The organism is Paraburkholderia sp. J8-2 (genome assembly GCF_905220195.1).
Taxonomy (GTDB): Bacteria; Pseudomonadota; Gammaproteobacteria; order Burkholderiales; family Burkholderiaceae; genus Paraburkholderia.
The window spans coordinates 57,672-519,044 of sequence record NZ_CAJMZA010000003.1; the positions used below are offsets into that span (position 1 = coordinate 57,672).

The 461,373-nt window shown below is 64.1% G+C and carries 406 protein-coding genes, 2 tRNA genes, 2 pseudogenes and 1 riboswitch (2 of these 411 running past the window's edge); of the genes and pseudogenes, 228 read left to right on the forward strand and 182 right to left on the reverse strand.

Going from position 1 to position 461,373, the window contains the following annotated elements; genetic code table 11:
* Positions 1-394: the 3' portion of a DUF2182 domain-containing protein gene (locus U5A52_RS09100; RefSeq protein WP_321934558.1), read on the forward strand. Its footprint begins 419 nt before the window's first position; only the last 394 of its 813 coding nucleotides appear in the window; its start codon lies beyond the left edge, outside the window; it ends in the stop codon at positions 392-394.
* Positions 395-628: 234 nt separating this feature from the next.
* Here U5A52_RS09100 and U5A52_RS09105 read toward each other — a convergent pair whose 3' ends face one another.
* The 10 genes from U5A52_RS09105 to U5A52_RS09150 all read right to left on the reverse strand — a co-directional run bounded on the left by U5A52_RS09105 (position 629) and on the right by U5A52_RS09150 (position 10,074).
* On the reverse strand, positions 629-1,012 hold the full coding sequence (locus tag U5A52_RS09105) for a BON domain-containing protein (RefSeq protein ID WP_321908458.1): 384 nt from the start codon (positions 1,010-1,012) through the stop codon (positions 629-631).
* A 33-nt stretch (positions 1,013-1,045) separates the two neighbouring features.
* Positions 1,046-2,197 (reverse strand): porin, encoded by a 1,152-nt coding sequence (locus U5A52_RS09110; protein WP_321908457.1) that lies wholly within the window; start codon positions 2,195-2,197, stop codon positions 1,046-1,048.
* A gap of 94 nt (positions 2,198-2,291) precedes the next feature.
* The gene (locus tag U5A52_RS09115; RefSeq protein WP_321934559.1) at positions 2,292-3,923 is read right to left on the reverse strand and encodes a 3-(methylthio)propionyl-CoA ligase; all 1,632 of its coding nucleotides are present in this window, start codon (positions 3,921-3,923) and stop codon (positions 2,292-2,294) included.
* A gap of 59 nt (positions 3,924-3,982) precedes the next feature.
* Positions 3,983-4,315 carry a Rieske (2Fe-2S) protein gene (locus U5A52_RS09120; RefSeq protein ID WP_321908453.1) on the reverse strand — a complete coding sequence of 111 codons (333 nt, stop codon included), beginning with the start codon at positions 4,313-4,315 and terminating at the stop codon, positions 3,983-3,985.
* 31 nt (positions 4,316-4,346) lie between these two features.
* Positions 4,347-5,057, reverse strand: a complete 711-nt coding sequence (locus U5A52_RS09125) for a DsbA family oxidoreductase (protein WP_321908451.1) — start codon at positions 5,055-5,057, stop codon at positions 4,347-4,349.
* Entirely contained in the window at positions 5,044-5,604 is a 561-nt protein-coding gene (locus U5A52_RS09130; protein ID WP_321934560.1) for an RBBP9/YdeN family alpha/beta hydrolase, read from the reverse strand. Before U5A52_RS09130 ends, U5A52_RS09125 begins: the two co-directional genes overlap by 14 nt.
* A gap of 33 nt (positions 5,605-5,637) precedes the next feature.
* Positions 5,638-6,486: a TauD/TfdA dioxygenase family protein gene (locus U5A52_RS09135; protein ID WP_321908448.1), complete on the reverse strand. Its 849-nt coding sequence runs from the start codon at positions 6,484-6,486 to the stop codon at positions 5,638-5,640.
* Positions 6,487-6,496: 10 nt separating this feature from the next.
* Positions 6,497-7,477 carry a quinone oxidoreductase gene (locus U5A52_RS09140; protein WP_321908445.1) on the reverse strand — a complete coding sequence of 327 codons (981 nt, stop codon included), beginning with the start codon at positions 7,475-7,477 and terminating at the stop codon, positions 6,497-6,499.
* Between the two features lie 74 nt (positions 7,478-7,551).
* Positions 7,552-8,883 carry an MFS transporter gene (locus U5A52_RS09145; protein WP_321908443.1) on the reverse strand — a complete coding sequence of 444 codons (1,332 nt, stop codon included), beginning with the start codon at positions 8,881-8,883 and terminating at the stop codon, positions 7,552-7,554.
* A 135-nt stretch (positions 8,884-9,018) separates the two neighbouring features.
* Positions 9,019-10,074, reverse strand: coding sequence for a 3-keto-5-aminohexanoate cleavage protein (locus tag U5A52_RS09150; RefSeq protein ID WP_321908442.1), 1,056 nt, complete (start codon positions 10,072-10,074; stop codon positions 9,019-9,021).
* 245 nt (positions 10,075-10,319) lie between these two features.
* Here U5A52_RS09150 and U5A52_RS09155 point away from each other — a divergent pair, with 245 nt between their 5' ends.
* Positions 10,320-11,321: an AraC family transcriptional regulator gene (locus tag U5A52_RS09155; RefSeq protein WP_321934561.1), complete on the forward strand. Its 1,002-nt coding sequence runs from the start codon at positions 10,320-10,322 to the stop codon at positions 11,319-11,321.
* 31 nt (positions 11,322-11,352) lie between these two features.
* On the opposite strand, the gene U5A52_RS09160 is transcribed toward U5A52_RS09155, so the two are convergent.
* Both U5A52_RS09160 and U5A52_RS09165 read right to left on the reverse strand, forming a co-directional pair.
* Positions 11,353-11,988 carry a response regulator transcription factor gene (locus U5A52_RS09160; RefSeq protein WP_321908439.1) on the reverse strand — a complete coding sequence of 212 codons (636 nt, stop codon included), beginning with the start codon at positions 11,986-11,988 and terminating at the stop codon, positions 11,353-11,355.
* Positions 11,985-13,283, reverse strand: coding sequence for a HAMP domain-containing sensor histidine kinase (locus tag U5A52_RS09165; protein ID WP_321934562.1), 1,299 nt, complete (start codon positions 13,281-13,283; stop codon positions 11,985-11,987). The genes U5A52_RS09160 and U5A52_RS09165 overlap by 4 nt, the downstream gene beginning before the upstream one ends.
* Before the next feature lie 1,095 nt (positions 13,284-14,378).
* Between U5A52_RS09165 and U5A52_RS09170 the strand changes: the two genes are divergently transcribed.
* Both U5A52_RS09170 and U5A52_RS09175 read left to right on the forward strand, forming a co-directional pair.
* Positions 14,379-15,866, forward strand: a complete 1,488-nt coding sequence (locus tag U5A52_RS09170; RefSeq protein WP_321934563.1) for a DUF3300 domain-containing protein — start codon at positions 14,379-14,381, stop codon at positions 15,864-15,866.
* Positions 15,867-15,877: 11 nt separating this feature from the next.
* Positions 15,878-16,795, forward strand: a complete 918-nt coding sequence (locus tag U5A52_RS09175; RefSeq protein WP_415764042.1) for a DUF2950 domain-containing protein — start codon at positions 15,878-15,880, stop codon at positions 16,793-16,795.
* A gap of 18 nt (positions 16,796-16,813) precedes the next feature.
* On the opposite strand, the gene U5A52_RS09180 is transcribed toward U5A52_RS09175, so the two are convergent.
* The 15 genes from U5A52_RS09180 to U5A52_RS09250 all read right to left on the reverse strand — a co-directional run bounded on the left by U5A52_RS09180 (position 16,814) and on the right by U5A52_RS09250 (position 30,343).
* The gene (locus U5A52_RS09180) at positions 16,814-17,659 is read right to left on the reverse strand and encodes a hypothetical protein (RefSeq protein WP_321934564.1); all 846 of its coding nucleotides are present in this window, start codon (positions 17,657-17,659) and stop codon (positions 16,814-16,816) included.
* Between the two features lie 19 nt (positions 17,660-17,678).
* Positions 17,679-18,314 (reverse strand): PqiC family protein, encoded by a 636-nt coding sequence (locus tag U5A52_RS09185; protein ID WP_321908432.1) that lies wholly within the window; start codon positions 18,312-18,314, stop codon positions 17,679-17,681.
* A complete protein-coding gene (locus tag U5A52_RS09190; protein WP_321908430.1) occupies positions 18,311-19,936 on the reverse strand; it encodes an intermembrane transport protein PqiB in 1,626 nt (541 codons plus the stop codon). The genes U5A52_RS09185 and U5A52_RS09190 overlap by 4 nt, the downstream gene beginning before the upstream one ends.
* Positions 19,920-21,263 carry a paraquat-inducible protein A gene (locus tag U5A52_RS09195; RefSeq protein ID WP_321908427.1) on the reverse strand — a complete coding sequence of 448 codons (1,344 nt, stop codon included), beginning with the start codon at positions 21,261-21,263 and terminating at the stop codon, positions 19,920-19,922. Before U5A52_RS09195 ends, U5A52_RS09190 begins: the two co-directional genes overlap by 17 nt.
* Before the next feature lie 83 nt (positions 21,264-21,346).
* Positions 21,347-21,733 carry a response regulator transcription factor gene (locus tag U5A52_RS09200; protein WP_321908425.1) on the reverse strand — a complete coding sequence of 129 codons (387 nt, stop codon included), beginning with the start codon at positions 21,731-21,733 and terminating at the stop codon, positions 21,347-21,349.
* Positions 21,734-21,829: 96 nt separating this feature from the next.
* Positions 21,830-22,417: a copper-binding protein gene (locus tag U5A52_RS09205; protein ID WP_321934565.1), complete on the reverse strand. Its 588-nt coding sequence runs from the start codon at positions 22,415-22,417 to the stop codon at positions 21,830-21,832.
* Between the two features lie 12 nt (positions 22,418-22,429).
* Positions 22,430-23,008, reverse strand: a complete 579-nt coding sequence (locus U5A52_RS09210; protein WP_321908421.1) for a YSC84-related protein — start codon at positions 23,006-23,008, stop codon at positions 22,430-22,432.
* Between the two features lie 190 nt (positions 23,009-23,198).
* Positions 23,199-23,672 carry a glycine zipper family protein gene (locus tag U5A52_RS09215; RefSeq protein ID WP_321908419.1) on the reverse strand — a complete coding sequence of 158 codons (474 nt, stop codon included), beginning with the start codon at positions 23,670-23,672 and terminating at the stop codon, positions 23,199-23,201.
* A gap of 314 nt (positions 23,673-23,986) precedes the next feature.
* Positions 23,987-25,153, reverse strand: coding sequence for a porin (locus U5A52_RS09220; protein ID WP_321908418.1), 1,167 nt, complete (start codon positions 25,151-25,153; stop codon positions 23,987-23,989).
* A 197-nt stretch (positions 25,154-25,350) separates the two neighbouring features.
* On the reverse strand, positions 25,351-25,632 hold the full coding sequence (locus U5A52_RS09225; RefSeq protein WP_321934566.1) for a DUF3325 domain-containing protein: 282 nt from the start codon (positions 25,630-25,632) through the stop codon (positions 25,351-25,353).
* Positions 25,632-27,245 carry a PepSY-associated TM helix domain-containing protein gene (locus U5A52_RS09230; RefSeq protein ID WP_321934567.1) on the reverse strand — a complete coding sequence of 538 codons (1,614 nt, stop codon included), beginning with the start codon at positions 27,243-27,245 and terminating at the stop codon, positions 25,632-25,634. The genes U5A52_RS09225 and U5A52_RS09230 overlap by 1 nt, the downstream gene beginning before the upstream one ends.
* The gene (locus U5A52_RS09235; protein ID WP_321908414.1) at positions 27,242-27,586 is read right to left on the reverse strand and encodes a DUF3649 domain-containing protein; all 345 of its coding nucleotides are present in this window, start codon (positions 27,584-27,586) and stop codon (positions 27,242-27,244) included. The genes U5A52_RS09230 and U5A52_RS09235 overlap by 4 nt, the downstream gene beginning before the upstream one ends.
* A gap of 356 nt (positions 27,587-27,942) precedes the next feature.
* Complete coding sequence (locus U5A52_RS09240) at positions 27,943-28,713, reverse strand: SDR family oxidoreductase (RefSeq protein WP_321934568.1); 771 nt, start codon at positions 28,711-28,713, stop codon at positions 27,943-27,945.
* A 35-nt stretch (positions 28,714-28,748) separates the two neighbouring features.
* A complete protein-coding gene (locus U5A52_RS09245; protein WP_321908411.1) occupies positions 28,749-29,600 on the reverse strand; it encodes an alpha/beta hydrolase in 852 nt (283 codons plus the stop codon).
* Between the two features lie 47 nt (positions 29,601-29,647).
* The gene (locus U5A52_RS09250) at positions 29,648-30,343 is read right to left on the reverse strand and encodes an alpha/beta hydrolase (RefSeq protein ID WP_321908409.1); all 696 of its coding nucleotides are present in this window, start codon (positions 30,341-30,343) and stop codon (positions 29,648-29,650) included.
* A gap of 172 nt (positions 30,344-30,515) precedes the next feature.
* Between U5A52_RS09250 and U5A52_RS09255 the strand changes: the two genes are divergently transcribed.
* The gene (locus U5A52_RS09255) at positions 30,516-31,148 is read left to right on the forward strand and encodes a CGNR zinc finger domain-containing protein (RefSeq protein WP_321908407.1); all 633 of its coding nucleotides are present in this window, start codon (positions 30,516-30,518) and stop codon (positions 31,146-31,148) included.
* Between the two features lie 74 nt (positions 31,149-31,222).
* On the opposite strand, the gene U5A52_RS09260 is transcribed toward U5A52_RS09255, so the two are convergent.
* Positions 31,223-31,882, reverse strand: a complete 660-nt coding sequence (locus tag U5A52_RS09260; protein ID WP_321908404.1) for a glutathione S-transferase family protein — start codon at positions 31,880-31,882, stop codon at positions 31,223-31,225.
* Positions 31,883-32,058: 176 nt separating this feature from the next.
* Between U5A52_RS09260 and U5A52_RS09265 the strand changes: the two genes are divergently transcribed.
* Positions 32,059-32,682 carry a glutathione S-transferase gene (locus U5A52_RS09265; RefSeq protein ID WP_321934569.1) on the forward strand — a complete coding sequence of 208 codons (624 nt, stop codon included), beginning with the start codon at positions 32,059-32,061 and terminating at the stop codon, positions 32,680-32,682.
* 33 nt (positions 32,683-32,715) lie between these two features.
* Here U5A52_RS09265 and U5A52_RS09270 read toward each other — a convergent pair whose 3' ends face one another.
* Positions 32,716-33,960, reverse strand: a complete 1,245-nt coding sequence (locus U5A52_RS09270; protein ID WP_321934570.1) for an NADH:flavin oxidoreductase/NADH oxidase family protein — start codon at positions 33,958-33,960, stop codon at positions 32,716-32,718.
* A 213-nt stretch (positions 33,961-34,173) separates the two neighbouring features.
* On the opposite strand from U5A52_RS09270, the gene U5A52_RS09275 reads away from it, so the two are divergent.
* The 3 genes from U5A52_RS09275 to U5A52_RS09285 all read left to right on the forward strand — a co-directional run bounded on the left by U5A52_RS09275 (position 34,174) and on the right by U5A52_RS09285 (position 36,948).
* Entirely contained in the window at positions 34,174-35,079 is a 906-nt protein-coding gene (locus tag U5A52_RS09275) for an acetoacetate decarboxylase (RefSeq protein ID WP_321934571.1), read from the forward strand.
* Between the two features lie 61 nt (positions 35,080-35,140).
* Entirely contained in the window at positions 35,141-36,385 is a 1,245-nt protein-coding gene (locus U5A52_RS09280; protein WP_321934802.1) for a saccharopine dehydrogenase family protein, read from the forward strand.
* Between the two features lie 80 nt (positions 36,386-36,465).
* Complete coding sequence (locus tag U5A52_RS09285; RefSeq protein ID WP_321934572.1) at positions 36,466-36,948, forward strand: MerR family transcriptional regulator; 483 nt, start codon at positions 36,466-36,468, stop codon at positions 36,946-36,948.
* Positions 36,949-36,981: 33 nt separating this feature from the next.
* On the opposite strand, the gene U5A52_RS09290 is transcribed toward U5A52_RS09285, so the two are convergent.
* Both U5A52_RS09290 and U5A52_RS09295 read right to left on the reverse strand, forming a co-directional pair.
* Positions 36,982-37,665: a type 1 glutamine amidotransferase domain-containing protein gene (locus U5A52_RS09290; protein ID WP_321908394.1), complete on the reverse strand. Its 684-nt coding sequence runs from the start codon at positions 37,663-37,665 to the stop codon at positions 36,982-36,984.
* Between the two features lie 135 nt (positions 37,666-37,800).
* The gene (locus U5A52_RS09295; RefSeq protein WP_321934573.1) at positions 37,801-38,028 is read right to left on the reverse strand and encodes a helix-turn-helix domain-containing protein; all 228 of its coding nucleotides are present in this window, start codon (positions 38,026-38,028) and stop codon (positions 37,801-37,803) included.
* On the opposite strand from U5A52_RS09295, the gene U5A52_RS09300 reads away from it, so the two are divergent.
* Together U5A52_RS09300 and U5A52_RS09305 are read left to right on the forward strand one after the other, a co-directional pair.
* Positions 37,958-38,173 (forward strand): DUF3820 family protein, encoded by a 216-nt coding sequence (locus U5A52_RS09300; RefSeq protein WP_158761255.1) that lies wholly within the window; start codon positions 37,958-37,960, stop codon positions 38,171-38,173. The two genes, U5A52_RS09295 and U5A52_RS09300, sit on opposite strands and share 71 nt — an antisense overlap.
* A 58-nt stretch (positions 38,174-38,231) precedes the next feature.
* The gene (locus U5A52_RS09305) at positions 38,232-38,642 is read left to right on the forward strand and encodes a VOC family protein (RefSeq protein WP_321934574.1); all 411 of its coding nucleotides are present in this window, start codon (positions 38,232-38,234) and stop codon (positions 38,640-38,642) included.
* Here the strand turns inward: U5A52_RS09305 and U5A52_RS09310 are convergent.
* Positions 38,639-39,922: an adenylosuccinate synthase gene (locus U5A52_RS09310; protein ID WP_321934575.1), complete on the reverse strand. Its 1,284-nt coding sequence runs from the start codon at positions 39,920-39,922 to the stop codon at positions 38,639-38,641. The two genes, U5A52_RS09305 and U5A52_RS09310, sit on opposite strands and share 4 nt — an antisense overlap.
* 143 nt (positions 39,923-40,065) lie before the next feature.
* Between U5A52_RS09310 and gcvA (U5A52_RS09315) the strand changes: the two genes are divergently transcribed.
* From gcvA (U5A52_RS09315) to U5A52_RS09325, 3 genes are all read left to right on the forward strand, one after another.
* Positions 40,066-40,959, forward strand: coding sequence for a transcriptional regulator GcvA (gene gcvA / locus U5A52_RS09315; RefSeq protein WP_321934576.1), 894 nt, complete (start codon positions 40,066-40,068; stop codon positions 40,957-40,959).
* Positions 40,960-41,073: 114 nt separating this feature from the next.
* Complete coding sequence (locus U5A52_RS09320; protein WP_321908381.1) at positions 41,074-41,385, forward strand: winged helix-turn-helix transcriptional regulator; 312 nt, start codon at positions 41,074-41,076, stop codon at positions 41,383-41,385.
* 90 nt (positions 41,386-41,475) lie between these two features.
* Entirely contained in the window at positions 41,476-42,873 is a 1,398-nt protein-coding gene (locus tag U5A52_RS09325; RefSeq protein ID WP_321934577.1) for an MFS transporter, read from the forward strand.
* 106 nt (positions 42,874-42,979) lie between these two features.
* Here the strand turns inward: U5A52_RS09325 and U5A52_RS09330 are convergent.
* A pseudogene (locus U5A52_RS09330) lies at positions 42,980-43,717 on the reverse strand (AraC family transcriptional regulator); the annotation flags it as partial.
* Positions 43,718-43,956: 239 nt separating this feature from the next.
* Between U5A52_RS09330 and U5A52_RS09335 the strand changes: the two are divergent.
* The 5 genes from U5A52_RS09335 to U5A52_RS09355 are packed head-to-tail and all read left to right on the forward strand — an operon-like array spanning position 43,957 to position 50,237.
* Positions 43,957-45,201 carry a sugar ABC transporter substrate-binding protein gene (locus U5A52_RS09335; RefSeq protein WP_321934578.1) on the forward strand — a complete coding sequence of 415 codons (1,245 nt, stop codon included), beginning with the start codon at positions 43,957-43,959 and terminating at the stop codon, positions 45,199-45,201.
* A 55-nt stretch (positions 45,202-45,256) separates the two neighbouring features.
* Positions 45,257-46,198 carry a sugar ABC transporter permease gene (locus tag U5A52_RS09340; protein ID WP_321934579.1) on the forward strand — a complete coding sequence of 314 codons (942 nt, stop codon included), beginning with the start codon at positions 45,257-45,259 and terminating at the stop codon, positions 46,196-46,198.
* Positions 46,191-47,132, forward strand: a complete 942-nt coding sequence (locus tag U5A52_RS09345; RefSeq protein ID WP_321934580.1) for a carbohydrate ABC transporter permease — start codon at positions 46,191-46,193, stop codon at positions 47,130-47,132. Before U5A52_RS09340 ends, U5A52_RS09345 begins: the two co-directional genes overlap by 8 nt.
* Positions 47,133-47,147: 15 nt before the next feature.
* The gene (locus U5A52_RS09350; RefSeq protein ID WP_321934581.1) at positions 47,148-49,121 is read left to right on the forward strand and encodes a glycoside hydrolase family 127 protein; all 1,974 of its coding nucleotides are present in this window, start codon (positions 47,148-47,150) and stop codon (positions 49,119-49,121) included.
* 6 nt (positions 49,122-49,127) lie between these two features.
* Positions 49,128-50,237, forward strand: a complete 1,110-nt coding sequence (locus tag U5A52_RS09355) for a sn-glycerol-3-phosphate ABC transporter ATP-binding protein UgpC (RefSeq protein WP_321934582.1) — start codon at positions 49,128-49,130, stop codon at positions 50,235-50,237.
* A gap of 96 nt (positions 50,238-50,333) precedes the next feature.
* Here U5A52_RS09355 and U5A52_RS09360 read toward each other — a convergent pair whose 3' ends face one another.
* Positions 50,334-51,155: a helix-turn-helix transcriptional regulator gene (locus tag U5A52_RS09360; protein ID WP_321908364.1), complete on the reverse strand. Its 822-nt coding sequence runs from the start codon at positions 51,153-51,155 to the stop codon at positions 50,334-50,336.
* A gap of 184 nt (positions 51,156-51,339) precedes the next feature.
* Here U5A52_RS09360 and U5A52_RS09365 point away from each other — a divergent pair, with 184 nt between their 5' ends.
* The 5 genes from U5A52_RS09365 to U5A52_RS09385 all read left to right on the forward strand — a co-directional run bounded on the left by U5A52_RS09365 (position 51,340) and on the right by U5A52_RS09385 (position 59,163).
* Entirely contained in the window at positions 51,340-53,565 is a 2,226-nt protein-coding gene (locus U5A52_RS09365; protein ID WP_321908362.1) for a TonB-dependent siderophore receptor, read from the forward strand.
* A gap of 31 nt (positions 53,566-53,596) precedes the next feature.
* Positions 53,597-54,502 (forward strand): ABC transporter substrate-binding protein, encoded by a 906-nt coding sequence (locus U5A52_RS09370; protein WP_321934583.1) that lies wholly within the window; start codon positions 53,597-53,599, stop codon positions 54,500-54,502.
* Positions 54,503-54,510: 8 nt separating this feature from the next.
* Entirely contained in the window at positions 54,511-56,529 is a 2,019-nt protein-coding gene (gene fhuB / locus U5A52_RS09375; protein ID WP_321934584.1) for a Fe(3+)-hydroxamate ABC transporter permease FhuB, read from the forward strand.
* Between the two features lie 21 nt (positions 56,530-56,550).
* A complete protein-coding gene (locus tag U5A52_RS09380; protein WP_321934585.1) occupies positions 56,551-58,224 on the forward strand; it encodes a cyclic peptide export ABC transporter in 1,674 nt (557 codons plus the stop codon).
* Between the two features lie 87 nt (positions 58,225-58,311).
* Positions 58,312-59,163: an ATP-binding cassette domain-containing protein gene (locus tag U5A52_RS09385; RefSeq protein ID WP_321934586.1), complete on the forward strand. Its 852-nt coding sequence runs from the start codon at positions 58,312-58,314 to the stop codon at positions 59,161-59,163.
* Between the two features lie 178 nt (positions 59,164-59,341).
* Here U5A52_RS09385 and U5A52_RS09390 read toward each other — a convergent pair whose 3' ends face one another.
* Entirely contained in the window at positions 59,342-60,358 is a 1,017-nt protein-coding gene (locus U5A52_RS09390; protein ID WP_321908356.1) for a 1-aminocyclopropane-1-carboxylate deaminase, read from the reverse strand.
* Between the two features lie 196 nt (positions 60,359-60,554).
* Here U5A52_RS09390 and U5A52_RS09395 point away from each other — a divergent pair, with 196 nt between their 5' ends.
* Entirely contained in the window at positions 60,555-61,055 is a 501-nt protein-coding gene (locus U5A52_RS09395) for an Lrp/AsnC family transcriptional regulator (protein ID WP_321908353.1), read from the forward strand.
* Positions 61,056-61,179: 124 nt separating this feature from the next.
* Here U5A52_RS09395 and U5A52_RS09400 read toward each other — a convergent pair.
* From U5A52_RS09400 to U5A52_RS09410, 3 genes are all read right to left on the reverse strand, one after another.
* Positions 61,180-61,255, reverse strand: a tRNA-Ala gene (locus tag U5A52_RS09400).
* A gap of 278 nt (positions 61,256-61,533) precedes the next feature.
* Positions 61,534-61,618: transfer RNA gene (locus U5A52_RS09405), tRNA-Leu, on the reverse strand.
* Positions 61,619-61,750: 132 nt separating this feature from the next.
* Positions 61,751-63,448, reverse strand: coding sequence for a TonB-dependent siderophore receptor (locus U5A52_RS09410; protein ID WP_321934587.1), 1,698 nt, complete (start codon positions 63,446-63,448; stop codon positions 61,751-61,753).
* Between the two features lie 281 nt (positions 63,449-63,729).
* Between U5A52_RS09410 and U5A52_RS09415 the strand changes: the two genes are divergently transcribed.
* Complete coding sequence (locus U5A52_RS09415) at positions 63,730-64,788, forward strand: MBL fold metallo-hydrolase (RefSeq protein WP_321934588.1); 1,059 nt, start codon at positions 63,730-63,732, stop codon at positions 64,786-64,788.
* 83 nt (positions 64,789-64,871) lie between these two features.
* On the opposite strand, the gene U5A52_RS09420 is transcribed toward U5A52_RS09415, so the two are convergent.
* Together U5A52_RS09420 and U5A52_RS09425 are read right to left on the reverse strand one after the other, a co-directional pair.
* The gene (locus U5A52_RS09420) at positions 64,872-65,378 is read right to left on the reverse strand and encodes a TonB-dependent receptor plug domain-containing protein (protein WP_321934589.1); all 507 of its coding nucleotides are present in this window, start codon (positions 65,376-65,378) and stop codon (positions 64,872-64,874) included.
* 52 nt (positions 65,379-65,430) lie between these two features.
* Positions 65,431-66,372 (reverse strand): LysR family transcriptional regulator, encoded by a 942-nt coding sequence (locus U5A52_RS09425; protein ID WP_321934590.1) that lies wholly within the window; start codon positions 66,370-66,372, stop codon positions 65,431-65,433.
* A 101-nt stretch (positions 66,373-66,473) separates the two neighbouring features.
* Here U5A52_RS09425 and U5A52_RS09430 point away from each other — a divergent pair, with 101 nt between their 5' ends.
* The gene (locus tag U5A52_RS09430) at positions 66,474-67,895 is read left to right on the forward strand and encodes an aldehyde dehydrogenase family protein (RefSeq protein WP_321934591.1); all 1,422 of its coding nucleotides are present in this window, start codon (positions 66,474-66,476) and stop codon (positions 67,893-67,895) included.
* A gap of 82 nt (positions 67,896-67,977) precedes the next feature.
* Here the strand turns inward: U5A52_RS09430 and U5A52_RS09435 are convergent, their stop codons facing one another.
* Positions 67,978-69,711, reverse strand: coding sequence for a methyl-accepting chemotaxis protein (locus U5A52_RS09435; RefSeq protein WP_321934592.1), 1,734 nt, complete (start codon positions 69,709-69,711; stop codon positions 67,978-67,980).
* Between the two features lie 150 nt (positions 69,712-69,861).
* The gene (gene bla, locus U5A52_RS09440) at positions 69,862-70,737 is read right to left on the reverse strand and encodes a class A beta-lactamase (RefSeq protein ID WP_415764289.1); all 876 of its coding nucleotides are present in this window, start codon (positions 70,735-70,737) and stop codon (positions 69,862-69,864) included.
* A 121-nt stretch (positions 70,738-70,858) separates the two neighbouring features.
* On the opposite strand from bla, the gene U5A52_RS09445 reads away from it, so the two are divergent.
* Complete coding sequence (locus U5A52_RS09445) at positions 70,859-71,737, forward strand: LysR family transcriptional regulator (protein ID WP_321934593.1); 879 nt, start codon at positions 70,859-70,861, stop codon at positions 71,735-71,737.
* 8 nt (positions 71,738-71,745) lie between these two features.
* Here the strand turns inward: U5A52_RS09445 and U5A52_RS09450 are convergent, their stop codons facing one another.
* Complete coding sequence (locus tag U5A52_RS09450; RefSeq protein ID WP_321934594.1) at positions 71,746-72,243, reverse strand: DUF523 domain-containing protein; 498 nt, start codon at positions 72,241-72,243, stop codon at positions 71,746-71,748.
* Positions 72,244-72,302: 59 nt separating this feature from the next.
* A complete protein-coding gene (locus U5A52_RS09455) occupies positions 72,303-74,324 on the reverse strand; it encodes an NADPH-dependent 2,4-dienoyl-CoA reductase (RefSeq protein ID WP_321934595.1) in 2,022 nt (673 codons plus the stop codon).
* Between the two features lie 198 nt (positions 74,325-74,522).
* Here U5A52_RS09455 and U5A52_RS09460 point away from each other — a divergent pair, with 198 nt between their 5' ends.
* The 3 genes from U5A52_RS09460 (at position 74,523) to U5A52_RS09470 (ending at position 76,236) form a co-directional block, all read left to right on the forward strand.
* The gene (locus U5A52_RS09460) at positions 74,523-75,017 is read left to right on the forward strand and encodes a MarR family transcriptional regulator (protein ID WP_321908332.1); all 495 of its coding nucleotides are present in this window, start codon (positions 74,523-74,525) and stop codon (positions 75,015-75,017) included.
* Between the two features lie 241 nt (positions 75,018-75,258).
* The gene (locus U5A52_RS09465; protein ID WP_321908330.1) at positions 75,259-75,483 is read left to right on the forward strand and encodes a hypothetical protein; all 225 of its coding nucleotides are present in this window, start codon (positions 75,259-75,261) and stop codon (positions 75,481-75,483) included.
* A 216-nt stretch (positions 75,484-75,699) separates the two neighbouring features.
* Entirely contained in the window at positions 75,700-76,236 is a 537-nt protein-coding gene (locus tag U5A52_RS09470) for a cysteine hydrolase family protein (RefSeq protein WP_321934596.1), read from the forward strand.
* A gap of 98 nt (positions 76,237-76,334) precedes the next feature.
* Here U5A52_RS09470 and U5A52_RS09475 read toward each other — a convergent pair whose 3' ends face one another.
* The 3 genes from U5A52_RS09475 to U5A52_RS09485 all read right to left on the reverse strand — a co-directional run bounded on the left by U5A52_RS09475 (position 76,335) and on the right by U5A52_RS09485 (position 78,772).
* A complete protein-coding gene (locus tag U5A52_RS09475; RefSeq protein WP_321934597.1) occupies positions 76,335-77,348 on the reverse strand; it encodes a zinc-binding alcohol dehydrogenase family protein in 1,014 nt (337 codons plus the stop codon).
* A 19-nt stretch (positions 77,349-77,367) separates the two neighbouring features.
* Positions 77,368-77,679, reverse strand: a complete 312-nt coding sequence (locus tag U5A52_RS09480; RefSeq protein ID WP_321908324.1) for an antibiotic biosynthesis monooxygenase — start codon at positions 77,677-77,679, stop codon at positions 77,368-77,370.
* A 193-nt stretch (positions 77,680-77,872) separates the two neighbouring features.
* The gene (locus U5A52_RS09485) at positions 77,873-78,772 is read right to left on the reverse strand and encodes a LysR family transcriptional regulator (protein ID WP_321934598.1); all 900 of its coding nucleotides are present in this window, start codon (positions 78,770-78,772) and stop codon (positions 77,873-77,875) included.
* 177 nt (positions 78,773-78,949) lie between these two features.
* Here U5A52_RS09485 and U5A52_RS09490 point away from each other — a divergent pair, with 177 nt between their 5' ends.
* On the forward strand, positions 78,950-79,804 hold the full coding sequence (locus U5A52_RS09490; protein ID WP_321908320.1) for an urea carboxylase-associated family protein: 855 nt from the start codon (positions 78,950-78,952) through the stop codon (positions 79,802-79,804).
* Positions 79,805-79,928: 124 nt separating this feature from the next.
* On the opposite strand, the gene U5A52_RS09495 is transcribed toward U5A52_RS09490, so the two are convergent.
* The 3 genes from U5A52_RS09495 to U5A52_RS09505 form a co-directional block, all read right to left on the reverse strand.
* Entirely contained in the window at positions 79,929-80,366 is a 438-nt protein-coding gene (locus tag U5A52_RS09495) for a PRC-barrel domain-containing protein (protein WP_321908319.1), read from the reverse strand.
* 128 nt (positions 80,367-80,494) lie between these two features.
* Positions 80,495-81,430 (reverse strand): LysR family transcriptional regulator, encoded by a 936-nt coding sequence (locus U5A52_RS09500; protein ID WP_321934599.1) that lies wholly within the window; start codon positions 81,428-81,430, stop codon positions 80,495-80,497.
* A gap of 97 nt (positions 81,431-81,527) precedes the next feature.
* Positions 81,528-82,100, reverse strand: coding sequence for an ester cyclase (locus U5A52_RS09505; RefSeq protein WP_321908316.1), 573 nt, complete (start codon positions 82,098-82,100; stop codon positions 81,528-81,530).
* 479 nt (positions 82,101-82,579) lie between these two features.
* On the opposite strand from U5A52_RS09505, the gene U5A52_RS09510 reads away from it, so the two are divergent.
* The 5 genes from U5A52_RS09510 to U5A52_RS09530 all read left to right on the forward strand — a co-directional run bounded on the left by U5A52_RS09510 (position 82,580) and on the right by U5A52_RS09530 (position 88,871).
* Positions 82,580-83,932 carry an alpha/beta fold hydrolase gene (locus U5A52_RS09510; RefSeq protein ID WP_321934600.1) on the forward strand — a complete coding sequence of 451 codons (1,353 nt, stop codon included), beginning with the start codon at positions 82,580-82,582 and terminating at the stop codon, positions 83,930-83,932.
* Between the two features lie 330 nt (positions 83,933-84,262).
* The gene (locus U5A52_RS09515; protein WP_321934601.1) at positions 84,263-85,042 is read left to right on the forward strand and encodes a class I SAM-dependent methyltransferase; all 780 of its coding nucleotides are present in this window, start codon (positions 84,263-84,265) and stop codon (positions 85,040-85,042) included.
* 270 nt (positions 85,043-85,312) lie between these two features.
* Positions 85,313-86,824, forward strand: a complete 1,512-nt coding sequence (locus U5A52_RS09520; RefSeq protein ID WP_321934602.1) for an AlkA N-terminal domain-containing protein — start codon at positions 85,313-85,315, stop codon at positions 86,822-86,824.
* Between the two features lie 70 nt (positions 86,825-86,894).
* Complete coding sequence (locus tag U5A52_RS09525; protein WP_321934603.1) at positions 86,895-87,551, forward strand: alpha-ketoglutarate-dependent dioxygenase AlkB; 657 nt, start codon at positions 86,895-86,897, stop codon at positions 87,549-87,551.
* A gap of 336 nt (positions 87,552-87,887) precedes the next feature.
* Positions 87,888-88,871: a D-alanyl-D-alanine carboxypeptidase family protein gene (locus U5A52_RS09530; RefSeq protein WP_321908226.1), complete on the forward strand. Its 984-nt coding sequence runs from the start codon at positions 87,888-87,890 to the stop codon at positions 88,869-88,871.
* A 267-nt stretch (positions 88,872-89,138) separates the two neighbouring features.
* Here the strand turns inward: U5A52_RS09530 and U5A52_RS09535 are convergent, their stop codons facing one another.
* The 12 genes from U5A52_RS09535 to U5A52_RS09590 form a co-directional block, all read right to left on the reverse strand.
* Positions 89,139-90,632, reverse strand: a complete 1,494-nt coding sequence (locus U5A52_RS09535; RefSeq protein ID WP_321934604.1) for an efflux transporter outer membrane subunit — start codon at positions 90,630-90,632, stop codon at positions 89,139-89,141.
* A 1-nt stretch (position 90,633) separates the two neighbouring features.
* Positions 90,634-93,852, reverse strand: a complete 3,219-nt coding sequence (locus U5A52_RS09540; RefSeq protein ID WP_321908224.1) for a multidrug efflux RND transporter permease subunit — start codon at positions 93,850-93,852, stop codon at positions 90,634-90,636.
* Positions 93,853-93,863: 11 nt separating this feature from the next.
* Complete coding sequence (locus tag U5A52_RS09545; protein WP_321908222.1) at positions 93,864-95,150, reverse strand: efflux RND transporter periplasmic adaptor subunit; 1,287 nt, start codon at positions 95,148-95,150, stop codon at positions 93,864-93,866.
* 565 nt (positions 95,151-95,715) lie between these two features.
* The gene (locus U5A52_RS09550) at positions 95,716-95,952 is read right to left on the reverse strand and encodes a hypothetical protein (protein WP_321908219.1); all 237 of its coding nucleotides are present in this window, start codon (positions 95,950-95,952) and stop codon (positions 95,716-95,718) included.
* 158 nt (positions 95,953-96,110) lie between these two features.
* Entirely contained in the window at positions 96,111-96,395 is a 285-nt protein-coding gene (locus U5A52_RS09555) for a hypothetical protein (protein ID WP_321908218.1), read from the reverse strand.
* Between the two features lie 422 nt (positions 96,396-96,817).
* Positions 96,818-97,534 carry a hypothetical protein gene (locus U5A52_RS09560; RefSeq protein WP_321934605.1) on the reverse strand — a complete coding sequence of 239 codons (717 nt, stop codon included), beginning with the start codon at positions 97,532-97,534 and terminating at the stop codon, positions 96,818-96,820.
* 92 nt (positions 97,535-97,626) lie between these two features.
* Positions 97,627-98,238 carry a PqiC family protein gene (locus U5A52_RS09565; RefSeq protein WP_321934606.1) on the reverse strand — a complete coding sequence of 204 codons (612 nt, stop codon included), beginning with the start codon at positions 98,236-98,238 and terminating at the stop codon, positions 97,627-97,629.
* Positions 98,235-99,845 (reverse strand): intermembrane transport protein PqiB, encoded by a 1,611-nt coding sequence (locus U5A52_RS09570; RefSeq protein WP_321934607.1) that lies wholly within the window; start codon positions 99,843-99,845, stop codon positions 98,235-98,237. Before U5A52_RS09570 ends, U5A52_RS09565 begins: the two co-directional genes overlap by 4 nt.
* Before the next feature lie 4 nt (positions 99,846-99,849).
* Complete coding sequence (locus U5A52_RS09575) at positions 99,850-101,109, reverse strand: paraquat-inducible protein A (RefSeq protein WP_321908213.1); 1,260 nt, start codon at positions 101,107-101,109, stop codon at positions 99,850-99,852.
* Positions 101,110-101,628: 519 nt separating this feature from the next.
* Positions 101,629-102,249, reverse strand: a complete 621-nt coding sequence (locus U5A52_RS09580) for a lipid-binding SYLF domain-containing protein (RefSeq protein ID WP_321908212.1) — start codon at positions 102,247-102,249, stop codon at positions 101,629-101,631.
* 903 nt (positions 102,250-103,152) lie between these two features.
* A complete protein-coding gene (locus U5A52_RS09585) occupies positions 103,153-103,665 on the reverse strand; it encodes a DUF2867 domain-containing protein (protein ID WP_321934608.1) in 513 nt (170 codons plus the stop codon).
* Between the two features lie 199 nt (positions 103,666-103,864).
* Entirely contained in the window at positions 103,865-104,440 is a 576-nt protein-coding gene (locus tag U5A52_RS09590) for a TetR/AcrR family transcriptional regulator (protein WP_321934609.1), read from the reverse strand.
* A 144-nt stretch (positions 104,441-104,584) separates the two neighbouring features.
* Here U5A52_RS09590 and U5A52_RS09595 point away from each other — a divergent pair, with 144 nt between their 5' ends.
* Together U5A52_RS09595 and U5A52_RS09600 are read left to right on the forward strand one after the other, a co-directional pair.
* A complete protein-coding gene (locus U5A52_RS09595) occupies positions 104,585-105,268 on the forward strand; it encodes a glutathione S-transferase (protein WP_321934610.1) in 684 nt (227 codons plus the stop codon).
* Between the two features lie 286 nt (positions 105,269-105,554).
* Positions 105,555-106,979, forward strand: coding sequence for a phosphatidylserine/phosphatidylglycerophosphate/cardiolipin synthase family protein (locus tag U5A52_RS09600; protein ID WP_321934611.1), 1,425 nt, complete (start codon positions 105,555-105,557; stop codon positions 106,977-106,979).
* A gap of 328 nt (positions 106,980-107,307) precedes the next feature.
* Here U5A52_RS09600 and U5A52_RS09605 read toward each other — a convergent pair whose 3' ends face one another.
* Positions 107,308-108,936: a hypothetical protein gene (locus tag U5A52_RS09605; protein ID WP_321934612.1), complete on the reverse strand. Its 1,629-nt coding sequence runs from the start codon at positions 108,934-108,936 to the stop codon at positions 107,308-107,310.
* Between the two features lie 242 nt (positions 108,937-109,178).
* Between U5A52_RS09605 and U5A52_RS09610 the strand changes: the two genes are divergently transcribed.
* Positions 109,179-109,601: a zinc-binding dehydrogenase gene (locus U5A52_RS09610; protein ID WP_321934613.1), complete on the forward strand. Its 423-nt coding sequence runs from the start codon at positions 109,179-109,181 to the stop codon at positions 109,599-109,601.
* A gap of 24 nt (positions 109,602-109,625) precedes the next feature.
* Here U5A52_RS09610 and U5A52_RS09615 read toward each other — a convergent pair whose 3' ends face one another.
* The gene (locus U5A52_RS09615; RefSeq protein WP_321908204.1) at positions 109,626-110,051 is read right to left on the reverse strand and encodes a Fur family transcriptional regulator; all 426 of its coding nucleotides are present in this window, start codon (positions 110,049-110,051) and stop codon (positions 109,626-109,628) included.
* A gap of 180 nt (positions 110,052-110,231) precedes the next feature.
* Between U5A52_RS09615 and U5A52_RS09620 the strand changes: the two genes are divergently transcribed.
* Positions 110,232-111,428 (forward strand): polysaccharide pyruvyl transferase family protein, encoded by a 1,197-nt coding sequence (locus tag U5A52_RS09620; protein WP_321934614.1) that lies wholly within the window; start codon positions 110,232-110,234, stop codon positions 111,426-111,428.
* 14 nt (positions 111,429-111,442) lie between these two features.
* On the opposite strand, the gene U5A52_RS09625 is transcribed toward U5A52_RS09620, so the two are convergent.
* The gene (locus U5A52_RS09625) at positions 111,443-112,258 is read right to left on the reverse strand and encodes an intradiol ring-cleavage dioxygenase (RefSeq protein WP_321934615.1); all 816 of its coding nucleotides are present in this window, start codon (positions 112,256-112,258) and stop codon (positions 111,443-111,445) included.
* A 400-nt stretch (positions 112,259-112,658) separates the two neighbouring features.
* Between U5A52_RS09625 and U5A52_RS09630 the strand changes: the two genes are divergently transcribed.
* Positions 112,659-113,807, forward strand: a complete 1,149-nt coding sequence (locus U5A52_RS09630; protein WP_321908198.1) for a branched-chain amino acid ABC transporter substrate-binding protein — start codon at positions 112,659-112,661, stop codon at positions 113,805-113,807.
* Positions 113,808-113,861: 54 nt separating this feature from the next.
* Here the strand turns inward: U5A52_RS09630 and U5A52_RS09635 are convergent, their stop codons facing one another.
* Positions 113,862-114,695, reverse strand: a complete 834-nt coding sequence (locus tag U5A52_RS09635; protein WP_321908197.1) for an oxidoreductase — start codon at positions 114,693-114,695, stop codon at positions 113,862-113,864.
* 94 nt (positions 114,696-114,789) lie between these two features.
* Here U5A52_RS09635 and U5A52_RS09640 point away from each other — a divergent pair, with 94 nt between their 5' ends.
* The 3 genes from U5A52_RS09640 to U5A52_RS09650 all read left to right on the forward strand — a co-directional run bounded on the left by U5A52_RS09640 (position 114,790) and on the right by U5A52_RS09650 (position 119,073).
* Entirely contained in the window at positions 114,790-115,761 is a 972-nt protein-coding gene (locus tag U5A52_RS09640; RefSeq protein ID WP_321934616.1) for an AraC family transcriptional regulator, read from the forward strand.
* A gap of 299 nt (positions 115,762-116,060) precedes the next feature.
* Positions 116,061-117,452, forward strand: coding sequence for a GGDEF domain-containing protein (locus U5A52_RS09645; protein ID WP_321934617.1), 1,392 nt, complete (start codon positions 116,061-116,063; stop codon positions 117,450-117,452).
* A 295-nt stretch (positions 117,453-117,747) separates the two neighbouring features.
* The gene (locus U5A52_RS09650; protein WP_321934803.1) at positions 117,748-119,073 is read left to right on the forward strand and encodes an MFS transporter; all 1,326 of its coding nucleotides are present in this window, start codon (positions 117,748-117,750) and stop codon (positions 119,071-119,073) included.
* A gap of 12 nt (positions 119,074-119,085) precedes the next feature.
* Here U5A52_RS09650 and U5A52_RS09655 read toward each other — a convergent pair whose 3' ends face one another.
* The 6 genes from U5A52_RS09655 to U5A52_RS09680 all read right to left on the reverse strand — a co-directional run bounded on the left by U5A52_RS09655 (position 119,086) and on the right by U5A52_RS09680 (position 130,697).
* Complete coding sequence (locus tag U5A52_RS09655) at positions 119,086-119,883, reverse strand: sulfite exporter TauE/SafE family protein (protein WP_321908193.1); 798 nt, start codon at positions 119,881-119,883, stop codon at positions 119,086-119,088.
* A gap of 109 nt (positions 119,884-119,992) precedes the next feature.
* Entirely contained in the window at positions 119,993-120,451 is a 459-nt protein-coding gene (locus U5A52_RS09660) for an H-NS histone family protein (protein WP_321934618.1), read from the reverse strand.
* Positions 120,452-120,684: 233 nt separating this feature from the next.
* On the reverse strand, positions 120,685-124,155 hold the full coding sequence (locus tag U5A52_RS09665; protein ID WP_321934619.1) for an ATP-binding protein: 3,471 nt from the start codon (positions 124,153-124,155) through the stop codon (positions 120,685-120,687).
* A gap of 3 nt (positions 124,156-124,158) precedes the next feature.
* On the reverse strand, positions 124,159-125,409 hold the full coding sequence (locus U5A52_RS09670) for a DNA repair exonuclease (RefSeq protein WP_321934620.1): 1,251 nt from the start codon (positions 125,407-125,409) through the stop codon (positions 124,159-124,161).
* 3,087 nt (positions 125,410-128,496) lie between these two features.
* Complete coding sequence (locus U5A52_RS09675; protein ID WP_321908187.1) at positions 128,497-129,492, reverse strand: ParB/RepB/Spo0J family partition protein; 996 nt, start codon at positions 129,490-129,492, stop codon at positions 128,497-128,499.
* Positions 129,489-130,697, reverse strand: coding sequence for an AAA family ATPase (locus U5A52_RS09680; RefSeq protein WP_028208684.1), 1,209 nt, complete (start codon positions 130,695-130,697; stop codon positions 129,489-129,491). The genes U5A52_RS09675 and U5A52_RS09680 overlap by 4 nt, the downstream gene beginning before the upstream one ends.
* 1,394 nt (positions 130,698-132,091) lie before the next feature.
* Between U5A52_RS09680 and U5A52_RS09685 the strand changes: the two genes are divergently transcribed.
* Entirely contained in the window at positions 132,092-133,435 is a 1,344-nt protein-coding gene (locus U5A52_RS09685) for a replication initiation protein (protein WP_321908184.1), read from the forward strand.
* 254 nt (positions 133,436-133,689) lie between these two features.
* Here U5A52_RS09685 and argG read toward each other — a convergent pair whose 3' ends face one another.
* Positions 133,690-135,024, reverse strand: coding sequence for an argininosuccinate synthase (argG, locus tag U5A52_RS09690; RefSeq protein ID WP_110383903.1), 1,335 nt, complete (start codon positions 135,022-135,024; stop codon positions 133,690-133,692).
* A gap of 162 nt (positions 135,025-135,186) precedes the next feature.
* Positions 135,187-135,870 carry a GntR family transcriptional regulator gene (locus U5A52_RS09695; RefSeq protein ID WP_321934621.1) on the reverse strand — a complete coding sequence of 228 codons (684 nt, stop codon included), beginning with the start codon at positions 135,868-135,870 and terminating at the stop codon, positions 135,187-135,189.
* Between the two features lie 213 nt (positions 135,871-136,083).
* Between U5A52_RS09695 and U5A52_RS09700 the strand changes: the two genes are divergently transcribed.
* The 4 genes from U5A52_RS09700 (at position 136,084) to U5A52_RS09715 (ending at position 141,053) form a co-directional block, all read left to right on the forward strand.
* Positions 136,084-137,496 carry an MFS transporter gene (locus U5A52_RS09700; RefSeq protein ID WP_321934622.1) on the forward strand — a complete coding sequence of 471 codons (1,413 nt, stop codon included), beginning with the start codon at positions 136,084-136,086 and terminating at the stop codon, positions 137,494-137,496.
* Positions 137,493-138,851: an MmgE/PrpD family protein gene (locus U5A52_RS09705; protein ID WP_321934623.1), complete on the forward strand. Its 1,359-nt coding sequence runs from the start codon at positions 137,493-137,495 to the stop codon at positions 138,849-138,851. Before U5A52_RS09700 ends, U5A52_RS09705 begins: the two co-directional genes overlap by 4 nt.
* Complete coding sequence (locus tag U5A52_RS09710) at positions 138,844-139,527, forward strand: MmgE/PrpD family protein (RefSeq protein ID WP_321934624.1); 684 nt, start codon at positions 138,844-138,846, stop codon at positions 139,525-139,527. The genes U5A52_RS09705 and U5A52_RS09710 overlap by 8 nt, the downstream gene beginning before the upstream one ends.
* 107 nt (positions 139,528-139,634) lie before the next feature.
* Positions 139,635-141,053 carry an MmgE/PrpD family protein gene (locus tag U5A52_RS09715; protein WP_321934625.1) on the forward strand — a complete coding sequence of 473 codons (1,419 nt, stop codon included), beginning with the start codon at positions 139,635-139,637 and terminating at the stop codon, positions 141,051-141,053.
* Positions 141,054-141,061: 8 nt separating this feature from the next.
* Here the strand turns inward: U5A52_RS09715 and U5A52_RS09720 are convergent, their stop codons facing one another.
* Both U5A52_RS09720 and U5A52_RS09725 read right to left on the reverse strand, forming a co-directional pair.
* Complete coding sequence (locus U5A52_RS09720) at positions 141,062-142,072, reverse strand: glycosyltransferase family 2 protein (RefSeq protein ID WP_321934626.1); 1,011 nt, start codon at positions 142,070-142,072, stop codon at positions 141,062-141,064.
* Positions 142,073-142,136: 64 nt separating this feature from the next.
* Positions 142,137-142,400, reverse strand: coding sequence for a hypothetical protein (locus U5A52_RS09725; protein ID WP_321908164.1), 264 nt, complete (start codon positions 142,398-142,400; stop codon positions 142,137-142,139).
* On the opposite strand from U5A52_RS09725, the gene U5A52_RS09730 reads away from it, so the two are divergent.
* The 10 genes from U5A52_RS09730 (at position 142,399) to U5A52_RS09775 (ending at position 152,016) form a co-directional block, all read left to right on the forward strand.
* On the forward strand, positions 142,399-143,484 hold the full coding sequence (locus U5A52_RS09730; RefSeq protein ID WP_321908162.1) for an FUSC family protein: 1,086 nt from the start codon (positions 142,399-142,401) through the stop codon (positions 143,482-143,484). The genes U5A52_RS09725 and U5A52_RS09730 overlap by 2 nt on opposite strands.
* A gap of 352 nt (positions 143,485-143,836) precedes the next feature.
* On the forward strand, positions 143,837-145,111 hold the full coding sequence (locus U5A52_RS09735; RefSeq protein ID WP_321908160.1) for an MFS transporter: 1,275 nt from the start codon (positions 143,837-143,839) through the stop codon (positions 145,109-145,111).
* A 117-nt stretch (positions 145,112-145,228) separates the two neighbouring features.
* A complete protein-coding gene (locus U5A52_RS09740; RefSeq protein ID WP_028204520.1) occupies positions 145,229-146,158 on the forward strand; it encodes a LysR family transcriptional regulator in 930 nt (309 codons plus the stop codon).
* Between the two features lie 141 nt (positions 146,159-146,299).
* Complete coding sequence (locus tag U5A52_RS09745; protein ID WP_321908157.1) at positions 146,300-146,794, forward strand: hydroxyquinol 1,2-dioxygenase; 495 nt, start codon at positions 146,300-146,302, stop codon at positions 146,792-146,794.
* A gap of 42 nt (positions 146,795-146,836) precedes the next feature.
* A complete protein-coding gene (locus U5A52_RS09750) occupies positions 146,837-147,856 on the forward strand; it encodes a hydroxyquinol 1,2-dioxygenase (protein WP_321934627.1) in 1,020 nt (339 codons plus the stop codon).
* A 51-nt stretch (positions 147,857-147,907) separates the two neighbouring features.
* Positions 147,908-149,374 carry an aldehyde dehydrogenase family protein gene (locus U5A52_RS09755; protein ID WP_321934628.1) on the forward strand — a complete coding sequence of 489 codons (1,467 nt, stop codon included), beginning with the start codon at positions 147,908-147,910 and terminating at the stop codon, positions 149,372-149,374.
* Between the two features lie 7 nt (positions 149,375-149,381).
* Positions 149,382-150,449 (forward strand): maleylacetate reductase, encoded by a 1,068-nt coding sequence (locus U5A52_RS09760; protein WP_321934629.1) that lies wholly within the window; start codon positions 149,382-149,384, stop codon positions 150,447-150,449.
* A 38-nt stretch (positions 150,450-150,487) separates the two neighbouring features.
* Positions 150,488-151,360, forward strand: coding sequence for an intradiol ring-cleavage dioxygenase (locus U5A52_RS09765; RefSeq protein ID WP_321934630.1), 873 nt, complete (start codon positions 150,488-150,490; stop codon positions 151,358-151,360).
* Positions 151,357-151,677, forward strand: coding sequence for a YciI family protein (locus tag U5A52_RS09770; protein WP_321908149.1), 321 nt, complete (start codon positions 151,357-151,359; stop codon positions 151,675-151,677). The genes U5A52_RS09765 and U5A52_RS09770 overlap by 4 nt, the downstream gene beginning before the upstream one ends.
* Positions 151,678-151,680: 3 nt before the next feature.
* Positions 151,681-152,016 carry a Rieske (2Fe-2S) protein gene (locus U5A52_RS09775; protein WP_321934631.1) on the forward strand — a complete coding sequence of 112 codons (336 nt, stop codon included), beginning with the start codon at positions 151,681-151,683 and terminating at the stop codon, positions 152,014-152,016.
* Between the two features lie 31 nt (positions 152,017-152,047).
* Here the strand turns inward: U5A52_RS09775 and U5A52_RS09780 are convergent, their stop codons facing one another.
* Positions 152,048-152,497, reverse strand: coding sequence for an ester cyclase (locus tag U5A52_RS09780; RefSeq protein ID WP_321934632.1), 450 nt, complete (start codon positions 152,495-152,497; stop codon positions 152,048-152,050).
* A 243-nt stretch (positions 152,498-152,740) separates the two neighbouring features.
* Between U5A52_RS09780 and U5A52_RS09785 the strand changes: the two genes are divergently transcribed.
* The 15 genes from U5A52_RS09785 (at position 152,741) to U5A52_RS09855 (ending at position 166,491) form a co-directional block, all read left to right on the forward strand.
* Complete coding sequence (locus tag U5A52_RS09785) at positions 152,741-153,466, forward strand: 2OG-Fe(II) oxygenase (RefSeq protein WP_321934633.1); 726 nt, start codon at positions 152,741-152,743, stop codon at positions 153,464-153,466.
* A gap of 27 nt (positions 153,467-153,493) precedes the next feature.
* Positions 153,494-154,045 carry a methylated-DNA--[protein]-cysteine S-methyltransferase gene (locus U5A52_RS09790; protein ID WP_321934634.1) on the forward strand — a complete coding sequence of 184 codons (552 nt, stop codon included), beginning with the start codon at positions 153,494-153,496 and terminating at the stop codon, positions 154,043-154,045.
* A 1-nt stretch (position 154,046) separates the two neighbouring features.
* Positions 154,047-154,775, forward strand: a complete 729-nt coding sequence (locus U5A52_RS09795) for a 2OG-Fe(II) oxygenase (RefSeq protein WP_321934635.1) — start codon at positions 154,047-154,049, stop codon at positions 154,773-154,775.
* A 287-nt stretch (positions 154,776-155,062) separates the two neighbouring features.
* On the forward strand, positions 155,063-155,773 hold the full coding sequence (locus U5A52_RS09800) for a DUF969 domain-containing protein (RefSeq protein WP_321908143.1): 711 nt from the start codon (positions 155,063-155,065) through the stop codon (positions 155,771-155,773).
* A complete protein-coding gene (locus U5A52_RS09805) occupies positions 155,770-156,720 on the forward strand; it encodes a DUF979 domain-containing protein (protein WP_321908142.1) in 951 nt (316 codons plus the stop codon). The genes U5A52_RS09800 and U5A52_RS09805 overlap by 4 nt, the downstream gene beginning before the upstream one ends.
* A gap of 10 nt (positions 156,721-156,730) precedes the next feature.
* Positions 156,731-157,741, forward strand: coding sequence for a DUF2891 domain-containing protein (locus U5A52_RS09810; RefSeq protein ID WP_321908140.1), 1,011 nt, complete (start codon positions 156,731-156,733; stop codon positions 157,739-157,741).
* A 163-nt stretch (positions 157,742-157,904) separates the two neighbouring features.
* Positions 157,905-158,345 carry a CBS domain-containing protein gene (locus U5A52_RS09815; RefSeq protein WP_321908138.1) on the forward strand — a complete coding sequence of 147 codons (441 nt, stop codon included), beginning with the start codon at positions 157,905-157,907 and terminating at the stop codon, positions 158,343-158,345.
* Positions 158,346-158,583: 238 nt separating this feature from the next.
* On the forward strand, positions 158,584-160,149 hold the full coding sequence (locus U5A52_RS09820; protein ID WP_321934636.1) for a methyl-accepting chemotaxis protein: 1,566 nt from the start codon (positions 158,584-158,586) through the stop codon (positions 160,147-160,149).
* Between the two features lie 87 nt (positions 160,150-160,236).
* Entirely contained in the window at positions 160,237-160,635 is a 399-nt protein-coding gene (locus U5A52_RS09825; protein ID WP_321934637.1) for a VOC family protein, read from the forward strand.
* Positions 160,636-160,804: 169 nt separating this feature from the next.
* Entirely contained in the window at positions 160,805-161,056 is a 252-nt protein-coding gene (locus U5A52_RS09830) for a hypothetical protein (protein ID WP_321934638.1), read from the forward strand.
* Positions 161,057-161,089: 33 nt separating this feature from the next.
* On the forward strand, positions 161,090-161,536 hold the full coding sequence (locus U5A52_RS09835) for a lipocalin-like domain-containing protein (protein WP_321934639.1): 447 nt from the start codon (positions 161,090-161,092) through the stop codon (positions 161,534-161,536).
* Between the two features lie 260 nt (positions 161,537-161,796).
* A complete protein-coding gene (locus U5A52_RS09840; protein ID WP_321908132.1) occupies positions 161,797-163,062 on the forward strand; it encodes an ABC transporter substrate-binding protein in 1,266 nt (421 codons plus the stop codon).
* Between the two features lie 88 nt (positions 163,063-163,150).
* Positions 163,151-164,026: a branched-chain amino acid ABC transporter permease gene (locus tag U5A52_RS09845; RefSeq protein WP_321908130.1), complete on the forward strand. Its 876-nt coding sequence runs from the start codon at positions 163,151-163,153 to the stop codon at positions 164,024-164,026.
* Positions 164,027-164,047: 21 nt separating this feature from the next.
* Positions 164,048-164,974 (forward strand): branched-chain amino acid ABC transporter permease, encoded by a 927-nt coding sequence (locus U5A52_RS09850; protein WP_321934640.1) that lies wholly within the window; start codon positions 164,048-164,050, stop codon positions 164,972-164,974.
* Positions 164,971-166,491 carry an ATP-binding cassette domain-containing protein gene (locus U5A52_RS09855; protein ID WP_321934641.1) on the forward strand — a complete coding sequence of 507 codons (1,521 nt, stop codon included), beginning with the start codon at positions 164,971-164,973 and terminating at the stop codon, positions 166,489-166,491. The genes U5A52_RS09850 and U5A52_RS09855 overlap by 4 nt, the downstream gene beginning before the upstream one ends.
* Positions 166,492-166,513: 22 nt before the next feature.
* On the opposite strand, the gene U5A52_RS09860 is transcribed toward U5A52_RS09855, so the two are convergent.
* Entirely contained in the window at positions 166,514-168,256 is a 1,743-nt protein-coding gene (locus U5A52_RS09860) for a Na/Pi cotransporter family protein (RefSeq protein WP_321934642.1), read from the reverse strand.
* Between the two features lie 39 nt (positions 168,257-168,295).
* Complete coding sequence (locus U5A52_RS09865; RefSeq protein ID WP_321934643.1) at positions 168,296-171,076, reverse strand: HAD-IC family P-type ATPase; 2,781 nt, start codon at positions 171,074-171,076, stop codon at positions 168,296-168,298.
* A gap of 150 nt (positions 171,077-171,226) precedes the next feature.
* Here U5A52_RS09865 and U5A52_RS09870 point away from each other — a divergent pair, with 150 nt between their 5' ends.
* The 3 genes from U5A52_RS09870 (at position 171,227) to U5A52_RS09880 (ending at position 174,864) form a co-directional block, all read left to right on the forward strand.
* Positions 171,227-172,135: a LysR substrate-binding domain-containing protein gene (locus U5A52_RS09870; protein ID WP_321934644.1), complete on the forward strand. Its 909-nt coding sequence runs from the start codon at positions 171,227-171,229 to the stop codon at positions 172,133-172,135.
* 158 nt (positions 172,136-172,293) lie between these two features.
* Entirely contained in the window at positions 172,294-173,601 is a 1,308-nt protein-coding gene (locus U5A52_RS09875; protein ID WP_321908124.1) for an MFS transporter, read from the forward strand.
* Positions 173,602-173,625: 24 nt separating this feature from the next.
* Positions 173,626-174,864: an amidohydrolase family protein gene (locus U5A52_RS09880; protein WP_321934645.1), complete on the forward strand. Its 1,239-nt coding sequence runs from the start codon at positions 173,626-173,628 to the stop codon at positions 174,862-174,864.
* Between the two features lie 17 nt (positions 174,865-174,881).
* Here the strand turns inward: U5A52_RS09880 and U5A52_RS09885 are convergent, their stop codons facing one another.
* Positions 174,882-175,706, reverse strand: coding sequence for an alpha/beta hydrolase (locus tag U5A52_RS09885; protein ID WP_321934646.1), 825 nt, complete (start codon positions 175,704-175,706; stop codon positions 174,882-174,884).
* A gap of 92 nt (positions 175,707-175,798) precedes the next feature.
* On the opposite strand from U5A52_RS09885, the gene U5A52_RS09890 reads away from it, so the two are divergent.
* Together U5A52_RS09890 and U5A52_RS09895 are read left to right on the forward strand one after the other, a co-directional pair.
* On the forward strand, positions 175,799-176,584 hold the full coding sequence (locus U5A52_RS09890; RefSeq protein ID WP_321934804.1) for a helix-turn-helix transcriptional regulator: 786 nt from the start codon (positions 175,799-175,801) through the stop codon (positions 176,582-176,584).
* A 567-nt stretch (positions 176,585-177,151) separates the two neighbouring features.
* Positions 177,152-178,318, forward strand: coding sequence for a porin (locus U5A52_RS09895; protein ID WP_321908120.1), 1,167 nt, complete (start codon positions 177,152-177,154; stop codon positions 178,316-178,318).
* Between the two features lie 111 nt (positions 178,319-178,429).
* Here U5A52_RS09895 and U5A52_RS09900 read toward each other — a convergent pair whose 3' ends face one another.
* The 3 genes from U5A52_RS09900 to U5A52_RS09910 all read right to left on the reverse strand — a co-directional run bounded on the left by U5A52_RS09900 (position 178,430) and on the right by U5A52_RS09910 (position 180,361).
* Positions 178,430-179,110: an O-methyltransferase gene (locus tag U5A52_RS09900; protein WP_321908118.1), complete on the reverse strand. Its 681-nt coding sequence runs from the start codon at positions 179,108-179,110 to the stop codon at positions 178,430-178,432.
* A 95-nt stretch (positions 179,111-179,205) separates the two neighbouring features.
* Positions 179,206-179,613: a VOC family protein gene (locus U5A52_RS09905; RefSeq protein ID WP_321934647.1), complete on the reverse strand. Its 408-nt coding sequence runs from the start codon at positions 179,611-179,613 to the stop codon at positions 179,206-179,208.
* 181 nt (positions 179,614-179,794) lie between these two features.
* A complete protein-coding gene (locus U5A52_RS09910) occupies positions 179,795-180,361 on the reverse strand; it encodes an XRE family transcriptional regulator (RefSeq protein WP_321908116.1) in 567 nt (188 codons plus the stop codon).
* A 172-nt stretch (positions 180,362-180,533) separates the two neighbouring features.
* On the opposite strand from U5A52_RS09910, the gene U5A52_RS09915 reads away from it, so the two are divergent.
* From U5A52_RS09915 to U5A52_RS09975, 13 genes are all read left to right on the forward strand, one after another.
* A complete protein-coding gene (locus U5A52_RS09915; protein WP_321934648.1) occupies positions 180,534-181,907 on the forward strand; it encodes an LLM class flavin-dependent oxidoreductase in 1,374 nt (457 codons plus the stop codon).
* A gap of 53 nt (positions 181,908-181,960) precedes the next feature.
* Positions 181,961-182,467: a flavin reductase gene (locus U5A52_RS09920; protein ID WP_321908113.1), complete on the forward strand. Its 507-nt coding sequence runs from the start codon at positions 181,961-181,963 to the stop codon at positions 182,465-182,467.
* A gap of 2 nt (positions 182,468-182,469) precedes the next feature.
* Positions 182,470-183,750, forward strand: coding sequence for an MFS transporter (locus U5A52_RS09925; protein WP_321908111.1), 1,281 nt, complete (start codon positions 182,470-182,472; stop codon positions 183,748-183,750).
* Between the two features lie 238 nt (positions 183,751-183,988).
* The gene (locus U5A52_RS09930) at positions 183,989-184,708 is read left to right on the forward strand and encodes a GNAT family protein (protein ID WP_321934649.1); all 720 of its coding nucleotides are present in this window, start codon (positions 183,989-183,991) and stop codon (positions 184,706-184,708) included.
* Positions 184,709-185,155 (forward strand): GNAT family N-acetyltransferase, encoded by a 447-nt coding sequence (locus U5A52_RS09935; protein ID WP_321934650.1) that lies wholly within the window; start codon positions 184,709-184,711, stop codon positions 185,153-185,155.
* Positions 185,156-185,344: 189 nt separating this feature from the next.
* The gene (deoC, locus tag U5A52_RS09940; RefSeq protein ID WP_321908109.1) at positions 185,345-186,358 is read left to right on the forward strand and encodes a deoxyribose-phosphate aldolase; all 1,014 of its coding nucleotides are present in this window, start codon (positions 185,345-185,347) and stop codon (positions 186,356-186,358) included.
* 13 nt (positions 186,359-186,371) lie between these two features.
* Positions 186,372-188,753 carry an aldehyde dehydrogenase family protein gene (locus tag U5A52_RS09945; protein ID WP_321934651.1) on the forward strand — a complete coding sequence of 794 codons (2,382 nt, stop codon included), beginning with the start codon at positions 186,372-186,374 and terminating at the stop codon, positions 188,751-188,753.
* 173 nt (positions 188,754-188,926) lie between these two features.
* Entirely contained in the window at positions 188,927-189,406 is a 480-nt protein-coding gene (locus tag U5A52_RS09950) for an RbsD/FucU family protein (protein ID WP_321908105.1), read from the forward strand.
* Positions 189,403-190,344, forward strand: coding sequence for a ribokinase (gene rbsK, locus U5A52_RS09955; RefSeq protein ID WP_321934652.1), 942 nt, complete (start codon positions 189,403-189,405; stop codon positions 190,342-190,344). Before U5A52_RS09950 ends, rbsK begins: the two co-directional genes overlap by 4 nt.
* Positions 190,345-190,397: 53 nt before the next feature.
* A complete protein-coding gene (locus tag U5A52_RS09960; protein ID WP_321934653.1) occupies positions 190,398-191,435 on the forward strand; it encodes an ABC transporter permease in 1,038 nt (345 codons plus the stop codon).
* A gap of 143 nt (positions 191,436-191,578) precedes the next feature.
* Positions 191,579-192,583, forward strand: coding sequence for an autoinducer 2 ABC transporter substrate-binding protein (locus tag U5A52_RS09965; RefSeq protein ID WP_321908099.1), 1,005 nt, complete (start codon positions 191,579-191,581; stop codon positions 192,581-192,583).
* Positions 192,584-192,657: 74 nt separating this feature from the next.
* Positions 192,658-194,178: a sugar ABC transporter ATP-binding protein gene (locus U5A52_RS09970; RefSeq protein WP_321934654.1), complete on the forward strand. Its 1,521-nt coding sequence runs from the start codon at positions 192,658-192,660 to the stop codon at positions 194,176-194,178.
* Positions 194,179-194,213: 35 nt separating this feature from the next.
* On the forward strand, positions 194,214-195,251 hold the full coding sequence (locus U5A52_RS09975; RefSeq protein ID WP_321934655.1) for an ABC transporter permease: 1,038 nt from the start codon (positions 194,214-194,216) through the stop codon (positions 195,249-195,251).
* Positions 195,252-195,296: 45 nt separating this feature from the next.
* Here U5A52_RS09975 and U5A52_RS09980 read toward each other — a convergent pair whose 3' ends face one another.
* The gene (locus U5A52_RS09980) at positions 195,297-196,025 is read right to left on the reverse strand and encodes a DeoR/GlpR family DNA-binding transcription regulator (RefSeq protein WP_321908092.1); all 729 of its coding nucleotides are present in this window, start codon (positions 196,023-196,025) and stop codon (positions 195,297-195,299) included.
* Between the two features lie 253 nt (positions 196,026-196,278).
* Between U5A52_RS09980 and aldA the strand changes: the two genes are divergently transcribed.
* The 4 genes from aldA (at position 196,279) to U5A52_RS10000 (ending at position 202,119) form a co-directional block, all read left to right on the forward strand.
* Positions 196,279-197,700 carry an aldehyde dehydrogenase gene (aldA, locus tag U5A52_RS09985; protein WP_321934656.1) on the forward strand — a complete coding sequence of 474 codons (1,422 nt, stop codon included), beginning with the start codon at positions 196,279-196,281 and terminating at the stop codon, positions 197,698-197,700.
* 162 nt (positions 197,701-197,862) lie between these two features.
* Positions 197,863-199,194 (forward strand): MFS transporter, encoded by a 1,332-nt coding sequence (locus tag U5A52_RS09990; RefSeq protein ID WP_415773770.1) that lies wholly within the window; start codon positions 197,863-197,865, stop codon positions 199,192-199,194.
* Positions 199,195-199,207: 13 nt separating this feature from the next.
* Positions 199,208-200,425, forward strand: a complete 1,218-nt coding sequence (locus U5A52_RS09995) for a mandelate racemase/muconate lactonizing enzyme family protein (RefSeq protein WP_321908088.1) — start codon at positions 199,208-199,210, stop codon at positions 200,423-200,425.
* Between the two features lie 17 nt (positions 200,426-200,442).
* A complete protein-coding gene (locus U5A52_RS10000) occupies positions 200,443-202,119 on the forward strand; it encodes a choline dehydrogenase (protein WP_321934657.1) in 1,677 nt (558 codons plus the stop codon).
* Here U5A52_RS10000 and U5A52_RS10005 read toward each other — a convergent pair.
* The 5 genes from U5A52_RS10005 to U5A52_RS10025 form a co-directional block, all read right to left on the reverse strand.
* Positions 202,092-202,970 carry a LysR substrate-binding domain-containing protein gene (locus U5A52_RS10005; RefSeq protein ID WP_321908574.1) on the reverse strand — a complete coding sequence of 293 codons (879 nt, stop codon included), beginning with the start codon at positions 202,968-202,970 and terminating at the stop codon, positions 202,092-202,094. The genes U5A52_RS10000 and U5A52_RS10005 overlap by 28 nt on opposite strands.
* 90 nt (positions 202,971-203,060) lie before the next feature.
* Positions 203,061-204,233: an MFS transporter gene (locus U5A52_RS10010; protein ID WP_321934658.1), complete on the reverse strand. Its 1,173-nt coding sequence runs from the start codon at positions 204,231-204,233 to the stop codon at positions 203,061-203,063.
* Positions 204,234-204,240: 7 nt separating this feature from the next.
* The gene (locus tag U5A52_RS10015) at positions 204,241-205,065 is read right to left on the reverse strand and encodes a betaine/proline/choline family ABC transporter ATP-binding protein (protein WP_321908082.1); all 825 of its coding nucleotides are present in this window, start codon (positions 205,063-205,065) and stop codon (positions 204,241-204,243) included.
* Positions 205,066-205,154: 89 nt separating this feature from the next.
* Complete coding sequence (locus U5A52_RS10020; RefSeq protein ID WP_321908080.1) at positions 205,155-206,120, reverse strand: proline/glycine betaine ABC transporter permease; 966 nt, start codon at positions 206,118-206,120, stop codon at positions 205,155-205,157.
* 69 nt (positions 206,121-206,189) lie between these two features.
* On the reverse strand, positions 206,190-207,227 hold the full coding sequence (locus U5A52_RS10025) for an ABC transporter substrate-binding protein (protein ID WP_321908078.1): 1,038 nt from the start codon (positions 207,225-207,227) through the stop codon (positions 206,190-206,192).
* Positions 207,228-207,495: 268 nt separating this feature from the next.
* Here U5A52_RS10025 and fae point away from each other — a divergent pair, with 268 nt between their 5' ends.
* From fae to U5A52_RS10040, 3 genes are read left to right on the forward strand one after another with little or no spacing between them, the layout of a single operon-like run.
* Positions 207,496-208,017 (forward strand): formaldehyde-activating enzyme, encoded by a 522-nt coding sequence (gene fae / locus U5A52_RS10030; protein ID WP_321934659.1) that lies wholly within the window; start codon positions 207,496-207,498, stop codon positions 208,015-208,017.
* Between the two features lie 28 nt (positions 208,018-208,045).
* A complete protein-coding gene (locus U5A52_RS10035) occupies positions 208,046-209,065 on the forward strand; it encodes an aldo/keto reductase (RefSeq protein ID WP_321908075.1) in 1,020 nt (339 codons plus the stop codon).
* Entirely contained in the window at positions 209,062-210,516 is a 1,455-nt protein-coding gene (locus tag U5A52_RS10040; protein WP_321908073.1) for an NAD-dependent succinate-semialdehyde dehydrogenase, read from the forward strand. The genes U5A52_RS10035 and U5A52_RS10040 overlap by 4 nt, the downstream gene beginning before the upstream one ends.
* 160 nt (positions 210,517-210,676) lie before the next feature.
* Here U5A52_RS10040 and cysS read toward each other — a convergent pair whose 3' ends face one another.
* Positions 210,677-212,083, reverse strand: coding sequence for a cysteine--tRNA ligase (gene cysS / locus U5A52_RS10045; protein WP_321908070.1), 1,407 nt, complete (start codon positions 212,081-212,083; stop codon positions 210,677-210,679).
* A gap of 425 nt (positions 212,084-212,508) precedes the next feature.
* Between cysS and U5A52_RS10050 the strand changes: the two genes are divergently transcribed.
* The 5 genes from U5A52_RS10050 to U5A52_RS10070 all read left to right on the forward strand — a co-directional run bounded on the left by U5A52_RS10050 (position 212,509) and on the right by U5A52_RS10070 (position 218,776).
* Positions 212,509-214,773: a hypothetical protein gene (locus tag U5A52_RS10050; RefSeq protein WP_321908068.1), complete on the forward strand. Its 2,265-nt coding sequence runs from the start codon at positions 212,509-212,511 to the stop codon at positions 214,771-214,773.
* A complete protein-coding gene (locus U5A52_RS10055; RefSeq protein ID WP_321934660.1) occupies positions 214,770-216,371 on the forward strand; it encodes a DUF2357 domain-containing protein in 1,602 nt (533 codons plus the stop codon). The genes U5A52_RS10050 and U5A52_RS10055 overlap by 4 nt, the downstream gene beginning before the upstream one ends.
* Positions 216,372-216,719: 348 nt before the next feature.
* Positions 216,720-217,382 (forward strand): toprim domain-containing protein, encoded by a 663-nt coding sequence (locus U5A52_RS10060; RefSeq protein WP_321908064.1) that lies wholly within the window; start codon positions 216,720-216,722, stop codon positions 217,380-217,382.
* Positions 217,379-217,948: a 3'-5' exoribonuclease gene (locus U5A52_RS10065; RefSeq protein ID WP_321908063.1), complete on the forward strand. Its 570-nt coding sequence runs from the start codon at positions 217,379-217,381 to the stop codon at positions 217,946-217,948. The genes U5A52_RS10060 and U5A52_RS10065 overlap by 4 nt, the downstream gene beginning before the upstream one ends.
* 24 nt (positions 217,949-217,972) lie before the next feature.
* Positions 217,973-218,776, forward strand: coding sequence for a radical SAM protein (locus U5A52_RS10070; RefSeq protein WP_321934661.1), 804 nt, complete (start codon positions 217,973-217,975; stop codon positions 218,774-218,776).
* Between the two features lie 197 nt (positions 218,777-218,973).
* On the opposite strand, the gene U5A52_RS10075 is transcribed toward U5A52_RS10070, so the two are convergent.
* Entirely contained in the window at positions 218,974-219,816 is an 843-nt protein-coding gene (locus tag U5A52_RS10075) for a DMT family transporter (protein ID WP_321908060.1), read from the reverse strand.
* Between the two features lie 109 nt (positions 219,817-219,925).
* Between U5A52_RS10075 and gcvA (U5A52_RS10080) the strand changes: the two genes are divergently transcribed.
* The 6 genes from gcvA (U5A52_RS10080) to U5A52_RS10105 all read left to right on the forward strand — a co-directional run bounded on the left by gcvA (U5A52_RS10080) (position 219,926) and on the right by U5A52_RS10105 (position 227,369).
* The gene (gene gcvA, locus U5A52_RS10080) at positions 219,926-220,816 is read left to right on the forward strand and encodes a transcriptional regulator GcvA (protein ID WP_321934662.1); all 891 of its coding nucleotides are present in this window, start codon (positions 219,926-219,928) and stop codon (positions 220,814-220,816) included.
* 422 nt (positions 220,817-221,238) lie between these two features.
* Entirely contained in the window at positions 221,239-221,610 is a 372-nt protein-coding gene (locus U5A52_RS10085) for a BON domain-containing protein (protein ID WP_321908058.1), read from the forward strand.
* A 694-nt stretch (positions 221,611-222,304) separates the two neighbouring features.
* Positions 222,305-222,592 carry a hypothetical protein gene (locus tag U5A52_RS10090; RefSeq protein ID WP_321934663.1) on the forward strand — a complete coding sequence of 96 codons (288 nt, stop codon included), beginning with the start codon at positions 222,305-222,307 and terminating at the stop codon, positions 222,590-222,592.
* A gap of 144 nt (positions 222,593-222,736) precedes the next feature.
* Entirely contained in the window at positions 222,737-223,861 is a 1,125-nt protein-coding gene (locus U5A52_RS10095; protein WP_321934664.1) for a GGDEF domain-containing protein, read from the forward strand.
* A gap of 158 nt (positions 223,862-224,019) precedes the next feature.
* Entirely contained in the window at positions 224,020-225,852 is a 1,833-nt protein-coding gene (locus tag U5A52_RS10100) for an SLC13 family permease (protein ID WP_321934665.1), read from the forward strand.
* A gap of 56 nt (positions 225,853-225,908) precedes the next feature.
* Complete coding sequence (locus U5A52_RS10105) at positions 225,909-227,369, forward strand: alpha/beta hydrolase (protein WP_321934666.1); 1,461 nt, start codon at positions 225,909-225,911, stop codon at positions 227,367-227,369.
* Positions 227,370-227,403: 34 nt separating this feature from the next.
* Here the strand turns inward: U5A52_RS10105 and U5A52_RS10110 are convergent, their stop codons facing one another.
* Positions 227,404-228,489, reverse strand: a complete 1,086-nt coding sequence (locus U5A52_RS10110) for a S1C family serine protease (protein ID WP_415764107.1) — start codon at positions 228,487-228,489, stop codon at positions 227,404-227,406.
* A 322-nt stretch (positions 228,490-228,811) separates the two neighbouring features.
* Here U5A52_RS10110 and U5A52_RS10115 point away from each other — a divergent pair, with 322 nt between their 5' ends.
* From U5A52_RS10115 to U5A52_RS10125, 3 genes are all read left to right on the forward strand, one after another.
* Entirely contained in the window at positions 228,812-229,861 is a 1,050-nt protein-coding gene (locus U5A52_RS10115; RefSeq protein WP_321908050.1) for an AI-2E family transporter, read from the forward strand.
* A gap of 28 nt (positions 229,862-229,889) precedes the next feature.
* Positions 229,890-231,359 (forward strand): amidohydrolase family protein, encoded by a 1,470-nt coding sequence (locus U5A52_RS10120; protein WP_321908046.1) that lies wholly within the window; start codon positions 229,890-229,892, stop codon positions 231,357-231,359.
* Between the two features lie 574 nt (positions 231,360-231,933).
* On the forward strand, positions 231,934-232,986 hold the full coding sequence (locus U5A52_RS10125; RefSeq protein WP_321934667.1) for a hypothetical protein: 1,053 nt from the start codon (positions 231,934-231,936) through the stop codon (positions 232,984-232,986).
* A gap of 37 nt (positions 232,987-233,023) precedes the next feature.
* Here the strand turns inward: U5A52_RS10125 and U5A52_RS10130 are convergent, their stop codons facing one another.
* From U5A52_RS10130 to U5A52_RS10145, 4 genes are all read right to left on the reverse strand, one after another.
* The gene (locus tag U5A52_RS10130) at positions 233,024-233,962 is read right to left on the reverse strand and encodes a LysR substrate-binding domain-containing protein (protein ID WP_321908044.1); all 939 of its coding nucleotides are present in this window, start codon (positions 233,960-233,962) and stop codon (positions 233,024-233,026) included.
* Positions 233,963-234,043: 81 nt separating this feature from the next.
* Positions 234,044-235,180, reverse strand: a complete 1,137-nt coding sequence (locus U5A52_RS10135; RefSeq protein ID WP_321908043.1) for a porin — start codon at positions 235,178-235,180, stop codon at positions 234,044-234,046.
* A 96-nt stretch (positions 235,181-235,276) separates the two neighbouring features.
* Entirely contained in the window at positions 235,277-236,317 is a 1,041-nt protein-coding gene (locus tag U5A52_RS10140; protein ID WP_321934668.1) for an ABC transporter substrate-binding protein, read from the reverse strand.
* A gap of 81 nt (positions 236,318-236,398) precedes the next feature.
* Entirely contained in the window at positions 236,399-237,538 is a 1,140-nt protein-coding gene (locus U5A52_RS10145; protein WP_321934669.1) for a mandelate racemase/muconate lactonizing enzyme family protein, read from the reverse strand.
* A 250-nt stretch (positions 237,539-237,788) separates the two neighbouring features.
* Here U5A52_RS10145 and U5A52_RS10150 point away from each other — a divergent pair, with 250 nt between their 5' ends.
* Complete coding sequence (locus tag U5A52_RS10150) at positions 237,789-239,237, forward strand: PLP-dependent aminotransferase family protein (protein WP_321908035.1); 1,449 nt, start codon at positions 237,789-237,791, stop codon at positions 239,235-239,237.
* A gap of 27 nt (positions 239,238-239,264) precedes the next feature.
* On the opposite strand, the gene U5A52_RS10155 is transcribed toward U5A52_RS10150, so the two are convergent.
* Positions 239,265-240,191, reverse strand: a complete 927-nt coding sequence (locus tag U5A52_RS10155) for a carbon-nitrogen hydrolase family protein (RefSeq protein WP_321934670.1) — start codon at positions 240,189-240,191, stop codon at positions 239,265-239,267.
* Between the two features lie 83 nt (positions 240,192-240,274).
* Here U5A52_RS10155 and U5A52_RS10160 point away from each other — a divergent pair, with 83 nt between their 5' ends.
* A complete protein-coding gene (locus tag U5A52_RS10160) occupies positions 240,275-241,186 on the forward strand; it encodes a LysR family transcriptional regulator (RefSeq protein ID WP_321908031.1) in 912 nt (303 codons plus the stop codon).
* Positions 241,187-241,294: 108 nt separating this feature from the next.
* Positions 241,295-242,398, forward strand: coding sequence for an aromatic ring-hydroxylating dioxygenase subunit alpha (locus U5A52_RS10165; protein ID WP_321934671.1), 1,104 nt, complete (start codon positions 241,295-241,297; stop codon positions 242,396-242,398).
* Between the two features lie 10 nt (positions 242,399-242,408).
* On the opposite strand, the gene U5A52_RS10170 is transcribed toward U5A52_RS10165, so the two are convergent.
* From U5A52_RS10170 to U5A52_RS10185, 4 genes are all read right to left on the reverse strand, one after another.
* Positions 242,409-242,816 carry a DUF1801 domain-containing protein gene (locus tag U5A52_RS10170; RefSeq protein ID WP_321908027.1) on the reverse strand — a complete coding sequence of 136 codons (408 nt, stop codon included), beginning with the start codon at positions 242,814-242,816 and terminating at the stop codon, positions 242,409-242,411.
* A gap of 69 nt (positions 242,817-242,885) precedes the next feature.
* Positions 242,886-244,304 (reverse strand): CHASE2 domain-containing protein, encoded by a 1,419-nt coding sequence (locus U5A52_RS10175; protein ID WP_321934672.1) that lies wholly within the window; start codon positions 244,302-244,304, stop codon positions 242,886-242,888.
* Between the two features lie 83 nt (positions 244,305-244,387).
* Complete coding sequence (locus tag U5A52_RS10180; protein WP_321908571.1) at positions 244,388-244,993, reverse strand: OmpA family protein; 606 nt, start codon at positions 244,991-244,993, stop codon at positions 244,388-244,390.
* A 5-nt stretch (positions 244,994-244,998) separates the two neighbouring features.
* Positions 244,999-245,355 carry a FecR domain-containing protein gene (locus U5A52_RS10185; RefSeq protein WP_321934673.1) on the reverse strand — a complete coding sequence of 119 codons (357 nt, stop codon included), beginning with the start codon at positions 245,353-245,355 and terminating at the stop codon, positions 244,999-245,001.
* 303 nt (positions 245,356-245,658) lie between these two features.
* Between U5A52_RS10185 and U5A52_RS10190 the strand changes: the two genes are divergently transcribed.
* Positions 245,659-246,927, forward strand: a complete 1,269-nt coding sequence (locus U5A52_RS10190; protein ID WP_321934674.1) for an MFS transporter — start codon at positions 245,659-245,661, stop codon at positions 246,925-246,927.
* A 99-nt stretch (positions 246,928-247,026) separates the two neighbouring features.
* Here the strand turns inward: U5A52_RS10190 and U5A52_RS10195 are convergent, their stop codons facing one another.
* Together U5A52_RS10195 and U5A52_RS10200 are read right to left on the reverse strand one after the other, a co-directional pair.
* Positions 247,027-248,334 carry an MFS transporter gene (locus U5A52_RS10195; protein ID WP_321934675.1) on the reverse strand — a complete coding sequence of 436 codons (1,308 nt, stop codon included), beginning with the start codon at positions 248,332-248,334 and terminating at the stop codon, positions 247,027-247,029.
* Positions 248,335-248,423: 89 nt separating this feature from the next.
* Positions 248,424-249,506: a tartrate dehydrogenase gene (locus U5A52_RS10200; RefSeq protein ID WP_321908022.1), complete on the reverse strand. Its 1,083-nt coding sequence runs from the start codon at positions 249,504-249,506 to the stop codon at positions 248,424-248,426.
* Between the two features lie 111 nt (positions 249,507-249,617).
* On the opposite strand from U5A52_RS10200, the gene U5A52_RS10205 reads away from it, so the two are divergent.
* On the forward strand, positions 249,618-250,556 hold the full coding sequence (locus U5A52_RS10205; protein ID WP_321908019.1) for a LysR family transcriptional regulator: 939 nt from the start codon (positions 249,618-249,620) through the stop codon (positions 250,554-250,556).
* A gap of 7 nt (positions 250,557-250,563) precedes the next feature.
* Here U5A52_RS10205 and U5A52_RS10210 read toward each other — a convergent pair whose 3' ends face one another.
* Complete coding sequence (locus U5A52_RS10210; RefSeq protein WP_321934676.1) at positions 250,564-252,051, reverse strand: PLP-dependent aminotransferase family protein; 1,488 nt, start codon at positions 252,049-252,051, stop codon at positions 250,564-250,566.
* Between the two features lie 122 nt (positions 252,052-252,173).
* Between U5A52_RS10210 and U5A52_RS10215 the strand changes: the two genes are divergently transcribed.
* The 5 genes from U5A52_RS10215 to U5A52_RS10235 all read left to right on the forward strand — a co-directional run bounded on the left by U5A52_RS10215 (position 252,174) and on the right by U5A52_RS10235 (position 258,105).
* Positions 252,174-252,812, forward strand: a complete 639-nt coding sequence (locus tag U5A52_RS10215) for an FMN-binding negative transcriptional regulator (RefSeq protein WP_321934677.1) — start codon at positions 252,174-252,176, stop codon at positions 252,810-252,812.
* A gap of 325 nt (positions 252,813-253,137) precedes the next feature.
* On the forward strand, positions 253,138-254,058 hold the full coding sequence (locus U5A52_RS10220; protein WP_321934678.1) for an SMP-30/gluconolactonase/LRE family protein: 921 nt from the start codon (positions 253,138-253,140) through the stop codon (positions 254,056-254,058).
* Positions 254,055-255,602, forward strand: coding sequence for an altronate dehydratase family protein (locus U5A52_RS10225; protein WP_321934679.1), 1,548 nt, complete (start codon positions 254,055-254,057; stop codon positions 255,600-255,602). The genes U5A52_RS10220 and U5A52_RS10225 overlap by 4 nt, the downstream gene beginning before the upstream one ends.
* Positions 255,603-255,673: 71 nt before the next feature.
* Positions 255,674-256,948: an MFS transporter gene (locus tag U5A52_RS10230; protein ID WP_321934680.1), complete on the forward strand. Its 1,275-nt coding sequence runs from the start codon at positions 255,674-255,676 to the stop codon at positions 256,946-256,948.
* Between the two features lie 41 nt (positions 256,949-256,989).
* Positions 256,990-258,105, forward strand: coding sequence for a malate/lactate/ureidoglycolate dehydrogenase (locus U5A52_RS10235; protein WP_321934681.1), 1,116 nt, complete (start codon positions 256,990-256,992; stop codon positions 258,103-258,105).
* A 25-nt stretch (positions 258,106-258,130) separates the two neighbouring features.
* Here U5A52_RS10235 and U5A52_RS10240 read toward each other — a convergent pair whose 3' ends face one another.
* Both U5A52_RS10240 and U5A52_RS10245 read right to left on the reverse strand, forming a co-directional pair.
* The gene (locus tag U5A52_RS10240) at positions 258,131-258,535 is read right to left on the reverse strand and encodes a hypothetical protein (protein ID WP_321908006.1); all 405 of its coding nucleotides are present in this window, start codon (positions 258,533-258,535) and stop codon (positions 258,131-258,133) included.
* Positions 258,536-258,633: 98 nt separating this feature from the next.
* A complete protein-coding gene (locus U5A52_RS10245) occupies positions 258,634-261,948 on the reverse strand; it encodes an adenylate/guanylate cyclase domain-containing protein (RefSeq protein WP_321934682.1) in 3,315 nt (1,104 codons plus the stop codon).
* 208 nt (positions 261,949-262,156) lie between these two features.
* Here U5A52_RS10245 and U5A52_RS10250 point away from each other — a divergent pair, with 208 nt between their 5' ends.
* The gene (locus tag U5A52_RS10250; RefSeq protein ID WP_321934683.1) at positions 262,157-264,385 is read left to right on the forward strand and encodes a SulP family inorganic anion transporter; all 2,229 of its coding nucleotides are present in this window, start codon (positions 262,157-262,159) and stop codon (positions 264,383-264,385) included.
* Here the strand turns inward: U5A52_RS10250 and U5A52_RS10255 are convergent.
* Positions 264,379-265,728 (reverse strand): MFS transporter, encoded by a 1,350-nt coding sequence (locus tag U5A52_RS10255; protein ID WP_321934684.1) that lies wholly within the window; start codon positions 265,726-265,728, stop codon positions 264,379-264,381. The genes U5A52_RS10250 and U5A52_RS10255 overlap by 7 nt on opposite strands.
* 363 nt (positions 265,729-266,091) lie before the next feature.
* Here U5A52_RS10255 and U5A52_RS10260 point away from each other — a divergent pair, with 363 nt between their 5' ends.
* The 4 genes from U5A52_RS10260 to U5A52_RS10275 all read left to right on the forward strand — a co-directional run bounded on the left by U5A52_RS10260 (position 266,092) and on the right by U5A52_RS10275 (position 270,798).
* Positions 266,092-267,018, forward strand: a complete 927-nt coding sequence (locus U5A52_RS10260; protein WP_321908000.1) for a LysR family transcriptional regulator — start codon at positions 266,092-266,094, stop codon at positions 267,016-267,018.
* A 150-nt stretch (positions 267,019-267,168) separates the two neighbouring features.
* The gene (locus U5A52_RS10265) at positions 267,169-268,377 is read left to right on the forward strand and encodes a YbfB/YjiJ family MFS transporter (protein WP_321934685.1); all 1,209 of its coding nucleotides are present in this window, start codon (positions 267,169-267,171) and stop codon (positions 268,375-268,377) included.
* 7 nt (positions 268,378-268,384) lie between these two features.
* Entirely contained in the window at positions 268,385-269,665 is a 1,281-nt protein-coding gene (locus U5A52_RS10270) for an MFS transporter (protein WP_321934686.1), read from the forward strand.
* 29 nt (positions 269,666-269,694) lie between these two features.
* Positions 269,695-270,798 (forward strand): nitronate monooxygenase, encoded by a 1,104-nt coding sequence (locus U5A52_RS10275; RefSeq protein WP_321934687.1) that lies wholly within the window; start codon positions 269,695-269,697, stop codon positions 270,796-270,798.
* A gap of 50 nt (positions 270,799-270,848) precedes the next feature.
* Here the strand turns inward: U5A52_RS10275 and U5A52_RS10280 are convergent, their stop codons facing one another.
* Positions 270,849-271,313, reverse strand: coding sequence for a RidA family protein (locus U5A52_RS10280; protein WP_321934688.1), 465 nt, complete (start codon positions 271,311-271,313; stop codon positions 270,849-270,851).
* A gap of 102 nt (positions 271,314-271,415) precedes the next feature.
* Here U5A52_RS10280 and U5A52_RS10285 point away from each other — a divergent pair, with 102 nt between their 5' ends.
* Positions 271,416-272,357: a LysR family transcriptional regulator gene (locus U5A52_RS10285; RefSeq protein ID WP_321907992.1), complete on the forward strand. Its 942-nt coding sequence runs from the start codon at positions 271,416-271,418 to the stop codon at positions 272,355-272,357.
* Positions 272,358-272,694: 337 nt separating this feature from the next.
* Positions 272,695-273,654 (forward strand): hypothetical protein, encoded by a 960-nt coding sequence (locus U5A52_RS10290; RefSeq protein ID WP_415773772.1) that lies wholly within the window; start codon positions 272,695-272,697, stop codon positions 273,652-273,654.
* A gap of 91 nt (positions 273,655-273,745) precedes the next feature.
* Here U5A52_RS10290 and U5A52_RS10295 read toward each other — a convergent pair whose 3' ends face one another.
* A complete protein-coding gene (locus U5A52_RS10295) occupies positions 273,746-274,105 on the reverse strand; it encodes a hypothetical protein (protein ID WP_321907989.1) in 360 nt (119 codons plus the stop codon).
* A gap of 282 nt (positions 274,106-274,387) precedes the next feature.
* Here U5A52_RS10295 and U5A52_RS10300 point away from each other — a divergent pair, with 282 nt between their 5' ends.
* The 3 genes from U5A52_RS10300 to U5A52_RS10310 all read left to right on the forward strand — a co-directional run bounded on the left by U5A52_RS10300 (position 274,388) and on the right by U5A52_RS10310 (position 276,719).
* Complete coding sequence (locus U5A52_RS10300; RefSeq protein ID WP_321934690.1) at positions 274,388-275,458, forward strand: MBL fold metallo-hydrolase; 1,071 nt, start codon at positions 274,388-274,390, stop codon at positions 275,456-275,458.
* Between the two features lie 22 nt (positions 275,459-275,480).
* Positions 275,481-275,744, forward strand: coding sequence for a hypothetical protein (locus U5A52_RS10305; protein ID WP_321907986.1), 264 nt, complete (start codon positions 275,481-275,483; stop codon positions 275,742-275,744).
* A gap of 120 nt (positions 275,745-275,864) precedes the next feature.
* The gene (locus U5A52_RS10310; RefSeq protein WP_321907984.1) at positions 275,865-276,719 is read left to right on the forward strand and encodes an AraC family transcriptional regulator; all 855 of its coding nucleotides are present in this window, start codon (positions 275,865-275,867) and stop codon (positions 276,717-276,719) included.
* A 60-nt stretch (positions 276,720-276,779) separates the two neighbouring features.
* Here U5A52_RS10310 and U5A52_RS10315 read toward each other — a convergent pair whose 3' ends face one another.
* On the reverse strand, positions 276,780-277,532 hold the full coding sequence (locus tag U5A52_RS10315) for a hypothetical protein (RefSeq protein ID WP_321934691.1): 753 nt from the start codon (positions 277,530-277,532) through the stop codon (positions 276,780-276,782).
* 1,138 nt (positions 277,533-278,670) lie between these two features.
* Between U5A52_RS10315 and U5A52_RS10320 the strand changes: the two genes are divergently transcribed.
* The 4 genes from U5A52_RS10320 (at position 278,671) to U5A52_RS10335 (ending at position 283,139) form a co-directional block, all read left to right on the forward strand.
* A complete protein-coding gene (locus U5A52_RS10320; RefSeq protein ID WP_321934692.1) occupies positions 278,671-279,690 on the forward strand; it encodes an ABC transporter substrate-binding protein in 1,020 nt (339 codons plus the stop codon).
* 60 nt (positions 279,691-279,750) lie between these two features.
* Positions 279,751-281,127: a sensor histidine kinase gene (locus tag U5A52_RS10325; protein WP_321907980.1), complete on the forward strand. Its 1,377-nt coding sequence runs from the start codon at positions 279,751-279,753 to the stop codon at positions 281,125-281,127.
* Between the two features lie 19 nt (positions 281,128-281,146).
* Positions 281,147-281,827 (forward strand): response regulator, encoded by a 681-nt coding sequence (locus U5A52_RS10330; RefSeq protein ID WP_321907978.1) that lies wholly within the window; start codon positions 281,147-281,149, stop codon positions 281,825-281,827.
* A gap of 172 nt (positions 281,828-281,999) precedes the next feature.
* Positions 282,000-283,139 carry a porin gene (locus U5A52_RS10335; protein ID WP_321908567.1) on the forward strand — a complete coding sequence of 380 codons (1,140 nt, stop codon included), beginning with the start codon at positions 282,000-282,002 and terminating at the stop codon, positions 283,137-283,139.
* Positions 283,140-283,203: 64 nt separating this feature from the next.
* Here U5A52_RS10335 and U5A52_RS10340 read toward each other — a convergent pair whose 3' ends face one another.
* The gene (locus tag U5A52_RS10340; protein ID WP_321934693.1) at positions 283,204-283,503 is read right to left on the reverse strand and encodes a hypothetical protein; all 300 of its coding nucleotides are present in this window, start codon (positions 283,501-283,503) and stop codon (positions 283,204-283,206) included.
* 498 nt (positions 283,504-284,001) lie between these two features.
* Here U5A52_RS10340 and U5A52_RS10345 point away from each other — a divergent pair, with 498 nt between their 5' ends.
* The 3 genes from U5A52_RS10345 (at position 284,002) to U5A52_RS10355 (ending at position 288,649) form a co-directional block, all read left to right on the forward strand.
* Positions 284,002-285,273 (forward strand): 2-hydroxycarboxylate transporter family protein, encoded by a 1,272-nt coding sequence (locus tag U5A52_RS10345; RefSeq protein ID WP_415764298.1) that lies wholly within the window; start codon positions 284,002-284,004, stop codon positions 285,271-285,273.
* 129 nt (positions 285,274-285,402) lie between these two features.
* Positions 285,403-287,277, forward strand: coding sequence for a sensor histidine kinase (locus tag U5A52_RS10350; RefSeq protein ID WP_321934805.1), 1,875 nt, complete (start codon positions 285,403-285,405; stop codon positions 287,275-287,277).
* Positions 287,267-288,649, forward strand: coding sequence for a sigma-54 dependent transcriptional regulator (locus U5A52_RS10355; RefSeq protein ID WP_321934694.1), 1,383 nt, complete (start codon positions 287,267-287,269; stop codon positions 288,647-288,649). Before U5A52_RS10350 ends, U5A52_RS10355 begins: the two co-directional genes overlap by 11 nt.
* A 5-nt stretch (positions 288,650-288,654) precedes the next feature.
* Here the strand turns inward: U5A52_RS10355 and U5A52_RS10360 are convergent, their stop codons facing one another.
* Together U5A52_RS10360 and U5A52_RS10365 are read right to left on the reverse strand one after the other, a co-directional pair.
* Complete coding sequence (locus U5A52_RS10360) at positions 288,655-289,092, reverse strand: hypothetical protein (RefSeq protein ID WP_321907971.1); 438 nt, start codon at positions 289,090-289,092, stop codon at positions 288,655-288,657.
* Positions 289,093-289,230: 138 nt separating this feature from the next.
* Positions 289,231-290,112 carry a LysR family transcriptional regulator gene (locus U5A52_RS10365; RefSeq protein WP_321907969.1) on the reverse strand — a complete coding sequence of 294 codons (882 nt, stop codon included), beginning with the start codon at positions 290,110-290,112 and terminating at the stop codon, positions 289,231-289,233.
* Positions 290,113-290,280: 168 nt separating this feature from the next.
* On the opposite strand from U5A52_RS10365, the gene U5A52_RS10370 reads away from it, so the two are divergent.
* Genes U5A52_RS10370 through U5A52_RS10380 form a run of 3 tightly spaced genes read left to right on the forward strand, consistent with a single transcriptional unit; the run spans position 290,281 to position 293,665 of the window.
* Positions 290,281-291,414, forward strand: coding sequence for a C45 family peptidase (locus tag U5A52_RS10370; RefSeq protein WP_321934695.1), 1,134 nt, complete (start codon positions 290,281-290,283; stop codon positions 291,412-291,414).
* 45 nt (positions 291,415-291,459) lie between these two features.
* Positions 291,460-292,326 carry an alpha/beta hydrolase gene (locus tag U5A52_RS10375; protein WP_321934696.1) on the forward strand — a complete coding sequence of 289 codons (867 nt, stop codon included), beginning with the start codon at positions 291,460-291,462 and terminating at the stop codon, positions 292,324-292,326.
* Between the two features lie 4 nt (positions 292,327-292,330).
* Positions 292,331-293,665, forward strand: a complete 1,335-nt coding sequence (locus U5A52_RS10380; RefSeq protein WP_321934697.1) for an MFS transporter — start codon at positions 292,331-292,333, stop codon at positions 293,663-293,665.
* A gap of 24 nt (positions 293,666-293,689) precedes the next feature.
* On the opposite strand, the gene U5A52_RS10385 is transcribed toward U5A52_RS10380, so the two are convergent.
* Positions 293,690-294,349, reverse strand: a complete 660-nt coding sequence (locus tag U5A52_RS10385; protein WP_321907960.1) for a M24 family metallopeptidase — start codon at positions 294,347-294,349, stop codon at positions 293,690-293,692.
* A 227-nt stretch (positions 294,350-294,576) separates the two neighbouring features.
* Entirely contained in the window at positions 294,577-296,511 is a 1,935-nt protein-coding gene (locus U5A52_RS10390) for a hypothetical protein (RefSeq protein ID WP_321907957.1), read from the reverse strand.
* Between the two features lie 641 nt (positions 296,512-297,152).
* Between U5A52_RS10390 and U5A52_RS10395 the strand changes: the two genes are divergently transcribed.
* From U5A52_RS10395 to U5A52_RS10405, 3 genes are all read left to right on the forward strand, one after another.
* Complete coding sequence (locus U5A52_RS10395; RefSeq protein WP_321934698.1) at positions 297,153-298,046, forward strand: LysR family transcriptional regulator; 894 nt, start codon at positions 297,153-297,155, stop codon at positions 298,044-298,046.
* A gap of 94 nt (positions 298,047-298,140) precedes the next feature.
* Complete coding sequence (locus tag U5A52_RS10400; RefSeq protein ID WP_321934699.1) at positions 298,141-300,111, forward strand: aconitase family protein; 1,971 nt, start codon at positions 298,141-298,143, stop codon at positions 300,109-300,111.
* 49 nt (positions 300,112-300,160) lie between these two features.
* Positions 300,161-301,615, forward strand: coding sequence for an MFS transporter (locus U5A52_RS10405; RefSeq protein WP_321907951.1), 1,455 nt, complete (start codon positions 300,161-300,163; stop codon positions 301,613-301,615).
* Between the two features lie 6 nt (positions 301,616-301,621).
* Here U5A52_RS10405 and U5A52_RS10410 read toward each other — a convergent pair whose 3' ends face one another.
* Complete coding sequence (locus U5A52_RS10410; protein WP_321934700.1) at positions 301,622-302,527, reverse strand: AraC family transcriptional regulator; 906 nt, start codon at positions 302,525-302,527, stop codon at positions 301,622-301,624.
* 100 nt (positions 302,528-302,627) lie between these two features.
* Here U5A52_RS10410 and U5A52_RS10415 point away from each other — a divergent pair, with 100 nt between their 5' ends.
* The gene (locus U5A52_RS10415) at positions 302,628-303,371 is read left to right on the forward strand and encodes an SDR family oxidoreductase (RefSeq protein WP_321907947.1); all 744 of its coding nucleotides are present in this window, start codon (positions 302,628-302,630) and stop codon (positions 303,369-303,371) included.
* Positions 303,372-303,390: 19 nt separating this feature from the next.
* Here the strand turns inward: U5A52_RS10415 and U5A52_RS10420 are convergent, their stop codons facing one another.
* On the reverse strand, positions 303,391-304,803 hold the full coding sequence (locus tag U5A52_RS10420) for a cytochrome P450 (protein ID WP_321934701.1): 1,413 nt from the start codon (positions 304,801-304,803) through the stop codon (positions 303,391-303,393).
* Between the two features lie 87 nt (positions 304,804-304,890).
* Here U5A52_RS10420 and U5A52_RS10425 point away from each other — a divergent pair, with 87 nt between their 5' ends.
* Entirely contained in the window at positions 304,891-305,829 is a 939-nt protein-coding gene (locus tag U5A52_RS10425) for an AraC family transcriptional regulator (protein ID WP_321934702.1), read from the forward strand.
* A 19-nt stretch (positions 305,830-305,848) separates the two neighbouring features.
* Here U5A52_RS10425 and U5A52_RS10430 read toward each other — a convergent pair whose 3' ends face one another.
* A complete protein-coding gene (locus U5A52_RS10430) occupies positions 305,849-306,832 on the reverse strand; it encodes an aldo/keto reductase (RefSeq protein ID WP_321907941.1) in 984 nt (327 codons plus the stop codon).
* Positions 306,833-306,971: 139 nt separating this feature from the next.
* On the opposite strand from U5A52_RS10430, the gene U5A52_RS10435 reads away from it, so the two are divergent.
* Positions 306,972-307,913, forward strand: coding sequence for a LysR family transcriptional regulator (locus U5A52_RS10435; RefSeq protein ID WP_321907939.1), 942 nt, complete (start codon positions 306,972-306,974; stop codon positions 307,911-307,913).
* Between the two features lie 113 nt (positions 307,914-308,026).
* Positions 308,027-309,376, forward strand: coding sequence for an ATP-binding protein (locus U5A52_RS10440; RefSeq protein ID WP_321907938.1), 1,350 nt, complete (start codon positions 308,027-308,029; stop codon positions 309,374-309,376).
* A gap of 34 nt (positions 309,377-309,410) precedes the next feature.
* Here the strand turns inward: U5A52_RS10440 and U5A52_RS10445 are convergent, their stop codons facing one another.
* Entirely contained in the window at positions 309,411-309,776 is a 366-nt protein-coding gene (locus U5A52_RS10445; protein ID WP_110383838.1) for a hypothetical protein, read from the reverse strand.
* A gap of 371 nt (positions 309,777-310,147) precedes the next feature.
* Here U5A52_RS10445 and U5A52_RS10450 point away from each other — a divergent pair, with 371 nt between their 5' ends.
* From U5A52_RS10450 to U5A52_RS10460, 3 genes are read left to right on the forward strand one after another with little or no spacing between them, the layout of a single operon-like run.
* The gene (locus tag U5A52_RS10450; protein WP_321907936.1) at positions 310,148-310,531 is read left to right on the forward strand and encodes a GFA family protein; all 384 of its coding nucleotides are present in this window, start codon (positions 310,148-310,150) and stop codon (positions 310,529-310,531) included.
* On the forward strand, positions 310,528-310,659 hold the full coding sequence (locus tag U5A52_RS10455; protein WP_321907934.1) for a hypothetical protein: 132 nt from the start codon (positions 310,528-310,530) through the stop codon (positions 310,657-310,659). The genes U5A52_RS10450 and U5A52_RS10455 overlap by 4 nt, the downstream gene beginning before the upstream one ends.
* Positions 310,656-311,399 carry a response regulator gene (locus U5A52_RS10460; RefSeq protein WP_321934703.1) on the forward strand — a complete coding sequence of 248 codons (744 nt, stop codon included), beginning with the start codon at positions 310,656-310,658 and terminating at the stop codon, positions 311,397-311,399. Before U5A52_RS10455 ends, U5A52_RS10460 begins: the two co-directional genes overlap by 4 nt.
* Positions 311,400-311,413: 14 nt before the next feature.
* On the opposite strand, the gene U5A52_RS10465 is transcribed toward U5A52_RS10460, so the two are convergent.
* From U5A52_RS10465 to U5A52_RS10485, 5 genes are all read right to left on the reverse strand, one after another.
* Positions 311,414-312,334, reverse strand: a complete 921-nt coding sequence (locus U5A52_RS10465) for an alpha/beta hydrolase (protein WP_321934704.1) — start codon at positions 312,332-312,334, stop codon at positions 311,414-311,416.
* Positions 312,335-312,411: 77 nt separating this feature from the next.
* Entirely contained in the window at positions 312,412-312,969 is a 558-nt protein-coding gene (locus tag U5A52_RS10470; protein ID WP_321907928.1) for a TetR/AcrR family transcriptional regulator, read from the reverse strand.
* A 120-nt stretch (positions 312,970-313,089) separates the two neighbouring features.
* Entirely contained in the window at positions 313,090-315,144 is a 2,055-nt protein-coding gene (gene fusA, locus U5A52_RS10475; RefSeq protein WP_321907927.1) for an elongation factor G, read from the reverse strand.
* A 185-nt stretch (positions 315,145-315,329) separates the two neighbouring features.
* On the reverse strand, positions 315,330-316,103 hold the full coding sequence (locus U5A52_RS10480) for a slipin family protein (RefSeq protein WP_321912074.1): 774 nt from the start codon (positions 316,101-316,103) through the stop codon (positions 315,330-315,332).
* A complete protein-coding gene (locus U5A52_RS10485; protein WP_321934705.1) occupies positions 316,100-317,656 on the reverse strand; it encodes a nodulation protein NfeD in 1,557 nt (518 codons plus the stop codon). Before U5A52_RS10485 ends, U5A52_RS10480 begins: the two co-directional genes overlap by 4 nt.
* A gap of 268 nt (positions 317,657-317,924) precedes the next feature.
* Here U5A52_RS10485 and U5A52_RS10490 point away from each other — a divergent pair, with 268 nt between their 5' ends.
* The 4 genes from U5A52_RS10490 to U5A52_RS10505 are packed head-to-tail and all read left to right on the forward strand — an operon-like array spanning position 317,925 to position 322,657.
* Entirely contained in the window at positions 317,925-319,874 is a 1,950-nt protein-coding gene (locus tag U5A52_RS10490; protein ID WP_321912071.1) for an arylsulfatase, read from the forward strand.
* 10 nt (positions 319,875-319,884) lie between these two features.
* Complete coding sequence (locus U5A52_RS10495; protein ID WP_321934706.1) at positions 319,885-320,931, forward strand: formylglycine-generating enzyme family protein; 1,047 nt, start codon at positions 319,885-319,887, stop codon at positions 320,929-320,931.
* On the forward strand, positions 320,928-321,719 hold the full coding sequence (locus tag U5A52_RS10500) for a MetQ/NlpA family lipoprotein (RefSeq protein ID WP_415773735.1): 792 nt from the start codon (positions 320,928-320,930) through the stop codon (positions 321,717-321,719). The genes U5A52_RS10495 and U5A52_RS10500 overlap by 4 nt, the downstream gene beginning before the upstream one ends.
* A complete protein-coding gene (locus U5A52_RS10505) occupies positions 321,713-322,657 on the forward strand; it encodes a YkgJ family cysteine cluster protein (RefSeq protein WP_321934707.1) in 945 nt (314 codons plus the stop codon). Before U5A52_RS10500 ends, U5A52_RS10505 begins: the two co-directional genes overlap by 7 nt.
* An 82-nt stretch (positions 322,658-322,739) precedes the next feature.
* Here U5A52_RS10505 and U5A52_RS10510 read toward each other — a convergent pair whose 3' ends face one another.
* Positions 322,740-322,865: a hypothetical protein gene (locus U5A52_RS10510; protein WP_321912067.1), complete on the reverse strand. Its 126-nt coding sequence runs from the start codon at positions 322,863-322,865 to the stop codon at positions 322,740-322,742.
* A gap of 322 nt (positions 322,866-323,187) precedes the next feature.
* Between U5A52_RS10510 and U5A52_RS10515 the strand changes: the two genes are divergently transcribed.
* Together U5A52_RS10515 and U5A52_RS10520 are read left to right on the forward strand one after the other, a co-directional pair.
* Positions 323,188-323,550: a DUF4148 domain-containing protein gene (locus U5A52_RS10515; protein ID WP_321934708.1), complete on the forward strand. Its 363-nt coding sequence runs from the start codon at positions 323,188-323,190 to the stop codon at positions 323,548-323,550.
* A 235-nt stretch (positions 323,551-323,785) separates the two neighbouring features.
* On the forward strand, positions 323,786-324,820 hold the full coding sequence (locus U5A52_RS10520) for a 2-hydroxyacid dehydrogenase (protein ID WP_321912063.1): 1,035 nt from the start codon (positions 323,786-323,788) through the stop codon (positions 324,818-324,820).
* 91 nt (positions 324,821-324,911) lie between these two features.
* Here U5A52_RS10520 and U5A52_RS10525 read toward each other — a convergent pair whose 3' ends face one another.
* Complete coding sequence (locus tag U5A52_RS10525) at positions 324,912-325,334, reverse strand: organic hydroperoxide resistance protein (RefSeq protein ID WP_321934709.1); 423 nt, start codon at positions 325,332-325,334, stop codon at positions 324,912-324,914.
* A gap of 40 nt (positions 325,335-325,374) precedes the next feature.
* The gene (locus U5A52_RS10530) at positions 325,375-325,623 is read right to left on the reverse strand and encodes a DUF4148 domain-containing protein (protein WP_321934710.1); all 249 of its coding nucleotides are present in this window, start codon (positions 325,621-325,623) and stop codon (positions 325,375-325,377) included.
* Between the two features lie 408 nt (positions 325,624-326,031).
* Between U5A52_RS10530 and U5A52_RS10535 the strand changes: the two genes are divergently transcribed.
* The 3 genes from U5A52_RS10535 (at position 326,032) to U5A52_RS10545 (ending at position 328,122) form a co-directional block, all read left to right on the forward strand.
* Positions 326,032-327,075, forward strand: coding sequence for an alpha/beta hydrolase (locus tag U5A52_RS10535; RefSeq protein ID WP_321934711.1), 1,044 nt, complete (start codon positions 326,032-326,034; stop codon positions 327,073-327,075).
* 12 nt (positions 327,076-327,087) lie between these two features.
* The gene (locus tag U5A52_RS10540; RefSeq protein ID WP_321912056.1) at positions 327,088-327,639 is read left to right on the forward strand and encodes a cytochrome P460 family protein; all 552 of its coding nucleotides are present in this window, start codon (positions 327,088-327,090) and stop codon (positions 327,637-327,639) included.
* Between the two features lie 75 nt (positions 327,640-327,714).
* Positions 327,715-328,122, forward strand: coding sequence for a GFA family protein (locus U5A52_RS10545; protein ID WP_321912054.1), 408 nt, complete (start codon positions 327,715-327,717; stop codon positions 328,120-328,122).
* Positions 328,123-328,128: 6 nt separating this feature from the next.
* On the opposite strand, the gene U5A52_RS10550 is transcribed toward U5A52_RS10545, so the two are convergent.
* Positions 328,129-328,539 carry a GFA family protein gene (locus U5A52_RS10550; protein ID WP_321912052.1) on the reverse strand — a complete coding sequence of 137 codons (411 nt, stop codon included), beginning with the start codon at positions 328,537-328,539 and terminating at the stop codon, positions 328,129-328,131.
* Positions 328,540-328,623: 84 nt separating this feature from the next.
* Positions 328,624-329,187 (reverse strand): thioredoxin family protein, encoded by a 564-nt coding sequence (locus U5A52_RS10555; protein WP_321912050.1) that lies wholly within the window; start codon positions 329,185-329,187, stop codon positions 328,624-328,626.
* 304 nt (positions 329,188-329,491) lie between these two features.
* Here U5A52_RS10555 and U5A52_RS10560 point away from each other — a divergent pair, with 304 nt between their 5' ends.
* From U5A52_RS10560 to U5A52_RS10580, 5 genes are all read left to right on the forward strand, one after another.
* Positions 329,492-331,348, forward strand: a complete 1,857-nt coding sequence (locus U5A52_RS10560) for a cytochrome c biogenesis protein DipZ (RefSeq protein WP_321934712.1) — start codon at positions 329,492-329,494, stop codon at positions 331,346-331,348.
* A 260-nt stretch (positions 331,349-331,608) separates the two neighbouring features.
* On the forward strand, positions 331,609-331,956 hold the full coding sequence (locus U5A52_RS10565; RefSeq protein WP_321934713.1) for a DUF4148 domain-containing protein: 348 nt from the start codon (positions 331,609-331,611) through the stop codon (positions 331,954-331,956).
* A 50-nt stretch (positions 331,957-332,006) separates the two neighbouring features.
* A complete protein-coding gene (locus U5A52_RS10570) occupies positions 332,007-332,795 on the forward strand; it encodes an alpha/beta hydrolase (protein WP_321912045.1) in 789 nt (262 codons plus the stop codon).
* Between the two features lie 157 nt (positions 332,796-332,952).
* Positions 332,953-334,143 carry an MFS transporter gene (locus U5A52_RS10575; RefSeq protein ID WP_321934714.1) on the forward strand — a complete coding sequence of 397 codons (1,191 nt, stop codon included), beginning with the start codon at positions 332,953-332,955 and terminating at the stop codon, positions 334,141-334,143.
* A gap of 38 nt (positions 334,144-334,181) precedes the next feature.
* Entirely contained in the window at positions 334,182-335,582 is a 1,401-nt protein-coding gene (locus tag U5A52_RS10580) for an amidase family protein (RefSeq protein WP_321934715.1), read from the forward strand.
* 33 nt (positions 335,583-335,615) lie between these two features.
* On the opposite strand, the gene U5A52_RS10585 is transcribed toward U5A52_RS10580, so the two are convergent.
* Positions 335,616-336,062: a helix-turn-helix domain-containing protein gene (locus tag U5A52_RS10585; protein WP_321934716.1), complete on the reverse strand. Its 447-nt coding sequence runs from the start codon at positions 336,060-336,062 to the stop codon at positions 335,616-335,618.
* Between the two features lie 184 nt (positions 336,063-336,246).
* Between U5A52_RS10585 and U5A52_RS10590 the strand changes: the two genes are divergently transcribed.
* On the forward strand, positions 336,247-337,428 hold the full coding sequence (locus U5A52_RS10590) for an MFS transporter (RefSeq protein ID WP_321934806.1): 1,182 nt from the start codon (positions 336,247-336,249) through the stop codon (positions 337,426-337,428).
* Positions 337,429-337,470: 42 nt separating this feature from the next.
* Positions 337,471-338,820, forward strand: coding sequence for a pyridoxal phosphate-dependent decarboxylase family protein (locus U5A52_RS10595; protein WP_321912038.1), 1,350 nt, complete (start codon positions 337,471-337,473; stop codon positions 338,818-338,820).
* A 39-nt stretch (positions 338,821-338,859) separates the two neighbouring features.
* On the opposite strand, the gene U5A52_RS10600 is transcribed toward U5A52_RS10595, so the two are convergent.
* Together U5A52_RS10600 and U5A52_RS10605 are read right to left on the reverse strand one after the other, a co-directional pair.
* On the reverse strand, positions 338,860-339,246 hold the full coding sequence (locus U5A52_RS10600; protein ID WP_321912036.1) for an MAPEG family protein: 387 nt from the start codon (positions 339,244-339,246) through the stop codon (positions 338,860-338,862).
* 24 nt (positions 339,247-339,270) lie between these two features.
* Positions 339,271-340,554: a diguanylate cyclase gene (locus U5A52_RS10605; protein ID WP_321934717.1), complete on the reverse strand. Its 1,284-nt coding sequence runs from the start codon at positions 340,552-340,554 to the stop codon at positions 339,271-339,273.
* 426 nt (positions 340,555-340,980) lie between these two features.
* On the opposite strand from U5A52_RS10605, the gene U5A52_RS10610 reads away from it, so the two are divergent.
* The 4 genes from U5A52_RS10610 to U5A52_RS10625 all read left to right on the forward strand — a co-directional run bounded on the left by U5A52_RS10610 (position 340,981) and on the right by U5A52_RS10625 (position 344,865).
* On the forward strand, positions 340,981-341,322 hold the full coding sequence (locus U5A52_RS10610; protein ID WP_321912034.1) for a hypothetical protein: 342 nt from the start codon (positions 340,981-340,983) through the stop codon (positions 341,320-341,322).
* Between the two features lie 714 nt (positions 341,323-342,036).
* The gene (locus U5A52_RS10615) at positions 342,037-343,080 is read left to right on the forward strand and encodes an AraC family transcriptional regulator (protein WP_321912032.1); all 1,044 of its coding nucleotides are present in this window, start codon (positions 342,037-342,039) and stop codon (positions 343,078-343,080) included.
* Positions 343,081-343,312: 232 nt separating this feature from the next.
* Positions 343,313-344,245, forward strand: a complete 933-nt coding sequence (locus U5A52_RS10620; protein WP_321934718.1) for a hypothetical protein — start codon at positions 343,313-343,315, stop codon at positions 344,243-344,245.
* 47 nt (positions 344,246-344,292) lie between these two features.
* Complete coding sequence (locus U5A52_RS10625; RefSeq protein WP_321934719.1) at positions 344,293-344,865, forward strand: OsmC family protein; 573 nt, start codon at positions 344,293-344,295, stop codon at positions 344,863-344,865.
* 70 nt (positions 344,866-344,935) lie between these two features.
* Here the strand turns inward: U5A52_RS10625 and gspG are convergent, their stop codons facing one another.
* The 7 genes from gspG to U5A52_RS10660 form a co-directional block, all read right to left on the reverse strand.
* Entirely contained in the window at positions 344,936-345,400 is a 465-nt protein-coding gene (gene gspG / locus U5A52_RS10630) for a type II secretion system major pseudopilin GspG (RefSeq protein WP_321934720.1), read from the reverse strand.
* 209 nt (positions 345,401-345,609) lie between these two features.
* Positions 345,610-346,425 (reverse strand): IclR family transcriptional regulator, encoded by an 816-nt coding sequence (locus U5A52_RS10635; protein WP_321912027.1) that lies wholly within the window; start codon positions 346,423-346,425, stop codon positions 345,610-345,612.
* A 54-nt stretch (positions 346,426-346,479) separates the two neighbouring features.
* The gene (locus tag U5A52_RS10640; RefSeq protein ID WP_321912026.1) at positions 346,480-347,208 is read right to left on the reverse strand and encodes an SDR family NAD(P)-dependent oxidoreductase; all 729 of its coding nucleotides are present in this window, start codon (positions 347,206-347,208) and stop codon (positions 346,480-346,482) included.
* 27 nt (positions 347,209-347,235) lie between these two features.
* Entirely contained in the window at positions 347,236-348,537 is a 1,302-nt protein-coding gene (locus tag U5A52_RS10645) for an MFS transporter (protein ID WP_321934721.1), read from the reverse strand.
* Between the two features lie 57 nt (positions 348,538-348,594).
* On the reverse strand, positions 348,595-349,332 hold the full coding sequence (locus U5A52_RS10650; protein ID WP_321934722.1) for an SDR family NAD(P)-dependent oxidoreductase: 738 nt from the start codon (positions 349,330-349,332) through the stop codon (positions 348,595-348,597).
* Positions 349,329-349,850, reverse strand: a complete 522-nt coding sequence (locus U5A52_RS10655; RefSeq protein WP_133181145.1) for a 2,4'-dihydroxyacetophenone dioxygenase family protein — start codon at positions 349,848-349,850, stop codon at positions 349,329-349,331. The genes U5A52_RS10650 and U5A52_RS10655 overlap by 4 nt, the downstream gene beginning before the upstream one ends.
* A gap of 127 nt (positions 349,851-349,977) precedes the next feature.
* Complete coding sequence (locus U5A52_RS10660; RefSeq protein ID WP_321934723.1) at positions 349,978-350,913, reverse strand: LysR family transcriptional regulator; 936 nt, start codon at positions 350,911-350,913, stop codon at positions 349,978-349,980.
* Between the two features lie 174 nt (positions 350,914-351,087).
* Between U5A52_RS10660 and U5A52_RS10665 the strand changes: the two genes are divergently transcribed.
* On the forward strand, positions 351,088-352,227 hold the full coding sequence (locus U5A52_RS10665) for an iron-containing alcohol dehydrogenase (protein ID WP_321934724.1): 1,140 nt from the start codon (positions 351,088-351,090) through the stop codon (positions 352,225-352,227).
* A 22-nt stretch (positions 352,228-352,249) separates the two neighbouring features.
* Here the strand turns inward: U5A52_RS10665 and U5A52_RS10670 are convergent, their stop codons facing one another.
* Genes U5A52_RS10670 through U5A52_RS10685 form a run of 4 tightly spaced genes read right to left on the reverse strand, consistent with a single transcriptional unit; the run spans position 352,250 to position 355,815 of the window.
* The gene (locus U5A52_RS10670) at positions 352,250-352,672 is read right to left on the reverse strand and encodes an SRPBCC family protein (protein ID WP_321934725.1); all 423 of its coding nucleotides are present in this window, start codon (positions 352,670-352,672) and stop codon (positions 352,250-352,252) included.
* A gap of 18 nt (positions 352,673-352,690) precedes the next feature.
* Positions 352,691-353,689: an aldo/keto reductase gene (locus tag U5A52_RS10675; RefSeq protein ID WP_321934726.1), complete on the reverse strand. Its 999-nt coding sequence runs from the start codon at positions 353,687-353,689 to the stop codon at positions 352,691-352,693.
* Between the two features lie 43 nt (positions 353,690-353,732).
* Positions 353,733-354,539 (reverse strand): 2,5-didehydrogluconate reductase DkgB, encoded by an 807-nt coding sequence (dkgB, locus tag U5A52_RS10680; RefSeq protein WP_321934727.1) that lies wholly within the window; start codon positions 354,537-354,539, stop codon positions 353,733-353,735.
* 52 nt (positions 354,540-354,591) lie between these two features.
* Positions 354,592-355,815, reverse strand: coding sequence for an MFS transporter (locus tag U5A52_RS10685; RefSeq protein WP_321934728.1), 1,224 nt, complete (start codon positions 355,813-355,815; stop codon positions 354,592-354,594).
* Between the two features lie 110 nt (positions 355,816-355,925).
* Here U5A52_RS10685 and U5A52_RS10690 point away from each other — a divergent pair, with 110 nt between their 5' ends.
* Positions 355,926-356,849 carry a LysR substrate-binding domain-containing protein gene (locus tag U5A52_RS10690; protein WP_321912012.1) on the forward strand — a complete coding sequence of 308 codons (924 nt, stop codon included), beginning with the start codon at positions 355,926-355,928 and terminating at the stop codon, positions 356,847-356,849.
* 13 nt (positions 356,850-356,862) lie between these two features.
* Here U5A52_RS10690 and U5A52_RS10695 read toward each other — a convergent pair whose 3' ends face one another.
* The gene (locus U5A52_RS10695; RefSeq protein ID WP_321912009.1) at positions 356,863-357,777 is read right to left on the reverse strand and encodes a LysR family transcriptional regulator; all 915 of its coding nucleotides are present in this window, start codon (positions 357,775-357,777) and stop codon (positions 356,863-356,865) included.
* Between the two features lie 126 nt (positions 357,778-357,903).
* Here U5A52_RS10695 and U5A52_RS10700 point away from each other — a divergent pair, with 126 nt between their 5' ends.
* Positions 357,904-358,656 carry an SDR family oxidoreductase gene (locus U5A52_RS10700; RefSeq protein WP_321934729.1) on the forward strand — a complete coding sequence of 251 codons (753 nt, stop codon included), beginning with the start codon at positions 357,904-357,906 and terminating at the stop codon, positions 358,654-358,656.
* A gap of 40 nt (positions 358,657-358,696) precedes the next feature.
* Positions 358,697-359,602, forward strand: a complete 906-nt coding sequence (locus tag U5A52_RS10705) for an SDR family oxidoreductase (protein ID WP_321934730.1) — start codon at positions 358,697-358,699, stop codon at positions 359,600-359,602.
* A 22-nt stretch (positions 359,603-359,624) separates the two neighbouring features.
* On the opposite strand, the gene U5A52_RS10710 is transcribed toward U5A52_RS10705, so the two are convergent.
* The 3 genes from U5A52_RS10710 to U5A52_RS10720 form a co-directional block, all read right to left on the reverse strand.
* Positions 359,625-362,375, reverse strand: coding sequence for an EAL domain-containing protein (locus U5A52_RS10710; RefSeq protein ID WP_321934731.1), 2,751 nt, complete (start codon positions 362,373-362,375; stop codon positions 359,625-359,627).
* An 8-nt stretch (positions 362,376-362,383) separates the two neighbouring features.
* On the reverse strand, positions 362,384-363,166 hold the full coding sequence (locus U5A52_RS10715; RefSeq protein WP_321912001.1) for a substrate-binding periplasmic protein: 783 nt from the start codon (positions 363,164-363,166) through the stop codon (positions 362,384-362,386).
* Positions 363,167-363,462: 296 nt separating this feature from the next.
* Complete coding sequence (locus U5A52_RS10720) at positions 363,463-364,815, reverse strand: MFS transporter (protein WP_321934732.1); 1,353 nt, start codon at positions 364,813-364,815, stop codon at positions 363,463-363,465.
* Positions 364,816-365,169: 354 nt separating this feature from the next.
* Here U5A52_RS10720 and U5A52_RS10725 point away from each other — a divergent pair, with 354 nt between their 5' ends.
* From U5A52_RS10725 to U5A52_RS10735, 3 genes are read left to right on the forward strand one after another with little or no spacing between them, the layout of a single operon-like run.
* On the forward strand, positions 365,170-366,954 hold the full coding sequence (locus U5A52_RS10725; protein ID WP_321934733.1) for an IlvD/Edd family dehydratase: 1,785 nt from the start codon (positions 365,170-365,172) through the stop codon (positions 366,952-366,954).
* Between the two features lie 26 nt (positions 366,955-366,980).
* Positions 366,981-368,159 carry a fumarylacetoacetate hydrolase family protein gene (locus U5A52_RS10730; protein ID WP_321934734.1) on the forward strand — a complete coding sequence of 393 codons (1,179 nt, stop codon included), beginning with the start codon at positions 366,981-366,983 and terminating at the stop codon, positions 368,157-368,159.
* Positions 368,160-368,182: 23 nt separating this feature from the next.
* Positions 368,183-369,625 (forward strand): aldehyde dehydrogenase family protein, encoded by a 1,443-nt coding sequence (locus U5A52_RS10735; protein WP_321934735.1) that lies wholly within the window; start codon positions 368,183-368,185, stop codon positions 369,623-369,625.
* Between the two features lie 43 nt (positions 369,626-369,668).
* Here the strand turns inward: U5A52_RS10735 and U5A52_RS10740 are convergent, their stop codons facing one another.
* The 4 genes and pseudogenes from U5A52_RS10740 to U5A52_RS10755 form a co-directional block, all read right to left on the reverse strand.
* A complete protein-coding gene (locus U5A52_RS10740) occupies positions 369,669-370,364 on the reverse strand; it encodes a phosphatase PAP2 family protein (protein WP_321911990.1) in 696 nt (231 codons plus the stop codon).
* Positions 370,365-370,650: 286 nt separating this feature from the next.
* On the reverse strand, positions 370,651-371,766 hold the full coding sequence (locus tag U5A52_RS10745) for a succinylglutamate desuccinylase/aspartoacylase family protein (protein ID WP_321934736.1): 1,116 nt from the start codon (positions 371,764-371,766) through the stop codon (positions 370,651-370,653).
* 94 nt (positions 371,767-371,860) lie between these two features.
* A pseudogene (locus U5A52_RS10750) lies at positions 371,861-372,637 on the reverse strand (ABC transporter substrate-binding protein).
* Positions 372,638-372,976: 339 nt separating this feature from the next.
* A complete protein-coding gene (locus U5A52_RS10755) occupies positions 372,977-373,276 on the reverse strand; it encodes a hypothetical protein (RefSeq protein WP_321911983.1) in 300 nt (99 codons plus the stop codon).
* Positions 373,277-373,598: 322 nt separating this feature from the next.
* Here U5A52_RS10755 and U5A52_RS10760 point away from each other — a divergent pair, with 322 nt between their 5' ends.
* The gene (locus U5A52_RS10760; protein WP_321934737.1) at positions 373,599-375,521 is read left to right on the forward strand and encodes an enterotoxin; all 1,923 of its coding nucleotides are present in this window, start codon (positions 373,599-373,601) and stop codon (positions 375,519-375,521) included.
* Here U5A52_RS10760 and U5A52_RS10765 read toward each other — a convergent pair.
* Positions 375,518-377,347, reverse strand: a complete 1,830-nt coding sequence (locus U5A52_RS10765) for a beta-galactosidase (protein ID WP_321934738.1) — start codon at positions 377,345-377,347, stop codon at positions 375,518-375,520. The genes U5A52_RS10760 and U5A52_RS10765 overlap by 4 nt on opposite strands.
* Before the next feature lie 113 nt (positions 377,348-377,460).
* On the opposite strand from U5A52_RS10765, the gene U5A52_RS10770 reads away from it, so the two are divergent.
* On the forward strand, positions 377,461-378,021 hold the full coding sequence (locus U5A52_RS10770) for a DUF308 domain-containing protein (protein ID WP_321911977.1): 561 nt from the start codon (positions 377,461-377,463) through the stop codon (positions 378,019-378,021).
* A gap of 129 nt (positions 378,022-378,150) precedes the next feature.
* Complete coding sequence (locus tag U5A52_RS10775) at positions 378,151-378,531, forward strand: PLDc N-terminal domain-containing protein (RefSeq protein WP_158762316.1); 381 nt, start codon at positions 378,151-378,153, stop codon at positions 378,529-378,531.
* Positions 378,532-378,619: 88 nt separating this feature from the next.
* Here the strand turns inward: U5A52_RS10775 and U5A52_RS10780 are convergent, their stop codons facing one another.
* Positions 378,620-378,943 (reverse strand): RcnB family protein, encoded by a 324-nt coding sequence (locus tag U5A52_RS10780; RefSeq protein WP_321911974.1) that lies wholly within the window; start codon positions 378,941-378,943, stop codon positions 378,620-378,622.
* Between the two features lie 452 nt (positions 378,944-379,395).
* Here U5A52_RS10780 and U5A52_RS10785 point away from each other — a divergent pair, with 452 nt between their 5' ends.
* Genes U5A52_RS10785 through U5A52_RS10795 form a run of 3 tightly spaced genes read left to right on the forward strand, consistent with a single transcriptional unit; the run spans position 379,396 to position 385,222 of the window.
* Entirely contained in the window at positions 379,396-380,556 is a 1,161-nt protein-coding gene (locus U5A52_RS10785) for an efflux RND transporter periplasmic adaptor subunit (protein ID WP_321934739.1), read from the forward strand.
* Between the two features lie 12 nt (positions 380,557-380,568).
* Entirely contained in the window at positions 380,569-383,757 is a 3,189-nt protein-coding gene (locus U5A52_RS10790; protein WP_321911970.1) for a multidrug efflux RND transporter permease subunit, read from the forward strand.
* Entirely contained in the window at positions 383,750-385,222 is a 1,473-nt protein-coding gene (locus U5A52_RS10795) for an efflux transporter outer membrane subunit (RefSeq protein WP_321911968.1), read from the forward strand. The genes U5A52_RS10790 and U5A52_RS10795 overlap by 8 nt, the downstream gene beginning before the upstream one ends.
* Positions 385,223-385,253: 31 nt before the next feature.
* Here U5A52_RS10795 and U5A52_RS10800 read toward each other — a convergent pair whose 3' ends face one another.
* Complete coding sequence (locus U5A52_RS10800) at positions 385,254-386,663, reverse strand: diguanylate cyclase (RefSeq protein ID WP_415773775.1); 1,410 nt, start codon at positions 386,661-386,663, stop codon at positions 385,254-385,256.
* A 64-nt stretch (positions 386,664-386,727) separates the two neighbouring features.
* Positions 386,728-389,478, reverse strand: coding sequence for a putative bifunctional diguanylate cyclase/phosphodiesterase (locus U5A52_RS10805; protein ID WP_321934741.1), 2,751 nt, complete (start codon positions 389,476-389,478; stop codon positions 386,728-386,730).
* 367 nt (positions 389,479-389,845) lie between these two features.
* Here U5A52_RS10805 and U5A52_RS10810 point away from each other — a divergent pair, with 367 nt between their 5' ends.
* Complete coding sequence (locus U5A52_RS10810) at positions 389,846-391,570, forward strand: dihydroxyacetone kinase family protein (RefSeq protein WP_321934742.1); 1,725 nt, start codon at positions 389,846-389,848, stop codon at positions 391,568-391,570.
* A 26-nt stretch (positions 391,571-391,596) separates the two neighbouring features.
* On the opposite strand, the gene U5A52_RS10815 is transcribed toward U5A52_RS10810, so the two are convergent.
* The 4 genes from U5A52_RS10815 to U5A52_RS10830 form a co-directional block, all read right to left on the reverse strand.
* Entirely contained in the window at positions 391,597-392,091 is a 495-nt protein-coding gene (locus U5A52_RS10815; protein ID WP_321911960.1) for a DUF3237 domain-containing protein, read from the reverse strand.
* A gap of 64 nt (positions 392,092-392,155) precedes the next feature.
* Positions 392,156-392,905, reverse strand: a complete 750-nt coding sequence (locus U5A52_RS10820) for a glucose 1-dehydrogenase (protein WP_321934743.1) — start codon at positions 392,903-392,905, stop codon at positions 392,156-392,158.
* Positions 392,906-392,964: 59 nt separating this feature from the next.
* Positions 392,965-394,083 carry an alkene reductase gene (locus tag U5A52_RS10825; protein WP_321934744.1) on the reverse strand — a complete coding sequence of 373 codons (1,119 nt, stop codon included), beginning with the start codon at positions 394,081-394,083 and terminating at the stop codon, positions 392,965-392,967.
* A gap of 54 nt (positions 394,084-394,137) precedes the next feature.
* Positions 394,138-394,884, reverse strand: coding sequence for a glucose 1-dehydrogenase (locus U5A52_RS10830; protein WP_321934745.1), 747 nt, complete (start codon positions 394,882-394,884; stop codon positions 394,138-394,140).
* A gap of 205 nt (positions 394,885-395,089) precedes the next feature.
* On the opposite strand from U5A52_RS10830, the gene U5A52_RS10835 reads away from it, so the two are divergent.
* On the forward strand, positions 395,090-395,971 hold the full coding sequence (locus U5A52_RS10835) for a LysR family transcriptional regulator (RefSeq protein ID WP_321911952.1): 882 nt from the start codon (positions 395,090-395,092) through the stop codon (positions 395,969-395,971).
* Positions 395,972-396,191: 220 nt separating this feature from the next.
* On the forward strand, positions 396,192-397,181 hold the full coding sequence (locus U5A52_RS10840; protein WP_321911950.1) for a zinc-dependent alcohol dehydrogenase family protein: 990 nt from the start codon (positions 396,192-396,194) through the stop codon (positions 397,179-397,181).
* A 33-nt stretch (positions 397,182-397,214) separates the two neighbouring features.
* Here U5A52_RS10840 and U5A52_RS10845 read toward each other — a convergent pair whose 3' ends face one another.
* Positions 397,215-397,949 (reverse strand): metallophosphoesterase family protein, encoded by a 735-nt coding sequence (locus U5A52_RS10845; protein WP_321934746.1) that lies wholly within the window; start codon positions 397,947-397,949, stop codon positions 397,215-397,217.
* Positions 397,950-398,036: 87 nt separating this feature from the next.
* Between U5A52_RS10845 and U5A52_RS10850 the strand changes: the two genes are divergently transcribed.
* On the forward strand, positions 398,037-398,222 hold the full coding sequence (locus U5A52_RS10850) for an SDR family oxidoreductase (RefSeq protein ID WP_415764301.1): 186 nt from the start codon (positions 398,037-398,039) through the stop codon (positions 398,220-398,222).
* 60 nt (positions 398,223-398,282) lie between these two features.
* Here the strand turns inward: U5A52_RS10850 and U5A52_RS10855 are convergent, their stop codons facing one another.
* The 3 genes from U5A52_RS10855 to U5A52_RS10865 form a co-directional block, all read right to left on the reverse strand.
* Complete coding sequence (locus U5A52_RS10855; RefSeq protein ID WP_321934747.1) at positions 398,283-398,597, reverse strand: high-potential iron-sulfur protein; 315 nt, start codon at positions 398,595-398,597, stop codon at positions 398,283-398,285.
* 19 nt (positions 398,598-398,616) lie between these two features.
* Positions 398,617-399,837 carry a c-type cytochrome gene (locus U5A52_RS10860; RefSeq protein ID WP_321934748.1) on the reverse strand — a complete coding sequence of 407 codons (1,221 nt, stop codon included), beginning with the start codon at positions 399,835-399,837 and terminating at the stop codon, positions 398,617-398,619.
* A gap of 89 nt (positions 399,838-399,926) precedes the next feature.
* Positions 399,927-401,654 carry a methanol/ethanol family PQQ-dependent dehydrogenase gene (locus tag U5A52_RS10865; RefSeq protein ID WP_321934749.1) on the reverse strand — a complete coding sequence of 576 codons (1,728 nt, stop codon included), beginning with the start codon at positions 401,652-401,654 and terminating at the stop codon, positions 399,927-399,929.
* Between the two features lie 438 nt (positions 401,655-402,092).
* Between U5A52_RS10865 and U5A52_RS10870 the strand changes: the two genes are divergently transcribed.
* The 10 genes from U5A52_RS10870 to U5A52_RS10915 all read left to right on the forward strand — a co-directional run bounded on the left by U5A52_RS10870 (position 402,093) and on the right by U5A52_RS10915 (position 412,001).
* On the forward strand, positions 402,093-404,420 hold the full coding sequence (locus U5A52_RS10870) for a TonB-dependent receptor (RefSeq protein ID WP_321934750.1): 2,328 nt from the start codon (positions 402,093-402,095) through the stop codon (positions 404,418-404,420).
* Positions 404,421-404,697: 277 nt separating this feature from the next.
* Positions 404,698-406,686: a sigma-54-dependent Fis family transcriptional regulator gene (locus U5A52_RS10875; protein ID WP_321934751.1), complete on the forward strand. Its 1,989-nt coding sequence runs from the start codon at positions 404,698-404,700 to the stop codon at positions 406,684-406,686.
* Positions 406,687-406,913: 227 nt separating this feature from the next.
* Positions 406,914-406,988 carry a pyrroloquinoline quinone precursor peptide PqqA gene (gene pqqA / locus U5A52_RS10880; protein WP_006410019.1) on the forward strand — a complete coding sequence of 25 codons (75 nt, stop codon included), beginning with the start codon at positions 406,914-406,916 and terminating at the stop codon, positions 406,986-406,988.
* A 66-nt stretch (positions 406,989-407,054) separates the two neighbouring features.
* Positions 407,055-407,978: a pyrroloquinoline quinone biosynthesis protein PqqB gene (gene pqqB / locus U5A52_RS10885; protein WP_321934752.1), complete on the forward strand. Its 924-nt coding sequence runs from the start codon at positions 407,055-407,057 to the stop codon at positions 407,976-407,978.
* 2 nt (positions 407,979-407,980) lie between these two features.
* The gene (pqqC, locus tag U5A52_RS10890; RefSeq protein ID WP_321934753.1) at positions 407,981-408,700 is read left to right on the forward strand and encodes a pyrroloquinoline-quinone synthase PqqC; all 720 of its coding nucleotides are present in this window, start codon (positions 407,981-407,983) and stop codon (positions 408,698-408,700) included.
* Positions 408,697-408,984, forward strand: coding sequence for a pyrroloquinoline quinone biosynthesis peptide chaperone PqqD (pqqD, locus tag U5A52_RS10895; protein WP_321934754.1), 288 nt, complete (start codon positions 408,697-408,699; stop codon positions 408,982-408,984). The genes pqqC and pqqD overlap by 4 nt, the downstream gene beginning before the upstream one ends.
* Before the next feature lies 1 nt (position 408,985).
* Positions 408,986-410,104, forward strand: a complete 1,119-nt coding sequence (pqqE, locus tag U5A52_RS10900) for a pyrroloquinoline quinone biosynthesis protein PqqE (RefSeq protein ID WP_321934755.1) — start codon at positions 408,986-408,988, stop codon at positions 410,102-410,104.
* Between the two features lie 418 nt (positions 410,105-410,522).
* Positions 410,523-410,873, forward strand: a complete 351-nt coding sequence (locus tag U5A52_RS10905) for a TonB family protein (RefSeq protein ID WP_321934756.1) — start codon at positions 410,523-410,525, stop codon at positions 410,871-410,873.
* 13 nt (positions 410,874-410,886) lie between these two features.
* Complete coding sequence (locus tag U5A52_RS10910; protein WP_321934757.1) at positions 410,887-411,579, forward strand: MotA/TolQ/ExbB proton channel family protein; 693 nt, start codon at positions 410,887-410,889, stop codon at positions 411,577-411,579.
* Positions 411,576-412,001: a biopolymer transporter ExbD gene (locus U5A52_RS10915; protein WP_321934758.1), complete on the forward strand. Its 426-nt coding sequence runs from the start codon at positions 411,576-411,578 to the stop codon at positions 411,999-412,001. Before U5A52_RS10910 ends, U5A52_RS10915 begins: the two co-directional genes overlap by 4 nt.
* Before the next feature lie 14 nt (positions 412,002-412,015).
* On the opposite strand, the gene U5A52_RS10920 is transcribed toward U5A52_RS10915, so the two are convergent.
* Together U5A52_RS10920 and U5A52_RS10925 are read right to left on the reverse strand one after the other, a co-directional pair.
* Positions 412,016-412,546 (reverse strand): cytochrome b, encoded by a 531-nt coding sequence (locus U5A52_RS10920; RefSeq protein WP_321911921.1) that lies wholly within the window; start codon positions 412,544-412,546, stop codon positions 412,016-412,018.
* Positions 412,547-412,638: 92 nt separating this feature from the next.
* On the reverse strand, positions 412,639-413,856 hold the full coding sequence (locus tag U5A52_RS10925) for an FAD-dependent monooxygenase (RefSeq protein ID WP_321911919.1): 1,218 nt from the start codon (positions 413,854-413,856) through the stop codon (positions 412,639-412,641).
* Positions 413,857-413,994: 138 nt separating this feature from the next.
* On the opposite strand from U5A52_RS10925, the gene U5A52_RS10930 reads away from it, so the two are divergent.
* Complete coding sequence (locus U5A52_RS10930; RefSeq protein ID WP_321934759.1) at positions 413,995-414,918, forward strand: LysR family transcriptional regulator; 924 nt, start codon at positions 413,995-413,997, stop codon at positions 414,916-414,918.
* Between the two features lie 31 nt (positions 414,919-414,949).
* Here the strand turns inward: U5A52_RS10930 and U5A52_RS10935 are convergent, their stop codons facing one another.
* Both U5A52_RS10935 and zwf read right to left on the reverse strand, forming a co-directional pair.
* The gene (locus U5A52_RS10935; RefSeq protein WP_321934760.1) at positions 414,950-415,789 is read right to left on the reverse strand and encodes an ROK family protein; all 840 of its coding nucleotides are present in this window, start codon (positions 415,787-415,789) and stop codon (positions 414,950-414,952) included.
* A gap of 22 nt (positions 415,790-415,811) precedes the next feature.
* Positions 415,812-417,434: a glucose-6-phosphate dehydrogenase gene (gene zwf, locus U5A52_RS10940; protein WP_321934761.1), complete on the reverse strand. Its 1,623-nt coding sequence runs from the start codon at positions 417,432-417,434 to the stop codon at positions 415,812-415,814.
* 224 nt (positions 417,435-417,658) lie between these two features.
* Here zwf and U5A52_RS10945 point away from each other — a divergent pair, with 224 nt between their 5' ends.
* From U5A52_RS10945 to U5A52_RS10960, 4 genes are all read left to right on the forward strand, one after another.
* Positions 417,659-419,413, forward strand: coding sequence for an IlvD/Edd family dehydratase (locus U5A52_RS10945; protein ID WP_321934762.1), 1,755 nt, complete (start codon positions 417,659-417,661; stop codon positions 419,411-419,413).
* A gap of 106 nt (positions 419,414-419,519) precedes the next feature.
* A riboswitch (SAM-I-IV-variant riboswitch) is annotated at positions 419,520-419,623 on the forward strand.
* 42 nt (positions 419,624-419,665) lie between these two features.
* A complete protein-coding gene (locus tag U5A52_RS10950) occupies positions 419,666-419,986 on the forward strand; it encodes a hypothetical protein (RefSeq protein ID WP_321911909.1) in 321 nt (106 codons plus the stop codon).
* A 44-nt stretch (positions 419,987-420,030) separates the two neighbouring features.
* Positions 420,031-420,999 (forward strand): ROK family protein, encoded by a 969-nt coding sequence (locus tag U5A52_RS10955; protein WP_321934763.1) that lies wholly within the window; start codon positions 420,031-420,033, stop codon positions 420,997-420,999.
* Positions 421,000-421,085: 86 nt separating this feature from the next.
* Positions 421,086-421,757: a hypothetical protein gene (locus tag U5A52_RS10960; protein WP_321911905.1), complete on the forward strand. Its 672-nt coding sequence runs from the start codon at positions 421,086-421,088 to the stop codon at positions 421,755-421,757.
* 205 nt (positions 421,758-421,962) lie between these two features.
* On the opposite strand, the gene U5A52_RS10965 is transcribed toward U5A52_RS10960, so the two are convergent.
* From U5A52_RS10965 to U5A52_RS10975, 3 genes are all read right to left on the reverse strand, one after another.
* Positions 421,963-422,241 carry a BrnA antitoxin family protein gene (locus tag U5A52_RS10965; RefSeq protein ID WP_321911903.1) on the reverse strand — a complete coding sequence of 93 codons (279 nt, stop codon included), beginning with the start codon at positions 422,239-422,241 and terminating at the stop codon, positions 421,963-421,965.
* Positions 422,201-422,473, reverse strand: coding sequence for a BrnT family toxin (locus tag U5A52_RS10970; protein ID WP_321911900.1), 273 nt, complete (start codon positions 422,471-422,473; stop codon positions 422,201-422,203). The genes U5A52_RS10965 and U5A52_RS10970 overlap by 41 nt, the downstream gene beginning before the upstream one ends.
* Before the next feature lie 310 nt (positions 422,474-422,783).
* Positions 422,784-423,140, reverse strand: coding sequence for a hypothetical protein (locus U5A52_RS10975; protein ID WP_321934764.1), 357 nt, complete (start codon positions 423,138-423,140; stop codon positions 422,784-422,786).
* Between the two features lie 272 nt (positions 423,141-423,412).
* Between U5A52_RS10975 and hpnJ the strand changes: the two genes are divergently transcribed.
* Positions 423,413-424,834 (forward strand): hopanoid biosynthesis associated radical SAM protein HpnJ, encoded by a 1,422-nt coding sequence (gene hpnJ, locus U5A52_RS10980; RefSeq protein ID WP_321911896.1) that lies wholly within the window; start codon positions 423,413-423,415, stop codon positions 424,832-424,834.
* A 154-nt stretch (positions 424,835-424,988) separates the two neighbouring features.
* On the opposite strand, the gene U5A52_RS10985 is transcribed toward hpnJ, so the two are convergent.
* The gene (locus U5A52_RS10985) at positions 424,989-425,249 is read right to left on the reverse strand and encodes a DUF1488 domain-containing protein (RefSeq protein WP_028204289.1); all 261 of its coding nucleotides are present in this window, start codon (positions 425,247-425,249) and stop codon (positions 424,989-424,991) included.
* A gap of 277 nt (positions 425,250-425,526) precedes the next feature.
* On the opposite strand from U5A52_RS10985, the gene sufB reads away from it, so the two are divergent.
* The 10 genes from sufB (at position 425,527) to U5A52_RS11035 (ending at position 434,598) form a co-directional block, all read left to right on the forward strand.
* On the forward strand, positions 425,527-426,975 hold the full coding sequence (sufB, locus tag U5A52_RS10990) for a Fe-S cluster assembly protein SufB (protein ID WP_321911895.1): 1,449 nt from the start codon (positions 425,527-425,529) through the stop codon (positions 426,973-426,975).
* Positions 426,976-426,988: 13 nt separating this feature from the next.
* Positions 426,989-427,801, forward strand: coding sequence for a Fe-S cluster assembly ATPase SufC (sufC, locus tag U5A52_RS10995; protein WP_321911893.1), 813 nt, complete (start codon positions 426,989-426,991; stop codon positions 427,799-427,801).
* The gene (sufD, locus tag U5A52_RS11000) at positions 427,798-429,123 is read left to right on the forward strand and encodes a Fe-S cluster assembly protein SufD (protein WP_321934765.1); all 1,326 of its coding nucleotides are present in this window, start codon (positions 427,798-427,800) and stop codon (positions 429,121-429,123) included. Before sufC ends, sufD begins: the two co-directional genes overlap by 4 nt.
* Positions 429,120-430,373, forward strand: a complete 1,254-nt coding sequence (locus U5A52_RS11005; protein WP_321934766.1) for a cysteine desulfurase — start codon at positions 429,120-429,122, stop codon at positions 430,371-430,373. Before sufD ends, U5A52_RS11005 begins: the two co-directional genes overlap by 4 nt.
* Positions 430,370-430,822: a Fe-S cluster assembly sulfur transfer protein SufU gene (sufU, locus tag U5A52_RS11010; protein WP_321911889.1), complete on the forward strand. Its 453-nt coding sequence runs from the start codon at positions 430,370-430,372 to the stop codon at positions 430,820-430,822. The genes U5A52_RS11005 and sufU overlap by 4 nt, the downstream gene beginning before the upstream one ends.
* A 28-nt stretch (positions 430,823-430,850) precedes the next feature.
* On the forward strand, positions 430,851-431,177 hold the full coding sequence (locus U5A52_RS11015; RefSeq protein ID WP_321934767.1) for an SUF system Fe-S cluster assembly protein: 327 nt from the start codon (positions 430,851-430,853) through the stop codon (positions 431,175-431,177).
* A gap of 1 nt (position 431,178) precedes the next feature.
* Positions 431,179-431,511, forward strand: coding sequence for a non-heme iron oxygenase ferredoxin subunit (locus U5A52_RS11020; protein ID WP_321934768.1), 333 nt, complete (start codon positions 431,179-431,181; stop codon positions 431,509-431,511).
* A gap of 134 nt (positions 431,512-431,645) precedes the next feature.
* On the forward strand, positions 431,646-431,861 hold the full coding sequence (locus tag U5A52_RS11025; protein WP_321911884.1) for a hypothetical protein: 216 nt from the start codon (positions 431,646-431,648) through the stop codon (positions 431,859-431,861).
* A 6-nt stretch (positions 431,862-431,867) separates the two neighbouring features.
* Positions 431,868-432,614, forward strand: coding sequence for a 3-oxoacyl-ACP reductase family protein (locus tag U5A52_RS11030; protein ID WP_321934769.1), 747 nt, complete (start codon positions 431,868-431,870; stop codon positions 432,612-432,614).
* A gap of 313 nt (positions 432,615-432,927) precedes the next feature.
* On the forward strand, positions 432,928-434,598 hold the full coding sequence (locus tag U5A52_RS11035; protein ID WP_415764158.1) for a phospholipase C: 1,671 nt from the start codon (positions 432,928-432,930) through the stop codon (positions 434,596-434,598).
* Between the two features lie 94 nt (positions 434,599-434,692).
* On the opposite strand, the gene U5A52_RS11040 is transcribed toward U5A52_RS11035, so the two are convergent.
* The 4 genes from U5A52_RS11040 to U5A52_RS11055 form a co-directional block, all read right to left on the reverse strand.
* Positions 434,693-436,063 (reverse strand): MFS transporter, encoded by a 1,371-nt coding sequence (locus U5A52_RS11040; protein WP_321911881.1) that lies wholly within the window; start codon positions 436,061-436,063, stop codon positions 434,693-434,695.
* 319 nt (positions 436,064-436,382) lie between these two features.
* Entirely contained in the window at positions 436,383-438,161 is a 1,779-nt protein-coding gene (locus tag U5A52_RS11045; protein WP_321934770.1) for an ABC transporter transmembrane domain-containing protein, read from the reverse strand.
* A 96-nt stretch (positions 438,162-438,257) separates the two neighbouring features.
* The gene (locus tag U5A52_RS11050; RefSeq protein ID WP_321934771.1) at positions 438,258-438,548 is read right to left on the reverse strand and encodes a hypothetical protein; all 291 of its coding nucleotides are present in this window, start codon (positions 438,546-438,548) and stop codon (positions 438,258-438,260) included.
* A 16-nt stretch (positions 438,549-438,564) separates the two neighbouring features.
* A complete protein-coding gene (locus U5A52_RS11055) occupies positions 438,565-439,134 on the reverse strand; it encodes a sigma-70 family RNA polymerase sigma factor (protein ID WP_321934772.1) in 570 nt (189 codons plus the stop codon).
* Positions 439,135-439,431: 297 nt separating this feature from the next.
* On the opposite strand from U5A52_RS11055, the gene U5A52_RS11060 reads away from it, so the two are divergent.
* Entirely contained in the window at positions 439,432-440,262 is an 831-nt protein-coding gene (locus tag U5A52_RS11060) for a flagellar brake protein (protein ID WP_321911873.1), read from the forward strand.
* Between the two features lie 29 nt (positions 440,263-440,291).
* On the opposite strand, the gene U5A52_RS11065 is transcribed toward U5A52_RS11060, so the two are convergent.
* The 5 genes from U5A52_RS11065 to U5A52_RS11085 form a co-directional block, all read right to left on the reverse strand.
* The gene (locus U5A52_RS11065; RefSeq protein WP_321934773.1) at positions 440,292-441,065 is read right to left on the reverse strand and encodes a hypothetical protein; all 774 of its coding nucleotides are present in this window, start codon (positions 441,063-441,065) and stop codon (positions 440,292-440,294) included.
* 20 nt (positions 441,066-441,085) lie between these two features.
* On the reverse strand, positions 441,086-442,183 hold the full coding sequence (locus U5A52_RS11070; protein ID WP_415773776.1) for a hypothetical protein: 1,098 nt from the start codon (positions 442,181-442,183) through the stop codon (positions 441,086-441,088).
* On the reverse strand, positions 442,117-442,632 hold the full coding sequence (locus tag U5A52_RS11075) for a (2Fe-2S)-binding protein (RefSeq protein WP_321934775.1): 516 nt from the start codon (positions 442,630-442,632) through the stop codon (positions 442,117-442,119). Before U5A52_RS11075 ends, U5A52_RS11070 begins: the two co-directional genes overlap by 67 nt.
* Positions 442,629-445,409, reverse strand: a complete 2,781-nt coding sequence (locus U5A52_RS11080; protein ID WP_321934776.1) for a xanthine dehydrogenase family protein molybdopterin-binding subunit — start codon at positions 445,407-445,409, stop codon at positions 442,629-442,631. Before U5A52_RS11080 ends, U5A52_RS11075 begins: the two co-directional genes overlap by 4 nt.
* A 142-nt stretch (positions 445,410-445,551) precedes the next feature.
* On the reverse strand, positions 445,552-446,898 hold the full coding sequence (locus U5A52_RS11085) for a formylglycine-generating enzyme family protein (protein WP_321934777.1): 1,347 nt from the start codon (positions 446,896-446,898) through the stop codon (positions 445,552-445,554).
* 325 nt (positions 446,899-447,223) lie between these two features.
* Between U5A52_RS11085 and U5A52_RS11090 the strand changes: the two genes are divergently transcribed.
* The 9 genes from U5A52_RS11090 to U5A52_RS11130 all read left to right on the forward strand — a co-directional run bounded on the left by U5A52_RS11090 (position 447,224) and on the right by U5A52_RS11130 (position 458,983).
* Positions 447,224-447,649, forward strand: coding sequence for a DUF4399 domain-containing protein (locus U5A52_RS11090; protein ID WP_321911864.1), 426 nt, complete (start codon positions 447,224-447,226; stop codon positions 447,647-447,649).
* A gap of 51 nt (positions 447,650-447,700) precedes the next feature.
* Complete coding sequence (locus U5A52_RS11095) at positions 447,701-448,126, forward strand: DUF4399 domain-containing protein (RefSeq protein WP_028204268.1); 426 nt, start codon at positions 447,701-447,703, stop codon at positions 448,124-448,126.
* 325 nt (positions 448,127-448,451) lie between these two features.
* Complete coding sequence (locus tag U5A52_RS11100; RefSeq protein WP_321911862.1) at positions 448,452-448,730, forward strand: hypothetical protein; 279 nt, start codon at positions 448,452-448,454, stop codon at positions 448,728-448,730.
* A gap of 125 nt (positions 448,731-448,855) precedes the next feature.
* Complete coding sequence (locus U5A52_RS11105; protein WP_415773778.1) at positions 448,856-450,328, forward strand: efflux transporter outer membrane subunit; 1,473 nt, start codon at positions 448,856-448,858, stop codon at positions 450,326-450,328.
* Between the two features lie 177 nt (positions 450,329-450,505).
* On the forward strand, positions 450,506-452,368 hold the full coding sequence (locus U5A52_RS11110; protein ID WP_321934778.1) for an FHA domain-containing protein: 1,863 nt from the start codon (positions 450,506-450,508) through the stop codon (positions 452,366-452,368).
* A 22-nt stretch (positions 452,369-452,390) separates the two neighbouring features.
* Positions 452,391-453,776, forward strand: a complete 1,386-nt coding sequence (locus U5A52_RS11115) for an HlyD family efflux transporter periplasmic adaptor subunit (RefSeq protein WP_321934808.1) — start codon at positions 452,391-452,393, stop codon at positions 453,774-453,776.
* Positions 453,777-453,824: 48 nt separating this feature from the next.
* Complete coding sequence (locus U5A52_RS11120; RefSeq protein WP_321911859.1) at positions 453,825-454,577, forward strand: peptidylprolyl isomerase; 753 nt, start codon at positions 453,825-453,827, stop codon at positions 454,575-454,577.
* 18 nt (positions 454,578-454,595) lie between these two features.
* Entirely contained in the window at positions 454,596-457,667 is a 3,072-nt protein-coding gene (locus U5A52_RS11125) for a peptidase domain-containing ABC transporter (RefSeq protein WP_321911858.1), read from the forward strand.
* On the forward strand, positions 457,664-458,983 hold the full coding sequence (locus U5A52_RS11130; protein ID WP_321934779.1) for a sigma-54 dependent transcriptional regulator: 1,320 nt from the start codon (positions 457,664-457,666) through the stop codon (positions 458,981-458,983). Before U5A52_RS11125 ends, U5A52_RS11130 begins: the two co-directional genes overlap by 4 nt.
* A 611-nt stretch (positions 458,984-459,594) precedes the next feature.
* On the opposite strand, the gene U5A52_RS11135 is transcribed toward U5A52_RS11130, so the two are convergent.
* Positions 459,595-460,314 (reverse strand): PP2C family protein-serine/threonine phosphatase, encoded by a 720-nt coding sequence (locus U5A52_RS11135; protein ID WP_321911854.1) that lies wholly within the window; start codon positions 460,312-460,314, stop codon positions 459,595-459,597.
* 68 nt (positions 460,315-460,382) lie between these two features.
* On the reverse strand, positions 460,383-460,676 hold the full coding sequence (locus U5A52_RS11140) for a hypothetical protein (RefSeq protein ID WP_321911853.1): 294 nt from the start codon (positions 460,674-460,676) through the stop codon (positions 460,383-460,385).
* A 477-nt stretch (positions 460,677-461,153) separates the two neighbouring features.
* Here U5A52_RS11140 and U5A52_RS11145 point away from each other — a divergent pair, with 477 nt between their 5' ends.
* Positions 461,154-461,373, forward strand: the 5' portion of a protein-coding gene (locus tag U5A52_RS11145; RefSeq protein ID WP_321911852.1) for a lecithin retinol acyltransferase family protein. 245 nt of this gene lie beyond the right edge of the window; the window shows 220 of its 465 coding nt (coding positions 1-220); it begins with the start codon at positions 461,154-461,156; the stop codon falls past the right edge of the window.

Here is a 461,373-nt window from a genome sequence, read left to right on the forward strand (position 1 = left end):
AGCGCTAGCCGTCGCGGCGCCTGCGCTGGCGCATACCGCGCCGGCCGCGGCGGGGGTTGTCGTCGTGCTGGCGGGCGCGCTGCAGTTCTCAGCGTGGAAAGCGCGCTGGCTAGCGTGCTGCGGGTACTCGCCGTCGTGCGGGCACGCGCGGCTCGATGTGCGGGCGGCGCTGCGTCACGGCTTGAGGCTCGGTCGGCACTGCCTGTGCTGCTGCGGGAATCTGATGGCGGTGCTTCTCGCAGCGGGTGTGATGGATCGGCCCGCGATGGCGCTGGTCGCTGCGGCGATTGCCGCGGAGCGATGGCTGCCGGGCGGCGCAAGAGTCGCGCGGGGGATTGGGGCGGCCGCGATTGCGGTGGGCGTGGCAATGGTCGCTCGGGCGGTGGCTGCATAAAAAAATCGCCGTTCCGCACGCGCGAAACGGCGATAAAACGCTCCGACTCTAACGTCGAACTCACGCCTCCAGACTCATGCCTGCACACGAGCCTGATCGACGCTCCGGATTGTTATTAGCAGTCCGGAGAAACAGCGAGAGGCCGACTGGATTCAACCTCTACGCTGCCGGGCGAAGCCCGGTGCAACCGGGGGGACTCCCGGCCGCACCGTACTGCGCGCCTCGTGTGGCGGCTTACATGCCGCCGAAAGACTTCTTGACCGTCAGCTTGTTGGTGACCGACGTCACACCGGGAACACCCTTGGTGATTTCCTCGACCCTGGCAATCTGTGCCGTGTCCGAAACGGTCCCATTCAGCGTAATCGCACCGCCCTTCGCGCCCACGCTGATGTTGCCCGCGTTGATCGACTTGTCCTTGCCGATGGCCGCATACACCTTGCGGCGCATGGCGCGATTCGCCTGCCGGTCGGACGGAACCGCCGCGGGAGCCGCGGTCGCGGACGCCGCCTGCGATTCGGCGGGCGCGCTGGCAGCGCCTTGGGGTTGTGCCCACGCACTCATGGAAGCCACCGCGACGAGCGTCGCGACCGCCAACCCGGCTACCGTGGTTTTTTTCATAAATTGCTCCATCTTTTCTAGGGTGTATGAGGATCAGAACGCGTGACGAATACCGACCATCGCCGCCGTCGTCGACTGGCCCGGCGCGACTGGCGCACCGTAGACGATCGTCTGGTTCATGGTCCCCTTGTTGCTGACATAGCCGACCTGGGCATACGCCTTGGTCGCCTTCGAGAGGTTGTATTCGGCGCCTACGGCGACTTCGCTCGAATGATTCGCCGAGTTATTGCGGTCCTTCAAATAGTAGTACCCCGAAGTGACCTTGAAGACCGGGCTGAACTGGTAACCGAGGCCGGCCGAGATCATTTCGAAGTTATAGGTCGCCTTGGTGAACAGGCTGGACGAGTTCGACGAGCTGAACGAGCCGGATATCGAGAATCCGCTGATCGTGTACATCGCGCCGACGTAGTAGAAGTTGTTGTTGTTGCGCCCCGTGGCCGGTGCGGCCGGCGTCGTGGGGAAGTTGCCCGCGTACGGATTGGTGTCGTGGCCGCTGTAGTAGACCCCAGCCAGGTTCAGGCCGTAGTTCGAGTACTTCAGCACGGCCGATTCGCGCGTGCCGCCCTGGAACTGCCCCGGCACGCCGCCCGGCGCGTACTCCAGCTCGAGCGAAGCGCCATAGAACTTCGGCGATCTGTAGACGATCGCATTGCTGTCATAGAGCGCGCCGATCGGCGCGTTCGTGCTCGTGCCGGGCCACCCGGCCGCCTGATTGAGGCCCAGCCACGCGGTGAGAATACTGCCGAAGTACTGTGCGCCGCGAACGTCGGTGTCCGCCATCGCGTAGATCATCGGGATGATCTGGCGGCCCGCGTCGATCGAACCGAACCAGCCCGACCCGCCAATGGTCGCGTACTGATTGAAGACCGCGGTCACGCCCGGCGTATCGGACAGGCCCGTCTTGCCGTTGTTCGACGTGAACGAGCCTTGCAGCTTGAAGTTGATCTTGTAGCCGCCGCCAATGTCCTCGGTGCCCTTCATGCCCCAGACGCTCGAAAAGATCCCGCCGTCCTTGAGCTGCCAGGTGCTCCCCAGATTCTTGGCGGTCCCCGAAAAGTTTGCGGCCGAAGTGCTTTGATACAGCAGGCCGCTGTCAACCACGCCATAAAGCGTGACCGATGATTGCGCATGCGCTGCGCTGGCGAACAAGGCCAACGCTGCGAGGCTACCGAACTTCAATTTCATTGCCGATCTCCGTGTGTGGCTGCCGGGTGGTCCCCGCGCCTTTTGTAGTTGCCTTAAAGGGTATTACCTGAATGAATCGTTGTGACCAGAGGGCTTAACACGCTTGCAAGTAGTGCCCGCCGTATTGATCGCGCAGCTGGTTCTTGAGCACCTTGCCCGTCGCGCCAATTGGCACGGCGTCGACGAACAGCACGGCGTCGGGCTTCCACCACTTCGCCACGCGGCCGTCGAAGAACATGAGCAGGTCGTCCGCTTCGAGCGCGCTGCCCGGCTTCCTCACGATCAGCAAGAGCGGCCGCTCGTCCCACTTCGGGTGGCGTGCTGCAATGCAAACCGCTGTGGCGACTTCGGGGTGCAGGCTCGCGACGTTTTCAATGTCGGCGGAACTGATCCACTCGCCGCCCGACTTGATGACGTCCTTGCTGCGATCCACGATCTGCATGAAACCGTCGGCATCGATCTTCGCCACGTCGCCGGTCGGGAACCAGCCGTCCTGCTGCGGCGAGGCGTAGTCGCCGCCAAAGTATTCGCTTGCGACCCAGTGTCCGCGCACCTGCAAGTCGCCGGCGGCATGGCCGTCCCACGGCAGTTCCTCGCCGGCAGCGTCGACGATCTTCATGTCGATGCCGAACACCGAGCGCCCCTGCTTCGCCTGAAGCGCGTAGCGCTCATCTTCGTCCAGCGCGCTCTGATGCGCCTTGAAACTGCAAACCGTGCCAACCGGGCTCAGTTCCGTCATGCCCCATGCATGAATCACGTCGACGTGATGGCGCTTCTGGAACGCCTGGGTCATCGCGGTCGGGCACGGCGCGCCGCCGATGATCGTGCGGCGCATGGACGAGAACGAACCGTCCACCGACTCGACATGGGCAAGCAGGCCTTGCCAGACCGTCGGCACACCGGCCGAAAGCGTGACCTGCTCTTCTTCGATCAGTTGATACAGCGACTTGCCATCGAGCGCCGGGCCCGGAAACACGAGTTTCGCGCCCGTCATGCAGGCAATGTACGGCAGTCCCCATGCATTGACATGGAACATCGGCACCACCGGCAGGATCGTGTCGCGCGCCGAGCAGTTCAGCGCGTCGGGCAGCGCCGCCGCGTAGGTATGCAGCAGCGTCGAGCGGTGACTGTAGAGCACGCCCTTCGGATTGCCGGTCGTGCCCGACGTATAGCAAAGCGACGACGCGCTGTTTTCGTCGAGCAGCGGCCATTCGAAATCGGCCGTGTGAGTGTCGATCAGGTCCTCGTAGCAGAGGAGTCTCGAGCCAAGACTATGGCTGCGCGGCATATGCGCACGATCGGTCATGGCGACAAAGAACATCGGGCTCGTTACGCGCGCCGCGACGCTCTCGATGAGCGGCAGGAACGTGAGATCGAAGAAGATGATGCGATCCTGCGCATGTTCGATGATGTAGACGAGCTGATCGGCATGCAGGCGCGGATTCAGCGTGTGAAGCACCGCCCCCGAACCCGAAACCGCGAAGTACAGCTCCATGTGCCGGTAGCCGTTCCAGGCCAGCGTCCCCACGCGCTCGCCCGGCGCGATGACGAGGCTCGACAGCGCATTCGCCATGCGGCGCGCGCGCTGCGCGAGATCCTGGTAGCGGTAGCGGTGAATGTCGCCTTCCACGCGGCGCGAGACGATTTCGCGCGCGCCGTGATGGCGTTCTGCATGGTTGAGCAGCGAAGCGACCAGGAGCGGTTGCTCCATCATCAGGCCTTTCATGGTTGGCTATCCTAAGTAACTTTTGTTCGTGTGCGAGATTCGAATGCCGTGCTGCGCAGCTATGCCTGGCTCGAAGCCGGCGTTGCCAGCACGCTCAGCAGCAACTTTCCTTCTACGGCGCGCACAGGAAATGTCGTGAGCTTCAGTCCACCCGCGCCCGGCATACAGCCGCTGCGCACGTCGAAGCGCAGCCCGTGCGCCGGGCAGCGCAACATGCACCCTTCGAGCGAGCCGCTCGCGAGCGAGGCGCCGTTGTGGGGGCACGAATTGTCGACCGCGTGCATCTGTCCTTCGATATTGAACAGCACGATGCTGCGGCCGTCGACGAAAACCAGCTTGCGCTGGCCTGGCGCAAGTTCGTCGGCCGCGCCGACCGGTACTTCACGTGTCATTCCCTTTCCCCTCGACTTCCCTCGACTCGCATCAATTTCCGACCGCCAGCGCCATCGCACCGGCCATCGCCACCGGCGAATACACGCCCGAGAGCGAATAACCCTTGTTGAACACGAAGTACGGCACGCCGGTCACCCGCGGGTCGGCGTAGGGCACGCGCTGTCCGGTCGGGTCAGCGAGGCGCTTCGATGCAACCAGGTGCGCCTCCAGGCTCTCGCGTTCGAGGCCGCATTCAAGACCCAGGCATTCGAGTACCGCGTAATCGCCGATGTTCTGGCCTTCCATGAAGTAAGCCTTGAGCACGCGGTCGATCAGCGCCGCGCTTTGTTCGCGCGCGCCGCGGCTAGCGGCAAACGTGACCAGGTCGTGCGCGGCGGCCGTGTTCGGCAGCACCGCGATGCGCTCGAACGCGAACTCGACACCCGCATCGCGCCCCGCGCGCTGCACCTGCGCGCGCCGCGCGGCCACCGCTTCGGCGCTGCCAAGGCGGTCGCGATAGAACGCCTGATACGGCAGACCTTCGAGCGGCGTCCACGGCAGCAACTGGTGCGAGCGCCACTGCACCCGCACGCGCACATCGGGCCGCGAACGCGCGAAACGCGCGAGCGCCGCATCGAGATTGCGCTTGCCGATCAGGCACCACGGGCAGATGAAATCGAAGAAGGCCTCGATCGTCAATACGGCCGGTTCACCTGCGTCGCGGCTCGCCTGCGCCGCCCACTTTTGATCAGACAAGTTCATGAATCAACATCTCGGCCATGGGCCATTCGCCAAATCCCGCCGCCGGATTCAGATGCCCGACTTCCCCCAGGTCCACGAGGGTGCTGCCCCAATCCTTCGCCATCGCCGCCACGCGCTCGAAGCGCGCAAGCGGATCGTTGCGGCTCGCGCCCACGATGCTCGGGAACGGCAGCGGCTTGCGCGGAATCGGCGTCCAGCCGTGCTCGACGAGCGCATCAAACGCCGGGTAACCGGCCGGCAGCGGCGTTTCGAGGTCCGCCGGCGCGGCGAGCAGCGCGCCATGAATCTTGCGGCTGTGCTGCTGCGCCCAATGCACGGTGATCATCACGCCCGCACTGTGCGCCACGAGAATGACGGGGCCGTCGATCTTCGCGAGCGCCGCGTCGAGCGCGGCCACGCGCGCCGCGCAGCTCAGTTTGTCGTGCTCGAGCGGCGGCACCGAAGCGGCCTTGGGCAGCTTGCTTTCCAGCAGCGTTTGCCAGTGCTCCGGCACATGGTCGCGCAACCCCGGGACCATCAAGATGGTCGGTGTGGTGTCCAGCGTCATTGGTTTGGGTCTCCTGCCTGCATCACTACGGCTTCAGTACGGCTTGTCGCCGATAATGCCGGCGCGTTCCATCTTGCGGTGGCAGGGCGGATAGTCCATCACGGCATAGTGCTGGGTGCTGCGGTTGTCCCAGATCGCGATGCTGTTCGGCTTCCAGCGCCAGCGTACCTGGTACTCCGGAATATAGGCCTGGCTCACGAGATAGCGCAGCAGGTCGCCCGCGCCCGGATTGGCGTCCTGACCGAAGCGCACGCGCTCGGGCGTGTGATAGTTCGTGATGTGCGTCGTGAACGCGCTCACGAACAGCACCTTCTCGCCGGTTTCCGGATGCGTGCGCACCACCGGGTGCTCCGCGTCGGGAAACTGCGCCTTGAGTTCATGGCGTTTTGCGATCGGCATGGCCGCACCAAAGCTCGCTTCGATGCTGTGGCGCGCATACAGACCGTCGATCTGCGCCTTCACGTGTTCGGGCAGCTTCTCGTAGGCGAGCACCATGTTCGCCCACATCGTGTCGCCGCCCACGGGCGGGCATTCCACGCAGCGCAGCACGGCACCGAACTGCGGCGCCTCGCGCCAGGTGGCGTCCGCGTGCCAGGCGTTTTCGTAGCGGTCGTTGGGCTGCTCGGGGTTCTTGTAGATGCGCACGAGCCCCGGATGATCCGGGTCGCTGCCCGCGACCGGATGGTCCTCCAGCTCGCCGAAACGGCGCGCGAACGCCACATGCTCGGTGCGCGTGATGTTCTGGTCGCGCAGGAACAGCACGCGGTGCTTGAGCAGCGCCGCGCGAATCTCGGCAAAGAGGCCGTCGTCGTGAACCGCATCGGCGAGATTCACGCCAGTCAGTTCCGCCCCGATGGCATAGGTCAGTTGTTCGACTTTCATGTTGCGCTCCTCAGATGACGAAGACCGACGATCCCGTCGTCTTGCGCGCTTCAAGGTCGCGGTGCGCCTGCACCGCGTCTTCCAGCGCGTAACGCTGGTTCAGTTCGATCTTGATGCGGCCCGCCGCAACGTGCCCGAACAGCTCCGAAGCCAGTTCGTTCTTCTCCGCGGGGTCGGCGATATAGTCCGCCAGCGCCGGGCGCGTGAGATAGAGCGAGCCCTTCATCGCGAGGATCTGCGGATTGAACGGCGGAATCGGGCCGGAAGCCGTGCCGACGCACACCATCAGGCCGCGGCGCTTGAGCGAATCGAGCGACGCTTCGAAGGTGTCCTTGCCCACGCTGTCGAACACCACGTTCACGCCCACGCCGTTCGTCAGTTCGCGCACGCGCTTAGCGACATCTTCGCGGCCGTAGTAAACGATGTGGTCGCAACCGTGTGCACGCGCCACTTCGCCCTTCGCCTCGTTCGACACCGTGCCGATCACCGTGAGGCCCAGCAGCTTCGCCCACTGCGAGACGATCAGGCCGACCCCGCCCGCCGCGGCGTGCAGCAGGATCGTGTCGCCGGCCTTGAAGTCGTGAATGCGGCGCATGAGGTACGACGAAGTGAGGCCCCGCATGGTCATGCCGGCCGCCGTTTCGCATGCAATCGCGTCTGGCAGCTTGATGAGCGGCGCCGCCGGGATCAGACGCTCCGTGCTGTACGCACCGAGCGTGTTGATGAAGCCGGTGTAGGTCACGCGGTCGCCCACGGCGACGTTGCTCACCTCGGGGCCCACGGCCTCGACCACGCCCGCGGCCTCCACGCCCATGCCAGCAGGCAGCGGCACGGGATACAGGCCCGAGCGGAAGTAGGTGTCCGCGAAATTCAGGCCGACTGCCTCATGGCGCAGGCGAACCTGTCCGGGGCCGGGGTCGCCCACTTCAACGCTCTCATAGCGCAAAACTTCGGGACCGCCGGTTTCGTGGAAGCGCACTGCTTTCGCCATGTTCAATCTCCTGTTCTTTACTCAAACGCATTGACTGGAACTCAGTCAAGCCGACTCAGACTGCAAATTCAGATTCATCGTTGTGCGTGACCACCGGCTTCTTCGCGCAGTGTGTTCACACGATCCAGATCGACGGCGTAGTTGCGCTTGCCGATCAGGAAAACACCAGCCGCCACGAGCGGCGCAAACGGCACGAGCTGCAGCGCGCCGAGCAGGCCGATGTGATCCGCGGCCATGCCGGTGAGCACCGCGGCGGGCGCAAGACCGAGCAGGTTGTTCGCCAGCGTGAGCGTGGCGAACGCCGAAGCGTGGATCGAGGGCGGCGTGAGGTTCGCCACCATCGCGCCCGAGGGGCCCGCTGCGCCTGCGCAGAAGAACATCGCCGCGCCGATCAGCACGAGCTGCGCCGGGCCAGCCGGCATGCGCAAGCCCACCGTGAGCAGCACGAAGCAGAGCAGGCAGTATGCGATCGCAATGCTCCATTTGCGCGCGCCGTTGTCCTTGCTGAAGCGGTCCGCGAGGTTGCCGCACACCACCATGCCCACGCCCGTCACGAGCACGAACAACGCGGCGGTCGCAGCCGCCTTGCCGGTCGCCATGCCGTAATAGCGGTTCAAAAAGCTCGGCAGCCAGCTCCACACCGCCGCGGGCACGAGCAGGTGCAGGCCGCTGCCCACATACGCGCACACCACGGAGCGCGTGGAAAAGAGGCCCTTGAGCAGCGCGCGCAGGCTCAGGCGCATGCCAAGGCCATTCGTCTCGCGGCTCACGTTTGCCGGCTGCAGCGGGGCAATGCGCTTTTCCGTCACGACGATGCGATAGATCACGACCAGCACGATACCCAGGACCGCCATCGCGCCAAATGCCGCGCGCCAGCCAAGCTGCGCCGCGACCGCGCCGCCCAGCGCCATGCCGAGCACCGAGCCGAACGCGCCGCCCGCCATGAAGGCGCCCGTGATCGTGGAGCGCAGCCGGACCGGAAAAATACTCAGGACAACTGCAATACCCACGCTGCCATACGCCGCTTCGCCAATACCCACGAAGGCACGGGCGAGCAGCATTTCGCCAAAGTTCGTCGAGATCGCGCAGCCCAGCGTCGCGATGCTCCACAGCGCCGCCATCAGCACGATGCTCTTCACGCGGCCCCAGCGGTCGGCGAGCACCGAAAGCGGAAACGTGAGCACGCCCACCATCAGCGCGACCACACTGCTCAGCGAGCCGAGCTGCGTGTCCGAGAGGTTCCACGTGGTCTTGAGCAGCGGAAACACGGCATTCAAAACCTGGCGCGACATGTAGTCCGAAAGCAGCAGTCCGACTGTCAAGGCGAACACGACCCACGCATAGGCGGGCACGCTCGATCGGGTCGTCGTCAATTCGCCCGCAGTGGGCTCAGCATGCGTAAGCATGAGTTGTCTCCTGGGTGACCCGCTCTTCGTCGGGTTCCGTTGTTCTCTCAGGTCTGCCGGCACGCACGAAGCAAAAGCCAAACACCCGTTTCAGGACCCGGCACAGGCACGCATGCGCGCCGGGCCCCACTTTCATTACGCCGCGCGCAGCGGCAGGTTCTTCACACCGGTCACGCGGTTCGGCGCCATGCCGTTGGCCGCGAGCGTTTCGTCGACGGTGTCGTACTGCACGCCAATGCGGTAGATCTCGCGCGCTTCCTTGCCGGTGGCAATTTCGCGGCCCAGTTCCCGCGCCACGCGCACGCACTGCTCGATCTGCTGCACGGACGTCATGCGGTTGCCGTGCTGGTCAATGATCGTATCTTCGATGCCGCAGCGCGGGTGCAGGCCCATGGCCATCGCCATCATGTTGAACGGCAGCACGTTCTTGAGCAGCGATTCCGCCGTGAGCGTGCAGCCATCGGGCGCACGGTGCACGAAGTTGAAGAAGTTGAACGGGTTCGGGCCGTCGAAGCCGCCGCCGATACCGATCCACGTGAGATTCAGCGGACCCTTGTATGCGCCCTTGCGCACGAGGCGATCGAGCGTTTCGAGCGCGTGGATGCCCGTGAGCTGGAAGTGCGGCTGGATGCCCGAAGCCTGCAGGCGGCGCAGATGCTCCTCCACCCATGCCGGGCCGGCCGGCACCGTCATCTCGCTATACGCGGCCATCAGCGCCGGGTGCGCCAGCGACGTGCCCTCCAGGTATTCCGGGTAGAGCAGCTCCATGATGTTCATCTGCGTGGTGTTGATCGCCACGGTCACCTGGTCCGGCTTCGGTTCGAGGTCGGCCAGCATGTGGCGCGTGTCGTCAGAGAGCCACTTGGCGGCCTGGCCGTCGTCTTCCGGCGCGAACGAGATCGAGCCGCCCACCTGGATGATCATGTCCGGCACCGCGGCGCGCACGCCCGCGATCAGCTCGTTGAACTTCGACAGGCGCTTGGAGCCCTTGCCGTCGAGTTCGCGCACGTGCAGGTGCAGCACCGTTGCGCCCGCGTTGTAGCAGTCCACGGCCTTCTGGATCTGTTCTTCCATCGTGACCGGAATGTCTTCCGGGAAGTCTTCGGGCATCCACTCCGGGCCATACGGCGCGGTGGTGATCACTACCTTGTCCTGGTTCTCGGGGTGCAGCGAATCGTCGAGGAATTGCATCGTGTTCTCCAATATTGGGTGACGGTATTTCAACGTTTGACAACGTGGCCAGGAGCCTGAAAGACCGCTCGGAACTGGCTGATCCGTTGAGATGCACGATACGGCAATCCTGCGCTACACTTTTCTGATCGCGCGCCATCGTTTTAGCTTTTCGCGCCACCAGGCGTTAACACCAGTATCAGCGCGCGCGTATGTTCTACGGGCTAAAAGGCGCGGCGAGAGCGCGGCATCGAGGAGACACGACCATGGAAACGACTCTGAGCTCGGTCTCGCTGAGCGGCTATTTCGACGTGGCGAAGCGCGTGGGGCTGAACCCGGTCGAGCTTGCGCACGAGGCGGGCGTGGACGCCGCGGCGCTCGCGAACCCGGACCACCGCATTCCCGCCGCCGCCGCGTGCCGCTTGCTGGAGCGCTCGGCAGAAAAGGCGTCGTGCCCGACCTTCGCGCTGCAAATGGCCGAGACACGCCACAAGTTCGGCAGCGGCGTGGTCAACATCCTGCTCGCGCACAAGCGCACGCTGCGCGAGGTGCTGCTCGCCACCGCCGAGTACCGGCATCTGCTCAACGAGGCGCTCGCGGTGTATGTCGAAGATACGGGCGCGACCGTCACGATCCGCGAGGAACTCGTTGTCGATCCCGGCACGCCGACCTACCAGGCCATCGAACTCGCGGTGGGCGTGCTCGCGCGCCACTCCAGCGCGCTGCTGGGCGAGCACTGGAAACCGCGCGCGGTGCACTTCGTTCATCGGGCGCCGCCCAGCCTCACGTATCACCGGCGTTTTTTCGGCTGCCCGCTGGAATTCGGCAGCGACTTCAACGGCTTCGTATGCGCGGCCGCCGACCTCGACTACCCGAACCCGGCCGCCGACCCCGAGCTGGTGCGCTACGCGGAAAGCCTCGCTGATTCGCTCAACGTGACAGGTGAAGATTCCGCCGCGCTCGAGGTGCGCAAGGCGATCTACCTGCTGCTGCCGCTCGAGCGGGCCAGTGTTGAGGGCGTGGCCGAGTATCTGCGCCTGAGCGTGCGCACCATGCAGCGCCAGCTCGGGGCCGCCAGTACGAGCTTCACGCGGCTCGTGGAGGAAGTGCGGGGCGAACTCGCGGTGCGCTACATGAGCAACCCGCGCTACCCCATCGGGCGGGTTTCCGACCTGCTCGGCTATGCGCAGCAGGGCTCGTTCACGAACTGGTTCAGCGCGCGCTTTGGCATGACGCCGCGCGACTGGCGCAATAGCCATTTGAAGTGACAGGGCCATGGGGCCCTGCCCCTTAGCTCGCTCAGCCCGTATGCCGAAGCGGATGCGGCTCGTCGGCGTCGAACGTGGTCATGAGGCGCACCAGATCGGCGAGCGAGTTCGCTTTCATCTTCTCCATGACGCGGGCCCGGTGAATCTTGATCGTTTTCTCCGCCGCGCCCAGTTCGTCGGCCACGAGCTTGTTCGGCCGGCCGATCACCACGAGCGCCATGACCTCGCGCTCGCGCGGCGTCAGCTTTTCGACGCGGCGCTGGATCTCGGCGTGCTGCTCGCGTTGTTCGAACAGCTGGCAGCCGCGCTCGAGCGCACGCGACGTGGCCTCGAACAGCACGCTCGCGTCGATCGGCTTCGTCAGGAAGTCCGATGCGCCCGCCTTCATCGCCTGCACCGCCGTGCCCATGTCGCCGTGTGCCGAAACGAAGACGATCGGCACCCTGCCCTCGAGCCGCTGCTGCAATTCAATGCCGCTCAAGTCGGGCAACTGGAGATCGAGCAGCAGGCACGCCGGCGCGCTCGTCAGATCCGCGCCATGCAGGAACGCGCTCGCGCTGCCGTAGGCCTCCACCGTGTAGCCGCCGGATCGCAGCAAGCGGCTCAGCGCGTTGCGAACGTGTTCGTCGTCGTCCACGACAAACACGATGGGGGTTGGCGAGTTCATGGTGAAAAACGCGTATTCGTCTGCACGTACGCGCCCTGAGCAGGAAGTTCGATATGGAAGGTCAGGCCGCGATCGGCGTTGCGCTCGGCCCACAGCTGGCCGCCATGCGCCATCACAATGGTGCGGCTGATGGAGAGGCCAAGGCCCAGCCCTTGCGGCTTGGACGTCATGAACGGCTTGAACAGCGTGACGAGGCGGTCGGCGTCGACACCGGGCCCATGATCGCGAATGGCGAGGCGCACCTTGCCGCGATCTTCGCTGGCCGTGACGACGATGCACACCCTGCGATCTTCGGGGCGGCAGTCGTGCACCGCGTCGAACGCGTTCAACAGCAGATTGACGAGCACCTGCTGCAGTTGGACCGCATCGCCATGCACCTGCGGCAGCCCGTCTTCGATGCGTGCGCCCACAGCCGCGCCACAGGTTTCCGTCTCGCGGCGCAGCAGGCGAACCACGTCGCGCACGAGGCTGCCCACATCGACCGGACACATCTCGGACGGTTCGCACCGCGCCGACTGGCGCATCTTGCGGATGATCGCGTGCGCACGGGTGCTATCGGACACGACCTCGCCGAGCAGTTCCCGCAGATCGCTCAAAGCCGGCGGGTTCTGGGCGAGAAACCGCTGCGCCGCCTGCGCGTTGCTCAGAATGGCCGTGAGCGGCTGGTCGACTTCGTGCGCGAGCGCGGCGGCCATGTCGCCCACTTCGGACGCCCGTTCCCGGCGCAGCCGGCGTGGTTCGCTGCCGGGTTCCGCGAGCGCCGCATCACGACGTTCCGGTTCGATGACGACCACCATGCGCGCCGCCGGTCCGGCGGCGAGCGTCGCCGAAGCGCTCACGTGAACGTCGAGATCGGCGCCGTTCTTCGTGCGCGCGATAGCGACACGCGTCGTGCTGTGCGGCATGCCTTCTGCGCCTTGCAGGGCGGCGAACGATACAGGGCGCGCGTCTCTTCGCCAGGCCACGAGCACGGTTTCGACACGCATGCCGATCAATTCGCCCAGGGCGTAGCCGAGCACGCGGGTGGCCATGCCATTCGCCCACGCAACGTTGCCCGTTTCGTCGATCACCAGCGCCGCTGCAGGCACGACTTCGAGCACGCTGTGCACACTTTGCGCAATGGCTTGCGTGGCCTGCGCCGATACGTGGCCGGTTTTGGCCGCGGCCGATGCCTTCGAGTTCGGGAGACTGTGTGGCTTGATTCTATCGAGCCATGCCAGCAGGCTGGCCGCCGCATGCTCGGCTCTCGATCTGTTCAGTTTTAGTTTTTCGTTCCCCATGTCTGCCCTGATCACGGTGTCCTCCGACTACGCTGCCCCGCTGCGGCGTGAGAAACGTTTCGATCGCTTCAAACGCTTCGGCGCCAGGCGGGGCGGATTTGACGAGCACCAGAATTCCGGCCGTTCGCGGGGCCAGGTTGCGCGCCCCAATACCGACTACTGCCTGCTTTAGATTTTGAAGAACGCTCCGGCAGTTGCGGAGAATGAGTCATTCATTGAAGAAAAGACTGGATGGAATCATCGTTGCGGAACAGCGTGTCCATACGCTTTCGCCGCGCGTTAATTATATGAAAGAAATTGCCGATGATTGATCCCCGGTGCAATTGTTTTCGATAATTTTTTCCGTACACGCCGCCGCTCAAGCCCAGCAGGGCTTTAATGTGCGTATGATTGCCGATATACACTGACTATTTACGGGAGATATTTGCGAACATTTTATTCGAATTCGATATTGGACCGCACAATCGATATTGATATCCATTCAATATGAATAAATATCTTTTTTTGTGCATTCTTAATTATCTGGTTTATCGACAATGAAATAACCGCGATCATTATTTCAGGCTGAAATCGCTTTCAATGACTGGCGCGATCAGTCACACTTTTCACGCGCGGCGGCACGTTTGATGTCGTTGTCGATCAAGGCGCCGAAGCCGGCGCCGGTGCGCTCGCCGCATGATGCTGCGTCGCGTTCTTCTGAGTATTCTGCTGAGACTGGTTCGAGCGGGCCTTTTGCTCCGCTTTGCGCTGCACGTCCCGCATCTGCCTCGTCCCCATCGTTCCCGCTTGCGCATATACCTCGGACATGAAAACGGGCGCGCAAAGCAGGAGCACCGTCGCACACCGGGCAGCAAAACGCATTTTCATTCTGGACCTCCAGGTATCCACGCTGCTCGCTTCGACGAACGAATAGCATCGTTGCGCAGCTGTTGCGGTGTCAATAGGACTCTGGTCCGATTGCCATCACGATGCAGCTTACCGGACTATACGCGTGGGCCGCCCCGCCTCGCCACACTCGAAAAGGAAGAATGCGCGCGCACGCGCTCGCCCAGTCTCGTTGTCGCTATCCGTCCCGTACTCCGGTTGAGCAAACGAATGGAAGGATCGGCCATGACTTCATGGATCAAACAACGCATGCACACGGTCTGCCTGCTCGTGTTCGCGTTGCTGTTCGCAGGCGCCCAGACGCTGCGCGCGCAAGACGCGCCGCAGCCCGCCCCCTACAAACCCGAGGAGCTGGAAGCGCTCGTCGCGCCGATTGCGCTCTACCCCGATTCGGTGCTGGCACAGGTCCTGATGGCCTCCACCTACCCGCTGGAAATCGTGCACGCGGCGCGCTGGGTCAAGGAGCACCCGAAGGTGAAGGGCGACGACGCCGTGAAGGCCGTGCAGGACCAGTCGTGGGACACGAGCGTGAAATCGCTCGTAGCGTTCCCGCAGGTGCTCGAACCGATGAGCGACAAGCTCGACTGGACCCAGAAGCTCGGCGACGCGTTTCTCGCCCAGGAAAAAGATGTGCTCGCCGCCGTGCAGCGCCTGCGCTCGCGCGCGCAGGACTCGGGCAACCTGAAGAGCAACGAGCAGCAACAAGTCGTGGTCGAACAGCCGCCCGCGCAGGGCGGCCAGACCATCGTGAAGATCGAACCCACCAACCCCGAGGTCATTTACGTGCCCGCGTACAACCCCACGGTCGTATACGGCGCATGGAGCGCCCCGGCTTACCCGCCGTACGCCTGGCCGCCATATCCCGCTTACTACCCCGGCGCCGCGCTGGCGACCGGCTTCGCATGGGGCGTGGGCATTGCCGCAGCGGGCGCGATTTTCAGCAACTGCAACTGGGGCGGCGGCGACGTCAACGTCAACGTCAACAAGGCGCGCAACGTCAATCGCAATTTCGACAGCACGAAGGTTCAGGGAGGCAAGTGGAAGCACGATTCGAGCCATCGCCAAGGCGTTGCGTACCGTGACAACGCCACGCGCGAAAAATTCGGCAACAACGTGGGGGGCGCCGACGGACGCCGCGACTATCGCGGCCGCAACGGCCAGAGTGGCCCAGGCGGCGCGAACGTGGCCGATCGCGCGGGCAACCGCGGGGGCGGCGGTGCAGGCGGCCAGGGCCTCGGCAATGGCAACCGCGGGAATCAAGCGAATCAGGGCAATCTCGGCGATCGCGGAGATCGCGGCAATCGCGGCGGCGCGGGCAATAACGCAAGTGTCGGCAACCGCGCCAACATCGCCGACAACGGGGGCGCGGGCAATCGCGGCAATCTCGGCAGCAACGGTCCTGGCGGTAACGGTCCCGGCGGTAACGCGGGCGGCAATCGCGCGGGCGTGAGCAACAACGCCGGCGCAGGCAATCGCGCGGGCGCCGGCGCAGGCGGCGGGGGCGGCGGGTATGGCGGCGGTGCCGGCGGTGGCAGAGGCTACGGCGGCGGCGGACGTGACAGCGCCTTCCAGGGGGTTGGCGGCGGCGGCGCCACGCAGCGCGACGCGAGCCGCGGCCGCTCCAGCATGCAATCCTCGGGGTTCAATCGCCCAAGCGGCGGCGGCGGCGGCATGCGCGGCGGTGGCGGCGGACGCGGCGGCGGCAGACGCTAGGGAGAACGGCGATGAACAGACATGAGATTCTCCGTCCGGCGGCAACCGCGGCAGCCGCAGCGGCTATCGCCATCGCGCTCATGGCGTACGCACCACGGCCTTGCTTCGCCGCCGGGCAAAGCACCTTCTCCACGCCCGACGCGGCGATGGCGGCGTTCGGCAACGCTGTGGCCGGCAACGACGAAGCGGAATTGCGCACGCTCTTCGGCGCGGATTTCCGCCAGCTGATCCCGCCGGTGGGCGCCGAGCTCCGCGACAAATTCCTCAGTGAATGGAAGGTTTCGCACACCATTCAGGATACCGATGCAAATCATGCGGCCATCGCCGTTGGCGACGACGGGTGGACCTTTCCGATTCCGCTCGTCAAGACCGCTCACGGCTGGCACTTCGACACGCAGGCCGGTGTCGAGGAAATGCGCGTGCGCCGCATCGGCCGCAACGAGCTTGCCGTGATGCAGACGATGCTCGCGATCTACGACGCCCAACGCGAATATGCGCAGGCGTATCACGACGGCAGCGACATGCTGGTCTACGCCAGCAAGCTCGCGAGTTCGCCGGGCAAACAGGACGGCCTGTACTGGCCGACCGACGCCGACCAGGCGCCAAGTCCGCTAGGCGTCGCATTTGCCACAGCCGGCGCGCGCAACACCGAAAACGCCGGCTACTACGGCTACCACTACAAGCTGCTGACCTCTCAGGGGCCGCACGCGCCGGGCGGCGCGTATAACTACATGGCCCACGGCAAGCTGTTCGGCGGCTTCGGCGTCGTCGCATGGCCGGTGCGCTATGGCGACACGGGCATCAAGACGTTCATGGTGAGCCACGACGGCCAGGTCTACGAGCGCGATCTCGGCCCCGATGGCGCGGCGAAAGCCGAAGCGATGACGTCATTCGATCCGGGTCCGGGCTGGTCAAAGGCTTCGCCCTGACGCGCAACGCCGGCCCGATCAACGCGCATGCGTGGAATCGCGGGCAGGTGTTCGCACCGCTGCGCCTTCTTCGCCGAGCATATAGAGCAGCAACGCGTCGCGATCGGGTCCGCTCATCGCCGCCGTCGAGCGCATGAGCACCGCGCTCGCCCAGCAGATGTCGGCCATCGTGGCGCCGGGCCCGCCGTTCGTGACGCGTTCGAGCCGCGCCACGGCGAGCGGATCGCCCGCAAGCGCCGCGTTGACCGCATCGTCCAGATGCCGCAACGCGCTCTCGTACGCCGCGGGCGCGGGCAGCGTGAGCGGCGCGGCAAGCACGGAACGGATCACCACGCGGTAGAGCAACGAAAAGTATTCGGCCGTGTCGGCATCGCTCATGCTGCCGATCGAAATACGGTCGGCGATGTCCTGCACGCTCGCGATCCCCTGGCAATTGCCGCGCGCCACGCGGCTCATGTACTTCGCGAGCAGCGTGAAGTACGCCAACCGGTCTGGCGGCGTCAGGCGCGCAATCCCACTGCGGATCAGGCGCTCGCGCGCCGCGTCGTCGCGCAAGCGCGCTTCGAGACCCGCCACGCCGCCGGGCACGGCGACCGCGACGGCCGGGTCCGCGCGCAGTCTGTAGAACCACGCTTCGACAATGCGCGCCTTGATCGTCTCCTGCTCCACGCCGGCCTCGCTCAAGCCAGGCGCGCTTTGCGGGGACGTTGGCTCAGCGGGCGCGACAACGTAATCGAGCACCGCGAAGAGTCCCGCCGGCGCGTCCTCGTTGCGCGGCACGCTGGCCCGGGCATCGTGGGCCGCCACCAACGTCAACGCCAGCGTCGTGCCCAGCGCCAGCAATGCACAACACAACGTCTTCATGAGAACCCGCGTGGTGCGCTCAATCCGTCGCACTGCCAACTGTTGGGTGGTCGGCGCGTATCGCCGCGGCTATGTCGGCGCTGATGGCGGCGAGTGCGCGATCATGCGCGTCGACGAGCGCGCCGTAGTCCTGGCTCGTCACCTTCTCGTGCGCCAGCGTGTGCCCGAGCGTCAGCGCCGCGTGACCGGGCGGCTTAACGATCCACTGCGCGTCGATCGTCACCGAATCTCCCAGCACGCTGTCGATGCGTGTGATATCCACGCGAACGCGCCAGACCGGCGGCGGCGTTGCGCCCACATCGACCGTCGAAACGCGCGCCGCGCCGAGCCGCTGCGCGAGGTCCGCCGCAACGACGCGCCCGATGTCCAGCTTGAGCGGCGCGGCCCAGCGCGCGAACTCGTTCATCGCGATCGTGTTGTCCGGATTGCGCGTGACGATCTGCGGCCGGTCCACCATGTCGGGCACGGTCACGGGACCGACGACGACGTCGAGCGCGGCAGCGCCGGTTGGGACGGCGGGCGCTGCGGCCGCTGTCGCGGCGCTCCCGTCATCGGCGCGCAGCGCATAGAAGGTAGGCGACGGCGAGGAGCATCCGGCGAGCCACACCAGCGCAGCGCCGAGCGCGGTATGCAAGGTCACGTTGCGGCGGTTCACTGCTTGCCTCCTGGTTTGCCTTGCACCACGGCCTCGGGATGGCGCTCGAGATAGTCCGTGAGCATGCGCACGGAAGCGGCGGTGCGGGCCAGTTCGCGCATGGCGTCGCTCGTGTTCTGCTGAAGCTGCGAGTCGGGCTGCAAGGCGTCGGTGGCCGAGTTGAGCGTGGACTGCGCGGCCGAAAGCGTGTCGTGCGCCTGCGGCACGACGTCGGTGCCGAGTTTCGCCATCACCTCGTTCGCGTTTCGCAGCGTGCGCTCGGCGTTCGCGCCGATCGCGTCGAACGGAATGCCGTTGAGCTTGGCGAGCAGCCGCGTGAGCGAATCCTGCAACGACTGCAGCGTGCGCGGCACGGTCGGCAACTCGGGCGGCGTTCTCGACCAGTCGATTTTCGCCTTCGGCGTGTCCGGGAAAACATCGAAGGCAACGTAGAGCTGTCCCGTGAGCGGGTTGCCCGAGCGCAGCTGGAACCGGAAGCCGTTGGCCACCAGGAACTCGGCAAGCTGGCGCGGCTGCGCACTGAGCCGTCCGCCCGCTTTGCCATCCTGGTAGCGCGACGTAAACCGCTCCGGATACAGGTTGATTTCAACAGGAATGCTGAACTGTTTCTTCTCGGGGTCGAAGCGCGTGTAGATGCGTGTGACCTCGCCGATCACGACGCCGCGGAAGTCGACGGGCGCGCCCACGGTCAGCCCGCGCACCGAATCGTAGAAGGTCACGACGTAAGTATCGACAATCTGGTCATGCACCTTCATCGAGTCGGCGTGCGTGGCGTAGAGTTCGAACTTCGCGTTGGCGTCGGCCTCGGGCGACTCGCCGCCGGTCTCGGCATCGGGCGATTCGAACGCCACGCCGCCAATGAGCATGGACACCACCGACTGCGTGTTGATCTGCACGCCGTCGGGGCTCAGCGACACGTCCAGTCCGCTCGCGTGCCAGAAGCGCGTGTCGCTGCGCACGAACCTGTCGTAAGGCGCGTTCACGAACACGCGCAGCGTCACGCCCCGGCCGTTCGGGTCCATCTCGTAGGAAGCGATCTGCCCGACCTGAAGACGACGGAAGAACACCGGCGAGCCGACATCGAGCGAGCCCATGTTCATGCTGTGCAGCACGAATTCGCGCCCCGGAATGTCGCTCGGAATCACCGGCGGCACTTCGAGTCCCACGAAGTCGTGGCGTGTTTTGGTGGAGTTGCCTTCGTCCATGCCGACGAAGGAGCCCGACAGCAGCGTGCCGAGGCCCGACACGGTGCCGCCCGAAATGCGCGGGCGCACGACCCAGAAGCGTGTGTTGTCGACGAGCATGCTCGTGGCGTCTTTCACGAGTTCGCCCGTCGCAATCACGCGCTTGTGATCGGGCGAGAGCGTGACCGCCTTCACCACGCCGATATCGACGTCCTTGTACTTGATCTTCGTTTTGCCGGCCTCGAGGCCGTCGCCGGTCTTGAAGCTGATCGTGATGGTCGGCCCCTCCTCGACGATGGCCTTGACGGCGAGCCAGCCGCCGATGAGCACCGCGACGATCGGCACGAGCCAGACGATCTGCATGCGCCAGCGCGAGCCCTGCACCGGCTTCGCCTCGGGCAGATCCGGCAGGGAATTGTCGTTACCTGGGGCTGCCATTCTCGCGCTCCACAGCGTCCCAGATCAGACGCGGATCGAACATGTTCGCGGCAAACATCGTGAGGATCACGACCGCGCCGAAAGCGATCGCGGCGGGCCCCGCCTTGATCGTGGCGAGCGCGTTGAACTGCACCAGCGCAACGAGCATCGTGATGACGTAGATGTCGAGCATCGACCAGCGGCCGACCAGTTCGATCAGCCGATAGATGCGGGTGCGCTGCTCGGGCAGCCACGTCCAGCGGCGTTGCGTGGACCACGTCAAATACGAAAGCCCGAGAATCTTCAGCATGGGCACCGCGATGCTGGCAATGAACACGAGCAGCGCGAGCGGCCACGAGCCCGACACCCACAGATACACCACGCCGCTCATGATCGTGTCCTTCTGCGTGCCGAACAGCGAACTCGTGTCCATGACGGGCAGCACGTTCGCAGGCACGTACAGCACCACCGCCGCGACCAGGAGCGCCCACGTGCGCGAGAGGCTCGCGACCTTGCGCATATGCAGCGCGCTGCCGCAGCGCGGGCACGTTGCGGCATGCGCGGCCGCCGGCATGCGCGCGAGCATGCCGCACGCGTGGCAGCGCGCGATCCCGCACGCAGCACCCGTGAGCGTGCCTGCAATCCGGCCGCCTCGTGCTCCGGCCGCCTCGCCGGGCGCGAAGCTCGTTGTCACGTCGGGCACTGCGGCTACGCCGGCCGCCCTGGTTGCGTTGGCCTGCTGCTTCGCGCGCGCCACGCGCGCCCAGAACTGGCGCGCGTCGAACGCCGCGCTCGCCCCCGCGAGCACCAGCATCAACGCGCCAAACGACCACAATGCAACGCCCGTCACGACGGTTGCGATATGAGACAGCTTCACGAGCGCGACCAGCAGGCCGAGTATCAGCACCTCGGTCATGCCCCAGGGCCGTGCGATGTACAGCACGCGAAACAGGACCGGCGCCCGCCAGGGCGCACGGTTGAGCGCAAGGGGCACGAGAAGGGCGAGCAGACAGGCGACCTGCATGCCCGGCATGAGGATCGTCGTGGCGAACACCAGCGCCGCGATGGGCCACATGCCGTCGAGATAGAGAATCTCGACCGAATGCCACAGTGTCGTGAGCACGAGATTGCCGTTCACCGCGAGCCCGACGATCGGATACAGGTTGGAGATGACGAACAGCACGAGCGCGCCCAACGCGAACGCAAGCGCACGTCCGAGGCTTTCCGGGAGATCCCGCTCCAGCTCGGCGTTGCAGCGCACGCATCGCAGCGTGCCGCGAGGCGGACAAGCCGCGCCGCGCTGCATGAGATCGCAGTCGTGGCAAACAAGAAGCTCGGCGCGCTTCATCGCGGGGCCTCCCTGGCGCCGGTCGTGGCGTGGTCGTGGCGTGGTCGCTGCATCGTCGCTGTACCGGTTCGGCCTGCGTGGCGTCAGCCTGGCGGCGCCACGCCAAGCACCGCGTGGACCGCACCTATGAGCGCGGAGTCGTCGAACGGCTTGCGCAGGTACGCGACCGCCCCGGCTGCCTGCGCCTGCTCGCGCACGCGCGCATCGTCGTGCGCCGTAATAACGATGCACTGTATGCCGGTGCCGCCCAGCCGGCGCTGCACTTCGATACCGTTGATGCCGGGCATCTGGATATCGAGGATCACGCACGTCGGCGCATGAGGCGCCGCAGCCGCCAGCGCGTTGAGAAATGCCTCGCCGCTGGTGTACACGTCGGAGTCGATGCCGACCGACTTCAGCAAGCGCTGGATGGCTCGCCCGACCGACACCTCGTCGTCGACGACGGCCACGGATCGTGTCACGTTGCTCATATGACTGTGCGCTCGGTTACCGATGGGGACAGCCAGACCCGCGCCGCCGTACGCGCCGACCGGCGTCCCGGGCACAAGCGGCTGCCCCATGCGCGACTACTTGTGTGCAGGCTTGACGGATACGGCGAACGCTTCCGTATACACAGCCTCGACCTGATCGCCGACCTTCACGTTCGCGAGCTGCTGGGGATCCTCGACGTGCAGGTCCATCGTCCCGCCTTCGGGTCCCATCAACGTGACCGTTTTCGTCTTCGCGTCGACCGACACGACATTCGCCGTCACCTTCACCTGACGCCCGACCATGCCGCCGGGCTTTTCGCCGGCAGCCGCGCGCTCGACTTGCGGCGTTTCCTGTATCGAGGTCTCCTCGCCGCCTCCCTTTTTCAGGCTCAGCGTAAGCGATTCCTTATAGGTCACGGTCACGACATCGCCAACCTTTAGCTGAGCGAAGTTTCTGACTTCCGGCCCCAACTCGGCTTCGACCAGCTTGCCGTCGTGGCGCTTGAGCGTGACGGTGCGCGTATCGGCGTCGATCTTCGTGATGGTCGCCGTCACCGTATGCATGCCGGTCACGGTTGCCTTGCCCGGCTCGTGCGTCACGTTGGCCGTGGTCTGCCCCTGCGCCGCGGCAAGCTGAGCCGCGGCGACAATGGCCGCTGAAACAACCCACTTGAGGTACGGCATCGCGACCTCCTGTTACAGATCGAGCTTCGTCACCTTCGTGCCGGCTACCGACGCGTCGGCCATGATGCCCGTATTGGTCATCACGATCGCCTGGACCGGCGCCGTTGCGGTTCTCGTGTCGATCTGGCCATTCGCACCGACCTTGACGAGCGTAACGGCAACGTCGCCGCCAACCGACCAGCCCTTGGAGTTGCGGAACTTGTCGAGCGAGTCCTGCGTCATGAAGAGGAAAATCACCGCGGTCGACTGCACCCCTGCCTGCAAGCCGAACGAAGCGGCCGCCGTACTGTAGTACCCGACTGTCGCTCCACCTACGCGCAGCGCGCCCTGCCCATATGCCCCGCCGATGATGAACGCCGCCTTCCCGACCGAAGGAAACACCAGCACGCCTTGCGCCTTGGAAACCAGTTCTTGCGAGCCTGGGACCGTCGAGAACAGCCGTGACATCGTCCCGTCCACGGACGCATCGATTTCCTGGCGTTTTGCCGCGTCGGTCGCGCCGCTCGTTCCACTGCTCGTGGTCGTGCTGCACCCCGCAACGGCCAGCCCAGCCGCAGCAGCCGCCGTAAGCACAAAAATCCGTCGCTTCATCGTTGTCCTCCATTGAGTTTTTACAGCCCGGACACAGCACTCACGTATGCGGATCGAACGTCACGCCTGAATGAGACGTTGCTCGCACATCGTTGCCAAGCGTGGCTCATCGTTCAGTGACATAGTCGCAGACGCATCGCAGCGGACAAATCGGACCTTGGTCTTACGCCGCCCCGAGGCACGGCGAGTCTTACTGGACCGTGTAGCCGCGCCCTTGCATGCAAGCGGCAAACGCGCGGTTGAACGTGTCAATGGCGCCCTGCTGCTGTTGCTGCGCGTTGGCCTGCTGCGCGCGCCGGTCCTGGCGCGCGCGCGAGCCGCCCACCATCGTTCCGGCCGCAGCGCCTACCGCCGCGCCTCTACCCGCGTCGCCGGTAATCGCGCCGATCACCGCGCCGCCCGCCGCGCCGCGCGCCGCGCCCTGAACACGTTGGCCACCGCCCACGGCAGGGCCCGAAGGCGGCGGTGGTGTCGCCGCAACCTGTTTCGGGTCGATTCCCGTGTTGCTCTTCGCCCAGGAGTAGCAGGCCGATTCGTCCGCATGCTGTTGCTGTGCGCTCTGCCCCTTCGCGGGATAAGCAATAGGCGTTGCCTGCGCGGCGCTCGCCAAAAGCAGCACGGCGGCGCAAAGAGCGCCTGTCCGGCGATTTATATAGGTATCCATATCAACTCCTTGGGCGCGTGCGAGAGCGCGCCGATTACGCCTGCTGCTATCGGCGGGAGGTTGGGAAGCGAGCGCCGTGCTGTCGGCACAACGCCCAAATCCAGGGCGAACACTGCACCGTGCGGCCGGCGCAGTGGTCCGTTCAATGATGTGGGAGCGGTACAGCGAAGACAATCAGACCATGGTCCTACCGCCACCTGGCGCGGCTGAAAGGCGGCTCGAAGGCGAAATGGCGCGCCCGCCGGCGCACGGCCGGAGCGGCCATGCGGTGCGGCGGGCGCAGAAGGCGTGCCGGGGCGGATGCCGCGGCCCGATCAGAACTTATGACGGATGCCGAGGCTCACCATGAACTGCGAACTCGAGCTGCCGTTGAGCCCATAGTCCGCCACGGAAGCCACCGCGGTGGTCAGGATGGAGCCCGTAGCGGTCGGCACGCGCTGCGTGCCGTTGGCGTGCTGCCACGCGCCGACAAGGTACACGTCGGTACGTTTGGAGAGGTTGTAGTCGCCGCCCAGCGAGACCTGGTTATAGGTTGCCGAGGTGTCGCCCGCGCTGTGCGTCCACGTATAGCCAATCCCGACGAGAGACGCCGGCGTGAGCGCATAGTTCACGAAACCGCCAGCAACGTTGTAGCGCTGGTTCGATGGGAACAGCGACTGGGCGTCGGCCTTGTACTGCGCGTTGCTATACCGGCCGCCGAACGTAAAGGGGCCGGCCACGTATTGCAGGGCAACGGAGCCAATGCCGACCCACTTGGCCGTTTCGTATGCGAGGTTCTGAAAACCGCCATCGAACGTGCCGTCCGAGGTGCTGGTCCAGTTGGCCCGTGGAATGGTGGAGTTTGCGTTATACATGCGCAAGTAACCTGCCGCGATGCTGAACGGGCCAGTCACATAGCTCGCTGCCGCCGACCAGGTCTGCTGCGAACCCGTCGCGCCCGCGACGCCGCCGAACGCATACATGCCTTCGACCTGGAAGCCCGCAAATTGCGGCGAGAGATATTTGATCGCATTGTTCGTACGAGAGCTGTTGTCGTTGTTGTCGACGTCGCCAGGCGTGGCGAACGTGCTGCCCCAGTAATTGTCTGCGGTAAGCGGCTGGACCATATCGACGACCGGATCGTACTGGCGGCCCAGTGTCAGCGTGCCGTACTGCGAGTGCGTCAAACCCACGAATGCCTGGCGGCCGAACAGGCGTCCGCCCTGTTCCGAAGTGCCGCTATTGATATCGAATCCGCTTTCCAGCTGGAAGATCGCTTTCAAGCCGCCGCCCAGGTCTTCCGTTCCCTTCATTCCCCAGCGGGACCCTTGCAGATTGCCACCTTGCATCCGATACAGGTTGTTTCCCTCGGCGTCGGCGTTGTGGACGAACTGGAAGGCTTCGTCGATCACGCCATACAGGGTGACGCTGCTTTGCGCTTGTGCCACCGGCGCCAGCATGGAAAGCGGAACAGGAAGCAACATAAGCGCAAGCTTTTTCATGTTTGCAACTCCTTCACGCACCGGGTAATCGGTATTCCTATATTAGTCGCTTGCTTTGGAACGACCTGCGCGTGAAATTGGTTCCGTTGTCGGCGCAAGACACTGAATACGGCACGATTGAAGGCCGGCGCTCTGTAACCGCAACTTACATAACGCCTTGATACCGGCATGTTTGCAAATGCCGAAAAACCCTCTTCCTATCGCACTGAAATCCGCTGCGCATAAACAATCAGGAGTCCATACACGATACCTGCGGCGAGGCTCGTGCATCCGCTATACCAGACGAGGCCAAGCGTCCAGCCCTTGCCCGCCACCGCGAGCCACAGCGCAACGAATAGCGCGCACCAACCCGCACAGCGCAGAACACGGGCAAGCGCGGCGGACAACCGCGCGCGGAACAACGCCTCCTGATGACGCTCCATCGCCATCGCGAGACACGTAAAAGCACTCACGCACAGCAGCAAAGCGAAAACCGGCATCACACGTCCTCCTGTGCCGCGAGTGCGTCCACGCCGCGCTTGCCCACCGCCTTCGTGCGCGGCCGGTGCCGCGCCGTGCGTAACGCGAGCACCGCGTGCAGCGCGGCAAACGCCCACATCATCAGATCGAAGCCCGCATAAACCCAGTCGCCATCGGCGAGACTGCGCCAAAGCGGGCGCTGGGTGGTCAATGCATTGAGCACGGGCAACAACGCCAGCAAGGCAGCCGCGAGCCACAGCAACTCGATCCACGCGCGTTTCGCGGGGCGCGCAAGCGCGTAAAACAAAGCGGCCGCCCAGATCGCGAAGAACGCGTTGATTTCCGCGTCCGCGCGATGCGCGAGCGAGACCGGCAGCAGGCGGTTGGCCCACACATAGCCTGTCATCGCAATGGAGAGTCCGGCGATGCTCGCGATATTGAGGCGCTCCACCACGCGAAAGCCGAAGTACGGCCGTTCGGGATCGGGCAGCTTCTGGCGGCGCTTCACCGTCCACATCACGAGCCCGGTGCCGACCATCGCCGTGCCCGCGAGGCTCACGATGAAATACAGCCAGCGCAACTGCAGGTCGCTGAAGCGCCCCATGTGCAGCGCGTACAGCACGCCGCGCGTTGCGGCCGCCCCGCCCACGCTGTCGTTCACGCTGAGCAATTTGCCGCTCACCCCGTCGAACAGCAGGTACTGCGGACTCGTCGACACGCGTTCGGCCTCGCCCCGCGAAACGGCCACGCGCGCGCTCGCGTCGCCGGGGTTCGTCACCGTCACGCGCAGCACGTTGTCTCGTCCCCAGCGCGCCTGTGCTTCGCGCACCATCGCGTCTACCGGCGCGAGCGGCGCTTTCACGCCGAGCGGCTTGCCGGGCTGGATATACGCGCTCATCTGCGCGGCCAGCGCTTCGCGCTGCGCAGGCGTCTTCAGCGCGATTTGCGCACCCCATGGCATGTACATCGTCATCAGCGTGACGAGACCCGTGTACGTGATCATGAGGTGGAACGGCAGGCCGAACACCGAAAGCGCGTTATGGGCGTCCAGCCAGGAACGCTGGCCCTTGCCCCAGCGGAAGGTGAAGAAGTCCACGAAGATCTTCTTGTGCGTGATCACGCCGCTCACGATCGCCACGAGCATGAACATCGCGCACAGCCCCGCCAGCCAGCGTCCCCACATCACCGGCATGTAGTAGAACTGGAAATGGAAACGATAGAAGAACTCGCCGCCCAGCGTGTCGCGTGCGCTGACCTTGTCGCCCGTCGCGGGATCGAAGGTCGCTTCGCCGAAGGCGCGCTTGCCTGACGCCGTAGCGGGCATGCGCCAGAACGCGCTGGCGATATTGCTGCGTTCGGTCGGCAGCTGCATGCTCCACTGCGGGCTGCCCGCCGCAAGCGTTTCGAGCGTGCCGTTGACGCGCTGCGCGACGGCGGCGGGGTCGGGCGCGACCTGCTGGTGCGCGATTTCAGGCCGCATCCACTGCGATATCTCCTCCTTGAAGTAGCTGACCGTGCCGGTCAGGAACATCGCGTAGAGAATCCAGCCAACTAGCAAGCCGGCCCACGTGTGGAGACCGGACATGCTCTGACGCACGCCGCGGGCTTGCGGTTGTTTGTCCGATTGCGTCATGTGTGCGTGCCTCCCGCCGCCGCTACGCCGGGTTCAGTAGACGTTGCGGACGCAACCGACGACGAAGCCCACCACGCCGCCAATGCGAGCGGCAGCGCCGCGAGCAGCAAGCCGGCCCACGCGCGCCGCGCGCTTCGCGCGAGAAATACCCAGATCACCGCGCCCGTGTAGACAATGAAGCTCGCCAGCATGCCCGTGATGACGCCTTGCGGTGCGCTCATGGGCAGCGCGAGCGCAGCCACGCTCGCGAGTGCGCCAAGCGCATAGCCGCCGACAATCGCGCCGGCAATACGCGCGGCAAGCGGGCCCGCGCGACGCATGAATGCGAGCGTTGTGCTCATGCCGCCGCTCGCGCGGCTGCGGCGCCGCCCCCCGGCGAACGCGTAGACAGCAATAACCCCGCCAAAACTCGTTTCATGACGCTTCCTGCAAGCTTGAGATGTCGATCTGCACCAGGGCGCGGCGGCCTGCGCAGGCGCGCGCCAATGCTCACCTGCGCTTCACGCGAGGTGTCCGGATCGTATTGGGGGGCGTTGATGTATTACCGACGAGGTCGTGATGATACCCGGTACGCGCCATGTGGGCAAAATGGCGGACCCATGCGAAAACGCAGGCGAGCGCCTGCGTCATTGGTTGTTCATGCATCCATCTCGTACGACCAGGCGCGCCAGCACAGCTCCCGGCGCGCCTTCGGCGCTCAGATCGACTTGACCTCGCCGCCGTCCATTCTGAGCGTCGTGCCGGTCATCCAGTGCGCGCTGGGCGAGACGATGAACGCCATCAGTTCGGCAATCTCCTCGGGCGTGCCGTAGCGCGCAATGCCCGCTTCGGCCGGGAATTTCGCCGTAGCTTCCGCCACGCTCATGTCGTGCAGCGGCGCCCAGTACTCCAGATACGACTGGCGGCGGCCCGTCATCACGGGGCCGGGCAGCACGCTGTTGACCTGCACGCCGTCTGCGATGCCGCGGTCCGAAAACGCCTTCGCGAGCGCGACAATCGCCGCGTTGATCGTGCCGACTGCCGCATAGGGCGCCTTCGGAAACACGGCCGAATTGCCCGACATCAGCACGACCGCGCCGGAACTCGCCTTCAGCGCCGGCCAGGCTTCGATCGTCAAACGTCTCGCGCCGTGCAGTTTCAGCGCGAGGCCGGCCTCCCATTGCTCGTCGGTCATTTCGAACAGATCGATCTGCGGCACCGCGCCCGCAATGTTGAGCAGCGCGTCGATGCGCCCGAACGCCGCGAGCGTTTGCTCCACCACGTGTCGCGCAGCTTCGACACGCGACAGGTCGATGTCGATGACGAGCGCTTCGGCGCCTGCCTCCCTCACCTGTGCGGCGGTCTGCTCGAGTTGCTCGCGGTTGCGCGCCACCACGGCGACAGCGTCGAAGTCGCGCGCCAGCCTCACGGCCGTCGATCGGCCAATGCCCTGACTTGCGCCCGTTACGATTGCGACTTTTCCAAACATCTTCCCACTCCTCGTTCGATCAGTATTGCGAATCATCATTCGAGAAACTGCGTGATCGCCGTGCCGATCTCGTCGGCGTGCGTTTCCAGTGCGAAGTGCCCGGTGTCGAAAAAGCGCACCACTGCTTGCGGCAAGTCGCGCTTGAATGCCTCTGCGCCGGGCGGCAGAAAGAACGGATCGTTCTTGCCCCACACGGCGAGAAACCGCGGCTGGTGCTTGCGGAAGTACGCTTGAAACGCGGGGTACAGCGCCACGTTGCTGCGGTAATCGCGGAACAGGTCGAGCTGGATCTCTCGCGCGCCGGGTCGGTTCATGTAGTAGTCGTCGAGCGAATAGCCGTCCGGCGACACCGCCGACGCATCGGGCACACCGTGCGTGTATTGCCAGATCGTCGCTTCGCGCGTGAGCATGGCGCGCAGCGCGTCGCGATTCGTGGGCGACGGGTCCTGCCAGTAAGCGCGAATCGGATTCCAGCCGTCGCTGAGGCCCTCCTCGTAGGCATTGCCGTTTTGCGAAATGATCGCCGTGATGCGCTCGGGATGCGCCAGCGCGAGACGAAAGCCCGTGGGCGCGCCGTAGTCGAATACGTACACCGCGAACCGGTCGAAGCCGATGCGTTCGGTAAAGCGCGCGATCACGTTCGCGATGTTCTCGAACGTGTACGCGAATTGGTCCCGGTCCGGCAAGTCCGATTGACCGAAGCCCGGCAGGTCCGGCGCGACGATATGGAAGCGTTCGGCGAGCTTCGGAATGAGGTCGCGGAACATGTGGCCGGCGCTCGGAAAGCCGTGCAGGAGCAGGAGCTTCGGTGCGCCGGTGCGCCCGGCTTCGCGGTAGAACACGTTGAAACCGTCGACATCGGCGCGGCGGTAGGTAATGGCTGCCATGGGTTCCTCCAGAGATGAACGGACAGATGAATGGACAATCGCGCGGGTCAGCGCGAAGAGACGGACCGAACAGCTTCGGCAATGACTTGCACCACGGCGTCGGGCGCCGTGACGCTCGGCGTGTGGTCGACTTCGTGGGCGTGGATCTGGGCGTTCATGCGGCTTGCCATGAAGCGCTGCGTGCCGGGATCGATCATGCGGTCCTCGCCGGCGACGAGAAACCAGGCCGGGCGGTCTCTCCATCGCGGACGCGCCACCGCTTCGCCAATGCATGCCGCCGCAATGGGACGCTGGATTGCGGCGAGCGCCGCCGCCTCCTGCGGCGTGGCGTGTTGTGCGAACGCATTGGCGAACGCCTCGTGCGGCAGCCAGATCCAGCCGTGGCGGTCGGGCGCGAGTTGCGGCGCCTGCGGGTGCGTCTTGCCGCGATAGAACACGTCGGCCACGGTCTCGCCCTCGTCGGGCGCGAGCGCGGCCACGTACACCAGCGCCGCGACGTTCGCGGCGCGCGTCGCGCCGATTACGGCGCCCGCGTACGCATGACCGGCCAGCACGACCGGCCCGTCGACGCGTTCGAGCGTGCGCTCGAGCGCCGCCACGTCGTCACCGAGCGATGTGAGCGGAAGCGGCGCGGCCACCGCGTCGATGCCCTGACCGCTCAGCCGTTCGATCACCTTGCTCCAGCTCGACCCGTCCGCCCATGCGCCGTGCGCCAGCACCACCCTCGTATTGCCGTGAGACATGCCCTGCTCCCAGGAAAGTGACGCTGACCGCGACATCGATCGCGCTGCGCCGTCACCGTGAGTAACCATACAAACGACGTTTTAGAGGTTACTCATCGGTGATGTAACTTGTCAAGAACGATTTTGATGGTTACACTGAATGCACCCTGATTACCCTTTTTGCGGCAAGAACATGGACTACCGTCCAATCCCTGCGATATTCGTGGCCGACGCGCCCGGACTCGACTTCCTGAACTCGGTCGCGACACCGGTGGACGTGCCCTTCGACTGGATCGCCGACGGTGAAGGTTTGCTGTCGTGGCTCGAACAGGCGGGCATGGTCCCCGCATCGGCGCTCGCCGCCCTGCGCGCGCAGTTCACGGCCGCCGAGTTCGACACGGTTGCTGGCGAGGCGCGCGCCCTGCGCGAATGGTTCCGGGGCTTCGTGCGGGAAAGAAAAGGCCGGCCGCTAGCCGGCTCTGATCTGGGCGAACTTGCGCTGCTGAACGACCTGCTCGCGCGCGACGATCGCTACGGCGAGGTCGTTGCAGCCGGTCGCGAAGGCGCGGCGGCGTTCGAGTACCGCGTGAACCGGCGCTGGAAAACGCCGGAATCGCTGTTGATGCCGATTGCCGAAGCGCTGGCGCAACTGGTGTGCGAGCAAGACTTCACGCACGTGAAAGCGTGCGAAGGGCCGAAATGCACGCTGCTCTTCGCCGACCACACGCGCGGCCACGCGCGCCGCTGGTGCAGCATGGCGATCTGCGGGAATCGGGCGAAAGTTGCCGCGCACCGCAAACGGCTTAAGGAGCGCGAAAGCGCCTGAGGCGTTGGTGCGGGCAGGCTTGTCTCTCTGTACTTTTTCTTCGCGCAGTCATTCGGATACCTTACCGAATCACGTCAGTCGCGATCCGGTGCGCCGAGCGGAAAGAGCGGGCGGTATGGCCGCGCCTCGTTCACGGCACGCGCGTACGAAGGCCGCGCGAGCAGGCGCTCGCGATAGGCGCGCAGCACGGGATACGCCGGGGCGATGCGATGCGTCCAGTCCGCGTAGAAAAGCGACGAAGACGCGGCGCAATCCGCCATCGTGTAGTCCTCGCCCGCCGCCCAGGTTTTGCCCGCGAGATGGCCTTCGAGCCATGCATAAGCAAGTTCGAGCTTTTCGGCCGCAAAGGCCCGCCCTTCGTCGCGCCTCGCCGGGTCGCCGGTCAACGCGCCGTCCACGGCGCGTTGCACGGGCGTCATGACATGCAAGTCGAAAAAGCGGTCGAGAAAGCGCACGTCGAGCGCGGCCATGGGATCGGCGGGCAGCAGGCGTACCGGCCCGGGATGCTCGAGCTGCAGGTATTCGATGATGATGCTTGTTTCCGCAACGTTGCGCTCGCCGTCCACGAGCACCGGAAACTTGCGCAGCGGCCAGCGTTGCAGCCACTGCGCCGTATGTTCGGGCGAATCCGGACCGATGCCGCGAAATTCGAACGGTGTGTTGTTCTCGTACAGCGCGACGAGCACTTTCTGCGTGTACGAGGAAAACGGGTGACCATATAGCGCGAGCGACATCGTCGAGTCTCCTGATTCGAGCGGGGGGCAAGTCGTTGAACCATGCGCCGGTTGCGTGCGGATTGCAAGCGCGGCCAGGCACTGCAGCGGCGCGTGTTCGGGCAACTGTACATGGCGCCGGCCCGACGCGTGACGTATCGTGCACGCGTGCGGTTTCCCTTCCCGGCCCTCTCGATATGCTCAACATCCTTGGCAAGGCATCGTCCATCAACGTTCGCAAGGTGCTCTGGACCTGTGTCGAATTGAACCTTCCCTTCGAGCGGGAGGATTGGGGCGCGGGCTTTCGCTCGACACATGAGCCCGAGTTCCTCGCATTGAATCCCAATGCGCTCGTGCCGGTCATCAAGGACGGCGATTTCGTTCTGTGGGAGTCGAACACCATCATCCGCTATCTGGCGTCGCGCTATGGCGGCGCGCATCTCTATCCTGCCGATGCCGTGATGCGTGCGCGCGTCGATCAATGGATCGACTGGCAGGCGACCGATCTGAACCGCTCGTGGAGCTATGCATTTCTCGGTCTGGTCCGAGCGTCGCCCGCTCACCAGGCGACGAACGACATTGCCCTTTCGGTCGACACCTGGACCCGCCACATGCGCATTCTCGACGCGCGGCTGCAGGCAACCGGCGCGTTCGTTGCCGGCTCGCAATTTTCGCTTGCGGATATTCCCGTTGGGTTGTCGGTGAACCGCTGGTTCGGCACGCCGTTCGAGCATCCCCGTTTGCCCGCCGTTTCCGCGTATTTCGAGCGGCTCACCGAACGCCCCGGGTTTGCGTTGCATTGCGCGAACGGGGTGCCGTGAGGAACGGCGCGCGGGTTTGCCTATCAGGCGCCGCTATCCGACGCTGACGTTCAGGCGCTGCGTCATCCAGCGCCGGTATTTGCGGGTGCGCGCCACGTCCGCCAGTTGTTGCACGATCAGCGCTCGCAACGGCGACACTGTCGGATCAGGCGTCTTTCCCCGGCTCAATCTGCGCAACTGAAACTTGACTGCAGCCATGTTGGCCAGCGAGGCCAGCGGTTTGTTCTTCCATGTGATTGGCGCAAGCGCCGGCGCGTTGTCTTTGCCGGCACGCCAGTCGCGGGGCAAACCCGGATCGATCGCCAGGGCGGTGCCAATACCGACCATGTCCACCCCGCTCGCAATGACCTGTTCGGCAACGGTGCGGCGGCGAATGCCGCCCGTGACCATCACGGGCATCTTCGCGATCGTCCGGATATCGCGGGCGAATTCCACGAAATAGGCTTCGCGGGCCAGGGTGCGCCCATCGCGAGCATCGCCTTGCATGGCCGGGGCTTCATAGCTGCCCCCGGACAGTTCCACCAGGCCGACTGTGAGATCGTTGAGCAACGTCACGACGTGCCGGGCATCATCGGCACTGAAACCCCCGCGCTGGAAATCGGCGGAGTTCAGCTTGACGGCCACGGCGAACCGCGGGGAAACCACCGCACGAACGGCTTTGACGATCTCCAGCAACAGGCGAGCCCGGTTCTCGAGCGAACCGCCCCATTGATCCGTTCGCAGGTTAGTGAGCGGGGAAAGAAACTGGCTTAGCAAATAGCCGTGCGCCGCGTGGATCTCGACGCCCGTGAAGCCAGCCAGCTCGCCCAGCCGCGCCGTGCGCGCAAAGCGCTGGATCACGTCTTCAATCACTTCGCTCGTCATCGCGTGGGGCGTATTGAAGTGCTTCGACATCTTGCCCAGCGCCAGCGGGACAGCCGAAGGCGCCCATGTCTGCTGGCCAAGATTGGCCCGCATCTGCCGTCCCGGATGATTGATCTGCAGCCAGAATTGCGCGCCCTTCGAACGGCCGATCTGCGCCCAACGCCGGAATGCTTCGAGGTGCTTGTCATTCTCGAGCACGACCCCGCCCGGTCCGGTCATGGCGCGGCTGTCGACCATCACGTTGCCGGTAATGAGCAACCCGGCGCCGCCTTGCGCCCACGCCTGATACAGACGCATCAGTTGCCCGGACGGGGCGTGGTCGGCGTCAGCCATGTTTTCTTCCATGGCGGCCTTGGCGATGCGGTTCCGGATCATGGACCCGTTGGGCAATGGCAGCTTGTCGAACACGTTCATCGGTTCACCTCGTTGGATCGAGGTTCGACTTTAAGGTTGAAGTCAACTTTAATGTCAACCCCTTTCGCGAGGTGAACAAGGGCAGCCCGGACTAGCCGCATCTGGACGCTTGACCTTCAAGTTGAGTTTAACCTTAAAGTGCTGGCTGAAGTCCTGCATATCGCGCTGCATGCCGGCGCGTGCCAGGTTAAACATCGGGAAAGGTCAGCGAACATGGAAAGGCGCTACACACAGGTCGAATTTGGACTGCATAAGGTCGAGGTGCCGGCAGGCGGCTACTACGACCGCTTCCGGATGAACCCGAACCTCGACGAAGTGGCGCGGGACCCTGCTGCGGGCAATATCGACTATTTCCGCAGGATTCCAAAGCAACTGGTTAACTCGCGAGTGGGTCCGACGTGGGCGCCTAACTTCTACTATCGCACGCACAATGTCCAGGTGCTCTTTCTCGCTCCCTTGTCCCGGCTGCGAGCGATGTTGCCGACCCCGCTGGAGCCGCTTCGGGCATTCCCGGGCTTCGGGCTAGTCGCGCTGACTTTCTTTGCGTATGCCGTTTGCGATAACGACCCCTACGACGAAGTTTCCGTTGCGATCGTGATTCGTCGGCCTGGCGCGAGCGGGTCCCATGCGCTGGAACTGCTCGACTCCATGCGGCGTCGAAGTTTCTTCGCACATGTGCTGGCACTGCCCGTGAGCACGGAAATCGCGCGGGTGCGTGGCGTGTACGGCTATCAGTTGCCCAAATGGCGCGCGCAGATCGATGTGAGCATCGGCGCCGATGTCAGGGCGCGTATTGCCGGCCCGGGTGGCGCGCCGGACCTGACCTTGAATGCGCCGCTTCCGGCCTTGCGCGATGTCGTGTCTCAATCCCATATGGGGACGACGACCATGGTCAACCGGGTCGATGGACAATGGCATCAGGCCACGGTGCAGACCAATACGCTATCGTTCGCTCAACGCCTTTTCCCGCGCAACGTCACCCTGTTGCGCGGTGGCGGTCCACTGAGCCAGTTGCTCGACGGACTGGGCGTCTCAACCATCATTCGTATGGACGTGGTCAAGGACGCGCAGGTCGTTCTGAATTTGCCAACGCCGCTAAAGGTCTTCGATTGTGCGTGAACGTGAGCAGGGAGGCGCGCATTCCACCGCCGCTAACACGCAGCCACACAAGGAAACGCCTATGACCGCTCCAGCCTGTGACATTGTCGTGTTTGGGGCCACTAGCTTCGTTGGTCAAATCCTGACGCGATACCTCGCCGAACACCTTGCACAGCAGCATGAAACTTTGCGCTGGGCCATTGCGGGCCGATCACAAGCGAAGCTCGACGACCTCAGGCGCTCGCTGGGCGCGGCGGGGCAATCCCTGCCCGTCATCATCGCGGACGCCGCCAGCGAAACCCAGTTGCGAGCGCTGTGCGCGCAAACCAGGGTGGTCGTGTCCACCGTCGGCCCCTATGCGCTTTATGGCGAACCGCTAATCAAGGTTTGTGCGGAAAGCGGCACCGATTATTGCGACCTCACTGGCGAGACCCCGTGGATCAAAACAATGATAGAGAAGTACGAACCGGTGGCACAGAAGACGGGGGCGCGCATCGTGCATTGCTGCGGCTTCGACTCGGTTCCCTCGGACATGGGCGTGTGGTTTCTGCAGCAACACGCGATGCGCCAATTCGGTGTGCCAGCCACGCATGTCAAGATGCGCGTCAGAACCCTCAAGGGCGGCGCGTCGGGCGGCACGGTCGCTAGCGTGATCAACGTGGTCCAGGAGGCGGCTGCCGATCGGTCCTTGCGCAAGGCACTGATGAATCCCTATGTGCTCTGCCCGGAAGATCACGGCTTCAACGCGCGCCAGCATTTCATCAGGTCCGCTCAGTTCGATTCCGCGTTCGATGCGTGGATCGCGCCCTTCGTAATGGCGGCCGTGAACGAGCGCGTCGTTCACCGCTCGAATGCGCTGTCCGGCAAGGCCTATGGCACTCAGTTCACCTATGACGAAGCCGTCTTGACGGGGCCGGGCCTGAAGGGACGCCTGAGCGCCCTGGCCGTCGTGGCAGGGCTCGGGGCGTTCATGGCGGGCATCGTCATCGGCCCGGTTCGCAGCTTGATGCAACGCTTTCTATTGCCCAAACCGGGTGAAGGTCCAAGCCCCGAGGCTCAACGGGCGGGTCGCTACGATTTGCGGTTTTTCGGCCGAACCGACGAAGGGCAAGTCGTGCGCGTGAAAGTGACCGGAGATCGCGATCCGGGTTACGGCTCGACCGGCAAGATGCTGGGGCAGGCGGCGATCAGCCTCGCGCGCGATCTCGTCGAGGAAGGCGCCAAGGCCGGACGACCCGGCGGATTCTGGACGCCGGCCACGGTATTCGACGCACGCTTCATCGAGCGTCTGACTCGCTATGCGGGTTTGCGCTTCGAGCCGATATGACGTGTGACGAGGGTTGAAGCGATTCGGGCGAAGCGTTAAGTTGACGGTCAGGTTCGGTCTGACCGGGGAGTGTCGGAAACATGAAAATCGGTGAACTTGCGCAGCGCACGGGACTTGCGGCTTCGCGTATTCGCTTCTACGAGGGTCTCGGCCTGCTGAAGCCCGAGCGTGAGCCGAACGGCTATCGGACGTATTCAACTCAAGCCGTGCTGGTGCTCGATCTGATTGCGTCGGCACAGCAAGCCGGTTTCAGTCTGGACGAGATTCGCACGCTGCTACCGCCCGACCTGACGCAGTGGAAGCACGGCTCGCTCGTCGAAACGCTGCGCGGCAAGGTGCAGGATATCGAAGCACTGGAAATGCGGCTCGCGCAGAGCAAGGCGCATCTCGTCGCGCTTCTGGCGGAAATCGAAACGAAACCGCACGACATGGATTGCACCGCCAATGCGAAGCGGGTGTTGTCGCGGATGCGCTCGGGGGAGGTGAAAGCGCCGGCTCTGCAGGCCGCGGATGTCACAACGCTTCGCAAAGCGAAGCGTCGCGGGCCGGTCAAGGACCGCTAGCACGCGTGCCGCTTGGCCTGCCCTTGCCGAGCCTCACAGTAACGAAGCGACCCGCTCGGCTGTCGCCTTCGCCGACTGCGGGTTTTGCCCGGTCACCAGCCGGCCATCGGCAACGACCTTCGAGACGAACGGCAGCAGGGCTTTTTCGTAGCGCGCGCCGCGCCGCTTCATCTCTTCTTCGGCGTTGTAGGGTACTTTTTTCGCGACGCCCGCCAGCACTTCTTCTGCCCATGAATAACCGGTAACCCGGCGCTGCGCCACGAGGCGTGTGCCGTCGGAGAGCGTTGTATTGAGCAGTCCGCAGTAACCGTGGCAGACGGACGAAACGACCCCGCCGCGTTCGTAGATATCGCGGGTGATGCGCTGCAGGCCGGCGTCGTCGGGAAAGTCCCACATGACGGCGTGGCCGCCCGTGAAATAGATCGCGTCGAAGTCTGCCGCGTCGATCTGGTCGGGGCGCGCCGTGGTCGCCAGAAGTGCCTGGCGGTCCTTATCGCTTAGCCACGCTTTCACCGACGCATCGGCCAGCGGCCATTTGAGCGAGCGCGGCTCCAGCGGCGAGAGGCCGCCCTTCGGACTCACAAGACGTTGGTCATACCCTTTCCCGGCGAAGACGTGCCATGCATGCGTCAGCTCGGATAGCCAGAGGCCGGTCGGTTCGGCCTGGTCGGCATAGCTGGCGACGTTGCTGACAACATGCAGTACGCGTTTGGTCATGCTCACCACTCCCTTTCGCTTTGCCACCGGAACCTGGCGCCGATGCGTTGCACGTCACGGTGGGCAGTCACAACCATAACGTTCAAGTGAAGTTGAAGGTCAAGGTCTTTCGACACTTCGAGCTGAGCGACACGGTTATTCGCTGACGCGGAAATACTCGCTTGGCACCACCCCAAGCTGCGTTTTGAACATCGAGGTGAATGCGCCAGGGCTGTCGTATCCCATACTGAGCGCGACATCCAGAATGCTCTGACCGGTCGCGAGCCGCTCCCAGACCGTGCACAATACGCCCATGCAAGCCCCAGACCTCGAACGCCTCGTCACCCTCGCCATGCCCTTCGGCAAATACAAAGGCCGGCTCATCGCCGACCTGCCCGGGCATTACCTCAACTGGTTCGCCCGAGAAGGCTTTCCGCCGGGCGAGATCGGCCGGCTGCTCGCGCTGATGCACGAGTTGGACCATAACGGCCTGAAGGGATTGCTCGAGCCGCTGCGCAAACGCGCCTAGCGCCAATCCGGCGCCCGGCGCACAATGCGCTGGCGAATCTCTTGCGAGGCAGCGCAACATGGCCAGATTCCAGCCCGATGGATGGCATACCGTCACGCCGCGAATCGTCGTGCGGGACGCGGAAAACCTGATCGCGTTCATCAAGACGGTGTTTCTGGCGCAGGGCGAATTCCGCCACGGGCTGCCTGCCGAAATCAGGATCGGCGATTCCGTCGTGATGGTCAGCGGATCAGACGGCCTGCGCGATCCAATGCCGGCATTCCTGTATGTCTACGTCGAGGATACCGACTCGACGTACCAGCGGGCGATGGCGGCACATGCGATCTCGCTCGAGCCGCCAACCGACCTGCCATACGGCGACCGGCGCGCGATGGTTAGAGATCCGTGGGGAAACACCTGGCAGATCGCCACACATCAGCGCGACCTCAGCGCCGCCGAGATCCAATCAAGGTTGGCCAACGAAGGTTAGGCGAACGGCGCTTGCAGGACAATGGCGTCGTCGCGTTCAGGGCCGGTGGTGACCATCGCCACGGGAACGCCCACTTCGTTGTGGATCGCCTCGATCAGCGCCGCTGCCTGCGGTGGCAGATCGCCATATGCGCGCACGCCCCGGGTCGACCCCGCCCAGCCATCGAAACGCCTGAGGACCGGCTGAAGGCGCTGCTGCTCGGCGTTCGTGGACGGCATATAGTCGATGCGCACCCCGTCGAGCATATAGCCCACGCAGAGCTGCACCGACTCGAAGCCATCGAGCACATCGAGCTTGGTCAGCGCCAACTGGTTGATGCCCGCGACTTTGCAGCTCTGCCGCAGCTGCACGGTGTCCAGCCAACCGCAGCGGCGCGGGCGGCCGGTGTTGACGCCGTACTCGCCGCCGCGCTGCCGGAGTTCGTCACCGAGCGCTCCGTCCAGCTCCGACGTGAACGGACCTTCGCCAACCCGCGTTGCATAGACCTTGCTGACGCCCAGCACGCGCCCCAGGTGCGCCGGGGCAATGCCGGCGCCACTGGCCGCGCCGGCGGCAATCGTGCTCGACGATGTGACGTACGGGTAGCTGCCCCAATCCACGTCCAGCATGACCGCCTGCGAGCCTTCGAATACCACGTGCTTGCCCGACGAATGAGCGCGATCCAGTTGCTCCCACACACGACCCACGAACGGCAGGATGCGCGGCGCCATGGCAAGCAGGTTGCTCAACATCGGCTCGAGCGGGAACGGCTCCTGGCCCGAACCGCGAAGCCACGCGTTGTGGTGCTCGAGCAAGACGGCGAGTTTCCGGGCCAGCAGTTCCGGTTCGGCAAGATCGCACACGCGCAGGCCGCGGCGGCCAACCTTGTCTTCGTAGGCCGGCCCAATGCCGCGCAGCGTGGTGCCCAGCGGCTTCGCGCGCAGGCGTTCCTGGGCGGCGTCGATGGCGCGGTGCACCGGCAGGACCAGCGTGGCCGTTTCGGCGATTTGAAGCACCTCAGGCGTTACGCGAATGCCCAACGCCGCCATCCGGTCGATCTCTGCGAAAAGCGCTTCGGGGTCGAGCGCAACGCCGTTGCCGATCAGGCCGAGCTTGCCGCGCACCACGCCGCTCGGGAGCAGCGCGAGCTTGTAGGTTTGGCCATCCACCACCAGCGTGTGCCCGGCGTTGTGCCCACCGTTGTAACGAACGACGATGTCCGCCTTCTCCGCGAGCCAATCCACGATCCGGCCCTTTCCCTCGTCGCCCCACTGCGCGCCGACCACGACGACATTCGACATGCGATATTTCCCCTGGTGAGTAAATCGAACAGATCCGCAACCGGAGCTACTGCCAAGGGGATCAATATAGGGCTCCGTCGCTGCCACGAAAAGCGATGTAAACTCACGGAACTTGTCAGGAAAAGTCACATAGGATCTGGGTTATGTCCCGCCGTTTGCCGCCGTTGAACGCCTTGCGCGTATTCGAAGCCGCCGCTCGCGCGGAAAGTTTTTCGGCGGCAGCCGAGGAGCTTTGTGTCACGCACGGGGCCGTTAGCCGGCAAGTGCGGCAACTGGAGGACTGGCTCGGACTCGACCTGTTCGAGCGTCGCGGCCGAAGAGTCGTTTTGACAGCGTCGGGGCGCGCTTACCTGGCCGAGGTATCGGCGGCGCTCGATCGCATTGCGCTCGCGACCAGTGAGCAGCTTCGAGCCACACGGGCGCAGATCGTGAGGGTCAATGCGCCCACGACCTTCGCGCTGCGCTGGCTCTTGCCGCAGCTTTCCGGCTTCCAGCTGACCAATCCGGCGGTCGAGGTGCGGCTGACCACGTCGGATGAGCCGATCGAAAAGCTCGGCGACGAATGCGATGTGGCGATTCGCGGCAGCGAACAGAAGGCGGCCGGGTATGCGGTCAAGGAGTTCTTGTCGGAAGTCCGGCTGCCGGTTTGCTCACCCAAGGTGCTGGAAATGCACCCGATACACGATGTCCCGGACCTCGCGCACCACACCCTGCTCCACACGGCGACCTATCCCGGCCTTTGGGCGGAGTGGCTTGCGGCAAGCGGCAATCCCGGGCTTGCGCCTCGCCATTCCCAGCAACTGGATCACTTCTACTTGACCCTGCAGGCCGCCATCGACGGTCTGGGTATTGCAATGGGTCCTACCGCGCTCGTCGCGCTCGACGTCAAAGAGGGCCGCCTCGTGTTTCCGTTCGACGGCCCCGCCCTGCCCGCATGGCGCTACTGCAGCTATGTCCGCGAGGCGCGGCTCGATGACCCGGCCATCCATACCTTTCTCGCGTGGTTGCGCGAACTCGGACAGCGCTTTCCGGCGTAGACAGATGGGGGCATCGCTTGCTTGACAGCTCCAATTCGATGCTTTAAAAAGTAAAGCATGAAAATTCCACGACCAGGACAACCCGTTCGCGGCTCGACAACCGGACGGCCGATCATGGTCGTGCTGGACCTGCTCGGGCGGCGGACCGCACTGCGGATACTGTGGGAACTTCGCGGCGAAGCGTTGACGTTCCGCGCGCTCCAGGAAGCCTGCGACACCAATGCCCGCCTGCTCAATACACGGCTCGCGGAATTGAGAGCGTCGGGTCTCGTCGAGCACGGCGAGGGGGGTTATCAAATGACGGCCGAAGGCAGGAAACTCCGGGCCGCATTGCAGCCGCTGCAAGTCTGGGCGCGCGAGTGGGCCGAGCGCGACCCGCAGGGGTTTGAAGCAGCAGATCGCGATCACTGCGGCCGCGAGGCTTAATTCATCAGGTTTCCGAACGATTCACGCACTAGGCTGCGCAAGCCTGCACCACAGGCAAGCCACGTTCCGCACGCGCCAGGGAGTTGAACGATGTTGCACAACGTGAACCATCTCCGCTGGAAGATCGTGGCCTTGCTCGTCGCGCCACTGACGTTCGTGATGACGCTCGACCGCACAGCCATGGCGGTCGCGGCCCCGACGATCCAGAACGAACTGGGCCTGTCGATCGTCGAGATGTCGATGATTCTCACGATCTACTTCTGGGCCTACGCAATCGGACAGATCCCGGCGGGCCGCGCTGCCGAACGCTACGGGTCGCGCAAGGTGCTGTTCGGCACGAGCACGCTCTGGTCGCTCATGATGATCGCCACGCCCCTGGGCGCCTCTTTCGCCTGGCTCTTCGGGTGCCGCCTCGTGCTGGGCGGGGCGCAATCGGCGGACTGGTCGAGCAGTGTCGTCGCTCTCAAGCGCTGGGTTCCGGCCAGCGAGCGCGCAAAAGGCAATGCCCTGCTGCTCGCGGGGCTTTATCTTGGCCCGATCGTTTCGGCGCCGCTTACGGCGTGGACCATCGCGCGGTTCGGATGGCATGCCGTTTTCTACGGATTCGGCGCACTGGGCCTGCTGCTCGGCGCAGTCTGGTGGTTCGGCTACCGCGACACGCCGGCAGCGCATCCGCTCATCACGAAAGCAGAGGCCGAGTACATTGCAGACGGCCAGCCAGCTGGGCACACCGCGGCCAAGGGGGCGCTCAGGCGCTGTCTGCGGCAGTGGCGCTTCTGGATTTTCGGTGTCCAGTACTTCCTGCTGGTGCTGATCCAGAGTTTTTATACGACGTGGCTGCCGACGTACCTCATGCGAGCGCGCGGGCTTTCGCTCAAGGCGATGGGTCTGTACGCATCGTTGCCTTGGGTGGCGGTGTTCGTGGCCGTGTTCGCCGCGGGGGCGTTCAGCGACTGGCTGCTCAGAAAGACCGGCTCGATCCATCGGGCGCGCACGCCCGTTGCGATGAGCGGATTTGTCGTGAGCGCACTTGCGTTGGCCGCAGCCTCGCGAGCGAGTTCGATTGCCGTGGTGATCGGCTTGCTGTGCCTGTCCTTTGCGGCGGTGGGATTCGTGCAGGTCGTCGTGTGGTCTGCCACGCAGGATCTCGGGCGCGAGTTTGCCGGCGTCATGTCGGGCTGGACGAACGTGTGGGGGGCGCTGTCGAACGTCGCCGGCCCCATGACGCTGGCTCTCATCGTCAAGGTCACGCATAGCTGGGGAAGCGGCATGATCGTGATCGGCGCGGCGGCGGCTTGCGGTGCGCTGCTATGGCTGTTCGTGCACCCCGAGCGCCCCTTGCTCGGCGACGACATGGACGGCCCGCCAGCCCCCGTTGAAACGAGCGCGACAACAGAGCCAGCCAGGGACGCGGCCGCTTCGCGCAACGATGCGCGCGAAGCCGATGCCAATGCCAATGCCGGGCAGGTATCCGAGCAGAACGGCTGAAACGTATCAGGCCGTGTTGACATGAACCCGCAAATGCAGCCGCCGGAATGCGTTCGGCGTCATGCCCTTTGCTCTTCTTGAAGAGCCTGCGGAAATATCCGCTGTCTTCGAATCCGCATTCGTAGGCGACCTGCGCGATCGTCAAGCGGTCCTCAGCAAGCACAATGGCAGCGTGCAGCATACGGCGTTCGTGCACGGCGTCGGTCAACGTACGGCCATACACGGCGCGATATACCCGTCCTAGATAATCCGCATTGCAGCCCAGGTGCGCCGCAATCGACGATGCGCTGATCGCCTCATGAAAGTGCGTGCGAATCCACCGGTCGGCGCTTGCCGCCAACTGCTGCGGCGCTCCGTCGACAGCCGTGGCCGCGACGCGCGAGCGCTTCAGTTCCCAGAGCATCTGCAGGATCGTGAGGCTGTCCGGCACCGGTTGGACGCCATAGATTTGCTGGTCGTTCAAGAGACGCTGGAACATGCCCGACAAATGATCGGGCCGCTCGACGCGCGCGTGCTGGGGAATCTCCAGCCACTCACGCGACGCCGAGCCGGGGGGCGGCGTTTCAGGCAGCGTGAAATGCACCCAGTAAAACTTGAGGTCGGGGGCGAACGGCGACGTGCCGCCGTGCAACCGGCCAGGCCAGAGCAACAAGGTTTCGCCCGCATTCACTTCGAATTGCCTGCCGTCCTCGTGAAGTTGCAGACAGCCCTGCCGCACATAAATCAGTTCGTGAGACTGGATTCTTCGCGACGGATGCACGCCCACGCCGCGCGAGACAAACAGACCGCCATTACTCGCTTCGAGAGGCGGCAACCAGGCCAGGCGGAGTGCGGAATCTGTCATGGGTAGAAAAGTCGGAATTGTCCTGTTTTACTGCGGATTCTTCATCTTGCGAGTCCAAACGTAGCGTGTCAATCTTTGCGCACCGGGCGTTCGCGGAGAGCCGGAAAAGGCCGCTGCAACGCACAAAGGTAGAAAAAAGCACATTTCCCAAAGTTTGGCGGCACGTACCAAGCGGCGATGCCAGCATGACGGCCAGCAAAACGTCGCAAAGCGCGTGTCGATGACAAGAGGAGACATCCATGATTCGATACAAGCGGTGGCTTGGACGGTTGGCATGCGTGGCATGGTTCGCCGCGACCCACGCACAGGCCGATGACGGCATTTCCTTTTGGGTACGCGCGTCGGATGCGGCGTTCGTCACACCGCTGGTCGCCACCTGGAATCAAGGTCATCCGACCAAAGTCAATTTGACCGTCATTCCGAACGACGACTTCGTCACCAAGTTCGGCACCGCTTCGGCCGGGGGCGCCGCGCCGGATGTGATCGCCATCGACCTGATTTTCGTGCCCGAGTTTGCGCGCGCAGGTCAGCTGACCGATATCGGCGACCAGGCTAAAAAACTGCCCTTCTACCAGAGCCTCAGTCCCTCTCATCTGCGGCTCGGTAATTACCAGGGCAAACAATACGCGCTGCCTTTCAGCGCGGAAAGCTCGATGCTGCTGTACAACAAGAGCCTCTTCAAGCGCGCGTGTTTGAATCCCGACCAGCCGCCGAAGACGTGGGCCGAACTCGAAGCCGACGCCAAAAAGATCACCGCGCTCGGCAACGGCATCAAGGGGTTCTATTTTTCCGGCGCGTGCGGCGGCTGCAACATCTTCACAATGACGCCCTACGTGTGGGCTTCAGGCGGCGACCTGCTCTCGGCGGACGGCAAGACCGCCACGTTGACTAACCCCGCGCTCGAAGGCACGCTCGCCATGTATCGGCGCATGTGGGAAGCGGGCGATATTCCGGCGAGCGCGAAAACCGACAGCGGCGCGAACTTCATCAATGCATTCCTCACCGGCAAGATCGGCATGGTCGGCTCCGGCGCATTTTCAATCGGCATCCTGAAGAAAACGCATCCTGAGATCGACTTTGGGCTCGCCTATCTGCCCGGACAGAATGGCGGCTGGGCGAGCTTCGCCGGCGGCGATTCGATCGCGATTCCGGTGGGCTCGCAGCACAAGCAGGACGCGCTCGAGTTCATCAAGTGGAGCCTTGGCGAGCAGGTCCAGGTCGATCAGTTCGCGAAGAACGGCAGCATTCCCGTGCGCGTCGACCTCGCCGACAACGCCTATAGCAAGCTCGACAGCCGCTATCTGCTGGCGGCCACGGCGATGAGCAAAGGCCGCACGCCGTACAGCACGAAGTTCAATCAGTTAATCAACGATCCCAACGGCCCCTGGCTCGCAATGATTCAGGAGGCGGTCTTCGGCAAGGGCGTCAACGCAGCCGTCACGACTGCGCAGGCACGCTTCACCGAGATCCTGAACGCCCAATAGCGCGTGATCACGCCTGATCACTGAGCAATCACGCCCAACAGGAGGCGCGAAGACGATGGACGTCCTCAACGATGCACCGCCCGGCGGCAGCCGTTTCGCGCTGCGCGCCAACGCTCGCAAGCAACGTGGAGGCGTCGGCCGGCGCGGCGCGGGGTACTGGTTCGTGCTGCCATGCCTCGCCTTCACGGTGGTGTTTTTCCTGCTGCCGCTGGCGATGACGATCGGCATGTCGTTTTACCGCTGGCCGCTGATGGGCGTCCCCTCGTTCGCGGGACTGCGCAACTATCTGGAACTGCTGCACGACGCGTCGTTCTGGGGCGCGCTGTGGTTTACGACCGAGTACACGCTGCTCGTGACGCCTGCCATCTTCGTGGTGGCGTTCCTGCTCGCGTTGCTCGTGAATCAGGCAAGCCGCTTCGTCGGCATCTTCAGGACGGCGTTCTTTCTGCCGGTCGTCATCGGCATGACGACGGCGAGCCTGCTTTGGGTCTGGCTGTTCAACGATCAGGTCGGCATCTTCAGCGCGATCCTCATGCAACTGGGTATTGTCAGCGAGCCGGTCCAGTGGCTCGGCGACACTCACTCCGCGCTCGCCTCGCTGATCGTCATGGTGGTGTGGAAAGCGTGCGGCTTCACCATGGTGATCCTGCTGGTCGGCATGCAGGCCATTCCGCGCGACCTGTACGAGGCGGCGCGCATCGACGGCGCGCGCTGGTGGGCGCAACAACGCTATATCACGCTCCCGATGATGCGGCGCACCTTCGCGCTCGCGCTGATCATGGCGGTGATCGGTTCCTACCTCGCATTCGAGCAGTTCTACGTGATGACGCGAGGCGGGCCAATGAACAGCACGATCACCGTGGTCCACTGGATCTATCGCGCGTCGTTCACGTATTTCAAGCTCGGCTACGGCGCGGCAATGTCGGTGGTGCTGCTGATCGTGTTGCTCGCGCTCAGCGTGATCCAGATGATTCTTCTGCGAGACGACGATGAGTAACAAGCTACGTTCCGCCGAAACCGGCTTCGTTCCCATGCCGCCGACTCCACTGACGTCCAGCGTGCCCGCCGTGGACTATGCGGGCCACGCGAGCCGGCTAAAGGCGCGGCTTTCGGTAGTGCTTTACTACCTGATTTGCGGCGTGCTCACCCTGATCTTTCTGTTTCCGATCGCCTGGTCCGCGCTGACTTCGTTCTATTCGCCCGCCGATGCGAGCGCATCGCCGCCGCGCTGGATTCCGTCGCGTCTGTCGTTCGAGAACTACCAGAACCTCGCGGGCTACGGTGAAGGGATCTGGCGTTATCTCGGCAACAGCGCGTCTGTGGCGCTGATGACGGTTGCCATGACGCTCGTGCTCTCGACGCTCGGCGGCTATGGATTCTCGCGATTCCGCTTCCGGGGGCGCAATGTCATCTTCGTCGTCATCCTGGCGACGCTGATGATTCCGTTCCAGTCGATCCTCAACCCGCTCTTCGTGCTGCTGCGCTGGATGCATCTGCAAGGCACGCTGTTCGGGCTCGCGCTCGTCTACACGACGTTCCAGTTGCCGTTCGCCGTGTTCATGATGCGCAACTCGTTCGACTCGGTTCCGCTGGAAATCGAGGACGCTTCGCTAATCGACGGATGCAGCTCGCTCCAGTCGCTGCGCATGATCATGCTGCCGCTGGTGCTGCCGGGGCTCGTGACGGCTGGGCTGTTCGCTTTCTTCGGTTCCTGGAACGAACTGCTGGCCGCGCTGATCCTGCTCGGCGACGCCAGACACTACACCCTCCCCGTCATGCTCCTGAACGCGCAAAGCGGACAGCTCGGGGCGATCGACTGGGGGCTCATGCAGGCCGGCATCACGATTTCTATCCTGCCGTGCGCGCTTCTCTTTCTGCTGCTGCAGCGCTTTTACATCAACGGTCTGATTGCTGGCGCGGTCAAGGCATAACCCTCCCCATACATCATGAACGACACCAGAACCTTGCGACAGCCTGTAGTAGTCGATTCCGCTTCCACGCGCTACGCGCGCATCAAACCGGTTGCCGTCACGGCGGTCGAGCTGCTCGGCGACTTCTGGGGGCGACGCTTTGCGACGAACATCGACAAGACGTTGCCGAGCCAATGGGACCTCCTTGAAAGCACGGGGCGGCTGAACAATTTCCGCCGCGTGTCCGGCGACTACGATGGCCCTTTCGAAGGCATATTCTTCAACGACTCCGACCTGTACAAGTGGCTCGAGGCGGCGTCGTGGGTGGTGGCGCGCGGACCGAACGCGCTGCTTGAAAAACGTATCGACGAAGGCATCGCCCTGATCGAACGCGCGCAGGACGACGACGGCTATATCGACAGCTATTTCAGCGTGGAGCGCAAGGCGGAACGCTGGAGCAACCTGCGCGACCTGCACGAGATGTATTGCGCGGGCCATCTGATTCAGGCCGCGGTGGCGCACCACCGGGCAACCGGAAAGCGCCGCTTGCTGAACGTGGCGATCCGCTTCGCCAACCTGCTGTGCGATCGCTTCGGCCCGGAAACAGAAGGCAAGATCGAGGCCATCGACGGGCACGAAGAGATCGAAATGGCGCTCATCGAACTCGCGCGCGAAACGGGCAACGACCAGTATCTCGCGCTGGCGCGTTTCTTCATCAAGGCGCGCGGTCACGGCCTGCTCGCGGGCGGCCGGTTCGGCGACGCCTATTTTCAGGACGACGTGCCGTTCGACCAAATGGAGACCCTCGCCGGGCATGCGGTGCGCGCCTTGTACATGGCCTGCGGCGTAACCGATCTCTACCTGGAGACCGGCGAAGCCGGCCTGCTGCCAAGGCTCGAAACGCTGTGGGACCGGCTCGTCGCGCATCGCATGTATATCACTGGCGGCGTTGGCGCACGGCATGACGGCGAGTCGATCGGCGCGGACTTCGAGTTGCCGAACAGCCAGGCCTATACCGAAACCTGCGCGGCGATCGGCAGCATGATGTGGTGCCACCGCATGCTCGCCGCAACGGGCGAGGCCCGCTATGCCGACCTGTTCGAATGGACGCTGTACAACGGCATGCTGCCGGGCTGGTCGCTCGCTGGAGACGCGTATTACTACGTGAATCCGCTGGAGGACGACGGCGGGCATCGCCGGCAACCCTGGTACTACTGCGCATGCTGTCCGCCAAACGTCGCGCGCACGATTGCGTCGCTGCCCGGTTATGTCTATGGGACGGATGCCGACTCCATTTACGTACACCTGTATATGGAAAGCGACGCGCGAATCGACTTCAACGGGCGCACGGTGGAACTGCGTCAGCGCACGCGGTATCCGTGGGACGGCGCCGTTGAAATCGCCGTCGATGGTCAAGGCGAGTTCGCGCTGAAGTTGCGTGTTCCGGGGTGGCTCAACGGCGCGTCCGGTTTCGTGACCACTCGCGAAGGCGCTGCAGCCGCCACGCAGCCGAGTCCGTCGATCGGGTTGAGCGTGAACGGCGTTGCGATCGAAGCCACTGCGCACGCGCACGGCTACATCGTGATCCAGCGCCTGTGGCAACCCGGCGATGTGGTCCGCCTGACGCTGCCCATGGCCCTGCGCGCCTGGCAAAGTCACCCGAAGGTGCCCGACAATCGCGGCCGGATCGCGCTGAGTCGCGGGCCGGTGCTGTATTGCGTCGAACGCGCCGACATGCCGGGCGTCGATCTCGACGAGCTATACGTCGACCCGCCATTACTCGAAGCGCAATGGCGGGAAGCGCAACTCGGGGGCGTGGTGGTGCTCGAGGGCAGCGCGTACAAACGCGAAATCGGTGCGGACTGGACAGGCGCGCTTTACCGGCCGCTGACCGAGGCCGCCGATACCGCGCCGAACGACCATGCCACCCTGATCGCGATTCCTTATTTTGCGTGGCACAACCGCGAAAGCGGACCGATGAAGGTCTGGTTGAACTATCGAGGGGAATGAAGCGACATGGGACGGGTACAACTGCACAACGTCAGGAAGCAATACGATCACCACGAAGTCATCGGCAACCTGAGTCTCGACATAGCGGACGGCGAGTTCGTCGTCTTCGTGGGCCCGAGCGGCTGCGGGAAATCGACCTTGATGCGGATGATCGCGGGCCTCGAGGATATCAGCGGCGGCGACCTGACGATCGACGGCGCACTCATGAACGACGTGCCTCCCGCGAAGCGCGGCATCGCGATGGTGTTCCAGTCGTACGCGCTGTATCCGCACATGACGCTCTACGACAACATGGCGTTCGGCCTGAAAATCTCCGGCGCGAAGAAGCCGGAAATCGACTCGGCCGTGCGCAATGCGGCGAAGATCCTGCACATCGACCATCTGCTCGACCGTAAGCCGAAGCTGTTATCCGGCGGGCAGCGCCAGCGCGTCGCGATCGGCCGCGCGATCACGCGCAAGCCGAAGGTGTTCCTGTTCGACGAACCGCTTTCGAATCTCGACGCCGCGCTGCGCGTGAAGATGCGCCTCGAATTCGCGCGTCTGCACGACGAACTGAAGACCACGATGATCTACGTGACGCACGACCAGGTCGAGGCGATGACGCTGGCCGACAAGATCGTCGTGCTGTCGGCGGGCAACCTCGAGCAGGTCGGCAGCCCGACGACGCTGTATCACGCGCCGGCGAACCGCTTCGTTGCCGGCTTCATCGGCTCGCCGAAGATGAACTTCCTGGAAGGCGCCGTGCAGGCTGTGTCGCGCGACGGCGTGACCGTACGTTACGAGACGGGCGAAACCCAGCGCGTGTCGGTCGAACCGGGCGCGGCGAAGGAAGGCGACAAGGTGACAGTCGGCATTCGTGCCGAACACCTGCATGCGAGCACCACCGGGGACGGCACCCAGGCGCGCACGATGACCGTCGAGTCGCTCGGCGACGCCGCGTATCTGTATGCGGAGTCGCGCGTTGCTCCAGACGGCCTGATCGCACGCATTGCACCGCTCGAGCGGCACGAGAAGGGCCACGCGCAAAAGCTCGGCGCGAAGCCCGAGCATTGCCATCTGTTCGACGGTGAAGGGAAGGCGTTTCAGCGCAGAAGTGAAGGCGCGCTAGCGGCGTGACGATGAGGGTGCAGCCCGCGGGTCGAAACATGCGCTGAACCGCAAGCGTTTTGCTTGCGCCGCCGCTCGGTTCAGCTGCATCCGGCGCGCGTTCGGCTATTGCGCCTGATGCACTGTCACCTGCTCCAGCCCGCTACGGTTGCGCAGGAAACGTTGGGGCGTTTCCCCCATCGCGCGCCGGAACATCGTAATGAAGGCGCTGGAGTTGCGGTAGCCGAGTTCGGTGGCGATGGTGGAAACCGCCATGCCCTTGGCGAGCCGCGAGATCGATTCCACCAGCCGCAAGCGCTGGCGCCATTGGCCGAACGTGAGGCCAGTCTCGTCCTTGAAAGCGCGCTCCAGCGTGCTTTCGCTCGCGCCCACGCGCATGCCCCAGTCGTTGAGCGGGGTATTGTCGGCGGGCGCGTCCATCAGCTGGCCGCAAATCTGTTGCAGGCGGCGGTCCTTCGGTAGCGGCAGCAGCCCTTCGGAAGCCAGCTGCGCCTCGCGCATCTCCTGCAGCAGAAGCGGGTCGATCAACCCGGAGCGGCGCTCGGGATGGCCGTTCTGATGATCGAGCGCGAGCGCGCTCACCAGCGCATGGAGCAGCGTCGAAATCATCAGCACGTGGCAGCTCGGCTCCTCGCGCGGCGCGACGTCGACTTCGAAATAGACCGTGTACATCTCCACCTGGCTAACCGCCTGCAACTCGTGCGCAACGAGCGGCGCGATCCACAAGCCGCGGTACGGGCCAAGTGTCCACGCGCCGTCGGGCGTGATGACGCGCAGCACGCCGCGCGTCGTGTAGACGAACTGCGGTTGCGTGTGCGAGTGCCAGCTTTCGCTGTCGCCGGCTTCGAAATCGCACCGCCTGGCGATGACGGGACGCTTGAGATATCGCCGCTGCGTACCGGTGATGCGTTGCCAGATATCGGTCATTTGTGAGTCTTTTGAGGATATACGGCAAAACCGTCAAATTTCGACGGTTTCGCGTAGCGAATTGACAGGACGTCTGCGCCGCTCCGACCGTATTCTATCGTCCGCCTGCTGATTTATAAATGACAATCGAAATGATTCGCATTCGTAATTTGGCGAGTCTTAAATCTTGAACGGGGTACGTGGGATGAATCGGGGATGGATCGGAAAGTCGTCGAACGACAGCAACATCGAGGCATGCGAGGCGAAGCGGATCAAGATGCGCACGATCACGGCGGTCGTGGCGCTCGCGATCGCGAAGATCGCCAGTGCGCAAACAGCGGTGGCGCCCGTGGCGGCGTCGGACGCCGCTGCGCAACCGGGCCAGCAACTGCCGGCCGTCGTCGTGCAGGGCGCGCGTCAAAGCGAAACGGCCACGGGTCCGGTGGTGGGCTATGTGGCGAAGCGCAGCGAGACCGGCACCAAGACCGACACGCCGATCATCAAGGTGCCGCAGGCCATTTCGGTCGTCACGCGTGACCAGATGGACGTGCAGGGTGCACAAAGCGTGGCGCAGGCGCTGCGCTACACCTCGGGCATCAACCCCGAACAACGCGGCACCAATACCGATTCGCTCGAATACCTCTACGCACGCGGTTTCCTCGTGGACGAATTCTGGAACGGCCTGCGCACGCCGGGCCCGAACGGCGGCTTCGGCTTCAACGTCACGAGCTTCGATCCGTACATGTTCGAGCGCATCGAGCTGCTGCACGGTCCGGCTTCGGTGTTGTACGGCCAGGGCTCGCCCGGCGGCACGGTCAATCTCGTGAGCAAGATGCCGACCGACACGCCGTATCACGAAGTCGGCCTGGAAACCGGCAGCTATGGCCGCATCCAGGGCTTCTTCGATTTCAGCGGCCCGGTCGACAAGGACGGCACCGTGCTCTACCGCCTGACCGCCGACGGCTTCAACACCGGCACGCAAACCGACTACGTGAACCAGCAGCGCTTCTCGATTGCGCCGACCATCCAGTTCCGCCCGTCGAAGGACACGACGTTCACCGTCTTCGCGAACTATCAGGCGGACCCGGAAGCGGGCATCTACAACTCGGTGCCGTACACGTGGCAAAGCCGCAGCCTCAATCCGGGCGAGCCGACGTGGGACAGCTTCCGCAAAACGCAGATGTCGATCGGCTATCAACTGGAGCACCGCATCGACGACGTGTGGTCGTTCAAGCAGAGCTATCGCTTCCTGCGCAACACGCAGACGATCCAGTACGTGGGCAACGACGGCTTCAAGTCGGGCACCGACACGCTCGCGCGCACCGCGTATCTGAACTACGGCAGCGTCAATTCGCACACTGTCGATAATCAGCTGAACGCGAAGTTCAATACGGGGCCGGTCAAGCAGAACGTCACGGTCGGCCTCGATTACCAGAACATGCAGTTCGACCATTACTTCTATGGCAACCTGACTTCCACGCCGGGTCTGCAGGAAAGCAACCCGATCTATGGCCAAACCATTCCGTATCCGAACTTCATGTTCTCGACGTCGAACGCCACGTCGATCAAACAGCTCGGCGCGTATGCGCAGGATCAGCTGGACATCGGCAAGTGGTCGTTCCTGCTCGGCATCCGCGAGGACTGGGCCAACGAAGACGTGACCTCGTACAAGACCGGCGCGACGACCACGCAGTTCAACCGCGCGTTCACGTGGCGCGCGGGTGGCGTGTACCAGTTCGACAGCGGCGTCGCCCCGTACGTCAGCTATTCGCGCTCGTTCCAGCCGCAGGTCGGCACCACGTACAGCGGCGAGGCGTTCGCACCGCTCACGGCCGAGCAGTACGAAGTGGGCGTGAAGCTGCAGCCGAAGGGCTATAACAGCTTCGTCACGGTGTCGGCGTTCCATATCACCCAGAACAACGTGCAGACCAGCGACCCGCTCCACAGCGGCGCCAGCGTGCTGACGGGCCAGGTGCGTTCGCAGGGCTTCGAAGTGGAAGGCCACGCGAGCCTCTCGAACAACCTGCAGCTGATCGCGAGCTACACCTACACGAACCTGCTCAACACGAAAAGCAACACCGCACTCGACAAGGTGCCGGTGGGCATTCCGCGCAACACGGCTTCGCTGTGGGCCGATTACACGGTCTCCGCCGGACCGCTCGCGGGGCTGCTGTTCGGCGGCGGCGTGCGCTATATCGGCGGCTCGTATGGCGATACGGCGAACTCGTTCATGACCTCGTCGGCCACGCTCGTGGATCTCTCGCTGCGCTACGACCTTGGCCGCCGCTTCTCGAGCCTGCAAGGCTGGACTACGTGGCTGAACGTGTCGAACCTGCTCGACCGCAAGTACTTCGCCTCCTGCACGGGCGCGAACTACTGCTACTGGGGGCAAGGCCGTCTGCTCACGGCGGGAGCGAAGTACCAGTGGTAACTCAGCCCTTCCTCTTTTCCGATCCGATGCAATGAAACGCAGGACCTTGCTCGCCGCGCTGTTGGGCGGCGCTTGTCTGAACGTCGTCAGCCTCGGCGCGCGCGCGCGGACCACCGTGCCGCGCCGCGTGATCGTGCTCGACTGGGGCCTGGCGGAGCTGACGCTCGCGCTCGGCGTGGTGCCTGTGGGTATGGCGAACACGCCGGGCTTCCGGCGCAATTTCACGGCATGTCCGCTGCCCGATTCCGTGGTCGATCTGGGGCTGATGTTCCAGCCCAACATGGAACTGATGCTGGCGCTCAAGCCCGATCTCATTGTCATCACGCCCGCGCATGCTTCGCTGCGCGGCTCGCTCGAGCGCCTCGCGCCTACCGTCACGCTCGGCCAGTTCCGCGCGAGCCCGACGCCGTATACGGACGCCTGCGGGGAGACGATGCGCCTCGCGCATCTGTTTGGCCGCGAAGCGCAAGGCGAAGCCGCCGTGGCGCAATCGCGGCGAGCGATCGCGCAGGCGCGCGCGCGGCTCGATGCGCTGCCCGCGTATGCGAACGCAGGCGGCGGCGCGCCCATCTACATAGCGCGCTTTGTCGACGAATCGCGTCTGCGCGTGTTCGGCACGCATTGCCTGTTCGGCGAGTTGCTCGCGCAACTGGGCCTGCGCAACGCGTGGGGCGGCGCGGCGGCCGTTGCGATGATCGGCTTCGATGCGCTCGACGCTAATACGCGCGCGACGCTCGTGTACATGAAGCCGTTGCCCGCCATGACCGCGACGATGATGCAGACGAGCCGCGTCTGGCAGGCCATGCCGTTCGCGCGCACGGGCCGCATGACGGGCATGGCCGAGGTGCCGCCCGAGGGCGGCATTCTGAGCGCGGCGTATTTCGCGCATGCGCTCGTCGATGCGCTGGCTGCCGCGCAAACACCGGAGGCAGCATGAGGGACGCCATGACTACGCCCTTCGTGCCGCTGCGCCGCACGCCGCTATTGCCCGTTTGCGCGCTGTTCGCGCTCGCGGCGCTGTTGTTCGCGCTGCGCCTTGACGCCCGGCTCTCGCCCGCGTTCTGGTGGCAAGCGCTCGTCGCGCCCGAGAACACGAATGTGGCGCAACTGCTCGCGCACTACAGCGATTTTCCACGCGTTGCCGTCACGCTGCTATGCGGCGCGGCGCTCGGCCTCGCGGGCGTCGCGACGCAGCAGGTTCTGCGCAATCCGCTCGCCGAACCGATGACGCTCGGCGTCTTTTCGGGCGCGTGGCTCGCGCTAGCGCTCGCCACGGTCTACGCGCCTTTCCTGCTGGCGGGTGGCCGCGATGCGGTTGCGCTCGTGGGCGGCGCAGCGGCACTCGCCGCGGTGTTCGTGCTGGCGGCGCAGCGCGGCATGTCGCCGCTCGCGCTGATCCTCGCGGGCATGATCGTGAATCTTTGCGGCGGCGCGTTCTGTCTGGCGCTGGCGATCTCGCACTACGATCTGCTGAGCGGCCTGCTGGTGTGGGGCGGCGGCTCGTTCGCGCAGCACGACTGGCGCGTGGCGCTGGCGCTTGCGGCGCGCTTCGCGCCGTGCGCGCTGCTCTTGCTGCTGTTGCTGCGGCCAATGGCCGTGTTCGATCTCGGCGAGACGGTGGCGTCGAGCCTCGGCGTCTCGCTGCAGGCCACGCGCGGCATCACGCTCGGGCTCACGCTGCTGATCGCCGCCTTCGTGGTGAGCGCCGTGGGCGTGATCGGCTTCGTCGGGCTTGCGGCGCCCGCCGTTGCGCGGCTCGCCGGCGCGCGCCGCCTGCGCGAGCGTGTGATGTGGTCGCCGCTGATCGGCGCGGCGCTGCTATGGCTCGCCGATCAACTCGCGCAACTGTGCGCGGCACGTTTCGGCATGGCAATACCTACCGGCGCGATCACCACGCTGATCGGCGCGCCGCTTCTGCTCGCGATGCTGCGCCGCCTGCGCGGCCGCCCGGATCTCGCGCAAACGACCCCACACCCTGGCGCCCCGCTCTCGCCGCGCGGCCTGCGGCGCGTCGCGTGCGCGAGCGCGCTGGCCTTGACGTGCGCGGCCGTGCTCTCGCTCACGCTCGGGCGCGGCCTCGCGGGCTGGCATCTGAGCCATGTACATGAAGCCGCGGCGCTGCTGTTTCTGCGCCTGCCGCATGTCGCGGCGGCGGCCGGCGTGGGCGTGCTGCTCGCGCTCTCGGGCGGCATCGTGCAGCGCATGACCGGCAATCCGATGGCGAGTCCCGACTTGCTCGGCATCTCGGCGGGCGGGGCGCTCGGCTTGACGGGCGCGCTCTTTCTCACCGCGCACCCGGGGCTGCCGACCTTCCTCGCGTGGTGCGCGGCCGGCTCGATGCTCACCCTGTGCGCGCTCGTGCTGATCTCGCGCGCCTCGTCGTTTTCTCCCGACACGCTGATTCTCGCGGGCATGACGCTGAGCGCAGCGTTCCAGGCCGTCTCCGTCATCGCCATTTCGAGCGGCGATCCGCGCGTCATCATCCTCTACAACCTGCTGGCGGGCTCGACTTACAACGTCGGGCCGTGGATGGCCGCGCTGGTAGCGGCGTGCGCGTTGCTCGCGCTCGCCGCCGTGCCGCTGTGCCGCCGCTGGCTCGAAATCTTGCCGCTCGGCGATGCGGTTTCGGCAGGGCTCGGCGTGCGCATTGCCGGGGCGCGTTTCGGTCTCTTGATGCTGAGCGCGCTCTTGAGCGCGGTCGCGACGCTCGTGATCGGACCGCTCTCGTTTATCGGCCTGATGGCGCCTCACATGGCGCGCATGCTCGGCATTCGCCGCGCCATGCCCTTGCTGTATCTCAGCGCGGTGTTCGGCGCGGCGCTGATGATCGGTTCGGACTGGCTCGGCCGCTGGGTGCTGTTTCCACAAGAAATGCCGGCTGGCGTGATGGCCACGCTGCTCGGCGGACTCTATTTGATCCTCACAATGTTCCGGCACCCGGCGCAAGACCGGTCCGGTTCCTGACGCACTGTCTCAGGGAAACTCATGTCCATGCTCTTGAAGCTCGCGCGCAATTCACGCTCGACCTTGTTCGTTGCGCTCGCTACCAGTCTCGTCAGCGGCTTTGGCAATGCGGGCCTCGTCGCGCTCATCAACCAGGCGCTGTCGGCGTCCGTCGCGCAGCTCGCGCACCTCGGCTGGCAATTCGTCGTGCTCGGCGTGATCGTGCTCGCCACGCGCACGCTCTCGCAGACGCTCTTCATGGACCTCGGCCAGCGCGCCAAGGCGAGCCTGCGCATGCAGACGATCCGGCGGCTCGGCGACGCCTCGTTTCGCCATCTGGAGCAGCAAGGCGCGGCGCGCTCGCTCGCCGTACTCACGCAGGACCTCGACGCCATCGTCATGCTGTTCGTGCGCATGCCCGCGCTCGCCATGCAGAGCGCGGTCATCATCGGCTGTCTCGCCTATCTGAGCGTGCTGTCGTGGCAGATTCTGCTGGTGGCGATCGTGACGATCGGCATCGGTGCGGCCGGCTTTCGCGTTGCCAACAGCCGCGCGCTCTTTCACCTGCGTGCGTCGCGCCAGCGCGAGGACGATCTGGTGCGCCACTTCCGCGCGCTGTTCGACGGCGCCAAGGAACTCAAGCTGCATCGTCCGCGTCGCGCCGCTTTCATCAACGACACACTGTTCACCAACGTCGAAGCCGTGCGCGTGCAGCGCACGCGCGGCTACGTGCTCTACGCGGCGGCGGCGAGCTGGGGCAGCTTCATCCTGTTTGCGTTCATCGGCATGACGCTATTCGTGGTCGTCCGCGTTCTGCCCGTGAATACGCACGTGATGTCGGGTTACGCGATGGTGTTTCTCTACATGATCATGCCGATCGAGTCGCTGCTCTCGGCAATTCCGAACATCAGCACTGCGCGTGTGGCGCTGGAGCGTATCGAGGCTGTGAACGCCGAACTGCCGCTCGAAAACGGACTCGATGCGCCGGTGAAGGGCACCTTCGAAAGCATCGTGCTCGACAGCGTCACGCATCGCTACTTCCGCGAAAAAGAGAATGAAGTGTTCACGCTCGGACCGGTTAACCTCGCGTTCAAACCGGGCGAACTGGTCTATCTGATCGGCGGCAACGGCAGCGGCAAGACCACGCTCGCGAAGATGATCGTGGGGCTTTACGCGCCCGAAAGCGGACGTATCGTGCTCAACGGCGCGAGCGTGAACGACACCGATCGAGACAGTTATCGACAGCTGTTTTCGGTGGTGTTCAGCGACTTTTTCCTGTTCGACAGCCTGCTTGGCATCCGCTTTGACGGGCTCGATCAAACGGCGCGAGACCTGCTCGTGCATCTGCAACTCGATCACAAGGTCAGCGTCGAGGACGGCGCGTTCTCCACGCTCGAACTTTCGCAAGGCCAGCGCAAGCGGCTCGCGCTGCTGGTGGCGTATCTGGAGGACCGGCCGTTCTACCTGTTCGACGAATGGGCCGCCGATCAGGACCCGCACTTCAAGGACGTGTTCTATCGCAAGCTGTTGCCCGAGTTGAGGGCGAAGGGCAAGACCGTTTTGGTCATCACGCACGACGACCGATATTTCCATCTCGCCGATCGCTATATCAAGCTCGACTATGGCCAGATCGTGGAAACTGGCGCGGGTGCGGATTTGAGCACGCGCTACACGGGAGCAGGAAAAGACACGGATGTACCGCTCGCCGCTCGTTGATCAGTCATGCCAATTAATACCAATGAACAATCGCTATCGAGTATCTTGCCAATGAATTCTCCAACGCCTTTGCCGACGAATTCGCCCATGAAGCTTTCGCACGAGAAGGCGCTGCACGAAGCGCAACCCGTTCACCGTGCCGCGCGTGCGCACGATTGCGAGGCGCAGGCGCTTTTCACCCTGGAAGACGTCTCGTTCGACGTGGGTGGCCGCACGCTGCTCAAGCCCTTGTCGCTCACGCTCGTGAAGCGTCGGATGTATGGTCTGATCGGCCACAACGGCTCGGGCAAATCGACGCTTGTGAAGCTGCTCGCGCGTCAGCAGCGGCCCGGCGCGGGCACGCTCACGTTCGCGGGCCGGCCGCTCGCGCAGTGGGAAAGCCGTGCGTTCGCGCGCAAGGTCGCTTATCTGCCGCAACAACTGCCCGCCGCAGACGGCATGACCGTTCGCGAACTCGTCGCTCTCGGACGATATCCGTGGCACGGCGCGCTCGGCCGCTTTTCGCGCACCGATGCGCAGAAAGTGCTGGAAGCCATGGAGCAGACCGACATGGTGCGATTCGCCGATCGCGCCGTGGACAGCCTTTCCGGCGGCGAGCGCCAGCGCGCGTGGCTTGCGATGCTGGTCGCGCAGGACAGCGATTGCCTGCTGCTCGACGAGCCGATCTCCGCGCTCGACATCGCGCACCAGATCGAGGTGCTGGCGCTCGTGCGGCGACTGAGCGAGGAGCGCGGCATCGGCGTGATCGTGGTGCTGCACGACATCAACATGGCGGGCCGCTTCTGTGACGAACTCATCGCACTCAAGGGCGGCAGCCTGCTCACCCATGGGCCGTCCGCCGAGCTGATGCGAGCCGACACGCTGAGCGCGATCTACGGCATTCCGTTGGGCACCGTTGCGCATCCGGACGGCGGCACGCCGATCAGCTTCGCGCGTTGATGCGGCAATGCGCGAAGCCCTCCCCTGAAAAAAAACGCCGGGCTAAAAGCCCGGCGCGAAGTTCGCAGGAGAGGCAAGAGGGCCCGGCGCTCCCACGACGTGTAGGGCGCCCATTGTCGTTGCGATTGGCCCGGCGCGCCGTGACCAAAATCAAAGACCGTGGCACCGCCACGCCGCGTTAGCCGTCGCGGAAGATAAAGCTGTACGCGCTCAAAGCCGGCACGCCGCCCAGATGCGCATACAGCACCTTCGACCCCGGCTCGAATTCACCGCGGCGCACCTTGTCGATCATGCCGTGCATCGACTTGCCCTCGTACACGGGATCGGTGAGCACGCCCTCCAGCCGCGCGCACAAACGAATCGCCTCCAGCGTCCCTTCGTTCGGCAAGCCGTATTCCGGGCCCGCATAACGCGTGTCGAGAATCACGTCTTTTTCGCCGATGTCGCGGTTGAGATCGACGAGCCCAGCCGTATGACGCGCAATACGCGTGATTTGCGCGTGCGTCTTCTCCGGCGTAGCCGAAGCGTCGATGCCAATCACACGATCTGCACGGCCATCTGCCGCGAAGCCGACCACCATGCCGGCCTGCGTGCTGCCTGTCACCGAACACACGACGATGTAGTCGAACTTGAAGCCCAGTTCAGCCTCCTGCGCCCGCACTTCCTCGGCAAAGCCCACGAAGCCGAGTCCGCCGAGCGGATGCTCCGAGCAGCCCGCCGGTATCGCATACGGCTTGCCGCCAGCCGCGCGCACGCTCTCGAGCGCTTCCTCCCAACTCGGTCGAATACCGATGTCGAAGCCGTCCGGCACGAGCCGCACGTCCGCGCCCATCATGCGCGACATCTGGATGTTGCCAACCCGGTCGTAAACGGCGTCGGAATAGTTGACCCAGTTCTCCTGGACCAGCACGCACTTCATGCCGAGATGCGCGGCGACGGCCGCAACCTGACGCGTCTGGTTCGACTGGATGCCGCCAATCGAAACCAGCGTGTCGCAGCCTTGCGCGAGCGCGTCGGGAATCAGGTATTCGAGCTTGCGCGTCTTGTTGCCGCCGAAGGCGAGTCCGCTATTGCAGTCCTCGCGCTTCGCGTATAGCTCCACCTTGCCGCCGAGATGCTGGCTCAGGCGCTTGAGCGGCTGGATGGGTGTGGGTCCGAACGTCAGTGGATAACGGGGGAAGCGCTGGAGGTTCATCGACTCTCTCCGGAAGGTCGGCTCATGCGAAACGGGATCAACGGTCGGAACAGGCCATCGCGTGGGCCATCCGATGGAGAAATGTTAGGCGCGTTGCCACGAAATGAGCTTGCTAAAAAAATAACGTCGACCTACGTTTAGAGCGATCTCCCCGGTTCCTGGGCATTTTTAGTTTGTAAAACCATCGAAGGACGCAATGAAATTAACCCGGCAGTCTCCCGCTACGCCCGATAGCCCGCCCGCCCTCGATCGCATCGATCGCGCGATCCTCAGGCATTTGCAGCAGGACGCATCCATTTCGAACGTCAGCCTCGCAGCCAAGGTAAAGCTCAGTGCGCCCGCGTGCCTGCGGCGTGTGGAACGGCTCAAGGAGTTGGGACTGATACGCGGAATCGTCGCATTGCTCGATCCCAAGGCGCTCGGCGCGGGCATGCTGGTCGTGATCGGCTTCGTGCTCGACCGCTCGACGCCCGAAGCGTTCGCCGCATTCGAGAAAGCGGCGCAGAAGGTTTCAGGCTGTGTGGAATGCCACGTCGTGACCGGCGAATTCGATTACTTCATGCTGGTGCGCACGCGCGATAACGAAAGCTTCAACCAGTTGCACGCGGAGCAGTTGCTGTACTTGCCGGGCGTGCGGCAGGTCCGCAGCTTCATGGTGCTCAAGGAGATTCTTTCGACGCATGCATTGCCGCTATGACGGCAGACGCACGAATGCGATCCAGTGCAAAGGATGCGTGAGTCTCGGCGCAACGTGGGGGATGTGAATCAGGATGATGCAGCAACCTGCCTGCTGCAATGTGACCGAAGGCCACGCGTTCTGTTGGTGGAGGTAAGCGGGATCGAACCGCTGACCTCTTGCATGCCATGCAAGCGCTCTCCCAGCTGAGCTATACCCCCATTCAGAACGGCTTCTGCGCCAGTGGGATGACGCAGAATCGAACACGGTCAGCTAATGGACCTGCCCGAAGAGCGGCGATTATATACGCCGCCCGTGCAACCTCGCAAGCACTCCGAGGAACACCGTGCGAGACGCGATGGAATCTCGATCGCCACCCTTTGTCCGCCGACAAGCCCGTTGCATTGGACTCCTTATCAATTCCGCACCAAAGCAAAAAGCCGGCTTATTAGCCGGCTCTCTCGCCTGATTCGCAGCGCATGCGCGCGAATGCAAATTCTGGTGCCGACGGCGAGACTCGAACTCGCACAGCTTTCGCCACTACCCCCTCAAGATAGCGTGTCTACCAATTTCACCACGTCGGCATTCCAATACAACCCGGGACTTTCGATCCCGTTTCCTCTTGCCTCTTGGGCTCGAAGGGTCGCCATTGTATCGACTCGTCGCGCATTTTTGAAGACCCTGCGCGAAGTTTTTTTAAAGCGCTGCTCCCACGCTTAAAACTCCAGCGTTGAAGTCAGTTCGAGTATGCGTCCGAGTCCCACGCCCAACTGATTCGACCCTGCTGCACTCCAGTAGCGCCGGTTGGCCGCATTCTCCAGATTCGCCTGCACCGAAACGCGTTTGCCGTACACGCGCGTCGCGTAGCGCACGCCCGCGGTCAACAGCGTATAGCCGCCGATCTGCGCCTGATTCGCGTTGTTCACCTCGCGCGGCCCCACATAGTAGATGCCGCCGTTCACCGAAAGACCCGCAAGCACCGGCACACGATATTCAGCGAACAGGCTCGCCGTGACGTGCGGCGTATTCTCGGGCGTCTTGCCGACGAGCGTCGGGTCGGAGGAATCGATCTGCTTCGCGTCGAGATAAACGGCCGATGCGGTGACCGAGACGTCCTTCGTCACATCGCCCTGCACCGAAAACTCCACGCCGCGATAACGCGCGTTGCCGTCCATCACATAGACATTGTCGGCATTCGTTTCTGCGCTGGCCTGCTTGAGGTTGAAAAGCGCAAGCGATACGAGCGTGTTGCCGGCGAGGCGCGTGCGCACGCCCACTTCCTGCTGCCGGCTCACTGCCGCGGGCAGGATCTGATTTGCGTTGACCGCCGTGGCCGGCGCGCTGCCCGCCGATTCAAGCGCTTCGACATAGCTCGCGTAGACGCTTGTCTGCGGCGTGATGCGGTAGGTAATGCTCCCCGAAGGCGAGGTGTGGTTGATGTCGGAGCTTGGCGTACCGGCTTGCGAAGTCATGTACCCGGAGCGGCGCACGCCGGCCACGACCTGCAAACGCGGCGTGATGTCGATCTGGTCGAACACATAGATGCCGCTGTTGCGCACGTGCTGCGCGTAGAACTGGCGCGCGCTGCCGCTTTGCTTGAGCGTCGTGATGTCGATGGGATCGTAGAGGTTCTGCGCCGCCGTGTACGTGTACGTCGTGAAGTCCGGCTGAAACAGCCAGTTCTGCACGACACCTGTGGTGACCGTATGCGTGAACGGCCCGGTTTTGAAGTCCCCGTTCACTTCGAGGCGCACGTTCTTGTTCTCGTACATCTGCCCGAACTGCTGGCTGCCTTGCAGCGTGCCCGCGCCGGTCGCGACGTCGTACTTCTGGAACACCCAGGCCCAGCGGTCGCGCCGCGTAATCGACTGGCCGAGCGAGAGCATCGCGCTCCAGTGGTCGTTGAACGCATAGTCGGCGCGCACGAGTTGCGACGTCGCGCTCGCCTTGGTCGGCCGGTCGTTCGGCACGAGCAGCTTCGAGGGGTCGGGCATGGCCGGCAGCGTGATCTTGCCGTTCACGGCGGTAAGCGGCGCAATGCCCGCTTGCTCGACAATGCTCGTTTCGATGTGCTCGAGATCGTATTGCAGCTTGAGCTTGTCGTTCACGCGCCAGTCGAGCGCCGCGCTCACGAACTTGCGGTAGCCGCGGTCGCCGTCAATGGGTGTTTCGACGTGCTCATCCATTGCGTTCACGCGTATGCCGAACTGGTCGCTCGGGCCGAAGCGGCGCGCGATGTCGGCGGCGGCGCCGATCGATCCGTTCGAGTCGCCGAGCACCGACATGCTCGTGACAGGCTCGCTGCCCGCGCGCTTGAGCACCATGTTGACGATGCCCGCCGGCGCGCCAAAGCCGTAGTACAGCGCAGACGCCCCCTTGAGCACTTCCACGCGCTCCTCGTTCTGCATCGGCATCCAGATGGCAAGCCTGGCGTCGATAGGGCAAACCGTATTTTTGCGGACAAGCAGGGCTTGTCCTGGCTGGAATCAGACAAGGCCAGTCAGGCCGGCTTCCTGGCCCCGGTTATTGCGAAAAATGCTTGTTCTGCAAGAAAAGCACGCGTGGGTAGAGGTTGTTTGCGCCTGATCCAGGTTAGTCGAAGGAATTACGCCTATTTTCCGGCGGTGATGTGTCATTTTTTCAATTGCTGGCTAGCCAGTCAGCGGTGGCACACATTCATCGCAAAGAGAACAGCATGAAAAAAAACAATTCTGCGGCAACGCGCCACTTTCGCGGCATCCTTCCGACAGTCATCGCATTGTCACTGGGGCTGGCGGTATCCCTGTCGCATGCGGCAGCTACGCCGGCCACGGCAGATAGCGCCATGGAATGGATTACCCTGGGCACAAATGGCGGGCCCGTCATTTTCAAGGAACGTTCCGAGCCCGCCAACCTGTTGATGGTCAACGGCAAGCCATGGTTGATTGATTGTGGTGATGGCGCCATGGAACGTCTGGCGGCCGTGGGCTATCAGGCCAGGGATTTATCTACGGTCTGGCTCAGTCACCTGCATATGGATCATATTGGTGGCGTGCAGGGGTTGATCGGCTTGCGCTGGATGCTGGGCGCCATGACGCCGATGACCATCTACGGCCCGCCGGGCACTCAGGAACTGGTGGACGGCATTGTAAAAGCGCTGGGGCCCTCAGCGAACATTGCCAAATTTGAACCCATGCATGGTATGCCGCTGGACCAAATGATCAAGGTCGTGATTGTGGAGGACGGTGCAGACATGCAGGTCGATGGGGTCCGTGTGCGGGCAGTACGCAATTCCCATTTTGATATGCCGCTGGGGCACCACCTGCCGGATGGGACGCAAAGCCTGGCTCTGCGCTTTGACAGCAACGGCAAGTCGGTCACCTATACCGGAGATACCGGCCCGGCAGATGCAATTGCAACGCTTGCCAAAGGGACCGATTTACTGGTCAGTGAAGTGATTGACCGGGATGCCATGGTCGCAGAATTACAGGCCAACAAACAGATGTCTGACAAGGCCAAAAAAGAAATGACCGAGCATTTTGATACCCAGCATCTTAGCCCGGAAGCTGCCGGCACCATTGCGGCAAAGGCAGGCGCCAGGCATCTGGTTTATACACATATCAGTATTGTCGCCAGTATCCTGACACCCAATGATGCGGCGGCTGAACGTGCATCGCTAGCCAGGATCAAACAACAAACACAAAAAGTGTTCAAGGGACCGGTCACGTTGTCGGAGGATTTGCAGCGCTTCCCTGTCGGTGCTGAGGGTAAATGAGCGTCCTTGTCCAGGCCAGGCGCCACTAAACCGGTGAAGCGCCAGCCAGCAAAAGAAATCCCCGCATTGCGGGGATTTCTTTTTTAACAGGCAAGAGCCGAAGAATTTGAGATGTTGTTGTCGATGGGCAGCAGGCCGTCGAGATAGAAGCTCGAGCGGTTGTCGAGCGGGATGCCGCGCACCGAGAGATTGTCGTACGCGAGTCCGTTGAGCTGCTGGCGCGTTACGCCTGCGACGTTGCGCAGCGCGTCGTAGAGGCCGGTGTCGCCCTGGGCGTCCATGACCGAGTGCGTGACGACGTTCACCGTGGCCGGCACATCGAGCGCGTCCATGCCGCGGTATTGCCCGGTCTCGACCGTTTGCGGCGCGTAGCCCTGGGTCTTGCCGCTCGTGATCTTGACGGGCGCGAGCTGGGTGGCGTCGTCCGCCGCTGCGCTTGAGTTCGTCGTGTCGGTGTTGGCGTCGGCTGCGGGCGCCGCGTGCGCAATGCCGGCCATGCCCGCCGCGAGCGTGGTGTTGATGAGCGCGTGTGCGCAGATCCTGCGCCATTGTTGCGTGCGCGTGCGCGTTGCGCGCTTCCCCGAAGCCATGCTTTCCCTTCTTCTTTGCGTTCAACCAGCGCTGTGGACGGCGTAAGCGCGCTCAGCGCCCGGCATCAGGCCCGCGCCGGCTCTTTTTTGCGGGGGCGCGCATGGCGTCGGCGTGTTCGCGGATCGTTTCGATCAGCGCCCGCAGTCCCGCTGGCGCGTGCCGCCGGCCGGGGTAGTAGAGGCAGAGCCCGTCGAGCGGCGGGGTCCAGTCTTCCAGCACGCGCACGAGCGTGCCCGCCTTCAGGTCGGCGTTCACGTTCCATTCGGTCAAATACGCGAGGCCGAGTCCGTCGCGCGCGGCCGCGAGCATGAGACCCGGCTCGTCGAGCGTCAGCGCGCCCTCCACGTCCACGCGCACGGCCTGAGCGCGCCGCTCGAACTCCCATTGGTAGATTTGCCCGCTGGGCATGCGGCTGCGTATGCAGCGGTGCGACTTCAGATCGGCGGGCGTGCGTGGCGCCTTATGTTTCGCAAAATAGTCCGGACTGCCAACCACAGCGAATCGCTGACGGTCGCCGAACGGCACGGCGATCATGTCCTGCGGCACGATTTCGGCCAGACGTATGCCGGCGTCGTAGCCTTCGACCACGATGTCGATGAGCCGCCCTTCCGTGACGAGATCGAGCTTCATCTCCGGATAGCGCTGCAGGTAGGCGATGAGAACGGGCATGACCTGCTTCGCCGCGCCAACCGAAGCATTGATGCGCAACGTGCCCGAGGGCGTATCGCGAAAGCTGCCCGCCTGGTCGAGCGCCTCGCGGATCGTGGACAACGCGGGCGCGACGCTGCCCACGAACTGCGTGCCCGCTTCGGTCAACGCCACGCTGCGCGTGGTGCGATTGAAGAGGCGCACGCCAATGCGCGCTTCGAGCGCCGCCACCGCGTGACTGAGCGCCGAGGTCGACACGCTCAGTTCGTCCGCCGCCGCACGAAAGCTGCGATGGCGCGCCACGGCCAGCACGGCTTCGAGTTCCACCAGGCCCGATGTTTTCATTATCCCAAATCGCTCAACAGGTCATGCGCCATTGTACGGCTAGTCAACGCAATGCCGAGCGTCTATCTTGCTCCCATCGACTCACGTTTTCTGGAGCAGCCATGCAGATCATCGACAAGATCTATATCGACGGCGCGTTCGTCACGCCACACGGCGAGGCGTACTTCGACCTCTTCGACCCCGCGACCGAGGCGGTAATTGGCCGCGTGCGACTGGCCGACGCGGCGGACGCGGACGCGGCCATCGCCGCCGCGAAACGCGCGTTCCCGGCGTTTTCGCGCACCACGAAGGCGCAGCGCATCGAGATGCTCATGGCGCTGCACGAGGCCGTCGTCGCGCGCGAAGACGCGCTCTTCGAAGCGATCGTGCAAGAGTACGGCGCGCCGGTCTCGCGCGGCCGGTGGATGGCCCAGCACGCCTCCAATGTGCTCAGCGACGCCGCGAAGACGCTGGAAAACTATGCGTTCACGCGGCGCGCGGGCACGGCCGAGGTCACCATGCAGCCGCTGGGCGTAGCCGGGCTGATTACGCCCTGGAACAGCGACGCGGGCTTCATCTGCGGCAAGCTCGCCGCCGCACTCGCCGCGGGCTGCACGGCCGTCATCAAGCCAAGCGAGATGAGCGCGATCCAGACGCGCATCGTGACCGAGGCGCTGCATTCGGCGGGCCTGCCTGCGGGCCTTTTCAACATCGTCACGGGCCGCGGCGACACCGTGGGCGCGCGCATCGCGGAGCATCCCGACGTCGCCAAGATTTCGTTCACGGGCTCGACTGCGGTCGGCAAGACGATCTTGCGCACGGCGGCTGAAACGCTCAAGCGCGTGACGCTCGAACTGGGCGGCAAGTCGCCCGTCATCGTGCTGGACGACGCGAATTTCGACGAAGCCGTGCCGCTCGCGCTGCAGGCCGGCTTCATGAACAGCGGACAGGCGTGCATTGCGGGCACGCGCATTCTGGTGCCGCAGTCGCGGCTCGTCGAGTTCGAAGCCAGCGTTGCGAAGGCCGTGGCGCAGATTCAATCGGGCGATCCGCGCGACACGCGCACGAGCGTCGGCCCGATGGTGAGCCAGAAGCAATGGGAGCGCGTGCAGCGGTATATCCGCATCGGCATCGACGAAGGCGCACGCCTTATTGCGGGCGGCCCGCAGCGGCCCGACGGCGTGGAGTCGGGCTGGTTCGTGCGTCCCACGGTGTTCAGCGGCGTGACGAACGACATGACGATTGCGCGCGAGGAGATTTTCGGGCCGGTGCTTTCGATCATCGCGTATCGCGACACCGATCAGGCCATCGAAATCGCCAACGATACGCCGTATGGCCTGCAAGCCTACGTGCTCTCGCCCGATATCGAGCGTGCGCGCGGCGTGGCCGCGCAGATCGAAGCCGGCCGCGTGCTCGTCAACACGCTCGCGCATGAACCGGCCGCGCCGTTCGGCGGCTTCAAGCAGTCGGGAATCGGGCGCGAGTACGGCACTTTCGGGATCGAAGCGTTTCTCGAACCGAAGTCCACGCTCGGCGTGCTTTGATGCGCCACTAGCCGCGCAAAAATGCAAACGCCCCGGTTGTGCTGCTAACCGGGGCGTTCGAACTGCGCTTTAGCGCGCTACATCAGAAGGTCTGCCAGTCGTCGTCGGACGTGGCCGTTGCCGGCTCGCGGCGGTCCGCCTTCGGAGCGGGCGCAGCGGGGGCACGCGCGGGCGCGGGCCTCGAAGGTGCGGGTCGCTTGACCGCGGCACTCGCAACGACATTCGCCGCCGGCGCGAGGCTCGCCGTTGCAGTACGCCCCGCCGAGCCGATGTTGAACACCGAAACCATCTCGCGCAACGCCGTGGCCTGCGAGGACATCGACTGCGCCGCCGCCGACGCTTCCTCGACGAGCGCCGCATTCTGCTGCGTCACTTCGTCCATCTGCGTGACGGCCTGGTTGACCTGCTCGATGCCGGTGCGCTGCTCGCCCGATGCGGCCGAAATCTCGTTCATGAGGTCGGCCACACGCTTGACCGATTGCACGATCTCGCCCATCGTGCGGCCCGCGTCGTCCACGAGCGCCGTGCCGTTGTTCACGCGCTCGACCGACACGCTAATGAGTTCCTTGATTTCGCGCGCCGCCGTCGCGCTGCGCTGCGCGAGCGTGCGCACCTCGCCCGCCACGACCGCGAAGCCGCGGCCCTGTTCACCGGCTCGCGCCGCTTCCACGGCGGCGTTGAGCGCCAGGATGTTGGTCTGGAACGCAATGCCTTCGATCACCGAGATGATCTGCGCGACCTGTTCGGAGCTGTTCGCGATATCGCGCATCGTATCGACCACGCGGCCTACCACTTCGCCGCCGCGCGTGGCCGTTTGCGAGGCCTGACCCGCCAGCGTGTTGCCCTGCGTCGCGTTGTCGGCGTTCTGCTTGACCGTTGCCGTGAGCTCTTCCATGCTCGCCGCCGTTTCTTCGAGCGAAGCGGCCTGTTCTTCGGTGCGCTGGCTCAGGTCGGTGTTGCCCGCCGCGATCTGGGCGGAAGCCGTCGCAATGCCTTCGCTACCGGTGCGCACACGGCCCACCAGGTCGACCAGGCGCTCGTTCATGTGACGCAGCGCGCCGAGCAACTGAGCGGCCTCGTCGCTGCCGTCCACCTGGATGCGCGCGGTCAGGTCGCCACGCGCCACCGTCTCGGCCACCTCCACGGCCCGCGCAATCGGGCCCGTGATCGAACGCGTGATGAAGAGCGCAATCGTGGCGCCAAAGCCAATGGCGATCACGATCAGCACGATGGTCCAGGCGAACGCACTGTGGTACGCGTCCTTCGCCATGGCGACTTCGGCGGTCGAGCCATTGTGATTGAGGGTCACGTCCTGGTTGATGAGGTCCATCAGCGCCTGGAACGATTTCGCCGATGTGGTCGAAACCGCGGCGCGCGCGTCGGCCGCTCCGCCGTCGGCGGACATGGCGAGGGCATCGATCTTCTTGTCGTCGTCGAGATACTGCGACCACGCGGTGCCGATCGAATCGGCCACGCGGCGCTCTTCGGCCGAGGAGACCAGCTTCGAATAGCCGTCGAACGTCGAGCCGAACTGGCTGACCATCTGGGCGTGCTGATCGTGCAGCGCGGCCTTCTCGCTAGCGTCGCCGGAGATCAGCATGCGCAGCGACGTGCGGCGCACGTCCTGCGCCTGATTACGCAGATTGCCTAGCGTCTCGATGCTAGGCAGCCAGTTCATGCCGATTTGCTGCGTGCCGTCGAATATGCGCGATGCTTGAAGGAGCCCGGTCCCGCCCACTGCGCCGAGCAGGAGCAACACAATGGCAAAGCCCGCGCCGAGACGCGGGCCGATTTTGATTCTGGTAAGGAATGACATGGGGACGCCGTAGTGAGAGGTCATGTGTATTGACGACCACGACGCCAAAAAATTAAGTCACTGTTGCAAATATAACAGCGCGTAAGGAAAGCACGAGGCAAGCGAACGATCGATCTCTTTTCATACGATTAGGATACCGTATCAATTGAATCAGCCATGCGCCACGCAAACTCCGACCTGTGCGATCGCCGCATCGCGCTGTGCCGAACTCGCACGCGTCGCGCCGGTGAGATAGGTCGTGACAAGGATGGGCGCGCGCCCGGCGGGCCAGACAATCGCCACATCGTTCGCCGTGCCGCGCTCGCCCGTGCCGGTCTTGTCGCCCACGCGCCAGTCCTTCGGCAAGCCCGCGCGCAAACGCGCGTCGCCCGTCTTGTTGGCGACGAGCCACGCAACGAGTTGCTCGCGCGAAGCCGCGGAAAGACGCTCGCCCAGCAGCAATTCGCGCAGGTTCGCGACCATGGCGGCGGGCGTGGTCGTATCGCGCGGGTCGCCGGGTATTGCTTCGTTGAGCGTGGTCTCATTGCGGTCGAGGCGCGTGACCGGGTCGCCAAGGCTGCGCGCGAAGGCCGTAATCGCGGGCGGCCCGCCAATGCTCTCCAGCAACAGGTTCGCCGCCGTGTTGTCGCTGCGCGTGAGCGCCGCTTCGCACAGCTCGGCGACCGTCATGCCCTCGCCGCCCGCGCGCGGGCCGCTCACCGGCGAATACGACACGACTTGCGCATGCGAATACGCGACCTTGCGCGCGAGATCTTCCTTGCCTTGATCCTTGCGCGTCAACACGGCCGACGCGAGCAAAACCTTGAACGTGCTGCACATCGGAAAGCGCTCGTGCAGCCGCCAGCCGCGCACGCGGCCACTCGCCGTGTCGAGCATCGCGACGCCGAGCCGCCCGCCCACCTGCGCCTCGATGGCGGCGAGCTGCTTTTCCAGCGCGCCCGTTTGGGCGGGCTTCGCCGCGCTCGCACCTGTCGCGCCGAACGCCTGAGATGCAACACCAGCTATCGCTCCGCCTACTACCGTCATCGTGAATCTACGTCGTGTGATCATGGCTTCTCCCTAAAGAGCCGCCACTATCGCGTGTTCTCCGTGAGGTGACAAACGATGATAAATTGCGCCACGCCCCAGAAAAACTTATGGCTCGATCATGCGACCGAATCTGCCCCTCAATGCCTTGCGCGCCTTCGAATCGTCGGCGCGGCACCTGAGCTTCACGCGCGCGGCGAGCGAGCTGAACGTCACCCAGGCGGCCGTGAGCCAGCAAGTCCGCATGCTCGAGGAGCGGCTGGGCGCGACGCTCTTCAAGCGCCTGCCGCGCGGTCTTGCGATCACCGACGAAGGTCTCGCGCTGCGCCCCGTGCTCACGGATGCGTTCGATCGCATCGAAGCCGTGTTGCGACAGTTCGAGGGCGGCCACTTTCACGAGGTGCTGACCGTGGGCGCCGTGGGGACGTTCGCGGTGGGATGGTTGATGCCGCGCCTGAAGTCGTTTCACGACGCGCATCCGTTCGTCGAGTTGCGCATCATGACGAACAACAATCTCGTCGATCTCGCGGGCGAAGGGCTCGACTTCGCCATTCGGTTCGGCGACGGCACGTGGCCAGGTTCGCGCGCCGAGAAGCTGTTCGACGCGCCGCTCGCCGCGCTCTGCACACCCGATATCGCGCAACGCCTGCAGCGGCCCGCCGATCTCGCCAACGAAAAACTGCTGCGCTCGTATCGCGCCGACGACTGGACGCTCTGGTTCGAAGCCGCCGGACTCGCGCCGCGCCCGGTGCGCGGACCCGTGTTCGATTCGTCGCGGCTCATGGTGGAAGCGGCCATGCAGGGCGCGGGCATCGCGCTCGCGCCTGTTTCGATGTTCGAGCGCGATCTCGCGGCGGGCCGGCTCGTGCGGCCCTTCGATATCGAGGTGCACGCGGGCAGCTACTGGCTCACGTCGCAGAAGGGGAAAACGGCGACGCCCGCCATGCGCGCGTTCAATCAATGGATCGCGAAGGAAGCGGGCAGCGGCGAGAACGCGTGAATGGTGTGTTACGCGCCGGCTTGCAGGAGCCGCGTGTGAAGCGCATCGATTTCCGTTTCCGCGAAAACCTCGATGCCGTGCTGGCGCAGCAATGCGGTTGTCACACCCGCGCCCGCTTGTTTGCGGCCCGTGAAGCTGCCGTCGTAGATAACGCGGCTGCCGCAGGAGGGACTGCCGTCCACGAGCAATGCGAAGCGGCAGTCGTGCGCGAGTGCAAGTTCGAGCGCCACGTGTGCGCCATCTACGAACTGCGCAGTAACGTCCTCGCCTCGCACGTCGATTACGTGCGCGTGTCCAGCCAGCACCGCAGTTCCCAACGCGCCATGCGCGATCTCCGCAGGCGGCCTGGGCACGCCGAACCCGCCTGCCACTTCAGGGCAAACGGGAACGAGGCACCCCTCGCGCTGCCACTGTTCGATCAGTGCGTGCGCAACGGTTTTTGCCGAGCCGTTGTAGCGAACGGGGTTGCCGAGCAGACAAGCGCTAACGAGTATTCGGTGGAGCATGCGGGATACGTTCGGATTGCACGAATCCTTCGCATTCTACGCGCCGAAATCGTGAAACATCACATTGCCATCGCGAGGCGCGTCGCCTGATCGATGGCGCGCAGCGCGTCGAGTTCGGCGGCAACATCGGCGCCGCCTATCACCTTCGGTGTTGCGCCGCGCGCGACGAGTTCATCGTAGAGCGTGCGATTCGAATGCTGGCCCGCACATAGCACGACATGATCGACGGCCAGCGCCTGCGGCTTGCCGTCGACGCTGTAGCGCAGGCCTTCATCGTCGATTGCGTCGTACGTCACGCCTGACGTCATCATCACGTTCGCCTTGCGCAGGCGTGCCTTCAAGATCCATCCCGTCGATTTGCCGAGCCCCTTGCCAAGCGGCTCCGCCTTACGCTGGAACATATGCACGCTGCGGCGCGGCGCGCCATGCGCGTCGACGCGCGTGACGCCGCCTCCGCGCGTATTGGCGAGATCGACGCCCCATGCACGGAAAAATGCGCCACGGTCCAGCGATTCCTGCGCGTCGCCCAACAGATACTCGGCCACGTCGAAGCCTATGCCGCCCGCGCCGATGATCGCGACGCGCGCGCCCACTTCGACCTTGCCCGTGAGCACGTCGATATACGACACCGCCTTCGGATGATCGACGCCGACGAGATCGGGCACGCGCGGCGTGACGCCCGTGGCGATGACGATCTCGTCGAAGGCCTCGCTCGCGAGCTGGTCGGCCGTCGCCGCCAGCCCGAGCCGGACCGTCACGCCAAGCCGCTTTAAGCGCACGTCGAAATAGCGCAGCATCTCGTGAAACTCGGCTTTGCCGGGCACGACCTTCGCCAGATTCAACTGACCGCCCAGCCGCGCATGGGCTTCGAACAACGTCACCCGATGGCCGCGTTCGGCCGCATTGATCGCGAACGCCATGCCGGCGGGTCCGCCGCCCACCACCGCAATGCGTTTGGGCTGCGTGGCCTTGGCCGCCGCGAATTCGATCTCGCGCCCGGCCCGCGGATTGACGAGGCATGTCGCCGTACGGTCCGTGAAGATGCGGTCGAGGCACGCCTGATTGCAGCCGATGCAGGTGTTGATTTCGTCGGCTATGCCAAGCCGCGTTTTCTTCGCGAAGTCCGGGTCGGCAAGCAGCGGGCGCGCCATCGAAACGAGATCGGCCACGCCGGAGGCAATCAGTTCTTCAGCAACCTCGGGCATGTTGATGCGGTTCGACGCCATCACCGGAATCGATACCGCCTCTTTGACGTTGCGAATCGCGTCGCGCCAGGCCGCGCGCGGTACGCACGCCGCAATGGTCGGCACTGCCGATTCGTGCCAGCCCACGCCCGTGTTGATGAGATCCGCACCGGCCGCTTCGATCTCCTGCGCGAATGCCGCGATTTCGGCGCCGCCCATGCCGCCTTCCACGAGGTCGATGGAAGAGATGCGGTAGATCAGCATGGGCTCGCGGCCCATTTCCGCGCGCACGGCACGCACGATATCGAGCGCGAAGCGGATGCGGCCTGCGAAGCTGCCGCCGAATTCGTCGTCGCGCCCGTTGGTGACGGCCGCCGTGAACTCGTTGATCAGATAGCCTTCCGAGCCCATGATCTCCACGCCGTCGTAGCCGGCCTGAACCGCCAGCGCAGCCGTGCGGGCGAAATCGGCGATCGTGGCGCGCACCTCCTGCGTACTGAGCGCGCGCGGTGCGTACGGGTTGATTCTTGCCTTGGCCGCCGTGGGCCCCACGCATTCGGGCACTTTCGCATAGCGGCCCGCGTGCAGGACCTGCAGCACGATCTTTCCCCCGGCCTCATGAACCGCGCGAGTCACGACACGATGCTCTCCTAGCTGTTCGGCGCGATTGAAGAGCGGGCCGCCCGCCTCCATCACGCCCTCGGGGTTCGGCGCGAACCCGCCGCTCAGGATCAGACCGATCTCCCCGGTTGCGCGCGCCGCATAGAACGCGGCGAGACGCTCGTGCGGGCGGTCGAGCGTTTCGAGCCGCGTGTGCATCGCGCCCATCACCATGCGGTTGGGGAGCAGCGTCGCGCCAACGCGAAGCGGGGTCAAAAGCCGGTCGTAGTTCGCCATGGGGGTTGTCTCTTGATATTCTCGTGCGTCGTTCTCACACTCTAGGCGAGCGCTTAAATTACGTCAACATCATGATATATATCGAGGGAGGAGGAGGGGGATTGCCCAAATGGACGGCACGCCCACTTCCCTTCACTATTTTCGTATCAGGTATTTGTCTCATTGCCTGCGCACCCGCGCGGGTACCGAAAGGCGCCCATGACCCAGAACGACCCTTCGTACGACCAGTCCGTCTCGTCCATTCACAACCGTTTGTTCTTTCGGCTGTTCCAGGCGGGCAACACGCTAGACCGGCAAACGACCAAGGCGCTCGGCATCACGACCGTGCAGTGGTCGGTGCTGGGCGCGCTGTCGCGCCCACAGGTGGCGCAGGGCATGTCGTTTTCCGAGCTGGCCGACTATCTCGTGGTGAGCCGCCAGAGTCTCGACGGTGTGCTCAAGCGTCTGGAGCGCGACGAGCACGTGCTGCGCGTGGCCGACACCGTGGACCGGCGCGCGAAAAAAGTCGTGCTCACCGAACAAGGCAAAGTGTTCTGGGAGAGCCTGCAGCCGAAGATCTACGAGTTCTATCGGCAGGCGCTTGCGAGCTTTCGCTTCGACGACAAGGTTTCGCTCGTGCATTTCCTGAATCAGCTGAACAAAGGCATGGACGAGATCGATCTGGGCGCACAGGCGCAGCGCGAGCCGGAGTGAATGCCCCTCTCGCTTTCATATCGTGCAATGCGCGCCCGGTGTGTGCAAATGACGCAGTCCCGGATGCGGGCCGGCAATTGCACATGGAAGGACACCTTCTCTTATCGTGAAAGACATCACGTAACCCATTGAACGGCAAGGCAATTGCAGCGCAACAAAGCGGCAGGGAAGTCGTCTTTCACTGCGATAGACTGAAACGAACGACGCTTCTTATTCGCTTGTTATTCAATGGAGACTCATCATGGACGTGTATATCGAACCGTTGCCGAGGGGCCAATGGGGGCCAATCGATGGCTACGCCCTGGAATTCGCGGACGGCAGCAAGTTCGCCGACAACATCTTCCGCTCGGAGCATCTCGCGATCAGCGAGATCGTCCTGCGGGGCTACAAGCCGCTGCTGGCCAAGGTCCGCATTACGGACAAGCAAGCCAACGCACATTGGCAGCGCCCCGAGAGTTCGCGCTGACGCGCGCAACACGATTGACGCCTCATGCCGCCTCCTGCATGATCGTCCTCATGAACGCACACCTGCTCACCACGACGACTACCACGACCGCTTCCGGCGGGTCGTGAGTTCGGTGCGCGCACATTAGATTTCGTATCGATCACAAGGCCCCGCCAGCAATGGACGGGGCCTTGTCGTTTCTCCGTGCGTTGCGGGCACAACCACCGGAGAGCCACCATGCCCAGCCTCGCTCGCGCCCTTCTCGTCATCGATATGCAAGAAGGCCTGTTCAACGGCCCCAATGCACCGTTCGACGGGCAGCGCGTACTCGCCAATATCGAGCAGTTGATCACGAAAGCCCGCAAGGCCCGCGCGCCGGTCTTCGCCGCACGCCACGTCGGGCCGCCGGGTTCGCCCATCGAGCCGGGCAGCCCGCTCACGCGCTTGCTGCCGGCGCTCGCCATCGACCCGGATATCGACAGCGTGTTCGAGAAGCGCCGCCCCAATTGCTTCACCGGCACCGATCTCGCGCAGCGGCTCGCGCACGCCAACGTGGGCGAGCTCGTCATCGCGGGAATGCAGACGGAGTATTGCGTGGATTCGACCTGCCGCGCCGCGGGCGACCTGGGCTTCAAGGCGCTGCTCGTCGCAGACGCCCACACGACCATGGATACGCCCGTGCTCAGCGCCGCGTCGATTATCGAGCACCATAACCGCACGTTGAGCGGTCCGTTCGTCAAGCTCCTTAGCACGGCGGATTGTGCGTTTGAGTGAGCTACGGCGCTCGCGCAGGTGTTCGATCGCATCCGCAGCCCATGGTGCGCGTGCGATCGAATGCCTGGTCGTGGCAGCTTTCGTCAGCAGTCCGTGGTTTAGAACCCCTCGAGCACGAGCTTGCCGCGCGAGCGGTTCGTCTCCACGAGTTCGTGCGCCCGGCGCAGGTTCGCCGCATTGATGGTCCCAAAGCTCTCGTTGAGCGTCGTGCGCAGCACGCCTTCGTCGATGAGCGAGGCCATACGGTTCAGCAGTTGGTGCTGGCGAATCTGGTCTTTCGTGCCGAACATCGAGCGCGTGAACATGAACTCCCAGTGCAGCGCCACGCTCTTCCTCTTGAGCTTGCGGAAGTCGACCAGCTCGGGGTCGTCGATCAGCGCAAGATGCCCCTGCGGATTGATCGAGGCGACGATCTCGTCGAAGTGATGATCGGTCTGGTTCAGGCTCGCGATATAGTCCACGCCTTCCATGCCGATGCGCTTGAGCTCCTGCGAAAGCGGCTTCGTATGGTCGATGACGTGATGCGCGCCCAGCTCGCTCACCCACTTCGACGTTTCGGGCCGCGAAGCCGTGCCGATCACCGTGAGGCCCGTGAGCTTGCGCGCCAGCTGCAGGAGCACCGAGCCCACGCCGCCCGCCGCACCGATCACGAGCAGCGATTCGCCGGACTGCGCCGTGCCCTCGGGCACCTTGAGCCGATCGAACAGCAGTTCCCACGCCGTGATGGAGGTGAGCGGCAACGCGGCCGCCTCGGCGAAATTCAGGCTTTGCGGCATGCTGCCCACAATGCGCTCGTCCACCACGTGCAGTTCGCTGTTGGTGCCGGGGCGCAGCAGCGAGCCCGCGTACCACACGCGATCGCCCGGCTTGAAGAGTGTCACGTCGCGGCCCACGGCACGCACAATGCCGCTCGCGTCCCAGCCGATCACTTTCGCCTCGCCGTTTTCGGGCGCCATATTCGCGCGCACCTTCACATCGACCGGGTTGACCGACACCGCGTGCACTTCGACGAGCAGATCGCGCGGGCCCGGCTGCGGATCGGGCAGTTCGAGATCGATCAACGATTCGGGGTCGCTGATGGGGAGATTGCGGGAGTAACCAATCGCTTTCATCGTGAATACCTCCAGACAGTCAAATTGCAGGAAACCGGCTCGGTTGGGCGAGCGGCTCGAAGTGATACAGGTCCGGGTCCGCCGAGAAGTACGGCCATAGCGCGTGCAGGAAGGTCCGGAAATCGCCGTGCATCATGAACGCGCTCTGCGCGTCGAGGCTGTCCCATTCCACTTCCAGCACATAGCAGCCTTCGTCTTCGCACTGCGGACCCAGGCGATGACCGCGATAACCCGGCTTGCTCGTGAGCAGCGGGCAGACGCGCAGCCAGGCCGCCTCGAAATGCGAAATCTTGTCGGCTCTCAGATAAAAGCGGCCTATCGCGACGATCATCGAGGCCTCCGTGCCGTTCGTGTTGGTACGAATAATCGGCCAGCGCGAGCCGCGCGTATAGCGGCAAACGGCGAATTCAGCTTCAAAGCTGCTTTGAAAATCGCGCGCGGGATCGAGCGGCGGGAGCGGCGGAAAGGCCGGAGCCAGCGGGCCAGGTGTCAGGTCCGTAGCGGGCTGACTGCGCAATGACACGTCAGGCAAGAAACGCGGCAATACGATCGCGCAGCACGTCGCGCAATGCGTTGACGGTTGGTGAGAGCATCGTGCGGTGGGGGCACACGAGATGCAGCGGCGCGCCTTCGCCTTGATACGCGTCGAGCGCGGTTTCGAGGCGGCCCGCCTTGATATCGGCAAGCACGTCCAGACGCGACTTGTATGCGAGGCCATGCCCCGCCACGGCCCAGCGGCGCACGAGTTCGCCGTCGTCGCTGCTGCGGTTGCCTTGCACGGTTACGACGCTGGCATCGTCGCCGCGATAGAAGGTCCAGCGGTCGTGCAGTGTGTCGCTCAGCGCGAAGCGCAGGCAGTTGTGGCGCGAGAGATCGGCGGGCGAGGCAGGTTTGCCGTGACGCGCGAAATAGCCGGGCGCGGCGCACAGCACGCGCCGGTTTTCGGGCGCGAGCGGCAGCGCGACGAGAGAGGAGTCTTCGGGCACGCCATAGCGAACCGCCACGGCCACCGGGGAGCGGAACATGTCGGTCACGCTGTCGCCAATGTGCACCTGGAACGACACCGCCGGATGCTGCGTCTGGAAGTCGTCGAGCCAGGGCGCGAGCACGTTGCGCCCGAGATCGGAAGGAATCGACAGCGAAACGCTGCCGCCGATCATCTTGCGCCCATGCGCTACGGCGTTCTGGCCGGCCTCCACCTGCTCCATGACACCGCGCGCGTAGTCCAGGTAGCGCTCGCCGTCCGGCGTGAGGCGCAGGCTGCGCGTGGAGCGTGCGAGCAGGCGCGTGCCGAGTTCGGTTTCGAGGCGCTTGAGGCCCGCGCTCGCCACGGCGGGCGTGAGATCGAGCTGACGCGCGGCGGCCGAGAGGCTGCCGTTGTCCGCCGCACTGATAAAAATGACGAGGTCTTCCAGTCTGATCATGTTCCGTCGCGTCTCGTTGGGCTGCGCTCGCCCCGCAAGCCGGCGCGGCAGTCATGGAGTATGCGAACTGTACAGGAAGCCGCCGCGCGCGGGCCTCGTGCGCGGATCAGCGAAATGGGCAGCGGTTCTATACTTCCCAGTTGGAAACGCAGGTCGTTCATACAGGAGTACGAGGCAATGCTGAACTATCCCGCCGCCTACCAGTCGACCACGGGCTCCGCGCTCGACGTGAACAAGCCCTTTTACCGCCGTATCGCTGAAGAGCAAGGTCAGCGCGAGCTGATCGAATCCATTGTCGTGCCGATACGCTCGGGTCAGGCCTGGAGCGTCCCCGCCGGGCACGTGTTTCGCATCGTGACGATCGAAGGCCCGCAAGTGGCCGACCTCAATCTATGGAACCGGCACGATCCGCGCGAACGCATGTGGGCTTCGCGCACGCGCCAACTCCAGCAGGCGCACGTGAGCACCTTCGACCGCCTGTGGTCCACGCTGCCCTTCCTGCGCCCGCTCGTCACCATCACGGACGACAGCCTCGCCGGCTACGGTGTGGACGAGCACGGCGGGCGCGTTCACGACCTGCTCGGAACGCGCTGCGACCCCTACGTGAACCGCATGCTGACTGGCGAAGACTTCCATTTCCATTGCCACTCGAATCTCACGCGCGCCATCGCGCCCTACGGGCTCACCGAATACGACGTGCACGATGTGCTCAACGTGTTCCAGTGCACGGGCCTGAATCTGGAGGACAAATACTTCATGAAGGCCTGCCCGGCGAAGAAGGGCGACTACCTCGAGTTTTTCGCCGAAATCGACCTGTTGTGCGCGCTTTCGACCTGCCCCGGCGGCGACCTTTCGCTGCCGATGTGGGGACCGGACGCGCGCGACCCGCTGGAAGTCTGCCGGCCGCTCGGCATCGAGATCTATCGGCTCGCGCCCGCGCTACTGGAAGGCTGGTCTTCTCCGCCTGTTGCCGAATATCGCGGCCTGCACGGCATGGCTTTGCAGCAGCCCGACTGGAAGTGCGGTTGCTGAGTCGCCCGAGCGCGCGCAGCCGGTGCAGCTCCTCGCGCCAGACAAAAAATCATCGCGCAAAAGCCGTCGGGCCATGCGCCCACCCAAGTGTTCGCATGGCCCGACGGTGTACAGCGGTTGCGGCTTACTGCTGCTTCTCGACCTTCTTCGGCTTCGGCGGCGTTTCGACCTTCGCGTACTGGAACGCGGGCGTGGCCTTCAGCGCATCCTTGGTTGCGCCGGGCAGATAGAGATTGCCCTGGCGCACGTCGAGCGACGCGATGGGTACGGCCACGTCATGCGAACCGACGCCGAGGAAACCGCCCGCCGCAACGATGGCCGCGGAAACCGAGCCGTCCGGTGCGACGATCAGGTCGCGCACGGTGCCGATTTTCGCGTTGTCGTCGTTATAAACGGGCTTGCCGAGCACGCTCTTCTTCACGCTCCAGCCTTCGAGCAGTGCCTGCGACTGCTCGATCGACACGCTCAAGGGCTGCGCGCCCGCGATCTGGGCATTCGCGCTGGCACTGGCCACCACGGCGCCGAATACAGCTACGGCCAACATCGTCTTGCGGAAAAGCATCTTGTTTCGCTCCTGTATTCCGGTTATTTCGCCGCGCAGGTCGTTGCGAGTCACTGCGAGACTGCGGGCGGAGTGTATGGTAGCCGGTATGGCGAGGCGCTGCGCTCAAGCTGTTTGCGCGAAAGCAACTAAAGGGACGCCTGACGCAAAAACGCCGCCAGCCCTACGGAAGCCTCGGCGAAGCGCTGCTCGAGAAAGTCGAGCAGCGTGCGTACGCGCGGCGCCATATAGGGCGTGCGCTGAAAGAGCGCGTTTACAGGCACGTCCGGGCTGCGCCACTCCGGCAAGAGCAGCTTGAGCCGCCCAGCCTGCAAATCGGCGCCTATGTCCCAGATCGACTTCATCACCACGCCGCGCCCTTCGATCGCCCACTCGCGCGCCAGCGCGCCGTCGTTGGTCTGCCGCGAGCGCTCGAGCGGCGCCGAAAAAAGCGCGGCTTCTTCGCCGCGCGCGAAGCGCCAGTGGTTCGCCACACCCGCCGTCGAGGCAAGCAGGATGAAGTCGTGCTCGTGCAACTCGTCGGGGTGGCTCGGCGCACCATGGGCGGCAAGATAGTCGGGCGACGCGCACAGCGCGCGGCGATTGTCGGCCATGCGCCTCGCGACCATCCCACTATCGGCGGGCACGCCAAAGCGAATCGCGAGATCGATATCGTCTTGAAGCAGGTGCGAGAGCGAATCGGAGAGCACGAGCGTGAGCGTGACCTGTGGATGCCGCTCGTTGAATTCGTCGAGCCAGTGGCGCAGCACGGCGCGCCCGAAGTCGGACGTGGCCGACACACGCAGCGCGCCGCTCACCGACGTGCGCCCGGCTTGCAGCGCGGCGCGCGCGTCGTCGAGCGTTTGCAGCGCGTGCTGGCAATGCGCGAGATACATGCGGCCTTCGTCGGTCAGGCGCAGCTTGCGTGTGGAGCGCTCGAACAACTGCGTGTGGAGCACGCCTTCCAGCTTCACGAGCCTCGCACTCGCCGCGGCGGGCGAGAGCCCAAGCTTTCTGCCGGCAGCCGACAGGCTGCCAAGACTGGCCGCTTCGACGAAAAGGCGAATGTCTCCGAGATTGTCCATGGCCGCGCATTGCGATGAAGGTGACAGCGATGGTAGCGCGATACGCCTGCGCGGCCCGCGAAGCGTGCGGACCGCCACTGGCATGCACAGTGCGCGCTTATTTGGCGACTACGCCCAGTTGCTGCAGGAACGTGAGGTTGTCTTCGAGGTGCCAGTTGTCGGTGATCTTGCCGTCGCGGATGCGGTAGATGTCCGTGGCAATGAAATCCACCGGCTGGCCCTTGCCCTGCACGCCGTTGAAGGTACCCGTGAAATGGCCCGTGAAGTGCAGATGGGTTACCACGCGGTCGCCCGTCACGATCATCTGCTCGACGTCGGCATGCACGTCGGGCACCGCGCCGTGGAACACCTTCGATGCCGCGAGCGGCCCGGCCACGCCTTGCGGGCGGCCAGCGGGCAGCGTGCGGTCCGTGAAGTCGGCGGCCAGCGCTTCGCGGGCCTGGGCTTCGTCGCCCGTGCTCCAGAACGTGTCGTAGAGGCGCGCGGCGCGAATCTGCTGTTGTGCCTGATGCTTCGGCAGGCTCTTGTCGACGATGAGTTGTTGCGGCTGCACCAGGCTGTCGTTCGTCGCCGCTGCGGCCGGCAACGCGATACCGAGCAAAGCGGTGGCGGCGGACAGCGTGGCGACAGAGGCGCGGAAGACAGCAGAGAAAGCGGTTTGCGTGTTCATGTGAGACTCCTTGAATGCGTGATGGTCAAATTCACTGAATCGGTTGGAAACAATGTAATTCGTACTGCGTATCATGCGCGGGAGCACAACCAGAATGGGAAGCCGCTTGGTTGTCTCCAGAAAGCGGTGGAACCGCTGTGGAAGTGCAACCATTTTGCTTAATACCGTGCCGTTTGATAATGAGTCCCGTTCTTGAATGATTTTCAAGCTGGACAGAAAAATCGATTGAAACGCGACGCTTGTTTGCTAACGATTGTTTTCCGCGAGTCGAGGCCGGCGCGCTGCTGTCGGCAGACGTCTAAGTTAATCTGGCCGTGATGGCCGACCTCCACGCTCAGGGGCGGTACGACCGCATGACGAACGATCTGTTCGAACTCACGGGCCGCAAGCCCATGAGCATGTATGACTTCGTCGTCAAGCTGCACATTGCTGATTTCACGCGCAGCGCGACAAGCTGATCGAGGCCGGAGGACGATCCCATGTCAAATACCGCTCCCCAATCCTCAACGCGCCGGCACTTTGTCGGCGTGGCCGCGGCGGCGCTTGCGGCTGGCTCGCTGAGCCGGCTCGCCTTCGCGGACACAAGCCCCGGAATCGGCACGACCACCGAACCCGCGAACGGCGACAAAGCGGCGATCCGGCCCTTCCGCGTTCACGTGCCCGAGTCGCATCTCGTCGACATGCGGCGGCGCATCAAGGCCACGCGCTGGCCCGATCGCGAGACGGTGCCCGACGAATCACAGGGCATTCAACTCGCCACCATTCAGGGTCTCGCGCAATACTGGGCGACCGGCTACGACTGGCGCAAATGCGAAGCGCGGCTCAATTCGTATCCGCAGTTCATCACCGAAATCGACGGACTCGATATCCATTTCATCCACGTGCGCTCGAAGCACGACAATGCGATGCCGTTGATCGTGACCCACGGCTGGCCCGGCTCGATCATCGAGCAGTTCAAGATCATCGACCCGCTCGTCAATCCGACTGCGTACGGCGCACCGGCATCGGACGCCTTTCATCTCGTGATTCCCTCGTTGCCCGGTTACGGCTTTTCTGCGAGACCGACCACAACCGGCTGGGGACCGGAGCGCACCGCACGCGCGTGGGTCACATTGATGAAGCGCCTCGGCTACGAGCGTTTTGCATCACAGGGCGGCGATCTCGGCGGGATTGTCACGAACATCATGGCCAAACAGGCGCCGCCCGAATTGATCGGTATTCACGTGAACTTCCCGGCCACCGTTCCTGCGGACATTCTGAAGTCACTGGCGGCCGGCGAGCCGATGCCTGCCGGTTTATCGGCAGAGGAGCAGCACGCGTATGACCAGTTGAGCGCCAACTTCAAGAAGAAGCGCGGCTACGCTTTCGAAATGGGCACGCGCCCACAGACGCTGTACGGACTCGCCGACTCGCCCGTCGCGCTCGCTTCCTGGCTGCTCGATCACGGCGACGGCTACGGCCAGCCCGCGGCGGCGTTGAGCGCGGCCGTACTCGGTCATCCCGTCAACGGTCATTCAGCAGGCGCGTTGACCCGAGACGACATACTCGACGACTTCACGCTTTACTGGCTGACGAACACCGGCGTCTCGGCCGCGCGCTTCTATTGGGAGTCGCACGCGAACTTCTTCCTCGCGGCCGACGTCGATGTGCCGGCTGCTGTGAGCGCGTTTCCGGGTGAAAACTACCAGGCGCCGAAGAGCTGGACTGAAAAGGCTTATCACAACCTGATTTATTTCAACAAACCCGAAACTGGCGGTCACTTCGCGGCGTGGGAAGAACCGATGATCTTCGCGAACGAAGTGCGCAAGGGGCTAAGGCCTTTGCGCGCCTGAAGCTGGCGCTGAAAATCGCGGACGCTTTCCGAAGTAAGTGTTGGCAGAATCTGTCACAGCGCTTACGATTTTTTTCGATACTCATCCACAGGCAATCTATACTCAATAGCGCTTCCTCCTCGGCTAGCAGCCAACTCACCCGGTTCGAACAGTCCATAGCGACGTTGCCGATCATCCTTATTGAGGATTCCGGATGAATTTGATCGCACGGCCCAATACGGCAGCGTTGGTTGAGTTTCATATCACCTCACCACAAGTGCGTCCGGAGCACCGGGGCGTTACCGTTGCGTGCCCGATGTGACAACGCTTTAATCGACGTGCGAGGCACTCATGTCTGGCTATGCGTTGGATAACTCCTGGGAGCATGCGAATCGTCGTCTGGCGCTGCTCGAGCATATGCTCGACCCGATGACCCAGCGTCGTATCAAGATGCTTGGCGTCGGTCAGGGGGCGCGTTGCCTTGAAGTGGCGGCCGGAAGCGGCTCGATCGCGAAGTGGCTGTGCGAGCAGGTCGGGCAAACCGGCAGCGTCATGGCAACCGATATCAACACCACCTTGCTCGACGAGATCCGTCTTCCGAACCTTGAAGTTCAGCACCATGACATCGTCAAGTCTGAGCTTCCAGACTCCGCATTCGATTTTGTCCACGCGCGATGGATACTCCACCACCTGCGCGAACCCGAGCGCGCGATTCGCCGGATGGTCGATGCACTTCGCCCGTCCGGGTGGCTGTTACTGGAGGAGGTCGACTTTTTCCCGGTACACGCGTCATCGTCAGCCGTATTCCGTGAATTCATGGTGGCACTCGTCAACACAGTTGTGAAAGCGTCGGGTCGGGACTGCTTCTGGGCTCGCATTCTTCCGGAGACCGTGGCGGGCATGGGACTGGAGCAGGTGGGTGGCGAGGGAGAGTTTCCCGTGATCCGGGGCGGTTCGCCCGCCGCGGAATTCTTCGAGCTGACTGCCGTGCAGATGCGTGAACAACTGCTCGCGACGTCTGCATTGCCTCTGCCTCGGCTCGAGCAGGCGCTGCAGCTCCTGAAATCTCCTGATCTATGGGCCTTCGGCGGCGGCAATATTGCCGTATGGGGACAGCGAAGCGCTGCATGAGCCCTTCGGGTTGCAGGCGCTAGCCGTGGCCTTCGATACGTTCTTGCTGCAGATTGATACGAGCACCTCCGGCGGCCAATTCTGGTAGACCGGCAGCGGCCGCTGCGCGATACCGCCGAGCGCGTCCTCCGACATGGCAATTGCGTCGCCTCGCAGCGCCCCGGGCTTTGTTTTCAGGTCGCGCGGCCCGCAGTAGTGGATACCGAAGCGGCTAACCACATGTCCGAAAATGGCGAGCTTCACGGGCAATCGAAATGTACGATGTCCCTCATGGCTACCATCATCGACATCCCCGAAAGCGACGCCTGTTATCTGGCACTGAAGGCGCACGACGCGCGCTTCGATGGCTCCTTTTTCGCGGCCGTCACCAGCACCGGCATTTATTGCCGTCCGGTGTGTCGCGTAAAAATGCCTCGTCGCGAGAACCTCCGCTTTTACCACCACGCGGCAGAGGCCGAGGCTGCGGGTTTCAGGCCTTGTTTGCGCTGTCGCCCCGAGTTGGCCCCGCGCGCGGCATCGTGGAGCACGGAAGACGCCTCACGCATTCTGGCCCTGCAAGCTGCGCGATTGATGGACGAGCCCGATGCCTGGAGACACGTCGCCCCCACGGAATCAGCTGTGGAGCAATCCGGCGGCGGCCTGATGACCCAGATTGCGCAGAAGCTGGGCGTCAGCGATCGCCATTTGCGCCGCATTTTTGAGTCACATTTCGGTGTCTCGCCCCTCCAGTATCTGCAAACGCGGCGGCTACTGGCGGCCAAGCAACTGATCGCCGACACGCAACTACCGATGGCCCAGGTGGCGTTATCCAGCGGCTTTGCCAGCGTACGGCGCTTCAACGACGCCTTCTCGCGTCACTATGGCCTGAACCCCAGCGCCCTGCGTCGCGCCAGGTCAGCGCCGGATAGTCAGGGCGTGAGTGTCCGATTGGGCTGGCGCCCGCCCTATGACGTGCAGGCGATGCTCGGTTTTTTGCGCCTGCGTGCGTTGCCCGGCGTGGAGCAGGTGAGGGATCGGGAATTCACGCGCACGCTGCGCCTCATGCAAGGCGCGCGGGGCCGCACCGGCTGGTTGCGGGTACGCTTCGACGAGGATCGCGCCCAAGCCGTGCTGACGGCCAGCGATTCGCTGGCTGCCGCGCTGCCGACGCTGATCAACCGCGTGCGCGCCGCGCTCGATCTGGATGCCGATCCAATCGCCATCCACGCCGCCCTGCACACCGCGTTCCCATCGAGCGATGGCGTGCGCGTGCCGGGCACACTGGATGGTTTTGAACTGGCTGTGCGTGCCGTGCTCGGTCAGCAGATCACCGTGGCCGCCGCTCGTACGCTGGGCGCACGCCTGGTTGCGGCCTTTGGCGAGCCCATCGGGACGCCCGTCGCGGGCCTGGATCGTCTTTTTCCCACCCCTGCCGCTCTGGCCGCCGCCAGCGGTGACGCGCTGGGCCAACTGGGCGTCACGCGCCAGCGTCAGGCCGCGCTGCATGCTCTGGCTCACGCCGTGCTGGAAGGCCGCATCGCCCTGCATCCCGGCGTGGACGTCGCGACAACCTGTGCCGATTTGCGCGCCCTGCCTGGCATCGGCGACTGGACGGCGCAGTACATCGCTCTGCGCGCACTGCGCTGGCCCGACGCCTTTCCTGCCGGTGACGTAGCGCTGCAAAAAGCCCTGGGCGTGAGCAACGCCCGCGCCGCGGCACAAGCTGCCGAAAGATGGCGGCCCTGGCGCGGCTACTCGGTGCTGCGGGTCTGGCATGCCATGGAGCACAGCACATCAACATGAAGACTACCCTTATCGACACGCCTCTCGGTCGTGTGTACCTGCCCGCCGCCGCAAGCGGTCGATTCGCGTGATGAATACACTCACACCCACCCCGAACCCAATACATGCCCAGAGCGATCTATTCGGAGGCGGCGACACCCACTTCTCAATAGACACATCCTTCGGAACGGCAAGGCGTTTCGCTCTCGACGCTCATTCCTGGGTTGAAATCGTGCCCGGCTGGATTTCGGGAGCTTCCCTGCTCTACGAGCAGATGCGCAACAGCGTTCCCTGGCTCGAACACGATCGGCGAATGTTCAACAAGGTATTTCGCGAGCCGCGCATGACGGCGGTTTATCAAAATCTTGGCGACGTGCCGCAGCAAGGCCTGCTGCAGGCCGTTCGTGCGCTCTCAAGTCACTACGGCGTGGCTTACGACGGCTTGTGGATGAACCTCTATCGCAATGGACAGGACAGCACCGGTTGGCACCGCGACCATCGCTCATGCAGAAAATTGGAGTGCATCGTACCCGTCCTGACGCTCGGAACGACCCGACGGTTCCTGGTCAAGCCGATAAAAGGCGGTAGCTCCATGACCTTTAAACCCGCCTCCGGCGACCTGGTCGTGATGGGGGGACGATCCCAACAGGACTGGGTGCATTGTGTGCCCAAGGAACCGGGCATCGTGGAGGCACGTATCAGCGTGAACTTCATGAGTTCGGCGCAAGGCGTGCGGGATCGCCAATGAGCGTTGTGTGATTCGCGCGCGCTTTCATTGCGCTCAACATGCTCCGCTGCGCGACCGGACCTGTTGCCTGTACGCAGATCATCTCGTCGCGGTTCAGAAGATCCATCGCTTCGAGATGATGGAAACCTGGAAGCAGCCGTTGACCGCTTCCGTGCACCACAGACCGCTTCGGGTCGATCAGTCTCTGTCACTTCGCTCAGGAACGCGTCCAAAGACACATATTCCACCTTCTTTCACACGCTGATTCCTGCCATGAGCACTACAGTTTAGTTGTTGTGGGCAATTCAGCACGTCGGACCCGCCATCGCCTGATCGCCGTCCCAAGGTGTGAACGCCATGAAGAACTTCCTCAGCGCGCTACTACTCGCCACTGCGCCGTTCGTCGCGTGTGCCGAAACGCCATTCCTCTATTCACGTAGCGCAATCGTGTACGACGTCGGACGCGGCGAAGTCCTGCTGGAAAAGAACGCCGACGACGCCCAGCCGATCGCGTCACTCACCAAGCTGATGACGGCGATGGTCTTGCTGGACGGCGCGCAGCCGCTGGGGGACACGGTGTCCGTTGACGAAGGCGACATCGATCGGCTCAAGCGCTCGGGGTCCCGCATCCCGATTGGTGCGTCGCTCGAACGCGGAGAGATGCTGCGCCTGGCGCTCATGTCATCCGAGAACCGTGCGGCGTCCGCGCTGTCGCGAGCGTTCCCGGGCGGCCAGCCTGCGTTCATACGGAAGATGAACGAAAAGGCGCGCGCGCTCCATATGGCCGATACGCACTTCAATGATCCAACCGGGCTCTCGCCGGACAATCTCTCGACGGCACGCGACGTCGTGAAGCTGGCGCAAGCCGCCGCGCACTATCCATTGATCGGCGAGTACACCACGCTTCCCCGCTATGAAGAGAAGATCGGTACGAGAACGAGGTTCTATCACAACACCGACCCGATAGTCAGCGCAGCCGATTGGGACATACTCGTCGCCAAAACCGGCTATATCCGCGAGGCCGGACGCTGCATCGTCGTCGATGCGAACATGCCGAATGGCCAGGTGGTGATTGCGCTGCTCGGCTCGCCAACGTCGTGGGGGCGCTACACCGATCTCACGACGATACGCCGATGGCTGGACGGAGACGAAACGCCGGTCGTCAAGCCGCCCTATTACGCTAGCACCCGGCTGCGTCATCACCATTCGGTGCTGGCGCATTCTCATCGCGTCAGGGTGCAGTTCGCATCGTACCGGACAGGTTCGACCGCCAACGCGCACCGCCAGACCGTCACGCACGACGCCAGCAAGCGGAAGCACCATACTCCTGCTGCCGCCTGATCAACGTCTCGTTGAGGCCTCGCGCCGATCGTCCCGGTCGTGCGGCGTGGCACTTGACGAGATGGCCGCAGCGCCTCCGAGACCCGGATGATCAGCGTCCTGCTTCCGGGTTCGGCCACCAAGAGACATTCAACGAGCTTCTCACGCCGACACGAGAACGGCCGGTCCGCCCCAGACACCGGACTTGTGGTCAAGATCATGTCGATTTGCGCCCGCCTTGCTCGACGGCCACGAGCCTGGACACGGCACGCATGACGTCCCCGCAGGTCATTGCGGCACCTGCGCAACGGGTTCCGGCGTAGCAGGCTGCGCCGGCGGTGGTCCGCTCGCCGGTACCGGCACGCTCATCTGTTCCGCCTGAACGACCCAACCGCCGCCCATTGCCATGTAGAGATTGACGAGGTTCGTCAGTGTCGCGGCCCGAGTCTGCGTTTGCTGCAGTTCCGCGCTGAACAGATTGCGCTCGGCGTCCAGCACCTCCAGATAGCTCGTATAGCCGCCCTCGTAACGCAGCCGCGCTAGCCGCAGATACTTGCGCAGCGATCCGACCTGCCGGCTCTGAATCACAAACTGTTCGCGTGACTTTTGCACCCCGATCAGCGCGTCGTTGACCTGCTGGAACGCAACCCGAATCGCGTTTTCGTAGGCGAACAGCGCCTCTTGCTGACGCGCCTCGGCCTGCTTGTTCTGCCCATAGATGTTGCCACCCGTGAAGATCGGCATCACTGCCGATCCGGCAAACGTCCATACCCGCGCAGGTCCGGTAAAGAGGTTGGAGAACTGCGTGCTCACCGAGCCGAACAGCCCCGTGAGCGAGATTTGCGGGAAATACAGCGCGCGCGCCGCACCGATCAGTGCATTCTGCGCGACCAGATTCTGCTCGGCCTGCAGCAGGTCGGGCCGGCGTTCGAGCAGGTCCGACGGCAAGCCCTCAGGCACGGCGGGCGTCGAGAGATCCACGAGCGTGCGGCCGCGCAGGATCGGCTCCGGATTGCTGCCAAGCAGTACCGAGAGCGCGTCTTCCTGCTGCCCGATCTGCTGCTCGAGTTGCGGAATGGTCGCCGCCGTCGCCTCGTAGTCGGACTGGCTCTGGGCAAGCTCCATATCCGAGGTCTGCCCGAACTGCTGACGCAACGTGAATACGTGCACGGAATCGGCCCGGCTCGCAGTTGTGCTCTGTGCGATCTCGAGCTGCATGTCGAGGCTGCGCAGCGTGATATAGGACGTCGCGACCGATGCGACGAGCGTCAGGATCGTCGCGCGGCGGCTCTGTTCGGCCGCGTTCACGTTGGCGCGCGCCGCCTCGGTTTCGCGCCGCACCTGGCCGAACAGGTCGATGGTCCAGAAGGCCGACACGCTCGGCTGGAACTCGTTGAATACCGGCGAAACGCCCGCCGGTATCGGCGTCGGCCCGTCCTGCGAAGCGCGCTCTCGCGCCGCGCTGAAACCGACGCTCGCCTGCGGGAAGAGTGCCGAGCGCGTGCTCACGAACTGGCCCATGAACTCGTCGACTCGCGCGGCCGCCTGCTTCACGTTGAGGTTGTTTTCCAGCGCGGTCTTCACGAGGTCGTTCAGCACCGGATCTTCGAACTGTTCCCACCACGTGGTGTTGACGACATCGGCCACGTCCGGGTACGCAAACCGGTACGTTGCCGGCACGTCCACTTTCGGCCGTTCGTAGTTGGGGCCGAGCAGACAGCCGTTCAGCAAGCCGATGAGCAGGACTGGCGCGGCAAAGCGCACGAAGGCTGCGGCGCGCATGTCAGTCGTCCTCATGCCGCGCGGACGGCGTGACGGTCGGTGAGCCGGAGCCACCGGACGCGGGCGGCGGCGTTCCGCCGCCAGGCACGGGTGTGTCCTTGCCGCCGCCCTTGCGCGAGCCGAGCGACTCGATGCCCCAGTAGAACATCGGAATGAAGAACACGGCGATCGCGGTCGCACCCAGCATCCCGCCGATCACGCCAGTGCCGATCGAATGGCGGCTGTTTTGCGAGGCGCCCAGCGCAATGGCGAGCGGCACACACCCGAGGATGAACGCCAGCGAAGTCATCACGATCGGCCGCAGGCGCTCTTCCGCGGCGGTCAGCGCAGCGTCGTACGGCGACTTGCCTTGCTCGCGGTTCAAGACCGCGAACTCGAAGATCAGGATCGCGTTCTTCGCGGCGAGCGCGATCAGCATGGTCAGCCCGATCTGGAAGTACACGTCGTTGTTCAGGCCGCGCAGCAGGATCGCGAGCAGCGCGCCGAAAAGGGCAAACGGCACCGCCATGAGCACGCCGACCGGCAGCGACCACTTCTCGTATTGCGCGGCGAGAATCAGGAACACCATGATGATCCCGAACACGAACACGAGCCCGCCTGTCGAGCCCGACTTGATCTCCTCGAACGCCTCGCCGCTCCACCCAACGGCGTAACCCGGCGGCATCTGCGCGGCGAGTTCCTTCAAGGTCCCGATCACCTGGCCAGAGCTGTAACCGGGCGCCGCGTTCGCCGTGATCTTCACCGCCGGGAAGTTGTTGAAGCGCGTGATCAGGTCGGGACCCGTGACGTACTTGTAGGTCATCACCGCCTTGATCGGCACCATATTGTTCGAGCGGCTGCGTACGTAGATCTGGTCGAGGTCGGCGGGCGTGAGGCGGTAGCGCGGATCGGCCTGAACAATCACCTGCCAGAGCCGCGCGTCCTTGTTGAACTGCGACACGTAGAGCGAGCCGAACATCGTCTGCATCGCGCTGTACACCTCTTCGACCGGCACGCCGAGCGTCTCCGCCTGGTCGCGATCGACGTTCACGAGCAACTGCTGCGAACTCGCATTGAACGTCGTGGTCACGCCGGTCAGTTCGGGGCGCGCCTTCGCCTTCGCAATGAAGTCCTGCACGACACCCGCGAGCTGCTGAATAGAGCCCTCTCCGTGGCTTTCGATCCACATCTCGCTGCCGCCCGTCGTACCGAGGCCTGGAATCGACGGTGGATTCACCGGCACGACGATGCCCTCCTGAATCTTCGAGAGCGTCTCGTAAGCCTTGATCAGCACGGCGCGCGCGTTTTGCTCCCTGATGTTCGAAAACTTGTATCGCTCGTCGAAACCCCTCAGGCCGACGAAGAACGTGCCCGCGTTATTCTTGTTCTGACTATCGAGCAAGCTGTAGCCGTTCACGATCGTGATGCTGCTGACCGCGGCCTGCTTCATGAAATAGTCGGTGACCTTGTCGCCCACGTCCGCGGTACGGTCGAGGCTCGCCGCGTCGGGCATGATGATCGCGCCAAGCAGATAGCCCTGGTCCTCGGGCGGCAGAAAGGCGCCCGGGATCGACTTGCCCATCAGGACCGCGAGCGCGATCACGACGCCGAAAACGATGAGCCCCAACACGTATCGCCGGATGATGAACTGCACGGCGCGCCCGTAGCCGGCCGTCATCCGCTCGAACTGATGGTCGAACCACTTGAAGAAGCCCTTTTTCTCATGATGCGTGGGCTTGAGCAGAATGGCGGCAAGCGCCGGGGACAGCGTGAGCGCAACGATACCCGAGAACACCACCGAAATCGCGATCGTAATAGCGAACTGTTTGTACAACTGCCCCGTGATCCCGCCGAGGAACGCAACCGGCACGAACACGGCGCACATGACGAGCACGATCGCGATGACCGGACCCGACACCTCGTCCATCGCTCGCTTGGCCGCGTCTTTCGGACTGAGCTTGAAAACGGTCATGTTGCGTTCGACGTTTTCGATCACGACGATCGCATCGTCCACGACGATGCCGATGGCGAGCACCATGCCGAACAACGTCAGCATGTTGATCGAAAAGCCCAGTGCCGCCATGCCCATTGCGGTGCCGACGATCGACACCGGTACGGCCAGCACCGGAATGAGCGTCGCGCGCAGGCTCTGCAGAAACACGAACACGACGATCACCACCAGCACAAGCGCCTCGAAGAACGTGTGGATCACGTCGGCGATCGACGCACGCGTGAATTCCGTCGTGTCCATCGCGACCTGATAGTCGAGCCCCTCCGGAAATGCCGTCTTGAGGTCCGCGAGCGTCTCGCGTACCTGCTTCGAGACGTCGAGTGCATTCGCACCCGGCTGCTGGTAAACCGCGATGATCGTCGCAGGCTTGCCCTGGTATGTGGTGCGGTTCGAATAGCTCTTCTGGCCCAGCTCGGCCCGGCCGATGTCTTTCAAGCGGACGATCGCCGCGCCGGTGCTCGCTGCGCGGATGATGACGTTGTCGAACTCGGCGGGCGTGGCGAGCCGCCCGGTGGTCGTCACCGCGAATGACTGCTCGACCGGGTTGCCGGTTGGCGCCTGGCCGACGGTGCCGACCGCGAATTGCTGGTTCTGGGCGCGCACGGCATTCTGCACGTCCCCGGCGGTGATCCCGAGTTGCGCCATGCGATCGGGCTTCAGCCAGATCCGCATCGCGTAATCTGGAGTGCCAAATATTGACGACTGGTTCGCACCGGGAATGCGCTTGATCGTGTCGAGCACGTAGACGTTCGCGTAGTTCGCAATATAGGTCGGATCGAAACGCTCGTCCGGCGAATAGATTGCGATCACCATCATGAAGGCGTTCGACTTCTTCTGGACCTGCACGCCCTGCGACTGCACCTGCTGCGGCAACTGCGGGAGTGCGAGGTTCACGCGGTTCTGCACGTCGACCTGGGCCAACTCCGGATTGGTGCCGATCCCGAAGAAGACATTGAGCGTGTAGTTGCCGGTCGACGACCCGGACGAATACATGTAGATCATGTTGTCCGCGCCGTTGACCTGTTGCTCGATCGGCGCTGCGACGTTGTTCGCCACGACGTCCGCGCTGGCGCCCGGGTAGGTCGCGGAGACGGTGATCTGCGGCGGTGTGACGTCCGGATACTGCGCGATGGGCAGCGAGAACAGCGTCAATGCACCACCGAGCGTGATCACGATCGAGATGACGGACGCGAAGATGGGCCGCTCGATGCAGAAGTGCGAGATGTTCATCGAGTCGCCCCTTACTGCGACGCGCCGCTGGTTGCCGCCGGCGCTATCGCGCGCGCGCCTGCGCTCACCTGCGGCGCCGACGCACCGCCCTTCTCGACGATCGTTTTTCCGCCGCTCTGCGTCGAGGGGAGCGTTCCGGCAATCTTGAGCGGCACCTCGGGCACGACGCGAATTGCACCGTCCACCACAATGCGCTCACCAGCCTTCAGGCCATCGTTGATGAACCAGTTATCGCCGTTCCAGTCGCCGACTTCGACCACACGCTGACGGGCCTTCGACTGATTGTCGACGACCCACACGAAGTGGCTCTTCGCGCCCTGCAGCACTGCCCGTTGCGGCACGAGAATTGCGTTCGGCCGCACGGCGCCCGACACGCGCGCACGCACGAACTGACCCGGCCGCAATGTACCCTTCGGGTTCGCTAGCGAGGCGCGCACGAGGAAAGTGCCCGTGTCGGTGCTGAACGCCGGATTCGCAAAGCTGATGGTGCCGTGCTGCGGAAATTCCGTGCCATCGGCGAGTTCCACTGCCACGACGAACTCACTGTGGGGCGGAAAAAGCAGCTTGCCTGCCGAAATCTGGTCCTGAAATTTGAGCATTTCGTTTTCGGAAATGCTGAAGTTCACCCAGATCGGGTCGAGCTGATAGACGAAGGTGAGGAGACCCGATGAATTCGCGATCAGATAGCTGCCATCCTGCTGCCTTGCATAGCTCGCGAGGCCATCCAGAGGCGACTTGATCGTCGTGTAGCCGAGATTGAGCTCCGCCGTCTCCACCTGCCCTTGCGCTGAGATCACCGCTGCTCGCGCCTGCTTCTCGTTGCCGATTGCGTCGTCGAGATCCTTCTGGCTCAATGCCTGCTGCGCCGCGAGCGGCTTGACCCGCGCGAGATTCTGCTGCGCGACCGTGAGCCGCGCCTCCTGCTGCGCAAGTTCGCCCCGCGCCGTCTGCAGCGAGGCCTGAAACGGCTTCGGGTCCATCAGAAACAAAACCTGACCGGCCCTCACCTTATCGCCCTCGGTGTACATGCGCCGGTCGAGAAAGCCGTCCACACGCGCACGAATCTCGACTTCACGCGAACTCTGTGTTTGCGCGGTGAACTCGAGGTCGACCGGCGTGTCTTGAGCCACAACCGTCATCACCGTGACTTCAGGCGCACCGAGTGCCGGAGGCCCGGATGCCTTCTTGCAACCAGCGAGGAGAATCAGCGCAACAGCGACGAGGACCAGTGGGAAGCGGTTTCGGCGTGCGGAAACCAGAGGTAACGGTCGATGCCCGAGAAAGAACGGTCCACTCATGAATGGCCTCCCGCAATGCGCCGGACCCGCGCATCGCCTCGGTGCGCGCGCGCCATGGTCACTTCTTCGTTGCCCGCATACTGTTCGCGATCCGAATCAATAAGGATTCTTCCGGACCACTTGAAGAGGCGCCGGCCGGGATAATACGGGCCCGGCAGACCCGCCGTTCCGGCACACAATGCCCACACCGGGTGTCACACCCGCGATGAATCCCGCCCCAATGAGTTGCGCAAGGACCAGAATGCCTTTTATGCGCTGGCGGAATTCTTGCTCATGTGGCGTGCTCGAAAGAGCCGCCGGCGTCGCCCATGGTTCGTCGCCGCATGGTCAGGGCGCCCGTCCTCGACAAGTCTGCTAGCCGTCCAGGGCAAAAACAATGAGACTTTGGTCTGATAGCCCGCTTCGCACGCCTCGGCCATTCGCGGCGAGGACGCTGTGCCGAACGCACACACAATCGAAAGCTTCGGACGCGCGTCCAGTAGCACATCGCCGCGCGATTGGTACGTGGGTGGGTATCTGTTGTCGGCAAATTCAGCGAGAGTGAGCGCACCGGGCGTCACGCACTTCAATGCCGGATCTGCTGGACGCCATCGCCGGTATGTGCTGCACATTGACAGCGCTGGTCGAGTTCGCCTCGGAGTGAGGCATCGTTGAGCAGGCGGTCAGCCTGCTCAACGCCGTACCTGTGCCGCAGTGGCTCTTCAATCGCTCGCCAGTCGGCGTATCGACCAGAGTCGGCCAACTCGCGCGCATAGCGAAGCATGTAGTCTTTCACACCCATAGCGGAATTTTTGTTCCTCATCGGCCGCTCCAGGTTTGTTGAGGACAAAGGCAGATGTACGCGCGATGCGTGAGGTGTGAAGTTGAAGTGATTCGTCGCTGCCGATGGGTTGGCGCCTTGGCGCCGTGCGAGTCAAGGTAGAAGTACCCCCTGTGCACTCATTGATGAGACAAGTGCTGTCAGTTACAACCGTGGCTGTTCGCTGTCCGATAACAGGTCTTGCCACCGGGCCCGCGCACCACGCCTTTTCCGTTTTCCGTCTTCGCCTCGCCACCACGATTGGTTTGGGTCGTCCGGACACCGTTCTGGTTGGTTTGGGATGTCCAGGCGGTGCCTGTGCTCCGGTTGTAGCCGCCCGCTGTTGCCCCGTTGCCACAGGCGGTTTCGCCACGCGAATTCGTCGCGCACTCTGCAAATGCGCTTGAACTGATCATTAAGCAAACCACTAGCAAAACCATCTTCATGGCGGTCTCCAAAGACTCTGCCAAAACGCACGCCGGCCCCTAAAGGAGTTTAGGTCGTATGGTCAACGAAGGCCAATGAAGCGACCGGTGCAGGAGGTTAGCGAACAGAAGACTGGCAATTTCCGGTGGCATAGGGTGGTCATCGAACTGATTCATACGATCGTAAGAGGACAGATTACGTTTGCTCGGCGAGCCGATCTGGCCGCCGCCGATCAATTCCACAACCTCTCTTTATAAGCAGTACTGCCGATATCGATCTCGCGCATCCTGCCACCCTGCTAGAGGAAGCGCAGAGCCGGAAGCGGAGAGTGTGACCCTTCCCAGGCTCCCTTCACCACGCTGCCTTCGGCTACAGTTCGGCCATTCCATGCGCCCGGGTCAGTTGCCGAAGTCCACCGCGAGTGTTCCGGCGGATCAACAAATCAATCGTCGACCTTCGTGTCAGGACCACTTGCGCCGACCTTCTGTGATACGCCGAAATTGTCGACCAGGATGTGGAGACTGAGAAGGAGAATCCAGATCGGGAAAACAAGCACGATCCAATCGATATAGTGGCCGGCAACGAGCAGCGCGAACGCGGTGGCGTATCCAGCAAACGCAATCCAGCGCGAAACAAAGCCAGTGCGAAGGGCAAGTGTACTGGTGCTCGCCGTAAATACTGCGGCCATTCGGACCGCGTAAATATTCATGGTTTCGTTGGCAAACTCGCGCGCGACAGTGAACGTGGCCGAGCCGGGAAGCCGATCGAACCCGATGCGATACGTGGCCACAATTCCACCGACGAACGCGGCAGCGGCGAACAGCATGGCCAGGAACAGGAGGCCGCTCCCCATGAACACCGTAGCAAAGAAGCGATCCTCGCGATCGCCGAGGCGATCCCGCAGCACGCCAATGAACCAGAGAAAGGCAATGCCAGCAAACGGCACCATGTTGAGCGCAACAGCCACCTGACCTGAACTTTCTCGAAGCCACTGGCCCGCTTCCATGGGACCAACCGGAACAGAACGCCGCAACAGCAGAAGGCCGGTAATCAGTAAGACAGAAAACAGGATGCCGGCGACGGCAGCAGCGCGGGGGGCTCTCAGACTCCTGCTCGGGTCAATCCCCTGAAGTCGCCATGCCTTCTTTGAGGGTTTCATGTTCAGCGTCCTTCATACCCTGCCGTAATCTGAGTTGGCACAGCGTTCATGCCAGGGCAAGCAGCGGCCTCGATCCAATGCGGCGCCGTGTATCAATTGTGAGCACTGCTGCCTGACGCCGGCAGGTTCTTCAGGATTGCCGCTGCAACGTCCCGGCTGACTAAGCCCAACGCACGATCATGGGCGGCGACAAGCGCGTCGTAAGCCGGCCCTCGCACAGGCTCGCGCGCGACCGTGTGCCCGACGATGGGCGCCGCATTACCAGGAGACCAGATTGTCCACTGAGCATCGACAGTTGCCATGCCCGACAGCACCGAATCGAACTGCATGATGTCGACGCGCACGCGCCACGCAGGCAAGCCACCCGAATCCGATGCATACACGCTCACATGCTCAGAGCCAAGCAGCACCGCGAGGTCTGCGGCGATCGTCCGCTGGATGTTGCCTTTGAGCGGCTCCGCCCAGCGTTGAAACTCGTCAGGCCACACCTGGTTGTCGGCGAGACTGATGACGATCTGCGGTCGGTCAACCAGCGCCGGAATCGTGACCGGGTTGACCACAACAAAGAGCGGCACCGCAGTGCTCAAGACGGTGAGAGTCGCGTCCGGCTTCAACCGGTAGAAACTGGACACCGGCGAACTGCTGCAGCCGCCCAGCAAGATGGCCAACAAGGCGACAATGAGGGATGCTGGTGCGCGTGTCACGGGCGGTGCTCCTGCTGCTTGCCGCGAATCAAAGCCTCCGGATGCCGCTCCAGATAATCGGCGAGCGTGCGGAAGGCCGTAGCTGTGCGCGATAGCTCCTGAATCATGTCCGTCGCGTTCTGCTGAAGGGCGGAATCCGGCTGCAATGCGTTGTTGGCGGAGTCGAGCGCGGTGTGCGCCGCGGCGAGCGTGCCCTGGGCCTGCGGGACGATCATGGTGTCGAGATCGTCGAGCAGCGTCTTCGCGCTCGCCAGTGTCGCTCGCGTGTTGTTGCCAATCGCTTGCATTGGGATCGTGTTTAGCTTCGCCACGAGTTGCGTGATGTTCTCCTGCAACCTCTGCAGGTTGCCGGGGATCGTTGGAAGTGTCGGTGGCGATGACGTCCAGTCGACGGTGGCTTTTGGCGCGTCCGGGAAGAAGTCGGCGGCCATGTAGAGCTGCCCGGTCAGCAAATTGCCCGTTCTAAGCTGAAGACGCAGTCCCTTCGCAACGAGGCGATCTGCCAGTGCGTGCGGATCGTTGCTCACGCGGCCCCCCCCGTTCGTCTCATAGCGGGACGTGAACAGTTCCGGATAGAGATCTATTTCCACCGGAATGCTGAACTTCTCGGTCTTGGGATCAAAACGTGTATAGATCGCTGTCACTTCGCCCACGACAATGCCGCGGAAGTCTACCGGCGCCCCCACGATCAATCCCCTGACCGACTCAGTGAAGTCGGCAACGTACTTCACGACGATATGATAGTGCGCCTTCATCGCATCAGCCCGATCCGGAAACAGCGTGAAGGTCGATTCGTTCGCAGCGGCGGGCCCATCGAGCGCGCTCGGCGGCGACTCGAATGCCACGCCGCCAATCATGATCGACACGAGCGACTGCGTATTGACCTGGATGCCGCTCGAGCTGACTGCCACGTCGACACCGCTCGCATGCCAGAAGCGCGTGTCCGAAAGAACAAACTTGTCGTACGGCGCGTTGATGAAAACCCGCAGCGTCACACCGTGTCCATCAGGGTCGAGCTTGAAGCCGGATATCTGCCCGACCTGCAGCCGCCGGAAATAAACCGGTGTACCGACGTCGAGCGATCCCATATTCGTGCTTTTGAGGATGAATTCGCTCCCCGGCGCATTACTCGCGATCGCGGGCGGCACCTCCAGGCCGACGAAGTCGCGACGCCCTTTTTTCGATTTCCCGACGTCCATTTCAACGTAAGAGCCGGACAGGAGTGTCCCGATTCCGGACACCGTTCCGCCCGATATGCGGGGGCGCACCACCCAGAAACGCGTGCTGTCGACCAGCATGTCAGTCGCGTTCTTATTGATGTCGGCGGTCGCGACAATACGCTCGTGGTCGGGCGTGAGCGTGACGGTCTTAATGAGTCCAATGTCGACGTTCTTGAACTTGATCTTCGTTTTTCCCGCTTCGAGACCATCTGCCGTAATGAAGCTGATCGTAATCGCCGGGCCCTTTTCGATCACTGCCTTGACGGCAAGCCACCCGCCAATCAGGACCGCGAGTATGGGGACGAGCCATACGACCTGCAGACGCCAGCGCGACCGCGGCGCCGCATCCGCGTTGGGAAAATCAGGCTTTTTCTCCGGCCCGGGCATGATCTCACTCCACTTCGTCCCAGATCAGACGTGGATCGAACGCCATCGCCGCAAACATCGTGAGCACCACAACAGCACCGAATGCGATTGCCGCATTACCGGCCTGAATCGTCGCAAGCGCCTGGAACTGCACGAGCGCGACAAGCATCGTGATCACGTAGATGTCGAGCATCGACCAGCGCCCCACGAACTCGACCATCCTGTAGATCCGTGTGCGCTCGGCGGCGTACCAGCGCGAGTGCATCTGTGTGGAGATCGTCAGGTAGACAAGCGCCAGGATCTTGAGCATTGGCACAGCGATGCTCGCGATGAACACAACGATAGCAAGCGGCCACGACCCCGATGTCCACAGGTAGACAACACCGGACAGGATCGTGTCGTTCTCGGTCCCGAAGAGCGAGTTCGTGTACATCACGGGCAGTACGTTCGCCGGGATGTACATCACCATCGCAGCGATCAGGTAGGCCCATGTGCGCGACAGGCTTGCAGGCTTGCGCAGGTGCATCGCAGCGCCACAGCGCGGACAATGGAGCGTGTGGGCGTCGACCCGTGCGCGCGCGAGCAGTCCGCAGTCGTGACAGAGGGCGAGACCACACCGAGCCGCAGTCACCGCCCCTTGCAGCGGCGCTTCGTCGAGATCCGGCTCCGCGTTCCTGTGCTCGACGACGGCGACGCGCGACCACAGGTTGCGCGTATCGAAAGCCGAGCCAGCCGCCGCCAGTACGAACATCAGGGTTCCGAACGACCACAGCGCCGGACCCACGACCACGCCTGCGATCGCAGACAGCTTCACGAGCGCGACCAGCAAGCCGAGGATCAGCACTTCGGTCATTCCCCACGGCTGGCAAAGGTGGCACAACCGGAATATGGCTGGGCCGCCCCACGGCGCACGGTCAAACTTCAAGGGTATCAGTAGCCACAGCATGCTCACGGTCTGCAAAATCGGCATCAGGACCGTGGTCGCAAACACGAGGCCCGCAATTGGCCATTTTCCGTCGTGGTACAGCACGTTCACTGAGCCCAGCAACGTTGTCTCAACGACCGTCCCGCTCACCGACAGACCGACTATCGGGTACACGTTCGAAACCGCGAAAAGCACAACGGCGGCAAGAGAAAACGCGAGCGCGCGGTCGAGGCTGTTGGGAACCTCGCGGTACAGCTGGGCCCGGCAACGCTTGCAGCGCAAGGCGCCCCCCTCCGGCACGGCCACCTCGCGCTGCAGGAGATCGCATTCGTGACAGGCCACGAGTTTCCCGTGAGTCATTGTGGCCCCTTCGTCCACATACTTCGTAATACGAATCAATATTTGGACTCACAACTTGCGGCACCGCGAAATTCATACCGTCGATAGATCGCTTGAACCTGACAATCGACGTTTTGTTCGGGCGATGACATTCCGACGTTTTCGCAGATAATACGTTTGCACAGCACTGCGAGCAGGCAATCCGGGTTTGATTCGATCCGCTACGATTCCTTACGAATTCCAAACGAGTAGATCTCTCTACGGCAGGCCTCCAGCTTTGAGGCGCCGAGGTCCGCGTTCATGTCAACGGGAGCGGGGGTCAACAGGTCGCGAGCGGTGCGGAAATTGGCGCCGGCTCGCTCTTGCCGGTTGTCAGCGGATTGCGAGTCCACACGCCGCCGTGGCCACCTTTGGTCAAGTCTGCACACCACCGGGGTGAAGCACAATCGGACTTTGGTCCGATATTCAAGCACCTGATCAACGCCGTGCCTCCCCGCATGCTGACCAACGATCTTGGCGAACTCTTCGCCTGCCAATCTGTCACGGACTGACACGAGAAATCTTGGTTCCGCGTAGCGCTGTTCCGGCCATCAAGCCTTGCTGATTGAAAATCATTGCATAGACGTCCGACTTCGCTGTCTCGGTGTTGAGATTCTTGGCGGTTCCCTCATCGACCACGACTACCGTTGGTCCAACACCGACCTCGAATTCACCGCTTGTCTTCAGGCTATTCAGTGCGGCATCGGTCATGAAAAGCATGACGTACGCGTATTGCTGTGCGCCTGCCTGGAAGCCGTAAGACACCGAGGTCGTAGCGTAATACCCCGTGACCTTGCCACTCTCGATTAATTCGCCGCTTCCATGCGAAACGCCGGCAAGAAATCCTGCCCTTACCACACTCGGAAATATCAAAACTGCTTTCGCCTTGTGCGCCAGGGAGTCCATCTTTGGGTGGGTTGAGGCGAGGCTAGACAAAGCCGCCCGGGAGTCCGCATCCAGGACACGTGTCGCGCTGTTGCCCTGCATCTGCGGCACGGCGTCCGACGTTTGAGCCGCGGTTGATGTCGGCGCGGCGCTGTTGCTCATGGAACCATCAGTCGTGCATGCCACGAGGATCGCCAATCCGGAAATCGCGGTCAGCGCTGGTACAATTTTTGACATGACGTACTCCAATTCAAATTAACAACCCACCAATGCACCGACTCCATTGCAACTCGCTTTTTGTATCGGAGAGTCTAGTGCGGTTCCAAATTCGATCCGTTGTCTTCTGCGATTGAAATCAGGTGCCAGGCGGTAACGCGCAAGGTAACTGTGCCGTCGCTGGTGACTTCATTGAGAAACGGAGGGATAGAAGATCGGTTGCTGAGCTGCTGCCGCAGATGCCAAAGATAGCCACGGCAGGACGCTCGATAGTCGAGCAATCGTATGCATGACCATGTCTTCCTTGAGCGCTTGTTGACGTTCTTGAAAGCGTGTTGGTTGCAGTCAACTCCAGGCTTTTCGCAATCCTCGAAGGGTTGCCGACAGAGCGTCAAACCTGCACTCGGAGGACGCCAGAATCCAGCTTGGCACAAGCACGTCATCCAATCCATAGGTCTTTGGTCCCATCCCCGCTGAATGCCGGCATCGAACAGGATGAAGGTGCCTGGCAGGCTGCATGCACGTGAGGGAGGCGCTTATTGAGCGGCCTGCGAATTGCCGTGCGACCTGAGTAATGTGCTTCATGCGCGTGGACTGGCATTCGAAAACTTCCATCAGGATTTGCTCGAAATGAGCTGGTGTGCGGCCTTCCTCCCCGGAGCTGGCCAGACAAATAACAGCCGCTTCAAACAGGACACGCAACCGGTCTGGAGTATGTTATTCGTGCAAACGAAAAGCCGAAGGCCGGTCTAATTCGCAAAGCAGCCGGTAAGTCTTGCATGGCTGAATGGCGGGGGTCGCTCAAACGTCGGTTACGCATGTTTGGGCCGTTGATGCCCTCTTCGATACTTCGGAATTCAAGCAGTCCAAATCAACAGCGACGGCAGTCGGTGCCGGATGCGGCGAAAGCATCGCGGACCACTGTTATGCATTGGGCCAACCTAGCTGCTGCGCTCGATGAAGCGAGGCTCGGACGACTGCCCGATGAAAAGGTGCGATGAGCGTAATGTAGGCTCGGCCCAGCGGACGATTGTAGAAAACGAGCGTCGTCACTGTGAGGCGGGATCGACTGTGCGATGACGGCTGCACGAGGACCGACACGCGGAAATCCAGATGCGTGTCATCCTCGCCGAGAACGATCTCGTTATCCGATCGTTCGAATACGTGAAACAGGCTGATCCTGTCCCCTCCTTTCTCCTTGAAGTCAACGGTTGTCTTCAAGCCGAGAGGCCGCACGAGCGTGTCCCGGATTCCCAGCAGCATCGCAATCCATGCGGGCTGGTTGGCAAAGACGTGTCGTGCCAGCGCCTCTACGTCGTAGCATGCTCTTTCTGGCAGATCCACGGAGAACGCGTCCGCGAAATCGGCGCGGCCGTACGACGAACTCAACTGCGAGGCCGGCGGCAGATCAGACTGTTCGATTTGATAGCTGTACATGTGCGATCACCAATAGGGGCTCGTGGGCCAGGACATAAGAGCAGCGCGACGCTGCCGTCGGCCACCTGCGCCGCTCCCAACATATATCGCGAATCGTCAGTCGGCGGAAATAGCACCGCTGCGACGATATCGCCCGCTTCGCCCATCCGGCCCCTGCGCCTTGGAGGCCACCAGGCGCCATATCGACTTTTTTCTACTGCTATGCCGGCAAAAGACCAGCAATACGGTAGCTTTCAATTAACCCGTCATAGACGGCGATATCCCCGCGACTTCTGGCGATGAGTTGAGCGCCGGCGACGGCTGCGAAGATCGCTTGCGCGCGTCCCTCGCGCTCCTCGGCGCTGGCAATGGCCGTGGCGGATAACACCTTGCTCAACCACGCAACATTCACATCTGCAAAGGCTCGGACCTCTTTCGTCACCGCTTCCGGCAAGTCATCAGATTCGGCAGCCATGAAACTGCAGAGGCAGATGCGATTGCCGCTCTTCAGCGCCTTGCGAAACGTTTCTGGGTAGCGGCGCAGACAGTCGACCGGGTCTGCGGATTCCGCCAAAAGTGCATTCAGCGTGGCTTGCGAGTCCTCCCAATAGCGCCTCGCCACCGCTGCTCCGAGATCGGACTTGCTTGCGAAGTGATGGTAGATGCTCGCAGCCTTGATACCGACAGCTTCAGCAAGATCACGAAAATTCAGGCCGTTGTAGCCGTGCGCTTGCGCAATCTTTGTGGCGGCCACCAGGATTCGTTCCCTCGAGCTCAAACCTGAATCGTTCTTCACTACGACCGCCTCCGCAAACTGGGGTGACTGTTGACATCGCGAATTATACCCCTTATGGTAAACCTAACGAACGTTAGGTAGGGCAACTGGGCATACTCCCCCATTTCCTTCGATCTTGAGTACCCGCCACCCGCAGAGGTAAGCATGACATCAGGCATCGTTCATTCCGATTCAACCAAACTCCCGATCATGACGATTTACGATTTCCCCACCGGACCCTACCCAACACGCGTGCGTATCGCTTTGGCCGAAAAGAATCTGCAATCGTGTGTCGAGTTCGTCATGGTCGATCTCTACAGAGGGGAGCACAAACGGCCCGAATTCATCTCAGGGAAGAACTACTCAGGCACGCTGCCGGTCCTCGAACTCAATGACGGAACCTGCATCGCCGAATGCACCGCGATTACCGAATACCTCGATACGCTCGATGGTGCACCCACGCTGACCGGCAAAACACCGCTCGAGAAGGGCGTGATCCACATGATGAGCAAGCGCGCCGAACTGGAGTTACTCGACGCCATCAGTGTCTATTTCCACCACGCCACGCCTGGACTTGGGCCCGAAGTCGAGCGCTATCAAAACGCCGAATGGGGGTTTCGTCAGCGCGACAAAGCCCTGAGGGGCATGCGGTACTTCAATGACGTCCTGAGAAAGCAGCCGTTTGTTGCCGGGGATGCGTTCTCGATGGCCGACATCACCGTCATCGGCGGCCTGGTCTTTGCGTCGATCGTGAAGCTGCCGGTGCCCGCAGAGTGCGAATTCCTTCTCGCCTGGTACGCGAGAATGCGCGAACGCCCGAGCGTCAAAAGCCAGCCGGCATTTACCTGAAGTCGCAGCTGTTTGTCTGCCTTCATTGATGAGCAACCAATCACGAAGTGCGTTGCCCGCCCCCCTCCGGGCGGACCGTTCCAGACCGCAGTCAATCAACGGCATATTTGCGGCGCCATAGCTCAGCGGGCGAAACCGGCTGTGTGCGGTCGTTGGAACAGTGCTCACAGATCGGCGACAATCGGACCTTCTGGAAAGCCATTTTTCAACTGCGTTGACGTCCTGTCCACTGAGTGCTTCAAGTGCAGCCAGATTCGCGAGACACATCGAACCAGTTCGCCACATCATGACCGCAAGAAGAAGCCTGGCGCTCATTCCGGCATGCGTGCTTGCCACTTCTCTGCACGGCCACGCGCAATGTGTCGACCTGGTCGCCAGTCTTGACGACGGTCAGTTGATGCAGTCGCGAATCGCGCTGGTCGACCGTGCCACGCCGACCGAGCCGATCCGCGTTCTCGCCTACATCTTCGAAATCGATCAGACCGGTGGCCTGCTGTTGCGTCATCTGGTCGAGGCCGCGCGCCGCGGCGTGTCGGTCAAGCTGCTGATCGACGGCATCGGCCCCGAGCCGCACTTCGCGTTCGAGAACGAGCTCATCGTCGCCCTGCACGAGGTGGCTCCCGGCATCGAACTGCGCATCTTCCATCCACGATCAGATCTCATCGAGATTTCGCATCGCATGCACGACAAGCTGTTCCTGGTTGGCGACACGGCAGTGATCGGCAGTACCTCGATCTGGGATGCGAGCTTCCGCAACTGGCTCAGCGAGCGCGATCTGATCGTGTCGGGCAATGCCGGCCAGGACACTTCGTCCCTGCACGCCATGTATCAGCATTTCGCCTTGTTCTGGGATAGCCCGGAAGCGGTTCGCCCCGAGCCGGAAAAATTCCTCGAAATCGCCAGTCCTTATCGCACCTCGCAGGGTTACGCGACGCTGGACCCGGCGCGCATCCACTATTGGCGCGAATGGCTGCTGGCACCGCTCGACGGTGCAGCCCAGGCGACGGACCTGGCCGCTACCGATACACCAACGGCTTCCGATACGCCCGATGATCCCGCCGCCGCGCCCGCTTCCGGGGCGGATTTTGATCCTGCCTGGATGCCGATCGCCTGCGAGCGCCTGCGCTATGTCCACGACTGGCCCGACAAGCGCTCGCCAGGCACGCTGCAGGACATGCTGCAAGCGTTCGATATGGCGCAGCGCGAGATTCTGATCATCAACCCCTACCTGATCCTGGTGCCGGAACTGCGCGAGGCGCTTGAGCGCAAGCAGCGCGAAGGTGTCCACGTGATCCTGGTGAGCGCCTCGCTGGCGAGCATCACGCAGGAATTCCCCGCAGTCGGTCGCGCCTATGCCGACGATCTGCCCGGCTTGGTGAATGCCGGGATCGAGGTGCGCGAGTATTCCGACCGTGACAGCCGCATGATGCACGCCAAGCTGGTCCTCATCGACAGCCATCGCTACTACCTCGGCAGCTTTAATTTCGATTCGCTATCGGCCCGCTTGAATACCGAAAACGGCCTGTGGATCGATATCCCTGAGGACGGGCTCGATCCCTTGCAGGACAGCGTGGCGTACTACCTGCGCAACTCAGGTTCGGTGAGCGACGCCAATAGCCGCCTTCTGGCGGATCCCGATGCGCGCTGCCGGGCCGCCGGCTGCGGCGGTGCCTGGCGGTGGGTGACGATGCTGATCAGGAACTTCCTCTGAGCGCGGCGTGCCCTGGCGCAAAACTACGTGGCCAGTTCGTGTCGCCGTGCGCACCGTGTCGCGCATTAGTCGGCCAGAATCGGCTGCCGATTGGGGCGCTACGGTCCTGAATCCGTACACAGGGATTCGTCAGGCCGGAAGCCCGAGAATAAGACTTCGATAGCCAGAACATACGACTTGCCAGGCAAAGAAAGCAAAGAGCCCTGACAATCAAAAGCACCGATTTGACCGCGGCCGGATGGCTGCTTTCGCTCGTTGACGCGACAATCTTCGCCAAGCTTTAGCAGGACTGCGAAGGAACTACGCACAGAATCGGCCATTGCAACACCTACTTCTCTTGCTGCCTGTCTATGTTCCATAGACTCAGGACGAAACGGATATTACCGGAGACACCAGGTTTGGCCGGATTTGAAAACGGGATCGTCACTTGGCTCGTCGAATTCGGCACGAGCGGCGGTATTGGAACGGTACCGCCGGACATCGTCGGTTCTGCTGCCCACTCGTATTGAACTGTCCAACCCGAAGTGACTGCGGTTGGCGGCACTATGTGGAGGATCAGTGTCTTGCGGAATAGATATCCGCCCTCGAAATGCTGAGCCAGCCACATGCGGCCATCGACTTCGTAGTCAGGAACCTTGATGCCGACGGTCACAGAATAGGCTAACGTCGGGTCGTTCGGGTTCAGTTTGGCGAGATTTGCAAGGAATACTGTAGACAGGTAAACAGAGGTATTCCCGCCCGAGTTCAGCCATTCTTCGTGCGTCAGGCAGGCAACCGAATCCTCCTCGGCCACTCGCCTCGTGAGATACCACGGTTTCCCGCGAGGCGACGCAAGCAGTTCAAACTGATAAAGCGCCTTGACCGGCTTGTTCGTTGCGACAACGTCGGACGGCAATTGAAGATTTGTTATATCCGCCCAGATATCAACACGAAAATCACCGAAAAGAAATCTTGTCAGATTTTGATAGGATTCCTCCCCATTCACAATTCCGAAATTTCCTGAATGTGACCGGTAAGTGAAGGCTTTGGCGCAGGGCCTGCCTGGCTCGCCTTTGGCATTCAAGCTGCGCAGGGTAGCGTTCTCGATACGCACAAGACCGTCGCTTCCATGGCCAGCGAAAGTCCGCGAAGCCCCCATCGCGACCTCATAGTCCGTACGATTGGTGCCGACCATACAAAACACGTTGTCAGGGTTGATACTTCCGGAAGGGAGCCAGTCGACGCGTCCTGTCGCTGCGTAAGCACTTTTCACATTGAGGTATTCCGCCATTCTCTCGCGGTTGAAATTGTTTATGTCGTCCTTCGAAAGCCACCGTGGTACGTTTAATCCGAGTAGGTCGATGCCGTTGTGTGGTGTCGCATAGGTGAAGAACTTGGCGACATGGCGCCGCGGATCGTCGTTTATGTCATCTGGATCGTTTTGCAAAAATGCGCGGCAAACGAGTCCACCCATCGAGTGAGCGACAAGGTAGCATCTGAAGTCATTGATATTGGCCACCCCGCCGGACTCCAGTAGCTTCTCCCTAACCTTCCGAATAAGCTCCGCGAGCTGTTTCGCCGATGTTTCTATGCTGGGTACTACGCCTGTTCCCAGCAGTTGGGACGCGTCATCGTAGTAGCGAAATATCACTATGCATCGTGGCGGTAGACCTCGAACGCGGTTTGGCATCCAGTCGGGGTCCACAATATCGTAGCCATCTGAGTAGACGGTGCCGTACTGAAAATCCGCTGTCAACCGCACTACCGGCGATTCGAATACGAACCGTCGTGGCGCACTGTTTGAATCCGACACCGCACGATATATCGTGGAGCCGACGTTGTAACCGCAAAACGGGTCGGCCGCGGTTTGGTCGATGTCCCCCTGCGTCATGGCATAGCCTCTGACGTAGATGATGGGATGGAACGGAGAATTTTGATTAGCCATTTCCGCCTCGAATGTGAAATGAACCTTCTTCAAGCAGGCGGTTAGCTGTCGCGCAGGTGTCACCTCGCGCACTAGCCTCACCTTCTTTATCAGAGCGGCGGCGAATGAGCGTGCACATTCCTGGAACGAATGGTGCTGTGACTCCCTTTGCAATCTTGTTGCCTTGCCACACGGCATCGACGCTCGTCTCGTCAGATCATTTAAAGCACGGGCGGCACGAAACTCAAACGGCGTCCGCTTGCGTATGTGCGCGACCGCACATAGGCACTCACCCAGTGTTTTTCATCGAGCCCCAGCTAGCTCCGGATTACCCCGCAACCGCTGCGCGACGAGCCCGTGCAGCGCGAGGCTGCGCCGATGCTTGTCGAGCTTCAGGTGAGGGGGCACTCTCCCGCAACGGCGGCCGCCGCAATGGCCTCGGTCATCGCTTCGACCGTCACGGGGCGACCGCGCGCCGCGGCCTTCACGCGCTGGACAAGTTCGTTGCGCGCAAGCGGCGGATATGCGGCTACCTCGTACACGAGGTAATTGGCAATCCTGATTGGTTGGATCGCACCAAAGCGTTTATTCTGGACGGCGTGGAAGCGGGCGCACTGACGCCCGTGATTGCCACGACGTTTTCCTTCGAGCAAATCGCCCTGGCGCACTGCTATCTGAAATCGAACGAGCCGTTCGGAAAGATCGTCGTTACGCTCTGAGCCTGGCGCCGGTAACGCGCCAGTTCACGATGTAGTCGCGGCACACTGGGCGCAGAGCCCGAAAACGACGAGGCTCGAATGTGTATAGCGAAAGCGCTGCGCCGCGGCAATGGCGGCGTGCTGCTCCTGCAGCGTGGGCTCGTCGATGTCGACCACGGTCTTGCAGCTCTCGCACACGAGGTGCGCGTGCGGCGCACCACGCCCAAGCTCGTACACCACGCGCGTTTCGCCAACCCACGTGCTGTGGAGCAGGGACGATTCCATCAGCTGGGCAAGCGCGCGATACACGCTCGCGAGACTGCATTGCTCCACGTCTTTTGCAATGCGGCGAAAGACCTGGTCGGCGGTCAGATGCTCGTGCGGCGCATCATGAAACACCTTCAGCACGGCCACGCGGCTGGACGTAGGGCGCAGGCGCGCGCTCTTCAGTTCGGAGTAGACCGTTCTCATACGATGGAAACCACGTCGGCAAGGCCGACAGTGTCCCCCGGGAATGCTTAAGGCTTCCTTATGTCGGTGGCGTGGGCGGCACGCCGCAACTTCCTTTCACGCCGCTTTATGCTATGGCACCGTATAGATGGAAAAGCATGCTCTTGGCGATCATTGGACAGACGCACGTACGAGGCCCTCATGGCTGCCACACCCACGGTGATCTTCGGCGCGTTCGACCGGCACAACTTCGGCGATCTGCTGATCGCGCAGGTGGTGGCGCGCATGCTGCCTCGGCGCGAACGGCTGTTCGCCGGGCTCGCCGCGCGAGACCCGCATGGAGATGGCGGCCCGCACACCGTCGCGCTCTCGCGTGTCGCCGCATTTGCGCGCGGCCGCGCCGTGAACGTGATTCACGCGGGCGGCGAGCTGCTGACCTGCAATGCGTGGGAAGCCGCTGTGATGCTCGCGCCGCCGCAACGCGTGCCAGCGCTCATTGCCGCTGAAGGCGAATGGCTGCGCGACGCTCGCGCGTGGACGCAAAGGCATGTTGGCGTGGCGTCACTCGCGCCGTACGCACTTTCAAAGTTGGCGTTGCCCGGCGTGCGCGTGGATCATCTCTCGTTCAACGCAGTAGGCGGTGTCGATCTCGAGGCACGCTACGCGCAGTTGGGCGCCGACGTGCTCGCCGCGCTGCAATCCGCTGACACGGTGAGCGTGCGCGACTCTCGAACTCAGGCGTTGCTCGCGCAACGGGGCATCGAAGGTGCCCGCCTGATACCTGACCCTGCCACGATGACGGCTGTTTTGTTCGGCGCGACGATACGCCGGCACGCCGCAAACCTCGCGCTACGCGAAGCGCTCCCGCGCGGCTATGCCGCCGTGCAATTCAGCGCCGACTTCGGCGACGATGCAACGCTCGATACGCTAGCCGCCCAGCTCGGACGCGTGGCGCAGGCGCACAACCTGGGTGTTGTGCTATTTCGCGCAGGCGCCGCTCCCTGGCACGATGACCTGGAAGTGTATGAGCGGCTTGCGGTTCGGCTGCGCGCCGCTCACGTTCGCGTGTTCGCTTCGCTGAACGTCTGGGACATTTGCGCGTTGATCGCTGGTAGCCGGATTTATTGCGGCAGCAGCCTGCACGGTCGTATCGTTGCGATGGCCTATGCGCTTCCGCGCGTCAATATCAGTCATCCTGATTATTCTTTTGGCCGAAGCAAGCATGTGGCTTACGTGCAGACATGGGAAGCAGCGGGCATCCCCGGCGTTGTACACCCGGGGAACCTGGCCGATGCGGTTGCCCATGCGCTGGCGAGCGATTGCGACGCATTGCGCGAAACCGCATCGGCGCTCGTGCGGCGGTATCGGAAGGAGTTCGAAGCCGTCGTTACGGGATGAGCGCGCCCGGGCATTCAGCCCGGCGGCGGCCCCGGAAACGGTTCGACCGCCTGCGGCTGGGCGTCGGGATCGACCACGGCATTCACGCGTGCGCGAAAACCATTGACGCGACTCTCAAAGGCAAATGGGCTCGCACTAGCGATCATCGCTGCGCCGGACTGGTTGACGAAAACCGGGTCTTCACCCTGCGTGGTGCGCTGGATCGCGTGCTCGCGATACGGATCGAGTTGCATCAACGACACCATCAGCGGCTCGGGAAAGAACACCTGGCCGACATGCGAAACATGCGACGCGCTTGCCGTGCGGACCTTGAAATGAACGTGATTGGTGCGCCCAGGATAGTTGCCCGGCACGATAGTCTGGAACGTGACAACGCCCGCGCGATCGGTATGCTGAATGCCGCGCAGAAAGGTCTCGCGGTCAGTGGGCCGCGGCGCGGGTGGCGGACCGGCGCGCCAGTCCGCGGGTGGGCGGCCGGGTGCCTTCGGATCGAAATCGGGCGGCGGCGAGAGCGCCATTTTCGTGTAGCCCGAGTAAGCGCCCATTGCGTCGCATTGCCATATGTCGACCGCGGCGCCCACGAGCGGCGCGCACGTTCTTGCGTCGGTGAGCACGATGTCGAGCGTCAACGGCACACCCGGCTTGCCCTCCCGGACGTCCGTGCGCACAAGATCTCCGTCGATCCAATAGGGGCCGACTTCCTGCTCCGGCGTGAGGCGGCAAGGCTGGGCGCTCGCCAAAGCGGCGGGGCTCGCTTCGAGCGTCGCGGCGCTCGTGCCGAGCGCGATCGTCAGTTTGATGAATTCCCGGCGTGACAGGCGTGATGTCATTGATGTGCTGCATTACGCGTGATGGCGGGACTCTACCCGACCCGGCGCGCATGACGATTACATTTCTATTACGCCTTATTTCGCGCAGGCAGGCGTATTTGTCCTGATTGCCCCGATTTGACCGGCTGTGCAGAAATGCGCATGGAAACCGTCGCGAATGGTCAAGACGAAGCGATATTGGCTTCCTATAGTCGCTTTCAGCGTTTCGCCCCGGCGCTCGTCGTGCGGGGCGGTTCGATCGATACCACGCCTTTCTGGAGGAGCCCAACCCGTAGTCGACGCGAACAAGAGAGTCGTGAATCGGCCGCCGCCCCGACCGCGCAAGGCGCGAAAAGCGGGGGAGCCCGGCCGGTATGCACGCCACAGCAGTGAACCCATGCTTGCCGACAAAGGAAATAACATGCGTTTTGCGAAGACTCTTACCCCTATCGCAGTTGCCGTTGGAGCACTTCTCGCTGTTGCACCGCTCGCCTCGCGCGCGGATACCGTTGTCAAAATCGGCTTTGCCGCGCCGCTCACCGGGCCGAACGCCAGTTACGGCAAAGACCTGGAAAACGGCGTGAAAATGGCCCTCGACGACGCCAAGGCACAAGGCGTCAAAATCAACGGCCAGCCCGTCTCGTTCGAGCTTGTCGCCGAAGACGATCAGGCAGACCCGCGCGTGGGCGTGCAAGTCGCGCAAAAGCTCGTGGATGAAGGCGTTTCGGTCGTTGTCGGCCACTTCAACTCGGGCACGACCATTCCCGCTTCCGAGCTGTACGAAAAGGCGGGCCTGCCCGACATCGATCCGGCCGCCACGAACCCGGTCATCAGCGGCCGCGGCTTCAAGAACATCTTCATGGTGATTTCGAGCGACGCGCAAAACGCAGGCACCGCGGGCGCCTATGCGGTCACGACGACCAAGGCCAAGCGCATCGCCGTGATCGACGACCGCACGGCCTTCGGCCAGGGCGAAGCGGACGAATTCGTGAAGGCCGTGAAAGCGCACGGCGGCGACATCGTCGACCGCGAGTACACGACGAACCAGGCGACGGACTTCAAGACGCAGCTCACGAACATCAAGAGCAAAAACCCCGATCTGATTTTCGTCGGCGCCCTCAATCCGCAGGCGGCCGGCATCATGAAGCAGATGGCCCAGCTCGGCATCAAGGCGCAGTACGTGGGCGGCGGCGGCGTGAAGGATGTGGACTTCGTGAAGCTCGCGGGCGACGTGTCGGAAGGCGCCATGGCGTGGGAATATGGCCGTCCGCTCGACAGCACGCCGGTCGGCGCGAAGTTCGCCGACCGCTTCAAGCAGAAGTATGGCGTGGACGTGCTCTCGTACGCGCCGTTCGGCTACGACGCGGCCTGGGCCGCTATCAAGGCGATGCAGGCGGCGAATTCGACGAAGCCGGACGACTATCGCCCGAAGCTGCAAAGCATCAGCTTCGACGGCATTACCGGCCATATCGAGTTCAACCCGAATGGCTCGCTCAAGAACGGTTCGTCTACCGTGTATCAGGTGAAGAACGGCCAGTGGGTGACGGTCAAGACGGTCAGCGGCCTCTGATCGCCCACGCGGGTCCGCCGCTTCCGGGCGGGCCCGCCCTTCAACCATCAAGCTTCAACCGTCGGTCGAAACCGTCACACTCTCCCAGGTGCGGATTTCGTCTTCCAGCGCCGCCAATTTGGACCTGACGAGCCCCAGTGCATCGCTGCCGAGCAGCAGATGTCTGGGAGGGTGGTCCGCTTCGATGGCGGCGAGCATCGCGCGCGCCGCTTTCTGCGGGTCCCCAAGCTGCTTGCCGCTCTTTTCCTCGCGCGCCTGGCGGACCGGGTCGAAAATCGCGTCGTAAGCCGCGATCGAACGCGGCGTTCGCCTCATCGAGCGCCCGGCCCAGTCGGTGCGAAACGAGCCAGGCGCAACGGCCGTCACCGCAATGCCGAATGGCTCGACCTCTTTGCCGAGCGCTTCCGAAATGCCCTCTAGCGCGAATTTGCTGCCGCAGTAGTAACTAATGCCGGGCATGGTGATATAGCCGCCCATCGACGTGATATTCAGAATGTGGCCGCGCCCGCGCTCGCGCATGAAAGGCAGGACCGCCTTCATCATGGCCACCGCGCCGAACACATTCACGTCGAACTGCCTGCGCATTTCCGATAACGGCGACTCCTCCATGACGCCTTCGTGACCGTATCCGGCGTTGTTGACCAGAACGTCCACGGGGCCCACGCTCTCCTCGATTTCCGCCACGACGCCGTCGATGGCATCGAACCCGGTCACGTCGAGCACGCGCGCGAAGACGCGAGACGCCGAAAGCGATTCGACATCGCGCTTCGCCTGCTCGCTCCTCACCGTACCCACAACAGTGTGACCGGCCGCCAGTGCTTCTTGCGCCAGCGCGCGGCCAAAGCCGCTGCTCACGCCCGTAATCAGCAGAATTTTGGTGGATGCCATTGAAGGTGCTCCCGAACGGTGTCTGAAAAGTTCATACTAGTCTGAACCGGGAGGCATAATCAGCCCGATTTCGGTAATTTTCTTGCCTAAAACTATGAACACGAAGCGGGACTCATCCGACCATTCCGGGCGCTCGTCACGAAGCCAGAAGCGCATGATCGCGTTGCTTCACGCGCTGGCGCCCGACGAGGGCTACAACCTCACGGCGCTGCCGAGCGTGCGCATTCTGCGCTCGAACCGGCCGCTCTCACGCACGCCGGTGCTCTACGACCCCGGCGTCGTGATCGTGTGTCAGGGGCGCAAGCGAGGCTATTTCGGCGACCAGCTCTATCTTTACGACGAGCATCATTACCTCGCTGTATCCGTGCCCGTTCCATTCAGTATGGAGACCGAAGCAACTGAGGAACACCCGCTGCTCGCGCTGTACCTCCACCTCGATTTCGCCCTCGCCGCCGAACTGGCGGCGCAGATCGATCGCGAAGGCATCAAGGAACCCGTGCAAGCGCCGCAAAGCATGATGTCGACGCCGATGGATGACACGATGCAGATGTCCGTGCTGCGCCTGCTCGAGGCGATGCATCGGCCTCTCGAAGCCGCTGTGCTGGGCCAGGGCTTGCTGCGCGAACTGTATTTCCGCGTGCTCACGGGCGCGCAGGGAAGCTCCCTGCGCGAGGCTTTGGCGATGAAAGGTCAGTTCGGCCGAATAGGGAAGTCGTTGCGCCTCATTCATGCCGGCTACGCGCGGCCATTGGACGTCACGCAACTGGCCGAGGAAGCGGGGATGAGCGTGCCGAGTTTTCACAGCCACTTCAAGGCGATCACCCAGGTCTCGCCCATGCAGTACGTGAAATCCACGCGGCTGCATCAGGCTCGCCTGCTGATGGTCCGCCAGGACCTGAGCGCGGAGGCAGCGGGCCACGCCGTGGGCTACACGAGCCCGTCGCAGTTCAGCAGGGAGTTCAAGCGGCTTTTTGGTTTGACGCCGGCAGCCGAAGCAAAGCGCATGCGCGCAAGCTTTGCCATTCCGGCGCCGTTCGCCGGCGCGACTTACGTTGCGTCGCACTGAGTCTGATCGGTGTCCTCAAACGGGATTGCCGCTGCGCGGTGATCGTGCGACACGCAATGCATCATCAGCAATCCTTACATAAAAATTACACGAAATATTCCGGCACGATACGGCCAAAGCCAGAATCCGATATCACTGGGCTCGCGCATGCGTGCCGCACTGTTTAGCCGAATCGGCGCACAATAGCTTCAGTCGAATTTGTCTGCTTTCCGGAACGCGACCGGCCCCACACCCGGCCCCAAACGCTGTCACGCGACGATCACCATGCTCGAGCGGCGCATCAACCCGAAAGTCATCACATGGACGGCTTGCTGATCGGACCGGCAACACGCAGGCAGGCGCTCTTCGCCAGCGTATGCGCATTGGCGATTCTCCTCACGCTCGCGCTCGCGGCGCCGCGTGCGCGCGAAGCCTTGCCCGGCATCGCCCCGTTCATGCCGATGTGCGCGCTCACGGTGTTCACCACGTCGAGCATCGCGGCTTTCCTGCTGGGCGCCCGTTTCGCGGCTACGCGCGTGGCCATGCTCGCCGCGCTGGGCGGCGCTTATGCGTTCACGGCCATTACCGTCGCACTGCAGTTGCTGATGTTTCCTGGCGTGTTCGCACGCACGGGCCTGCTCGGCGCGCTGCCGTATAGCGCCGCATGGATGTGGGTGTTCTGGCACGCCGGCTTTCCCGCGCTTGTCATCGTGGCCGAACTCGTGCGCAAGCGCCTGCCCGCCCCGCCGTTCGCCCGCGAATGTCTCGATGCCCGCGGCTGGCTGCTGATCGCCGCGCCCGCAGCGGTCGCCGCCCTGCTGGGCGTGCTCGTCACGCACGTCGATCTCGCATCGCCGTTTTACGACGATGCGAGCGCCGCGCCGGCATCGGCCATCGCGAACAATCTCGCGGGCCTCGCGATCTGCGCGCTCAACCTGGCCGCCATTGCGATCGTGTTGCTCAAAGGCCGGCTGCGCCTCGTACTCGATTTGTGGATCGTGGTGGCGTTGCTCGCCTCACTCGTCGACGCCGCGCTCAATACGCTCAGCATCGAGCGCTTCACGGTGGGCTGGTATGTCGCGCGCGTGTTCAGCATGTTCGCGCCTGGCGTGCTCGTGTGCGTGCTGGTATGGGAAGTGACGGCGCTCTATCGCCAGCTCTCCGAAGAACACGCCACGCTGATCCGCGCTTCCGCGCGCGATGCGCTCACGCGCGTCTACAACCGCAGCTATTTCGACGAGCAGTTCCGCGAAGCGTTCGAGCGCGCCGCGCGCAGCGGCCGGCCGCTCTCGCTCGTGATGCTCGACGTCGATCACTTCAAGCACTACAACGACGCCTTCGGCCATCTGCACGGCGACGCCTGCCTCGGCGCCGTAGCGGGCGCGCTCGCAAGCACGCTTGCCAGCACACTGCGCGAGCCGGGCGGCTTCGTCGCGCGCTATGGCGGCGAAGAATTCGCGCTGGTGCTGCCCGATACCGGCGCAGATGAAGCCGCGGCGCTTGCTGAACGCGCTCGCGCCGCCGTCGAGCAGCTCGGCATCCCCTCTCCCGCCGCAGACGGCCTCGTCACGGTGAGCGCGGGCTGTGCCACCCGCGACGCGATCGTTGCGTTGTCCCCCAATGCGCTCATCGAAGCCGCCGATGCCGCGCTATATGCCGCCAAACACGCCGGCCGCAACCGCGTGAGCCACGCAGGCGCGAGCGTCGCCTGAAACATTGCCTGCTGCGTTGGCGTTAGTGCCATTGCCTGAAACACCGTTGCGATAAGCACAACGCATTTGGGTTTCAACCAGGTGCTTCCACGTCGCGGCATCAATAAAGTGCGTGCTATGGCCTGTTTCGGCATTTGCATACTTTGCGCGCAACCCATGCAAATCCCTCGATGCATGCCCATTTTGCTCCCTACACGCTTTCAAAATGTAATGAGGAATCGGGATGTCCATTGAAAAATCGGCGGAAATTGCCGCCCGCTTCGACCGGCTGCCGCCATCGCGCACAGTCTGGACGATGGTGATTCTGCTGTCGCTTGGCGGTGTATTCGAGTTTTACGACCTCTTCTTCACCGGCTATGTCGCGCCCGGCATGGTGCATTCGGGTCTTTTCACGCCGGAGTCGCTCGGCTTCTTTTCCGCACTCGGGCCGCTCAAGGTGGCAGGCTTCGGCACCTTTGTGTTCTCGACTTTCGCGGGGCTGTGGGTCGGTGCGCTCGCGTTCGGTCAGGTGGCCGACCGCTTCGGGCGGCGCATCATCTTCACGTGGTCGCTGATCTGGTACATCGTCTGTACGGCCATCATGGCGTTCCAGACGAGCGGTCAGGCGCTCAATATCTGGCGCTTCATTGCCGGCATCGGCATCGGCATCGAACTGGTGACCATCGACACGTACATTTCCGAGCTGATCCCGAGCGGCGAGCGCGGCCGCGCCTATGCGGTCAACCAGTTCATCACGTTCAGCGTGGTGCCCGTGGTCGCGTTTCTCGCCTACATCCTCAAGGACTCCCATCCGATTGGTCTCGACTACTGGCGCGTGGTGATCCTGATCGGCTCGGTCGGCGCCGTGGTCGTGTGGTTTCTGCGCCGTCACATTCCCGAAAGCCCGCGCTGGCTCGCGCGCAATGGCCGCGAGGACGAAGCCGAACGGATCGTGGCCGACATCGAGCGTCGCGTAAGCGCCGAAACGGGCACAGCTTTGCCGCCGCTCGGGCCGATCTCACTGGAAAAGGCCGGGCGCGGCTCGCTTGGCGAAGTGCTGCGTGCGCCGTATTTGCGGCGCACGGTCATTTTGTCGATTTTCAACATGGCGCAGGTAATCGGCTTTTACGGCTTTGCCGCCTGGGTGCCCACGCTGCTGATCGCCCGTGGCGTTCACATCACGCAGAGTCTCGCGTACGCCTTTGTGATTGCCATCGCCAATCCGTTCGGACCGCTGGTCGGCGTGTGGTTCGCGGACAAACTCGAGCGCAAGACGCAAATCGTCGGCGGCCTGCTGATTATGGCGGTTGTGATTACGTTATTCGCGCAAGCCACGCAACCGGCGGTCTTGATCGTGCTGGGCGTGCTCTTCACGCTCGCTTCGAACGTGATGTCCTACGCCTATCACGGCTATCAGGCCGAGCTTTACCCTACGCGTATCCGTGCGCGCGCCGTCGGCTTCGTGTATTCGTGGAGCCGCATTGCCGCCGCGTTCGCGGGCCTCGCCATCGGTATCCTGCTCCATCATTACGGTGTGCCAGGCGTGGCGGTGTTCATCGGCGCTTCGATGCTTGTGGGTATCGTGATGATTTTGCTTGGGCCGGTGACGCGCGGGCTCTCACTCGAAGCGATCAGCCATTAACGAGTGCGATCGTCAAAACAGCACGTGTGATTTGACGATCATTTGCGCGGCCGCGGCCAGCACGCACACGAGCACGACAACCCGAAACGCGAGCGGATGCAGGTTGTCGCGCAACGGTCGAATCAGCAGCATGCCCGCGATGGCGGGGACGCTGGCCGCCGCCGAAATCGCGAGATCGACGAGATTGGCGTGCCCGCCATGGCTGAACGTCGTGATGAGCGTGATGACCGAAACCACGAGAATAATCGCGATCTGCTTCGTGAAGGCACGGCCCGTGGCTCCCGACGCGATCAGATACATGGCGAGCAAGGGCCCCGGCACGGCGGCAATGCTCTCCATGAGCGCCGCTCCGAAGCCGAGCGCGAAGCCCACTGGCCTCGCGAGCGCAGGCGCGAGTTTGAAGCGCGGCGAGACAAGCAGAAGCACAGCCGCCACGATCAACGCCACGCCCGAAGCCGCCTGCGCGTGATGCGGCTCGAGCGCGATCAGCACCGACACTCCGATCACATTGCCGATCACGGTGCCAATTAATGGCGCCGCGATATTGCGCAAGGTAGGCAGCATTTCGCCCCCCTCCAGCGCCTGCGGAATATTGCCGAGAATGATCGGCATGGACAGTAGCAGCACCGCTTCCTTGACCGGCAAGAAATGCGTGACGATGGGCATGGCCACGAGCGGCACGCCAATGCCCGTCACGCCCTTCACCATGCCGCCCAGCACGAGCGCAATCACAATGCCGAGCAATTGAAGCACGTCGAGCGACTGCAGATGGGGCGCGAGAAGGCCCGAGGAAAAAGATAGGCCGGACATTGGTGACAAAGATGGCAAGGGGCGCGCGTCGTTTCGCGCTACTCATGTGAAAATGGCCGCGGGCGTCGAAACGCCGGAGCGGCCACCGGGTGCACAAAGCGATTGTCGCTTATGCGGTCTTCTGTGCAGCTTTTTTCGAGGTTGCTGCCTTGGCGCGCTTCGCAACGGTCTTTTTCACCGCTGCCGCATTGGCACGCGGTTTCCGTGCGACTTTGGCAGCCGGTTTTGCTGCGCTGCCATTGATCAGGAATTTCGAACGGTCTTTCACGTCGCGAATCCATACCGGTGCACGGCCGCGGCCGGTCCATGTTGCGCCGGTTTTCGGATCGGCATATTTGGCCGCAACGGTGCGCTTCGGTCCAGCGGCTTTAACGGCTTTGGCGCCTTTGCCGGGTTTGCGGCCACGCCTCTTGCCGATGAATTGTTCGATGTCGGCCACGCTCAGACCGTGCCTGGCCATCAGATCGCGAATTTTCGTGAGACCGAGCGACGTTTGCTTTTCCACGATCGATTCGGCCTGCTTTTGCAGCTTTGCGATCTTCGATTGAATTGCATCCAGGGTGACCATTCACGCCTCCTTATTCACGGTTTTTACGGACACCCTTCAACCATCACTGGCCGATCGAATTGCGATCTTGTCGGCCGGGGCGTCGCGAAAGACAGCGTGATTATGAAGTCAAATCACGCATGCTGGCAATTTTAGACGAATATTTTGTAGTGAAAAACATGTTTCCTGATCAGACTATTGAATGTTTCGCAAACCAGGTCCCCATGAATTCTCATTACGCAACATTCGCGCCGCTACGCGACGGCGGGTGCGCGCTGCAATTCGACCACATTGACCTGATCGCCAAATAGCTCGCGAATCAACGGCAAAAGGTGATCGTGGTGCGTGAGAAACAGCACCTGCGTTTTCGCCGATAGATTCCGTAACGCCGCGAACCCGGCCTTTGCGCGTTCGTCGTCGAAATTGATGAACAGGTCGTCGGCAACAAAGGGCAACGCCGCCTTGCTCGCCAGTTGCAATTCGAGCGCTGCGATACGCAGCGCAAGAAAAAGCTGGTCGCGCGTACCTTCGCTCATTCCGCTCACTTCCACGGTTTTGCCGTTGCTGCGCCGCGCATGCAACGCGGGCGGATTGCGTTCGTTATCGACAACTAGCCGCGCGAATTCACCGAGCGTGAGTCCATTGAATATTTCCCCCGCGCGACGCAGCATCGGCCCTTGCTTCTGGTCGCGATAACGGTCGGTTGCCCATTTGAGCAGGCGGCTCGCGGTCGCGGCTTCGAGGTACTGTTCCGCGGCTTCCCCCATGGCGCTCAAGGCTTCCTGGCGCTTTGCCTCCGCAAGCGCGGCATTGGCCTGGCCGTTGATCGCGTCGAATGCCTGCCTCGCGCTCACCTGTTGCTGCAGGCATTCGCTCAACGCGCGGCTGCCTGCTTCGCGTTGCTGGTTCACGGTTGCGAGCAGTACGGGCACCTCGATGATGGGTTGCTCCGCGATTTCCGCGGCGATGGTTTCCTGCGCTAGCCCGTCGCCTTCGCGCACGAGCCGGTCCCGCGCTGCCGCAATCGCATTCGACAACGCGCGGCGAGCATCGGAGCGCTCGGCGAGCGGCAATGCCATGTCGATTTCATTCACGCCCGCGAGCTTCAGGATGGGCTCGATGCGCGCCTGTGCGCCCGCCACCGCCGCGGCGGCATCGGCGACGCGCGTGCGGGCGCCCTGCACCTCGGCTTCGGCCTGGGCGAGCGATTTCGCCATTTCGCGCGCGGTTGCGAGTCGCGCCGCGAGTTGGCGCGCCACGTCGATGCCATCGCGCGACGCAGGCCCTTCGGGCGCGAGCGTCTGGGCCAGGCGTCGCGCGTCGGTTTCCAGCGTCTCCAATTGCGCGCGAATTGCGCGAATGCGGTTGCGGGGTACTTCGGCATCCGAAAAAGCAGCCGAAATGACATTGGCAAGTTCGACGGCGCCTTCCGCCGCCGCGAGCGTCGCGGCGCGCGTGCCGAGATTCGCCTGCGCGAGCGCCTCGCGCCATTGCATCTGCCACTTTGCGTAGGCGTCCTGCTCAATCGTCAATCTGGATTGCGCGGATTCGCTCGCGCGTTCAGCGTCGCGAATCTGGGCCTCCAGACCTTCGCGCTGCACTGCGCTCTTTTGAGCCGACTGCACCACGGTTTCGGCCACGCCGATCAATGTCGTCAGCGCATCGTCTTCGTTTGCCTTCGCCACCGGGCGCAACGTTTCGAGCAGCGCTGCATGGGCCGCGATGCGCGCCGCTCGACGCGCTTCCAGCTCGCTCGCGCGGCGGTCGCTTTCGCTCTGCGCATTGAGCGCCGCTTCGCGATTCGCCAGCCACGCGCCCATGTCCGCGAGCGGCATGCCTGGCAGGCGTGCGTCATTCGCAATCTGCGTCCAGCCATTGCGAAAGCCTTCGAGTTCGCGCTCGCGTTCGCTTAGCGCAGCAAGCTTGCGCTGCGCATTCGCGCGCGCGGTTTCGACTTGCTGACGCAGATTCTGCAAGGCGGCCGCCGCCTGCGAAGTGCCGAGTTGCGCGTCGACGAGTTCGTCGGCCAGACGCATCGCGTTGTCGACGGCGGGCGCGCCTTGCGCGAGACTGACGCGCGCCTCCTTGACCTCGCCCCACGCGCTATCGCGGCGCAGGCGCGCCGCCTGCACTTCAGCGGTCGTGACAACCTTGTTGCCCTGCGTGAACTGCGTCTCCTGCAACGCGAAGCGCTCGATATCCTCTTGCGCCGCCGCCGCCGCTTCTCGCGCGGCGGCGACCGCGCTCACGCGTTCGCTTTCTTCCTTTTGCAGCGCCGCCAGGCGCGTAGCCGATGGCAGGTCGAGCGCGCGCAGCGCTTGCACCGGCTGGCTCCATTGGCCCAACAGTTGGCGTTTTTCTTCGACCGTGCGCTGCGCATCCGCCAGTTCGCGCTCGAGCGCGCTTTCCTTCGTCACGCTGTTGCGCCATTCACGCGCATCGTCGAGCGCGGCGCGCAACGCATGCGGCACGTCGATGCCGGGCAAGCGCGAAAGCTGCTCCTGCAATTGGGCGAGCTTGCGCGTTTGTTCGCCGTGCGCCTCGCGCGCCGTCGTGAGCGCTTGCTCACGCAGACCGTGATCGCGCAGCAGGTTCGTCACCGTCTTCAACGCCAGTGCACCGGGCAGCGCGGCGCGCAACGCGGCTTCTTCGACCGGCCAGCCAAGCTGCGCCGCAGCGGCGAATGCGGCGTCGAGATGGTTACGGATTTCCGTTTCACGCACCAGCAATTCGCGCGGATGATTGACGCATTCGCCGCGCAGCGCGTCGAGCGCGTCGATTTCGGCGGCCAGCGCGAGTGCCGCGCGATCGGGCTCGATCGCATCATGTGACGCCTGCTTGCTGGCGAGATCGAGCTGGCGCGCTTCCTGTACTTTGCGCTCGGCGGCGATGTCGGCTTGCGCCTTCAACAGATCGGCATACGCGGTCGGCGGTAATTCGACGACCTCGCCCAATGCGGCCAACTCGCTCTGCTTGAGCGAAAGCTCTTCTATATAGGGAGCGAGGCGACGCACGCGCTCGAGCTTCGAGCGCTGCGATTCGAGACTGCGCTGTTCGGCACGCAAACGCTCGATAGCCTGCTCGACCGCTTCAAGCGCGTCCTTTTTCTCGACCCAGTCGCGCGTGCGCACTTGCGCCGCCTTCAGTTCGCTCGTTGCCTCGGCGAACGACGTTTCCGCCTGTGCATACGCACTGCCGCTGCGCCGCGGAGCCCAGAGTTCGGCCGCGCGATTCTCCAGTTCCTCGCGCACGGGCCCGAGGCTCCCCACGCCCGCTGCCGATTCGAACAACACCTGACCGAGCTTGTCCGATGCGTCGAGAATGCTGCGGCCGCCTTCAACGAGCCGCGCATGATCGAGGCCGAACATCTGCTCGAAAAACTCCTTGCTCGCGCCGTCGAGAAATGCGGCGAGAAAATCGTCGGGCAGCTTGTCGTCCTGCGGGGTGCGCAGGGAGTTGCGCCCGCGCGCGCGATGAATACGCTGCTCGGCCGCGCCGTTTTCCAGCACGCCGCCAAGACGCAGTTCCGGCGTGCCATGGAGGAAATCGAGCGGCGTTTGCAGGCGCATGCCGAACAACAACTCCGACACGGCCGTGCGCACCGTGGACTTGCCCGCCTCGTTCGGTCCCACAATCACGTGGAAATCGTGCGCCGCGTGGGGAAACGGCAAGGTCGTGTCCGTGAACTTGCCGTATTTGAATAAATCGAGTTGCTTGAGACGCACTGGTCATTCTCCCGTGGAAAGGCGCGCGAGCAGCGCGGGACCGACCTGCTCCACCAGCGCCGCGAGTTTGCCGTCGCGGGCGAGTTCGAGCAGTGGCGCGTCTTCTTTCACTTCGCTGCGCACCTTGCCGACGAACGCACGCAAATCGCGTTCGAGCAGCGCGAGGAATTCGGGGTCTTGTGTGGCGGCGTCGAGTATCTGTTTGAGATCCGCGAGCGCTTCGATCTGTTCGTTTTGCGCGGCGGCCGTGTCGGCTGGGCTTGTTTCGAGCTTGACCTTTTCCAGCCACAGCTTGTCATTGCCAATAATGCCGATCTGGTTGAACACTTCGGCGCGCAATTGCGTGGCGCGCCCGAAAAACAGCCCATGCGCCGGCGACCTGCCCGTCACCGTTACGCGCACCGCGCGCGGCACATGGGCATCGACTGACAGCAGCGCTTCGAGCGCAGCGCCAATCTTGCGCGCGAGATCCGCAACGCTTTCGCAGTCGCTCGCATCGACGCGCACCGATTCCCAGCGCAGCACGTCGAGGTAGAGACGCTCGACCTCCGTGCGGCCGCCCTCGACATTCACGAGCACGGCGCCGCGGCGCCCGGTTTCGCGGATGTGCCGCCCCTGGAGATTGCCGGGGAATACGATGGTCGATTGTTCCGACCACTGCTGAAATTCATGTACGTGGCCAAGCGCCCAGTAGTCGTAGCCCTTCGCGTGCAATTCGGCACGCGTGCATGGCGCGTAGGTCGCATGGGCGGTATAGCCTTCGAGCGCGGTATGGAGCACACCGATGTTGTAGTAACCGGAAACCGGCGACGGGTAGCCCACCGCGAGATTTTCGACCACCGCCTTGTCCTTGAAACTTTGACCGTGCAGCGCGACCTTGATGTCGTCCAGCATGTGCGTTTCGGGTTTGCGATGACTGAATACCACCACGTTGTCGGGCAGCGTGAGTTTCCTGGTCATTTCACTTTCCGCGTCGTGATTGCCCCAAAGGGCGAAAACGCGAATACCGGCCTTGCGCAGACGACCCATCTGCTGGCCGAAGAAAATGCCGGTGTTGTGGTCCTTCCAGTCACCGTCGTAGAGATCGCCGGCAATGACGACGAACGCGACCTCTTCTTCAATGGCGCGATCGACGAGCAGGCGCAATGCCTCGCGCGTGGCATTGCGCAATTGGCTGGCCGGCGCATCGGGATAGGCGCTCAGACCGTGTAGCGGGCTGTCGAGGTGCAGGTCTGCCGCGTGGATAAACTTCACGACGTGTCCTCTATTGTGTTTGCGGGCGCTGAATGGAGAAAGGGCGATTGCTGCGGTATCGCGCGAGCGGGATGCGGGCTAGCGCTTTCAGCACGAACATGAGCCCGGGCATGTGGCTCGCGAATGCGGGCCAATTTTAATCGACGCGTGTGGGTCTGTTTTGGCTAGCGTTGTGCGATGAAGGACCCGGCATCTGTTGGCATGCGCCGCGCGCTGTCAATTCATCGACTGTGGAGTGTGTCGTTGCGCGAGACTGTTCTATATAGATGGCACGTCAATCAGGCGCGAAGTGAGCGCTGTGGATCGTGATGGCCGAATGAATTGCAGAACATGACGCTGCGATGATTAGAGCCCGGGGTGGCGTTGCGCGTGTCGCCCGCAAACACGAACCGGTTTGCTCTTCATGCTGTCGAATTCCGTGAGCAATCTTGTGTCGACGCGAATTGCTTGCAGGCGTGCCTCCGAGGGTTGTTTTCGATTGGCGTCGCGATATTGTCGAAAACTACAAAATACGTATTGAAATATACGACCAACCCCGATGAGGTGCGCTTTACCTCGGTAACGACCATTCTGGCAGTGTTTCAGGGTCGGAGAGCCGTTATGATCGTGAAACAAGTACTAGAATTTGGTTTGTTTTGGGCGTGAAAGCCCCAAGGGGCGTAGGTTTCGCCGATTTGACGGTTTGGAGAGAAATGTTTCACGCTGAATTGAACGCTGTTTGAAACTGGGTAAGCGCAAGCGCCGGTGATTTACGCGGCAAAGCATCCGTAGCGTTCCCTTTTAGGTCGACGTGTGGGCGGCTCGCTTCCCGACGTTGCTCCCCCTCGTTTCGTGTTTTTCGACGGTCGACACGTCGATCGCTCCTTTGGTTGGTTGGTGGTTTGTTGGTTGTGATAGCAGAGGCACTAGCGTGCGTATTGCGCATTGACGGTTAGGGTGCTCTGTGGCGCCGAAGAAGATTGTCGGTTAGTTGCATTTATGGTGAATTTCGCGGGCGAGACGAAAGCGAGTTATTCGGTGATGAGTGGCAATGCGGTCGCGACTTGCCAGAAGAGTAACGAGCCGAACAGCCTCGAGCTGCGGAACACGAAGGTCGAGTGCCGTGGGCCGCTATCGTATCGAACGGTCCTCCCCTGCTCGCGCACAGCGTGTTGCGAGCACCCCGCTGACACTGGCTTATCCGATCTGTCGCGCGCTGGCCTGCCAGTCCTCCTTCAAGACACGCGTCAATCGAGAGTTGCTGGGCAGTGTTTGTTCGACCGTGCACGCGGCCACCTTTTGGGGGAGTCCTAGCTCAGAGCGCAAAGAACGAGAGTAATCGCATGGCGTTGGGTGTCGCCGTCAGATGTCAGGCGAGCAAGCGGGCTGCGCTCGCACGCTGGTGAGTTAGACCCGTCGGCACGAACTTGCGGCGTGAGATTCGATGCGGCTAGTCGTCAAAGGAGCTTATCGAGGTGGGGGTATCTGCTGTGAGAAAACGTCGGTGTTGGGGGGAAGGCAGAGGCTCCAGGCTACGTGGACGATGCCCCACTCTGCGGCTCGTAGGTCAATCAGGAAATTAACCGCAACGAGGGGACCGAAGTAGACGACTCCCGCCGCACGCGACCCGTAGTTGTGGAGTGGCGCTTTGGGGGGGGCCGTCCAATTGACTCCGGCACCTGCTCTTTGGGAAACGAATCCAGCATGGAACTCGGCCGGCCTTTTGAGGGAGCGTGATCTCGAGTCCAGCCGCCGGAACGTCGGCGCTTTCCGTTGGCTCGCGAGCGCTGCTTACCTGGCGCCGCAGCGAGTCGAGATGCGCCGTCGGTGTGTCGACTCGACACATCGACGGCGCGCGAGACGACACGCACGCCGGCTACACCGGTCCCAACTGTGGCGGCCAGCGCAATGAAGATTGGCGCCCCGATTACAGAGGAGTCGAGATACGCGGTCGGTGTGTCGACTCGACACACCGTGGCGCGCCAGATCACACGCACGCCGGCTACGCCGCTTCCAACCGTGGCGGGCTGCGCAATGAAGATTGGCGAGCCGATCACAGAGCGTCGTGAAACACAGTCAGTGTGTCGACTCGACACACCAAGATGCGCGAGCCGACAAACATAGCGCATCCGTCGACTCCAACCGTGGTTGGTCAGCACAATGAACCATGGCCACCCGATCGACGAGTTGCACGCAGACGCTACTGACGCGCCCATTGGATGCACGCCACCGCGCAAATGGAGCGTCCATGGCTGCCGCCCAAAGCGACGCGTCTCGGACCATAATCGTGTCAGACCGCCAAGGCGCCGAAGCAGCGATAGTGTGTCGACTCGACACACTGTTTCACCCAGCGAGTCCCCTTAGACGGGAGGAGTCCCGCCCGCGCGCACAGTACGATGGAGTCGTCGGGAACGCGACATCAAGTCTGGTTCTCGTCCCGCCACCGATGCGACGTATCGCAGTTCGCAATCCCATCAGTCAGCCACGGCGAAGATGCGGCGCGGTGTGTCGAGTCGACACACCGCGCCCGAGTGCAAGTTGGCGTGTACGCGCTGGGCCAATTTCTCACGCAACACAATAGATAGAGCAACGGTTGAGAATCCCGCGTGCTTGCTCTTGTGCCTCCGCCGACTCCCTCCGGTTTGTGGCCATCCGCAGCGTGTGTCGACTCGACACATCGCCCCGATCAGCCGAATTCGAGTACCCAGGTTTTCTGACTTCCTGTACGCCGAGCACCGACAGCAACCGGTAGGCAGAGCCCCTTCTGCGTCGTACTCGAGACGCCATATTCTCAGGCTCTCAACGGCGTGGTCGTCGTGTGTCGAGTCGACACACGAGCGCTCAACGGAGTGGTCCAGGCATTTCCGATGTTTCCGCTCGACAGCTCTACGCTAGCCAGGCGCACTCCGCCCCGTCGTGTGTCGACTCGACACACGACGCGGTCCGTCGCGTTCCACCGACCGGCGAGCAGCTGTCCGTCGCGGATCCTTGATGCGCCGTCTGCAGGCGCAGGTGCGGGTTGTGTCGACTTGACACACAATCCAAGCCACAAAAAGAAAAAGCCCGCCGAAGCGGGCTTCCCTCCACACCAACAATCCCAAGACTCGATCAGCCTGGCTTTACGTTGAACAGCTGACTAATCAGCTCCCGGATTTGCGTTTCCTGAGCATCCGAAAGCACGCCCGTCTTGAGCTTCACCGTAAAGCTGTTGGTATCTTTGGTGATGCTCCCGGCGTGGCTCTTGCCCGAAAAAATCTTCTCGATGCTGCGCTCGGAAACGCTTTCAGTCGACTCACCCCGGCTAGCTTGTGCACCGATCGCCGCAGCCAGCTTACCTTGATCCAGCGTCCGGCCGACTACGGCCGGCCACAACTCGCGCGCCGCCGAAAGCCCTGCCACCCCATACTTCTTGATCGCCGAAACAACCTCGTCTGCAGCCGATCCGCCGAGCAGTCGGGGATTCAAATCAAGATCGCGTCGAATGAAATCCGGCAGATTTTCAAAGGCCAAAAACCGGTACAAGCCCTTGCGCGACATACCCAGCGCCTCGGCCATGCGCTTGCGAGTCGGAAACTCCCGTTCGGCGCGGCGTAGCGATTGCCCAATCTCATAATCAGTGAGGTCTTCGCGACCGACGTTTTCGACCAGCGCGAGCACGGCCATGTCCTGATCGGAACACTCGATCACCGAGGCACGAATGTCCTGCGCCTGAATCAGGGCGTGCGCACGCAGACGTCGTTCGCCGGCGATCAGCTGATAGCCGTTCTCCGCGCGGCGAACGACGACCGGCTCCACAAGCCCGACTTCGCGGATCGATTCGGCGAGCGATGCCAGGCCCTCGTCGCTGAAAATCTTGCGCGGCTGCCACGGGTTCGGCTGAATGGCGTTCACCGGAAGCATGAGCTTGTCGCTCGTGTTCTCCAGTTCCTGGATGCGCTGCTGCGCCACCGCCAACGCGCCGAGCATGCCCGGTCCGGTCTTGAACGCGCTGCTGCGGCGCGGCTCCGCCGGAGCCACGGCAGCCGGGCGTTCGGCAGCGGGCCTCTCCGAAGACGAGCCGAGTTCAGCGGTCTTCGCCGCCATCTTGTCGCGGAATGAACTCACTTGCCGGCCCTCCATTGTTCTACGTAAAGATCGTCAATCCACTGTACGTAATCCGTCAGCGGCTGACGCACGCGCGCCACCGTCTTGTCTGCGAGGTCGCCCTTGCTGATATCGAACACGGTGGCCATGGCCAGTGCGCCGTTGCTCATCGCGGAGCTGGCCGGCACCTCGAGCGCGTTCACCCAATCCTTGTAGGTCCGCTGCACCCAGGAGCGCACGACCGGTGCCGACGACGTTTTGCCGTAGTCCACCTTCGAAAGCAGAACGGAAACGAAGTCGTACGTCTTCTCGTCACCGCGTTCCATGATCGTGTGCGCGAGGTCGGAAAACAGGCTCCAGAACGACACCGAGCTGATGAAATCCAGGCTCTCGGGCACGAGCGGCATGACCATCGCGTCGGCGGCCATGAGCGCATTGATTGTGAGATAGGACAGCGACGGCGCCGTATCCAGAATGATGTAGTCGTATTGCTTGCGCAGCACTTCCACACCCTGGCGCAGCAGGTCCCAGAACTTGAATCCTGGGTTCTTGATCACCGTGCCCGGAATATGGAACTCTGCGGAAAAAAGCGTGGGGTGCGCCGGAATCACATCGAGCCCATCCCAGTAGGTCTCCTGCACGAAGTTCAGCAGGCCGCCTTCCATATGCGGGTCGTAGATGAACGGCAGGACCGTGCTATCCTCGGTCACTTCCTTTTCGGCATACAGACCACAGAGTTCCGTCAGCGACGCCTGCGGATCCAGGTCGATCAGCAGGACCTTGCGGCCGCGCAAGGTCAGGCCTTGAGCGAGACACATGGTCGTGGTCGTTTTCGTCGAGCCGCCCTTGAAGTTGGCAACGAGAATTACCTTGCCGTCAGCGTCGCGTACGCCGGTATGGAGCGGCGTCTGATAAATATCGGAAACCTGCTGGACCCAGGTTCTCGCTTCCGGCAGCGTGAAGACCCGGCTTCGCCCGGACCCTTGTGCCACGCCTTGCGGGAGGCCCTCGCGGGTGGCAAGCAGATTGTTTAGTTTGATGCGGTCAATGCCGCACATCTCTGCGACCTGAGCCGACGTAAAGGTGGGCGCCATCTTTCGCGGCCGCGGCGCCAGCATCATCTCCCGAAGCTCTTCAGACAGACGGCCAGCCTCTTCGGCAAACTCAGTGATCGCGGAAAGATCCACACGTCGATCGATCGACGGCAATTCGATAGTTTTCGCCATTAATACGCTTTTTATCAGAATTTGGATAAAGCGTAGAATACAGGAAAAGTGTGTGAAAACACACTAATTGAGGGCGATATGAAAAAAAATGACCCTTCAAAACGGCCCGTATGGCCCTCGCGAGACATTTCCAAGGCCAACGTACTAATAGAACCGGCAAAGCCACCAGCGCCCGTATAGGCCTGCTCTGTCCGATATGCCTATTTTTTGCGCAATCACCCAAGGTCGGAACGATTCGTCGCAGCGTTCGCGGTCGAGGTTTTTGTGCAAATGCAGTTACCAATCGGATCCACACTAACTGCATCGCTTGCAGATACCCCTTGCGGTCACGGTTTTTGTGCACTTCCGTCGGCGATTACGACGGCGCGCGAAGATGACGGCGCCGGGTAACGATTTTTGTGCTTCCTGATTTCTGCTACCGCGCTTAGCCAGCCATAACTGCACAAAAACCGTTACCGAGTGCGTCTGGAAAAGGGCTCTGCCGCGTACGCCCCACCCTGCATTGCACAAAAACCGTTACCCCGTTGCCTCGCCATGTGCCTCATGGCTGCGAATCCGGGCATCCTGGCGGTCAAATTCCCCCAAAAGCCTTCCCACGCTCTAGCTGCACAAATTCCGTTACCACTCGCCTATGGCGAACCAGTGAACCGCGACGCCTCAACGGCACAATTAACGTTACCTCCCGGGGCGCTGTACTTGGTCTGCACAAAAAACGTTGCTATCGCGGCCTGTCTCAGGCTTGCACAAAATCCGTTGCCTTCGGCAATTCCTGTCGAAAAGTCACCCTGAGTCGAGTCTCACCAACAACCGTTGCCCGGTTCACCCCGATCTCGGCCGCTCATTAGATCTTCTGCACATAAACCGCTTCCTTGAATCAGCCGTTCTGCACAGAAATCGTTACCCGTCGATGTGTTCCACCGGTCCGAAGGCGGCGCGCGTCCTGAGTCCTGCCCCCTGAAAGCCTTGTCAAATGGGCCTTTGCGGGCACTTTTGCGTAAATATTTTGACCAGTTTGCGAGACACAGCACGTCAAATCTCGCGCAGAGCATCTTTTTTGAGCGCGGTTTGTTTGTTTACTTAAAGATAAAAACCCACCAACCAACTAACGTACGCATGCGTTTCCTTTGATTTCAAAGGCTTGTTCGTCAAAAGCACCGTTCTCTGTGCTCGCTGCACCGTTTTATGTGCAGCGAAGTTCCGTTTTATGTGCTGCAGGTGTAGAGAAATTTGTGCACTCAGGTACGTTTATTGTGCGCGAGTCAATTCGGGCGCCTGTTTGAGGTAACGTTTATTGTGTTGACTTGTGTTTGCGTAGTGATAGAGTGCCCGCCAATGTCGACGGGGAGAGCGTGCGTATGTCGGAGGAGAGCGGGCGAAGGACAACAACACTGCAGATGTCGCTGGGTCTCTTTGAGGAGATGTCCGGCCAGCCGATCAATGAGAGCACGCGCGAGATCGGCTTTCAGCGCAACAACGTGTTCGTCGCCATCAACGGGCTTGGGCTGTCGTCGCGCCGTTTCATCGACGCCGCCTATTTCATTGCCGCCCAGGAGCCCGCACCGCGCGATACCTACGACGTCGACCTGAACTACTTCAAGTGGCTCATGCGCTATGAGAGCCGCAACGTGCGCCATTTGCAGAGCGTCATCAAGGAAGCGCAGCGCGTGCTGATCGAGGTGACCGACACGCCTCCCGACCGCGCGCCCAACGAAGACGACCAGTGGATATCCGAGCAGCTGATGGGCAGCGTCAAGATCGGCAAGGGGCGCATCCAGTTCCGTATTCCGCCGCTCATGCTGCGCCACATCACCGGGCCCGACAAGCATCACTGGCTGAACCTGTGCATCACGGCGTCGTTCTCGCAAACCTACGCCCGCGCGATCTACGACTACGTGCTGCCCTACGTGGCGGCGGGCCTGACCGACTGGATCGAGCTCGATGTTATGCGGCGCTGGCCCGGCAAACTCGGTACGAGCGCGTCGGAGTTCAAGCACTTCCGGCCCAAGTACCTCGACCCCGCGGTGCGCCAGATCAACGAACTATCCGACATCGACCTGAGCTACGAAACCCGGGCCGACTCGGAAACCTCGCGCAAAATCAACAAGATCCGCTTTCGGATGAAGCGCAAGGACACGGTCGCGGCGCTGCTCTCCCGGCAGCCCGACGCGCACGACCTGCTGCTCACGCTCAAGGAGGAGTTCGGCCTGAGCAACAAGCAGTTCGACGTGATTGCGGAGCACCGCATGAGCTGGACCGACGAGCGCATCCAGCAGGCCATCGAATACACGCGTTTCCGGCTCAACCAGGGCAAGGTGACCAAGAGCCCCGCGGGCTATCTGATGAAGGCGCTGAGCCACAACTGGCAGGTCTCGGAGGCCGAGCGGAAGATGGTGGCGATCCAGAGCGAGCTGGCCGTGGCAGCGACCGCTCAGGAGAGCGCCAGGACGGTCGCGACCACGGCGGTGAAGCAGAGCATCGCGGCGCGCGACGAAGAGGCGAGGTCGCAGCGCAACGAGGAGGTCAAGCAAGGCCGCGAGCACTTCGAATCGGCCGACGAGAAGACCCGCAAGGAGCTGGTGCGGCTCTACATTGCCTCGCAGGCCGGCAAGCTCATGCTGCGCCGCCTGAAGCTCGAGGCGGGGGCCCTCTCCGACGCGAACATCCTCAACCACTCCGATTTGTCGTGGTACTTCGGGCAATTCGTCTACGGGAAGATGAAGCAGCTTGCCGTGCAGTGAGTGTCTTCAATACGCTTGACGGCTGATGGGCCGGTGGGCGTATTGAGGCTAGGCCTGGCAGCCCGTTACTGCCTCCCGCGTTCACGCGGCGGAAAATATTCAGCCGATCAATGGGTTAGGGCACTCGTCCCAGGCGTTCTCCACAAGCTTGTCACCACAATCTGTGGGTAACTCGAACGCCAGATACCACCCCGCGAAGCCATAAAAAAAGGGAAGGCGCAGTGCCTTCCCTTTCCTCATCAAGCGACGACCCCTTACTTCTTCTCGTCGTTCAGTTGCGGCAGCGTATAAGCCGCACCCGGCGCGAGCAGGCCGACCTTCGAGTACACGCGCAGTTTCTCGCGCGTGTCGGTGATGTCGAGGTTGCGCATCGTGAGCTGGCCGATACGGTCGCGCGGCGAGAACGTCGAGGCGACCTTCTCCATCGACAGACGCTCCGGCTGATACGTGAGGTTGTCCGACTTCGTGCTGAGGATCGAGTAGTCGTTGCCGCGGCGCAGTTCGATCTTCACTTCGCCGGTGATGGCGCGCGCCACCCAGTGCTGGGCCGTTTCACGCAGCATGATGGCTTGCGGGTCGAACCAGCGGCCCTGGTACAGCAGGCGGCCCAGACGGCGGCCGTTCTCGCGGTACTGCTCGATGGTGTCTTCGTTGTGGATGCCCGTCACGAGGCGCTCGTATGCGATGTAGAGCAGCGCCAGGCCCGGGGCTTCATAGATGCCGCGGCTCTTCGCCTCGATGATGCGGTTCTCGATCTGGTCGCTCATGCCCAGACCATGACGGCCGCCGATGCGATTCGCTTCGAGCAGCAGTTCCACGGCGTTCGGGAAAGTCTGGCCGTTCAGCGCGACCGGCTGGCCTTCCTCGAAGCGGATCGTCACTTCTTCGCGGTCGATCTTGACGTCGTCGCGCCAGAACGCCACGCCCATGATCGGGTTCACGATCTTGATGCCGCTTTCGAGGCTCTCGAGGTCCTTCGCTTCGTGCGTGGCGCCGAGCAGGTTCGAGTCGGTCGAGTAAGCCTTTTCAGCCGACATCTTGTACTCGAAGCCCGACTGGCGCATGAACTCGGACATTTCCGAGCGGCCGCCGAGTTCGTCGATGAACTGCTGGTCGAGCCACGGCTTGTAGATCTTCAGGTCCGGATTGACGAGCAGGCCATAGCGGTAGAAGCGCTCGATGTCGTTGCCCTTGTAGGTCGAACCGTCGCCCCAGATGTTGACGCCGTCTTCCTTCATCGCGGCCACGAGCATCGTGCCCGTCACGGCGCGGCCGATCGGGGTCGTATTGAAGTACGTGACGCCGGCCGTCGAGATGTGGAACGCGCCGCATTGCAGGGCGGCGATGCCTTCCGCCACGAGCTGCGCGCGGCAGTCGATCAGGCGTGCACCGGCAGCGCCGTATTCGGTCGCGCGGCGCGGGATCGAATCGTAGTCGTCTTCGTCGGGCTGGCCCAGGTTCGCCGTATAGGCGTAAGGCACGGCGCCCTTGAGCTTCATCCAGTGCAGCGCGGCGCTGGTGTCGAGGCCGCCGGAGAAGGCGATACCGACCTTTTGGCCGGTCGGAAGGCTTTCAAGAATTGTGCTCATGATCAGAAAGAACCCGGTAGAACGAGAATGCGGAGGGAATTCGGTCGAATCGTCAAGTATGTTGTATCCCTGGCCTTTCGGCAAGCCTGGCGGGTAGGGCGGCAGGCCCCGTTCGACGCGGCATCCGCGTAAATAAAAAAGGGGCGCAGCGAGGGTGCGTGCTCAGCGCAGGCTGTCCCACGCGGCTTCAATCGCATGCAGTGCGCCCATCACGATCGAGCGGTTCAGCGCGGCGGCCAGCACGCCGTCGCGCTCGGCGTAGGCCTCGCACAGCCGCTGGTGGTCGGTGCACGACCGCTGCAAGCGCCCCGGCAGCGACGTGCTCAGGTGGCGCAGGCGGTTCGTGCGCATGCGCATGGAGTCCAGCACTTCCTTGAAGATGCCATTGCGGCTCACGCGCAGTTCCTCGTCGCGAAACGCGACGTTTGCCCAGAAGTAGCCGTCCACGTCGCCCTTGGCCGCGACTTCGGCCAGCTTGCCATGCGCGCGCCAGAGCGCCGCGATGTCCTCGTCCGTGGCGTGCTCGACGATCGCGAGCGACACCTGGCCGTAGAGCAGGGCGCGCAGCGCATAGATTTCGCGCACTTCTTTGAGCTGCATGGCGGCCACGCGCGGGCGGCGGCGCGGCGACCAGTCGACGAGTCCCTCGCGCGTGAGCGCGAAAAGCGCCTCGCGCACCGGCGTGCGGCTCACGCCGAAGCGTTTGGCGAGATCGACTGAATTCAGGTCGTCGCCGGGACGCAGCCGGCCTTCGATGATGCCGCGCGCCACCCAGTCGACGATCTCGGCCACGCTCGACGGGTCGCCCGTCTCCGGGGCGGCCATTACGTCGACATCTTCATCCATGCGCTTTCCCCCGAGGCGCCGCGACCGGCCGCAGCGCCGCCGATTGTAACAAATCCAGAGTCGGCTTCGCTTTCGAAGTCACAGGCTAGTTGTTTAAGTGTATACACTAAGACGAGAATATCTCGGTAAAACGCGAAATGTCGCCATATACTGCCTTATACTGTCGACACTAAAACAAAGTCCGATCGGCTGCCCGTCAGGCAAGGAGACGCCATGTACATGGGAACTGAGATTGCCGGGTCAACGCACGTCGAGGCGAGCGTCTCGGCGCGGCTCGACCGGCTGCCGCCTACGCGGTACTTTCGCGGGCTCGTTGCCCGCATCGCGGTGGGCGGCTGGTTCGAGTTCTACGAGATGTTCATGGCGGCCTATATCTCGCTGGGCCTGATCCACAGCGGGCTGTACCGCGCCACCACCGCCGGCCTCTTCGACGTCAACGGCTTCGCCAGCTTCCTCGGTTCGTTCTTCGCGGGCATGTTCGTCGGCACCGTGGCGCTGGGCGGGATTACCGACCGCTTTGGCCGGCGCGTGGTGTTCACGTTTGCCATGCTGACGTACTCCGTGGCGAGCTTCATCGCCGCCTTCCAGCATTCGCCGCTGGGCATGGACGCCTGGCGCTTCGTGGCGGGCGTGGGCATCGGCATGCAGCTCATCACTGTCGACACTTACATTTCCGAACTCACGCCGCGCGACGCGCGCGGGCGCTACACGGCGTTCAGCATCCTCGTCATTCTCACTTCGGTGCCCGTGGTCGCCGTGATTTCCTATGTGCTCGTGCCGCGCACCTTCCTCGGCATGGAAGGCTGGCGCTGGGTGATGATCATCGGCGCGGCCGGCGCGGTGTTTATCTGGTTCATTCGCCACGGCTTGCCGGAGTCGCCGCGCTGGCTGGAGAGCAAAGGGCGCGTGAGCGAGGCGCGCCAGATCGTCGACGAGATCGAGCGCAAGGTGGTCGCCGAAACCGGCAAGCCGCTCGCCGAACCGCCCGATGGCCCGGACGCGAGCCAACTGCAGGCACGCGGCGCGTGGATCGAGATGTGGCAGGGACGCTACTTCAAGCGCACGGTGATGCTCTCGCTCTTCAACTTCTGCCAGACCTTCGGTGTGTACGGCTTCGGCGCGTGGGTGCCGGTGCTGTTGTATTCGAAGGGCATCACGATCACGCATTCGCTGCTCTACACCATGGTGATCGCCATTACGACGCCGCTCGGCGCGATTGGCGCCATGGCGTGCGCGGAGCGCTTTCAGCGCAAGTGGCAGCTGGTCGGCTGCGCCATCGTCGTGGCCGTGGCCGGCGTGATGTTCGGCCAGGTGCGCGACCCGGTGCCGATCCTGCTTTTCGGCAGCGCGGTCACGATCGCGAACAACTGGCTCATCGGCATTTTCCACACCTATCAGGCCGAGCTGTATCCCACGCGCATCCGCGCGCGCGCCGTGGGCTTCGTCTTCAGCTGGAGCCGCGTGAGTTCGATCTTTGTCGGCTTCTGGGTGGCGGCACTGCTCAAGCACTACGGCGTGCCCGCCGTGTTCCTGCTGATTTCGTCGGCCATGGTCGTGATCGTCGTGGCGGTTGGCGTGTGGGGTCCGAAAACTAACGGTGTCCGTCTAGAGGAGTTGTCGCAATGAGGGGTTCCATCGCCGCGGCGTTCGCGCAGGGCTTGTATGGGCTGGCACAACGTCCGTTGCCCGCCGGCGTTTTGAAGGAAGCGAAGCGTTCGTTCATCAACGTTGTGGGCACAACAATAGGCGCGTGCATGCATCCGGGCGTGGAGGCGATACTCGCCGCTGCGCGCGATCTGGGCGCTGCGCGCGAGGCGGGCGTGCTGGGCCGGACTGAGCGCACCGACGTGCATTTCGCCGCGCTGGCGAACGGCTTCGCCGGTCATCTGGACGATTTCGACGATACGCATCTCGCCACCGTCATCCATCCCGCCGCGTCCACGCTCGCGGTGCTCGCCGCGCTCGCGCCGCAAATGCGGCCCACCGGCGCACAGGCGCTCACGGCTTTCGCGCTGGGATGCGAGGCGCAATTACGCGTGGGCGTGGCAATCTCGCCGGAGCACTACGACCGGGGCTGGCATATCACGGGCACGTGCGGCGTGATTGGCTGCGCAGTCACGGCGGCGCTGTTGCTCGGGCTAGACGAAGCCAAACTTAAGGAGGCCGTATCGATTGCGGCTTCGATGTTCATCGGGCAGCGCGAGGCCTTCGGCACCATGACCAAGCCGTTTCATCCCGGCAAAACGGCTGCCAACGGCATCGACGCAGCAAGGCTCGCGAAGTACGGACAGCAGGCGGCTGCGGATATTTTCGAAGCGCCGGGAGGCTACGCGCGATCGCTCTCGACGAAGGTGGACTTCGAGCGCATGAACGGCGAGTTCGGCGAGCGCTGGGAACTGCTGTTCAACACCTATAAGCCCTATCCGTGCGGGATCGTCGCGCATCCGGCCATCGACGCGGGCCTCGCGATTGCGGGCCGCATTGCGGATGCCGCTTCAGTCGACGCGATCGTGTTGCGCTGCCATCCGCTCGTGCCCGAGCTGATGGGCAATCCGCAGCCGCATGACGGCCTGCAGGCGCGCTTTAGCGCGATCCATGGCGTTGCCGCCGCGCTGTGCGACGGCCAGGTGGGGCTCGCGCAGTACGAGGACAGCCGCGTGACGCGCGACGACGTGAAGACGCTGCGCGCGAAAACAACGCTTGTGCCCGACGCCGCCGTGAACCGCGACGAGGTGTATATCGAGGCGCGGCTTCACGACGGCAGCGTTGTCGCGCATCACGTCGAGCACGCGCGCGGCAGTCTCGCGCGGCCCCTGACTGACGAGGAACTGCGCGACAAGGTGCGCTTGCTGATCGACCCGCGACTTGGCGCAGGCGCGGCGGATCGTATTGCCGCTGCCGTTGAGAACGTGGAGCGCGCAGCCGGTCTCGATGCGTTCTTCGCCCTGTGCACGCCTAACAAGGATCTGGTTCATGCATAACCCCGCCGCTCACTCCGCCGTTGCCGACGCATTCGTGGCGCTTGCCGTCGCGCAGCCCGGCGCACGAGAACTCGAGGCCGCGCGCAGCGCGGTGGCCAACGCGCGCCGCTGCGCCGGGCAGCCCCGCGATGCCAGTCCGTTGAGCGAAATGCTTGGCCATGCCGCCGATGCGCGCTCGCGCGCGTGGCAGTTCGGCGCTGCGCTCGCCCCGCTGGATGCCGGTTCGACCGCCACGCCCGTCATTGCGGCAGCGCTTGCGCTGGGCGAGTCTCTCGAGGCCGCCGATGAGGACATCGCCGCTGCCGTCGCGGTCGGTACGCGCGCTTCGGCGCGGCTGGGGGCCGCCTTGGACGACGAAGCGTTTCGCGCGCGCTGGAACGTGGCCGCGTCGCTCGGGATTGTGGGGGCGACGCTCGCGGCAGCGCGTCTTCTCGGGCTCGACGCGCTGCGCACGCGCCACGCGCTCGGCATTGCCGCCACGCAGGCCGCAGGGCTTGCACGCAACGTGGGCGAAGTCATGGGCGCGCTGGAGACCGGCAAGGCGGCCGCCGACGCCATCGAAGCGGCCTTGCTCGCGAAGCACGGCTTTACGAGCGCTGCGGCTTCGATAGACGGACGGCGCGGGCTGGCCGCGCTTATGGCCTATCGTTTCGACGCGGGCGCCATTACGGCATGAGCCGCAGCTAGCAGAACGATATCAATACGGATTCCGAACGGATAAAGATGCCAATAACGCCTTCGCCATCGCGCCGCCGCATGCTTCAGTGCGCCGCGGCGTACAGCATGCTGCCTGTCCTCGGCGCAAAGCACGCATTTGCCGCCGACGTATCGCCTTCGTCGTCGCCCGACGACACCGGCATCACCGCGCAACTCGCGCGCTACATCGTCGCCGCGCGCGACAAGCCGTTACCCGACGCCGTGCTGATCGAATGCAAGAACCACATACTCGATACCATCGGCGCGATGGTGTCGGGTTCCCGCATGCGACCCGGCATGCTGGCGACGCAATACGTCCGTTCGCTTGGCGGCGCACCCCAGGCTTCGGTCGTTGGCTCGGACCTGCGCACGAGCACCGTGAACGCCGCGCTCGCCAACGCCATGTGCGCGCACTCCGACGAGACCGACGACTTCGAGCCCGTCACGAAGGCGCACCCCGGCTGCTCCACGGTGCCCGCCGCGCTCGCGCTAGGCGAAGCACAGGGCGCATCGGGCGCGGCGTTCGTGCGCGCCGTCGCGCTGGGCTACGACACCGCATGCCGGCTTCTCATGGCGCTCGACCCGGACCTCGTGCGCGCGACGCATCGCAGCGCGGAAGGCACGGCCTCGACGTTCGGCGCGCTTGGCGCGGCCGCGGCTCTTGCGCGGCTCGACGAACGCCAGACGCGCTACGCGATCTCTTACGCGGCGCAACAGGTTTCAGGGCTGTGGAGTTGGGTGAAGGACCGCGATCACATTGAAAAGGCGTTCGATTTCGCGGGTATGGGCGCGCGCAATGGCGTGATGGCGGCAACCATGGTGCAGTCGGGCATGACCGGCGTGGCCGACGTGCTCGACGGCACGCACAATCTCTTCATTGCGCTTTCCACGAAGCCGCAGCCCCCGGCGATGATCGACCAGCTCGGCAGCCGCTTCTTCGTGACCGAAACGGCGATCAAGACGTACTCGGTGGGCTATCCGATTCAATCCCCGCTCGATGCATTGCTTACGCTGCGGCGGCAATATCAGCTCACGCCGGACAACGTGCGAACAGTGACGGTGAAGGTGCCGCGCGACGCCATCGGCATTGTCGGCGACAGCGCGATGCCCGACGTCAACTGCCAGCACATGGTGGCGCTGGCGCTCGTGAAGGGCGCGGTGTCGTTCGCGGACAGCCACGACGCCGCGCTCATGCGCGACCCGCAGATCCTGGCGCAGCGCGCGAAGGTGAGTGTCGCTGCGGACCCGAAGCTGAGCGACCCGGCCGCGCCGCGCGGCGGCATCGTCGAAGTGACGTTGACGGACGGGCGCACCGTGAGCCACTACACGCGCTTTCCGCCCGGCACGAAAGAGAACCCACTGAGCGTCGCGCAGGTGAACGAGAAGGCGCGCGATCTCATGGAGCCGGTGCTCGGCCAGCAAAAAACCGCGCAACTGATCGAGCGGATCAACGCGCTGGAGCACGTCGCGAACGTCGCCGACCTGCGGCCGCTGTTCACGGCGTGAAACGCGCGTTACGGCATGCGCGTTCGGGAAGTATCCACGCCTGGCTCGTCCTTGATGGCCAACAGGGCGACGGACTCAGTGCCGGGCCGCCGCGTGGCCTTCCAGATCATCAGCAGGTGGTAGTAAAGGCGCGGGCTGAAGCCGAAGCGGTACGCGTAGAGATTGCCGAGCGCGAGCTGCAGCCCGGCGCGTGCTTCGCGATTGCGTGCGAGCAGCGAGACCACGATCGGCACGAGCCGGCGCATGGCGAGCTTGCGGGCCGGTTCGAGTTCGGGCGTCAGCGCGAGGCCGTTGAGAAAGCGCCACGCCGAGATCGATGACGCATTGATGCTCGTGCGTGTTGCCTGGGATACCGAAACATCGGTGATGCGATAGCACGAGACGTATTCGTTCACGTAGCACACACGTTTTGCGGCGAGACAAAGCTGCGTGCCGAACACGTAGTCGCAGCAGGTGCCGTAGCGGTCGTCGTAGCCGATGCGCTTGACGAGTGCCGCATTCGCGAGCCAGCCGTTGTTGGGGAACATCTGCACGATGCCCACGCGGCCCGGCGGGTTTTGCAGGCCCGCCGCGCTGGCCGTACGGTGATACGCGTTATTCATGCGCTCGCTGGCCGCGTGCATGATGCGCCCGTCATGATCGGTTTCGTATTGATCGCCGAACGCGACTTCGAGATCCGGGTAACGCTCCCACTGCGCAAGCAGCTTCTCGATGCAGTGCACGAGCAGGTAGTCGTCGTCGTGGATCAGGAGGATCTTGTCTCCGCTCGCGCGCTCGAAGAGGCTGGCCACGTTGGGCGCCTGGCCGAGCGCGGGCACGTTGCGCCGGTAGGCGATGCGCGGGTCGTTGCCGTAACGCGAGGCGACCAGTTGCGCCGTGCGGTCGTCGCTCGAGTCGTCGCCGATCACGATCTCGATGTTCGCATGCGTTTGCATGAGGCACGATTCGATGCAGCGAACGAGCAGTTCAGGCCGGTTGTACGTCGGCAGGCAAATGGAGACCTTCGTTGTTGTCGTCATGGGCAGACCCCAGTGCTTGAGGGATGCGGAGACGTTCGCAAAAAGCGGGTTCGTAATGCGAACTTCATCCGTTGGACATGACGGTAAATGAAAAAAACTCGAAAGAAATGGGAAATAATTCGGAAGGAATGCGACTTGCGCACGGCGGCCCGCAGAGCCTTTTGCGGCGGCCATCCGCGCAAGGCGCCGATCTTTTATCTGACAAATCGGAAAGAAAATCCGGGCGGCAAAATAATCCGGATTGATTGGTCAATGCACTGAGTGCCGGAACACTCGCGTCAATCGCGTTAACATTGGCGCTCCGCCTGACACGACCGCTGGCATCCATGGCTTCGATCTCCTACGCCCACAAACCGCTCACGCCGTTTCGCCGTGCGCTCGCCCGCTTTTCCCTCTCCGAACTCGCGAAATACACGAAGCTCACGCTCGGCATGTGGATCGGCTTCGGCGTTCCGTACGCGTGCGGATATCCCGAAGCGGCGGTCGCGCTCTCGGGTTCGGCCATGCTCACGCTCGCGCTCGGCAGTTCCATCTCGGCGGCGCGCGGCTACTTCTACAAGCGCGTGATGTCGAACCTCGTGGCAATGCCGATCGGCACGCTGCTGATCTGGCTGACCGCGCCGCATTTGTGGCTCGGGGTGATCCTGCTGCCGCTCGTGATCTTCACGATCGTGCGCATCAGGCCTTCGGTGTTCCAGATGACGAGCGTTACCGTGCCCATGACGCTCGTGCTGTACACGGGCGAGCACATACCGTTGCTGGAGCAGCGTTTGATTGGCGTGGTGCTCGGCATGCTGCTCGGTTTCATCATCCAGCAGATTGCGTTTCCGCCCGATCACGGCTTCTGGGCGAATACGCTCGTCAACGACGGCAACGCGCAGGCCGAAGCGTTGCTCACCGAGGTCGCAACGAAAACGCTGGACCGTGCAAAGCTGAAATCGGCGACGGCCGCACTGCGGGTGTCGAGCAGCAATCTGAAGCAGGCGCACGATCTGCTCAAGTCGGACCTGGAGCAGTCGTGGGTGTCGCCGCATCTGAAGCGCAACCGCGATCGGCTGCCGCTGTTCTCGTGCTACCACGAGCTATTCGATTCGATCGTCGGCTTTCTCGAAACGCTCGACACGTTCAACGCGCAATACGAGGCGCTGGACGCGCAATGGAAGGACGCGTACCGGCGTGGGCTCGCGCGCCTGGTGGACGTGCACCGGCAACTGGCTTCACAGGCCGACCTGCGGGTGGAACGCCCGGGTCTTCTCGTGGCGCCGCTCGCGCGCGAGGAACTGCATGCGCTGGTCGAGACGCTGCCCGCCACGGGTGTGTTTACGAGCGTCTATCTCGGGCACTTGACCGGCTACGGCATTCTGCTCAACCGCTTGAGCGACATGCATACCGAGCACTTGCGCAAGGCGTGAGCGCGGCTATGCCTTAGACGTATTGGGCGTCTGCACTGGCAGACCGCCCGGCGCAGGCGCGAGCGTCTACCCGTACTTCTCCTGGGGTGGGCGCGCCGCGCTACCACGCGTGGCGCGTTCCTGTCGCAGCCTCCCTTCAGCCTTGGCCGCCGGCCTTGCGCGCCCGATTGTTCGCGATTCGCAAATGACGTATTCGGGCGTTATCCGGTACTGATTACGCCTCGCTTGCGACTATCTTTGCGGCGTCGATGTCGATGGCGTCCTGCAAGCCTGCAGCGTGACACCTCGCGTCGCACACCGTTTTCGAACATGAGCGTGTGGCGCGGCATCCGGCCGGCCCAAGGAGACAGAGATGAAACCGAACACATGGGATACGGCCTACGAATGGAAGGCCGTGACGCTGCTGGCGCTGGGCTTTGGCCTCGTGGGCCTCGACCGCTGGCTGATCGCGCCGCTGTTCCCGTCCATCATGAAAGACCTCAACCTCAATGCGCAGGATGTCGGCAACTGCATAGGCATACTCGGCCTGTCGTGGGGCGTGTTCGCGGCGGTCATGGGCGGCCTGTCCGACAAGGTCGGGCGGCGCAAGGTGCTGATTCCGGCGATCATCGCGTTCTCGTTGCTTTCGGGCTTCTCCGGCATCGCAGGCGGTTTTGCCAGCCTCCTGGCCGTGCGCGCACTGATGGGCGTGGCCGAAGGCTCGTTTTGCCCAACGAGCTTCGCCGCCACGGCCGATGCCTCGCACCCGAAGCGCCGCGGCTTCAATCTCGGGCTCCAGCAAAGCGGCTTCGCGCTGTTCGGGCTCGCGCTTGCACCGATCATCGCCACGCAGTTGCTGGGGGTGATGAGCTGGCGCTGGGTGTTCGCGCTCGTCTCGGTGCCGGGCCTCATTCTCGGCCTGCTGATGTATCGCGTGATCCGGGAACCGCAAGGCGCCTCGTCGCCCGGCGCAGGCGCGCACGCGGCAAAGGCCGAACGCGGCCACTGGCGCGACGTGATCCGCAGCCGCAACATTCCCGTGGCCATGGTCGCGCTCTTCTGCGCCATGACGGGCGTGTTCGTGCTTGGCGCCATGCTGCCGCTCTACCTCACGCAGTATCTGTCGCTCGACACGCAGCGCATGGGCATCGTGGCCTCGGCGATCGGCTTTGGCGGTTTCGTCGGACAGTTCGGCTTGCCGGGTCTTTCGGATCTGCTGGGCCGGCGCATGGCGAGCATTCTCGGCTTCGTGGGCACCGCTGTCATGCTGATCGTGTTTCGTGGTCTCGGTGCACAGCCGCTCGAACTCTTCGCGGTGCTGTTCGCGGCTTCCTTCTTCACGCTGGGCCTCGTTTCGCTGCTCTCGGGACCCGTTGCCACCGAGGCCGCGCCGGCCGGCATGGTGTCGACTTCGATTGGCCTCGTGGTAGGCGCGGGCGAAATATTCGGAGGTGGCGTGGCGCCCGCGCTTGCAGGATTCGTTGCCGCGCATTTCGGTATCCAGAATATTTTGTGGCTGCCGATTGGCGCAGTTTTGCTCGGTGTCCTGGTGAGCCTCTTGCTCAAGGAAACCGCGCCCGCGAAGCTGCGGCGCAGCGAGACGGTTGCCGCCGCCGCGCCATTGCCCGCGGCGGGGCAGGCCGAGTAGGCGAAGCGCGCCGTCCACGTCGCCCACTCTTGCCATGCCGCTCGTGAAGCAGCGGCATGGCCGACGGGAAGCGGGCCCTATACTGGGAGGGCGCGAACCCATAAAGAAGAGAGGAGCATGGATCGATTCCTGAGCATCGAGGCTTTTGTGCGCGTCGCGGAAACGAGCAGTTTCGCGGAAGCGGCCCGGCAACTCGGCGTTACCAGTTCGGTCGTGACGAACCGCATCCAGCAACTGGAGAAGTTCGTCAACGCACCGCTCTTTCATCGCAGCACGCGGCACGTGCGCCTCTCCGAAGTCGGGGAGGCGTTTTATCGTGAATGCGCCGAGGTGGTGGGGCGCGTGAACGAGCTGACCGACCAGATGCGCGAGCTGCGCGCCACGCCAACGGGCAGGCTGCGCATCCAGATACTACCGGGCTTCGCGCTGGGCCATTTCGGCGCGCCGCTTGCCGAGTTCAATCGCCGCTATCCCGGCATTCAGCTCGATGTGATCGTCAATGACCGCGTGGTCGATCCGATCGAAGAAGGCTTCGACGTCGCTTTCCAGATCTTCCCGCCTATTTCCGATTCGCTGATCGAGCGGCGGCTCTTTTCCGTGCGGCGGCTCTTCTGCGCCACGCCCGCTTATGTGGAGGAGCATGGCGCGCCGCAGCATCCCCGCGAATTGCTGCAGCACACCACGGCGCTCTATTCGGGTTATCCCTCGCGCAACCGCTGGACGATGACGCGCGGCGACGAAGTCGTGGAGATGGAATTGCCCGGCATGATCCGCTCGAACTCCGTGCATTTGCTGCGCGACTACGCGCTCACGGGCGGCGGCGTGGTGTGCCTGCCTACGCTCGTGGCGAGCGAGGCGCTCCTGAACGGCTCGCTCGTGCCGATCCTCACCGACTACCACCTCTCGGCGTTGAGCTTCGCCGCCGTGTATCCCTCCACGCAGCGCCAGGCCCTGAAAGTGAAGGCGCTCGTGGAGTTTCTCGCCGAATATCTGGGCCCCGAGCCCGCATGGGACGTGCCGTTGATCGAGCGCGGCTGGGTGCGCTAGCGCTCGCGGCGGGCCGCTGGATTTGCCTGCCGCGATTATTTGCGAAACGCGAATGCCGTAGTCGCCTGGCCGCCGGTTGTGGCCGCCGTGCAGCGCTCCTAAAGTTGTTTCCAACGACACCTTCCAAAACAGGAGACAGCCATGACCGATTCGTCGTTCCACACCCTCTTCGGCTCGCTCGAGCAGTACCGCAAGGGCGAGATCGAAATCACGAGCGGCGACGCCCGCCACTATGTTTTCTCGAACGTCTTCGAAGTCGCTGCAAACTCGGCGCCCTTTGAAAAGGTCGTGGTCGGCAAGAACCTCGAATACGTGATCGAGGTGCTGCGCACGCAGGGACAGTCGCGCTGGTTCGCCTGCGCACACGACGAGTTCGTGATTCTGATGGATGGCGAAGTGCGCATCGACTTCATCAAGCTCGATACGCCGCCCAAGGGCGCTACGGGCACGGTCGACGCGGGCGAGCAACCCGCAGGCCGCAAGATGGGCCACGTGGTGCTGCGCCGCGGACACCAGGCGCTGCTGCCGGCGGGTTGCGCGTATCGCTTCAGCGCGCAGAAGGCTGGCGTGGCGCTCGTGCAGACCATGGTCGGTGAACTGTCCGTGCAGAAGTGGGCAGATATCTGCCTGCACTGAAAACACGCGCCAACCCATCACTAGAGACGACTGGAGACACAAATGGCCACCCTCGAAACCCTCGACCACTCCGCAGGTTTTGCCGCCGACACCGTACGCGCGAGCGAGCCCGACGCCGTGACCGGCTATCGCCGCTATACGCTTGGCGCGTTCGAATTCACACGCGACGAATACTTCGTGAAGGTACTGTGGCCCGCGAAAGGGCAGACCCGCACGCACGCCATTCCCGCCGACGCCTTCCTGCGCGCGATGATGCGCGACGTGGCGTGGGGCTTCTTCTACGGCTGGGTGAATTTCGATCACGTGTTCGGCACGCGCAATCACTACGGCAAGGTGGACGTCTACGCCGGTTCGTTCAACGGCATCATGAAGGAAGCCGGCGTGGACTATATCGAGACCTTCGAAACGCCCACCATCATGGCGACCTTCAAGGCGATCCTGCACGACTGGACCAACGAAGGCTTCGACCCGTTCGCCGCGCCCGAGGAAACCGGCACCGCATTCGGCCGCAAGCATGGCGAGAACGACGCCGCAATCGAGCGCACGCGCATCGCCACGCGCCGCATGCCGGGCCTCGAAGGCGACTCGCCGCTGCGCGACGACCTGCCGGTGAACCGCGCCTTCGCCGACGTGCCTCAGGACAACCCCGAAGTGCACGCCGAGCCCGGCTTCGAAGGCGAGTTGCACGCGTTCAACCTCTTCAAGTACCTCTCGCGCTCGGACGTGACGTGGAACCCCTCGGTCACTTCGGTATGCGGGCAGAGCCTGTTTTGCCCGACCACGGAGGAATACATCCTGCCGGTTTTCCACGGCAACGACCGCGTGGAATGGTTCCTGCAGCTTTCCGACGAAATCGTCTGGGACATCGGCGACAAGAACACCGGCGCGCCGCGCGCCCGTATCACCATGCGCGCGGGCGACATCTGCGCCATGCCCGCCGATATCCGCCATCAGGGCTATTCGACCAAGCGCTCGATGCTGCTCGTGTGGGAGAACGCGACCGCGGACCTGCCCAAGCGCTACGAGAGCGGCGATCTCAAGCCGTATCCGGTCGACTTCTGAAAGCGCCGCGAAGTTATGCAGCATGCCTAAGCATTAATCGAGGATTGACTCATGCAAACGCAATTGTTCATCGACGGCCGATTCGTTGACGCCGTCGAAGGCGGCACGATCGACGTGCTGAACCCGCACGACGGCTCGTTGATCACGAAGATCGCCGCCGCCACCGCCGCCGATATCGATCTGGCTGTGGCCGCCGCCACGCGCGCTTTCCCCCAGTGGGCCGCGATACCCGCCGCCGAGCGTGGCCGGCTGCTGCTGCGTCTGGCCGACGCCATCGAAGCGAACGGTGAAGAGCTTGCGCAACTGGAATCGCTCGATACGGGGCACCCGATTCGCGATTCGCGCGCGCTCGACGTGCCGCGCACGGCGGCGTGCTTCCGCTATTTCGGCGGCATGGCCGACAAGCTCCAGGGCTCGGTCATTCCCGTTGAAACAGGCTTTCTCAACTACGTGCAGCGCGCGCCCATTGGCGTGGTGGGTCAAATCGTGCCGTGGAATTTTCCGCTCATGTTCACGAGCTGGAAGATGGGCCCGGCGCTCGCAGCCGGCAACACGGTCGTGCTGAAGCCCTCGGAAATCACGCCGCTTTCCACGCTGCGCATTGTCGAACTGATGGCGGAAGTCGGCTTTCCCGCGGGTGTCGTCAACATCGTGCCGGGCTATGGCCATACGGCCGGGCAGCGGCTCGCGGAGCACGAGGGCGTGGGCAAGATCGCTTTCACCGGATCGACGGCTACGGGGCGGCGCATTGTGGAGGCCTCGAAGGGGAACCTGAAGCGCGTGCAGCTCGAACTGGGCGGCAAGGGCGCCAATATCGTATTCGACGACGCCAATCTCGACGCCGCCATCAACGGCGCGGCCTGGGCGATCTTCCACAACCAGGGCCAGGCGTGCATCGCCGGTTCGCGTCTGGTGCTGCACGAGCGCATCGCCGACGAATTTCTTGAGCGCTTCGTCGCGCTCGCCGCTTCGATTCGTGTGGGAAATCCTTTGGATTCCGAAACAGAAATGGGGCCGCTCACCTCGCTGCAACACCTGGAGCGTGTGAAGGCATTCGTGGACGTGGCGCGCGAGCAGGGCGGGCGCGTGCTCACGGGCGGCACCTCGCCGCAGGACCCGGCGCTTGCGAACGGCTACTACGTGCGCCCCACGGTGATCGAGGCGAAGACGCCGAACGATCGTATCGCACAGGAAGAGGTGTTCGGCCCGTTCGTGACCGTGCTGCGTTTCAAGTCGGACGAGGAGGCGCTCGCCATTGCCAACGGAACCGAGTACGGGCTTGGCAGCGGCCTGTGGACGCGCGACCTGTCGCGCGCGCACAGCATGGCGGGCAAGATTCACGCGGGGATGTGCTGGGTGAACTGCTACAAGCGCGTGAATCCGGGCAGCCCGTTCGGCGGCGTCGGTCAATCGGGCTACGGCCGCGAAATGGGCTTCGAGGCGATGCACGACTACACGGAGGCCCGCTCGGTGTGGGTCAACGTGGACGCGCAGGTGCCCCCGCACTTCAAGCGTTGAGGCACGTATGGATCGCTTCGTTTATCAGGGCTTGCCGTCGCGCGTGGTGTTCGGCTGGGGCAACCTCGCGCGCTTGCCCGAGGAAGTGGACCGGCTAGGCGCGCGCCGCGCGTTGATCCTCTCGACGCCCGAGCAGCGTCCGCTCGCGGAAGAAGTCGCGCGCCTGCTTGGCGAGCGCGCCGCCGGCGTCCACGCGCAAGCGGTCATGCACGTGCCGGTGGAAGTCGCGCGGGCCGCACGCGAACAGGCGGCGGCGCTGGACGCGCAGTGCTGCGTGGCCGTGGGCGGCGGCTCGACCATCGGCCTTGGCAAGGCCATCGCGCTCGAATCGTCGCTGCCGATCGTCGCTGTGCCCACTACCTATGCGGGCTCGGAGATGACACCCATCTACGGCCTCACCGAAGGGCGCCTGAAAAAGACCGGGCGCGACCTGCGCGTGCTGCCGCGCACGGTGATCTACGACCCGTCGCTCACGGTCTCGCTGCCGGCCGGTATTTCGGCGGCCTCGGGCGTGAACGCCATGGCGCATGCGGTAGAAGCGCTCTATGCCCAGGACGCGAACCCGGTAATCAGCCTGATGGCCGAGGAATCGATTCGCGCATTGGGCGATGCGCTGCCGGTTGTCGTGCGTCGCCCGGACGACGCGGCGGCGCGCAGCCGCGCGCTCTACGGCGCGTGGCTCGCGGGCAGTTGCCTCGGCGCGGTGGGCATGGCGCTGCATCACAAGCTATGCCACACGCTCGGCGGCACTTTCAACTTGCCGCACGCGCAAACGCATGCGGTCATGCTGCCGCATACGGCGCACTACAACCACGCGGCTGCGCCATACGCGCTCGAACGCGTGGCGCGCGCGCTCGGCGGCACGCATGCGGACGAAGCCGGACCGCGGCTCTACGCGTTGAACGAATCGCTTGGCATTGCACTGTCGCTCAAGGAAATCGGCATGCCCGAAGCGGGCCTCGACGAAGCGGCCGATCTCGCTTGCACGAATGCCTATCCCAATCCGCGCCCGCTGGAGCGCGAGGCGATCCGCGCGCTGCTGCAACGGGCGTGGGAAGGCGCGGCGCCGCGCTAGCCGCGCGTGGCGCACAAAACAGAGGAAAGGAGACAACCATGTCGATCCATGGCACCGAGGCCGAACGCGCCTTGACCGAACAGGTCGTGGGCCGTTTCGCGAACACACCCGACGCGCGCCTGCGCACGCTGATGCAAAGCCTCGTGCGGCATTTGCATGCTTACGTGCGCGAAGTCGAGCCGACGGAGGCGGAGTGGTTTGCCGCGATCCGCTTCCTGACCGAGACGGGCCAGATGTGCGACGACGTCGTGCGCCAGGAATTCATCCTGCTTTCCGACACGCTTGGCGTGTCGATGCTCGTCGACGCAATCAATCACCGCTACGCTTCCGGCGCGACCGATACGACCGTGTTCGGCCCGTTCTATATCGAAGGCATGCCGGAACGCGCTTTTGGCGAGAACATGGCGTTCACGCCAGGCACGCCGGCGCTCGTGCATGGCCGCGTGCTGACGACCGACGGCAAGCCCGTGGCGAACGCCCTGCTCGACGTGTGGCAGACGGCGGACAACGGCATGTACTCGGGGCAGGACACCGCGCAGCCGCACGGCAACCTGCGCGGCCGTTATCGCACCGACGCCGAAGGCCGCTACGCGATCCGCACCATCGTGCCGGTGTGCTACCCGATTCCGACTGACGGCCCGGTGGGCCGCATGCTCAATGCCACCGGGCGGCATCCGTGGCGACCCGCGCATCTGCACTTCATGATTACGGCGCCGGACCACAGCACGCTCGTGACACACCTGTTCAACCAGAACGACCCGTATCTGGACTCGGATGCGGTGTTCGGCGTGAAGCCCTCGCTGCTCGTGGACTATCGCGAGCACGTGGTGGGCGACGCGACCGCGCAGCAGTTTGGCTTCGAGCGCGGCTTTCGCGAGGCGCGCTACGACTTCGTGCTGGAGCGCGCATGAGACCGCACACGCGCTACTACGCGGTATTCGCTACCGACAAGCCCGGCATGCGCGAAGTGCGCGAGCGCGAGCGCGCGGGGCATCGCACGTATCTGCGCTCCGCCGCGCAGCGCGGCGTGTTCGTGAGGCTGGGCGGTTCGACGCTCGCGCCGCATTGCAACGCGCTCAACGGCACGCTGCTCGTGATCGAGGCTGAAGGATACGACGACGTAATGCGCTTCGTGCGCGACGATCCCTATACGCTGGCGGGTTTGTTCGAACGTGTCGAGATTCGCCCGTGGGACTGGAATCTTGGCAATCCTGAGCAACGAGTGTGAGTCATGCAGACGGTGAGCCTGTGTTGCCTCGACGATGTGCCCGATGGCGGCGCGCGCGTGATCGACGCCGCGCTGGCAGGGCGGCCGGTCGTCGTCGTGCGGCGTGCCGGCGAAGTGTGGGCGTACGCAAACCGCTGCCCGCACTTCTCGGTGCCGCTCGACTACGAGCCAGGCCGTGTGCCAACGTATCGCGCGCAAGTGATCATGTGCGCGCATCATAGTGCGTTGTTTCGCTTTGAAGACGGGCAGTGCATCGAAGGTCCGTGCGCAGGCGCGAAGCTCGATGCGATTCCCGTGTGGCTCGATGCGCACTCCAACGTCGTGACGCAGTGCGCATGAGCCGCCCAGGTACGCGCCGTTAGCGGCGCAGTCAGGCCGGCTTGATGAGCCCGAGCTGCGTGAGCGCCGTTACGCCGTCGTCCAGTCCGATCTCTTCCACGATCTTTCCGTTCTTCAGGCGCAACACCGTCGTGCCGGTGAAATGCATCTTGCGGCCGCTCGCCGCCGGCAACGCTCCCGCGAGAAAGTCCCCGAACGCCGGGCCCGAATGCGTGCCGCCGCCTTCCCACTGACCCACCACGAATTCGCCCTCGGCGATGAGGTCGGCTGCACCCCAGAAGTTCAGATTGGGGAACGCCGTGCGAAAGCCGCTCATGAACGCCTTGATGTCCTCGCGGCCGCGGCGCGGCTCGTGCAGCGAATACTTGAGCAGCATGTCCGGCGCGGCCAGTTCGTCGACGATATCCAGGTTGCAGGTTTCGCCCCAGAAACTCGTGAACCAACGGCCAACGATCGCCTTGTTGTCCTCTTGCATCGACATGTTCGACTCCTTGCTGATTTCGATTCATGGTGAAGCGGGATTGCTTCGCCTGAAACGCACAATATCGAGCAGCAACCCGAGCAGATACCCGTTTCTTGCCGTGACGTTCGAGCGCGATTCACGTGGCGGCGCGCGCGGAATTAGAGCGCAACATTCGGATCGGAACACGTGTTGCGTCGGCGTATCGTAGGCCCGTATACGATGTCGGCGAGAATAGCCGTCGCGACATGAGGAAACGAAGCGATGAAAACCGCAGCCATGAGGGCGGACAAGCCGGAATCCGGCACTTACGATTGGGTCGAGATCGAGCGATCGCTCGATGCGCACGGTTACGCCGTTTTGCCCCGTGTGCTCAGGCCCGTGCAGTGCACGCAACTCGCCGCGCTATACCCGAGCGACGATGGCTTCCGCTCGCGCATCGTCATGGCGCGTCACAATTTCGGGCGCGGGGAATACAAGTATTTTTCGTATCCACTGCCGTCGTTGTTGCAGCGGTTGCGGCAGGCGATCTATCCGCACCTCGCGCCTATCGCCAATCGATGGAACGAGCGACTGGGGATCGACACGCGGTATCCAGCCGACCTCGACACGTTTCTCGACCAATGCCACCGCGCAGGGCAGACGCGCCCGACGCCGCTCATCCTCGAATATGGCCCTGGCGACTACAACTGTCTGCATCAGGATCTCTACGGCGAGCATGTGTTTCCGCTGCAGATGGCGATGCTGCTCTCGCGGCCCGGCGTCGACTTCGAGGGTGGCGAGTTCGTGATGACGCAGAGCGCATCGAACGGCCAATGTGCGGAAGTGATTCCGCTGGAGCAGGGCGACGCGGTGCTGTTCACCGTCAACCAGCGGCCGGCGGCGAATCGGCGCGGCGGTACGCGCAAGGTCGCCATGCGCCACGGCGTGAGCGTGGTGCGCAGTGGGAAGCGTCACACCGTCGGCCTGATTTTTCACGATTCACGTTAGTGCGCGCAGAACGCGAAGGACCGCATCATGCAATTGTTTCTTGGCCATATCGAGTCGCCGGTTGGCGATCTCATGCTGGTGAGCGATGCGCAGCACCGGCTGCACGCGCTCGAATTCTCCGATCACCGCTCGCGTCTGCATCGTGGTTTGCGCGAACGTTACGGCAGCGCCGAATTGATCGATGCTCCCGCGCCGTCTTTGATAACGGACGCCATGGCGCGCTATTTCTCCGGCGAATTGGGCGCGCTCGATGCGCTACCGGTCGTCATGGCAGGTTCGGATCTGGAAGAAAAGGTGTGGGCCGCGTTGCGTCGCGTTCCGGCTGGCACGACCACGAGCTACGGCAAGCTCGCGAAAGCGCTAGGATTTGACGATCCGCGCGCGGCAATCGACATCGGTGCGGCGAGTGGCGCGAATCCCATCGCTATCGTCGTGCCGTGCCATCGCGTGATTGCCAGCAACGGCGAGTTGAAAGGGTACGCGTGGGGCCTTCATCGCAAGCGTTGGCTGCTCGAACACGAGAAGGCGATTCCCGCTACGCGCGAAGTTCCGCAAACGGCAACGCTTCCGGGGTTTTGACATGATCGACGCAATGGATTGGCATGCGATCGCCGCACAACTGGATAGCGAAGGCTACGCGGTACTGCCTCGACTCATTGGCGCGGACGAAGCCCGTGTGCTTGCGCGCGAGGCCAGCGCATCGAACGTATTACGCCGCGTGTCGCTCGATTCGCTCAATCTCGGTTGCGGCGATCTGCTGTATTTCGACGCCGCTTTGCCGCAGCCTTGGGCGCATTGGCGTGCGGACCTCTATCGTCAACTAGCGCCTCTCGCGAATCGCTGGAACGATATCCTTGGCATGCCTTATCGATTTCCGATTGAACTGACTGCATTTCTCGAGCACAACCGGCGAGCAGGGCAAACGCAGTCGCAATCGCATTTGAATCAACTGCGCGCCGACGACTATCTGGCGCTGCATCAACGCAGCGAAGGAGAGCATGTCTTTCCGCTGCAAGTGGTCGCCTTGCTCGCGGCGCCGGGGAAAGACTTCACGGGCGGCGAACTGGTGTTGACGGAGCAGCGCCCGCGCATGCAGTCGCGCCCGACAGTCGTTCCGCTTGGCCTGGGCGACGCGGCGATCATCGCCACGGCCCAGCGGCCATTCAAAGGCAGCAGCGGTTACTACCGTGTGAACCTTCGGCACGCCATCAGCCGGGTGCGCAGCGGCGAGCGCATCGGCTTTGAGTTGTCGTTCCACGACGCGCCGCAAGCGGCAAACGGTCAACACGCCTTCGATCTGGATACCTGACGCATCCCATGCGGTCGCGCTGAGGCGCGCACAGGCACTCCGATCCATCATATGCAGATGCAACTAACCGCCTAGTCCGCCCGCCCCGGACCAACGCCGCCCTGCGGCGGCCTCACTCCGCTTCCAGATAGCGCATTTGGCCCAGGGACTTCCCCTAAAAAGACTTTATCGACTATTTGTCGATAAATTGTCGTGATAGATTCCTGGCCTGAATCGGGCGCAACGGGGAAGCGCGCCCGCGCGGCCGGCGTCACGAGTCCGGCGCAAAGACACAAGGCGGAGGAGAGATGCTGGTTCTGATAGGGGTGCCGATCGTGGTGATCGGCTTTGCATTGCGCCTGAACGCGCTGCTCGTCGTGACCGCGGCGGGTATTGCAACGGGGCTTGCGGGCGGCCTGCATACGGTCGAGATCGTCAGCGCTTTCGGCAAGGCGTTTGCCGATAACCGCTACATGGGCCTTGTCTGGCTCACGTTGCCCGTGATCGCGCTGCTCGAGCGCAACGGCCTGCGCGAGCAGGCAAAAAACCTCATTTCGCGCGTGCACGCCGCCACCACCGGCCGCGTGCTGATGCTCTACTTCGTGATCCGCCAGATCACGGCCGCACTCGGCCTCACGTCGCTGGGCGGCCACGCGCAGATGGTGCGTCCGCTCATCGCGCCCATGGCCGAAGGTGCCGCCACGCAGCGTTACGGCGACGTACCCGACGCGGTGCGCCAACAGATCCGCGCGAACGCCTCGGCCGTTGACAACATCGCCGTGTTCTTCGGCGAAGACATCTTCATCGCGATCCAGTCGATCCTGCTCATCAAGGGCTTTCTGGAGCAGAACGGCATCATCGTTCAGCCGCTGCAAGTCTCGGTCTGGGCGATTCCCACCGCGTTCGCGGCGCTCCTCATTCACTGCGTGCGCCTGAAACTGCTCGATCACAATCTCTCGCGGCGCCTCGGCGCGGCCAATGCGCCGGGCGCAGCAAGCCGCCAGGGAGCCGCATCGTGATCAAGCTCGAATCGCTTTATATCGTCGCGGGTCTGATGTTCGCGTCGTTCGCCCTCTTTAACCTGCTCGACCGCGCGAACCCGCGCCGTGTCGTCAACTTCGTGTTCTGGGGCGTCTATGCCGTGACGTTCCTGTTCGGCGGCGTGCTGCCGCATTTCGTGATGGGCTGCCTTGCCATCGCGCTCGCCTTGATCGCGGGCTCCGGCAAGCTCGGCCGCAGCCCTGCGGGCAATGACAACGCCACGGCCCAGGCGCGCCGCGAACAAGGGGCGGGGCGCTTCGGCAGCCGGCTCTTCATTCCCGCGCTGCTGATTCCCGTGATCACGCTCGTCGGCACGCTCACGCTCAAGTACGCGCCCTTCGTCGAGGCGAAGAACGTCACGCTGATCTCGCTCGTAATCGCCACGCTCGTCGCCTTCGGCGCGGCGCTCGTCATGTTGCGCGATTCGCCCGTGCACGCGCTCAAGGGCGCACGGCACACCATGGACGCCGTGGGCTGGGCCGCCATCCTGCCGCAGATGCTCGCGGCGCTCGGCGCGCTGTTCGCGGCGGCGGGCGTGGGCCACGTGGTGTCCGAACTCGTCACGAACTGGATTCCGCAAAACTCGGCGTTCGCGGTCGTGGCCGCCTACACTTTCGGCATGGCCCTCTTCACGATGATCATGGGCAACGCGTTTGCGGCCTTTCCGGTCATGACCGCGGGCATCGGCCTGCCGTTGATCGTGCATCAGTTCCACGGCAACCCCGCGATTCTCGGCGCGATCGGCATGCTCTCGGGCTTCTGCGGCACGCTCATGACGCCCATGGCCGCAAACTTCAACATCGTCCCGGCAGCGCTGCTCGAATTGAGCGACAAGAACGGCGTGATCAAGGCGCAATGGCCGACCGCTGTGCTGCTTCTCGTCGTCAACACGCTGCTGATGTACGCCTTCGTTTTCCGGTTCTGACGAGTTCACGATGACCCCACACCTCACCGCCGCCCACGCCTCGAAGTTCGCCTCGCTCGCGCTCGCCCACCTCACGCGCGAGTATCCGAACAAGCTGACGCACTCGCTCGAAGGCCCGCAGGACGTGCAGGGCCCGCGCGCGCTGCACCCGGTGTTTTATGGCAGCTACGACTGGCATTCGTGCGTGCACGGCTACTGGCTCGTGCTGCATCTGCTGGAGCGCTTTCCCGACTTGCCCGAGGCGGCGCAGATCGTCGCAGTGGTCGACGAGCACTTCACGCCGGAGAAAATGGCGGGCGAAATGGCCTACCTCACGCTCGCCCACAACCGCGGCTTCGAGCGGCCTTATGGCTGGGCGTGGCTGCTGGCGCTCGCGGCGCAGGTCGACGCGCTGAAACTGCCGCAGGCCGCGCGCTGGAAGGCGGCGCTGGCGCCGCTCACCGAGTGGTTCGTCGAGCGCTTCGAGGAATTCCTGCCGAAGGCAACGTATCCGCTGCGCGTGGGCACGCACTTCAACACGGCGTTCGCGCTCACGCTCGCGTATGACTTCGCGAAGGCCACGTCGCGCCCGGCGTTGGTGACGCTGATTGAAGACACGGCTATGCGCTGGCACGCGAACGACGCGGGCTGCCAGGCGTGGGAGCCGGGCGGCGACGAATTCCTCTCGCCCGCACTGAGCGTCGCCTTGCTGATGAGCCGCGTACTGCGCGCGCCGCAGTTCGAGCCGTGGTTCACGCGCTTCTTGCCCAATCTCGCGGCGCAAGAACCCGCCACGCTCTTTACGCCGGCCACCGTGACCGACCGCAGCGACGGCAAGATCGCCCACCTCGACGGGCTCAACCTGAGCCGTGCGTGGTGCCAGCGCTCGCTCGCACGCGCACTGCCCGCCGGCGACGCTCGCGTTGCTGTGCTCAACGATGCCGCGCAAGTGCATCTGGCCAGCGCGCTCGACCACGTGGCCGGCGACTATATGGGTGAGCACTGGCTCGCCACCTTCGCGACGCTCGCGCTCGAAGCATGACAAACGCGTGAAACCTGTGGGGCGCGCCCCTTTCCAGACTGAAGATTTCCGCGCGCGCGGTCGATATAACGGGCTGAAGCCCCGAGCCGCCGCCGGAATCCGCAGTCCATTGCGCAGGGCATAGACTGGCTCGGGACGTCGAACCCACTCAGGTCTGGAAGGTATGCAAGTAGAGAAATTCATGACGAGCCGTGTCGTCACCGTCGGTTTCGACGAGACGCTCGCAACGGTGCGCGAGATCTTCACGGAGGCGAGCTTTCACCATCTGCTCGTGGTCGAAGACGGCAAGCTGCAAGGCGTCGTCTCCGACCGCGACCTGCTGCGCGCAATCAGCCCGTTCATCGACAGCGTGGTCGAATCCGCGCGCGACCTCGGCACGCTTAACAAGCGCGTGCACCAGATCATGAGCCGCAAGCCGCTTACGCTGCGGCCCGAGTCGACCCTTTCCGAAGCTGTGGCCCTCTTTCTCGCCAACAAGATTTCGTGCATTCCCATCGTCGATGCCGAATTCCGGCCCGTGGGCATCGTGAGCTGGCGCGACGTGCTGCGCTATCTCGTGCCGATGGACGAGGGCGAGGCGGGCGGGGAAGCGGTCAGCGCGTGATGCGCATTGACTCGCAGGCATCCCGTATTTCGGTCTGTAATACGAAGTGTTGCTAACGGTCGTACTTCTTTGCGGCGAACCATAAAGTTCGCAACCTCTCCTGCCGTTGTTATGTACTGGACGCTTAAACAGCCCGCACGACCGGGCTGCACTGGGTAAGCGCGCCGGAACATTCGATGAAAACGACTGGGACACGCGTGGCCTCCAGTGCTGCGCGCCCCACGGAGAGAGACCAGGAATGCTTCACAAGCTGTCAATACGCGCCAGCCTGACGCTGATGATCGCCTTCTTCGGCATCGTCCTGATTGGCGGGGCCGCCACAGGACTTCTGTCGATGCGAGCGGGCAACGAGTCGCTGCGCACGATGTACACCGTCGATACGCCGGCCGTCGCGGACCTCGAAGGCAGCGCCGGCCAGCTGCTGCGTTTGCGCCTCGCGCTCGCCACCAACGCCTCGCTTTCCGAACTCGGCGACCACGACGCCGCCGACGCGGTGCTCAAGCGCTACGACCAGTACCTGAAGAACTCGAACGAGCGTCTTGACCACTATCTGTCGATTGCGAGCGGCGAGGGCGAGGCGCAGGATCTCATCGCCGACATGCAGGCCAAGCGCAACAGCTTCCTGCACGACGGCGTCGAACCGGCGCTCGCGGCGCTCAAGGCCGGCGACAAGACCGCGTTCCAGGAAATGCAGGGCCACAAGCTGCCGTCGCTCTACGGCAACTACGAAAAGGCGATGCTCGTGCTCGAGAAGCGCCAGATCGACCTCGGCGCGCAGCGCTACCAGGAAGCGCAGGACCGTTTCAATGCAGTGAGCATTGCGGTGGCCGTGGGCATGGTGCTCTCGTTGCTGCTCGCATGGATCGGCCGCGCCGCGCTCATGCGCGCGATCGTGCATCCCGTCGACGCCGCTATCGCGCAGTTCCAGCGTATCGCCGCGGGCGATCTGAGCGGCACGGTCGAGGCGACGAGCAACAACGAAATGGGCCGCCTGCAGGCTGCATTGCGGCAGATGCAGGATGCGCTCATCAAGACGGTCAGCAGCGTGCGCGAAGGCGCGCTGTCGATCGACAAGGGCGTGAGCGAGATTGCCGCGGGCAACACGGATCTTTCGCAGCGCACCGAGGAGCAGGCCGCCTCGCTCGAACAAACGGCTGCGAGCATCGAGGAACTGACTTCCACCGTCAAGCAGACCGCCGAAAACGCCCGCCAGGCCAGCACGCTCGCCGAGGGCGCTTCCGGTCTCGCGGCACAGGGCGGTGCGCTCTCGCGCGAAGTGGTCGGCACGATGCAGGACATCGTGGGCGACTCGCGGCGCGTGGGCGAGATCGTCGGTGTGATCGAGGCCATTGCGTTCCAGACCAACATTCTCGCGCTGAACGCGGCCGTGGAAGCGGCGCGCGCGGGCGAGGAAGGGCGCGGCTTCGCGGTGGTGGCGAGCGAAGTGCGCTCGCTCGCGCAGCGCAGCGCCGCGGCGGCCAAGGAGATCAAGGAGCTGATCGAGTCGTCGACGTCGCGCGTGGAAACCGGCGCGGGCCTCGTCGAGCGCTCGGGATCGACGATGAGCGAGATCGTCGAGGCGATCGCGCGCGTGAGCGCGATCATGAACGAGATCGCATCGGCGGCGGCGGAGCAGAGCACGGGCATCGATCAGGTCAACATCGCCGTTGGCCAGATGGACCTCGTGACCCAGCAGAACGCGGCACTCGTTGAGCAGGCAACGGCCGCGGCTTCGTCGCTCGAAAACGAAGCGCACCGGCTCAATGCCGCGGTTTCGGTGTTCCGCACCGGGCGCACGGGGTAACACGCACGAAGGCGCACGAACGCGCACGCTGCATGGTGTGAATCGCCGGTTATAGTCATGCATTGACGACTGCGGACCTCGGACACCATGCAGCTTCTCGATCACGTTTCGATCGGCGTTCCCGATCTCGATGCAGCGCGCCTCTTTTACGACGCGATCATGAACACGCTGGGCGCGCTCAAGGTCTACGACCGCCCTGGCGCGCTTGGCTACGGCGAGCGGTGCGACGCCGCCGAAACGCAATCGTCCTATCTTTCCGTCTATCTGGATGCCAGCGCCATCGGGCCGAACAAGCGGCACTGGTGCTTCAAGGCCGCTTCGCGCGCTCAGGTCGATGCGTTCCATGCAGCCGGCTGCGCGGCGGGCGGCCGCTCCGATGGCGAGCCGGGCTTGCGGCCGCACTATCACGCCGACTATTACGCCGCCTTTCTTGTCGATCCGGCCGGCAACCGCGTCGAGGCGGTGTGCCATTTGGCACCCGCCTGACGTTTCGTAACGCGCTATACGCGCAAATCCACCGTCATTGAAACTTCGCAATCCTTCTCGATCCGGGTTGACCCGGCACGAGCCGAGGCCGCAATGCGGTTGCCAAACGCCCTTCCAAACGCCGATCATTGACGCAGCGGCGCAAACGCGATTCGTAGGAGAAGGGGAAATGTCAGGCACGGGAAAATACTGGTTTCGCGCCAAACGCTATGGCTGGGGGTGGGGACTTCCGCTCACCTGGCAGGGCTGGGTGGCGCTAGCCGTGTATGTGCTGTCGATCTGTTTGATCGCTGTTTTTTTTGAACCGCACCAACATGCGTTCGCGTTTTCGGGGCTCGTGATACTCGCCTCGCTCGCGCTTTGCGCGGTGTGCTGGTTCAAGGGCGAGCCGCCTCGCTGGCGGTGGGGCAAGCAGCGCTAGCGCGCTGCCCAGGTTGTGCTGAAGGGGAACGCGATGGCACAAGCACGGCAAACCGGCAGCGCTGCGCTGCTGGGCACATGGAAGCTGCAATCTTTCACGACCGAAGATCTGGACACCGGAGAAAAGACCGAGTTGTTCGGCTCACACCCAGGCGGCTATCTCAACTACAGCGCCGACAAGCGGATGTACGCGATTGTGGTCGACAAGCACCGCAACGCGCCCGCCGACCTCGTGCCCACCGACGCCGAGCGCATTGCGCTGTTCAACGGCTTATGCGCTTACGCGGGGACGTGGAGCATCGAGGGCGACCTCGTGAGTCACCATGTCGACACTTCGTGGAATGAATCATGGACGGGGACGATTCAGTTGCGCCGTTTCAGAATCGACGGCAACAACCTGTACCTCACGACGCCGCCCGCCCGCAATCCGGTCACGGGCAAGGAATGCATTTCAGAGCTGGCGTGGGTGAAGGTCGAATAGACGGCACGTTCAACTGTCGTATACGTGAAGATCGCAATCATCGACGTGGGGCATGCGCGAGGTGCTGCGCGTAGCGTTCGCAGCCGCGCGGGGCGGCGCATTTTTTTGCCGCTTTGCACCATGAAAGCTGCACGTTACCTGTCATCGTTTTTACCGATTGAGCACGCAAAGGCTGGTGATACTGTTGTGGGCGCATTCTTCAAAGCTGCAATGTAGCGGGCAGATGTTCCTCAACGATCCAGGCGAATCGGAGATGCAGGATGTCCAATAACGGCGTGTGGCGAAACCTTTATCGCGTCGCGGCGACGGGTATGGTGGCAGCAGGGCTGGGCCTCGCGGCCGGCGCGCATGCCGCGGGCGACCCGATCAAGATCGGTGTGATCAGTGAGGAGTCCGCAGTGGCGGGCGCCTCGATCAGCAAGGCGGCGCAACTCGCTGCGGACGAGATCAACGCGAGCGGCGGTGTGGATGGCCGCCCTATCCAGATCATCGCGTATGACGACCACTCGTCGGCCTCCGACGGCGTGCGCGCATTCCAGCGCGCAGCGACCCAGGACAAGGTGGTCGCCGTGATCGGCAGCTATATCAGCGAAGTGGCGCTCGCCATGGAGCCGTGGTCGGCGCGGCTGAAAATGCCCTTTGTTACGCCGGGCGCCGCGAGCAACGACATTTCGAAGCACGTTCACGACGACTACGACAACTACAAGTACACGTTCCATGGCTGGATGACGTCGGCTTTCATTGCGCAGTCGATCTGCGACTTTTCGCACGATATTCTCGTCGGCCAGTTCAAGATGAAGTCGACGGTCGTGATGAGCGAGGACGCGGCGTGGACCAAGCCGCTCGATGAGCGCTTCATGGAATGCCTGCCCAAGGCCGGTCTCCAGGTGCTCGATCATATCCGCTTCAATCCGGATACTTCGGACTTCACACCAATCTTCAACCAGATCGAGGCGAAGCACCCCGACACGATCACCACGGGCATCAGCCATGTGGGTGTGCAGCCAACCGTGCAATGGCACGACCAGCAGGTGCCGATCCCGATGTCGGGTCAAAGCTCGCAGGCCACGACCACGAGCTTCTGGAAGGACACGAACGGCGCGACCGAAGGCGTGATCACGGCTTCCGCTGCGGCTCCGGGCGTGGCAATTACGCCGAAGACGGTGCCCTTCGCGGATGCGTATCAGAAGAAGTTCGGCGTCTCGCCAGCGTATTGCGGCTTCTCGACGTATGACCTCGTCCACATCATTGCGGATGCGATCAAGCGCAACAAAGGCTCGACCGATCCGGACCAGATGGTCGCCGCGCTCGAGAAAACCGACTATGTAGGCACGATCGGGCGCTGGCAGTTCTACGGCAAGAACGACCAGTTCACGCACGCGCTCAAGTACGGCCCGGGCTATATCACCGGCATCAACTTGCAGTGGCAGGACGGCAAGCAGATTGCGATCTGGCCGAAGTCCGTCGCGAACGGCAAGGTCAAGTTCCCGACCTTCATCAAGATCCAGCAGGCCAGCGCGAACTAGCCTCGTAGTGCGTCGCGCAGTGCGGCCCAACGCCCAGGCGTCGGGCCGCGCTGCGCATCCAGCGACCCACCCAAATGAAAGGCCGGTCATGCTGCTCCTGCAGATTCTCATCGACGGCTTTGCCATCAGCTCGCTCTACGCGCTCGGCGCCATCGGCTTTACGCTGATTTTCGGCGTCTCGGGCATATTGAATCTCGCACACGGCGGCGTGATGCTCGTCGCGGCGCTGATGGGCTGGATGCTTGCGGGCGAAGCCGGCCTCGGCACCTACCTCGGCACGCTGCTCGGCGTGGTCGCCGGACTCGTCGCGGCCTACGTCACCTACCTGATGGTGGTGCGGCCCATTCAGCGCTCCGCCGCCATTCCGAACGAAGAGAAGGAAATCTTCGTGCTCACCGGCACGCTGCTGTGGGGCATCATGATCCAGCAGGGCATGGCCTGGCTCTTCACCGACAATCCTGTGACGATGCGACCGCTCATCAGCGGCGTGGCGATGATCGGCAGCGTGCGCGTGCCGTTCAACGAGATCATGATCGCCGTGGTCTGCTGGGCTGTGATCGGCCTGTTGTGGCTGTTCGTGAACCGCACGCGCGCGGGCAAGGCGCTGCTCGCGGCCTCGATGAATCCACGCGGCCTCACGCTGCTCGGCTTCGAACTCTCGCGCATCTATCTGCTCGCGTGGACCATTTACGGCGTGCTGGCGGGCATTGCGGGCGTGCTGCTCGCCTCGTTCCTCGGCGTGAGCACGAACAACGCCGGGCAGCTCACCGCGAGCGCGTTCTCCATCGTCGTGCTGGGTGGCCTCGGCAGCGTTTCCGGGTCGCTGATGGCCGCGTATGTCGTGGGCTATCTGGAGACCGTCACCGCGTACCTCGTTGCGCCGACGCTGCGGCCGCTGCCCGCGCTGCTGCTGCTGGTGCTCGTCGTGTATGTGCGGCCCCAGGGTTTCCTGGGCCGCCGCTAACCGAACGCAGGGAGCATCGACATGTCCGGTCTTCTTCGTTCGCGTGGGATCTGGGTGGCCGTGTTGCTCGCCGTTGCGGCGGCCACGCTGCCGTGGTGGATGTCGGGCTATATCCTCGGCGTGCTCACGGTCGCGTATTACTTCGGCGTGTTTGCCATGTCGTGGGACCTGCTGTTCGGTTTTGCCGGCGAGGTGAATTTCGGCCCCACGTTTCTGATCGGCCTCGGCGCCTATTCCGCGGCGATCATCGACGCTCATTGGGGCATGCCGATACCCGTTTGCGTGATCGCGGGCGGCCTCGTCGCGCTGGTGGGCGGGCTGCTGCTCGCGGTGCCCGCGCTGCGGCTGCGCGGTCCGTACTTCGGTCTCGTCACGCTCGTGGCGGTGCTGCTGCTGCAGAACGCCATTGTGATCTTCGCGGGCGTGACGGGCGGCGAGATCGGCATGATGGTGCCCGACGTGATGTCCGTCGACGCCAACCACAACTACTGGATCGCGCTGGCGTTTCTGGTGGTGTGCGCGATCCTGCTGTTCGGCCTCTCGCGCTCGGCAATCGGCCTCATCTTGCAGGCGAGCGGCCAGGACGCCACCGGCGCGCAGGCGCTGGGCTTCAACGTTACGCGGCACAAGCTCGTGGCCTTTTGCATCAGTGCCGTGTTTTCGGGTGTGGCCGGCGCGATGCTGGTGTTCTATCAAGGCACGGCTTCCGTGAGCACGGTGGTGGATTTGAGTGTGGGCGTGCAGATCATCATCGCGGCCGTGCTCGGCGGCCGGCGCACGATACTCGGCGCGGTGCTCGGATCGATCTTCCTGATCGTGGCCGGCGAGTTTCTGCGCCCGCTCGGTCAGCTCAATACGTTCGTCGTCGCGGCAGTCGCGCTCGCCGCGCTGCTGTTCTTTCCGGACGGCTTGCTCGGCAACCTGCTGCGCGCGAGGGAACGCCAATGAACGACACGCCGCTGCTCTCAGTTCGCGGGTTGACCAAGCGCTTCGGCGGTCTCGTCGCGGTGAAGGACATTGGCTTCGACATCCGGCCCGGCGAGATACTGGGCCTGATCGGACCCAACGGCTCCGGCAAGTCGACCGTGATGAAGCTCATCATGGGCATCGAGCGGCCCAACGCGGGCTCGGTCAAGGTGAACGGCGTGGAGATGGCCGGCTGGGCGCCGCACCGCATCGCGCGTGCGGGCGTGGGCATCGTGTTCCAGCATTCACGGCCGCTGCATCGGCAAACGGTGCTGGAGCACATCAAGCTCGCGCTGCTGCCCGATTCGCTGGTGAAGCTGGCGGCAGAACCGCACGTGCATCAGCGCGCGCAGGAAATTGCCGCGCGCGTGGGCCTTGCCGCCGTCATGCACCGGCATCCCGCCACGCTGCCTTTCGCCGACCTGCGCCGCATGGAAATGGCGAAAGCGATTGCGCGCGACCCGAAGGTCGTGCTCGTCGACGAGCCGTTCGCAGGACTCACGGTTGCGGAGTCGGAGGCCTTCTCCGAGCTGATACGCGGTTTTCGCGCAGAGGGCCGCGCGGTGCTGCTGGTCGATCACAATGTGAAGAGCCTCTCCGCGCTGGCCGACCGCGTGCTCGCCATGTACCTGGGCGAGCACGTCGCCGAAGGCACGGCCGAAGCGGTGATGCAAAACGAAACGGTGCGCCGCGTGTATCTGGGCGGCAAGCTCGAATTGCGCCAGCGCGCGAGCGTCGCGGGCGAGGCGAAGCGCGCCATTCTCGAGGTCTCGGACGTGCGCGTGCTGTACGGCAAGGCATGTGCGCTCGACGGTGTGAGCCTCCACGTTCGCGAGGGCGAGTTCGTCTCGGTGGTCGGCCTCAACGGCGCGGGCAAGACCACGCTGTTCAACGCGCTCTCGGGCCTCCTGCCGTACAAAGGGACGATCCGCTTCGACGGGCGCGACCTGAAGGGTATGAGCGGGGCGGCCGTCTCACGCGCGGGCCTCGTGCAATGCCCGGAAACGCGCGAGCTGTTCGGCGACATGACGGTGCGCGAGAATCTCGAACTCGGCGGCTATCATCTTTCGGACGAAGTGCGCAAAAAGCAGCTCACCTGGCTCTTCGACCTTTTTCCCATTCTCAAGTCGCGCCAGGGGCAAACCGCGCGCACGCTCTCGGGCGGCGAGCAGCAAATGCTGGCCATTGCGCGTGCGCTCATGCCCCAGCCCAAGCTGCTGATTCTCGACGAGCCGACGCTCGGGCTTGCGCCCGTGATCCTCGAACAGTTGTCGAAGGCGCTCGATGCGCTGCAGCAGTCCACGCCCATTACCGTGTTGTTAGGCGAGCAGAACGTTCGCTTCGCGCTGCCGCACGCGGACCGCGTTTATGTGCTGGAGCACGCGCGCATTATCTGGGAGGGCAGCGCTTCGCGTTTCGAAGCGGAGATGGGCCGCGGCTTTCTCGAAGCGGTGCCCATGAGCGATCCTCAGGCACTGACCTCGGGCGCTGCGCGTTGAGGACCAACCCAGCGCGCGGGCATTACACCTGGGCTTCGGCCTCAGCTTCGGCCACGGCCTCGGCGCCTTGAGGTTCCAGCACTTTCACGTCGTGCAGCCACCGCGTGGCCTTGGCGATGGCGCGCGAGAGCCGCGCCACTTCGTTGAGCTGCTCGATCACGTCGTTGGCAAAGCGGAAAATGAACGCCGCGCCCTCGTTGCGCAACTGCAGCGCGGACAGGATGCGTTGCCGCGCCGAGTCGGACAGCGCTTCGATTTCCGGCTTGGCGTTGACGATGCGCGTCACGACGTCCGCCTCGGGGTGCGCGATCATCTGCACGGCCAGCGTGAAATGCTCGATCACGGACCGGCCGAATTGCAGCAATTCGGCGTTGCTCGCCAACACGCTCACGTCTGCGCTTTGCGCGGCACGCCTTTGGCTCAGCGCGAGCATGCTCGTCGTGGCCACTTCGCGGATAGCGTCGAGGCACGTCGCAATGCGCGCGAGGTCGACCAGTTGCCGCCCTTCGTCGTCGCTATGCACGGCGTCGGAGAGCTTGCCGATATAGGTAAGAATGGCGGTGGCTAGCGAGTCCGCCGCCTTGTCCTCGTTTGCCACCGTGGAAAGCGCCTGCGAGGAACTCTCGGCCAGGAGCTTGGCGCTTTGCTCGACCAGAAGCTGCACGAGCTTGCCGAGCGAAGCCAGTTCCAGTTGCACGCGGGCAATGGCGAGCGCCGGCATTTCGACCAGCGTTTCGTCGAGGTAGCGCGGCACGCCTGGGTCCTGCCAGGCTTCGCGTCGCACCGGGGCCAGGCGTTCGGCGAGCTTCGCAATCGGCCCGGTGAACCAGATCAGCACGAAGGTGCTGAACACGCTGAACACCGTGTGCGCATTGGCGGCCTGACGCGGTGTTTCCGCCGCGAGGCGCGCAGTGCCGCTCAAGTCGGGCGCGGAAGGCGAGATCATGCGTATGAAGTCGGCGAACTGTGGAATCGCAAAGGCGAAGAACAGCACGCCAAGCACGTTGAAAAGCAGGTGAACGATACCGACCTGCGCCGCTTCCGCCGACTTGCCGATCGAGGCGAGCAGCGCCGTGCCGCAGGTGCCCACGTTGGCGCCGAGTATCAGCGCAATGCCCGATTCGAGCGGAATCAGCCCCTGACTGCCGAGCGCGATGACGATGGCGAGCGTGGCTGCCGAGCTTTGCACGATGGCCGTGAACACCGCGCCGATCACAATGCCGACGAGCGGATTGCGCATGTCCTGCATCGCGTCGATGAACGGCTGGTAGTCGCGCAAGGGCCGCGTGGCGTTGCCCATCATCTCGATGCCGAGGAACAGCAAGCCGAGCCCGAGCAGCGCGCCACCCAGCTCGCGCAGCGTGTCGCGTTTCGCAAAACCGTAGAGCAGGAAGCCACCGGCGAGCATGAACGGCACGAGTGCGGAGATATTGAACGCGATGATCTGCGCGGTGAGCGTCGAGCCGATGTTGGCGCCCATGATCATCGGAATGGACTGCCGCAGCGTCATGAGCCGCGCGGAAACGAAGCCCACCAGCAGCACCGTGGTGATGGTCGACGAATTGAGCAGCGCCGTGATGCCGGCGCCCGCTAGCACGCCGCGAAAGCGGTTGGCGGTGAGCGAACCCAGCAGCGATTGCAGGCGCGCGCCGGCAAGCGTCTTGAGCGCCCCCGTCATGAGGTCCAGCCCGAAGAGGAACAGGGCGAGGCCGCCGACGAGCAGACCAATCACCTCGACCAGATTCAGATTCGCACCAGGCAGCATGGCTATGGGCCCTCGCTCTCGAGTCGGGACGAAACGATTCTACGCGTCATGGTACTGCCTTGTGGCCGCGGCGCGCGATGGCGGGCTCACGGACCGCTTGAGCGCCGGTATCGAGCGAATGACGAGCTTCTCGAGCTCCACCACGAGGAAGAACAGGATCGCGCCCGCCACGAGCCAAAGCCAGGCCGCGAGCGGCAGCGACTCGGTTTCGAAGATGGCGTGAAAGGGCAGCGTATAGGTGAAGAGGATCTGCAGCACCACGACCGCGCCAATGCCGTACCAGAGATACGCGTTGCCCATGTGCGCGCGCACCGATAGCGCCGAATTGATCAGCGAGCGGCTGTTGAGCAGATAGAAGACCTGTCCCATCGTGATGGCGTTGACGGCGGCCGTGCGCGCCATGAAGTCCGATGCGCCCTGCGACTTCATCCAGAAGAATGCCGCGAGCGTATAGAGCACGAGCGCGGCGCCGACGAAGAGAATGCGCCACACGCCGAATGGTGTGACGATAGGCCGGTCGATCGAACGCGGCGGGCGCTGCATCACGTCGTCCTCGTGCGGCTCGAAGGAAATGACGAGGCCGAGCGCAACGGAGGTGACCATGTTCACCCACAGCACCTGCGGCGCAGTGATCGGCAGCGTGAAGCCGAACAGGATCGCGATGGCAATCACCGCGCCCTGGGCGATATTCGTCGGCAGCATGAAGAGCATGGCCTTTTCGATGTTGTTGTAGACCGTGCGCCCTTCCTTCACCGCCGCGGAGATCGAGGCGAAATTGTCGTCGGCGAGGATCATGCCCGCCGCTTCCTTCGTCACTTCCGTGCCCTTGATGCCCATTGCCACGCCGATATCGGCCTTCTTGAGCGCAGGCGCGTCGTTCACGCCGTCGCCCGTCATGGCGACCACCTGGCGGTTGGCCTGGATCGCCTTCACGAGCCGCAGCTTGTGCTCGGGACTCGCGCGCGCGAACACGTCCACGTCGCGCACGCATTCCTGCAGCGCGGCGTCGTTCATCGCCTCGATCTCGGTGCCGGCCACGGCCGTCTTGCCGTCGCCGATGCCGAGCATGCCCGCTATTGCCGCCGCCGTGACCTTGTGGTCGCCCGTGATCATCGTCACGCGAATACCGCCGCCGTGGCATTCGCGCACGGCGTCGATTGCTTCTTTGCGCGGCGGGTCCATGAGGCCCACGAGGCCGAGCAGCACGAGCGTCTTCGGCAGGTCCTGCGGGCCGAGGTTGCCAACCTGGAGGCCGGGATCTGGCAGCCACGCCAACGCCAGTACGCGCTCGCCTTGCGAGGCGAGACGTTCGCCTTCGCGTGCGAAGCGCTCGCGGTCGAGCGGCGCGGGGCCGCTAGCCGTTTGCTGGCGGTCGCAGTTCTCGATGATCACTTCCGGCGCGCCCTTCACGAGCAGCATCTCGCCTTGCGCCGACCGGTTCAGCGTGGCCATGAACTTGTGCTCGGACTCGAAGGGAATGCCGTCGATGCGGGGTGCGGCGGCGGCTTCCGCGCCGCGGTCCATGCCGAGCTTGCCGGCGAACGGATAGAGCGCGCCCTCGGTCGGGTCGCCTTCCACCTTCCATTTGCCGTCCTCCTCGAAGAGTCCGGCGTCGTTGCACAGGATCGATACGCGGCCCATGAGCGTGAGGACTTCCGGCGGCGCGGCGTCGAGCGCCTTGCCGCCCGCGCGGACTTCGCCTTCGGGGGCATAGCCGTCGCCGGTCACTTCATAGGGCGCGTCCGCCGTCACGACCGACGTCACCATCATTTCCATGAGGGTGAGCGTGCCGGTTTTATCCGAGCAGATGCGCGAGACGGAGCCGAGCGTTTCCACGGCGGGCAGGCGGCGGATGATGGCGTTGCGCTTCGCCATGCGCTGCACGCCGATGGCGAGCGTGATGGTGATGAGCGCTGGCAGGCCCTCGGGGATCACCGACACCGCAATGCCCACCACCGCCTGGAACAACTGGATGAAGGTCATGTGGCCGAGCCAGTGGCCCCACGCGAAGAGCAGCACACTGAGAATGCCGATGGCGATCGTAATGACGTATCCAAACTTCTTGATCTGGCGAAGGAGCGGCGTTTCGAGCGCGCTGACCTCGGCGAGCATCTGGTTGATGCGGCCAAGCTCCGTCTGGCTGCCCGTTGCGACGACGATGCCGGTTGCGCGGCCCGAAAGGACCATCGTGCCGGAAAACGCCATGTTTTCGCGGTCGCCCACGGTGGCTTGCGCCGGCACCGCGCCGGTGTTCTTCTCAGCAGGCACCGACTCGCCCGTGAGCGCCGCCTCTTCCGTGCGCAGGTTTCTCGCCTCGACTAAACGGATGTCCGCGGGGATCTTGTCGCCCGACTCCAGCAACACGATGTCGCCGGGCACGACCTCGTCGGCGGGGATCAGGCGCACCTCGCCCGCGCGCAGCACGCGCGCTTCGGCGGAAAGCATGTTGCGAATCGAGTCGAGCGCTTTCTCGGCGCGCCCTTCCTGCAGGAAGCCGAGCAACGAGTTGAGGATCACCACCGCGAAGATGATCGAGGCGTCGAGCCACAGGCTCAACATCAGCTTGATGAAGCCGGCCGCGAGCAGCACGTAGATGAGCACATTGTTGAACTGGGCCAGGAAGCGCACGAGGGGGCCGCTTTTCTTCCCCTGGGGCAGCACGTTCGGCCCATAGGTACCGAGGCGCTGGGCGGCCTCCGCCCCATCGAGCCCTTGCGACGGCTTCACCTTGAGCTGGCGCTCGATCTCGTCGGCAGGCATGGCGTGCCACTGCGCCGCGCCTGCGCTTGCGCCTGTTGCCGCTTTCTCCCCAGAACTCATCTTCGCCCTCCGGTTGCACAGAGATTCAACGCAATAGTAAGTTTTTTTCGCGGCAGGCACGCGCAACCTGGTGCGCGCAACATCCGTTGGAGCGAGCCGCGGCGGGATGTATGGCAACATCTCTTTGCCACGACCCGCCCGAGTCATTCCATGCGCATCACGCCACTGCCTCCGCTGCCCTGCCTCGTCGCGTTCGAAGCCGCCGTGCGGCACGCCAGCTTCACGCGCGCGGCCGCCGAACTGCACCTTACGCAAAGCGCAATCAGCCGCCAGATCCAGCAGCTCGAAGATTTTCTTGGCCGCTCGCTGTTCGTGCGCGAGCACCGTTCGCTGCGGCTCACGATTGCGGGTGAACAATATGCGGCGCAGGTGCAGCGGCTTCTCACGCAATGCGCCGAAGCCACCTTCGACGTGATGAAGCACTATGGCGACCTCGAACTAACCATTGCCTGCTCGTCGGGCGTGGCGGTGCTATGGCTCACGCCGCGCCTGCCGGCATTTCGCAAGGCGTATCCCAACATCAAGCTGCGCCTGATCGTGCGCGACGGGCTCGCCTCGATGTCGCCCGCGGAGTTCGACGTTGGCGTGTATTACGTGCGCCAGCAGGCGCCCGCGCATTTCACCGCACGCCGCCTCTTTAACGAAGAAGTGTTTCCCGTGTGCTCGCCGGGCTATCTCGCGGGCCGCTCGCTTGCGGCCGCCGACCTCGCGAACGAAACGCTGCTGCTGCTCGAAGACGGCCAGCGCCAATGGATGTCGTGGCCCGAATGGTTCGACCTGAATGGCGTGACGATGCCGAAAACACCACAGGGCCTCACGATCAACCACTATCCGCAGCTTGTGCAGCTGGCCATACTCGGCCAGGGCGTGGCGCTAGGCTGGCGCTACATGATCGACGCCTGTATTGACGACGGTTTGCTCGTGCGCGTGGGCGAGAGTTCGGCGAGCCACGGCGGCGGCTATTACGTGATCTCGCCCAACGACCGCGCGCAGAACCAGGCGGCGCGTTTGTTCACACGTTGGCTTTTCGAGCAGGCGGAGGCGCAGACGGCGGTGTAAGCAGCGTTCAGGGGCCATGCATGCGCCCAGCGCATGCATGCATGCGTATCTTTCGTTTCAGAAATTAATCGTGCTGTCATTAGCATGGGGAGCATGTTGGGGCTCCGGGCGCGTGGCTGTTGGCGCGCAGCTACGATTAATCTGATCAGGAAGACACCATGCAAGGAACGCTTTCACCTCGCGTCGCGCATGACGCCGTCGCGACAACCGCGCAGCAGCGCCGCCGCGCGATCATCGCGACGGTACTGGGCAACGGCCTCGAGTGGTTCGACTTCACGGTGTACAGCTTCTTCGCTGTCATCATCGCGAAGCTGTTCTTTCCAACCGGCAACGAGCTGACCTCCGTCCTGCTCACGGTGGCGACCTTCGGCGTGGGCTTTTTCATGCGGCCCGTAGGCGGCATCGTGCTCGGCATCTATGCCGACAAGGTGGGCCGCAAAGCCGCGCTCTCGCTCACCATCTTGCTGATGGCGTTCGGCACCGCGCTCATCGGGCTCGCGCCCACCTACGAGCAAGCCGGTATCGCCGCGCCGCTGCTGATCGTGCTTGCGCGCCTGCTGCAGGGTTTCTCCGCAGGCGGCGAGATGGGCGGCGCCACGGCGTTCCTTACCGAGTACGCGCCGCCGGGCAAGCGTGCCTACTATTCGAGCTGGATTCAGTCGAGCATCGGCTTTGCCGTGCTGCTGGGCGCGGCCACGGGCACCTTCGTGACCTCGTCGCTCGACGCGCAGTCGCTGCATAGCTGGGGCTGGCGCCTGCCGTTCCTGATCGGCATTCTCGTGGGGCCGGTCGGCTATTACATCCGCAGCCATATCGACGAAACGCCCGCGTTCAGCGCCGTGGAAGCGCAGGCAAAAGACAATTCGCCGCTCAAGGAAGTGTTCGAGCGCTACCCGCGCGAGACGTTCGCGAGCTTTTCCATGGTCATTCTCTGGACGGTCTGCACCTACGTGCTGCTGTTCTACATGCCGACCTATTCGGTGCGCACGCTGCACTTGCCGCAGTCGACGGGCTTTTCCGCGGGCATGGTAGGCGGCCTGATGATCATGTGCGGCGCGCCCATTGTGGGCAAGCTGGCGGATGCGTGGGGCCGGCGCGTGTTCCTGAGCGGCGCCGCGTTCCTGATTCTCGTGCTCGCATGGCCCATGTTCACGTGGATCAACCACGCGCCTGGCTTCGCTTCGCTCATCGTGTTTCAGGCCGTGTTCGGCGTGCTGATCGCCGCCTACACCGGGCCGATCCTCGCGGCCTTCTCCGAGTTGTTCCCGACCAAGGTGCTCTCGACCGGCCTTTCGGTGGCCTACAACTTCGCGGTCACGATCTTCGGCGGCTTCGCGCCGTTCCTGATCACGTGGCTCATCGCCCGCACGGGCAGCAACATGGCGCCCGCGCTCTATGTGATCGTTGCGGCCGCCATCAGCCTGGTTGGCACCTTCTTCGTGAAGGACATGCGGCGCGCGAACTGAAACACTCTATAAGGAATCCAGACAATGGCCATTACGGTTCTCAAAGGCGGCAACGTACTCGATCTCGAACGCGGCGTGCTGCTCGAACACCATCACGTCGTGATCGAAGACGAGCGCATCGTGGAAGTGACCGATCGCCCCATCGATCTGCCGAATGCAAACGTGGTCAACGTGCGCGGCAAGACCGTCATGCCGGGCTTTATCGATTGTCACGTGCACGTGCTCGCCTCGAACGCGAATCTCGGCGCGAACGCCATACAGCCCAATATTCTCGCGGCCATCCGCTCGCTGCCGATTCTCGACGCCATGCTCTCGCGCGGCTTCACCAGCGTGCGCGACGCGGGCGGCGCCGACTGGAGCCTGATGCAGGCCGTGGAAACGGGCCTCGTGCCCGGGCCGCGCATCTTCCCCTCGGGCAAGGCGCTCTCGCAAACGGGCGGTCACGGCGATTTCCGCCCGCGTGGCGACCTGCTCGAACCGTGCTCGTGCTGCTTTCGCACGGGCGCGATTGCGCGCGTGGTGGATGGCGTGGATGCCGTGCGCCTCGCCGTGCGCGAGGAGATCCAGAAGGGCGCCACGCAGATCAAGATCATGGCGTCGGGCGGCGTGGCTTCGCCTACGGACCCCATCAACAATACCCAGTACTCCGAAGATGAAATTCGCGCCATCGTGGCGGAGGCGCAAGCGGCGAACACCTATGTGATGGCGCATGCGTACACGGGTCGCGCAATTGCGCGCGCGGTGCGCTGCGGCGTGCGCACGATCGAGCACGGCAATCTCGTGGACGAAGCGGCCGCGCAGGTGATGCGCGAGTTCGGTGCTTTCGTGGTGCCGACGCTCGTGACCTACGACGCACTGGCCACACACGGCGCGCAGTTCGGACTGCCGCCGGATTCGGTGGCGAAGGTGGCTTCCGTGCAGCAGAAGGGGCGCGAATCGCTGGAAATCTATGCAAAGGCCGGCGTGCAGATGGGCTTCGGCTCCGACCTGCTCGGCGAGATGCACGCGTTCCAGACTGGCGAATTCCGCATCCGCGCGGAAGTGCTCGGCAATCTGGAGGCGTTGCGTTCGGCTACGAGCGTGGCTGCGGAGATCGTGAACATGAAGGGCGAACTGGGCGTGATAGCGGCGGGCGCCATTGCCGATGTGGTGGTGCTCGACGGGAATCCGCTCGACGACATTGGCGTCGTGGCCGGTGAGGGCGAGCGGATCGAGTATGTGCTGCAGCGGGGGAAGATTGTGAAGGCGCGAGTGGAGGGCTGATCGCCCTCGGGCATGAATCAATTTTCCGCGCAAGCGGGGCGATCCGGAGGAGCATCGGCGCCGTTTTGCGACGGACTCGCGGCCACGGCCGTTTCGATAAGGAAGGATTCGATGGCCGCGGCAAGCGCGAGGGGTGTTTCATTCATCGGATAGTGGCCGGCGTTCCTCAGTATCTCAACCGTGGCCCGGGGATAGCGGAGGAGGTAGGTTTTGGCCATCAATGCGGCGTTGAAGGTGGGATCGTGCTCGCCCACCAGCACCTTCACCGGATGCCTGCCGGTGATCGCGTCGCTGAAGTCGGTATCGGCCCACGCACGGAAGTACGCGGCGAACGCATGCGGGCAGGAATGCGTTGCCGACCAGGCCGCTTTCCAGTCGACCCAGGACGAGGGTAACCGTCCGCCGGTGCTGCGATCGATGATGGTTCTGCGATTGTCGATGGACCCGGCGGCGTCTTCGAGCAGGCGCCGCGTTGCCGCATCGTATGCAATGCCGCCGCATGGAACCGGCGCGACTGCAACCAGTGCCCTGACCCGCTCGGGAGCACGTGTCGCAATCCGTTCGATCGCCATGCCGCCCATTGAATGACCCATCAGGCTGAAGGTGTGAAAGCCGAGCGCATCGGCAAGCGCCAGCGCATCGGAGGCGATCTCATCGACCGTGTAGTCTCCGCGCGCTTCCCGCATTTTTCCGTAGCCGCGATAGTCCATGAATACGTAACTGAAGGCGTGGCCAGACAGCCAGGGTTCAATCTGCTCGAACGAATGAGCGTCACCGAACCAGCCGTGCAGAACGAGGACGGGGTGAGGGCCATGTCCCACGCGATGAAACGTATTGGGCATATCGACTCCGAAATGAATGGGATGGGCAGATCGTAAGTCGGATGACCGAGGCCCGCCTTCTAAAGCGGGTCAATCACTGTAGAATTCGGGCCATGCGAAATACCTTGGTCGATCCCTTCGAAGACATTCCTCGCAGCGTGGTCGTGACCGCGAACGAATACGCGGCCGGCTCATCATTTCCCGTGCATGCGCATCGACGCGGTCAGTTCGCGTTTGCCTCTCGCGGCACGATCAGCGTGGCGACTCCGGAAGGCCGGTGGCTCGTGCCGCCGCAGCGAGCGTGCTGGGTGCCCGCCGGTGTAGCGCACGAAATGACGATGCGCGGGCCCGTCACCATGCTCAACGCTTTCGTGTCGCTGGAAGAAGCGCGCGATGCGCAACTGCCGGCCCATTGTTGCGTCTACGGCGTTTCGGCCCTTCTCAAACAATTGCTCGAAGAGGCCATCGATTTGCCGGCCATGTACGACGTTGGTGGGCGTGCAGGCAAGCTGATGAGCCTGCTCGTGGCGGAGATAGCGTCAATGCCGCGACTCTCACTCCATGCGCCGTTGCCGAGTGATCCTCGTCTCGTTCGCGCGTGCCGGATGCTGCTTGACGCGCCATCGATCGCCGTCGGGCTGGACATGATGGCCGCCGAAGTCGGAATGAGCCGGCGAACGCTTACGCGACTTTTTCGTGTAGAGACCGGCGTGAGTTTTGCGGAGTGGCGCCAGCAGGTCTGCCTGCTTTCTGCCATCGAGCGTTTGAGTGGAGGGGAGCCCGTGACTCGGGTTGCATTGGACCTTGGGTACGCGAGTCCTGGCGCGTTCTCATTCGCCTTTCGTCGCGTGCTGGGGGAAGCGCCGAGCCAATATCTGGAGACGCGACGAGCGGCGTGAAGGCGCAGCCGCTCGTTTTACGGCGTGCGAGCGCGGCATGCCCCTCCACTGCCCATTTTGCGACCTTCCAGATGACTGGATCGTCGACCGCAACGGCGCATAAATCGCGGTGCGAAATACCTAATCTGCGCCACCCGGGTATACGTTGATCATCTCCAGCCGCCACATGGTCACGGTCGTGGCCGTCGCCCGTTTCGTCAAGCGTCATCCATAGCGTTCAGTGCTGCTGAAAGCGGTCGCGGCGATTGCCATGACTGCAGTTGCCGCACGCCGCCACCTGGCGCGGCACCCAACTCAGACCGGCTCGCGCGGCACCCGCGCATGCACCATTTAAGTGAATGCGACCCCAATTGTATCAAATCTCGTAATAATTGAAGGGGGCAATCCGGCGTCGATAATGTGGCGCAATCCGTCGATCGCCCGCTCCACAAGACATTGCGCCTACTGTTACGTTTTCGCGACAGTCATTTTTTTTCGTTTCTTGAGTTGCAGGGCGGTACCGTATTCTCCGGCGCGCAACAAAAAAGTACATCAATCCAAAAGAGACTACTGGTTACTGAATTACAGATGAAGAACACCAACATCAAGGCAAGCGTTATCGCGGTTGCCGCTTTCGCAGCATCCTCGGCAGCAATGGCACAGTCGTCGGTCACCCTGTACGGCATGCTCGACGCCGGTATCGGCTACACCTCCAACGTCGGCGGCCACTCGAAGGTCAGCCTCGACGGCGGCGCCTCAGGTTCGAACAAGTGGGGCATGCAGGGTCAGGAAGACCTCGGCGGCGGCTTCAAGGCAGTCTTCAAGCTCGAAAATGGCTTCAACATTGCCACCGGTGGCATTGGCGGCCAGGGCCCGATTGGCTCCTCGCGTTCGCTGTTCAACCGCCAGGCGTTCGTAGGCCTCACTTCGGACCAGTACGGTACCGTGCGTTTGGGTCGCCAGATCGACGCCGTGACGGAAATGGTTCAAGGCCTCACGGGCGACGCCATTTCGGCGTCGACGTTCTCGACCCCGGGCGACGTGGACAACAACGACAACACGACGAACCAGAACAACGCGGTGAAGTACATCTCGCCGGTTTTCCACGGCTTCCAGGCTGAAGGCGCGTACTCGTTCGGCGGCGTTGCCGGTGCTATGGGCTCGGGTCAGTCGTGGTCGGTGGCTGCGGACTACGATCAGGGTGGTCTGACGGTCGCTGGCGGCTACTTCCACGCCGCAAACCAGGGTGAGGCCGGCTGGCAGAACGCAACGGCACAACCGTCCTTCGGTGGTGCGCTGGGCTATCCGAGCTCGGGTTACTACGGCGGCAATGCGTTCAAGAGCGCGGGCATCGCTCAGATCGCCGGTCAATACCAGTTTGGTCCGTACACGGCCGGCCTGCGTTACTCGAACGCGCAGTACCAGGGCAACGACGGCCAACAGTCGATTCACTTCAACGTGCTGGGCGGCCTTCTGCAGTACCAGGCAACCCCGGCGCTGTCGCTGGCTGCCGGATACACGTACGTCTACGGTTCGCAAGCCACGCCTGCGCAAGCCGCTGAGGGCCGCACCATGGCTTCGATCAACCAGGTTTCGCTGGGTGCGACGTACGCGCTGTCGAAGCTCACGTCGGTCTACGCAATGGGTGCCTACGTTCATGCTCAGGGCGCTCAGGCTTCGGCTGCTGACTTCGGCAACACCGCATCGGGCGGCAACCAGGTTCAAGCCAACATTGGCATGTACCATCGGTTCTAATCGCAGGTTCGGAAGCGCGGGGTAGCAGACACGTTACCCAGTTAAAGAAGCGCTCCGCTTGTGAATCGCACCCCAAAAGTTGGACATTGATCCAACCTTTGGGGTGTTTTTTCACGAGGGTTTGCCAACACCCACCCGCATCGAAACCTCCACATCCCCGCCGAACGGAATCGAGAGATACCCATTCCCGGGTGCACGCACGCGCGCGAGATAGTCGGGGCTGTAAGCGGCATTGTCCGCGACGACGAACGCGCCCTGCGCAAGGCGCGACTCAACGAGGCTCAGCACGTCGCCGTAAAGCGCCTTCGCGCCATCGAGCAGCAGAAGCTCGATCGAATCGGGCAGGTCCACACTCAGCGTCTGCAAGGCATCGCCTTCGCGAATTTCCACGAGATCGAATAGTGCGCCGCTCATGAGATTTTCGCGGGCTCGCGCGATCTTGGACGGCTCGAATTCACACGTAATCAACCGGCCGCCGCCGTTGTCCCGCAGCGCCGCCGCGAGGTGCAGCGTGGAAATGCCAAACGACGTACCGAATTCGACGATGGTCCGCGCACGACCGCCGCGCGCCAGCATGTAGAGCAACACGCCCGTTTCTCGCGAAACGGGAAGGGCAACGTCCTTCAGGCGGCCGTAGAAGTCGAGATAGTCCGTCTTGCTGTGCATCAGCCGTGTGCGTTCCTCGGGTGAGAGTGCGGCCACTGCGGAAATGGACGCCGGGGAAATGGCATCGGCTTCGTCGAACAGGCGATCCAGCAACGGCGCGAGTTGAGGCGAGGTCAATGTGTTCATGGAATTCTCCTTTGGCTAATGCAGAAACGGCGCGTAACTGCATAGCATGACTAAATATTAAAAAACGGCCCGATCCTGATTGGCAATCACACCCGTCAGTTGTCAAACGTACCGCGATATTCGGGAGCGGCGTCCGCGCGAGTGTTCATTTCGAACATCACGCCGCCCGGCGCGCGGCAGAAAAAGCGTGACCCGCGGCCATTGTTGAAGATGCCGGTTTCCATGTGGACGCCCTCCGCCGTGAAGCGCTCATACAGGTCGCGCACGGCGTCGAGGCTCGGCAGCTCGAAGCCCACGTGGAAGTTCTCGGGCCACGCCGGCGCGTCGCCGCTTGCGTGGTCGATCACCACGTCGTAGCCGGGGCGCTTGAGGATAAACGACCGGTCCCACGCTCCCGCTATCGTGAATCCCAGGTGGCGTTCGAAGAAGGCCGCCGTTGCGGCGGTATCGGAGGAGGGGAAGCTCAGGTGATTGAGCTTCATGGCTTGAATCACGTCATTCATCGTCGGTCTCTCATGGTGTGGCGGCGGCCCTGTGCCGTTACCGCCTGAGGACTTCAGAATATAAGCAAATGCTCACATTCGGCTACTCGCATTGGGTGCGCACGCGCCACGTGCGTGAAACCCCTGTGCCATAGCCGATTCAACGATGAAAGACAGCGGCCGCGCCAACGCGTGCTCGCATTCAGCGGCGCACGAGCGCCACGACGTAGACGCACGGGCCCTTGCCCGGATTGAAGAACGCGCACGCGGCAGGCGGCCCGAGCTGGAGGCAGTCGCCGGCTTCGAGCGTATGAACCTGCTCGCCTTCCTCGAATACCAGCGTGCCGCTGCGCACCCAGATCTGCTGATGCTGGAACGCAAACGCCGACGCTGGATACGCAACACGAACCCCGCCCGGCAACGCGATTTCCACGAGTTCGAGCATGCCGCCGTTGCGCGGCGAGACGGCGCGGCGCGTATAGCCGGTTTCGGGGTCTTGCCAGAGCTGCTGATCGGCGGCGCGGCTCAAGCGCTCGCCAGTTTGCTCGGCGAGCGCGAGGAGCATGGAAAGCTGCAGGCCAAAGGCGCCCGAAAGCCGGCCGAGCACGGTCGCCGTGGGACTCGCTTCGCCGCGCTCGATCTTGCTGATCATGGCCTTGGAAACACCCGAGCGCTCGGCCATGTCCGCGAGCGACCAGCCGCGCGATTCGCGCTCGATACGCACGCGCGTGGAAATGGCGGAGGTGGGATCGGTGAGCGGTCGGTTCATACCTGGAAGGTTGGCGTTGGGGCGCGAGCGAGTCGATTATACGGGGCCAGTCGCTGCGCGCTGTTTAGCAGATCGAACGGCATCCGAGTTAACCCGGATCAAATCCCGGTTTCATTAGTATCCGTTCGTCTACTATAGTAGATGGCATCGAGTGCGCCGAAAAGGAGCCGACATGCCGCGTGAAATCCGTCTGAACGCTTTCGACATGAACTGCGTGGGCCACATTCAGCAAGGCTTGTGGACGCATCCGCGCGACCAGTCGAGCCGCTATACGGAGCTGCAGTACTGGACCGACTACGCGAAGAAGCTCGAACGGGGCCTGTTCGACGGCATTTTTTTCGCGGATGTCGTGGGCGTGTACGACGTCTACGGCGGCAACGCGGATGCCGCGCTGCGCGGCGCGGTGCAGGTGCCGGTGAACGACCCTACGCTCGTCATTCCCGCCATGGCCGCGGTTACACAGCATCTGGGCTTTGGCGTGACGGCCAATCTCACCTATGAGCAGCCGTTTCTGTTTGCGCGGCGCATGTCCACGCTCGACCATCTCACGGGCGGGCGCATCGGCTGGAACATCGTCACAGGCTATCTCGACAGCGCCGCGCGCGCGATCGGCATGGACGGGCAGAACGCCCACGACGACCGTTACGATCTGGCCGACGAATACATGTCGCTCGTGTACAAGCTCTGGGAGGGCAGCTGGGACGACAATGCGGTGATCAACGACCGCGCGGGCGGTATTTACGCCGACCCGGCGCGCGTGCGCATGATTCATCATCGCGGGCCGCAGTACAAGGTGGATGCAATGCACCTGTGCGCACCGTCGCCGCAGCGCACGCCCGTGCTGTACCAGGCGGGATCGTCCACGCGCGGAAGGCGCTTTGCGGCGACGCACGCCGAGTGCGTGTTCATCAATGGTCAGAAGATGGACGGCGTGAAGGAGATCGTCGGAGACATTCGGCGCCAGGCGGTGCAACTCGGACGCGCGGCCGACGACGTGAAGGTCTTTCGTGGCGCCACGCTGATCGTCGGACGCACGGATAACGAAGCGCGCGAGAAGTTCGAAGACTACCGGCGCTACGTGAGCTCCGAAGCGGCGCTCGCACACGCGGCGGCTTCGCTTGGCATCGACTTCGCGCGCTACGATCTCGACGAGCCGATCGAAACAGGCCAGAGCCAGGCGATTGTTTCGAACGTCGAAGCCATGACGCGCAGCGCCGGGCCGCAATGGACGCGCCGCAAGCTGCTCGAGCAAATGGTGCTCGGCAGCCGCCAGGCGCCGTGGGTGGGCTCGGCGCAGCGCATTGCGGATACGCTGATCGAGTGGAGCGAAACGGCCGGCGTGGATGGCTTCAATCTTTCGCGCACGGTGGTGCCGGAGTGCTTCGACGACGTGGTCGAACTGCTGGTGCCGGAACTGCAAACGCGCGGCGCGTACAAGAGCGCGTATCGTGAGGGCACCCTGCGCGAAAAGCTCTCCGGCGGCGCGCGCCTGCCGGCCTCGCATGCGGCGGCGCGGTATCGCGGCGCGCACGCCAACGACGCATGAGCATCGGACACTGAATTCCCGCTACGAGGAGACCGCGGCAAGCGGGCAAGAACATGGTAGACAAATCCCTCTTTCGCGACGCCATGGCAGGTCTTGGGGCCGCCGTGAACATCGTCACGACCGATGGCGACGCCGGGCGCGCCGGGTGCACGGCGTCCGCCGTATGCGGCGTGACGGACGAGCCGCCCACGCTGCTCGTCTGCATCAACCGCACGAGCCGCAACAACGCGATCCTGCGCGAGAACGGCCGGCTTTGCGTGAACGTGCTGGCGGCCGACCAGCGCGAGGTGGCCACGCGCTTCGCCACGAAAGACATCGACATGGACGAGCGTTTCGCGCTCGCCGACTGGTATCGGCTCGAAACGGGGGCGCCTGCGCTGCGCGGCGCGGTGAGTTCATTCGATTGCCACATTACGCGCACGACCGAAGTCGGCACGCACACGGTGTTTTTCTGCGAGATCAAGGCGGCACGCATGGTGGGCGGGCGTGACGGGCTGATCTGGTTCGGCCGCGCGTTTCATCGCGTGCTTGCGCAGGCGCACGCAGCGGCGGCGGTCTGAGCGTGGCGCGCACGCCTTCTCAAGGGGCTGGCGGTTCCCGTTCTCCTGACGAAACGGGGTCGCCTGGGCAAGGCGCGGCGCAACGCGGCAAGGCCGCATCGCTGGCGTTGCTGCTGCTTGCGCAAGTGGCGGCGATGGGCGTGTGGTTTTCGTCGAGCACGGTGGTGGCCCTCATCAAGCAGGCACACGCCATTGCCGCGTTCGATGAGGCGCTGCTCACGAGCGCCGTGCAGTGCGGCTTCGTGGCCGGGACCATCACTTCGGCGCTGCTTTCGCTGCCCGACCGCTACGACCTACGCAGGCTGCTCGCGGGCTCCGCGCTCGTGGCGGCCGTCGCTACCGCCTCGCTCGCGTTCCTGCCGCCGGTTGGCGGCGCGGTCGTTGCGCTGCGCTTCGTCACCGGCATGTGCATGGCGGGCGTGTATCCGGTCGGCATGCGGCTCGCGGCCACCTGGGCGAAGGGCGATCTTGGCCTGCTCGTTGGCCTCCTCGTCGGCGCGCTCACGCTCGGCTCGGCGAGCCCGCATTTGCTGGCCGCGACGGGCGGGCTCGACTGGCGCACGATCTATGGCGTCGCCGCCGCTTGCGCGGCTTGCGCCGCAGTGCTGATCGGCTTTGCGGGCATCGGGCCGAATATCCGGCGCGCCACGCGTATCGACTTCGCGAAGGTCACGCAGGCGTGGCGCAAGCCCGCCTTGCGGCTCGCCAATCTCGGCTATCTCGGCCACATGTGGGAGCTTTACGCGATGTGGGCGTGGCTCGCGCTGTTTCTTCAGCAAACCTTTATCGCACGTGGCATGGCCAACGCCCGCACGCGCGCGGAATGGATGACCTTCAGCGTGATCGCGATCGGCGCGGCAGGCGCGTGGCTAGGCGGCGTGCTGGCGGATCGCGTGGGGCGCACGGCCGTCACGGTGGGCGCCATGGCGACGAGCGCAATGTGCGCGGCGCTCATGGGCTGGCTGGCCAACGCGCCGCTTGCCGTAATGGGGGCCGTCGCGCTCGTGTGGGGCGTCTCGGTGATCGCCGATTCCGCGCAGTTTTCGGCGAGCGTGGCCGAACTGGCCGATCCGGACTCGGTCGGCACGCTGCTGACCGCGCAAACCTGCGCGGGCTTTTTGCTCACGCTGGTGAGCATTCATCTCGTGCCTTACGCGGTGGCGTGGCTCGGATGGCGGGGCGGCTTCGGCATGCTGGCCGTGGGGCCGGCGCTTGGTTGCGTCGCGATGCTGCGCTTGCGCCGTCATCCCGATGCGGTGAGGCTGGCGGGCGGGCGGCGTTGAGGATCGAGCCCGCGCGTGCCTTGCGCTGATACGATCGATCAAAGCGAAAACTCGCGAATCGTTGCGCGCGCATGCATCTATCAGGACACGCCCGCCGCGACGCCGCGAGAACCGGTGGAGTTCAAGTCCGGTTGTGGCTCCACCGCAGCCATAAACCGTGGACCTTTTCACGGAGCCACGGCTACGTTACCTTTGTGCGGATACCCTATCTGTCTCGCGCAAGAGGAGCTTGTCACGCATGTCAGCAAGACTGAACGAATTCCAGCAGCCCATTGGCGACCCGGTAACCGGCTGGCAGCCGCGCGAGCGGCCCGCGCGGGTGACGATCGAGGGTCGGTTTTGCCGTATCGAGCCCATCGACCTCGACCGGCATGCCGCCGATCTGTTCGAAGCGTACGGCACGGCGGCCGACGGGCGCGACTGGACCTATTTGTTCGCCGAGCCGTTCACCGACTTCGCGGCGTTTCGCGAGTACCTCGCGAAAGCGGCCGCGTCGAGCGACCCGTTCCATTACGCCGTGATCGACCGCGCGAGCGGCAAGGCCGTGGGCACGTTCGCGCTCATGCGCATCGAGCCGGTGCATGGCGTGATCGAAGTGGGCAGCGTGACGTTTTCGCCGCGCCTGAAGCAAACGCCGGTTTCGACCGAGGCGCAGTACCTGCTGATGCGCTACGTGTTCGACGACCTCGGCTACCGGCGCTACGAATGGAAATGCGACAGCCTGAACGCGCCTTCGCGCAAGACGGCGCTGCGTCTTGGCTTCCAGTTCGAGGGCATTTTCCGCCAGGCGATCGTGTACAAGGGCCGCAACCGCGACACCGCGTGGTTCGCCATCATCGACCAGGACTGGCCGCTCGTGAAAGCCGCGTTCGAGAAGTGGCTCTCGAAAGAGAACTTCGACGCGCACGGCCAGCAACGCGCCTCGCTCGCCAGCCTGAGAGAACCGGCGGCATCCTGAATGTCTGCGGCGATCCTGATCCGCGACGTCGCGCCCGCCGACCGCGACGCGTGGTTCCACCTTTGGGCCGGCTACAACGCGTTCTACGCAACGCGCGTCGCGCCGCACATCAGCGAGCGAACATGGCAGCGCATGCTCGATGCGAACGCGCCGCTGTTCGCGCGCGTGGCTGAAGTCGAGGGAAAGCTGGCGGGATTCAGCCTCTGCGTGCTGCACGAAGGCACATGGGTGGACGCGCCCATCTGCTATCTGGAAGACCTGTTCGTCGATCCCGGCTGCCGCGGCCAGGGCATAGGCAGGCGGCTCATCGAAGACCTCATCGCACTGGCGCGCTCGCGCGCATGGTCGCGCCTTTACTGGCACACGCGCGAGGACAATCCCGCGCGCAAGCTCTACGACGAATTCGCGCAAGCCGACGATTTCGTGCGTTATCGATTGCAGTTCTGAACCTGGCGCGCGGGTACGCGCAAACGCCGGCCTCGCAAGAAAGTTGAACGCGCGCGCCGGCGTTCTCACGTCCCGAGTGCGATAGATAGGATTGTAACGAGTATTGTCACGATCGTTTCATCGGTATAGGATGAGTGCGAATAAACCACCACGGTTTGATGTGCATTGCACAAATTCGCCTCCCAGCCTATGTCAGAAGCCTCAACGAACTCGCTCGTCGTGCTGCGCGGCGCGCCCGCCCAGCACGCTGCGCATGGCGCGCGCAACGCCGGCGTGGCGTTCGACGCGGCGTGGCTCGACGCCTTGCGCGTCAACCAGTCCGCCGTCGAGCGGCGCACGGCCACGCTCGGCACGCGCCGCGCGGTCAAGAAGGACGCGCAGGCCGCGTGGCTCCTGAAGGCCATCACCTGCATCGATCTCACCACGCTCAACGGCGACGACACCGAGGGCCGTGTGCGGCGCCTATGCACGAAGGCGCGCCACCCCGTGCGCGCCGACCTGCTGGCCGCGCTCGGCTTCGCGCCCGAGGCCATCACCACGGGCGCGGTGTGCGTGTACCACCGCTTCGTCGCGGCGGCCGTGGACGCGCTGGCGGGCAGCGGCATACCCGTTGCGGCGGTGTCCACCGGCTTTCCTGCCGGCCTCAATCCGCACGCGCTCAAGCTCAAGGAAATCGAGGCCTCCGTTAAGGACGGCGCCGAGGAAATCGACATCGTCGTGACGCGCGAGTACGTGCTAACCGGCAACTGGCGCGCGCTTTACGACGAAGTGCGCGAATTCCGCGCGGCGTGCGGCGACGCGCACCTGAAGGCGATTCTCGCCACCGGCGACATTCGCGTGCTGTCGAACATTGCCCGCGCTTCGATGGTCTGCATGATGGCGGGCGCGGACTTCATCAAGACGTCTACGGGCAAGGAAGGCACCAATGCCACGCTCGACGTTTCGCTCGTCATGGTGCGCATGATCCGCGAATACCGCGAGCGCACCGGCGCGCTGGTGGGCTTCAAGCCCGCGGGCGGCGTCTCGAACGCCAAAACCGCGCTTGCGTACCAGATCCTCATGAAGGAAGAGCTGGGGCGGCCCTGGCTCGAGCCGGAGCTGTTCCGCTTCGGCGCGTCGAGCCTGCTTGCCGACATCGAGCGCCAGCTCGAACACCACGTGAGCGGCCGCTATTCCGCCTTCCACCGCCACCCCGTAGCCTGAGCAGACCATACCGATGAGCGTAGCCGAGTACTTCCGAACGATGGATTACGGTCCCGCCCCCGAGGACGATCAGCCCGTGCGCGCGTGGCTTGCGCAGCACGAGGCCACGTTCGGGCATTTCATTGACGGCGCATGGCGCGAAAGTGGCGACGGTGCGCGCTTCGAAGTGCGCGCGCCGGCCACCGGCGAGGCGCTCGCCGCCGTGGCGCAAGGCGGCGCGGCCGATGTGGCGGCGGCCGTGGCGGCAGCGCGCGCGGCGCAGCCCGAGTGGTACGCCATGGGCGGCGCGGCGCGGGCGCGTCATCTTTACGCGCTTTCGCGCATGGTGCAGCGGCACAGCCGCCTCTTTGCCGTGCTCGAAGCGCTCGACAACGGCAAGCCGATTCGCGAGGCGCGCGATATTGACATTCCGCTCGTGGCGCGCCATTTCCTCCATCACGCGGGCTGGGCGCAGCTTCAGGAGAACGAACTGGCCGGCTGGTCGCCGCTTGGCGTGATCGGCCAGATCGTGCCGTGGAACTTCCCGCTGCTGATGCTCGCGTGGAAAGTGGCGCCCGCTATCGCGCTCGGCAACTGCGTGGTGCTCAAGCCGGCCGAATACACGCCGCTCACCGCGCTCCTGTTCGCCGAACTGGCGCATCGCGCGGGGCTGCCCAAGGGCGTGCTCAACGTGGTGACGGGCGACGGCAGTACGGGCGCGGCGCTCGTTGAGCATCCGGGCGTCGACAAGATCGCGTTTACCGGTTCGACCGAAGTGGGCCGCCTCATCCGCACCGCCACGGCCGGCACGGGCAAGTCGCTCACGCTCGAACTGGGCGGCAAGTCGCCGTTCATCGTCTTCGACGACGCCGACCTCGACGGCGCGGTGGAAGGCGTGGTGGACGCCATCTGGTTCAACCAGGGCCAGGTGTGCTGCGCGGGTTCGCGCCTGCTCGTGCAGGAAGGCGTGGAAGCGCGCTTTATCGAAAAGCTCAAGCGCCGCATGGCGACGCTGCGCGTGGGGCCCTCGCTCGACAAGGGCATCGACATTGGCGCGATCGTCGATCCGGTGCAGCTCGAACGCATCGAGTCGCTCGTGGAAGCCGGGCGGCGCGAAGGCTGCAACGTGTGGCAGCCGCGCGAAGTCGAGCTGCCGTTGGGCGGCTGTTTCTATCCGCCCACGCTGGTTACGGGCGTGGGACCGGCGTCGACGCTCGCGCAGGAAGAAATCTTCGGGCCGGTGCTCGCGGCTATGAGCTTTCGCACGCCGGAAGAGGCCGTGGCGCTCGCGAACAATTCGCGCTACGGACTCGCCGCGAGCGTGTGGAGCGAAACCATCGGTCGCGCGCTCGACATCGCGCCGCGCCTGCAATGCGGCGTGGTGTGGATCAACGCGACAAACCTCTTCGACGCGAGCGTGGGCTTTGGCGGCTACCGCGAATCGGGCTTCGGGCGCGAAGGCGGCCGCGAAGGCGTGTTCGAATATCTGAAGCCCGCAGCCTGGAGCACGCTGCCGATGCGCGCGCAACGCAAGGCGCGCTCGCCCGCACAAGACTTTGCGCATGCGGGCACAGGTCTCGATCGCACTGCGAAGCTTTTCATCGGCGGCAAGCAGGTGCGGCCCGATAGCGGTTATTCGCACGCCGTGTACACGCCCAATGGCGAGTGGGTGGGCGAAGTTGGCGCGGGTAGCCGCAAGGACGTGCGCGACGCCGTTGCCGCCGCGCGTGGTGCGAGCAAATGGACGCAGATGAGTACGCACGCTCGCGCCCAGGTGCTCTACTACCTCGCGGAAAATCTGAGCGCGCGCGCCGAAGAATTCGCGCGGCAACTTTCGCGCCGCGCGGGACATGACGCGCGCGCGGCCGAGCGTGAAGTGGAAATGGCCATCGACCGGCTATTCAGCTACGCGGCGTGGGCCGACAAGTTCGATGGCGCGGTGCATACGCCGCCGTTGCGCGGCGTTGCGCTCGCGATGCACGAGGCGCTAGGCGTGGTCGGCATCGCCTGCCCCGACGAAGCGCCGCTGCTTGGCTTCGTTTCGCTCATCGCGCCGGCGCTCGCAATGGGCAACCGCGTGGTGGCGCTGGCGAGCGAGGCATGCCCGCTGGCGGCAACGGATTTTTATCAGGTCGTGGAGACTTCGGATGTGCCCGCGGGTGCGCTCAACATTCTGACCGGCGAGCGTGCTGCGCTGCTGCCGGCGCTGGCGAAGCACGACGACGTGGACGCGCTCTGGTGCTTCGGCACGGCGGCCGATTCGTCCCTTGTGGAGCGCGAATCGGTCGGCAACCTGAAGCGCACCTTCGTCGATCATGGCCGCGAGGTTGACTGGTTCGACCGGACGAGCGCAGGATTGCCGTTCCTGCGCCAGGCCGTGCAGGTGAAGAACATCTGGATACCGTACGGCGACTGAGCGTTTCGAAGAAGAGAACGCCAAAGGGCATCACTAAGCGCTGAAGCGCCAAGTGCTGCCGACAGCTTTGCATGGGACCGGAGTAAGTGCTGAAGCACTAACTCCGGTCGACAGCTTTGCATGGGACGGCACTAAGCGCTAAAGCGCTAAGTGCCGTCGACAGGAGACAAAAAATGCTGAAGAATCTCGACCCGCTTCTGAATGCCGATGTCCTCCAGGCGCTGCGCGCAATGGGTCACGGCGACGAACTCGTCGTTTGCGACGCCAACTTTCCCGCCGACTCGGTTGCACGCGCAACGGTGCTCGGCAAGCTGCTGCGCATCGACGGCGCCGATGCGCCTCGCGCCGTGCGCGCAATTCTCTCCGTGCTGCCGCTCGACACCTTTGTCGAATCCCCGGCCATGCGCATGGAAGTGGTGGGCGAGCCCAACACGATCCCCACGGTGCAGCACGAAGCACAGGCCGAAGTCGATGCCGCGGAAGGCCGCTCCGTGCCGTTCGCGCCCATCGAGCGTCATGCGTTCTACGCGCGCGCCCGCAAGGCCTACTGCGTGATCGCCACGGGGGAAACGCGTGGCTACGGCTGCTTCGTGTTCACCAAAGGCGTGCTGCTTGCGCCCGACGCGCCGCGTGCGAAGGAGCCAGGCCAATGAGCGGACGCGTCGTCATCCTCGGCATCTATGTGACCGACCTCGCGTTCCGTGCGAGCCGCATGCCGATGATCGGCGAGACGCTCGCCGGCTCGGCATTCGCGATGGGGCCCGGCGGCAAGGGCTCGAATCAGGCGGTGGCGGCCGCCCGCGCGGGCGCGCAGGTGGTGTTCTGCACGCGCGTGGGCAACGACGCGTTCGGCGATATCGCGCGGGCGACATGGGCGGCCGAAGGCATCACGGCGCGCACCCGGGCCGTGGACGGCCTGGCCACGGGCGCGGCGCACATCTTCGTGGACGACACGACCGGCATGAACGCGATCATCGTCGCGGCGGGCGCGGCGGCCACGATGGAGCCCGGCGACGCCGAAGCAATCGAAGCCGATATTGCGGCCTCCCAGGTATTCGTCACGCAGCTCGAACAGCCGCTCGCGGCGGCGCGGCGCGGCCTCGAACTCGCGCGCCGGCATGGCGTGAAGACCGTGTTCAATCCGGCGCCCGCCATGGCGCTGCCCGACGACATCTTCCCGCTGTGCGACTACGTCACGCCGAACGAGACTGAGGCGCAGGCGCTCACCGGCATCGAAATCCGCAACGCCGACGACGCGCGCCGCGCCGCCGACGTGCTGCTCGCCAAGGGCGCGGGCGCGGTCATCGTGACGCTGGGCGAAGCCGGTGCGCTGTTGCATACGCGCGATGACTCGGTCTTGCTGCCCGCGTTCAATTGCGGCCCGGTCGTGGAAACGGCGGGCGCGGGCGATGGCTTCACGGGCGGCTTCGCAGCGGCGCTCGCACGCGGCGACGACGCGCTCACGGCCACGCGCTTTGGCTGTGCGCTGGCGGGCATTTCCGTCACGCGCGCGGGCACCGCGCCTTCCATGCCGCGAAAGGAAGAAGTCGACGCGATGCTTGCGCGCACGGCGAGCGCCGACGCGCATTGAGCGCAGCACGTTAAGCATTGCCAGGTGACAACACACCGCAAAGGATGAGGTCCATGAAGTCTGCACTCTTTGCCAAATGGTTCGGCGACCGGCAGTTGAACTTCCTGCTGGCGGTGAACCTGCTGGTCGTGCTGGTCGCGGTCTGGGTATCGCGCGGGCAGTTCGTCGGCATCGACAACCTGCAGTCGATGGGCGCGCAACTGCCCGAAGTCGCGCTGCTCGCGCTCGGCATCATGCTCTCCATGCTTTCGGGCAACGGCGGCATCGACCTTTCCGGTGTGGGCCTCGCGAATCTTTCGGGCATGATCGCCTCGCTGGTGGTGCCGCGCCTCGTGAGCGGCGACGACTCACCCGTGCTGTATACGACGCTCTTTTGCGTAATCGTCCTGTGCATGGGGCTCATTGGCGGCCTGCTCAACGGCGTGGTGATCGCGCGCCTCGGGCTCACGCCCATTCTCTGCACGCTCGGCACGCAACTGCTTTTCACGGGCTTCGCGGTGGCGCTTTCCAACGGCGCCTCGGTGCACGTGGATTATGTCGAACCGCTGGCCGACATCAGCAACGGCACGTTCTTCCAGGTGCCGATCTCATTCCTGCTATTCGTGGCCGTGGTCGTGCTGCTGGGCTGGCTGCTCAGGCGCACGCCGTTCGGGCTGCGCCTCTACCTCATGGGCACGAACCAGCGCGCGGCGTTCTATGCAGGTATTCCGCGTGCGCGCATGCTGATCATGACCTATGCGATGTGCGGCGTGCTCGCTTCGCTTGCGGGGCTCGTGAGCGTTTCGCACACGCTCAGCGCGAAATGGGACTACGGCAATTCCTATCTGCTGATCGCCATTCTCATCGCGGTGATGGGCGGCGTAAATCCGGCGGGCGGCTATGGACGCATCATCTGCGTGTTTTTTGCCGCGACGGTGCTGCAATTCCTTTCGAGCCTCTTCAATTTGATGGGCGTTTCGCAGTTTTTCGGCGACTGCGCCTGGGGCTTCCTGCTGTTGCTTTCGCTCGCCTTTGCGGGCGGTGAGCGGGTACGCGCGATTTTCGGTTTCGGGGGCTCCCCGTCTGCGGGCAAAGGGCGGACCTCGGGCTGACCGGCTGAACCGTGCAACAGGCGGGCCTCGAGCCTCGGAGGTCCGCCGCCATCTAATTCGGGGCGAGAGCTTGCGTTGCATGGGACCGCAGTAAGTGCCGACGCACAAACTGCGGATCGACACAAAAGAAACGGAGACATGACATGAAGATCAAGCGACTCAGCGTGGCAATCACAGCATGTGCACTTGCCGCTGGCATGGCGGCCGTGGCGTATGCGGCGGAAAACCCGACCATCGTCACGGTGGTGAAGGTGACCGGCATCAGCTGGTTCAACCGCATGGACGACGGCATCAAGGAGTTCGGCAAGGACAACCCGAAGGTTTCGGTCTACCAGACGGGGCCGGGCCGCGCGGACGCCGCGCAGCAGCTTAAGATCATCGACGACCTGATCGCGAAGAAAGTGAGCGCGATCGCCGTCGTGCCGTACGATCCGCCCACGCTCGAGCCGGCGCTCAAGAAGGCGATGGACCGCGGCATCAAGGTGGTTACGCATGAGGCCGACAACGAGAAGAACACCATGGTCGACGTCGAGGCGTTCGACAACTCCGCCTACGGCGCCGCGCTCAACGACCGCCTCGCCTCGTGCATGCACAACGACGGCAAGTGGGCGACGATGGTCGGATCGCTCGGCAGCCGCTCGCAGGTGCAGTGGGCCGACGGCGGCATCGACAACGCGAAGAAGAAGTTCCCGAAGATGCAGCTCGTCGAAACGAACCTCGAGACCAACAACGACGGCGAGCACGCCTATGAAGTGGCCAAGGAAGTGCTGCGCAAGCATCCGGACATCAAGGGCTTCCAGGGCTCGTCGTCGCTCGACGTGATCGGCATTGGCCGCGCGGTCGAGGAAGCGGGCCTGCAGGGCAAGATCTGCGTGTATGGCACGGGCCTGCCGACCGAAGCCGGCAAGTACCTCGAAAGCGGCGCGATCAACGGTATTGCGTTCTGGGATCCGAAGCTGGCGGGCATGGCGATGAACAAGATCGCGATGATGCTGATCGACGGCAAGACGGTCGAAAACGGCGCGAATCTCGGCTTGCCGGGCTACGAGAAGGTCACGGTGTCGAAGGGTCCGGGCAAGGGCATCATCGTGCGCGGCCAGGGTTGGGTGAGCGTCGACAAGTCGAACTACAAGCAATACAACTTCTGATCGGCAGAAGGTGGCGCGCGCAACGGTCGTGAGGCCCAAGCGCGCGCCTGGTCGTAACGTCACGAAGAGACGACATGGCTTCAGAACCGTTATTGCAGGTGCTCGGCGTGCACAAGCGCTTTACGGGCGTGCACGCCTTGCGAGGCGTCACGCTCGCGTTCGAGCGCGGGCAGATCTATCACCTGCTCGGCGAGAACGGGTGCGGCAAGAGCACGCTCATCAAGATCATCTCCGGTGCGCAACCGCCCGACGAAGGCGAACTCGTGATCGACGGCGCGCGCCATGCGCGGCTCTCGCCGCTCGAATCGCTTGCGGCGGGCATCGAGACCGTCTATCAGGATCTTTCGCTGCTGCCCAACATGAGCGTGGCGGAGAATGTGGGGCTCACGACCGAACTCGCGGAACATGCGGGGCGCCTTGCTCGCACGTTCGACCGCCGCGAACTCGCCCGCACGGCCGAGCGCGCGCTGAAGGCCGTGGGGCTGCCAGGCGACGCCGACTTTCAGGCGACGCTGATCGAGCAACTGCCGCTCGCCACACGCCAGCTCGTGGCGATCGCGCGCGCCATTGCGAGCGAAGCGAAGTTCGTCATCATGGACGAGCCCACGACCTCGCTCACGCAAAAGGAAGTCACCAACCTGATCGCCGTGCTCGCGCACTTGCGCGCGCAGGGCGTGACCGTGCTGTTCGTGAGCCACAAGCTCGACGAGTGCTACGCGATTGGCGGCGAAGTGATCGTGCTGCGCGATGGCCAGAAAGTGACGCAAGGCCCGATTACGAATTACACCAAGGCGCAGTTGAGCGAACTGATGACTGGCCGCGCGCTCTCCACCGAACGGTACCGCAACGTCGCGGCCGAAGCCGACGTGCTGCTCGACGTTCGCGGCCTTGGCCGCTCGGGCCTCTTTCGCGACGTGTCGTTCACGCTGCATCGCGGCGAGATTCTCGGCGTGACGGGCCTGCTCGATTCGGGCCGCAACGAACTCGCGCGTGCGCTTGCGGGCGTTGCGCCGGCCGACGCGGGCGAGATCGTGCTCGAAGGCCGCGCGATCAAGCTTGCCACGCCCGGTGACGCGCGACGCGCGCGCATTGGCTATGTGCCGGAAGACCGCCTGAACGAGGGCCTTTTCCTCGACAAGCCGATTCGTGACAACGTGATCACGGCGATGATCGCGAGCCTGCGCGACCGCTTCGGCCAGATCGACCGCGCGCGTGCGCGCGCATTGGCCGAGAACACCGTGAAGGAATTGCAGATCGCCACGCCCGATGTGGAAAAGGCCGTACAGTCGCTTTCGGGCGGCAACCAGCAGCGCGTGTTGATTGGCCGCTGGCTTGCCATCGACCCGCACGTGCTGATTCTGCACGGGCCGACCGTGGGCGTGGACGTCGGCTCGAAGGACATCATCTATCGCATCATGCAGCGGCTCTCGCAGCGTGGCATCGGCATTCTGCTCGTGAGCGACGACTTGCCCGAACTGCTGCAGAACTGCGACCGCGTGCTGATGATGCGTAAAGGCCGCCTCGCCGAAGAGCACCACGCCGTTGGCCTGACCGAGGCCGAGCTGTACCGCGCGCTGCTTGCCGAAGCGGCCTGAATCTCGCGTAACGTTTTGCCGGACACCGCATGAGCATGAATCAGATAATGAGCACGTCGTCCAACACCGTCGAAGTCGCGCGCCAGCGCGTGCCGCTCAACTGGCGCGCGAAGCTCGCCCGCAATCCCGAGTGGTTCACGGCCACGCTGATCGTCATGACCTGCGTGATCGTGGCCTCCATCAACCCGCGCTTTTTCCAGTGGGCGACGCTGTTCGACCTGCTGCACTCGGCGACGACCACGTCGTTGTTCGCGCTCGGCACGCTTGTCGTGCTGGCTTCGGGCGGCATCGATGTGTCGTTCACGGCCATCGGCGCGCTCACGATGTACGCGATCACGAAGGCCGTGTTCGCGTGGTGGCCCGACGCGCCGTTCGCGCTCATTCTGCTCACGGGCGCGGTGGGCGGCATCGTGCTCGGCGTGATCAACGGCATGCTCGTGCACCGGCTGCAAGCGCCGTCGCTGATCGTAACGATCGGTACGCAATACCTCTATCGCGGCCTGCTGCTCACCTTCGTGGGCACGACGTTCTTCATGAACATTCCGCACAGCATGGACCACTTCGGCCGCATTCCGCTCATTGCGTACAAGACCGCCGACGGGCTCAACGCGGTACTGCCCGTTTCCGCGATCGCGCTCGTGGCGGGCGCGATTCTCACGTGGTGGCTGCTCAACCGCACGATGATGGGGCGTGGCGTGTACGCCATGGGCGGCAGCACGGCCATTGCGGAGCGGCTCGGTTTCAACCTGCGCGCGATCCGGCTGTTCGTGTTCGGCTATACCGGGTTTCTCGCTGGCGTAGCGGGCATTTTGCACGTTTCGAACAACCGCCTCGCCAATCCGTTCGACCTCGTGGGCTCGGAACTCGACGTGATCGCGGCGGTGATCCTGGGCGGCGCACGCATTACGGGCGGCAGCGGCACGGTCGTGGGCACGCTGCTCGGCGTCGCGCTCGTTACGCTCATCAACAACGTGCTCATTCTCGTGGGCGTGCCGAGCACCTGGCAGAAGGTGATTGTCGGCGCGTTCATTCTGGTGGCGGGCACGCTGTTCGCGCTGCGCCGGCGTGGCTAAGCCAGCAGGCACTCAGAGCGACCGGCCTTCGTGGCCGGTCGGCGCTTAAGCGCCGTGCGCGCGCAGCGTTTGGCCTTTTTCGGTGATGATGGAGCTGAAGTCGTCCATCTGCGAAAAGCGCCACGCTTTCACGACGCCGTATTTGCTTGCGTCCACAACGAGATGGCTTTCCACGGCGCTGGCCATGGCGGCCTGCTTAAGCGCCACTTCGTGGAAGTTCCAGCATGTCACGCCGCGCGCGGCGTCCACACCCCCCGCTGAAATAAACGCCTTGTTGATGCCCATGCGGCGCAGCGTTTCAAGGCTCTCCTCGCCGGAAAACGAGTCCGACGACGGCACATATACGCCCCCCAGCAAGATCATGCGCACATTGGGCATGCGCCGCAGAATCTCGGCTACGTTGAGCGAATAACACACCGCCGTGATTTGCAACTGCGAAGGGATCAGGCGCGCGAGCGCCGCGAGCGTCGTGCCGCAGTCGATGAACACGGTGTCGTTCTGCGCGATGAGCCGTGCCGCGTGCGCCGACGCTTGCGCCTTGGCCTGCGCGAAGTGGTCCTTTTCGTGCTCGAGCGAGTAGCCGACGGTGTTGGGCACGTCCTGCGCGCTCACGATATAGCCGCCCAGATACGTGAAACGCTCGGGATTCGCGGCGATGTCGCGCCGCACGGTCATTTCGGAGACACCAAGCACGCTGGCGGCATCGCGCAGATGCATGACGTTGTGTTTGGCGAGCGCGTCGGCAAGGGCGCGCAGCCGGTCGGTTTTGGCCATGGAGTGGGTGCTGCGCGCCGGAATGGGCTGCCTTCCGGCGAGCGTTAGATTTGTTTCGTCCGCGTGATCGAATTATAACAAGCACGGCGTGCGAAGGCCACGCGCTTTGCTGCGCGCGGCTGCCGCGCGGCCTTCGGCGAGCATGCGTTTTTCGCATGCTTCGCCCGACAATTAATCGTTTGTCGCGTCCCGATGCCGCACGGATACTGCCCTCTCTCAAGAAGCGGCGGCAACGCCAAACCGGCAGCAATCCATGCGATCAGACCTCAATTTCATCAATGGGCAGTTCGTCGGCGCCGAAGGGCCGCGCATCGCTGTCCATAACCCCGCAACCGGCGACGCGATCGGTCAGGTGAGCGCGGCGAGCGCCGCCGATGCCATTCGTGCGGTCGAGGCGGCGAAGGCCGCCCAGCGTGGCTGGCGCAAGTTGCCCGCCGCCGAACGGGGCGTGATCCTGAACCGTTTTGCGGACGCGATCGTCGCGCGCGCGCCGAAGATCGGCGCGGCGCTGGCCGCCGAGTCGGGCAAGAGCGTCGCCGACGCAACCGCCGAAGCGCAATACGCCGCCGAAATCCTGCGCTACCACGCCCAATGGGCGCGCCGCATCGAAGGCGAGGTGATTCCGAGCGACAGCGCAAACGAAAACCTCATTCTCATGCGCGAGCCGATCGGCGTGGCCGCCTGCCTGATTCCGTTCAACTTCCCCGTGTACACACTGCTGCGCAAGATCGCGCCGGCGCTCATCACGGGCAACGCGGTGGTCGTGCGGCCGAGCAACAACACGCCGTCTTCGGCGTTCGAAGTGGCGCGCGCAGCGCAGGAAGCAGAACTGCCGCCGGGCATTTTCAACGTGCTGGCCATGGACCACGACACGGCGGCCGTGCTCTGCACGCACGCGGACGTCGGCATGATCACGCTCACGGGCAGCGTGAGCGCGGGCCGCAAGGTGCTCGATTACTGCAAGGAAAACATCGCCAAGCCGTCGCTGGAGCTGGGCGGCAAGACACCCGCGATCATCGAAGACGACGCCGATCTCGAAGCGGCCGCAACGGCCATCGTGCGCTCGAAAACCACGCATTGCGGCCAGCTTTGCACGGCGATCGAGCGTGTGTACGTGCACGCCAGCGTGCATGACCGCTTTGTCGCGCTGCTACGCGAGAAGATGAACGCCGTGCGCTTCGGCGACCGCGCCGAAGACGCAACCCGTATGGGTCCGCTCGTGAGCGCCAGCGCTCGCTCGGCGATCCACGCGATGGTCGAACGCGCGGTGGCGGAAGGCGCGAAGCTCGAAACGGGCGGTTACGTGCCTGAAGGCAAGGGGCATTTCTACCCACCCACGCTGCTCACGCATTGCCGCCAGGACATGGAGATCGTGCAGGAAGAGATCTTCGGCCCGGTGCTGCCGGTGCTGTCGTACGAGACGCTCGACGACGCGTTGCGCATGGCCAACGACCACCAGTTCGGCCTTTCGTCGGTGCTCTTTACGGAGCGCTACCGCTCGACCATGCGTGTGGCGAACGAGATCGAAGCCGGTGAACTGTACGTGAACCGCACGCCTGCCGATCCCTACCAGGGTTATCACGCTGGCTGGAAGCGCTCGGGTCTCGGCGGCGACGACGGCAAGCACGGCATGCTCGAATTCACGCAAACACGCCTTGTCGTGATGCCGTTCTGATCATTCGAGTTACTGATTAATCGTTGCAACAACGGCGCCCCTTGCACGGGTGCCACAAATGAAGAAATAGCGCCTCGCGCGGGCAACCGCCCGCTCGAAGGCGTCAGCCTTGCATGGGACCAGAGTAAGCGTTAAATCGCTGACTCCGGTCGACAGGAGACAATCTTGCAGAAGTCCATCGGAAAGCCCAATTCGGCGGCTGGCTCGCCGCGCGCCGAAACCTCATCGCTTGCGAGCGCCGCGTCTGGGTCCACGCAGCGCTACGTGCAATTGCTGCTGCTCGTGCTCGCCGCGGGCGGCATCTACCCGCTGCTGTATCTGCGTCAGGTCTATCAGACCACGATGCTCGACGTTTTCCGTATCGATAACGCTCAGCTCGGCTATCTCTACTCGGTGCTCGGCATCGTGTTCTTCGTGTGCTATCTGCCAAGCGGCTGGCTCGCCGACCGCGTCGCGCCGCGTCTGTTGATCTGCTTCTCGCTCATCGGCACCGGAGCGTTGGGCCTTTGGTACTCCACGGCGCCCTCGTTCAATGTGCTGCTCGTGATCTTTTGCTGCTGGGGCATTACCACCGGCCTCACGTTCTGGGCCTCGGTGCTCAAGCGCGTGCGCATGATCGCAGCGGCGAATGAACAAGGCCGTTTCTTCGGACTGCTCGACGGTGGACGCGGGCTCGTCGAGGCGCTGCTCGCCACCGCGGCGCTCGCGCTCTTCGCAGCCGCGACCGGTTCGGGCCGCGGTGAAGCAACGGGCCTGCGCCACGTGATCTATCTGTATTCGTTCACGTGTATCGGCCTTGGCGCGTTGATGAGCTTCTTCAAGGACCCCGCGCCCGCGCAGGCCGAAAGCAAGTCGGCCGAAGCGAATGCCAGGGGCTCGCTTTGGCGCGATCTGGCGACGCTCGCCTCGATTCCGCAACTCTGGCTCATGGCTGCTGTGGTGTTCTGCGGCTATCAGATCTTCTGGGCGACCTACAGCTTCTCCGCGTATCTCCAGCAAGGCGAGATGCATATGAGCGTCGTGGCTGCCGGCATGGTCACCACCGCGAAACTCTGGATGCGTCCCATCGGCGGCATTGGCGGCGGCTTTCTCGGCGACCGTCTCTCGAATCTGCGTGTGCTGATCTGGGCGCTGTTTCTCGCCGTCGCGGGGCTGATCGGCCTGATCCTGTTGCCTGCGCTGCGCAACATGGCGTTGCTCGGTGCGGTCGTGCTGTTCATCGGGCTCATGACGTATGCGATTCGCGGCCTCTACTGGACGCTGCTCGACTACTGCGCCATTCCCATGCGCATAACGGGCCTCGCCATCGGTCTCGTTTCGCTGATCGGCTATTCGTCGGACATCTTCCTGCCGCTCGTGAACGGCTATATCACCGAGCACTACGCGGGCATGCTCGGCTACCAGATCTATTTCGCCTATGTGGCCGCCATCGGCACGCTCGGCGGCATCGCTGCGCTCGTGCTCAAGCGCATGACCCACTCCAAACCTGCCTGAAACAGCCTGAACCATGAAAGTCGTTGCAATTGAAACGCACATCGTTGCGGTGCCCCCTCCGCATCTCGGCGGCATGTACTGGATCTTCGTCACGTTGAAAACGGATTGCGGCATCGAGGGCGTGGGCGAAATCTACTCCGCCACGTTCCACCCCGACGTGATGGTGCGCGCGATCGAAGACGTCTTCACGCGCTATCTGCTCGACCACGACCCGCATCGTGTCGAGCGCCTGTTCCGCGAGGCGTATTCGAGCGGCTTCACGCAGCGCCCGGACCTCACGATGATGGGCATCGTGAGCGGCCTCGAAATGGCGTGCTGGGACATCATCGGCAAGGCGGCGGACCAGCCCGTGCACGCGCTGCTCGGCGGCATGGTGAACGAGCGTCTTCGTTCGTACACCTACCTGTACCCGAAGAACGCGAAAGGCGAATACGATTACGACGACCCGGACCTCGCTGCACAATGCGCGGCCGAGAACGTGAAGCGTGGCTTCACCGCGGTCAAGTTCGACCCGGCGGGTCCGTACACGGCCTACTCGGGGCACCAGCTCTCGCTGGAAGTGCTCGACCGCTGCGAAACGTTCTGCCGCAAGGTGCGTGAAGCGGTTGGCAGCAAGGCCGACCTGCTGTTTGGCACGCATGGCCAGATGGTGCCTTCTTCGGCAATCCGGCTGGCGAAGCGGCTCGAAAAGTACGACCCGCTGTGGTTCGAAGAGCCGGTGCCGCCGGGGCAGGAAGAGGCCATCGCCAATGTCGCGAAGCACACGTCGATTCCCATTGCCACGGGCGAGCGCCTCACCACGAAATACGAATTCCACAAGCTGTTGCAGGCGGGCGGTGCGTCGATCCTGCAATTGAACGTGGCGCGCGTGGGCGGCTTGCTCGAAGCGAAGAAGATCGCCACGCTGGCTGAGGTGCACTACGCGCAGATCGCGCCGCATCTGTACAACGGGCCCATCGGCGCGGCGGCGAGCATTCAGCTGGCGGCCTGCACGCCGAACTTCCTGATTCAGGAAAGCATTGGCACGTGGGACGGTTTCCACGCGCAAGTGCTCAAGCAGCCCATTCAGTGGGAAGACGGCTACATCATTCCGTCGAAGGCACCGGGCCTTGGCGTCGAACTCAACATGGACGTTGTGCGTGCGCACTCGCCCTATACGGGCAAGCGTCTGCATTTGCAGATGGCGAGCCAGCCCGCCGACGTGCGCGACACCTCGCCTGCACGCGGCTGATCTGCCGGAGCACACAGATGAACTACGACTACATCATCGTCGGCGCCGGTTCGGCGGGCTGCATTCTCGCGGAGCGGCTTTCCGCTTCCGGCCGGCATTCGGTGCTGCTGCTCGAAGCGGGCGGACCTGACGATTCGTTCTGGTTCAAGATCCCGATCGGCTTCGCCAAGCTGTACTACAACAAGCAGTACAACTGGATGTATTACAGCGAGCCGGAGCCGGAGCTTGCCAACCGGCAGATCTACGCGCCGCGCGGCAAGGTGCAGGGCGGCTCGGGCGCGATCAACGCGATGATCTACGTGCGCGGCGCCGCGCGCGACTACGATGACTGGGCCGCTGCGGGCAATGCGGGCTGGTCGTACCAGGAAGTGCTGCCGTACTTCCGCAAGCTCGAGTCGCATCCGCTTGGCGATACGCCGTGGCACGGCGCGAACGGCCCGGTGCGCATCACGCCGATGAAGGACGGTGCGCATCCGGTCTGCCGCACGTTTGTCGAAGGCTGCACGCAACTGGGCTACGAGCGCAACGACGACTTCAACGGCGCACGGCTCGAAGGCGTGGGTATCTACGACGTGAATACGCGCGACGGCAAGCGCGATTCGAGCAGCGTGGCGTATCTGCATCGCGCGGGGCACCGCTCGAACCTGAAGATCGAGCATCATGCGCGCGCCACGCGTGTGCTGTTCGACGAGAGCAAGCAACGCGCCGTTGGTGTGGAGATCGTTCAGCAGGGCGTAAAGCGCACGTTCCACGCGAACCGCGAAGTGATCGTCGCGGCGGGCGCGGTCGATTCGCCGAAGCTGCTGCAGCTTTCGGGCGTGGGCCCGCGCGCGCTGCTTGCGAAGCACGGCATTAACGTGGTGCACGAGTTGCCTGCAGTGGGGCAGAACCTGCAGGATCACCTGTGTGTGAGCTTCTACTATCGCTCGCGCGTGAAGACGCTCAACGACTCGTTCAGCAGCTGGGCGGGCAAGCTCAAGTTCGGCCTGCAGTATGTGTTCCAGCGCAAGGGACCGTTCTCGATGAGCGTGAACCAGTCGGGCGGCTTCTTCCGCACCAGCGAAGCTGAGGCGCACCCGAACATGCAGCTGTATTTCAATCCGCTGTCGTATCGGATTCCTAAGTCAAATCGCGCGCAGCTCACGCCGGAGCCGTACTCGGGCTTTCTCGTCTGCTTCAATCCGTGTCGGCCCACGAGCCGCGGCTCGGTGGAGATCGCTTCGGCGAACGTGGAAGACGCGCCGAAAATTCGCGGCAACTACCTCTCGACGCAGAAGGACCGCGACGAGGCGATTGCAGGCAGCCGCCTCGTGCGCAAGCTGATGACGGCGCGCGCGTTGCAGGACATTACCGTTGCCGAGGTGACGCCCGCAGGCGAAGTGACCGACGACGCGAGCATGCTCAAGTTCTTCCGCGAGCAAAGCGGCTCGATCTATCACCTGTGCGGCACCTGCGCGATGGGGCCGGACCCGCGCACGGCGGTCGTGGACGCGCGCCTGCGCGTGCATGGCATCGAAGGCTTGCGCGTGGTCGATGCATCAATCTTTCCAAATATCACATCGGGCAACACGAACGCGCCCACGATGATGGTCGCGGAAAAGGGCGCGGATCTGATTCTGGAAGACGCGGATCAGGCGATTGCCGCGAAGGCCGTCGCGCAGGGCCGTCAGCGCATGGCGGCGATTTCGTCCTGAAGCCACTGCCGGAAAAGCTTGAGCGGCTTCGAAGCCTTTTGTTCGGGCCGCACGACGAACCAGTATGACTGGCGGCCGTCCACGTGGATGTCGCGCACGGGCGCGAGCAGGCCTTGGGCCAGCTCGTGCTCGATCATGTGGCGGTCGGCCATCGTCACGCCGAGCCCTTCGATGGCCGCGCGGATCGCGTGATCGAGCAGGTCGAATTCGTAGCCGCCCGAGGTGTCCACGTCCTCGATACGCGCGGCGTCGAGCCAGTGCCGCCACGTGAGATAGCGCTGGTTGTCGCCCGCGAGCACGTGCAACAAGGTTTGCTGCGTGAGGTCGACGGGCCCATGAGCGAGCAGCGCGGGCGAGCACACGGCAATGTGCGACTCGTGCATCAGCAGCGAGCTGTCGAGGCCTTCCCATTCGCCATCGCCAAAGCGGATCGCGCAGTCCAGCGCCGTGGAATCGGCCAGACTGTCCTGCAGATGCGTGGTGAGGCTCAGCTCCAGTTCGGGATGGCGCGCGCGCAGCCGCGTGAGGCGCGGCACGAGCCAGCGGCTCGCGAAGGTGGGCGGCGCATTCACGCGCAGGCGGTTCAGGTCGCTTTTCTGCTGGATCGTGCGCACCGTCAACTCGATGCGGTCGAACGACTGCTGGAGCGTGCGCAGCAGCGCGCGCCCGGCATCGGTCAGTTCGAGCCGGTGGTGATGGCGCTCGAGCAGCGCCTCGCCAAGCTGTTCCTCCAACTGGCGCACCTGGCGGCTCACCGCGCTCTGCGTCACGTTCAGCTGCTCGGCGGCGCGGGTGAAGCTGCCGCTCGTGCCTGCCGCCTCGAACGCCTTCAGGGCGTTCAGCGCCGGCATCTTTCGCTTCAAGGTCGTCTCCTCGCTCCAGGCGCCATCTCGAAATGACGCCTCATGCAAACGACGCAGTATACCGGCCCGCACCGCCAATCAGGCGCCCCGCGCGCGTGAGAGTGCGGCCAGCGCAAGCGTGACGACGAGCGCGAACACGTAAAGCCCGCCCGCTCCCAAAAGACGCATGAACAACGAAGCGACGGTAGGACCGGCCGCGCCGCCGAGCGAGAAGACGAGCAGCAGCGTCGCGCTCGTCTGCACGCGCCGCGACTGATCGACCCGGTCGTTCACGTCGGAGACGATTACGCCGTACAGCGTGAAGGTGAGCGCGACATAGAGAAAGAGCAGCGTATCGACGAAAGCGGGCGCGCGCAGGACGGCGAGCGCCGCGGCCGCGCACGCGGAGACAAGCGAGATCAGGCCGAGCGTGGCGCGTCGCCCGAGGCGGTCGGAGAGCCGCCCCACGGGCCACTGCGAAAGCAGTGCGCCGATCAGCACGACACCCATGGCGCGCGAAATACTGCCAGGCGGATAACCGATGCGCGCGAGATACACCGGCGTGAGCGCATAGAACGCACTGGAAAGCAGCCCCGCGCCAATGCAGGCCGGCACGCTGCGCGGCGCGACGCGATGCAACTCGCGCAGGCCGTCGAGCAGCAGCGTGGGGCGCTTGGGCGTGGCGAGCGCGGAGTCCGGCGGCCTGGCTGCGGCCGCGGGCAGGGTGCCTTCGGCCGATTGCCATTCGCCGATCAACGCCACGGGAATGAGCGCGACCACGAACAGGCCGTTCACCAGCGCGTGCTCGAAAATGCCGCCGGGCGCGCCGAGCCCCAGCAGGAACTGCCCGGCGCTCACACCGAGATACGTGAGCACGAGATAGAGCGCGAACGCGCGCCCGCGCCGCTCGTTCGGCACGGCGCCGTTCACGCCGCTTTCGATCGACGTGAACACGCCCACCATGCTGAAGCCGGTAATGAGCCGCAGCACGGCCCAAACGTCAGGGGAATCAAAGGAGAGATAGCCGAGCGCCGCCAGCGCGGCGAGCGCGCCGAAGCCGATGAAGGCGCGTTGCGGCCCGATGCGCCCAACGATCGGGCCGAGCCCCAGCGCGCCGACGATAAAGCCGACGTAGTAGCACGATTGCACGAGGCCGACGGCGAGCGCGGTCTGCTCGCCGTGCAGCATGCGCAGCGAGATCAGCGTCGTGAGAAGGCTGTTCCCGCAAACGAGGATCGTATAGCCGCCCAGCAGGCCGATGAGCGCCCGCATCTACGGCTTAGTGCGTGGTCCCGGCGCGGCGCTCGACGAAGCGCCGCACGTAGTCGTCGGCGGGGCGGTGCAGGATGTCGTCGGGGGTGCCGCACTGGATCAGGCGGCCGTCGCGCAGAATGGCGATCTGGTTGCCTATGCGCAGCGCTTCGTCGAGATCGTGCGTGATGAACACGATCGTTTTCTTGAGCGTGGCCTGGAGTTCGAGCAGCTGGTCCTGCATTTCGGTGCGAATGAGCGGATCGAGTGCCGAGAACGCTTCGTCCATGAGCAGCACGTCGGTGTTCGCGGCGAGTGCGCGGGCGAGGCCCACGCGCTGGCGCATGCCGCCAGAAAGCTCGTCGGGGTAGTGGTCGGCATAACCCGAAAGACCGACCTTGCCGAGCCATTCGCGTGCGCTTGCCTGCGCTGCTGCCTTCTTTTCGCCGCGCGTGGCGAGCGCATACGCGGCATTGTTGAGCACCGTCTGGTGAGGCAGGAGTCCGAAGCTCTGGAACACCATGCTCACGCCGTAACGGCGCAGATTGCGCAGGCCGTTGTCGGAGAGTTTGAGCACGTCCTTGCCGTCGATCAGGATCTCGCCCACGGTCGGCTCGATGAGCCGGTTGAAGTGGCGCACCAGCGTGGACTTGCCCGAGCCCGAAAGGCCCATGATCACGAAGATCTGGCCAGAGCCGATCGACAGGCTCACGTCGTTCAGGCCCACGTTGCAGCGCGTCTTTTCGAGGACCTCGGCCTTGCCCGCGCCGCCGCGCAGCAGGTCGAGCGCGCGCTGGCTTGCGTCGCGTGTGCCGAAGATCTTGTAGACATTCTTGACTTCGATGCCGCTCATGATCGTTACCTCATTCCATGCTCATTGCGTATGCGGGATGCGCCGGCCGGATCGCTTCCATTGTGCCGGCGCTTGTGCCTTCGCGTTCGTTATTTGGCCGGCTGGCTCGCCAGGTCGCTGGCCTTGGCTGCTTGCGCGCTGTCGCTTTCCTGCTCGCGAACGCGGCGAAACGGAATGCGCGAGGGCTGCTTCTGCTTGCGCGCGAGGCCGCGTGTGCGCCGGCCCTGGCCATAGCCCTGGCTGATGCGGTCGATCACGATCGCGAGAATCACGATCGCGACGCCCGCCTGCGTGCCCTTGCCCACATCGAGCGTTTGAATGCCCGCGAGCACGTCTTCGCCAAGACCGCGCGAACCGATCATCGAGGCGATCACGACCATGGAAAGCGCCATCATCGTGGTCTGGTTGATACCGGCCATGATGCTGGGCCGCGCGAGCGGCAACTGCACACCAAAGAGCAATTGCATGCGCGTGGTGCCGAACGCGCGCGCGGCCTCGACGATTTCCCCATCCACGTGGCGAATGCCGAGATCGGTCAAGCGAATGAGCGGCGGCAGCGCGTAGACGACCGTGGCGAGAATGGCGGGCACCTTGCCGAGGCCGAACAGCATGAGCACCGGGATGAGGTACACGAAGCTCGGCAGCGTTTGCATCACGTCGAGCACCGGCAGCAGCACGCGGCGCAGCCCGCTGCTCGAAGCCGCGAGAATGCCGAGCGGCACGCCGAGCATGACCGAGATGAGCGTGGCGACCACCATCAGCGCGAAAGTCTGCATGAGCTTGTCCCACAGCCCGAAGCAGCCGATCAGCCAGAGCAGGACGACGAACAGCAGCGCCACGCCGATGCGCCGCGACGCATGCCAGCCGAGCAGGCCCACGGCCGCGAGCACGACAATGGGCGGCGTGGCGCGCAACAGGCCTTCGAGCGGCACGAGCAGGTCGCGCAGCATGAGCACGCTGAAGTTGTGGAACGCGTCGCCGTAGCGTTGCACGAACGCGGCGACCTGGTCGTTGACCCAGTCGGCGATCGAGAGGTGAAGAAAGGGAGATCCCATAGTGAGCCTCATTCTGCGTGTGTCATGTGATGCGTACCGTCTTGCGGCCGGTTTCGTGGCTTATGTGGCTTACGTGCGCAGGCCAGCCTGCACGCGCGCCGCGACTTCCGGCGTGACCCATTGCTTCCAGATTTCCGGATGCTGCTCGAAGAACGTGCGCGCGACCGTGGAGGCGTCGAGCTTCTTGTCGTGCATTTGCTGGACCAGTTGCTCGTCGAGCGCGAGCGGCAAGCTGACCTTGCCGAAGAACGCCACCGCGTCGGGTTGCGCATCGTAGAAGGGCGTAGAGACCGCGACCTTCAGATGCGACACCTTGAATGCGGAAGCGCACGGCGTGCCCTTCGGGTCGGCGATGGTGTTCCAGCAGGCGTCGGAATACGGCGCACTCTCCAGTTGCACGAAGCGGTACTTCGCCATCAGGCCGGCGGGCTGCCAGTAGTAGAAGAGAATGGGCTTGCCGCGCTCGTAGGCGGAGGCGATGGCCGCGTCGAGCGCGCCGCCGGTGCCGGGGCGGAAGTTCGTGTAGTCGTCGCCGAGCTTGTAGGCCGTGAGCAGGCGATTGTTGAAGCGCTCGCAGTCCCAGCCCGCCGGGCAGTTGTAGAAGCGGCCCTTGCCGGGTTCTTCGTCGTCGGTGAAGAGGGATTTGTACTGCGGCAGTTGCGCGACGGAGCGCAGTTGCGGCGCCATGGGCTTGATGCCGCGCTTCGGGTCGCCGTTGATCACGTAGTCGGGGACGTACCAGCCTTCCTTGTCGCCGCCGGGAATCAGTTCGCCCACGAGCTTCACGCTGCCGTCCTGCAAACCGCGCGCGACGATGGGGCTGCGGCCCGTCCAGTGCTCGGCCCACACCTGCAGGTCGTTTTTCGTGAGCGCCGTTTCGGTGGCGGCCGTGGCGCCGGGCACGACTTCGGTCTTGCAGCCGTAACCCTTCTCCAGCACCGTGCGCACCATTTCGGTCATCAGTGCGCCGCTTTCCCAGGTGATTTGCGCGAGCTTCACGGTTTTGCCTGCCTCGCACCAGCCGGGGGCGGCAAAGCTGCTCGTGGCCGCGCTGGTCAGCGCGAGGGCGGCGGCAATACGTACGCCTGCCAGCGTGATACGTCTCATGTCGTCTCCAGTTTTATAGGCACGATGGGCCGTGCTTTTCGAATCGATCCGACCAGAGTCTAGCCGTGGCATTTCGGGTTGCGAAAGCCACGAATAGTCATCGATGCATTACCTGATCTCATGCCACTTTCAGCGCGCGAATGACTCAGGTACGAGCGATGACTGCGCGTCATGCCCCCATGAGATTTCATAGCTTTTGAGCGCTTGCGGCGTGTGCTGGAATGCGGCTGGCCAATTCGAACTCACGACACAGGAGACGGAGTCAAACATGAAAGACCTGCAAGTCTATATCGGCGAAGGTTTCGCTGGACCAGGCGTAAACGCTGCTCACATCAACATCATGATCGGCCCGCGCAACGGCCCCGTGGGGCAGGCGTTTACGAACAGCTTGTCGTCGCCTTCGCAAGGCCACGTGCCGTTCATGGTGGTGGCGCAGCCCAACGTGCCGGTCAAGCCCGCCACGCTCTACGTGAACAAGGCCGACATTCGCGGCGACCTGCACGGCAACGCCACGTGGGGCGCGTCGCAAGCGGCCATTGCGAAGGCCGTGACGGAAGCGATGCTCGACGGCACGCTGCCGCCGCAAGCGGAAAACGAATGGTGCGTCGTCACGGCGAACTGGGTGAACTGGTCGTGCGACGACCTCGACGCCGTGTACGAGAACAACTACGTGGCCTGCAAAACAGCCATCCGCGCCGCGATGAACGGCCTGCCCAAGCTCGACGAGATTGCGAAGATCAAGGATCAGATCAGCAATCCGTTCTACACCCCGAAGGCCAAGGCGGCCTGAGCCGCGCAAATCGTTACAGGTGACTACGATGCAATACGTGCAACTTGGCCGCTCCGGCCTGAAGGTGTCGCGCCTGTGCCTCGGCACGATGAACATGGGCACGCCCGACTGGAAGCCGTGGATTTACAACGAAGAGCAGAGCGAGCCGATCGTGCGCCGCGCGCTCGAAGCGGGCGTGAACTTCATCGACCTCGCGGACTTTTATTCGACGGGCGTGGGCGAGGAAGTGGTGGGGCGCATCGTGCGGCGCCTCGCGAAGCGCGACGAACTCGTGCTCACGACCAAGGTCGGCTATCCGATCGGCAATGGCGTGAATAACCAGGGGCATTCGCGCAAGCACATCATGGAAGGCATAGACGGGTCGCTGCGCCGGCTGCAAACCGACTACGTCGACATCTACATGCTGCATTACTTCGACGTGAACACGCCTGTCGAGGAAACCATGGATGCGCTCAACGACATCGTGCGCGCGGGCAAGGCGCGTTATATCGGCGTTTCGACGATGTTCACGTGGCAGTTCGCCAAGATTCTGCAGGCGTGCGAGCGCTATAACTTCGCACGACCAATCAATATGCAGTTGCAGCTGAACTGCGCGTATCGCGAAGAAGAGCGCGAGATGATTCCGTTCTGCCAGGACCAGGGCGTAGGCGTTTCGGTGTTCAGCCCGCTCGCACGCGGCCTGCTTTCCGGCGACGCGAAGTCGGTGCGCAACCAGACCGACTTCTTCACCGTGCAAATGTACGACGACGAAGCCTCACGCAATATCGCGCGTTCGGTGGCGGAAGTCGCTTCGGCGCGCGGCGTGTCGAGCGCGCAGATCGCGCAGGCGTGGGTGCTGGGGCGCGCGGGTATTTCGTCGATGCTCGTGGGCGCGGACACCGTCGCGCAGTTCGAGAGCGCGCTCGCCGCGCTCGACACGCAACTGAGCGCCGACGAGCTTTACGAACTCGAGCGCAACTATACGCCGTGCGACGTGATCAACGACTACGTGAGCGCGCGCATTCCGCGTGTGCCGCGCGCGGCGCGACGCCTGGAGATCGCAGCATGATCGAAGGCCTCAAGGAAACGCGCCTGTGGCGCACGTCGAGCTTCATCGACGGCGAGTGGGTCGCAAGCGAAGCGACCTATGCGGTCGTCGACCCGGCCACGGGCGCGCCGCTCGCACAAGTGGCCCGCGCCGGTGCGCGCGAAGCGCTGCAGGCCGTGGCGGCGGCGTCGCACGCGTTCCCCGCGTGGCGCGACGCCACGGCGGCGGAGCGCAGCGCGAAGGTGCGCCGCTGGGGCGAGCTGATGCAGGTGCATCGCGAAGACCTCGCGCGCATCATGACGGCCGAGCAGGGCAAGCCCTATGCGGAAGCGCTGGGTGAAGTGGCCTACGCGGCGAGCTTTCTCACGTGGTTCGCGGAGGAAGCGCGCCGTGCCTACGGCGACGTGATTCCCGCGCCGAAGAAGGGCGCGCGCATCGTCGTGACGAAGGAGGCCGTGGGTGTGGTCGGCGCGATCACGCCATGGAATTTCCCGCTCGCCATGGTCACGCGCAAGGCTGGCCCCGCGCTCGCTGCGGGTTGCACGATGGTGCTCAAGCCTTCGGAGGAGACGCCGCTTTCGGCGTTCGCGCTCGCCGAACTGGCGCTCGAGGCGGGCATTCCGCGCGGTGTGTTCAACGTCGTGTCGGGCGATGCACCGGCCATTGGCGACACGCTCATGGCCTCGAAGGCCGTGCGCAAGATCTCGTTCACGGGGTCGACGCGCGTGGGCAAGCTGCTCATGCGCGCCGCCGCCGATACGGTGAAGAAAGTCTCGCTCGAACTGGGCGGCAATGCGCCTTTTATCGTATTCGACGACGCCGATCTCGACGCTGCCGTGGAAGGCGCGATGGCCTCGAAATTCCGCAACACGGGGCAGACCTGCGTATGCGTGAACCGCTTCTACGTGCAGGCCGGCGTGCACGACGCGTTTGTCGAGAAACTCGTGAAGGCGGTGCGCGCGCTGCGTGTGGCGGGCGGCATGGAGCCCGGCGCCACGCAAGGGCCGCTCATCAACGGCGCCGCGCTGCGCAAGGTCGAGGCGCACGTGAGCGACGCGCTCGAGAAAGGTGGCGCCATTGTGTGCGGCGGCCGCGCGCATGCGCTGGGCGGCACGTTTTACGAGCCCACGGTCATTACGGGCGCGCACGGCGGCATGATGCTCGCGCATGAGGAGACGTTCGGGCCCGTGGCGGCGGTGTTCCGCTTCGAGACCGAAGAGGAAGCGATCCAGGCGGCGAACGATACGGAGTTCGGGCTTTCCGCGTACTTCTATGCGCGCGATATTGGGCGCGTGTGGCGCGTCGCGGGCGCGCTGGAAAGCGGCATGGTGGGCATCAACGAAGGCATTCTCTCGACGGAAGTCGCGCCGTTTGGCGGCGTGAAGGAGTCGGGGCTCGGGCGCGAAGGCTCGAAGTACGGGCTCGATGAGTACCTTGAAACGAAGTACCTGATGATGGGCGGGCTTGGCTGATTTTCCGCGAGGTTGCCACGTCTGGCAGGTTTTTGGTGGAGGCCGCCGCGCAATTGCGCGGCGGTTTTCTTTTGCGGGCTTCAGCGGAGGCTCTGTTCAACCTCAGGCGGTCAGCCGATCCCTATGCAGACCAGACGCTCAGATGACGCCAATTCAGTCATCAATCGTGCCTGATATCTGCCGAGTCTGCGGGGATTCCGATTAGGCGCTGCCCTTCTTTGCTGTCCTCGACTCGCCAGCCCCGCGCGTTCAACGCGTCCCGCATTGCATCGGATTTTGCCCAGTCCCTTACCGCTCTGGCCTGCTCGCGCTCGCCAAGCAAGGCCCGGACGTCTTCCGGAATATCAGACACAAGCGGCTTCCAGTTGCGAAGCCCGAGACCTAGCACCGAATCGAAGCTGTCCACGGTGGCTCGCAAGATCGCGGGGGGCAGAGGACGCTTGACGAGTTGCCACAGCACGGCCAGCGCCCGCGGCAGATTCAGGTCTTCGTTCACTTCCGCGTCGAAGCGTGCGGCGAAGTCAGGGTCGACACGCCCCCCTTCCGGCCAGCTCGAATAGAGGTGCCTCAGCCGGTTCAAAGCCGTCTGCGCCGCATCAAGCGACGCCCAGCTGAAATGCAGCTTGCTTCGGTAGTGGGCTGTCAGGCACAGGTAACGAAACGCGACCGGATCAATATTGCCGCTACGCAGGGTCTGGAGACGAATGAAGTCGCCGCTCGACTTGGACATCTTTGCGTTGGCATCAAGCGTCAGAAAGTGTCCGTGCATCCAGAAGTTCGCGAGCCGCGTACCGCGTGCCGCCTGAGTCTGCGCAATCTCATTGCTATGATGGACTGCAATATGGTCTTCACCGCCGCAGTGAAGATCGAACCAGTTGCCAAGGTATTTCGCCGCCATGGCCGAGCACTCGATATGCCAGCCTGGAAATCCCCGGCCCCATGGGCTATCCCATTCCATCTGGCGCGTGGTGCCAGCCGGAGCAAACTTCCACAATGCGAAATCCGTATTGCTCTTCTTGCTGCCCACTGCGACGCGCTTGCCTGCCTGAAGGCCGGTGCGATCGAGCCGGGCCAGGAAGCCATAATCGTCCTGCTTGCTGGTGTCGAAATACAAACCGTCACCGGTCCGATACACGTAGCCCGCCCGTTCGAGTTCGCCGATGAACTCGATCTGTTCCGCGATGTGATCGGTCGCGCGGCACCAAACAGTCGGCTCCAACAGGTGAAGCGCTCGCCAGTCCGTGACGAAGGCGTCGGTGTAGCGCCGCGCGATGACCCACGCAGACTCTCCGGCACGCCGGCTGCCTTTTTCCATTTTGTCTTCGCCTTCGTCAGCATCCGAAGTCAAATGCCCGACGTCGGTGATATTGACGACATGCCGAACCTCATATCCGTTGCGAATCAGCGTGCGGCGCAGGAGGTCCTCGAACACATAGGTTCTCAGATTGCCGATATGGGCATAGTCATAGACGGTGGGGCCGCAGCAATACATACCAACTGTGCCGGCATGGATTGATTTGAACGGGCGCACCGTGCGCGACCAGGTGTCATATAGCACGAGCGGCATCGAATTCTCCGTCCAGAAAGGATTGGGACAAAACAAAAGGCCGCCGGTTTCTCAACGGGCGGCCAGAAGGCGATTGATTCAACGTGTCGCTAGATCGCTAGACGCAGCGCCCTCCTGGCATGTCCTGACAACATGCGTGAACCAGCAAAGAGAGGAAGTGGCTGAGAATAGGCATAGCGTTAATCCTAGCGTCTATTGTTTGCGCAGGTCAACACTGCCGAATGACTGCTTCGGCAAATACTTTCCGATGACCGCTCATGACCGGCTGCCGTCTGATCGGCCTATCACCGCAACATCGATTCTGGTATCAGGGTAGATATGACAGCGAGGTGCCGCGCGCGACCACCCTCTTCGGGATAGCATGCACACTTCGACCCCGGTGCCTTCGAGCACGTCAGCCCAACGCAAGATTGCAGGCTTTCGATATGAGAGAAAAAACACAGGACCTAAGTTCCGACGAGGCGCTGACAGAAGCAATTGCCGCAACGCTGGCGGAGTCGGCGAGCGAGGCGAAGGCGTGGTATCCGCGCCTTCGCGCGCACCTGGCAAGAGTCGCCGCGGCGACGACGGCTGACTTTTCCGATAAAGATTTTCTCGAAGCCCTCTGGAGCGACGAGTCCGTTTCGGCGACGGGCATGGGTAGTGTCAAAGTGGGGCCCGCGCTCGAGGATTCAGCGTTTCGCGAATGGTTCAGCCACGCCTACAGCGCTGCGCTCCCCTCGGACGACGCTCAGATCGAGACGCATCTGACCGCGTTGTACGGGGAACTGGAGCAACGCTTGGGCGAGAAGTGCGGTCGCGTCGCCCGTCTCAAACTCAATCGAGTGTTGTGCGCACGTTTCCCGCAGCATTTAACAACAGTCGCGGATACGGGGGCCCTCAAGGTCCTTCATCGTTCGATGGGCGGAGCGTCGAGCGATCATGCCATTCACGCGCATCTCACCATCAGACGGCGCATAGACGAAGTGCTCGGTCCGATCGATCCCAACAAGACCGATGGCGATCTCGAGCGCTTGTCATTGCCGTGGTACTTGTATCAACACATAGCCGACGATGCGCAAACCGAGACGAATGCTTCTTCGGGAGATTCCACTCCGACTTCGACCAGTCTGCGGCCGCTGCCGGCACCACTGCGGCGCAAGGGACTAACTGCGCTCAAGGGCTACTTTGGCACGTTGCTCGAATTCGTCCAGATCTTGAAGGACGGCCTGACCAGAGAGGAACTGGCCGACGAAGTCAGGCGCAGCAATGCCAACTTATCGGAAAGCAGCGTCAGTACGACCATCAGCACGATTACCCGGGAATTTGATCTTTGTGTCCGTGAGGGGAACGAATACCGCCTGAACCGGCGTGGTTTCAATCTGCTCGACACGCGCGACCCCGACGAGTTCGTCGATCATCTGCTCACGCGTATTCTCGGCATAGACCATGCTATCAAGGCGCTTCAGGAAGGTCCCTTGCCACTCGTGGATCTGGTCAAGACCGTCAAGCACGTCAATCCGGGCTGGACTTCGGACTTTATGCCGCGCTCGATCATCGCCTGGCTTGTCAGCCTCGATGTCGTCGCGCAGGATGCTTCGAACAGGTGTGTGCTGACGGAACGAGGGAACGTGTGGGCTGGCAAGATCACTTGGCCCCTCGAATCGCTGTCGCTCGCTTCAGCGCCGGTAACGCCGATGCTCGAGACTACTGGCGCCGTAGTGAAAGTCCCAGCTTTTGCCGAGATCGCACTGACGCTGGAAACGATCAACGGTGGGAAGTTTCTGTTTCCGAACGATCTCGTTCGTCAACTTCACGTCGGGCTTTGGTCTCATCCCGTACGGCACTTCGCCGTACTAACTGGAATCTCCGGCTCCGGAAAAACCCAGCTCGCATTGAACTATGGTGCGGCACTATGCGGAGGCGAAGACGCGCAATCGGAGCGCGTCCGTGTCATCCCGGTTCAACCGGGCTGGTTCGATCCAACGCCACTTTTCGGCTACGTTAGCCCCCTGAGCCAACAGTACTGTTCGGCCCCCTTTCTGGAACTGTTCCTGCGCGCCGCACAGGACCCTGAGCGGCCCTATGTGGTCATACTCGACGAATTGAATCTGTCGCATCCGGAGCAGTACCTCGCGCCGCTTCTGTCCGCCATGGAGACACGTGGTTGGATCGATCTGCACGAATTGCCTGAGGATGCAACGGATGTGCCACAACGTATCCAATATCCTGCCAATCTCGCGGTTATCGGAACGCTGAACATGGACGAGACCACGCATGGCCTATCGGACAAAGTGCTAGACCGTGCATTCACACTGGAATTCTGGAACATCAGTGTCGATGCCTTTCCGGGCTGGAATCGATTCGAATTGTCTTCGGGCTTGCAGAACTCCTTGCGCGAACTGCTTGCGGAGCTGAGTGAAGCGCTCGCCCCTGTCCGGCTGCACTTTGGCTGGCGCACCATCGAGGACGTGCTCAGTTATATGAAGCTCGCTATCGAGGCCGGTGCGGCGGAGCGCGATGCGCTCGACGCGGTCATCTACGCGAGAGTCCTGCCAAAGCTGCGAGGCGAGAGCACCGAGAGATTTCATCAGGCCCTCACGTCGACGCAAGCGGCGCTGCTCAAGAAGGATCTGAAGCGTTGTGCGAACAAGGTTGCTGCACTGTTGGTCGATCTGAAAGAGACTGGCACGGCCAGATTCTGGCGATGAGCTTCGAAGATGCGCAGTCCAACGGTGTGCTCCTGAAAGTTTCTTTGCCTGGCGACCAGACGCCCACGGCGACCTATGCAGCAGGGTCTCTCATCGTCGGACTGCGGGAATGCGAACCATGTCAGATTGAAATTGTGAATGCGCGGCACGCGAGATTGTTCATCGATGACGTGGAGGTTCGGCAAGACGAGCACGGCCGGTTCGCGTGGACGCCGACATTCTTCGCGGGACGCGTCGAAATCGTCGTGGCGATTGATCAGGACAATGAAATTGCTTTCCATGCCGTTGTCGGACCGTCGATCAGCAAGATGATTGATGAGCAGTTCGATGCGATGATCGATGAGATTCGCGCGTTCCGGGCGGCGCTCCTGCTCGGAATCTCGAGTGCCACGACGACATTTGGAAGCGAGTTTGGCACGCATGCATTCGAACGGCTGGTTCTACTGGCCCGGCTGAAGCGCTATGCGCCCGGTTTCCTCCGAAGTCTTCGCGCGATTTGTCGCATGCCGCACCGCTCGATACTTTATGGCGAGCACCGGATTCCTCTTTCGCGCGCGAAACGTCTTCATCCACTTGCGCTGCGCGAGCCGCGCATCGCCGCGGTCGTCGCGAGACGAGCTGTCGACACCGCGCCTCTCGATTCTCTGCAGGTCGCCACGCCAACGGCCGTGCAGACTTTCGACACACCCGCCAATCGCGCACTGAAAGCGCTCGCCATTCGACTGGAAACGCGCATTACCGACCTTCTGGACTCAGTGCAGGATAGCCGGCTGGAGGGTGACATAGCAGAGCAACAGCTTCGACGGCCACGACGAGTCCGCTTTCTTTCCGGATTGTTACGAGAACTGAAGCCGCTATTGGCACAGGAGCCGTTTTCCAGCGCTTCGCGGTTGGAAACGTCGGCCGCCAGCCTGACGCAAATCTCGGCACAGCCCCTCTACAGCAGCGCGTATCGACAAGGCAACCGGGCTTTGCTGCGAGGCGTGGATGGCACGAACGATCAGAGCCCGCTGTATGTCAGTCCGACTTGGGGCGTGTATGAAACATGGTGCTTCGCCCATTTGCTTGGCAGGGTCGCGCAATCAGTAGGCCAGTCTGCATGGCGGATCTTGCGCTCAGGTATCGTGAGTGCTGCCGAGTCCTATGAGTTGACGCTTGCGGACGGCAGGTTGCTCGAGGCGCACTTTCAGGCGAACTTCCGGTCGAGCTACCCGGAGGCCGGCCGGCAGGGGTGGAGTTTGTCGCGTTCGCGTATTCCTGACATCGTATTTGTGCTCAGGGGAGAAGGCGCATGTTCATTTCTGGTGCTGGACGCCAAATATCGAAGGTACCGCGAGAACGTGCTCGAAGCGATGGAATCCGCGCACATCTACCATGACTCGCTTCGTGTCGATCTTCAGCGTGCGGACTTCTGCGCGCTATTGCTGCCCGCCGCGCCGGATCTACCACATCTCGAGCGTGATGCGTTCCTCATCGAGCATGGTGTTGGAACGTTCAGTCATTTCGCGCCAGGTGGTCAGGGCGTCAAGCGCTGTGTTGATTTCCTCACCGCCTGGATCAACGGGTTCGGGCGCAATCATCCGCATGCTGCAAGCTGACGCACACATCGCCGCGATGGAGCAGCCCTTCTGTGGCATCGGTGTTCTTCCGTGCACCTTGTCGAGCCAGTCCGACTCGCTCCAGGATGGATTCGCGTCTCCAGCGGCGAGTTGAACGGTCGTTTGTTGGCGATGCGAACATATGTTTGGCAGCCTCTGTGAGGCGGTCAATCCGACAAGGCTTTGTGGCAAGAGCAGCCTCGTGCGCATACACTGATACATCAAGACGCAAGACGTGTATCGGAATTCGTTAAATGCATAGTGGTGCATTTGGTCGAACGCTGTATGCGACCCAATCAAGAGAGCGGCCGGAGCCGTTTGCACGTGGGCAGTGGCACGCCAACGCACATGGCCCAGTCTGGATTCGTCGATAGCCTGCGGATGCCGCGCTCCGGTGATTTACCGGACGAGCGCATTGCGCGAGCTGCGCCGCTCGCCGCCACGCCGGGCGAGGCATACGTCGAGCGTCGCGGCATTCCGCTCGCCGTCGCCGACGCGGCCGGCATGCGCTTTGATCCCGACTGGGACGGCCGCGCCGCGGTCCTGATCGGCTTGTATGACTGCGAGGGAGCGCTCACTGCGGTTCACGGCCGCTATCTTACGACCTTGCGCGGCCAAAACAAGATGCTGACGGTCGGTCGCGGTGGCGGCGTGGCCAACGTCGGCGAAGGCTGGCATGCGAGACACCTCATTCTGGTCGAAGGCATCTTCGATGCGCTTTCGCTCGCCACATGCGGATGGCCCAGCGTCGCCACCATCGGCCGCTGGGCTTCGTGGTTGCCGCAGGTCTGCGCACAGCGTGCGGTGTGGCTGGGCTTCGACGCGAACGCGCCAGGCGATCGTGAGGCGGCGCGCTATGCGCAGTTGCTTGCTCAATCGAGCATCTCACGTTTATTGCCGCCGCCGCGCTGCAAAGACTGGAACACCGCGCTCGCCAAGCGCGGGAGCGCTACCGTCGCGCGCTGGTTGCGCGATCATGTTGCAGACACCAATGAGACAAGCATCCGATGAGCGGCAAAACCAGAACCGAAGTCTATGTCAGCACCGACGTCGAGGTCGACGGTCCAATTCCCGGGCCGCATTCGATGTTGAGTTTCGCGTCGGCGGCATACGGCGCCGACAAGGTGCTGCATGGCACGTTTTCTGCCAACCTCGAATTGCTACCAGGTGCGAGCGGCCATCCCGACACGCTCGCGTGGTGGCGCGAACATCCCGAGGCCTGGGAAGCATCGCGGACGAATCAGCAGCCCCCGCAATCAGCGATGACCGAGTATGTCGCGTGGCTCGAGTCGCTACCGGGGCTACCCGTGTTCGTCGGATATCCGGCAGCCTTTGATTTTATGTTCGTGTACTGGTACATGATGCGGTTTGTGGGGCGAAGTCCTTTCAGCTTTTCCGCGCTCGACATCAAGACCATGGCCATGATGCTTCTGCGCAGGGAGTATCGCCGCAGCACGAAGAGCGCGATGCCCAAGCGCTGGTTTGACGACGTGCCGCATCGCCATGTTGCACTTGACGATGCGCTCGAGCAGGGCGCACTGTTTTGCAACATGCTCAGAGAGAGCCGCGAGCGCTGAGCGCCGCCTCGGTGATCCATCGCCATGAACCTGCACCTGCACCTGCCGTCCATGATCTGCTTCAGGGTCACGCGCTACTGCAATGCGCGTTGCGGCTTTTGCCTCGCTCCGCCCGACGGCGCGCATCCGCCTTCATCGGTGCTCATGCAGCGTCTCGACTGGCTGGCCGAACAGGGCGTGCGGGTTATTCACTTCTGCGGCGGCGAGCCGACCATTCATCCGGCGCTGCCGGAACTGGTCGCGCATGTCGCTGCGCGCGGCTCGGGTTCGAGGCTCACGACAAACGGTATCGCCTTGCCTGAGGCGCTGTTGCCTGCTTTGCGCATGGCAGGCACGCGCGTCAGGGTGAGCCTGCATGGCGATCGTGCGCGGCACGACGCACTGGTCGGGCGCGCGGCGTTCGATCTGGCAATCGGACATGTGCGCCGTCTGCTCGATGAGGGAATTCCGACGGCGATACAAACGACGATCGTGGCTGACGGCGAATGGGTGGTCGACTGGATGGCAGACTTCTGCGTAGCCGAGCGCGTACGGCAACTCAATATTCTTCCGTTTATTCCGCGTGGAAGCGGCTTTGGCACGCAGGGCGAATATGGACTGACTCCGGCGCAGCGGAACACGCTTCACGAGCATGTCAGGCGGAAGCGGAGATCGCTCCAGGGGCGTGTGGATGTGCGTTGGCTCGACTTTTCGGCGCGGCCGCTACCTGTGGTGGAAGCCGATGGCCGTGTTGTGCTCGAATACGCGACCGAAGCTATGGACACCTTGCTATGCACGATTCCAGGGACCCAGGTACCCAGGAAACGCATCGCCATCCGGGCAAGTTAGGGGAAGCGTGTGCCGAAGCCGGGGGATCGCTTTCTGTAGTCGCGGAGGACGCAGTCGTCTACCCAAACGGTTGTCGGGCCAGCGCTATGGCGCATCAACTGGTCATTGCGCTTGTTACCCTGTAACCCGCTCCAGCCCGCTCCGGTTGCGCAGGATTCGTTGGGGCGTTTCCCCAAAATAACGCGCCCACGGCCCCGTCAAAGCCCAAGACAAACCGCACCGGCCGCGACGACCACGCAGGCGAGCCAGCGCGCTGCGCTCACCGTTTCCCGCAAAAACAGTCGCCCGATCAGCACCGCGAACACCACGCTGGTCTCGCGCAACGCCGACACCGCGCCCATCGCGCCTGACTGCAGCGCCCAGATCACGATGCCATAGGCCGCGATGGACACGAGGCCGCCGGCCAGCGACGAGGCGATCGACAATGGCTCGTCACGCACCGGCGTCCACAACGGCGCGAACCCGCGCGCAGCGACGAACAGCACCGGCATCGCCCAGTAGAACAGGAACATCCATGCGGTGTAGCTGAGCGGCTGGCCGTCGGACAAGCGCACGCCCATGCCGTCGATCACGGTATAGAGCGCGATCGTCGCGCCGGTCGTCAACGCGGCCAGCGCACCCGCGCGCGGCACGCGGCGCCCCTGCAGCGCGATCGCGATGATGCCTCCCGAAATCATCAAGATCCCGAGTACGTGCAAGAGACCGATCGCTTCGTGTGCAAAGAGTGCCGCGCCGAGCGTGACGAGCAGCGGCGACGAGCCTCGCGCAATCGGATACGCCAACGCCAGATCGCTGCGCCGATACGACCGCACGAGGCTCACGTTGTAGAAGATATGCACGAGCCCCGACGCGGCAATGTACGGCCAGGCGGCGCTAGCCGGCCAGGGCGTGGACAGGACGACGAGCGTGGCGACCGCCGCGATGGCGATGCTCATCCACGTCATGGAAAAAAACCGGTCGCGGTTGCCGTGAAGCATCGCGTTCCAGCTTGCGTGGAGCAGCGCTGCGAAGAGCACGATACCGCCGGTATAGCTGAGCATGAGTGCGCGGGCCGGGTGTCATGAGTGATTTTCACTGGCAGGATATCTATCTTGTGATGGACCGGCAAACCAGATAAATTGCTCGTTCACGTTAGATAAACTATTTCGAATGAAGCCGGTGTTACCCCCGCTCAATGCCCTGCGGGCCTTCGAGGCCGCAGGCCGGCTCGGCAGCTTCAAGGAAGCCGCCGCGGAGTTGCACGTGACGCCAGGGGCGGTGAGCCAGCAGGTACGCTTGCTGGAGGAGTGGCTTGGCGCGTCGCTGTTTGAGCGGCACAACCGGCGTGTGGCGCTCACTGCGGCGGCAAAGGCGTATCTGGAGGAAATCGGCCCCTTGTTCGAACGGCTCGCGCAGGCAACCGCGCGATACGGCGTGCCGCGAACGGTCTCCCGCACGCTGTCCGTGAACGCGCCCGCGACATTTACGTTGCGCTGGCTGGTGCCGAGGCTGGCAACGTTCCGCGCCGGGCACCCCGACGTGCACGTCAAGGTGGAAACGTCGAACGAGCCGTTAGAGAGTCTGAACGATGACTACGACGTCGTCATCCGCGGCGGTCCCGACACGTTCTACGGCTATTCAATGCGGCCTTTCTTGTGTGAGGAGCGGCTTCCGGTGTGTAGTCCTGCGCTTTTGCAGCGCGTGCCGCTGCGCACGCCTCGCGACTTGCGAGACCACACGTTGCTGCATACCTCGAGTCTTCCGCGGCTTTGGCCCGACTGGCTGGCGAGCGCGCAGATTGCCGAACTGAGGCCGGCGGCCGCTTTGACGTTCGACCACTTCTATCTGACCTTGCAGGCAGCGATCGACGGAATCGGCATTGCGATGGGGCCGACCGCGCTGGTGGCCGACGATCTCGCTGCTGGCCGGCTCGTCGCGCCGTTCGCGGCTCCGCGCCTGCCGTCGCGCAGCTATTGCACTTACGTTGCGCACGAGAAGTCCGGCGATGAATGGGTCGCGCTGTTCCGTGCGTGGCTCGAGCGGGAAGGGATGGCTGCATGAACGCAGCGGGGCGCCACGCGATGCAAGAGAAAGCCTGCTGTCGTGCTCATGCGCCGCGAGAACCGGCGTCGCAATTATGCGACGCCAGGCAGACTTTTTTCGCGCACGCGCTGCTGGATAGGCGCTCTATTTCTCCCACATCCGTAAAACAGCGCGTCGAAGCCATTTCATGGTTGACGGACCCGATTGGAGTTGGGGGCGATGTGACCATGAGTTCATGGCTACAAACGGTGTGCCTACTCCATGATGGGATCGATATCAAGCTAGTGATGGAGCCGCATTTTCCCGCCCTGCACCGCACATTACATTCCTATAATCTGGCGCGTGCTCGCGTTTGACGCGCGAATGCTGAGTAGTGGATGGGGTAGTGCACCGGCTCGTTCGTGGGCCCACAACAAGACTGTGACAACAGGAGAAACTGCATGAAGGCTCTTCAAGTATTCAAGCTGGCCGCGGCGACGGCTCTCGTGGCTGCGTCCCTGCACGCCTATGCGCAGGACGACGCAGCGAGCGGCGCGGCCGCCGCTGCCCAGCAGGCCAGCCCGTCGCACGCGCAAACGAAGCAGGAGAAGGCCGCTAACCGGGCGCTCAGCCGCAAGGTTCGCACGGCGCTCGCCAAGGACAAGAAGATCGACGTTGCCCGTATCACCGTGCGCGCGCGTGACGGCGCCGTGGTGCTGCAGGGCTCGGTGCCCGAGTCGGCGCAGATCGACCACGCCACCGAAGTCGCCAAGGGCGTGCAAGGCGTAACGTCGGTCAAGAACGCGCTGACGATCCGCCCGAACGAGTCCTGATCGTTCCTCGCCATCGCCATGCGCCCGCCCGGGCGCATGCGCCGATACCCGGAGACGAGTCTCCGGGCTCCTGCTGAAGGTTTCATATCGCGAAGCGCGCCAGACGCGCTCTTCTCGCGCCCGGTGGGTTCTCCCGCGCTTTGGCTGTGCTTTGCCGCCCCGCCGCGGACCGCATGCCAATGCGGAAACGACAGACGACCTCGATGCGTATGCAACGATTTTTCGAAACACCGTTGCGAAAACAACGTTTCGCAAAAATCGGCATTTATCGCTGAACCGGATTTCAATCAGCGTGCCAAAGGGCTGCTTGTCAACGCCTGCCTGACTGGCCAAAACTCGAATCATTGCGGATGTACGGACCCTTGCACGCGTTGAGGCCCGTCGAATATCCGTTCCGAGTCGATTTACAGGAAATCCCCTTAATACGGCAATCGTGCGCCCAGAGGATTGGCGACCCGAATCCATTACCTCTAATGCCAAAAAGCGAAATAAATCGTTGCGTGCAATGCGCTTAATAATCTGCCATCGCTTTCCTAAACTTGATATCAACTGGTAGTGGTTTGTTATACGCATACCGCTGCGAACAGTTACGCGATTTTGATCGCCGCGAGCCGCGCATATAACGACCGCCAAGGAGATAAAGGAGTGGATCGTTTGTGCCGGAATTCCAGTCCAATCATAGGAGGAGCGAGTCATGAGCAGAACAATCAGCACATTCATCGCGGGTGTCGCCGCACTCACGCTGTCGGCCGGTGCGTATGCACAGGCCAACAATACGCTGGCAACTCCGAGCGTTGTATCGCCCGCCGCCGCCAATAACAACGCAACGAGCGGCTACGGCACCCCAGGCGCCACCAGCTCGGACAGCGGCATGAGCGCTGCGTCGCCGAATAGCGCGAACAATGGCGCGGCGGCGATCCCCGGCGGCCCCAACAACAATACGCTGGCGACCCCGACCACAGCGTCGCCGGCCGCCAAATAACAGCAGCCTCTCGCCGTAAGCAAGGCCGCGGCCCTCACGGGCAGCGGCCTTTTCTTTTTCTCCCGGGTCCGGCAGGTGAAATGCGGCCTCAAGTCTGGCCCCAAGCTGCCGTAATAGCAGGCTTCGGAATATTCTCGATGCATCGTGACACATCCCGGGACTCAGCCTTCACTGGATCTTGCTGCGCTTATCGAAACCGTCCAGCGGAACGAGCGCGCGTCGAAGTCCTTCCAGGACGTGGAACTGCGCCTGATCGGCGCGCACGACTGGTGCGCCTTTCTCGAAGGGATATTCGTCTATCTGCCTGAGGTGTTCCGGCTGGCTTCGTCCGGCATCTGGCTCGATGCCCGCACGCCGCTCCTGCGCGACCTGCTCGAAACCGATTGCGGGCGCGCCGACCTCGAAGCGAACCTGCGGTCCGGGTTTCAGGGCGGCCTCGCGCTGTCGCGTCTGTGCGCGGGCAACCAGCCGTGGCTGGGCCGCGTGAGCGAAATAAGCGATCTCGAGCCCGCGGTGAGCGAGACCTTTTTCGGCGCGCGAGCGGCGCGGGCGGCGCAGACGGCACAGACAGCGACCGGCAGCGCAATCGTGCTGCCGCTCCTTAACCGCACTCAGGTGCTCGGCTACCTGTGCCTCGCAAGCGATGACCCCGCGCGCTTCGACGCCAGCATGGGCACCGACCTGCTCATGCGCTTCAGCAGCGTGGCGGCGGCGAGTCTCGACAACGTCGCCCACCGTGAGCATCTGCGCAAGACGGGCGTGACCGACCCGCTCACCGGCCTCTCGAACCGCCGCTATTTCGACGAGCGCCTGCATCACGAGATTCGACGCGCGAGCTCGCACGCCGCGCCCATGTCGTGCCTCTTCATCGACATCGATCATTTCAAGCAGATCAACGACACGCACGGCCACGCAACCGGCGATCTCGCGCTGGGCGCCATCGGCACGTGCCTGAAGCAGCAGGTGCGCGTGGGGGATACGGTATCGCGCTACGGCGGCGAAGAGTTCGTCGCGCTGCTGATGTGCGAGTTGCCCGACGCGCTGGCGGTTGCGGAGCGTATCCGGCATGCGGTCGAGGCGCTCGAAGTGCTCGACGACGAGGGCGAGCGCATTGCGCTCAGCGTGTCGATCGGCGTGGCGGCGTATCGGATGAACGCGCTCGCCGCGAGCCCCGAGGTGCTGGCGCGCTCGCTGCTGGAGCAGGCCGATCAGGCCATGTACCGGGCCAAGCACCAGGGGCGCAACCGCGTTTCCCTGCTGGAAGCGTGAAGGCCGAAAACGTTCACAAACATGCCATCAAACCAGCCGCGCCCCGGGCATGACCCAAGGCCGCGCTGAAACGTAAGTTTTCAAAATCCGGCACTATTTGCGGTAGCAGTGGTTTCAAAGGCCCGTTGAGCGGTACATCGACCAGGCAAACCGAAATCATGTCTACCGACCTTTTGATGACCGTTGCCTGTCTGGCCAGCGCGATCGCGATGTTCCTGATCGGCCGGCCCCGCTCGGACGCGGTGGGGCTCATCATGATCGTCGCGCTGTCGCTCTCGGGCATCGTGACCGTCAACGAGGCGCTGGCCGGTTTCTCCGATCCGAACATCGTGCTCATCGCGGCCCTTTTCGTGCTCGGCGACGGGCTCGCGCGCACGGGCGTCGCCCAGCGCGTGGGCGACTACCTGATCGCGCGCGGCGGCTCCAACGAGCGCCGCCTCGTCGTGCTGATCATGGTCGTGGTGGGCGTCATGGGCTCGGTCATGAGTTCGACGGCCGTCGTGGCGATCTTCATTCCCATCGTCATTCGCATTGCGCGGCAGTCGCGCGTGTCGCGCGCACGCATGCTCATGCCGGTCAGCATGGCCGCGCTCACGAGCGGCATGCTCACGCTCGTCGCCACCACGCCGAATCTCGTCATCAACAGCGCGCTTGTCTATCACGGCTACCCGGGCTTCAGCTTTTTCGGCATCACGCCGCTGGGCCTGCCGATTCTCGCGGCGAGCATTGCCTGGATGCTGTTCGCAAGGCGCTTTCTGAACGGCACCGGCGGCGCGGAGGCGAGTACGCGCCCGTCGCTGAACGACTGGGTTGCGCGCTATTCGCTCGAAGGGCGCGCATTTCGCCTGGAGGTGGGTGCGGAGTCCCCGCTCGTGGGGCAAACGCTCGGGCACACCGGGCTCGATGACGACCCTGTGGCGCACGTCGTCGCGATCGAGCGGCGCGCGCGCATGGGCGCAACGGTGCTGCCCGCGACCGCGGACAGCAGCATCGCGCCCGGCGACGTGCTGCTGCTCGACGTGGAGTCCGCGAGCTTCGACGTCAAGGCGTTTTGCGGGCGCTATGCGCTCGCGGTGCGCCACATGTCGGGCGCGTACTTCACGGACCAGACCCACGACGTGGGCATGGCCGAGGTCATCGTGCCGCCGGACTCCTCGCTCGTGGGCAACGTCGCGCGCAGTTCCGCCGCGCTGCGCCGCCACGGCGTGACGGTCGTCGGCCTGCGCCGCGCCGACGCCGCGCTCGAGCAGGATCTGCAGGCCACGCGGCTGAAAGTGGGCGACACGCTGCTGGTGGTGGGGCCGTGGATCGACATTTTCTCGATGCAGTCGGTCGAGCGCGATATCGTGTGTCTCGCCATGCCGGTCGAAAGCGACGCCTACGTGCCCGTGCCGCACAAGGCGCTGCACGCGCTCGCCATCATGGCGCTCGTCATCGCGATGATGCTCACGCCACGCGTGCCGAACGTGCTCGCGGGCCTGATCGGGTGTCTCTTGATGGGCGCGTTCGGCTGCGTGAGCCTCGACAGCGCGTATCGCGCGATTCACTGGCGCAGCCTCGTGCTGATCGTGGGCATGCTGCCGTTTTCCATCGCGCTGCAACGCACGGGCGGCATCGACATTGCCGCCGACGCCGTGCTGCGCGTGGCCGGCAACTGGGGGGCGCATGGACTGCTCGGCGCCGTATTTCTGCTCACGCTCGTGATCGGCACCGTGATTTCCGGCACGGCGACCGCGGTGCTGATGGCGCCCGTGGTGCTCGCGATGGCGGCGCACCTGCATGCGTCGCCGTATCCGTTCGCGATGACGACGGCCGTTGCCGCGTCCGCAGCCTATATGTCGCCGATATCGACCCCTGTGAATGCGCTCGTCAGCACGGCGGGCGGCTATCGGTTCCGGGATTTTTTCAAGGTGGGCTCGCCCGCCGCCCTCGGGGCGCTCGTGATCACCGTATTGCTGGTACCGCTCATCTGGCCGGTTTACCCGCGCTAGCGCGAAGAACGGCCGGCCACCCGTTCGCGAGGCATTGACCGGACATGGCGAACTTCTTGACGAGAACGTGGGCTTTTCGCTGGATCAAGCGGCTTCTCCTGTTCGTGGTGATCGCATTTGTGTGCATTGCCGGCGTGCGCCTGTACGACGCGCAGCGCAAGGCGCCGTTGAGCCTGTGGCACACGTATGTCCCGGAAGACATGCACGCGCACGAGATCGATCACGCGACGTGGGAGCAATACATCGCGAACGAGAACCGCGTGTTCGACTCGGTCAGGAAGAACGTGACCGACAAACTACCGGCGGACGAACGCGTTCCCGCTAACCGCTATTTCTCGGGCAGCCCGATTTATCCGGGCCACTTTCGCGCCGACTGGAACCGTTCGTTCACGCTCATGCCTCAGGGCGCGCCGCGCGGCGTGGCCGTGATGCTGCACGGGCTGACCGATTCGCCATACAGCCTGCGGCACATCGCGCAGCGTTATCAGCAAGATGGCTTCGCCGTGGTGGGGGTGCGCTTGCCGGGGCACGGCACCGTGCCAGCGGGTCTGACCGAGGTGACGGCGGAAGATTGGGAAGCGGCCACGCGTCTGGCCGTGCGCGAAGCGCGGCGGCTCGTGCCGGCGCCTGCGCCGCTGCATATCGTGGGTTATTCGAACGGCGGCGCACTCGCGCTGCAATACTCGCTCGAAGTGCTGGACGACCCGAGCCTGCCGAAAGCGGATCGCCTGATCCTGCTTTCGCCGATGATCGGCGTTACGGCCTTCGCGCGCTTTGCGGGGCTTGCGGCCTTGCCCGCGATCCTGCCTGCATTTGCAAAAGCCGCGTGGCTCGACATCGTGCCGGAATTCAATCCGTTCAAGTACAACTCGTTTCCGGTGAACGGCGCGCGCCAGTCATGGCGGGTCACGCGCAAGATCCAGCAGGAAGTGGCGGACGCGGTGCGCAACGGCAAACTCGCGTCGCTGCCGCCCACGCTCGCATTCCAGTCCGTGCTCGACTCCACGGTCAGCACGAGCGCGATTATCAGTTCGTTGTACTCGCAACTGCCTGCCAATGGCAGCGAGCTTGTGCTGTTCGACATCAATCGCACGGCGCAATGGAGCCCGCTGCTGCGCGCTTCGATGCGCGACGCGCTGCGCCGTCTCTTGCCCGTGCCGCCGCTGCGCTACCGGCTGACCGTGCTGACCAACGCCTCCGCCACCTCGCCGCAAGTGGTCGAAGCGAGCACGGCACCGAACGAAACAACGGCGAAAGTCGAACCCACGGGGCTCGACTATCCACCTGACGTCTATTCGCTTTCACACGTGGCCCTGCCGTTTCCGGTGACCGACTCGCTGTACGGCCGCACCCCCGACCCCGACGACGACATGGGCATCCACCTGGGCGCCCAATCCGTACGCGGCGAAACCGGGGCGCTGATGGTGGGGGCGGGGTTCCTCACGCGGCTCTCGTGGAACCCCTTCTACGGGTACATCGTCGAGCGCATCGACGCTCTGGCGAGTCATGGGCCGTGAGCGCGCAAATAACGCGCGCCCGGCCCGCCCTCGCTTAGGCGCGCGGTGCGAGTTCGACCTTCGCGGTCATCTGCTCGCCGTCGCGCGCAACGACGATCGACACGTTGCTGCGAGCCCGCGCGATCATGCTTTGCAGCTGCTCGACGTTCTCCACCTCGATGCCGTTGATCGCAACGATCACGTCGCCGGCGCTGATGCCAGCCGCCTTGGCCGCACCGCCCGACTTCACGACGAGCACGCCGCCGTCCACGCCGACTTGCTGCGCTTCGTCGCTGGTGAGCGAGCGCACGGCCACGCCAAGGCGCGGACGCGCATTGTGGGCCAGCGTGCCGCCGTTGCCGTTGCCGCCGCCTTGCACGATCTGATCCTTGATGTGCATGGCTTCGTCGATGGGAATGGCGAACGAGAGGCCCTGAAAGCCGCCCGTGCGCGAATAGATCATCGAATTGATGCCGATGACTTCGCCGTTCAGGTTGAAGAGCGGGCCGCCCGAATTGCCCGGATTGACGGGCACGTCGGTCTGGATGAGGTGCGTCGGGCTGTCTTCCGAGAGCTGGCGCGACTTCGCGCTGATGATGCCCGAGGTCACGGTGTTGTCGAGACCATAAGGCGAGCCGATTGCAACGACCCAGTCGCCGACCTTGCTGTTCGCCGGATTGCCGATCTTCACCGTGGGGAAACCCGTACCGGCGATTTTCAGCACGGCCACGTCGCCCGCCTTGTCGGTGCCGATCACGCGTGCGGGGAACTTGCGGCCGTCGGTGAGCTTGACCGTCACGTCGTCCGCGCCTTCGACGACGTGATTGTTCGTCAGGATGTAGCCATCCTGGCTCACGATGAAGCCCGATCCCAGGGCGCCCGAATGGCCGTCTTCGGAGTCGGGGTTTTCCTTGACGACTTCGACATGGACCACAGCCGGACCGTACTGCGCGACGATCGCCGAGAAGTTCGGCGCCGTGCCCTTGACGTCGTCCGTTTTGGGCACAGGCGTCGACAACGACGTTTTCATGATGCCGCGTTCGTCCGCGCTGGCGTGCTCATGGCTAACAACCCAGGCGCCGGCAAGCGCCACCGCTACACCGGCGATCAGGCCCCGGCGCCGATATTTGATGGTACTCATTGCTATGGTCTTCGAAGAGGTTGGTGAAGGTGGGGCGTAAGGTACTTTTTGCTGCTTAAACGTGACTTAAAGGAAAGAAGGATCTTTTGACCGATCGACGAGTCGATGTGCGCGCAACGAAATTGGGGCGCGCTTGTTTCAACGTGGTTCGGAATCCTCGCCAGCTAGCGCGCAAGTCTTCTGCAAAGCGGCTAGTCTTTCGAAGTCGTGCCCGATCACGCCCCGAAGCCGCTTTTTTTGGGGCCGGATAAAACACAGCGGGACGTTGATGGCTTGCAAACGTCTCATCAACGCAACGTGGTTCGTCATCCAAAGCATCTCCATGAAACAGGATCTCGTCACGTTCACCTGCGTGGTCGTCATCGCCGTGATCACGGGATGGGTGCTGTATATCGGGCGGCCGGTGCTGGTGCCCATTGCATTCGCGATCATCACGTCGTACGTGATCTACGGGCTCGCCGACATCCTGCGGCGCGTGCCCCACGTGGGCAAGCGCATTCGCGCGGGCGTGCGCTACTGGAGCGCCGCCGCGCTCATCCTCGCGGCCGCGTGGCTCGCAACCGAACTGCTGCTTTCCGACACGGACCGCATGGTCGCCGTGGCGCCCAAGTACGAAGCCACGCTGCTCGCGTTGCTCGCCAAGATCACCGCGCTGTTTCATCTGGAAACCGAGGCTTCGTGGGCAGCATTCCGGCGCGAACTGCTCGCGACCGTCAACGTGCAGTCGCTGCTCACCTCGCTCCTTGGCTCGCTCTCTTCGCTCATGGCCACGACGCTCGTCGTCTTGCTATACACGGCGTTCTTCATGATCGAGATGGGGCGCTTTCGTCGCAAGCTCTCTGCGGTCATGCGCGGCAAGGCCGACATGGAGCCCGTGATCGACGCCATCAACGCGAAGATCGGCACGTATCTGGCGTTGAAAGCGCTGCTCGGCGTGGTGCTCGGCATTCTCAGCTGGATCTGCATGCATCTGGTCGGGCTCGAGTTCGCGCCGCTCCTGGCCATTCTCATCGTGTTGCTCAACTTCGTGCCGTATGCGGGCTCGCTCATCTCCGTGGTGCTTCCCGCCTTGCTCGCCGCGCTTCAATTCGGTCAGTGGAACGAAGCGATCACACTGCTCATTGCGCTTTCGGCGATCAACTTCGTGATGGGCAACGTGCTCGACCCGTGGTTGATGGCGGGCTCGTTGAACCTGAGCCCCGCGGTCATTCTCATGAGCCTCGCCGCATGGACGGCGATCTGGGGCATTCCGGGCGCCTTTCTCGCCGTGCCGGGGACCGTGGCGCTCACGATCATCTTCTCCGCGTTCAGCTCCACACGGCCGCTAGCGTTGCTGTTGACGAAGGACGATGTCGTCAGGCATGCAGAATAAATGCGTGGCTTACTCTCACAGGTGATCTATGGCTTCCAGAATCAACCGCCGCGGCAACGCAATCGGCCCGGTGTCCTCGTGCCTGTGCGACAAGGCGCTCGCAGCGTTCGCGAATCGCCGCATCAGCGCCGATCTTTCCAGGCGCGGCTTTTTGGTCGGCATGGGCGCATCGTTGTTGAGCGCGGTCTTGCCTGAGTTCAGCAGCGCGCAGCAGCCCGGCGCCGCGGCCCCCGCGCAGCCCACGACATTCACGAACTTCCGCTTGTTCGACGGCAAGTCGGCCGCGCTGCAGGACGGCATGTATCTCGTGGTCGACGGCAACCGCATCTCGCAGTTGCGCCGGGGCTCGCCCGACGCGCAGAACGCGTCGGGCGGCCGCGTGATCGACTGCGGCGGCAAGGTGATGATGCCGGGCCTCATCGACATGCACTGGCATTCGCTGCTCGCCTCGCTCCCGATCGCGGCCATCATGCAATCCGACCTGAGCTTCGTGTACCTGGCCGCGGGCGCGGAGGCACAGCGCACGCTGTTGCGCGGATTCACGACCATTCGCGATGTGGGGGGGCCCGCGTTCGCCCTGAAGCAGGCTATCGACGCGGGCATGCTGAGCGGCCCGCGTATTTACCCCTGCGGCGCGATGATCACCACGACGGGCGGGCACGGCGACTTTCGTCTGCTGACCGATGTGCCGCGCACGACCGGCCAGATCAGCGAAATAGAGCGGACCGGCGCCGCCGCGATCGCCGATTCTTCCGACGAAGTGCGCCTGCGTGTGCGCGAGCAGTTCATGATGGGCGCGACGCAGATCAAGATCGTGGGTTGCGGCGGCGTTTCCACGCCGCGCAGCCCGCTCGACATGCTCACGTTCACCGAGGCGCAACTGAAAGCGGCGGTGGAAACCGCAGCCGACTGGGGCACCTACGTGCTCGTGCATGCGTACACGCCGGAAGCGGTGAAGCGCAGTGTGGCGGCCGGCGCGCAATGCGTCGAGCACGGACACCTCATCGACGACCGGACCGCCGAAGTCATCGCGAAGAACGGCACATGGTTGAGCACGCAACCGTTTACCAGCGAAGAGGATGTGGCGCCGATGGCGCCGTCGAGCCGCGAGAAGTTTCTGGAAGTGACCGCCGGGACCGACAACATGTACAAGCTCGCGCGCAAGCACGGGCTCAAGGTCGCGTTCGGCACGGATCTGATCTTCTCCCAGGCGCTGGCGACGCGCCAGGGCACGATGCTCGGGCACATGACGCGCTGGTATTCGAACGCCGAAGCGTTGCGCATGGCCACGGCCACGAATGGGCAATTGCTTGCGCTGGCGGGCGAGCGCAATCCGTATCCGCACAAGCTCGGCGTGCTGGAAGAGGGCGCGTATGCGGACCTGCTGCTCGTGGCCGGCGACCCGCTCCAGGATATGACGCTGCTGGCCAACCCCGATCAGAACCTGAATCTGATCATGAAGGATGGCCGCATTTTCAAGGATGCGTTGAAGGCGTGACGCTGTGAGGCGTGCCGCTTTCGCGAGGCAGCGTGCTCGAGTCGGTGGGCGTCATCTGGCGCAAGGAGGTTGTAAGTCCGCTTGCCGTGGCGCTTTTTGTCGGTTGTTTGCGCGAGGCGTTGCGAAAACGCCTGCGTTTCGCGTACGAGCCACACGTTTTCTGTATCAAGATGTCACGCCGTAGGTCCCCATCGACCGGGCAGATTTGCCCGCGTGGCGCAGCCATCATGGCATGGCCCTCCAGCCCTCTGCGGGGGTCGAAATCCCGCCTGTCCAAATCCGCCATCTGGCCGATTAAGCCGGTTGAACTTCGCCGCGAAGTAGCTCATATTCAAAACGACTATTTGTTACAACCCTCCCGCGCTCCGCGAAATACAGTAGGGATTACAGCGAATACTTCGAATCCGTGCCGCCTGGATGCCTCCGCCGTGACGTGACGCGCACCAGCCGCCGGTAGCAAACCCGAACCTATCCTGTCAAAGCTTCCATGCCTGCAATGTTCAACGAACCTGGCCGAGCCACGTCTGGTCCGTGGGGATGTCCATACTGCGGGACCCGCTTCAATGCGCCACTGATGATTTGCCCTCAGTGCGGCGCGAAGCAGCTTTCCTCTGGCCCGCGCACGTCGCCGGCAAGCGAATCCGCCGCGCCCGAATGGCACGATGGTTTCGCACGCCATGCGCGCACGGAGTGGAACGCTCCGGCGTTCAGTTTCGGCGGCGCGGCGCGCGACAGTGATTACGAACCGCGCGATGAAGCGCCTGCCGCGCCACGCTCGTGGCTGCCTTTCTATGCCATCGGCAGCGTGGTGTCGATCGCGTTCCTGCTGACCGCGTACATCATTTCGCATCGAGCCGAGCGGGAGCCGGCGCCGGGCGCCCAGGTCGTCGAGGGAGCGATCCTCGGGCCGAAGACCCCATCGGCTGTGCCGGCCACGAAGCCGCCATCGGTGCTGCATCCGGTGCGCAGCGCGCCGCCGGTAGCCGTCGCCCAGTTGCCGCCTCCTGCCGTGAGCGCGCCGCCGCCTATGACCGCTCAGGTGCCACTGCCGCATCAAGTGCCGCAAGCGCCGCAAGCGCAGCCGCGTACCGCTGCAGTGCATACGGTGACGCTGCCGCCGGGCAATGCTGCACGAAAGAGCAGCGCTGATGAACGCGCACTCGCTGCCGCGAAGATCAAGGCGGAGAAGGCCAACGAAGCGAAGGCCAACGCCGCGAAGGCCAGCTACGCGCGCGCCGACGTTGCGCGAAATCTGGCAAGCGCGCGTGCGAGCCTCGACAAGAACAACCTGGGGCCTGCGCGTAGTGCGATCAATGCCGCACTTGCGGAGCAACCGGGCAACGGCAACGCGCTGCAAATGCAGGCCGAATTGACTTCGCGTGAAGATCAGCGCGATTCGTTGCTTGGCTACGCACGGCTGTGCGCACGCGACGGGCGGTGGCTATGCGCCTGGCACAACGCGGGGCATGCCTTGACCGTCGATTCGTCGAGCGGCGAAGCGCGGGCGATCCTCTCGCGTTCGATCGCGGCGCAGGGCGCGGGCAACATGGCGCAGGGCGCGGCCGCCGCGCCCACGATGAGGCAGGTGGACTCGGGTCCGCCTGGCCCGCCAATCGATCCCAATTGACGCATTGCGCAGCGTAGGCCCGGGTGGGTGACGCCAGTCATGCGCCCGGGCTAGCCGCGCATTGCCTGGCCGGTTGCTCGCTGTGGCGCTCGACCAGCCAGTTGCTGAAGTTGCGAACGCGTAGTGTGTCCTGCACTTCGGGGCGCACGTCGAGCCAGTATCCCGAAGGTCCCGCCACTTCCACCTCGCTCAGCTGGACGAGCGTGCCGTTCGCCAGTTCGGGCGCGATCATGTGCCGGTCGGCAACGGCAATGCCAAGCCCGGCCACCGCCGCGTGTATGACCTGATCGAGCGTGCTGAACTCCAGCTCCCCGCGCGGGGCGATCGGCACGTCGAGTGCCGCGGCTTCGAGCCACGCTTCCCAGACCAGCAGGCGCCGGTCGATATCGAGGATATAGAGCCACGGATGCCGTGCGAGGATCTCGCGCAGCACATCTGGATCGGCGGGGGCCTCGGAGAACTCGCGCGCCGAGCCGACGAGTACATGGCGCTCGCGCATGAGCAGTGTGCTCTGCCCGCCCGGCAGCGGTTCCATGCCGAAGCGGATCTGGCAGTCCTCGTTGCGCTCCGTGCCGTGCAGCGGGCCGTATTCGTTGGTGATGGAGATGCGCAGATCGGGGTGGCGCACCTGGAAGTCGCGCAGGCGCGGCGTGAGCCAGCGCGTGGCGAGCGTAGGCGCGGCGTTCAGACTGAGCAGGCTGTTCGACGGATCGGCGCGAATCGTGTCGAGCGTGTGGGCGATGCTGTCGAACGCGGCCTGGAGCGTAGGCAGCAAACGCTTGCCTGCTGCCGTGATTTCGAGCCGGTGATGATGCCGCATGAAGAGCGGCGTGCCGAGATAGTCTTCGAGCAGGCGAATCTGGCGGCTGATCGCCCCCTGGGTCACGTGCAGGTTTTGCGCTGCCCGGGTGAAGCTGAGCGTGCGGCTCGCCTCCTCGAATGAACGCAGTGCCGATAAAGAGGGAAGGCGGCGCATGCAAACCTCGCGATGCAGGCACGCCGGCGCATGGTCATGCGCGCCGGCGTATTGACATTGATAAGGACTACGTCAAGAACGTTAGAACGCGTGCGTGATACCCACGCGGGCGACGGCCTGGTTGTCGGTGCCCGAGGGGTTGAAGCCCGTGATCTGCGCGTTTTCCGCCGAGCCCGCCGCATGCTGGTACACGCCCATCGCATAGAGCGACGTGCGCTTCGAGAGCGCGTACTGGCCGATGAGGTTGACCTGGTGATACTTCGGCGAGTTGTCGGTGGCGTGGTCCTGGCCCACCGTGTAGGTATAGCCCGCGCCCACCGTGAAGGCGGGCGTCACGGCGTAGGTGCCGGCCACTTCGAAGTTCTGGAAGTGCAGGTCGCCGCTGCCGGTGGCCGAGGAGAAGTCCACGTTCGAGTAGTTCGTCATCAGCTTGAGGCTGCCGATCACGTATGACGCACCGGCCGAGAGAATGCCCTGGTAGCGCGCGTTGGCGAGAGCGTCGCCGAACACCGAATTCACGAAGCTGCCGCCGCTGCCATAACCGGCCACCGCCGTGATCGGGTTGTTCACGCGCAGGTAGCCCACGCCCGCACTGAACGAGCCGAGCGTGTAGGCTGCCGCCGCGCTATACGAGGCGTTGTTCGAGAACTGGCCCGCCTGGCCGCCAAACGAGTAGTGGCCTTCGAACTGGAAGCCGGCGAGCACGGGGCTCACGTATTTCACGGCGTTGTTGACAGGGAAGCCGTTGTCCAGGTTGTCCATGTCGTTCGGGTGGGCGAAATACCAGCCGCCGTAGTTGCCGTTGAGCGAATACGGTTCGATCAGGTCGACGGTGGCGTCCCATTGCTTGCCGAAGGTGATCTGGCCATATTGATCCGACTTGAAGCCGACATAGGCATTACGCGAAAACGCGAGACCGCCGCCAAGTCCGCCCGTCGCAGCGTTGAAACCGCTTTCGAGCCGGAAGATCGCGGCGTAGCCGCCGCCCAGGTCTTCGGTGCCGCGCAGACCCCAGCGGCTGCCTGCGGGCACGCCGCTTTGCATCTGCACGAGCTTGCTGCCCGTGCCCGGCACGAGCTGGCCGTTCGCCCCGTTCGCCACATTGCTGGCGTAGTCCACGCCGAGGTCGATGAGGCCGTACAGCGTCACGCTGCTTTGCGCGTGCGCGCCTGCTGCGGCGAGCGCCAGCGGCAGCGCCGCGAGAATCTTCTTCTTCAATCAAGTCTCCTTATCATGGAGCCGCGTAACGCGGCTCGGCATTCTGGTTGGTATCAGGCTTGTATCGCGCTGGTATCGCGCGGTATCGGATTCGTATTACGCGCCAAGCGACTTCTGCACCTTCGCCGCGACATCAGCAGGCACCCAGGTCTTCCACATTTCAGGGTGCTGCTTGAGGAACTTGAGCGCTTCGTCCTGCGCATCGACCTTGTGCTCGGTCATGTCGAGGATCGTCGTGTTCAGGAAGTCGATAGGGAAGCTCACCTTCGAGAAGAAGGTCATCACGTCGGGCTCCGCCTGATAGAACGGTGTCGAAACGCCGATCTTCAACTGCGAGACCAGATACGACGAGGCGCATTGCTGCGCGCTGTTGGCGTCGCGCAGCGTCTTCCAGCAGGCTTCGTTGAACGGCGGCATTTTGAGCTGAACGAACTTGTACTTCGCCATCAGCGCGGCCGGCTCCCAGTAGTAGGTGAGAATCGGCTTGCCGCGCGCGTAGGCCGAGGAGATGGCCGCATCGAGCGCCGCGCCCGTGCCGGGGCGGAAGTTCGTGTAGGTGTCGTCGAGCTTGAGCAGCTTGAGCAAGCGCGTATTCACGCGTTCGCAATCCCAGCCCGAGGGGCAGTTGAGAAAGCGGCCGCGATCGGGTTCCTCGTCATCCACGAAAAGGCCCTTGTATTTGGGCAGATCGCTCACGGACTGAAGGTCGGGCGCGCTGGCCTTGATGCCGCGCTTCGCGTCGCCGTGCACCACGTAGTCGGGCACGTACCAGCCTTCCTTCGTGCCGCCCGGCAGCGTGTCGCCCACGAGCTTGACCGAGCCCGCCTTGACCGCGCCCGCGATGATCTCCGAACGTCCCGTCCATTGCTCGGCCCAGATCTGCAGGTCGTTGCGCGAAAGCGCCGTTTCGGTGGCCGCGGTGCTGCCGGGCACGCTGTCGGTCTGGCAGCTATAGCCGTTCTTGAGGATGTAGCGCAGCACTTCGCTCGTGAAGTTGCCGCTTTCCCACGTGATGCCCGCGAAGCGCACGGGTTTGCCGCTGCTGCACCAGGTGCCGGCGGCGTGCGCCGGCAAGGCGGCGATGGCGAGCGGCGCCGCAAGGCAGGCCGCGCGCAGGAGGGACGTCAAGCGTTTCATTGCATGTCTCCGTTTTATTGAAATGTTTCGGAATGCTTCATATAGAGGATGGCATCGCCTTCATGCCATGCCCGTTGTGCTTCAGTCGTACCGGCTGTCGTGTGCGCGTGTGGCGGCGAGCATGGCTTCGTCGAGTTCGATGCCAAGGCCCGGCGCATCGCTCAGCTCGATCCAGCCGTTCGCGTCGATGTCGATCACGTGCTTGATCGGAAAGTCGCGCCGCGCAGGCGTCCATTCGGGCGGGTCGTACGGAAACTCGACGAACGGCGCGTGCGCCGCGCCCGCCACGATATGCAGGTTCGCGGCGAGGCCAATGCCGTTGCCCCACGTGTGCGGCGTGAACACCTTGCCGTGCGCTTCGATCTGTGCCGCGAGCCGCCGCGCGCCTTCCATGCCGAGCGTGCAGACGACATCGGGCTGATAGACGTCCAGACAGTCGTGTGCAAGGAGCGCCGCGAATTCGTGCGCGTCGCGCGTCATCTCGCCGCCTGCGATGCGTATGCCGAGTCCTGCCGTTTGTTTGCGTAACTGCGCGTGGCCCGCGTAGTCGCCGCGATGCAGCGGCTCTTCCACCCAGTACACGCGATACTTTTCGATCTGCCGGATCACGGCGAGTGCTTCGTCGGCGCGCCACGGCGCCTGGGTGTCCCAGGGCATGCGCCAGCCCTGGTTGCAATCCACCATGAGTTCGATCGCGTCGCCAGCGGCTTCGCGCACGGCGGCGAGCGCGGCAATATCGTCGGCGAGCGTGGCGCGGCCGAAGCGCACCTTGAGCGCCGGGAAGCCGCGCGCGACGGCATGCTCGGCCCACTGCGCCATGCCTTCGAGTGTGCGATGCACGCCCGAGGACGCATACGCCCGCACCCGCTTCGAACGGCCGCCGGCCATCTGCCAGCAAGGCTCGCCGCGAATCTTGCCGGCGAGGTCCCAGAGCGCGACGTCAAGCGGCCAAAGGCGGCCTGCGTGGAAGCTGAGGTTGTCGAGCACCGCCGAGTGGCGCGCCAGATCGAGCGGATCTGTGCCGATAAAGAGATCGCGGTAGTCGTCGAAGCCATACATGGCGTCGCCGGAACCGATGCCCACGCGGCCTTCGTCGTCCTCCACGCGCACGATCGTCGCGGGGAAGGCGCGCCGCGGGCGGCTGTCCCACGAGGCGGGGAACGGCGGGTCGAGCGGCAGCCGGTGCTGGCTCACGGTGATGCGGGCGATGCGGTTCGTCATGGCGCGTGGGGCGCCGCCCGGTGGCGCGCAACATTGCGTAACTTACGTATGAAGATACGCACGCAGTGCGCCGTGGGGCGGGCATTGTCTCCTTGGCCTTGTCAGGCGTTACGGCATCCTAGAGGGTCAATTCCACGCACTCAATGAAGTCAATTGAAGTAAATGACAGCCTTCATTTCCGCGAATTGGGCGCGATAATGGCGCAGCCGCCGCGCCGTGCCGCGGCGTGCTTTTCTCCTTCGGGAAAACCATGAACGGCTGGATGCCCACGCTCTCGCGCAGCAGCGAACCCAAGTACCGCGCAATCGCTCACGCCTACGCGCAGGCCATTCATGGCGGCCAGATGCTGCCCGGAGAAAAGCTGCCTGCGCACCGGCTGCTCGCGAAGAAGCTCAATGTCACGACTGGCACGGTGAGCCGCGCGTATGCGGAGCTGGAGCGCGGCGGGATGGTGGTGGCGCGCGTGGGCGACGGCACCTACGTGGCCGAGCCCGACGCCGACGGCGTGCGTATGCAGGACCGCACGCGCCCCGCACCCGAATCCACCGAGCGGGCTGCGGCGACCACGCCGGGTGCACCGGGCGCTTATGCACCGGGGCGCTTGATCGATCTCGGCCAGAACGTGCCGATGCCGACCGACGAAGCCTTCCTGCTGACGCAGACCCTGCGCGAACTGGCCGCCGACGAGCGGCTGGCGGGCGAGCTGCTGCTGTACCAGCCCGAAGGCGGCCGCCGCTCGCACCGCGAGGCGGGGGCGCGCTGGCTCGCGCGCATGGGCTGCACGGTGGCCGCCGAGCGCGTGCTGGTCACGCAGGGCGCGCAGCACGGACTTGCCTGTGTGTTGCGCGCAGTGCTGCGTCCAGGCGACACGATTTTCGCCGAGGCCTTGAGCTATCCCGGCATCGTCGCGCTCGCGCGGCAGCTGCGGCTCAATCTCGTCGGCATCGAAATCGACGAGGAAGGCATCGTGCCCGCGGCGCTCGAGCGCGCGTGCGGCCTGCTCGCGCCGCGCGCGCTTTTTTGCGTGCCGACGCTGCACAACCCGACCACGGCCACGCTTTCCGAAGCGCGCCGCGCGATGATCGCCGAGATCGCCGTGCGCCATCACCTCGTCGTGATCGAGGATCTCGTGCCAGCCGCCCTGCTCGACGCCCCGCCCACGCCGCTCGCGGCGCGCCTGCCCGAGCATGGCATCGTGATCAGCAGTCTTTCGAAGGCGGTCGCGCCGGGCCTGCGCATTGGCTATGTGCAGGCGCCGCAGGACTGGGTCGGCAAGATTCTCGCGGTGATACGCAGCGATTGCTGGATGACGTCGCCGCTCGCCGCGGAGATTGCGGCGCGCTGGATCGTCGATGGCGAGATCGATCGCCTCGTCGCGCAGCAGCGCGCGCAGGTGGACGTGCGCCACGCGATCGCCGCCGAGGTGCTGGCGGACTGGACGTATCGCACCGACCCCGCAAGCCCGCATCTCTGGCTGCCGCTCGCCGAGCCGTGGCGTGCCGCCGAATTCTCGGCGGCGCTGCGTCAGGCCGGCGTGCTTGCGAAAACAGCGGACAGCTTCGTGATCGGGCGCGGCTCTGCACCGCACGCGGTGCGCTTGAGTCTGGGCGGCGCGCGCAGCCACGAGGCGCTGCGCGAGGGGCTGGAGTTGCTGGCGCGCACGCTGCGCAACGGGCCGGAAGGGTTGTATTCGGCGTGACGTCGCGCGGCGTAACGTTACGCGCGCTCACTCGGCGATAAACGAGACCGTACGCTTGCGCCGCTCATCGACCGAAAGCGAGAACACATCGGGCCGCGCATAGTGGCCCACCACATCGAAATCGTAGCGGGCGCGCGTGAGTTCTTCGGTGTCGATCTCAGCGACGATAAGGCCGGTTTCGCCGCGCAACGGCCCGGCCAGCACATCGCCAAGCGGCCCGACAATCAAGCTGCCGCCATTGATGAGCGGCCGGTTCTCGTCCCAGCCCGGCACCTCGACGCCGAGCGCCGCGGGCGAGGGCTGCACCTGGCATGCGCTGATCACGAAGCAGCGCCCTTCGTGCGCGATATGGCGCATGGAGCACTGCCAGATGTCGCGCTCGTCCACGGTGGGTGCGCACCAGATCTGCACGCCTTTCGCGTACATCGCCGTGCGCAACAGCGGCATGTGGTTTTCCCAGCAGATCGCGGCGCCCGCTACGCCGGATTCCGTGCGAACGGTCGGCAGCGTCGAGCCGTCGCCTTGCCCCCAGATGAGCCGTTCGGTGCCGGTGGGCATGAGCTTGCGGTGCTTCGCCACGAGCCCCTCACCCGGATTGAAGAACAGCGCGGTGCAATAGAGCGTGCTGCCATCGCGCTCGACCACGCCGAGCACGAGCGACGCGCCGCAACGCGTGGAAAGCTCGGCGAGCGCTTCGGTTTCCGCGCCCGGCACGTCGATCGCATTCTCGTAATAGCGCGCGAATGCCTCGCGGCCTTCGGGCAGGCGGTAGCCAAGGCGCGTGCCGAATATTTCGCCCTTCGGGTAACCGCCGAGCAACGCCTCGGGCATGACCACGAGCTTCGCGCCCGAGGCGCGGATCTGCGCTTCGAACGAGAGAATCTGTTCCAGCGTTTGCGCTTTGCCGGCGGCGGATGAACCGATCTGCAGCGCGGCGACTTTCGACTTGGCCATGATGGCGTGCTCCCAGGGGTTTGGACAGCTCACATCTTTCCACGGCGATAAAATCGCGAGAACGTATATCGATACTATGTGATATGAACCAGTTTGATATCGCAGGCGTGGACCTGAATCTGCTGAAGATCTTCGAGGCGCTGTTCGAGGAGGGCGGGGCAAGCCGCGCCGCGATACGCCTCGACATGACGCAGTCCGCCGTGAGCGCCGCGCTCAGGCGCTTGCGCGCGCTCTATGCGGACACGCTCTTCGTGCGTACCGGGCGCGGGCTCGCGCCGACCTCGCGCGCGCAGGAACTCAAGCCTGTGATTAGCGAGGCGCTCGACCGTTGCCGCCATAGCCTTGCGATTGCCTCGCCCGACGCGACCACGTTTCATGGGCGCGCGGTGTCGATCGGGCTTTCCGACGACTTCGAGGTGGCCATTGGCCGGCGCATCATCGAAACGCTCGAAGCGAGCGCGCCGGGCCTGCGCATCATCTTTCGTCAGACGCACAGCCAGATCGTCGCCGACGCGCTCGCGAATCAGGACATGGATCTCGCCGTCGCGGCGGGCGGCTTCGCTTCGCGCGGGCTGAGCCACCGGGTGCTCGGCGAGGGCAGCTATGCGTGCCTCGTGGACGACGCTCCCCGCACCCCACGGCGCCTGACGCTTGCCGACTACGTGTCGAGAGGGCACATCCTGGTGTCGTCGGGCGGCGTGGTCGGGATCGTCGACGAAGGGCTCGCCGCGCGCGGCCTGAAGCGCAATGTCGTGGCCTCCACGACGCATTTCGCCGCGTTGCCTTTCCTGCTCAAGGGCACGCGCAGCGTCGCCACGATTCCGCGCCACGCGGCCGAAGCGATCGCGCGCGTGACGGGCCTGAAACTGCTTGCTTGCCCGATCGATCTGCCGCGCTATCCGGTGGAACTCGGGTGGCGCAACAGCTCGCTGCGCGACGCTGCCGTCGTCAAGGTTCAGGCCGCCATCATCGCGTGCTTTCCGGCTAAACACTGATCGACACCCAGGCGGCATTCGCGTTGAATGATCGGGCACGAGATTTGCCTCCAGCCAGTCTCTTAACGGAACGACGATAACAACGGACTCGACAAGGAGATTCTCCGCATGCGCGCAGTGCCTTTGCCAGATGGTTATACGATCGAGTCACATATGCAGGAACCGCGCGACTTGCGCCGGGTGCCCATTCATCCCGACTACTGGTATCCGCTTGCCTGGTCGCGCGAACTCAAGCCTGGCAAGACGCTGGGTACGCATTTCGCCGGCGAGCCCATTGTGCTCTTTCGCACCGCGTCAGGCGCGGTGTACGCGCTCGAAGACCGCTGCGCGCATCGGCAGGTGCCGCTACATGCGGGGGTGGTGGACGGCGAGTCGCTTCGTTGCGGCTACCACGGCTGGACCTACGATTGTTCGGGCCAATGCGTGGACGTGCCGTACCTCGGCAGGGAGCGCTTGCCCAACGGCGTGCGCGCCTATCCGTGCCGCGAGGCGCACGGCATGATCTTCGTCTTTCCCGGCAATGCCACGCTCGCCGAAGCGCATCCGCTGCCCGTGCTGGATTCGGTCACGAACAAGGCCTACAAGACGCGCCGCTTCGGCCAGGAAGTGAAGTGCCACTACTCGTTCATGCACGAGAATCTGATGGACATGAACCACCAGTTTCTCCACCGCCGCCAGATGGGCCAGATGCGGGCGCGTTCGCTCGGCCGGCGGCGCGGCGAGAAGTCCATCGAAGTGGATTACACGTTCGCGCGCATGGCGGGCAAGCAGCCCGCGGGCGAGGCGCTCGTGTTCGGCGCGAGCAAGAACCGCGCGGACCCGAGCGATCAGAGCGTGATGACCGTTCGCACGGAATATCCGTATCAAACGCTGAAGATCCGGTCGGGCGACGAGTCGCTCCTCATGGACCTGTGGATCGTGTATGTGCCGCTCGACGCGCAGCAGCGCACGAACCGGACCTTCGGACTCCTTTCGGTGAAGCGTCCCGCCGTGCCGTTCCTGCTCGACGCGGCGTGGCCGCTGCTGGTCTGGTTCACGGAGCGCATCTTCAAGGAAGACCGCACGATCGTGGAACTCGAACAGGCGGCGCACGACAACCAGGGCGCCGACTGGAATCACGAAGTCTTTCCCGTCATCAACGAATTGCGCGACCTGCTGCGCGAATGCGGCGAGCGCACCGTGATTCCCATTCGCGAGGTGAGCGAAGTGTGAGGCGCTCGCGTCAGGCGGTTTTGCTGGCGCGCGGCTTCGCGGGCGCTTTTTTCTTCGCCTTGCCCTGGTTGAATTCGATTGCCGCGCGAATGAGCGCCTTCAGCGCGCGCTTGTCGACCTTGTCGCCTTCGAGATAGTCGATGGCGCGCCGCGCGTTGCCCTCGAGCCCGGCGTTGAAGAGCTTGCTCGGGTCGGGCAGGCTCGCGCCGTACAGGAACGTGAGCTTGACCTTGCCTTTGTGCGCATTGCCCACGGCGATCATGCCGTCCCGATACCACACGGGGCTGCCCATGTATTTCCATTCCTCGACGATCGCCGGGTCGGCTTCGAGAATCGCCTCGCGCATGGCGGTGAAGGTGTCGCGGCGCCAGTCGGTGAGGTCCGCGATTAGCTGGTCAATACGTTCCGATGGGGTCATTCGCGCTCCGTGCCTTGCATGGCTTCCCGTTGCCGGGCGATCAGGACCGTAATGTAGCACTCGGCAACCTCAGCTGACGTGCGCGCGGCCGGAGCTGGACGGGATTTGCGCTTCGGGCTCCATGAGGGAGATCGTGAAGAAGCTGCCCATGACAGCGGAAAGAATGATGAAGATCGATGCGGCATCGACAAGGAAGCCGAAATACCGGAACACGAGGAAGCAAACCGAAAGCGTCAACACGTTAAGCGTAACGCCAATGATGGCCGAAGCCTTCGGCACGGTGCGCATGAAGACGGCGAGGCGCGAATCGTTGCGCGGCACATACCAGATGAAGAACAGCCCGACCACGAGGATGAAAGCGCTCTCGCACCAGATCAGCCAGGCCGGGCGCTGCAGGAAACGGCCCTCGAAGATCGTCTCGATCACTTGCGCCTGAATTTCGATGCCGGGCACCAGCTCGCCTAGCGCCGTCGTGCGCATGTCGGTCAGGCCCGTGCCGGTCAGGCCCGTGCCGGTGAGGCCGACGAGAATCAGCTTGTTGCGGATGCGGTTCGCGTCGATCTTGCCTTGCAGCACGTCGCGTGCGGAAACATAGCGCTGCTGCGTGCGCGCAATCGAGGCGAAATGCAGCCAGATATCGCCGTCGGGTTGCGTGGGCACCCGCACATCCGCCACGCCCACGGCGCGCACGCCGGATGGGCCCGCGAACACCTCGATGGCGGGCGAGCCGGTGGCCACGCGCAGCATTTCAATGGGCAGGCTCGGCACGAGCTTGTCGCCAAGACCCAGCACGAGCGGAATGCGCCGCACCGTGCCCTGCTCCTGCGCGACGTTGAGCATGGCCTGGCCGTGGGCCGCGCCTTGCAGTTCGGGCAGGCTTGCGAGCACGTAATTGAAGCGGTGAACGCTCGCGAGCGCGTCCGGGCCGTGCACGAGCACGGGGGCGCTCAGCATGTCGGTGCGCGTGGTGGAGGTCGCGTAGTCGAACGCGGCCGCACCGAGAATGGAAGGCGACGCGCGCAACGCGGTCTCTAGAATGCGCTCGTGGCTGGGCAGCGCGCGCAGTTGCGTGGCGAGCGCGACCTCGGAAGCGGGCAGGTTGTCGGCCACGATGCCCGGCGAGGTTTGGTCGGGTTCGGGCATGTAGATATCAAGGCCGATCGCCAGCGGTTTGCCCGCCTCGATCGCATCGACGAGGCCGGCGAGGCGGTTGCGCGGCCAGGGCCATTGACCGAAGGCTTCGAGCGTCTTGTCGTCGATCTCGACGATGGTCACCGGCTGCGCGGCGGGCACACGCGGAAAGCGGCGCTGATAGTGGTCGAAAAGAAGCTGGCGCGCCGAACCGAAGGTATCGGGCAACACATTGTCGAGTGTGTCGAGGAAGGCGGGGCGTACCACGTCGCCGGGCCATTCGCTGCACAGGTTGATGAACAAAAGCGTCACGAGCACCGCGAGCGCCCAAGGGCGCCCTTTGCGCGCCCGCATCATGCGTCTCAAGAATGCGATGCATGCGTTGCGGTAGCGTTTCATGGGGATGGGGGCTGACGATGAGCGCCGCGCATCGATACGGATTACTGAACGGTGATGACCGCGCGCCGGTTTGCCTGGTTGGGCACGCCGTCTGCAGTGTGGACGAGTGGCTCGCGTTTGCCCCGGCCGGCAATTTCGATCTGCTGCGCGGGTATGCCGGACTTGACCAGAAACGACGCTACGCTTTGCGCCCTGCGCATGGAGAGCTGGTCGTTGAACGCCTGCGAGCCCGCCATGTCGGTATGGCCGACCACCGTGAGGTGAGGGGCCGGCCACGTTGCCAGCACCTTCTTCAACTCGGCAACCGTGGCCGCGGACTCGGGTGCAAGTTGCGTGGCGGAGTCGAAAACGAAGTTGATCGTGAACGTGCGGGGCCGTGGCGGCTGGGCGGCCAGCAGATCGCCGTACTGCGCCTCCACGGCGGCCTTGTTATCGGCGGTTTCCGCGATGGCGCCGCCTTTCGAAACATCGGCGCGGGTGTAGGCCTTGTCGATGACTTGCGTCTTGCTGCCGCTATGCACGATCACGTTGCCGACGCTGCCGTCCGGATTCGGCAGCAGCGTGATCTTGTCGGGCGTGCTGCATGCAAAGAGGCACAAGCACAGCGTAAGGGCCATGTATCGCGCAAGCCAGTGCCCGGCGTTCATTGTCTTCAATGACCGTTCTCCCCGCTTCCCCCTACCTCGATGATGAATTCGGTGCCCCGCACGCCGAGCGTGGTGGTGGGCGTGCTGTAGCGCACGGCTTCCGGATTGGCCTTCGCGAGCTTGCCGTCGACCACGGCGAGCGAGCCGCGCTTGATGCTCACGTCGAGCGCACCGTCGTAGGTGGTGGTGTTGAATGCGAACTTGTTGAGGTCGAGAACGGAATTGGCGCCCTCGGTCAGCAGTGTGTTGTCGCGCAGCGTGATCCCAACGGCGGATGCGGGGCCGGTCGTGACACGGTCGCTCGCGAACACCTCGCTGCCGACCGCCACGCTGACCGGTTGGCTTGCGCGCTCGATTTGCACCGAGCCTTTGATCGTCTTGACTATGCCAATTGCATCGGCTGCGTGCGCGTCGAATGCTGGCGGGCACCCGCAGGCGAGAAGCAAGGCATATTGGATGGCTTGGCTGCGCACTGGCGATACCGTTTGGAGAAACGAACGTGAGGGATAGCGCCGGGCCTCTCGGGCACCTGGCGAGCATAGCGATCGAGCGCGGCCCGTTCCGTGCGCTAGCGTACATAGTGCAATCGCGCTGAAGGTGCGCCAGAATCGGCAAATCGGGTCCGGCGCGCGCCCGACGAACAGCGCGCCCCGGCACTCACATCCATGCCGACACCGACCCACGCGAGACCGCACGGACTGGACCGACCGCATGCCGCAGCGCAGACATGGGCGCTCGCGGTGGCGCAACTCGTTTCGTGGGGGACGATCTACTACGCGTTCTCGCTTTTCGTCGTGCCCATGGAAAGCGCGTTGGGCTGGAGCCGCACGGCGACGAACGCCGCGCTCTCAACAGGTTTGCTGGTCTCGGGGTTCGCGGCCTACCCGGTCGGCACCCTGATCGACCGCGGCTATGGGCGGCGCGTCATGGCGGGCGGTACGCTGCTTGCATCGTCGATGCTCGTGCTGTGGGCGCAGGCGCGCAGTCTGCCGACGCTCTTTGCCGTGTGGTGCGGGTTGGGCGTAGCCATTGCGGCGACGCTCTACGACCCGGTGTTTGCGGTCGTGACGCGCGACTTCCCGCGCAGCTATGCAAGGAGAATCACGCTCATCACGCTTGTGGCGGGTTTCGCGAGCACGGTGTTCATTCCGCTCACGCAAGGCTTGATCGTCGCGTTCGGCTGGCGGGGCGCGTTGCTCGCGCTTGCGCTCGTCAATCTGCTTGTCTGCTTGCCGGTGCACGTATTTGCGATTCATCGCGGCGAGCCGGATGCGGACACCGCGACGCAGCAACGCGCCCGCGAAGTGAGCCGCACCTCGACGCGCAACGCCTTGCGCTCGCCCGTATTCTGGGCGCTGGCCGTTTGCTTCACGGCGTATTACTCCACCTTCGTCGCGCTCACCTTCCATCTGATCCCGTTGATGCACGAGCGTGACGTTGCGGGCGCAACGGTCATTGTCACCATGGCGGCGATCGGGCCGGCACAGGTGCTTGCGCGGGTCCTGTGGTTCGCCGTCGGCAGGCGCGCGCCACCGGGGCGTGTCGCCGTCGTGGTGACGACTGCGTTCCCGTGCTCCGTCGTGATCCTGATGGGTGCGGGAAAGTCCGCTGCGTGGTTGATGCTGTTCGCCATCGTCTACGGCGGCGCCAACGGCATGATGACGATCCTGCGCGGGACGATCGTGCAGACGCTGCTGGGAACCGAAGGCTACGGCGCGGTGAGCGGCCTGCTCTCGATGCCTGCAAACATCGCCAAAGGCATTGCGCCTATCGCGGGCGCAGCGATCTGGGCGATACGCGGCAGCTACGTACCGGTGGAGTGGGCCGTGCTGATCGTCTCGTTGATATCGATGGCGGCTTGTGTGGTTGCGGTGCGCATGGCCACGCCCCGCGTCGCCGATACAGAATCTGGCGCGTCGGGTCGACCGAGATAACGCGCGCCGCCACTAATGCCAACCCTGTTATCGGCTTATCGCGCTCGCGCGGAGCATGGCAGCATGCGCCTGTATTGCCACAAGCTCCGCGCGGCCCCTTCAGTGATCGTGCCTCACCTGCGCCATGACCGGCTGGCTTGCCTTGCGGCTCAGCATCAACGTGACCACCGCGGAAAGCGCGAGCGTCGCGCCAACGACGTACAAGCCCGCGGCATAACCCCCCGTCTGAGTTTTCAGCCAGCCAATCACGGCGGGCCCCACGAAGCCGCCGAGATTGCCGATCGAATTGATCATGGCGATCCCCGCCGCTGCTCCAGCGCCAGAGAGAAACATGCTGGGCATGGCCCAGAGCGGCGCCTTCGCGGCGCTGATGCCGATATTGACCACCACGAGCGCCAGCACGATCATCAGCGCGGTGCTGGCTTGCCCCGCGAAGATGAAGCCCACGCAAGCGAGCACGCAAGGGACGACGACGTGCCAGGTGCGCTCCGCCGTGCGGTCGGAGTGCCGCGCCCACAGAATCATCGCTACGACCGCCACGATGCTCGGAATGGCATTGAGCAGTCCGGTTTCGAGCGCACTGAAACCATATTGCCGGATGATGAGCGGCGCCCACAGCCCCAGCGTGTAAAGGCCTGCCGATGTGCCGAAGTAGATCAGCGCGAGCGCCAGCACGCGCGGGTCGCGCAGGGCGCTCAGCGCGCCTGCCGTGTGGCCGGTGTGGTTCTCTCTCTCGCGCGCTTCCTCGGCGAGCTTCGCCATCAGCCAGTCGCGTTCTTGCGGCTTCAGCCAGCGCGCTTTGGCAGGCGCATCGGTGAGAACCTTCAGGACCACGAAACCCAGCAGCACGGCGGGAATTGCTTCGATCACGTAGAGCAGTTGCCAGTTGGCGAGCCCGAACGTGCGCGGCAATTGCATGAGCGCGCCTGAAATGGGCGAGCCGAGCGCAGTCGAGATCGGCGCGGCTGCCATGAACCATGCCGCGGCTGCCGCGCGTTGCTTGCCCGGAAACCAGAGGCTGAGATAGAGAATGATGCCGGGGAAGAAGCCCGCTTCCGCCACGCCCAGCAGAAAGCGCAGTACATAGAAGCTCGTGGGCCCGGTCACGAAAGCGGAGGCCGCCGAGACGATGCCCCACGTGACCATGACGCGCGCGATCCAGATGCGCGCGCCCACGCGGTGCAAGATCAGGTTCGAAGGCACTTCGAACAGAAAGTAGCCGATGAAGAAGAGCCCGCCGCCGAGACCAAACGCCGTGGGCGAAAGGCCGATCGCCTTATTCATCGTCATTGCCGCGAAGCCCACGTTGACCCGGTCGAGAAAGCTCACGAAGTAGAGCAGCATGACGAACGGGATGATGCGCCACATGAGTTTGCGCGTGACAATTGCTTCGGTATCCGAATTCATGTGTCTCCTCCTTGGAGGGTTGACGGAGGCGTGCGGGTATTTTTTGTGTTACGCCCCCGTGTCTGCTTGATTTGACGGCGCGGTAGCGCTCAGGCAGCGACGGCCGCCTTCTCGACGAGTTCGCACACCGCGGCCGTGACCTGTGCGGTGGTCGCCTTGCCGCCAAGGTCGCCGGTGTGCAGCGCGGGGTTGGCCGTCACGGTCTCGATAGCCTGCATCACATGAGCGGCGGCTTCGGTTTCGCCGAGGTGTTCGAGCAGCATCACGACCGACCAGAACGTGCCGATCGGATTGGCGAGCCCCTTGCCCATGATGTCGAAGGCGGAGCCGTGGATTGGCTCGAACATCGACGGGTAGCGGCGCTCGGGATCGATGTTGCCCGTAGGCGCAATGCCCAGGCTGCCCGCGAGCGCGGCGGCGAGGTCGCTGAGAATGTCGGCGTGCAGGTTGGTTGCGACGATCGTGTCGAGCGAGGCGGGACGGTTGACCATGCGCGCCGTGGCGGCGTCCACCAGCTCCTTGTCCCACTTCACGTCCGGGAATTCCTTCGAGACTTGCTGCGCAATCTCGTCCCACATGACCATGGCGTGGCGCTGCGCGTTGCTCTTGGTGATGACCGTGAGCAGCTTGCGGGGGCGCGACTGCGCGAGCCGGAACGCAAAACGCAGGATGCGTTCGACGCCAGCGCGCGTGAGGATCGAGACATCGGTTGCAGCTTCGAGCGGATGGCCCTGGTGCACGCGGCCGCCCACGCCCGAGTATTCGCCTTCGGAGTTTTCGCGCACGATCACCCAGTTGAGGTCCTCGGGCTTGCAGCGCTTCAAAGGCGCGTCGATGCCGGGCAGGATGCGCGTGGGGCGCACGTTCGCATATTGGTCGAAGCCCTGGCAGATCTTCAGGCGCAGGCCCCACAGTGTGATGTGATCGGGTACGTCGGGGTCGCCCGCGGAGCCGAACAGAATCGCGTCCTTGTTGCGAATGGCGTCGAGGCCATCAGCGGGCATCATCACGCCGTGCTGGCGGTAATAGTCGGCGCCCCAGTCGAAGTTCTCGAACTCGAACGCGAAGCGCTGCGTGGTTTTCGCAAGCGCTTCCAGCACCTCCTTGCCTGCGGGCACGACTTCCTTGCCAATGCCGTCGCCGGGAATGGTTGCGATGCGATAGGTCTTCATGTCTCGTTCCTTTGGAATGTGGCCAGTGTGGGTGCACTTTACCCAAACTCCTGGTTCAAAAACCGGTGCTAGACTCAAAGCATCCTTAACCTGAATTCACAAGTGGCGACCGTGACCGACACCGTTCTGCCCGCCGATCTCGGCTTTTTTTCCACGCTCGCCTCATCGGGTAGCCTGAGCGCCGCCGCACGCGAACTAGGTCTCACGCCCGCTGCCGTGAGCAAGCGGCTCGCGCAAATGGAAGAGCGCGCCGGCGTGCCGCTCGTGAACCGCACGACGCGCCGCATGATGCTCACGCCCGAAGGCGAGGTGTACCTGGAGCATGCGCGGCGCATTCTCGACGAGATCGACGAACTGGGTGAACTGCTCGGTGGCTCGAAGAAGCACCCCAAGGGCTTGCTGCGCGTGAACGCCACGCTCGGCTTTGGGCGCAGCCACATCGGGCCGGCGCTTTCGCGTTTCGTCGCGCAGTATCCGCAGGTTTCCGTGCAGCTTCAGCTTTCGGTCATGCCGCCGCCGCTCACGGAGGATTCGTACGATGTCTGCATCCGCTTTGGCGAGCCGCCGGATACGCGCGTGATCGCCCGGCGTCTCGCGGCGAACCGGCGTTTGCTCTGCGCTTCGCCCGCCTATCTCGCGAGCCGGGGCACGCCCGCGACGCCGCACGACCTCGCGAAGCACAACTGCATCAGCATTCGCCAGGGCGACGAAGCGTATGGCGTGTGGCGGCTTTCGAACGAGCGCGGCAATACGCGCAAATCGGAAGCCATCCGGATCAATGGCAACCTCACGACCAATGACGGCGAGATTGCGGTGAAGTGGGCGCTGGACGGGCACGGCATTCTGATGCGCGCGGAATGGGACATCAACGAATATCTCGCGGACGGGCGGCTCGTGGTCGTGCTGCCCGAGTATGAAACGCCGGGCGCGGACATCTACGCCGTGTATGCGCAGCGGCATCAGCTTTCCACGCGCATTCGGGCGTTTGTCGACTTTCTCGCCATTGAACTCAGCAAGTCGCAGCGATATCCAGTAGCCCGAAATACTTGATCTCGCCTTATCTCGCCACTGAGGCGATCACGGCGGCAAGGCGATGCGCAGCCGCTTTCATTTGAGCGCTGCTAAAGCCGCCAAAGCCGAGGATCAGCCCCGGGCGCGCCGTGCCCGCCGCGAACATGGGCGACGCCGCGCGCACCGCGACGCCCGCATCGGCGGCGAGCCGGACTACGCGGTGATCGTCGAGTCCCGCTGCAAGCCAGAGCACGAGATGCATGCCCTGATCGCCGGGCTCGATCCACGCCAGATTCCGGGGCAATAGCGCTTCGAGGGTCTCGATCAGGCTGAGCCGCTGCTCCGCATAGACGTTGCGAACCTTGCGCACGTGCCGCGCCAGGTGCCCCTCGGTCATGAAGGCGGCCAGAACGTGTTGATCGGCAGTGGGCGGATGGCGGTCTACGAGTACGCGCGCGCCGCAGAACGCATCGACGAGATTGGGCGGCACGACGACATAGCCCAACCGCAGTGATGGAAAGAGGATCTTGCTGAAGGTGCCGAGATACACCACGCGATCCGGCGCGAGGCCCTGCAGTGCCGGAAACGGATAGCCCTCGTAGCGCAACTCGCTGTCATAGTCGTCCTCGACGATCCACGCGTGGGCCGAGCGCGCCCACGCGAGCAACGCCGCGCGCCGCGCCATGCTCAGCGGCATGCCGAGCGGATATTGATGCGAAGGCGTGACGAATGCCACGCGCGCTTTCGGCGCCATGCGTATGCCCGCCTCGACGTCGAGACCTTCGGCATCTACGGGCACGCGGACCATGGCGTCGCGGTAGGGCAGGCTCTCGAGTATGGCGGTGACGCCACGGTAGGCCGGGTTCTCGACCCATGCCTGGTCACGCGGCCCGAGCAGCACCTGGCTGGCGAGAAAGAGGCCCTGCTGGGTGCCGCTCGTGACGATGACCTGATCCGCATCACAGCGCACCGAGCGGGACTTGCGCACATAGTCGGCGATGGCTTCGCGCAGCGCCCGCGCGCCAAGCGGATCGGCGTAACCGGTTGGCGAGGCCGGACCGCGCGCGCGCAAGCGGTTGCCGAGCCGGCGCCAGATATCGCCGGGCGCGGTCAGGCCCGTTGGCACCGAAATGGCAAACGGCACCGGAGGAAGCGGCTTGAACTCGCGTCCGATTCTGGCGAACGCTTCGGCGCGTTCCGGCAGCCCGGCTGCTTCCGCGTGGCGCGAAGTTGCGCGAGGCTCGCGCGCGGGCGGCGGCTCGGACAGCGCGAGCGCCACGCGCGTGCCGGCTCCCGCTTTCGATTCCAGGAAGCCTTCGGCGATCAATTGCTCGTACGCCTCGACCACCGTGCCGCGCGCGATCTGGAGCGAAGCGGCGAGCGCGCGCGTGGAAGGCAACGCGTCGGCGGGCCTCAAGTCCCCTTTGCGCACCGCTTCGCGCAGCGCCTCGGCCACCTGGCGGCTGAGATTGCCGGCCTCACGGTCCAGCGTGCCGAACGATGGCATTTCCGCGGCCTGCGCTGTTCTCGGCATGATACTGGTTCACTGGAATTTAAATAAACTGGATCTATAGAATAAACCACTTTTGGGGCAGACTTGGGCGTGTGGCAGCGCCGGCCACGCTATCCATTCACCTTACGAGCAGGGACACCCGCATGTACGTACCAGCCCATTTCGCCGAAAACCGCAAGGACGTGCTGCACGATTGCATTGCCCAACATCCGTTCGGCACGTTGGTCACGCACGGAGAAAGCGGGCTCGACGCCAATCACATTCCCTTCGAACTCGCGGCCGGCGAAGGCGAACTGGGTGTCTTGCGCGCGCACGTCGCGCGGGCCAATCCGGTTTGGCAGGACGTGGCCAACGGCGACGACGTGCTCGTGATTTTCCGCGCGGGCGACGCGTATATCTCGCCGAACTGGTATCCGAGCAAGCACGAGGCGCACAAGCAGGTGCCGACCTGGAATTACGTGGTCGTTCACGCGCATGGGCGCATCAGGATTCTCGACGACGAGCGCTACGTGCGCGGCGTGGTCGGCCGCTTGACGCGCACGCACGAAGCCACGCAGCCCAAGCCCTGGAAGATGGCCGATGCGCCCAAGGACTATACGGACACGCTCGTGAAGCTGATCGTTGGCGTGGAGATCGAGATCACGCGTCTGGTCGGCAAGAGCAAGCTCAGCCAGAACAAGGAAGAGCGCGATATTCGCGGCGCCGGCGAAGCGCTCGTATCGAGCGGCGAGTCCCGCATTGGCGACGCCATGCTTGCCGCTGCCGACGAAAAGACACGATAACGCATACCGGGCGCACAACAGCGGGCCGCGCCATGCAACGGGTGCGGTTCGCTGCAGGCGCAACATTTCCGAGGCACCGCCATACCGGTCCCGAGTTCTTCTACCTGCTCGAAGGCGAGGCGGTACAAAGCGGCTGGCGGCCGCCGGCGCGCTGCACGGTTGTCGCCGCGCGGGCCGATGAGCAAACGCGGGTAAACCACATTCCAGGCGCTTGAAGAAAATCTTCACAGGCCTATTCAACTAGTATTTAATAAACCGGCGCGGCAGTGAGCGACGGGTCACGCGCGTCGCCGTGACCTGACCCTGACGGTACGAGGCCGGAACGATGAATCCCCACGAATACGAAATCCACGATGCGCGTTTTCGCATGCTGCTGCAGCCCAACGCGCAGTTCGAGAAGCTCGCGGGCGGCTGCATGTGGGCGGAAGGGCCGGTGTGGTTTCCCGCCGGCGACTTTCTTGTCTGGAGCGACATCCCCAACAACCGCATGATGCGCTGGGTGCCCGGCATCGGCACCGGCGTGTTCCGCGCGAACTCGAATTTCAGCAACGGCAATACGCTCGACCGGGAATGCCGGCTCGTGACGTGCGAGCACGGTACGCGCCGTGTCACGCGCACGGAGCACGACGGGCGCATCACCGTGATCGCCGATCGCTTTGAAGGCCACCGGCTGAATTCGCCCAACGACGTGATCGTGCAGTCGGACGGCTCGATCTGGTTCACGGACCCCGACTACGGCATTCTCGGCGACTACGAGGGCTTTCGCGCGCCGAGCGAGATCGGCGGCTGCCACGTGTATCGCGTGGCGCCCGATACGGGTGTGGTGCAGCGCGTGGCCGACGACTTCACGAAGCCCAACGGCCTCGCATTCTCGCCGGATGAAGCGCGGCTTTACGTGGCCGACTCGGGCGCGTCGCATATCGAGAACGGCCCGCATCACATCCGCGTATTCGACGTGGACGCGCAAGGCAGGTTGCACAACGGCCGGGTGTTCGCGGACATTGCGCCGGGCGTGCCGGACGGCATGCGCGTGGACGAGCACGGCAACGTGTGGACGAGCGCGGGAGACGGCATCCACTGCTATGCGCCCGATGCCACGCTGCTCGGCAAGATCCTCGTGCCGGAAACGGTCGCGAATCTCGTGTTCGGCGGCCCGAACCGCAATCGTCTTTTCATCGCGGCCAATACCTCGCTGTACTCGCTTTACGTTGGCGTGCGCGGCGCTTCCCAGGGAGACCGGCTATGACACTTCTCGACCCCGCTCAGCTTTCGGCCGCGCTCATTCTACTCGACCGGCGCGACGACGTTGCCATCGCACGCGGGCAGTTGATGCCAGGCTCGGTACTCTATGGCGACCACACGGTCGCGGGCATGATTCCGCCGGGCCACAAGGTCGCGTTGCGCGACATCGAGCAAGGCGAACCGGTGCGCCGCTATGGGCAGATCATCGGCTTCGCGAGCCGGCCGATCCGCCGTGGCGAACACGTGCATACCCAGAATCTCTCGATGGGCGATTTCGAGCGCGACTACGCATTCGGCGTGGATGCGCACGACACGCCCGCCGCTGCGCAGCCTGCGACGTTTCTTGGCATCCGGCGCGCGGATGGCCGCGTCGCCACGCGCAATTACATAGGCATCCTGACGTCGGTGAACTGCTCGGCCACGGTTGCGCGCGCGATAGCCGACCACTTCCGCCGCGATATCCACCCCGAAGCGCTCGAAGCGTTCCCTAACGTGGATGGCGTGGTGGCGCTCACGCACGGCGAAGGGTGTGCGCTCGCGGCAGAGGGCGAGCCCATTACGGTGCTGCGCCGTACGCTCGCGGGCTATGCGCGTCACGCCAACTTCTATGCCGTGCTGATCGTTGGTCTTGGCTGCGAGACGAACCAGATCGACGGTCTCGTGGAAGCCGAGCAACTGGAGCGCGGCGCGCGCCTCTCGACCATGACGATCCAGCAAACGGGCGGCACCGCGCGCACGGTTGCAGCGGGCATCGACCAGGTGCGCACGCTGCTGCCCGATGCGAATCGCGTGACGCGCGAGCCGGTGGAGGCGCGTCATCTGATGGTCGGCCTGCAGTGCGGCGGCTCGGACGGCTACTCCGGCATTTCCGCGAATCCGGCGCTCGGCGCTGCCGTGGACAGGCTGGTCACGCACGGCGGCACGGCCATTCTCTCCGAAACGCCCGAGATCTACGGCGCCGAACATTTGCTCACACGGCGTGCGGCGTCGCGCGAAGTGGGCGAAAAGCTCGTGGCGCGCATCCGCTGGTGGGAAGCGTATTGCGCGCGCATGGAAGCGAACATGAACAACAATCCTTCTGCCGGCAACAAGGCGGGCGGCCTCACGACGATTCTCGAAAAGTCCCTCGGCGCGGTGGCGAAAGGCGGCACGACACGGCTCGTCGAAACCTACGAGTACGCGCAGCCCGTGCATGCGCGGGGGCTCGTGTTCATGGACACGCCCGGCTACGACCCTGTGTCCGCCACGGGCCAGGTGGCGGGCGGCGCCAATCTGATCTGCTTCACGACGGGACGCGGCTCGGCCTACGGCTGTGCGCCTTCGCCCTCGCTCAAGCTCGGCACCAACAGCGCGCTGTGGCGGCGCCAGGAAGAGGACATCGACCTGAACTGCGGCCGCATTCTGGACGGCGAGCAAAGCGTGGATGAAACGGGCGCGGCGATCTTCGAACTGATGCTCGCAACGGCCTCCGGGCAGCGTACGAAGAGCGAGCTGCACGGCTACGGCCAGAATGAATTCGTGCCCTGGCATCTGGGGGCGGTCATGTAACACGGGAGCGATTCGGACAGGCGCCGCAACTCGATGGAGGCACGACGCCACATTCAGAAGGAGTGCTTTCCATGAAGGAAAAGTCGCGCTGGCTGGTCATTTTCTTCTGTTTTCTGGCGATTGCAGTGAACTACATCGACCGCGCCAATCTCGCGGTCGCCGCGCCCCACATCATGAAGGACCTCGGCATTGGTCCTGCCGCCATGGGGCTGCTGCTGAGCGGCTTCTTCTGGACTTACGCCGTGATGCAACTGCCCTACGGCTGGTTCGTCGACCGGGCCGGCGCGCGCATCGCGTTGCCGTTCGCCGTGGGCTGGTGGTCGGTGTTTACCGCGGCCACCGCGGTAGCGGGCGGCTTCGCGGCGATGTTCGGCTGCCGGCTCATGCTCGGCGCGGGCGAGGCGGGTGCGTATCCGTCGTGCGCGAAACTCGTTAGCCAGTGGTTTTCGCGCGAAGAACGCGCGCTTGCCACGAGCATTTTCGATAGCGGCTCGCGCGTGGGCTCCGCGCTGTCGCTGCCGCTCGTTGCCGCGATCATGGCCGCGTGGGGCTGGAAGGCGTCGTTCGTGATTACCGGCGCGCTCGGGTTCGTGTGGATCGTGGGCTGGGTCGTGATGTATCGGGAACCCGAGGCGCGCGCCGCACTCGATCAGCCGCGCGCCCCCGTGCCGGCCGCCGCCTCGATCCGCTGGAGCGGGTTGTTCCGCTATCGCACCGTGTGGGGCATGATGCTGGGCTTCTTCTGCCTGAACTTCGTCATCTACTTCTTCATTACGTGGTTTCCGAGCTATCTCGTGCAAGCGCGCGGCTTCTCGCTCAAGTCGCTTGGCACGCTCGGCACCTTGCCCGCCATTGCCTCGATACCCGGCGGCTGGCTGGGCGGCTGGCTTTCCGACACGCTGGTCAAGCGCGGCTGGAGCCTGACGGCCGCGCGCAAGACCTGCATTGTCGGCGGCATGCTGCTTTCGTCCGTGATCACGCTCACCGGCGTTGTTCAGGATGTCTATCTAATGCTCGCGCTCTTCGCGGTTGCTTACGGGAGCCTCGCGGCCGCCGCAGCCAGCATCTGGTCGCTGCCTGCCGACGTCGCGCCCACGCCGCGGCACGTCGCCTCGCTGGCGGGCATCCAGAACTTCGCGTCGAACCTCGCGGGCATCGCGCTTACGACGTTTACAGGCGTGATGTTGCAGCTCACGCGCGGCTCTTTCACGATTCCGCTTGTTGTCGCCGGCGGGTTTTGCGTGCTCGGCGCGGTGAGCTATCTTGTGATAGTCGGGCGTGTGGAGCCGCTGCTGGCGCCCGAGGCCAAGGGTGTCGACGAGTCGGCCTACGCGCCGCGCGCCTGAGCGCCGCCTCTTGTTCCGCTGCCATACACAGGGTCACGTACATGTCGAATTCCACTGCTGCAAAAGGTTCAGAAGTCGTTGTCGAGGCTCGCGCGCTGCATGCTTTCGTCGTCGCCATCTGGCGCGCGGCCGGCAGCGAGGCGCGCGAGGCGACGCTCGTTGCCGATCATCTCGTCGAAGCGAATCTCGCGGGGCACGACTCGCACGGCGTGGGCATGATCCCGCGCTATATGCTGGCGTGCCGCGAAGGCGAGCTGAAACTGAACGCGCACGCGCAAGTCGCGCGCGACGCGGGCGCGGTGCTCACAATCGAAGCCGGGCGCGGCTTCGGGCAAGTCACGGCGTTCGAAGCGATGGAGCACGGCATCGAGCGTGCGAAGTCGCTCGGCGTGTGCGCGCTCGGTCTGCGCAATGCCCATCACATCGGACGTATCGGCCACTGGGCGGAGCAATGCGCGCGCGCCGGGCTCGTGTCGTTCCACTTCGTCAACGTCGCGGGCGATCCGCTCGTCGCGCCGTTCGGCGGCATCGACCGGCGCTTCGGCACCAATCCGTTTTGCGCGGCGTTTCCGCTCGAGGGCCGCTCGCCGCTGGTGCTCGACTTCGCCACGAGCGCGATTGCCGCGGGCAAAGTGCGCGTGGCCTACAACAAAGGCGTGGATGTGCCAGCCGACGCGTTGATCGACAGCGACGGCCGCCCCACGCGCGACCCCGGCGCGCTCTTTAGCGATACCCAGCATGGCGCGCTGCGCGCGTTCGGCGGCGCGGTGGCGGGGCACAAGGGTTCGGGGCTTGCCGCGATGTGCGAGATTCTGGCCGGTGCGCTCTCGGGCGGCTTCACGACGCGCGAGCAAACCATCGTCTCCACGCACGCGATCGTCAATTGCATGATGTCGGTGATCGTCGATCCGGCGGCGTTCGACGCGCCCTCGCGCGAGGACGAAGCGCTCGCATTCGTCGAATGGCTAAAGGCCACGCGGCGCGCGGCGGGTGTCGACGAGATCCTGCTGCCCGGCGAGCGCGAGGACGCGACACGGCGTGCGCGCGAGGCGCACGGCATTCCCGTGGATGCGACGAGCTGGGCGCAGATCGTCGATGCCGCGCGCATGGCGGGCGTGACGGATGCGGAAATCGCGGCGTGCGAGCAACCCGGCTAACTGCGACGCACCAACTACCTGCCGCTCACTCGTCGCACTTCACCTCGCTCTTGGGCGCGACGATGATCACGGGGTAGGTGCCGCGATCGAGTTCCACGCGTACGACGACAGCGGTGGTAGCGGGGTCGCTATCGTCGTACACGCTCACCTTCTCGTTCTTCAATAGCGTGACGCCCGTGCAGCCGGACGCGTGGCTGTCGTCATCGGCGATCTTGCATTGGATCTCGTTTTCCTTGAGGTAGCGAATGCGGTCGCGGTCGGGCGTAGCCAGATAGTCGCGCACGCTTTGCGCCGAGCCTGCAACGCCCGTGACGTAGCCGATCGCGCAATCGCGCTTCGAATTCGAATCGCCCGACGACGTTTGGGCAAGGGCGGGAACGGCGGCCAGAGCGATGGCAGCGAGGGCGCACGAGAGGGTGAGGCACTTCATGGGTGTTCTATTGCCGCGAAAGTGGAATGCGCGATTTTAACGCTTGCGCGCAATTCGCTATCGGGCCAAACGCACCGCATGGCGGTGGTCCGCCCGCTTCAAGCGGCAAGCGCTGCATCGACCGCGGCCTGGTATTGCTGGAAGCCAGCCTGCAACAGCACGCTTCGCACGCGTGCAAGCTCGCACCGCGCGGCTTCGTCAGCGCGCTCATGCAGGGCGCCCGCGAGCGCGCGTCCACGCGCCGCGAACAGGTTGGCCCAGGGCAGCGGTTCACGCCGCGTGTAGCTCTCCAGCGCGCTCACATAGCGCAGCACGCCGGCCGGATCGCGGGCCGCGAGCATCGCTTCGATCGCGTCGCGATAGAACCAGAGGTGGTTGTGGCCAACCGCGCCGCGGCGCAGAAGGTCCTCACCTTCTGCGAGGAGCCGCAGCCGTTCGTCATGCTCGTCGACTGCGCCGGCGAGCGCGCTCAGGGCCTTCGGTGCGCTGAACTGCGTGCCCACCTCGCGCGAGATCGCAATCGCCTCACGCAGCGCTTCGAGCGCTTCGCTGCGGCGCCCATCGGCGAGCCAGACGCGCCCCTGCATTTCCACGTTCTGCGCCTCGAACCGGCGTGCGCCCAATTGCCGGATCACGCGCCGCTCCAGGTCCAGATGGACCTGCATGGCCTGCATATCGCCCAGCTCGTAGCAGGAGAATACGCCGAGCGTTTCGCCCAGCAATTGCGCGCGCGGCTGCCCGACCAGCTCGGCGGCGCCCACGGCCGCGACGGCGTCTTCGCGCGCCTGCCGCGGGTCGTTCAGATAAATGCGGCTGAAGCCCTGCATCGACCGGTTGGCGACTTCGATCCGGCCGCACCCGTGCTCGCGGCTCAGCGCCACGCAATCGCTGAAATGGCGGAACGCGGTACGCATGCGTCCTTGCGCGTACGCGGCATCGGCGAGGCCGCCCAGCGCGCGGGCCTCTGCCTCCGGCAGGCCGAGGCGACGCGCATAAACAAGTCCGCGCTCGTGCTCGGTGCTGCAGGCATCGATCTTTCCGAGCGGAAAGTAGATGTTGCCGCGCAAATAGTGAAGGCTCGCGAGTTCGGCCACCCGGTCGTCGCGCTCCGCGATCCGCTGCGCAGCGTCGAGCAGGTCTAGCGCTTCGTCGAGCCCTTCGCTCACACGCAGGCCTTCCGCGAGCCCGAGCTGGCAGCGGCACAAACTGGCGTCGTCGGGGGCGGCCGCGAGCGCCGCGCGCCAGGTCTCAATCGATCCCGCAATGTCGCCCAGGTCGCGCTGCAGCTCGCCCTTGCAACAGGCCAGGGCGTGGCGGTCCGCCTCTGTCTGCGCGATCTCGAGGCCGCGCTCGGCGAGGCGCAGCGCGGCTTCGAGCAGGTGGGCCGCGCGCTGTGCGAGCGCGGCGGCCAGGTAGGCCTGCGGCGCGCGTTCGTCCTCGGCGCGGTCGAGATGCTGGGCGTGCAGCGTGGGGTCGCCGTGCGCAAACCAGTCGGCCGCGCAGCGGTGCAGCTCGCGCCTGCGCGCGCGCAGCAACGTCGAATAGGCGCTTTCCTGGATCAGTGCATGGGCGAACAGGAACTCCTCGCCCTCCGGCAACACGAGCGCATTGGCGAGCAGACCGTCGCAGACATAGCCGGGATCGTCGATGAGCCGCCGTAACAAGGCGAGGTCGAAGCGCTGGCCGATCACGGCGGCCGCCTGGAAGGCGAGGCGGTCGTGCCGCGCGAGCCGGTCCATGCGCGCGAGCACGAGGCTGCGGATCGAGGCGGGCACGGCGCTGCCGCTGCCTTCCTCGACGTTGCGCAACAGCTGCTCGAGGAACAGCGGGTTGCCGCCCGCGCGCTCGATGCACGCGAGCGCCACGCGCTGCGTCGCGTCGATGAAGTTGCCCGCGAGGCTCAGCGCCTCATCCTTGCGCAGCGGCCCGAGATCGATCGTCGCGAACGGCGTGTCGCGGCAGCGCGCGCGCCACGTCGCATCGATCGGATCGCCTTCCACGCGCGAAGTCGTCACGAGCAGGCCCGGACCGTTCGCGATACCCGAGGCGAAGGCCGAGAGATAGTCGAGCACTTCGGGGTCGGCCCAATGCAGGTCTTCTACGACGATAAGCGTTGCCGCGCGGCAGGCGTCGTCGGTCAGTCTCGCGGCGAGCGCCTGCTTGCCGCGCTTGCGCGCGCCGTGGTCCATCGCGTCGTAAAGGGCGCGCCACTCGTGCGCGAGCGGCAGGTCGAGGAGGTCGTGGACAAACGCGCGCTGTTCGGCCTTGACGACGCCTTCAGCGGCGAGGCGATCGGCGGCGGCCTGGCGCGCGTCGCCCGAAGCGCCGGCCGGCAGGCCGAGCAGGCTGGCGACGATCGTGTGCACGGGGTCCTGCCCTTTGCCCACGCCGAAATCGAGCACGAGGCCCCGGTGGATCTCGAAACCCTGCGACTGCGCGTAGCGGCGCATCTCGTCGACAAGACGCGTCTTGCCGATGCCCGCTTCGCCGCGCACATGGACGATGTGGCCGGCCCGCCTCGCAATGCACGCGTGGACGATACCGTGAAACTGCTCGAGCTCGGCCTGACGTCCGACGAAAAGGCTCTGGCTCGCCTTGGCCGACTCGCTCGCCGGGTCGTTCGAAATCGCGCGCAGCCGCCATGCGCGCAGCGGCGTGTCGATGCCTTTGAAGCGCTGCTCGCCGAGCGCGTCGCACACGGCGGCGTCGCCGAGCGCGCGCGCCACGTCATCGGAAAGCCAGGTCTCCCCGGGCGCCGCCGCCACCTGCAGCCGCGCGGCCAGGTTCACCGGATTGCCGGTCACGGTGTAGTCCCGCGCGTCGACGCAGCCGAGCGCGCCCGCGACGACTTCGCCGCTCGCGATGCCGATATGCGCCTGCAGCGTGCGCGCCGCCTGCGCGCTCAGCTGCGTCAGCGCCTCATGGATGTCGAGCGCCGCGCGTGCCGCGCGCAGCGTGTCCGTCTCGTGCGCGCGGGGCGCGCCGAACAGCGCCATGACCGCGTCGCCGATGTGCCTGTCGGTCGTGCCGCCGTAGGCGAGCACGATACCGTCGACGAGCGCCGTGAAGCGGCCGATCAGCGCGCGCAGCTCCTCCGGATCGAGCGTACGCGAGAGCGCGGTGAAGCCGCAGAGATCGGCAAAGAGGATCGTGACCTGCCTGCGCTCGTCCGTGGGGATGTCCGCAGCGTCGGGTGCGGTGGATGTGTTCGGCGCCTGCGGCCCGGACGCCGGCGCCAGGCCCTGCGCGGCGGCAGCGAGGATGCGTTTGCGATGGCCGAGCGACTGCACCCCGAGCTCCCTCAGGTCCGCGTCGGTCAGCTGCGCGAGCAGCGACAGATCGATATCGTTTGCCGCGAACGCGGGTGCGTACTGCTCAAGTCCGAGGGCGCGCAGCCATTGCTCAGTATCCATGTTCGCCGTCTGGATCCCATGCCGCTCGCCCGATGCGAACCGCCGCGAGCCTGTGGGCACTCGTGCCGATGAATATTCAGTGTAGGCGCGCGCCACGCGCCGCGTATGGCCTGCTTCCGGCGTTTGACAGGCTTTCGATTGCGGACGGATACTGGATCGCACCCCATCGCTCCCCAATCGCGCCTCGCGCATTCCACTGAGCATTCACGTGAAGCCGGGCAAGACCGCTACCGTCGCCGCCGCCCCGCCGCGCTCGCGTATGGCGGCGCTGCCCGGCGATCTGGCGGCCGGCGCGGTATCGGCGCTCGTCATGCTGTGCTACGCAATGAGCCTCGGCACGATGATCTTCAGCGCCGATCTCGCCCGCTACGCGATGCTCGGCGTGCCCACCGCGCTCGTCAGCTGTGTCGTCACGGCGCTTGTGATTGCCTTGACTAGCTCGATGCGTCTGAACATTGGCGGCCCCGACAGCAATGCGGCTGCGTTTCTCGCGGGGGTGGCGGCAGGCGTGGCGAGCAGCGTGCGCGCGGACGGCGGCTCCCCGCAGACGCTCCTCCTCACCGTGCTGATCGCCATCGCGCTGTGTTCGCTCGTGACCGGCGTCGTGCTTTACGCGATCGGCTCCTCGAAGCGCAGCCGCTCGCTGCAGTTCCTGCCTTATCCGGTCCTCGGCGGTTTTCTCGCGGGCACGGGTTATCTGCTGCTCGCCGGCGCATTTCGCGTCATGACGGGCGAGTCGCTGCAATGGCACACGCTCGCGCTGTTGACCCATCTTCACTGGCTCGCCTGGCTGCCCGCGCTCATCGTAGGCGTGCTGGCCACTGTCCTCATGCGCAGCTGGAAACACGTTGCGGCGCTGCCGCTCACGCTCGCCTTCGGGATCGTCCTTTTCTACGTTCTGCTACATGCTGCTGGCTTGTCGATCGATCAAGCGCGCGACATGGGGCTGCTGCTGCCGCGCGTGGCGCTGCGGCTCACGGGCATACCGGAGCTGCACTTGCGGGCGCAGCTCGCGCAGGGTGGCGTCGACTGGACAGCGATTGCCTCTCACCTCCCCGAAAGCCTCGTGGTCACGTCGGTTTCGGCCGTCACGATCCTGATGAATTCGACGGCGATCGGCGCGGCAACGGGCGAGGAAGTCGATCTGAACCGCGAAATGAAGGCTGCGGGCCTCGCCAATCTCGCGAGCGGACTGTTGGGCGGCATGGTGGGTTATCAATCGTTCAATCGCTCGATGCTCAATGCGCGCGTTGGCGCGACGAGCCGCATGGCGGGCGTGTTCGCATCGCTCGCGTGTCTCGTCGTGCTGGCGTCGTCGCCCGGTTTTGTCGCGCTCTTTCCCGTGCCGGTGCTGGTCGGCCTCCAGCTGTTCATGGGGCTGCGCCTCATCGTGCAGTGGGTTGTCGGCGCATGGACGAAGCTCACCTGGTACGAGTACCTGCTCGTGCCCGCCATTCTCGGCACGATCGCGGCCTGGGGCGTGATTGTCGGCGTAGGCGCGGGCGTGATCGCCGCGTGCATCATGTTCACGCTGCTCTACGGCCGCGTGAGTTGCATACGCATGGAGTTCGACCTTCGCACCCGCAGATCGAATGTCGAGCGCAACATCGAGGAGACCGAAGCATTGCGCGCACTCGGCGCGCAGGTGTGCGGAATGTGCCTGCAAGGGTTTCTTTTTTTCGGCACGGCCAATTCGATCCTCCAGCGCATACGGGAGCGGCTAGCCGCGCGCGACGCGGTGCCGGTTCATTTCGTCGTGCTCGATTTCGCGTCGACACAAGGCATCGACGCGTCGGTTTCGATCAGCTTCGTCAAGCTGCGGCAGCTCTGCGCGGCCTTGAACGCGGACTTGATCCTGACCGCGCTGCCGCCGCGCTCGCGCGACCTGCTGACCAAAACCGGCACGCTCAATCTGCGCATTCGTGAATTCGACACGCTCGATGCGGGCCTGGAATGGGTGGAAGACCAGTTGCTCGCGTCAAGCGCGTTCGCGCCGAAGCGCGGGGACGACCTGAACGCGTTGCTCGCGCTGCATTTCACGGCCAGCGCGCTGATCACGCTCTCCACCCGGCTCGAAGTGCACGATCTGCAAGCGGGCCAGGCGCTGTTTCTTCGTGGAGATCCCGGCGACGCGCTGTACATCATCGAGCGCGGGCGCGTCGCCGTTTCGCTGCCGCTCGGCAACGGGCGCTCGGTGCGGTTGCGCGCCTGCCTTCCGGGTACGGTCATCGGGGAAATGGCCGTGTATACGCAGCGGCCGCGCAGCGCGGATGTGTTCGCCGAGGTGCCGACGCGGGTGCGCAGGTTGTCGCTGGCCGCGCTCGTTGCGCTGGAGCGGGACGACCCCGCAGCCGCCCAGCAGTTTCACCGCTTTCTGGTGAAGGTCATTGCGTCGCGCCTCGCCCTCGCCACGGAGGCTCTGCGCGCGGCCTACTGAGCGGTGGGAGCCTGCCAGTCGCGTACGCCTTCAGTGGCCTCTTCATGCAGGTGATCGTCGAGCGATATCCGCGACGTTTCCGGCAAGGACATGCCGCCAACCAGCGCCAGCAGCGAGACGGCGATCAGGTAGAAAGCGGGCGAGATGTTGTTGCCCGTCGTCTCGATCAGCCAGGTGGCAACGAGCGGCGCCGTTCCGCCAAAGATCGTATAGGCAAGGTTGTACGTGATCGCCGAAGCGGTATAGCGCGTTCGGGTCGGAAAGACTTCGGACAGCAGGGCCGCCGTGACCACGCCCGACAAGACCGCGCCGACCGCGAGCATGGCTGCGCCAAGCAGTGCGGAGCGGAAATCGCCTGACCCACCGAGCACGAAAGAAGGGTAGACCGCGGCGATCAGGATGGCGCATACCGTGAAAACGGTTTTGCGTCTTCCCACTGCGTCCGAGTAGAGGCCGGCAAGCGGGCAGAGTGCCGCGGCGAAGACCAGCGCGATTACCGTGATCAACAACGCGCTGGCCCGGCTCAGATGACCGACTACCTGCAGATACGTGGCGAAGTAGGTCGTAAAGGTATAGAACGAGAGCGCAGTGACGGAAACAAAGGCCCCAAGGCGCACAATCGCGCTTGCCTGGGTCTTGAGCGTTTCACGCAGCGGGGCGTGGGCCAGGTCGTGATCGTGTTCGACTGCGGCGAACGACGGCGTTTCGCCAAGGCGCGTGCGCAGATACAGGCCGACGAGGCCGATAGGCGCAGCAGCGATGAACGGGACTCGCCAGCCCCAGCTGCTCATTGCCTCTGCGGACAGCAGGGCGTCCAGTCCGGATGCCACCACGGCGGCGCTCGCGAACGAAAGGAACGTGGAGACCGGAATGAAGCTGCCGTAGCGCGCGCGCTGGTGCTTCGGCGCATGTTCCATCAGATACGCGCAGGCGCCTGCGTACTCGCCGCCGGCGGAAAAGCCTTGCACGCATCGCACGATCGCGAGCAGCAACGGTGCGAGCATGCCGACCGATGCGTAGGTCGGCAGCAAGCCGATAACGGTGGTCGCACCTGCCATGATCAGGATGGTCAGTGCGAGCGTTTTCTTGCGGCCTACCCTGTCGCCCACCACGCCGAAGAAGATGCCGCCGAGCGGCCTGAATGCAAAAGCGACGGCGAAAACCGCGAAGGTTTTCATCAACGCGATCGCGGGGTCGCCGTTCGGAAAGAATTGGCGAGTCAGCAGGGTTGCCAGAAATCCGTAAACGGCAAAGTCGAACCATTCGACGAAATTGCCGACCGCGGCGGCGATGATCACCTTGCGAAGCGTCTTTGGGTCCACTGCTGGCTGATACGCTTTCATGCTTTGGCCGTCCCTTATGCGTTGAATAAGGTGTGCGTATCACCATGAATGGCAGAGCCACTTGAGGCGAGCGGTTTAACGCTGAAGTCGCACGGTATTGGTTTGCACAGTAAATGCGACCATAAATGGCGCTCCTAGAACAAAGGCGACATGGTGACGCGCTGGAAGCGACATCCGGTTTTGCTGTCGCGCGATGACCAGACGATGCCGTTTTTTGAATGGCTTTATTCAGCGAGAGCCGGTCGCTCCGGCCAAATCGCCATTGCCTTTTCGATTGAATGCGCCTGCACGAAGTGCCAACCGGAATGCGGGTTCGTGATACAAGGTCACAACGCAAAGCGGCCACCCAACCAGAAATACGCAATGGACCGAATCGACGCCATGAAGGTTTTCGTCGCCACGCTCGACGAGGGAAGTCTCGCGGGCGCGGGCCGCCGCCTGGGCCGCTCGCCCGCGGCGGTGAGCCGGGCCATTGCGTTCCTGGAGGAGCACACCGGCACGCCGCTCTTGTACCGCACCACGCGCACGATTCGGCTGAGCGAGGCGGGCGAGCGCTATGCGCTCGCATGCCGGCGCATTCTGGCCGACCTCGAGGAGGCGGACTTGCTCGCCGCCGACGAGCGCTCCGCGCCGCGCGGGCTGCTCGGCGTCACGGCGGCGGTGGCGGTGGGCGAAGAGGTGCTGCGCCCGATGATCGACGAGTTCATCGACCGCCACCCCGAGGTGTCGATCCGCCTGCACTTGCTCGACAGGCCCGCAAGCCTGATCGACGAGGGAATCGACGTGGCGTTGCGCATTGCGCATTTGCAGGACTCCACGCTCGTCGCCATTCCGGTGGGCGAGGTGCGGCGCGTGGTGGTCGCTTCGCCCGGCTATCTCGCCACGCATGCGGCCATCGAGGCGCCCGCCGATCTCGCGAGCCACCCGATCATTTCGATGACGCATTTCGGGCTCGACTCGTGGAGCTTCCCGGCCGCGCGCCAGACGGCGCTGCCCCAGGTCGTGCAGTTCTCGCCGCGCTTCATCGTGAACACGATACGCGCGGCGCGCGCTTCGGCCGTGGCGGGGCATGGGCTCACGCGGCTCTTTTCGTACCACGTGGCCGAGGAGGTCGAGGCGGGCAGGCTCGAGATCGTGCTGCGCGACAGCGAGCATGCGCCGCTGCCCGCGAATCTCGTCACGCCGCACGGGCGTCTTTCGGTGCCCAAGGTGCGCAGTTTCGTCGATTTCGCCGCGCCCCGGCTGCGCGAGTACTTCGCGCAGGCCCGGCGCATTACCGACGCCGATTGAGCGATATTCGACGTGGCCGCCATACGCGCATTCGTTCGCGGCGCGGAAGAATGACTTCCGTGCTGCGGCGATTCTCCCGCCATTCGATCTAACCTAGACTGACTCCCATCTTCAGCAGGTGCTTCATTGCCTCGCTTGCCGGGAGTCGTCATGCATCAAGCCGTTTCGAATCCGTCCACGCCTGCCGCCTACAACGTGTGGCGCGGCACGCTCGCCGGGGCCAGCGCCAGCCTCATCGGCATTGGCCTTGCACGTTTCGCCTACACGCCGCTGTTGCCCGCCATCATCGGCGCGCACTGGTTCCCCGCCTCGACCGCCGCCTACCTCGGCGCCGCGAACCTGGGCGGCTATCTGGCCGGTGCGCTGCTCGCGGGCGCAATGGCTCGCGCCGCGAGGCCCGCCACCGTGCTGCGCGCGATGATGCTGCTCGCGACGCTCGCCTTCGCCGCCTGCGCGGTGCCCGTTTCGTTCCTCTGGTTCTTCGCCTGGCGCTTCGCCTCGGGCCTGTCGGGCGGCGCGCTCATGGTGCTCGCCGCGCCCACGATCCTTGCGCACGTTCCTGCGGCGCGCAGGGGCTTTGCGAGCGGCGGCATCTTCACCGGCATCGGGCTCGGCATTGCGGCCTCGGGCACGATCGTGCCGATCCTGCTGCGCCAGGGCCTGAGCGCCACGTGGCTCGGGCTCGCCGTCGTCTCGGCGCTGCTCACGGCCGTGGCGTGGAACGGCTGGCCCGAGCACGGCGCGAGCGCGCCCGCTCATACGCCTCCACGCTTCGAACACGCCAAGGCCTACCCCCGCGCGAAGCTGCGCGCGCTCTACGTCGAATACGGGCTGAACGCCGTGGGGCTCGTGCCGCACATGATCTTCCTCGTCGACTACGTGGCGCGCGGTCTCGGTCGCGGCGTCGATGCAGGCGCCGAATTCTGGGTGCTGTACGGCATCGGCGCGATCGTCGGCCCGCTCGCGGCGGGACATCTCGCCGACCGCTCGGGCTTCGCGCCGGCATTGCGCGCGGCGTATCTGCTGCAGGCCGTCGCGGTCGCCATTCCGGCGCTTGGCATGTTCGGCGCGCAGGGGCTCATGGTCTCCGCCGTGCTGGTGGGCGCCTTTACACCGGCCATCGTGCCGCTGGTGCTCGGCCGCGTGAACGAGCTGCTCTCGCATCATCCGTCCGCCGTGAAAAGCGCGTGGAGCCGCGCCACGACGAGCTTTGCCGTGATGCAGGCGGCCGCCGCCTACGGGCTGTCGTTCGTGTTCTCGTCGAGCGGCGGCAACTACCTCGTGTTGTTCGCCATCGGCGCTGCGGCTCTCGTGCTCGCGCTCTTTGTCGATCTCTGCTCCGCGCTGCGCGCCAAGTGAGGGCCAGGTGAATACCACCGCATCTTCCCCCGCCGCTGCGCTGCGGCAGGCCACGCCTGCGCCGCGCGGCTATGTGGAGCGCAATGCGCCGTACTGGCAGCGCAATCTCGTCGTGTGCGTGATCGGCTCGTTCACGACGCTCGTGAGCCTGAGCATGCTGCTGCCGTTCCTGCCGCTTTACGTGCGGCAGCTCGGCGTGAGCTCGCAGTCCGCCGTGATCCAGTGGTCGGGCGTGGCATTCGGCGCGACCTTCCTCGGCACGGCGCTTACCGCGCCGATCTGGGGGCGTCTCGCCGACCGCTATGGCCGCAAGCCCATGCTCGTGCGCGCGGCGATCGGCATGGCCGTGGTGATGTCGTTGATCGGCGTGGCGCACAATGTGTACGAGCTCGTCGCGCTGCGTCTGATCGCCGGTCTCGTGGGGGGCTATGCGTCGGCTTCCACCGTGATGGTCGGCACCCAGGCGCCGCGCGAGCGCGCGGGCTGGGCCCTCGGCATCCTTTCCACGGGCGCGCTGGCGGGCAATCTCGTCGGGCCGCTGGTGGGCGGCGTGCTGCCTGGCTGGATCGGCATTCGCGGCACCTTTTTCGCCGGCGGCGCGATGATCGCCGTGGCGGCGCTCCTGACCATCTTCGTGGTGAAGGAAGAGTTTCATCCAGAAAGCGACGCGAAGCCACACGCGCGCCATGCAGCAGCGGGTTCAGGCAGTAGCGCGCGCCGCCCCGATTACGCGGTCGTAGCCGCGCTGCTCGTGACCGCGATGATGGTGCTGCTCGCCAACATGTCGATCGAACCCGTCATCACGGTTTTTATCGGCAGTCTGGGCGTGGGCGCGGCGCATCTCGCGCGCGTGGCGGGCGTGGTCATGGCATGCTCGGCGCTTGGCAGCATGCTCACGGCGGCGCGCCTTGGCGGGCTCGCCGACCGCTTCGGGAGCTGGCGCGTGATCGTCGCGTGCCTCGTGCTCACGGGGCTCGCCATGGTGCCGCAAGCGTTCGTCACGCACTGGTGGCAGCTCGCGGGCCTGCGCGTGGTGATGGGCATGACGCTCGCGGGGCTCTTGCCTTCCATCGGCAAGCTCGCGCGGCAATCGGTAGACGAAAGCAAAACGGGCCGCATGCTCGGCTATCTGCAATCGGCGCAATTCAGCGGCCAGGTGGTGGGCCCGGTGATCGGCGGCGTGATCGGCGTTCACTTCGGCCTGCACGCCGTGTTCTTCGCGACCGGCGCGCTGCTGGTCGCATGCGGTGGGCTCGCGCACTGGGCGCAGCGCCGCGCTCACGCTTGAAAGTGGAACGCATCCGGAGGTAACGCAACATGAGCAGCACTCAAGTGGACGAACGGGCGTTGCTGCGCTCGCTCGGCATTCAAAAGCCGATCATTCAGGCGCCCATGGCGGGCACCACCACGTCCGCGCTGGCCGCCGCCGTGTCGAACGCGGGTGCGCTCGGCTCGCTGGGCGTGGCCGCGATGAGCGCGGAGAACGCGCGCAACGCCATTCGCCAGACGCGCGAACTGACGGCCAAGCCGTTCAACGTCAACGTGTTCTGCCATCGCCCGGCCACGCCCGATGCGGCGGTCGAGCGCGCGTGGCTGGACTGGCTCGCGCCGGTGTTCGAGCAATACGGCGCCACGCCGCCGCAATCGCTTTCGGAGATCTACACGAGCTTCGTCGCGGATCAGGCCATGCAGCGCATGCTGCTCGAAGAAAAACCCGCGGTGGTGAGCTTCCATTTCGGCCTGCCGCCCGATGCGGTGATCGCCGAACTTAAACACGCGGGCATCCGTTTGTTTGCGAGCGCAACGAGTCTCGACGAAGCGGCCGCAGCCGTGGAGGCGGGCGTGGATGCCATCGTCGCGCAGGGCGTGGAGGCGGGCGGCCATCGCGGCGTGTTCTATCAGAACGCCCGCGACGACGGCCTTGGCACGTTCGCGCTCACGCGCCTGCTCGTGAGCGAGTTCGACGTACCCGTGATCGCGGCGGGCGGCATCATGGACGGCGCGGGCATTGCCGCCGCGCTGGCGCTCGGCGCGCAGGCGGCGCAACTGGGCACCGCGTTCGTGGCCTGCCCGGAGAGCGCGGCCGACGAGGGCTATCGCGCGGCCTTGCTTGGCGACGCGGCGCGGCATACCACCTTCACCTCGGCGATTTCGGGGCGCCTTGCGCGCAGCATCGTCAACCGGTTCACCGCGCTTGGCGAGGACCCGAAGGCGCCGCGCATTCCGTCCTACCCGATCGCCTACGACGCGGGCAAATCCCTCATCGCGGCTGCGAAGGCCAAGGGCGAATCCGGCTACGGCGCGCAATGGGCGGGCCAGGCCGCGCCGCTCGCGCGCGCGTTGCCGGCGGCGGAACTCGTGGCGCAACTGGAGCGCGAGACGCGCGAAAGCATCGCGCGCTTGCAGTCCGTGTGGGGTTGAGCCGGGGGTAACTGCCGCCAACGTTTCGCCGCCCGCCGCAAAAGACGCGCTCAGGCAGGCACGATTTGCGCGATCACCACGAGTTCGACGGGCAAGTTCAGCGGCAGTTGCGAATGCGAGAACGCCGAGCGCGCGTGGCCGGCCTTCTCGCCGAGCGCGGCGGCGAAGAGATCCGATGCGGCGTCGAGCACAGCAGGCTGATCGAGAAAGCCTTCGGCGCTGCTCACGTGGCCTTCCATACGCACGATGTGATGCAGACGCTCGAAGCCGCCCAGGTGGCGCTTGATTTGCGCGAGCACGTTCAAGGCGGTGAGCTGCGCGGCCTCGCGACCTTGTTCGAGCGTCAACTCCGCGCCCACGCGTCCGGTCCAGCGCAGCTTGCCGTCGGCGAGCGGCCCCTGGCCGGAGATGAAGAGCAGATTGCCCGCCTCGGAAGCGGCCGTGTAGTTGCCAAGCGGCTGCGGCGCGGCGGGCAGGGCGAGACCGAGATCGGCAAGTTTCTGTTCGACGGACACGATGTTCTCCTTGAGTGGTGGTGAGCATTCGCCTCATGTTGGCGCCTTCAGAATAGAGCGAAAACAGCGGGCGCGAATCGGAGCAGGCAGGAGAAAACGGGCATGCAACGCAAATTCGACGATCTGCTGCTGGGCAGCATCGAGCTGTTCTGCCAGGCGGCGGAACTGGGCAGCTTCACGCTGGCGGCCAATGCGGCGAGCGTCACGCCCGCTGCGGTGAGCCGGTCCGTCGCGCGGCTCGAAGAGCGGCTTGGCGTGCGCCTGTTCGTGCGCACGACGCGCCAGATCCGCCTGACCGATGCGGGGCGACGCTACTTCGAGCAGTGCCGCGAGGCGCTGTCGCAACTCGTCGACGCCGAGCGCGAGGTCACGGGCGAGCAGACCACGCCGGCCGGCGTGCTGCGCATCAGCATGCCCACGCCCTACGGGCACTATCGCGTGCTGCCGCTTTTGCCGGCGTTTCGCGAACGCTATCCGCAGGTGCAGGTCGACACGCACCTGAGCAACCGCAACATCGACTTCGCCGACGAAGGCTTCGACCTGGCGATTCGCGGGCGTGCGCCTGCCGATTCCAACCTGGTGGCCCGCAAGCTGGAAGACGCGGAGATGGTGGTGGTGGCCACGCCCGCTTATCTGAAGCGTGCGGGTACACCGAAGACCGTGGCCGATCTGCAGAAGCACGAATGCATACAGTTCGAACTGCCAAGTAGCGGGCGCCATGTTGTCTGGACGTTCGACGGCAATGCCAATGAAGATGGCGATGTGGTGACGAGCGGAAGTTACGGAACCTCCGGCGACGCGCTCGCAGGCGTGACGCTCGCGCGTGCGGGGGCGGGGCTCTTTCAGACGTATCGCTTCGTGGTGGCGGACGACCTGCGCGAAGGCAGGCTCGTTGAGGTGCTGCGCGAGGAGGGCGGGCGTACCCGGCCTTTCATTCTGCTGTATCCGCACGCGCGTTATTTGACGTCGCGCGTGCGGGCCTTTGTGGATTTTCTGGTGGAGCAACTGGCGGCGCCTGCGCCGCGTGCGAAGCGTGCAACATGAGGGCTCGGGCGACGGCCTGAATTCATTGCTTGCCAGGGAATAGCCCCGCCGCTGCTGCGTTTATGCAAGACGCGGGGCGCGCGAAGCATGGTGGGTTCACCGGCCGCGCGAGTCGTCATGGCATTGGCGGCCCGTCCCCGCGAGAAGGAGGTGTCAGATGAAAGCTTCTCGCTCGTTGTCTGCATGTCGTTCATACATCGGCAGGAACCGCACGGCGTTCGTGCCGCGACTGCGTCACCTGGCGTTGGGTGCCGGGCTCCTCGCCCTTTCACTCGGCGCGGTTAGCGTGGACGCCCAGCAAGCGATCCTGCCGCCGGCGTTTGCGACTTCATCGACTGTGCCGACCAATGGCGACGTCAATCCGTACGGCATTGCATTCGTACCGGCCGGCGTGCCGTCGTGGAGTCCGCTCAAACCCGGCGACGTGGTGGTGTCCAACTTCAATGCGCAATCGAATCTGCAAGGCACCGGCACGACGATCGTGAAGATCGTTCCCAATAGCCAGCCCGTGACCTTCTTCGCGGGGCACAACCTCGGTCTCACAACGGCGCTCGCCGTGCTGAGAAGCGGCTTCGTGCTGGTGGGCAACGTGCCGACCGCCGACGGCAAGAACGTCATCGCGCCGGGCTCGCTGCTCGTCATCAATCCGCAAGGCCGGCTCGTCAAGGAACCGAAAGATGCGCGCCTGCTCGACGGCCCCTGGGACCTCACGGTGATCGACGGCGGGCCATTCGTGAAGGTATTCGTCTCGGACGTGCTGAACGGCACCGTCGCGAGAATCGACCTCCTGATCGGCGAGAACGGCGTGACCGAGTTGCCGACCTCGACGATCGTCGCCTCGGGCTACCTGCATCGGACCGATCCGGCGGCGCTGGTTGTCGGCCCCACGGGGCTCGCCTACGACGGCCTGCGCGACGTGCTCTATGTCGCCTCGACCGGCGACAACGCGGTGTTCGCCATTTACGGCGCGGCGCTCGCGAGCCATAGCGGCGGAATGGGGCGGATGATCTATCAGGACAACACCCATCTGCATGGACCGCTTGCCCTTGCACTCGCACCCAACGGGCATCTGGTCACGGCCAACGGCGACGCCGTGAACGCCGACCCGAAACAGCCTAGCGAAATCGTCGAGTTCACGGTGGACGGGCAATTCGTCGCTCAGATGTCGGTCGATCCCGCGGCGGGTTCTGCATTCGGGCTGGCATTTGGCATGGACAGCCAGCATCACTCGCAGTTTGCCGCCGTAGACGACGCCACCAACACGACGACGGTCTGGACGCTGCGTACCGGCAACTGATCAACAAGCGCGCAACGTGATGACCCATGCCCCGCTCCGAAGCGCTGGAGCGGGGCAGGTGGTGGAAATTGCTTAGTGTGCCGAAAGAATATCAGGGCTTCACGACGTGCCACATGTCTTTGAAGCCGTCGCCGGTCATCTGTCCAGCGTGTGTGTCTTTCGAGTAGCGATAGAGGGGGTGGCCCTTGTAGGTCCATTGATGCTTCCCGTCTGCGGAAGCGATCAACCCCCAGTCGCCGCTGGCCTTGTCGTAAGGGTCGGCGAGCGCGGCTGGCCACATGGTTGCGCATGCGCCGGCGCACGCGCTTTTGCCCTGCTCGGTGTCCTTGTCGAACGTATAGAGCGTCATGCCGTCGTCGTCGACGACCATGCCGTTGGCCACTTTCGGCGGTTCCGCGAACACCGCAATGGGTAGAAAGCAAACCACGGCGCACAACAAGATTCTGGTCATGATTTCAGTCCTTGTAAAAACCCGCTGGGATACGTGATAAACGGCTGACGGCTGGCTTTCTTCCATTTTCGGTTCGTCGTTGGGAAGCGCTCCGCGGCGCGTGACATCCATTTTCTCGAGGGCAGGTGAAATGGCCGCCGCGCGCCCTACGTTCGGTGCCGAACACACAGCGAACAAACGGCGGATAAACGCGGGCCTATCGCGCACGTCGAGCCACCGGGCCGAAGGCGGATGCGGCATACTGCAAAGCGCACCACGCGTTTGCCATTACAGAGAGCCGCGATGATCTTTCGCCAGCTTTTCGACCCGGTATCGTCTACCTATACCTACCTGCTCGGCGACCCCGAAAGCGGCGAGGCGCTGCTGATCGACCCTGTCTACGAGCAGGTGCCGCGCGACCTCGCGCTGCTGCAGGAACTGGGCCTGCGTCTGCAGGCGACGCTCGACACCCATGTGCACGCCGACCATGTGACCGGCGCGTGGCGCTTGCGCGAGCGCAGCGGCAGCCAGATCGCGCTCGCCGAAACGGTGGGCGCCGAGGGCGTGAACCGCCCGCTGCGGCATGGCGACCGCATCGCTTTCGGCAAGCGGTATCTGGAGGTGCGCGCCACGCCCGGCCACACCAGCGGCTGCCTGACCTACGTGCTCGACGACGCAAGCATGGCCTTCACCGGCGACAGCCTGTTGATTCGCGGCTGCGGCCGCACCGATTTTCAGGGCGGGAGCGCGGAGCAGCTGTTCGCTTCCGTGCGCGAGCAGATTCTCACGCTGCCCGGCGACTGCCTGCTTTACCCGGCGCACGACTATCGCGGCATCACGGTCACGAGCGTGGCCGAAGAGCGGCGCTTCAATCCGCGCCTGGGCGGCGACGTCGATCTCGGCGACTTCGCGGGCTACATGCACAACCTGAATTTGCCGCACCCCAAGCAGATGGCCGTCGCGGTGCCCGCCAACCTGCGCTGCGGCAAGCCCGAGGGCGAGGCGCCGATCCAGGAAACGCCCGACTGGGCCCCGCTCACGCTGCGTTTTAGCGGCGTGTGGGAAATCGAGCCCATGGCGTTGCTGGAGCATGTGGCGGCCATGCAGATCGTCGATGTGCGCGAGCCGCCCGAGTTCATCGACCAGCTCGGCCATCTGCCCGATGCGAAGCTCGTGCCGCTCTCGCAACTGATGGCACGCATCGACGAGCTCGATCGCGACCGGCCGGTCGTGGCCGTGTGCCGCTCCGGCGTGCGCTCCGCGCAGGCAAGCGTATTGCTCACGAAGGCGGGCTTCGGCAAGGTGGCGAATCTCGCCGGCGGCATGTTGCGCTGGAAGGCCGAGGGACTGCCCGTCGCGCCGTGCAGTCCGTGATGACGCCTTGGAGGAGACGAACATGACAGCCCACGACTTCGCCGAGTTTTCCTGGGACGAACAGGAAGACGTGAAGGCTGTGCTCGCTAGCCGGGGGCTCGAGCTGCGCGAGTTCCGCATCTCGGACAACGAGAAAAGCCCTGCGGGGGGCGAGCGCGCGGCGATGCGGCAGGTATCCGTCACACGGATCGCCAATGGCAAGACGGCCACCTACGACACCGACCACTTCGCCCCGTGGATCACGGATTTCGACGAAGCGCTGCAGGCCGGCGAGTTCGACGACTGAACCAGGCCGAGCGGGCGCCGTGAACCCGGTAACGCCGCGAGCGCGCGGCGTGCTTCGCGCAGGGCTGGCGTACACTCGTGCCCTTGGGCAAGGAACCGGGAATGAGGAGCGACGCTGGCCATGACGAACGCGACGGTGACTGAGGGCCGGAACGATCACTGGCTCGTCGCGCGGCGCGACGCGCAAACAGGTATCGAGAGTTTGCGCGCGCATTTCAGCGGTCACGCCTACGACCCCCACGATCACGACGACATGCTGATCGGCTATACGGAGCAGGGGGTGCAGCGTTTTCAGTGTCACCGGTCCTTGCACACGAGCGTGCCGGGCCGCGCGATCCTGATCGAGCCGGGCGCGCTGCACGACGGCCACGCGCCCGAACCGGGCGGCTTCACCTACGCGATGTTGTATCTGCCGCAGCCGTGGGTCGAACGTGCGGCGCGCAGGCTGAACATTGCGGGTCTGGGCGCCGTGGAGGCCGCTTTCGGCCAGACGCTCGTTGACGACCCGCGCCTGACCGACGCAATCCGCCGCGCCTTTCTCGCGCTATACGGCGAGGAAGGCCGGCTCGCGCGCGACGAGGCGCTCGACCGCTTGCTGGAGCACCTGGGCGGCCATCTGGTCGATACGACCGCAGCAGCGGCCCCGGCGCCGCCCGCATTGGCTCGCGTGCGTGACCTGCTGCACGAGCACATGGCCGCGAACATCGGGCTCGACGAACTCGTCGATAGCTCGGGCATCGACCGGTTTCGTTTGACGCGCCTGTTCCAGCGCGAGTTCGGAACGTCGCCCCATGCTTACCTGGTGCGCTTGCGTCTGCGCGCCGCTCGCAGACTGCTGGCGGCGGGGCGCACGCCGGCCCAGGTTGCCGCGGAAGTCGGCTTCGCGGACCAGAGCCATTTGGGACGCTGGTTTCGCCGCGCGTACCGGATGACGCCGGCCACCTACCGGCGCATGTGCGAGGAGAGGCGCGACTAGGCGAATTCCGCGATTGGCGTTTCGCATGGCCGCGCCTCGCGGGAAAGGTCTGCGGCTGCGCTAGCGGCTCAACCCGGCCTGGGCCCGTTGCAGCCATTCGCTATTGTGTTCGCGGGCATGGCGCGGCCAGTGCTTTGCGTCGTGCACGATATCGGCGTAAAGCTCGCGTGCGCGCTGGCGGTCGGCGTCGCTTGGCTGCTTGGCCAGCCAGTCGGCGAAGAGGCAACGCGGAGCGGCGTCGCTTGCGCAAGAAAGCGCGGCTTCGAACGCGGCGCGCGTGCCCGCTGCGCCATTGGCGGCGAGCGCCCGTGCATACAGCAAAGTGGGGTCCGGCTGCTGGCGGGCGACAGGCTGCACGGCGAACAGCTTTTCGAGCGTCTCTTGCGTGGCAGCGGCATTGCCGTTTGCAAACTGTGCGCGCGCGAGGCCTTCGAGCAGGGCGGGATCGGAGGCGAACGGCCCGGTTGCCGCCGCCTCGTAATGCTCCAGCGCTTCGACGGCATTGCCCGCGTCGAGCAGCGCCGCGCCCAGCCGCATACGGTGCGCGACGGTCGGCGCGCGGTCGAAGTCCGTGCGCGCCTCGCGCACCGCGCGGTTGGGATCGACCAGTTGCGAGATGGCCCGGCCCGTCGCCCTCGCCCCGCGCGACTGGCGCAGGCTCGGCAAATAAATCACGAAGAAGTAGACGAGGCTGCCAAGGCCGGGGAAAAGAAACAGGATCAGCAGCCAGTACATGTTCTGCTGGTTGCGGATGGCATGCACTGCAAAGAGCAGGGCGATGATGACGTAAAGGCTGATTCCGAATATGCGCATTGGCGAAAGGGTCCGTTGTGGTGCGTTGCCGGTGCGTGGTTCTGCTTCAGGCATGGCGAGCCGTCGCAGGTCGTCGAATCGACCTCACGCTCGCGGATCAAAGCCGACGTTTGTGCAGTTTGCGCTGCGTCGACGCCATCCTTTCAATGATACCCGCGGGCAGCTTGCGTTCCCTCGCAAGTGCAACACTCTCGCGCCGTTCGGCTCGCTTGCTTCGACCTGCCCGGGCGCGGCTGCGCATAGTGCTGCCACCGGCTTCCAGTCCCACATGCGGGCTGCGGAAAATAAGGCAGTCCTCGATGGCTTGGTCATGGTTGCGCCACATTGGGGCGATGGCAGGATTGTCGTGAATTCTAGCGTTGCCGTTCGATGAGCGTGTTTTTGGACTGTTCTCGCCCGGAGCCCATTCATCAGGCTCAGTAAGCTGCACACGTTGCGCGTGCATCGATTGGCGCAAGAACCTCCAGGCCGCAGCGGGGGCAATTTGCACACGCGGACCGACCACAGGCAGAATACGCCATTCCAGCGGATGCAAAGACGCTATGCGCGGTGGGTTCGCGCTATGCGCCGCCGCACGCGCATCAATCTAAAAATGAGCTTACGGGGTAGTAAAAATGATGGGACGGCTTCTGGTGGTGGTATCGATGGTTGGCGTACTGGCCGCCTTGGCGGGCTGCAATACGATTGCCGGTTTCGGGCAGGACATTACGGACTCTGCACGGGCCGTTCAGCGCGCTATTTGACTGGCGCTTCGGGTGGCCGGATAGCCGCTCGATCGAAGGTAACGGCTGGAGCGGGCTCCTGCTGAATGAACACGGAACGTCGATGCGTTCCGTGCCGTGAATCAATAAGTAATCCTGTAGAAGTCAGTCATAGCGATGCTGCCGCTGGCGTTCGACTTCGGTCCAGTAGCAGATTCCAGCGCCACGACGCATCGAATTGGCGAGCGATTCACGCTGAATAAAAGCTATTTTTATTCAGAAAAATAAAAAGTATAAATAACGCCGCCGCTCATGGAAATCCCGTATAAATCGGCGCGACCCGCGAAAGCTTCGGGAAGGGTTTGGATCACTAAAATCCCCGAAACGATCGAGGCGGCCAGCCTTGCGCCGCCGGCCCATTCTGACGGAGACACTCAATGCAACCCAGTTTTGGCGCGCTGCGTCAAGTCGCACTCGCTGGCGGCCTGCTGTTTGCCATGGCGCTTCACGGCGCTCATGCCGCCGACGATGCCGGCGACAAGATCACCATCATGGTGGGCGGAATTACGAAGCTCATTTACCTGCCCGCGCGCCTCACGGAGCAACTGGGTTATTTCAGGGACGAAGGGCTGAATGTCGAGTTGCTCTCGCAACCCGCGGGCGTGGATGCCGAGAACGAACTGCTCGCGGGCGCAGTGCAGGGCGTTGTGGGCTTCTACGATCACACCATCGACTTGCAGACCAAAGGTAAGGACGTCAAGGCGATCGTCGTGTTCGGTCAGGTGCCGGGCGAAGTGGAGATGGTGTCGTCTAAAGCGGCCGGCACCATCAAGTCCATGGGCGACGTCAAAGGCAAAACGCTGGGCGTGACGGGCCTGGGCTCCTCGACCAGCTTTCTCACGCAGTATCTCGCGAGCCAGCACGGCGTCGCGTCCAGCGCATACACCATGTTGCCGGTGGGTGCGGACGCGAGTTTCATTGCCGCCATCAAGCAAGGGCGCATCGACGCGGGCATGACGACCGAGCCGACCGTTTCGGCGCTGCAGAAAGCCGGCGATGCGAAGGTGCTCGTGGACATGCGCTCGGTGGAAGGCACGCGCGCCGCGCTCGGCGGCACCTATCCCGCCGCGAGCCTTTACGTGCAGAACGCGTGGGCCGAGTCGCACAAGGCGCAGGCGGCGAAGCTCGCGCACGCGTTCGTGCGCACCATGCAGTTCATTCACACGCATAGCGCCGAGGAAATCGCCGCGCAAATGCCGGCCGATTATCAAAAGGACAAGGCGCTGTATGTCAGCGCACTCAAGGCCTCGCTGCCGATGTACACCGCAGACGGCAAGATGCCGGCCGACGGTCCGGCGACCGTGCTGAAGGTGCTTTCGAGTTTCAATCCTTCGGTCAAGGGGAAGCACGTGGATTTGTCTGGCACGTATACGAACGAATTCGTCAGCGCGAAATGAAGCACGCCGAGCGCCGTTCTGCGCGCGCCGTCTCGCGGCTCGTACCTTTGAGAGCGTGACATGGTGCATAGTCTGCGTGCGCGATTGCTGTTGTGGCTGCTGGTGCCGCTCGCCGTATTTGTCGTCGTGACGAGCGGCGTGTCGTATGACGCCGCACGGCAGACTGCGGATCTCGTGCAGGACCATTCGCTGCTGAACTCGGCGCGTACGATCATCGAAGACGTCGACTGGGACAACGGTTCCCTCCGCGCGTCGATTCCGCCTGCGGCGCTGGAGCTGTTCGAATCGCCGTGGCAGGACCACGTTTTCTACAAGGTGCTGGCCGGCAATGGCCGCCTGCTGGGCGGCGCGCCGGACTTGCCGCTGCCGCGTGCGGATACCGCCAACGCCCCAGTGTTCTACGACACCGCGTACGCGGGTATGCCGATTCGCGCCGTGGCTTACGAGCGCATGCTCTACGACTCGGGCCGCGCCGAACGCGTCGTGGTGATCGTCGGCAAGACGAGCGCGTCGCGCGAAGCGATGATCAGCGCCTTGTGGCGGCCGCAGCTTGCACGCCAGTGGCTCATGCTGGCGCTCGTCGCGCTGCTCGTGCCGCTCGGGCTCACGCTCGAACTGCGGCCGCTCATGAAGCTCAAGGACGACGTGGCCGACCGCGAGCCCGTGCAACTGGAGCCGATCCGCCCGGACCATCTGCCTTCGGAGCTGAGGCCCATCGTCGAAGCGATCAACCAGTGCATCGCGCGGCTCAAGGTGCACGCCGCCATGCAGCGCCAGTTCATTGCCGACGCGGCGCACCAGTTGCGCACCCCGCTCACGCTGCTCACCACGCAAACGCAATTCGCGAGTCAATGCGACGCGCGCGATCCCGCGCTTTACGACGCGCTCAAAGGCGTGCGCCGCACCAGCCAGAAAATGGCGGAGTTGACGAATCAACTACTTCTGCTCGCGCAGGCAGAGTCGATGGCGCAGTCGTCGCGCAGCCAGACACGTGTCGATTTCACTGAGGTCGTGTCTTCGGTGCTCGAGGAGATGGTTCAGGCCGCCGAGCGGCGCGGCATCGATCTCGGCGCGGAACTTGCCGACGATGTGCACGTGGCGGGCAACACGGGCCTGCTTGCATCGCTCGTGTCGAACCTGATCGACAACGCCATACGCTATACGCAGCCCGGCGGCCGCGTGACTGCCATCTGCCGCAGCGAAGGCAGCGAGGTCATGCTGCAGGTGGTGGACAACGGCCCAGGTATTCCCGCCGAGGCGCGCGCGCATGTGTTCGAGCGCTTCTATCGCGTGGCGGCGGATACCGAAGGCACAGGCCTCGGTCTTGCCATCGTGCACCAGGTCGCGCGCTCGCACGGCGGCTCGGTGAGCGTGGCCGCGGGGGCCGCGCGCGTGGGTCTTGTTGCGACGGTGCGCTTGCCTGTGTGGCCCGGATGAGAGGAAGTGAGGAAGGACCATGAAGCTGCTGCTCGTAGAAGACAATGCCGAACTCGCGCACTGGATCGTCAACCTGTTGCGCGCCGAGAATTTCACGGTGGACTGCGTGGTCGACGGAGAGGCCGCGGATTCCGTGCTGCTTACGCAGAGCTACGATCTCGTGCTTCTCGACATGCGCCTGCCGCGCCTGAGCGGCAAGGACGTGCTCAACCGCTTGCGGCGCAGGCGCAATAACGTGCCCGTGCTCATGCTGACCGCGCATGGCTCGATCGACGACAAGGTGGCGTGTTTCGGCGCCGGCGCCGACGATTACGTGGTCAAGCCGTTCGACAGCCGCGAACTGGTGGCGCGCATCAAGGCGCTGATACGGCGGCAGACGGGCGAGAAGTCGGGCTGGCTCACCTGCGGCGACCTGCGGTACGTTTGCGACACGCGAGAATTCCGTCACAAGGACGCGCCGCTCACGCTACGCAGGCGCGAGCATTCCATACTCGAAGCACTGATGCTGCGCCAGGGCAAGGCCGTGCCCAAGCATGCGCTGCTCGAGCGCATCTGCAGCCTGAGCGACGACCCGAGTGTGGACGCGATCGACATCTACATTCACAGGCTGCGCAAACATCTCGCGGAGTCGAGCGTGCAAATCACCACGCTGCGCGGCCTTGGCTACATCCTTCGCGCGAAGGAGCCCATGCCGGCGTGAACAGGTCCGCTTCTCTACCGGTATTAGTGATTTTACTTAGTATTACCAAGCGGTCGTGAAAGAATCGCGAAGGATTCACCTCTCTACTATTCGTCTCACCCGCTGATTCACACGGCTCGCCGCAACCGGTGAGTGATGCCAGCGGGTCCATGAAAACTTCAACACAGCACCCCTGGAGACGATCTTGAAGAGAAGGCACCTTGCATTCACCGTGACGGTTGGCGCACTGGCGGCGAGCGGCGCACACGCGCAGTCGAGCGTTCAACTCTATGGTCTTATCGACCTGAGCGTTCCCACGTATCAGTCGCATGCCGACGCCAACGGCAATCACGTGATCGGCATGGGCATTGCCGGTGAACCGTGGTTCAGCGGCAGCCGCTGGGGCTTGAAGGGCGCTGAAGACATTGGCGGCGGCACGAAGGTGATCTTCCGGCTCGAAAGCGAATACCGCGTGAGCGACGGCCAGATGGAAGACCCTGGCCAGATCTTCGACCGCGACGCGTGGGTGGGCCTGGAGGACGACCGCTTCGGCAAGATCACCGCGGGCTTCCAGAACACCATCGCGCGCGACGCCGCGGCCATTTACGGCGACCCGTACGGCAACGCGAAGCTCACGACGGAAGAGGGCGGCTGGACCAACGCGAACAACTTCAAGCAGATGATTTTCTACGCTGCGAGCGCAACGGGCACCCGCTATAACAATGGCGTCGCATGGAAGAAGGTGTTCGACAACGGGATCTACGCGGCAGCGGGCTACGCGTTCGGCAATTCAACGAGCTTTGGCAATAACGCAAACTATCAGTTCGCGCTCGGCTACAACGCGCCGACCTGGACGGCCTCGACGTTCTACAACCATGTGAACAACAACGGCAACACGAACCAGGCGTTCTCGGTGGGCGGCAACTACACGATCGGCATCGTGCGCGCCAATGCGGGCTATTTCCGCTACTGGGGCAATCAGGGTGCGCTCGGGCAGCGTCAGGACAACGCGTGGACGGTGTCGTTCAAGCTCGTGCCGAAGGGCGCGTTCGACTACGAACTGGGCTATCAGCAAATGCGCACGCACAACGCTGCGTACAACGTCGATGGCGATATTCCGAACGCCAACGTAGGCGCATTCGATCCTGCGAGCGGGCTGCACAACGGCTTCAAGGAAACGCTCTACGGCTCGGTCTTCTATCACCTCTCGAAGCGCACCGAAGTGTACCTGGCGGGCGACTACATGAAGCTGCACGGCGGCTACACGGTTGGCACGACCTTCGGGGCGACCAATCAGGTCGAAGTGACGACGGGCGTGCGTACGCGCTTCTGATCCGCGTTCAAAACAAACGGGCTCGATTCGTCAGGCGAATCGAGCCCGTTGTCTTATTGCGGCATCAACCCGCGTTCACGCAGGCCACGCTCGGCGCCGTATAGGCAGAGGGATAAGGCGACTCCGGTCCGCTCACGAGCCGCAAGCGCTGCGTGGCGAGGACATCGGCCTCCACTTGCTCGCGGCGCGTGAGCACTGCCGTTTCGCCGGCAGGCTGTGATTCGTTCACGCTGCAAAGCAGGTTTCTTCCGCTCGATAACTGCACCGACGTCTGGTAAGCGGAACCCGGTGGCGCGGCCAGCGCGCCGGTACTCCACAGCACCGCGGCGCAAACAGCGGCGCATCCTGGCAAGACGATCTTCATGGCTCGCTCCTCAAGTTGCGGTGATTCATCTTCGGCCAACGATCGGTGCTGTTCCAGTGCAAATTCTGAAAATAATTCTTGCGATCGGCTCAAGGGTCGGGCCTTTGGTATTGGCGACGGATGCAATCGGTCGGCAGGCAGGCCGAGATTTCAGCCTGCGGCTCGGGCCGATTCTGAAATCTCGGAGCGGCGGGGTGACCGGAGTGGAAGGTGTTTGTGAAAATACCCAATAAATCAATGTTTTATGGGTGGTTCGTCAAGCCGGAACGCGCTGGCACGGCTACTGCTATATAGACGCCCGGCGGCCTATTCCTCGATAGTCCGCACCCGTTATTAAACAAGCACCGGAGACGCGACGCAGTCCGGTCGCGAAAACGAAGGAGACATCCCGTGCAGAACAGCGCATCCGCATCCACCGCCTCGCAAGTGAGCCAGTCGGTCCCCGAATCATCCTCCACGACTCCAACCCGCTTCTGGCCCGAAGGCTGGTGGAAGCTGATGGAAATCCGCATCGGCATCATTCCGCTGCCGATCTACGTGATCCTGTTTGCGCTCATCGCTGGCTTCGCGGTGACCGGCAAGGTGCCCGGCGAAATCTCGATGGCCATCGCCGTGCTCGCATTCTGCGGCTTCACGTGCGCCGAACTCGGCAAGCGCCTGCCGCTCCTGCGCAATATCGGCGCGGCGGCGATTCTCGCGACCTTCGTGCCTTCGGCGCTCGTGTACTACCACGTGCTGCCCCAACCCGTGCAGCACCTCACGGTCGAGTTCACGAAGCAGACCAATTTCCTGTATCTCTTCATCGCCTCGATCATCGTCGGCAGCATTCTGAGCATGGACCGGCGCGTGCTGATCCAGGGCTTCCTGAAGATCTTCATTCCGCTCGCGGCCGGCACGGTTGCGGCGACTATCGTGGGCACGGCGGTGGGTGCTGCGCTCGGCCTCGGCGTCAAACATACGCTGCTGTATATCGTCGTGCCGATCATGGCGGGCGGCGTGGGCGAAGGCGCGATTCCGCTTTCGGTGGGCTACTCGGAAATCATGCATGTGGCGCAAGGCGATCTGTTCGCACAGGTGCTGCCGCCCGTGATGCTCGGCAGCCTCATCGCCATCATCCTCTCGGGCATGCTCGACATGCTGGGCCGGCGCATGCCGCATCTCACCGGCAACGGCCGCCTGCAAGTCGGCGCAACCGATGAACTGGCGTCGTCGTCGAACGACGAAATTCGCGGGCATGTGGACGTGAGCCACATCGCTGCGGCCGGTATCACGGCGATCACGCTGTACCTCATCGGCCTGATGGCGAACAAGCTGTTCGGTTTGCCCGCGCCGGTGGCCATGCTGTTCCTCGCCGTGCTCGTGAAGCTCGCGCGCGCGGTTTCGCCGCCGCTGCAGGAAGGCGCGTTCGTCGTCTACAAGTTCTTCTCGACGGCGGTTACGTACCCGCTGCTGTTCGCCATCGGCGTGGCAATGACGCCGTGGGACAAGCTCATGGCCGCGTTCACGCTCGTCAACGTCGTGACGATTGCCGCGACCGTGGTCACGCTCATGGGCACGGGCTTCGTGGTGGGCCGCCTGATGAAGATGTACCCTATCGACACCGCAATCGTGAACGCGTGCCACAGCGGCCAGGGCGGCACCGGCGACGTGGCGATCCTCACCGCCGCGAACCGCATGCAGCTCATGCCGTTTGCGCAGATCGCCACGCGTATTGGCGGCGCCATCGTCGTGACGGTGACGCTCATCCTGCTCGCGCATTTCGGCGCATGACGCGCCGCCGTGCGCCCTGCGTGCGAGCCTCGCACGCGCCTTCGCGATAGCGTCGCCGGTCCAATCGGCGCGCGGTGTTCGCTGAACCCGCCGTCTGGCGGCAGCCAATCGACGAGGGTGAACGTGCAGATGCGTTACAAGGGCATTCCATGGTGGGGATGGGCGGCGGCGGCCGTGCTGTATGTCGGCGCGGCCGCCGCCGCGGTGGAGTTCGCATGGAACCGCGCGATCGACGCGCTCGCCGACGTGGGCGAGCATCGCCTCGATCTCTACGCCGCGAGCCTGAAAAGCGAGCTGGGACGCTTCGAGATGGTCCCCGCGCTCGTGGCGCGCCAGGACAGCGTGCGCGCGTTGCTCAAGGCATCGCCCGATGAAGCGCGCGGCATGTTGCCCGCAGTCAATGCCTACCTCGAAGCGGTCAACAACGATGTCGGCAGCGGCGCCGTAGACGTGATCGACGCGCACGGCACCGTGATCGCCGCGAGCAACTGGAACCAGCCGGTCAGCTTCGTCGGCACCAACGTGTCGTATCGGCCGTACTTCAAGGACGCGCTCGCGCAGGGCCGCGGACGCTTCTTCGGCATTGGCACGAACACCGGCGTGCCGGGGCTGTACTTCGCGAATGCGATTCACGATGGCAATGTTGGCAATGCGGCAATTGGAGCTGCGGCCGTGAAGGTCAGCGTCGACGCGCTCGAATCGGCATGGCGCACGCCTGGCGAAGCGGCCGTCGTCGTCGACAGCAACGGCGTGATCGTGATCTCGACCCAGCCCGAATGGAAATTCACCGCCATGCGGGCGATGACCGAGCCGCAGCAGCGCGACATTCAGGCGTCGCGGCAATACGCGGGCCGCATTGTCGAGGCGCTGCAATACCGGCGCGTTGGCGACTGGAACGACAACGCGTGGATCGGCCTCTTCCCCGACCTGCGCCGCGCGGGCCGCACCGCACGCTTTCTCGTGATGTCGCGCCCCGCGCCGCAAGGCCAGGACACGATCATGGTGCTGCTCGACACGGCGGGCGCGCGACGGCAGCAGCGGCTTGCGTTCGCGTTCGTGACGGGCTTGTTTGTGATTGCCGCGCTCTATGCGCTCTATGCGGTGCAGCGCCGCCGCGTGATCGTGGAAAAGCTCAAGGCGCAAGAAGCCTTGCGGCGCGCGAACGACCAGCTGGAAACGACCGTCGCGCAGCGCACCGCCGCGCTCACGCAGGCCAATGCGCAGATGCAGCGTGAGATCGCCGAGCGCGAACGCACCGAGCAGCGCCTGCGCGCTACACAGCAGGAAGTCGTGCATGCCGGCAAGCTCGCCGTGATCGGCCAGATGGCGGCCGCGCTCACGCATGAGCTGAATCAGCCGCTCGTCGCGATCCGCACGCTCTGCGACAATGCGCGCACCTTCTTCGAACGCAATCAACCCGCGCAGGCGATCGCCAATCTCGAGCGCGTCGGGCGTCTCGTGGACAGCATGGCGGTGCTCACGAGCGAGCTGAAGGCGTTCGCGCGCAAGCCGGACGTGGAGCGTGTAGCGGTGTCGCTACGCGAAGCGGTGGCGCATGCAAGGCTCATCTACGAGTCGCGCATTCGCGACGAAGCGGTTCAGCTCGACGTGCGGATCGCGCCGGGCACCACCGTGTACGCGGAGTCGAGCCAGTTGCAGCAGGTGATCGTGAACCTGCTTGGCAACGCGCTCGACGCGGTGCGCGACGCGAGCAAGCGTGTGATCGCGATGGAGGCGAGCGAGCCCGACGCACACGGCTGCGTGCGCTTTACGATCGACGATAGCGGCCCCGGCATCGCGCCGGAAGTGCTGGCGCACCTGTTCGAGCCGTTCGTGACGACCAAGCCGCGCGGGCAAGGTCTTGGGCTGGGGCTCGCGATCACGTCGCGCATTGTCGAAGGCTTTGGCGCGAAAATTACGGCCACGAATCGCGACGAAGGCGGGGCCCGCTTCACGATCGAATTCGCGGCCGCGGAGCCGCAAAGGACAGAGCATGGCAGATGACAGGGCAAATGAGATTCGCGTGCTGGTCGTCGAGGATGACGAGAACGTGCGCATCGGCGTCGAGCAGGCGGTGGCGCTCGCGGGCTTTCCAGTGAGCGCGTATGCGTCGGCGGCCGATGCCTATGCCGGCATCGCCCCGGGCGCCCCGATCGTGATCGTCTCGGACGTGCGCATGCCCGGCATCGACGGGTTGCAGCTGCTCGACCATGTGATGGCGATTGACCCGCAAATTCCGGTGTTGCTGATCAGCGGGCACGCGGACATTTCGACGGCGGTCAGCGCGATGCGCGTGGGCGCCTACGACTTCATCGAAAAGCCGTTCTCGTCCGACGTGATCGCAGGCCGCGTGGCCCGCGCGGTCGAGAAACGGCGGCTCACACTCGAAGTCGAGGGGCTGCGCGCGTCATTGCACAACTGGCAGGGGATCGAGGCGCTGGTGCTCGGCAAGTCGCCGGCCATGGCGGAAGTCCGCAAGAAGATACTGCGCCTCGCCGATACGTCCGTGTCGGTGCTGATTACCGGCGAAACGGGCACCGGCAAGGAACTGATCGCACGCAGCCTGCACGACTTCAGCGCGCGGCGCGACGCGCATTTCGTGGCGCTGAATTGCGGCGGCCTGCCCGAGCAGGTGTTCGAGAGCGAACTGTTCGGGCACGAGGCGGGCGCGTTCACGGGCGCGATCAAGAAGCGCGTGGGCAAGATCGAATGGGCCAACGGCGGCACGCTCTTTCTCGACGAAATCGAAACGATGTCGATGCCGCTGCAGATCAAGATGCTGCGCGTGTTGCAGGAGCGCGTGGTCGAGCGCCTCGGCGCGAACGAGCTGATTCCGGTGGATTGCCGCATCGTCGCCGCTTCGAAGGCGGACCTCGCCGAAGTCTCCGCCGAGGGCAACTTCCGCGCGGACCTGCTGTACCGGCTGAACGTTGCGCAGATCGAATTGCCGCCGCTGCGCGAGCGGCGCGAAGACGTCCCGCTGCTGTTCGAACATTTCGTGCTCGCGGCCGCGCGCCGCTTCGGCACGCCGGCGCCGGTCGTGACCGCCGCGCAGGTGTCCGAGCTCATGACGCATGCGTGGCCCGGCAACGTGCGCGAGCTGCAGAATGTCGCCGACCGCTTCGTGCTTGGACTAACCGGCGACAGCCTGCTTTCCGCAGGCGCGGCGACGGCGAAAGGGGAGACGCTTGCGGACCAGATTGCGTACTTCGAACGCATGCTGATCGAGAACACCCTGCGGCGCCATCACGGCAACGTCGCCCAGGCGAGCGACGAGCTTGGCATGCCGAAGAAAACGCTTTATCACAAGCTGCGTCAGCTGAAGATCGCGGCTCGCGACTCGCAGGGCGAGGAGAAGGACGAAAAAGACGCCTGAGCGGTCTAGTTGGTGCGGTAGGTGGTCGTCGACGATTGCAGCTTGGTGAGCGCGCCGTTCTTGAGCCGGAACCAACCCTCCGAGCCTTGCATCACGACTTCGTCGGGTTGCCAGAACACGCGCTTGATCGTCATGCGCGCGCTCACGTGCTGCACGAGCGGCGGATTGCGGCGAAAGTCGTACAGCACCGGGCCGAAGTCGGTCTGCACGAGCATGCGCGTAATCGTGCTGTTGTCGTGGCCCACTTCGTCGAAATGCGCGAGCGTTTTCGCGTCGAAGCGGTCGAAGATGTCCTTGCCGAGGACCGCCACGAAGTCGCGGTCGTCGCGCACGAATTGCACCGTGCCTGCGGGGGTGGCGAACGAGCCGGCCGCGTTGCTCTGTGCATGAGCGCAGGTGGCGAACGAGGCGGCGGTGAGCGCGGCGAGTAACAGTCGTTTCATGTTTCTTTCCAGTAGGTTCGCGGTATTTTCGTTGATTTTGGTCGCTGCGTCGAATCCTGCGATCGCGTTGGACGGGGTCGCTGGTCGCATCCGCCATTCCGGCTTTCTTCGCCACGCGATGAAATCAATCAGGAAGACTTACGAATTCGAGAGCGCCGCAAGCAGCTGATTCTTCACGATCGCCGTTGCCCGCGGCTGGCGGCCGAACTCGTACCAGGCCACGTGCCGGCGCCATGTGGTGCCGGGAATCGGCTTGACGAACAGTTGCGGGTCGTCGGCCCACGCGGCGTGCCGCAGGCTCGGCACGATCGACACCCCCACGTTCTGCCGTACCAGATCGGCAATAGCCGCGATCGAATTCATTTCCAGCACCGGATTGACCTCCACGCGCAAACGGCGCAGCAGGCTCGCCACGTGTCTGCCTGTGAGCGATGCTGCTTCGAAGCCGATGAACGGCAAGCGCTTGAGCAGCGAGGCCGCCGACGCGTCGGCGGGACCGACTGCCGGATTGGCCAGCAGCACGAGTGGCTCCTCATAGAGCGACTCCCACGATTCCGGCAGCGTGGTGTTGCGCGGTTCGCTGATGAGCACCGCAGCGTCGATCTCGCCCGCGCGCACCTGGCGCTCCAGTTCCGGGCTGCTGCCATGGGTGAGGCGCACGTTCAGCGCGGGGTATGGCACCTTGAGCTTGATGACGTTGGCGGCGAGAAAGCCCATGGACGACACGGTCGAGCCGATCGTGACCGTGCCTTCGATGCTGTGCGTGTCGGCCACGCCGCGCAGCAGCGAGTCGTAGGCCGCCACCACCGTGCGCGCCTGCTCGATGATCGAGCGGCCCGCGTCGTTGAGCTGGATGCTGCGGCCGCTGCGGTCGAACAGCTGGCGTTGGCACACGCGTTCCAGCGTGCGCATTTGCGCGCCGACCGCCGCGTGGGTCAGCGCCATGCGATCGGCGGCGGCGGCCATGGTGCCGTGCTTCTCGATCGCCAGAAAGGTCCGGAGCATCCGGATTTCGCTCATCTTTCGCCTCCTCGGGCCGTTTCTGGCATGTCATGCCGTGCCCGCATGATCGCACGAAGCACAAAAAAATCTTTCCTTTCAGTAAACAAAATAACGCTTTTTATTTTATTTCTCTCGCCCGAGAATCGTTTCATCAAGTTCATTCGTTTCTTGCGTGGGAGTGATTCGATGCCGCAAATCCAGCCGTTTCCGTTCGTCAGCGTCTCCGGCAAGCCCTATGAGCGCGGGGTGCAATATGGCCGCGCCGTGGCCGGCCGCGTTCGTTTGAGCGCGTCGCGCTACGGCCAGACGCTGCGCAATATCGGCTATAGCGAAGCGTCGCAAACGGCGCTGATCCGCTCGCTCGAACAGGCGATCGGCGAGTTCCAGCCGGCGTATCTGGACGAAATGCGCGGCATTGCGGCGGGCGCGGACGTGCCGGTCGAAGACATCGTCATGATCAATGCCCGCACCGAGGTGCTGGCCAAGGCGCGCGCCGACAAGAGGACACCGGCGGATGCCGAAGACGAGGACGGCTGCACGGGCGTGCTCGTGCTGCCTTCGCGTTCCGCGAACGGGCGGCTGATCCACGCGCAGAACTGGGACTGGAAAGCCGACTGCGTGGATACCGGCATCGTGCTGCGCGTGCGCAACGACGAGGGCCCCGACTATCTGACCTTCGTCGAAGCGGGCGGCCTCGCGCGCAGCGGCCTGAACGCGGCGGGCGTGTCGATCACGGCGAACTACCTCGAATCGGATCGCGATTTCACGCAGATGGGCGTGCCGCTTTCGCTTCTGCGCCGCCGCGTGCTCGAAGAGCCGGTCTTCGCCAACGCGATGCGCACGATCGCCACGACGCCCAAGTCGTGCTCGAACAACATCATGCTGGGCATGGCCGAGGGCTTCGGCATCGATTTCGAATGCGCGCCGGATGAGGCGTTTCCGATCTGGCCAAACGACGATCAACTGATCGTGCATGCGAACCACTGGATGAGTCCGGTCGCCCGCACGAAGCTGCGCGACACCGGCTGCGAAAACTCGCCCGACAGCTACTACCGCGACTGGCGCGTGCGTCAGTTGCTCAACGCCGCGCCGAAGGTGGACCGCAATGCGGTGAAAGCCGCGCTGTTCGACGCGTTCGGCACGCCGCATTCGGTTTGCCGTCCGCCGCGCCCGGGCACGCGCCACACGCTGAGTGCAACGGTCGCGATGATCGTCATGGAACCGGCCAGCGGCGAGATGGACGTCGCGCCGATGCCTGCGCTGAACCGCGTTTTCACTCGCTACAGCCTCCAGCACGAGCCGATTGCCGAAGCGGCTTGAAGCTTGATAAACGCCATACCGGAAACGAATTGGGAGGAGAGACCGATGTCCGAAGTTGCAGAAAGGCCGCTTACGGTGGACAAAGCGAAAGCCGAAGCGCTCTATGACCTGGGCTCGACCACGGTGTACGCGAGCCGGCACGATGCGCGGTTCCCCTACACGCTTTACGTGCCGCCCGAAGTGATTGCGCCTGGCAACGACGTCGAGCTGGTTGTCGTGATGCACGGCACCGGCCGGCAATTCATTCAGTACCGCGATGCATTTGCGGGCTTTGGCCGCTGGAACCGCTGCATCGTGCTCTGTCCGCTCTTTCCGGTGGGCGTGCGCGGCGACGGCGACCGCAGCGGTTTCAAGCGCCTCGTGGAAGGCGACATCCACTACGACAAAGTTCTGCTCGACATGGTGAGCGAAGTCGGCGAACGTTACGGCAAGCACTTTGAGAAGTTCGCCTTGTTCGGCTACTCGGGCGGCGGCCAGTTCGTCAACCGTTTCGCGTATGTTCACCCCGAACGCTTGTGGGCGGCTACCATCGGCGCGCCGGGCAACGTCACGCTGCTGGACGCGTCGAAGGACTGGTGGCTGGGCGTGGGCGGTTTCGAGCGGCATTTCGGCAAGCCTTTCGATCTCGCCGCGCTGCGCCGGGTGCCGGTGCAGATGGTGGTGGGCCGCGCGGACCTCGAAACGTGGGAAATCACCGTGCGCGACGACAGCCCGATGTACCTGCCGGGCATCAACGATGCGGGCAGAACGCGCCCGGAGCGCCTTAGAGCGCTCAAGGCATCGTTCGAGGCGGCCGGTATCGACGTACGCTTCGACGAACTCGATAACATCGCCCACAGCGGCCTGCAGGTGGTCGAGGTGGTCCAGGACTTCTTCGCGCAAAGTCTGCGCGCGATGCGCACGGGAGCCTAAGCCGATGGAAACGGTCAGCGAAGCCAGAAAGATCCGCAAAGTCATCATCACGACTGTGGCGGGCGGCACGTTCGAATGGTTCGACTTCGCGGTATACGCCTATTTTTCGAGCTTGATTGCGCGGACGTTTTTCGCTGGCGTGAATCGCGGCGAGTCCTTGCTGTTGACGTTCGCAACGTTCGCGGTTGGCTTTCTCGTGCGGCCGATAGGCGGCGTCGTGATGGGCATGTACGCCGACCGCGCCGGGCGCGTGAAGGCGCTCTCGTGGATCATGGTGGCAATGTCCGTGGCCTCGCTGCTGCTCGCGCTGACGCCGGGCTACGCCACGCTCGGGCTCGCGGCGCCCATTCTGGTGGTGATCGGCCGCCTCGTGCAGGGCTTTGCGGTGGGCGCGCAGTTCGCGCTTTCGTCGGTCACGATCTACGAGGTGGCGCCGCCGGGCAAGAAGATGTTCTACGGTAGCTTCAACATGGTCTCGCTCGGTGTCGCGGCCATGCTCTCTTCGGGTTGCAGCTACCTGTTGACGAGTCATCTTTCGCACGACGCGCTCGCCGCGTGGGGATGGCGCGTGCCGTTCCTGGTCGGCGCGCTCGTCGGGCCCATCGGCTTTTATCTGCGGCATCATATCGGCGAGTCGGACGACTTTCAGCGCATGCAGGCGCGCCCCGCCGCGCAGGCACCCACGCTCGTTCGTGCGCGCCAGTTCGTGCGCGAAAACGGCGATGCGCTCGTGTGCGCGATGGGCGTGATGATCGCGGGCACCTCGCTCAATTACGTGTGGAATGCCTATTTGCCGAACTATGCGCAGTTCCAGCTGCATCTTTCGCTGGGCTCGACGCTGCGCGGCGTGTTCGTGACGAGCCTCGTGATGTCGATCCTTTCACCCGTGTTCGGCAAGCTCGCCGACCGCATTGGCGCCTATCGTCTGTTCTGCTTATTTATTGCAGGATGGATGGTGTGTGTCTTTCCGCTCTTCTGGTACCTGCTCGCCCAGCCGAGCGAGAACAGGCTGATGTTCGTGCAGGTCGTCGGCATGCTGTTCCTGACGCTGCAAGGCGCCGCCCACCCCGGCATGCTCGTGAAGATCTTTACGGTGCAAGGCCGCTCCACCGGCGTGGCGATCGCATACAACACGGCGGTGATGCTGTTCGGCGGGCTGGCGCCTTTTTATATCTCGGTCGTGGCGCGATTCACGGACGCCAGATTCATTCCACCGGGCTATCTGTTCGGCACGAGTCTGCTGGCCATCGTGCTCGTGCTGCTCACGCGCACGGGGCGGCGCGTGTTGCAGGACGACCGCGCTCAGCGCAGCTATGAGGCGCAGACGTCGTCAGCCTGATTGCGTTACCCGCAACGCCTGGCGCTACGCGAGCAGGTCCTCGTAGAACGCGCCGAACGCACGCGTGGGGTGAGCGATCTGAATTTCGAGGATCCACAGCCCGGCGGCCGGCACCGTTTCGAAGTCGCCGAGGTCGCCGGCCCGGTAGATGGCGTGCGGGAAGTCGCTCACGCGATGGCCCTTGATATCGACGTTCAGGCGCCAGCCATAGGCGCTCGCGCGTTCCGCGGCGAATTCGTAGAGCGCCTTGCCGCTGCAGCCCGTGCTGCGCCAGTGGATGGCCACCTCGTCGTAGATGATCTTGACGTCGCGCGCGCAGCGCCGCATTTCGAGGTCGCCGCCGGTGACGAAGGTTGCGCCCGCGTCGCCTTCATGCTGGTTCCACACCACGCCAAGGTCGATGAAGAAGATGTCGTCCGCGCCCAGAACGGGGTCGTCTTCGGAGCGCTCCTTGAAGATGCGCAGCGTGTTCTCGCCAAAGCGGATCAGCACGGGATGCCAGATGCGGTCCATGCCCAGCGCTTCGAGGATGGCCTTGCTTTGCGCCGTGGCTTCCGATTCGCGCATGCCGGGCCGGATAGCCGCCGCAATCTGCTCGATTGCCTTCCAGGTCATCACGCGTGCGTGCTCCATGGCGTCGGCCGAGAATTTTTCTCCGACCGCTTCCTTGCTGCCAGTGTTCACCTGATGTCGCTCCAGTTGTCTTGCCGCCCATTGAGGAGGGGACCGGGGCGGTAGCGCTATATTCTCGCGTATATTTCGATTCGTTGCCAACCGCAACGATGTGCGGCTCACGGGGAGCAAGCCTGTCGACGGTAAACGGACGAAGCGCCCGGCCCGCGGAACCGTGTCCGCGGGCCGGGCGCTTCGGGGTGCCGCTTTTCGCGCGGCCAGGTGGCCGCGCAGTTCGCTCAGTTCGCCACGTAGCCCGTGGGAAGCGTCGCATTGGCGCTCGCCACCGAGGCATTCTGCGAAACCACGTACACCGGCGATTCAGTCAGATTCAGCGAGAGCTGGCCATTGGTGTAGCTCATCGTGGTCGGGTTGCCCATCTCGTCGAGCACGGTGACCGTGCCGCTCGTGCCGGGCGCATCCACTGCGAGGCTATAGGCCACGCTATAGGTCGAGCTGTAGCCGCTGCTCGCGCTCCACACGCTGTTGTTGTGCGTCCAGAGCGCGGTGATGACCGCGCCGTTGTTCAACTGCTGGAACGCGTAGGCGTAGACACCCGAGGGCGTGCCGTTCACCGGGCCGAGCGTGTTGGTGCCATCGAGAATGCGCGTCATCGCCGCGACAGCCATCGCCGCCGGCTTGGGGCTGATGTTCTGCGCACCGTATTGGCCCTGGGCGTCGGCGAGATCGAAGAACGTGCCATAGCCCACGAGGCCCGGGAAGTCCGCGCCATAGAAGATCCAGGTTTGATCGGCGCCTTCGCCCAGAATGATCACGTGGCTGCGCGCCACCAGTGCACCTTGTGCGTACAGGATGTTGGCGCTCGGATAGTTGGCGCCGTACGACGAGCCGTTGTCATAGCTGATGCCTAGCTCCGTGCTGAACAGCTTCATGCCCGGCTTGTAGTCGGCGGCCATTTCGCTGCGCAGCGCGCGCATTTGCCCGATCAGCGAGCCGGATGCGTTGGCGGGGTCGGTCGCGAGACGTTCCGGCGCATACGAAGGCGAAGTGCCGTTGATGTCGTAGTAGCCGTGCGTCGTCACGCCGTCGATGTACTGCGCGTAGCCGAGCGGCGCGAGCGTCTTGAGCTGGCTGGCGGTGCCGGAGGGCGCCGTATCGGTCGGACCCATCACGACAGCGTGCGGGTCAGTCGAATGGATGCCCTGATAAACGGTCTGATAGAGCTGCACGAACTGCGCGTTCGTGCCTTGCCATTGCGCATCCGGTTCCCAGGTGAGCTGGTAGTAGTTGGCCGACTGGTTCGGAAAATAAGTCGTCCGAATGAGGTTCGACTCCGTGCCGATCCGGGCCATGTAGTTCTGGTAGTACGAGAGATCGGAAGGCGCAAGCGCTTCGTCCTCGAACGCGCCCGTGGGGCTCGCCCACGCGGGAATGCCGTCCAGACGCACGAGCCGCATCACCTGGCCCGTGGTGTAGAACGGATCGAGGTTATTGGCGTTCGGGTTGAAGGTGTTGGGGCCGTTCGGCTCCATGTTGTACAGCTCGCGATGGTCGTACGTCCACGAAATGCCGAGCGACGAGAGCACGGAGGTGTTGTCGTCCTCGCCTTGCATGCCGAAGCGATGCAGGTCCTGATGCGCATACGTGACCGTCGGCACGATGTTGGCCAGATTGGGCAGCACGCCGAAGGTCGCGGTGCCCGCGGGCCGGGTGCCGAGCGAGGGCAGCTGACCGCCGGCGTTGGCGAGCGTGGCCGACACGGCGAAGTAGCCCGCGAGCGTGGACGAGCAGGACAGCGTGGTCGTCAGGGGGCCTGCCGTCACGGGCAGGCGGCCACTCGCGGCCACGTTGCCGAACTGGTCGGCGATCGACCAGATCAGCGTGTCGGCGGCGGGCGCGTTGGTCGTCAAGGCCACAGGGAACGCTGTGGCCGAGGCGAAGATGCGGCCGCTTTGCGTGGTCGGCGTATCGGCTGAAACGAGCGCGCTGCCGGAACTCGCACTCGATGTCGAGGCGGAGCCGCAGGTCATCGTTCCGGGCTTGAGCGCGGTCGTGCCCGCATTCGCTGCGGCCGCGTTGCTGCCGCCATTGGCGCCACTCGAGTTTTGCGACGTGGCCGAGGCATTGGTTGCATCGCCGGAGCTTCCGGAACCGCCGCCGCCGCACGCCGCGAGGAATAGCGACGAGGACAGCAAGAGATAAAAGAGTTTCATCGTGCTCGAAAAAGACAAAGCGACGCCCAGCCGGCGACGGCGCGCGCTGCGCGCTCAGAGGCTGGCTAAGGTCTGAAGAATGAGTTTTGGCAGACGCCGCACAACGGCTCGATGAGCCCTGCGCCCGCTACGTGCGCCGCGCGGCTCGCGCTACAGCGCGAACGTGCGTATCTGTCCTTTGCTTTCGCGGGGGTAAATATTGCGCCCTCGCTACGGCTGCCCGTCGGGAATTTCGGCCCTGCGCTGGATCCCTGGAGGAGGGGAGACGTGCGCAATATTTTCGGACGAAGAAGTATTAAGTCACTGCTTGAAGTCAGACGCGCGGCGGATGTTACCGATAATTCCCCCTGACATGTGAAAATCAGACGTAACAAAATGTCACACGAATTCACATCAGTTTCAATTACCGAAACTTAGTGAATTTCCGCCAATAGCAAGGTATGAATTACCTCAAAAGAAGACGGTAATGCTTGCTGCATCGATCGCGTGTTTCACCCGCTATTTCCGGCTATATCGGCAACTATGGGGCGATCTGAAGAGCGCTGATGTCATTCATTCTTTTGTCTATATCTCCCTTTTAAATGCCTTTCTGATTTAAATCGGGTCGGAATTTAATTGACTCTGCTGATATGATTGCGGGCATGCGAATCGATCCCTATAGCCTCGAGCTGTTCATTTCGGTCGTGGAGGAAGGTTCCATTGCCCGGGCGGCCAGCCGCAATCACATTGCGCCTTCGGCACTCAGCCGCCGCATGGCGGATCTGGAAGCGGCAATGGGGCTGCCTTTGCTCATCCGTTCTCCTGCGGGCGTCGAATTGACCGAGGCGGGCCGCCACGCGTTTTCTCGTGCGGCGGCGGTGCACGACCAGTTGCAGTCGCTCGCGCGCGAAGTCCAGTCGCTCAGCGGCGAGGTGGCGGGCGTCGTACGCCTGTTCGCGAACGCGTCCGCGATCGTCGGCTTTCTGCCGGAGCGGCTCAAGGTCTTTCAGGCGCGCTTTCCGCTCGTGCAGATCGCGCTGACCGAACAGATCAGCGACGAGGTCGTGCGGGCTTGCATGGAAGATCGCGCCGACGTGGGGATTTCCGCGAATGGCAGGATTCCCGGCGCGCTCGACTCATGGCATTTCGCCGCCGACCCGCTCATGGTCGTGCTTCCGCCCGAACACGAACTGGCCGCCATGCAGGCGCTCATGTTCCACGACGTACTGCGTTTTCCGCTCGTGGCGCTGCAGGCGGGCGGCTCGCTCGACCAGATGCTCAAGGAGCGCGCCGCCGCTGCGCGCGTGCCGCTCAAGATTCCGGTGACGGTCAACAGCTTCGACGCGCAGTGCCGCATGGTCGAGGCCGGGCTTGGCATCGGCATCGTCCCGACCAGCGCGGCGTCTGCTTTCGCGGGCTCGCAGGGGTTCGTGCGCCGGCCGCTCGATGAGCCCTGGGCGACGAGCCGCAGCCTGCGCTTGCACGCGTTGCGCAAGTCGCCGCGCCTGAGGGCCGTGCAGGCCTTGATCGATACGCTCGTCCAGCGCGAGGGTTAACGAGGACATCGCGAACGGCGATGCCCCCTTTGCCGATCGAGCACTTCATTGCGCCGCTTGCTGCCGTCTAGATTTCCTCTCAAGGAGAAAATGGATGGCAACACTGGAATTGACTGGCCGCGTGCTGTTTCTTTGCAATGACCCGGAACGGGTCGAGCGGCAATTGCATGCAGACATGCGAGGCGCCGATCTGGACGGCGTCACGCCCGACGCGTTGAGAGACGACGTTTCGACCGACGAGATCACGCCCATGAGCGTGCTCACGCGCTTCGACGACCGTCTTGGCCGCGTGCCCTACGTCGGCTTTCAGGCCGGCGGGCGCAATCCAATTGGTATGGATTCCGTACGAAACGGCGGCTTCAGCGTGACCGTGGCAGGGAGTCGCTATGGCAAGGGCTCATCGCGCGAGCACAGCCCGCTGGCGGAATACCGTGCGGGCATCCGGCTCGTCATCGCGCGCAGCTTCGAGCGCATCTATCGTCAGAACGCGGACAACATCGGCTTGTTCACGTCGACGGATTTCGGCCTGATCGAGCGCATCCGGCGCGGCGAGCCGATCGACATCGAGGAGCTGGTCGCCTCCCGCGACGGCCTGGCGGCTTCGATTCTGCGCAGCGGCGGGCTGTTGAAATACGGCGCGCAATACATGCGGCAGATCGAGCCTGTCGCGCGGTCCGTCAATCACGCGCCGCGTACGTTCGCGCAGAAAATCCTCGAACGGCATGTGTTACGCACAGAGCACACGGGCGAATCGCTCGCGCCGGGCGCGGGCGTTTTCGTTTGCGCGGACTGGCGCTTCATCCACGAGTACTACACGGGGATGGCCACGCACATGCTGCATGCCACGTTCGGCAAGCCGCTTTCACTGCATGAGCCCGAAACCCTGCTCGCGTTCGAAGATCACCTTTCCTATTCGCACAAGAGCGAGCTGCATGTGCGTAACGGCCTGCTGCCTGACGTACGCGAGCTTTCGGCTGCGCACCGTGAATTCGCGCACGACTATGGGGTGCGCAATCACGGCTATTTGAGCGAACTCGAAAGCGGCATACAAGAAGGCTCTGAAGGCATTTCCCACGCGATGATGGCCGAGCGTTACGCGCTGCCGGGGCAGGTCGTGGCAGGGACCGATTCGCATACGCCGCACAGCGGCGCGCTCGGGTGTCTCGCGTTTGGCGTGGGCACGACCGACATGGCGAATGCATTCGTGACGGGAGCGGTGCGCATGACCGTGCCGCAGTCCTTGCGCGTGAATTTCCACGGCCCGATTCCCGCCGGCGTGACGGCAAAGGACCTTGTGCTGCACCTGCTCGCGCAACCAGGAATCCGCGCCGGCGCGGGCGTAGGAAAAGTGTTCGAGTTCGCTGGTTCCGCGATCGCGCAGTTGAGCACCGACGAGCGCACGACGCTCACGAACATGACGGCGGAGCTGGGCGGCTTCACGGGCATCGTTGCGCCCGATGAAGAAACCGTGCGCTTTCTGCGGGAGCGTCGCGGTATCGAGTTTGCCATCGAGCCGTGGATGTGCAGTGACCCCGGCGCGCCCTACGCCGAAGTGATCGACATCGACTGCACGCGCCTCTCGCCCATGCTCGCCGCGCCGGGCGACCCCGGCAACGGCATTGCGCTGCATGACCTTGAAGCGCGGCCGCGCGTCGACATCGCCTACGGCGGCTCGTGTACGGCGGGCAAGCGCGAAGACTTCGACCACTACCACGAAGTGCTGGCGTGGGCGGCGGCGCGCGGCATACGCGTGCCCGCCGATGTGAAGCTCTATCTGCAATTCGGTACGTCCGACGTGCGCGACTATTGCGTGCAGCGCGGCTACATCGAAGCTTTCGAACAGGCGGGCGCGGTTCTCCTGCAACCCTCATGCGGCGCGTGCGCGAATTGCGGACCTGGCGCCTCTGTCGACGCGGGCCAGGTTACGATCAGCGCGATCAACCGTAATTTTCCGGGACGCTCGGGTCCTGGCCGCGTCTGGCTCGCGAGCCCGCCGACGGTCGTGGCGAGCGCGCTTGCGGGAGAGATCGCTTCGTTTGACGAGCTGAAAGCGCGGTATCCGTGAGCGCAGCGTCAAGAACAATTCATTCGAATGACTACATTGGAGACAAAACATGGCCATTCTGGAGGGCACGGCGAGCTTGCGCGCCGCTGACCATGGAACCCCCGGCGATGCGAACGCGCTGGCCGACGGCAGCGGGCAGTACGGGTCAATATCGGCCCGTCTCGACAGGCTTCCAGCCACGCGCGCGGTATGGAAGCTGATTCTGTTGCTGAGCCTCGGGTTCTTCTTCGAACTGTACGATCTGCTCTTCACAGGCTACGTCGCGCCGGGTCTCGTCAAAAGCGGCATTCTCACTTCGACCACACCGGGCCTTTTCGGCACCTCGGGTGTGGCGAGCTTCATCGCCGCGCTGTTTTGCGGACTCTTTATCGGCACGGCCGCGTGTGGCTTTCTCGCGGACCGCTTTGGCCGGCGCGCCATCTTCACGTGGTCGCTGCTGTGGTATGTCGCGGCGAACACGGTCATGGCCTTCCAGGATACGGCGAGCGGCCTGAACTTCTGGCGCTTCGTTTCGGGCGTGGGCATAGGCGTCGAACTGGTGACCATCGGCACGTACCTGTCCGAGCTTGCGCCGAAACATTTGCGCGGCAGAGCGTTTGCGGTGTGCCAGGCGATCGGCTTTTCGGCTGTGCCTGTCGTGGCGTTTCTTTCGTGGCTGCTCGTGCCGCGTGCGCTGCTGGGACTCGACGGATGGCGCTGGGTCGTGCTGCTTGGCGGCATTAGCGCGCTCTTTGTCTGGTACTTCCGGCGCAATTTGCCCGAGAGTCCGCGCTGGCTCGCGGGCAAAGGCCGCACCGAAGAAGCCGCTGCGGTGCTGGCGGATCTCGAAGAGAAGGTGGCGCGGCAATACGGAGCGCCGCTCCCTGCCCCAGGACCCGCCGACCCGGTGCCGCGAAAGGCGGGATTCGCGGACATGTGGAAGCCGCCGTACGGCAAGCGCACCGTCATGCTCATCGTCTTCCATGTTTTCCAGACGGTGGGCTTTTATGGCTTCGCGAACTGGGTGCCCACGCTGCTCGTGAAGCAAGGCATCACGGTCACGTCGAGCCTCATGTACACCACGGTGATCGGGCTCGCTGCGCCGCTGGGTCCGCTGCTCGGCTACTGGATTGCCGACCGTTTCGAGCGCAAGCATGTGATCGTCGGCATGGCGGCGATCAATATCGTGAGCGGCTTGTTGTTCAGCCAGGCGTCGGCGGCGGTGGCGATCGTCACGCTTGGCGTGCTGTTGACGCTCGCGGGCAACATCATCTCGTTCACCTATCACACGTATCAGCAGGAGCTTTACCCCACGGCCATCCGCGCGCGCGCCGTGGGCTTCGTCTATTCGTGGAGCCGGCTCTCGGCCGTGTTCAGTTCCTTCGTCATCGCCTTCACGCTCAAGGAGTTCGGCGTGACTGGCGTGTTCGTTTTCATCGCGGGCGCGATGGCGCTCGTGATGGTCGCCATCGGCCTGATGGGGCCGCGCACGCTGGGCAAGTCGCTGGAGAGCATTTCGCACTGAGCGCCCTCAACCCGCCGCCTGCTCCCGTGCGTATTGCGCAGGCGGCACGCCCACATGTCGCGTGAACGCGACGCTGAATGTGCTGGCCGAACTGTAGCCAACACGCAGCGCAACTTCGGCCACGCCCTGCGTCTCGCGGCGCAGCAGGTTTCTCGCGATCGCCATGCGCCAGCCGAGCAGATACTCCATCGGCGCGACGCCCACGGCTCGCCGGAAGCGCTCGAAAAACGCCGAGCGCGACAGCGCCGCTTCCTTCGCGAGCTGAGCGACGGTCCAGGGCACGGTCGGGCTTTCGTGCATGCGCCGCAGCGCGGGCGCAAGGCGTGGGTCGCCGAGCCCACGCAGCAGGCCCGGCGTAGCCGACGCATCCCCTGTCGAGCGCAGCGCTTCGATCAGCAGCACCTCCAGCAGGCGCGCGAGGACGACCTCGCGCGCGGGCCGCTGCGCACGCGACTCGTCGCGCACGAGTTGTACGAGCGTGGCGAGGCGCTTTTCGCCGCGCACATGAATGCGCTGCGGCAGCAGCGAGACGAGCAATGCCGCATCGGGCGAGCCGAACACGCAGTAACCCACGAGCATCTGCACATTGGGCGGGCCGCTCAGGTCGCCAAGGCGGTATTCGCCGCTGAGCTGCGCGATGGGGGTGGTGTCAGTGGTCTGCGTCGTCGCCGGGTCGAGGCTCGACATCGCGAAGCCGTGGGCCTCCGGAATCAGGACGAAATCGTCGGGTTCGAGCGTGAGCGGCGCCTGGCCATCTACCTCGAGGCGGCATGAACCTTCGAGGATCGCGCAGTAGAAGGGCTGCCCGGCATCCGTGCGCCGGATACGCCAGGCGCCCGCACCGCTCACTCGTTTCGAGATCGAGGCGCCCGGCTGGAGCAGCGCGACCACTTCCGCGAGTGGGTCGATCATGACCGGACTCCTGCAAATGAAACGTGGACGTTTGATTGTAGCAAGTCCGGCTACGGAGGCTTATCGTCTCGGTACTGCCAACCCACCTGCAGGAGCGTTGATGAAAACCGTCTTGATCACTGGATGCTCGTCCGGTTTCGGCCTCGAAATCGCCCGCTACTTTCTCGACCGCGACTGGAACGTCGTCGCGACGATGCGCACGCCGCGCGAGGATGTGCTGCCGCGGTCGCCGCGCCTGCGCGTGCTCGCGCTCGATGTCACGCAGGCGCAGAGCATACGCGAGGCCGTGGAGGCCGCCGGGCCGATCGACGTGCTCGTGAACAACGCGGGCATTGGCGTGCTGGGCGCGCTCGAAGGCATGTCGATGGAGACCGCGCGCGACGTGTTCGAGACGAATACGCTCGGCACCATTGCGCTCACGCAGGCGGTTCTGCCGCAGTTTCGGCAGCGTAAGAGCGGTGTCGTCGTGAACGTCACGTCGAGCGTGACGCTGCGCGCGTTGCCGCTGCTCGCCGTGTATGCGGCGAGCAAGGCGGCGGTCAACGCGTTCACGGAGTCGCTGGCGCACGAACTCGCGCCGTTCAATGTGCGCACTTGCGTCGTGCTGCCGGGCCGCGCGCCCGACACGCGCTTCGGCGAGAACGCGCAGCAACGCATGGAGGGCAGCATTCCCGAGCCTTATGTCGAGCTGGGACAGCGCGTGTTCGAGCAGTGGGCGCAGTCCACGGCGATCACGCGCTCGCAGGACGTGGCCGAGGCGGTCTGGCGCGCGGCGACCGATGCGGCGGCTCCGGCCCGCATCGTCGCGGGTGCGGATGCGCTGGCGTTGGCCGGGGCGCCGTGATCCCCCCGAACCGCTAAGGCTAAGCCGGTGCGAGCGCCAGATGTAGCGGCGCCTGCGGCCTTAGCGTCACGTTGAGCACGGGGCGCGGGGCCGCCGTGCCGTTCGGCACCGCGAGCGTGTAGCGCTGCAAGACCATTGCGGCGATCACCGTCATCTCGGTCATCGCCAGATGCTGCCCCAGGCACACACGCGGACCCATGCCGAACGGCGACCACGCGCCGCGCTGGGCGGGCGCGGCTTCGCGGGCGAAGCGCTCGGGCTTGAATGCGGACGGGTCGGCGAACCAGCGCGCGTCGTGCTGCATCAACTGCACGGGCAGCATGAACAGCGTGCGCGCCGGAAACCGCCACGCACCGAGTTCCACCGCACGCGTCGCGCGGCGGCTGATGAGCACCGGCGCGGCGGGGTAGAGGCGCAGCGTTTCCTCGAGGGTTTGCGTCACCCACGGCAGCGCGGTGCGGACATCGGCGCCCGGCGCGCGGCCTTGCAGCACCTCGCTCACCTCCGCACGCGCGGCCGCTTGCGCCGATGGGTTCGAGGCCATGCACCAAGCCCACCATGTGAGCGTGGCCGCAGTCGTCTCGTGACCCGCGAGAAAGGTGGTCATGCATTCGTCGCGCACCGCCTGCAGTGGCCACGTGGCCGGGTCTTCGCGATGAAGATGCAAGAGACGCGAGAGCAGGTCGTCGGGCCATTCTCTAGCAGAGAGCGCGAGGCGCGCTTGCAGATGCTGCTCGATGAGACCCTTCAGCACGCGTATGGCCCGTCGCTTCGCGCGCTTCCAGGGCATCCAGTCGGGTGCGCTGGCAGGCCAATAGAATTCGGCATTGGCGGCTTCGCTCGCCACCCGCACGGCGTCTTCGGCCTCGCGAGCCTGCGCGCCGACTTGCGCGGAGAACATCATCCGCAAGATCACGTCCATGGTCAGCGAGGTCAGCGCGTTTTCCACCGGCCAGCGCGCGTACTGCTGCGGCCACTGCGCGAGCGCGGCCGCCGTTGCCGCCGCCACGCCCGGCACGAAGGCCTGCACGGTCTTCGGCGCGAAGCCGGGCTGCATCGCATGACGTTTGACGCGCCATGCATCGCCTTCGGATGTCAGCACGCTGTGGCCGTGTAGCTGCGCGAATATGCTCGTGCCGCGTTCCCAGCGGACCAGCGCGTCGTGATGCGTCACCAGCAGGTCGCGCGCAAGCTGTGGGTCGGCCACCATGACCGCGTGCTCGGGGAAGGTGCGCACATGCACGACGTCGCCGTAGCTGCGCTGCCACTCGCCGAGCGTGCCGAGCAGGTCGCGGGACATGCGGCGCAACAGGCGCCAGCCGGTCAGGCCAGCGGGCGGGCCGGGCGGCCATGTGCCGGTGGGCGGGGGCGAAGGCGGCGTCCCGTCGCGCTTCGCATGGATAGGACATTGAGCGGTCGATGGCGTTTTCATGCCACGCATTGCACACCAACGGCCGCCGCGCGTCTTGAACGCAAACGACATCGACGCTCTTGCAGCGCTCGCCTATACTGCGCGGTCATGTCCACCGCTACGCCTTCCAGCTCGATTGCTTGCCCCGACCGTTGGGCACGCGGCCCGCGCGTATTGCGCGGCGCCGAGCGTCCTCACGCGCGGCTCTATCCGCCTCCTGCGGCGTTGGCGGATGCCATTGTGGCCGTGGCCTGCCGCGACACGCGCGGCTTCGACCTGAACGACGCGCAACGCCTCTCGCATTTCCCGGCCTCGCCGCTCGTGTGCCTCTCGTGGTATCGGGACCTGGATGCCGGGCTCGTGGAATCGACCGCGAACGGGCCGCTGTGGCGGCCCTTCGGCACGGCGATCACACTCTCGGGCAGCCAGTCGCAGCCCACCACGAGTTGGGCGCCCACCGCGGGCTTCGGCGGCATGGTGTGCTTCAACGCCGACGCAGCGAAGGCCTTGTTCGATCTCGATCTGGCTGCGGTCCACGACCGCTTTCTGTGCGCGCGCGAAACGCTGGGCCGCGAGTGGCTCGCGCTCCTCGACGCGTTGCTTTGCACTGCCGAAGATGCACAGACGCTCGCGGCGCTCGAAACGCATCTCGCGCCACGCTGGCAAGCTGTTCGCGGCCAGCGCTCCTCCGTTGCCACGCTGCGCCAGGCGGGCCGCCGCTGGGTGGGGCGTCTTGCCTGGCAGGCGCGCGAATGGGGGCGCACGCATAGCGCGCGGCAGGTGGAGCGGCGCATCAAGGCTTACAGCGGGCGCTCGCTGCGCGAGTGGCACTCGCTCGTGAAGGCCGAGGGCGCGTATTTCGCGGCAACGGAGCGCCTCGCCAACGGTCAGTCCTTCGACTGGGCGGCGTTCGCCCACGACGAAGGATTCGCGGATCAGGCGCACCTGAGCCGCACGACCCGCCACATGACCGGCTTCTCGCCCACCGACTTCGCGCAGCGCTATGTCGAGGACGAGTCGTTCTGGATGTACCGGTTGTGGGTATGAGCGGGCCGCGCGCGCGAACCTAGCGGTCCACCCGCTGCTGCATCTGCGCCGGATACCGGTCGCCCACCACCTGGATCGCCTTGAGCGCCGCTTCGATGGCGGCGAGATCGCCTGCGCTCAACTCGAGACTGGCCGCGCCCATGTTCTCGTCGAGCCGCGAAAGCTTCGTGGTGCCAGGAATCGGCACGATCCACGGCTTCTGCGCGAGCAGCCAGGCCAGCGCGATCTGCGCGCGCGTGGCGCCTTTGCCCTCGGCAATGCGGCCCAGCACGTCGACGAGACCGGCATTGGCCTTGCGATTCTCCTCCGAAAAGCGCGGCACGATCATGCGGAAGTCGCTTTGATCGAATGACGTGCGCTCATCGATCGCGCCGGTCAGAAAGCCCTTGCCGAGCGGGCTGAACGGCACGAAGCCAATGCCCAGCTCCTCCAGGACCGGCATCACCTTGTGCTCCGGCTCGCGCCACCAGAGCGAATATTCGCTTTGCAGCGCGGCTACGGGCTGCACGGCGTGGGCGCGGCGAATGGACTGCTCGCCCGCTTCGGAAAGGCCGAAGTGCTTCACCTTGCCTTCGCGGATCAGATCCTTGACCGTGCCCGCCACGTCTTCCATGGGCACGTTCGGATCGACGCGGTGCTGGTAGAAGAGGTCGATGCGGTCGGTCTTCAGGCGTTTGAGCGACGCTTCGGCCACCGCGCGGATGCGCTCGGGCCGGCTGTCCATGGGCTTTTTCGAGTCGCCGTCCTGAAAGCCGAACTTCGTCGCGATCACCACCTGGTCGCGAATCGGCGCGAGCGCTTCGCCCACGAGCGCTTCGTTGACGAAGGGGCCGTAGACTTCGGCCGTGTCGAAGAACGTGACGCCGCGCTCGAACGCCGTGCGGATCAGGCGGATCGCGTCCGCCTTTTCGGTGGCGGGCCCATAGCCGAAGCTGAGCCCCATGCAGCCGAGGCCCAACGCGGAGACTTCGAGGCCGTTCTTGCCGAGTGTGCGCTTTTGCATGTCTTGCTCCTTGAAAGCGATTGGACGGGCGGCCCCCGTGTTCACGCGCGAGCCGCCTTCTACCCGATCGAGTGTAGGTTGCTGCATGCGGCTCAACAATCCCGCTAGACTTGCATGGGGTACTGAGGAAAATTCACAAATGGTGCGCACCGGCTTATCCGAACTGACGGCTTTCGTGACGATCGCCGAGCAACGCAGCTTCAGCGGCGCGGCGCGTGTGCTGGGCGTCTCGCCGTCCGCGCTCAGCCACACCGTGCGCAACCTGGAGGCGAAACTCGGCGTGCGTCTCCTGAACCGCACCACGCGCTCTGTGGCGCTGACCGAGGCGGGGGAGCAGTTGCTCAACCGCGTGCGGCCCGCCATGGCCGATCTCGAAGACGCCGTGAACGACGTCACGTCCGCGAGCAACCGGCCTTCGGGGTCGATCCGCATCAGCGCTTCGGAATCGGGGGCGCGCCCGCTCATTCGACATGTGTTGCCGGCGTTCCTCGCCCGCTATCCGGACATACGCGTGGAGTTCGTGGTCGACTCGCGGCTCGTGGACATCGTGGCCGGCGGATTCGACGCCGGCGTGCGCGTGCTCGAAGACGTGCCGCGCGACATGATCGCCATTCGCTTCACGCAGGACATGCGTTTTGGCGCGGTGGCCTCGCCCGCGTATCTGGCGCAGCATGCGCCGCCGCGCGCGCCGCACGACCTGGAGCAGCACCGCTGCATCCGCTTTCGTTTCGAGAGCGGCGCGCTGTTCCGTTGGGATTTCGCGCACCGCGGCAAGAGCGCCAGCATCGACGTGGACGGGCCGCTTACGCTCGGCAATCTGAACCTGATGGTCGAGGCCGCGCTCGCCGGGGTCGGCGTGGCCTGGGTGCCGGAGTCGCTTGTGGCCGAGCATGTGGCCGCCGGCCGGCTCGTCCACTTGCTGCCGGAATGGGGGCCGGTGTTTTCGGGGCTCTGCCTTTACTATCCGGCCAATCGGCATCCGCCCGCGGCGCTGCGCCTCTTTGCGCAGGCCGTGCGCGAATGGGCCGACCCGGCCGGCACGGCCGATGCCGCGCCGCAGCGCAAGACGCAAACGCGCTGAAATGAACCGGGCTGCAATGTATTGTGTCCCGCGCCTGCGCCGATACAGTGAGATACAAAGCCGCGCGCGGCATGCGGTATAAACCCATCATTCCCTGCATACGGAGTCCGAACATGCAAGCCGCTGGTTTTGCGGGCGGGGCGGCGATGAGCGCGCTGCACTGGCCGCGCACGCTGTTCGCGCGCCTCGCCCTGATCCTTTGTGTCGGCCTCGCGCTCGCGCAGTTGCTGTCGTTCAAGCTCACGATGACCGAGCGAAACGACGCCACCGCGAACATGATGACCAATTACATCTCGCGTGAAGTCGCCATCTCCGTGGCGCTGCTCGACCATCTGCCCGCGGCCGAACGCGCGGCGTGGCTGCCGCAGCTCGCGCGGCGTACCTATAGCTTCATTCTCGGCCCCGGCACGCCAGGCGAGGCGCCCGACGCGAGCCGCTCGAAGGCCGTGGCGTCGGCCATTGCGGCGGGCATCGCCGACAAGTACGCGCTCACGACCAATTCGGTGCCCGGCGACGGCGAACGTCTGCAGATCCATCTGCGGCTTTCCGACGGCTCGCCGCTCACCATCGATTACCGCCCGGGCGCCGCGCTGCCCTTGTCGGGCTGGCTGCCGGCCGTGCTCGTCGCCCAGCTCGTCGTGCTGGCGGCATGCTGCTGGTTCGCGGTGCGCACGGCCACGCGGCCGCTGCACGAACTCGCACGCGTGGCCGATGCACTGGGTCCGGACCTGAAGGCGGAGCGGCTGGAGGAAGAAGGGCCTTCCGAAGTGGCGCGCGCGGCGCGCGCGTTCAACGCCATGCAGGAGCGCATTTCGGCGCACGTGGCCGAGCGCATGCAGATACTCGCGGCCATCTCGCACGATTTGCAGACGCCGATTACGCGCATGCGCCTGCGCGTGGACCAGATGGACGACAGCACGCAGGCGGAAAAGCTCGCGCAGGACCTGCACGAGATGGAGCAACTCGTGAAGGAGGGCGTGGCCTACGCGCGCACGCTGCATGGCACCGGTGAAGCGCCCGCCCGCGTCGATCTCGACGCGCTGCTCGACAGCCTCGTGTGCGACTACGTGGATGCGGGCTCGCCCGTGACCTTCGAGCGGCGTTTGAACGTGGCGATCGTCACGCGCGTGCAGGCGCTGCGCCGCATCGTCGGCAATCTTGTGGATAACGCGCTGAAGTACGGCAGCACGGCGGCCATTGAAGTGAGCGCGTCGCCGCGCGACAAGACTGTCACGATCTCGGTGCTCGACAGCGGCCCCGGCATTCCCGAAGAAGCGCTCGAAAAGGTGTTCGAGCCGTTCTACCGGCTCGAAACCTCGCGCAACCGGGGCACGGGCGGCACGGGTCTCGGCCTTGCGATCTCGCGCCAGCTTGCCGTGGCGATGGGCGCGCAGCTTACGCTGCGCAACCGGCCCGAAGGCGGGCTGGAAGGACGGCTCGTGCTTGGCGGCGCGGATGCGTGAAAGGCGGCGCGCCATGAGCGCGCGCCCATGTCGCTCACGCAAGCGGAATGAACACGTTGAACTGGCCTTCCTCGGGGTGGCGCGAGCGATGGCCCTTGCCCACGGTGTCTTCGCACAGCACGACCGTGCCCGGTTCGCAGTGGCGCGTGTCGCCGTCGCTCGTTTCGAACTCGACCCAGCCGGTCATCCAGATCACGAACTGACGAACCGGCGTGGTGTGCCAGTCCGCCTCCTTGAGACCGGCCGGCACCCAGCCAAAGCGCACCGCCTTCGCCTGCTCCCATGTCGAAAGATAAATGGGCGGGATGTTGGGAAAGAGCTCCAGCGGCGTGAGCGGGATATCGATGTCCTCGAAATGGGACTCACCCTGGGCGTCGGCGTAGATTCGCAGACATTTCATGGAGACCTCCTGGAGCCGTTCTATGAGTTTCGCTCGCTACAGCAAACGCGCATAAACAATGCCGGTTTGTTGCTCGACCGGCAGCGGTCATTGCCGGTCGCTTCAGGTCATGTCGGGTCGATGGGCGGCGCGCCGGATACGCGCTAGCGCACATTGTGGTCCCGAATCGGGTGGCGCGGTTGTGGGTTGTACGCGCCGTGTCGCGCGTTGTGCACTGCGATGTGCACTGCTTGTTGCACTGCGCTTTGAACTAATTTGCGAGCGCATTGCAATGTGTTGTGTCTGGCGGCGCGGTGGATACGGTGTGATACCGCGCCTCGCGCGCGCTGCGTTATCAATCAGCCAACGAAATCAATCGAGCGGAGGGCAATATGAGCACGTCGACCGGTACGACTCGCTGGACGGGGTCCTGTCATTGCGGTGCAGTAAAGTTCGAAGTCCACACGGCCATCGAGCCGGCGGGGCGCTGCAACTGCAGCCTGTGCCGCCGCAAGGGCGCGCTGATGAGCCCGATGTTCGAGGCTCGCGAACTGACGATCCTCGCGGGCGAAGACGCGCTCACGCTGTACCAGTTCAATACGCGCGTGGCGAAGCACTATTTCTGCAAGCACTGCGGCATTTATCCGTTTCACCAGACGCGAAGGGACCCGGCGCGCTGGCGCGTCAATCTCGGCTGCCTGGAAGGCGTGGACGTCTACGCGCTCGAAGCGTCGGTTGCCGACGGTGCGAGCCTTTCGGTCCTGGAGGACGCATGAAACGCCTGTTCGCGATCCTGTTCTTCGCGGCGAGCGGCCTGGCTGCGGAGATTGCCCATCCGGTGTACTGTTCGTGCATCGCGGAAACCCGTTCACGCCTCGCGCGCAAGGAGAAAAAGAACCCATGACGGAAAAGATCGATCACGTCCTGATCGTCGACGACGATCGCGGCATACGTGAACTGGTCGGGGCGTACCTCGAAAAGAACGGCATGCGCGTGTCGCTGGCCGCGAACGGCCGCGAGATGCGCACGGTGCTGGAGAGCGGCGCGCCCGACCTGATCGTGCTCGACCTCATGATGCCCGGCGACGACGGCCTCGTGCTGTGCCGCGAGCTGCGCGCGGGCAAGTTCCGCGCCGTGCCCGTGGTGATGCTCACCGCGCGCAATGAGGAGACGGATCGCATTGTCGGCCTCGAAATGGGCGCCGACGACTATCTGCCCAAGCCCTTTGCCGTGCGCGAACTGTTCGCGCGCATCCGCTCGGTGCTGCGCCGCACGCGCATGCTGCCGCCAGGCATGGAAGTGAGCGAATCGGCGCAACTGCTCGCGTTCGGCGACTGGCGGCTCGATACCACGGCGCGCCATCTGCTCGACGCCGAAGGCACGATCGTCGCGCTTAGCGGCGCGGAATACCGGCTGCTGCGCGTGTTCCTCGACCACCCGCAGCGCGTGCTCACGCGCGACCAGCTGCTGAGCCTCACGCAAGGCCGCCAGGCCGATGCGTTCGACCGCTCGATCGACCTGCTCGTGAGCCGGCTGCGCCAGCGCCTGCGCGACGAGGCGCGCGAGCCGCGTTACATCAAGACGCTGCGCAGCGAGGGGTATGTGTTTTCCTCGGCGGTGACCACGGTCGCGGCGCCGGAGTAAGGACGCGAGGAGCGTCAGGGTTGGCCGAAGAAACGCAGCAGTTCTTCGGCTACCGCTGCGGGCTGTTCCTCCGGCAAGAAGTGGCCGCAGTGGGCGATCGTCGCGCCTTGCACCTCATCGGCGTAATCGCGCAGCGGACTCGCCATATCCGCAATCGAGCCCTGATCGGCGCTCAGCGCGAGAACGGGCATCCGCAATTTGCCTCGCTTGCTCAACTCGCGGTTCTGGCGCGCTGAAATATGGGCCGCGCGGTAGTAGGCCAGTCCCGCGCGCAATCCGCCTTCCTTCGTGAACACGCGCAGATATTCGTCGATATCAGCCTCCGTGAAGGTGTGCGGATTGGCCGTCTTGCGGCGCAGAAACCAGTCCAGGTACGCGCGCTCCTTGCCCGCTATCAGCAACTCCGGCAGATCGGCAACTGCATGGAAGGCGAAGTGCCAGGTGCGCCACGCGCGCTCGGGCGCAACGGGCAGCGCATCCGGCAGTGTGATGCCGGGGATGCCGGCGTCGAGCAATGCGAGCTTCGACACTTCGTCGCCGAATAGGGCCGCGTAAGGATAAGCGACCCATGCGCCGACGTCGTGGGCGGCGAGATGGTGGCGGCGCGCTTCGAGCTTGCCGAGCAACGAATGCAGGGCAGTGGCGAGCGATTGTGTGTCGTAGCCGTCTTGCGGCCGGTCCGAGTCGCCCTGACCGGGCAGGTCGGGGACGATCACGCGGTAATTTTGCGCGAGGAGCGGCATGACCTTGCGCCATGCGAACCAGCTTTCCGGATAGCCGGCCAGCAGCACTACGGTTTCGCCATCCTCTTTTCCGCCGATGACGTAGTGCAGGCGCGTGCCTTCAACGGTTTCGAAGCGATGCGCGAAGCCGGGGAGGATGGGGTCGGGCAGCGAGGCCGAACCGTGGTCGATCATGCGGGAGGGCGTGCTCATGACGTGAAGCTCCTGTGGTTGCAGAAAAACGCAGACATAAATTGGAAATGATCATTTCCAAATTGGCCAAAAAAATTTCAACGCAGCAAACGCATGGCTTCTTCAGCCGCGGCTAGCATCTCGCGCTGTGTGCGCCCGGATTTGCCGATCAAACGAAAGCCGTGGAGCAGGGCGAGCAAGGTGCGCGCCATGGCCGGGACATGAATTTCCGGTGCAACGGAGCCGTCTTTCTGGCCTTGCTGGAGGAGTTCGCGCAGCATCTCTTCGGTACGCCGCATGGCGGCTTCGATGCGCGTGGCGATTTCGTCGTCGAAGGTGGCGAGCGCCGTGGCGCTTGAAACGACGAGACACCCGCGCCGGCCCTCGCTGCCATGCGACGATTCGGCGTAGAAAATGAAGATGACGCGAATCTTCTCGCTTGCTTTGGACTGCTTGTCGAGGCGATGGCGCAACTCGGCGTGGCGCGTGGTGACGTAGTGGTCGAACGCGGCGAGAAAGACGCCGCGCTTGTCGCCGAAGGCTTTGTAGAGGCTGCCAGCGGTCAGGCCCGTTGCTTCGCTGAGATCGCCGACCGACGTGGCGTGGTAGCCGCGCTCGCGAAACACGCGCACGGCGCCGTCCACGACGGTGTCCATGTCGAATTCGCGCGGGCGGCCTGGGCTGCGGGCCACGGGTTGGGATGGGTGCTCGGATGCCATGAGGGGGGATTATAGGAAATGTTCATTTCCTAATCAACTGCCTCATTCAAGACACCCTCACTCCACGCTCTCCCCCCGCCCCTTGTGCTGTGCCGCGAGCTTTTCCTGATGCGTCGGCGGCACCGGATCATAGTGGCTCAGCTGAATGCTGTAATTCCCATGCCCGCCCGCGAGCGAATTCAGCCGCGATTGATAGTCGTTAAGTTCGGCCAGCGGCACCTTCCCCGCAATGACCATGGCTTGCCCGCCCATCGTGCGCGTGCCGTGCACCTGCCCGCGCCGCGAGGAAAGATCGCCGATGATGTCGCCCATCGCGGCCTCGGGCGTCATCACCTCGATATCGACAATCGGTTCGAGCACGATAGGCTGCGCCTTCAAGACCGCATCGATAAACGCCTTGCGCCCCGCGGTAACGAACGCCACTTCCTTCGAATCGACCGGATGATGCTTGCCGTCATACACGATCACGCGCACGTCCTGCATGGGAAAACCGGCGAGCGGCCCGCTGTCGATCACCTGCAAGATGCCTTTTTCAACCGCTGGCATGAATTGCGAAGGAATCGCGCCGCCTTTCACGGCATCCACGAACTCGAAGCCCGCACCGCGCGGCAAGGGCTCGACGCGCAGCATGACCTCGCCGAACTGGCCCGCGCCGCCGGTCTGCTTCTTGTGGCGGCAATGTCCCTCGGCTTTGCCGCCTATCGTCTCGCGCCATGCGATCGTAGGCGGACGTGTTACGACTTCGAGTTTGTACTGATCGGTTAGCCGCTCCAGCATGTAGCGCAAATGCAGTTCGCCGAGCCCGCGTACAACGGTCTCGTTGGTGCCCTCGGGATGATCGATCTGCAGGCAAGGATCTTCCGCCGCGAGCTTTTGCAGCACTTCCCACACGCGCTGCTCGTTGCCCGGGCGCGCCGGCTCGATGGCGAGGCCGTAAATCGGATTCGGAAACGCAGGCGGCGTGAGGTGGATGTTGCCGTCTTCGGGGGCGTCGTGCAGCACGGCGTCGAAGCCGATATCGTCGGCCTTCGCCACGGCGCAGATATTGCCGGGCCCCGCGCGTTGGACCTCCGTATGCTCCTTGCCCTGCAGCATGAGCAAATGCGCCACCTTGAACGGCTGCCGCGCGTTGCCGATATAGAGCTGGCTGTCGCGCGTTACCGTGCCCTGATGAATGCGAAACACGGCCACCTTGCCGATATACGGGTCCATCACGATCTTGAACACATGCGCGAGCACGTGTTTATCGGCGTCCGGTTCGGCGCGCACGGGCTCCTTGCCTTCCTTGCCGTCCACCTCGCGGTAAAACAGCGGCGGATTGCCTTCGGTGACATTGGGCAAGAGCTTCACGAACACGTCGAGCAGCTGCGCGATGCCCGCGCCCGTCGCCGTAGAGGTAAAGCACACCGGCACGAGATGCCCTTCGCGCAACGCACGTTCGAACGGCGCGTGCAGTTGCTCGGGGCTGATGGCTTCGCCCTGTTCGAGGTACAGCTCCATCAACTCGGGATCGAGTTCGATCACCTGGTCGATGAGTGCATTGTGCGCGGCTTCCACCGAATAGAAATCGGCCTCGCCCGCGGGGTTGAAAAAGCAGTCCACCACTTCACGTCCGCCTTGTGCAGGCAGATTGATCGGCAAACACGTCTTGCCGAAGGTCTCCTGTATCTGCGCAAGCAGTCCAGGTAAATCGACCTTCTCCGCGTCGATGCCGTTCACGATGATCATCCGGCACAGCTTGCGTTGCTGCGCGTACGCCATCATGCGCGTCGTCGTCATTTCGATGCCGGTGCGCGCGTTGACGACGATGGCCGCCGTTTCCACCGCGGGCAGCGCGCTCATCGACATGCCGGCGAAGTCGGGGTAGCCGGGCGTGTCGAGCAGGTAGATGCGCGTGTCTTCGTGTTCGAAGTGCGCGATGGCGGAGTTGAGGGAGTGGTGATATTTGCGTTCGAGGGGATCGAAATCGCAGAGGGCGGTGCCGCGATTCACGCTGCCTGGCGCGTGCAGCGCGCCGCCCTGGTGCAGGAGCGCTTCGGCAAGCGAGGTCTTGCCGCAGCCGGCGTGGCCGACCAGAGCGATCGTGCGGATGGCTTCGGGACTGTAATCCATGGCCGCCGTCGTCCGTTAGTGGATGTTCGGCAATTATTGGCGATATTTCCGCGCTCTGCCAATCCCACGCGCAAAAGAAGCGTGCACGAACGCGCGCAGCGCGCTGGCCGGCTATTTTCGCTGCGCTGCAATATTCAGGTGAACTGGAGAAGACGCTGGATGCCTGAACTGAGGGGACGGATCACTCAAGGTCCGCGCGGCGGCCCGGCTCGGTCGATCAGCGCGTTGAGCAACTCGATCGGCAGCGGGAAGACGATGGTGGAATTCTTGTCGGCGGCGATCGTGGTAAGCGTCTGCAGATACCGCAGTTGCATGGCCTGCGGCTGCTGCGCGAGACATTGCGCGGCTTGCAGCAATTTTTCGGACGCCTGCAGTTCGCCTTCCGCGTGAATGACCTTTGCGCGGCGCTCGCGTTCGGCTTCGGCCTGGCGCGCGATCGCGCGGATCATCGTTTCGTTGAGGTCGACGTGCTTGATCTCGACGTTCGACACCTTGATGCCCCACGCGTCCGTTTGCGCATCGAGCACTTTCTGGATGTCCGCGTTCAGTTGCTCGCGCTCGGCGAGCAGGGCGTCGAGTTCGTGTTTGCCGAGCACGGCGCGCAGCGTGGTTTGCGCGAGCTGGCTCGTCGCCTCGACGTAGCGCGCGACCTGAATCACGGCCTTTTCCGGGTCCACCACCCGAAAATAGACCACGGCGTTCACCTTCACCGAAACGTTGTCGCGCGTGATGACGTCTTGCGAAGGCACGTCGAACACCACGGTGCGCAGGTCGATACGCACGGCCACCTGCACGACGGGAATGATGAGCACGAGGCCCGGCCCCTTGACCTTCCAGAAGCGTCCGAGCATGAACACGACGCCGCGTTCGTACTCCTTGAAGATGCGGATGGACGATAACGCGATCAGCACCACGAGCGCGATCAGTAGACCTGTGAAGCCGAACGTGAAGCCGATCATGAACGTTCTCCCTCGTTTTGTGCCTTGTCGTGTGCGTTGTCGTGCACCGCGCCGTGCAGCGGGGTGACGGTGAGCGTGAGTCCGCTGCGCGAGCTGACGCGCACGCGGCTGCCGGCGGCAAGCGGCGTGGCGCAGGCCACGCGCCAGCGCTCGCCGTGCACGCGGGCCCAGCCCGTGGACAATGCCGCGTGGCCGGGCCGCGATTCGGGATGCAAACCCTCGTCGATCACTTCGCCAACGGCGCCCACCATGGCCTCCGCGCCGGTCACCACGGGGCGCCGCCGCGCGCGCAGGGCCACGCTGGACACGGTGGCGACGAACGCCGCGCCGCCGAGTGCCAGGCCCGCAACGAGCGGCAGGGGGATGCCGTAGCCGGGCGCGCTGGTGTCCATCAGCATGAGCGCGCCGATGGCGAACGCCACGATGCCGCCAAAGCCGAGCACGCCAAACGTCGGCAAAAAAGCCTCCGCGATGAGGCACGCAAGCCCGAGCAGCACGAGCCCGAGGCCCGCGTAGTTCACGGGCAGCAGTTGCATGGCGAACAGACCCACGAGCAGGCAGATTGCCCCGGCCACGCCGGGCAGCACGAAGCCAGGGTTGGCGAACTCGAAGAAGAGCCCGTACACGCCGATGGTCAGCAGGATCAGCGCGACATTCGGGTCGGCGATGATCGCAAGAAAGCGGTTGCGCCAGTCCGGCGCGACGGCTTCCAGCGGCGCGTGCGCGGTGGCGAGGCGCAGCGTGCCGGCCGTGGTCGTGACGGTGCGGCCGTCGAGCTGGCGCGCGAGATCGGCGGGGTCCTGCGCGATCAGATCGATCACGTGCTGGTCGCGCGCCTCTTCGTCGGAGAGGCTCACGGCCTCGCGCACCGCGCGCTCGCCCCACGCCGCGTTGCGCCCGCGCAGTTGCGCCAGGCCGCGAATATAGGCGGCGGAGTCGTGCATGACCTTGCGGGCTTCCGTCGAGGCGTTGTCGTCGGCGCGCGGGGCCGAGGCGCCGGAGGCGGCTTCCGGAAAGCCTGCCGGGCCACCCATGGGCCCACCCGCGGGGCCACCGCCGCCGCCCACGCCAAGCTGCACCGGTGAAGCCGCGCCGAGATTGGTGCCCGGCGCCATGGCCGCGAAATGGCTTGCGTAGACGATATAGGTGCCCGCGCTCGCGGCGCGTGCGCCGCCGGGCGCGACGAACGCCGCGACCGGCACCGGGGAGGCCAGGATCGCCTTGATGATCTGCCGCATCGAGGTGTCGAGGCCGCCGGGCGTATCCAGTTCGAGGATCGCAAGCGGCGCGCGCTCGCTCGCGGCGCGCTCCAGCGAACGGACGATGAAATCGGCGCTGGCGGGTCCGATCGCACCGTTCACGGTCATCACCACGACGGGCGGACTGGCTGCAGCGAAGGCCGCCGGCAAAGCGATCCCAGCCGCCAGAGCGGCCCACGCGAGCAGCAAGGCGACGAACACAACGGCGCGAGCAAGCCGCGCTGTGAGCGGATGGTGCGGGTGAGCAGGCGGCGCGTCGTGCACCGCGACATGCGAGGGGCGATGGTCGCGCATCGGGCGTCCGGAGCATGGCGCACGCTGGCGCAGGTTCCGGTTCACAGATGGGGCAGGAGCCGATACCTCAAGATTAGGCGCTTTCCGCGCAAAGCGCGAACCGGCCCGAATGGCCGGAACGCGTGGTCGGCATGAACGGCCGCACTATGCGCCGAACGTTGCGCCGCACACTTATTCCACCGCTCCGAAAGCAATGGAGGAATCGAGATTTGGCGCACCGGGCTTCGTGGCTACCATTGCACTCCCTTACAAGCAGCGCACGAGAACAATGAAAAAAGCTCACCGGTCGACGCAAGTTCCCCGTATCCGCATCGCATGCGCCATGGTCGCCAGCGTCGTCGCGCTGGCCTCGTGCGGCGGCACGAACAGCAGCGGCTCGCCGGTGGCGAGCGCCGCCGTCACGCACAAGCAGCCCAACATCCTCTACATCATGGCGGACGATCTCGGCTACTCGGACATTCATGCGTTCGGCGGCGAGATCAACACGCCCAACCTCGACGCGCTCGTGCAGTCGGGCCGCATTCTCACGAACCATCACGCGGGCACGGTGTGCGCGATCACGCGCTCCATGCTGATTTCGGGCACCGACCATCACCTCGTGGGCGAGGGCACCATGGGCGTGCCTACCGACGAGCGGCGCGGCCTGCCCGGCTATGAAGGCTATCTCAACGACCGCGCCCTTTCGGTTGCGCAACTGCTCAAGGACGCCGGGTATCACACCTATATGGCGGGCAAGTGGCATCTCGGCTCCGGTATCGTTGGGAGTGCTACGGGTAGCGGGCAAACCCCCGACCAATGGGGCTTCGAGCACAGCTACGCGCTGCTGGGCGGCGCCGCGACCAATCACTTCGCGCACGAACTCGCGGGCTCGAAGAACTACACCGAAGACGGCCAGTACGTGCAGCCCGGTCAACCGGGGCAGCCCGGCGGATCAGGCGGCAGTCCTGCCGTGTTCTATTCCACGAACTTCTACACGCAGAAGCTCATCGCGTACATCGACTCGAACAAGGGCGACGGCAAGCCGTTCTTCGCCTACGCGGCCTATACGTCGCCGCATTGGCCGCTCCAGGTGCCGGACCCGTGGCTGCACAAATACGCGGGCGTGTACGACGCAGGCTACGACGCGATCCGCAACGCGCGCATTGCGCGGCAAAAAGCGCTCGGCCTGATTCCCGCCGACTTCACGCCGTTCGAAGGCTTGCCCGAAACGCTCACGCGTTCGCCCGCTACGACCAACAACGGCACGGCTAACGCGAAGTACATCAGCGCCGTGCATCCGGCGTCGGATGGGTACGTCGATTACGGCCAGGGCAACGTCGACAAGGCGTGGGCCAGCCTTTCCGCGGACGAGCGCAAGGCGCAGGCGCGCTACATGGAGATCTACGCGGGCATGGTCGAGAATCTCGACTACAACATCGGACTCCTGATCCAGCATTTGAAGGACATCGGCGAATACGACAATACGTTCATCATGTTCCAGTCCGATAACGGCGCGGAAGGCTGGCCGATCGACTCGGGCGCCGACCCCACCGCCACCGATACGGCGAACGCCCAGGAACCCGTGTATTCGTCGCTCGGGACCGACAACGGCTTGCAGAATGCGAAGCGCCTGCAGTATGGCCTGCGCTGGGCCGAAGTGAGCGCCACGCCGCTGCGGCTCACGAAGGGGTATTCGGCGGAGGGCGGCGTGTCGGTGCCGGCCATCGTTCATTTGCCGGGGCAGGCTACGCAGTTGCCGTCGCTCAGCATTTTCACGCACGTTACCGACGACACGGCCACCTTCCTCGACGTGGCCGGCGTGACGCCGCCGAGCCAGCCCGCGCCCGCGCTCATCAATGCGCTCACGGGCGTGGACCAGAACAAGGGCAAGGTGGTCTACAACAACCGCTATGTGTATCCGGTCACCGGAAAGTCGTTGCTTGCGCAACTGAATGGCAAGACGACTGCGGAAGCCCACACGGAAGCGTTCGGCGACGAAGCCTACGGCCGTGCGTATCTGCGCAGCGCGGATGGCCGCTGGAAGGCCTTGTGGACGGAGCCGCCGCTCGGACCCACGGACGGCCACTGGCAGCTCTATGACCTCACGAAGGACCGCGGCGAAACCACGGACGTCTCGACGCAGAATCCCTCGGTGATCCAGAGCCTCGTGAACCAGTGGAACACGTATATGAGCAACGTGGGCGGTGTCGAACCGTTGCGTCCGCAAGGTTATTACTAAGGGCGTGGCCATGCGGTATCGACTGACACTCGCGGCGCTGGCCGTGACGGTGTTCGCTGCGGCGTTCGCGGCATCGAGCGCCTCGACACTCACATCGTCCGGCGACGGCTTCGATTCGCTCAACCGCGGCCGCCCGCTCGCGCCGCTCGGCAACGAGCGTCAGTGCGAACGCTATTCGGGTCTGCCTGACAACTGGGGCAGCGACCGCAAGGCGGGCATGGTGCATCTTCAAGGCGGCTCGTTCGTGCTCGGCAGCACGGCGGGCTACCCGGACGAGCGTCCCGCGCCCGGCGGCGGCAAGACGCGCGTGGCGGGTTTCTGGATCGACCAGACCGACGTGACGGTGGCGCAGTTCGCCGCGTTCGTCGAAGCCACGCACTACGTGAGCGAAGCGGAGCAGCAGGGCGGTGCAGCGGTGTTTCGCGTGCCCACGGCCGAGCAGATGAATGCGCGCGATCTCGCCTGGTGGTCGTGGGTGCCGGGCGCGTCGTGGCGGCATCCGCAAGGGCCGGGCAGCGACGTGGAGGGCCGGGGCAACCTGCCCGTCACGCTCGTGACGCTACGCGACGCGCTCGCGTACGCGCACTGGCTGGGCCGCGATTTGCCGACGGAAGCCGAGTGGGAATACGCGGGCAAGGCGGGCCGCGAGGGCGCGGACCTCGACACCGCGCCCACCGACGCCAACGGCAAGCCCACGGCGAACTACTGGCAGGGCGTATTTCCGGTGCTCAACACCGCCGAGGACGGCCATGCCGGCCTCGCTCCCGTGGGCTGCTACGCGGCCAATGCGTTTCGCCTCTACGACATGATCGGCAATGCCTGGGAATGGACGCGCGATGCGTACACGGGCCCGCACCAGTCGCACACGAATGGCGACACGGCAGCGGTCGCGCCGGCGGGGCGGCGCCACGACACGCTCATGGTCATCAAGGGCGGCTCGTTCCTGTGCGCGCGCGACTATTGCGTGCGCTATCGGGCCTCGTCGCGGGAACAGCAGGAGGCCGATCTCGCGGCTTCGCATATTGGCTTTCGCACGATTTTGAGGGACGCGTCATGAACGCAAGCCGCTGGCCGCTGGCCGCATGGGTGCTTGCCGCGGCGCTGAGCGGCATGGCCCATGCGGCGCCTGATCCCGTTCGCGTGGGTGTGACGCGCGGCACGCACGCCGAGATCATGGGCGAGGTCCAACGCACGGCAGCGGCGCGCGGCCTGGCGCTCGACGTCGTCGTGTTCGACGACGCCGCGAAGATCGACGGCGCGCTGGCGGCGGGCCGTATCGACGCGGCGAGCTTCGAGGACGAAGCGGACCTGGCCGACGCGCGCCACGTGCATGGCTACGCGATCGCGGCCATTGCGCCCACGGTCGCGCTGCCGATGGCGCTGTATTCGCGCAAACTGCCGAGCCTCAGCCAACTGCGCCCCGGCTCGACAATCGCGATTCCCGACGACGCGCGCGGCATGGGCCGCGCGCTGATCCTGCTGCAGAACTACACGTTGGTGACGCTGCGCGACAGCGCCGGGCTGCACGCCACGACGGCGGATATCACGGGCAACCGGCTAAAACTTAAAGTCGTCCGCGTGCCGCACGCAAGCCTTGCGCATGCGCTCGACACGGCGGCCTTCGTGGCGATGGAAGTCGATGACGCGGCGCGCGCCGGGCTGCAGCCGGCGCGCGACAGCATCGGCATTGAAGACGCGCGCTCGCCTTACGCCGACGTGCTCGCTGTGCGCGACGCGGACCGGACGCAGCCCTGGGCGCGCGAACTGGTGGACGCGTACCACTCGAATGAGGTCGCGCATTTCATCCTCACGCGCTACCAGGACTCGGTGCGGCGGCCATGGTAGGTCACGATGCGGCGCACGGCATGGCGCACTACGCGCTCGCGTGCACGGCGTGCGGGAAGTGCTGCAACAGCCCGCCGTCGATGTCGCTGGCGGAATTGCTGCGGCATGGGGAGCGCTTTGTCGGGTGCCTTGCGATCGGGCGTCAGCCGGTGCGCCGCGCGGGCGAGCACCGGCTTGCCGCCGCCGACGCCGTGGCGATCGACGAACTCTCGCAGTCGCTTTTTCACCGCAGCGCGGCATTCGGCAGCGACTGGATCGTGCTGACGCTGCAGGGCTACGACTACCCGTCGCTCGGCCGTTGCGCGGCGCTGGCCGACGACGGGCGTTGCACGCTGCACGAAACCGGCAAGCCCGCAATGTGCGCAGCGGTGCCGCTCGATCCGCTATTGCCGGATCGTCTGCAAACGCGGGTGCTGGAAGGAAGGCGCGAAAGTGCGCAATGGCTCGGTGCGGATTGCATCCGTACGACGGCGACGGCGGGCGCCGCACCGCTGGTGCTCGAGGGGAAGGTGGCGGATGCCGAGGCGCTGGCGCGCTTTCGCGGTGCGCTGGCATTCGAGCGCGGCGTTTGGCGTGACGCCGTGTTCGCTTCGCTCCACGACGCGGCCGCGGACCTGCGCGGCGCGCTGGCCCGGCTTGGCGCGGGCGGGCATCTCACGGTTTCGCTCGTTCCGGCGCTCATGGCGGCGGCGCGTGTGTCGGCGCGCTGCCGCGAGCTTTGCGTCGCGTATATCGACAACCAGGTCGCGCTGATCGAGCGCACCGTGGAAGCGGCGCTAGCCCGGCGGCGTCTGGACGACCGGCCGGTTACGCGTGAACTGCGTAGCTTTGCGCAGGCCTACGCCGGCGCGCGCGAACTTCTGGTGGCGCCAGGATGGCGGCCCGATGCGGCGCGCGCGGATGCCCCCGAAATCGAGGCATGGCTGGGCGCCGCATAAACCCGACCGCGCTGTGCGGTCGCGTGTTGCTACTCGTCCCCCGTGTGCACGGGCAGGGACGCTTGCTGCAGTCAGGCGCGCATTAGTACCAGCGGCGCTGAGCTTCTGCGAGCAGTTCGCAGTATTCGAGGTGACGGTCCAGCGCTTCGGCGCCCAGACGACGCAGTGCAGCCAGGGCTTGAGCCAGCTTTTCGACGATTGCACCCATGATTTCCTCTTTGCTAGGGTTAGTGCCTAAGGGATAACCCTTATTATAGAGATCTCGGGACAGAATGCAAGGCTCAAGGGCGCTAAGTGTGCAGTGCAGCAACACTTTTGATTCGCCCCTTATTGGCGTGATACCGGGCAGTGCGCGGGCGGCGGGACGCCTTCTTGTATCGCACTGTGTCTGGCCGCCCGCGGGACAAGCGCGCTTGCAAAAACGGGCGCGCACGCAAACAAGCCAGATACATCGCGGCGTTCAAATGTCTCCTACGCAAGGTTGATACACAACAGTGCGCAACCACTCAGCCAACGTCAGGAGAAACACCATGAAGCTCGCTCAATCGCTCGCCGCCGCCGCTCTTGCTGCCCTCGTTGCCGTTCCCGCGCTCTCGTTCGCACAGTCGAGCCAGCCGATCACCCGCGCCGAAGTGAAGGCCGAACTCGTGCAACTCCAGAAGGCGGGCTACAACCCTGCCAGCGACGACACGCAGTACCCCGCGAACCTGCAAGCCGCGCTCTCGCGCGTGAGTGCAGAGAACGGCGCAGCGGCGTCGGCATTCGGCGGGGCAGTTGAAGGCGGCTCCGCAGCAGGCAGCCGCACGCACGCTCGCGCCGTATCGAAGGTCTCCGGTGCGAATGCGGCGGACCAGGATGTCGTTGGCCTCGAACCGATCTACGCTCACTCGTAATGCGCGCGGCACCATGCCGCGAAGTTCGCCGCACTTCGGCAAGCTTCGCGGCTTTGCCGCGTCCATGCCTCGCCCGCCTGTTGCCGCTTCTTCCCGATCGCTCGCCTTCCTGCTGATACCATGTGCCAGCGTGCCCACGCGGCACGCGCGAACGTTACGCGTTCGAGTTCAAGACGCATCCCCGCGCGTCAACGCGCAATGCGCGCCTACCCCCCGAAGCTCGCACGAGGTCAACATGCCGGGAACCCAGCTCCCCACTTCCGCTCGCCCACGCATGATCCTGTTCAGCGCGCGCCAGTACGACGTCGATACGTTTGCCGAGGCGAACGCCGCTTTCCAGTATGAGTTGCACTTCCAGGAATCGCACCTCGACGCCGAGACCGCCGTGCTCGCCGACGGCTACGACGTGGTGTGTCCGTTCGTGAACGACACGGTCGACGCCGCCACGCTCGAGCGCCTTCATCAGGGCGGCACGCGGCTCGTGGCGCTGCGCTCGGCCGGCTTCAATCACGTCGATCTCGCAGCGGCGCAGCGTCTTGGCATCACCGTCGCGAGAGTGCCCGCGTATTCGCCGCATGCGGTGGCCGAGCACGCCGTCGGGCTGATCCTCGCGCTGAACCGCAAGCTGCCGCGCGCCGTGTCGCGCACGCGCGAAGGTGACTTCTCGCTCGCGGGGCTGCTCGGTTTCGATCTGCATGGGAAGACGGCCGGCGTGGTCGGCACGGGCATTATCGGCCGGTGTTTTGCGCGCATCATGGCGGGCTTCGGCATGCAGGTGCTCGCCCATGACCCGGGCACGCCCGCCGCCGACCTGCTCGCGCTCGGCGTGCGTTATGTGCCGCTCGATACGCTGCTTGCGCAGTCGGACGTGGTGAGTCTGCATTGCCCGCTCGTGCCAGCCACGCGTCATTTGATCGACCGCCACGCGCTCGCGAAGATGAAGCGCGGCGCCATGCTCATCAACACCGGGCGCGGCGGGCTCGTGGAAAGCAGCGCGCTCGTGGATGCGCTCAAGAGCGGCCAGCTCGGACACCTCGGCCTCGACGTGTACGAGGAAGAAGGCGGCCTGTTCTTCGAGGACCATTCGGATGCGCCGCTGCAGGACGACGTGCTCGCGCGTCTCCTGATGTTTCCGAACGTGATCGTCACGTCGCACCAGGCGTTCTTCACGCGCGAGGCGATGAGCGAGATTGCGCAAACGACACTGCGCAACGTGGAAGCCTGGCGTAACGGCACGCCGGGCAATCTCGTGGATGCGCGGCACGGCTAAAGCGCAACGCACACAGCAACACGCAAAAGCAAAGCGGGGCGCGCACAACGCGCCCCGCTTTTTGCTTTCTACGCTTTCTACCGCTACGCGATCACGCCTCGACGACTGCGAGCGTAACGTCGATGTTGCCGCGCGTCGCCTTCGAATACGGGCAGATCTGATGGGCCGTTTCGACGATGCGCTGCGCCAGCTCGCGATCCACGCCCGGCAGCGTCACGTTCAAGCGGCCGCGCAGCTTGAAGGCGTCGTCGGTGTTGATGAGGTCGATCTCGGCGTCGACCGCCACGTCGCGCGGCAGCGTCGTGCCGAGCTTCGTGGCGGCGCGGCCCATCGCGCCGATGAAGCACGCCGACCAGCCCGCCGCGAACATCTGCTCCGGGTTCGTGCCCGGCGCGCTCGAACCGGGCGGCGAGAGCTTCACGTCCAGACGTCCGTCTTCGCTGCGGGCTGCGCCGTCGCGGCCGCCGGTGGTGTGGGTCTTGCCGGTGTACAGCACTTTTTCTGCCTGAGTCATGGTGTGTATCTCCTGAAATGGGCTTCGTGATGGCAATGATTTAGCTGCCGCGATACAGCTGCTGGATGGCGGCGAGCTGGCCGTCGTGCTGCGCCTGGATCAGTTCCTGGCGAACCTGTGCACGCGTGAGCTTCGCGTTCGCCGCATTGCTGGCGGGCGTCCATGCCTGGCTTTGCGCAACCGTGGATTGTGCTGCGCTCGACTGAGCGGGCATGGCGGCGAACACCGGCGTGGCGGCGAGGACTGCGGCGCTGGCGGCAAAGGCGAGGGCGAGCTTCGATGCGTTCATGACTTTCTCCTGGGATGGGTTGGGAAATCCGTCCGGTCATCAGCAAGTTCCGGCGTTGATGCATTACAACCGCCGGACGTATCTGCCGTGTTTCATGAACGCCGCGTTTTGCAAGGGTATGTATCTCGTCCAGGCGCTTATACATTGCGATACAAACCCGCCGTTCGTTCAACCTCGCGCTCTCCGCGACCGATCCCGCCACGCCGACATTTTTTGATTCGTTGTGTGTCCACGCTCGCAACAGACACATTGGGATACATGGCGCTTTTCCTGCTCGGATATAAATTCACCGGGGCGTTTTGCCTGCCGCCGCGAGCGCGATCGACCGATCTGCTGCCGTGGGCTCAATCAACGAGGCCAAGCCGTTCGGGCGCGGCCTGCATGCATGCACATCAAGGAGAAGTGGTCATGTCAGATCCCGTCAACGTCCGTCGCCGTCGTCTTCTCGGCACGTCGCTTGCCGGCCTCACGCTCGCGGACTTCGCATTCGGCGGTCTCGCGCACGCACAGTCGGCTGGCGGTACGGAAGGCAACACGCGCACGGGCAACGGCGTGTCGTTCGGCCCGATCAAGCAGATCAACGCGGGCCTGCTCAATGTGGGCTACGCCGAAGCGGGACCGAAGAACGGCCCGGTGGTGATCCTGCTGCACGGCTGGCCGTACGACATCCATAGCTATGTCGAGGTCGCGCCGATGCTGGCCGCTTCGGGCTACCGCGTGATCGTGCCGTATCTGCGCGGCTACGGCAGCACGCGCATTGTCTCGGACGAGACGCCGCGCAACGGCCAGCAGGCCGTCACCGCTGTCGATCTTGTTGCGTTCATGGATGCCCTGAAGATCGATCAGGCCGTTCTGGGCGGCTACGACTGGGGCGCGCGCACGGCGAACATCGTCGCGGCGCTGTGGCCAGAGCGCGTGAAGGGTCTCGTCTCGGTCAGCGGCTATCTGATCGGCAGCCAGGAGGCGAACCGCAAGCCGCTGCCGCCGCAAGCCGAGCTGCAGTGGTGGTACCAGTTCTACTTCTCGACCGAGCGTGGCGCGCAGGGCTATGCCTCGAATCGCGACGCGTTCAACAAGTTGATCTGGCAACTTGCCTCGCCGAAGTGGAACTTCGACGACGCGACCTACGAGCGCAGTGCAGCGTCGTTCCAGAATCCCGACCACGTGGCCATCGTGATCTCCAACTACCGCTGGCGCCTCGGGCTCGTGCAGGGCGAAGCGAAGTACGACAGCCTCGAACAGCGTCTCGCCGCCGCACCGGCCATTACCGTGCCGACCATCACGCTCGAAGGCGACGCCAACGGCGCGCCGCATCCCGCGCCGGCCGCCTATGCGAAGAAGTTCACGGGCAAGTACCTGCACCGCACGATCGACGGCGGCATTGGCCACAATCTCCCGCAGGAAGCGCCCAAGGAGTTCGCGCAGGCCATTCTGCAAGTCACGCATCTGTGATCGGAGGCCGCGATGCAAATACGTTTTTTCAGGCGTCGCGCGCTCCTCGCGGGCGCGCTGCTCGCGAGTCTGACGCAAGGTCACGCCGCATGGGCGCAGCAAGGCGCGCAAGCGCAGCCGCAAGCACGATCGCAGGCGCCGGGCCACGCGGCTTCGCCGATCTACGGCGTGACGATTCCACCCGGCTACCGCAAGTGGGAAATGATCGCCCCGGCGGAGGAGGCCGCGCCGCTCGACGAACTGCGCGTGGTGCTCGGCAATCCGGTGGCGATCAAGGCCATCGAGAATGCGACGCTGCCATATCCGGACGGCACGATCCTCGTGAAGCTTGCGTACAAGCGTAAGCAGTCCGATGATTTCGCAACCGCCACGGTGCCGGGCCAGCCCACGACCGTGCAGGTCATGGTGAAGGACTCGCGCCGCTATGCGTCCACGGGCGGCTGGGGGTACGGGCGTTTCGTGAACGGCGTGCCTGCCGACCTGGCGCAGCATCAAACCTGTTTTGCGTGCCACGCTTCGAAGGTGAAGGATCGCGACTACGTGTTTACGCGCTTTGCGCCTTGATGGGAGGCACGGGTGCTAGCCGCGCATTCGGTGACATAATCCGCAGTTGTCGCCAAACCGATCGGGAGCGCCCTCATGCAGCGGACATACCGTGGAAGTTGCCATTGCCAGTCGATAAAGTTCGAAGCCCTGATCGATTTCAGCAAGGGCACGGGAAAATGCAACTGCAGCTTCTGTGGAAAACTCCGGCTCTGGCTGGTGCAGGTCCGCCCGGAAGACTTTGTTCTACTTTCCGGCGCAAGCGAACTCACGCACTACGAAGGGAAAAACCCGGTCGCCCATCATCCGTTTTGCAAACACTGCGGCGTGCACGTATTCGACCGCATCGACATGCCCAACGGCACGGGCTATCCGTACATCAACGTGAATATCATGTGTATCGACGACTTCGACCTGAACGAAGCGTTGAATGCACCGATCTCCTACGCCAATGGTCTCGCGAACGATTGGGGCAATCCGCCTCCGGAAACGCGGCATCTTTGAATCGCCTCAGGGCGCGCGTCCCGAATATTGAGCGATGCCGGGCTCGCGGGCATCGAGCTGATGTCGTTCGGACGTGAACTGAACGAATTCGGCATGGAACCGTGAAGGGTCGTCGAGCGTTCCCGCGTAGATCGTCACGATATCCGGCGCATGCTGGGGCGTGCCAAAGAGCAGGCTGCCGCAACGTGCGCACGAATTACGCGTGGTCGGCATGCCGCTGCCGCCGGTTATCGTGTAAGACCGGATTTCGCCGTCGAACGAGAATTCGCCCGCGCTCACGACGACGACAGGCAAGCCGCCCGACCCTGAAGCGCGCTGGCAATCGCGGCAGTGACAAATGAGTTGCGTCAGCGCGGCGCCGCGCGCGTGGTATTGCACCGCGCCACACAGGCAGCGGCCTTTCCAGGCATTCGACATTGGCCTTTTTCCTTTTTCGGGTTTGCGCCCAATATCGCATGGTACGCGCGCCGCCCCGTAACCCGGAGCAGCGGCGCCAGTCGATCATCCTTGCTTGCCCTGGATGCCCAGCAGATCGCGAATCTTCTGCTCGGTCTGCGCGTAATCCCCTTCGCCGAAGTGCGTATAAACGAGCTTGCCGTTCTGGTCGATCAGATACACCGCCGGCCAGTACTGGTTGCCGTAGGCATTCCACGTCGCGTAACCGTTGTCCTGCGCAACCGGGTACGTAATGCCGTAGCGCTTGATCGCCTTTTTCAGGTTGTCGGTGTCGCGCTCGAACGAATACTCGGGCGTGTGCACGCCGACCACCACCAGACCCTTGTCGCGATAGCGCGCGTCCAGCTCCTTGATGTGCGGGATGGTGTGCGCGCAGTTGATGCAGTCGAAGGTCCAGAAGTCGACGAGCACGACCTTGCCGTGCAACTGCTTGAGGTCGAGCGGCGGGCTGTTGAGCCAGTTGTTGATGCCGGTAAAGTTGGGCGCCTGCGCGCCGGTTTGCAGCGCGGCCGAGCCGAGCGAAGGTTCCTCGCTGGAGGCGTAGGCGGCGAGCCCGGCGCTAGCGGCGAGGCCGATGGCGACAGCGGCAATCTTGAGACGAGAGATCATGAGGGTTCTCCTTGTGTGGACGACGAGCGTATTGGAACGCTCCCACGTATCTGGCGCGTGTCCCCGCCGCGGCACTGTTGAAACGTAGTGTGTCGCCGCCGGGGCGCGATACGTAGCGATACAAATCGCTCGCTGCGCATCCACAGCGCGTCCACCGCTGCGCGTTTGTATCGGCATGTATCAAGCCGCTTTCGCGATACATGACGATGCACGACGCACGCGTTCCAGACATTCCCCGGATACATGCGCGCGCTGAAATACGCCACATGGCAAGTCCGCCGACATTCGTCTGGAGACCGAACTCATGTTACTCATCGTCGTCGCATTCGTGGGCGGTGCGTTCACCGTCCTGAGCCCCTGCATCCTGCCGGTCGTGCCGTTCGTGTTCGCGCGCTCCGAAGAGCCGTTCCTGAGCGGCCGCCTGCCCATGCTGCTCGGCCTCGCGCTCACGTTCGCGCTGCTCACGGGTCTGGGCGCCGCGGGTCTGAACGGCGCGGCGCAGTTGAGCGAGTACGGCCGCTGGATCGCGCTCGGGCTTTTCGCGCTGTTCGGCGCTGCGCTGCTCTTTCCCGCGCTTGCTGCGCGTCTCTCCGGGCCGCTTACTGCGCTCGCCGACCGCTTCATGGCGCGCTCGCAGGACGACGGCGCGTCGCGCCGCATCGGCTCCGCCATGTTGCTCGGTGCGGCGACGGGGCTGCTCTGGGCGCCGTGCGCCGGGCCGATCCTCGGTCTCATCATTACCGGTGCAGCCCGCCACGGCGTGACCTGGCAGACGTGGGCCGCGCTCGCGGGCTACGCCGTGGGCGCCGCCAGTTCGCTCGCGGTAGTGGCGGGTCTCGGTCATCGCGCGATGGCCGCGCTCAAGCGCTCGCTCGGCGTGGGCGAGCATGTGCGGCGCGCAATGGGTGCGCTCGTGCTCCTCACGGTCGGTGCGATCGCGCTGGGTCTGGATACGCGCTTGCTCGTCCTCTTGCCGGGTGCGCCGACCAATGGCGTGGAAGCGCGCCTGGTCGATTTGCTGGCGTCGCCCGCCGCGAATCGCGCGAAGCGCGCGGAACCGGCGCCGCATCTGGAACGGGAGGCACAGTCGAGCCCGGCGCCGCGGTTGACCTCGCAGTTCGCCTCTCAATCAGCCGATCTGTCCGCGCACATCGTGCGCGTCTCACTGCCCGCTCACGCGGCTGCCGCCGATCTGCCGGTCGAAGGCCGTTTGCCGCCGCTCGACGGCGCGATCACCTGGCTCAATTCCGCGCCGCTCACGCCCGAAGCGCTGCGCGGCAAGGTCGTGCTGGTCAACTTCTGGACCTACTCGTGCATCAACTCCTTGCGAGCCCTGCCGTATCTGAAGACGTGGGCGGAGCGCTACCGCAACGACGGTCTCGTCGTGATCGGCGTGCACACGCCCGAGTTCGGTTTCGAGCATGACACGGGCAACGTCAAGCGGGCACTGGCCGACCTGAACATCCGCTATCCCGTTGCCGTGGACAGCGACTACCGCATCTGGAACGCCTTCGGCAACCAGTACTGGCCGGCGTTCTATCTCGTCGATGCCCAGGGCCGCGTGCGTTATCACCACTTCGGCGAAGGGGACTACGCCCAGGCCGAGCAGGCGATCCAGCAATTGCTGGCCGACAACGGCCGCGCCACGCCCGCCGCCACGCCGCAGGCGCCGCAGGCGAGCGGCGCGCTGGCGCCGGCGGACCTGCGCGACATCGGCTCGGGCGAAACGTACGTGGGTTATCGCGAGGCGCAGGGCAATGCGAACCCGCAGCGCGTGCAGGGCGATACGGCCGCGGCCTACACATTGCCCGGGCAGCTCGACCTGAACCAGTGGGCGTTCGGCGGGCAGTGGAACGTGGGCGCCGAATCCGCCGTGGCGGGGGCGCCGCAGGCGAGCATCGCCTATCGCTTCCATGCGCGCGACCTGCACCTGGTGCTTGCGCCCGCCGCCGACGGCAAGCCCGTGCGCTTTCGCATCAGCATCGACGGCGCGCCGCCGGGCGCCGCGCATGGCGCCGATGTCGCAGCGGACGGCACGGGCGTCGCCACGAGCCCGCGCCTGTATCAGCTCGTGCGCCAGTCCGGCCGCATCGGGGATCACACCTTCGAGATCCGCTTTCTCGACCCGGGCGCGCACGTCTACAGCTTCACGTTCGGCTGATACGCGCTAACCCCACGCCACGCCGCCGTGCCCTCGCGGGCGCGGCGGCGTTTGCGTTGCGGCCCGCGCCGCGCCTCATGGGGGCTTTTTGTAGCGCAATGTATCTGCGCGCAATCCGGACACGTTGATACGCAAACCGCGCCCCAAATGGAAACACGGCAGATACATCCGGGCGTTCAAATACCCCTACACCAGCTCGATACACCCCTCGCGCTGAACGGCAACCCGATTCGAACCCGACCTCATCTTTGGAGAACGTCATGAAAGCCCTCAAGCTCCTCGCCCTTGCTGCTCTCGCCGCCGCCCCGGTTCTTTCGTTCGCGCAGTCGAACGAGCCCGTTACCCGTGCGCAGGTGCGCGCCGAACTCGTGCAGTTGCAGAAGGCAGGCTACAACCCCGCCGCCGACGAAACCCAATACCCGCGCAACATCCAGGCAGCGCTCTCGCGCGTGGAAGCCTCGCAGGCCGCCCAGCAAGCCACCGCGCTGTCGTATGGCGGCGTGGCGAACGGCTCGTCCGCTTCGGGCGCGGCGCATCGCGACGCGAACGCCGCACGCGCTGCGCAGGACGATGTCCCCGGCCTCGGCCCGATCTACGCGCACTCGTAATACGCCCGTCCCGACCCACCGAACGACCCGATAAAGAAGAGAGAAAGACGATGGCTTCGATCAAAAAGATTTTCACTTCCGTGGCGCTCATCGGCGGCCTCTTCGCGCTGCAGGCGGCGCACGCCGCGCCGCCGCACGATCTGAAAGGCACCAACGTCGTGCTCGTGCACGGCGCGTTCGCCGACGGCTCGAGCTGGAGCCGCGTGATTCCGCTGCTCGAAGCGCGCGGCCTGCACGTGGTCGCCGTGCAGAACCCGCTCAGCTCGCTCGCCGACGACACGGCCGCGACGAAGCGCGTGATCGAGCAGCAGAAGGGCCCGGTGGTGCTGGTTGGCCATTCGTGGGCGGGCGTTGTGATCAGCGAGGCGGGCAACGACGAGAAGGTGAAGTCGCTCGTGTACGTCGCGGCTTTCGCGCCCGACAACGGCCAGTCGATCGCCGATATCACGCAGGGCCAGCCGGACGCACCGTGGGCGAGCGAACTGCGCAAAGACTCGGCGGGCTACCTGACGCTTTCCGACAAGGCGATTCGCGAGGACTTCGCACCCGACCTGCCGCCCGCGCAGCAACGCGTCGTGGCGGCCACTCAGGGCCCGTGGTTCAGCGGCGCGCTCTCGCAGAAGGTCACGCAGGCCGCGTGGCATGACAAGCCTTCGTATTTCGTCGTGACGGCGCGCGACCGCATGATCGCCCCCGCGCTGCAGGAGTCGATGGCGAAGCATATCGGCGCGAAGGTGACGCGCGTGAACGGCAGCCACGTCTCGATCCTGAGCCAGCCGAAGGCGGTGGCCGACGCGATCATCGACGCTGCCGAGCACGCGCAGCAGGACGCAAAGTAACCCGCACGCCGCCCGTAATCCGCCGGGCAGTGGAAGCGCTTCCACTGCCCGGCGGCCCGCATGCCACCGTCATCGCACCCCGAGGAGCACCCGAATGCAGCGCTGGGCACAGGGACTGATAATGTGCACGCTTGCCTCATCGTCCGGAAGGCCTGCCGTGCGTCCATTCAGTGCCCTCATCATGCTCGTCGGCGTCCTGCTCGCATCGGCAGGTTATGGCGCGACGTTCCTGTTCTCCATGCGCGTGCACGCCATCGGCGGGAACGACATCAATACCGGTGTGGCGCTCGCAGGCGCGGCACTCGGCACCTTCGTGGGCGTCTCGCTCACCGGCTGGGTCGCCCAGCATGTGGGCGCGGCGCGCATGGCGGCGCTTGCGGCGCTCTGCGTGGGGGCGGGCGTGGTGAGCTTTGCGCTCGTCGAGCACGTGAGCAGCTTCGATGTCGTGCCAGGCTTCCTCGTGGGCTTCGGCTGGGGTGCGTTTTGTCTCGCCGCCCCCATGGCGCTCGCCGAGCGCACGAACGACGCCGAACGCGGGCTCTGGTTCCTGCGCTTCGCCACCATGCAGATGACGGGCATCGGCGGCAGCCCGGCGATTGCGGGCTTTGCGATCCGCTTCTGGCGCATGCCGCTTGGCGGCGTGCTCTACGCGATCGGCGGCCTGTGCGTGCTGGCGGCCGTGCTGCTCGAACTATTCGGCCGGATTGCGCCGCACGTGCGCTCCGCTTGCGCGGCGGCGGAGCCGGCCGCGCCAGACCCGTGGCTGCTGAAGGCCGGCGTGATCGCCCGCACGCGCGCGGTGTATCCCATCGTCATCATCGCGCTCGGCGGCTGCGTGTTCTCGGGCCTCATGACATTCCAGATGTCGCTTGTGCAGGGCACCGAGGCGAAAGCGACCACCTTCTTCAGCGTGTACACGGTGACGGTCATCGCCACGCGCTGGTTGCTCTCGCGTGTGGTCATCAAGCTGCGCTCCGAAACGGCGACGAAAGTGCTGCTCACGATGATGGTGCTCGGCAGCGCGGCGATGTTCGTCGTGCCGTTTCACGTGCTGTTTCAATCGGCCGCCGCGGTGCTGCTCGGCACCGGGTACGGGCTCGCTTACCCGATCGTCCAGCTTCAGGCCGTCAACGACTCCGTCGCCGCGCACCGCCGCGCCGCGCTCACGTGGTTCGTCGCGGCGTACTTCGTCGGCGCATTCGGGTTTCCGACTGTGGGCGGCTGGGTGCTGGTGCACGGCGGCCGCGCGGCGCTGCTCGCGCTCATCGCGGCGTGCGGGCTGGCGGCGCTCGCGCTGGCCGTCCTGCGTGACAGGCGGCGTGTCGAAACGTTATCGGCGAGCGCCTGACCGACTCATTCTCAATTTGCCAACGAACCGGAGGGATCGTGACTGAACTTTGGCGTTTAACCGCAACTGAACTCGCAAAGCAGGTTCGCGCGCGCGAGGTGTCCGCCCGCGAGGCCGCGAAGGCCGCGCTCGAGCGCCTCGAAGCCGTCAATCCGCTCATCAACGCGGTGATCGACTATCGGCCCGAATGGGTCTTTCAGCAGGCCGACAGGATCGATGCGGCGCTCGCGCGCGGCGAAGACCCGGGGCCGCTCGCGGGCGTGCCCGTGACCACGAAGATCAACATCGACCAGGCGGGCTTTGCCACGACCAACGGCACGCGCCTGCAAAAGGATCTGATCGCGCAGGTGAACAGCCCCGCTGTCGAGAACCTCGTGCGCGCGGGCGCAGTGCTGCTCGGCCGCACCAATTCGCCGACTTTCGCGCTGCGCTGGTTCACGAGCAACCAGGTGCACGGTCATACGAAGAACCCGCGCAATGCGTCGCTCACGCCGGGCGGCTCGAGCGGCGGCGCGGCGGCGGCGGTGACGGCCGGCATCGGCCATATCGCACTCGGCACCGACATTGGCGGCTCGGTGCGCTACCCCGCGTATGCGTGCGGCGTGCATGGCTTGCGGCCCAGTATCGGGCGCGTGCCGGCGTTCAACGCGTCGTCGCCCGAGCGGCCGATCGGCGCGCAGATGATGTCGGGCGCGGGCCCGATGGCGCGCACGGTCGAGGACCTGCGCGTGGCGCTCGCGGCGCTGGCGGCGCCCGACCTGCGCGACCCCTGGTGGGCGCCTGCGCCCCTCATCGGGCCCGACGTGCCGCGGCGCGCGGCGCTGTGCCTGCGCCCGGGCGGCATGAGCATTACGAAGGAAGTGGAGGACGCCTTGCTCGACGCCGGCCGCCGGCTCGCCGACGCGGGCTGGACGGTCGAGCAGATCGACGACGTGCCGCTCTTGTGCGACGCCGGCGAAGTGCAGGAGCGCCTGTGGCTCGGCGACGGTTTCCCTGCGCTCGCGGATGCCGTGGCGCGCGACGGCGACCCGGGTGCGCAGGCCGTGGTGGATGGCGTGCGCGCCAAGGTCGCGGCGATGCCCGAGAACGTGGTGGTGCCGTCGCTGGTGCGCCGCACGACGCTCACGCGCGCATGGCGCTTGTTCCTTGCGGAGTATCCCGTGCTGCTGCTGCCGGTTTCGGGCGAACTGCCGTTCCCCGATAACCTCGACATGCAGGGCGCGGCGGGCTTCCAGCGCGTATGGGATGCGCAACTCACCATGCGCGCGTTGCCCGCAATGGGCTTGCCGGGACTCGTCGTTTCGACGGGCATGGTGAAGGACGTGCCGGTGGGCGTGCAGATCGTGGCCGGGCACTTTCGCGAGGACCTGTGTTTGCTGGCGGGCCAGGCGATCGAAGAACGCGGCGCGCCGCCTTCGCCTATCGATCCGGCCGTGTGAGCCGGGCAGGCGCTGCGCCTGACGAAAGGGCCGTCACGCGGGTTTCTTGACCACGGTGTCGTGAGGCGTGAGCGGGTGCCCTTCGCGGGTCTGCGGGAACATGGAAAGCAACGGCTTGCCCGTTGCTTTGTCGATCAACCACGAATGCTTCTCGTTGCGTTCGAACAAATGGCGCTCGCCCCACTGCTGAAGGGCGACGATAACGGGGAAGAGGCTTTCCCCTTTCTTCGTTAGCACGTACTCCTGATAGGCCGTGCCGTCGGAGGCCGGCCGTGTTTCGAGAATGCCGGCCTCGACCAGCTGGCTCAAACGGCCAGAGAGAATATTGCGCGCCACGCCCAGATTGCGCTGAATGTCACCGAAGCGGTAAACACCGTCGAAGACGTCGCGCAGGATCATCAGCGACCACCGGTCGCCGATCACGTCAACCGAGCGTGCAACGGGACAGGTTTCCTTCTTCGCGGATTTGCGGCTTGCCATGGCGATTTCCTGATTTGCGGGTACGCAGCGACGAAATGGGCTCGCCTCACGTAGTTGCATTTTAAAACTAGCTGCCCTACCATTCAACCAGTTTTGTTTTGAAACTGGATTGCAAATCATGGACGCGGATTCCATCGCGCTCGCGTCGCCAGCCCGCGATGCTTTCGTCCGGTCGCGCGCACCGATGCCGCGCGGCCTCGTACTGCTGTTCGCTGTGGCTAGCGGCCTGTGCGTTGCCAATGTCTACTATGCGCAGCCTTTGCTGGACGCTTTGGCGCGCGATTTCGGCATTACCCGCGCCGCGGTTGGCGGCGTGGTCACGGCGACGCAGGCCGGTTGCGCGCTGGCGTTGCTGCTGCTCGTGCCGCTGGGCGACAGGGTGGAGCGCCGCCGCCTGATGCTCGTGCAATTGCTGGCGCTGGCGGGCGCGCTGTGCGTGGTCAGTCTCGCGCGATCCGTCGCGGTGCTGCTGGCTGGCATGCTCGGTGTTGGCATGCTGGGTACGGCCATGACGCAGGGTTTGATCGCCTATGCGGCGGCGGCGGCCGCGCCCGACGAGCGCGGGCGAGTGGTGGGCGCAGCGGGCAGCGGTGTATTCATTGGCCTGCTGCTGGCTCGCGTGTTCGCCGGTGGCGTGAGCGATCTGGCGGGCTGGCGCGGGGTGTATGGCTGTTCCGCCGCCGTCATGCTCGCGCTTGCCGTGCCGCTGTGGCGTCGGCTTCCGAAGCTTGGGCGCACCGAGCAGGCCACGATGAGCTATGGACAACTGATCATCTCGATGTTCGCGTTGCTGCGCTCGGATCGCGTGCTGCAGACGCGCGGCGTGCTCGCGCTGCTGATGTTCGCGATTCTCAATATCTTCTGGAGCGCGCTGGTCCTGCCGTTGAGTGCGCCACCCTACAATTTTTCCCATACGGCGATTGGAGCGTTCGGTATCGCCGGGGCGACGGGCGCGCTTGCCGCCGCGCGCGCCGGCCAATGGGCCGACCGGGGTTGGGGCCAGCGCACCAGCGCTGCCGCGCTGGTGCTCTTGTTGCTGGCGTGGTGGCCGCTCTCGATGCCGGGGCATTCGCTGTGGATGCTGCTGGCTGGAATCGTGTTGCTCGATCTTGGCGGCCAGGCGCTGCATGTAACCAATCAAAGCTTGATCTTTCGCGGCAGCGAGCAACTGCATAGCCGGCTCGTGAGCCTTTACATGCTGTTCTATGCGGTTGGCAGCGGGCTGGGCGCGATTGGCACGACGGCGACGTATGCCGTGGCTGGCTGGCATGGCGTGTGTATGCTAGGTGCGGCAGTCAGTTTTCTGGCGCTGCTGTTCTGGGCCGTTACGGTGCGAAGCATGCCGTGCGCGGCCTCGCGTGCGTGAACGTTGAACTGAAATCTGGATGGACTCGGACAGGAGGCATGAATGGATGAACTGAAACTACTGGCGGATGCCGACACACGCGGGCTGCGCTATGTCGAAGGAAACGCCACGCGGCGTGTTTTCCCCTCGAACGAAGCCATCGCGGCGCTCAGTGCGTTCGACGAGCCGCTGCCCGCAAGCGGATTGCCCGCGCAAGACACGCTGTCTTTGCTCGACCGTGTCGGCTCGCCGGCGACCACGGCTTCGAACGGCCCGCGCTACTTCGGCTTCGTGATCGGCGCGGCGCTGCCTGCGGCAGCCGCGGTGGAGCGGCTCATGCTGGCGTGGGACCAGTGCGCCTCGACGTTCGACAACTCACCGGTCGCCGCCACGGTGGAGCGAGTCGCGGGCCGCTGGGTGCTCGAAGCGCTCGACCTGCCGCGCGAAAGCGCCGTGGGTTTCGGCACCAGCGCCACGGCGTGTACGCTCGGCGCGCTCGCGACCGCCCGGCGCGCGCTGCTTGCACGGCAAGGTTGGGATTTCGACCGCCAGGGGTTGATCGGCGCGCCCGAGATCAAGGTCGTGATATCGGAACTCGCCCACATCACGGTGAAGAAGGCGCTGCGCATTCTGGGCTTCGGGCTCGATCGCATCGTCTATGCGAGCGTCGACACTCATGGGCGCGTGGATGTTGCGCGCCTCCCGACGCTCGACGACCATACGATCCTCTGCCTGCAGGCCGGCGAGGTGAATACCGGCGAATTCGACCCGTTTGTGTCGATCATTGCGCGTGCGAGGGAGGCACGCGCGTGGGTGCATGTCGATGGTGCGTTCGGCCTGTGGGCGCGCACCGCACCGTCAGCCGCGTTGAGCGCGTTGACCGAGGGCATCGAAGGCGCCGATAGCTGGACGACCGATGCCCACAAGTGGCTGAACACGCCGTACGACTGCGCGATGGTTATTTGCCGCGACGCGCAGGCGTTGGCCGAGGCGATGAACAGCGACGCGGCCTATTTGTCCGCGAGTGCTGACGCGCAGAAGAACCTCACCCTGGAGTTTTCGCGCCGCGCGCGCGGTATTCCCGTGTGGGCGGCGCTGCGCACGCTGGGCCGCGGCGGTGTCGCGGCCATGGTCGAGCGCCACCACGCGCAGGCGCAGCGCATCGGTGCGGAACTCGAGCGCCTCGGCTACGAGGTGCTCAATCGCGTTGTGCTGAATCAGGTGCTGTTCCGCTGCGAAACCGACGTGCAAACGCAGGCGCTGCGCAGCGCCGTGCAGGCCAGTGGCGAAACGTGGTTCGGCGGTACGACGTGGCAAGGGCGGCCCGCGTTGCGCATCAGCGTGTCGTCGTGGCGCACGCGGGATGAAGACATCGAAGCGCTCGTGCAATTGCTCGCATCGTTGCGCGCATAATCAAGGGGGCGTCGCCGCGCACGGCTCACGCCCCCCGACTCAACGCAGCAACGCAAAACTCAACGCAATGCCGGCAGCGTAAGTGCCGAGCGCGCCGACAAATCGGGCGGGATTGGGCTTCGCCATCGAGGGAAACGCGATCAGCCCGACCACGAGCAGGCACCGGCAGAGTGTTGCCGCCACGATCAGCGCGAGCGTTGCGGGCGAGGGCGAGTGTGCGCCCAGATAGAGAAACAGCACGGCCAGGAAGGGTGCATATTCGGCGGTGTTCGCGTGCGCGCGAACCAGCTTGTGCAGCAGGCTGGCCGGGTCCGTTGCGCAACCCGAGAGTGTGCCCTCGCGAAAGCGCAGCATGGATATGCTCACGCCGAGGCCAAACAGCAAAAGGCCCAGCACGGCCACACAGGCCAGCGCGATTCTGTCCATTAGAGGCTCCTTGGCGAGAGAGGACTAACCGATTTCCACGCGGTTGCGTCCGTTGTCCTTGGCTCGATAGAGCGCGAGGTCCGCGCGTTTGATGAGCGGACCCAGGTCGTGCTCGCCCGGCAGGCGCTCGGTCACGCCAATGCTAACCGTAAATGGAACGGGCTTGCCCAGCCGCCAGGTGTGTTCGAAATTGCGCTGCTCGATCGTAAACCGCAATTCTTCGGCTGCCGCCGTTGCCTGCTCGATATCGAAGTCGGGCAATGCAGCGACGAATTCTTCGCCGCCCCAACGGGCAAACACGCGAATCCGGCAGTCGGAGTTCATCACGACCTTGGCCAGGACACGCAGCACTTCGTCGCCAATGTCGTGTCCGTAGCTGTCGTTGATCTTCTTGAAGTAATCGATATCGAGAATGAACACGGAGAGCGTGTTGTCCGATTCGAGCAGCTTTTCAACGGTGTCAGCGAATTCACGGCGGTTCGGCAGGCCGGTCAGCTCGTCGGTCACGGCCTGCTTCTGGAGCAAGTCCATCAATTGAACGCGATCGGCAATATCGCGAATCACGGCGGTGAATTCGATCAGCCCGCCCACGTTGATTTTCGAAATCGCGATTTCAACCGGCAATAGCGAACCGTCGCGATGGAGCCCATAAACACGATTGCGTTCGTCCATTTGCCGCGAGCGTACGGGCGAGCGCGCGAACTGGTGGACGTATTGCGAATGATTGGCGCGGTAGCGCTCCGGCAGAAGTTCCGTAATGGGGTGCCCGAGCATTTCCGTGGCGGAGTAGCCGAACAGGTTTTCGGCGGCACGGTTGAACAGCGTAATGCAATGCTGCTGGTCGATCGTGATGATCGCGTCGTACGCTGCATCCACGACGGAGCGAAAGCGCGAAGTGCTGACTTCGAGTTCATGTGTCAGCAACATTTTCGTGGTGATTTCCAGACCCGTCACCATGATTTCGAGCACGGAGACGCCGCTTTCGGCGTGCCGTATCGGCTTCAACGACAAGCGCCACCAGTGCGTTCCGTCCCTCAGGTCGTAGGCTTGCTCGAGTTCCCGGGCGACGCCGGATTCAAAGCATTCGGTCAGTTTCTGGCGGAATTCGGTTCTGGCGTAGTTGGGAATGAGCGCATCGAACGACGCCGGGAATGACTTGATCGCATTGCGTCTGCCGTCCGTCATCCGCATGAAATGATCGTTGCAGGCCGAGACGACGAACTGCCCCCGCTCGTCGCGGCCGATCATGGCCACGCTCGCAGCGATCTCGTCGACGAAATCTCGAATCATGTTCGACCAGTCGGCCATCGAGCCTCCTTTGCCAGCTAGCCCAATACACTGACAATATAGTAGCCCGCATTGCGCGGCGGCGGCACGGCAATGTCGCACGCTGCACGTTTTCGAACATGCCATGGCTCGGATGGTCCCTGTGCCTTGTCGCCATGCACGCGTTCGGGTTGACCTCGCGTTGACCGCGCATTCACGTGGCGCGGTGCTATTGCGCCGCCGCGTTCCACGCACGCTGCGATGCCGCGCTCCGCGGGTCCCGGAGCGTGGCGGTACGGCACGCCTTACGCGGTAAAAGATCGGCTGCCGGTGCGTCAATGCAGCGATTTTTGCGGCATTTTTTCTTGTGCGGGCAACAACGCCACGCCTACACTTGCGCGTCGAATCTGCCCGAGGCGTTGCCGTGTTTGATCACCCGCCGTTCAATCCCGTGGTACTCCGTTAATCATGCCAATGCGCTTTCGAGGCTGGCTCAAGCTCGCGCTGCTCACGTTTTCCGTGGACCAGATACTGACTGCCGTGTTCGGCTACGCGACCCAACGAATCGATCCGGGCATTTCGGACGTCGAGACGGTGATCTTCAGCTGCATTACGTGCTTTCTCGTGAGCCACTGGCTGGTGGCAGACGCGCGGGCTGCATGGGCTGCGGCAAAAGAGCAGGGATTCATCGGGCCCGCGCCGACCGGCGGCGCTCAGGGAACGCCACTCGACATTGCCAACGCGTGCCCCCGCCGCTGGCTCGTCGTGCTGCATCTCGAGTTGAATCCGCAACTCGCACAAAACATTTGAAATTGACCCTGCAAGCCCCGCGCTGCGCCTGGGAATTCATCCGTAACCGCTTTATATCTCCGCGCTATTGCCTGTTCAATACACTGAAAATGCGCGAGACCGTTTTCGCGGTCAGAACCAGAAGAGCGCCAGAGACGCTGTAATCGACGTGATGCATCACGTCGGCCACATAGAAAACGGATAGCGCGACCATTGGGTGATGGATCACACGGCTTATCAGGCATTTCATCGGTATCTCACGCTTTTCGCATTTGCCCGAAGCGGTAAGTCACTGTGTGTGAACCGATTCGTGCGAGTGGGTTGGCGCGCCAGGTTTCCAGAGTCCGAGGAAGGCTTGATTGCGATGCAGGGATGACGCCGGTCCGTGATGTTCCTTCCTGTGACGAACATTGCCTGCGTGGAGCCTTTGCAGTCCTGCTCGTACGTCGATCTTTTTTGACCGATCGTCCACTTCTTGACGATGCGTTGCGTGCCCATTGCCGGGCGTCCAAAAATTACCAGGTCATCCTGATCGAGCGTGCGCTCCGGTGGCCGCGCGGCGATATGGCAAGCGTCCGATACGCGCAAAGTGCTTCATTAAGCAGGTTGAAATCGTCAGTAAGGGAACTGTCATTGAGTGAGATTGCGGGTATAACATGTAGCCCTTGTCCATCGTGACGAATGACCGGCGGCGCGAATTGCCGCCAGGGAAATCGCATTTCACGCGAGCTATTCATGGATGCAGTCTCTGATGTTCTGCGCGCCATTCGTCTAAGCGGCGCCGTGTTTCTGAACGGGACATTCACCGCGCCGTGGTGTCTGATCGGTCGCACCGATGCGTCGCTCTGCGGCGCGTATTTGCCCCCTTCCGAGCGTATCGTTTCCTATCATCTGGTCGTCGAGGGAAATTGCTGGGCGCAGCTCGCCGACGATCCCGGTTCGGCTATTCACGTCCATGCCGGGGAATTGATCGTGGTGCCGCAGGGCGAGACGCACATCATGGGTAGCGCGATCGATCTTGCGCCCGTGCCGTCGGACTCGCTGCTGGCCGGGCAGATGGCGGCAGCGCCCGGTGAAGTGATGACGCTGTGCCATGGCGGCGGCGGAGCGGCGACGCGCATCGTGTGCGGCTTTCTGGCCAGCGACGACACCCTGAACAACCCGCTGCTCTCAACGCTGCCGCGGCTCTTCAAGATTGATATGCGCCAGGATCCGCGTGCCGCCTGGCTCGAATCCTCTCTCAAGCTGGCCGCCGCCGAAGCGGCCGAGGCGCGCGCGGGCGGCACGATTGTGCTTGCGAGGCTCTCGGAGCTGTTGTTTGTCGAAGCGATCCGTAGCTGTATTGAAGCGCTACCTGAGGACCAGACCGGCTGGCTTGCCGGCGTGCGTGACCGCTACGTTGGACGCGCGCTGTCGTTGCTTCATGCTCAAGCGGCGCATGCGTGGACCGTCGACGAGCTCGCACGAAAAGTGGGCTTGTCGCGTTCCGCGCTGGCGCAACGCTTTACCGAGCTTCTGGGCCAGCCGCCCATGCAATACCTTGCGAGATGGCGCATGCAGATTGCCGCGCACGAACTTCTGACCAGTAGCAAGTCGATGATCGCTGTTGCTGAACAGATTGGCTATGAGTCGGAAGCCGCGTTCAGTCGCGCATTCAGACGCGAATTCGGCATGCCGCCGGCCGGCTGGCGCAAGAGCAAGGAAAAGACGGACGACCTGGACGCATCAGCTCGGCACTCACAACACTTGAGTGGCGTTGCGGCATCGCCGGATTCGTGATGCATGCCGCGAGACGCAGTGCACTCTCGACAGCATCGTCTGGCTCGAAGCATGTCCGCCAGCGAGCCGAAAAGGCGTTTCAGTCATATCGCCCGGCGACTCGATCATAGAACTTCAAAACACCCAATCGTAGATTGAGCGTGCCGGGAATGCCAGTTCGCTCAACTGGCTATGCCCGGCGAGTCCACGCTCAACACCAGACCGCTCCACGGTCTCTATTGGGAGAACTTCCATGAACCTGGTATTGCCCGAGTCCGATCGCGATCGGTACGCCCGATGCATTCGCGCTTCGAAGAGGGTCAGTTGGGACATCGACCGCGACGTGATTGGCGGCCGTGCCTTCGATATGTCCCAGAAATATTTGCCCGACGGCCTCTCGCTAGTGCCGGATTTCAACACGCTCTCGGAAAGCGAGAAGCGGTTCGTCAGCCAGATACAGGGGCGCACTTACGCGAACGTGTTCGGGTTGGTCGAGCGCTTCATCAACGCCAAAGTGCTGGAAGTGAGCCGCGACTACTGGCTCGGCGATCAGGTGGCGCTCGAAGCGCTCGTTCGCTTCAGCGACGAAGAGCTCAAACACCAGGCGCTGTTCCGCCGTATCGAGCACATGATCGGCGAAACGCTGCCTGCTGGTTATCGCTTCGACGTCGACCCCGACGCGCTCGCCGCCGTGGTCCTTGGCAAGAGCACCTGGGCGGTGCAGGCCATGACGCTGCATATCGAACTCTTCTCGCAGATTCACTATCGACAGAGTATTCATGCAGACGATCAGCTATCCGAACTGTTCAAGGATGTATTTCTTTACCACTGGAAGGAAGAAAGTCAGCACGCCATTCTCGACGAACTCGAGTGGAAACGAAACGACGCCACCCTCACGGATGCAGCGCGCGATAGCGCAGTCAACGAGTTCATCGACCTGGTGGTCGCGTTCGACGGCTTCTTGCGCGCGCAGGCGGCTGCGGACTCGCGATATTTCATGGCGAACTGCGGGCGTGCGGTCGACGAGGACGAAGCCACGTCAATCGAAGCGAATTTCCATCACGCCTACCGGTGGCAGTACATTCATTCCGGCATGCATCATCCCCATTTCGCACAGGTGCTCGATCGGCTCGTCTCCGAAGAGCAAGGAATGCGTATCCGCGCTGCGCTCGCCACACTGCATTGAGCGTGACGCAACGTGAATGAAACATTCAAGTTCAAGGAGAGAGAATCATGAATGCCAATGCACAGTCAACCGCAGCGAACGTCGTCAACGGCCTCAACGTCGACGATCTGCTCGCACTGATCGAAGACGTCAAGCGCGATACGTCGAAAGCGGCGACCAACTGGCGCGTCGCGACCGCCTGGATGGGCCAGACGCGCAGTCGCGCCGAGGTCCACGGGTTTTCGATCGGTGGCCAGCAGGTGCCGCGCCGGTTCACGATCGATATCGACGAGCCATGCGAACTCGGCGGTGCGAATCGGTTTGCAAATCCCCAGGAACATCTGATTGCGGCGCTGAACGCGTGCATGACGGTGGGCTACGTCGCACAGTGCGCCGTCCGCGGGATCACGTTGCAGTCGCTCGAGATAGAAACCGAGGGCGACATCGACCTGAGGGGCTTTCTCGGTCTCGACCCGCAGATCGCGAACGGCTACGAGTCTTTGCGGTACACCGTTCGTATCAGGGGCAACGGCACCAGGGAGCAATTCGAGCAAGTGCATGACGCGGTGATGGCGACGTCCCCTAACGTCTACAACCTCGCGAATGCGGTTGGCTTGAAATCGACGCTCGTGGTCGAGTGAATGGAGTAACGCGTGCCTTTCGGAGGAACGTCAGCTTCTCGCCAGTGCTTGCCCGAAGCTGACGACGCAACTATTCCCATGAGCCCACGTCGGTGTCGTCGCCTTCGCCGCCTTGCCTGGCGTCCTGACCGTAGCTGAACACATCGATCTCACCATGCACGCCCGGATTGAGATACTGATAGGGATTGCCCCAGGGATCGTCTGGTAAGCGCGCAAGATAGCCGCCTTCCTTCCAGACGCCTGGCGTGGGATCGGTGTTGGACTTTTCAATCAGCGCACGCAGGCCTTGCGCCTGGGTCGGATAGCGGCCGTTGTCGCGACGATAGCTATCCAGGGCTTGCATGATGGTGGCAATGTCCTGTTTCGCGAGTGTATGCCTCGCTTCCTCCGGCCTCGTCATGGTCTTTGAGACGAACAGCACGGTTAACAGCACTGGAAGCGTAACCGCGACCGCGATCCGGATTAGCGTGGTCCCTCGTCGGGAGCGGCTTTGCTGAGTTGCGATTCCCGAGCGTCTTTCGTTTTCTGCTTGCATATCTTGCTAAGCCTGTTCAAATGGATTGTTCGGGCGCGATATGAGTGTGCAGACAGCTCTGGTCACCCCAGACGCTCATTGTAATGGCATAGCCGACGACCGCGGGAACACGTACCCGGCCCACACGCTTCGGGCAGGCAAAATATTCAGGCAATGCCGACGAGCGGCGTGTGCAAGAGGCGAAGCAGGCGAGCCCGGCGACTATTGCACTAACGCGTGGCAATGGGGCCAAGCCGCGCGGCAATCGTGCGGCACGCGGCGAGCAGCGGTTCGATGTAGCTGCGTTGCGCGTCTTCCTGGCGGCGAAACATCGGCATGCTGACGCTCACGCAGCCCACGGCCTGGCCATCGGCGCCGAGAATCGCCGCGCCGTAACACCAGATCGATTGCTCGTTTTCTTCGCGGTCTTCGGCATAGCCGCGTTGCGCCGTGAGTTCGATCTCGTCGCGAATCGCGTCGAGGTCCGTCATCGTATGTTCGGTGAAGCGCACGCGCGGCGCCTGCGCAAGCAGCGGCTCGCGCTCGGCAGGCGTGAGCGTGGCGAGCCACGCTTTGCCAACCGAACTCGACGTGATCGCCACGCGCGTGCCGATACGCGAGGCCATGCGCACGGCGTGCGGACTTTCGAGCTTTTCGATGTACACCATCGCGCCGTCGCTGGGCACGGCGAGATGCACCGTTTCCGAGGTGGTGTTGCGCAGCTCCATGAGGGCGTCGACGGCGGCGATGCGCAGGTCGGAGCGCTCCCAGCTGCGGCTCGCGAGATTCACGAGACGCGGCCCGAGCGCGAAGGTATTGCCGCCGCCCACGGCCGCGACGAGCCCTTCGGCCTGCAGCGCGGCGACGATGCGATGCACGGTCGGGCGCGGATAGCCGCTCGCGGCCACGAGCTTCGCGATGTTCGGCGGCGTGCTGGCGTCGGCAATGAGCTGAAGCACGGCGATGAATTTCGAAAAGGCAGCCGTGCCGGCAACGCCCTTGGCGTCGCCGGGTTGGGAGGAGGCGGGAGAATCTGTGGTCGACATCGGAAAGCTTGCGGGCACCATGTGTGGCGCCATTATGCCCGCAATTTCAGGCGATCAGGCGCACAGATAGCCGCCGTCCACGGGCACGATCGCGCCCGTCATGAACGAAGCGGCGGGCGAGCACAGAAACGCGGCGACGTTCGCGACTTCCTCGGGCTGGCCCCAGCGCTTCATCGGCGTGCGCTCGAGTATGCCCTGCGAGCGGCCGCCGTCGTCTTGCAGCGCCTGGGTGAGCGGCGTGGCGATCCAGCCGGGCGCAACCGCGTTCACGCGGATGTTGTCGGGCGCATAGGCGATGGCGAGCGAGCGCGTGAGCTGCGCCACGCCGCCCTTGCTGGCGCTATAGGCCGGCACGAGCCCGCCACCGAAAAAGCTCAGCATGGAGGCCGTATTGACGATGCAGCCAGACGACGCCTTGAGCAATTCGCGCGCGCTCGCGCACACGCGCATGGTGCCGTTGAGATTGATGTCGAGCACGCGCTCGAACGCCTCGATCTGGTGCTCTTCGCCGCGGCTGATCACGCCCGCGCAGTTCACGACGATATCGAGCCGCTCGAAACCGCCAATCAGCCGCGTGACGTCTTCCGTCGAACGCACGTCGAGCGCGGCGCGCTGCACGCCGGCATCGAGCGCGTCGGGCGTGCCGGCGGGAGGCGGCAGGCCCGCGGCCGTCGTGCGCGCGCCGAGTTGGGCGAGCCGGTTGGCAATGGCTGCGCCGATGCCGGAGTGGCCGCCGGTCACGAGCGCGACCTTGCCCGCGAGAAAGTTGTCCTTGAATGTCATGATGCGTAGTGCGAATGAATGAGTGAATCAGGTGAGTTGGGTAGCGGCCGCCTGGCGCTCGCCTTCGGGGGCGACTTCCCTGACGACGAAGAGATAGACGAACGCGGCGGCGAACGCGACGGCTGCGCTAATGAGCAGGGCGTTCACGAACGAATGCGTCTGGTCCACCACGATGCCGGTGATGACCGGCGCAAACGAGCCGCCGAAATAGCCGCCAAAGTTCTGCATGCTGCCAAGCGACGCCACGAGATGGCGGGGGGCCGCCACGCTCACGAGCGCCCAGGCCGCGCCGCTCGACATGTTCACGAAGAACATCGCAACGGAAACATAGGTAATGGCGAGCGCGGTGCTCGGCGTGTAGGCGGCGGGGACGGTGAAGGCCGCCGCGCCGATCAGGCCGACACACAGCGGCCACTTGCGGCTGCGGATGGGCGCCATGCCGCGCTTGAGCAGGTAGTCGGAAATAAAGCCGCTACTCGCCATGCCGATCGTGCCGAACACATAGGGAATGGCGACGAGCCAGCCCGTATGCGCGATGGAAATGTGACGCTCCTTCTCCAGATAACCCGGCAGCCAGGTGAGATAGAGCCACACCATGTAGATCACGCCCATGAAGCCGAAGATCATGCCCCACGTATTGCGCTGCTTGAGCAGCATGCCCCACTCGGCGAAACTCAGCGCACTCTTTTTCGGCGCTTCGGTGGCGCCGTCTTCGAGCCAGGCGGTTTCTTCGGCTGTGAGCGTGACCTGATCGCGGTTGCGGTAGACCATATACCAGCCGACCGAGACGAGCACGCCCAGCACGCCCATGATGATGAACATCGGACGCCAGCCGAACGTGAGCATCAACACGGTGAGAAGCGGCGGCGCGATCATCGGCGCGATGGTCGAGGAAGATACGAACGTACCGGTTGGCGCGCCGCGTTCGCGCACGGCAAACCATTCGTGTATGACCTTGGCGCCCGCCGGAAAGAGCGGCGCTTCGGCAATGCCCAGCACTACGCGCGCCGCGAGAAAGTGATTGATCGTCTGGATGAACCCGCCCGTGACCTGCGCCAGCGACCACACCAGCATGCCGAGCCCGAGCATCACGCGCGAGCCGAAACGGTCGAGCATCGCGCCCACCGGCAATTGCGCGAACGCATAGGCGAGCGAGAATGCCGAAAGCAGCAAGCCCATTTGCGAAGCGTTCAGATGCAGTTCCTCCGCCACCGAATGATTGGCGATGGAAAGCGTGCTGCGGTCCAGATAATTCACGATGCCCGCTATCGTCAGAAAGGCGATGGCTATCGTCTGTGTGCGTTTAAGCCGTTGCGATTTTTTGATCATGGCGTGTCTCCTTTTGGCTGTTATCGTGTGTGTGTCGGGGTTCGGGCAGCTCGTGTACTAGTACGTTGCACGGCCGCCGGAAAGATCGAATGTCGCACCGGTGCTGAACGTACAGGAATCCGAACAAAGCCAGAGCGCGAGATTGGCAACCTCGTCGACGGTTCCGAGGCGCCCGAGTGGGCTTTTGTCGATCATCGTCTGCACGTGGGCGGGCGACATCTGCGCGAGCAACGGCGTTTCCACGGCAGCGGGCGCAATGCCATTCACAAGAATGCCCGTTTGCGCGAGTTCCTTGCCGAGCGATTTGGTGAGTGCGATCACGCCGGCCTTCGCCGCGCTGTACGCGGACGCGTTCGGCGTGCCTTCCTTGCCGGCAAGCGAGGCGACATTGACGATCCGCCCCGAACCCGCGCGGCGCATGGCGGGAACGACGTATCGGCAAACGTGATAGGTGCCCACCAGATTCACATCGACAATGCGTTGCCATTCGGCGGGATCGTAGGCGTCGAGGGGCACGGTCGAGCCGGCGAAGCCCGCGTTGTTCACGAGATAGTCGATGCGCCCGAATTCAGCGAGTGTGGCGGCGAGCGCCGCTTCGATCGTCTCTGGGCGCGTGATGTCGGCTTCGATATGACGCGGCGCATTTTGCGCATCGAGCGAGCCGGGCACGCGGTCCCAGTTGACCGTGCGCGCGCCGCCGCGCGCGAACGCATTGCAGATCGCGCGGCCTATGCCGCCCGCCGCGCCGGTCACGACGGCCACGCGCCCCGTGAAATCATACTGGGCGCGGCTCATCGAATGAACTGGTCCACGTAGTCCTCGCCAAGACCCACAGCCGCGTAATGCTTGCGGCACATGTCGATCTTCGTGAACACGTCTTCGTAACCCGTGTAGTTGCCCCACGGATCGCAATAGAACATCACGCCGTTCACCTGGAAGTAGGTGATCATTTCCTCGACGTCTTCCGGCACGTAGAGCGTGTGCGTTTCGCCGGGCGGCTCGAACACGTAGCTGCCTTCGGTCGCTTCCCAGTCGTGCTCCAGATAGCGCCAGCGCCCCTTGAGCACCATGCCGTGAACGGCCTGCGGATGCCGGTGCCTGCTCAGGACACCTGACTTACGCACGCGCAGCAAGTTCATCCAGTAGCCCTGTGCCGTGTTCAGGCACAACGGGCGGAACCATACGTTCTCGGCCTGGGGCACCCACACGCGCTCGTCGGTGGGAATGGCGTGGGGAATGACGATTTCCTGCTGCGCTTCCTTGGGGAACGGAAGCTGATACGGCGTCATGGGGGAATAGGTTTTGTCCGTCATCAATTACTCTCGTTTGTCCATAATATGGACGTTAAGTCCACGATATGGTTCATTGTGCGGGAGGGATTTGATTTAGGTCAATGCCAGGGTTTCCCCGGGTTCGGTCGTCGCGCATTCAGAAGCGCGCTCAGAATTCGATGCCCTGCTTGTCGCACAGCGTCTCGATGAGCAGCCGTGCCGTGGGCGAGAGCGGCGCGCCTTTGCGCGTGACGAGTTCATAGGGTTCGCTGCGCGAAGCGAGGCGCAGCGGGAGGATGCAGGCCATCTCCTGGCTGGCGAAGAACTGCGCGACGTCGATGGACACCAGCGCGACGAACGACGGATTGCCCTGTAGCAACGCGAGCGTGGCGAACGCGGAGGTTGTTTCGAGCAGGTGCATGGGAAAGCGGATTTCGGCCTCGCGAAACTCGCGTTCGAGCAATAGCCGCATTGGCATGTTCGCGCGGTAGACCACCCAGCGGTACTTCTCCATGTCCTTGAGCGCGAGCTTCTTCGCGCGGCGCAACGGATGCCGCACGTTGGCGATCACCGCGAGCGTTTCGTCCTGAAGCTTGACGCTCTCGTAGTGCTGCGGCGTCTGGCTGACCGTGGTGCGGCAGATCGCCAGGTCGAGCCTGCCTGCGTCGATCTGGCCGAGGAGCGCCGCGCTCGTGTCTTCGACTATTTCAACCGACATTTCCGGATGCGCCGCAATCAGCGTGGAAATCGCCTCGGTGAGCAGCGGCACCGCGCCCATGATGACGCCAACCGCCACACGCCCGCCACGCCCGCGCGAAAGTCCGACCAGCTCCTCGCGCAAATGAGTGAGGTCGGTATGGATCAGGCGTGCATAGCGGATCGCGCAGTGTCCGGCTTCGGTGGGCTCGAGCCCACGATTGGTGCGGTTGAAAAGCGGCGTGCCAAACGTGGTTTCGATCTCCTGCAGCGCTTTGCTCGCACCTGGCTGGGTGAGTGCGACCTGTTGCGCGGCTTTCAGCAGCGAGCCGTGATCGCCCAACGCGATCAGGAGACGGAGCTGCTTCACATGAAGGCGGGAGATGATCGAATTGAGCGACGGGGTCATGGGGTTGAGGAAAAGTTATAGCTATATCAAATCTTCTCAATTACCGCGTAATGGGCGTCTCCCTATACTGGCCCGAAACAATAGCACTATGCGGCCGAAATGCGGTAATCAAATTGCAGTCTCGAGAGATTGCTGCCGCAATGGCTGAATTTACTATAACTGAAGCTCAATCCTATGTCCCTCATCAACTACGTCACGCAGATCCAGTTCGAATTTGGCGCCATCCGTCTGCTCAAGGACGAATGCGCACGCGTGGGCATCAGCCGGCCGTTGATCGTCACGGACAAGGGCGTGCGCGCAGCGGGGATCATCGATAGCGTCCTTGGTGCACTGGAAGGCGTTGCGAGCGCAACGATCTATGACGGCACGCCGTCCAATCCGAATGAGGCGGCGGTGCGTGAGGCCGTAGCGGCCTACCGCGCCGGCGAGTGCGACGGCATTGTCGCCGTTGGCGGCGGCTCGGCAATCGACCTCGCAAAAGGCGTGGCCGTTTGCGCAACGCACGAAGGGCCATTGCAGCGCTTCGCGGTGATCGAAGGCGGAGCGGCGAATATCACGTCGAAGACCGCCCCGGTTATCGCGGTGCCGACGACAGCGGGCACCGGTAGCGAAGTGGGGCGCGGCGCGATCCTGATTCTCGACGATGGCCGCAAGGTCGGCGTAATCTCGCCTTATGTCGTGCCGCGTGTGGCGATTTGCGATCCCGAACTCACGCTGGGTTTGCCGCCGGTCTTGACGGCGGCGACGGGCATGGACGCCATTGCCCATTGCATGGAGACCTTTCTCGCGCCCGCCTTCAATCCGCCCGCTGACGGCATTGCGCTAGACGGATTGTGGCGCGCGTGGCGCCATATCGAGCGCGCAACGCGCGACGGCGGCGACCGCGTCGCGCGCCTGAACATGATGAGCGCCTCGATGCAGGGCGCGCTGGCGTTCCAGAAGGGCCTGGGGTGCGTGCACAGTCTGAGTCACTCGCTCGGCGGCATCAATCCGCGCTTGCATCATGGCACGCTGAACGCCATCTTTCTGCCGGCGGTGCTGCGGTTCAACGAGCCAGCGCCTTCGGTGCGCGACGAAGGCAAGCTCGACCGTCTGGCGACGGCGATGGGGTTGGGCAGCGGCGCCGAAGTGGCGAACGCGGTACGCACGATGACCGAACGGCTCGGTTTGCCGACCGGCCTCGCGCAGCTTGGCGTGCATGCTGGAATGTTCCCCGAGATCATCAAGGGCGCGCTCAAGGATCACAGCCACAAGACCAATCCGCGCGAGGCCTCGGAAGCCGATTACCGCGCCATGCTCGAATCGTCGATGTAACGCGGCGCGCCTTTGGTCGCGCTCAGGCGCGCGCCTCGGCTAGCGTCTTGAGGCGATCGAGTCCAGCACGGTACAGCACCTCGTAGTGCCCGACGAGCGACGCGGCCTGGTGCGCATCGCGCGGCTCGAACCGGCTCGCCCAGGTGGCTGCCGTTGTGTCCGCATCGATTCGCCGTGCGCAAAGCGTCGCCACGTAATCCGAAACCGGATCGGGGCCTTCGACGATCGCGTAGCGATAGAACCTTTCCGTTGCGCTGTGCTCGAGCAGGGCTTCGACGATGATCGCGCCGCCCATGGCTTCGAGGTGGCGAATGCGGCCGCCGTCCGAAAGCCGCGACGAACGCACGAACTCGAGCCACGCGGGGAGACCGTTGAAATCGCCGAGCATCGCCCAGACCGATTCGACGGGTGCGCCGATTTCGATAGATACGCTAACGTTGGCCATGGTTGGCAGCTCCATGCGTTAGTTCTGCGGGGTCGGCGCGTTCGCGCTGATCACACCTGCCGATTTGAGTTCGTCCCAAAGCGCGGCGGGAATCGCGCAATTTGCGAGCGCGCGATTTTCCGCAATACGCTCGGGGCGGCTCGCACCGGGAATCACGCCTGCCACCGCAGGGTGAGCAAGCGAGAACGCCAGCGCAACCGCGCGAATATCCACGCCGTAACGCAAACACATTGCCTTGATCTGCTCGACGCGATCGATCATCGCTTGCGGCGCTTTCTGATATTCGTAATGCGTGCCGCCCGCGAGCAGGCCGGAATTATAAGGACCGCCAACGATAATGCCGAGTCCGCGCGCCTGAGCCGCGGGCATCAGCTTTTCGAGCGCGCCGGCATGATCGAGCAGCGTGTAACGGCCGGCGAGCAGGAAGCCGTCGGGGTCGGCGCGCTCGATCGCCAGTTCGCATGGCTCGACGCGGTTCACGCCGAGTCCCCACGCCTTGATCACGCCCTCTTCGCGCAGGCGCGTGAGCGCCTTCGCCGCGCCCGACATCGCGATGTCGAATACGTCGCGCCATGCTTCGCCGTGGAAATCGACTGCCGGATCGTGAATCCAGACGTAGTCGAGATGGTCGGTGCGCAAACGCTTGAGGCTGTCTTCGATCGAGCGCAGCGTGCCGGCTTCGGTGTAGTCGTAGACGATGCGGTTCGGCAGGCCGTGCTCGAACAGCCCGCCTTTTTCGCCGAGGTCGCGCGACGTGGTGGACTCCACCTCGTCCAGAATGAGACGGCCTACCTTGGTGCCCAGCACATACTCATTGCGCGGGTGGCGCGCGAGTGCCTCACCGAGGCGCAGTTCTGCGAGCCCTGCGCCATAGAGCGGGGCCGCGTCGAAATAGCGAATGCCGTTTTGCCAGGCGGCCTCAACGGTGGCGAGCGCTTCCTCTTCGGGAATCTCGCGGTACATGTTGCCGAGCGGAGCCGTGCCAAAGCCGATCCGCGAGGGAATGGTGATACGCATGGGTGTTCCTTCGTATTGCAAAACGTGCTGTTTCAATCCCGCTTCAATCCCACTGTGCAGCGAGGCCTTCGGGGCTCACTTCCCGGCCGTTGCGTTCGAGCGCGGCGATCTGCGCCATGTCTTCGTTCGTGAGTTCCAGCGTTTGCGCGAGCAGGTTGCTGGCGAGGTTTTCGCGCTTCGTCGAAGAGGGAATGACCGAGTAGCCAAGGCGCAGCGCCCAGGCGAGCGCCACTTGCGCGGGCGTGGCGTGGCGTCGGTCGGCAATCGCGCGGATCACGGGGTCGCCGAGCACCTTGCCGTAGGCGAGGGTCATATAGGAGGTGACGTGAATGCCTTCTTGCTGGAGGAAGCCAACGAGCTTGCGATTCTGCAGATACGGGCTCAACTCGATCTGGTTGGTCGCGATGTTTTCCTTGCCGGCCACGGCAATGGCCTGCTTCGTGAGTTCGATATTGAAGTTGGAAATACCGATCTGTTTCGTCAACCCTTGTGATTTCGCTTCGGCCAGTGCGCTCATGAATTCTTCCAGCGACACGCCGTTGTTGGGCGCGGGCCAGTGAATCAGCGTGAGATCGACTTCATTGGTGCGTAGCTTCTTCAGGCTTTCCTTCAGGCTCGGAACCAGCTTGTCACGCGAGTAATTGTCGACCCAGATCTTGGTCGTGAGAAAGAGTTCATCGCGCGCGATGCCGGAAGCGGCGATCGCTTCGCCCACTTCGGCTTCGTTGCCATAGATCTGCGCGGTGTCGATGGCGCGGTAGCCGACTTCGAGGCCGTTGCGCACGGAGTCGATGACAATTTGCCCTTGCAGGCGGAACGTGCCAAGACCGAATGCGGGAATCTGGCTCATGATGCTTTCCTTAAAAAGTGACTAATTGGGTTACCTGAGCACTAACAATGAATTAACGTGCGCGCCGTTTCACGACGATCTGCACGACGACGAGCGCAACGCCGCCCAGTGCGATGAGCGCCCCCACGATCGGCACCGCGCCGTAGCCGAAACCAGCGGACAGCGCAGCACTGCCCGCTGCGGCGCCCAGCGCGTTGCCGAGATTGAACGCGCCGACGTTGACGGAGGAGGCGAGCCCCGGCGCATCGTGAGCGGCGCGCATCACGCGCATTTGCAGCGGCGGCACGACCGCGAAGGTCGCGACACCCCAGACGAGCAGTGCCGCAGCCGCGCCCACATGCGTAGCGGCGAGCGCCGGAAACGCCAGCATCACGACGATCAACAGCGCGAGAAAACCGAGCAGCGTGCCGTCGAGCGAGCGGTCGGCGAGACGCCCGCCCGCCGCGTTGCCGATCGAAAAGCCCACGCCGCTCAGCACGAGCATGGCGGTCACGAAGCCGGGCGTCGCGCCCGTGAGATGCGTGAGCGTGGGCGTGACATAGGTGTAGAGCGTGAACATCGCGCCTGCGCCGAGCACCGTGGTCGCGAGCGCGCCGAGCACCACCGGGCGCGTGAGCACGGCGAGTTCGGCGCGCAGGTTGGGCATGTCGCCCGCTTCGCCTTTGGGTAACGCGGCCCACAAGCCCGCAATGGCGAGCGCGCCGAGCCCGGCGGTCGCGGCGAACGACATGCGCCAGCCAATGGTCTCGCCGAGCCACGTGGCCGCCGGCACACCGCCGATGTTCGCGATGGTGAGGCCCATGAACATCGTCGCAACGGCGCTTGCCTGGCGCTCGCGCGGCACGAAACTCGCGGCCACCACCGAGCCAATGCCAAAGAACGCGCCGTGATTCAGGCTCGTGACGAGCCGCGCGAGCAGCAGCGTGGTGTAGTCGGGGGCGATGGCGGAAAGCAGGTTGCCGAGCGTGAAGATGCCCATCAGCGCCATGAGCGCGGTGCGCCGCGGCCAGCGGGCGAGCGCGAGCGTCATGAGCGGCGCGCCCACCATCACGCCGATCGCATAGGCGCTGATCAGCATGCCCGCGCTGGGGATCGACACATGCACGCCTTCGGCGATTACGGGCAACAGGCCCATCGGCGAGAATTCGGTCGTGCCGATGCCAAACGCGCCAACGGCAAGGGCCAGAAGCGGCAGCGCCGCGCCGCTGCGCGCAGGCGGGTTGGCGGCGCGCTGAGGGCGGGCCGTGGCGGGTAGACTGAGGTCGCGTTCGAGCATGACGTCGTGCCTTGATGGGCAATGGCAAGTTGGGATCGCTGCATTGTGCGGGTTTTACTTTTGACGAAAAACTGGTCTATAAACCAAAGTGTTTTGATTTCAAATCAAGAATGAAGATCACTCTGGATGAACTGCAGGCCTTTGCCACGGTGGTGGACAGCGGCTCCATCACGGCGGCGGCACAACAACTGGATCTCACGGTGTCCGCCACGAGCCGGACGCTCGCGCGGCTCGAAGAAAAGCTCAAGACGACCTTGTTGCGCAGAACCACGCGGCGGCTCGAGCTAACGGAAGAGGGCAAGGCCTTTCTGCACAACGCGCGAGCCATCATCGCGCAGGTGGAGGGCGCCGAGGAGCAGATGCTTGCGCGGCGCGAGATGCCGGCGGGGCGATTGCGCGTGGATGCGGCGTCGCCTTTCATGCTCCATGTGATCGTGCCGCTCGTGCAGGGCTATCGCGAGCGCTATGCGCAGGTGGAACTGGAGTTGAACAGCAATGAGGGCATTATCGATTTGCTGGAGCGGCGCACCGATGTGGCGATCCGCATTGGGCGGCTCAAGGACTCCACGCTACATAGCCGCCTGGTCGGCAATAGCCGCATACGGGTGCTCGCGAGCCCGCAGTATCTGGCGGCACACGGGCGGCCCGCGCGCGTGGAGGACTTGAGCAGGCACACGCTGCTCGGCTTCACTCAGCCCGAAGCGCTCAACGTCTGGCCGCTCACGGGCGCCGATGGCGAGCCGCTGCGCATCGAGCCCGATGTGTGGTCGTCGAGCGGCGAGACCTTGCGGCAACTCGCGCTCGCGGGCGTGGGTATCGTGTGTCTTTCGGACTTCATGACGGCGCAGGACCGCGCGAACGGCAGCCTCGTGCAGGTGCTCGCACGCCAGACACAGGACGTGCGGCAGCCTATTCACGCCGTGTATTACCGCAACACGGCGATCTCGGCGCGCATTGTGTCGTTCGTCGATTATCTGGTCGAGGCCGTGCGCGCTACGGAGTTCGGCGGCCCGGCGCCGCGCCGGGGCGCATAAAGGAAATCAGGCGTTAGCGCGGTTTCAGAACCGTCGTCATATATTCCGTCGCGAATTCGATCAACGCCTGCACGCGCAACGGCAGCCGCCTTTGCAGCGGATAGACGATTTGCGCGGCGAGCGGTTTCGCCTGCCATTTCGGCAATACGCGCACGAGGCGGCCTGAGATCAGGTCCTCCTCGATCAGCCATTCCGGCAACACGGCGAGGCCCAGCCCCATGCGTGCGGCCTCGCGCATGCTCGTCACCCCTTCCGAAATCATCACGGGCTCGATCTGCAGCGTATGCGTGGCGGCCCCCGAATACAGCGTGACATCTCTCGAACCGCCGAATTGCCGGCTCGAAAGTGCGATCCACGGTAAGGCCTGGAGACTTTCCGGCTTGCTGGCGAGCTTGTGATCCTTCAGGAAGGCAGGCGAGGCAACCGGATAGCGCCGGATCTCGCCGAGCGTGCGCGCAACGACGCGATCGTCGGTGAGCGCGCCCGCGACGATACCGGCGTCGCAGCCCTCTTCGATCATGTGCAGCGGTCGGTTCGAGTACGCCAACTCCATTCTCACCGCCGGGTGCGCCTGGATAAAACTGCTGATCATGCGGCTCACCACGGACTGGCCGAAGTCGATCGTGGAGAACACGCGGATATTGCCGCTCAGCGCGCTCTGGTCGCGTCGCATGCGCTGCTCGGACTCCTCGGCTAGCGCGAGCAGCGCCTGCGCGTCGGCGAGGAACTGGTGGCCCGTTTCCGTGAGGCTCATGCGGTGTGTGTCGCGCCGCAGCAGCGCCGCGCCGCACTGATCTTCGAGCGAACGCAACTGGCGGCTCAGCGTGGGCTGGCTCAGGTTCAGCTTGCGCGCCGCTGCGGAGATGCTGCCGCTTTCCACGATGGAAACGAACGCCTGCAGCAGACTGAGGTCGTTGAAGATGGTCATACGCTGGAAGCATAACCGATATGCTGGCTATGCGGCTACCGTGGAATGCTGCCTGGCGGGAAGATGCACCCATCGCATCACGTTGCACCGCGTTACATCCCCACCCAACCGAAACGGAGCATCACCATGAGCACGCAAGCCAACACCCCCAAAGTCGCAATCGTTACCGGCGCTTCCCGCGGTATCGGCGCATCCATCGCCAAACGCCTCGCGAGCGAGGGCATCGCAGTCGTCGTCAACTACGCCGGCCGCGCGGCGGACGCCAACGCGGTCGTGGAGGAAATCAAGGCAGCCGGCGGCCGCGCCGCGGCGATTCAGGCAGACGTGGCCGTGCCGGCCCAGGTGGCCGCGATGTTCGACCAGGCCATTACGCTCTTTGGCGGCGTGGATATCCTCGTGAACAACGCGGGCGTCATGCAGCCGGGCCTCGTCAATCTGGCCGATACCGACGACGCGCTGTTCGACCGGCTCGTCGCGATCAACCTCAAGGGCACCTTCAATACGCTGCGCATTGCCGCGAAGAAGCTGCGCCAGGACGGCCGCATCGTCAACTTTTCGAGCAGCATCCAGGCGCTCGCGCTGCCGGGCTACTCGGTCTACGCCGCCACCAAGGCCGCCGTGGAGACGATGACGAACATCTTCGCCAAGGAACTGCGCGGCCGCAATATCACCGTGAACGCGGTGGCCCCCGGACCGACCGCGACCGAATTGTTCCTGAAGGACAAGACGCCCGAGCAGATCGAGCGCCTTGCGAAGATGCCGCCGCTCGAGCGGCTCGGCCAGGCGGACGACATCGCGGAGGTGGTCTCGTTTCTCGTTGGCAGCGGCGCAAGCTGGATCGACGGTCAAACGATACGCGTGAACGGCGGCATTGTTTGATGTCCTGATCATAATTTTCACGATGAACAAGGAGCCCATCATGAAGAAAGTCATTGTCGTTACCGGCGCATCCAGCGGGTTTGGCCGCCTTGCCGCCGAAGCACTCGCCCACGCGGGCCATACCGTCTACGCGTCCATGCGCTCGACGACCGGGCGCAACGCCCCGGTCGTCGAGCAGATGGCGGTATTCTCGCGGCACAACGGCGTGGATCTGCGCACCGTCGAACTCGACGTGCAGTCGCAGCCGTCCGTGGACGAGGGCATCGCCCGCGTGATCGCCGAAAGCGGGCATATCGACGTCATCGTCCACAACGCGGGTCACATGGCCTTCGGGCCGGCCGAAGCGTTCAGCCCGGAGCAGTATGCGCACTTGTACGATATCAACGTGCTAGGTACGCAGCGGGTGAATCGTGCGGTGCTGCCGCACATGCGCGAGCGGCGCGAGGGTCTCGTGGTGTGGGTGTCGAGCAGCAGTTCCGCAGGCGGCACGCCGCCTTACCTCGCGCCGTATTTTGCAGCGAAGGCCGCCATGGACGCGATTGCCGTTCAGTATGCGCGAGAGCTTTCGCGCTGGGGCATTGAAACGTCGATCATCGTGCCGGGCGCCTTTACCTCGGGCACGAATCACTTTTCGCATGCGGGCAGTCCGGACGACAAGGGCGTGGTCGCGGCGTATGAAGCGGGCCCTTATGCCGGGTTCGGCGAGCAGATCCAGAAAGCGTTCGCCGCCATCGTGCCGCGGGAGGCCGACGCGGGCCTCGTGGCCGAGGCGATTGTCGAAGCGGTCGATGCGCCCTTTGGGAAGCGGCCGTTCCGCGTGCATGTCGATCCGACCCAGGACGGTGCGGACGTCGGCTTCGCGGTACTGGACCGCGTGAGAGCGGAGATGTTGCACCGCGTGGGCATGTCCGATCTGCTCGTGCCGCGCCAGCGTGGCACAACCTAAGACGAAAAGCGGCGTGGCGCGTCTACTCCGTGACGCACTGCGGCGCTTCGAGTCCGCGCAACGCCGTTTCGAACGCTTCGACAGGAACCGGGCGGCAGAAGAGATAGCCCTGATACGCGTAGCATCCCGCCGAGGCGAGGAAGGCGCGTTGCTCCTCGGTTTCCACGCCTTCGGCGATCACGCCGAGGCCCAGGCTGTGCGCGAGCGCTACGATGGTTCGCGCGATCACGGCGTCGTTCGGGTCGATGAGGACATCGCGCACGAATGAGCGGTCGATTTTCAGCTGGTCGAGCGGCAGGCGCTTCAAATACGCGAGCGACGAATAGCCGGTGCCGAAGTCGTCGAGCGCAAAGACGATGCCGTCCGCCTTCAGCGCTTCCATTTTCTCGATGATCTCCTGCACGTTGTCGACCAGCACGCTTTCCGTCAACTCGAGCTTCAGCCGGTCCGCTCGCGCGCCGGTTTGTTCGAGCGTGGCCCGCACGCTTTCCACGAAGTCGGGTTGGTGAAGCTGCTGCACGCTGACGTTGACCGCGATCGTGAGATGCTCGGTGTCGGGCTGCGCGGCCCAGCGCGCCAGTTGGGTGCAGGCTGCGCGCAGAACCCAACTGCCCAACTCGGCAATGAGCCCGGTTTCTTCGGCCACGGGAATGAAATCGGCCGGGTACACGAGCCCGCGTGCGGGATGACGCCAGCGCACCAGCGCCTCGACGCCGGTTACGCGGTCGCGGTCGATCTGCATCTGGTAGTGCAGCACGAACTGTTCGTTTTCGATCGCTTCGCGCAGCGCAGCCTCGAGCGCGGCACGCTCCACCACGACGGTTTGCATGTCGGGGTCGAAGAGGCGCACCGCGTTGCGTCCGCGTTCCTTGGACTTGTACATGGCGAGATCGGCCTGCTTCATGAGGTCGTCCGTCGATGCCTGGAAGCCCTTGAATACCGTCGCCCCAATACTGGCCGTGCTGCGGTAGTCGATATCGTCGAGTCGATAAGGATTGCCGAGCACTGAGAGAATTCGCGCCCCCAGGGCCTCGGTCTGGCGGGCCGCTTCACAGGGAACGGGATTCAGATTGCCCACCACGACGACGAACTCGTCGCCGCCCACGCGCGCCACGGTGTCGCCTGCCGGGATGCTCGCCGCGAGGCGTTTGGCCACCTCCTGCAGCAGCAGGTCGCCCTTGTCGTGGCCCAGCGTGTCGTTGAGCGTCTTGAAGTGGTCCAGATCGATGAACAGCAGGGCCCCGCTTGTGCCGTTCCTCGCGCTCTCGGTAATGGCGTCCTTCAGGTTGTCGAGCAGCAGCGTGCGATTGGGCAGGCCGGTAAGCGCATCGTAAAAGGCCAGTTCCTTGATGCGCTGGTCGGCGATCTTGCGCTCGGTGATGTCGCGCCCGCTCGTGCGGAAACCGATGAAATCGCCCTTGGAGTCGGTAATCGGCACCCACGAAGCGGATAGCCACATGAGCGAGCCATCCTTGCGCACGCAACGAAACTCCAGGTTGTCGCCGCGCGAGCCCAGCTGCGCGCCGCGAAACTCGGGGGCGACGTAGGAGGCGTCGTCCGGATAGATCACCGTGCAGGCAAAATCGCTCATGGCCATACATTCTTCGACGGTATAGCCGATGTACTGCTCCACCGCCGAGTTGATCCAGCGCGGCTTGCCTTCCGGCGACCACCAGATTTCCCAGTTGACGGTGCAGTCGGCAATGGCGCGGAATTTCTCCTCGCTTTCGCGCAGTTCCTTCGTCATCGACGAGGCCAGCCGCAGCGCGCGGCTGCGGCCCGTCATCATGAGGCGCGTGAGCAGCGCGAGCAGCAGGCTTAGGCCCGTGCCGGTGATGGCGATGAGCGTGGCCGCGTCGCGGCCGAAGCGCGCCTTGAAACCGTCGCGCGCCATCAGCTTGAGCATCCAGTCGTGTCCGCAAACGACGAGATATTCGGTCGCCGAGAGCTCGCCGGGCACGTGATGAGGGGTAGCGCCGGACGTTTTGTAGAGCAGCGCGTCCGGCGACGATTCCACGCCGTCGTAGATCGAAACCGAGAGACCGGGCGGCTCCTCGCCGTAAAGACTGGCAATGACGTCGTGCATGCGAAAGGACGCGTACACCCAGCCAACGAGCTGCGCCTGGCGGTCGGTGGCGTTTTCCGGCGCCTGCTGGCCGCGTGCATAGACCGGCATGTACATCACGAAGCCGGGGTCGGCGCCAGGATCGGTGTCCACCGAAAGGCGCACCTTGCCGGAAATGGTCGCCATGCCGGTGTCGCGCGCCTGCTCCATGGCGCGCCGGCGCACCGGGTCGGCCCATGCGTCGAAACCGGGCGCCGCGCGATTGGCGCCGATGTACGGCTCGCGCTGAATGATGGGGGCGTAGTTTTCGCGTGCGCCATCGGGCTCGATCGCGTAGCCGGGCAGGCCGCGCTGTTGCATGGCCGCGATATGCGCCGCCTTTTGCGTTTGCGGCACCCACGCGATGATGCCGATCGCCTGGATGCCGGAAAAGTTGGCGTCGAGATTCAGCGTGTTGACGTAAGCCCGGAATGCGTCGCGGTCGACTTCGCCGCTCGCGGCAAAGAGGCTCTGCACGCCGCGCAGCAAAAGCTCGTACGTGCCCATGCGCTGTTCGATGCGGCTCACGACGTCGCCGAGCGAAAAGTCGAACTGCGTAAGCAGTTCGTGGCGGGCCGCTTCACGCTCGTGGTTCCAGAGCGCCCATGTCACGCCGAGGGCGGCGCAGAGAACCAGTAGCGGGAGCAGAACGAGGCGCGTCCGGGTCATGGTGGCGTCTAGAAGGGGACCATCGAGTCGGCGAGGTCGGGCTTGAAGTACTTCGTGAAGATGCGTCGCACCGTGCCGTCGGCGATCATTTCGTTGACGAGGGCGCGCCACTTGTCCCGCTCTTCGGGCGAGAGTGCCTTCTTCGACATGATGAGTCCATGCGGAATGGGTGGATCGTCGAACTCCACGATATTGGTCACGCTCCGGATCTTCGCTTCATCGATAGCCGGATAATCGAACGGCTCGATGATCATTCCCTGAATGCGCCCGAGAATCAGCGCCTGGTAAAGCGGCTCGAGACCCCCGGCCTGACTCACGCGGTTTTCGGCGGAGAGCGAGTCGACGAGGCGATTGGCCGACGCGCTGTAACGGAAACTGCGAATCACACCGAGCTGGAACTTGTCGTTGTGCTCGAAATCGGCCAGTTGGTGGATGCCCGAATCCTTGCGAACCAGCAGATAGTACTTGTTGCTGAAGTACCAGGCAAAATCGGCGTATTGATTGCGCTCTTCGTTCGCAATACCCGAAAGACTGAAATCGAGCGCACCCGACTCGATGAGTTTCCAGATGCGCGCGCGCGACATCAGGCTCACGCGGATCTGGCAGCCGCTGCGCCGCGCCAATGCGTCGGCGAAGTCCTTGTCGATGCCCGTGTCCGTGTCGACCGAGTAGAGCAGCCCGTGATCGTGTAAGGCGAGCGTAAATGAGCGCGAGCAGTCGGGGCCCGCGGCAACCGCGGTGCCAAGACAACCGAGCGCCAGCAGCAGGCCCCCAAGGCAGTGTCGAATCACAGCGTCTCCATGGCTTGATGGTGGCCCGATCGTGGTGTATCGGGCGGAAAGCAGTCTTCACGGCTTAACGGCAGCGTGCTGAAATTCTTTAGGCACTTCGCATTGTTTATTTTTGACGTTTTTTGTGCAAGCGCTGGGATGGTCACGCGGGCAATCGCTCGTATTGGCCGGGCCGCGGAGGCGCAAAAAAAGCGCCGGCACAAGGCCGGCGCAATTTGCAAAAAAGGGATCGTGTAAGGAAGGCGCAGCCAGATGGTGGCCTTCGCAACGGACGATCTAGCTGAATTGCATAAGGCTCAGTTCTCCTCCGCCGGATCGCGGTTCAGCATGCTCTTCGGAATCGACAGAATGAGCACGCAGCTCACGAGCAAGCAGGCGCCCAGCGCATAGGTGCCGTTATTGATGTCGCCGGTCAGGTCCTTCGCCACACTGGTGATCATGGAGCCCGTGAAGCCCGACAGATTGCCGACCGAGTTGATGAGCGCAATACCGGCCGCCGCTGCGGTGCCCGAGAGAATCTGCCCCGGGAACGTCCAGTAGATCGGCATGAGCCCAAGGATCGCACAGGTGGCAATCGTCAGGAATACGATCGAAAGCGCCACGTTGTGCGCGAACAGTGCGCTCAGAATCAGGCCGACGCCGCCAATACAAGCCGGAATGGCCGCATGCAGCCGGCGCTCGCCCGTCTTGCGGGAGTGCGACGCATTCCAGATCATGGCGACCACTGCGCTGAGATAGGGAATGGCGGTCAGCAAGCCAATATTGAACGTGCTCTTCACGCCGGAAGCCTTGATGATCGAAGGCAGCCAGAATGCCAGGCCATAGAAGCCGGTATTGAAGGTGAGAAGAATGAACGTCAACAGCCAGACGCGCGGGCTTTTCAGTGCCGCCATGGCGCTATGCGTTTTCTTCCCGCTCTCCTGTTCGAGATTCTTTTGCAGCACCGCTTTTTCGGCGGCGCTCAGCCATTTCGCCGACTGAATGCCGTCGCCCATGCGCGCCAGCACCACGAAGGCGACGAGGATCGAAGGAATGCCTTCGAGCAACAGCATCCATTGCCAGCCGCCCAGGCCGAACAGGCCATGCGTGTTTTCCATGAGCCACCCCGAGACGATCCCGCCAAGCGTGAGGCTCACCGGAATGGCGATCAGGAACCCCGACATCGCGACGCTCTGGCGGCGCGCCGGGAACCAGTAGTTCAGGTAGAGAATGATGCCGGGGAAGAAGCCCGCTTCGCACACGCCGAGCAGAAACCGCAGGATGTAGAACATCGTCGAGGTTTGCACGTGAAAGACGCTCGCGAGCGGCGCGATAAAGGCGAGCGACGAAGAAACGATGCCCCACGTCACCATGATGCGCGCGATCCAGAAACGCGCGCCATAGCGGTGCAGCAGCAGGTTGCTCGGCATTTCGAAGAGGAAGTATCCCCAGAAGAAAATGCTCGCGCCCACGGCGTACACGCTGTCGCTCAGGCCCAGCGAATCCAGCATCTGCAGCTTGGCAAAGCCGACGTTCACGCGGTCCAGGTAGGCGACGACGTAGCACAGAAGCAAAAGCGGCAAGATGCGCTTCAATACCTTGCGGTACAAGAGGTCTTCGGCTTCATTGACGGCGGACGGCGAGTCCGCAATCTGGGTCAGGGTTGGCATGGGATGTGTCTCCTTTCACATATGCCTTTGAACGGTCCCGCAGCAGGGGAGGCTATTTCCACGTCGTTCGTGGTGTGTTTGCTGGATCTCTGTGCTGGCAGTGAACAGCACGCTATTTGTTATCGGTAACACTGCGGGCGCTAAATTAGCACGGCTGCGGGTGCCAGGGCAAGTCGGGCGAGTGCGCTGAGGGCCTCCGGCGCGTTGCCGCAACCGGGAAAACGCGTGGTCTGTCCTGGTGCACAGCGCGACCACAAAGTGCTAAGATCCAGAAATGTTACCGATAACAAATCGGCGCGAACGCATCTATGCGCCCGCGACATCGTCGAGACAAGGAATAACGGAGTGAGTGATATGACCCAGCCCAACGCACGGCGCCTGCGCAGCCAGGAATGGTTCGACGATCCGGCCCATGCGGACATGACCGCGCTTTATGTCGAGCGTTTCATGAACTACGGTCTGACCCGCGAAGAACTGCAATCGGGCCGCCCCATCATCGGCATCGCACAAACGGGGAGCGATCTCGCTCCCTGCAATCGCCACCATATCGAGCTTGCTGCCCGCACGAAGGCGGGCATTCGCGACGCGGGTGGCATCCCGATGGAATTTCCGGTGCATCCGCTCGCCGAGCAGAGCCGCCGGCCCACGGCGGCGCTCGACCGCAATCTGGCGTATCTCGGTCTCGTCGAGATTCTTCACGGTTTCCCGCTCGACGGCGTCGTGCTGACCACGGGCTGCGACAAGACCACGCCCGCGTGCCTCATGGCCGCGGCAACCGTCGATATGCCCGCCATCGTGCTGTCGGGCGGTCCGATGCTCGACGGCTGGCATAACGGCCAGCGCGTTGGCTCGGGCACCGTGATCTGGCATGCGCGCAACCTGCTGGCGGCCGGTGAAATCGACTATGAGGGCTTCATGGAACTGACGACGGCTTCGTCGCCCTCCATCGGCCATTGCAACACCATGGGCACGGCGTTGTCGATGAACAGCCTCGCCGAAGCGCTGGGCATGTCGCTGCCCGGTTGCGCCAGCATTCCGGCGGCCTACCGCGAGCGCGGCCAGATGGCGTACGCAACGGGCAAGCGCATTGTCGACCTCGTGCGCTACGACATGCGGCCTTCGCGCATCATGACGAAAGAGGCGTTCGAGAACGCCATCGTCGTGGCCTCCGCGCTGGGCGCCTCGACCAATTGTCCGCCGCACCTCATCGCCATCGCGCGGCACATGGGTATCGAGCTGAGCCTTGAAGACTGGCAGCGCGTGGGCGAGCAGGTGCCGCTCATCGTGAACTGCATGCCGGCGGGCGAATATCTCGGCGAAAGCTTTCACCGCGCGGGCGGCGTGCCCGGCGTGCTGCGCGAACTCGACCGCGCGGGCCTCGTGCACCGCGACTGCCTCACGGTGTCCGGCCGCACCATTGGCGCGATTGCCGACGGCACGCCCGAGCCCGATCGCGAAGTCATCAAGACAACTGAAGATCCGCTCAAGCATGGCGCCGGCTTCATGGTGCTCTCGGGCAACTTCTTCGACAGCGCGATCATGAAGATGTCCGTGGTTGGCGACGCCTTCCGTCAGACCTATTTGAGCGAGCCGGGCGCGGAGAATACGTTCGAGGCGCGCGCGATCGTGTTCGACGGTCCGGAGGACTACCACGCGCGCATCAACGACCCGTCGCTCGAAATCGACCAGCACTGCATTCTCGTGATTCGCGGCACGGGCACGGTGGGCTATCCGGGCAGCGCCGAAGTGGTGAACATGGCGCCGCCGGCGGAACTGGTGCGCCAGGGCATCACGTCGCTCCCAACGCTGGGCGACGGCCGCCAGAGCGGCACGTCGGCCAGCCCGTCCATCTTGAACATGTCGCCCGAGGCGGCGGTGGGCGGCGGCCTCGCGCTGCTGCAAACGGGCGACCGCATTCGCGTCGACCTGAACGCGCGCAGCGTGAACGTGCTGGTCGACGAGGCCGAGCTTGCGCGCCGCCGCGAAACCGCGCACTTCGAGGTTCCGCCTGCACAAACGCCCTGGCAAGAGCTGTATCGCAAGACGGTCGGGCAACTGTCCACGGGCGGTTGCCTCGAACCCGCCACGCTTTATCTGAAAGTCATTGCCGAGCGCGGCAACCCGCGCCATTCACACTAAATAACGGACATTAAACTGGAGGCAGCATGACCTCGAACACCTCATCAAACTGGCTTCCTCGCGACGTCGGGCAGGCATTGCTCGTTGGCCGCGTGTGGCGTCGTGCAGGCGAGCACGAAGGCCCCTGCGTCGTGCTCGTTCGCAACGGCGAAGTCATCGATATCACGGCGAGCGCGCCGACCACCGCGGACCTTTTCGACCGTGAAGACGTCGCGCAATTTGCACGCACGGTGAGCGGCGAATCGCTCGGCCCGGTGGAGAAGCTGATCGAAGCGAATCTGCCCGGCAGCGTGGCGCCGGCGCTGCGTCTGCTCGCGCCGAACGACGTTCAGGCCATCAAGGCATGCGGCGTGACGTTCGCTGTGAGCCTGATCGAGCGCGTGATCGAGGAGCAGGCCGGCGGCGACCCCGCGAAGGCGCAGGAAGTTCGCGAAACCATCGCGGCCACGATCGGCACCGATCTCTCGAAGATCAAGCCGGGTTCGGCAGAAGCGATGAAGCTCAAGGCGGAACTCGAGCGCCGTGGCGCGTGGTCCCAGTACATGGAAGTGGGCATCGGGCCCGACGCGGAAGTTTTTTCGAAGTCGCAGCCCATGTCGGCAGTGGGCTTTGGCGACGATGTCGGCTTGCTGGCGGCCTCGGTCTGGAACAACCCCGAGCCGGAAATCGTGCTGGCTGTGAACAGCCGCGGCGAGATCGTCGGCGCGACGCTCGGCAACGACGTGAATCTGCGCGATATCGAAGGACGCTCGGCGCTGTTGCTCGGCAAGTGCAAGGACAACAATGCCTCGTGCGCGATTGGCCCGTTCGTGCGCCTGTTCGACGCGTCGTTCACGCTCGACACCGTGCGCAAGACGAGCGTCGCATTGCGCGTCGAAGGCACGGACGATGACTTCGTTCTGGAGGGCATCAGCCACATGAGCGAAATCAGCCGCGACCCGGCCGACCTCGTGTCGCAAACGTGGGGCCCGCATCACCAGTATCCCGATGGCTTCATGCTCTTTCTCGGCACCATGTTCTCGCCGATCAAGGACCGCGATACGGCGGGCGGCGGCTTTACGCACCATCTCGGCGACAAGGTCACTATCTCCGCGCCCGAACTCGGCGCGCTGGTCAACACCGTGCAACTGAGCACGGCGCTCGCGCCGTGGACCTTCGGCGTGCGCGCGCTTTATCGCAATCTGGCTTCGCGCGGATTGCTGTGAGCCACTGAATCAGGAAACGCAACATGAACCAGTTCGACAATTACATTGGCGGCCAATGGGTGCGCGGCGCCACGGCCTCCACCAACGTCAATCCGTCCAATCTCGACGACGCGATCGGCGAATTCGCGCAGGCAGACGACGCGCAGACGCGCGACGCCATTGCCGCCGCGCGTAAAGCCTTCACGCAGTGGTCGCTTTCTACGCCGCAGCAACGCTTCGACCTGCTCGACCAGGTGGGCAGCGTCATTCTCGCGCGCAAGGCCGAGTTGGGCCGCCTGCTCGCGCGCGAAGAGGGCAAGACGCTGCCCGAGGCCATCGGCGAAGTGGGCCGCGCCGCGCAAATCTTCAAGTTCTTCGCCGGCGAAGCGCTGCGCCTTGGCGGCGAGATCGTGCCCTCGGTGCGGCCGGGCATGACCGTCGAGGTCACGCGCGAGCCGATCGGCGTGATCGGGCTCATTACGCCCTGGAACTTCCCGATCGCCATTCCCGCCTGGAAGATCGCGCCCGCGCTGGCATACGGCAACACGGTCGTCATCAAGCCTGCCGATCTCGTACCGGCGAGCACGTGGGAACTCGTGAAGATCATCGCGGAAGCGGGCGCGCCGGCCGGCGTCATCAACCTCGTGATGGGGCGCGGCTCGGTGGTGGGCGAGGCAATCGTCAGCTCTCCTGATGTCGACGCCGTGAGTTTCACCGGCTCGGTCGCGACGGGTCGCGCGATTGGTGCGAAGTGCTTTGCAACGGGCAAGAAGTTCCAGCTGGAGATGGGCGGCAAGAACCCGATGGTCGTGCTCGACGACGCCAATCTCGACGTGGCCGTCGAAGCCTGCATCAACGGCGCATTCTTCTCCACGGGGCAGCGTTGCACGGCGTCGAGCCGACTCATCGTGACCGAAGGCATTCACGACCGTTTCGTCGAAGCGATGAAGGCGCGCATGAAGACGCTGAAGACCGGCGACGCGCTCGCGGACGGCACGCATATCGGGCCGGTTGTCGACGACAAGCAGCTTCAGCAGGACGAGCGCTATATCGCGATTGCGCGCGAAGAGGGTGGCGAGGTGTACGGCGGCGAGCGTGTTGAAGGCGCCACGCGCGGCTATTTCCTTGCCCCCGCGCTCGTCACCGGCACGACTTCGGCAATGCGCATCAACCGCGAAGAGGTGTTTGGCCCGGTTGCCTCGGTCATCAAGGTCAAGGACTATCACGAGGCGCTGGCCGTGGCGAACGACACGGAGTTTGGTTTGTCGGCGGGTATCTGCACGACGTCGCTCAATCATGCCAACCATTTCCGCCGCCACGTGCAGGCCGGCATGGTCATGGTGAACACCGCGACGGCGGGCGTGGACTATCACGTTCCGTTTGGCGGCCGCAAGGGTTCGAGCTACGGCCCGCGCGAGCAAGGCAGCTACGCGCGCGAGTTCTACACCACCGTCAAGACGGCGTACGTCAATCCGGGCGCAGTGTGATGCCGCGCGGGCGGCGCGCCAAAAGCGTCGCCCGCGCCAGATTTCAGCTCATTGCGTGCAACACGGAGTGGGTGAGTCGCAGCAGATCGTCGAACTGCGTGACCAGTTCGAAACATACGAGAAATGCCATTGCGGCGGCCGGGCCGGGAAAGCGCGTCATCAAGCGCAGCGCGGGCCCGGCGGTTCGCTTCCGGATGGCGTCGCGCGTCATCAGCCAGGTGATCGCCACACCGATTACGCCGCCCGCGATCAGATCGGTGGGATAGTGATAGCCGAGATAGGCACGCGGCAAGCAGATAATCAGTAGCACATATAAAATCGCCAGCGCGCCGACGAACCGCCACACAAGAAAGATCCCCACCGCAATCGCCACCCACAGCATCGCGTGATCGCTTGGAAACGAGCTGAAGTCAGTCAGTCCAGCCGCCCGCAAGGACGACGAGGCGAAATGCAGATGCAGATCGGGATTGAAAATTGGCCGTTGCCGGAACGGTAGAAAGCGCGCGAGGAGGCGTCCCACGGCCAGCGCGATCAGGCCGCTGGCCACCGTGGCGAACATCATCTCGCGCCGCCACTCGCGACGCTCGTTCGGCTGGAACCAGATCCACGCGATGAGCGGGATGAGGACATAACCTTTGAACGTGTAGAGCCCCGCCATCACCCGGATCGCGTGATTGAGCAGGGGCGGCAGATCGATTCGGGTGAGCGCTCCCAGAATGACGGTATCGAAACTGTTCATTTATTGTGGGCCATTCTGCTGACTTTATTTACGAATGAGAAAGGCGGCCGGAAACGGAAGTCCCCGGCCGCCCTGGCGCCCAATGCGTTAGGCGTTGGCAATCGTAAGTTTCAACCCGGCGCGCATAGGTAAAGAATCGCAAGCAAGTGTAAATGGCGCTTGCGTGCGTGCTCACTGCGCCGCAAAGGCAGGCAATGTCCTTTGCGATATGCCTGCAGGCGTGTTGTTCCCGTGCTGTTACGCCTCGTCACAGATTCATTGCTGGCGAACTGTGACCCCACATAAGTTAATCGGGCAGCAGCGACCCGCTGCGCAGCGGCGTGGCGCCTGCTACCCACGCCACTTCCATCCCTGCCGTGGCGAAGCGTGTGCGTTGACGTGCGTACAGCATGCCGGTCACGGAACTCGCGATCGTGACGACGCGATCGGTCAGCGGATCCACCACATCGGCTATCGGCTGGCCAGGTTCGACCTTGACGCCAACCGGTGTGCGGAACACGAGCACGCCGGAGGCCGGCGCGATGAGCGATTCGGCGCCCGCCAGCGGCGTAGGCGCGTATTCGAGCCGGGGCAGTGGCGCAGGTGTGCCCTCGATCACGCCGCGATGCGTGAGGTAGTCGATGATGGCGTTCGCATCGCGCTCGGCGAAGTCGTAGCTCACATCCGCCTGGCCGCGCAGCTCGATCGTCACGGAAACCGCGCCGTTGGGAATGGGGTATCGCTCGCCATAGCGCTCGCGCAGCGCGGACCAGCAGAAGCTGTGAATCTCATCGAAGGGATTGCCGTTCGAATTGAGCGCGAAGAGCGATGCTTTCGCGTCGAGATAGCGAGCGAGCGGTTCCACATCGGCCCACAGGTCGGGGTTCGTATAGAGATGCATCGCGCCTTCGAAGTCGCAATGCAGGTCGAGCACGACATCGGCGTCGTATGAAAGGCGCTGGAGCGCGAGACGCTGCGAGCCGAGTTCGGTGGTCGGCGCCTGTTCGTCAAGCGCTTCTCGCATCGCCGCGCGCACGGTGAGCAGATTCCGCTGCGCGTCGCCGGTGAGTCGAGGGCCGACACGCGGAAGCACGAGTTCGGCGAGATCGTGGAAATGGCGGTTGAAATTGGCGGCGGTGCCGCTTTCGAAGCGGCCAAGCAGTTGGCCGAGCAGGCGCTGATTGAGGCCAATCGGATTCGGCACGGGCACCACGACGACCTCGCCGCGCAGCTTTCCCGCGGCTTCGAGCATGGCCAGGCGTTTGCGCAGCGCCCAGGCGACCAGCATGCCGGGCAGTTCGTCGGCATGCAGCGAAGACTGGATGTAGATCTTCTGTGCGCCGGTTGGACCGTAGTGGAAGCTCGTGAGGTGCCGCGCGGTGCCGAGCGCCGGCGAAATGAGCGGATGGGTTTGCGTTTGCATGATGGCGTGAGCGCGAGGTGAACGTCCAGCGGCTGAAACAGGGCAAAAGGCGCGGGAATGTCCCGCGCCTTCGTCGTGTGTAGCGTGCCTGGGCTTACGAACCGTATACGTCGAATGCGAAGTATCGCGATTCGATCTTCTTGTACGTGCCGTCCTGGATCATATCTGCCAGCGCTTTGTCGATCTTGGCCTTCAGGTCGGTGTCGTCCTTGCGCAGGCCGATAGCGGCGCCGTTGCCGAGGATGCCGCCAGGATCGCTCAGCTCGCCGCTCGTGAACGCCTAGCCTGCGCCGCGCGGGGTCTTCAGGAAGCTCAGGTCGGCCTGCACCGCGTCTTGCAGCGCAGCGTCGAGGCGGCCGGAGAGCAGGTCCGCGTAGACCTGGTCCTGATCCTGGTAAGGCACGATCTTCACGCCGTTGGGCGCCCAATTCGCTTTGGCATAGGTTTCCTGAGTCGTTCCCTGCTCGACGCCAACCGTCTTGCCCTTCAACGAATCGGCCGTGGGCTGCAGGGTCGAGCCTTTCTTCGCGACGAGACGGCTGGGCGTGTGGAAGACCTTCGACGAGAACGCGATTTGCGCTTCACGCTGCGGCGTCTTCGACATCGAAGAGAGCACGGCGTCGAACTTCTTCGCCTTGAGCGCCGGAATCATGCCGTCGAATTCGCTTTCCACCCAAACGCACTTCGCGTTGATGCGCTTGCAGATTTCATTGCCGACGTCGATGTCGAAGCCGACGAGCTTGCCGTCCGTGCTTTTCGATTCGAACGGGGGATAGCTTGCATCCACGCCGAAGCGGACGGTGGTCCAGTCCTTCGCACAGACGGAGGTTGCGACGGCGAGCATCGCCATGCACAGGGCAAACTTCTTCATTGACGTGGAGTCTCCAATATGTCTTTCAACGCCGCCTTGACGGATGGCGGCTTGGTCAACAGCGGGCCATCACGTCAGCCATGTTGTATAGACAAGATAAGGAATCTCACATATTGAGGCAAGTAGGGTTTTTGCTGGCGGGAGGTGTAAACGCTTTGACATATAAGCGTTACAAGTTGGAAGGGAGGCTTCGGGGGGCGGAGAGCGTTGTAAGCAGTTATTGGCTAGACAACTAGAAGCGGCTAGCCAGCGAGAACTGCTATCGCGCGAGTGGCGCGAGTACGGGGGCAGGCGCGCACATCAGGTTGCGCGCGCAACTATCTGGGAAGCGCGCGCCGGTCAATCGTCATCGTCGCCGTGATGATGTCCCCAGCCGCGATGGCGCCCATGGTCATGCCAGTGGCGCTCATCCTCGTCGTGATCGTAGCGGTAGTAGCCGTAAGCCGGGGCCGCTTCGTAGACCGTTGCGGGGGGCGCTGCATAAACGACGGGCGGCGGCGCCTCGTACACCGGCTCGGGCGCGGCATAAACCGGACCGGGAACGCCGAGATAGACACCGATATCGGCATGGGCGGATGCCGCGCTGCTGACACACGTCCCTGCGAGCCCTGCGAGTAGATAAAACGTCAGGCGATTCATGATGATCTCTATTCCATTGAACGGACGCGGTTGCAATGGAAGCGGATTCTAGTCGCTGAGCTTACGGAAGGAATGCGCGGAATTGTCAATCGTGTAACCGGTGGTAAAGCAACGGGAAAGCGCGCTCCCTTAAGGTTCTCATAAGAATATTTTGGGGCGCGGAGTCGGCATTCGTTTGGGTATGCCGCTTTAGGGTCATTACACGCATGTGCGCGGTGCGGGTTGAATGCGCGTGCCGGTTGCCATTACCCTATGAGAACTGTTTGCGCCCACGACAGGTTGCCCGATGCGTGCCGACGATCGACCCTCTACGCAAGCCTGCATGCCCGAATTCCGGAAGCAGGGCGACGCCTGTTCGTTCGGGAACGATGTCATCGCATTGCACTGGGCACTCGCGGATGAACACCTCACCCGCTTCTCACTCGTCGATTGCGCAGGGGAACGCGCGTTGCCGATCGTCGCGCCCTTCGCGTTGACCCTCGCGGACGGCGCCACTCTCGGCCCGAGCGACATGCGCGTCGTTGCGCCGGTACGGGAACAGGCGCTCGCCGCCAACCCTCGAGCCTCGCGATTGGCCGAGCGCCTGGCGGGCCGCCGCGTAAGTGTTGCGCTGGAAGACGCCCAAGGACGCGTGCGTGCGCAATGGAGCGTGGAGCAGCGTGACGGCGCGCGATATCTGCGTATGACGCTGGACCTGACCGCACGGCGCCTGGACGAAGCCATCGCCGTGGTTTCGCTGCTGCAGACTCGGGCCGTGGGCGCACAGGCTGGCAACGAACGTAAGGGCACGCCGGTCGTGGCGGGCAGCTTCTATCTGGGCTTCGAGCTGCCGCTTGCAACCAGCCACGTGGAAGGGGAAAGCGTGAGCTTTACGCTGCAACGCGCGCTGCCACTCGAAAGGAACCGGACGCTGACTTACTCCGCAGTGGCCGGCGTGGCTCGCGAAGGTCAATTACGTCGCGATTTCGCCGCATACCTCGAACAGGAGCGCGCCCGCCCCTATCGCCCGTTTCTGCACTACAACAGCTGGTGGGATATCGGGTACCTCACACCTTATACGCAGGAGCAGGCGCTGGAGCGTATCGAAACGATCGGCCGCGAATTGCATGGCGTGCGCGGCGTACAGATCGACTCGTTTCTTTTCGACGATGGCTGGGACGACCTTGGCGGCGGCTGGCATTTCAGCCGCGCATTTCCACAGGGCTTCGTGCCGCTGCGCGACGCCGCAGCACGATTTGGCGCCGCGCCGGGCGTATGGCTGTCTCCCTGGGGGGGATATTGCGCGCCAAAGGAGCAGCGGGTCATGCGGGGCCGTGCTGCCGGTTATGAAGTCATCGACAACGGCTTTGCGTTATCGGGGCCGCGGTACTACGCGCGTTTTCACGAAGTCGTGATGAACCTGCTCGCGAGAGACGGCGTGAACCAGTTCAAGTTCGACGGGACGGGCAACGCAGACAGTGTGTTTCCTGGCAGCCTTTTCGATAGCGACTGGGACGCGGCGATCCAGCTCATCGGCGACATTCGCGCGGCCAAACCCGAAACCTTTATCAATCTCTCGACCGGCACGCACGCATCGCCGTTCTGGCTGCGCCACGTCGATGCAATCTGGCGCGGTGGCAACGACGACGGTCAAGCGGGCAGCGGCACGAACCGCGAACGCTGGATTACCTACCGCGATGCGCAGACGTATCACAACGTCGTGCAGCGCAGCCCGTTCTTTCCACTCAATTCGCTCATGCTGCACGGTATCGTCCTTGCACAGTGCAATCCGCGTCTGAATACGCCGGAAGGGGGCGCATTCGCTCACGAAGTCTGGTCGTTCTTCGCAAGCGGAACACAATTGCAGGAGCTATACGTCACGCCTTCGCTGCTGGGCGAAGACGACTGGAACGCACTCGCGCAAGCTGCCCGATGGGCGCGAGCGAACGGCGACGTCTTGCGCGACAGTCATTGGATTGGCGGCGCGCCCGACGAAGCGGCCATCTACGGCTGGGCGGCGTGGGCGCCGCATAAGGCGATTGTGACGCTGCGCAATCCGCACGACGAGGCGCAGCGCTTTGTACTGACGCTGCGGCATCAACTGGAACTGCCGATAGCGGCAGCGGGGCGGTTTCACGCGCGCAGTGTCTGGCGTGCGAATGTGGCCAGCATTCCGGCGGTACTGGACGCGGACGCACCGCTTGAAATATCGCTCGCCCCATTCGAAGTGCTCACGCTGGAACTGCTGCCGGCATATGGTTGCTAGTACAACGAATTGACCAGGTGCACCGGCTTCGCCTCGGTCTGGTGCAGGTCGAAGATCAGCACGTCGTTCCCGCCCTGCGCGAGCCACGGAGCGGGGCAATACAAGCGCTGTTGCGGGCCGATACTCCAGTAGCGCCCGAGATTGTGCCCGTTGACCCACACCACGCCTTTGGTCCAATGGCTCATATCGAGCCATGTGTCGCCGACCTCATTCAAGTCCAGACGCGCCTTGAAAAAGAGTCCGGGTTTCAGCGGATTCGTGCAGCGCTCCTTCAACCCGGCGATGAACGCTTCATCCATCGGCAGCAAAAAGGCTTCCCAGTCCTTGAGCGACGAGATGGACCCGTTGGCGTATTGCAGCTTCACGGGCTCCAGCAGACCTTTGCGATCGACAATCGCAGGCCCGAAATTGACGCGCCCCATGCCTTCTACGAGGATTTCCAGCGCACTCGGCGCGGCAGTCGAGGTGGCGGGCAGCGCGAGCGGCGCGCGATGCGTCACGCGCAACGCTTGTGCATAGCCGTGCGGAATCTGTGCGCGCGAGACGCCACCCACGTAATGCTCGCCGACGAAAACCGCCGCATAGTCATGAACGCCGCTGATATCCAGCGCGCTGGCGGGTTGCGCCGGCAACGTTTTGCGATACAGCATGAAGCCCGATGTCAGGCCGTAGTGTTCGAAGGAATGCGGATCGGCGCTTGACTCGCGTGGCAGGGGCGCCGGCAGATTGTCCCAGACCGAAGCGTAGAGGGTTGGCGCGAGCGCGCGGTCCGATAGTATGGCGATGGCATCGGGAATGTCCGGCAAAGGCTCGCTCAGGTAGCTCGCAATGATGTCGCGGTACTTCACGTATTTCGCCGTGGCCGCTCCTTGTTCATTGATCGGCGCGCCATAGTCGTAGCTCGTGATGTCGGGTTGATAGTTGCCTGACTCGTCCACGTTCGCGCCGGCAGAAAAGGCAAAGCTCGTGCCGCCATGAATGACATAGAGGTTGAACGACAATTGCGAGTGCATGAATTCCGTCAAGACGGCGGAAAGGTCGTAATCGAGCCCAGCGAATACCGGCTCGCCCCAATGCGTGAGCCAGCCGGGGTAGACCTCGCCCGCCATCGCGGGCACCGCGGGAAAGGCGCGGCGCACCGTTGCGATTTGCTGCGCGTTGCCGTTGCTCAACGCAATCGCACCGCCTTTCACGGTGCTGCGATTGCGTTCGAGTTGCGCAAGGCCGTCTTCGGTATAGAACGGCCCTGTTATGCCGCCTCGTAGCCAAAGCTGCCTGAGTTCTTCCAGATAAGCGGGATTGCTGGCGTACGATCCGAACTCATTCTCGATCTGGATCATGAGGATCGGCCCGCCTGCTTCGAGCATCAACGGCTTGATACGCGGAACCAGCTCGCCAATGTAGCGCGCAACCGCCGCCATGTAACGCGCGTCGGTGGCCGAGTCGGTGCGCAGTTGAATGTCCGGGTCGCTCAGCAGATAAGAGGGCAGGCCTCCCAGGTCCCACTCGGCGCAAACATACGGCCCTGGCCGCAACAGCACCCAGAGCGCTTCTTCCTGACACAGACGGATGAACGCTTCGATATCGCGGTTGCCGCTCTCGAAGTCGAACACGCCTTTGCGCGGCTCGTGGTAATTCCACATGATGTACAACGCGATGCAGTTCATGCCCATCGCTTTGGCCATGCGGATACGATGCAGCCAGTACTCGCGTGGAATGCGCGCGGGATGCATCTCGCCGCTGCGAATCTGGAAGGGCTCGCCGTCGAGCAGGAACTGCTGGCCGTCGGGGCTGAACGAGAAGGTGTGGCTGCGTTCGAGGTTCACAGTGCAATCGCGCCCTTGTATTTGCGGACTCAAGCACTATACTTCCACGGCTGATCGTAGAACGCTTAATTTCGCTTAAGCCTATAATTCGGCAAGAATACGCGCAAGTCAGAATGCCGAGCTATGTAACCGTATTGACGCAGTTACATTCGAATATGCCAAAGCGTGCTATTTTTCCAATTGCCAGTTCAACCCTTCTCGTCGCGGCGGGAATTATCTGCATCGTCTTGTCGCTCACGACAAGGTCAATGATCGGAACGCTTTTCATCGCAAGGATGCTGCTGTTCTGCGGCTTCGTGCATGCTTTGAATCTCTTCACGACGAAAGACTGGAAGCTCGCCATCAGGCGCATTCCGCCAGTCATCGTGCCCGTTCTCATCGGCATTCTCATTCTGGTCAACGACAGCGCGCGGGCGCGCGGTCTTACCGTGATGCTGATGATCTTCTTCGTGCTCGACGGCTTCTTCAAGATCATTGCGTCGGTCGGGCAAGACGTGAAGCTCAACAATATCGGCATTGTCAGCGCGGCGCTGTCTTTCCTGCTCGCCATTTTTCTGGCCGCGAATTTCCCGAGCGTGCCGTTGCCCTTGCTCGGACTGTTCCTCGGGCTGGATCTCATTTCCATGGGTTTGGTGCCGTTAGCCGGCCGGGAGCGCAGGCGCAGCCTGGTCTGACCTGATGAAAGCGAAGCTGGCTGCCGCGTCACGTCCGTGCATCACGTTTCGCGCGCTCGGTGTAGCCTTCGATGCTCGTGTCAGCGCACAGTTACCGTTTTCCACACGCAAAACCGACGGAGGCGATTCATGATCTTCGCAAATGGCTTTACGTTTTCGAACTTCATTATCGATGCGTTTTCGATATTCATGTTCATTCTGTGGTTCTGGTTGTTCATCACGATCACGAGCGACCTGTTTCGCCGAACCGATATATCGGGATTCATGAAGATCGTCTGGGTGATATTTCTGATTGTTTTGCCGTATATCGGCATATTCGCCTATGTGCTCACGCAAGGCAGGGACATGGCGCATCGCAACCAGGAGCGGGCGCAGAAGGCACGCGAAGAACTGCGCCACATTGTGGGCTACAGTGTCGCAGACGAAATCGAGAAGCTGGACAAGCTCAGAACGACAGGGTCGATTTCAGACGACGAGTACAAGCGCCTTCGCTCGCGGCTCGTCGATTAAGCGGGGCGGCCGGCACGGCAACCGCCCCGGCATGAATCAGGCAGCAATCGCGCGGGCTACGCACACGTAGCCCGTTGTGTGATCCCGCTTATTCAGTACCCGGAACGATCTTCGCGATCTTCCAGTTGCTTCTCGACACCAGCACGTAGTCGCCGTTCACGCCGAGCCACTGCTGCCCGCGCTTCGGTGCGTCCAGGTTATGCGATTTCCAGTCCTTCATCTGATAGTTGTAATGCCGGTATTTCGAGGGGACCTGATCGCCCTCGTGCCAGTCGCGATGTGGCATGGTCGGCATGACCTGCTGGCGGCCTGTCCCCTGGCTTTGATCGCCGCCGGAGCCTTGTGCAATTGCTGACGAGGAGACACCGACGACGAGCGCAGCGATGACTGAGAGGACGAGTTGGCTTTTCATGATTCGATCTCCTGAGGCAAGAAGATGATTGACGTCGCCATGACGTATGGCTTATTCGGTTATAGAACAACCTGAAAGCCGTGATGTCCGACTGTACGAACGTGCCCTTAAAAGCGTATGGGCAATGGCTGGAATACGGAGAAATCCAGCGGTGTGAATAAGGGTGTGAAGCGTCTATCCATAGTAGTAAACGGAATTCCGACTTCAAGAAATTTGCGAATGGTTGATTTTGTGGCCGTTTTGCGTAAATCCTGTGAATGCATGAAAGCGTTATCTGTTAGATAACGATCGAAATGCGGTGTGCTTTTCCCACGCGTCCGCGCTTGCGGACTGCACACATCGGGGGCCGCAAATCGCAGTTTGAGAGAACATCGCAGTGAGCCGTTCGAAAACATGCGCAACGAGCCGTTCGGGCGCGCGTGTACCGACTCTATTTTTCGGTGGAGCCTCGCGTGTCAAACTGCGAACTCAAACGCTATCGACCGTTGTTGATCGTCGTTGCGGCAGTGTTGCTGCTGGCGGGCTTTGGATGTCGCGACCGCCAGGCTCAGGGCGGCGCTGCGCCGCCGCCGAGCGTGCTGGTCGAAACGGTTGCGGCGCAATCCATTCCGCGCGTGATCGAATTGCCTGGGCGCATCGAAGCGATCCGCTCGGCGGAGGTGCGGGCGCGCGTAGACGGCATAGTCGAGCGGCGTCTGTTCGAGGAAGGCACCGACGTGCGCGCTGGCGCGCCGCTCTTTCTCATCGATTCACGCGACTACCAGGCTGCATTGCAGCAGGCCCAGGCGGCGCTCAACCGGGCCCGGGCCGTGCAGGGCAATGCGGCTTCGGAAGTGGCGCGCTTCAAGCCGCTGGTGGCGCGCCAGGTGGTGAGCGCCCAGGAATTCGAGGCCGCGACGGCCGCACTGCAGCAGGCCGACGCGAATGTTGCGGACGCACGCGCCGCCGTGACGCTCGCGCAGCTTCGCCTTGATCGATGCACGGTTCGCGCGCCCATTGCGGGCCGTGTCGGCCGCGCGCTCGTGACCGAAGGCGCGCTCGTCAGTGCGGCTGGCGCGACCTTGCTCACGCAGGTCAATCAGCTCTCGCCCGTGAACGCCGTGTTCACGCAGTCGAATATCTCGTTGCTGGACGTACGCAAACAGATCGCGTCGGGCTCGCTCGCCGCGCCGGCCGCAGACCGCGCGCAAGTGCGGCTGACGCTTGCGAACGGCGTCGACTATAGCGAGCCGGGCGTGCTCGACTTTACCGATCTCGTCGTCGATCCGTCCACCGGCACGCAGGTGCTGCGCGCGCGCTTCAACAACGCGTCGCGCATTTTGTTGCCGGGGCAGTTCGTGCGCGGACACATCGTGATCGGCACGATACCGAACGGCCTGATTGTCCCCGCGCGCGCCGTGCAGTTCGACAACAACGGGGCGAGCCTCTCGCTCGTGGCCGACGATGGCACCGTCGTGCGGCGCAATGTCGTTCTCGGCCCGCAGGAAGCGGGGCAATGGGTCGTGAAGGATGGGCTCGAGCCCGGCGAGCGTGTGATCGTCGACGGCTGGCAGAGGGTGCAGCCGGGGCAGCGCGTGGACGCCCATCCCTTCGCCGCTCCGAGCCACTCCTGAGCGGCGCGCGCCATGAACCGATTCTTCGTCTACCGGCCGGTCTTCGCGTGGGTGGTTGCGCTCTTCATTGCGCTCTTCGGCGGCCTCGCGCTCATGCTGCTGCCCGTCGAGCAGTACCCCGACGTTGCGCCCCCCTCGCTCACGATATCGGCGGCATACAGCGGCGCGGACGCGCAAACGCTGGACCGCACGGTCACGTCGATCATCGAAGACGAAATGAACGGCGTCGAGAACTTCCTTTACATGTCGTCGCAAAGCCGCTCGAACGGCACGGCGCAGATCACCGTCACGCTCAGGCCCGGCACGAATCTCGACGTCGCGCTCTCGCAGGTCCAGGACCGCTTGAGCCGCGTGGAGCCGCGCTTGCCGCTGGAGGTGAGGCAGGTAGGGGTGACCGTCACGAAGGCGTCGTCGGGCTTTCTGATGCTCATTGCGCTGCAATCCGCCGATGCGTCGATACCGGCGGTCGAACTGGGCAACTTCGCCGCCAATAACATCGTCAACGAATTGCGCCGCATTCCCGGCGTGGGCGACGCGCAGCTGTTCGGTTCCTCCTATGCCATGCGGATATGGATCGATCCGGAAAAACTGAGCAGCTTCGGTCTTTCGGCCAACGAAGTGATGACGGCCATCCAGGAACAAAACAGCCAGACCGCGGGCGGCAGCCTCGGCGACCAACCGCTTGCGCCGGGCGCCGAACTCAATGCGCAGATCGTTACGCGAGGCCGCTTTTCGACGCCCGAGCAGTTTCGCGAGATCATCGTGCGCTCGAACCCGGATGGGTCGACCGTGCGCGTGGGCGACGTGGCGCGCGTGGAGCTGGGCAACGACAGCTATGGCTTTCGCTTTCGCGTGAACGGCAAGGAGTCGGCCGGGATCGCCATCCAGCTCGCGAGCGGTGCGAACGCGCTGGCCGTGGCGAACGCCGTGCGGCAGCGTCTCACGCAGCTGCAGCCGACTTTCCCGAAGGGCGTGACATGGGTCGTGCCGTTCGATACCACACCGTTCATCACGACCTCGTTGAGCGGCGTGTTGCGCACGATGGTCGAAGCGCTGCTGCTCGTGACAGTCATCGTGTTCCTGTTCCTGCAGAAGTGGCGCGCGACGCTCATTCCCACGCTGGTCGTGCCGATCGCGCTCGTCGGCACTTGCGTCGGCATTTATTTGTTCGGACTCTCCATTAATCTGCTTTCATTGTTCGCCATGGTCGTGGCGATCGGCGTGCTCAATGACGACGCGATCGTGGTGGTGGAAAGCGTCGAGCGCGTGATCCAGGACGAGGGGCTCAGCGCGCGGCGTGCGACTGTGAAGGCCATCGGGCAAATTGCGGGCGCCGCCATCGCGAGTACGCTCGTGCTCATAGCGGTGTTCGTTCCCATGGCGTTCTTTCCGGGCTCCACTGGCGCGATCTATCGCCAGTTCTCGGTCACGCTCACTGTCTCGATCTTCCTGTCCACCTTGCTCGCGCTGACGCTGGGCGTGGCCATGTCGGCGACGCTGCTCGGCAGCAAGACGAAGACCGATGACGGTACAGGCAAACCCGCTGCCCGGCATTGGCCAGCGCGCATCCAGCAGCGCGTTTTCGACGCATTCAACCGCGGCATGGAAACGGCCACCGAGCGCTACGTGCTGGCTGTGGAGGCCATGCTGCGCAAGCCGGTGCGCTGGCTCTTCGTATTCGTCGTGGTCTGCGGGGCGACCGGGTTCCTCTTTACCCAGTTGCCGCGCGGCTTCATTCCGGGCGAGGACCAGGGGCACATTTTCGTCGCGTATACGGCGGCGCCCGGCGCCACGGCGCAGCGCACGCAACAGGTCGTCGATCAGGTCGAGGCCTTTCTCAGGCAGCAGCCTCAGGTGCGCAATATCGCGTCGGTCACGGGATTCAGCTTCTTCGGCCAGGGGCAGTCGGCAGCCATGTCGTTCGTCGACCTGAAGCCCTGGTCGGACCGGCCCGGTGCGGCGAATTCGGCAGGAGCGCTCGTTGGGCGTGCGAACGCGGCATTCCGCAATATCCCTCAAGCGCTCGTCTTCGCACTCGACCCGCCCGCCATTCCCTCGCTTGGCAACGCGAGCGGCTTCACGATGAAGATCCTGGACCGCAGCGGCGTAGGCGGCGCGGCATTGCAGCAGGCGAGCGCGCGCATGCTAGCCGAGGCCGCGCGCAGCCCCTTGCTGGTGGGCGTGCGGCCTGACGGCTTGCCGCCCGCGCCGCAACTCTATGTCGATATCGATCGCGTGAAGGCGCGCGCGCTGGGGTTGCAGATCGGCCAGGTGAACAGCGCGCTCGCGCTCGCATTCGGCGCGAACTACGTGAACGATTTTGTCTACGAGGGGAACGTGCTGCGCGTGCTCATGCAGGCCGACGCCGACCAGCGCATGCGGCCCGAGGACATCGGCGCGCTGCGCTTGCGCAACAACGTGGGGGAGATGGTGCCGTTTTCGGCGTTCACGAGCGTGCACTGGACCGCTGGGCCACAGCAGGTCGAACGCTATAACGGCTTTCCCTCGGCCACGATCTCGGGGCAGGCGGCGCCTGGCCGCTCCAGCGGCGCGGCGCTCGCGGAGATGGAGCGTATTGCGGACCACGTGCTTTCCGGCAGCCTGAGCTACGAATGGACCGGCACGGCCTTCGAGGAACAGCAGGCGGCCGGGCAGATCGGCGCGCTGCTGCTGCTTTCCCTCGTCGTGGTGTTCTTGCTGCTCGCCGCGCTCTACGAGAGCTGGGCGATTCCCGTTGCCGTGCTGCTCATCATTCCGCTGGGCGTGCTAGGCGCGGTTCTCCTTACCATGGCGCGCGGCTTTTCCGCCGATGTCTACTTCAACATCGGCCTCGTGACGATCATCGGTCTCGCGGCCAAGAACGCCATTCTGATCGTGGAATTCGCCATCAAGGAAGAGGCTGCGGGCAGCGATACCGTGAGTGCCGCGGTGAACGGCGCGCGCCAGCGCCTGCGCCCGATTCTGATGACGAGCGTGACCTTCGTGCTCGGCATGCTGCCGCTCGTGGTCGCCACAGGCGCGGGTGCGGCGGGCCGCCAGGCGGTAGGCACCGGGATCATGGGCAGCATGCTCACGGCCACGCTGTTCGGCATCTTCTTTACGCCCGTGTTCTATGTGGTGGCGCGCAGATGGCTGAGCCGCAAGCGCGCGCCAGGCGATGACGAAGAAGACGCGCGGCCCGCAGGAGCGAGCGATGTTTAAGACTGCCAGGTGGATGGCGATCGCCGCGTGCCTCGTGCTCGCTTCGTGCAATTTCGCCCCGCGCTACCAGCAGCCTGAATCGCCGGTGGCCAGCACCTACGAGAGTGCGGATATCGCTGCGCCCGGCGGCGAGCGTCTCGCTTCGGAATTGAACTGGGAGACGTTTTTCCGCGACCCGGCGCTCAAACAGCTCATTGCCACGGCGCTTGCGCATAACCGCGATCTGGCGGCGTCAGTGGCGCGCATCGAGCAGGCGCAGGCGCTCTACCGCGTGCAGCGCTCCGCGCAGTTTCCGCAAGTGGCCGCGGGCGCCGACGCCACGCGCACCAAAACGCCGCTCAACTCCATCGAGCCCGAGCTTCCCAACAACAACACCTCGATTCACTTCAATCAGTACAGCGTGCAGGTGGCCGTCACGTCGTTCGAACTCGACTTCTGGGGGCGCGTGGCGAACCTGAGCGAGTCCGCACGCCGCAATTATCTGGCGACGGTGGAGGCCAACGAAGCGTTTCGTCTTTCGCTCATCAGCAACGTGGCGGCGACGTACTACGCCATTCTCTCGGGCAACGAGGGGATCGACCTGGCGCAGCACACGCTCGAAACGCGTCAATATGCGCTCGAAGTCGCGCGGCTGCGCCTCGAAGCGGGCGCGACATCGCTCGTGGATTACCAGCAGGCGCGCATTCTCGTCACGCAGGCGCAGACGCAGCTTGCCGAGCTGCAAAGAACGACGGGCCAGCAGCGCGATCAGTTGGCGGTCCTGATCGGTGGCCCGCTGCCCGACACCGTGGACATGATGCAGCGCCATGCGCTGGCCGACGCCGACCAGTTCGGCACGCTCGATGCGGGCTTGCCTTCCGCGCTGCTCGCGTTGCGCCCCGATATCCGCGCCGCCGAGCAGTCGCTGCGGGCCGCCGACGCCGACATCGGCGCCGCTCGCGCCGACTACTTTCCGCGTATTTCGCTCACGGGCAATTTCGGCTATGTGTCTCCGGAGTTGAGCGATTTGTTCGTGCCCGGCAAGCAGGCGTGGCTCATATCCGGATTCGTCTCGCTGCCGATCTTCGACGCGGGCCGCCGCAGCGCGCAGGTGCGGCTGTCCGAAGCGCGTCAAACGGAACTCGTGGCGAACTACCAGAAGGCCGTTCAGGTAGCGTTCCGGGAAGTCTCCGACGCGCTGATCGCGCGCCAGCGCTTGCAGGAGCAGATCGCGGCACAAGCGCGCGCGGTGGACTCGGAGGCGCGCCTGGCAGAAGCCGCCGAACTGCGCTACCAGAACGGCATTTCCATCTACCTGGAAGTGGTCGATGCGAAGCGCAGCCTGTTCGCAGCCCAACAGCAATTGATCCAGCTACGCGCGGCGGCGCTACAAAACGGCGCTTCGCTCTATGTCGCGCTTGGGGGAGGGCAAGATGCGCCGCGCCCAGCGCATGCGGACGCGGCCAGCGGGGTTGCCAGCCCCTAGCCGCGCGGCTTGAGCACGGCGCACGCGGCACTCAGGCACCACACATGGCAACGCGATTGCGGCCGCGCGCCTTGGCGTCGTACAACGCCTGATCGGCCGCCTTGATGATCTGCGTGACATCGACATCGTGGTCGGGCGACCAGCTTGCCGAGCCAATGCTGGCCGTGACGCGACCGTACTCGCTGCCCGCATGCTCGATGGCCAGTTCGCTGATCGCATGGCGGATTTTCTCGGCGATCGCACAGGCGCCTTCCAGCAGCGTATCGGGCAACACGACGATGAACTCTTCGCCGCCGTAACGGGCGGCGGTGTCCGCGGGCCGGCGGATGTTTTCGCCAATGCAGCGTGCCACGGCGGCGAGTGCGTCGTCGCCGGCCTGGTGACCGTACTGGTCGTTATAGTCCTTGAACCGGTCGATATCGACGAAGAGCAGCGAGAACACGCTGCGCGCGCGTTTTGCGCGCCGCCACTCCTGTTCGAGGATTTCTCCGAGCGTGCGGCGATTGTTCAGGCCCGTGAGGCTGTCCGTGCGCGCGAGCAACTGCAGTTCGGACTCGGCGAGCATTCTGCGCCGCAATTGCGTGGCGAGCACGAATGAAAGCGCGACGAAGCCAATGGCGAAAGTGCCCATGAGCGTGCCGATGGTCAGCGCACGCCGCCGCCACGCAGCGTAGATATCGGGCTCGGCTTCCGCCACCATGATGATGAGCGGCTGGCGCGGGAAATTGCGGAAAAAATACAGGCGGCGTGTGCCGTCGATCGACGACGTGTCCGAGAAACTGCCTTCTTTCGCGCTCACAAAGTGGCGAAACGTACTGGCGTTGCGGATGTTGCGCCTCACCACGGCCGGGTCGTAGGGCTGGCGCATGATCATGGTGCCGTCTTGCGCGATCAGCGAAATCGCCCCGTGCGGGCCGAGCGAGAGCCCGGCGAACAGCTGGTGAAAATACTCGAGGTTTATCGCGATCATGACGATGCCGGCGAACGATCCGTCGGGATGCGACAGTCTTCGGCTCAACGCAATGCTTGGCGCGCCGTTGCGCAGGCGCGAACGGTATGGCGCGCTCACGTACAGGCCAGCATAGGGATTCTCGCGCTGAACCGTGAAGTAGTCGCGGTCGGCGAAATTGGCCTTCGGCGGCGTGTCGGTGGCCGAATTCATGACGACGTTGCCCGCTTCGTCGAGCACCAGTATCGAGCCCAGATATTCCGCGGTAATGGCGTGATCGAACAGCAGCTGGCTGCGCAGGTGCGCGGGCAACGCCATGACGTCGGGCCGGCCGATGCCGTCGACCACGGCCTGCAGCGAAAGCGCGTAAAGCTCGAAATTGCGCTCGATGTCGCGTTCGGCGACGAGCGCGACGTTGCGCGAGTTCTCCCGGGCGCGCTCGAGGGCGTCGTGGCGGCTCTCGTAGAGCACCGTCGCGCACAGCGACGCCATGATGAAGGCGACCGCGAGGCTGCCATGGAAAATGGCGCGCGGCCCCGTGAGCCACCTGAGCAGGTTAGCGCGGGTGAACGCTGGCCGCATGGCTCGCTTCCAGGTAGGTCTGCGCGCTCGCGGCATCGACCGGGCGTGAAAACAAGTAGCCCTGCGCCTCGTTGCAGCCGTTTTCGATCAGGAATTCCAGTTGCCGCGGCGTCTCCACGCCCTCGGCCACTACACGCATGCCGAGCGTATGGCCGAGGGTGAGCACCGCTTTCACGATGACCTCGTCCGCGCGCGAGTGGCCAATCCCTCTCACGAACGACATGTCGAGCTTGAGGCGATCGGGCATGAAGCTGCGAATGTACCCAAGACTGGAATAACCCGAACCGAAGTCGTCGATCGCGACCGAGAGCCCCATCTCGCGAAGCGCGCGCAGCGTGGCGAGCGAGCGGGGCGCCATGAGCACGCCCTCCGTAATTTCCAGTTCGATATTGCGCGGGCTCACGCCTGTGCGCGCGAGCGTTTCCGCCATCATGGCGGGCAAGTCCGCTCGCATGAACTGGACTGGCGATACGTTTACCGAAACAACGATGTCGGGGTACTGGCGCGCCCACTCGCGGGCCTGGCGGCACGCCTCGTCGAAAACGAACTCGCCGATCTGCACGATCAGGCCATTCTCTTCGGCAAGCGGGATGAACAACGCGGGGCCGACCTGGCCGCGCTCCGGATCGTGCCAGCGAACGAGCGCCTCGAAACCCATCGTTTCGCCCGACGTCGGGTTGACTCTCGCCTGCCATGCAACGGCAAACGCGCGCGACGCCACGGCGAGGCGCAACGCCTGCGCGAGGCTCGCCCGCTCCAGGTTCTGCCTGGCGATGGTCATGTCGAACACCTGCATGCTGCCGGGCCCTATCGACTTGGCGCGATACATGGCGGAGTCGGCGTACTTGAGCAGGGAGTCCGGGTCGCTTGAATGATCGGGGAACACGGCGAGGCCGACACAGGCCAGGGGCACGATGACCTTGTTGCCGATCAGCAGACCATGTGTCAAGGATTCCTGCATGCTCGACGCGGCGGCGACGAAGTTCTCGGCGTTGCCTCGCCCATACAGCACGGCGACGAACTCGTCGCCTGCGTATCGCGAGACGATCTCGCCGTGCGCAATATTGGCGGACAGGCGGCGCGCCACTTCGCACAGCACTTCGTCGCCCGCGGTATGGCCGAGCGAGTCGTTGACCTCCTTGAAGTTGTCGAGGTCGATGAACACCAGCGCAAACTTCTGCTGCTCGTGCAGCGCTGTCCTGACCAGCTCATGCAAACGCGCCTTGAGGCCGAGCCGGTTCGGCAGATGCGTGAGCGAGTCTTCGTTGGCTTGCAGGCGCAACTGCTCCTGATAGCGGATGCGCTCGGAAACGTCGTTGAACACGCTCACGCAATGGGTGGGGCGATTGCGCTCGTCGAGCACGGGCGCGACATGCAGCTCGATCCAGTAGGGCGAACCATCGGGCCTGTAGCACTTGAGCAGGCCTTCGGCTTCGCGCTCGGATTGCATGGCACGCCGAATGGTATCGGCATCGGGGGACGATACGTCGCAATCGAGCATGCTCCAATGCTCGGCGCGTTTCGCCTCCTCCACGGCGCGGCCGGTAATGCGCTCGAATGCAGCATTGGCGTAGGTGACGATACTCTCGCCCTCGGCCTTCTGCGAAATGATGACGGCGTTTCTCGAAGCCTCCAGCGCCCGGCTGCGAATGCGCAAATGCTCTCGCGCCTGCTCGTGCGCCGTGACGTCGTGCGCCGTGATGAAACATGCATCGTGGCCCGCATAGTCCAGCATGTGCCATGCGATATCGACGTGGATCACTTCTCCGCCAACGCGCACATGCCGGCGCACGCCGCCTGCGCCGCTTTGGGCGCCGGAATTGACATAGCCGTGCAGGTCGCGGCGGAACGCTTCGGTTTCGGTCGGCGGACGAAGCTGCTCGATCGACATGCCCTTGAGCTGCTGCAGGCTCGCGCCGTATTGACGCTGGGCCGCTGCGTTCGCGGTGAGGATCGTATAGGAGCGAACGTCGAAAATGAGCATCGCGACCGGATGCTGTTCGAAGTACTCACGAAACCGCCGTTCGGATTCGAACGCCACGATTTTCGCTGCGCTGCGGGAAAGCGCGGCGCGGTGGCTCGTGAATAGCGTGAAGAGCAGCAGCAGCGCGCCGGCTGTCGCGGTGCCGATCAGCGAGATTTTTTGCCGCGCGAGCTGTGCCTGCGCGCCGAACTGCACCACCCTGATTTGCTCGCGTTGCCCGGAGCGCAGCTCGGTGAGGAGCGACATGATGGAGCTGAGCGTTTCGTTCGCGCGCTGCATCAGGGCGGGCTCGAGCTTTGCCCCCGCGTCGGCGAGCGCGATATTGCGCGCGGCCGCGTCGAGCTGCTCGGGCCAGACGGCGCTCAACTGGCGCAACTGGCGGATCGTGCGCGCATTGCGCGGCGCGCCGGCAAAGTCGTGCTCGAGCCGGTCGTAAATGCCGGCCACCACGGCGGCCCGCTTGATCGGCCATGCGCGCGACGTGTAGCCCGCCGTGCCCACGCCTTTGAGGAAGTCGGTATTCGCCGCGATATGCAGCGTGAGGAGGGCTTCGAGTTCCGACGTGATGTTCAGTTCCTGACGCAGCCGCGAGTCGGCCGTTCCACGCGAAAGGTTCGCGCTCAGCGTCGCGCCAATTGCCACGCATACGATCAGCGCAACGGCCAGCGCAGCGGCGACGCCTTTGCCGGGCGCGCGGGAGGGGGCCTGTGGTATGGATGCGGATAGTTCAGCTACGTTCATCGCTATGCAACGCGATTCGGCACATCGCCCCTTGCGCCGCGTTGCTCGGCGGGAATGGGCAGGTTACGGGTGAAGGCACCGGCATCAGCGCGGGAGGCGGGCAGAGGGGCCATGGCGTTCCAGGCATGCAGACGGCGACGGCACGGGCAAGTCCGTGATCGGACGCTACTGCCTGAATAACGGGTGTTCGATGTGCCGCTTTGATTGGTGTTTTTACCTAGGCGGCCTGGGCCATGCCGGGATTTTTTACGACGGGCGGGGCACACATCCGGAGCGCGTTTTGACGCCCGTGCTTCAATACGCCCATGGCGTGAAGGGATCGCGCGGTGCGCTGTTTCTGCCCCTGTTACTCTTTCGAGGGACTCACATGAAGAAGCTCGTCAACGACCCGTTGTTTGTGGTGCGCGAGATGCTCGAAGGCATTGCGCGCACTGCGCCGCATGTCGCCGTGCTTGGCGACGAAAACGTCCTCGTTCGCAATCCGCTGCCGGGCCCGCTTGCGCGCCAGGTTGCGGTGATCTCGGGTGGCGGTAGCGGCCACGAGCCCGCGCATGGCGGCTACGTGGGGCAAGGCATGCTGAGCGCCGCGGTGTGCGGCGAAGTCTTCACATCGCCCTCGACCGACGCCGTGCTCGCCGCGATCCGCGCGAGCGCTGGCCCGAACGGCGCGCTGCTCGTCGTGAAGAACTACACGGGCGACCGGCTCAATTTCGGTCTGGCGGCGGAACTGGCGCGCGCCGAGGGCATTCCGGTCGAAATCGTCATCGTGGCGGACGACGTGTCGTTGCGCGGACATACGGAGCGCAATCAGCGGCGCGGCATTGCGGGGACTGTGCTAGTGCACAAGATCGCGGGCGCAGCGGCCGCGCGCGGCGACGCGCTGGAACTCGTGGCCGCGATTGCCCGCAGCGCGGCCGCCAATCTCGGCACGATGGGCGTGGCGCTCGATGGCTGCACGCTGCCTGGCGCCGAGAAAGCCGGCTTTCTGCTGGGCGACGACGAGATCGAACTCGGCATGGGCATTCACGGCGAGAAGGGCGTGGAACGCACGACGCCGATGACAGCGGGCGAATTGACGGAGACGCTGCTCGCCAACATCGTCGAAGACCTGGCGTTGAAAAGCGGCGAGCGCGTGGCGCTGCTCGTGAACGGGCTGGGCGCGACCCCGGAGATGGAACTGGCGATCATCATGCGCGATGCATTCGATAGCCTGAATCGACGTGATGTGGTGGTCGAACGCGCATGGACCGGCACGTTTCTCTCGGCGCTCAATATGCCGGGATGTTCGATCTCCGTGCTTCGGCTCGACGACGCCAGACTCGCATTGCTCGACGCCGACACCGAAGCGCACGCGTGGCCCGGCGTCGGCGCGGTGAATCGGCTGATCCGTATCGAGCCTGCGTTTTCGGCAGCGCAAGCGCGCGCAGAGTCGGGCGCAACGCCCGCCGATGCCGCCAGCGAAGCATGGGCGCAGCGTCTCAAACCGGCGCTCGATGCCGTTGCGCACGCATTGATCGAGAACGAAGCGCTGTTCACGGACCTCGATTCCCGCGCCGGCGACGGCGATCTGGGCGCGAGCATGCATCGTGCCGCGCAGGCCGTGCTCGCTGTGCCGCAAGGCGCGCTTGGTTCGCCGGGCAGCGCGCTCGCCGCGCTCAGCACGGCATTGCGCCGCGCAATAGCGGGCAGTTCCGGGCCGTTCTATGCAACAGCGCTACTGCGCGCTTCGCGCACGCTTGGCGAGACAGTACAGCCCGGTGCGCTGGATTGGGCGGCCGCCATGCACGGCGCGGCCGAGGCGATCAGCGAACTGGGCGGCGCGAAGCCGGGCGACCGCACGATGCTCGATGCACTCGTGCCCGCTGCCGATGCGCTGGAAAACGCCCTGAATTCGGCGTGCCCGGTGGCCGAAGCGTGGGCGCAGGCGGTGAGCGCCGCGGAGACGGGGGCGAAAGGCACCGAGCGAATGACGCCGCGCGCGGGCCGGGCGAGCTATCTGGGCGCGCGCGCGATCGGCAGACCCGATGGCGGGGCGGTGGTGGTGGCGTGCTGGCTCAAGGCGCTGCAGCCGCATATCGGCGCGGTCCCGTAAGGCGGGGTCCCGGCGAAGCACAAAACTCAAAGCACCTCGAAAACGCTATAAACCGGCCCCCCCGGAAAACGGTGCCCCGTGCCAACAGCAATGACGCGATTGAGCCACTCGTACTGACCTGCGGGCGCTTCGAAAACAGGATTGGTCCGAAAGTAATAGCTGGCAGGGTCAACGGCTTCCCCCCGATCCAACCGCTGCAAGACTTCCGGCTCGCCATGACGCACGCCGCGATACGACATCAGCAGCTTCGTACCGTCGTCGGTGCGCAGGAGCAGCCGCACATCGAGCGTCGTGCTGCCGTCACCGCGTACGGTCTGCCAGTCGCTGCCGCCATCGAGCACGACGCCCGAAAGGCGTTCGCCTGCAAACGTACCGGACGGCACGATGCCGACACGGCGCAGCGCGCCCCCGGTCTGGCCGATGATCTCTATCGGCTTGACGTCGAGCCGCATCACGAAGAGCGGGCGGGTTTGCACGGTTCTGAGTGCGGGGGGAAGTTCATCGAAACGAGGCGTGGACATGGCAATCACCTTAGGGGCGTTCACGTTGATAGCGAGGAGGTTGAGCGCGGCGGCGCAATGAAAATCACGCCGCGGTCCGGCCGCCGTTCACGCGCAGGATTTCGCCCGTCATGAAGCTGGCCTCGTCGGAGCCGACAAAGCGGATCGCGTCGGCAATCTCCTCGGGGTTGCCCGCGCGCTTGAGCGGCACGCCCGCGAGCGCGGCCGCTTTGCGCGCCGGGTCGGGCATGAAGCGGTCGAGCATGGCGGTCTGCACGGGGCCGGGCGCCACGGCGTTCACGCGCACGCCGAACGGCGCCGCTTCGAGTGCAGCCGACTTTGTGAGGCCCTCCACCGCATGCTTGCTCGCCACGTACAGCGCCGCATTGGGCGCGCCACGCGAGCCCATGGTCGACGAAACGTTGACGATGCTGCCGCCGCCCTGCGCCGTCATGGCGCGCAGTTCGTGTTTCATTGCGAGCAGCGTGCCGAGCACGTTCGCATCGAACACGGCCGCGTAGCGCTCAGGCGTTTGCTCGGTGACGGGACCCGCCTCGCCTTCCACGCCCGCTGAGTTGACCGCAATATCGATGCGCCCGAAACGTTCGATCGTGCGCTCGACCAGCGCGCGCACGTCATCTTCCTTGCTGATGTCGGCATGGACGTATTCGGCTTGCGCACCGAGTTCGCGAAGTTCCTCCGCCAGTGCGCGGCCAGGCTCGTCGCGGCGGCCGGCAACGACTACGCTTGCCTTGTCGCGCGCGTAAGCGAGAGCGGTGGCGCGGCCGATACCGCTCAACGCGCCGGTAATCAAAACGACAGGTTGGGTGCTCATGGTAGTGCTCCAGTGAATGTATGCGGGTAAGGCGGGGGTTCTGCGAGTGCTCAGCGAATTCAGTCAGCTGCGGTGTGCGCTTCTTCGTACGTCCCGAAGTCGCTGTAGTCGCGTTCGGTGCCGCCCCAGAACGCATCACGGCGGTACGGCGTGAGCGGGTGGCCGTGGCGAAGGCGTTCAGGCAGGTCGGGATTCGAGGAAAACCAGCGGCCGAAAGCCACGAGGTCGGCGTCGCCGCGTTGCAGGATCTGTTCGGCGCCTGCCCGGTCGAAGCCGCCCGCGGCGATGATCGGGCCGGAAAAGTGCCGGCGCAGGAACGCCGAAGCCACGGGCGCTTCTCCTTCCACCAGCGTTTCGGTACCCATGACGCGCGGCTCGATCACGTGCAGGTAGGCTAGCCCATATGCGTCGAGACGGTCGGCAAAGTAGCCAAACGTGGCTTGCGGATCGCTGTCCGTTATCGCGCCCCAGCGGCCGCTCGGCGACACGCGCACGCCTACGCGGTCAGCGCCCCACACGGAGGCGAACGCATCGACCACCTCCAGCGAGAAGCGGGCGCGCTTTTCGACGGTGCCGCCGTAGGCGTCGCTGCGCTTGTTGGTGCCGTCCTGGAGGAAGGTGTCGGCGAGATAGCCGTTCGCGTTGTGCAGTTCGACGCCGTCGAACCCGGCTTCTTTCGCGCGCACGGCGGCGCGGCGGAACGACTCGACCAACGCGGGAATTTCGGCGAGCGCAAGCGCGCGGTGCGGCGAGTTCGGCACCCAGCCGTTCTGGGTGAGCACCGTGGTCTCGTACGGGACCACGGAAGGCGCGACCGGCGCGTTGCCCCAGCTCAGGTCCACGTGCGACTGGCGGCCGTCGTGGGCGATCTGCATGAAGATGCTGCCGCCTTCGGCATGCACGGCTCGCGTGATTCTCCGCCAGGCTTCGACGTGCGCATCGGTATAGATGCCAGGCGCGCCGATATAGCCGCGGCTGTCGTAGGATGGATGCGCGCTTTCCGTGATCAGCAAGCCGCCCGCCGAGGCGCGCTGGCGGTAGTAGTCCACCATCATCGCGCTCGGGGTGTGGTCGGGTTCGGCGCGTAGGCGCGTCATCGGCGCCAGTACGACGCGGTGATCGAGTTCCACCGGGCCCACTTTCGCAGGTGAGAACAGTTTGAGGTTGTTCGCATTCATTTTGGATGCCTTATTGTTTCGTGTTGTTGGGTGCGCTCAAGTTCGAGCGACGTCTCAAAGCTTCGATCCGCCGTCCACGCGCAGCGTGTCGCCGGTGATCCAGCGGGCCGCGTCGGAGGCGAGGAACGTGACGGCTTCGGCAATGTCCTCCGGCTGCGCGATGCGCTTGAACGCTTGCATACCCAGCGCCGTCGCGCGGCCCGCTTCGGTTTTCGTGAAGGTCGACATGTCGGTGGCCACCACGCCCGGCGCGACGGCGTTCACGCGGATGCCGCGCGGCCCGAGCGCCGAAGCGAAGTGGGCGACGAGCGTATCCACCGCGCCCTTGCTCGCCGCATAGGCGGAAATCGCGCCAACGGCCGCGCGCGCGGCGAGCGAGGAAAGCAGCACGATGCTGCTGCCCTTGCACATGGTGGGCAGGAGTTGCTGAACCAGAAAGTACGGCGCGCGCACGTTCACGGCGAACAGGTCGTCGAACTCTTCGACAGTCGTGCCTTCGAGCGGCGCCGACTTCGAGATGCCGGCGTTGGCAACGAGAATATCGAGCCGGTCGCCGACGATTGCCCGCACGCGCTTGGCCAGTTGATGCGGACCGTCGGCGTCGCGCAGGTTCGCGCCCACCTTCTGGGCCTTGCCGCCCGCTGCGCGAATTTCGGCGACGACTGCGTCGGCGGCATCCTCGGCGCTGCCGTAGTGCACGAGCACCTGCGCGCCTGCGCTGGCGAGCGAGAGTGCGATGGCGCGGCCGATGCCGCGCGAGGCGCCCGTAACGAGCGCGGTCTTGCCGGTGAGCTGAGACATGGCGTATTTCCTGATCGACGGTTGAAGCCATACCCGCGAGCGATGGCTTTCGGGCGGCCGAGACTGTGAGCGCGCGGCGAGTCTTGCTCGATGCCCGCCGTGCGTGCAGCCATGTGCGGAACTCTAGAGGGTGCTTGCGCGGCGGAAAAAGACTTTGTAGGCTTGCCGGCATACCTGCGAGGCATGGGCCAGACTGGAGAGAGCGATGGAACTGCGGCATCTGCGGTACTTCGTGGCCGTGGCCGAAACCGGCAGCCTGACCGTGGCCGCGGAGCAGCGGTTATTCACGTCGCAGCCGTCGCTGAGCCGGCAGATTCGCGATCTGGAGGACCAGGTCGGCGTGGCGCTGTTCATCCGCAGCGCGCGGGGCGTGGAGCTAACCGCCGCTGGCAAGGCCTTTCTCGACCATGCACGGCTCGCGCTGGCGCAGGTGGACGCTGCTGCCGAGGCTGCGCGCCGCGCGGCGCTGCCCGAGCGCAAGGTGTTCGCGCTGGGCTTCCTCACAGGCCAGGAAATGACCTGGCTGCCGCGCGCGATGAGCGTGCTGCGCGACGAGTTGCCCAATATCGACGTGACCGTCTCGAGTTACTACTCGCCGGACGTCGCCGACGCGCTCGCGCGCGGCAAGCTCGATCTTGGCTTTCTGCGCGCGGAGCCCGGCTACGACCTCGAATACCGCGTGGTGAACCGCGAGCGGCTCGTCGTGCTGATGCCGAGCGATCACCCGCTCACGGCGAAATCCGCCATCTGTGCGCAGGACATTGCGGGCGAGCCGTTCGTCATGGCGTCCAACAAGGCGCGTGTGCTGCACGAGGTGATCGTGGGCTATCTGCAGGCGCAGGGCGTGGAGGTGGCCACCGAGCACCGCGTGGACAACCTTGCCATGGCCATGTCGCTCGTGGCTTCCACGCGCGGCCTGGCGCTCATGCCGGAGTATGCAAACAACCTGCTGCCATGGTCTGTTGTGAGCCGTCCGCTGGAGGGCGAGGCGCCGACGGTCGACCTCGTGGTGGGGTACAGTCGCGCCAACGCTTCGCCCACGTTGCGGCTATTTCTTTCACGGCTCGACGAACTCATCCTTCCTTGATCCACAGGCCGCGCAAGCCGCCACGGCACGCGTGAGCCTCCCTGCCATGCCCGCAAGGCATGCCCCCCTTCCCAGAAAGTCTTTTTACTTTGCGTCGCGGCTCGCTAAATTGTCGATCACACGGCGACGAAAAGCGCCCCGTTCATCAGTCGAACTCGCAGGCCGCAGCGGCCTTGTGAGACGTTCATTGCTCCATCATCTATCGAAGCAGGAGTTGATCATGTCACGGACTATCAGGTTTGCAGAAGCAGGCGGCCCGGAAGTGCTGCAATTCGTGGACGAATCGGTGCGCGCCCCCGGCCCTGGCGAGGTTCGCATCACGGTGAAGGCCATCGGCCTGAATCGCGCGGAATCGATGTGGCGAAACGATCAGTACATCGAACCTGTGCGCTTTCCGGCAGGGCTCGGGTACGAAGCGGCCGGCATGGTCGACGCCGTGGGCGAAGGCGTAGTGGGCTTCGCATCGGGAGACAAGGTCAATGTGATCCCGTCGTTCTCGATGAATCAGTATCACACGTACGGAGAAAGCATCGTCGTGCCGGACTATGCGGTCGTCAGGCATCCTGAATCGCTTTCGTTCGCGCAGGCCGCGTCGGTATGGATGATGTATGTCACCGCCTACGGCGCGCTGATCGAAGACGCGAAGGTGGGCGCGGGCGACTATGTTGTCGTGCCTGCTGCGTCGAGCAGTGTCGGACTCGCGGCGATCCAGATGGCCAACTACGCGGGCGCGACTTCGATTGCGCTCACACGCAGCGCGAGCAAGAAACAGCAATTGCTCGATGCGGGCGCGGCGCACGTGGTCGTGACCGACGAGACGGACCTGGTTGACGAGATTATGCGCATCACCGGCGGAAAAGGGGCGCGCGTCGCGTTCGATCCGGTTGGTGGTCCGAACTTCGCGAAGCTCATCTCGGCGCTGTCATTTCAAGGGATCGCGTATCTCTACGGCGCGCTCGATGAACGCGCCACGACGCTACCCGTGCTGGAGATGATCGCGAAGGTCATTAGCGTGAAGGCCCACAACATCTGGCTCACGAGCGGCGACGCCGAGCGCCGCAAGGCCGCGGTGGAATACGTGCTCAAGGGACTTGAGAGCGGCGCGCTCAAGCCCGTGATCGACCGTACCTTTACGTTCGAAGACATGGTGGATGCGCACCGCTACCTCGAAACCAACGGGCAGTTCGGCAAGATCGTGGTGACGGTGTAGCACGCCGATACGCGGCGCTGCGCACGGGCGCTATCAGCAATAGCCGGTGCGCAGCGCCGTTTCCCAGTCGGGTCGTCCATTGGCGGCAGCGAGTTCGGCGGCCGCGTGCCAGTCGTATTCCACGGCGCGAAACTCCACCTCCCAGCCGCGCGGGCTTCTCGTGACGCTCGCGTAGCGGGCATGCGGCGTACCCGTTTCCATGCGATGCGGGAAGGGGTGTCTGTCCTCGTACGCGGGTAGGCCCACGCTGCCCGGGTTCACGATGAAGCGGCCGTCCGCGAGTTGCATCGAGCGGGCGAGGTGCGTATGGCCACACAGAATCAACGTTGCCTCGACTTCGGCTGCGCGGCGTCTGACTTCGCCATGCGTTGCGGTTCGGCATCCGTCTGCCGTGACGGTTTCGAGGAAATAGGAGAGGTCGTCCTGCGGTGTGCCGTGCACGAGCAGCACGTCGCTTTCGAGCCATAGCGTGGCAGGTAATGCGCCGACCCACGCCAGGTGTGCTTCACTAAGCGCCTCGCGCGCGAAACGGTCCGAAGGCCCCATGCGCGTGCAATCCGGGTCGAGCAACTGTCTTTCATGGTTGCCGCGAATCGTGGGCAAGCCAAGCTGCATCAACCGGTCCGCCGTTTGCGATGGATAAAGTGGGCCAGAAAGAATATCGCCAAGATTGACGATGACATCTGCCCGTTGCCGCTCGATATCGTCGAGCACCGCTTCGAGAGCGGGCAGATTGCCGTGAATGTCGGAAAGCGCCGCGATTTTCATGGTGCGAACGGAGGCTGGCCGCGAAAGTCGTGAATTGGGCGATTCTGGACGATTCGTTGGCCGGTGTCCACGGCCGATTGTCGTTAAATTCAGACGGGCCCCACGGTCACGGACATGACCGCCGGGCACATCGAGGCAATCAAGCCGCCCATTGCGCTCAAGCGCGCGGCGGACCCGGACGAGATCGCCGGACTCGTTGCGTGGCTTGCGCGCAAGGAGCCCGGCTACATGACGGGATCGACCTTCACGATCGATGGCGGCATGACGCTGTGAGGGCACGTAGCGGGCACACTCAAGGCGCACTCAGGCGCACTCAGGCGCACTCAGGCGCACTCAGGCGCGCTGGGCGTAGACGTTGCACCAGCCATCGGCGGCAACCGCCTTGCCGGGGAACATCGGGCACGCGCCTGCGGCATCGCCCGCCGCGCCCGCATAGAAGCGACAACTCGCGCAGCGCTGGCCCGCAGCGTACTTCGGGAACTTGCCGGCGTCGACGCTGCTGGCCTTCGCGCGATAGCCTAGCGACTTCGCGGTGGTGTCGTTCTCGTCGACGAGTGCCGGTGCGGCGAGTGCGCGCCCGGCCGTCGCGAGCGCTGCGCAAAGACCGGCGGCGTGAAGGATGAAGAGTCTGCGATTACGGGTGATCATGCTAGTTTCCTGAGTGGGGTTAGTGGCGCGGGCCGGCGTTGAGCGGGGTGGTCGACGATTGCGCGGTTTCGGAGGTGAGCTTCGTGTTGCCTGCGTCGTAGCCGTTCGTGTAGAGCAGGTAGGCCATCAAATCTGCGTATTCCTGATCGGTCATCTTGCCCGGGCGGTCGGCTGGCATGTTGGTCGACATGTACTGGTAAATGCCGCCTATCGTCAGATGCGAATTCGCCGTCGGGGCGAAGGCCGGGCCGCTCAGCGCGGGCGCGGTAATGCCTTCGAGTTGCGCGCCGTGACACTTTGCACAGGATTCCGAATAAATATGTTGGCCGTGCTCGACCTGCTCGTGGTCGAATTCGGGCGCGTTGCCGCCAGTGGTTGCCGAGACCTTGATGAAAGCGCCAGCCGTGTGCATGGCGGCACGCCGATACGACGCCTTCGTGCCGTCGAGCGAGGCCGCATTCGAATGCGCCTCGCTAGCAGCGCCTTCCGGCAGTGTCCAGCCGCGCGTGAGTGCGGCGAGGCGGCCGTCGCCGTTCATGCGCGCGAGCGCATCGTCTATGCGTGTTTGCAGCGCTCGCATGCCGGAGCCCGATGCGAACACGAGATGCCAGTCGGCGTACGGCGAGGCTGTCGCCGCAACCGCGAATTGCTGCTGCGGATGCGCATGCTCGTAAGCCACGACTGCCGGATACCAGACGATTGCGCGCTGTGCGCGTCCTTTTGCGACCGCATCGACCGTCAGTTCGGAGGTATTTTCCAGGTCGAAGCGCGCGTTCTTCTGCTGCACGGCGATGAGCTGCGACGGGCTGGACCAGGTCGCGGCGACCGTCTCCTTGCTGTCGGCAGCCGCCGCTGCGGCGGGCGGGTGGCGTAACGTGACGCTCACATAGCCCGAGCGCAGATAGCCTTGCGAAAAGATCATCTGCGAGCCCGATGCGTCGGCGACGCTCGAGCGCGGGAAACCGGCAACGAGGTCGCAGTCGCGGCCCAGCGCGCTGGCTAGCTCATGTGCCGAGATGCCGTCGTCGCCGCCGTCGTCGTCGATGCCGCGCGTGACGAACGTTGCGGTCACGCCGGCGGTTTTCAGCACGGCGCGCGCGACGGCCTGGTCGAGCGCAGCGGTGGGGCTGCCCGGCAGCGTGCAAACACGCACAGCGTTCGCCGCCGCATGCGCGCCGGTGTGCGCGCCGCCTGCCGCGAGCGCGGCGGCCACGGCGAGATAGGTGATCCGGATGTTCATGATCGTGCGTTCCAGTGAAGTCGGGGCCGCACGCACGCGCGGGTGGCTTGCGCGTGCGGCGAAAAGCGGGAGCGTAGTTCCGCGTCGGGTCAGCCGCGCTCGAGTGCGAACACGTAGAGCGTGCCGCCGCGCGGGACATCTTTCGCCACATCGGCCATCGGGCCGCCCCAGATCGGATTGGCGCCGCCGTAGCCGGCGAGCACGGCTACGTATTCCTTGCCGTCGACTTCGAACACGGAAGGCTGCGCAATGATGCCGCTCGCAAGTTGCGGGCTTTCCCAGAGCACCTTGCCGGTGGCGACGTCGAACGCGTAGAGATGGCCGTCGAGCGAGCCGCTGAACGCGAGACCGCTCGCCGTCGTCGCCACGCCGCCGTTCCAGGGCATCTTGCTCCAGTGGCCCCAGAGCTTCTTGCCGGTGTTCACGTCGATGGCCTGCAACTCGCCATAACCTTCACTGCCCGGTTCGGGCTTGATTTCGAAGCCTTCGCCGAGATAGGGCAAGCCTTCCATGTAGCTCACGGATTTGCCCGAGAGGCTCATGCACGCATGCAGCGCGGGCACCACGGCAATGTGCCGATCCGGATCGTAGGACACCGACCACCAGTTCTTGCCGCCCAGAAAGCTCGGGCAAGTGTCGATGGTCGTGCCGGCTTTCGGATACTTCGACGGGTCCTGTACCGGCCTGCCTTCGTCCGTGTAGCCTGTTACCGAGGTCGCCTTGACGAACGGCTCCGCGTAGATCAGCTTGCCCGTTTGCCGGTCGATTGCGTGGAAGAAGCCGTTGCGGTCTGCGTGAATGATGGCGTCGTAATCCTTGCCCTTGTACTGGATGTTCGCGAGGATCGGCGTATTGACGCCGTCATAGTCCCACGTGTCGTTGCTCGTGTACTGGTAATGCCATTTGAGCTTGCCGTTCTTCGGGTCGAGCGCGAGAAGCGAATCGGAGTACAGATTATCGCCGGGGCGCAGCGCGGCGAGCCACGGGCCGGGGTTGCCCACGCCCCAGTAGAGCGTGCGGCTCGCGGCGTCGTAGGTGCCGGTGAGCCACGCGGCGCCGCCGCCGTGCGCCTGCATGCCGTCGGGCCAGGTCTCCGAGCCTTTTTCGCCGGAGTCCGGAATGGTGTAGCGCTTCCACACGATCGCGCCGTCGTCGGGGTTCAACGCAGCGATGTAGCCGCGTATGCCGTACTCGCCGCCCGAGGTGCCTACGACAATCGAGCCGTCGAGTGCGAGCGGCGCGAGCGAGAACGCGTAGCCAAGGCCCGGTTCGAACATCTGCTTTTTCCAGACCACATTGCCGGTCTTCGCGTCGAGCGCGGCGATTTCGCCGCTTAGCATGGCGATATAGACGTTCTTCCCGTAGAGCGCCACGCCGCGGTTCACCACGTCGCAGCACGCCGTCTTGAACGATTCGGCGCCCAGCTTCGGCTCGTATTTCCAGAGTTGCGTGCCTGTCTTCGCGTCGAATGCGTAGACGTTATCTTTCGGCGTGCTGACGAATAGATAGTCGCCATTGATGATCGGCGTCGCCTCGAAGCCCTGCTTCAACTCGGCGGGAAACTGGTAGCTCCACGCCTGTTTTAACTCGCCGACGTTCGACGCGTCGATTTGCTTGAGCGGCGAATGCGACTGGCCGTTGTAGCTGCGGTAGTACGTGAGCCAGCCTGGATCGCTTTGCGCGCGGGTCAGGCGGTCATAGGTCACGGGCGGATAGTCCGAGGCGGCGTCCACTGGGCCCGCGTTCAGGGACATCGCCGCCGCGATGGCCATTGCGCAGGTCGCAAGCCGGCTTGCCGCAGCCGAGCGTCTATTCATCTTCGTCTCCTGAATATTTGTCGATGCACGGCCGGGAAGCGGTCAGGCTGGATGAGCGAGGGATGAGGCCGGTCCGGGTGCGCAGCCGTTCTTGCAAGTCGTATGCCATTCGCCGCGAAGCGTTGCGCACAAGGCGATCCAGCCCGTTGACCGGCGCGCCGGCGAGGTGCCCCGCATGGGGCCGATGTGTTGCATTCCGGTACAGGCCGAGGCGAAAAGTGTTGGCGAACGTGACAGTGGGGCATTCGCGGCAGCGGGCGCTGCACGGTAGCGCGCGTGCCGAGGCACAAGCGCAGCACGGAGAAGGCTGCCTGCAACCGGGCTGGCACGTTCCTGGCTAGATTCCGGCAAAGAGGAGACGGTTGTGTGCGCATCGGTCTGTACCCGGCGCTTCGGCGTTGAGCGGGTCTGAGCGCAGAAAACAGATGGAGACGAAAGTTGATCCCAGAGAAGGTGGCGGGCGTGAGCCGAGGCAGCGCGAGGCGCACGTATGCGGCGCTTGGGTTGAGCGTCGCACTCGGTACGCCTGGGCTTGCCGGCGCGCAAGCGCAGAACGCAGGGAATATAAGCGCGGATGAAAACGCGGCGAGCGCAACGTCGAGCCCGACCCTGCTGCCCGCGGTCGTGGTGGTCGGCACAACGCCGCTGCTCGGCATCGGCACGCCGCTCGCAAAGGTGCCGGCCAATGTGCAGACCGTGAGTGCGCAGGACATCGCGGTACAGCACCGCGAAACGCTGACCGACTTTCTCGCCGCGAATCTGCCAGGTGTGAGCGTGACCGATGCCCAGGGCAATCCCTTCCAGATGAACCTGACCTATCGCGGCTTCACGGCTTCGCCGGTGCTCGGCACCCCTCAGGGATTGTCGGTGTTCGTCGACGGCGTGCGCGTGAACGAGCCGTTTGGCGACGTCGTGAACTGGGACCTGATACCGACCGGCGCGATCGACAAGATCCAGCTCATTCCAGGCTCGAATCCTGTCTACGGTCTGAACACGCTGGGTGGAGCGATAGCGATTACGACGAAGAACGGGCGCACGAGTCCCGGCGGCGACATCGACTTCTCGGGCGGCTCATGGGGGCGCAAGAGCGCGCAGTTCGAGCAGGGCGGCACGCTCGGGCAGCACATCGACTACTACGCGAACGCGAATGTAACGAACGACAATGGCTGGGCCGAGCATAATGCGAGCCGCGTGCGCCAGGCATTCGGCAAGTTGCGTTACACCGATGACGATACGACGCTGTCGATTTCGGGCGGCGGCGCGGACAACCAGTTGTACGGCAGCCAGACCATTCCGCGCTCGTTTCTCGACAACCCGAGGCAGGCCTATACATTTCCGGACCTGAACCGCAACAGCGTGGGCTACCTCACGCTCTCGGGCGAGCACTTCTTCAACGACAATGTGGAGTTGAGCGGCAATGCCTACTATCGGCATCTGCGCAACGAAAACGTGAGCAGCAACAACAACACCGACTACGGCTCGATCGACCAGGACGGAAACGTCGACACGCTGGAGGGCACGAACGTCGACTCCGTTGTCACGACCGACAGCTTCGGCGCGAGCCTGCAGCTCACGCTGCTCGGCAAGCTGGGCGGCATGGGAAGCCAGCTCGTTGCCGGCGTAGCGGCGGATTTCGCGAACTCGCATTACGTCTCGTCTTCGCAGGACGCCTCTTTCACCCCCGACCGCGCGACAGTCGGCATCGGCAATTTCGTTCAGCAAACCGATGCGAAAACGCGCAACGCGAACTATGGCGTCTATCTGAATGAGACGCTCACGTTCACGCCGCAATGGACGCTCACGCTTTCAGGACGCTACGACTGGGCGAGCGCGCGCATTGCCGACGAAAGCGGCGTGCAACCGCTGCTCGACGGTTACCACACGTTCTCGCGCTTCAATCCGGCCGTGGGGCTCAACTGGAATCCGCTGCCCACCGTTACCTTCTACGCGACCTATAACGAAGGCATGCGCGCACCCACCGCAATCGAGCTTGCGTGCGCGGACCCCGCCGCGCCGTGCTCGTTGCCGAACGACTTCGTGGCCGATCCGGCGCTGCAGCCCGTGGTCTCGAAGACGTTCGAGGCAGGTGCGCGCGGTCGTATCGGTGCGCAGACCACGTGGAGCGCCGCCGCATTCAGCACCACGCTTTCCAACGACATCGAGTTCGTGAGCGCAGCAGGCAGCACGCAGGGCTATTTTCAGAACGTCGGCAAAACCCGCCGCCAGGGTGTCGAACTGGCGGGGCACACGACGTTCGGCCCCGTTGGCATTGGACTGAACTACAGCTATGTGGATGCGACCTACCGCTCGACATGGACCGAGCAAAGCCCCGCGAACTCGTCGGCGGATGCGAACGGCGTCGTGACGGTGCGGCCTGGCGACCATGTGCCAGGCATTCCGGCGCATGCCGTCAAGCTGCGGCTCGACTACGCGGCCACGGCACAATGGAACATCGGCACCAACATCACGTGGCGCAGCGGCGTGTATGCGCAAGGCGACGAAAACAATCAGGATTCCAATGGAAAAATCGCGGGTTATCTGCTCGTGGATCTCGACACGCGCTATCGCGTCACGAAACGGCTGGAGATCTACGCGAGCGTGACGAACCTGTTCGACAAGCGCTACGCGAGCTTCGGCGTGCTGGGTCAGAACTTCTTCAACGGCTCCGGCCACACGTTCGATGGCGCGAACCCCGTGAACGAGCAATTCGTCGGACCAGGCGCACCGCGCGGTTTTTGGGTGGGCCTTCATTACGCCTGGGATTGAACGCCGCGACTGATGCGCGCATCGGGGTGAGTCCGCATTCCTCCACGCGGACCATTTGCGGTAATACACAGGATGGCGAATCGCTGCGCCACGCGTTTTGATCGACGCAGGCAGCTTTGCATACGGTTCGCTTACACAGCGTGTTGCGCGTCGCGTGCGCGTTCGGCGCAAACCGGCCAGCTCGATTCGATGGCCGGATGGCCCGGAGCTTGCTAATAGAGGACACCGAGAAATACTGAAGTGTCCGGCAAGGTACCGGCCAATCGTGGAGGAGAGTATGCGCGACGACGTTCATATGGCCGCGGGGCAAGCGGTCCCGGTGTGCAATGGCTGGCCCGCGCCATCGATTCAGAAGGCGCACGAACGATCGGAGACATTCGGTCTGCGCGCAACGGCGAGACCCGATTACGACGTGCTTTCAGGCGCGGGGCTCGAGTTGAAGCGCGAGCAGAACCGCGTGCTGTGCATGCACGCCACGCCCGTGATGGAAACGCTGCACGAGCAGATCGTCAACACGCAAAGCATGATCGTGCTGACCAATGCAGAAGGCCTGATCCTGCATTCGATCGGCGACGACGATTTTCTCCAGCGCGCCGAGAAGGTCGCGCTGCGGCCCGGCGCCAACTGGGCCGAGGACCGCCAGGGCACCAACGCAATCGGCACCGCGCTCGCCGAGCGCTGTGCCATGGTCGTGCATGGCGATCAGCATTACCTCGCGGCGAACCGTTTCCTCACCTGCTCGAGCGTGCCGATCTTCGACCCGTACGGCGACGTGATCGGCGTGCTCGACGTAACGGGTGACCATCGCAGCTATCACCAGCACACCATGGCGCTTGCACGCATGTCCGTGCAGATGATTGAGAATCACTTATTTGCGACGACTTTTCAGGAGACGCTGCAGGTCTCGTTTCATGGCCGCCCGGAATTTCTCGGCACGCTCATGGAGGGCATCATCGCGTTCACGAGCGACGGGCGTTTTCTTTCGGCCAACCGCAGCGCGCAGTTTCAGCTCGGACTCTCGCTCGCCGCACTGCGGGCCCATACGTTGTCGTCGCTGTTCCAGACCACGAGCGCGCAACTGATCGACCGGATGCGCTCGGGCCTGGAGCCGCACCTCATGCTCAATCTGGTCAACGGGGCGGTGGTTTGCGCGCGCGTGCAGTTCAGGCGCGCAACGCTGGCCGAAGGCGCCCGGCCTGTCGTGGTGCACGACGCGCTTTCGCAGCCATCTGCCTGCGCGATGGTGCAGCCGCCTTCCATGGGGCTCTCGCGCCTGAGCTACCTCGACACGGGCGACCCGCAGGTGGCGCTCGTGATCGCGAAGGTGCGCAAGGTGATCGGCAAGGACATTCCGGTTCTCGTCACCGGCGAAACCGGCACGGGCAAGGAGTTGCTCGCGCAGGCCATTCACAACGACTCGCCTCGCCGCGACCGGCCGTTCGTGGCCGTGAATTGTGCGTCGATTCCGGAATCGCTGATCGAATCGGAGCTGTTCGGCTACGAGGAGGGCGCGTTTACCGGCGCGCGGCGCAAGGGCTCGGCGGGCAAGCTGTTGCAGGCGAATGGCGGCACGCTGTTTCTCGACGAGATCGGCGACATGCCGTACCCACTGCAAGTGCGCCTCTTGCGCGTGCTGCAGGAGCGCATGGTCAATCCGCTCGGCTCGACGAAGACCATACCCGTCGATGTCGCGATCATTTGCGCCACGCACCGCGATTTGCGCGAGATGATCGCGCAGAACCGCTTTCGCGAGGACCTGTATTACCGGCTTAATGGCCTCGTGGTCCGCTTGCCGCCGCTGCGCGACCGCACGGATCTCGCGGTCGTGATCCAGAAGCTCCTGCACCGCGAATCGCACGGACGTACGAACCGGCTGCCGCTCAGCGTCGCGCCGGACGTAATGGCGCTGTTCGAGCGCTGTGCGTGGCCGGGCAACTTCCGGCAACTCGGCAACCTGCTGCGCACGGCCGCCGCCATGGTCGACGACGACGGCCAGATTCGCCGCGAGCATCTGCCCGATGACTTCTTCGACGATTTGCGCTGCCGCGGCGAGCCGCACGCTTTGGCCGCGGCGCCCGCGTTTGCGGACGTTTCGGTGCTGGAGGACGCACGCCTAGAAGACGTGACGGCTTCGACCATTGCGGCCACGCTGGCGCGCCATGGCGGCAACGTTTCGGCTGCGGCGCGGGCGTTGGGCGTGTCGCGCAACACCATCTATCGCAAGATGCCTTGCGCCGATCCAGGCCGCGGGTCGGGCGACGCCTGAAGCGCCATTCGCGGCGCGCCGCCAGGTCACTGCCTTTCTCGTCCTCTGTCCCACGGGTGTTGCATCCTGTAGCACCCGTGTTCCGAAACGCAACACCCTTCGCCACGCGTGCAGCATTGGCTGCATCGGACGAGCGCTGGCTCGCACCGGCATGTCCCTTGCTTTGAAGAGACTGGCCGCACATTCGATGCGGTATTGCGACTCAATCTCAAACAAGGAGACATGTCATGCAGTGGACGACCCCCGCTTATACCGACCTGCGTTTCGGCTTCGAAATCACGATGTATATCGCCAACCGCTGAGCGCACGGCAGTGTGCCGTCCGCTCAGCCGTGAAGGCCGAGTGGGCGGCACGCAGCGAGAACGATCATGAAGATCAGAATACTGGGTTCAGGCGCGGGCGGCGGCCTGCCGCAATGGAACTGCAACTGCGCGAACTGCCGCCGTGCGAGGCAATCTGGTGCAGACCTGCTGCCGCGCACGCAGTCGTCGATTACGGTGAGCGGCAACGGCGTGGACTGGGTGCTCGTCAACGCGTCGCCGGATCTGCTCGCGCAGTTGCGCGCGCATCCCGACCTGCAACCCGCGCGCGCAATGCGCGATAGCGCGATCGCGGCCGTTGTGTTGACCGACGCGCAGATCGACCATGTCACGGGCCTGCTGATGCTGCGTGAACGCACGTCGCCGTTGCCACTCTATGCGTGTGCGCCCGTGCTCGACGATCTGTCGAGCGGCTTGCCGCTCGTGCCGCTGCTTGGGCATTACTGCGGCGTAGAGGCGCATACGGTCGCGCCAGGCGAGCCGTTCACCATTGCTGCTTGCGCCGGGCTACGCTTTACCGCGATGCCCGTGGAGAGCAAACCGCCGCCTTATTCGCCTCGCCGCGAGGCATCCGCGCCGGGGGATAACGTGGCCCTCCTGATCGAGGACATCGAAGCGGGCACGCGGGCGTTCTACGCGCCGGGTCTCGCACAGGTGAATACCGATGTACTCGGCACCATGCGCCGCGCCGACCTTGTGCTCGTAGACGGCACGTTTTGGACCACCACCGAGATGATCGACCTCGGTTTCTCGACGAAATACGCTGCGGACATGGGTCATCTCGCGCAGCGCGGCGCCGGCGGCCGGCCTGGCATGATCGACTGGCTCGACACCTTACCGCGCGCCACGCGCAAAGTGCTTACGCATATCAACAACACGAACCCGATTCTCGACCCGCATTCCGTCGAACACGCGCAACTGCGTGCACACGGTATCGACGTGGCCCACGACGGCATGCAATTTGAGGTATGACGATGAACGCACCTGTCATGTTACCGGACACGCGCGAAATACCATGGACTACGAATGAATTCGAAGCGCGCCTGCGTGCACTCGAATCACGCTATCACATTCATCATCCATTCAACCGCATGCTCAACGGCGGGCGCTGCTCTCCCGCGCAAATTCGCGGGTGGGTCGCGAACCGCTTTTATTACCAGATCAACATTCCGCTCAAGGACGCGGCGATCCTTTCGAACTGCGGCGACCGCGCAACGCGTCGCCGCTGGATCCAGCGTCTCATCGACCACGACGGGCAAGGCGAGAACGAAGGCGGCATTGAAGCCTGGGTGCGCTTGGGCGAAGCCGTTGGCGTCGATCGCGAAACGATGTGGTCGCAACGGCTTGTGTTGCCAGGCGTGCGCTTCGCAGTCGACGCGTATGTGAATTTCGCGCGGCGCGCGCCATGGCAGGAAGCGGTGTGCTCGTCGCTCACGGAGATGTTCGCGCCGCAAATTCACCTCGACCGGCTCGCGGGCTGGCCGTCGCATTACCCGTGGATCGAGCCGCAAGGCCTTCAGTATTTCCGCAGCCGCGTGCCGCTCGCGCAACGCGATGTCGAACACGGGCTCGAAGTGACGCTGAGCCATTTCCGCTCGGCCGCCGAACAGCAGCGTGCCGTCGGGATCCTGCAGTTCAAGCTCGATATTCTCTGGTCGATCCTCGATGCGGTCGAAAAGGCATGGCCCCTATGAACCCGATAATGCCCGATGCAGGCAGCGGCGTGCCGCTGCGCCCGCGTTTGCGCGGCATGTACCGCTTGCAATGGGAGGCGGCCCAGGACGCGTATGTGCTGCTCTATCCCGAAGGGATGGTGCAGCTCAATTCGAGCGCGGGTGAAATACTCGCGCGTTGTGACGGCGCGCACGAACTCGACGAGATCATTGGCGAGCTGGAGCGCCTGTTCAGCACCTCCGAGCTGGCGCCGGACGTCTATCGCTTTCTCGATCACGCGCGGCTGCGCGGCTGGCTCGACTGACATGACGACCGATACCGCTCTCCTGCCCAAGCCGCTCTGGCTGCTCGCCGAGTTGACCTATCGCTGCCCGTTGCATTGCGCGTTCTGCTACAACCCGGTGGACTTCGCGCGGCATGGCGAAGAACTCGACACCGAAGCATGGCGCGCGACCATCAGCGCCGCGCGCGAACTGGGCGCGGCACAAATTGGCTTTTCCGGCGGCGAGCCGCTGTTGCGCGACGATCTGGAAACGCTCGTCGGGCATGCACGGCAGCTTGGCTTCTATACGAACCTGATTACGTCCGGCATCGGCCTGAACGTCGAGCGCATCGAACGGCTCAAGGCGGCCGGGCTCGATCATATTCAGGTGTCGATGCAGGATTCCACGCGCGAACTCAACGACTTTCTGACGAACACGCGCACGTTCGAACTCAAGCGCAACGTCGCGCGGCTCGTGAAGGCGCATGGCTATCCCATGGTGCTCAACTGCGTGCTGCATCGTTTCAACCTGCCGCACATTGCACAGATCATCGACATGGCGCTCGAACTGGGCGCCGACTATCTGGAACTTGCGAACACGCAGTACTACGGCTGGGCCATGCTGAACCGCGATCAACTGATGCCCACCGCCGAGCAGCTTCGCGAAGCCGAGGAGACCGTGAACCGGTATCGCGATCGCGTTGGCGAGCGGTGTCGCATTCTGTTCGTTGTGCCCGACTACTTCGAGCAACGGCCCAAAGCATGCATGAGCGGCTGGGGGAGCGTGTTTCTCGGCGTGGCGCCAGACGGCGCAGCCTTGCCTTGTCACGCGGCGCGTTCGCTGCCGGGCCTCGTATTGCCGAACGTGCGCGACGTGCCTCTGCGAAAGATATGGTACGAGAGCGAAGCGTTCAACGCGTTTCGTGGCGACGGCTGGATGCGCGAGCCCTGCCGCAGTTGCGACGAGCGTCACGCCGATCATGGCGGCTGCCGCTGTCAGGCTTACATGCTGACTGGCGATGCCGCCGCGGCCGACCCGGTGTGTGCGAAGTCGCCGCATCACGAGCGCATCGTGCGAGCCGTGCAAATCGCAAGACGGCCAACGCGCGACGACGAGCGGCCAATCGTGTTCCGCAGCAAGCAGAACTCGCTCGCGCTTTGAGTGGAGAATCGACATGACGTCGGTCGTTGCACGCTTCGATCGTGGCGAGAGTATGGCGTTCGCCCACCCGACGTTTGGGCGGCGCGCCGCGATCGCGGGCGTGGTCGCGGCTGTGCTTGCGCTGCATGCCGTGCTGATTGCGATAGTGCGGTGGGAGGCGCCGGTGTCACATGACGTGCGGGCGCGCATGAGGGTCGTAGACGCGGTGCTGATCGCGCCGATGCCGTCGTTGCCGCAAAAGAGCGAAGCGCCTGCGCCAACGCCATTCCCGAGCCCGTCAATTCATGAAGCAATCCGAAATGTCGCTGTGCCACCTGCTCGAACGCGTGTAGCGACGCGAGTGCATGCGCAAGACGTCAGCCGCACGACGCCAGCGCCAGCGGTACGACCGGAGATACACACCGCACCCGAAGCCGCGATGCCAACGGATCGTATAGCCGCGCCGCAACCGCAACCCACGCCGGCCGCCCAGGCGCCCGTCGCCGACGCGCCCCGCCACGTCGCCCACCTCGATTGCGCGCTCACGAAACCCGACTATCCCGCGCAGTCCTTGCGCCGAGCAGAGGCGGGGACCGCCGTCATCGAACTCGATACCGCTGCGGACGGCCACGTAGTCGCCGCGCGCATAGCGACGACCAGCGGCTTCGCGAGGCTTGACGAAGCGGCGCGCGCCGCGGCGCTCGCGAGCCGCTGCCAGCCGTATGTGGAGGACGGCAAACCGGCGCCGGCACGCGCCGACGTGCCGTTTGCGTTCACCCTCAGCGAATGAAACGGAGGACCTCATGCCAACTTATGGAATCACGCACCTGTGGGCTCAGGGCGATCCGATGACGCGCTTCGTCGCGGCGCTGCTCGCGGCGATGTCGGTCGTGTCATGGTCGGTGATCGTACTGAAGGCGTTCGAGTTCGCGCGTCTGCGCCGCCACGCAGGCGCCGCGCAAAGAAGCTTCTGGGAAAGCGGCTCGGCCGGCGATGAGATCGAGGGCCGCCCCGGCACGCCGTTCTTCGAGTTGGCTAGCGCGGGCCAGCGCGCGCTGGCGCATCACGAGGCGAGCGGCGCCACACACCGGGGGCGCGTCGACTTGAGCGACTGGCTGCTGCGCAGTCTCAGGGCTTCCGTGAGCGACAGTTCCGCGCGTCTTCAGCGCGGACTCGGTCTGCTTGCATCGATTGGCAGCACGGCGCCGTTTGTCGGCCTGCTGGGCACGGTGTGGGGCATCTACCATGCGCTGCTGGCCCTCGGCGCGAATGGCGACGCCAGTCTCGAACATGTCGCGGGGCCCGTTGGCGAGGCGCTCGTCATGACGGCGTTCGGTCTGTGCGTGGCGATTCCGGCCGTGCTTGGCTATCACACGCTCGCGCGTGTGTCGCGCGATATCGCCGCGCAGCTCAACCGCTTCGCTTACGGCTTGCACGCGCTGTTGCTCACGGGTAGCGCGCCCATGCCGACGGCAACATTGAAGGAGCGGGTATGAACGACGACCGCGACCTGGACGACGAAGCGCTGCCAGGGGCTGACATCAACATGACGCCGCTGATCGACGTGATGCTCGTGCTGCTCGTCATCTTCATGGTGACATTGCCGGTTCTGCACCATGCCACGAAGCTGGCTTTGCCGCACGCGAGCAGTCAGCGCGAGAATCTGGCCGCGCCGCACGTCGATATCGTCGTGGATGCGCTCGGCCACATGAGCTGGAACGCGCAGCCAGTCGAGGAGTCAGGGCTGTCTGCGCGGCTCGCTGCCGCGGCGCGGCTCACGCCGCAGCCGGAAATCCGGCTCTCGGCCGATCGCGCCACGCCGTATGAGCGAGTCGCGAAGCTGCTCTCGGCCGTAAGCGCCGCAGGACTCGCGAAGGTTGGCTTCGTGACCGAGCCGGATGCGCCGCGGCATCACTGAACGGCCAATCAGGGCTAAAGCTTCATGCGCTGCAGCACGCGATCGTTGAGCACGAAACGATGGAAGAGCGCCGCGGCCACATGCAGGCAGATGAGCCCGAACAGCACCCATGCGAGCACGCTGTGAACGTCGCCCATGGCGTGCCCGAACGACGAACCCGCAGTGGAGAGCGCAGGCAGGGGGATGGCGCCGAACAGCGTGACTTCCCACGCGCGCGACGACGCGTTGATCCAACCGAGCACGGGCACCGCAATCAGCAGGGCGTAAAGGCCGAGATGGGTGAGGGCCGCCACGGCGCGCATGAACGGCGTCTGGTCGTCGGGCGGCGGACGATGGGTCGCGCGCCAGACCAGACGGCAGGCCATCGCGGCAAGGAGCGCCGTGCCGACGCCCAGATGCCACGCGATCTCGCCAACGGGGCGCGTGTCGCGGTGCACGTCGGGCATGGTCCAGCCGATCACGAACTGCGCCGCCACGAGTGCGACGACGAGCCAGTGCAAGAGACGCGCGACGAGGTCGTAGCGCGAGTCGGCGGTGAGTTGCATGGGCGCTCCTTGGGCGGAAATGGTCAGTTTAAACCGGCGATTCTAGTGCGCCGAGATTAACGGATCATTAACTGCGCAGCTTGCGCACCGCCTCAAAGCCAGGTGCCGCCCTGCCGGTCGTTCGGCTCCTGCGCCAGCGCGTCGAAATCATGGATCCAGTCCAGATGATTCAGCACGCCTGCACGCGAGCCGAGCCGGGCGTTGCGCGCCTCGGCGGCGGGACCATCGGGCAGATGCAGCACGTCCGCCGTGGTGATCGAAGCGTACTGCACCTTGCGCGTGCGGCCCCGGCGCAGGCGCTCGTAGGCCTCCTGCGCCTCGCGCCAGTTGCCGGGCCCCGCCTTCGCCAACTGGTCGGCCAGTACCACGGCGTCTTCGATCGACTGGTTCGCGCCCTGGCCGTGGTGCGGCACGAGCGCATGCGCGGCGTCGCCGATCAGCGTGATGCGGCCCTTGCTCCAGCGGCCAAGCGGCGGACGGTGAAAGAGGCCCCAGCGCTGGCTGATCGGCACGGCGGTGATCATCTGCACGACGGCGGGGTGCCAGTCCTTGAAAAGGCGCAGTTGCTCGCCTTCCTCGGCGGGCATGACCCACTCGCGCGACGGCCACGGCGAAGGGTGGCGCTCCACGAGCAGGAAGTTCTGATCGCCTTTGTCGCCAATCGGATAGTGCAGCAGATGGCCGCCCGGCCCGACCCAGAACTGGATGGTCTCGGGATCGGGCAGCAGGTCCATGCGACCGGCCGGCACCACGCCGCGAAAGCCCGAGCAGCCCGAATACAGCGCATCGTCGTAGCCCAGCATCCAGCGCCGCGTGATCGAGCGCGCGCCATCGGCGCCGATCACGAGATCGGCGTCCACGCGCTCACCGTTCGCGAACGTCAGGCTCACGCGATCGGCATGCTGCGCGAGATCGACGAGCCGATGGCTGAGCTTGATGTGCTCGAGCCCGACCGCACTCGACAGCACCGCCTGCAGGTCGGCGCGATGCACGCCCCAGTACGAGCCGCCGAATTGCCCGCGATAGTCGGGCGCGCCGCGATGGTGGCCGATCACATCGCCGCTGCGTCCGTCGCGATACACGAGTCCCGGCACTTCCGCGCATACTTTTTCGAAGGCCGGGCGCAGGCCCATGCGCTCGTAAAAGCGCGTGGCGTTGGCCGAGAGCGCGACGGCCGCGCCGACTTCGCGCAGTTCGTCGGTCTGCTCGAAAAGTTGTGCGTCGATGCCGTGCTCGCGCAGCGCGAGCGCAAGCGTGAGGCCGCCAATGCCGGCGCCGACAATCGCAATCTTCAGATCACGCTGTTTCATGACTGTGTCTCCGATATTCAGATTTATGGGGTCGGCTAGCGCGGCTTCTTCACGTGCACACCGTGTCCGTATTCTCAGCAGCGGCAACTCATTGCACAATAAAATGGAGTGAATCTGCTTCATCACTGGATTGAATGAATGGAACTCGGCGATATCGACCTCAACCTGCTGCTGCTCTTTCACCGGCTCATGCGCGAGCGGCGCGTGGCGAGCGTGGCCGAGCAGATGAACATGAGCCAGCCCGGCGTGAGCAACGCGCTCGCGAAGCTGCGCCGCCTGCTGGGCGATCCGCTCTTCGTGCGCGGGCCGGGCGGCGTGGTGCCCACGCCGTTCGCGCTGCGTCTTGCGGACCCGGTCGCGCAGGCGCTCGCCACGCTGCATGGCGCGCTCAATCCCGTGACCGGCTTCGATCCGCTGCGCGCCACGCGCACCATGACGATCGGCATGACCGATATCGGCGAGGTCGTGTTTCTGCCTGCGCTGCTGGAGCGCCTCTCGCGTGCGGCGCCGGGCGTCGCGCTCAATACCGTGCGCAATACCGGCGTCAATCTCAGCGACGAAATGGCTGAAGGCCGCGTCGATCTCGCCATTGGCTTGCTGCCGCAGCTCAAGGGCGGCTTCTACCAGCGGCGCCTCTTCGATCAACGCTATGTGTGCCTTTTCAGGCGCGGGCATCCGCTGGAGAACGCGCCGCTCACGCTCGCGGCGTGGCGCGAGGCCGAGCATCTGGTGGTGGTCTCGGCCGGCACGGGGCACGGTCAGGTCGATGAATGGTTGAAACGGCGCGGCGTGAAGCGCCAGGTGCGGCTTTCCGTGCCGCACTTCATGAGCGTGGGCTATATCCTCGAACGCACCGACCTGATCGCCACGGTGCCGGAGCGGCTTGCGCTGCAACTCGCCAAGCCGTTTTCATTGAGCCTGAGCGCGCTGCCCATGAACCTGCCCGCGGCGCCCATTCATCTGCTCTGGCACGCGCGCGTGCAGCACGACGAAGGCAACCGCTGGCTGCGCGAACTCGTGATCGAACTCTTCGCCGATGGGGGCGGGCGCGCTCGCAAATGAAGCGGCGCGCGCCTGGCCCGGTGTGAGCGGGTTACCTGGCTTTGCCCGCGCGCTGTGTAGCCGCGGGCAGCGGCTGTGTTTCGCGCACCGAACGCGGGTGCCACAGCCGTGCGCCGCCCTCGATGCCGCGATCGTTCGGTACGGTCGCCACGTTTGGCGGCAATTCAAACGTGAGGCGAGCCGCGTTGCCGCCGCCTATCCAGAGCTTGTCGTAGTGCACGAGCGAGTCGAGAATGCCGATGATCTTCTCGACGCGCGCGTTCCAGCGCTTGTTGCCGGCCTTCTTGCGTGCGGCGTCGCCGATGTACTCGTCGTACGCGCGTTTCTTGCTGACCGGGTGATGCGCGAGTTCGAGGTGCGGCATCAATTCGCCGTCGCGGAACATGGCCGTGCCCACGCCGGTGCCGAGCGTCATCACGAATTCGAGGCCGTGCCCTTCGATGGCGGCAAGGCCCTGCATTTCCGCGTCGTTGATCATGCGCACCGAAGCGATGCCGAGCCGCTCGCCGAGCATCTGCGCGAGCGGCACGTCGTTCCAGTCATCGAGCCCGAGATGCGGCGCCGTAATCACATGATTGTTGCGCACGAAACCAGGAAAGCCGATCGAAACGCGCGTTGAGGGATAGTGCTTGATGAGCGGGTCGACGAGCGTCGCAAGCGTTTCGACCAGCAGGGCGGGCGGGCACGGATGCGGCGTCGCCACGCGCACGCGCTCCGTGCGCATGGTGCCGTTTGCGCCGACGATCGCGGCCTTCAGGCCCGTTCCGCCTATGTCGATGGCGAGAATATTTTCGATTTTCTGCGAGGCGCGTTTCGCGCTTGCCGTGCTTTTCACCGCGCCTTTCTTGACCGCTTTTTCGATTTTGGCCATACGTTCTCCTTGGTTTTCTGGTTCACTTCTTTTTCGTTTGTGGCTGCTCGAGCGCGCGCCATGCGCGGCCGTCGCGCGCGAGCAGCGCATCGGCTTGCGCCGGCCCCTCGCTGCCCGCCGCGTAGTCGTACACGGGGAGCGCGGCGTCGAGTTCCGGATGCAACACGCCGTCCACCGCCGACCATGCCGCTTCGATGGCGTCGGCGCGTTGAAAGAGCGTCTGGTCGCCGAGCATGCAATCGTAAAGCAGCGTTTCGTAGCCGACGTTGGCGCGCTCCGCGAAGAAGTCGTCGTAATCGAACGACGAATGCACCGGGCCGATCTGCACGACCGGCCCCGGCGTCTTCACGTTGAAGTCGAAGCTCGTGCCATGCGACGGATCGATACGCAGTGTCAGCACGTTGGGCGTGAGCGCATCGACCGGTGTGTCGCGAAAGAGCAGAAACGGCACGCTCTTTAGCTGCACGGAAATCTCCGTGCGTCGCGCGGCCAGCCGTTTGCCGGTACGCAGATAAAACGGCACGCCCGCCCAGCGCCAATTGTCGATCTGCACGCGCGCGGCCGCATAGGTTTCCGTGCGGCTGTCTTTCGCCACGTTCGGCTCGTCGCGGTAACCCACGCCCGCCGGGCCTTTTGCGTATTGTCCGAACACCACGTCGTCGGGCGCGAGCGGCTTGAGCGCTTCGAAGATCTCGGCTTTCTTGTTGCGCACCGCTTCGGCGTCGAACGAATTGGGCGGCTCCATGGCGACCATGCCGAGCAGCTGAAAGAGGTGATTGGGCACCATGTCGCGAAACGCGCCGGTCTGCTCGTAGAACTTGCCGCGGCCCTCCACGCCGATCACTTCCGAAGCCGTGATCTGCACGCTGTCGATGTACTCGCGCCGCCACACGGGCTCGAACATCGCATTGGCGAAACGTAGCGCGAGTATGCTCTGCACCGTGTCCTTGCCGAGGAAATGGTCGATGCGATAGACCTGCGATTCTTGCGCGAAATTCAGCACGTGCTGGTTGAGGTCGCGCGCCGAAGCGAGATTGGCACCGAAGGGCTTTTCGATCACGACGCGGCGGAACGCGCCGTTGCTGTCGTTGCCCTCGTCGAGCAAACCGGCCTTGCCGAGGCGCTCGATAATCGGCTTGAAGAAGCGCGCGCCCACCGCGAGATAGAACACGGCGTTGCCGTGAGACTTGCCGTTCAGTTGCTGCGCGAGCCGCTGATAGGCGCTGTCGTCCTCGAATTCTCCCGCCATATAGGTGAGGCGCTGCGCGACCCAGTCCCACGCCTTGTCGTCGAGCTTGCCGGCGTGGAAGGTGCTCGCCTTGTCGGCGGCGAATTTTTGCAGCGCGGCGTGCAGATCGTCGGACCACGCCTGGGTTTCGCGCTCGCCGTGATTCACGCCGATGATCCGCATGCCGTCGTCGAGCAGCCGGTCGACGGCGAGGTTGTAAAGCGCCGGCATCAACAGGCGCTGGGTCAGATCGCCGCCCGCGCCGAAGATCACGAGCGTGCAGGGCGGCGCAGGATGCTTGCCGGCAGGCGAGGCGGGGGCCACCGGTGCGCCCTGCGCATGCGCGGGCACTTTCGCGCTGGGAGCCGTGCGGGAAGGCTCGCTGGAAGGATCGGGTTGGGTCAGTTTCGTCGACATGATTTCGCTTCAATGGGCCGAAAGGATCACAGCAAGCAAATCCGGTACCTCGACTGACCGAGTGTGCGCGCATTCGGTTCAATCTGCTATTGAAGGTGATTTGTAATATCGTGCGCGAAGGGCGCACTGCGCGCCTTGCGCGTTGCACGATTCGCAGTACGCTTACCGGCGACGGCGCTTTGCCCGCGTTTTGACCCATCTGAACCGACCCGAGGCTCGTGGCTATGTCCGAAAAGAACTCACCGAATGAAAAGGATTCCGCTGATCCCGAGGGCATGCGCGGCGGACTGACCCACTACGGCGACACAGGCTTCTCGCTATTCCTGCGTAAGGCTTTCATCAAGGGCGCCGGATATACCGACGACGCGCTGCAGCGTCCTGTCATCGGCATCACCAATACGGGCAGCGCGTACAACCCTTGCCATGGCAACGTGCCTCAGCTGCTCGAGGCGCTCAAGCGCGGCATTCTGCTGGCGGGCGGCTTGCCGATGGAATTCCCGACCATCTCAATCCACGAGAGCTTTTCGCAGCCAACGAGCATGTTCATGCGAAACCTCATGTCGATGGATACGGAGGAGATGATTCGCGCGCAGCCCATGGACGCGGTCGTGCTCATCGGCGGCTGCGACAAGACGGTGCCCGCGCAACTGATGGGCGCCGTATCGGCGGGCATTCCCGCCATTCAGCTCATTACCGGGTCCATGGTGACGGGCGCGCATCGCGGTGAACGCGTTGGCGCGTGCACGGATTGCCGCCGCTATTGGGGCAAGTTTCGCGCGGGCGAAGTCACGGCGGAGGAGATCGCCGAGGTGAACGACCGCCTCGTGCCGAGCGTCGGCACCTGTGCTGTCATGGGCACGGCCAGCACGATGGCTTGTGTGGCGGAAGCCATGGGCATGACGATGCCGGGCGGCGCTTCACCTCCGGCCGTCACGTCGGACCGCATGCGCGTGGCCGAGCAGACCGGCGCACAGGCCGTGGAGATGGCGAGGCGGCGGCTCTCGATCGACCAGGTGCTCAGTGCCGAGTCGATCGAGAACGGCTTGCGGGTGCTGCTGGCCATTGGCGGTTCGACGAACGGCATCGTGCATCTTGCCGCCATTGCCGGACGTCTCGGCTTCGACATCGATCTGGACGCGGTGGACCGTATGGGCCGCGAAACGCCGGTGCTGCTGAACCTGAAGCCTTCCGGCGAGCATTACATGGAGGATTTTCATCGCGCTGGCGGCATGGCCACACTGCTTCATGAACTGAAGCCCTTGTTGCATCTCGACGCCATGACCGTGACGGGCCGCACGCTGGGCGAGGAAATGGAGCGCGCCGGGCCGCGTTTCGCGCAAGACGTGGTGAAGCCACTCAGCGCGCCCATTTATCCGCAAGGGGGGCTTGCCGTCCTGCGCGGCAACCTTGCCCCGGGCGGCGCGATCATCAAACAATCGGCGGCTTCGGCGGCGCTGATGGAGCACGAGGGCCGCGCGGTCGTGTTCGAAGACGCCGGCGATATGGCGAACCGCATCGACTCCGACGACCTCGACGTGCACGCCGACGACATCATCGTCCTCAAGCGGATTGGTCCGAAAGGCGCGCCGGGCATGCCCGAGGCCGGCTATATTCCGATCCCGAAGAAACTCGCGCGCGCCGGGGTGAAAGACATGGTGCGGATTTCGGACGGACGGATGAGCGGCACGGCATTCGGGACGATCGTGCTGCACGTTACGCCGGAAGCCGCCATCGGCGGCCCGCTTGCGCATGTGCGTAACGGCGACCGCATCCGCTTGAGCGTGGCCAACCGCGAGATCGCCTTGCTCGTGGACGACGAAGAACTGCGGCGCCGGGCGCAGGCGAATGCGGTTGCCGTGCCCACGGCGGCCCGCGGTTATCACAAGCTGTTTCTCGACACCGTGACCCAGGCGGACAAGGGCGCCGACTTCGATTTCCTCAGGGCGACCGAGTCGCGAGGCGCCGTCCCAAGGAGATAGCATGCGGGGCCGGAAGGCCGGGCAGGAGGGCGCTCGAGGTGCGCTTCTTGCCCGGAACCTTATTTCCGGTATAATGAAAGCTCGTTCGGAATATCGAACACAAGAAGCAAAGCATCCAGAGTCGGAGTGACCGACGCCAACCTGCCCTCCCGGGCAAGGTGGAAGCCCTCGAGGCGATGCGGCCGATTAACGGCAACGAAACGGGAGCAGCGTAGCTGGCACCGGTTCGATCAACCTTCATCCGGAGTCACTATGCGTCAAGATATCCCCGCCGCTTCGTCCTCGGTCTGTGAGGACTTTTCGCACTGTCTTCCTGGCTTCACGCTCACGCATACCGTTCATCTCGTGTCCGGTCTGGATCTCGGCGTCGTTTCGACAGCCGCAGGCGTGCTCGACGGCGAACAGGTGGTCGTCGACCGTTGGGCGGTGACCCGCTGCGGCGACGTGCTCGAGCAGAAAATCGTATTTGGCGACATGACCGAAAGGCGCGCGGTGCGGCTGCGCGAACAACTCGCGGCCGTCGACGGCGTATTGCGTGCCAAGATAGAGCATCATTTCGTGCGCGCCCGCTGAACCGTCAGGCTGGCGTCGCATAGGCACGCATAGAGGAGCCAGGGGTGCCAGACACCAGCGCAGAACAAAAGCAAAACTCAGGCGTCTTCGTCGCGGACATCGGCGGTTCTTACGTCAGGCTCGGTGTATCGGAGAGCCCGGGCAGCGTGCGCCTGCTCGAAAGCGTGCCAACGCCCGTCGACAGCTGGGAGGCGTTTGGCGCGACGCTTCAATCTCTCGCAGACCGTCATATTGGCGAGAACCGCTCGCCACTCGTGATCTCGATGGCCGGCGCGATCGATCCCGCAAGCGGGGTGATCTGCTCGTCCAACGTCCCATGCGTTTCGGGTCGCGTGCTCGGCGCGGAGTTGACCTCGCGGCTTCAGCGGCGCGTACGCATTGCCAACGACGCTCACTGCCTCGCATTGGCGGAGGCCGTCGAGGGTGCGGGGGCGGGCCACGATGTCGTGTTTTGCGTGGTCCTCGGCTCCGGCGTCGGCGGCGCGCTCGTGGTGGGCGCCCGCGTAGTCGGCCGCGCGAGCGGCATATCGGGCGAGTGGGGCCACGGGCTGCCTGTGAGCACGCACGTCGACTTCGACGGCACCGGCCACGCGGAGCCAGTGAGTGCCTTGCGTTGCGGTTGCGGCCGCATGGGCTGCGTCGACACCATCGGCGGGGCACGCGGCATGGAACGGCTCAACGCGCTCCTGAACAACGAACAGAAAGACAGCCACACCATTCTCGACGACTGGCAGCAAGGCGGCGATCGCGCGCAGCGCACGGTATCGGCTTGGCTCGCCCTGGTATCGGAACCGCTCGCAGCTGTCATCAACATTACCGGCGCTTCGATCGTGCCGGCTTGCGGCGGACTTTCCAATGTGTCCCCACTCATCGACGCGCTGGACGCCGCAGTGCGCAAGCGCACGCTGCGGGAGTTCCGCGAGCGCGTGGTCGTGCCCGGCACGTTCCGGCACGACGGCGGCCTGATTGGCGCGGCCATCATCGCGAGGCAGGACGACCTTCGCGAGCGGTAATGCGCCGGGAAACGCACACACAGGAAAAATGGGCTCCCGACGCCTAAACTGATCTATGAAGCCGAACGGCTTTCGGGGTGAGCATCATGAAAGGGCGTGAATTGTGCAGACTCCTGCTCGTGCTCGTGGCGCTATGCATCAGCGCTGGGGCGAGCGCGGGTAGAGGCGGCGGCGGGTGGTACCACGGCGGCGGTGGCTGGGGCGGCGGTGGTGGCGGTGGCGGTGGCGGCTGGGGCGGCAACGGCGGCATGAATCACGGCAGCGGCTGGAGCGGCGGCTATCACGGCGGCTATAGCGGCGGCGGGTGGAATCACGGCGGTTATTACCATGGCGGCTATCGCCACGGCTACGGCTGGTATCACGGCGGCTACTATCACGGCTGGTATGGCTGCTGCGGGTCGGTGAGCGTCGGCTTCTACTTCGGCCCCGGTTTCATCTACGGTTATCCGTTCTATCCGTACTACTACCCGACGTACATAAGCAGCGTCTATTACCCCTACGTTTCAGGCGACTTCTCGCAGCCCACGCAGTGGATCGAACAGGGGCAGGGGCAGGTGCCGCAGGAGCCTCAGTACGGCGGTGCCGCTATGTACGATCAAAACGAGCAGTATGGGCAAGGCGGCGGCCAGGGCGGGCAGGGTGACGAGGCCCCGTATGGCGTCTGGTACTACTGCGTGGCGTCGCAGACTTATTACCCGTACGTGCGAACCTGCGCCGGCGGCTGGCAGCAGGTCCCCGCGCGTCCACCGGACAGTTGAAAGGCGAAACGGCATCCCAACGCGTGGCATTCGGCGTCGGCGCGCGAAGCCGCTCTGGAGGCTTCACGATCGTTTCGGTAAGCTAAACGATTCGGCGCCGGGGAAACGCCTCGTCGCGCAGTATCGCGAGATCTTTGCCGATTCTCGAACGCCGACGGCGCGCGTGCGGCGCTCCGGCGCGAGCGCGACCTCGAGCGACTCTGCCTTATGCTTCGACTTCGGTGGGGGAATGCGTTTTCAGCCAGTCGCGCACCGCCGCATTGAGGCGCGACTGCCAGCGGGGGCCGGTTGCCTTGAAGGCTTCGAGAATGTCGTCGTCGAAGCGGATGGTCGTTGCCGTTTTGTGGCTGCCTGGCGGGCGGCCGCGACGCACGATTCTGTCGCCATCGCGCAGTTCCGCTTGCTCGATCCATTCGTCCGAAATCTCGGGGGCGTCGTCCGCATCAACCCAGGTGCGGCGCGAGCCGGTTGATTTCGCGTTCATTTGCTTTCCTCATGCTGATGATGCGGCGGGCCGCGCCGCGTTGGGTCCAGACCACGATGACGATGCGTGCGTCGAGCCATCCTGCTGTCGTGAAGCGAACCTCGCCGTAGTCGTTCCGATCGTCGCGACGGGTGAGGTTGCGGCCCGCGAAGACCTCTGCGGCCCGAGCGAAATCCAGGCCGCGCTCGGCCAGGGCGCTGGCGCGCTTGACGCCGTCGAACTCAATTCGCATCGGAATTATTGTACTAACAAAAAAATGAGAGGAACAATCTTTTTTTGTTAGTACAGTAATTGAAAGGGGGGCGCAAGGCCGCTGGCTTTGGCGCCTTGTGGGAGATCAAGCCCCGTGACAACATTGCAGAGGTGTGACGACGAAGGCGGGGCGCGCGTAGCGGACACGGGCGCCGTATTGGACCACAAGCGGTCAACCCGCAGCAGGGCAATGGTGCGCATGGAGGTGGCGACACGTAGCGATGCCGCCGCAGAGGCACGATGACCGTGTGGCGCTCCGGCACCTCGCGGCTGAGGATCCTGCGCCTACCTCAAGTGACAAGCGTATAAGGGTCCGCTTCCAGCGTGACGCCCGCGCCGCGAATCACCTGCAGGTACGTGAACGTGTCGCCCACGGCAGCACTGGCCTGCTCGGCGAGACTGCGTACGTTCGCCGACTTTTCGGCGCTCGCCATCATGGCTTCGAGTGCGTCGGCATGCACGAACCCGTGTGCTGCCGCCGCACTGAGAACCGCATCCAGAACACGCCGGGCTGCTGCCCGGGCTTCGCTTGAAGCGAGCGGGGCGCGGTATGCGAGAAAGCCCGCCATCAGCAGGAATTCGGCCGGGCTGATATGGTGGCCGTTGCCAACCGGCACGCCTTCTGTCATGTCGTGATATCGCGACATACATTGCCTCCCGCTTTGGAGTGCTGTGAATGCTGCTGCGGATGCCCCCAAAAAATATAGTACAGAAAGCATCGCTCATGCCGACGAATGCGGCGTTCACCGGGCGCCAAACTTTTTTCAACTGGGTATTTCGATAAGCGGGTACGGGCTTTTTTTCGCCATGCCGCGAAGGTAAGTCGTAGTATTCTTGACCCGGGCAAAGCAGCTATCCAGCAAGTGTCATGCTTTTGTAGGCTTCGAGACAAATTCCGGATTTTTCTCCGAGGACATTCATGAAAACGCTGTTTCTGCAGGCACCTTCGTATGAAGGCTTCGATGGCGGCGCTGGCTCACGTTTCCAAACAAAGCGCGAGGTCCGGTCGTTCTGGTATCCAACGTGGCTGGTTCAGCCGGCCGCGCTCGTCGAAGGCAGCCGCGTGGTCGATGCCCCCGCAGACGAGCTTTCACTGGAAACGACCCTGGATATCGCTCAGGAATACGAACTGGTTATCATTCACACGAGTTCGCCTTCTTTCCAGAGCGACGTGCAGTTTGCCGAGCACTTGAAGCGGCGCAAGAGCACGATTCTCATTGGCATGATCGGCGCGAAAGTGGCGGTCGATCCCCAGGGTTCGCTTACCGCGAGTGATGCGCTCGATTTCGTCTGCCGGGAGGAATTCGACTTCACGTGCCGCGAAATTGCACAGGGTCTTCCGTTCGAATCGATTCTGGGCCTCAGCTATCGCCTGCCCGACGGCGGCATCACGCACAACGAAGCCCGGCCGATACTCGAAGACATGGACCAGCTTCCATTCGTCTCGCCGATCTACAAGCGCGACCTCACGCCCGAGCACTATTTCAGCGGCTATCTCAAGCATCCGTATCTGTCGCTCTACACGGGGCGCGGCTGCAAATCCCGTTGCACGTTCTGCCTCTGGCCGCATACGGTCGGGGGGCACCGCTATCGCACGCGTTCGGTTGAGCATGTGCTGGAAGAAGTGAAATGGATTCGCGACAACATGCCCGAAATCAAGGAGATCATGTTCGACGACGACACGTTCACGGATCTGCGGCCGCGCGCCGAGGAGATTGCGCGCGGGCTTGGCAAGCTAGGCGTGACGTGGTCGTGCAACGCCAAGGCGAACGTGCCGTACTCGACGCTGAAGGTGATGAAGGACAACGGGTTGCGGCTCCTGCTCGTGGGCTACGAATCCGGCGACGACAAGATTCTCGTGAACGTCAAAAAAGGCTTGCGTACCGATATGGCGCGCCAGTTCAGCGAGGATTGCCGCAAGCTCGGTATCAAGATCCACGGAACGTTCATCCTCGGTCTGCCGGGCGAGACGCACGAGACGATCCAGAAGACCATTCAGTATGCAAAAGAGATCAATCCCCATACCATTCAGGTGTCGCTCGCCGCGCCGTACCCGGGCACGGTGCTTCACAAGCAGGCCGTTGAAAATGGGTGGCTGAACGATACCAAGGTCATCACGCTCATCAATTCGGCGGGTACGCAAGCTTCGACGATCGGCTATCCGCACCTTTCGCGCGAAGAGATCTATCTTGGCGTCGAGGAGTTCTACAAGCGCTTCTATTTCCGGCCATCGAAGATCTGGGAAATCGTCCGCGAGATGCTGGTGAGCTGGGAGATGATGAAGCGGCGCCTGCAGGAAGGCGCGGAGTTCTTCCGGTATCTCCGGGCGCGCAAGGTCTGAGGAAGCCACGATTAAAAAAACGCCCGGAATTCCGGGCGTTTTTTTATCGCTGACCTTTCAGGGTTGCATTTGGGGAGGTATCGAGGCCTGCGGGAAGCAGGCTGATTGGGCTGATGATTCGCACCCTGTTGCGATTCCACTTGCACCAGCGCGATTACTCCAGATCGCGCGTTTCCAGCTCCACGGACTGGCCCCCGTTTTTCTCCAGCGCGTGTCGCGCGGCCAGTTCGATGCTCGGGCGGTTCGCTTCGAACGCGCTCAATAGTGCATGCGCCGATGTTCCGGTATTGCCAAAGCGATCGTTCAGCGCGTCGAGCGACACGCTGCACCATACCGGGCGATTGTCCACGTTGGCTTCGAACGCGACGCGTGCGGCAGCCACGGCGTGACGGCGACTCGTGAATTCGATTCTCATCCTGGTCCTCCGTGAGTTTCACTGTTACAGGGTAGAACCTGGCGCGGCCAATGTTGAGTTCTTTTTGCGGCTATTTCGTTTGAGCGCCGCTGGCGGGCGGCTTCACCATCGGCGGGACGGGTAGATACATCGTCATTTCACTCTTGCCAGCAGGGTCTTTCGCATCGGGCGTGCCGGCTTCGCTCTCGCTGCGCCGCGGTTAAACCCCGGCCATGCCAGGGTTTTGACAGCGGTTCTAGAATGAGGTCATGAGTGTACAGGAGACCGTAATAACGTCATGGATACACAAGCGAAAACGTTCGAGGAATTGCTGCGGCGGGAATATCGGCATGGGTTCGTTTCGGACGTGCAGTCGGATACGTTGCCGCGCGGTTTGTCCGAGGACGTGATCCGCCTTATCTCGGCGCGCAAGCAGGAGCCGGACTTCATGCTCGAATGGCGGCTCGCTGCCTACCGGCATTGGCTCACGATGACCGAGCCGCATTGGGCGAGCATCGAACACCCGCCGATCGACTTCCAGGACATCGCCTACTATTCGGCGCCGCTCACGCAGGCAAACCGGCCGAAGAGCCTCGACGAAGTCGATCCGGAACTCCTTCGTACCTACGAAAAGCTCGGCGTGCCGCTCCAGGAGCGCGAGATGCTCGCGGGCGTGGCCGTGGACGCGGTTTTCGACAGCGTGTCCGTTGCCACGACGTTTCGCCGGCAGCTGGGCGAGCTTGGCATCGTGTTCTGCTCGTTCTCTGAAGCGGTGCGCGAGCATCCGGACCTCGTGCGCCAGTATCTCGGTTCGGTCGTGCCGTACACCGACAATTTCTTCGCAACGCTCAACTCCGCGGTATTCAGCGACGGTTCGTTTTGCTATATCCCGCCGGGCGTGCGCTGCCCGATGGAGTTGTCCACGTACTTCCGCATCAACGCACGCAACACGGGCCAGTTCGAGCGCACGCTCATCGTGGCCGACAAGGGCGCTTACGTGAGCTACCTCGAAGGCTGCACGGCGCCGATGCGCGACGAAAACCAGCTGCACGCCGCCGTGGTGGAGCTCGTTGCCCTGGAGGGCGCGCAAATCCGCTATTCGACGGTGCAGAACTGGTATCCGGGCGACGCGCAGGGACGCGGCGGCATCTACAACTTCGTGACGAAACGCGGCGACTGCCGCGAGGCCAACGCGAGGATTTCGTGGACGCAAGTCGAAACGGGGTCCGCCATTACATGGAAATATCCGAGCGTCATTTTGCAGGGCGACAACTCGATTGGCGAATTCTATTCGGCGGCGCTCACCAACCACTATCAGCAGGCCGATACCGGCACGAAGATGGTTCATATCGGGCGCAATACGCGCAGCACGATTCTCTCGAAGGGGATTTCGGCTGGCCGCGGCAAGAACGCGTATCGCGGGCTCGTGAAAATGGCGCGCTCGGCCGAGAACGCCCGCAATTACACCCAGTGCGATTCGCTCCTGCTCGGCGACCGATGCAGCGCGTTCACGTTTCCGTATATCGAGGTGAAAAACCCGAGCGCGAAGGTCGAACACGAAGCCTCGACGTCGCGCATTGGCGAAGACCAGCTGTTCTATTGCCGGCAGCGCGGGCTCACCGAGGAGGACGCGGTGTCGATGATCGTCAACGGTTTTTGCCGGGACGTTCTCAAGGAATTGCCGATGGAATTCGCGGTGGAAGCGCAAAAGCTTCTGGGCGTGAGCCTGGAAGGCAGCGTAGGTTGAGAGGGAGAGCAGTATGCTGGAAGTTCGCAATCTGAATGTCGAAGTCGAAAGCAAGCCGATTTTGCGCGGTGTGGATTTGCGCGTGAACGCGGGCGAGGTTCACGCGATCATGGGGCCGAACGGCTCCGGCAAAAGCACGCTCGCCCACGTGCTGGCGGGGCGCGAGCAATACGTGGTCACGGGGGGCAGCGTGCAGTACGACGGCTGCGACCTGCTCGCGCTCGCGCCCGACGAACGTGCGCGGCGCGGGCTCTTTCTCGCGTTCCAGTATCCGGTGGAGATACCGGGCGTGAGCAATATCTATCTGCTCAAGGCCGCGCTCAACGCGCAGCGCAAACAACGGGGCGAAGCGGAACTCGACGCCATGGACTTTCTCGCGCTGGTGAAAGAAAAGATGGCGGCGATGGAGATGAAGGAAGCGCTTTTGTACCGGGGCGTGAACGAAGGGTTTTCGGGCGGCGAGAAAAAGCGCAATGAGGTGCTGCAAATGACGGTGCTGGAGCCGCGCCTCGCCATTCTCGACGAGACCGACTCCGGGCTCGATATCGACGCGCTGCAACTCGTCGCGCGCGGTGTGAACCAGATGCGCAGCGCGGAGCGGGCGATCGTGCTGGTGACGCACTACCAGCGCCTGCTCGACTACATCGTGCCGGACCACGTGCACGTGCTTGCGCAGGGCCGTATCGTGCGATCGGGTTCGCATGAGCTTGCACTCGAACTGGAGCGCAAGGGCTACGGCTGGCTCGGCGAGCCGGATAGCGACGAACCGGCAGGTGGGCCGGGCGCCGGCCCGCAACACACGGCTGCCGCCAGGGAGCAACGATGAGCGAATCAACGCGCGAGCATTACCGCGACGCTTTCCGCACGATGGCGGGAACGCTGGCGGGCGTCGAGCTGCCCTGGCTGCGCAAGGCAAGGCGGCACGCGTTCGACCGGTTCGAAATCCTGGGCTTTCCCGGCACGCAGCTCGAAGCGTGGAAGTACACCAATGTCATGTCCATTGCGAAGCCGCATTGGCATTTCATGCCTTCGGACGGTGAGCAAACGGATTATGCGCGCCTGATCGACGACCTCGTGCCCGCCGATGCTGGCGGCCGTATCGTGTTCGTGAACGGCCGCCACGCGCCGAAGCTCTCGTACCTGCCGCCTTTGCCGGAAGGCGCATTCGTTGGCACGCTCGCCCAGGCAATACGAAGGATTCCTGATCGGATCGAGTCGATCATGGCGCACCGCGCGCCGGAGGACGGCTTCGCGGCGCTCAACGGCGCATTTCGCAGCGACGGCTATGTGGTCGTGCTGCCGCCAGGCTGCGCGCTGGACTGGCCGCTGCACGTGTTGTTCTTCAGCAGCGAGGCCGCGCTCGCCATGCATCCATTCAACGCCGTGGTGGCGGAGCGCGGCGCGCTATGTTCGATTGTCGAGCAGTTCGCGGGCATTACCGACGAGGCGTATTTCGTCAATACCGCCACGGAGATCGTCGCCGACGAAGAGGCCGACATTCAGCATTGCCGTATCCAGCAGGAGGCGCGCACAGCGTTTCACATCGCACACGTAGGCGTTTCGCAGCGGCGCGCCAGCCACTTCACCTCGCACTCGTTCGCGTTCGGCGGGGCGTTGTCGCGCACACAGATCGATACTCGCCTCGACGCGGAAGACGCCCAGGTCGATCTGAACGGCCTGTATTTCGTGAGCGCCAGGCAGCACGTGGATCATCACACGCGCATCGACCATGAGATGCCGCGCGGCACGAGCCGAGAATACTATCGCGGCGTGCTCGACGGCGCTTCGCATGCCGTGTTCGACGGCCGCGTGATCGTGCATCAGGACGCGCAGCAGACCAACGCACACCAGGGAAACGACAACCTGCTGCTCTCGCGCAATGCCGAGATCGACACGAAGCCGCAACTGGAAATTCACGCCGACGACGTGAAGTGCACGCACGGCGCGACCGTCGGCCAACTCGACGAGAACCCGCTCTTCTACCTGCGCTCGCGCGGCATTGACGAGCGCATGGCGCGTGCGCTGCTCGTATGGTCGTTCGCGCGCGTGAGCGTGGATCGCGTGGAAAGCGCTGCGCTGCGCAGCCGGCTCACGCAACAACTGCTCGCGCGCTTGCCCGGTGGCGAATATCTGCGGGGACTGTCATGAATCTACTCGAACCGGTGAGTATTCCCGACGCCGAAACGGTCATGGGTTGGCGTCGCGACTTTCCGATTCTGCGCGAAAGCGTGCATGGCAAGCCGCTCGTGTATCTCGACAACGCCGCGACCACGCAGAAGCCCGCGAGCGTGATCGCCGCCGAGCAGGCCTATTACGAACATGACAACGCCAACGTGCATCGCGGCGTGCATGCGCTGTCGCAGCGTGCAACCGACGCCTACGAGGGCGCTCGCGCACGCATTGCGCGTTTCCTGCATGCGGCGCACGAGAACGAGATCGTATACACGCGGGGCACGACGGAAGCGATCAATCTGGTGGCGCAAAGCTACACGCGGCCGCGACTGCAGCCCGGTGACGAAGTGCTCATCACCGCGATGGAGCATCACTCGAACATCGTGCCGTGGCAACTCGTCTGTGCGCAAACGGGCGCGCTGCTGAAGGTGGCGCCGATCGACGACGACGGCACGCTCGACCTCGACGCATACGAACGCCTGCTCGGCGCACGCACGCGCATGGTGGCCGTCGCGCACGCGTCCAACGCGTTGGGAACCGTGAATCCGGTTGCGCGGATGATCGAGCTTGCGCATGCGCGCGGCGTCCCGGTGCTGGTCGATGGCGCGCAGGCGATCGCGCACCTTCCCGTGGACGTGGCCGCGCTCGGTTGCGACTTCTATGCATTCTCGGGGCACAAGATCTATGGCCCCACGGGCATTGGCGCGCTGTATGCAAAATCGGCGTTGCTCGAGGTCATGCCGCCATGGCAGGGCGGTGGCGACATGATCCGCTCCGTGACGTTCGAGAAGACCGAGTACAACGTGATTCCGTGGCGCTTTGAAGCGGGCACGCCAAATATCGCCGGCGCGATCGGGCTGGCGGCGGCGCTCGACTACGTGAGCGCGATTGGCCTGGAAGTGGCGCAGCGGCACGAGGCTGATCTGCTCGCTTATGCAGACGCTGCTTTGCGTAATATGCCCAACGTGAGAATGATTGGAACTGCGAAGGAAAAGCTGGGCATCCTCTCATTCGTGATGGAGAACGCGCATGCCCACGACGTCGGCACGATACTCGATCATTGTGGCGTGGCGGTGCGTACCGGGCATCATTGTGCGATGCCGGTGATGGAGCGCTATGGCGTGCCGGCCACGGTGCGCGCTTCGTTTGCGCTGTACAACACGCGCTCTGAAGTCGACGCGCTGCTGCACGGCCTCGCGCGCGTAGAAGAGGTATTTCCGTTATGAGCGACCTGCGCGACCTGTACCAGGAAACGATCTTCGACCACTACAGGCGGCCGCGGAACTGTCACGCCGTGACCGGTGCGACGCATCGCGCCGAGGGGTATAACCCGTTGTGCGGCGACCGCGTGACGTTGTATTTGCGTATCGAGGACGGAGTCGTCAAGGACGCGGGCTTCGAGGGTGCGGGGTGCGCGATCGCAACGGCTTCGGCTTCGTTGATGACGGAGGCGCTCAAGGGCCGCACGCAAGCGGAGGTCGAAGCACTGTTCGAGCGCTTTCACACGATGGCGACGGCGCCTTCGGACCGGCCGGTCTCGATCGAAGGGCTCGGTAAACTCGCCGTACTCGCGGGCGTGCGCGAATTTCCGGCGCGCATCAAATGCGCGACGCTCGCGTGGCACACGCTGCACGCCGCGTTGCGTGACGAACGTGGCACCGTTTCAACCGAGTGAGGCAGTGCGTGCCCGGAGGCCAATGACGATGAATACGCAAACAACGAGCGACGACCTGCGCGAACGCGTGATCGACGCGCTGCGCTCGGTGTTCGATCCGGAGATACCGGTCAACATTTACGATCTGGGGCTCGTTTATCAACTTGACGTGGACGCCGAAGCGGGCCGCGTGACGATACACATGACGCTGACCGCGCCCGGTTGCCCGGTGGCGCAAACCTTCCCGGGCACGGTCGAAGATTGCGTGAACGACGTAGAAGGCGTGAGCGAGACGCGTGTGGAACTGGTCTGGGAGCCGCCGTGGACAAGAGCGCGCATGTCCGAAGCGGCGCTCCTGCAACTGGGGATGCTTTGACATGGCCGATTGGGTGGACGTGACGCCATACGGCGAATTTCAACCGGGTTCCGTGCACAGCGTCGACGTGGACGGCACGCCGGTCGCGGTATTCAATCTCGAAGGAACCTGCTATGCGATCGAGGACACCTGTCCGCACGATGGCGGCGTGCTCACGGGCGGCGATGTGGAAGGCGACGAGGTGATCTGCCCGCGGCATGGCGCGCGCTTTTGCATCAAGACGGGAAAAGTGCTCGCGCCGCCCGCGTATGAGGATGTCGCGGTGTTCGCGGTGCGTGTGGAAGCGGGCATGGTGCAGGTGCGGGATGCACGCTGGGACGAGGGCTTTTCCTGAACGCGCATGCCACCCAGGCGCCTCACGCGCAGTGGTCAGCGGCATAATGGATGCGCGCATTGGTGCACGGGTGTGTCGTACCGCGCGCGCCGATCTTCGCGCTCTGCATGCGTTGCAACTATCGAGAGGCATCCATGAAGGCTCTGTTCCATCTTGCAGCGGCGGCCGCGGCAGGCACGCTCGTCATGTTCTACCTGGACCCGATTTCCGGTCCGCGGCGCCGCGCGAAGTTGCGCACCACGCCGTTTTCGCGCCGTCGCGGCCGCGTGAGCGCTCACGGTCATGCAGATTCACTCGGCGTGGACGGCGAACTGGCGGGCCCGGGCGGCGGCATTGGCACCGCGCCGTGAGCCCCGATGCCCGCACTTTTCCCGGACCTGAATAACCGCGTTGCGCTCGTGACGGGCGGCTCGCGCGGAATCGGCCGCGCCATTGTCGTTACGCTCGCTTCGGCCGGCGCGGCGGTTGCAGTGAATTACCGGCAACGTGCCGACGAAGCCCGGCAGGTCGCCACGCAGATCGAAAGCGCCGGTGGCCGCGCGCTCGCCTTGCGCGCCGACGTGTCGTCGGCAAGCGAGGTCGCCGCGATGATCGGCGAGATCGAGCGCGGCCTCGGCGCGGTCGACATACTCGTGAACAACGCGGGCACGGGCACCATTACCGACATCGAGTCGCTGACCGAAGCCGAATTCGACCGCACGCTCGCCGTCAATCTCAAGTCGGCGTTTCTCTGCACGCAAGCGGTGTTGCCCGGTATGCGCGCGCGCCGCTGGGGGCGCATCGTCAATCTTTCTTCGGCAGCCGCGCGCGGCGGTGGCCTCGTCGGCGTTCACTACAACGCTTCGAAAGCCGGCCTCGAAGGCTTGACGCGCGGCTACGCCGCACGCGTGGCCCGCGAAGGCGTCACTGTGAACGCCGTGGCGCCCGGGCCCATCGACACCGAGATGGCCGCGCCGCTGAAAGCGGCGAACGTTGCGGAACGGCTGCCCATTGGCCGCCTCGGTGAAGCCAGCGAGGTCGCCCAGGTCGTGCTGATGGTGGTCGGCAATGGCTTCGTCACCGGGCAGACCATTCCCGTGAACGGCGGCGTCAGTTTCATCTAGCACGACGCTGTGCGCTTCGTTTAGTTCACCTTGTTTGCAAACCGGCGTGCGAGCGCCGCGCAATCTTCATACCTGAATTCGAGGCCGATTTCGCCAATTCGGCGCCAATTGCACGCCGAGCCAGCTTCAAACTTACCAATCGAAAATATTTCGTAAGGACTCTGACGCTGAGCATTCATACCCCGATGCTTTAATCCTCATGCCGTGTAGCCTCCGCATTCCGCTGGCATGAGCGCGACGATGCGGGCTGCATAACGCCTTTTCTGCGGCTTCACGGTGACCCCGACAATACGAAACCAACCAGGAGCCGAATATGCAATGGCGTCACGTCGCAGTTGGTTCGCTCACAGCCGCAGCATTCGCATCGACAGTTGCGTGGAGTGCTGGTGACGATCACGACAAGAATCATCCGGAACACGGTCACACTGCTACCCCGATCAAACACCTCGTCGTGATTTATGGCGAGAACGTTTCGTTCGACCACTACTTCGCGACTTATCCGCATGCGACCAACCCGTCCGGCGAGCCTGCATTCAAGGCGCAGCCCGGCACGCCCGAAGTGAACGGTCTGACCGGCACGCTGCTGTCCCAAAACCCGAACTTCACGAATGCGGGCAATGGCGCGGGCGCGGCCAATCCGTTCCGTCTGGATCGCACGCAGGCGGCCACGGCTGACCAGAACCACGCCTATACGGCCGAGCAGCAGGCGTACGACAACGGCCGGGCCGACCTCTTCCCGGAGTACACGGGTAATGGCACGAGCGGTGGCGCCGGCGCATTTGGCACGAAGGGCCAGGTGATGGGCTATTACGACGGCAACACCGTCACGGCGCTGTGGAACTACGCGCAGCACTTCGCGATGAGCGATAACGCGTATACGTCGACCTACGGTCCTTCCACGCCCGGCGCGCTCGAAGTGGTCTCGGGCCAGACCAACGGCATGAAGGTTGTTCTCACAACGAAAAAGCCTTCGACCGCGGGTTCGTACTATGTGAACGACGGGCAGGGCGGCTTCACGATGATCAATGACGTCGATCCGGCCAACGACCTCTGCTCGAGCACGACCGACACGGCGCAGATGACGGGCAAGAATATCGGCGACCTGCTGAACGCGCGCAGTGTCTCGTGGGGCGGCTTCATGGGCGGCTTCAACCTCTCGACGACGAACAGCAATGGCACGACCGGCTGCAAGCGCAGCACGCTTTCGCCGGTGGTCGGCGCGTCCACGTCCGACTATATTCCGCACCATAACTGGTTCCAGTACTACGCATCGACGTCGAACCCGCAGCATCTGCGTCCGAGCTCGCTCGCCGCGATCGGGCACAGCGTGGGCAAGAACGGGAACCCCGACCCGGCGAATCACCAGTACGATACCGACGACTTCTTCAATGCCGTGAAGGCGGGCAATTTCCCGTCGGTGAGCTTCCTCAAGGCTCCGGCCTACCAGGATGGCCACGCGGGCTACTCTGACCCGCTCGACGAGCAGGCTTTCGTCGCGAAGGTCGTGAACTTCCTGCAGGAGCAGCACGACTGGGAAGATACGGCCGTTATCGTGGCCTGGGACGACTCGGACGGCTGGTACGACCATGCGTACGCGCAGCCCAATAGTGCTTCGTACGATAGCGTGGCCGATCAGTTGACCGCGGCCGGCATTTGCGGCACCGGTTCGGCGCCGGCCGGCTTGAACGGCAAGCCCGTGAACGGCCGCTGCGGTCCGGGCACGCGCATCCCGTTCGTCGTGATCTCGCCGTGGGCCCGTGAGAACTACGTCGACCACACGTTGATCGACCAGTCTTCTGTGGTGCGCTTCATCGAAGACAACTGGCTTGATGGTCAGCGCATCGGCGGCGGGTCGTTCGACGCCACGGCGGGCAGCATCATGGGCATGTTCGACTTCGACCGCCGTGGCCGCGGCCACGAAGACCGCAGGGTGTTCCTCGACCCGGCGACGGGCGTGGTGCTCGACAAGGCGCCGAAGGCTTGACAGCTTAGGATGGCTGATCGTTAAGGTATGAAAGAAGAAGCGCGCCCCTGCGAGATTCGTCTTGCAGGGGCGCGCTCGATTTTTCAGCGGTTGATCAGGCGGGGTGGGAAGCGTGCCCGTGATCGCCAAGTCCGTGTTTGTCGTCGTATTCGCGTGAAATATCTTTGTTGGTGTAGTCGCCCATGCGCCAGGCGGCAAGCAGACTAATTACCGCGCACACGGCGATATAGATCGCAATCGCGTAACCCGTTTGGTAATACGCGAAGAGCGCTGTGGCGATCAGCGGCGCCGGGCCGCCCGCAATCACGGAAGCCAGCTGATAACCGAGCGAGGCGCCGCTGTAGCGCAGCCGCCCCGTGAACGATTCAGCGATGAACGCAGCCTGCGGACCATAAAGCATGGCGTGGGGCACAAGCGAAAGCACGACGGCCACGAAAATCCACGCCGGGTTTTTCGTATCCACCATTCCGAAGTAGATAAAGCCGAAAATGCCCACGGCCACCGCGCCGATCATGTACATGCGCTTGCGTCCGATCAGGTCGGACATGTGCCCAAAGAACGGAATGGTCACGAACTGCAGCACCGCAGCCGCCAATACCGCGCTGAGCATGAGGTCGCGCGAAACGTGCAGCGTCTTCACGCCATAAGTAAAGACGAAGGCTGTGTAGATATAGAACGGCGCCTGTTCGGCCATGCGCGCCAACGCCGAAAGGAGAATGTCCTTGGGCTGGCGGCGAATGACTTCGACCATTGGCGTTTTCTCGATTCTGTTCTCGGCGAGGAGCTTCGCGAAGATCGGCGTTTCAAGAATGTTCAGCCGAATATACAGGCCGATCGCGACAAGCACGATGCTCAGCAGGAACGGCACCCGCCATCCCCATGTCATGAAACTGTCTCCGGAAAAGCGGCTGACGACGAGCACCACGAGATTGGCGATAAAGAGCCCCGCCGGCACGCCGAATTGCGGCCAGGAGGCGACGAAGCCGCGGTGCGCATTGGTGCGGGTCCATTCCATCGACATCAGGACCGAACCGCCCCATTCGCCGCCCACGCCGACACCCTGGATAAAGCGCAGCACCGTGAGCAAAATGGCGCCCCAGATGCCGATCGACGCATAGGTCGGCACAAACGCCACGGCGAACGTGGCGACGCCCATGAGCAGCAAGGTGACGATCAGCGTGGCCTTGCGGCCGACGCGATCGCCGTAGTGCCCGAATATCGCGGCGCCTACCGGCCGGGCGACGAAGCCCACGGCATAGATGAGAAAGGCCTGCAGGGTGCCAACGAGCGGGTCGGATTCAGGAAAGTACAGCTTCGCGAAGATCAGCCCGGTGACTGTGCTGTAGAGAAAGAAGTCGTACCATTCGATCGTCGTGCCGATGGTGCTGGCAATCACAGCGCGGCGCAACTGGCGATGAGCGTCTTCCTCCGAAAGGAGCGTGGCTCCTGGTTGATCGGCATTCATTTCGCACCCCCAAGGCAAGCGCGATTTGGCCCATGCGAAGCGCATGGCCAGGGCTCCCGGTGGTGCGCAAAAAATGTGCCCTGATTCGCCGGGATCATGACGTTGCCGGGTCAGGTGGAAGTGATACGTCCCTTGCTACCGCTCCATCCTGCCTGGCATGGGTTGAGACGTTGTTATACGAGTCGATGGTATATCACGTTGTGATGCGGTGCGCGTGATTTGAATGAAGCTGTCATGTGGCAGTGGCGCATTATCTATCCTCGCAGGCGCTCAGCCCTTCCGACTATGTCCCGATCGCGCCGGGCGTCCCGGTTGATTTTTACGTCACGGTGTTCACGTGCTGCGCGCCGAACTGCAGCGCCGCGAGCTGCGCATAAAGCGGCGAACTCTGCAGCAGTTCCGCGTGCCGGCCTTGCGCCACGATACGGCCTTGTTCCATGACGACAATGCGGTCGGCTTGCTGCACGGTGGCGAGACGGTGAGCGATGACGAGCGTCGTGCGGTTTTGCGCGGCGTTGTCCAGCGCCGTTTGCACGAGGCGCTCGCTCGCGGCGTCGAGCGCGCTGGTGGCCTCGTCGAGCAGCAGAATGGGCGGGTTCTTGAGGATCGCGCGCGCGATGGCAATGCGCTGACGTTGACCGCCGGAAAGGCGCACGCCGCGTTCACCGAGAAAAGTGTCGTAGCCCTGCGGCAGTTGCTCGATAAAGCCGGCCGCGGCGGCCATTTCGGCGGCGTGCTGGACGGCTTCGAGCGTGGCGTCGGGCGAGCCATAACGAATGTTGTCGAGCACGCTGCCCGAAAAGATCACGGATTCCTGCAGCACCACGCCGATCGCCTGGCGCAACGCCGCGAGCGACACCTGTTGGGTCGGCACACCGTTGATGCTGAGGGTGCCCGACTGCGGATCGTAAAAGCGCAGCAGCAGCTGAAAGAGCGTGGTTTTGCCCGCGCCTGAGGGACCGACGAGCGCGACATGTTCACCCGGGCGCACGTCGAGCGAGAAGTCGTCGAGCGCGGCAATGCCGGGGCGCGAAGGGTAGGAGAAGCCAACCTTGTCGAACCGTATACCCGAGCCGTGAACCGGCAGCGGCACGGTTGCCGCCGCCTGCGCGACAGGCGAGCGCGCGGCGAGCAGTTGCAGCAGCCGTTCGGTCGCGCCCGCGGCCCGTTGCAGATCGCCCCACACTTCGGCCACGGCGCCCACCGCGCCAGCCGTGAACACCGCGTACAGAATGAACTGGGAGAGCTGGCCCGCGCTCATCTGCCCCGCGAGTACCGCCTGCGCGCCGAGCCACAGTACGAACACAATCGCGGCGAACACGAAGACGATCACCACGGCCGTCAATCCGGCGCGCGCCCGGATGCGTTTGAGCGCCGTTTCAAAGGCCGTTTCCACGGCGCCGCCAAAGCGTTTCGCCTCGAACGCCTCCTGCGCATACGACTGCACGGTGGGCATCGCATTGAGCACTTCGCCTGCCAATGCGCTTGCGTTCGCAACCTTGTCCTGGCTCGCGCGCGACAGCCGCCGCACACGCCGCCCGAAGAGGATGATCGGTGCGACCACAACGACCAGTGTCGCGATGATATAGCCGGACAGCACGGGGCTCGTCGCGACGAGCATTGCCACGCCGCCGACCGTGAGCAATAAATTGCGCAAGCCCAGCGAGAGACTGGTGCCCACTACGGTCTGGATCAGCGTTGTGTCGGTGGTGAGCCGCGAGAGCACTTCGCCCGATTGCGTGGTCTCGAAGAACTGCGGGCTCATGCGTATTACGTGGTCGTATACGGCGCGGCGCATGTCGGCCGTCACCCGCTCGCCGAGCCACGAGACCCAGTAGAAGCGCAGGGCCGTGGCGGCGGCCAGGATCAGCGAAACGACGAAGAGTGCAATGAAATAGCGATCGATATGCGTGCGATCGCCGCTCGCGAAGCCACGGTCGATCAGGTACTTGAACGCCACCGGCAGCGCGAGCGTGGCGCCCGCCGAGGTCAGAAGCGCGAGGAATGCGAGCGCCCAGCGCCCCGCATAGGGGCGCAGAAAGGGCAGAAGGGAAAAGAGGGGCGCGACGCGTGACGGTCGGGCGGCGACATCTGGCATGGAGCTTCCTGGCGGATCGGCGATAGGTCAATTGTGCCAGCCCGCCGCGCGGCGAGGCTGGCGAGCGGTGCGTTACGGCGAAGGGGGCGTCGCCCCCTAGGCTGCGCCATTGCGGAATTGTTCGCGCTCTTGCGGCGTCATGTTTTGCCATTGTTGCCACTGGTGCCGGTGCATGCGCCTGCTGCAGCCGCCATGCCCGCGGAATCCGCCGAACAGAATCCGGCACAGCACCAGCAGGCCAATCGCACGTGGATAGTCGATGGCATGCGCACCCGCCACGATCGCCGGGGCGATCCAGTTCCACAGGCCCATGACGATGGCGCCCAGCAACGCGATAACGGCCACCATCAGCAGCGCCTTGGCGAATATTTTGCGGCGAAACTTCATTTCATTCTCCTTCGTTTCAAATTTCGAAGCCGTCCCATGACGCGCGCAAACGTTCGCGCAGATGCAGCACCGCATACCGTTTGCGCGCCAGCAGCGTGTTCACGCCAACGCCGCTCGCGGCGGCCATTTCCTTGAAGCTGCGCCCGTCCAGTTCGTGCGCGACGAACACCTCGCGCTGGCTCGCCGGCAATTCGTCGAGCGCGGCGCGCAGGGCCTCGAGCATCGCCGCGCGTTCGTAGGCGGCCTCGGGGCCGGCGTCGGGCGAGGGCAGCGCGAGGTCGAGCCGATACTCGCTCTCGTCGCCCTCTGGCTCGGTGAGCGGCACTTCCTTGCGTTTGCGAAACCGGTCGACGATGCGATTTCGCGCCACGCGAAAGAGCCACGCGCCAACCTGCTCGATGGGCTCCGGCAGCCGCCATGCTTGAACCAGTTCTTCGAATACGTCCTGAAGAATGTCCTCGGCTTCGTCCTGGTCGATCACCCGGCGGCGGATGAAATTGCGCAGCCTCGGGCGCTCGCGGGCGACGGTGTCGGCGATTTCGCGCTCCTGCGTGGCGAGCGGGCTCGGGGTGGGCGGCGTTTCCATACCCGTGTAGACGATTCAGAAAAAGAAATATTGTGGCGCGTAATCTCCGGCTTTATGTGGCATGAATATTTCGTTAAACAAGGCCCGAGAATCACGGCACTTTTATTGACATCGGTCACTATATTTCGGTCACAATGCTGCTAACGAAAAAAATCAACAATTCACACGCTATCGGTCATGCACATTCACGAGCCTGGCAGCGGTACTGCGTCAAAAACTTTGGAACGCCTCGCGGACCCTGGGCAATTGCCCCTGGCAACACCGCTGCCATTGGCCGTGTTTCACCATGACGGAACCATGCTGCTGCCGCGAGGCGGAGTGCTGAACAGCGAGCAGCGCGACTTCCTCTTCGCGCACTTTCAGCCTTATCGCAACACGGCGGAAGAGGCGAATCTCGCGAGTGCACAAGACGGCCTGCATGATCGTGCGGATCGCGCAGATCGTGGAAAAGGTCCGTTGACGCTGGACGACATGAACCTGGCCATTGGCGCGCTGCTAGGCATACGCAGCCAGGCGGGCACGGGGCGCGAGATGCTGCCGTGCCGGCTGATCGGTTTCCGGCAAGGCGGCGCGATGTTCGTGACGCCTCCCGCTGCGGCGAAGCCAGCATGGGAGCCGTTCCAGGGCGAGCAGGTCGAGATCGTTGCGATCGCAACACAAGCCGTGTTCTGGCTCGTCTGCACGGTCGAGGCCGTTTGCGCGCATCCGTTCCGCTATCTCGTGCTCTCGGAGCCCGGCACGATACGACGGCTGCGCGAACGCCGCGCCGTGCGCGTGCGCACGCAGCTCGCGGTGCGCTATGGCGTCGATTTGACGGGCGCGGAACTGGACCGGCTCGGCATTGGCTGCGATATCAGCGTGCTGGGCATGTCGCTTGCCGCGGGGTGCAAGATCGGCGAGGTGGGCGAGCGGATTTGCGTGGTGTTTCCAATCGAGGCGGGCAATGTGGGGGCGACGTTCCAGGCCGTCGCCGTGATCCGCAATCTGCGCGCCGATACGCCGGCAGAAGGGCTGACCTTGCACGGGCTCGAATTCGACGCGCTTGCTCCCGAGAGCCTCGTCGCCCTCAAGACCTTCGTGTTCGATCGGCAGGACGCCGTGTCTTACTGGGCTGGCATGCCGACCTGAACGGTTGATCCGGTCGCGCCTGGTTGAACCTAATTGCGCTTGCTGCGCTTCGCCGCCGGCGCGGCTTTTTTGGCGGCAGGGGCGCTGGCGTTGCCCGCAGCGGCAGCCGTGGTTTTCGCGGCGGTTTTTTTGGCCGGCGCAGCGGCGGGCGCGGCGGTAGCGAGCGTAAAGCCCTGGGCCTTCGCTATCATGTGTTCGGCGATCAGTTCGGTCTGAAACCGGTTGATCGTGTCGGGGTCCGTAAAGATGGTCTGCGTGTTGTTCTGCGCTTTGTAATGCGGGCCCCCCGGCGCGCCGTTGTTCACGAACGTGCCCTCGCCGGAAGCCGACCAGTTCACCGATCCCTCGCCGCCCACTTTGCCGTCGGCCACGAATCCCTTCGTATGACTGATCTGATGGGTCGCCGATTCGCCGATCACGAAGAACGTGTTGAATTTGGCCGGGTTCTGCACAATGTCGGCATTGAGCAGCTGCTTTTCATGTGCGATGTTCGTCTGGCTCCTGTCGAGCGTGATCATCATGGTGATGGTCGGGTCGAGCGCTTGCTGCATGAGGATGGCGTTGAGTTCATCGTCGTCGAATCCGAACATGTTCATGTAAAGCGAAACACTGGCGCGCGAAAGGATGTACTTCAGGATGCTGTGAACGTCGTCGCGTCCCACGTAGAAGAGATGGAAGTCCTTGCTGGCGGTGTTCGAGTAGCTCTTCTCGCGCGTGTATTGCTGGAGGTCGAGCAGATCGAAGGTCTGCAGGGTTTGCGTCACATCCGATATGACGTTGCTCGCACTAACGGTTTCAGCCATTTCAGGTCTCCTCGTGCAGGTCAATGCAATGACCGGGTATTCGAACTCGATGGCATGGGCGTGAATGTGCAATTCGGGTCTCTGTGTGCCGCGTCTTTGCAGCAGGCCAGCAGGGCATTGACCGACGCGACGTTGGCCTTGTCCCACTGCACCGCGCTCATGGCGTTGTCGGTGGGCATCCAGTGGTCATGTGGATAGCTGTTGGCGAGCCGGTCGTTTCCTGGCGCTTTCTGATTGCCCGTCGAGAGCCCGATAAAGGCGGTGCAGCTCTGGTCGCTGCCGATGCGGTGACAGCCAATGCAGGTGTTGCCAGGCGTGCTCATCGTCATGAGGTGATACGACGCAAAAGCCTGCCCGATGCTCGAATACTTTCCCCACGGGTCGGTGGGCACCTTGTCCCACACTTGCCCGATATACGGGCTGAAGATAAAGGGCCCCGCGTCGTGGCATTTGAGGCAGGTGGGGTTGCGCGGCGTGCTGGCGGCAACCACGGTCGGTGTCTCCCAGAATTCGACTGCGGAGAGTTGCCCCGAAGGCGGCCTTCTCTCGTTTGGCGGCGGCACGCGAGTCGCGACGATCCCGCCACTCGCGTGCGCATCGGCTTGTGATTTCGACGGCGGCGGCTTCGACGCAAACCAGCAGGTCTTGCCGTTGCCGGAGTGATGCATTACGACGACTACGCCGTCATAGTGCGGATCCTTGTCATCGCGCAGTACGTCCCGGCGGCAATACGCTGAAATTTGCGTGTTGCCGCGCGAGAGATTGAGGATCTTCGAAAACGGGATGCACTGACCTTTGGCTTCGTAGATCGGGCTCAGCAATGAAGGCTTGTCGCATTGCGTGGGAGACTCATGTGGCCCGGGAGGTTTCCCGTCGATCGTAATGGGTATGTCGGTACCGTTATTGCAATTGAACGGCGGGATCTCGCCAATTTCCCTTACGCATTGATCGGCGTATTCGAGCAATGTCTGCTCGTGCGTATAGGCAGCAGGCGGCACGGTGAACAGGAACCACAGCGCGCACAAGCGGATCCGGAAGCCCATGGTCATCCTCAGCTCTTCATCTGCATTTGTGCAACTTTGCGAATCGCTTCCCGGTATTTCACATAGCCTGTGCATCGGCACAGGTTTCCCCCCACCCAGGTATCGATTTCCGTGTCGAGCTGATCTGCGCTGATACGGTACGCCTTCAAGTGTTCGAGCATGGCGGTCGCCGCCATCAGAAAGCCAGGCGTGCAGTAGCCGCACTGAAACGCGAAAGATTCAAGGAAGGCCTGCTGCAGCAGCGAGAGCCTGTTGCCGTGCGCGAGGCTCTCCACCGTATAGATGTATTGATTCGCCACCGCGCTCACGGGCGTGACGCACGCCAGGGTCTTTTCCATCAGCGCGTCCTGGCTGCTGCGCATGCCTACGGTGCACGCACGGCACGCGCCAATGCCACAACACACCTTGGTCCCGGTCAGGTCGAGGCGCTCGTGAAGGAATTCAGCGAGGCTCATATCGGTATCGGCGGCCGGCACCGTGACCGCGTGTCCGTTCACGTGAATCTTGACGTCGCCTTCGCTCACTTCAGGGCCTCGCGTATCTTGTCGGGTGTGACGGGGGTGTCCCTGAAACGATGCCCGGTTGCCATGGCCAGTGCGTTCAGCAGCGCCGGTGCGATGGGACACATCACGGCCTCGCCGATGCCGCGCGCGCTGTGATGCTCTTTGCCCGCGGGCGGCGCGAGCGCGATGAGTTCCTGGCGCGGGACGTCGGCCATACGCGTGATGAGGTAGCGGTCGAGATTCCACGTGCCGTTGCCGGGACCGTGATTGTCGAGCGGACACGATTCGCTCAGCACATTGCTCATCGCCATGGCGACCGCGCCTTGCGACTGGCCTTGCACGATCTCAGGACATATCAGGCGGCCGGCGCTGAGCGCCGTGACGACATGCTCAACCTTCACGCGCCCGCTCTCGGGGCTCACGGATACCGCGACAAGCGCAGCCGAAGGCGCATAGCTCGAGCGCCCGAAGCCGACCCCGTTCGGCGGTTCCAGCAACTCGCCGTGAGGCAGGCTCTCGAGGTGGTGCGTATCGGTGCCAACGGCGATGTAGTCGCAGTCCATCTCGGCCGGACCCGACTCGAACGTGTACTGGCTGCGCCAGAATCCACCCGCGTAGGTAATATGCGCGGCGGCCACGGTAGGCAAGTGCTGGCGATTGATCTCGTCGAGCAGCGCTGGCCAGCCGATCGCCTCGCGCCCGGGGGCGCTCAGCTTGCCATTCACCCACTTGAGGTCTTGCCGATCGACGTGCGGGTTATGCCAGATTTTGCGCGCGGCGGGCAGCACGCTTTGCAGCAGCAACACCATGGCGGCGCGGTCCACGGCCTGAAAGTGCTGGAATGCACCGAGGCACGCGCTCGAAGAGCCGAACGGGCTCGAAATGGGGTAGCTGCGGCTGTCGCACCATTTGCCCAGAACTTTGTAATTGAAATCCGGTATTTGAAAGGCATCGACCTCGTTCATGGTGATGGCCTGCGCGTTCTGCCCGAGGCACGCGGCGGGCGCGAGCGCCAGCGTCGTCGCTGCGCCATTGCCCATGTCCGTGTAGTGCGTGAGCACGTGCAGGCCCGCATTCGGTTGAATCTGGACCATCGCGAATACGGGGTCCTTCGCGGTGCCATACGCCTGGTTCGACATGGCCAGTCCGACGCCGTATCGCAAGCCGTGCGCGCGCCGTTGCGCGCGCACGCTTTCCCTGCTGCGCCATAACTCGTGCGCTTCCAGGCCGTTCAGCAGGGCTTCGAGTTGAAGGTCGAACAGGATGGGCGCGCCAGTGAGCGTTTTGCCGCGGCCCTTGGCAAGCAGGTTGTTGCGCCGGATCTCGAACGGACTCTTGTGCAGCGCTTGCGCGGCTTCGTCCATGAGCGTTTCGATAGCGAGGTAAGCCTGGGGGCCGCCGAAGCCGCGCTGCGAGCCGCCGAACAGATCGGGCGTATAGCTCACGGCGCTTTGCGCACTCGCGCGCGGAATGTTGTAGCAACTCATGGCGCTCATGGCCGCGAGGTCGCCAACGGCGCCCGAGAGGTTCTGCTTGCCGCCGCCATTGAAGGTGAACGAACTGTCGAGCGCCTGGAGCTTGCCGTGACGGTCGAGCCAGATTGTCTCTGTGAACGCGGTGGCCGAACGCTTCAACCCAACCTGAAACTGCTCGTAGCGAGACTGTTGCCAGCGCAGCGCTCCCTTGGCGAAGGGCGCGGCGAGGGCGAGATAAACGGGAAAATTCGAACTGTCGCGGCCGCCGAATCCGCCGCCCGGGTAGCAGCTGATCACATGCACCTGCTTGACGTCGATATTGCTCTTGTAAAACACGTCGCCTGCGGCGATGCCGTCGCCACGCGGCGATTGCGTGCCGAGAACCAGATGCAGGCAACCGGTGTCCGTCTGAAACCAGGCCAGTCCCGACTCCGGCTCCATGAACATCGGATCGATTGCGGGCGTCGTAAAAGAGCCTTTGAACGCGCGCCAGGCGTTGCTGTCCACTCTCGTTGCGACCCGATTCAGCAATTCGCTTCTTTTCTTCTTGCACGTCTCGATGAATGCCTGACTCGGACGTCCCTTGGTGTCCACGTCCATCAGGAGGTTCGAAAACGACGTGTCGTCGTCGCGCACATAGATCTTGTTCGCGGAGGCATACCAGTCGGTCGGCGCGGCGCGCTTCGATACCGTTGCGCCATAGCGGATCACCGAATCGTTGAAATCGAGCAGCTTCTTTGCGTGGCGATACGTGTCGAAGTTTTCGAAGATCAACAGGGCGACGGGCTGGCCATAGCAATTGGCGGGTTGCCCCTTTTGTGCAAAGAGGAAGATATCCTCGTGCTGTAACGGATCCGGCTCAGAAGCCAGATAGATACGATTGTCATTCAGCGTCTGGTTGGATACCACGGCAATCGGGCGAAGATCATGCGGTAATACGCTCAGGTCGAAGTCTTCGAAATTCTTGTCGACGCAATTGCATCTGAGCGCGTATAACCAGTTTTCTTCTTTCGGCCAGCCGTCGAAGTCGCGCGCCTTGAAATCGCGCGCATAGATCTTCGCGCCTGTGACCTTGGGTACACCCTCGATTCGCCAGCGCGCCTTGCCTGGCTCCGGCGCCCAGTCGGGCGCGCCATTCGGTGCTTGCGGGGTGGCGTGGGCGCTTGTCGCGGTATTCGGGGTATTTGCGGCGGGGCCAGCGGCCGGGCGCTGCGAGGAACAGGCGCCCGTGAAAGCGGTAACGGAGCTGACCGAGATCGTGAATGCGCCACTCCCCATGGCTTTGAGGAATGTCCGGCGGGTGATCGGAACATCGCAAGCCATGTTGTGCCTCCACGTACGGTAGTCAGAACCTTACGCGTGTGCTCACAGGTTTCGAGCGGCTGCCCATAGTCTATGAACTGCACCAGGCAAATTCAAGGCAGCGGCGCTGCGCTTGCCTGCGAGACCTGCAACGTTTGCCGCGCTATTTCATGTCGCGCGCGACGCGAAAACCATTGGCTTCGTAGCGCACGCTGCTGTCGTATTTGAAGCGCGTGGCAGCGAGCATATAGCCGGCGCCGTCACGCCACGAGCCGCCGCGAATCACGCGCGTCTGGCAATTGGGCTCGTCCCACGAGTGGCCGTCGCTCGGAGCGTTCTTGTACGAGGTGTGCCAGCAGTCGCTGACCCATTCCCAAACGCCTCCGGCCATGTCATAGAAGCCGAACGCGTTGGCCGAAAACGAGCCGACGTCGTTGGGCGCTTCGACGTGCCACGGCGGGCCGCAGTCCTTGCAGTTCGCCGTGCCCTTGCGCATGTCGTTGCCCCACCAGTAGCGCGTTTCGGTGCCGGCGCGCGCCGCATATTCCCATTCCGCCTCCGTCGGCAAGCGGTAGGGCTTGCCGCTGATCTTCGAAAGCCATTTCACGTATTGCTGCGCGTCGTCCCAGCTCAGATCGCGCACGGGTGCATTCGGCGAGACGTTATTCTCGTTCGACAGGCGCGGGCAGGCGCTGGCGGCGACGCACGCGTCCCACTGCGCCACCGTGACCGCATACTTCGCGAGCGCATAGCTGTGGCTGATCGTGACGCGGTGCGCGGGCCGCTCCGATGCGTCGTCGTTGTCGATGCCCATGGTGAAGGCGCCGGGTGTTACCGCGATGAGCACCGGGCAAGATGGGCAGTCCTGAATGTCGTGAGGACCGGGTTTTGAAATGGCAGGGTTGCCCTTCGCAGCCACGGCGGCTGCGGCCGTTGCCGCGGCCGCGGCGGGAGGAGCGGAGGCGGGCGCCGCCTTGGCCTGCGCGGCTGGCGGGGCGGCTGGGGGCGGCGGCGTCTTGGCCTGAGGTGCTGGCGCGGGCGCGGGAGCGGCGGCGGCGGGACTGCTAGCCGGGTGCATGGTGGACGTTGCGCTCGCAGCGGACGCCCCAGCCGGTTTCGATGCTTCCGCATGCAAACGTGCCAGGCGGGCCTGCGCGAGCGGTGCGAAACGACCGTTCGGATAGGCCTTGAGGTACGCCTCATAGTCGCTCGGGTATTGACTGTCCTTGATCGAATTCCAGAACGTGATTTCGTATTCCTGGGAGGTGTCTTTCGGCATCAGGCCCACGCGCACGATCGCGACGCCGTAGCGCTGCCGCGCACTGCTGGCCGTGGTGACCCGCTCATGTGTGCCGAGGGTGGTTGTGTACCCACCAGGGTTTTGCGGCTCGAAACGCGGCTGCACGTGAACCGGTGCCGAGCGCGCATGCGCAGCCGGCGCGGCTGAACGCAGTGTCGAGGTCAGGCCGAGCGAGATCAACAGGCACACAGGCAACACTAGCCGCCTCATGTTCGTTCTCCCTATCAGGTGCCAGCCGAGTTGCCAGCCGAATTGCCAGCCCAGGTGGCAACCCCAGGCATCATCGCCTTTCAATGCCGACGGTGCGCTACCCCGCTGCAGTCGCCCGCCGCGCTCGCGTGAGACGCGGGCCGCCGCCGGGACAGGCACTGCCTGCGCACAACTACAAAATAGCACGCACGCCGGGCGATGCAGTAACTCGGTGGCAAGCGCGCGCCGCGCCGATTATTCTCCATCCGCTTGAATCCGACCTAAGCTGTAGAACACGCACCGAACTCCAAAGCCGTGCGCCGTCTGCCGAACAAGGAGCACGAAGATGCAACGAAGAGCAACCCTGTTGGCCCTGGCAGCGGCCGTTCTGATGCCGCGTCTCGCGTTCGCCGAGCGCACGCCTTCCCCGCCGGGCGCAGAGGTCTACATCATCTGGCCGCCGGACGGCGCGACGATTCCGACCGGCAAGTTCTGGATTCGCATGGGGCTGCGCAACATGGGCGTGTGCCCCAAGGGGATCAACAAGGCGAATACCGGCCATCATCACGTACTGATCGACACGGACCTTCCGCCGCTCGATCAGCCTATCCCGTCGGATCGCAACCATCTTCATTTCGGCGCGGGCGAAACCGAAGCGCGGATCGAGCTGCCGCCGGGCAAGCACACGCTGCAGTTGCTGATGGGCGATTACAAGCACGTGCCGCACGATCCGCCGATCTACTCGAAGAAGATCACGGTCACGGTGAAATAGCGAAGGACATCGGTCTTTAGCCGCAGCGCAAAAGAAGCGGGAGTGCATGCCATGAACAGGTTCCTCGTTTTTGCTGCCAGCCTCGTGCTGCTCGCGGGCGGTGCGGCGCATGCAGGCACGACGCCGGCCGACCCGAACGCGCACGTCTATATAGGCTGGCCGAACGACGGCCAGGTGATGCCGGCCGGGCGGCCATTTCGCGTGTGGTTCGGCTTGCGCAACATGGGCGTGGCGCCCGCGGAGGTCGAGTTTCCCAACACGGGCCACCACCACTTGCTCGTCGATACGGACCTGCCGCCGATGGATCAGCCCATTCCATCCGATCGCAACCACCTGCACTTCGGCGCCGGTCAGACCGAAACCACGCTTCAGTTGCCGCCGGGCAAACATACGCTGCAGCTGCTGATGGGCGACGCGCACCACGTGCCGCACAACCCGCCTGTGTACTCGAAGAAGATCACCATTTACGTTAAGTGATCCATACGAATCTGTCACACACGCGAACGTGACGTGCGAACGTTTGCGACGCTTTAACGTCACGCAGTTCACCCGTGTTCGCAGCATGCCAACATAAGTCGCGCAACGCGTTGGCGCGCACCCATCACACCACACGCCAGGCGAGCGCCAGTCGCTGCGCGTGAGACACCGGAAATTCCAGAGCAATCCTTATGCAGCGGGCAATGCGCCGCCGTGCACCCGCTCGCGCGCGCACCTGGCACGGCTCATGCCTTGTTGGACCCGAGCCCGCAACCTTGCAGCTCAAAACCCAAACACTGTTGCATTCCTTATCTGGAGAACTGCCATGAGCAAGCTGATGATTGCAGACCTGAGCGGCGCACAAGAACTCGACAGCCGTGAAATGAGCGCCGTGCGCGGCGGCGGCCTGGGCTTTGGCCCGCTGCCGATCTACTACCCGAGCATGCCGAGCGTGAAGGTCAGCAGCACCAACTTCACCGCCGAGCAAGTGATCGGCCAGACCAACAGCATCATGAGCAACACGGGCAACGACGTGGCATTCGTGACGGGCATCGCCTCGTCGACCAACCCGATGCAAACGGCGCACAACACGATCAACTTCTGATCGTGCTGCCAGCCGTGGAGGCTTACCCCGCCTCCACGGCGCCGCCCACCACCGCATCCGTTGCACACCGCGCTTATCGCCACACTCGTCGCCGCCTTCCGCTTAAGGAGTCGATCGTGAACACACTGCTCTCGCCGTCCGCCGCACACGTATCAGGCGGCGCGTCGCGTTGGCTGACCCGTTTCGTCGGTGCGGCCGGGTTGTGTGCCGTGGCACTGTGCGGCTGCACGGATTTGAGTACGCCTGCGTATCGGCGTCCCGACATGCCTGAGAAGGACGCCTGGGCGCATACGAACCGCACGTTTTCCGCGGCCGATACGGTCAATCCGCAGTGGTGGAAAGAGTTCGACGATCCCTACCTGAATACACTCATCGAGAAGGCGATTGCGGGCAATGTCGATATCCGGGTGCTGGCGGCGCGCATTGGCGTGGCCGGCGCGCAGATCGGGGAAGTGCAGGCCGGTGCACTGCCCACGGTCGACGCGGGCGCGGGGATCGACTATGAGAAGAGCACGGGGCTAGCGCTCTCGAAGACCTACAACGTCGCGACTCAGGTGAATTGGGACATCGATATCTGGGGCAAAGTCGAGAAAAGCGTGCAGGCCCAAAAGGCCGAGTATCACGCTACCGAAGCGGATTGGCGCGCAGGCTATTTGACGCTCGTTGCGAGTGTGGCGAGCACTTATTTCCAGATCCTGCAGTTCGACGACCAGATCCGCGACGAGGAAGACACGCTCAGAAGGAACAAACAGATCCTCACCATTTACCAGCAGATGTACGCAAACGGTCTGGCGCCCAAAACCGAAGTGCTGCGTCAGGGCGCCGAAGTCAACGGCGTGGCGAACGAGCTGCTGGAACTGCACCGCGAGCGCGATACCGCCGAAAACGCGCTTTGCACGCTGGTCGGCGTGCCCGCGGGCGAGTTCAAAATGCCGGCGGGCCAGTTGCGCGAGCGCGTGAAGTTGCCGAACGTGCCCATGGGCCTGCCCGCGCAGTTGCTGGGGCGCCGCCCCGATGTGGTGGCCGCGCAGTACCGCATTCTCGAATCGTATGATCAAGTCGGTTCCGCACGGCTCGCGCAACTGCCGACCCTCAGCCTCACGGGCCGTGCCGGCACGGCTGCGTTCTCGCTTTCCGATCTCTTCAAGGTGTTCACGCTGAGCTTCATGCCGAGCATCAACTTCCCGATGTTCGACCCGGGCGTGCACGCCCACATCAAGACGACCGAAGCCGAGAGCAAGGTCGCCGAGGAGCAGTATCGCCAGGTCGTGTTCACGGCGTTCGAAGAAGTCGAGAACGCGCTCGTGAATCTCGACGCGCATAAAAAGCAACGCGTCGAGCTGCTGCAGCAAAACGAGCGTCTGCGCACCGTCGCGGCGCAGGTCGAGGCGCAGCTCAAAGAAGGGCTCGTATCGCAGCTCGAAGTATTGGAGTCCGAACGTTCGCTTGCTTCCGCGGAACAGTCGCTTCTGGCCAACCATGAGCAGATCCTGGCCGACACTGTCACGCTCTATAAGGCGATCGGCGGCGGCTGGCCCAACGTCGATGTGGCCAACGTGGCCTCGAATTCCGCTGTGTCGGCAGCGCCGGTCAAGTGAGCGCGCTCGTTGCGGCGGGCTACGCCAGATGTTTGACTCCAGCCAACAGTCGCCTACACTTTTCTAACACCCCGATCGCCATGTGCAAGGCGCGCGGCTTCTCACGGAGAGTCAGTGCGCACGCGGCGCTTGCGCCACGCGCGGCCTGGCTGACAATTGCTGATCGCTGGCGGAATCATGGTGCCTGACGCCGCTTCCCTTGCCGAGAACCAGACATCGCTCGAGCGGACGTTCGATATCGTGCTGCGGCCGATATCGCATGCGGAGCTGGGCGAGATCCGCATCGACAAGGATCTGTTCGCAGTTGGGCGGACACAGCCGCCTTTTGCCGAGGCGCGGCCCGAGGTCGTCGTGGATGTGTCGCGCCGTCACGCGCGCATCTTCCGCGAGGGCGCGTCGGCCTACGTGGCCGACCTGGGCAGCAAGAACGGCACGGCGGTCAACGGGATCGAAGTCACCCAGAAGCCCCACGTGCTCAACGACGGCGACGAACTCAGCTTCGCCGGCGCGCTCGCGTTTCGCGTGAGTTTTGCGCCGCGTGCGGCGCGCGCGGCCGTACGCGCAACGGTGGTGACGCTCACGCCAGAGCGCGCCGATCTTGGCTTGCAGCAGATCGTCGTCACCAGTTTTCCGTTCCTGGTCAGCAAGGCCGACGAGACGTTCTCGCAGTACCACGACGCCTATCCGCACCAGGTAAATTATTTGTCGCGACGTCACGCGCACATCTATGCCGAGGACGACGCGATGTATGTCGAAGACCTCGGCAGCACCAACGGCACGTTCCTCGACGGACAGCGGCTCGACGACCACGCAGTCAGGCTCGAAGACGGCCAGCGCATCGCATTCGGCGGCGAGCACTTCGTCTACCGCGTAAGCCTCGAAAGCACGAGTGCGAGCGACGCCACCGTGACGGCGACGCGCGAGCGCCGCGCCAGCGTGCTGGCGGAAGACGCCGACCGCACGACCTTTATTGGCAGCGCGCACTCGTTTCTCGACATCTTTTGCACGCCCCCCGCACCCGCGCAGGACGACGAGATCAATCCCGATGCGCCTCAGCAGGCGCCAGAACCGGGCCACGATGCGAAACGCCGGCGCGGCCGCATCGAAGTCTTCCTCAGCGAGTTGAGCGAAGCACTAGGCGGCAGCGGCAAGATCAACATGGGCGCGTTCGTGCGGTGGGGCGGCGGCGGGCTCGCCGTGATCGTCGCGCTCGTTGCGCTCACGTATTTCCAGGGCGCCCCACAGCGCGACATGCAGGCCCTGCTCACGAGCGGCCAGTTCGAAAGCGCGGCGCGCGTGGCCGACCAATACCTCACGCGCCACCCGAACGACACCACGTGGCGCGCGATGGGGACAGAAGCGCTCATCAAGGCCAACGTACCCGACTGGGTTGCCGCGATCAACGCGCGTGCGTTCGATCGCGCGCGCGCCATCGTCGAAGACATGCGCACGCTCGCGCGCCACAATCCGGACGCCGCGCCGCTCGTGGAAAACATCGACTGGATCGGCGCGCTTCAGTCGTTCGTGCAGGGGCGCGAAGGCCCGCAAGCGCCGATTCGCATCTACCGCGACGAGGCGCCGATCCACACGTTGACGAGCCGCTGGAACGACGACCCTGGCGAGCATCAGCGTGCATTCGACCGCATCTCGGCCTACGTGCCGGCGTTTGCCACCGTGTACGCGGACTCGCTCAGCCACTTGCGCAAGCTGCAGAGCGACGACTCGGTCTATGTGGCTGCGCTCGATCGCATCCACGAGGCGATCGACAGCGCGCTGGCGAGCGACCGCTTCGACGCGCTCAATACGATGCTGAGCGACTATGCGCAGCGCTATCCGCGCCTTGCGGGGCTCGACGCCGTGCGCGCCGACATGGAGCAGTATCAGCAGATCGATAGCGAGGCGCACGCGGGCCATGTGCAAGCCGTGCACGACCGTCTGGCTGCCGCCCACTTCTCCACGCCGCCGTTCGCAGCCCACGCGGGCGCGCTCGAAAAGCTTGCGCTAGCGGGGGGGCATGGTGAATCCGTCCCTGCTCATTGAGCGCCTGCGCAAGGCGTTCGGCATGTACGGTTCGCATGCCGCGCCGGAACCGCCGCGACCGCTTGGCGAGGCGTTGGGCGACCATAGCGAGGAGGGCGTGGCGATTCTCACCGCGCGCCCGTGGCGTCTCATTGAAGCCACGATCATCACGATGGTTGCGCTTGTGGTGTGCGCGCTCTTATGGTCGTTTGTCGGGCGCGCCGATGTGATCGTCAGCGCACAAGGCGCGCTTGCTCCGGAGTCCGAAGTGCGCCGTATCTATGCACCCGTGGACGGCGAGCTTGTGGATATCTATATCGCCGAAGGGCAGCCCGTGGAGAAGGACGACGTGATCGGACGCATCAACGCGCGTGGAGCGATTCAGGCGGCGACTAACGCGCTCGATGCGCGCCTGAAACTCGACGACGCCGAACGCGACTGGAAGGAGTTCCCCGAGAAAAAGGCGCTGATGGAGCGCAAGGCCGAGGCGCTCAAGGCGCAGATGGACGTTGAAGAGCATATGCATCAAACGCGCGTTGCGGAAGGCACGAGCAAGCTCCAGCAGGCCGAGAACGCCCAACTCGACGAGGCGCGCGGCAATATCGACAACGCGCGCCACGTGCGCGACCTCGCGAAGGAAGACGAGAACAAGTATGAGCGCCTGTTCGCGCTTCCGGGCGGCGGCGGCGTGTCGCAAAGCCAGGTCGAGGAAAAGCGCAGCGCGTTCGTTCAGGCGGACAATAATTACCGCATCGCGCAAGCGCGGCTCACCGAATTGCAGGCGCAAACGAGCCACGACTTCGCGCAGGCGAAGGCGCAACTCGAAGGCAGCGCCGGGCAGCTCACGTCGCTGCGCATCGAATACGACGCGACCGAGCGCGAAATCGCCAATACCGAGGACAAGCTGCGCCTGCAGGTGCAAACCGCGCGCCTTGCCGCCGACGCCGCGGCGCGCATCCGCTTCGAGAACATCGACAAGGACAACTTCCTGCTCGTGCTCGCGCCGGTCTCGGGTGTGATTACGGACGTGACGACGACGCAGCCCGGCGACAAGATCCAGGCGAACACGCCGCTCGGGGGCATTGCGCCAGCCAATGCGCGCCCGGTCGTGAAGGTCGCGATACCGGAGCAGGACCGCGCGTTCCTGCGCGAGGGCTTGCCGGTCAAGCTGAAGTTCAACGCGTTTCCGTATCAGCGCTATGGCGTGGTGGACGGCACGCTCGAATATATTTCGCCGACCACGAAGCCGCAGGCGCAGACCAAGGAGCCGGTGTACGAAGGGCGCGTGCGGCTCGCGCGCGACCATTTTTCGATTGGCGGCGCGACGTATCCGCTGCGCTACGGCATGACGGCGACCGCCGAAATCGTGGTGCGCGAGCGGCGCCTGATCGATTTCGCGCTGGACCCGTTCCGGCAAATTGCGGGTTGAAGGCGCTAACCCGCCCAGAATTCGGGTATCAGAACTCAGGGGAAAGCAATGACGACAATCGTACGGATCGACGATGAAGCGATCGGCACGGAAGATTTCATTCGCGTGCTGAAACTCACGGGGCAGTTCGAAAGCCTGGTCGAACAGCAGGTGCGCGACCGGCTTACGGTCATCGCCGCGAAGAAAATGGGCGTGCAGGTCGGGCCCGACGAAATCCAGCAGCGCGCCGACCAGTTTCGCCGCGTGCGGGGGCTGCACCGCGCGGCGGACATGAACCGCTACCTCGATGTGTTCGGTATCAGCCTCGACGAATTCGAGCACTTCATTACCGACACGCTCTACCAGGAGAAGACATTTAACCTGATCTGCAACGAAGATGCGGTCGACAGCTATTTCAAGCTCAATTCGCCGAAATTCGACAGCATCGAAGTGAGCCACATCGTGGTGGACTCGGAAGGCAAGGCGCGTGAAATCATGTCGATTCTCGAGGACGAGCCGCAGGCATTCGGCGAAATGGCGCGCGAGCATTCGATCGCGGACACGAGCGAGCGCGGCGGCGTGATCGGCAAGGTGCTGCGCGGGTCCCTGAAAACGGACATCGAGGCCAAGGTGTTCAATGCGCAGGTTGGCGACCTGCTCGGGCCGTTTCCCGCGCCGGATGACTCGTTCTTCGAGATTTTCTGCGTGACGGCGAAGCATCCGGCGTCGCTCGAAGCGGACGTGGCTTCCGAGGTGCGGCGGCTCTTGCGCGAAGAGTGGCTCGCGGAGCGCGCGCAAGAACATATCATCGACGCGCACTGAGCGCGCAGAGCCCAGCAGATGGACACCCAGGCGCCCGCACCGGCCAGCGCACCTTCGCTCGCGGATTTTCTCGCATCGGTCGAACCGCTTTCGCTCTTTTCGCGCGAAGAACTCGACCGTCTCGCCGCGCAGGTCGAAACGCACACCTACGCATTCGGCGACACGCTCTGCAAGCGCGGCGAGCCCGCTGCCGGCCTCTATGTGATCCGCTCGGGCTCCGTGCGCCTGATTGCCGAAGAGCGCGGCAAGGAAATGAGCCTCGGCGTGCGCAAGGAACGCGAGGTGTTCGGCGAGATCGCCATGCTGCGCGACTACTGGCACGAAGTGTCGGTGCGCGCCTCGGCAAAAACCGAGGTGCTGTGCATTCCGCGCGCCGCGCTCGAGCCGCTGCTCGCCGCGAATCCGGCCGCGCAGTCTTTCGTGACGAGCTATGTGGCGATCAGCTCGGCAGGCGGCTTCGTCACGCGGCTTTTCGACCTGCGCGGCAAGCTTTCGCGCGCCGAGCTGGAAGAATATGTGTCGAGCGTGGGCGTCAAGCGCGTGAGCGCCGGCAAGGAGATCATCCATCAGGGCGCGGGTGGCGACATGCGCCTGTATGTCGTGCGTCAGGGCGAGGTCAGCATCGCGCGCGAGGAAGAAGGCACCGTCTATCAGATCGCGAAACTCGGCGCGGGTGAGATCTTCGGTGAACGCGCCTGCCTGCTTCGCCAGGATCAGCCCGCGAGCGTCACGGCGCTCACCGATGTACGGCTGCTGGTGATTCCCGAAAAGACCGTGCACTTCATGCTGGAGCGCAACCCCAAGTTGCGCGAGGTGCTGGAAGAGCGCGTGCGCTTCAACGAGCGCGAATTGCAGCGGCAAAAGAAGCTCGCGGAGCGCCGCAGCCGGCCGGTTGCCGTGGACAGCGGCGCGGACGCGAAATTCAGCGAGCGCGTGATCAAGCGCTTCGTGCTGGTCGAGCAGGCCGAGGAGATGGACTGCGGCGCGGCGTGCCTCGCGATGATCTGCCGCCATTACGGCATTCCCATGACGCTCGGCAAGCTGCGCGACCTCGCGAACGTGACGACGCAGGGCGCGACGCTCGAGAGTCTCGCGCGCACCGGCGAGGCGCTTGGCTTCACCACGCGCGGCGTGCAGTGCACATACGAAGCGCTGCAAGGCTTCGAGCTGCCCTTTATCGCGCACTGGGAGGGCTACCACTATATCGTCGTGTACGGCGTGTCGAAGCAGTGGGTGAGGGTGGCCGACCCGGCGCTCGGATTTCGCAAGCTGAGCGTCGAAGCATTCGAGCGCGGCTGGAACGGCACGTGCCTGTTGTTCACCGCTGGCGACACGACCGGCGCGCAGGCGGCGACGCGCTCGCCGTGGGTGCGTTTCATCGGTTACTTGCTGCCGTACCGGAAAATACTCGCTCACCTCTTTCTCGCGACCTTCGTGATCCAGCTGCTCGGTGTCGTGCCGCCGCTCATCATCCAGACCATTCTCGACAGCGTGATCGTCCATCAGAACGTGAGCCTGCTGCATCTCCTGATCGTGGGGCTCATTATTTCGCACGTATTCACGCAGCTCATGACGACGATACGCGCGCATCTGTCGAATTTCATGGTGCGCAGTCTCGACTTCGCGATGATGTCGCAGTTCTTCAAGCACACGATGTCGCTGCCGTTCTCGTTCTTCGCGCGCCGTAAAACGGGCGACATCTTCGCGCGCTTTCAGGAGAACCAGACGATACGCGCGTTTCTCACCGAATCGACGGTGACCACGGCGCTCAATCTGCTGATGATCTTCATCTACTTCACGATCATGTTTCTCTACAACGTGAAGCTGACGCTGCTGCTCATCGCGTTCGTGATTCCCATCATGGCGCTCACGGCCATTGCCACGCCGCGCATTAAACGGTATGCGCGCGACGTCTTTGCAGCGTCCACGGATTCGCGCTCCATGCTGATGGAAACGCTCGGCGGCGTTGAAACCGTGAAGGGCATGGGCATAGAAAGAGCGGTGCGCCTGAAGTGGGAGCGCAAATACGCGAAGTCACTCGAAGTGCAGTACCGCGCGCAGGCATTCCACATTCTGGTGGGGCTAGGCAGTCAGTTGCTCAACGCGGCGACCACGATCGTGATTCTGTGGGCGGGCGCCACGCTGGTGCTCGATCAGGAGTTGAGCATTGGGCAGCTCATCGCGTTCAACGCATTCATGGGCAGCGTGCTTGCGCCGCTCATGGGTCTGGTCGGGCTGTGGAGCCTCATGAACGATGCGGCGGTGGCAATGGAGCGGCTAGGCGACGTGCTCGACATCGAGCCCGAGCAGAAGCCGGCGGACCTCGGCTCGCGCGTGCTGCTGCCGGACCTGCAGGGCGATATTGAATTCGACGGCGTGTATTTCCGCTATGGCGGCAACGAAACGCCTTACGTGCTGGAGAACATCAGCTTTTCGGTCGCACGCGGCCAGATGGTGGCGATCGTGGGGCGCAGCGGCTCCGGCAAGACGACGCTCGCCAAGCTGCTGGTGGGCTTCTACGCACCGACCGAAGGCAAGATCAACGTGGACGGCTACGACATGAGCGCGATCGATCATGCGTACTTTCGCGCCCAGGTGGGCTACGTGATGCAGACGAACCTCGTCTTTTCCGGCACGATTGCCGAGAACATCGCCTGCGGCGATGCAACGCCGGACTGGCGGCGCATGGAGGAAGTGGCGCGCATGGCCGACGCGCACGCGTTCATCAGCAAGTTGCCGCTTGGCTACGAGCAGGTGGTGGGCGAGCGCGGCATGGGTCTTTCGGGCGGGCAGATCCAGCGCCTTTGCATTGCGCGTGCGCTTTATCACGACCCGCGCCTGCTCGTGTTCGACGAAGCGACCTCGTCGCTCGACACGCAGTCGGAAAGCAACATTCTCTCGAACATGCACGACATCCTGGAGGGTCGCACGGCGCTCATCATCGCGCACCGGCTGAGCACCATCATGCGGGCGGACAAGATTCTCGTGCTCTACGAAGGCGCTATCGTGGAGCAGGGCCGGCATGAAGAGCTTGTCGAGCGCAAGGGCATGTATTACCAGCTTGTTCAAAAGCAGCTGGGGGCATCATGAAACTCTTCGACCCGCATGGATTCGGCAGCTCCGTGGTGTCTTATGCGGGGCTGCTCGAAAAGATCGAAATCCTGCGCTCCACGCTGCGCTGGGCACCGCGGCTCGAGCGTACCGATATCGAAAAGCTTTTGAACCAGTCGAACGCGCTGCGCGACGAAGTCATGCAACTCTCGCGCAAGGAGCGCTTTGTCGAAGCGGCGGCCGAGGCGCCCGAGGCGCTCGATGCGCTGGAAAGGCCGGATGCGCTCGCGCCTTCCGCGCACCGGCGGCGCGAGGCGCTCATCGAGCGCAGCTTCATATTCGAAGGCATATTCGGCGACAACGCGAAGCTGCTGGCCGCGCTGGAGATTGCGGAAAAGGCGGCGCCTACCGACCTGCCCGTGTTGATCGACGGCGAGAGCGGTACGGGCAAGGAGCTGATGGCGAAGGTGATCCACGCCAACGGAGCGCGTGCCGACCGCCCGTATATCTCAGTCAACTGTGGCGCGATACCTGAGAACCTGCTCGAGTCGGAGTTGTTTGGGCATCGCAGAGGGGCGTTCACGGGCGCATCGAGCGATCGCAAGGGGAAATTCGAAAGCGCGCATACGGGGACGATCTTTCTGGACGAGATTGGTGAGTTGCCGCTGCAGGGGCAGGTGAAACTGCTGCGCGTGCTCGAATCGCACGAAATTCAGCGGGTGGGTTCCGATGAGCCCATTGGCGTGGACACGCGCATTGTTGCTGCGACCAACCGCAACCTGCGAGAACTTGCCGCGCAAGGGCAGTTTCGCGAGGATCTCTTTTACCGGTTGAGCGTGATTCATGTCACGCTGCCTGCGCTGCGCGAACGCAACGATGAGATTCCGCTGCTCATTGCTTACTTTGGCGACGAGGCTGCCGGGCAGCTTAAGCGCCGACCTGTGAAGCTCACGCCCAAGTTGCGGGACTTTCTGCTGACTTATGCGTATCCCGGGAATATTCGTGAGTTGCGTAATCTCGTGTATCGGTTGTCGTGTCTGGCCGGCGATACGGCTGATATCGAGCACTTGCCCGATGATATTCGGCCTAAGCCTGCGGCGCTGGCGTTACGTGCGGTGGAAGCCGAGGCGGCTGGCGTGCCACTCTCGCTTAGCGATGCGAAGCGTGCCGCGAGTGATGAGGCTGAGCGCGCGTTTCTCGAGCGCGGATTGCAGGAGACTGGTGGTACGGTGGCCGAGCTTGCTCGGCGCTGTGATATGAACCGGTCGCATTTGCAGATGCTGCTTAAGAAGCATGGTATTCATTCGAAAGATTTTCGGCATGCCGAGAAGGTGAATCACGGGAAGGAGTCTTGAGGTTGTGTTTGTTGTTGTTTCTGGTTTCTTTGGCCTTTCCTTGGTTTCGCGTCGGTATGCCAGCGTTGCCCCTGTGCGGGGCGGCACCTACTTTTCTTTGCAGCGGCAAAGAAAAGTAGGCAAAAGAAAGCCGCTCAAACCGCTAGCGCCCGCCACAGTTCATCTCGCGCCACGACAGGTGAATGGCTCCGGAGCGTCTGTCACCTCGCACCACCGAACTGAGTGACAAGGCGCTCATCCTTCCGGTGACGCTATGCGCCCCGAAGGGCATAACCCAAAACCATTAGGGCGCGTGAGTTCCCGCAAAGCTGAGTCGTACCGTTGGTTTCCCTTGCAGACCCGACCGCTGCGCGCGTAGCGAGCAGCGGGATGAATGAGCCCTTTGTCACTAACGGGAATGGTGCGAGGTGACAGACGCTCCGGAGCCATTCACCTGTCGTGGCGCGATGTGAACTGTGGCAGGCATTGGCGGTTTGAGCGGCTTTCTTTTGCCTACTTTTCTTTGCCGCTGCAAAGAAAAGTAGGTGCCGCCCCGCACAGGGGCAACGCATGCACACCGACACGAACACAAGGAAACGCCAAAGAAACCAGAAACAACAACACCCACGCGCTCAGCGCCCCACAGCAGGATTCACGAGCGTGCGATCCGACCCAACCGGATCCTCCACCCTCACGACGACCGCGCTGATGTTATCGCGCCCGCCGGCCTGCAAGGCCATCTCCACGAGCATTTCAGTTGCCTGCTGGCAGTCGCCGCCCTCGAGCGCACGCACCAGCTCAGGGCCCTGAACTTCATTGCTCAGCCCGTCGCTGCATAGCAAAAAGAGGTCTCCGTCGCGCACGACGATGCGGCCTTCGTCCAGATCGAGCCAGTCTGCCGCACCGACGGCCCGTGTTATCAGATGCTGCGATGGATGGTGGCGCGCTGCTTCGGCGCTCAAATGCCCCTGCGCCTGAAGCTCCGCCACGTAACTATGGTCAGTCGTGAGCGGTTCGAGCTGCGCATCGCGGTACAAATAGATGCGGCTGTCGCCCGCCCATAGCCAGCCGAATTCGCGCCCCCTCGCCATCAGCACGGCAACCGTGCTGCCGATCATGCGAACCGCGCGCCGCGCCGCCTCTTCGCGCAGCTGGTGGTTCACCGTCTGCAGCGTGCCGCGCGCGGTGGCCATGAAGCTCGTGAGCGTGTTGGGGACAGCCAGGCCGCCGAGCGAGCGCACGATCATGCCGCTGGCAAAGTCTCCGGCCGTGTGCCCGCCCATGCCGTCGGCCACCGCCCAAAGCCCCTTCTGGGGCAGATCGAGACATGCATCCTCGTTGAGCGCCCGCACACGTCCTACGTCTGTGCGCGATGCCGAGCTCCATAACAATGCGCCTGCCACGATCGAGCCTCCATAGGCTACACGACGAGTCCGTTATTCTTGCCGTTCTGGCCCACGCCTACCGTCACGTTCGAATTGGACGCGGAATTGGTCACGTCGAGCGTCTGGTACTGATTGATGACCTGATTCGCGTAGAACGTGTTGTTGGTCTGGTACAGATTGATGATCGATCCGAGCTGGGAGGGCTGCGCGGGCTCGTAGGGCTGGATCCAGCCGAACACCCACGGTGCGCCTGCACCCCGGATGAACGACATCGCCTTGCGGTCGAGATCGCATTGCAGGTGAAGGTCGGTGATGGCGAGCGAGGTCATGACAAGTCTCCGTCAAGATGATGGCCGCAGGCACGCGGCGTTCCGGCCATACCTCGCAAGCAGCATGCCATTTTTTGGCGAAATGCGGCGCTCGTGCGCCCAGGTCCGCTGAAGCTTGCCCCATATGACGTTGCGCTCGCGCGGCGCGTATTACGCGCACCGTTGCCTTGTCGGTTTTCGGGGCAATGGTCGTGCGTGCGCCAACACGCAGGTTTCCCGTTGTCATCAGGACACCGACACATAAGCAATCGCTCCTCGTGAGCCAATCTGGCAGCAATCTGATGGTTCGGCGCCGACACAATCGATGCGCTCAAGTTGGTGTGTCGCCGACACACCGGGGCACCCGTCAAGCACGCCTTCCCGCCAGGCCTGATAGAACCGTGATCGCTCGCCTGGCATGTCTGATGCAGGATAGTTGGCAACCGGCAGACCGTTGAACAGCGCGGAAAGCCAGCAACCAGCCAGACGGATGCAGCCATGAACCCCGAACTTCAAACGACGTCGCACACCGAGGAACCGCCGCTCGGCGCGCATCTCGTGTCGCGCCGCGCGGGCTACACGCACCACGGCATCTACGTCGGCGCTGGGCGCGTTGTCCACTACGCCGGGTTGTGCGTATCGCTGCATCGCGGTCCGATCGAAGAGGTCTCGCTCGAGCGTTTCGCGGCTGGCTGCGAAGTCGCCATCGTCGCGCATC

Coding starts and splice junctions, on each gene's coding strand:
- U5A52_RS10330 (WP_321907978.1), top strand. CDS start 281,147: ATGAAGCTGCTGCTCGTAGAAGACAATGCCGAACTCGCGCACTGGATC.
- sufC (WP_321911893.1), top strand. CDS start 426,989: ATGCTGGAAGTTCGCAATCTGAATGTCGAAGTCGAAAGCAAGCCGATT.
- U5A52_RS10805 (WP_321934741.1), bottom strand. CDS start 389,478: ATGAACGTAGCTGAACTATCCGCATCCATACCACAGGCCCCCTCCCGC.
- U5A52_RS09125 (WP_321908451.1), bottom strand. CDS start 5,057: ATGAACTTGTCTGATCAAAAGTGGGCGGCGCAGGCGAGCCGCGACGCA.
- U5A52_RS10550 (WP_321912052.1), bottom strand. CDS start 328,539: ATGTCGAATGCCTGGAAAGGCCGCTGCCTGTGTGGCGCGGTGCAATAC.
- U5A52_RS09615 (WP_321908204.1), bottom strand. CDS start 110,051: ATGAGAACGGTCTACTCCGAACTGAAGAGCGCGCGCCTGCGCCCTACG.
- U5A52_RS10590 (WP_321934806.1), top strand. CDS start 336,247: ATGCCGCGCGGCCTCGTACTGCTGTTCGCTGTGGCTAGCGGCCTGTGC.
- U5A52_RS11005 (WP_321934766.1), top strand. CDS start 429,120: ATGAATCTACTCGAACCGGTGAGTATTCCCGACGCCGAAACGGTCATG.
- U5A52_RS09555 (WP_321908218.1), bottom strand. CDS start 96,395: ATGAAGATGGTTTTGCTAGTGGTTTGCTTAATGATCAGTTCAAGCGCA.
- U5A52_RS10755 (WP_321911983.1), bottom strand. CDS start 373,276: ATGAATCGCCTGACGTTTTATCTACTCGCAGGGCTCGCAGGGACGTGT.
- U5A52_RS09515 (WP_321934601.1), top strand. CDS start 84,263: ATGTCTGGCTATGCGTTGGATAACTCCTGGGAGCATGCGAATCGTCGT.
- U5A52_RS10435 (WP_321907939.1), top strand. CDS start 306,972: ATGGTGCGCACCGGCTTATCCGAACTGACGGCTTTCGTGACGATCGCC.
- U5A52_RS10665 (WP_321934724.1), top strand. CDS start 351,088: ATGTCCCTCATCAACTACGTCACGCAGATCCAGTTCGAATTTGGCGCC.
- U5A52_RS10365 (WP_321907969.1), bottom strand. CDS start 290,112: ATGAGCGAAATCCGGATGCTCCGGACCTTTCTGGCGATCGAGAAGCAC.
- U5A52_RS09600 (WP_321934611.1), top strand. CDS start 105,555: ATGACCGCAAGAAGAAGCCTGGCGCTCATTCCGGCATGCGTGCTTGCC.
- U5A52_RS10360 (WP_321907971.1), bottom strand. CDS start 289,092: ATGAAACGACTGTTACTCGCCGCGCTCACCGCCGCCTCGTTCGCCACC.
- U5A52_RS11055 (WP_321934772.1), bottom strand. CDS start 439,134: ATGGAAACGCCGCCCACCCCGAGCCCGCTCGCCACGCAGGAGCGCGAA.
- U5A52_RS10065 (WP_321908063.1), top strand. CDS start 217,379: ATGAGCGGCAAAACCAGAACCGAAGTCTATGTCAGCACCGACGTCGAG.
- U5A52_RS10720 (WP_321934732.1), bottom strand. CDS start 364,815: ATGCCAACCCTGACCCAGATTGCGGACTCGCCGTCCGCCGTCAATGAA.
- U5A52_RS10220 (WP_321934678.1), top strand. CDS start 253,138: ATGAATCCCCACGAATACGAAATCCACGATGCGCGTTTTCGCATGCTG.
- U5A52_RS09420 (WP_321934589.1), bottom strand. CDS start 65,378: ATGGCTTCGGGGAAGCGCGCAACGCGCACGCGCACGCAACAATGGCGC.
- U5A52_RS10660 (WP_321934723.1), bottom strand. CDS start 350,913: ATGACCCCGTCGCTCAATTCGATCATCTCCCGCCTTCATGTGAAGCAG.
- U5A52_RS09275 (WP_321934571.1), top strand. CDS start 34,174: ATGGAAAGGCGCTACACACAGGTCGAATTTGGACTGCATAAGGTCGAG.
- U5A52_RS10950 (WP_321911909.1), top strand. CDS start 419,666: ATGCGTCAAGATATCCCCGCCGCTTCGTCCTCGGTCTGTGAGGACTTT.
- U5A52_RS09975 (WP_321934655.1), top strand. CDS start 194,214: ATGAATCAGATAATGAGCACGTCGTCCAACACCGTCGAAGTCGCGCGC.
- U5A52_RS09820 (WP_321934636.1), top strand. CDS start 158,584: ATGCTTCACAAGCTGTCAATACGCGCCAGCCTGACGCTGATGATCGCC.
- U5A52_RS11115 (WP_321934808.1), top strand. CDS start 452,391: ATGTACGGTTCGCATGCCGCGCCGGAACCGCCGCGACCGCTTGGCGAG.
- U5A52_RS09755 (WP_321934628.1), top strand. CDS start 147,908: ATGCAAACGCAATTGTTCATCGACGGCCGATTCGTTGACGCCGTCGAA.
- U5A52_RS09410 (WP_321934587.1), bottom strand. CDS start 63,448: ATGCCGATGCAGAACGAGGAGCGCGTGGAAGTGCTCAAGGGGGCGTCT.
- U5A52_RS09335 (WP_321934578.1), top strand. CDS start 43,957: ATGATTCGATACAAGCGGTGGCTTGGACGGTTGGCATGCGTGGCATGG.
- U5A52_RS10000 (WP_321934657.1), top strand. CDS start 200,443: ATGAACTACGACTACATCATCGTCGGCGCCGGTTCGGCGGGCTGCATT.
- U5A52_RS09915 (WP_321934648.1), top strand. CDS start 180,534: ATGCCGCGTGAAATCCGTCTGAACGCTTTCGACATGAACTGCGTGGGC.
- U5A52_RS09475 (WP_321934597.1), bottom strand. CDS start 77,348: ATGAAAGCGATTGGTTACTCCCGCAATCTCCCCATCAGCGACCCCGAA.
- U5A52_RS10845 (WP_321934746.1), bottom strand. CDS start 397,949: ATGAAAATCGCGGCGCTTTCCGACATTCACGGCAATCTGCCCGCTCTC.
- U5A52_RS10745 (WP_321934736.1), bottom strand. CDS start 371,766: ATGCAAACGCAAACCCATCCGCTCATTTCGCCGGCGCTCGGCACCGCG.
- U5A52_RS10420 (WP_321934701.1), bottom strand. CDS start 304,803: ATGAAAACGCCATCGACCGCTCAATGTCCTATCCATGCGAAGCGCGAC.
- U5A52_RS10100 (WP_321934665.1), top strand. CDS start 224,020: ATGTCTACCGACCTTTTGATGACCGTTGCCTGTCTGGCCAGCGCGATC.
- U5A52_RS09800 (WP_321908143.1), top strand. CDS start 155,063: ATGCTGGTTCTGATAGGGGTGCCGATCGTGGTGATCGGCTTTGCATTG.
- U5A52_RS10180 (WP_321908571.1), bottom strand. CDS start 244,993: ATGAACGCCGGGCACTGGCTTGCGCGATACATGGCCCTTACGCTGTGC.
- U5A52_RS09770 (WP_321908149.1), top strand. CDS start 151,357: ATGAGACCGCACACGCGCTACTACGCGGTATTCGCTACCGACAAGCCC.
- U5A52_RS09850 (WP_321934640.1), top strand. CDS start 164,048: ATGTCCGGTCTTCTTCGTTCGCGTGGGATCTGGGTGGCCGTGTTGCTC.
- U5A52_RS09260 (WP_321908404.1), bottom strand. CDS start 31,882: ATGTCGCTCGCGCTATATGGTCACCCGTTTTCCTCGTACACGCAGAAA.
- U5A52_RS09145 (WP_321908443.1), bottom strand. CDS start 8,883: ATGCTTACGCATGCTGAGCCCACTGCGGGCGAATTGACGACGACCCGA.
- U5A52_RS09295 (WP_321934573.1), bottom strand. CDS start 38,028: ATGAGCCGGCCTTTGTATTTGCCGAAGGGCATGGCGAGGGTGACGAGG.
- U5A52_RS09885 (WP_321934646.1), bottom strand. CDS start 175,706: ATGCCCAATACGTTTCATCGCGTGGGACATGGCCCTCACCCCGTCCTC.
- U5A52_RS10585 (WP_321934716.1), bottom strand. CDS start 336,062: ATGGCAAGCCGCAAATCCGCGAAGAAGGAAACCTGTCCCGTTGCACGC.
- argG (WP_110383903.1), bottom strand. CDS start 135,024: ATGAGCACAATTCTTGAAAGCCTTCCGACCGGCCAAAAGGTCGGTATC.
- U5A52_RS09130 (WP_321934560.1), bottom strand. CDS start 5,604: ATGACGCTGGACACCACACCGACCATCTTGATGGTCCCGGGGTTGCGC.
- U5A52_RS10305 (WP_321907986.1), top strand. CDS start 275,481: ATGACAGCCCACGACTTCGCCGAGTTTTCCTGGGACGAACAGGAAGAC.
- U5A52_RS09765 (WP_321934630.1), top strand. CDS start 150,488: ATGTCGATCCATGGCACCGAGGCCGAACGCGCCTTGACCGAACAGGTC.
- U5A52_RS09320 (WP_321908381.1), top strand. CDS start 41,074: ATGGTCGTGCTGGACCTGCTCGGGCGGCGGACCGCACTGCGGATACTG.
- U5A52_RS10450 (WP_321907936.1), top strand. CDS start 310,148: ATGAGCACGTCGACCGGTACGACTCGCTGGACGGGGTCCTGTCATTGC.
- U5A52_RS09880 (WP_321934645.1), top strand. CDS start 173,626: ATGGCCATTACGGTTCTCAAAGGCGGCAACGTACTCGATCTCGAACGC.
- U5A52_RS10695 (WP_321912009.1), bottom strand. CDS start 357,777: ATGACCATCTTCAACGACCTCAGTCTGCTGCAGGCGTTCGTTTCCATC.
- U5A52_RS10800 (WP_415773775.1), bottom strand. CDS start 386,663: ATGGCGTCGCTGTGCGCGACGGTGCTCTACGAGAGCCGCCACGACGCC.
- U5A52_RS09160 (WP_321908439.1), bottom strand. CDS start 11,988: ATGAACTCGCCAACCCCCATCGTGTTTGTCGTGGACGACGACGAACAC.
- U5A52_RS10005 (WP_321908574.1), bottom strand. CDS start 202,970: ATGCCGGCGCTGAACGCCCTGAAGGCGTTCGAGGCGGCAGGCACGAGC.
- U5A52_RS11130 (WP_321934779.1), top strand. CDS start 457,664: ATGAAACTCTTCGACCCGCATGGATTCGGCAGCTCCGTGGTGTCTTAT.
- U5A52_RS09745 (WP_321908157.1), top strand. CDS start 146,300: ATGACCGATTCGTCGTTCCACACCCTCTTCGGCTCGCTCGAGCAGTAC.
- U5A52_RS10055 (WP_321934660.1), top strand. CDS start 214,770: ATGAGCTTCGAAGATGCGCAGTCCAACGGTGTGCTCCTGAAAGTTTCT.
- U5A52_RS09305 (WP_321934574.1), top strand. CDS start 38,232: ATGGCCAGATTCCAGCCCGATGGATGGCATACCGTCACGCCGCGAATC.
- U5A52_RS10465 (WP_321934704.1), bottom strand. CDS start 312,334: ATGAGCACGCCCTCCCGCATGATCGACCACGGTTCGGCCTCGCTGCCC.
- U5A52_RS09235 (WP_321908414.1), bottom strand. CDS start 27,586: ATGAGCACAACGCTCGCATTCATGCGTCGCGCGGGCCCGCTTGCCGCG.
- U5A52_RS09795 (WP_321934635.1), top strand. CDS start 154,047: ATGATCGACGCAATGGATTGGCATGCGATCGCCGCACAACTGGATAGC.
- U5A52_RS09950 (WP_321908105.1), top strand. CDS start 188,927: ATGCTGAAGAATCTCGACCCGCTTCTGAATGCCGATGTCCTCCAGGCG.
- U5A52_RS09560 (WP_321934605.1), bottom strand. CDS start 97,534: ATGAAACCCTCAAAGAAGGCATGGCGACTTCAGGGGATTGACCCGAGC.
- U5A52_RS10400 (WP_321934699.1), top strand. CDS start 298,141: ATGGCAACACTGGAATTGACTGGCCGCGTGCTGTTTCTTTGCAATGAC.
- fhuB (WP_321934584.1), top strand. CDS start 54,511: ATGACTACGCCCTTCGTGCCGCTGCGCCGCACGCCGCTATTGCCCGTT.
- U5A52_RS09150 (WP_321908442.1), bottom strand. CDS start 10,074: ATGCAATTCCTCGACGATTCGCTGCACCCCGAGAACCAGGACAAGGTA.
- U5A52_RS09725 (WP_321908164.1), bottom strand. CDS start 142,400: ATGGATGCCAGCGGTCGTGTCAGGCGGAGCGCCAATGTTAACGCGATT.
- U5A52_RS10350 (WP_321934805.1), top strand. CDS start 285,403: ATGCGTTACAAGGGCATTCCATGGTGGGGATGGGCGGCGGCGGCCGTG.
- U5A52_RS10255 (WP_321934684.1), bottom strand. CDS start 265,728: ATGAAAGCGTATCAGCCAGCAGTGGACCCAAAGACGCTTCGCAAGGTG.
- U5A52_RS09730 (WP_321908162.1), top strand. CDS start 142,399: ATGGCTTCGATCTCCTACGCCCACAAACCGCTCACGCCGTTTCGCCGT.
- U5A52_RS10740 (WP_321911990.1), bottom strand. CDS start 370,364: ATGAACAGTTTCGATACCGTCATTCTGGGAGCGCTCACCCGAATCGAT.
- U5A52_RS09390 (WP_321908356.1), bottom strand. CDS start 60,358: ATGAACCTCCAGCGCTTCCCCCGTTATCCACTGACGTTCGGACCCACA.
- U5A52_RS09780 (WP_321934632.1), bottom strand. CDS start 152,497: ATGTCGATGCAAGAGGACAACAAGGCGATCGTTGGCCGTTGGTTCACG.
- U5A52_RS10115 (WP_321908050.1), top strand. CDS start 228,812: ATGAAACAGGATCTCGTCACGTTCACCTGCGTGGTCGTCATCGCCGTG.
- U5A52_RS10025 (WP_321908078.1), bottom strand. CDS start 207,227: ATGAGACGTATCACGCTGGCAGGCGTACGTATTGCCGCCGCCCTCGCG.
- U5A52_RS09450 (WP_321934594.1), bottom strand. CDS start 72,243: ATGCTCCACCGAATACTCGTTAGCGCTTGTCTGCTCGGCAACCCCGTT.
- U5A52_RS10520 (WP_321912063.1), top strand. CDS start 323,786: ATGCCGGGAACCCAGCTCCCCACTTCCGCTCGCCCACGCATGATCCTG.
- U5A52_RS10140 (WP_321934668.1), bottom strand. CDS start 236,317: ATGAAACGCTTGACGTCCCTCCTGCGCGCGGCCTGCCTTGCGGCGCCG.
- U5A52_RS11140 (WP_321911853.1), bottom strand. CDS start 460,676: ATGACCTCGCTCGCCATCACCGACCTTCACCTGCAATGCGATCTCGAC.
- U5A52_RS10570 (WP_321912045.1), top strand. CDS start 332,007: ATGGCTTCGATCAAAAAGATTTTCACTTCCGTGGCGCTCATCGGCGGC.
- U5A52_RS10910 (WP_321934757.1), top strand. CDS start 410,887: ATGCCAACTTATGGAATCACGCACCTGTGGGCTCAGGGCGATCCGATG.
- U5A52_RS09460 (WP_321908332.1), top strand. CDS start 74,523: ATGACCCAGAACGACCCTTCGTACGACCAGTCCGTCTCGTCCATTCAC.
- U5A52_RS09865 (WP_321934643.1), bottom strand. CDS start 171,076: ATGAGTTCTGGGGAGAAAGCGGCAACAGGCGCAAGCGCAGGCGCGGCG.
- gcvA (WP_321934576.1), top strand. CDS start 40,066: ATGTCCCGCCGTTTGCCGCCGTTGAACGCCTTGCGCGTATTCGAAGCC.
- U5A52_RS10605 (WP_321934717.1), bottom strand. CDS start 340,554: ATGGCCGACTGGTCGAACATGATTCGAGATTTCGTCGACGAGATCGCT.
- U5A52_RS10985 (WP_028204289.1), bottom strand. CDS start 425,249: ATGAGAATCGAATTCACGAGTCGCCGTCACGCCGTGGCTGCCGCACGC.
- bla (WP_415764289.1), bottom strand. CDS start 70,737: ATGACGGTAGTAGGCGGAGCGATAGCTGGTGTTGCATCTCAGGCGTTC.
- gspG (WP_321934720.1), bottom strand. CDS start 345,400: ATGCAAGCAGAAAACGAAAGACGCTCGGGAATCGCAACTCAGCAAAGC.
- U5A52_RS09945 (WP_321934651.1), top strand. CDS start 186,372: ATGAGCGTAGCCGAGTACTTCCGAACGATGGATTACGGTCCCGCCCCC.
- U5A52_RS09900 (WP_321908118.1), bottom strand. CDS start 179,110: ATGAACACATTGACCTCGCCTCAACTCGCGCCGTTGCTGGATCGCCTG.
- U5A52_RS10355 (WP_321934694.1), top strand. CDS start 287,267: ATGGCAGATGACAGGGCAAATGAGATTCGCGTGCTGGTCGTCGAGGAT.
- U5A52_RS10110 (WP_415764107.1), bottom strand. CDS start 228,489: ATGAGTACCATCAAATATCGGCGCCGGGGCCTGATCGCCGGTGTAGCG.
- fae (WP_321934659.1), top strand. CDS start 207,496: ATGAAAGACCTGCAAGTCTATATCGGCGAAGGTTTCGCTGGACCAGGC.
- U5A52_RS10325 (WP_321907980.1), top strand. CDS start 279,751: ATGGTGCATAGTCTGCGTGCGCGATTGCTGTTGTGGCTGCTGGTGCCG.
- U5A52_RS09240 (WP_321934568.1), bottom strand. CDS start 28,713: ATGTTTGGAAAAGTCGCAATCGTAACGGGCGCAAGTCAGGGCATTGGC.
- U5A52_RS10525 (WP_321934709.1), bottom strand. CDS start 325,334: ATGACTCAGGCAGAAAAAGTGCTGTACACCGGCAAGACCCACACCACC.
- U5A52_RS09575 (WP_321908213.1), bottom strand. CDS start 101,109: ATGACTCACGGGAAACTCGTGGCCTGTCACGAATGCGATCTCCTGCAG.
- U5A52_RS09760 (WP_321934629.1), top strand. CDS start 149,382: ATGGATCGCTTCGTTTATCAGGGCTTGCCGTCGCGCGTGGTGTTCGGC.
- U5A52_RS09120 (WP_321908453.1), bottom strand. CDS start 4,315: ATGACACGTGAAGTACCGGTCGGCGCGGCCGACGAACTTGCGCCAGGC.
- U5A52_RS09470 (WP_321934596.1), top strand. CDS start 75,700: ATGCCCAGCCTCGCTCGCGCCCTTCTCGTCATCGATATGCAAGAAGGC.
- U5A52_RS10075 (WP_321908060.1), bottom strand. CDS start 219,816: ATGCTCAGCTATACCGGCGGTATCGTGCTCTTCGCAGCGCTGCTCCAC.
- sufB (WP_321911895.1), top strand. CDS start 425,527: ATGGATACACAAGCGAAAACGTTCGAGGAATTGCTGCGGCGGGAATAT.
- U5A52_RS10700 (WP_321934729.1), top strand. CDS start 357,904: ATGAGCACGCAAGCCAACACCCCCAAAGTCGCAATCGTTACCGGCGCT.
- U5A52_RS10445 (WP_110383838.1), bottom strand. CDS start 309,776: ATGAAATGTCTGCGAATCTACGCCGACGCCCAGGGTGAGTCCCATTTC.
- U5A52_RS10295 (WP_321907989.1), bottom strand. CDS start 274,105: ATGACCAGAATCTTGTTGTGCGCCGTGGTTTGCTTTCTACCCATTGCG.
- U5A52_RS10505 (WP_321934707.1), top strand. CDS start 321,713: ATGGTAGGTCACGATGCGGCGCACGGCATGGCGCACTACGCGCTCGCG.
- U5A52_RS11030 (WP_321934769.1), top strand. CDS start 431,868: ATGCCCGCACTTTTCCCGGACCTGAATAACCGCGTTGCGCTCGTGACG.
- U5A52_RS10415 (WP_321907947.1), top strand. CDS start 302,628: ATGAAAACCGTCTTGATCACTGGATGCTCGTCCGGTTTCGGCCTCGAA.
- U5A52_RS10265 (WP_321934685.1), top strand. CDS start 267,169: ATGCATCAAGCCGTTTCGAATCCGTCCACGCCTGCCGCCTACAACGTG.
- U5A52_RS09175 (WP_415764042.1), top strand. CDS start 15,878: ATGAACAGACATGAGATTCTCCGTCCGGCGGCAACCGCGGCAGCCGCA.
- U5A52_RS10410 (WP_321934700.1), bottom strand. CDS start 302,527: ATGATCGACCCACTCGCGGAAGTGGTCGCGCTGCTCCAGCCGGGCGCC.
- U5A52_RS10685 (WP_321934728.1), bottom strand. CDS start 355,815: ATGCTCGAACGCGACCTCAGTCTACCCGCCACGGCCCGCCCTCAGCGC.
- U5A52_RS09735 (WP_321908160.1), top strand. CDS start 143,837: ATGAAACCGAACACATGGGATACGGCCTACGAATGGAAGGCCGTGACG.
- U5A52_RS09545 (WP_321908222.1), bottom strand. CDS start 95,150: ATGAGTGGACCGTTCTTTCTCGGGCATCGACCGTTACCTCTGGTTTCC.
- U5A52_RS09445 (WP_321934593.1), top strand. CDS start 70,859: ATGCGACCGAATCTGCCCCTCAATGCCTTGCGCGCCTTCGAATCGTCG.
- U5A52_RS09215 (WP_321908419.1), bottom strand. CDS start 23,672: ATGGATACCTATATAAATCGCCGGACAGGCGCTCTTTGCGCCGCCGTG.
- U5A52_RS09860 (WP_321934642.1), bottom strand. CDS start 168,256: ATGCTGCCTGGTGCGAATCTGAATCTGGTCGAGGTGATTGGTCTGCTC.
- U5A52_RS10395 (WP_321934698.1), top strand. CDS start 297,153: ATGCGAATCGATCCCTATAGCCTCGAGCTGTTCATTTCGGTCGTGGAG.
- U5A52_RS09105 (WP_321908458.1), bottom strand. CDS start 1,012: ATGAAAAAAACCACGGTAGCCGGGTTGGCGGTCGCGACGCTCGTCGCG.
- U5A52_RS10150 (WP_321908035.1), top strand. CDS start 237,789: ATGAACGGCTGGATGCCCACGCTCTCGCGCAGCAGCGAACCCAAGTAC.
- U5A52_RS10530 (WP_321934710.1), bottom strand. CDS start 325,623: ATGAACGCATCGAAGCTCGCCCTCGCCTTTGCCGCCAGCGCCGCAGTC.
- U5A52_RS09490 (WP_321908320.1), top strand. CDS start 78,950: ATGCTGAACTATCCCGCCGCCTACCAGTCGACCACGGGCTCCGCGCTC.
- U5A52_RS09680 (WP_028208684.1), bottom strand. CDS start 130,697: ATGGCGAAAACTATCGAATTGCCGTCGATCGATCGACGTGTGGATCTT.
- U5A52_RS10315 (WP_321934691.1), bottom strand. CDS start 277,532: ATGCGCATATTCGGAATCAGCCTTTACGTCATCATCGCCCTGCTCTTT.
- U5A52_RS10020 (WP_321908080.1), bottom strand. CDS start 206,120: ATGGGATCTCCCTTTCTTCACCTCTCGATCGCCGACTGGGTCAACGAC.
- U5A52_RS09415 (WP_321934588.1), top strand. CDS start 63,730: ATGAAAAAAAACAATTCTGCGGCAACGCGCCACTTTCGCGGCATCCTT.
- U5A52_RS10640 (WP_321912026.1), bottom strand. CDS start 347,208: ATGACATTCAAGGACAACTTTCTCGCGGGCAAGGTCGCGCTCGTGACC.
- U5A52_RS09300 (WP_158761255.1), top strand. CDS start 37,958: ATGCAAGCCCCAGACCTCGAACGCCTCGTCACCCTCGCCATGCCCTTC.
- U5A52_RS09505 (WP_321908316.1), bottom strand. CDS start 82,100: ATGAACACGCAAACCGCTTTCTCTGCTGTCTTCCGCGCCTCTGTCGCC.
- U5A52_RS09580 (WP_321908212.1), bottom strand. CDS start 102,249: ATGTCAAAAATTGTACCAGCGCTGACCGCGATTTCCGGATTGGCGATC.
- U5A52_RS10670 (WP_321934725.1), bottom strand. CDS start 352,672: ATGGCCAACGTTAGCGTATCTATCGAAATCGGCGCACCCGTCGAATCG.
- U5A52_RS09180 (WP_321934564.1), bottom strand. CDS start 17,659: ATGAAGACGTTGTGTTGTGCATTGCTGGCGCTGGGCACGACGCTGGCG.
- U5A52_RS10780 (WP_321911974.1), bottom strand. CDS start 378,943: ATGAAAAGCCAACTCGTCCTCTCAGTCATCGCTGCGCTCGTCGTCGGT.
- U5A52_RS10610 (WP_321912034.1), top strand. CDS start 340,981: ATGCCAATGCGCTTTCGAGGCTGGCTCAAGCTCGCGCTGCTCACGTTT.
- U5A52_RS10015 (WP_321908082.1), bottom strand. CDS start 205,065: ATGAGCGGCATCGAAGTCAAGAATGTCTACAAGATCTTCGGCACACGC.
- U5A52_RS10645 (WP_321934721.1), bottom strand. CDS start 348,537: ATGATCAAAAAATCGCAACGGCTTAAACGCACACAGACGATAGCCATC.
- U5A52_RS10240 (WP_321908006.1), bottom strand. CDS start 258,535: ATGAAGTGCCTCACCCTCTCGTGCGCCCTCGCTGCCATCGCTCTGGCC.
- rbsK (WP_321934652.1), top strand. CDS start 189,403: ATGAGCGGACGCGTCGTCATCCTCGGCATCTATGTGACCGACCTCGCG.
- U5A52_RS10860 (WP_321934748.1), bottom strand. CDS start 399,837: ATGAACATCCGGATCACCTATCTCGCCGTGGCCGCCGCGCTCGCGGCA.
- U5A52_RS09365 (WP_321908362.1), top strand. CDS start 51,340: ATGAATCGGGGATGGATCGGAAAGTCGTCGAACGACAGCAACATCGAG.
- U5A52_RS09245 (WP_321908411.1), bottom strand. CDS start 29,600: ATGGCAGCCATTACCTACCGCCGCGCCGATGTCGACGGTTTCAACGTG.
- aldA (WP_321934656.1), top strand. CDS start 196,279: ATGCGATCAGACCTCAATTTCATCAATGGGCAGTTCGTCGGCGCCGAA.
- U5A52_RS10035 (WP_321908075.1), top strand. CDS start 208,046: ATGCAATACGTGCAACTTGGCCGCTCCGGCCTGAAGGTGTCGCGCCTG.
- U5A52_RS10930 (WP_321934759.1), top strand. CDS start 413,995: ATGGAACTCGGCGATATCGACCTCAACCTGCTGCTGCTCTTTCACCGG.
- U5A52_RS10040 (WP_321908073.1), top strand. CDS start 209,062: ATGATCGAAGGCCTCAAGGAAACGCGCCTGTGGCGCACGTCGAGCTTC.
- U5A52_RS09280 (WP_321934802.1), top strand. CDS start 35,141: ATGACCGCTCCAGCCTGTGACATTGTCGTGTTTGGGGCCACTAGCTTC.
- U5A52_RS10170 (WP_321908027.1), bottom strand. CDS start 242,816: ATGACCCCATCGGAACGTATTGACCAGCTAATCGCGGACCTCACCGAC.
- U5A52_RS10865 (WP_321934749.1), bottom strand. CDS start 401,654: ATGAATAGACGCTCGGCTGCGGCAAGCCGGCTTGCGACCTGCGCAATG.
- gcvA (WP_321934662.1), top strand. CDS start 219,926: ATGAAGCCGGTGTTACCCCCGCTCAATGCCCTGCGGGCCTTCGAGGCC.
- U5A52_RS11025 (WP_321911884.1), top strand. CDS start 431,646: ATGAAGGCTCTGTTCCATCTTGCAGCGGCGGCCGCGGCAGGCACGCTC.
- U5A52_RS09700 (WP_321934622.1), top strand. CDS start 136,084: ATGTACATGGGAACTGAGATTGCCGGGTCAACGCACGTCGAGGCGAGC.
- U5A52_RS10960 (WP_321911905.1), top strand. CDS start 421,086: ATGAAAGGGCGTGAATTGTGCAGACTCCTGCTCGTGCTCGTGGCGCTA.
- U5A52_RS09465 (WP_321908330.1), top strand. CDS start 75,259: ATGGACGTGTATATCGAACCGTTGCCGAGGGGCCAATGGGGGCCAATC.
- cysS (WP_321908070.1), bottom strand. CDS start 212,083: ATGCCGCTCGTGCTATATGACACCTGGTCGCGCACGGTGCGCCCGTTC.
- U5A52_RS10555 (WP_321912050.1), bottom strand. CDS start 329,187: ATGATCTCTCGTCTCAAGATTGCCGCTGTCGCCATCGGCCTCGCCGCT.
- U5A52_RS09220 (WP_321908418.1), bottom strand. CDS start 25,153: ATGAAAAAGCTTGCGCTTATGTTGCTTCCTGTTCCGCTTTCCATGCTG.
- U5A52_RS10730 (WP_321934734.1), top strand. CDS start 366,981: ATGACCTCGAACACCTCATCAAACTGGCTTCCTCGCGACGTCGGGCAG.
- U5A52_RS10210 (WP_321934676.1), bottom strand. CDS start 252,051: ATGCCGAGAACAGCGCAGGCCGCGGAAATGCCATCGTTCGGCACGCTG.
- U5A52_RS09705 (WP_321934623.1), top strand. CDS start 137,493: ATGAGGGGTTCCATCGCCGCGGCGTTCGCGCAGGGCTTGTATGGGCTG.
- U5A52_RS11100 (WP_321911862.1), top strand. CDS start 448,452: ATGAGCAAGCTGATGATTGCAGACCTGAGCGGCGCACAAGAACTCGAC.
- U5A52_RS09625 (WP_321934615.1), bottom strand. CDS start 112,258: ATGACATCACGCCTGTCACGCCGGGAATTCATCAAACTGACGATCGCG.
- U5A52_RS10545 (WP_321912054.1), top strand. CDS start 327,715: ATGCAGCGGACATACCGTGGAAGTTGCCATTGCCAGTCGATAAAGTTC.
- U5A52_RS10975 (WP_321934764.1), bottom strand. CDS start 423,140: ATGTCGCGATATCACGACATGACAGAAGGCGTGCCGGTTGGCAACGGC.
- U5A52_RS10810 (WP_321934742.1), top strand. CDS start 389,846: ATGAAGAAGCTCGTCAACGACCCGTTGTTTGTGGTGCGCGAGATGCTC.
- U5A52_RS10370 (WP_321934695.1), top strand. CDS start 290,281: ATGCCGCAAATCCAGCCGTTTCCGTTCGTCAGCGTCTCCGGCAAGCCC.
- U5A52_RS10125 (WP_321934667.1), top strand. CDS start 231,934: ATGATTTGCCCTCAGTGCGGCGCGAAGCAGCTTTCCTCTGGCCCGCGC.
- U5A52_RS09480 (WP_321908324.1), bottom strand. CDS start 77,679: ATGATCGTCGCGATAGGCCGCTTTTATCTGAGAGCCGACAAGATTTCG.
- U5A52_RS09195 (WP_321908427.1), bottom strand. CDS start 21,263: ATGAAGCGCGCCGAGCTTCTTGTTTGCCACGACTGCGATCTCATGCAG.
- U5A52_RS10090 (WP_321934663.1), top strand. CDS start 222,305: ATGAGCAGAACAATCAGCACATTCATCGCGGGTGTCGCCGCACTCACG.
- U5A52_RS10070 (WP_321934661.1), top strand. CDS start 217,973: ATGAACCTGCACCTGCACCTGCCGTCCATGATCTGCTTCAGGGTCACG.
- U5A52_RS10460 (WP_321934703.1), top strand. CDS start 310,656: ATGACGGAAAAGATCGATCACGTCCTGATCGTCGACGACGATCGCGGC.
- U5A52_RS10310 (WP_321907984.1), top strand. CDS start 275,865: ATGACGAACGCGACGGTGACTGAGGGCCGGAACGATCACTGGCTCGTC.
- U5A52_RS09715 (WP_321934625.1), top strand. CDS start 139,635: ATGCTGCCTGTCCTCGGCGCAAAGCACGCATTTGCCGCCGACGTATCG.
- U5A52_RS10905 (WP_321934756.1), top strand. CDS start 410,523: ATGCCAACGGATCGTATAGCCGCGCCGCAACCGCAACCCACGCCGGCC.
- U5A52_RS10815 (WP_321911960.1), bottom strand. CDS start 392,091: ATGTCCACGCCTCGTTTCGATGAACTTCCCCCCGCACTCAGAACCGTG.
- U5A52_RS10925 (WP_321911919.1), bottom strand. CDS start 413,856: ATGAAACAGCGTGATCTGAAGATTGCGATTGTCGGCGCCGGCATTGGC.
- U5A52_RS11015 (WP_321934767.1), top strand. CDS start 430,851: ATGAATACGCAAACAACGAGCGACGACCTGCGCGAACGCGTGATCGAC.
- U5A52_RS11060 (WP_321911873.1), top strand. CDS start 439,432: ATGCTGCTGCCGCGAGGCGGAGTGCTGAACAGCGAGCAGCGCGACTTC.
- U5A52_RS09495 (WP_321908319.1), bottom strand. CDS start 80,366: ATGCTTTTCCGCAAGACGATGTTGGCCGTAGCTGTATTCGGCGCCGTG.
- U5A52_RS09360 (WP_321908364.1), bottom strand. CDS start 51,155: ATGACCGATATCTGGCAACGCATCACCGGTACGCAGCGGCGATATCTC.
- U5A52_RS10120 (WP_321908046.1), top strand. CDS start 229,890: ATGGCTTCCAGAATCAACCGCCGCGGCAACGCAATCGGCCCGGTGTCC.
- U5A52_RS10560 (WP_321934712.1), top strand. CDS start 329,492: ATGTTACTCATCGTCGTCGCATTCGTGGGCGGTGCGTTCACCGTCCTG.
- pqqD (WP_321934754.1), top strand. CDS start 408,697: ATGAACCCGATAATGCCCGATGCAGGCAGCGGCGTGCCGCTGCGCCCG.
- U5A52_RS10760 (WP_321934737.1), top strand. CDS start 373,599: ATGCCCGAATTCCGGAAGCAGGGCGACGCCTGTTCGTTCGGGAACGAT.
- deoC (WP_321908109.1), top strand. CDS start 185,345: ATGTCAGAAGCCTCAACGAACTCGCTCGTCGTGCTGCGCGGCGCGCCC.
- U5A52_RS09980 (WP_321908092.1), bottom strand. CDS start 196,025: ATGGCCAAAACCGACCGGCTGCGCGCCCTTGCCGACGCGCTCGCCAAA.
- U5A52_RS10440 (WP_321907938.1), top strand. CDS start 308,027: ATGCAAGCCGCTGGTTTTGCGGGCGGGGCGGCGATGAGCGCGCTGCAC.
- U5A52_RS11065 (WP_321934773.1), bottom strand. CDS start 441,065: ATGGCTGAAACCGTTAGTGCGAGCAACGTCATATCGGATGTGACGCAA.
- U5A52_RS11040 (WP_321911881.1), bottom strand. CDS start 436,063: ATGAATGCCGATCAACCAGGAGCCACGCTCCTTTCGGAGGAAGACGCT.
- U5A52_RS09285 (WP_321934572.1), top strand. CDS start 36,466: ATGAAAATCGGTGAACTTGCGCAGCGCACGGGACTTGCGGCTTCGCGT.
- U5A52_RS10235 (WP_321934681.1), top strand. CDS start 256,990: ATGTCGAATTCCACTGCTGCAAAAGGTTCAGAAGTCGTTGTCGAGGCT.
- U5A52_RS09345 (WP_321934580.1), top strand. CDS start 46,191: ATGAGTAACAAGCTACGTTCCGCCGAAACCGGCTTCGTTCCCATGCCG.
- U5A52_RS10375 (WP_321934696.1), top strand. CDS start 291,460: ATGTCCGAAGTTGCAGAAAGGCCGCTTACGGTGGACAAAGCGAAAGCC.
- U5A52_RS09830 (WP_321934638.1), top strand. CDS start 160,805: ATGTCAGGCACGGGAAAATACTGGTTTCGCGCCAAACGCTATGGCTGG.
- U5A52_RS09500 (WP_321934599.1), bottom strand. CDS start 81,430: ATGGACAATCTCGGAGACATTCGCCTTTTCGTCGAAGCGGCCAGTCTT.
- U5A52_RS09875 (WP_321908124.1), top strand. CDS start 172,294: ATGCAAGGAACGCTTTCACCTCGCGTCGCGCATGACGCCGTCGCGACA.
- U5A52_RS09825 (WP_321934637.1), top strand. CDS start 160,237: ATGCAGCTTCTCGATCACGTTTCGATCGGCGTTCCCGATCTCGATGCA.
- U5A52_RS10425 (WP_321934702.1), top strand. CDS start 304,891: ATGTCCACCGCTACGCCTTCCAGCTCGATTGCTTGCCCCGACCGTTGG.
- U5A52_RS09250 (WP_321908409.1), bottom strand. CDS start 30,343: ATGTCTCACGGCAATACGAGGGTGGTGCTGGCGCACGGCGCATGGGCG.
- U5A52_RS10085 (WP_321908058.1), top strand. CDS start 221,239: ATGAAGGCTCTTCAAGTATTCAAGCTGGCCGCGGCGACGGCTCTCGTG.
- U5A52_RS10920 (WP_321911921.1), bottom strand. CDS start 412,546: ATGCAACTCACCGCCGACTCGCGCTACGACCTCGTCGCGCGTCTCTTG.
- U5A52_RS10830 (WP_321934745.1), bottom strand. CDS start 394,884: ATGTCTCAGCTCACCGGCAAGACCGCGCTCGTTACGGGCGCCTCGCGC.
- U5A52_RS09895 (WP_321908120.1), top strand. CDS start 177,152: ATGAAGAACACCAACATCAAGGCAAGCGTTATCGCGGTTGCCGCTTTC.
- U5A52_RS09920 (WP_321908113.1), top strand. CDS start 181,961: ATGGTAGACAAATCCCTCTTTCGCGACGCCATGGCAGGTCTTGGGGCC.
- U5A52_RS09255 (WP_321908407.1), top strand. CDS start 30,516: ATGGACTACCGTCCAATCCCTGCGATATTCGTGGCCGACGCGCCCGGA.
- U5A52_RS09230 (WP_321934567.1), bottom strand. CDS start 27,245: ATGACGCAATCGGACAAACAACCGCAAGCCCGCGGCGTGCGTCAGAGC.
- U5A52_RS10770 (WP_321911977.1), top strand. CDS start 377,461: ATGCCGAGCTATGTAACCGTATTGACGCAGTTACATTCGAATATGCCA.
- U5A52_RS10725 (WP_321934733.1), top strand. CDS start 365,170: ATGACCCAGCCCAACGCACGGCGCCTGCGCAGCCAGGAATGGTTCGAC.
- pqqE (WP_321934755.1), top strand. CDS start 408,986: ATGACGACCGATACCGCTCTCCTGCCCAAGCCGCTCTGGCTGCTCGCC.
- U5A52_RS09815 (WP_321908138.1), top strand. CDS start 157,905: ATGCAAGTAGAGAAATTCATGACGAGCCGTGTCGTCACCGTCGGTTTC.
- U5A52_RS11070 (WP_415773776.1), bottom strand. CDS start 442,183: ATGCACAGGCTATGTGAAATACCGGGAAGCGATTCGCAAAGTTGCACA.
- U5A52_RS10285 (WP_321907992.1), top strand. CDS start 271,416: ATGCAACGCAAATTCGACGATCTGCTGCTGGGCAGCATCGAGCTGTTC.
- U5A52_RS09510 (WP_321934600.1), top strand. CDS start 82,580: ATGTCAAATACCGCTCCCCAATCCTCAACGCGCCGGCACTTTGTCGGC.
- U5A52_RS10790 (WP_321911970.1), top strand. CDS start 380,569: ATGAACCGATTCTTCGTCTACCGGCCGGTCTTCGCGTGGGTGGTTGCG.
- U5A52_RS10470 (WP_321907928.1), bottom strand. CDS start 312,969: ATGGACACCGTCGTGGACGGCGCCGTGCGCGTGTTTCGCGAGCGCGGC.
- sufU (WP_321911889.1), top strand. CDS start 430,370: ATGAGCGACCTGCGCGACCTGTACCAGGAAACGATCTTCGACCACTAC.
- sufD (WP_321934765.1), top strand. CDS start 427,798: ATGAGCGAATCAACGCGCGAGCATTACCGCGACGCTTTCCGCACGATG.
- U5A52_RS09115 (WP_321934559.1), bottom strand. CDS start 3,923: ATGAAAGGCCTGATGATGGAGCAACCGCTCCTGGTCGCTTCGCTGCTC.
- U5A52_RS09710 (WP_321934624.1), top strand. CDS start 138,844: ATGCATAACCCCGCCGCTCACTCCGCCGTTGCCGACGCATTCGTGGCG.
- U5A52_RS09695 (WP_321934621.1), bottom strand. CDS start 135,870: ATGGATGAAGATGTCGACGTAATGGCCGCCCCGGAGACGGGCGACCCG.
- U5A52_RS11045 (WP_321934770.1), bottom strand. CDS start 438,161: ATGCCAGATGTCGCCGCCCGACCGTCACGCGTCGCGCCCCTCTTTTCC.
- U5A52_RS09310 (WP_321934575.1), bottom strand. CDS start 39,922: ATGTCGAATGTCGTCGTGGTCGGCGCGCAGTGGGGCGACGAGGGAAAG.
- U5A52_RS09520 (WP_321934602.1), top strand. CDS start 85,313: ATGGCTACCATCATCGACATCCCCGAAAGCGACGCCTGTTATCTGGCA.
- U5A52_RS09650 (WP_321934803.1), top strand. CDS start 117,748: ATGGTGATTCTGCTGTCGCTTGGCGGTGTATTCGAGTTTTACGACCTC.
- U5A52_RS09355 (WP_321934582.1), top strand. CDS start 49,128: ATGGGACGGGTACAACTGCACAACGTCAGGAAGCAATACGATCACCAC.
- U5A52_RS09995 (WP_321908088.1), top strand. CDS start 199,208: ATGAAAGTCGTTGCAATTGAAACGCACATCGTTGCGGTGCCCCCTCCG.
- U5A52_RS09870 (WP_321934644.1), top strand. CDS start 171,227: ATGCGCATCACGCCACTGCCTCCGCTGCCCTGCCTCGTCGCGTTCGAA.
- U5A52_RS10455 (WP_321907934.1), top strand. CDS start 310,528: ATGAAACGCCTGTTCGCGATCCTGTTCTTCGCGGCGAGCGGCCTGGCT.
- U5A52_RS11050 (WP_321934771.1), bottom strand. CDS start 438,548: ATGAAGTTTCGCCGCAAAATATTCGCCAAGGCGCTGCTGATGGTGGCC.
- U5A52_RS10825 (WP_321934744.1), bottom strand. CDS start 394,083: ATGAATGCGAACAACCTCAAACTGTTCTCACCTGCGAAAGTGGGCCCG.
- U5A52_RS09570 (WP_321934607.1), bottom strand. CDS start 99,845: ATGCCCGGGCCGGAGAAAAAGCCTGATTTTCCCAACGCGGATGCGGCG.
- U5A52_RS10300 (WP_321934690.1), top strand. CDS start 274,388: ATGATCTTTCGCCAGCTTTTCGACCCGGTATCGTCTACCTATACCTAC.
- U5A52_RS10160 (WP_321908031.1), top strand. CDS start 240,275: ATGAACCAGTTTGATATCGCAGGCGTGGACCTGAATCTGCTGAAGATC.
- U5A52_RS09380 (WP_321934585.1), top strand. CDS start 56,551: ATGTCCATGCTCTTGAAGCTCGCGCGCAATTCACGCTCGACCTTGTTC.
- U5A52_RS09810 (WP_321908140.1), top strand. CDS start 156,731: ATGACCCCACACCTCACCGCCGCCCACGCCTCGAAGTTCGCCTCGCTC.
- U5A52_RS09740 (WP_028204520.1), top strand. CDS start 145,229: ATGGATCGATTCCTGAGCATCGAGGCTTTTGTGCGCGTCGCGGAAACG.
- U5A52_RS09325 (WP_321934577.1), top strand. CDS start 41,476: ATGTTGCACAACGTGAACCATCTCCGCTGGAAGATCGTGGCCTTGCTC.
- U5A52_RS10735 (WP_321934735.1), top strand. CDS start 368,183: ATGAACCAGTTCGACAATTACATTGGCGGCCAATGGGTGCGCGGCGCC.
- U5A52_RS09350 (WP_321934581.1), top strand. CDS start 47,148: ATGAACGACACCAGAACCTTGCGACAGCCTGTAGTAGTCGATTCCGCT.
- U5A52_RS10595 (WP_321912038.1), top strand. CDS start 337,471: ATGGATGAACTGAAACTACTGGCGGATGCCGACACACGCGGGCTGCGC.
- hpnJ (WP_321911896.1), top strand. CDS start 423,413: ATGAAAACGCTGTTTCTGCAGGCACCTTCGTATGAAGGCTTCGATGGC.
- dkgB (WP_321934727.1), bottom strand. CDS start 354,539: ATGAGCCAGATTCCCGCATTCGGTCTTGGCACGTTCCGCCTGCAAGGG.
- U5A52_RS09200 (WP_321908425.1), bottom strand. CDS start 21,733: ATGAGCAACGTGACACGATCCGTGGCCGTCGTCGACGACGAGGTGTCG.
- U5A52_RS10245 (WP_321934682.1), bottom strand. CDS start 261,948: ATGGATACTGAGCAATGGCTGCGCGCCCTCGGACTTGAGCAGTACGCA.
- U5A52_RS09585 (WP_321934608.1), bottom strand. CDS start 103,665: ATGTACAGCTATCAAATCGAACAGTCTGATCTGCCGCCGGCCTCGCAG.
- U5A52_RS09395 (WP_321908353.1), top strand. CDS start 60,555: ATGAAATTAACCCGGCAGTCTCCCGCTACGCCCGATAGCCCGCCCGCC.
- U5A52_RS09640 (WP_321934616.1), top strand. CDS start 114,790: ATGAACACGAAGCGGGACTCATCCGACCATTCCGGGCGCTCGTCACGA.
- U5A52_RS09135 (WP_321908448.1), bottom strand. CDS start 6,486: ATGAAAGTCGAACAACTGACCTATGCCATCGGGGCGGAACTGACTGGC.
- U5A52_RS11110 (WP_321934778.1), top strand. CDS start 450,506: ATGGTGCCTGACGCCGCTTCCCTTGCCGAGAACCAGACATCGCTCGAG.
- U5A52_RS10340 (WP_321934693.1), bottom strand. CDS start 283,503: ATGAAGATCGTCTTGCCAGGATGCGCCGCTGTTTGCGCCGCGGTGCTG.
- U5A52_RS10795 (WP_321911968.1), top strand. CDS start 383,750: ATGTTTAAGACTGCCAGGTGGATGGCGATCGCCGCGTGCCTCGTGCTC.
- U5A52_RS10060 (WP_321908064.1), top strand. CDS start 216,720: ATGGCCCAGTCTGGATTCGTCGATAGCCTGCGGATGCCGCGCTCCGGT.
- U5A52_RS11125 (WP_321911858.1), top strand. CDS start 454,596: ATGGACACCCAGGCGCCCGCACCGGCCAGCGCACCTTCGCTCGCGGAT.
- U5A52_RS09155 (WP_321934561.1), top strand. CDS start 10,320: ATGGAAACGACTCTGAGCTCGGTCTCGCTGAGCGGCTATTTCGACGTG.
- U5A52_RS10510 (WP_321912067.1), bottom strand. CDS start 322,865: ATGGGTGCAATCGTCGAAAAGCTGGCTCAAGCCCTGGCTGCACTGCGT.
- U5A52_RS10190 (WP_321934674.1), top strand. CDS start 245,659: ATGCCGACACCGACCCACGCGAGACCGCACGGACTGGACCGACCGCAT.
- U5A52_RS09835 (WP_321934639.1), top strand. CDS start 161,090: ATGGCACAAGCACGGCAAACCGGCAGCGCTGCGCTGCTGGGCACATGG.
- U5A52_RS10230 (WP_321934680.1), top strand. CDS start 255,674: ATGAAGGAAAAGTCGCGCTGGCTGGTCATTTTCTTCTGTTTTCTGGCG.
- U5A52_RS09750 (WP_321934627.1), top strand. CDS start 146,837: ATGGCCACCCTCGAAACCCTCGACCACTCCGCAGGTTTTGCCGCCGAC.
- U5A52_RS09430 (WP_321934591.1), top strand. CDS start 66,474: ATGCAGATCATCGACAAGATCTATATCGACGGCGCGTTCGTCACGCCA.
- U5A52_RS09775 (WP_321934631.1), top strand. CDS start 151,681: ATGCAGACGGTGAGCCTGTGTTGCCTCGACGATGTGCCCGATGGCGGC.
- U5A52_RS10535 (WP_321934711.1), top strand. CDS start 326,032: ATGTCAGATCCCGTCAACGTCCGTCGCCGTCGTCTTCTCGGCACGTCG.
- U5A52_RS09720 (WP_321934626.1), bottom strand. CDS start 142,072: ATGACGACAACAACGAAGGTCTCCATTTGCCTGCCGACGTACAACCGG.
- U5A52_RS11120 (WP_321911859.1), top strand. CDS start 453,825: ATGACGACAATCGTACGGATCGACGATGAAGCGATCGGCACGGAAGAT.
- U5A52_RS10345 (WP_415764298.1), top strand. CDS start 284,002: ATGGAAATCCGCATCGGCATCATTCCGCTGCCGATCTACGTGATCCTG.
- U5A52_RS09660 (WP_321934618.1), bottom strand. CDS start 120,451: ATGGTCACCCTGGATGCAATTCAATCGAAGATCGCAAAGCTGCAAAAG.
- U5A52_RS09685 (WP_321908184.1), top strand. CDS start 132,092: ATGTCGCTGGGTCTCTTTGAGGAGATGTCCGGCCAGCCGATCAATGAG.
- U5A52_RS10820 (WP_321934743.1), bottom strand. CDS start 392,905: ATGAGCACCCAACCTGTCGTTTTGATTACCGGCGCGTTGAGCGGTATC.
- U5A52_RS09790 (WP_321934634.1), top strand. CDS start 153,494: ATGCAATTGTTTCTTGGCCATATCGAGTCGCCGGTTGGCGATCTCATG.
- U5A52_RS10965 (WP_321911903.1), bottom strand. CDS start 422,241: ATGAACGCGAAATCAACCGGCTCGCGCCGCACCTGGGTTGATGCGGAC.
- zwf (WP_321934761.1), bottom strand. CDS start 417,434: ATGTCGACGAAACTGACCCAACCCGATCCTTCCAGCGAGCCTTCCCGC.
- U5A52_RS09550 (WP_321908219.1), bottom strand. CDS start 95,952: ATGAGGAACAAAAATTCCGCTATGGGTGTGAAAGACTACATGCTTCGC.
- U5A52_RS09455 (WP_321934595.1), bottom strand. CDS start 74,324: ATGGCGAACTACGACCGGCTTTTGACCCCGCTTCGCGTTGGCGCGACG.
- U5A52_RS10620 (WP_321934718.1), top strand. CDS start 343,313: ATGAACCTGGTATTGCCCGAGTCCGATCGCGATCGGTACGCCCGATGC.
- U5A52_RS10215 (WP_321934677.1), top strand. CDS start 252,174: ATGTACGTACCAGCCCATTTCGCCGAAAACCGCAAGGACGTGCTGCAC.
- U5A52_RS10710 (WP_321934731.1), bottom strand. CDS start 362,375: ATGACCCGGACGCGCCTCGTTCTGCTCCCGCTACTGGTTCTCTGCGCC.
- U5A52_RS09905 (WP_321934647.1), bottom strand. CDS start 179,613: ATGAATGACGTGATTCAAGCCATGAAGCTCAATCACCTGAGCTTCCCC.
- U5A52_RS10650 (WP_321934722.1), bottom strand. CDS start 349,332: ATGAGCCGCGCCCAGTATGATTTCACGGGGCGCGTGGCCGTCGTGACC.
- U5A52_RS09385 (WP_321934586.1), top strand. CDS start 58,312: ATGAAGCTTTCGCACGAGAAGGCGCTGCACGAAGCGCAACCCGTTCAC.
- U5A52_RS09225 (WP_321934566.1), bottom strand. CDS start 25,632: ATGCCGGTTTTCGCTTTGCTGCTGTGCGTGAGTGCTTTTACGTGTCTC.
- U5A52_RS09655 (WP_321908193.1), bottom strand. CDS start 119,883: ATGTCCGGCCTATCTTTTTCCTCGGGCCTTCTCGCGCCCCATCTGCAG.
- U5A52_RS10390 (WP_321907957.1), bottom strand. CDS start 296,511: ATGAAACTCTTTTATCTCTTGCTGTCCTCGTCGCTATTCCTCGCGGCG.
- U5A52_RS10490 (WP_321912071.1), top strand. CDS start 317,925: ATGAAAAAAGCTCACCGGTCGACGCAAGTTCCCCGTATCCGCATCGCA.
- U5A52_RS11035 (WP_415764158.1), top strand. CDS start 432,928: ATGCAATGGCGTCACGTCGCAGTTGGTTCGCTCACAGCCGCAGCATTC.
- U5A52_RS09190 (WP_321908430.1), bottom strand. CDS start 19,936: ATGGCAGCCCCAGGTAACGACAATTCCCTGCCGGATCTGCCCGAGGCG.
- U5A52_RS11085 (WP_321934777.1), bottom strand. CDS start 446,898: ATGAGGCGGCTAGTGTTGCCTGTGTGCCTGTTGATCTCGCTCGGCCTG.
- U5A52_RS10485 (WP_321934705.1), bottom strand. CDS start 317,656: ATGCGCGACCATCGCCCCTCGCATGTCGCGGTGCACGACGCGCCGCCT.
- U5A52_RS10690 (WP_321912012.1), top strand. CDS start 355,926: ATGAAGATCACTCTGGATGAACTGCAGGCCTTTGCCACGGTGGTGGAC.
- U5A52_RS10165 (WP_321934671.1), top strand. CDS start 241,295: ATGCGCGCAGTGCCTTTGCCAGATGGTTATACGATCGAGTCACATATG.
- U5A52_RS09265 (WP_321934569.1), top strand. CDS start 32,059: ATGCTCAACATCCTTGGCAAGGCATCGTCCATCAACGTTCGCAAGGTG.
- U5A52_RS09960 (WP_321934653.1), top strand. CDS start 190,398: ATGAAGTCTGCACTCTTTGCCAAATGGTTCGGCGACCGGCAGTTGAAC.
- U5A52_RS09290 (WP_321908394.1), bottom strand. CDS start 37,665: ATGACCAAACGCGTACTGCATGTTGTCAGCAACGTCGCCAGCTATGCC.
- U5A52_RS09370 (WP_321934583.1), top strand. CDS start 53,597: ATGAAACGCAGGACCTTGCTCGCCGCGCTGTTGGGCGGCGCTTGTCTG.
- U5A52_RS10540 (WP_321912056.1), top strand. CDS start 327,088: ATGCAAATACGTTTTTTCAGGCGTCGCGCGCTCCTCGCGGGCGCGCTG.
- U5A52_RS09595 (WP_321934610.1), top strand. CDS start 104,585: ATGACATCAGGCATCGTTCATTCCGATTCAACCAAACTCCCGATCATG.
- U5A52_RS10515 (WP_321934708.1), top strand. CDS start 323,188: ATGAAGCTCGCTCAATCGCTCGCCGCCGCCGCTCTTGCTGCCCTCGTT.
- U5A52_RS09630 (WP_321908198.1), top strand. CDS start 112,659: ATGCGTTTTGCGAAGACTCTTACCCCTATCGCAGTTGCCGTTGGAGCA.
- U5A52_RS09635 (WP_321908197.1), bottom strand. CDS start 114,695: ATGGCATCCACCAAAATTCTGCTGATTACGGGCGTGAGCAGCGGCTTT.
- U5A52_RS09840 (WP_321908132.1), top strand. CDS start 161,797: ATGTCCAATAACGGCGTGTGGCGAAACCTTTATCGCGTCGCGGCGACG.
- U5A52_RS10405 (WP_321907951.1), top strand. CDS start 300,161: ATGGCCATTCTGGAGGGCACGGCGAGCTTGCGCGCCGCTGACCATGGA.
- U5A52_RS10495 (WP_321934706.1), top strand. CDS start 319,885: ATGCGGTATCGACTGACACTCGCGGCGCTGGCCGTGACGGTGTTCGCT.
- U5A52_RS10175 (WP_321934672.1), bottom strand. CDS start 244,304: ATGATGCGGGCGCGCAAAGGGCGCCCTTGGGCGCTCGCGGTGCTCGTG.
- U5A52_RS10155 (WP_321934670.1), bottom strand. CDS start 240,191: ATGGCCAAGTCGAAAGTCGCCGCGCTGCAGATCGGTTCATCCGCCGCC.
- U5A52_RS10855 (WP_321934747.1), bottom strand. CDS start 398,597: ATGATCACCCGTAATCGCAGACTCTTCATCCTTCACGCCGCCGGTCTT.
- U5A52_RS09210 (WP_321908421.1), bottom strand. CDS start 23,008: ATGAAGCGACGGATTTTTGTGCTTACGGCGGCTGCTGCGGCTGGGCTG.
- U5A52_RS09535 (WP_321934604.1), bottom strand. CDS start 90,632: ATGCGCGCCGCAGCCTTCGTGCGCTTTGCCGCGCCAGTCCTGCTCATC.
- U5A52_RS09965 (WP_321908099.1), top strand. CDS start 191,579: ATGAAGATCAAGCGACTCAGCGTGGCAATCACAGCATGTGCACTTGCC.
- U5A52_RS10675 (WP_321934726.1), bottom strand. CDS start 353,689: ATGCGTATCACCATTCCCTCGCGGATCGGCTTTGGCACGGCTCCGCTC.
- U5A52_RS10275 (WP_321934687.1), top strand. CDS start 269,695: ATGAGCAGCACTCAAGTGGACGAACGGGCGTTGCTGCGCTCGCTCGGC.
- U5A52_RS09205 (WP_321934565.1), bottom strand. CDS start 22,417: ATGCCGTACCTCAAGTGGGTTGTTTCAGCGGCCATTGTCGCCGCGGCT.
- U5A52_RS10260 (WP_321908000.1), top strand. CDS start 266,092: ATGGACCGAATCGACGCCATGAAGGTTTTCGTCGCCACGCTCGACGAG.
- U5A52_RS10145 (WP_321934669.1), bottom strand. CDS start 237,538: ATGACGAACCGCATCGCCCGCATCACCGTGAGCCAGCACCGGCTGCCG.
- U5A52_RS10130 (WP_321908044.1), bottom strand. CDS start 233,962: ATGCGCCGCCTTCCCTCTTTATCGGCACTGCGTTCATTCGAGGAGGCG.
- U5A52_RS10655 (WP_133181145.1), bottom strand. CDS start 349,850: ATGACGGACAAAACCTATTCCCCCATGACGCCGTATCAGCTTCCGTTC.
- U5A52_RS10010 (WP_321934658.1), bottom strand. CDS start 204,233: ATGCGGGCGCTCATCGGCCTGCTGGGCGGCTATACGATCCTCGTTTGC.
- U5A52_RS09270 (WP_321934570.1), bottom strand. CDS start 33,960: ATGAACGTGTTCGACAAGCTGCCATTGCCCAACGGGTCCATGATCCGG.
- U5A52_RS10600 (WP_321912036.1), bottom strand. CDS start 339,246: ATGGACAGAATCGCGCTGGCCTGTGTGGCCGTGCTGGGCCTTTTGCTG.
- U5A52_RS10705 (WP_321934730.1), top strand. CDS start 358,697: ATGAAGAAAGTCATTGTCGTTACCGGCGCATCCAGCGGGTTTGGCCGC.
- U5A52_RS10225 (WP_321934679.1), top strand. CDS start 254,055: ATGACACTTCTCGACCCCGCTCAGCTTTCGGCCGCGCTCATTCTACTC.
- U5A52_RS09530 (WP_321908226.1), top strand. CDS start 87,888: ATGAAGAACTTCCTCAGCGCGCTACTACTCGCCACTGCGCCGTTCGTC.
- U5A52_RS09890 (WP_321934804.1), top strand. CDS start 175,799: ATGCGAAATACCTTGGTCGATCCCTTCGAAGACATTCCTCGCAGCGTG.
- U5A52_RS11020 (WP_321934768.1), top strand. CDS start 431,179: ATGGCCGATTGGGTGGACGTGACGCCATACGGCGAATTTCAACCGGGT.
- U5A52_RS10875 (WP_321934751.1), top strand. CDS start 404,698: ATGCGCGACGACGTTCATATGGCCGCGGGGCAAGCGGTCCCGGTGTGC.
- U5A52_RS10565 (WP_321934713.1), top strand. CDS start 331,609: ATGAAAGCCCTCAAGCTCCTCGCCCTTGCTGCTCTCGCCGCCGCCCCG.
- U5A52_RS09170 (WP_321934563.1), top strand. CDS start 14,379: ATGACTTCATGGATCAAACAACGCATGCACACGGTCTGCCTGCTCGTG.
- U5A52_RS09540 (WP_321908224.1), bottom strand. CDS start 93,852: ATGAACATCTCGCACTTCTGCATCGAGCGGCCCATCTTCGCGTCCGTC.
- U5A52_RS09140 (WP_321908445.1), bottom strand. CDS start 7,477: ATGGCGAAAGCAGTGCGCTTCCACGAAACCGGCGGTCCCGAAGTTTTG.
- U5A52_RS09620 (WP_321934614.1), top strand. CDS start 110,232: ATGGCTGCCACACCCACGGTGATCTTCGGCGCGTTCGACCGGCACAAC.
- U5A52_RS10970 (WP_321911900.1), bottom strand. CDS start 422,473: ATGCGAATTGAGTTCGACGGCGTCAAGCGCGCCAGCGCCCTGGCCGAG.
- pqqC (WP_321934753.1), top strand. CDS start 407,981: ATGAACGCACCTGTCATGTTACCGGACACGCGCGAAATACCATGGACT.
- U5A52_RS09435 (WP_321934592.1), bottom strand. CDS start 69,711: ATGTCATTCCTTACCAGAATCAAAATCGGCCCGCGTCTCGGCGCGGGC.
- U5A52_RS10775 (WP_158762316.1), top strand. CDS start 378,151: ATGATCTTCGCAAATGGCTTTACGTTTTCGAACTTCATTATCGATGCG.
- U5A52_RS09785 (WP_321934633.1), top strand. CDS start 152,741: ATGAAAACCGCAGCCATGAGGGCGGACAAGCCGGAATCCGGCACTTAC.
- U5A52_RS09425 (WP_321934590.1), bottom strand. CDS start 66,372: ATGAAAACATCGGGCCTGGTGGAACTCGAAGCCGTGCTGGCCGTGGCG.
- U5A52_RS10200 (WP_321908022.1), bottom strand. CDS start 249,506: ATGAAGACCTATCGCATCGCAACCATTCCCGGCGACGGCATTGGCAAG.
- U5A52_RS09855 (WP_321934641.1), top strand. CDS start 164,971: ATGAACGACACGCCGCTGCTCTCAGTTCGCGGGTTGACCAAGCGCTTC.
- U5A52_RS09340 (WP_321934579.1), top strand. CDS start 45,257: ATGGACGTCCTCAACGATGCACCGCCCGGCGGCAGCCGTTTCGCGCTG.
- U5A52_RS10840 (WP_321911950.1), top strand. CDS start 396,192: ATGTCACGGACTATCAGGTTTGCAGAAGCAGGCGGCCCGGAAGTGCTG.
- U5A52_RS10380 (WP_321934697.1), top strand. CDS start 292,331: ATGGAAACGGTCAGCGAAGCCAGAAAGATCCGCAAAGTCATCATCACG.
- U5A52_RS11080 (WP_321934776.1), bottom strand. CDS start 445,409: ATGGCTTGCGATGTTCCGATCACCCGCCGGACATTCCTCAAAGCCATG.
- U5A52_RS09645 (WP_321934617.1), top strand. CDS start 116,061: ATGGACGGCTTGCTGATCGGACCGGCAACACGCAGGCAGGCGCTCTTC.
- U5A52_RS09910 (WP_321908116.1), bottom strand. CDS start 180,361: ATGAACCGACCGCTCACCGATCCCACCTCCGCCATTTCCACGCGCGTG.
- U5A52_RS10480 (WP_321912074.1), bottom strand. CDS start 316,103: ATGATCGGCTTCACGTTCGGCTTCACAGGTCTACTGATCGCGCTCGTG.
- U5A52_RS09845 (WP_321908130.1), top strand. CDS start 163,151: ATGCTGCTCCTGCAGATTCTCATCGACGGCTTTGCCATCAGCTCGCTC.
- U5A52_RS10835 (WP_321911952.1), top strand. CDS start 395,090: ATGGAACTGCGGCATCTGCGGTACTTCGTGGCCGTGGCCGAAACCGGC.
- U5A52_RS10945 (WP_321934762.1), top strand. CDS start 417,659: ATGTCCGAAAAGAACTCACCGAATGAAAAGGATTCCGCTGATCCCGAG.
- U5A52_RS10635 (WP_321912027.1), bottom strand. CDS start 346,425: ATGTCGACCACAGATTCTCCCGCCTCCTCCCAACCCGGCGACGCCAAG.
- U5A52_RS09110 (WP_321908457.1), bottom strand. CDS start 2,197: ATGAAATTGAAGTTCGGTAGCCTCGCAGCGTTGGCCTTGTTCGCCAGC.
- U5A52_RS09935 (WP_321934650.1), top strand. CDS start 184,709: ATGTCTGCGGCGATCCTGATCCGCGACGTCGCGCCCGCCGACCGCGAC.
- U5A52_RS09485 (WP_321934598.1), bottom strand. CDS start 78,772: ATGATCAGACTGGAAGACCTCGTCATTTTTATCAGTGCGGCGGACAAC.
- fusA (WP_321907927.1), bottom strand. CDS start 315,144: ATGGATTACAGTCCCGAAGCCATCCGCACGATCGCTCTGGTCGGCCAC.
- U5A52_RS09970 (WP_321934654.1), top strand. CDS start 192,658: ATGGCTTCAGAACCGTTATTGCAGGTGCTCGGCGTGCACAAGCGCTTT.
- pqqB (WP_321934752.1), top strand. CDS start 407,055: ATGAAGATCAGAATACTGGGTTCAGGCGCGGGCGGCGGCCTGCCGCAA.
- U5A52_RS10500 (WP_415773735.1), top strand. CDS start 320,928: ATGAACGCAAGCCGCTGGCCGCTGGCCGCATGGGTGCTTGCCGCGGCG.
- U5A52_RS10625 (WP_321934719.1), top strand. CDS start 344,293: ATGAATGCCAATGCACAGTCAACCGCAGCGAACGTCGTCAACGGCCTC.
- U5A52_RS09525 (WP_321934603.1), top strand. CDS start 86,895: ATGAATACACTCACACCCACCCCGAACCCAATACATGCCCAGAGCGAT.
- U5A52_RS10050 (WP_321908068.1), top strand. CDS start 212,509: ATGAGAGAAAAAACACAGGACCTAAGTTCCGACGAGGCGCTGACAGAA.
- U5A52_RS10615 (WP_321912032.1), top strand. CDS start 342,037: ATGGATGCAGTCTCTGATGTTCTGCGCGCCATTCGTCTAAGCGGCGCC.
- U5A52_RS10430 (WP_321907941.1), bottom strand. CDS start 306,832: ATGCAAAAGCGCACACTCGGCAAGAACGGCCTCGAAGTCTCCGCGTTG.
- U5A52_RS09930 (WP_321934649.1), top strand. CDS start 183,989: ATGTCAGCAAGACTGAACGAATTCCAGCAGCCCATTGGCGACCCGGTA.
- U5A52_RS11095 (WP_028204268.1), top strand. CDS start 447,701: ATGAACAGGTTCCTCGTTTTTGCTGCCAGCCTCGTGCTGCTCGCGGGC.
- U5A52_RS10195 (WP_321934675.1), bottom strand. CDS start 248,334: ATGAATTCGGATACCGAAGCAATTGTCACGCGCAAACTCATGTGGCGC.
- U5A52_RS10935 (WP_321934760.1), bottom strand. CDS start 415,789: ATGGCCAAAATCGAAAAAGCGGTCAAGAAAGGCGCGGTGAAAAGCACG.
- U5A52_RS10915 (WP_321934758.1), top strand. CDS start 411,576: ATGAACGACGACCGCGACCTGGACGACGAAGCGCTGCCAGGGGCTGAC.
- U5A52_RS10320 (WP_321934692.1), top strand. CDS start 278,671: ATGCAACCCAGTTTTGGCGCGCTGCGTCAAGTCGCACTCGCTGGCGGC.
- U5A52_RS11090 (WP_321911864.1), top strand. CDS start 447,224: ATGCAACGAAGAGCAACCCTGTTGGCCCTGGCAGCGGCCGTTCTGATG.